The 461,373-nt window shown below is 52.1% G+C and carries 431 protein-coding genes, 4 tRNA genes, 3 rRNA genes, 2 pseudogenes and 1 other annotated feature (2 of these 441 cut by a window edge); of the genes and pseudogenes, 172 read left to right on the plus strand and 268 right to left on the minus strand.

Going from position 1 to position 461,373, the window contains the following annotated elements; translation table 11 throughout:
• From ppnP to JQN59_RS17605, 5 genes are all read right to left on the minus strand, one after another.
• Positions 1-228, minus strand: partial view of a pyrimidine/purine nucleoside phosphorylase gene (gene ppnP / locus JQN59_RS17585; RefSeq protein WP_003021477.1) — the 5' portion only. The gene continues 57 nt to the left of window position 1, outside the view; the window shows 228 of its 285 coding nt (coding positions 1-228); the start codon lies at positions 226-228; its stop codon lies off the left edge, out of view.
• A 71-nt stretch (positions 229-299) separates the two neighbouring features.
• On the minus strand, positions 300-977 hold the full coding sequence (locus tag JQN59_RS17590; RefSeq protein WP_003830963.1) for an AroM family protein: 678 nt from the start codon (positions 975-977) through the stop codon (positions 300-302).
• A gap of 246 nt (positions 978-1,223) precedes the next feature.
• Positions 1,224-1,415 carry a protein YaiA gene (gene yaiA / locus JQN59_RS17595; protein WP_003021472.1) on the minus strand — a complete coding sequence of 64 codons (192 nt, stop codon included), beginning with the start codon at positions 1,413-1,415 and terminating at the stop codon, positions 1,224-1,226.
• A 26-nt stretch (positions 1,416-1,441) separates the two neighbouring features.
• Positions 1,442-1,987 (minus strand): shikimate kinase AroL, encoded by a 546-nt coding sequence (gene aroL / locus JQN59_RS17600; protein ID WP_008783910.1) that lies wholly within the window; start codon positions 1,985-1,987, stop codon positions 1,442-1,444.
• Positions 1,988-2,173: 186 nt separating this feature from the next.
• Entirely contained in the window at positions 2,174-2,629 is a 456-nt protein-coding gene (locus JQN59_RS17605) for a YaiI/YqxD family protein (RefSeq protein WP_008783909.1), read from the minus strand.
• Between the two features lie 207 nt (positions 2,630-2,836).
• Here JQN59_RS17605 and proC point away from each other — a divergent pair, with 207 nt between their 5' ends.
• Positions 2,837-3,646, plus strand: a complete 810-nt coding sequence (gene proC, locus JQN59_RS17610) for a pyrroline-5-carboxylate reductase (RefSeq protein WP_008783907.1) — start codon at positions 2,837-2,839, stop codon at positions 3,644-3,646.
• 17 nt (positions 3,647-3,663) lie between these two features.
• On the opposite strand, the gene adrA is transcribed toward proC, so the two are convergent.
• The 5 genes from adrA to JQN59_RS17635 all read right to left on the minus strand — a co-directional run bounded on the left by adrA (position 3,664) and on the right by JQN59_RS17635 (position 8,496).
• Positions 3,664-4,779: a diguanylate cyclase AdrA gene (gene adrA, locus JQN59_RS17615; RefSeq protein WP_095533161.1), complete on the minus strand. Its 1,116-nt coding sequence runs from the start codon at positions 4,777-4,779 to the stop codon at positions 3,664-3,666.
• A gap of 91 nt (positions 4,780-4,870) precedes the next feature.
• Complete coding sequence (gene psiF, locus JQN59_RS17620) at positions 4,871-5,191, minus strand: phosphate starvation-inducible protein PsiF (RefSeq protein WP_003830956.1); 321 nt, start codon at positions 5,189-5,191, stop codon at positions 4,871-4,873.
• Between the two features lie 97 nt (positions 5,192-5,288).
• A complete protein-coding gene (gene phoA, locus JQN59_RS17625) occupies positions 5,289-6,704 on the minus strand; it encodes an alkaline phosphatase (RefSeq protein ID WP_149607786.1) in 1,416 nt (471 codons plus the stop codon).
• A 104-nt stretch (positions 6,705-6,808) separates the two neighbouring features.
• Entirely contained in the window at positions 6,809-7,051 is a 243-nt protein-coding gene (locus JQN59_RS17630) for a sigma-S stabilization anti-adapter protein IraP (RefSeq protein ID WP_079935136.1), read from the minus strand.
• A gap of 248 nt (positions 7,052-7,299) precedes the next feature.
• On the minus strand, positions 7,300-8,496 hold the full coding sequence (locus JQN59_RS17635) for a multidrug efflux MFS transporter (protein ID WP_008783902.1): 1,197 nt from the start codon (positions 8,494-8,496) through the stop codon (positions 7,300-7,302).
• Between the two features lie 301 nt (positions 8,497-8,797).
• Here JQN59_RS17635 and ddlA point away from each other — a divergent pair, with 301 nt between their 5' ends.
• Complete coding sequence (ddlA, locus tag JQN59_RS17640; RefSeq protein WP_126319067.1) at positions 8,798-9,892, plus strand: D-alanine--D-alanine ligase; 1,095 nt, start codon at positions 8,798-8,800, stop codon at positions 9,890-9,892.
• Between the two features lie 23 nt (positions 9,893-9,915).
• On the opposite strand, the gene JQN59_RS17645 is transcribed toward ddlA, so the two are convergent.
• Complete coding sequence (locus JQN59_RS17645) at positions 9,916-10,134, minus strand: DUF2754 domain-containing protein (protein WP_003830949.1); 219 nt, start codon at positions 10,132-10,134, stop codon at positions 9,916-9,918.
• Between the two features lie 264 nt (positions 10,135-10,398).
• On the opposite strand from JQN59_RS17645, the gene JQN59_RS17650 reads away from it, so the two are divergent.
• Positions 10,399-10,722 (plus strand): DUF2755 family protein, encoded by a 324-nt coding sequence (locus JQN59_RS17650; protein ID WP_032942507.1) that lies wholly within the window; start codon positions 10,399-10,401, stop codon positions 10,720-10,722.
• Here the strand turns inward: JQN59_RS17650 and JQN59_RS17655 are convergent.
• Both JQN59_RS17655 and sbmA read right to left on the minus strand, forming a co-directional pair.
• Complete coding sequence (locus tag JQN59_RS17655) at positions 10,707-11,810, minus strand: DUF1615 domain-containing protein (protein ID WP_048214809.1); 1,104 nt, start codon at positions 11,808-11,810, stop codon at positions 10,707-10,709. The two genes, JQN59_RS17650 and JQN59_RS17655, sit on opposite strands and share 16 nt — an antisense overlap.
• Positions 11,811-11,825: 15 nt before the next feature.
• Positions 11,826-13,046 carry a peptide antibiotic transporter SbmA gene (gene sbmA, locus JQN59_RS17660; protein ID WP_003021430.1) on the minus strand — a complete coding sequence of 407 codons (1,221 nt, stop codon included), beginning with the start codon at positions 13,044-13,046 and terminating at the stop codon, positions 11,826-11,828.
• 384 nt (positions 13,047-13,430) lie between these two features.
• Here sbmA and ampH point away from each other — a divergent pair, with 384 nt between their 5' ends.
• Positions 13,431-14,588, plus strand: coding sequence for a D-alanyl-D-alanine-carboxypeptidase/endopeptidase AmpH (ampH, locus tag JQN59_RS17665; protein WP_003830945.1), 1,158 nt, complete (start codon positions 13,431-13,433; stop codon positions 14,586-14,588).
• A 1-nt stretch (position 14,589) separates the two neighbouring features.
• Here the strand turns inward: ampH and iprA are convergent, their stop codons facing one another.
• Positions 14,590-15,213, minus strand: coding sequence for a hydrogen peroxide resistance inhibitor IprA (gene iprA / locus JQN59_RS17670; RefSeq protein ID WP_003830944.1), 624 nt, complete (start codon positions 15,211-15,213; stop codon positions 14,590-14,592).
• An 89-nt stretch (positions 15,214-15,302) separates the two neighbouring features.
• Entirely contained in the window at positions 15,303-18,224 is a 2,922-nt protein-coding gene (gene ehaB, locus JQN59_RS17675) for an autotransporter adhesin EhaB (RefSeq protein WP_149607787.1), read from the minus strand.
• A gap of 500 nt (positions 18,225-18,724) precedes the next feature.
• Here ehaB and hemB point away from each other — a divergent pair, with 500 nt between their 5' ends.
• Positions 18,725-19,699 carry a porphobilinogen synthase gene (gene hemB, locus JQN59_RS17680; RefSeq protein WP_149607788.1) on the plus strand — a complete coding sequence of 325 codons (975 nt, stop codon included), beginning with the start codon at positions 18,725-18,727 and terminating at the stop codon, positions 19,697-19,699.
• Positions 19,700-19,776: 77 nt separating this feature from the next.
• Here hemB and tauD read toward each other — a convergent pair whose 3' ends face one another.
• From tauD to tauA, 4 genes are read right to left on the minus strand one after another with little or no spacing between them, the layout of a single operon-like run.
• Positions 19,777-20,628, minus strand: a complete 852-nt coding sequence (gene tauD, locus JQN59_RS17685) for a taurine dioxygenase (protein ID WP_048214812.1) — start codon at positions 20,626-20,628, stop codon at positions 19,777-19,779.
• Positions 20,625-21,455 carry a taurine ABC transporter permease TauC gene (gene tauC / locus JQN59_RS17690; RefSeq protein ID WP_048214813.1) on the minus strand — a complete coding sequence of 277 codons (831 nt, stop codon included), beginning with the start codon at positions 21,453-21,455 and terminating at the stop codon, positions 20,625-20,627. The genes tauD and tauC overlap by 4 nt, the downstream gene beginning before the upstream one ends.
• On the minus strand, positions 21,452-22,219 hold the full coding sequence (tauB, locus tag JQN59_RS17695; protein WP_048214814.1) for a taurine ABC transporter ATP-binding subunit: 768 nt from the start codon (positions 22,217-22,219) through the stop codon (positions 21,452-21,454). Before tauB ends, tauC begins: the two co-directional genes overlap by 4 nt.
• A gap of 14 nt (positions 22,220-22,233) precedes the next feature.
• Positions 22,234-23,196 (minus strand): taurine ABC transporter substrate-binding protein, encoded by a 963-nt coding sequence (gene tauA / locus JQN59_RS17700; RefSeq protein WP_003830936.1) that lies wholly within the window; start codon positions 23,194-23,196, stop codon positions 22,234-22,236.
• Positions 23,197-23,524: 328 nt separating this feature from the next.
• On the opposite strand from tauA, the gene JQN59_RS17705 reads away from it, so the two are divergent.
• The 9 genes from JQN59_RS17705 to JQN59_RS17745 all read left to right on the plus strand — a co-directional run bounded on the left by JQN59_RS17705 (position 23,525) and on the right by JQN59_RS17745 (position 34,096).
• Entirely contained in the window at positions 23,525-24,154 is a 630-nt protein-coding gene (locus tag JQN59_RS17705) for a response regulator transcription factor (RefSeq protein WP_048214815.1), read from the plus strand.
• Positions 24,154-25,695, plus strand: coding sequence for an MASE1 domain-containing sensor histidine kinase (locus tag JQN59_RS17710; RefSeq protein WP_103015009.1), 1,542 nt, complete (start codon positions 24,154-24,156; stop codon positions 25,693-25,695). Before JQN59_RS17705 ends, JQN59_RS17710 begins: the two co-directional genes overlap by 1 nt.
• Positions 25,696-25,780: 85 nt before the next feature.
• Positions 25,781-27,085: an MFS transporter family glucose-6-phosphate receptor UhpC gene (gene uhpC, locus JQN59_RS17715; protein WP_060682680.1), complete on the plus strand. Its 1,305-nt coding sequence runs from the start codon at positions 25,781-25,783 to the stop codon at positions 27,083-27,085.
• Positions 27,082-28,113 carry an ABC transporter substrate-binding protein gene (locus tag JQN59_RS17720; RefSeq protein WP_003830932.1) on the plus strand — a complete coding sequence of 344 codons (1,032 nt, stop codon included), beginning with the start codon at positions 27,082-27,084 and terminating at the stop codon, positions 28,111-28,113. The genes uhpC and JQN59_RS17720 overlap by 4 nt, the downstream gene beginning before the upstream one ends.
• Positions 28,114-28,181: 68 nt before the next feature.
• On the plus strand, positions 28,182-30,260 hold the full coding sequence (locus JQN59_RS17725; RefSeq protein WP_032942495.1) for an ABC transporter permease: 2,079 nt from the start codon (positions 28,182-28,184) through the stop codon (positions 30,258-30,260).
• Between the two features lie 11 nt (positions 30,261-30,271).
• Positions 30,272-31,318, plus strand: a complete 1,047-nt coding sequence (gene fbpC / locus JQN59_RS17730) for a ferric ABC transporter ATP-binding protein (protein WP_000192349.1) — start codon at positions 30,272-30,274, stop codon at positions 31,316-31,318.
• A gap of 232 nt (positions 31,319-31,550) precedes the next feature.
• Positions 31,551-31,901, plus strand: a complete 351-nt coding sequence (locus tag JQN59_RS26995; RefSeq protein ID WP_239484190.1) for a hypothetical protein — start codon at positions 31,551-31,553, stop codon at positions 31,899-31,901.
• Positions 31,902-32,250: 349 nt separating this feature from the next.
• The gene (locus JQN59_RS17740; protein ID WP_149607789.1) at positions 32,251-33,717 is read left to right on the plus strand and encodes a PAAR domain-containing protein; all 1,467 of its coding nucleotides are present in this window, start codon (positions 32,251-32,253) and stop codon (positions 33,715-33,717) included.
• Positions 33,692-34,096 carry a hypothetical protein gene (locus JQN59_RS17745; RefSeq protein ID WP_149607790.1) on the plus strand — a complete coding sequence of 135 codons (405 nt, stop codon included), beginning with the start codon at positions 33,692-33,694 and terminating at the stop codon, positions 34,094-34,096. Before JQN59_RS17740 ends, JQN59_RS17745 begins: the two co-directional genes overlap by 26 nt.
• A gap of 110 nt (positions 34,097-34,206) precedes the next feature.
• On the opposite strand, the gene mmuM is transcribed toward JQN59_RS17745, so the two are convergent.
• The 9 genes from mmuM to JQN59_RS17790 form a co-directional block, all read right to left on the minus strand.
• On the minus strand, positions 34,207-35,139 hold the full coding sequence (gene mmuM / locus JQN59_RS17750; protein WP_149607791.1) for a homocysteine S-methyltransferase: 933 nt from the start codon (positions 35,137-35,139) through the stop codon (positions 34,207-34,209).
• Entirely contained in the window at positions 35,126-36,529 is a 1,404-nt protein-coding gene (gene mmuP, locus JQN59_RS17755; RefSeq protein ID WP_001373486.1) for an S-methylmethionine permease, read from the minus strand. The genes mmuM and mmuP overlap by 14 nt, the downstream gene beginning before the upstream one ends.
• A 274-nt stretch (positions 36,530-36,803) precedes the next feature.
• The gene (mhpT, locus tag JQN59_RS17760) at positions 36,804-38,015 is read right to left on the minus strand and encodes a 3-(3-hydroxy-phenyl)propionate transporter MhpT (protein ID WP_020996588.1); all 1,212 of its coding nucleotides are present in this window, start codon (positions 38,013-38,015) and stop codon (positions 36,804-36,806) included.
• A gap of 69 nt (positions 38,016-38,084) precedes the next feature.
• Complete coding sequence (gene mhpE, locus JQN59_RS17765; RefSeq protein WP_149607792.1) at positions 38,085-39,098, minus strand: 4-hydroxy-2-oxovalerate aldolase; 1,014 nt, start codon at positions 39,096-39,098, stop codon at positions 38,085-38,087.
• Positions 39,095-40,045 (minus strand): acetaldehyde dehydrogenase, encoded by a 951-nt coding sequence (gene mhpF / locus JQN59_RS17770; RefSeq protein WP_003830924.1) that lies wholly within the window; start codon positions 40,043-40,045, stop codon positions 39,095-39,097. The genes mhpE and mhpF overlap by 4 nt, the downstream gene beginning before the upstream one ends.
• On the minus strand, positions 40,042-40,851 hold the full coding sequence (mhpD, locus tag JQN59_RS17775; protein ID WP_057067126.1) for a 2-keto-4-pentenoate hydratase: 810 nt from the start codon (positions 40,849-40,851) through the stop codon (positions 40,042-40,044). Before mhpD ends, mhpF begins: the two co-directional genes overlap by 4 nt.
• A gap of 9 nt (positions 40,852-40,860) precedes the next feature.
• Positions 40,861-41,727, minus strand: coding sequence for a 2-hydroxy-6-oxonona-2,4-dienedioate hydrolase (gene mhpC / locus JQN59_RS17780; protein ID WP_048214822.1), 867 nt, complete (start codon positions 41,725-41,727; stop codon positions 40,861-40,863).
• A gap of 28 nt (positions 41,728-41,755) precedes the next feature.
• On the minus strand, positions 41,756-42,700 hold the full coding sequence (gene mhpB, locus JQN59_RS17785; protein WP_048214823.1) for a 2,3-dihydroxyphenylpropionate/2,3-dihydroxicinnamic acid 1,2-dioxygenase: 945 nt from the start codon (positions 42,698-42,700) through the stop codon (positions 41,756-41,758).
• Position 42,701: 1 nt separating this feature from the next.
• A complete protein-coding gene (locus JQN59_RS17790) occupies positions 42,702-44,366 on the minus strand; it encodes a bifunctional 3-(3-hydroxy-phenyl)propionate/3-hydroxycinnamic acid hydroxylase (protein WP_057067123.1) in 1,665 nt (554 codons plus the stop codon).
• A gap of 191 nt (positions 44,367-44,557) precedes the next feature.
• Between JQN59_RS17790 and JQN59_RS17795 the strand changes: the two genes are divergently transcribed.
• The gene (locus JQN59_RS17795) at positions 44,558-45,370 is read left to right on the plus strand and encodes a DNA-binding transcriptional regulator (protein WP_048226474.1); all 813 of its coding nucleotides are present in this window, start codon (positions 44,558-44,560) and stop codon (positions 45,368-45,370) included.
• A 135-nt stretch (positions 45,371-45,505) separates the two neighbouring features.
• A complete protein-coding gene (locus JQN59_RS17800; RefSeq protein ID WP_149607793.1) occupies positions 45,506-45,808 on the plus strand; it encodes a putative quinol monooxygenase in 303 nt (100 codons plus the stop codon).
• Positions 45,809-46,043: 235 nt separating this feature from the next.
• On the opposite strand, the gene JQN59_RS17805 is transcribed toward JQN59_RS17800, so the two are convergent.
• The 3 genes from JQN59_RS17805 to JQN59_RS17815 all read right to left on the minus strand — a co-directional run bounded on the left by JQN59_RS17805 (position 46,044) and on the right by JQN59_RS17815 (position 47,649).
• A complete protein-coding gene (locus JQN59_RS17805) occupies positions 46,044-46,601 on the minus strand; it encodes a hypothetical protein (protein WP_239484191.1) in 558 nt (185 codons plus the stop codon).
• A 239-nt stretch (positions 46,602-46,840) separates the two neighbouring features.
• Positions 46,841-47,317, minus strand: a complete 477-nt coding sequence (locus tag JQN59_RS17810) for a cold-shock protein (RefSeq protein WP_003830914.1) — start codon at positions 47,315-47,317, stop codon at positions 46,841-46,843.
• A gap of 86 nt (positions 47,318-47,403) precedes the next feature.
• Positions 47,404-47,649: a YmjA family protein gene (locus tag JQN59_RS17815; protein ID WP_149607794.1), complete on the minus strand. Its 246-nt coding sequence runs from the start codon at positions 47,647-47,649 to the stop codon at positions 47,404-47,406.
• A 381-nt stretch (positions 47,650-48,030) separates the two neighbouring features.
• Here JQN59_RS17815 and JQN59_RS17820 point away from each other — a divergent pair, with 381 nt between their 5' ends.
• Complete coding sequence (locus JQN59_RS17820; protein WP_103015000.1) at positions 48,031-48,807, plus strand: MBL fold metallo-hydrolase; 777 nt, start codon at positions 48,031-48,033, stop codon at positions 48,805-48,807.
• An 18-nt stretch (positions 48,808-48,825) separates the two neighbouring features.
• Complete coding sequence (locus JQN59_RS17825; RefSeq protein ID WP_149607795.1) at positions 48,826-49,776, plus strand: GlxA family transcriptional regulator; 951 nt, start codon at positions 48,826-48,828, stop codon at positions 49,774-49,776.
• On the opposite strand, the gene JQN59_RS17830 is transcribed toward JQN59_RS17825, so the two are convergent.
• Complete coding sequence (locus tag JQN59_RS17830) at positions 49,773-50,381, minus strand: class I SAM-dependent DNA methyltransferase (RefSeq protein WP_239484192.1); 609 nt, start codon at positions 50,379-50,381, stop codon at positions 49,773-49,775. The two genes, JQN59_RS17825 and JQN59_RS17830, sit on opposite strands and share 4 nt — an antisense overlap.
• Before the next feature lie 165 nt (positions 50,382-50,546).
• Between JQN59_RS17830 and JQN59_RS17835 the strand changes: the two genes are divergently transcribed.
• The 3 genes from JQN59_RS17835 (at position 50,547) to JQN59_RS17845 (ending at position 56,139) form a co-directional block, all read left to right on the plus strand.
• On the plus strand, positions 50,547-51,629 hold the full coding sequence (locus JQN59_RS17835) for a LacI family DNA-binding transcriptional regulator (protein ID WP_079935120.1): 1,083 nt from the start codon (positions 50,547-50,549) through the stop codon (positions 51,627-51,629).
• A gap of 121 nt (positions 51,630-51,750) precedes the next feature.
• Complete coding sequence (locus tag JQN59_RS17840; protein WP_149607796.1) at positions 51,751-54,834, plus strand: beta-galactosidase; 3,084 nt, start codon at positions 51,751-51,753, stop codon at positions 54,832-54,834.
• Positions 54,835-54,885: 51 nt separating this feature from the next.
• On the plus strand, positions 54,886-56,139 hold the full coding sequence (locus tag JQN59_RS17845; protein WP_048226366.1) for an MFS transporter: 1,254 nt from the start codon (positions 54,886-54,888) through the stop codon (positions 56,137-56,139).
• A gap of 94 nt (positions 56,140-56,233) precedes the next feature.
• Here the strand turns inward: JQN59_RS17845 and prpE are convergent, their stop codons facing one another.
• The 4 genes from prpE to prpB form a co-directional block, all read right to left on the minus strand.
• Positions 56,234-58,120, minus strand: coding sequence for a propionate--CoA ligase (gene prpE / locus JQN59_RS17850; RefSeq protein WP_128317657.1), 1,887 nt, complete (start codon positions 58,118-58,120; stop codon positions 56,234-56,236).
• A gap of 40 nt (positions 58,121-58,160) precedes the next feature.
• A complete protein-coding gene (locus JQN59_RS17855; RefSeq protein WP_149607797.1) occupies positions 58,161-59,612 on the minus strand; it encodes a bifunctional 2-methylcitrate dehydratase/aconitate hydratase in 1,452 nt (483 codons plus the stop codon).
• Between the two features lie 40 nt (positions 59,613-59,652).
• Positions 59,653-60,822: a bifunctional 2-methylcitrate synthase/citrate synthase gene (prpC, locus tag JQN59_RS17860; RefSeq protein ID WP_032942476.1), complete on the minus strand. Its 1,170-nt coding sequence runs from the start codon at positions 60,820-60,822 to the stop codon at positions 59,653-59,655.
• A gap of 80 nt (positions 60,823-60,902) precedes the next feature.
• Positions 60,903-61,784 (minus strand): methylisocitrate lyase, encoded by an 882-nt coding sequence (gene prpB / locus JQN59_RS17865; RefSeq protein ID WP_048226370.1) that lies wholly within the window; start codon positions 61,782-61,784, stop codon positions 60,903-60,905.
• 253 nt (positions 61,785-62,037) lie between these two features.
• Between prpB and prpR the strand changes: the two genes are divergently transcribed.
• Complete coding sequence (gene prpR / locus JQN59_RS17870; protein ID WP_048226372.1) at positions 62,038-63,648, plus strand: propionate catabolism operon regulatory protein PrpR; 1,611 nt, start codon at positions 62,038-62,040, stop codon at positions 63,646-63,648.
• 32 nt (positions 63,649-63,680) lie between these two features.
• Here the strand turns inward: prpR and yahO are convergent, their stop codons facing one another.
• Positions 63,681-63,956 carry a DUF1471 family periplasmic protein YahO gene (yahO, locus tag JQN59_RS17875; protein ID WP_032942474.1) on the minus strand — a complete coding sequence of 92 codons (276 nt, stop codon included), beginning with the start codon at positions 63,954-63,956 and terminating at the stop codon, positions 63,681-63,683.
• Positions 63,957-64,281: 325 nt separating this feature from the next.
• Here yahO and JQN59_RS17880 point away from each other — a divergent pair, with 325 nt between their 5' ends.
• From JQN59_RS17880 to JQN59_RS17895, 4 genes are all read left to right on the plus strand, one after another.
• Entirely contained in the window at positions 64,282-64,914 is a 633-nt protein-coding gene (locus JQN59_RS17880; protein ID WP_008783857.1) for a LysE family transporter, read from the plus strand.
• A 79-nt stretch (positions 64,915-64,993) separates the two neighbouring features.
• Positions 64,994-66,382, plus strand: coding sequence for a diguanylate cyclase (locus JQN59_RS17885; RefSeq protein WP_149607798.1), 1,389 nt, complete (start codon positions 64,994-64,996; stop codon positions 66,380-66,382).
• Positions 66,383-66,602: 220 nt separating this feature from the next.
• The gene (locus JQN59_RS17890; protein ID WP_048214839.1) at positions 66,603-67,697 is read left to right on the plus strand and encodes a 4Fe-4S binding protein; all 1,095 of its coding nucleotides are present in this window, start codon (positions 66,603-66,605) and stop codon (positions 67,695-67,697) included.
• A gap of 183 nt (positions 67,698-67,880) precedes the next feature.
• Positions 67,881-68,390 carry a hypothetical protein gene (locus JQN59_RS17895; RefSeq protein WP_230319986.1) on the plus strand — a complete coding sequence of 170 codons (510 nt, stop codon included), beginning with the start codon at positions 67,881-67,883 and terminating at the stop codon, positions 68,388-68,390.
• A gap of 677 nt (positions 68,391-69,067) precedes the next feature.
• On the opposite strand, the gene foxA is transcribed toward JQN59_RS17895, so the two are convergent.
• From foxA to JQN59_RS17910, 3 genes are all read right to left on the minus strand, one after another.
• Positions 69,068-71,176 (minus strand): ferrioxamine B receptor FoxA, encoded by a 2,109-nt coding sequence (gene foxA / locus JQN59_RS17900; RefSeq protein WP_100247269.1) that lies wholly within the window; start codon positions 71,174-71,176, stop codon positions 69,068-69,070.
• Between the two features lie 121 nt (positions 71,177-71,297).
• Positions 71,298-72,281, minus strand: coding sequence for a helix-turn-helix transcriptional regulator (locus JQN59_RS17905; RefSeq protein ID WP_103014993.1), 984 nt, complete (start codon positions 72,279-72,281; stop codon positions 71,298-71,300).
• A 123-nt stretch (positions 72,282-72,404) separates the two neighbouring features.
• Positions 72,405-73,310 carry a LysR substrate-binding domain-containing protein gene (locus tag JQN59_RS17910; RefSeq protein ID WP_149607799.1) on the minus strand — a complete coding sequence of 302 codons (906 nt, stop codon included), beginning with the start codon at positions 73,308-73,310 and terminating at the stop codon, positions 72,405-72,407.
• 109 nt (positions 73,311-73,419) lie between these two features.
• Between JQN59_RS17910 and JQN59_RS17915 the strand changes: the two genes are divergently transcribed.
• Positions 73,420-74,049 (plus strand): LysE family translocator, encoded by a 630-nt coding sequence (locus JQN59_RS17915; protein ID WP_048226381.1) that lies wholly within the window; start codon positions 73,420-73,422, stop codon positions 74,047-74,049.
• Positions 74,050-74,150: 101 nt separating this feature from the next.
• Here JQN59_RS17915 and JQN59_RS17920 read toward each other — a convergent pair whose 3' ends face one another.
• The 4 genes from JQN59_RS17920 to pepT all read right to left on the minus strand — a co-directional run bounded on the left by JQN59_RS17920 (position 74,151) and on the right by pepT (position 78,052).
• Entirely contained in the window at positions 74,151-74,387 is a 237-nt protein-coding gene (locus JQN59_RS17920; protein WP_020996594.1) for a hypothetical protein, read from the minus strand.
• A gap of 98 nt (positions 74,388-74,485) precedes the next feature.
• On the minus strand, positions 74,486-75,115 hold the full coding sequence (locus tag JQN59_RS17925; protein ID WP_048226383.1) for a DUF2913 family protein: 630 nt from the start codon (positions 75,113-75,115) through the stop codon (positions 74,486-74,488).
• Between the two features lie 322 nt (positions 75,116-75,437).
• Positions 75,438-76,799, minus strand: coding sequence for a C4-dicarboxylate transporter DcuC (dcuC, locus tag JQN59_RS17930; protein WP_003830889.1), 1,362 nt, complete (start codon positions 76,797-76,799; stop codon positions 75,438-75,440).
• Positions 76,796-78,052 carry a peptidase T gene (pepT, locus tag JQN59_RS17935; RefSeq protein WP_149607800.1) on the minus strand — a complete coding sequence of 419 codons (1,257 nt, stop codon included), beginning with the start codon at positions 78,050-78,052 and terminating at the stop codon, positions 76,796-76,798. Before pepT ends, dcuC begins: the two co-directional genes overlap by 4 nt.
• A 1,320-nt stretch (positions 78,053-79,372) precedes the next feature.
• On the opposite strand from pepT, the gene JQN59_RS17940 reads away from it, so the two are divergent.
• Both JQN59_RS17940 and JQN59_RS17945 read left to right on the plus strand, forming a co-directional pair.
• The gene (locus tag JQN59_RS17940) at positions 79,373-79,630 is read left to right on the plus strand and encodes a YjhX family toxin (RefSeq protein ID WP_003021255.1); all 258 of its coding nucleotides are present in this window, start codon (positions 79,373-79,375) and stop codon (positions 79,628-79,630) included.
• A 10-nt stretch (positions 79,631-79,640) separates the two neighbouring features.
• Entirely contained in the window at positions 79,641-80,387 is a 747-nt protein-coding gene (locus tag JQN59_RS17945; RefSeq protein ID WP_103015321.1) for an SAM-dependent methyltransferase, read from the plus strand.
• Between the two features lie 56 nt (positions 80,388-80,443).
• Here the strand turns inward: JQN59_RS17945 and JQN59_RS17950 are convergent, their stop codons facing one another.
• Positions 80,444-81,007, minus strand: coding sequence for a DJ-1/PfpI family protein (locus JQN59_RS17950; protein ID WP_048226390.1), 564 nt, complete (start codon positions 81,005-81,007; stop codon positions 80,444-80,446).
• 157 nt (positions 81,008-81,164) lie between these two features.
• Here JQN59_RS17950 and JQN59_RS17955 point away from each other — a divergent pair.
• The 6 genes from JQN59_RS17955 (at position 81,165) to JQN59_RS17980 (ending at position 86,496) form a co-directional block, all read left to right on the plus strand.
• Positions 81,165-81,862, plus strand: a protein-coding gene (locus JQN59_RS17955) for an IS1-like element IS1B family transposase (RefSeq protein ID WP_095033700.1) whose coding sequence is annotated in 2 segments (ribosomal slippage) — positions 81,165-81,414 and positions 81,414-81,862 — 699 coding nt in all. Because the reading frame shifts where the segments join, the coding sequence is not laid out codon by codon here.
• Between the two features lie 51 nt (positions 81,863-81,913).
• Entirely contained in the window at positions 81,914-82,918 is a 1,005-nt protein-coding gene (locus JQN59_RS17960; RefSeq protein WP_008783828.1) for a LacI family DNA-binding transcriptional regulator, read from the plus strand.
• A gap of 153 nt (positions 82,919-83,071) precedes the next feature.
• The gene (nhaC, locus tag JQN59_RS17965; protein WP_149607809.1) at positions 83,072-84,523 is read left to right on the plus strand and encodes a Na+/H+ antiporter NhaC; all 1,452 of its coding nucleotides are present in this window, start codon (positions 83,072-83,074) and stop codon (positions 84,521-84,523) included.
• Between the two features lie 12 nt (positions 84,524-84,535).
• Positions 84,536-85,717: a MalY/PatB family protein gene (locus JQN59_RS17970; protein ID WP_048236037.1), complete on the plus strand. Its 1,182-nt coding sequence runs from the start codon at positions 84,536-84,538 to the stop codon at positions 85,715-85,717.
• Positions 85,718-85,877: 160 nt separating this feature from the next.
• A complete protein-coding gene (locus JQN59_RS17975) occupies positions 85,878-86,123 on the plus strand; it encodes an ogr/Delta-like zinc finger family protein (protein WP_149607810.1) in 246 nt (81 codons plus the stop codon).
• A 16-nt stretch (positions 86,124-86,139) separates the two neighbouring features.
• Entirely contained in the window at positions 86,140-86,496 is a 357-nt protein-coding gene (locus tag JQN59_RS17980; RefSeq protein WP_149607811.1) for a phage polarity suppression protein, read from the plus strand.
• Positions 86,497-86,706: 210 nt separating this feature from the next.
• Here JQN59_RS17980 and JQN59_RS17985 read toward each other — a convergent pair whose 3' ends face one another.
• The 45 genes from JQN59_RS17985 to JQN59_RS18205 form a co-directional block, all read right to left on the minus strand.
• A complete protein-coding gene (locus JQN59_RS17985) occupies positions 86,707-89,115 on the minus strand; it encodes an SIR2 family protein (RefSeq protein WP_149607812.1) in 2,409 nt (802 codons plus the stop codon).
• 1 nt (position 89,116) lies between these two features.
• The gene (locus tag JQN59_RS17990; RefSeq protein ID WP_149607813.1) at positions 89,117-90,289 is read right to left on the minus strand and encodes a tyrosine-type recombinase/integrase; all 1,173 of its coding nucleotides are present in this window, start codon (positions 90,287-90,289) and stop codon (positions 89,117-89,119) included.
• A gap of 363 nt (positions 90,290-90,652) precedes the next feature.
• Positions 90,653-91,063: a tail fiber assembly protein gene (locus JQN59_RS17995; RefSeq protein ID WP_204528094.1), complete on the minus strand. Its 411-nt coding sequence runs from the start codon at positions 91,061-91,063 to the stop codon at positions 90,653-90,655.
• Between the two features lies 1 nt (position 91,064).
• Positions 91,065-92,150, minus strand: coding sequence for a gp53-like domain-containing protein (locus tag JQN59_RS27000; protein ID WP_239484193.1), 1,086 nt, complete (start codon positions 92,148-92,150; stop codon positions 91,065-91,067).
• A 325-nt stretch (positions 92,151-92,475) separates the two neighbouring features.
• Positions 92,476-93,180, minus strand: coding sequence for a hypothetical protein (locus tag JQN59_RS18005; RefSeq protein WP_204528095.1), 705 nt, complete (start codon positions 93,178-93,180; stop codon positions 92,476-92,478).
• A 1-nt stretch (position 93,181) separates the two neighbouring features.
• Positions 93,182-94,600, minus strand: coding sequence for a ubiquitin-activating E1 FCCH domain-containing protein (locus JQN59_RS18010; protein WP_204528096.1), 1,419 nt, complete (start codon positions 94,598-94,600; stop codon positions 93,182-93,184).
• The gene (locus JQN59_RS18015) at positions 94,597-94,929 is read right to left on the minus strand and encodes a hypothetical protein (protein WP_204528097.1); all 333 of its coding nucleotides are present in this window, start codon (positions 94,927-94,929) and stop codon (positions 94,597-94,599) included. The genes JQN59_RS18010 and JQN59_RS18015 overlap by 4 nt, the downstream gene beginning before the upstream one ends.
• Positions 94,926-95,642, minus strand: a complete 717-nt coding sequence (locus JQN59_RS18020) for a hypothetical protein (protein WP_204528098.1) — start codon at positions 95,640-95,642, stop codon at positions 94,926-94,928. The genes JQN59_RS18015 and JQN59_RS18020 overlap by 4 nt, the downstream gene beginning before the upstream one ends.
• Positions 95,639-96,658, minus strand: coding sequence for a hypothetical protein (locus JQN59_RS18025; RefSeq protein WP_204528099.1), 1,020 nt, complete (start codon positions 96,656-96,658; stop codon positions 95,639-95,641). The genes JQN59_RS18020 and JQN59_RS18025 overlap by 4 nt, the downstream gene beginning before the upstream one ends.
• On the minus strand, positions 96,658-96,933 hold the full coding sequence (locus JQN59_RS18030; RefSeq protein ID WP_108090054.1) for a phage baseplate plug family protein: 276 nt from the start codon (positions 96,931-96,933) through the stop codon (positions 96,658-96,660). Before JQN59_RS18030 ends, JQN59_RS18025 begins: the two co-directional genes overlap by 1 nt.
• Positions 96,930-97,646, minus strand: coding sequence for a hypothetical protein (locus tag JQN59_RS18035; protein WP_204528100.1), 717 nt, complete (start codon positions 97,644-97,646; stop codon positions 96,930-96,932). The genes JQN59_RS18030 and JQN59_RS18035 overlap by 4 nt, the downstream gene beginning before the upstream one ends.
• 2 nt (positions 97,647-97,648) lie before the next feature.
• Positions 97,649-99,649 (minus strand): hypothetical protein, encoded by a 2,001-nt coding sequence (locus tag JQN59_RS18040; RefSeq protein WP_204528101.1) that lies wholly within the window; start codon positions 99,647-99,649, stop codon positions 97,649-97,651.
• 123 nt (positions 99,650-99,772) lie between these two features.
• Complete coding sequence (locus JQN59_RS18045) at positions 99,773-100,357, minus strand: hypothetical protein (protein WP_204528102.1); 585 nt, start codon at positions 100,355-100,357, stop codon at positions 99,773-99,775.
• Between the two features lie 2 nt (positions 100,358-100,359).
• Positions 100,360-100,797, minus strand: coding sequence for a hypothetical protein (locus JQN59_RS18050; protein WP_204528103.1), 438 nt, complete (start codon positions 100,795-100,797; stop codon positions 100,360-100,362).
• Positions 100,798-100,800: 3 nt separating this feature from the next.
• Positions 100,801-102,195, minus strand: a complete 1,395-nt coding sequence (locus JQN59_RS18055) for a hypothetical protein (RefSeq protein WP_204528104.1) — start codon at positions 102,193-102,195, stop codon at positions 100,801-100,803.
• 4 nt (positions 102,196-102,199) lie between these two features.
• Positions 102,200-103,141 carry a hypothetical protein gene (locus JQN59_RS18060; protein ID WP_204528105.1) on the minus strand — a complete coding sequence of 314 codons (942 nt, stop codon included), beginning with the start codon at positions 103,139-103,141 and terminating at the stop codon, positions 102,200-102,202.
• Positions 103,125-103,559 carry a hypothetical protein gene (locus tag JQN59_RS18065; protein WP_135345208.1) on the minus strand — a complete coding sequence of 145 codons (435 nt, stop codon included), beginning with the start codon at positions 103,557-103,559 and terminating at the stop codon, positions 103,125-103,127. Before JQN59_RS18065 ends, JQN59_RS18060 begins: the two co-directional genes overlap by 17 nt.
• Positions 103,556-103,984: a hypothetical protein gene (locus tag JQN59_RS18070; RefSeq protein WP_003833605.1), complete on the minus strand. Its 429-nt coding sequence runs from the start codon at positions 103,982-103,984 to the stop codon at positions 103,556-103,558. The genes JQN59_RS18065 and JQN59_RS18070 overlap by 4 nt, the downstream gene beginning before the upstream one ends.
• Positions 103,981-104,463: a hypothetical protein gene (locus tag JQN59_RS18075; protein ID WP_204528106.1), complete on the minus strand. Its 483-nt coding sequence runs from the start codon at positions 104,461-104,463 to the stop codon at positions 103,981-103,983. The genes JQN59_RS18070 and JQN59_RS18075 overlap by 4 nt, the downstream gene beginning before the upstream one ends.
• Positions 104,464-104,531: 68 nt before the next feature.
• Entirely contained in the window at positions 104,532-105,563 is a 1,032-nt protein-coding gene (locus tag JQN59_RS18080; RefSeq protein ID WP_204528107.1) for a DUF2184 domain-containing protein, read from the minus strand.
• A gap of 16 nt (positions 105,564-105,579) precedes the next feature.
• The gene (locus JQN59_RS18085) at positions 105,580-106,440 is read right to left on the minus strand and encodes a hypothetical protein (RefSeq protein WP_204528108.1); all 861 of its coding nucleotides are present in this window, start codon (positions 106,438-106,440) and stop codon (positions 105,580-105,582) included.
• A gap of 15 nt (positions 106,441-106,455) precedes the next feature.
• Positions 106,456-108,078, minus strand: coding sequence for an NUDIX hydrolase (locus JQN59_RS18090; RefSeq protein ID WP_204528109.1), 1,623 nt, complete (start codon positions 108,076-108,078; stop codon positions 106,456-106,458).
• Between the two features lie 18 nt (positions 108,079-108,096).
• Entirely contained in the window at positions 108,097-108,921 is an 825-nt protein-coding gene (locus tag JQN59_RS18095; RefSeq protein ID WP_109555169.1) for a hypothetical protein, read from the minus strand.
• A complete protein-coding gene (locus JQN59_RS18100) occupies positions 108,918-110,336 on the minus strand; it encodes an anti-CBASS protein Acb1 family protein (RefSeq protein WP_204528110.1) in 1,419 nt (472 codons plus the stop codon). Before JQN59_RS18100 ends, JQN59_RS18095 begins: the two co-directional genes overlap by 4 nt.
• Positions 110,337-110,347: 11 nt before the next feature.
• The gene (locus JQN59_RS18105) at positions 110,348-111,679 is read right to left on the minus strand and encodes a terminase large subunit domain-containing protein (protein ID WP_204528111.1); all 1,332 of its coding nucleotides are present in this window, start codon (positions 111,677-111,679) and stop codon (positions 110,348-110,350) included.
• Position 111,680: 1 nt separating this feature from the next.
• A complete protein-coding gene (locus JQN59_RS18110; protein WP_204528112.1) occupies positions 111,681-112,421 on the minus strand; it encodes a hypothetical protein in 741 nt (246 codons plus the stop codon).
• 108 nt (positions 112,422-112,529) lie between these two features.
• A complete protein-coding gene (locus tag JQN59_RS18115; RefSeq protein ID WP_204528113.1) occupies positions 112,530-113,075 on the minus strand; it encodes a KilA-N domain-containing protein in 546 nt (181 codons plus the stop codon).
• Positions 113,076-113,251: 176 nt separating this feature from the next.
• On the minus strand, positions 113,252-113,713 hold the full coding sequence (locus JQN59_RS18120) for a lysis protein (RefSeq protein ID WP_204528114.1): 462 nt from the start codon (positions 113,711-113,713) through the stop codon (positions 113,252-113,254).
• Entirely contained in the window at positions 113,710-114,204 is a 495-nt protein-coding gene (locus JQN59_RS18125; protein ID WP_326929006.1) for a lysozyme, read from the minus strand. The genes JQN59_RS18120 and JQN59_RS18125 overlap by 4 nt, the downstream gene beginning before the upstream one ends.
• Entirely contained in the window at positions 114,176-114,379 is a 204-nt protein-coding gene (locus JQN59_RS18130) for a phage holin family protein (RefSeq protein ID WP_204528115.1), read from the minus strand. The genes JQN59_RS18125 and JQN59_RS18130 overlap by 29 nt, the downstream gene beginning before the upstream one ends.
• A gap of 471 nt (positions 114,380-114,850) precedes the next feature.
• Positions 114,851-115,615 carry an antitermination protein gene (locus JQN59_RS18135; RefSeq protein WP_204528116.1) on the minus strand — a complete coding sequence of 255 codons (765 nt, stop codon included), beginning with the start codon at positions 115,613-115,615 and terminating at the stop codon, positions 114,851-114,853.
• Positions 115,612-115,758 carry a YlcG family protein gene (locus tag JQN59_RS18140; RefSeq protein WP_104009827.1) on the minus strand — a complete coding sequence of 49 codons (147 nt, stop codon included), beginning with the start codon at positions 115,756-115,758 and terminating at the stop codon, positions 115,612-115,614. Before JQN59_RS18140 ends, JQN59_RS18135 begins: the two co-directional genes overlap by 4 nt.
• A complete protein-coding gene (gene rusA, locus JQN59_RS18145; RefSeq protein WP_204528117.1) occupies positions 115,755-116,117 on the minus strand; it encodes a crossover junction endodeoxyribonuclease RusA in 363 nt (120 codons plus the stop codon). The genes JQN59_RS18140 and rusA overlap by 4 nt, the downstream gene beginning before the upstream one ends.
• Positions 116,114-116,404 carry a DUF1364 domain-containing protein gene (locus tag JQN59_RS18150; protein ID WP_200010987.1) on the minus strand — a complete coding sequence of 97 codons (291 nt, stop codon included), beginning with the start codon at positions 116,402-116,404 and terminating at the stop codon, positions 116,114-116,116. Before JQN59_RS18150 ends, rusA begins: the two co-directional genes overlap by 4 nt.
• 9 nt (positions 116,405-116,413) lie before the next feature.
• The gene (locus JQN59_RS18155; RefSeq protein WP_087857323.1) at positions 116,414-116,863 is read right to left on the minus strand and encodes a DUF1367 family protein; all 450 of its coding nucleotides are present in this window, start codon (positions 116,861-116,863) and stop codon (positions 116,414-116,416) included.
• The gene (locus tag JQN59_RS18160) at positions 116,864-117,577 is read right to left on the minus strand and encodes a hypothetical protein (protein ID WP_204528118.1); all 714 of its coding nucleotides are present in this window, start codon (positions 117,575-117,577) and stop codon (positions 116,864-116,866) included.
• Positions 117,574-118,200: an ead/Ea22-like family protein gene (locus JQN59_RS18165; RefSeq protein WP_204528119.1), complete on the minus strand. Its 627-nt coding sequence runs from the start codon at positions 118,198-118,200 to the stop codon at positions 117,574-117,576. The genes JQN59_RS18160 and JQN59_RS18165 overlap by 4 nt, the downstream gene beginning before the upstream one ends.
• Positions 118,197-118,763, minus strand: coding sequence for a hypothetical protein (locus tag JQN59_RS18170; protein ID WP_204528120.1), 567 nt, complete (start codon positions 118,761-118,763; stop codon positions 118,197-118,199). The genes JQN59_RS18165 and JQN59_RS18170 overlap by 4 nt, the downstream gene beginning before the upstream one ends.
• Positions 118,760-119,374: a hypothetical protein gene (locus JQN59_RS18175; protein ID WP_239484194.1), complete on the minus strand. Its 615-nt coding sequence runs from the start codon at positions 119,372-119,374 to the stop codon at positions 118,760-118,762. Before JQN59_RS18175 ends, JQN59_RS18170 begins: the two co-directional genes overlap by 4 nt.
• A 122-nt stretch (positions 119,375-119,496) precedes the next feature.
• Positions 119,497-119,796: a hypothetical protein gene (locus JQN59_RS18180; RefSeq protein ID WP_204528121.1), complete on the minus strand. Its 300-nt coding sequence runs from the start codon at positions 119,794-119,796 to the stop codon at positions 119,497-119,499.
• A gap of 5 nt (positions 119,797-119,801) precedes the next feature.
• A complete protein-coding gene (locus tag JQN59_RS18185) occupies positions 119,802-121,676 on the minus strand; it encodes a toprim domain-containing protein (protein WP_204528216.1) in 1,875 nt (624 codons plus the stop codon).
• Positions 121,677-121,790: 114 nt separating this feature from the next.
• The gene (locus tag JQN59_RS18190; RefSeq protein ID WP_204528122.1) at positions 121,791-122,654 is read right to left on the minus strand and encodes a replication protein; all 864 of its coding nucleotides are present in this window, start codon (positions 122,652-122,654) and stop codon (positions 121,791-121,793) included.
• Entirely contained in the window at positions 122,647-122,793 is a 147-nt protein-coding gene (locus JQN59_RS18195) for a DUF2740 family protein (RefSeq protein WP_204528123.1), read from the minus strand. Before JQN59_RS18195 ends, JQN59_RS18190 begins: the two co-directional genes overlap by 8 nt.
• An 83-nt stretch (positions 122,794-122,876) precedes the next feature.
• Positions 122,877-123,098, minus strand: a complete 222-nt coding sequence (locus JQN59_RS18200) for a CII family transcriptional regulator (protein ID WP_129694916.1) — start codon at positions 123,096-123,098, stop codon at positions 122,877-122,879.
• Between the two features lie 86 nt (positions 123,099-123,184).
• Positions 123,185-123,415: a transcriptional regulator gene (locus JQN59_RS18205; RefSeq protein WP_204528124.1), complete on the minus strand. Its 231-nt coding sequence runs from the start codon at positions 123,413-123,415 to the stop codon at positions 123,185-123,187.
• A gap of 104 nt (positions 123,416-123,519) precedes the next feature.
• On the opposite strand from JQN59_RS18205, the gene JQN59_RS18210 reads away from it, so the two are divergent.
• The 23 genes from JQN59_RS18210 to JQN59_RS18320 all read left to right on the plus strand — a co-directional run bounded on the left by JQN59_RS18210 (position 123,520) and on the right by JQN59_RS18320 (position 134,933).
• Entirely contained in the window at positions 123,520-124,224 is a 705-nt protein-coding gene (locus JQN59_RS18210) for an XRE family transcriptional regulator (RefSeq protein WP_204528125.1), read from the plus strand.
• Positions 124,225-124,831: 607 nt separating this feature from the next.
• Entirely contained in the window at positions 124,832-125,203 is a 372-nt protein-coding gene (locus tag JQN59_RS27005; protein WP_239484195.1) for a hypothetical protein, read from the plus strand.
• 584 nt (positions 125,204-125,787) lie between these two features.
• Complete coding sequence (locus tag JQN59_RS18220) at positions 125,788-126,108, plus strand: hypothetical protein (RefSeq protein ID WP_204528126.1); 321 nt, start codon at positions 125,788-125,790, stop codon at positions 126,106-126,108.
• 53 nt (positions 126,109-126,161) lie between these two features.
• Complete coding sequence (locus JQN59_RS18225; RefSeq protein ID WP_204528127.1) at positions 126,162-126,491, plus strand: hypothetical protein; 330 nt, start codon at positions 126,162-126,164, stop codon at positions 126,489-126,491.
• Positions 126,492-126,543: 52 nt separating this feature from the next.
• Positions 126,544-126,702, plus strand: a complete 159-nt coding sequence (locus JQN59_RS18230) for a hypothetical protein (RefSeq protein WP_161800411.1) — start codon at positions 126,544-126,546, stop codon at positions 126,700-126,702.
• 179 nt (positions 126,703-126,881) lie between these two features.
• Positions 126,882-127,949 (plus strand): DUF7666 domain-containing protein, encoded by a 1,068-nt coding sequence (locus JQN59_RS18235; protein ID WP_204528128.1) that lies wholly within the window; start codon positions 126,882-126,884, stop codon positions 127,947-127,949.
• The gene (locus tag JQN59_RS18240; protein WP_204528129.1) at positions 127,946-128,104 is read left to right on the plus strand and encodes a hypothetical protein; all 159 of its coding nucleotides are present in this window, start codon (positions 127,946-127,948) and stop codon (positions 128,102-128,104) included. The genes JQN59_RS18235 and JQN59_RS18240 overlap by 4 nt, the downstream gene beginning before the upstream one ends.
• A gap of 11 nt (positions 128,105-128,115) precedes the next feature.
• Entirely contained in the window at positions 128,116-128,235 is a 120-nt protein-coding gene (gene kil / locus JQN59_RS18245; RefSeq protein WP_057101712.1) for a host cell division inhibitory peptide Kil, read from the plus strand.
• Positions 128,236-128,237: 2 nt separating this feature from the next.
• Entirely contained in the window at positions 128,238-128,540 is a 303-nt protein-coding gene (locus JQN59_RS18250) for a hypothetical protein (RefSeq protein WP_204528130.1), read from the plus strand.
• Positions 128,541-128,618: 78 nt separating this feature from the next.
• On the plus strand, positions 128,619-129,623 hold the full coding sequence (locus tag JQN59_RS18255) for a hypothetical protein (protein WP_204528131.1): 1,005 nt from the start codon (positions 128,619-128,621) through the stop codon (positions 129,621-129,623).
• Positions 129,624-129,631: 8 nt separating this feature from the next.
• Positions 129,632-129,820 carry a hypothetical protein gene (locus JQN59_RS18260; protein WP_204528132.1) on the plus strand — a complete coding sequence of 63 codons (189 nt, stop codon included), beginning with the start codon at positions 129,632-129,634 and terminating at the stop codon, positions 129,818-129,820.
• A gap of 7 nt (positions 129,821-129,827) precedes the next feature.
• Positions 129,828-130,454 carry an ERF family protein gene (locus tag JQN59_RS18265; RefSeq protein WP_204528133.1) on the plus strand — a complete coding sequence of 209 codons (627 nt, stop codon included), beginning with the start codon at positions 129,828-129,830 and terminating at the stop codon, positions 130,452-130,454.
• Complete coding sequence (locus JQN59_RS18270; protein WP_204528134.1) at positions 130,455-130,871, plus strand: single-stranded DNA-binding protein; 417 nt, start codon at positions 130,455-130,457, stop codon at positions 130,869-130,871.
• 502 nt (positions 130,872-131,373) lie between these two features.
• Entirely contained in the window at positions 131,374-131,658 is a 285-nt protein-coding gene (locus JQN59_RS18275; RefSeq protein WP_204528135.1) for a hypothetical protein, read from the plus strand.
• Entirely contained in the window at positions 131,658-131,876 is a 219-nt protein-coding gene (locus JQN59_RS18280) for a hypothetical protein (protein WP_204528136.1), read from the plus strand. Before JQN59_RS18275 ends, JQN59_RS18280 begins: the two co-directional genes overlap by 1 nt.
• A complete protein-coding gene (locus JQN59_RS18285) occupies positions 131,873-132,088 on the plus strand; it encodes a TraR/DksA family transcriptional regulator (protein WP_204528137.1) in 216 nt (71 codons plus the stop codon). The genes JQN59_RS18280 and JQN59_RS18285 overlap by 4 nt, the downstream gene beginning before the upstream one ends.
• A complete protein-coding gene (locus JQN59_RS18290; protein ID WP_204528138.1) occupies positions 132,088-132,345 on the plus strand; it encodes a hypothetical protein in 258 nt (85 codons plus the stop codon). Before JQN59_RS18285 ends, JQN59_RS18290 begins: the two co-directional genes overlap by 1 nt.
• A 4-nt stretch (positions 132,346-132,349) precedes the next feature.
• A complete protein-coding gene (locus tag JQN59_RS18295) occupies positions 132,350-132,769 on the plus strand; it encodes a phage protein NinX family protein (RefSeq protein WP_204528139.1) in 420 nt (139 codons plus the stop codon).
• Positions 132,732-132,971, plus strand: coding sequence for a DUF4222 domain-containing protein (locus tag JQN59_RS18300; RefSeq protein WP_204528140.1), 240 nt, complete (start codon positions 132,732-132,734; stop codon positions 132,969-132,971). The genes JQN59_RS18295 and JQN59_RS18300 overlap by 38 nt, the downstream gene beginning before the upstream one ends.
• A gap of 9 nt (positions 132,972-132,980) precedes the next feature.
• A complete protein-coding gene (locus JQN59_RS18305; protein WP_204528141.1) occupies positions 132,981-133,172 on the plus strand; it encodes a hypothetical protein in 192 nt (63 codons plus the stop codon).
• A 9-nt stretch (positions 133,173-133,181) separates the two neighbouring features.
• Positions 133,182-133,433: a hypothetical protein gene (locus JQN59_RS18310; RefSeq protein ID WP_200011698.1), complete on the plus strand. Its 252-nt coding sequence runs from the start codon at positions 133,182-133,184 to the stop codon at positions 133,431-133,433.
• Between the two features lie 112 nt (positions 133,434-133,545).
• The gene (locus JQN59_RS18315) at positions 133,546-133,893 is read left to right on the plus strand and encodes a helix-turn-helix domain-containing protein (protein WP_239484196.1); all 348 of its coding nucleotides are present in this window, start codon (positions 133,546-133,548) and stop codon (positions 133,891-133,893) included.
• Positions 133,776-134,933 carry a site-specific integrase gene (locus JQN59_RS18320; RefSeq protein WP_239484230.1) on the plus strand — a complete coding sequence of 386 codons (1,158 nt, stop codon included), beginning with the start codon at positions 133,776-133,778 and terminating at the stop codon, positions 134,931-134,933. Before JQN59_RS18315 ends, JQN59_RS18320 begins: the two co-directional genes overlap by 118 nt.
• 14 nt (positions 134,934-134,947) lie before the next feature.
• Here the strand turns inward: JQN59_RS18320 and JQN59_RS18325 are convergent.
• From JQN59_RS18325 to proB, 11 genes are all read right to left on the minus strand, one after another.
• Positions 134,948-135,023 (minus strand) — tRNA-Thr (locus JQN59_RS18325).
• A 165-nt stretch (positions 135,024-135,188) separates the two neighbouring features.
• The gene (locus tag JQN59_RS18330; protein WP_149607814.1) at positions 135,189-135,653 is read right to left on the minus strand and encodes a methyltransferase family protein; all 465 of its coding nucleotides are present in this window, start codon (positions 135,651-135,653) and stop codon (positions 135,189-135,191) included.
• A gap of 265 nt (positions 135,654-135,918) precedes the next feature.
• Positions 135,919-137,367, minus strand: coding sequence for an EAL domain-containing protein (locus JQN59_RS18335; protein ID WP_149607815.1), 1,449 nt, complete (start codon positions 137,365-137,367; stop codon positions 135,919-135,921).
• 517 nt (positions 137,368-137,884) lie between these two features.
• Positions 137,885-138,580 carry a fimbria/pilus periplasmic chaperone gene (locus tag JQN59_RS18340; protein ID WP_149607816.1) on the minus strand — a complete coding sequence of 232 codons (696 nt, stop codon included), beginning with the start codon at positions 138,578-138,580 and terminating at the stop codon, positions 137,885-137,887.
• The gene (locus JQN59_RS18345; RefSeq protein WP_149607817.1) at positions 138,577-140,184 is read right to left on the minus strand and encodes a fimbrial protein; all 1,608 of its coding nucleotides are present in this window, start codon (positions 140,182-140,184) and stop codon (positions 138,577-138,579) included. Before JQN59_RS18345 ends, JQN59_RS18340 begins: the two co-directional genes overlap by 4 nt.
• A gap of 10 nt (positions 140,185-140,194) precedes the next feature.
• Positions 140,195-142,687, minus strand: a complete 2,493-nt coding sequence (locus JQN59_RS18350; RefSeq protein WP_149607818.1) for a CS1-pili formation C-terminal domain-containing protein — start codon at positions 142,685-142,687, stop codon at positions 140,195-140,197.
• Positions 142,688-142,745: 58 nt separating this feature from the next.
• Positions 142,746-143,423, minus strand: a complete 678-nt coding sequence (locus tag JQN59_RS18355; protein WP_149607819.1) for a hypothetical protein — start codon at positions 143,421-143,423, stop codon at positions 142,746-142,748.
• Between the two features lie 52 nt (positions 143,424-143,475).
• Complete coding sequence (gene ecpA / locus JQN59_RS18360) at positions 143,476-144,063, minus strand: common pilus major fimbrillin subunit EcpA (protein WP_003830835.1); 588 nt, start codon at positions 144,061-144,063, stop codon at positions 143,476-143,478.
• Between the two features lie 598 nt (positions 144,064-144,661).
• The gene (locus JQN59_RS18365; protein ID WP_071444636.1) at positions 144,662-145,381 is read right to left on the minus strand and encodes a Crp/Fnr family transcriptional regulator; all 720 of its coding nucleotides are present in this window, start codon (positions 145,379-145,381) and stop codon (positions 144,662-144,664) included.
• Between the two features lie 278 nt (positions 145,382-145,659).
• Positions 145,660-146,910 carry a glutamate-5-semialdehyde dehydrogenase gene (proA, locus tag JQN59_RS18370; protein ID WP_103015305.1) on the minus strand — a complete coding sequence of 417 codons (1,251 nt, stop codon included), beginning with the start codon at positions 146,908-146,910 and terminating at the stop codon, positions 145,660-145,662.
• Between the two features lie 11 nt (positions 146,911-146,921).
• The gene (gene proB, locus JQN59_RS18375; RefSeq protein ID WP_003031373.1) at positions 146,922-148,025 is read right to left on the minus strand and encodes a glutamate 5-kinase; all 1,104 of its coding nucleotides are present in this window, start codon (positions 148,023-148,025) and stop codon (positions 146,922-146,924) included.
• 289 nt (positions 148,026-148,314) lie between these two features.
• Between proB and phoE the strand changes: the two genes are divergently transcribed.
• Complete coding sequence (gene phoE, locus JQN59_RS18380; protein WP_003830831.1) at positions 148,315-149,370, plus strand: phosphoporin PhoE; 1,056 nt, start codon at positions 148,315-148,317, stop codon at positions 149,368-149,370.
• Positions 149,371-149,551: 181 nt separating this feature from the next.
• Here the strand turns inward: phoE and crl are convergent, their stop codons facing one another.
• The 3 genes from crl to gpt form a co-directional block, all read right to left on the minus strand.
• The gene (crl, locus tag JQN59_RS18385; RefSeq protein ID WP_003031376.1) at positions 149,552-149,953 is read right to left on the minus strand and encodes a sigma factor-binding protein Crl; all 402 of its coding nucleotides are present in this window, start codon (positions 149,951-149,953) and stop codon (positions 149,552-149,554) included.
• Between the two features lie 57 nt (positions 149,954-150,010).
• Positions 150,011-151,255, minus strand: coding sequence for an esterase FrsA (frsA, locus tag JQN59_RS18390; RefSeq protein WP_048214870.1), 1,245 nt, complete (start codon positions 151,253-151,255; stop codon positions 150,011-150,013).
• A gap of 100 nt (positions 151,256-151,355) precedes the next feature.
• Entirely contained in the window at positions 151,356-151,814 is a 459-nt protein-coding gene (gpt, locus tag JQN59_RS18395; RefSeq protein ID WP_003031380.1) for a xanthine phosphoribosyltransferase, read from the minus strand.
• 261 nt (positions 151,815-152,075) lie between these two features.
• Here gpt and pepD point away from each other — a divergent pair, with 261 nt between their 5' ends.
• Complete coding sequence (gene pepD, locus JQN59_RS18400) at positions 152,076-153,533, plus strand: cytosol nonspecific dipeptidase (protein ID WP_008783788.1); 1,458 nt, start codon at positions 152,076-152,078, stop codon at positions 153,531-153,533.
• A 151-nt stretch (positions 153,534-153,684) separates the two neighbouring features.
• Here the strand turns inward: pepD and dinB are convergent, their stop codons facing one another.
• Positions 153,685-154,740, minus strand: coding sequence for a DNA polymerase IV (gene dinB, locus JQN59_RS18405; RefSeq protein WP_048226436.1), 1,056 nt, complete (start codon positions 154,738-154,740; stop codon positions 153,685-153,687).
• A gap of 331 nt (positions 154,741-155,071) precedes the next feature.
• Here dinB and dpaA point away from each other — a divergent pair, with 331 nt between their 5' ends.
• The gene (gene dpaA, locus JQN59_RS18410) at positions 155,072-155,812 is read left to right on the plus strand and encodes a peptidoglycan meso-diaminopimelic acid protein amidase (RefSeq protein WP_003830823.1); all 741 of its coding nucleotides are present in this window, start codon (positions 155,072-155,074) and stop codon (positions 155,810-155,812) included.
• On the opposite strand, the gene JQN59_RS18415 is transcribed toward dpaA, so the two are convergent.
• Entirely contained in the window at positions 155,783-156,550 is a 768-nt protein-coding gene (locus JQN59_RS18415; RefSeq protein ID WP_003031388.1) for a class II glutamine amidotransferase, read from the minus strand. The two genes, dpaA and JQN59_RS18415, sit on opposite strands and share 30 nt — an antisense overlap.
• 111 nt (positions 156,551-156,661) lie before the next feature.
• On the minus strand, positions 156,662-157,243 hold the full coding sequence (gene lpcA, locus JQN59_RS18420) for a D-sedoheptulose 7-phosphate isomerase (protein ID WP_003031390.1): 582 nt from the start codon (positions 157,241-157,243) through the stop codon (positions 156,662-156,664).
• Positions 157,244-158,204: 961 nt separating this feature from the next.
• On the opposite strand from lpcA, the gene fadE reads away from it, so the two are divergent.
• The 3 genes from fadE (at position 158,205) to JQN59_RS18435 (ending at position 162,117) form a co-directional block, all read left to right on the plus strand.
• Positions 158,205-160,649 (plus strand): acyl-CoA dehydrogenase FadE, encoded by a 2,445-nt coding sequence (fadE, locus tag JQN59_RS18425; protein ID WP_003830821.1) that lies wholly within the window; start codon positions 158,205-158,207, stop codon positions 160,647-160,649.
• Positions 160,650-160,759: 110 nt separating this feature from the next.
• Positions 160,760-161,527 (plus strand): amidohydrolase, encoded by a 768-nt coding sequence (locus JQN59_RS18430; RefSeq protein WP_149607820.1) that lies wholly within the window; start codon positions 160,760-160,762, stop codon positions 161,525-161,527.
• 179 nt (positions 161,528-161,706) lie between these two features.
• Positions 161,707-162,117, plus strand: a complete 411-nt coding sequence (locus JQN59_RS18435) for a Spy/CpxP family protein refolding chaperone (RefSeq protein WP_003830819.1) — start codon at positions 161,707-161,709, stop codon at positions 162,115-162,117.
• 15 nt (positions 162,118-162,132) lie between these two features.
• On the opposite strand, the gene JQN59_RS18440 is transcribed toward JQN59_RS18435, so the two are convergent.
• From JQN59_RS18440 to JQN59_RS18480, 9 genes are all read right to left on the minus strand, one after another.
• Positions 162,133-162,852, minus strand: a complete 720-nt coding sequence (locus JQN59_RS18440) for an EAL domain-containing protein (protein ID WP_008783783.1) — start codon at positions 162,850-162,852, stop codon at positions 162,133-162,135.
• Position 162,853: 1 nt separating this feature from the next.
• Positions 162,854-164,521 carry an O-antigen ligase family protein gene (locus JQN59_RS18445; protein WP_149607821.1) on the minus strand — a complete coding sequence of 556 codons (1,668 nt, stop codon included), beginning with the start codon at positions 164,519-164,521 and terminating at the stop codon, positions 162,854-162,856.
• 1 nt (position 164,522) lies between these two features.
• The gene (locus JQN59_RS18450) at positions 164,523-165,065 is read right to left on the minus strand and encodes a fimbrial protein (protein ID WP_003830815.1); all 543 of its coding nucleotides are present in this window, start codon (positions 165,063-165,065) and stop codon (positions 164,523-164,525) included.
• 9 nt (positions 165,066-165,074) lie between these two features.
• Positions 165,075-166,139, minus strand: coding sequence for a fimbrial protein (locus tag JQN59_RS18455; protein ID WP_020996610.1), 1,065 nt, complete (start codon positions 166,137-166,139; stop codon positions 165,075-165,077).
• Positions 166,136-166,741, minus strand: coding sequence for a fimbrial protein (locus JQN59_RS18460; protein WP_048214874.1), 606 nt, complete (start codon positions 166,739-166,741; stop codon positions 166,136-166,138). The genes JQN59_RS18455 and JQN59_RS18460 overlap by 4 nt, the downstream gene beginning before the upstream one ends.
• 12 nt (positions 166,742-166,753) lie before the next feature.
• Positions 166,754-167,530: a fimbrial biogenesis chaperone gene (locus JQN59_RS18465; protein ID WP_103015302.1), complete on the minus strand. Its 777-nt coding sequence runs from the start codon at positions 167,528-167,530 to the stop codon at positions 166,754-166,756.
• A 26-nt stretch (positions 167,531-167,556) separates the two neighbouring features.
• Positions 167,557-170,028: a fimbria/pilus outer membrane usher protein gene (locus tag JQN59_RS18470; protein ID WP_048214876.1), complete on the minus strand. Its 2,472-nt coding sequence runs from the start codon at positions 170,026-170,028 to the stop codon at positions 167,557-167,559.
• A 41-nt stretch (positions 170,029-170,069) separates the two neighbouring features.
• The gene (locus JQN59_RS18475) at positions 170,070-170,618 is read right to left on the minus strand and encodes a fimbrial protein (RefSeq protein WP_020996612.1); all 549 of its coding nucleotides are present in this window, start codon (positions 170,616-170,618) and stop codon (positions 170,070-170,072) included.
• 69 nt (positions 170,619-170,687) lie between these two features.
• The gene (locus tag JQN59_RS18480) at positions 170,688-171,236 is read right to left on the minus strand and encodes a fimbrial protein (protein ID WP_003830808.1); all 549 of its coding nucleotides are present in this window, start codon (positions 171,234-171,236) and stop codon (positions 170,688-170,690) included.
• A gap of 750 nt (positions 171,237-171,986) precedes the next feature.
• Here JQN59_RS18480 and JQN59_RS18485 point away from each other — a divergent pair.
• Both JQN59_RS18485 and JQN59_RS18490 read left to right on the plus strand, forming a co-directional pair.
• Positions 171,987-172,670 carry a winged helix-turn-helix domain-containing protein gene (locus JQN59_RS18485; protein ID WP_008783775.1) on the plus strand — a complete coding sequence of 228 codons (684 nt, stop codon included), beginning with the start codon at positions 171,987-171,989 and terminating at the stop codon, positions 172,668-172,670.
• Between the two features lies 1 nt (position 172,671).
• Positions 172,672-173,190 carry a hypothetical protein gene (locus JQN59_RS18490; protein WP_003830806.1) on the plus strand — a complete coding sequence of 173 codons (519 nt, stop codon included), beginning with the start codon at positions 172,672-172,674 and terminating at the stop codon, positions 173,188-173,190.
• Between the two features lie 155 nt (positions 173,191-173,345).
• Here the strand turns inward: JQN59_RS18490 and JQN59_RS18495 are convergent.
• Together JQN59_RS18495 and dnaQ are read right to left on the minus strand one after the other, a co-directional pair.
• Positions 173,346-173,422: transfer RNA gene (locus JQN59_RS18495), tRNA-Asp, on the minus strand.
• 133 nt (positions 173,423-173,555) lie between these two features.
• The gene (gene dnaQ / locus JQN59_RS18500) at positions 173,556-174,284 is read right to left on the minus strand and encodes a DNA polymerase III subunit epsilon (protein ID WP_095533177.1); all 729 of its coding nucleotides are present in this window, start codon (positions 174,282-174,284) and stop codon (positions 173,556-173,558) included.
• On the opposite strand from dnaQ, the pseudogene rnhA reads away from it, so the two are divergent.
• A pseudogene (gene rnhA, locus JQN59_RS18505) lies at positions 174,238-174,816 on the plus strand (ribonuclease HI). The gene dnaQ and the pseudogene rnhA overlap by 47 nt on opposite strands.
• On the opposite strand, the gene JQN59_RS18510 reads toward rnhA, so the two are convergent.
• Positions 174,813-175,535, minus strand: coding sequence for a class I SAM-dependent methyltransferase (locus JQN59_RS18510; protein WP_048214878.1), 723 nt, complete (start codon positions 175,533-175,535; stop codon positions 174,813-174,815). The pseudogene rnhA and the gene JQN59_RS18510 overlap by 4 nt on opposite strands.
• Positions 175,536-175,568: 33 nt before the next feature.
• Between JQN59_RS18510 and gloB the strand changes: the two genes are divergently transcribed.
• Both gloB and mltD read left to right on the plus strand, forming a co-directional pair.
• Positions 175,569-176,324: a hydroxyacylglutathione hydrolase gene (gloB, locus tag JQN59_RS18515; RefSeq protein ID WP_048226445.1), complete on the plus strand. Its 756-nt coding sequence runs from the start codon at positions 175,569-175,571 to the stop codon at positions 176,322-176,324.
• A 71-nt stretch (positions 176,325-176,395) separates the two neighbouring features.
• Complete coding sequence (gene mltD, locus JQN59_RS18520) at positions 176,396-177,754, plus strand: murein transglycosylase D (protein ID WP_048214879.1); 1,359 nt, start codon at positions 176,396-176,398, stop codon at positions 177,752-177,754.
• Between the two features lie 49 nt (positions 177,755-177,803).
• Here the strand turns inward: mltD and JQN59_RS18525 are convergent, their stop codons facing one another.
• The 3 genes from JQN59_RS18525 to JQN59_RS18535 form a co-directional block, all read right to left on the minus strand.
• A complete protein-coding gene (locus JQN59_RS18525; protein ID WP_048214880.1) occupies positions 177,804-178,574 on the minus strand; it encodes a class I SAM-dependent methyltransferase in 771 nt (256 codons plus the stop codon).
• 76 nt (positions 178,575-178,650) lie between these two features.
• Positions 178,651-179,451 carry an endonuclease/exonuclease/phosphatase family protein gene (locus JQN59_RS18530; protein WP_008783770.1) on the minus strand — a complete coding sequence of 267 codons (801 nt, stop codon included), beginning with the start codon at positions 179,449-179,451 and terminating at the stop codon, positions 178,651-178,653.
• A gap of 131 nt (positions 179,452-179,582) precedes the next feature.
• Positions 179,583-180,758 carry an MFS transporter gene (locus JQN59_RS18535; RefSeq protein ID WP_149607822.1) on the minus strand — a complete coding sequence of 392 codons (1,176 nt, stop codon included), beginning with the start codon at positions 180,756-180,758 and terminating at the stop codon, positions 179,583-179,585.
• A 104-nt stretch (positions 180,759-180,862) separates the two neighbouring features.
• Between JQN59_RS18535 and yafC the strand changes: the two genes are divergently transcribed.
• A complete protein-coding gene (gene yafC, locus JQN59_RS18540; RefSeq protein WP_008783768.1) occupies positions 180,863-181,777 on the plus strand; it encodes a DNA-binding transcriptional regulator YafC in 915 nt (304 codons plus the stop codon).
• Between the two features lie 21 nt (positions 181,778-181,798).
• Here the strand turns inward: yafC and dkgB are convergent, their stop codons facing one another.
• The 7 genes from dkgB to gmhB form a co-directional block, all read right to left on the minus strand.
• A complete protein-coding gene (gene dkgB / locus JQN59_RS18545; protein ID WP_003830794.1) occupies positions 181,799-182,602 on the minus strand; it encodes a 2,5-didehydrogluconate reductase DkgB in 804 nt (267 codons plus the stop codon).
• A gap of 164 nt (positions 182,603-182,766) precedes the next feature.
• Positions 182,767-182,843 (minus strand) — tRNA-Asp (locus tag JQN59_RS18550).
• Between the two features lie 192 nt (positions 182,844-183,035).
• Positions 183,036-183,151: ribosomal RNA gene (rrf, locus tag JQN59_RS18555) — 5S ribosomal RNA — on the minus strand.
• A gap of 94 nt (positions 183,152-183,245) precedes the next feature.
• A 23S ribosomal RNA gene (locus JQN59_RS18560) occupies positions 183,246-186,153 on the minus strand.
• A gap of 221 nt (positions 186,154-186,374) precedes the next feature.
• A tRNA-Glu gene (locus JQN59_RS18565) sits at positions 186,375-186,450 on the minus strand.
• An 85-nt stretch (positions 186,451-186,535) separates the two neighbouring features.
• Positions 186,536-188,077, minus strand: a 16S ribosomal RNA gene (locus JQN59_RS18570).
• Together the 16S, 23S and 5S rRNA genes with 2 tRNA genes alongside form the textbook arrangement of a ribosomal RNA operon.
• A gap of 369 nt (positions 188,078-188,446) precedes the next feature.
• Positions 188,447-189,013, minus strand: a complete 567-nt coding sequence (gene gmhB / locus JQN59_RS18575) for a D-glycero-beta-D-manno-heptose 1,7-bisphosphate 7-phosphatase (RefSeq protein WP_003829138.1) — start codon at positions 189,011-189,013, stop codon at positions 188,447-188,449.
• Positions 189,014-189,202: 189 nt separating this feature from the next.
• Between gmhB and metN the strand changes: the two genes are divergently transcribed.
• From metN to proS, 6 genes are all read left to right on the plus strand, one after another.
• Entirely contained in the window at positions 189,203-190,234 is a 1,032-nt protein-coding gene (gene metN / locus JQN59_RS18580) for a methionine ABC transporter ATP-binding protein MetN (RefSeq protein WP_048227055.1), read from the plus strand.
• Positions 190,227-190,880: a methionine ABC transporter permease MetI gene (locus JQN59_RS18585; RefSeq protein WP_003018471.1), complete on the plus strand. Its 654-nt coding sequence runs from the start codon at positions 190,227-190,229 to the stop codon at positions 190,878-190,880. The genes metN and JQN59_RS18585 overlap by 8 nt, the downstream gene beginning before the upstream one ends.
• 44 nt (positions 190,881-190,924) lie before the next feature.
• On the plus strand, positions 190,925-191,740 hold the full coding sequence (metQ, locus tag JQN59_RS18590; protein WP_003829145.1) for a methionine ABC transporter substrate-binding lipoprotein MetQ: 816 nt from the start codon (positions 190,925-190,927) through the stop codon (positions 191,738-191,740).
• Between the two features lie 116 nt (positions 191,741-191,856).
• Positions 191,857-192,261: an Rcs stress response system protein RcsF gene (gene rcsF, locus JQN59_RS18595; RefSeq protein ID WP_003018477.1), complete on the plus strand. Its 405-nt coding sequence runs from the start codon at positions 191,857-191,859 to the stop codon at positions 192,259-192,261.
• Positions 192,258-192,965, plus strand: a complete 708-nt coding sequence (tsaA, locus tag JQN59_RS18600) for a tRNA (N6-threonylcarbamoyladenosine(37)-N6)-methyltransferase TrmO (RefSeq protein ID WP_003829147.1) — start codon at positions 192,258-192,260, stop codon at positions 192,963-192,965. Before rcsF ends, tsaA begins: the two co-directional genes overlap by 4 nt.
• 113 nt (positions 192,966-193,078) lie before the next feature.
• Positions 193,079-194,797, plus strand: a complete 1,719-nt coding sequence (gene proS / locus JQN59_RS18605) for a proline--tRNA ligase (protein ID WP_003829149.1) — start codon at positions 193,079-193,081, stop codon at positions 194,795-194,797.
• 44 nt (positions 194,798-194,841) lie between these two features.
• On the opposite strand, the gene nlpE is transcribed toward proS, so the two are convergent.
• The 3 genes from nlpE to JQN59_RS18620 are packed head-to-tail and all read right to left on the minus strand — an operon-like array spanning position 194,842 to position 196,535.
• Entirely contained in the window at positions 194,842-195,540 is a 699-nt protein-coding gene (gene nlpE / locus JQN59_RS18610) for an envelope stress response activation lipoprotein NlpE (protein WP_085951559.1), read from the minus strand.
• Between the two features lie 30 nt (positions 195,541-195,570).
• Positions 195,571-195,993 carry an alternative ribosome rescue aminoacyl-tRNA hydrolase ArfB gene (arfB, locus tag JQN59_RS18615; protein ID WP_032942412.1) on the minus strand — a complete coding sequence of 141 codons (423 nt, stop codon included), beginning with the start codon at positions 195,991-195,993 and terminating at the stop codon, positions 195,571-195,573.
• Positions 195,990-196,535 carry a YaeQ family protein gene (locus tag JQN59_RS18620; protein ID WP_003018497.1) on the minus strand — a complete coding sequence of 182 codons (546 nt, stop codon included), beginning with the start codon at positions 196,533-196,535 and terminating at the stop codon, positions 195,990-195,992. The genes arfB and JQN59_RS18620 overlap by 4 nt, the downstream gene beginning before the upstream one ends.
• Positions 196,536-196,723: 188 nt before the next feature.
• On the opposite strand from JQN59_RS18620, the gene JQN59_RS18625 reads away from it, so the two are divergent.
• Entirely contained in the window at positions 196,724-196,924 is a 201-nt protein-coding gene (locus JQN59_RS18625) for a YaeP family protein (protein WP_048214883.1), read from the plus strand.
• Entirely contained in the window at positions 196,911-197,171 is a 261-nt protein-coding gene (gene rof / locus JQN59_RS18630) for a Rho-binding antiterminator (protein WP_003018503.1), read from the plus strand. Before JQN59_RS18625 ends, rof begins: the two co-directional genes overlap by 14 nt.
• Before the next feature lie 64 nt (positions 197,172-197,235).
• Here the strand turns inward: rof and tilS are convergent, their stop codons facing one another.
• The 20 genes from tilS to rpsB form a co-directional block, all read right to left on the minus strand.
• On the minus strand, positions 197,236-198,528 hold the full coding sequence (tilS, locus tag JQN59_RS18635) for a tRNA lysidine(34) synthetase TilS (protein ID WP_149607638.1): 1,293 nt from the start codon (positions 198,526-198,528) through the stop codon (positions 197,236-197,238).
• A 61-nt stretch (positions 198,529-198,589) separates the two neighbouring features.
• Entirely contained in the window at positions 198,590-198,979 is a 390-nt protein-coding gene (locus tag JQN59_RS18640; protein ID WP_003829160.1) for a VOC family protein, read from the minus strand.
• A gap of 66 nt (positions 198,980-199,045) precedes the next feature.
• Entirely contained in the window at positions 199,046-201,184 is a 2,139-nt protein-coding gene (ldcC, locus tag JQN59_RS18645) for a lysine decarboxylase LdcC (RefSeq protein WP_149607637.1), read from the minus strand.
• A gap of 99 nt (positions 201,185-201,283) precedes the next feature.
• A complete protein-coding gene (gene accA, locus JQN59_RS18650; RefSeq protein ID WP_003829164.1) occupies positions 201,284-202,243 on the minus strand; it encodes an acetyl-CoA carboxylase carboxyl transferase subunit alpha in 960 nt (319 codons plus the stop codon).
• 12 nt (positions 202,244-202,255) lie between these two features.
• On the minus strand, positions 202,256-205,738 hold the full coding sequence (gene dnaE / locus JQN59_RS18655; RefSeq protein WP_032942408.1) for a DNA polymerase III subunit alpha: 3,483 nt from the start codon (positions 205,736-205,738) through the stop codon (positions 202,256-202,258).
• 24 nt (positions 205,739-205,762) lie between these two features.
• On the minus strand, positions 205,763-206,359 hold the full coding sequence (gene rnhB, locus JQN59_RS18660; protein WP_048214887.1) for a ribonuclease HII: 597 nt from the start codon (positions 206,357-206,359) through the stop codon (positions 205,763-205,765).
• Positions 206,356-207,504, minus strand: coding sequence for a lipid-A-disaccharide synthase (gene lpxB / locus JQN59_RS18665; protein ID WP_003829168.1), 1,149 nt, complete (start codon positions 207,502-207,504; stop codon positions 206,356-206,358). Before lpxB ends, rnhB begins: the two co-directional genes overlap by 4 nt.
• Positions 207,504-208,292 (minus strand): acyl-ACP--UDP-N-acetylglucosamine O-acyltransferase, encoded by a 789-nt coding sequence (gene lpxA, locus JQN59_RS18670; RefSeq protein WP_003018525.1) that lies wholly within the window; start codon positions 208,290-208,292, stop codon positions 207,504-207,506. Before lpxA ends, lpxB begins: the two co-directional genes overlap by 1 nt.
• 3 nt (positions 208,293-208,295) lie before the next feature.
• Positions 208,296-208,751 (minus strand): 3-hydroxyacyl-ACP dehydratase FabZ, encoded by a 456-nt coding sequence (fabZ, locus tag JQN59_RS18675; protein ID WP_003018528.1) that lies wholly within the window; start codon positions 208,749-208,751, stop codon positions 208,296-208,298.
• 103 nt (positions 208,752-208,854) lie between these two features.
• Positions 208,855-209,880 carry a UDP-3-O-(3-hydroxymyristoyl)glucosamine N-acyltransferase gene (lpxD, locus tag JQN59_RS18680; protein WP_003018531.1) on the minus strand — a complete coding sequence of 342 codons (1,026 nt, stop codon included), beginning with the start codon at positions 209,878-209,880 and terminating at the stop codon, positions 208,855-208,857.
• 3 nt (positions 209,881-209,883) lie between these two features.
• A complete protein-coding gene (gene skp, locus JQN59_RS18685) occupies positions 209,884-210,369 on the minus strand; it encodes a molecular chaperone Skp (protein WP_016151765.1) in 486 nt (161 codons plus the stop codon).
• Between the two features lie 122 nt (positions 210,370-210,491).
• Entirely contained in the window at positions 210,492-212,909 is a 2,418-nt protein-coding gene (bamA, locus tag JQN59_RS18690; RefSeq protein WP_103014362.1) for an outer membrane protein assembly factor BamA, read from the minus strand.
• A 29-nt stretch (positions 212,910-212,938) separates the two neighbouring features.
• Positions 212,939-214,291, minus strand: a complete 1,353-nt coding sequence (gene rseP / locus JQN59_RS18695; protein ID WP_103285739.1) for a sigma E protease regulator RseP — start codon at positions 214,289-214,291, stop codon at positions 212,939-212,941.
• Positions 214,292-214,302: 11 nt separating this feature from the next.
• Positions 214,303-215,160, minus strand: coding sequence for a phosphatidate cytidylyltransferase (gene cdsA / locus JQN59_RS18700; protein WP_003829174.1), 858 nt, complete (start codon positions 215,158-215,160; stop codon positions 214,303-214,305).
• 12 nt (positions 215,161-215,172) lie between these two features.
• Positions 215,173-215,931: a (2E,6E)-farnesyl-diphosphate-specific ditrans,polycis-undecaprenyl-diphosphate synthase gene (gene ispU / locus JQN59_RS18705; protein ID WP_008786266.1), complete on the minus strand. Its 759-nt coding sequence runs from the start codon at positions 215,929-215,931 to the stop codon at positions 215,173-215,175.
• A 187-nt stretch (positions 215,932-216,118) separates the two neighbouring features.
• On the minus strand, positions 216,119-217,315 hold the full coding sequence (gene ispC, locus JQN59_RS18710) for a 1-deoxy-D-xylulose-5-phosphate reductoisomerase (RefSeq protein ID WP_003829176.1): 1,197 nt from the start codon (positions 217,313-217,315) through the stop codon (positions 216,119-216,121).
• A gap of 183 nt (positions 217,316-217,498) precedes the next feature.
• Complete coding sequence (frr, locus tag JQN59_RS18715; RefSeq protein ID WP_003018547.1) at positions 217,499-218,056, minus strand: ribosome recycling factor; 558 nt, start codon at positions 218,054-218,056, stop codon at positions 217,499-217,501.
• A 139-nt stretch (positions 218,057-218,195) separates the two neighbouring features.
• Positions 218,196-218,921: a UMP kinase gene (gene pyrH, locus JQN59_RS18720; RefSeq protein WP_003018549.1), complete on the minus strand. Its 726-nt coding sequence runs from the start codon at positions 218,919-218,921 to the stop codon at positions 218,196-218,198.
• Positions 218,922-219,066: 145 nt separating this feature from the next.
• Entirely contained in the window at positions 219,067-219,918 is an 852-nt protein-coding gene (gene tsf / locus JQN59_RS18725) for a translation elongation factor Ts (RefSeq protein ID WP_204528143.1), read from the minus strand.
• Positions 219,919-220,054: 136 nt separating this feature from the next.
• Positions 220,055-220,780 carry a 30S ribosomal protein S2 gene (gene rpsB / locus JQN59_RS18730; protein ID WP_003018553.1) on the minus strand — a complete coding sequence of 242 codons (726 nt, stop codon included), beginning with the start codon at positions 220,778-220,780 and terminating at the stop codon, positions 220,055-220,057.
• A 449-nt stretch (positions 220,781-221,229) separates the two neighbouring features.
• Here rpsB and map point away from each other — a divergent pair, with 449 nt between their 5' ends.
• The 4 genes from map (at position 221,230) to JQN59_RS18750 (ending at position 226,162) form a co-directional block, all read left to right on the plus strand.
• Positions 221,230-222,024 carry a type I methionyl aminopeptidase gene (map, locus tag JQN59_RS18735; RefSeq protein WP_149607636.1) on the plus strand — a complete coding sequence of 265 codons (795 nt, stop codon included), beginning with the start codon at positions 221,230-221,232 and terminating at the stop codon, positions 222,022-222,024.
• Positions 222,025-222,137: 113 nt separating this feature from the next.
• On the plus strand, positions 222,138-224,810 hold the full coding sequence (glnD, locus tag JQN59_RS18740; protein ID WP_003829184.1) for a bifunctional uridylyltransferase/uridylyl-removing protein GlnD: 2,673 nt from the start codon (positions 222,138-222,140) through the stop codon (positions 224,808-224,810).
• Positions 224,811-224,841: 31 nt separating this feature from the next.
• Positions 224,842-225,666 (plus strand): 2,3,4,5-tetrahydropyridine-2,6-dicarboxylate N-succinyltransferase, encoded by an 825-nt coding sequence (gene dapD, locus JQN59_RS18745; protein WP_149607635.1) that lies wholly within the window; start codon positions 224,842-224,844, stop codon positions 225,664-225,666.
• Positions 225,667-225,775: 109 nt separating this feature from the next.
• Positions 225,776-226,162: a DUF3461 family protein gene (locus tag JQN59_RS18750; protein ID WP_005132126.1), complete on the plus strand. Its 387-nt coding sequence runs from the start codon at positions 225,776-225,778 to the stop codon at positions 226,160-226,162.
• A gap of 87 nt (positions 226,163-226,249) precedes the next feature.
• On the opposite strand, the gene cdaR is transcribed toward JQN59_RS18750, so the two are convergent.
• The 3 genes from cdaR to dgt all read right to left on the minus strand — a co-directional run bounded on the left by cdaR (position 226,250) and on the right by dgt (position 230,636).
• Entirely contained in the window at positions 226,250-227,407 is a 1,158-nt protein-coding gene (gene cdaR / locus JQN59_RS18755; RefSeq protein WP_003829189.1) for a DNA-binding transcriptional regulator CdaR, read from the minus strand.
• A gap of 148 nt (positions 227,408-227,555) precedes the next feature.
• Positions 227,556-228,989: a serine endoprotease DegP gene (gene degP / locus JQN59_RS18760; RefSeq protein WP_003829191.1), complete on the minus strand. Its 1,434-nt coding sequence runs from the start codon at positions 228,987-228,989 to the stop codon at positions 227,556-227,558.
• Between the two features lie 129 nt (positions 228,990-229,118).
• Positions 229,119-230,636, minus strand: coding sequence for a dGTPase (gene dgt / locus JQN59_RS18765; RefSeq protein ID WP_149607634.1), 1,518 nt, complete (start codon positions 230,634-230,636; stop codon positions 229,119-229,121).
• Between the two features lie 83 nt (positions 230,637-230,719).
• Between dgt and mtnN the strand changes: the two genes are divergently transcribed.
• The 3 genes from mtnN to JQN59_RS18780 are packed head-to-tail and all read left to right on the plus strand — an operon-like array spanning position 230,720 to position 232,872.
• Positions 230,720-231,418: a 5'-methylthioadenosine/S-adenosylhomocysteine nucleosidase gene (gene mtnN, locus JQN59_RS18770; RefSeq protein ID WP_048214894.1), complete on the plus strand. Its 699-nt coding sequence runs from the start codon at positions 230,720-230,722 to the stop codon at positions 231,416-231,418.
• Positions 231,411-232,211, plus strand: coding sequence for a vitamin B12 ABC transporter substrate-binding protein BtuF (btuF, locus tag JQN59_RS18775; RefSeq protein ID WP_149607633.1), 801 nt, complete (start codon positions 231,411-231,413; stop codon positions 232,209-232,211). The genes mtnN and btuF overlap by 8 nt, the downstream gene beginning before the upstream one ends.
• 37 nt (positions 232,212-232,248) lie before the next feature.
• A complete protein-coding gene (locus JQN59_RS18780; protein ID WP_003829199.1) occupies positions 232,249-232,872 on the plus strand; it encodes a TRIC cation channel family protein in 624 nt (207 codons plus the stop codon).
• A 119-nt stretch (positions 232,873-232,991) separates the two neighbouring features.
• On the opposite strand, the gene erpA is transcribed toward JQN59_RS18780, so the two are convergent.
• The 3 genes from erpA to clcA are packed head-to-tail and all read right to left on the minus strand — an operon-like array spanning position 232,992 to position 234,839.
• Positions 232,992-233,336, minus strand: coding sequence for an iron-sulfur cluster insertion protein ErpA (gene erpA / locus JQN59_RS18785; protein WP_008786260.1), 345 nt, complete (start codon positions 233,334-233,336; stop codon positions 232,992-232,994).
• Entirely contained in the window at positions 233,329-233,394 is a 66-nt protein-coding gene (yadW, locus tag JQN59_RS18790) for a small protein YadW (protein WP_122973801.1), read from the minus strand. Before yadW ends, erpA begins: the two co-directional genes overlap by 8 nt.
• Before the next feature lie 23 nt (positions 233,395-233,417).
• Entirely contained in the window at positions 233,418-234,839 is a 1,422-nt protein-coding gene (gene clcA / locus JQN59_RS18795; RefSeq protein ID WP_060682725.1) for a H(+)/Cl(-) exchange transporter ClcA, read from the minus strand.
• A 168-nt stretch (positions 234,840-235,007) separates the two neighbouring features.
• Here clcA and hemL point away from each other — a divergent pair, with 168 nt between their 5' ends.
• Positions 235,008-236,288 carry a glutamate-1-semialdehyde 2,1-aminomutase gene (gene hemL / locus JQN59_RS18800; protein WP_149607632.1) on the plus strand — a complete coding sequence of 427 codons (1,281 nt, stop codon included), beginning with the start codon at positions 235,008-235,010 and terminating at the stop codon, positions 236,286-236,288.
• 113 nt (positions 236,289-236,401) lie between these two features.
• On the opposite strand, the gene fhuB is transcribed toward hemL, so the two are convergent.
• The 6 genes from fhuB to hrpB form a co-directional block, all read right to left on the minus strand.
• Positions 236,402-238,441, minus strand: a complete 2,040-nt coding sequence (fhuB, locus tag JQN59_RS18805; RefSeq protein WP_149607644.1) for a Fe(3+)-hydroxamate ABC transporter permease FhuB — start codon at positions 238,439-238,441, stop codon at positions 236,402-236,404.
• A 14-nt stretch (positions 238,442-238,455) separates the two neighbouring features.
• Positions 238,456-239,346, minus strand: coding sequence for a Fe(3+)-hydroxamate ABC transporter substrate-binding protein FhuD (gene fhuD, locus JQN59_RS18810; protein WP_048214898.1), 891 nt, complete (start codon positions 239,344-239,346; stop codon positions 238,456-238,458).
• Positions 239,346-240,143, minus strand: coding sequence for a Fe3+-hydroxamate ABC transporter ATP-binding protein FhuC (gene fhuC / locus JQN59_RS18815; protein WP_003829206.1), 798 nt, complete (start codon positions 240,141-240,143; stop codon positions 239,346-239,348). Before fhuC ends, fhuD begins: the two co-directional genes overlap by 1 nt.
• A 47-nt stretch (positions 240,144-240,190) precedes the next feature.
• Positions 240,191-242,440, minus strand: a complete 2,250-nt coding sequence (gene fhuA, locus JQN59_RS18820; RefSeq protein ID WP_048227070.1) for a ferrichrome porin FhuA — start codon at positions 242,438-242,440, stop codon at positions 240,191-240,193.
• A 305-nt stretch (positions 242,441-242,745) separates the two neighbouring features.
• Positions 242,746-245,286 carry a bifunctional glycosyl transferase/transpeptidase gene (mrcB, locus tag JQN59_RS18825; RefSeq protein ID WP_048214900.1) on the minus strand — a complete coding sequence of 847 codons (2,541 nt, stop codon included), beginning with the start codon at positions 245,284-245,286 and terminating at the stop codon, positions 242,746-242,748.
• A gap of 135 nt (positions 245,287-245,421) precedes the next feature.
• On the minus strand, positions 245,422-247,851 hold the full coding sequence (gene hrpB / locus JQN59_RS18830; RefSeq protein WP_188110096.1) for an ATP-dependent helicase HrpB: 2,430 nt from the start codon (positions 247,849-247,851) through the stop codon (positions 245,422-245,424).
• Positions 247,852-247,924: 73 nt separating this feature from the next.
• On the opposite strand from hrpB, the gene thpR reads away from it, so the two are divergent.
• The 24 genes from thpR (at position 247,925) to JQN59_RS18950 (ending at position 271,095) form a co-directional block, all read left to right on the plus strand.
• Positions 247,925-248,455, plus strand: coding sequence for an RNA 2',3'-cyclic phosphodiesterase (gene thpR / locus JQN59_RS18835; RefSeq protein ID WP_149607630.1), 531 nt, complete (start codon positions 247,925-247,927; stop codon positions 248,453-248,455).
• A gap of 15 nt (positions 248,456-248,470) precedes the next feature.
• Entirely contained in the window at positions 248,471-249,175 is a 705-nt protein-coding gene (gene sfsA / locus JQN59_RS18840; RefSeq protein ID WP_149607629.1) for a DNA/RNA nuclease SfsA, read from the plus strand.
• Between the two features lie 177 nt (positions 249,176-249,352).
• Positions 249,353-249,808, plus strand: a complete 456-nt coding sequence (gene dksA, locus JQN59_RS18845) for an RNA polymerase-binding protein DksA (protein WP_003829221.1) — start codon at positions 249,353-249,355, stop codon at positions 249,806-249,808.
• A gap of 70 nt (positions 249,809-249,878) precedes the next feature.
• A complete protein-coding gene (gluQRS, locus tag JQN59_RS18850) occupies positions 249,879-250,775 on the plus strand; it encodes a tRNA glutamyl-Q(34) synthetase GluQRS (RefSeq protein ID WP_048214904.1) in 897 nt (298 codons plus the stop codon).
• 71 nt (positions 250,776-250,846) lie between these two features.
• Positions 250,847-252,244, plus strand: a complete 1,398-nt coding sequence (gene pcnB, locus JQN59_RS18855; protein ID WP_204528218.1) for a polynucleotide adenylyltransferase PcnB — start codon at positions 250,847-250,849, stop codon at positions 252,242-252,244.
• A gap of 110 nt (positions 252,245-252,354) precedes the next feature.
• Positions 252,355-252,846: a 2-amino-4-hydroxy-6-hydroxymethyldihydropteridine diphosphokinase gene (gene folK, locus JQN59_RS18860; RefSeq protein ID WP_048214906.1), complete on the plus strand. Its 492-nt coding sequence runs from the start codon at positions 252,355-252,357 to the stop codon at positions 252,844-252,846.
• Between the two features lie 591 nt (positions 252,847-253,437).
• On the plus strand, positions 253,438-254,022 hold the full coding sequence (locus JQN59_RS18865) for a fimbrial protein (RefSeq protein WP_128611355.1): 585 nt from the start codon (positions 253,438-253,440) through the stop codon (positions 254,020-254,022).
• Between the two features lie 460 nt (positions 254,023-254,482).
• Positions 254,483-255,070, plus strand: a complete 588-nt coding sequence (locus JQN59_RS18870) for a fimbrial protein (RefSeq protein WP_076726052.1) — start codon at positions 254,483-254,485, stop codon at positions 255,068-255,070.
• Between the two features lie 78 nt (positions 255,071-255,148).
• Entirely contained in the window at positions 255,149-255,883 is a 735-nt protein-coding gene (locus JQN59_RS18875) for a fimbrial chaperone (protein WP_048214909.1), read from the plus strand.
• Between the two features lie 29 nt (positions 255,884-255,912).
• On the plus strand, positions 255,913-258,516 hold the full coding sequence (locus JQN59_RS18880) for an outer membrane usher protein (protein WP_080250723.1): 2,604 nt from the start codon (positions 255,913-255,915) through the stop codon (positions 258,514-258,516).
• Between the two features lie 16 nt (positions 258,517-258,532).
• Entirely contained in the window at positions 258,533-259,105 is a 573-nt protein-coding gene (locus JQN59_RS18885) for a fimbrial protein (RefSeq protein ID WP_048214911.1), read from the plus strand.
• A 16-nt stretch (positions 259,106-259,121) separates the two neighbouring features.
• Positions 259,122-259,712: a fimbrial protein gene (locus tag JQN59_RS18890; protein WP_048216356.1), complete on the plus strand. Its 591-nt coding sequence runs from the start codon at positions 259,122-259,124 to the stop codon at positions 259,710-259,712.
• 6 nt (positions 259,713-259,718) lie between these two features.
• Positions 259,719-260,294, plus strand: a complete 576-nt coding sequence (locus tag JQN59_RS18895) for a fimbrial-like protein (RefSeq protein WP_079945043.1) — start codon at positions 259,719-259,721, stop codon at positions 260,292-260,294.
• 19 nt (positions 260,295-260,313) lie between these two features.
• Positions 260,314-261,582, plus strand: coding sequence for a fimbrial protein (locus JQN59_RS18900; protein WP_149607628.1), 1,269 nt, complete (start codon positions 260,314-260,316; stop codon positions 261,580-261,582).
• A 110-nt stretch (positions 261,583-261,692) separates the two neighbouring features.
• Entirely contained in the window at positions 261,693-262,487 is a 795-nt protein-coding gene (gene panB / locus JQN59_RS18905) for a 3-methyl-2-oxobutanoate hydroxymethyltransferase (protein WP_048214913.1), read from the plus strand.
• A gap of 11 nt (positions 262,488-262,498) precedes the next feature.
• Positions 262,499-263,353 (plus strand): pantoate--beta-alanine ligase, encoded by an 855-nt coding sequence (panC, locus tag JQN59_RS18910; RefSeq protein WP_076726040.1) that lies wholly within the window; start codon positions 262,499-262,501, stop codon positions 263,351-263,353.
• A gap of 95 nt (positions 263,354-263,448) precedes the next feature.
• Positions 263,449-263,829, plus strand: coding sequence for an aspartate 1-decarboxylase (gene panD, locus JQN59_RS18915; protein ID WP_003018640.1), 381 nt, complete (start codon positions 263,449-263,451; stop codon positions 263,827-263,829).
• 280 nt (positions 263,830-264,109) lie between these two features.
• Positions 264,110-264,715 carry a fimbrial protein gene (locus JQN59_RS18920; protein ID WP_048214915.1) on the plus strand — a complete coding sequence of 202 codons (606 nt, stop codon included), beginning with the start codon at positions 264,110-264,112 and terminating at the stop codon, positions 264,713-264,715.
• Between the two features lie 79 nt (positions 264,716-264,794).
• Positions 264,795-265,547, plus strand: coding sequence for a fimbrial chaperone (locus JQN59_RS18925; protein WP_149607627.1), 753 nt, complete (start codon positions 264,795-264,797; stop codon positions 265,545-265,547).
• Positions 265,548-265,614: 67 nt separating this feature from the next.
• Entirely contained in the window at positions 265,615-268,212 is a 2,598-nt protein-coding gene (locus JQN59_RS18930) for an outer membrane usher protein (protein WP_103014374.1), read from the plus strand.
• A gap of 22 nt (positions 268,213-268,234) precedes the next feature.
• The gene (locus tag JQN59_RS18935) at positions 268,235-268,819 is read left to right on the plus strand and encodes a fimbrial protein (protein WP_082193789.1); all 585 of its coding nucleotides are present in this window, start codon (positions 268,235-268,237) and stop codon (positions 268,817-268,819) included.
• A 26-nt stretch (positions 268,820-268,845) separates the two neighbouring features.
• The gene (locus tag JQN59_RS18940; RefSeq protein ID WP_048214919.1) at positions 268,846-269,403 is read left to right on the plus strand and encodes a fimbrial protein; all 558 of its coding nucleotides are present in this window, start codon (positions 268,846-268,848) and stop codon (positions 269,401-269,403) included.
• Between the two features lie 18 nt (positions 269,404-269,421).
• On the plus strand, positions 269,422-270,021 hold the full coding sequence (locus JQN59_RS18945) for a fimbrial-like protein (RefSeq protein ID WP_076726034.1): 600 nt from the start codon (positions 269,422-269,424) through the stop codon (positions 270,019-270,021).
• 12 nt (positions 270,022-270,033) lie between these two features.
• Complete coding sequence (locus JQN59_RS18950; protein WP_048214921.1) at positions 270,034-271,095, plus strand: fimbrial protein StkG; 1,062 nt, start codon at positions 270,034-270,036, stop codon at positions 271,093-271,095.
• 1 nt (position 271,096) lies between these two features.
• On the opposite strand, the gene JQN59_RS18955 is transcribed toward JQN59_RS18950, so the two are convergent.
• From JQN59_RS18955 to JQN59_RS18970, 4 genes are all read right to left on the minus strand, one after another.
• The gene (locus JQN59_RS18955; RefSeq protein ID WP_048214922.1) at positions 271,097-272,326 is read right to left on the minus strand and encodes a polysaccharide deacetylase family protein; all 1,230 of its coding nucleotides are present in this window, start codon (positions 272,324-272,326) and stop codon (positions 271,097-271,099) included.
• 61 nt (positions 272,327-272,387) lie between these two features.
• Positions 272,388-272,828: a PTS sugar transporter subunit IIA gene (locus JQN59_RS18960; protein WP_071446609.1), complete on the minus strand. Its 441-nt coding sequence runs from the start codon at positions 272,826-272,828 to the stop codon at positions 272,388-272,390.
• Positions 272,829-272,931: 103 nt separating this feature from the next.
• Positions 272,932-273,702, minus strand: coding sequence for an ABC transporter permease (locus JQN59_RS18965; protein WP_003829467.1), 771 nt, complete (start codon positions 273,700-273,702; stop codon positions 272,932-272,934).
• On the minus strand, positions 273,699-274,625 hold the full coding sequence (locus tag JQN59_RS18970; RefSeq protein WP_003829469.1) for an ABC transporter ATP-binding protein: 927 nt from the start codon (positions 274,623-274,625) through the stop codon (positions 273,699-273,701). Before JQN59_RS18970 ends, JQN59_RS18965 begins: the two co-directional genes overlap by 4 nt.
• A gap of 108 nt (positions 274,626-274,733) precedes the next feature.
• Between JQN59_RS18970 and can the strand changes: the two genes are divergently transcribed.
• Positions 274,734-275,396, plus strand: coding sequence for a carbonate dehydratase (gene can / locus JQN59_RS18975; protein WP_003018654.1), 663 nt, complete (start codon positions 274,734-274,736; stop codon positions 275,394-275,396).
• Positions 275,397-275,466: 70 nt separating this feature from the next.
• Here the strand turns inward: can and hpt are convergent, their stop codons facing one another.
• The 3 genes from hpt to cueO form a co-directional block, all read right to left on the minus strand.
• Positions 275,467-276,003, minus strand: a complete 537-nt coding sequence (gene hpt / locus JQN59_RS18980) for a hypoxanthine phosphoribosyltransferase (protein WP_003018658.1) — start codon at positions 276,001-276,003, stop codon at positions 275,467-275,469.
• Between the two features lie 251 nt (positions 276,004-276,254).
• Complete coding sequence (gene tcp / locus JQN59_RS18985; RefSeq protein WP_149607626.1) at positions 276,255-277,910, minus strand: methyl-accepting chemotaxis citrate transducer; 1,656 nt, start codon at positions 277,908-277,910, stop codon at positions 276,255-276,257.
• A gap of 183 nt (positions 277,911-278,093) precedes the next feature.
• A complete protein-coding gene (gene cueO, locus JQN59_RS18990) occupies positions 278,094-279,710 on the minus strand; it encodes a multicopper oxidase CueO (protein WP_048214925.1) in 1,617 nt (538 codons plus the stop codon).
• Positions 279,711-279,863: 153 nt separating this feature from the next.
• Here cueO and JQN59_RS18995 point away from each other — a divergent pair, with 153 nt between their 5' ends.
• Positions 279,864-280,211 (plus strand): YacC family pilotin-like protein, encoded by a 348-nt coding sequence (locus JQN59_RS18995; protein WP_032941691.1) that lies wholly within the window; start codon positions 279,864-279,866, stop codon positions 280,209-280,211.
• Between the two features lie 30 nt (positions 280,212-280,241).
• On the opposite strand, the gene JQN59_RS19000 is transcribed toward JQN59_RS18995, so the two are convergent.
• From JQN59_RS19000 to acnB, 6 genes are all read right to left on the minus strand, one after another.
• Positions 280,242-281,009, minus strand: a complete 768-nt coding sequence (locus tag JQN59_RS19000; RefSeq protein WP_204528144.1) for a DeoR/GlpR family DNA-binding transcription regulator — start codon at positions 281,007-281,009, stop codon at positions 280,242-280,244.
• Between the two features lie 9 nt (positions 281,010-281,018).
• A complete protein-coding gene (locus JQN59_RS19005) occupies positions 281,019-282,002 on the minus strand; it encodes a D-threonate 4-phosphate dehydrogenase (protein WP_149607625.1) in 984 nt (327 codons plus the stop codon).
• A complete protein-coding gene (dtnK, locus tag JQN59_RS19010; RefSeq protein WP_149607624.1) occupies positions 281,992-283,263 on the minus strand; it encodes a D-threonate kinase in 1,272 nt (423 codons plus the stop codon). Before dtnK ends, JQN59_RS19005 begins: the two co-directional genes overlap by 11 nt.
• Positions 283,260-284,213 carry a 2-keto-3-deoxygluconate permease 1 gene (locus JQN59_RS19015; RefSeq protein ID WP_048214928.1) on the minus strand — a complete coding sequence of 318 codons (954 nt, stop codon included), beginning with the start codon at positions 284,211-284,213 and terminating at the stop codon, positions 283,260-283,262. The genes dtnK and JQN59_RS19015 overlap by 4 nt, the downstream gene beginning before the upstream one ends.
• Before the next feature lie 180 nt (positions 284,214-284,393).
• Positions 284,394-284,756, minus strand: coding sequence for a protein YacL (yacL, locus tag JQN59_RS19020; protein ID WP_020996227.1), 363 nt, complete (start codon positions 284,754-284,756; stop codon positions 284,394-284,396).
• A 174-nt stretch (positions 284,757-284,930) separates the two neighbouring features.
• Positions 284,931-287,528: a bifunctional aconitate hydratase 2/2-methylisocitrate dehydratase gene (gene acnB, locus JQN59_RS19025; RefSeq protein ID WP_008786215.1), complete on the minus strand. Its 2,598-nt coding sequence runs from the start codon at positions 287,526-287,528 to the stop codon at positions 284,931-284,933.
• Between the two features lie 448 nt (positions 287,529-287,976).
• On the opposite strand from acnB, the gene JQN59_RS19030 reads away from it, so the two are divergent.
• Both JQN59_RS19030 and JQN59_RS19035 read left to right on the plus strand, forming a co-directional pair.
• The gene (locus JQN59_RS19030; RefSeq protein ID WP_149607623.1) at positions 287,977-289,563 is read left to right on the plus strand and encodes a DUF3300 domain-containing protein; all 1,587 of its coding nucleotides are present in this window, start codon (positions 287,977-287,979) and stop codon (positions 289,561-289,563) included.
• A 10-nt stretch (positions 289,564-289,573) separates the two neighbouring features.
• On the plus strand, positions 289,574-290,368 hold the full coding sequence (locus JQN59_RS19035; RefSeq protein WP_103014381.1) for a DUF2950 family protein: 795 nt from the start codon (positions 289,574-289,576) through the stop codon (positions 290,366-290,368).
• 63 nt (positions 290,369-290,431) lie between these two features.
• On the opposite strand, the gene traT is transcribed toward JQN59_RS19035, so the two are convergent.
• The 5 genes from traT to pdhR all read right to left on the minus strand — a co-directional run bounded on the left by traT (position 290,432) and on the right by pdhR (position 298,453).
• Positions 290,432-291,163 carry a conjugal transfer complement resistance protein TraT gene (traT, locus tag JQN59_RS19040; RefSeq protein WP_103014382.1) on the minus strand — a complete coding sequence of 244 codons (732 nt, stop codon included), beginning with the start codon at positions 291,161-291,163 and terminating at the stop codon, positions 290,432-290,434.
• Positions 291,164-291,357: 194 nt separating this feature from the next.
• Positions 291,358-292,782 carry a dihydrolipoyl dehydrogenase gene (gene lpdA / locus JQN59_RS19045; RefSeq protein WP_003829486.1) on the minus strand — a complete coding sequence of 475 codons (1,425 nt, stop codon included), beginning with the start codon at positions 292,780-292,782 and terminating at the stop codon, positions 291,358-291,360.
• A 175-nt stretch (positions 292,783-292,957) separates the two neighbouring features.
• A complete protein-coding gene (gene aceF, locus JQN59_RS19050) occupies positions 292,958-294,847 on the minus strand; it encodes a pyruvate dehydrogenase complex dihydrolipoyllysine-residue acetyltransferase (RefSeq protein WP_149607622.1) in 1,890 nt (629 codons plus the stop codon).
• 14 nt (positions 294,848-294,861) lie between these two features.
• On the minus strand, positions 294,862-297,525 hold the full coding sequence (aceE, locus tag JQN59_RS19055) for a pyruvate dehydrogenase (acetyl-transferring), homodimeric type (protein ID WP_136391520.1): 2,664 nt from the start codon (positions 297,523-297,525) through the stop codon (positions 294,862-294,864).
• Between the two features lie 163 nt (positions 297,526-297,688).
• Complete coding sequence (pdhR, locus tag JQN59_RS19060) at positions 297,689-298,453, minus strand: pyruvate dehydrogenase complex transcriptional repressor PdhR (protein WP_003018699.1); 765 nt, start codon at positions 298,451-298,453, stop codon at positions 297,689-297,691.
• Between the two features lie 564 nt (positions 298,454-299,017).
• Between pdhR and aroP the strand changes: the two genes are divergently transcribed.
• From aroP to JQN59_RS19075, 3 genes are all read left to right on the plus strand, one after another.
• Entirely contained in the window at positions 299,018-300,391 is a 1,374-nt protein-coding gene (gene aroP / locus JQN59_RS19065; protein WP_103014383.1) for an aromatic amino acid transporter AroP, read from the plus strand.
• Between the two features lie 158 nt (positions 300,392-300,549).
• Entirely contained in the window at positions 300,550-301,956 is a 1,407-nt protein-coding gene (locus JQN59_RS19070; RefSeq protein WP_003829494.1) for a glycoside-pentoside-hexuronide (GPH):cation symporter, read from the plus strand.
• Positions 301,956-302,906, plus strand: coding sequence for a glycoside hydrolase family 43 protein (locus JQN59_RS19075; protein ID WP_149607621.1), 951 nt, complete (start codon positions 301,956-301,958; stop codon positions 302,904-302,906). Before JQN59_RS19070 ends, JQN59_RS19075 begins: the two co-directional genes overlap by 1 nt.
• A 92-nt stretch (positions 302,907-302,998) precedes the next feature.
• Here the strand turns inward: JQN59_RS19075 and ampE are convergent, their stop codons facing one another.
• Positions 302,999-303,853 carry a beta-lactamase regulator AmpE gene (ampE, locus tag JQN59_RS19080; protein WP_032942372.1) on the minus strand — a complete coding sequence of 285 codons (855 nt, stop codon included), beginning with the start codon at positions 303,851-303,853 and terminating at the stop codon, positions 302,999-303,001.
• Positions 303,850-304,413 carry a 1,6-anhydro-N-acetylmuramyl-L-alanine amidase AmpD gene (gene ampD / locus JQN59_RS19085; RefSeq protein WP_008786207.1) on the minus strand — a complete coding sequence of 188 codons (564 nt, stop codon included), beginning with the start codon at positions 304,411-304,413 and terminating at the stop codon, positions 303,850-303,852. The genes ampE and ampD overlap by 4 nt, the downstream gene beginning before the upstream one ends.
• A gap of 87 nt (positions 304,414-304,500) precedes the next feature.
• Here ampD and nadC point away from each other — a divergent pair, with 87 nt between their 5' ends.
• The 4 genes from nadC to hofC all read left to right on the plus strand — a co-directional run bounded on the left by nadC (position 304,501) and on the right by hofC (position 308,662).
• Positions 304,501-305,394: a carboxylating nicotinate-nucleotide diphosphorylase gene (gene nadC / locus JQN59_RS19090; protein WP_149607620.1), complete on the plus strand. Its 894-nt coding sequence runs from the start codon at positions 304,501-304,503 to the stop codon at positions 305,392-305,394.
• A 243-nt stretch (positions 305,395-305,637) separates the two neighbouring features.
• Entirely contained in the window at positions 305,638-306,075 is a 438-nt protein-coding gene (gene ppdD / locus JQN59_RS19095) for a prepilin peptidase-dependent pilin (RefSeq protein WP_032942370.1), read from the plus strand.
• A gap of 9 nt (positions 306,076-306,084) precedes the next feature.
• Positions 306,085-307,470 carry a type II secretion system protein GspE gene (gene gspE, locus JQN59_RS19100; RefSeq protein ID WP_149607619.1) on the plus strand — a complete coding sequence of 462 codons (1,386 nt, stop codon included), beginning with the start codon at positions 306,085-306,087 and terminating at the stop codon, positions 307,468-307,470.
• A complete protein-coding gene (gene hofC, locus JQN59_RS19105; RefSeq protein WP_149607618.1) occupies positions 307,460-308,662 on the plus strand; it encodes a protein transport protein HofC in 1,203 nt (400 codons plus the stop codon). Before gspE ends, hofC begins: the two co-directional genes overlap by 11 nt.
• Positions 308,663-308,719: 57 nt before the next feature.
• Here hofC and JQN59_RS19110 read toward each other — a convergent pair whose 3' ends face one another.
• The gene (locus JQN59_RS19110) at positions 308,720-309,763 is read right to left on the minus strand and encodes a GMP reductase (RefSeq protein WP_003829510.1); all 1,044 of its coding nucleotides are present in this window, start codon (positions 309,761-309,763) and stop codon (positions 308,720-308,722) included.
• Positions 309,764-309,988: 225 nt separating this feature from the next.
• Here JQN59_RS19110 and coaE point away from each other — a divergent pair, with 225 nt between their 5' ends.
• The 3 genes from coaE to yacG are packed head-to-tail and all read left to right on the plus strand — an operon-like array spanning position 309,989 to position 311,556.
• Entirely contained in the window at positions 309,989-310,609 is a 621-nt protein-coding gene (gene coaE / locus JQN59_RS19115) for a dephospho-CoA kinase (protein ID WP_003829511.1), read from the plus strand.
• Positions 310,609-311,352, plus strand: coding sequence for a cell division protein ZapD (gene zapD / locus JQN59_RS19120; protein ID WP_003829513.1), 744 nt, complete (start codon positions 310,609-310,611; stop codon positions 311,350-311,352). The genes coaE and zapD overlap by 1 nt, the downstream gene beginning before the upstream one ends.
• Positions 311,353-311,361: 9 nt before the next feature.
• Entirely contained in the window at positions 311,362-311,556 is a 195-nt protein-coding gene (gene yacG, locus JQN59_RS19125) for a DNA gyrase inhibitor YacG (RefSeq protein WP_003018740.1), read from the plus strand.
• A 172-nt stretch (positions 311,557-311,728) separates the two neighbouring features.
• Here yacG and mutT read toward each other — a convergent pair whose 3' ends face one another.
• The 23 genes from mutT to leuO all read right to left on the minus strand — a co-directional run bounded on the left by mutT (position 311,729) and on the right by leuO (position 338,941).
• The gene (gene mutT / locus JQN59_RS19130; RefSeq protein WP_149607617.1) at positions 311,729-312,118 is read right to left on the minus strand and encodes an 8-oxo-dGTP diphosphatase MutT; all 390 of its coding nucleotides are present in this window, start codon (positions 312,116-312,118) and stop codon (positions 311,729-311,731) included.
• Positions 312,119-312,174: 56 nt separating this feature from the next.
• Positions 312,175-314,880, minus strand: coding sequence for a preprotein translocase subunit SecA (secA, locus tag JQN59_RS19135; RefSeq protein WP_149607616.1), 2,706 nt, complete (start codon positions 314,878-314,880; stop codon positions 312,175-312,177).
• 60 nt (positions 314,881-314,940) lie between these two features.
• Positions 314,941-315,447, minus strand: coding sequence for a secA translation cis-regulator SecM (secM, locus tag JQN59_RS19140; protein ID WP_003829520.1), 507 nt, complete (start codon positions 315,445-315,447; stop codon positions 314,941-314,943).
• Between the two features lie 283 nt (positions 315,448-315,730).
• Positions 315,731-316,648 carry a UDP-3-O-acyl-N-acetylglucosamine deacetylase gene (gene lpxC, locus JQN59_RS19145; protein ID WP_149607615.1) on the minus strand — a complete coding sequence of 306 codons (918 nt, stop codon included), beginning with the start codon at positions 316,646-316,648 and terminating at the stop codon, positions 315,731-315,733.
• Between the two features lie 100 nt (positions 316,649-316,748).
• Positions 316,749-317,900: a cell division protein FtsZ gene (gene ftsZ / locus JQN59_RS19150; protein ID WP_003018753.1), complete on the minus strand. Its 1,152-nt coding sequence runs from the start codon at positions 317,898-317,900 to the stop codon at positions 316,749-316,751.
• A gap of 62 nt (positions 317,901-317,962) precedes the next feature.
• Complete coding sequence (ftsA, locus tag JQN59_RS19155) at positions 317,963-319,225, minus strand: cell division protein FtsA (RefSeq protein ID WP_003018755.1); 1,263 nt, start codon at positions 319,223-319,225, stop codon at positions 317,963-317,965.
• Positions 319,222-320,055 carry a cell division protein FtsQ gene (ftsQ, locus tag JQN59_RS19160; RefSeq protein ID WP_003018758.1) on the minus strand — a complete coding sequence of 278 codons (834 nt, stop codon included), beginning with the start codon at positions 320,053-320,055 and terminating at the stop codon, positions 319,222-319,224. The genes ftsA and ftsQ overlap by 4 nt, the downstream gene beginning before the upstream one ends.
• Position 320,056: 1 nt before the next feature.
• Positions 320,057-320,977: a D-alanine--D-alanine ligase gene (locus tag JQN59_RS19165; RefSeq protein WP_048214939.1), complete on the minus strand. Its 921-nt coding sequence runs from the start codon at positions 320,975-320,977 to the stop codon at positions 320,057-320,059.
• Positions 320,970-322,445 (minus strand): UDP-N-acetylmuramate--L-alanine ligase, encoded by a 1,476-nt coding sequence (gene murC / locus JQN59_RS19170; RefSeq protein ID WP_003018763.1) that lies wholly within the window; start codon positions 322,443-322,445, stop codon positions 320,970-320,972. Before murC ends, JQN59_RS19165 begins: the two co-directional genes overlap by 8 nt.
• 51 nt (positions 322,446-322,496) lie before the next feature.
• Positions 322,497-323,564, minus strand: coding sequence for an undecaprenyldiphospho-muramoylpentapeptide beta-N-acetylglucosaminyltransferase (gene murG, locus JQN59_RS19175; RefSeq protein WP_149607614.1), 1,068 nt, complete (start codon positions 323,562-323,564; stop codon positions 322,497-322,499).
• Positions 323,561-324,805 (minus strand): cell division protein FtsW, encoded by a 1,245-nt coding sequence (gene ftsW, locus JQN59_RS19180; protein ID WP_003829529.1) that lies wholly within the window; start codon positions 324,803-324,805, stop codon positions 323,561-323,563. Before ftsW ends, murG begins: the two co-directional genes overlap by 4 nt.
• Complete coding sequence (gene murD / locus JQN59_RS19185; RefSeq protein WP_103014389.1) at positions 324,805-326,121, minus strand: UDP-N-acetylmuramoyl-L-alanine--D-glutamate ligase; 1,317 nt, start codon at positions 326,119-326,121, stop codon at positions 324,805-324,807. The genes ftsW and murD overlap by 1 nt, the downstream gene beginning before the upstream one ends.
• Before the next feature lie 2 nt (positions 326,122-326,123).
• A complete protein-coding gene (mraY, locus tag JQN59_RS19190; protein WP_003018774.1) occupies positions 326,124-327,206 on the minus strand; it encodes a phospho-N-acetylmuramoyl-pentapeptide-transferase in 1,083 nt (360 codons plus the stop codon).
• Positions 327,200-328,558 carry a UDP-N-acetylmuramoyl-tripeptide--D-alanyl-D-alanine ligase gene (gene murF / locus JQN59_RS19195; RefSeq protein ID WP_103014390.1) on the minus strand — a complete coding sequence of 453 codons (1,359 nt, stop codon included), beginning with the start codon at positions 328,556-328,558 and terminating at the stop codon, positions 327,200-327,202. Before murF ends, mraY begins: the two co-directional genes overlap by 7 nt.
• Positions 328,555-330,042, minus strand: a complete 1,488-nt coding sequence (gene murE / locus JQN59_RS19200) for a UDP-N-acetylmuramoyl-L-alanyl-D-glutamate--2,6-diaminopimelate ligase (RefSeq protein WP_008786196.1) — start codon at positions 330,040-330,042, stop codon at positions 328,555-328,557. The genes murF and murE overlap by 4 nt, the downstream gene beginning before the upstream one ends.
• Complete coding sequence (ftsI, locus tag JQN59_RS19205; RefSeq protein WP_103014391.1) at positions 330,029-331,795, minus strand: peptidoglycan glycosyltransferase FtsI; 1,767 nt, start codon at positions 331,793-331,795, stop codon at positions 330,029-330,031. Before ftsI ends, murE begins: the two co-directional genes overlap by 14 nt.
• 15 nt (positions 331,796-331,810) lie before the next feature.
• On the minus strand, positions 331,811-332,176 hold the full coding sequence (gene ftsL / locus JQN59_RS19210; RefSeq protein WP_006686695.1) for a cell division protein FtsL: 366 nt from the start codon (positions 332,174-332,176) through the stop codon (positions 331,811-331,813).
• Positions 332,173-333,114 carry a 16S rRNA (cytosine(1402)-N(4))-methyltransferase RsmH gene (gene rsmH / locus JQN59_RS19215; protein WP_003018789.1) on the minus strand — a complete coding sequence of 314 codons (942 nt, stop codon included), beginning with the start codon at positions 333,112-333,114 and terminating at the stop codon, positions 332,173-332,175. The genes ftsL and rsmH overlap by 4 nt, the downstream gene beginning before the upstream one ends.
• 1 nt (position 333,115) lies before the next feature.
• Positions 333,116-333,574, minus strand: a complete 459-nt coding sequence (mraZ, locus tag JQN59_RS19220; RefSeq protein WP_003018792.1) for a division/cell wall cluster transcriptional repressor MraZ — start codon at positions 333,572-333,574, stop codon at positions 333,116-333,118.
• Between the two features lie 613 nt (positions 333,575-334,187).
• Positions 334,188-335,192 (minus strand): catabolite repressor/activator, encoded by a 1,005-nt coding sequence (cra, locus tag JQN59_RS19225; RefSeq protein WP_003018794.1) that lies wholly within the window; start codon positions 335,190-335,192, stop codon positions 334,188-334,190.
• 264 nt (positions 335,193-335,456) lie between these two features.
• Entirely contained in the window at positions 335,457-335,948 is a 492-nt protein-coding gene (gene ilvN, locus JQN59_RS19230) for an acetolactate synthase small subunit (RefSeq protein ID WP_003829566.1), read from the minus strand.
• 2 nt (positions 335,949-335,950) lie between these two features.
• A complete protein-coding gene (ilvI, locus tag JQN59_RS19235; protein WP_020996230.1) occupies positions 335,951-337,675 on the minus strand; it encodes an acetolactate synthase 3 large subunit in 1,725 nt (574 codons plus the stop codon).
• Between the two features lie 318 nt (positions 337,676-337,993).
• A complete protein-coding gene (gene leuO, locus JQN59_RS19240) occupies positions 337,994-338,941 on the minus strand; it encodes a transcriptional regulator LeuO (RefSeq protein ID WP_020996231.1) in 948 nt (315 codons plus the stop codon).
• Between the two features lie 654 nt (positions 338,942-339,595).
• On the opposite strand from leuO, the gene leuL reads away from it, so the two are divergent.
• The 5 genes from leuL (at position 339,596) to leuD (ending at position 344,454) form a co-directional block, all read left to right on the plus strand.
• Positions 339,596-339,682, plus strand: a complete 87-nt coding sequence (gene leuL / locus JQN59_RS19245) for a leu operon leader peptide (protein WP_048998978.1) — start codon at positions 339,596-339,598, stop codon at positions 339,680-339,682.
• Between the two features lie 90 nt (positions 339,683-339,772).
• Positions 339,773-341,344, plus strand: a complete 1,572-nt coding sequence (gene leuA, locus JQN59_RS19250) for a 2-isopropylmalate synthase (protein ID WP_103014393.1) — start codon at positions 339,773-339,775, stop codon at positions 341,342-341,344.
• Positions 341,344-342,435 carry a 3-isopropylmalate dehydrogenase gene (gene leuB / locus JQN59_RS19255; protein ID WP_003829570.1) on the plus strand — a complete coding sequence of 364 codons (1,092 nt, stop codon included), beginning with the start codon at positions 341,344-341,346 and terminating at the stop codon, positions 342,433-342,435. The genes leuA and leuB overlap by 1 nt, the downstream gene beginning before the upstream one ends.
• Before the next feature lie 2 nt (positions 342,436-342,437).
• Positions 342,438-343,838, plus strand: coding sequence for a 3-isopropylmalate dehydratase large subunit (gene leuC / locus JQN59_RS19260; protein ID WP_103014394.1), 1,401 nt, complete (start codon positions 342,438-342,440; stop codon positions 343,836-343,838).
• A 10-nt stretch (positions 343,839-343,848) separates the two neighbouring features.
• Positions 343,849-344,454, plus strand: a complete 606-nt coding sequence (leuD, locus tag JQN59_RS19265) for a 3-isopropylmalate dehydratase small subunit (RefSeq protein WP_149607613.1) — start codon at positions 343,849-343,851, stop codon at positions 344,452-344,454.
• A 45-nt stretch (positions 344,455-344,499) separates the two neighbouring features.
• On the opposite strand, the gene idnR is transcribed toward leuD, so the two are convergent.
• From idnR to sgrT, 5 genes are all read right to left on the minus strand, one after another.
• Positions 344,500-345,492: a DNA-binding transcriptional regulator IdnR gene (gene idnR, locus JQN59_RS19270; protein WP_032944294.1), complete on the minus strand. Its 993-nt coding sequence runs from the start codon at positions 345,490-345,492 to the stop codon at positions 344,500-344,502.
• An 82-nt stretch (positions 345,493-345,574) separates the two neighbouring features.
• Complete coding sequence (locus JQN59_RS19275) at positions 345,575-346,858, minus strand: MFS transporter (protein WP_149607612.1); 1,284 nt, start codon at positions 346,856-346,858, stop codon at positions 345,575-345,577.
• A 56-nt stretch (positions 346,859-346,914) separates the two neighbouring features.
• Entirely contained in the window at positions 346,915-347,679 is a 765-nt protein-coding gene (gene idnO, locus JQN59_RS19280; protein WP_003829575.1) for a gluconate 5-dehydrogenase, read from the minus strand.
• Positions 347,680-347,957: 278 nt separating this feature from the next.
• On the minus strand, positions 347,958-349,136 hold the full coding sequence (locus JQN59_RS19285; RefSeq protein WP_048214949.1) for a sugar efflux transporter: 1,179 nt from the start codon (positions 349,134-349,136) through the stop codon (positions 347,958-347,960).
• A 108-nt stretch (positions 349,137-349,244) separates the two neighbouring features.
• Entirely contained in the window at positions 349,245-349,373 is a 129-nt protein-coding gene (sgrT, locus tag JQN59_RS19290) for a glucose uptake inhibitor SgrT (protein ID WP_020996233.1), read from the minus strand.
• 99 nt (positions 349,374-349,472) lie between these two features.
• On the opposite strand from sgrT, the gene sgrR reads away from it, so the two are divergent.
• The 4 genes from sgrR (at position 349,473) to thiQ (ending at position 354,666) form a co-directional block, all read left to right on the plus strand.
• Positions 349,473-351,128, plus strand: coding sequence for an HTH-type transcriptional regulator SgrR (sgrR, locus tag JQN59_RS19295; RefSeq protein ID WP_048214950.1), 1,656 nt, complete (start codon positions 349,473-349,475; stop codon positions 351,126-351,128).
• A 286-nt stretch (positions 351,129-351,414) separates the two neighbouring features.
• Positions 351,415-352,398 carry a thiamine ABC transporter substrate binding subunit gene (gene thiB / locus JQN59_RS19300; protein ID WP_048214951.1) on the plus strand — a complete coding sequence of 328 codons (984 nt, stop codon included), beginning with the start codon at positions 351,415-351,417 and terminating at the stop codon, positions 352,396-352,398.
• Positions 352,374-353,984 (plus strand): thiamine/thiamine pyrophosphate ABC transporter permease ThiP, encoded by a 1,611-nt coding sequence (gene thiP / locus JQN59_RS19305; RefSeq protein WP_149607611.1) that lies wholly within the window; start codon positions 352,374-352,376, stop codon positions 353,982-353,984. Before thiB ends, thiP begins: the two co-directional genes overlap by 25 nt.
• Entirely contained in the window at positions 353,968-354,666 is a 699-nt protein-coding gene (thiQ, locus tag JQN59_RS19310) for a thiamine ABC transporter ATP-binding protein ThiQ (RefSeq protein ID WP_032942352.1), read from the plus strand. Before thiP ends, thiQ begins: the two co-directional genes overlap by 17 nt.
• A 97-nt stretch (positions 354,667-354,763) precedes the next feature.
• Here thiQ and JQN59_RS19315 read toward each other — a convergent pair whose 3' ends face one another.
• Both JQN59_RS19315 and araC read right to left on the minus strand, forming a co-directional pair.
• On the minus strand, positions 354,764-355,531 hold the full coding sequence (locus JQN59_RS19315) for a DedA family protein (RefSeq protein WP_003829584.1): 768 nt from the start codon (positions 355,529-355,531) through the stop codon (positions 354,764-354,766).
• A gap of 119 nt (positions 355,532-355,650) precedes the next feature.
• A complete protein-coding gene (araC, locus tag JQN59_RS19320) occupies positions 355,651-356,496 on the minus strand; it encodes an arabinose operon transcriptional regulator AraC (protein WP_003829586.1) in 846 nt (281 codons plus the stop codon).
• Between the two features lie 339 nt (positions 356,497-356,835).
• Here araC and araB point away from each other — a divergent pair, with 339 nt between their 5' ends.
• The 3 genes from araB to araD all read left to right on the plus strand — a co-directional run bounded on the left by araB (position 356,836) and on the right by araD (position 360,850).
• The gene (gene araB, locus JQN59_RS19325; protein ID WP_149607610.1) at positions 356,836-358,545 is read left to right on the plus strand and encodes a ribulokinase; all 1,710 of its coding nucleotides are present in this window, start codon (positions 356,836-356,838) and stop codon (positions 358,543-358,545) included.
• Positions 358,546-358,555: 10 nt separating this feature from the next.
• A complete protein-coding gene (gene araA / locus JQN59_RS19330; RefSeq protein ID WP_003829590.1) occupies positions 358,556-360,058 on the plus strand; it encodes an L-arabinose isomerase in 1,503 nt (500 codons plus the stop codon).
• Positions 360,059-360,154: 96 nt separating this feature from the next.
• On the plus strand, positions 360,155-360,850 hold the full coding sequence (gene araD, locus JQN59_RS19335; protein ID WP_048214955.1) for an L-ribulose-5-phosphate 4-epimerase: 696 nt from the start codon (positions 360,155-360,157) through the stop codon (positions 360,848-360,850).
• Positions 360,851-360,890: 40 nt separating this feature from the next.
• Here araD and JQN59_RS19340 read toward each other — a convergent pair whose 3' ends face one another.
• A complete protein-coding gene (locus JQN59_RS19340; protein ID WP_149607609.1) occupies positions 360,891-361,277 on the minus strand; it encodes a DUF4751 family protein in 387 nt (128 codons plus the stop codon).
• Between the two features lie 573 nt (positions 361,278-361,850).
• Between JQN59_RS19340 and polB the strand changes: the two genes are divergently transcribed.
• The 3 genes from polB (at position 361,851) to rluA (ending at position 367,957) form a co-directional block, all read left to right on the plus strand.
• Positions 361,851-364,202: a DNA polymerase II gene (polB, locus tag JQN59_RS19345; protein WP_149607608.1), complete on the plus strand. Its 2,352-nt coding sequence runs from the start codon at positions 361,851-361,853 to the stop codon at positions 364,200-364,202.
• A 177-nt stretch (positions 364,203-364,379) separates the two neighbouring features.
• On the plus strand, positions 364,380-367,286 hold the full coding sequence (gene rapA, locus JQN59_RS19350) for an RNA polymerase-associated protein RapA (protein WP_048236149.1): 2,907 nt from the start codon (positions 364,380-364,382) through the stop codon (positions 367,284-367,286).
• Between the two features lie 11 nt (positions 367,287-367,297).
• On the plus strand, positions 367,298-367,957 hold the full coding sequence (gene rluA, locus JQN59_RS19355; protein WP_149607607.1) for a bifunctional tRNA pseudouridine(32) synthase/23S rRNA pseudouridine(746) synthase RluA: 660 nt from the start codon (positions 367,298-367,300) through the stop codon (positions 367,955-367,957).
• 95 nt (positions 367,958-368,052) lie between these two features.
• Here the strand turns inward: rluA and djlA are convergent, their stop codons facing one another.
• Entirely contained in the window at positions 368,053-368,868 is an 816-nt protein-coding gene (gene djlA, locus JQN59_RS19360) for a co-chaperone DjlA (RefSeq protein WP_008786173.1), read from the minus strand.
• 379 nt (positions 368,869-369,247) lie between these two features.
• On the opposite strand from djlA, the gene lptD reads away from it, so the two are divergent.
• The 6 genes from lptD to apaH all read left to right on the plus strand — a co-directional run bounded on the left by lptD (position 369,248) and on the right by apaH (position 376,197).
• Positions 369,248-371,608, plus strand: a complete 2,361-nt coding sequence (gene lptD, locus JQN59_RS19365) for an LPS assembly protein LptD (protein ID WP_048214959.1) — start codon at positions 369,248-369,250, stop codon at positions 371,606-371,608.
• 257 nt (positions 371,609-371,865) lie between these two features.
• A complete protein-coding gene (gene surA, locus JQN59_RS19370) occupies positions 371,866-373,152 on the plus strand; it encodes a peptidylprolyl isomerase SurA (RefSeq protein WP_003829603.1) in 1,287 nt (428 codons plus the stop codon).
• Complete coding sequence (gene pdxA, locus JQN59_RS19375; protein ID WP_048214960.1) at positions 373,152-374,144, plus strand: 4-hydroxythreonine-4-phosphate dehydrogenase PdxA; 993 nt, start codon at positions 373,152-373,154, stop codon at positions 374,142-374,144. Before surA ends, pdxA begins: the two co-directional genes overlap by 1 nt.
• Complete coding sequence (rsmA, locus tag JQN59_RS19380; RefSeq protein ID WP_003829609.1) at positions 374,137-374,958, plus strand: 16S rRNA (adenine(1518)-N(6)/adenine(1519)-N(6))-dimethyltransferase RsmA; 822 nt, start codon at positions 374,137-374,139, stop codon at positions 374,956-374,958. Before pdxA ends, rsmA begins: the two co-directional genes overlap by 8 nt.
• A 2-nt stretch (positions 374,959-374,960) precedes the next feature.
• Positions 374,961-375,338 (plus strand): Co2+/Mg2+ efflux protein ApaG, encoded by a 378-nt coding sequence (gene apaG / locus JQN59_RS19385; protein WP_003018867.1) that lies wholly within the window; start codon positions 374,961-374,963, stop codon positions 375,336-375,338.
• 10 nt (positions 375,339-375,348) lie between these two features.
• Positions 375,349-376,197 (plus strand): bis(5'-nucleosyl)-tetraphosphatase (symmetrical) ApaH, encoded by an 849-nt coding sequence (apaH, locus tag JQN59_RS19390; protein WP_003829612.1) that lies wholly within the window; start codon positions 375,349-375,351, stop codon positions 376,195-376,197.
• Positions 376,198-376,287: 90 nt separating this feature from the next.
• Here the strand turns inward: apaH and folA are convergent, their stop codons facing one another.
• From folA to JQN59_RS19435, 9 genes are all read right to left on the minus strand, one after another.
• Complete coding sequence (gene folA, locus JQN59_RS19395) at positions 376,288-376,767, minus strand: type 3 dihydrofolate reductase (RefSeq protein WP_003018873.1); 480 nt, start codon at positions 376,765-376,767, stop codon at positions 376,288-376,290.
• Positions 376,768-376,965: 198 nt separating this feature from the next.
• Complete coding sequence (gene kefC, locus JQN59_RS19400; protein ID WP_003829616.1) at positions 376,966-378,828, minus strand: glutathione-regulated potassium-efflux system protein KefC; 1,863 nt, start codon at positions 378,826-378,828, stop codon at positions 376,966-376,968.
• Entirely contained in the window at positions 378,821-379,351 is a 531-nt protein-coding gene (gene kefF / locus JQN59_RS19405) for a glutathione-regulated potassium-efflux system oxidoreductase KefF (RefSeq protein WP_003829618.1), read from the minus strand. The genes kefC and kefF overlap by 8 nt, the downstream gene beginning before the upstream one ends.
• 103 nt (positions 379,352-379,454) lie before the next feature.
• A complete protein-coding gene (locus JQN59_RS19410) occupies positions 379,455-379,688 on the minus strand; it encodes a YgdI/YgdR family lipoprotein (protein WP_003018880.1) in 234 nt (77 codons plus the stop codon).
• 91 nt (positions 379,689-379,779) lie between these two features.
• Positions 379,780-381,123 carry an MFS transporter gene (locus tag JQN59_RS19415; RefSeq protein WP_020996234.1) on the minus strand — a complete coding sequence of 448 codons (1,344 nt, stop codon included), beginning with the start codon at positions 381,121-381,123 and terminating at the stop codon, positions 379,780-379,782.
• 147 nt (positions 381,124-381,270) lie between these two features.
• On the minus strand, positions 381,271-381,558 hold the full coding sequence (gene fixX, locus JQN59_RS19420; RefSeq protein WP_000203736.1) for a ferredoxin-like protein FixX: 288 nt from the start codon (positions 381,556-381,558) through the stop codon (positions 381,271-381,273).
• Entirely contained in the window at positions 381,555-382,841 is a 1,287-nt protein-coding gene (locus tag JQN59_RS19425) for an FAD-dependent oxidoreductase (RefSeq protein ID WP_048227111.1), read from the minus strand. Before JQN59_RS19425 ends, fixX begins: the two co-directional genes overlap by 4 nt.
• A gap of 48 nt (positions 382,842-382,889) precedes the next feature.
• The gene (locus tag JQN59_RS19430) at positions 382,890-383,831 is read right to left on the minus strand and encodes an electron transfer flavoprotein subunit alpha/FixB family protein (protein WP_149607606.1); all 942 of its coding nucleotides are present in this window, start codon (positions 383,829-383,831) and stop codon (positions 382,890-382,892) included.
• Positions 383,832-383,846: 15 nt separating this feature from the next.
• Positions 383,847-384,617 carry an electron transfer flavoprotein FixA gene (locus tag JQN59_RS19435; RefSeq protein WP_048214962.1) on the minus strand — a complete coding sequence of 257 codons (771 nt, stop codon included), beginning with the start codon at positions 384,615-384,617 and terminating at the stop codon, positions 383,847-383,849.
• 480 nt (positions 384,618-385,097) lie between these two features.
• Between JQN59_RS19435 and caiT the strand changes: the two genes are divergently transcribed.
• The 6 genes from caiT to caiE all read left to right on the plus strand — a co-directional run bounded on the left by caiT (position 385,098) and on the right by caiE (position 392,240).
• Positions 385,098-386,615: an L-carnitine/gamma-butyrobetaine antiporter gene (gene caiT / locus JQN59_RS19440; protein ID WP_003829695.1), complete on the plus strand. Its 1,518-nt coding sequence runs from the start codon at positions 385,098-385,100 to the stop codon at positions 386,613-386,615.
• A 34-nt stretch (positions 386,616-386,649) separates the two neighbouring features.
• Positions 386,650-387,792 carry a crotonobetainyl-CoA dehydrogenase gene (gene caiA / locus JQN59_RS19445; protein ID WP_003018898.1) on the plus strand — a complete coding sequence of 381 codons (1,143 nt, stop codon included), beginning with the start codon at positions 386,650-386,652 and terminating at the stop codon, positions 387,790-387,792.
• Between the two features lie 123 nt (positions 387,793-387,915).
• A complete protein-coding gene (caiB, locus tag JQN59_RS19450; protein WP_003018901.1) occupies positions 387,916-389,133 on the plus strand; it encodes an L-carnitine CoA-transferase in 1,218 nt (405 codons plus the stop codon).
• Positions 389,134-389,194: 61 nt separating this feature from the next.
• Positions 389,195-390,748, plus strand: coding sequence for a crotonobetaine/carnitine-CoA ligase (caiC, locus tag JQN59_RS19455; RefSeq protein WP_048214963.1), 1,554 nt, complete (start codon positions 389,195-389,197; stop codon positions 390,746-390,748).
• A gap of 54 nt (positions 390,749-390,802) precedes the next feature.
• Entirely contained in the window at positions 390,803-391,588 is a 786-nt protein-coding gene (gene caiD, locus JQN59_RS19460) for a crotonobetainyl-CoA hydratase (RefSeq protein ID WP_008786162.1), read from the plus strand.
• A gap of 55 nt (positions 391,589-391,643) precedes the next feature.
• Positions 391,644-392,240 (plus strand): carnitine operon protein CaiE, encoded by a 597-nt coding sequence (caiE, locus tag JQN59_RS19465; RefSeq protein ID WP_103285785.1) that lies wholly within the window; start codon positions 391,644-391,646, stop codon positions 392,238-392,240.
• Positions 392,241-392,316: 76 nt separating this feature from the next.
• Here caiE and caiF read toward each other — a convergent pair whose 3' ends face one another.
• From caiF to JQN59_RS19490, 5 genes are all read right to left on the minus strand, one after another.
• Positions 392,317-392,712, minus strand: coding sequence for a carnitine metabolism transcriptional regulator CaiF (gene caiF / locus JQN59_RS19470; RefSeq protein WP_003829705.1), 396 nt, complete (start codon positions 392,710-392,712; stop codon positions 392,317-392,319).
• A 277-nt stretch (positions 392,713-392,989) separates the two neighbouring features.
• Positions 392,990-396,214, minus strand: a complete 3,225-nt coding sequence (gene carB / locus JQN59_RS19475) for a carbamoyl-phosphate synthase large subunit (RefSeq protein ID WP_003829707.1) — start codon at positions 396,212-396,214, stop codon at positions 392,990-392,992.
• A 17-nt stretch (positions 396,215-396,231) separates the two neighbouring features.
• The gene (gene carA / locus JQN59_RS19480; protein WP_003829709.1) at positions 396,232-397,380 is read right to left on the minus strand and encodes a glutamine-hydrolyzing carbamoyl-phosphate synthase small subunit; all 1,149 of its coding nucleotides are present in this window, start codon (positions 397,378-397,380) and stop codon (positions 396,232-396,234) included.
• A gap of 455 nt (positions 397,381-397,835) precedes the next feature.
• On the minus strand, positions 397,836-398,657 hold the full coding sequence (dapB, locus tag JQN59_RS19485) for a 4-hydroxy-tetrahydrodipicolinate reductase (protein ID WP_048214967.1): 822 nt from the start codon (positions 398,655-398,657) through the stop codon (positions 397,836-397,838).
• 133 nt (positions 398,658-398,790) lie between these two features.
• On the minus strand, positions 398,791-399,798 hold the full coding sequence (locus tag JQN59_RS19490) for a LacI family DNA-binding transcriptional regulator (RefSeq protein WP_048214968.1): 1,008 nt from the start codon (positions 399,796-399,798) through the stop codon (positions 398,791-398,793).
• 188 nt (positions 399,799-399,986) lie between these two features.
• Between JQN59_RS19490 and JQN59_RS19495 the strand changes: the two genes are divergently transcribed.
• The 5 genes from JQN59_RS19495 to JQN59_RS19515 are packed head-to-tail and all read left to right on the plus strand — an operon-like array spanning position 399,987 to position 404,300.
• Complete coding sequence (locus tag JQN59_RS19495) at positions 399,987-401,732, plus strand: class I mannose-6-phosphate isomerase (protein WP_048227119.1); 1,746 nt, start codon at positions 399,987-399,989, stop codon at positions 401,730-401,732.
• A 4-nt stretch (positions 401,733-401,736) separates the two neighbouring features.
• Entirely contained in the window at positions 401,737-402,165 is a 429-nt protein-coding gene (locus tag JQN59_RS19500) for a PTS sugar transporter subunit IIA (RefSeq protein ID WP_048214970.1), read from the plus strand.
• Between the two features lie 11 nt (positions 402,166-402,176).
• Entirely contained in the window at positions 402,177-402,671 is a 495-nt protein-coding gene (locus tag JQN59_RS19505; protein WP_003837349.1) for a PTS system mannose/fructose/N-acetylgalactosamine-transporter subunit IIB, read from the plus strand.
• A 10-nt stretch (positions 402,672-402,681) separates the two neighbouring features.
• Positions 402,682-403,482 carry a PTS mannose/fructose/sorbose/N-acetylgalactosamine transporter subunit IIC gene (locus tag JQN59_RS19510; protein WP_048214971.1) on the plus strand — a complete coding sequence of 267 codons (801 nt, stop codon included), beginning with the start codon at positions 402,682-402,684 and terminating at the stop codon, positions 403,480-403,482.
• Positions 403,482-404,300 (plus strand): PTS system mannose/fructose/sorbose family transporter subunit IID, encoded by an 819-nt coding sequence (locus JQN59_RS19515; RefSeq protein WP_016151643.1) that lies wholly within the window; start codon positions 403,482-403,484, stop codon positions 404,298-404,300. The genes JQN59_RS19510 and JQN59_RS19515 overlap by 1 nt, the downstream gene beginning before the upstream one ends.
• A gap of 111 nt (positions 404,301-404,411) precedes the next feature.
• Here the strand turns inward: JQN59_RS19515 and JQN59_RS19520 are convergent, their stop codons facing one another.
• The 9 genes and pseudogenes from JQN59_RS19520 to JQN59_RS27010 all read right to left on the minus strand — a co-directional run bounded on the left by JQN59_RS19520 (position 404,412) and on the right by JQN59_RS27010 (position 412,859).
• On the minus strand, positions 404,412-405,194 hold the full coding sequence (locus JQN59_RS19520) for a glucose-6-phosphate isomerase family protein (RefSeq protein WP_149607605.1): 783 nt from the start codon (positions 405,192-405,194) through the stop codon (positions 404,412-404,414).
• Positions 405,187-405,750, minus strand: a complete 564-nt coding sequence (locus JQN59_RS19525) for a glucose-6-phosphate isomerase family protein (protein WP_149607604.1) — start codon at positions 405,748-405,750, stop codon at positions 405,187-405,189. The genes JQN59_RS19520 and JQN59_RS19525 overlap by 8 nt, the downstream gene beginning before the upstream one ends.
• 97 nt (positions 405,751-405,847) lie before the next feature.
• Complete coding sequence (rihC, locus tag JQN59_RS19530) at positions 405,848-406,762, minus strand: ribonucleoside hydrolase RihC (RefSeq protein WP_149607603.1); 915 nt, start codon at positions 406,760-406,762, stop codon at positions 405,848-405,850.
• Positions 406,763-406,827: 65 nt separating this feature from the next.
• Complete coding sequence (gene ispH / locus JQN59_RS19535; protein ID WP_003018925.1) at positions 406,828-407,778, minus strand: 4-hydroxy-3-methylbut-2-enyl diphosphate reductase; 951 nt, start codon at positions 407,776-407,778, stop codon at positions 406,828-406,830.
• A gap of 1 nt (position 407,779) precedes the next feature.
• Positions 407,780-408,229: an FKBP-type peptidyl-prolyl cis-trans isomerase gene (gene fkpB, locus JQN59_RS19540; RefSeq protein ID WP_003018929.1), complete on the minus strand. Its 450-nt coding sequence runs from the start codon at positions 408,227-408,229 to the stop codon at positions 407,780-407,782.
• 117 nt (positions 408,230-408,346) lie between these two features.
• Positions 408,347-408,844 (minus strand): signal peptidase II, encoded by a 498-nt coding sequence (gene lspA / locus JQN59_RS19545; RefSeq protein ID WP_003018932.1) that lies wholly within the window; start codon positions 408,842-408,844, stop codon positions 408,347-408,349.
• The gene (gene ileS / locus JQN59_RS19550; RefSeq protein ID WP_003829724.1) at positions 408,844-411,660 is read right to left on the minus strand and encodes an isoleucine--tRNA ligase; all 2,817 of its coding nucleotides are present in this window, start codon (positions 411,658-411,660) and stop codon (positions 408,844-408,846) included. Before ileS ends, lspA begins: the two co-directional genes overlap by 1 nt.
• A 37-nt stretch (positions 411,661-411,697) precedes the next feature.
• Positions 411,698-412,636 (minus strand): bifunctional riboflavin kinase/FAD synthetase, encoded by a 939-nt coding sequence (ribF, locus tag JQN59_RS19555; RefSeq protein WP_003829725.1) that lies wholly within the window; start codon positions 412,634-412,636, stop codon positions 411,698-411,700.
• Positions 412,637-412,643: 7 nt separating this feature from the next.
• Positions 412,644-412,859, minus strand: a pseudogene (locus JQN59_RS27010) (DUF2575 domain-containing protein).
• A gap of 105 nt (positions 412,860-412,964) precedes the next feature.
• Here JQN59_RS27010 and rpsT point away from each other — a divergent pair.
• The 3 genes from rpsT to JQN59_RS19570 all read left to right on the plus strand — a co-directional run bounded on the left by rpsT (position 412,965) and on the right by JQN59_RS19570 (position 417,140).
• A complete protein-coding gene (gene rpsT, locus JQN59_RS19560) occupies positions 412,965-413,228 on the plus strand; it encodes a 30S ribosomal protein S20 (RefSeq protein ID WP_003018940.1) in 264 nt (87 codons plus the stop codon).
• A gap of 458 nt (positions 413,229-413,686) precedes the next feature.
• Positions 413,687-415,057: an MFS transporter gene (locus JQN59_RS19565; protein ID WP_149607602.1), complete on the plus strand. Its 1,371-nt coding sequence runs from the start codon at positions 413,687-413,689 to the stop codon at positions 415,055-415,057.
• A 43-nt stretch (positions 415,058-415,100) separates the two neighbouring features.
• On the plus strand, positions 415,101-417,140 hold the full coding sequence (locus tag JQN59_RS19570) for a glycoside hydrolase family 31 protein (protein WP_128316494.1): 2,040 nt from the start codon (positions 415,101-415,103) through the stop codon (positions 417,138-417,140).
• A gap of 54 nt (positions 417,141-417,194) precedes the next feature.
• Here JQN59_RS19570 and nhaR read toward each other — a convergent pair whose 3' ends face one another.
• The 4 genes from nhaR to dnaK form a co-directional block, all read right to left on the minus strand.
• Positions 417,195-418,088, minus strand: coding sequence for a transcriptional activator NhaR (gene nhaR, locus JQN59_RS19575; RefSeq protein ID WP_032942332.1), 894 nt, complete (start codon positions 418,086-418,088; stop codon positions 417,195-417,197).
• 38 nt (positions 418,089-418,126) lie between these two features.
• Positions 418,127-419,293 carry a Na+/H+ antiporter NhaA gene (gene nhaA / locus JQN59_RS19580; protein ID WP_008786152.1) on the minus strand — a complete coding sequence of 389 codons (1,167 nt, stop codon included), beginning with the start codon at positions 419,291-419,293 and terminating at the stop codon, positions 418,127-418,129.
• Positions 419,294-419,499: 206 nt separating this feature from the next.
• On the minus strand, positions 419,500-420,633 hold the full coding sequence (dnaJ, locus tag JQN59_RS19585; protein ID WP_008786151.1) for a molecular chaperone DnaJ: 1,134 nt from the start codon (positions 420,631-420,633) through the stop codon (positions 419,500-419,502).
• An 85-nt stretch (positions 420,634-420,718) separates the two neighbouring features.
• Positions 420,719-422,641, minus strand: a complete 1,923-nt coding sequence (dnaK, locus tag JQN59_RS19590; RefSeq protein WP_003829739.1) for a molecular chaperone DnaK — start codon at positions 422,639-422,641, stop codon at positions 420,719-420,721.
• Between the two features lie 384 nt (positions 422,642-423,025).
• On the opposite strand from dnaK, the gene JQN59_RS19595 reads away from it, so the two are divergent.
• On the plus strand, positions 423,026-423,430 hold the full coding sequence (locus JQN59_RS19595; protein ID WP_008786150.1) for a DUF2541 family protein: 405 nt from the start codon (positions 423,026-423,028) through the stop codon (positions 423,428-423,430).
• 364 nt (positions 423,431-423,794) lie between these two features.
• A complete protein-coding gene (gene satP / locus JQN59_RS19600) occupies positions 423,795-424,361 on the plus strand; it encodes an acetate uptake transporter (RefSeq protein WP_003829744.1) in 567 nt (188 codons plus the stop codon).
• Positions 424,362-424,395: 34 nt separating this feature from the next.
• Here the strand turns inward: satP and JQN59_RS19605 are convergent, their stop codons facing one another.
• The 3 genes from JQN59_RS19605 to tal form a co-directional block, all read right to left on the minus strand.
• Positions 424,396-425,703, minus strand: coding sequence for an MFS transporter (locus tag JQN59_RS19605; protein WP_204528145.1), 1,308 nt, complete (start codon positions 425,701-425,703; stop codon positions 424,396-424,398).
• Between the two features lie 124 nt (positions 425,704-425,827).
• Positions 425,828-426,415 carry a molybdopterin adenylyltransferase gene (mog, locus tag JQN59_RS19610; protein ID WP_149607601.1) on the minus strand — a complete coding sequence of 196 codons (588 nt, stop codon included), beginning with the start codon at positions 426,413-426,415 and terminating at the stop codon, positions 425,828-425,830.
• 110 nt (positions 426,416-426,525) lie between these two features.
• On the minus strand, positions 426,526-427,479 hold the full coding sequence (gene tal / locus JQN59_RS19615) for a transaldolase (protein WP_003018974.1): 954 nt from the start codon (positions 427,477-427,479) through the stop codon (positions 426,526-426,528).
• Between the two features lie 273 nt (positions 427,480-427,752).
• On the opposite strand from tal, the gene JQN59_RS19620 reads away from it, so the two are divergent.
• Both JQN59_RS19620 and yaaA read left to right on the plus strand, forming a co-directional pair.
• Positions 427,753-429,183, plus strand: a complete 1,431-nt coding sequence (locus JQN59_RS19620; RefSeq protein ID WP_149607600.1) for an alanine/glycine:cation symporter family protein — start codon at positions 427,753-427,755, stop codon at positions 429,181-429,183.
• A gap of 77 nt (positions 429,184-429,260) precedes the next feature.
• Positions 429,261-430,034, plus strand: a complete 774-nt coding sequence (gene yaaA, locus JQN59_RS19625; protein WP_048214979.1) for a peroxide stress protein YaaA — start codon at positions 429,261-429,263, stop codon at positions 430,032-430,034.
• An 84-nt stretch (positions 430,035-430,118) separates the two neighbouring features.
• Here the strand turns inward: yaaA and thrC are convergent, their stop codons facing one another.
• From thrC to yjjY, 6 genes are all read right to left on the minus strand, one after another.
• The gene (gene thrC, locus JQN59_RS19630; protein WP_128316499.1) at positions 430,119-431,405 is read right to left on the minus strand and encodes a threonine synthase; all 1,287 of its coding nucleotides are present in this window, start codon (positions 431,403-431,405) and stop codon (positions 430,119-430,121) included.
• A 3-nt stretch (positions 431,406-431,408) separates the two neighbouring features.
• Positions 431,409-432,338, minus strand: a complete 930-nt coding sequence (thrB, locus tag JQN59_RS19635) for a homoserine kinase (RefSeq protein WP_128611311.1) — start codon at positions 432,336-432,338, stop codon at positions 431,409-431,411.
• Between the two features lies 1 nt (position 432,339).
• Positions 432,340-434,802, minus strand: a complete 2,463-nt coding sequence (gene thrA, locus JQN59_RS19640; RefSeq protein WP_149607599.1) for a bifunctional aspartate kinase/homoserine dehydrogenase I — start codon at positions 434,800-434,802, stop codon at positions 432,340-432,342.
• A 23-nt stretch (positions 434,803-434,825) separates the two neighbouring features.
• Positions 434,826-434,952: a sequence feature (Thr leader region), on the minus strand.
• Positions 434,882-434,947: a thr operon leader peptide gene (gene thrL, locus JQN59_RS19645; protein WP_032337689.1), complete on the minus strand. Its 66-nt coding sequence runs from the start codon at positions 434,945-434,947 to the stop codon at positions 434,882-434,884. It overlaps the preceding feature by 66 nt.
• 206 nt (positions 434,953-435,158) lie before the next feature.
• On the minus strand, positions 435,159-435,845 hold the full coding sequence (locus JQN59_RS19650) for a tRNA/rRNA methyltransferase (protein ID WP_071446032.1): 687 nt from the start codon (positions 435,843-435,845) through the stop codon (positions 435,159-435,161).
• 399 nt (positions 435,846-436,244) lie between these two features.
• Positions 436,245-436,385, minus strand: coding sequence for a protein YjjY (gene yjjY / locus JQN59_RS19655; protein ID WP_042998021.1), 141 nt, complete (start codon positions 436,383-436,385; stop codon positions 436,245-436,247).
• 95 nt (positions 436,386-436,480) lie between these two features.
• Here yjjY and arcA point away from each other — a divergent pair, with 95 nt between their 5' ends.
• On the plus strand, positions 436,481-437,197 hold the full coding sequence (gene arcA, locus JQN59_RS19660; protein ID WP_001194359.1) for a two-component system response regulator ArcA: 717 nt from the start codon (positions 436,481-436,483) through the stop codon (positions 437,195-437,197).
• Positions 437,198-437,257: 60 nt separating this feature from the next.
• Here the strand turns inward: arcA and creD are convergent, their stop codons facing one another.
• From creD to creA, 4 genes are read right to left on the minus strand one after another with little or no spacing between them, the layout of a single operon-like run.
• On the minus strand, positions 437,258-438,619 hold the full coding sequence (gene creD, locus JQN59_RS19665; protein WP_149607598.1) for a cell envelope integrity protein CreD: 1,362 nt from the start codon (positions 438,617-438,619) through the stop codon (positions 437,258-437,260).
• Between the two features lie 57 nt (positions 438,620-438,676).
• Entirely contained in the window at positions 438,677-440,101 is a 1,425-nt protein-coding gene (gene creC / locus JQN59_RS19670; RefSeq protein WP_032942324.1) for a two-component system sensor histidine kinase CreC, read from the minus strand.
• The gene (gene creB / locus JQN59_RS19675) at positions 440,101-440,790 is read right to left on the minus strand and encodes a two-component system response regulator CreB (RefSeq protein ID WP_003829928.1); all 690 of its coding nucleotides are present in this window, start codon (positions 440,788-440,790) and stop codon (positions 440,101-440,103) included. Before creB ends, creC begins: the two co-directional genes overlap by 1 nt.
• A gap of 12 nt (positions 440,791-440,802) precedes the next feature.
• Positions 440,803-441,276, minus strand: coding sequence for a protein CreA (creA, locus tag JQN59_RS19680; protein ID WP_003018998.1), 474 nt, complete (start codon positions 441,274-441,276; stop codon positions 440,803-440,805).
• A gap of 211 nt (positions 441,277-441,487) precedes the next feature.
• Between creA and robA the strand changes: the two genes are divergently transcribed.
• On the plus strand, positions 441,488-442,357 hold the full coding sequence (robA, locus tag JQN59_RS19685) for an MDR efflux pump AcrAB transcriptional activator RobA (protein WP_003829933.1): 870 nt from the start codon (positions 441,488-441,490) through the stop codon (positions 442,355-442,357).
• Here robA and gpmB read toward each other — a convergent pair.
• The gene (gene gpmB, locus JQN59_RS19690; protein WP_003019006.1) at positions 442,354-443,001 is read right to left on the minus strand and encodes a 2,3-diphosphoglycerate-dependent phosphoglycerate mutase GpmB; all 648 of its coding nucleotides are present in this window, start codon (positions 442,999-443,001) and stop codon (positions 442,354-442,356) included. The two genes, robA and gpmB, sit on opposite strands and share 4 nt — an antisense overlap.
• 71 nt (positions 443,002-443,072) lie before the next feature.
• On the opposite strand from gpmB, the gene yjjX reads away from it, so the two are divergent.
• On the plus strand, positions 443,073-443,597 hold the full coding sequence (gene yjjX / locus JQN59_RS19695) for an inosine/xanthosine triphosphatase (protein ID WP_057067005.1): 525 nt from the start codon (positions 443,073-443,075) through the stop codon (positions 443,595-443,597).
• A gap of 89 nt (positions 443,598-443,686) precedes the next feature.
• On the opposite strand, the gene trpR is transcribed toward yjjX, so the two are convergent.
• Positions 443,687-444,013 (minus strand): trp operon repressor, encoded by a 327-nt coding sequence (gene trpR / locus JQN59_RS19700; protein ID WP_032934222.1) that lies wholly within the window; start codon positions 444,011-444,013, stop codon positions 443,687-443,689.
• 89 nt (positions 444,014-444,102) lie between these two features.
• Positions 444,103-446,040 carry a murein transglycosylase gene (gene sltY / locus JQN59_RS19705; protein WP_149607597.1) on the minus strand — a complete coding sequence of 646 codons (1,938 nt, stop codon included), beginning with the start codon at positions 446,038-446,040 and terminating at the stop codon, positions 444,103-444,105.
• A gap of 331 nt (positions 446,041-446,371) precedes the next feature.
• On the opposite strand from sltY, the gene ettA reads away from it, so the two are divergent.
• Entirely contained in the window at positions 446,372-448,039 is a 1,668-nt protein-coding gene (gene ettA, locus JQN59_RS19710; protein WP_003829940.1) for an energy-dependent translational throttle protein EttA, read from the plus strand.
• Between the two features lie 99 nt (positions 448,040-448,138).
• On the opposite strand, the gene nadR is transcribed toward ettA, so the two are convergent.
• The 3 genes from nadR to serB all read right to left on the minus strand — a co-directional run bounded on the left by nadR (position 448,139) and on the right by serB (position 451,891).
• Complete coding sequence (gene nadR, locus JQN59_RS19715; RefSeq protein ID WP_003829942.1) at positions 448,139-449,368, minus strand: multifunctional transcriptional regulator/nicotinamide-nucleotide adenylyltransferase/ribosylnicotinamide kinase NadR; 1,230 nt, start codon at positions 449,366-449,368, stop codon at positions 448,139-448,141.
• Positions 449,369-449,456: 88 nt separating this feature from the next.
• Positions 449,457-450,839 (minus strand): DNA repair protein RadA, encoded by a 1,383-nt coding sequence (radA, locus tag JQN59_RS19720; RefSeq protein ID WP_003829944.1) that lies wholly within the window; start codon positions 450,837-450,839, stop codon positions 449,457-449,459.
• Positions 450,840-450,922: 83 nt separating this feature from the next.
• Complete coding sequence (gene serB / locus JQN59_RS19725; protein WP_003829946.1) at positions 450,923-451,891, minus strand: phosphoserine phosphatase; 969 nt, start codon at positions 451,889-451,891, stop codon at positions 450,923-450,925.
• 115 nt (positions 451,892-452,006) lie between these two features.
• On the opposite strand from serB, the gene JQN59_RS19730 reads away from it, so the two are divergent.
• Both JQN59_RS19730 and lplA read left to right on the plus strand, forming a co-directional pair.
• Positions 452,007-452,648: a YtjB family periplasmic protein gene (locus JQN59_RS19730; RefSeq protein WP_003829948.1), complete on the plus strand. Its 642-nt coding sequence runs from the start codon at positions 452,007-452,009 to the stop codon at positions 452,646-452,648.
• Between the two features lie 37 nt (positions 452,649-452,685).
• Entirely contained in the window at positions 452,686-453,702 is a 1,017-nt protein-coding gene (lplA, locus tag JQN59_RS19735) for a lipoate--protein ligase LplA (protein WP_149607596.1), read from the plus strand.
• Between the two features lie 149 nt (positions 453,703-453,851).
• Here lplA and deoD read toward each other — a convergent pair whose 3' ends face one another.
• The 4 genes from deoD to deoC form a co-directional block, all read right to left on the minus strand.
• The gene (deoD, locus tag JQN59_RS19740; RefSeq protein ID WP_000224864.1) at positions 453,852-454,571 is read right to left on the minus strand and encodes a purine-nucleoside phosphorylase; all 720 of its coding nucleotides are present in this window, start codon (positions 454,569-454,571) and stop codon (positions 453,852-453,854) included.
• Between the two features lie 204 nt (positions 454,572-454,775).
• A complete protein-coding gene (deoB, locus tag JQN59_RS19745; RefSeq protein WP_003019037.1) occupies positions 454,776-455,999 on the minus strand; it encodes a phosphopentomutase in 1,224 nt (407 codons plus the stop codon).
• 51 nt (positions 456,000-456,050) lie between these two features.
• Positions 456,051-457,373 (minus strand): thymidine phosphorylase, encoded by a 1,323-nt coding sequence (deoA, locus tag JQN59_RS19750; protein WP_149607595.1) that lies wholly within the window; start codon positions 457,371-457,373, stop codon positions 456,051-456,053.
• A gap of 135 nt (positions 457,374-457,508) precedes the next feature.
• Entirely contained in the window at positions 457,509-458,288 is a 780-nt protein-coding gene (gene deoC / locus JQN59_RS19755) for a deoxyribose-phosphate aldolase (RefSeq protein WP_003019042.1), read from the minus strand.
• A gap of 261 nt (positions 458,289-458,549) precedes the next feature.
• Between deoC and JQN59_RS19760 the strand changes: the two genes are divergently transcribed.
• From JQN59_RS19760 to JQN59_RS19770, 3 genes are all read left to right on the plus strand, one after another.
• Positions 458,550-460,100: a YjjI family glycine radical enzyme gene (locus tag JQN59_RS19760; protein WP_048214990.1), complete on the plus strand. Its 1,551-nt coding sequence runs from the start codon at positions 458,550-458,552 to the stop codon at positions 460,098-460,100.
• Positions 460,072-460,935, plus strand: coding sequence for a YjjW family glycine radical enzyme activase (locus tag JQN59_RS19765; RefSeq protein WP_149607594.1), 864 nt, complete (start codon positions 460,072-460,074; stop codon positions 460,933-460,935). The genes JQN59_RS19760 and JQN59_RS19765 overlap by 29 nt, the downstream gene beginning before the upstream one ends.
• A 69-nt stretch (positions 460,936-461,004) precedes the next feature.
• The gene (locus JQN59_RS19770; RefSeq protein WP_204528146.1) at positions 461,005-461,328 is read left to right on the plus strand and encodes a hypothetical protein; all 324 of its coding nucleotides are present in this window, start codon (positions 461,005-461,007) and stop codon (positions 461,326-461,328) included.
• On the opposite strand, the gene JQN59_RS19775 is transcribed toward JQN59_RS19770, so the two are convergent.
• Positions 461,318-461,373: the 3' portion of a metal-dependent hydrolase gene (locus JQN59_RS19775; protein WP_048214992.1), read on the minus strand. The gene runs 721 nt beyond the window's last position; only the last 56 of its 777 coding nucleotides appear in the window; the start codon falls outside the window, past its right edge; the stop codon is at positions 461,318-461,320. The genes JQN59_RS19770 and JQN59_RS19775 overlap by 11 nt on opposite strands.

The raw sequence follows: 461,373 nt of genomic DNA on the forward strand, positions 1-461,373 counted from the left end.
GTTGCCCGGTACGTTAAACACGTCTCCTGCGGCATACACTTTCCACTCGGTTTCCCCTGGCAGCAGCACGTTCAGTGCGCCACTTACTACCGTCATCTCTTCAGGCGCCGCAGTACCAAAGGTATATTCACCTTCAGCCATCACGCCTACACTGGCGCGGCCAGTACTGCTGCTGGTAAAACCGATCGATTTTACTTTGCCGGAAAAGTATTCATTACTTTGAAGCATACAACTGGCCCTATCTCGTGATTAAGTTAGGAACCAATATAGGGGGCTGATGTTCCACCTGTCACGCAAAATTACGCCAGCAATTCCGAAGCCAGTCGAGCAATCAACACATTGGACAGCAAAACCGGGACATCCAGCGACTTTTGCAGTAAATCACGATGACGTTGATGAAACCCCAGGCAGTCCAGCATAAGAACATCAGCACCTTGCTCAAGGAGATATTTCCCGGCATCAATCAGCTGTTGTTCAGAACCTTCTACTGGATTCGCCACGGCGTACACTGGCGGAGTTTGTAACACCTGCCACTTTTGTGTCTGGGCTTTGAGCAATTCAGCAACAGGTACAATGACCCCAACCTGATGCCCTTCGACAATTGAAGCCACTAACGGGGGAATAATGCGTATGGGTTCCAACAAGATACTATTGCGGGCGGTCAGACGGGTGATTGAGGCGGTACTCATCAGCAGGATCACATCAAATCCCTGATTATCGAGAACCTCCACAATGCTTTGCAGCGAGCGTTCCACTTTCTGGCGTGAGACATGAGCAAGTTGGTGGTCGCTAAGCAGCGTTAATAACAGCTCGTCACCGGGTGAAGCCCCGTACTCGGCCATCACATCTTCTCGCTGCATCTGCCCCAGCAGACTGTGGTGAGTAATGTGCTGTTCATCAATATATTCCGTCAGGAGCGGTAACATCTCACACATCGGCACAACGCCAATCGTGAGGATAGCCAACGACGTACTCATTTGTTGCTCCACCGTCTTCTTACTTTGCTGTGAAATCCCGGATAAGAGCCGGGCGCTGACCTGTGCTACAAATGCTCAAAAGCGTAGCAGTAGATCGGCGGTGTATTGTGTAAAGATTCCAGATCATTCCAGTACTGGATTGTTATTGTTTAATTTTCAATTTTTACTGTATACGGCGAAATTTAAAAAAATGTGATGCGCGCCCGGACTGGCACTTTTAAGACTCGTGCCAGAGCGGTCTTCATATCAGGTTTTATCGGGGTCTTCGTAGCGTTTTTTAGCATCCATCGCTTCCTGAGCCGAAGGATGCTCACTGATCAACGAATTCGGTTTAGGGTGATCGGCACGAAGTTGATACCAGGTTACCGTCTGGCCTGGCGTCCCTTTTTCAACCGTAACAATGGTCGCTTGACGTGGGTAAGGTGGTTGTGTCGGCATAATTCTTCCTTTTCACTGGATGAACATTAAGTATAGACACCGCCCTGCAACCGTGGCGCTGCCTGCGCCAGTATCCCAAGAATGTCTTCCACTACCTGCGAAGGTGGATTGGTGGCATCAACGATATAGTGCGCAGCCTCACGATACAAAACATCGCGCTGGGCGAGCACTTCCTGAACCTCTTCGGTCAACGGTTTGCCGGTTAGAGTCGGTCGCAATCCTTCTTCAGGCGTGGCCTCCAGACGATCAACCAGTACCGATACCGGTGCGCTTAGATAGATAACCACGCCGTGGCTGCGCATGTAATGGCGATTAAATTCGGTAAGAATGATACCGCCGCCGGTCGCAACAACCGTGGCAGGAGCTGTGACAGCCTGCAGAGCGGTCGTTTCCTGTGCACGAAACCCTTCCCATCCTTCTCTTTCGACGATTTCCGCCACGGTCATTTGCACGTGCGATTGCAACCAGCGATCGGTATCAACGAACTGGAAATCAATAGCCTTTGCCAGCGCCATACCGGTTGTCGTCTTACCACACCCCCGGGGGCCAACAAGAAAAAGAGGTTGCGTCATCACAGAATTTCCCCAGAGAGCCGCCAACAAGCGGGATCTGATGCGGTTAAAAATATAATCATATCATCAAACTAGTACATCGCCAAAACCGTAAAGAAAAAATTACAGAAAGAATGGCAAGATGAGTCAACCCCTACTATAACAAGAATTCACAATGAATAAAGTGTAAATAATAAATTACACACTCTATTTTCTACGCTGAACTTCCAGCCACCACTTATCCAGTTCAGCCGCAAAATGCTGTCTGTCGCGGGGCGAAAGGCTGTCCGGCCCCCCGGTCTGGATACCGCTGGCACGCAGTGTATCCATAAAATCACGCATCATCAGACGCTCACGGATCGTCGCTTCGGTATAACGTTCGCCGCGCGGGTTAAGCGCTGCCGCACCTTTTTCAATCACTTCAGCCGCCAGCGGAATATCTGCCGTTATCACTAAATCACCGGCGCTGCACTGACGCACAATCTCGTTATCAGCCACGTCAAAGCCCGCAGGCACACGTAATGTGCTGATGAAACGCGAAGGCGGGACGCGCAGGCTTTGGTTGGCCACCAAAACAAGCGGCATTTGCATGCGCTCAGAGGCGCGGTACAAAATGTCTTTAATCACATTCGGACACGCATCGGCATCCACCCATATTGTCATAGCTTCTCCCCACTGGTGTGCTGTCGCACATTGTCGCGTGCTTTTACTTTCAGGCAAAGTGCTGTTTCTCCTTCTGAACATATTCATTCCGCGCTAAGCTTAGCTTTCCCAGATTTACCCTAAATAATTCGGGTTGCAGCCAACGCACATGCAACTTGAAGTATGACGGGTATAAAACAATGAATATCATCCATAGGGAGTGACAAGATGGACAAGAAAATTGGTTTTATCGGCTGCGGTAATATGGGCAAAGCCATTCTTGGCGGCATGATCGCCAGCGGCCAGGTTCTCCCCGGACAAATCTGGGTCTACACCCCTTCCCCCGATAAGGTCGCCGCGCTACACGACCAGTACGGCATTAATGCGGCGCAGTCTGCACAAGAAGTCGCGCAAATCGCTGATATTGTTTTTGGGGCCGTAAAACCAGGCATCATGATTAAGGTGCTGAGTGAAATTACCTCCAGCCTGAACAAAGATTCCCTGGTCGTCTCGATTGCCGCAGGCGTCACTCTCGATCAGCTGGCCCGTGCCCTGGGTCACGACCGTAAAATCATTCGCGCGATGCCAAACACGCCGTCGCTGGTGAACGCCGGAATGACCTCCGTCACGCCGAACGCCTTAGTCACGCCAGAAGAAACAGCCGACGTGCTGAATATCTTCCGCTGCTTTGGTGAAGCAGAAGTCATTGCGGAGGCAATGATTCATCCGGTCGTTGGCGTCAGCGGTTCAGCACCGGCCTATGTATTTATGTTTATCGAAGCGATGGCTGATGCCGCCGTTCAGGGGGGGATGCCCCGCGCGCAGGCTTATAAATTTGCAGCACAAGCGGTAATGGGTTCGGCGAAAATGGTTCTGGAAACGGGTAAACATCCTGGCGAATTGAAGGATATGGTGTGCTCGCCAGGTGGAACCACCATTGAGGCGGTACGCGTCCTGGAAGAACGCGGTTTCCGTTCATCGGTGATTGAAGCGATGATTAAGTGCATGGAGCAGTCGGAAAAACTCAGCCGCTCCTGAGTTAACACCGCCGGACGTCAGGCCGCCGCTTCAGTGCGGTTACGTCCGGAATTCTTTGCTTTGTAGAGAGCCATATCTGCTGATTTTAACCATTCTCGATAGTGTTCAGTTTCAGACGTCAGCGGCGCAACGCCCACGCTAATGCGCAGGTCAACCTGCGGCGCGCAAGATAAACGCAGTTGGGTAAGCCGTTCGTGAACACGAGACATCGCTGCAATCGCGCTGCTCGCTGACGTGCCACACATGATTACCGCAAACTCATCACCGCCAAAGCGACCAATCACATCGCTACCGCGTAAGGTCATCTGTAACTGGCGGGTCAGTGCAACAATGGCCTGATCCCCGACGTCATGGCCCCAGGTATCATTGATACTCTTAAAATGGTCGATATCGATGATAAGGAGCGTGGCATCACGCTGATGGCGGCGGCAATTATCAAATTCATTCCGCAGCAACAGTTCCCAATGACGTCGGTTATAAACTCCGGTCATCCCATCTCGCGTACTCATAACCTGTAAGCGACGTTTATGTTCTGCCAGCCTGATGAGCGTCTGGTAACTCACCCAGGCAAACAGCAACGGGTAAACCACTAACACCGGCAGAGACAGCAGCACACTCAGTTGCGTACTGCTAAAAGCCACGGGAATATCCGTTAACTGTAACGTCACCAGGCAGGAAACCACCATCAACACGGCGCCTGCGATGAAGACACGCATACCCCCTGCGCCCATCAGGTTGATACAGATAATCATCAACAGCGCCGTGGATGGCAGCAAGTTTATCCCCATAATCCCCATCCACATCCCGGCGAGGATGGCATCGGCTTTTAAGTTGGTATATTCGCTATGCAGTGGATCGATAGCTTTACTTGCCAATTGCCATGCCAGATGCGGCCAGACAAACGCCCATCCCACCAGCAAAAGCCACCAGCCTCCGGTTATTGGCTGAGAAACTAATACCGACGCGATAGGGAAAAACATTCCCCCCAGTCCCACCGCTCGCGGCAGCCTGATTCGTCGGGCAAATCGCAGACCGGAACGTTGGTGGTCATTTTGATGAAGCAATATAAATGCTTCATTCGGGACGACCTTCTTTTGATAAAAGTTTTCATCATTCATCGTATTTGGGAATATTCTGAAACAAATTTCCCAAATTATAGGAAGGGGTCTGGTGGCGGAAGTATGATATTTCGGGTGAGCGATTTTACCTGCTCACCCGGAAGTGCTAAGCAGATTTTTTCAGGCAAGCGCTCATAAACTTATTACGATCATCGCCTTTCAGAGACTGTTCCGTCGCCTTGACGTTGCATTCACGCATTTTCTGTTGCTGCGGCGTCAGGCTCTTTTCCTCAGGCGCAGATTTACTGTTTTTCAGGCAATCACTCATATAGGTCTTACGCGCATCCCCTTTTAAGGTCTGCGCCGTGGCCTGCTGATTGCAGGTGGTCATACGCTGTTGTTGCGGGGTTAACGTCTTCTCGGCAGCACCGACGGTAGTTAAAAAAATCAGACCAAAAAGTAACGTCATTAATAATGTAATTTTCATAGCACCATCCTTTTCTGAACGACGACACACAGGTAAGTTTGGCTGCTAACGATAAAAAAACCACCCGACGGCAAAAGTATTGCCGCCGGGTATCAGCTTATTTCAGTCCTAACGCCGCTTTCATGGTGTAAAACAGATCGGTTTGATCGGTCAGGCCAACCACATTCGCCGCATGAGGGCCATAGGCTGCAATACGCAGTTGGCTGCCGGTGTGCTCCTGGGACTCTTCTTCAGAGTTGCCATAGCTAATGACCATCACCGCGCCATCTTTAGTGTTCAGCGCCTGCGTCAAACCTGGCGCTTTGGTATCCGGTGCGACGATCTGGCTGGCATGCGCGTGGTCAGCGGTTACCACAACCAGGGTGTTGCCATCTTTCTTCGCAAAGGCAAGTGCACGCTGCACTGCTTCATCCAGATCGACCGTTTCACCAATTTGTCCACACGGGTTAGCGGCATGATCTTGTTTGTCGATTGACGCGCCTTCTACTTGCAGGAAGAAACCTTTCTCATTTTTGCTTAACAGCTCAATCGCTTTATCCGTCATCTGCGCCAGCGTTGGCACGCTGTCGTTACGTTTTGGATTTGGCGTACAGGTCACTACCGGCTTATCCAGGTTGCCGTGATAAGACGCTTTCGGCCCTTCCCAACGCACTGGCATATTACCGTCTGAGAACAGACCCAACAGCGGTTTATCCTGATTCGCTTCGCTAACAGCCGCCAGCGTCGCGGCATCACTCACCATCTGGTAACCACGGGCCTGGGCTTGTTCTCGCAGCGTTTTACCCTGCCACTCACCTGCCGTAGCGGTTTCAGTAAAAGTCTTTGCCCCGCCGCCTAACGTAACATCCGCACGAGCATTCAATAATTGTTCGGTAATTGACCCTTTACCGCCTTTTTCCAGCGCGTTCGTCGGGCATTTTTCAGCCGTCACGCTCGGGCCATAGCATTTACGCGAAGTGACATGGGCAACCAGTGCGGCCGGCGTGGCATCCTGTAATTCAGCCGTGGAAACGTTGCCTGTCGCCAGACCTGCCGCTTTGGCCATTTCCAGAATCGTGGTGTGATCTTTTTCATGAATATCCACACCCAGCGCCCCGTTATAGGTCTTCACGCCGGTTGTCCATGCTGTCGCAGATGCTGCTGAATCTGTCACATAATCGGGCTTGCCCGTTTTCTTATCCAACGCATAATGCGTGTATTGCCCGGTCAGCGGTAAAGCATCAATACCTTTAAAAAAGCCGCCCGCGCCTTCAGCATAATTTCGCACTGCCGTTATTTCGGAATCGCCCATCCCATCGCCAATCAGTAAAATTATATTTTTGGCCGGTTTATCGTTCAGGGATTCGCGCAGAGCTGCCGTTTGATCGGCAGACAATCGGCGAGCGCCACCCGGCGTGGTGATATCTCCCTGAGCAGCACGATTATCCATAACCGCTACAGTAGATGTTTCTGCATTAATAACCGGGGTAAACAGCAAAGGTAACAGGGCAATAGCCAGAGCGCTTTGTTTCACTTTATATTCTCCATGTATAAATACGGTAAAATTAAAACAAAGCGACTATAAGTATTTGATGTGACACTTTTATGATAATTTGTGGTTACCCCACCACAGATGGATCACAACGCTTTTGGTACGCACTCGCCAGCATTATGTATGTTCGTCAGAAACGCGGGCATGCGGTTTCCGCCAGCCAGCGCTCCCTCAATTTGACGAATAAATATTTGCCGATCGTTCCACGCCATATTGCGCAGCATTTCGATGATTACCCGCTCTAACGTTTCGACCTGTGCCGCCAGATCTTGCGATTCTTCTTCTTTTTGCGCGAGCTTAAGTAACAACTCAGTGACGAGGTTTTTCATTTGCCTATTCCCTTAACAAAATATGGGCCACGTTATCATTAAGGCTCACGACTGCCTAGAGGATGAAAGTTGTATTTTTATAAGGAATAAAAAGATTTGAGAAAACAATCACAACACAAAATAAGGGTAAATGCGTCTGGATGCAGAATGATTCAATATAAAAAGGTAAGAAAAGTAATAATCACACAAATATATAATACACACTTATGAATTAACAACGCTGACAGGCAGCGTTGTTAATCAGGAACTCAACGAACCTCGCGCCGACGTCGCAACGCGATAGCCAGTTGCCAGATATTGATAAGCACAATGCTTGCTGTAGCAATGAACACCCAACGAAATCCCGCCATTGCCGATACCGTTGCACCCATCAATGGCCCGGCGACGTTGCCAAGGTACATAAATGACTGGTTATAGCCAAAGATGCGTCCGGTTATCTGGTCGCTGGAGTATTTCACCAGCAGCGTCTGCACCGCCGGCAACATCGCACCATCAGCAAAGCCGAGCAGAAAACGTAAAATTCCCAACTGCAACGGCGTGGTGACCCACGACATGGCGAAAAACAGCACCACCGCGAAGATTAACGTCGCCATTAAAATCCGCTCAGTACCAATACGGTCGCCTAATTTACCAAGTCGAGGCGCGGAAATCAGAGCAGAAATGCCCGGTACTGAGGCAATCAGCCCACTGAGAAAAGCAATATTCGAACTGTCCGGGACCATTGATTTAATAAATAGCGCCAGAATAGGCCCAATTGAGCCGTTACACAGTTGAATCACCATGGTGGTAAAAAATAAGCTGATCACCAACGCCGGATGCGAAAGCGAGGCAAACACGGCCTTCCCACTCAGACGTTCGCTTTTTTTAATCGTCGGGCGAACGCCCTCTTTGATCAAGAACAGTGTGACCAGAAAACTCACCACCAGTAAGGCGGCGGTAATACAGAATACCGCCCGTAAGCCAACATGATCGGCGATAAAGCCTCCCATCAGCGGTCCGCCAATGACGCCGCTAATTTGCGCCGTAGAGAGCGTACTCAGCGCCCAGCCGCTGCGCTCGCGTGGAACCTGTGACGCAACCAGCGCCATCGCATTAGGAATATAGCCGGAGGTTAACCCCATCACCCCGCGCAGCAGAAAAAGCTGCCAGACGTTAGTGGCAAATGCCTGTAGCAAAATCGCAATGGCCATCCCCAGTGAGGCCCGCAGCAGCATCAGCTTGCGTCCTTTGCGGTCGGCCAGACTGCCCCACATCGGAGAAACAATGGCTGAAATCAGGAAGGTGACGCTGAACGTTAATCCGGACCACATTGATAGCGCTTCATGCGAGGTCACGCCCAGTTGGGAGATATAGAGTGGTAAAAAAGGCAAGATTTGGCTAATCGCCAGTCCGGTAAAAAAGCACCCGAACCAAACGGAAATAAGGTTAACTCTCCAGGATTCCATAAGGACTCATAACGATAAGTAGCTGAAAACTGCGAGCAGCTTAACAAATTACTTAGCTGAATAAGGATCCACAGGTGCGATAAATCACAGTTTAGGATTTTATCTTCCCGCTCATCATATTTGTGATATAGCTCACATCAAACCCATAATATAAACAGGGGATTGTGCTTCCCGCGCGATCTGCGTGTCTGTCCCCTTCTAATCCCCTGTCATTCGCCAAAACAATCTGCCAGAAGCCGAGGAAACCTGCGTTTTGTCGTGGTAATGTATGTGCTTTGCATTCATGGAATGGGTTTTTAAGATGGCAAAGTTGCGGGTAGGAATCGTATTTGGTGGTAAATCAGCGGAACATGAAGTGTCATTGCAATCGGCAAAAAATATTGTCGATGCCATCGACAAGACTCGCTTTGACGTTGTGCTGTTAGGTATTGATAAACAAGGGCAATGGCACGTCAGCGATGCCAGTAACTATCTGCTCAATTCAGACGATCCGGCGCATATTGCGTTGCGACCTTCTGAGACCAGCCTGGCGCAGGTACCGGGTAAACAAGAGCACCAGTTGATCGATGCACAAAACGGTCAACCGCTGCCGACGGTCGATGTTATTTTCCCAATCGTACACGGTACTTTGGGTGAAGATGGCTCTCTGCAGGGCATGCTGCGCGTGGCGAACCTGCCGTTTGTCGGTTCTGATGTGCTGGGTTCTGCTGCCTGTATGGATAAAGACGTGACCAAACGTCTGCTGCGTGATGCCGGGTTAAACATCGCGCCATTTATTACGCTCACTCGCGCGAATCGCAACAGCATCAGCTTTGCCGAAGTGGAATCCCGCCTGGGTCTGCCGCTGTTTGTAAAACCGGCCAACCAGGGATCGTCCGTTGGCGTCAGTAAAGTAACCAGCGAAGCCCAATACGATCAGGCCGTCGCGCTGGCATTTGAATTCGATCATAAAGTCGTTGTGGAGCAAGGGATCAAAGGCCGCGAGATCGAATGTGCGGTACTGGGCAACGATCATCCGCAGGCCAGTACCTGTGGTGAGATCGTGCTGAACAGCGATTTTTACGCTTACGACACTAAATACATTGACGATAACGGTGCCAAAGTTGTCGTTCCGGCAGCAATTGCGCCAGAGATTAACGATAAGATCCGCGAAATCGCCATTCAGGCCTACCAGACTCTGGGCTGTGCCGGCATGGCGCGCGTGGACGTCTTCTTAACTGCTGAAAACGACGTTGTGATCAATGAGATCAACACGCTGCCAGGCTTTACCAACATCAGTATGTATCCGAAACTGTGGCAAGCGAGCGGTTTAGGCTATACCGATTTGATCACTCGCCTGATCGAACTGGCGCTGGAACGCCATGCTGCGGATAGCGCGCTGAAAACCAGTATGTAAACCCGTCAGGATGCCTGATAGAGCTATTGGGCATCCTTTGCTTCATCATCTTCAACGCGGCGACGGATGATTAATCCGGCCAGCCAAAAGCTAATCACCCAGGTCACCAGCCCCACCGCATAAGTTTGCCATCCCTGCGCTTCAAAACCTAATAACCCCACCACGCCATTCAGAATAAAGATAAGCCCAATAGCGAAAGCATAGTAGTGCCAGTCTCGGCGGATTTTTACAGGCAGGTTCATAACAGCTCCGGTGGAAATACAACACAGTAAGGCATCCTCGCACATTTCCCCGAGGGCGTCTGTGGCCTGTGCGGAATTTCTTAAATGTAACTCAGTTTAACTTAAGGTTACATAATTGTGACCGCCAACAAAAAACCGAAATCCAGGAATAATCTCTACCTGAAATTACCATCATTCTGATATTGACATTGCCGATCACCTGTCAGACTCACTCTCAGTTCCAGGCATTACGTCAAAAAAAGCAGGTTATTTCCGGAGGTCTTTATGGCTGATTTTACGCTCTCAAAATCCCTGTTTAAGGGCAAGCATCGGGATCCCTCCTCCCTGCCCGGCAACATTGCGTATGCCGTATTTGTGCTGTTTTGCTTCTGGGCGGGTGCACAGATTTTAAATCTGTTGGCCCACGCGCCCGGCATCTATGAAGAACTGATGCAGCTGCAAATGCAGGAGACAGGACGCCCGCGGGTTGAAATCGGTTTAGGCGTCGGTACCCTCTTTGGACTGATCCCCTTCCTGGCCGGAAGCCTGATTCTTGGCGTCATAGCGGCGGTCATGCGCTGGCGTCACCGTCATCATAAAGATGACTGATTCATACACTTCGCCCGACGATCGTCCACCCGTTTAGCAAACCATGCGGTAGTCAGATTACGCGTGATCTTCGGGCTTTCCAGTTGAATGCCCGGCAGCATTTCACGGGGTAACGTTTTCCCGGTCTTCGCTTCCGCCAGCTTATAAACCTTTTCGTACAATGCGGTTTTTTCAAAGGCCAGGCTGTCACCTTTTTGCAGTTGACGGCGGATCTCACTCTCGCTCATCCCTAGCTTCCCGGCCAGTTTACGTACCGCCAGCTCCGTTTTGCCCGGCTCACTGCTGCCATAGAGAATCAGATCCCCGTCCATCGCCAGCTTCACTCCGCTGGCTTTACTGACCGCATTCTGGAAAGCTGCATTGCGGCTCGCATACCATCCGGCATTAAAATCGGCGAAGCGGAAGATTGGCGCACTGTAATTCGCCGGGTAGTTGAGCAGATGATACGTACCGAACCACAACCCACCACGGCGGCTAAACACTTCCTGACGTACCGTCCCCGCCATTTTCCACGGATACCCGCTGGTGTGCTGCTCAGCAAACGCGATACTGACCTGCATTGGACCACCGGTATGTACCGGATTAAGCGATCCAAACAATGTCTGCCCCATCGGCACCATGTTGATGAAATCATCAAAGATGGCGCTAAGCTGTTTTTCCGTCTTCACCGTATCCAGACGCTCGCTGTAGCTTTTCCCCGTTGGCGAGTTAATCTTTAGCGCGGTATGCACGACAAACAGCGGGATATGCATGCGTTCTGCGCGACGGTCAATCTCTTTCCAGGCGATTTTGCTTAAACCAGGAACAGCCGGATCGGCCTGGAAGTTTGACTCCTGCTGCGCTACCGCCAGCACCGAACAGATGTTTTCAACCGTCGGTGCCAGCTTCTGGCTTTCAAAGGTCTTTGCCAAATCCTGCGCCCACGCGTCCCGGTCTTTCACGCTGGCGGGCATTTTCTGGCGCACCACGCTCGCCACATCGACGGCTTTCTCCCCCTTTTTTAGCGGCTGCGCAGGTTGGCTACTACATCCCACCAGCACCAGTGCTGCCAGACCAGACAAGGGGTAAAGACGGGAAACCGTCGACATAACATCTCCTTATTATTAACTCAGCGTATGGGTAACTTCCTGAATATCCTGACCATCAAGCTCTCGTTCAAAGCTGCGCAGACGCTTATAAATAGACATCAGTTCTACTAACGTTGTCCAGGAGTTAATCAGATACTGGAACGAGCCGCGCACCTGGCCAAACACGTTAGTGATTTGCGTCATCAGGCCGAGCGTAATCGTACCGGCAACAATCGACGGAAACAGCAGGAACAAGCCGAAAACGTTATCAACCTGCAGGTAAAGAATACGGGCAATATTGAAGTACATATAGTGAAAATAGAGACGGAAGTAGTTTTGCCGTACCGCATGGAACAGTTCACGCACCGTCGGTGGCGTCGCACGGTTGCCATCATCTTCGCCATAGACCAATTCTTTACGATAGGCCGCTTCCACGCGCTGGTTTTTAAACTCCAGCCCGGGAAGCTTTATCCCGACCACGGCCAGTAAACCGGTTCCCATCAGCGACCAGACAATCGCGGCAATCACCAGGCCATAAGGCACATGTCCAACAATCGGCAGGTCAGGAACATGGGCAGAGAGCGTTACCAGTACAGGCAGGAAGGCAATCAGCGTCATAATCGCGTTGATAAAGCTGACGCCCATATCTTCCAGCGTAGAAGCAAAACGCATGGTGTCTTCCTGTACACGCTGTGCTGCACCTTCGATGTGACGCAAATGCTGCCAGTGCGCCATATAGTGTTCGTTCATCGCGGTACGCCAGCGGAACACATAGTGGCTGACGAAGAAGTTGTTCATCACGCCAATGACTACGGCTATCAGCGCAATACCGAGAAAAATGCCCACTTCATGATAGAACTGCTCAATCTTCACCTTGTGTGGTGCGCTGAGCGCAGTTTGAATCAGGTCATAAAATGGCGCATACCAGGCGTTGACGGCGACGCCGACTTCAACCAGAAACCAGGTCACAAAAATAATCAGCGATGTGCCCAGAATAGACCAGTACTGCCAGCGGTGCGGACTGTAGAGAAACCAGAACAGCGCGAACACCCCGACACAAAGAATGTAGTACGCATAAAAAATCAGGTAATCCAACGACCAAAAACGCGCTGCGCTAATAGGTACGTCTCCCGACGCGCCGGTAATATGTGCAACCCAGGCTCCCCCACCTGCTTGCCAGAATACAACGGCGACCAGTGCCCAAATAAATGCCGAAATAAAGAACGGCCCCGGCTTTGGGAAAAAAGACTTAAACATAGTGCTCTCCTGCTAACTTCTTATCGTTATGACGACTGCTGTGCATTTGCCACCGTAGAGTGCGGAGGCCAGACGGCTTACGCCCAAAAACACAAGCTGAAACCGACAATTGTGACCAAAACCGAGGCACTTAGTTCGCACCTCGGTTATGAAGAATTGTTTCTGTGGTTTTCACACTCGACAACGTTCCAGTATGTGCAGATTATCACAGCGTGAGATCACAAAAGCGAACATCCGCAATCCAGGAAACTCCTGTGTTTACTCATCGTTACGTTTTTCCCACTATCATTGGTTGATAAGCGCTTTGCAATACGCCGATGAGTAGTATAAATACGCATACGCACGACATCCTTTTTCACTTTCTCTAACTCATGGACACCACCGTTGAAACGTAGTCTGCTTTTTTCTGCCGCGCTGTGTGCGGCGTCATTGACATCTGTCCAGGCGGCACAGCCTATAACCGATCCGGTCTTCGCCTCTGATATCGTTGATCGTTATGCCGACCATATATTTTACGGCAGTGGTGCTACGGGGATGGCGCTCGTGGTGATTGATGGTAATCAGCGTGTATTTCGCAGTTTTGGTGAAACACGCCCCGGCAATAATGTTCACCCGCAACTGGATTCCGTAATCCGCATTGCCTCAATTACCAAATTAATGACCAGCGAAATGCTGGTGAAATTACTCGATCAGGGCACGGTCAAACTCAACGATCCATTGAGTAAATATGCACCTCCTGGCGCACGCGTACCCACTTATCAAGGAACACCAATTACGCTGGTGAATCTGGCGACGCATACCAGCGCACTGCCGCGCGAACAGCCAGGCGGCGCGGCCAAGCGCCCGGTGTTTGTCTGGCCAACCCGCGAGCAGCGCTGGAGCTATCTCTCAACGGCTACGCTTAAAGCCGCACCAGGATCGCAGGCTTCTTATTCCAACCTGGCGTTTGATCTGCTGGCCGATGCGCTGGGTACCGCGTCAGGTAAGCCTTATCCGCAGCTGTTTGAAGAAAAAATCACCCGTCCGCTGGGGATGAAAGACACCACCTTTACGCCATCTCCCGATCAGTGCCGACGCCTGATGGTCGCGGAAAAAGGTGCCAGTCCTTGTAACAATACGCTGGCAGCGATGGGCAGCGGCGGCGTCTATTCAACGCCTGGCGATATGATGCGCTGGATGCAGCAGTATCTTTCTTCTGACTTTTATCATCGTAGCCAGCAGGCCGACCGGATGCAGACGCTGATTTACCAGCGTACGCAGTTAACTAAAGTGGTGGGAATGGACGTTCCAGGCAGAGCCGATGCGCTTGGTTTGGGCTGGGTCTACATGGCGCCGAAGAATGGCAGACCGGGAATTATTCAAAAAACCGGTGGCGGCGGTGGCTTCATTACCTATATGGCGATGATCCCACAGCAAAACGTTGGGGCATTTGTCGTAGTGACGCGCTCTCCGCTGACCCGTTTTACCAATATGAGCGACGGTATCAACGAACTGGTTGCAGAGTTGAGCGGGTACAAGCCACAGGTCATTCCTGCATCCTGATTCAATACTCAAAAGGCAAACGGTTAATGCACACCAGTTTGCCTTTATTCATTTCAATGTAACCGCCTTTACGCAATGCTGCGAGAACCTCAGCGACAACCGAGCGTGAAATTCGTGTGCGTTGGTGAATATAGTTCATAACGCCAATGCGTGAACGAAGGGCTTCATCCCATTTCGTCATAGAGATCAATGTCGCGCGAATCTGATCGTAGGAGTTGTTGCCGATCAACTGCAGATCGCGTAATTCAAGCATGGAGTTTTGCCATGCCAACCAACAAAAAGCTTCACGCCAAAGCTGGCACTCTTCAATTATATTAATTGTTTGCGAGGCAGGTAGATGGTATCCCGTACAATCGCTTTCCGTGATTAATCTGTATTGTATATCTGTTTTTATCACACCATCTGAAAGCCCCATAATAAACGGTGCCTGCGCAATACCGACCAGCACATTCTCCCCTCGCCTCAGAGAAATTACACCATTTAAAATGATAAAGGTATCGTCACTGTTTATATCACTGGAATAAATTATTTCTTTATCGTTATCACACTCAAAGTGTTTGCCATATTTTGACAAACATTTATCAAGCTTACCAAATTCCACAAGCGGTTTATTTGCAGACAACATTTGGGCATTCCTTGCAATAAATGCCCGTCAAATCCGTGACGGGCATTTTTCTGAGTTAGATTATCTTTTCTTTAACAACAAGAGATGTCTTACCAGGTATATTTAACACCAACATTTGCAGACCAGTCTTGATCAACATCGCCACCACCGAGGTAGTTAGCATCGGTGTATGCGCTGAAATTTTTGGTAAAGCTGAACTGAGTACCCAGTCCAACACGTACCGCAGAACCTTCTACACCGTTGTCGATAGAGTCGCCGTTTACGTCAGAATCGTTGTTAGAGTCGTCGTAAACGTAAGCCAGTTTGAAGTACGGGGTCAGCGCCTGGTCGTCGCTATAAGCGAAGGTATAACCTGCATCGACACCGAGTTCATAACGCATGCTGTCATAAGACTGGCTATCAACTTTCATGTCGTTGCTCAGCTTATAGTCATCACCAGACTGGAACAGACCGGATACGCTGCCGTATGGCGTTACGTAACCTGCATCACCCAGCTTCAGGTCATAACCCAGTTTCAAGCCAAAGCCCCAGGCGTCAGATGAGGTGCTGCCATCAACATACTCACCGTTGCTCATGTTGGCAGACAGATCGTTGTTGAAGTGAGAGTAGCTTAAGTTACCGTCAACAAAGATGTTGTTGGCAAAGTGAGCAGAAGAGTAGATATAGGCAGTCTGGCTATCCTGATCCACCTGACCGGTACGGTCGCTCATATCACCTTTCGCGAAGCCTGCTGCAGCACCGACAATCCACTTAGCGTTGTTACCATCAATTTTGGAATCAACACCGACCATGATGCCGTTAACATCCTGATCGTAGTTAATGGTGCCGTTATCTGCATCGAAGCTACCACCGAAGTAGCTTACCCATGCGCCACCGTTATCAACCAGGCCATGACGCGCGTTAGTCAGACGAGTACCAACGGTATCTTGTTCCAGGTTCCAGATATTGGTGTTAGCAGACGGAATGCTCAGCGCCATGTTCGCGTAGTCTGTCAGTTCCATCTGCTGCAGAACAACGGTGTTACCCTGCTGCTGTGCCTGATAGGTGTAAGCACCCAGGTCAGCTTTGTTAGCTGCAGAGAAAGTCGCAGTGCTGTTCGCGTCGTTAACGTAGACCAGCTCGTTACCCTTGTAATCCGCAACAGAACCTGCGCCAGTCGCGTTGTCGATGCGGACTTTGTAGTTACCAGTTGCCGCCGCTACGTGGTCACCATAGTTATCAACTTCAGACTGATCGCCTGAGGTGTCGGAATCGCCGTTACCGTTGATAGTCAGATGACCATCAGAGTTCATCGCGATCACGCCATAACCGTAGTTAGACTGAGATTTATCGTTAGTGCGATCGTTGGTCAGATCAGCATTCAGCACATAGTCAGTGCTGTTGATGTCGAAAACACCCGCGTTAACATGGTTATAAGCGTCGGTGTAGCTAGTCAGGTTCAGGGTATCAACCTGCAGTGCATTACCGGTACTGTTACCCACATCCAGAACGCCGTTGTTAGTGACGTTAATGGTGTTTGCATACAGCGCAGCTTCAAGCACATTCCAGCCAGCAGAAACATCATCGGCAATTGTGACAGTACTGTTGTCGATAGACAGCGTATCCGTCGCAACGTGACCATCTTCGTTGATGTTCAGTGCAGAAGCACCGGTCAGAGAGATAGAGTCAGCAACCAGCTCAGAATCACCCACGTTGACGACGGAACCGCTATTGATGCTCAGGGTATCAATCAGGGAAGTTTTGGTGGTATCCCACTGTGAAGCACCGTTCAGCGTGACGTTGAACAGGCCGCTCTGGTAGACAGCGTTGCCAACTACATGACCATTTTCGTCATAAGAAGTTGTGTCGCTATCAATACCGTAGGTTGAATCCGGCCACAGGCTGTTAGCGGTGATGTCGATCAGCGTAGCGGTGGCTTCAGTGCCTGCAGCGTAGCTGTCATAAACGCCGTCACCATCGGTGTCAACCTGGTGCACGGACATTGCCGCGCCGACCCACTTACTGCCGTTGTTCAGGGTCAGATCCAGACGGTCAGTACCGTCCCAACCATTGGTATCCAGGTCAGCATCGGTATCACGATAAGTGTCAGCACCGTTCGGGAAGAAGTTCTCATCGAAGTTGCTGGAGAACAGCACATCACCCATCAGTGTGGAATTGTTAAACGTTGCGGTGGTCTGCATCGCGTTATCTGCATTTGGATTAGCAATAACCGCTAACGCAATATCGTCTGCAGTATAAGACCCGCTGTAGTCGCTTGCATTGCTGGTGTTACCAAACCAACCGGTGGTGCCTTCGTCAGTCCATGAACCAGAGGTCAGGGTAGAATCGCTGACAGCGATAGTGTTGTTAAATACTTCACTGCTGTTTACGCCAGTGCTGACGGTATTATCGTCAATGTCTGCCCACTCGTAACCCTGAGTCAGGGTTATGCCAGCGACATGAGAGTTGGCGGAGATAGACAGATCAACTTCTTGATCCAGCGTGATAGCCGTACCCAGGTTATAAACGTCGACAACGTGTGTGTCAGCTGCGTCATTATACGTACCGTTGTAGGTATAATGTTCGTAGTTGTCATCGATAGTTGAATTGATGACGTTCATCGCCAGGCGATCGTAGTAATAGTCAGTACCCGTACGGTTAGTACAATCCGTGGTCATACATTCGGATGTCACCATACCGTGAATGGTGCTGTTTTTAATCGTCAGGCTGTTGTTATTGGTGTTAGTAGACAGCCCATCATCCAGATAATAAGTCGAAATAACGCCGTTGACATTGGCGTTATTGATTACCGGATAAATATCACCGTTATAAATACTATCGGTGTCGTAATTGTTCCAACCGACATATCCATCATAATAGACGCCATCCGCGTAGGATGCGTCATTATAATGAGCAAACGTTGTGTAGGTGGTCCCAGAGATATCAGTTGAAGCATTCGCCTGAGAAGTGATTGCCAAAGTGCAGGCTAATGCTAATTGTGATACTACAAGTTTCTTTTTCCAAGTGTGCATTTGTCATCCCTCCTCAGGGACGTAATATAGTTGATCCATCAATTATCAATGCAAAGAAAACATTTTATGTTTCGCGGGGAAGATTATGCGGTTTCACAAAGGAAAGGTTCAATTATTCTTTGGCTTAAGTCCGATTACGGACAATAGATATGCAAATTATTCGAAACAGAAAACAAACGTAAAAATCATTTTTATTTTAGACAGTTACATGTAAAGGCATTGGCAAAACAATATATTGAGCTTATGATTAACTTAAAAATCAAACGTCAGCAAATAAATACCGTTAAATCCCGTCACTTAATTAAAAATTAAATTAAACTAAATTCACCATAAAACTAATCACTATTTAAAATAGTCATAATTGCAAAAATAGAGATAACACATAATACCAAGCATTGGTAACATCACCATAACCTCGGCATAACGCCAACTTTCGTAAACCTCTCGCCCTCAGGTTCGGGTATACTACGGCCTTCGATTCCACAAACATCAGGCATACCATGACAGACCTAATCCAACGCCCTCGTCGCCTGCGCAAATCCCCTGCGCTGCGCGCTATGTTTGAAGAGACAACACTCAGCTTAAATGACCTGGTGTTGCCGATCTTTGTTGAAGAAGAACTCGACGATTACAAAGCTATCGACGCCATGCCCGGCGTGATGCGCATACCAGAGAAACACCTGGCGCGCGAAATCGAACGTATTGCTAATGCAGGCATCCGCTCGGTCATGACCTTCGGGATTTCTCATCACACCGATGAGACCGGCAGCGATGCCTGGAAAGAAGACGGTCTGGTGGCGCGCATGTCGCGTATCTGTAAGCAGACCGTACCAGAAATGATCGTCATGTCCGATACCTGTTTCTGTGAATACACCTCGCATGGTCACTGCGGCGTGTTATGCGATCACGGCGTTGATAACGATTTAACCCTTGCCAACCTCGGCAAACAGGCAGTCGTTGCCGCAGCAGCGGGCGCAGATTTCATCGCCCCTTCCGCCGCAATGGACGGCCAGGTACAGGCGATTCGCCAGGCGCTGGACGCCGCGGGCTTCACCGATACTGCGATCATGTCCTACTCCACCAAGTTTGCCTCTTCTTTCTACGGCCCGTTCCGTGAAGCCGCAGGCACGGCGCTGAAAGGCGATCGTAAAACGTATCAAATGAACCCGATGAATCGCCGTGAAGCGATTCGCGAATCGCTGCTGGATGAAGCCCAGGGCGCAGACTGCCTGATGGTCAAACCGGCTGGCGCGTATCTCGATATTCTGCGTGATATCCGCGAGCGCACCGAGCTGCCGATTGGCGCTTATCAGGTCAGCGGTGAATACGCGATGATCAAATTCGCGGCGATGGCAGGTGCAATAGATGAAGAGAAAGTGGTTCTGGAAAGCTTAGGCTCGATCAAACGCGCTGGCGCGGATCTGATCTTCAGCTACTTCGCACTGGCTCTGGCTGAGAAAAAAATCCTGCGCTAACCACTTTGTTGCCGAATGGCGACTTCACCTTATCGGGCCGACAGTTCCAGGCCCGATAAGTAAAACCCCACCAACAATCAACCCGCCCGATAAAAAGGCTGATCCCCAAGGATCGTCGCCCGGTGCATAATACGCCGCTGCGGCAGATAATCCGCATTGGCATAATGTTGCGTGACGCGATTATCCCAAATCGCCACATCGTTGGGCTGCCAGCGCCAGCGCACCTGAAACTCCGGTTTGGTGATATGCGCGAATAAAAAGCTTAGTAACGCCTCGCTCTCTTTTTCCGTCACATCGACAATTCGCGTAGTAAATCCCTCATTCACAAACAGTGCCTGTTTACCGCTTACCGGATGGGTCCGCACCACCGGATGTAGCAACGGTGGATGTTTAGCGACGGCCTCCAGCCAGCGCTGATGCTCTTCTGGTGTCTTGCGGTATTTATATTCCTGGAATGATTTACGGAAATCATGCTCTGCCCGCAGGCCACTCAACAGCTGACGAAACGGCTCAGACAATGCCTCATAAGCTGCAATTCCGCTGGTCCATAGAGTGTCTCCCCCGGCCGATGGCAGCTCTTTTGCTGCCAGAATCGCCCCGGCAGGCGGCGTGTCGATAAAGGTGACATCGGTGTGCCAGTTGTCGTTATCCGGCGGATTATCGTTATGGGTATCCAGTACGATAATTTCCTCTACCCCTTCGGCGTGTGGGTAGACCGGGTGAATATGCAGATCGCCGAAACGCAGCGCCAGTGCGCGCTGCTGCTGTGGCGTAATCACCTGCTGTCGCAGAAACACCACCTGGTGGCGCAATACCGCATGATAAAGCTGTTCAAACTGATTATCGCTCAGCGGACGCGTCAAATCCGCACCAGTGATTTGTGCGCCAATGTACGGCCCCAGCGGGGTAATGCTCAGACGTTCACTCATTGTACTTCTCCATGCCAGGGCGTCAGGCGACGCTGAAGCGCGCGCAGACCCAGCTCTAAAATAAATGCGATAACGGCAATGACCGCAATCCCTGCCAGCACCACATCCGTTGCCAGAAACTCACCGGCTGACTGCACCATAAATCCTAACCCTCGCGTGGCAGCGATCAGTTCAGCTGCCACCAGCGTCGACCACCCCACGCCCAGTCCAATACGCAACCCGGTAAGAATTTCCGGCAAGGCACCCGGTAAAATCACAAACCACAGCACCTGCGCACGGCTGGCCCCCAGCGACTGCGCAGCCCGGATTCTCACCTGCTGCGCACTTTTTACCCCCGCCAGAGCCGACATCGCCACAGGGGCGAAAATCGCCAGATAGATCAGCAGGATCTTGGAGGTTTCACCGATGCCAAACCAAATGACCATCAGCGGTAAATAGGCCAGGGGAGGAACCGGACGATACAGTTCAATGATCGGATCGAGAATGCCGCGCATCGTAGGACTCAGCCCCATCGCGATCCCAACCGGAACGCCCAGCAGCACTGCCGCCAGCAGCGCGATAACAATACGCGTCAGACTCGCCGCCAGATGCTGCCACAGCGTGGCATCCATAAACCCTTGCGGCCCGGCAATGACGATCAGCTTTTGTAAAACCTGTCCCGGCGGCGGTAAAAACAGCGGACTGATTAACTGCAGCGCCGCCACCGTCCACCACACCGCCAGAATGACGGCCAACGTACCAAGGCTTAAGGTAATCTGCCGCGAGAACGGCCAGCGCCAGTTCAGCACCCGCTGGCGACGGGGTTTATCATTAATCACCACGCTCATGAGAATGCCTCCCGTTGTTCAAAGACCCGACCTAACACATACTCGCGCATGGCGATAAACTGCGGATCGGACTTAATGCTGCGGCTCGACTCTCCGGCCACAAAACGACGGGCAAAATTAAGCGGCAGTCGTTCCAGCACCCGACCAGGACCTGGGGACAGCAATACCAGCTCTGTCGCCATAAACACCGCTTCTTCGATATCATGGGTAATCAACAACACCTGTTTCCCGGTCTCATACCACAGCTTCAGCAGCAGGGTTTGCATCTGCTCGCGGGTAAAGGCGTCGAGCGCGCCAAAAGGTTCATCCAGCAGCAACAGCTGCGGGTTGGCCGCCAGTGCCCGCGCAATGCCGACACGCTGACGTTGTCCACCGGAAAGCTGCCAGATAAAGCGTTTGCCCGCGCCCTCCAGTCCGACTTTCTGCAACATTTCCAGTGCAATACGCTGGCGCAGCTGCTTGTCCACGCCCGCCAGTTGCAGACCAAAAGCCACGTTGTCCTGCACGTTACGCCAGGGCAGCAGACCTTCGTTCTGGAACACGACCCCGCGATCTGCCCCCGGACCGTCAACCCTGTTACCCGCCAGCGTGATGCTGCCATGCTGATACGGCACAAACCCGGCAATCAGATTTAACAACGTGGTTTTCCCACAACCGGAAGGCCCGAGTACCACCAGCAGTTCACCGCTATCGAGCGTCAGGTTGATATCCTCCAGCGCCGGTTTTCCACCGTAGCTGGCGGCAAGATGAGAGATTTGCAGCATCATCGCCTCCTTATTTATTGCACGAAGCGATCGGTCACGTACTGGCTGTAATCTGTCGCGACAGCGGGGACTTTGCCCTGCTCTTTAAGGAACTGCGCGGTGTCGATAATCGCTTTGTTCACCGGGCCGGTTAGCTCAGCGGTTTGCTGTTGCGGTGTCAGGTAAGTGTTACCTTTCACCAGCCCCGGTACATCCGCCTCCGGTACGCCGCTCAAACGTGACAGTTTGCTGATATTCTCCGGCTGCTTCAGCCATTCATCAGGATTAGCGATATAAGGCTGCTGGGCATCGATAGCGCTTTTGGCAAAGGCTTTCACCACCTCAGGATGCTTCTCGGCAAAATCTTTGCGCACCACCCACACGTCCAGCGTCGGTGCCCCCCACTCGCCAACCTGCGAGGAGTCGGTTAACACCTTTCCGTCTTTTTCCAACGCGTTGACCGCAGGTGCCCAGACATACGCACCATCAATATCTCCGCGCTGCCATGCGGCAATAATCGCCGGTGGTTGCAGGTTCACAATCTCCACCTGGCCGGGTTTAATCCCCCAATGTTTCAACGCCGCCAGCAGGCTGTAATGGGTGGTGGAAATAAACGGCACGGCAATGCGTTTGCCAATCAAATCTTCCGGTTTACTGATGTTTTTCTTCACCACCAGCGCCTCAGAATTGCCGAGCTTTGATGCCAGCAGGAAAACCTCAATAGGCACCTGCTGACTGGCAGCGACCGCCAGCGGGCTGGAGCCAAGATTACCGATCTGCACATCACCGGATGCCAGCGCACGAACGATGCTCGCCCCGCTGTCAAATTTGCGCCAGTCAACGGTCGCCCCGCTCTCTTTGGCAAACGTGTTGTCCGCCTGCGCCACTTTGGCAGGTTCGGCGGAGGTCTGATAAGCAACGGTGACGTTCACCGCCTGCGCCTGAAATGCGATGAATGCCAGTGCGGCAAGAAGTGCGTTACGCGATGAAATAGCCATGATTGTCTGCTCCCCTGTCTTGTTATGGGGGCAGTATTTCGTTGCGGCACAATTTGATAAAGGAATTAAAAATTCTGGCTAAGAACAAAGCGTTTTTAGAAAAAAAGCGGCAATAGTTAGCTATTTCGCTCATTACGGAACGTAGGCCGGATAAGGCGCTTGCGCCGCCATCCGGCAATCAATGCCTGATGCGCTACGCTTATCCGCTCTACAACACCCGGCAAATTATTGCGATTTTGTTACATTCGTTACATATCCGCGCCACGATGATTGCCAGCGCGGCGCTGGCAGGCATCATAGAGGCCATTGTCAGCAAGAGAGCAATATCATGATTCATGTTGTGCTGGTGGATGACCATGTGGTGGTGCGTTCCGGCTTTGCGCAATTACTCAGTCTCGAAGACGATCTTAACGTTACCGGTCAGTACAGCAGCGCGGCGGAGGCCTGGCCTGCACTTCTGCATGATGACGTCAGCGTCGCGGTAATGGATATCGCCATGCCGGATGAAAATGGCCTGAGTCTGTTAAAACGACTGCGGACACAAAAGCCCGGTTTTCGCGCCATTATTCTCAGCATTTATGACTCGCCCACGTTTGTGCAAAGCGCGCTGGACGCTGGCGCCAGTGGTTACCTGACCAAACGCTGCGGCCCGGAAGAACTGGTGCAGGCGGTACGCTCGGTGGGCTTGGGCGGACATTACCTGTGTGCCGATGCGCTGCGTGCGCTACGCGGCGGCGAGCAGCCCGCGCAGGTTCTGGAAGTTCTGACCCCGCGCGAGCGTGAAGTGTTTGATCTGTTGGTCAAAGGCGACAGCGTAAAAGAGATCGCCTTCAAGCTCGACCTCAGCCACAAGACGGTGCACGTTCATCGCGCGAACGTGCTGGGCAAACTGCAATGCCACAGCACCATCGATCTGGTGCATTTTGCCCTCGACCACCAGCTATTGACGGGGCATTAATGTCGCGTAACCTTCGGCATTGGGTTATTTCTCTGTTTATTCTGCTGGCCTGGGGATCGGGCTGGCTGATGCTGTGGACGCTGGGGTTTTACCTGACCCACAACGGCCAGCAGGCGGCGCTATTTCTGCCACACGGCGTCTATCTCGCGCTGTTAATTCTGCTTTCTCGCCGTTACTGGCCCGCGCTGATACTACCGCCGGTGTTGATGTTGTTCTGGCTGCACAGCGAGCAATTACTGAATGGCTATATCCTGCTGGCTGCGCCGTTAATTAGCCTGATTCCGGCGAGCATCGGCCAGTCATACTGGCACCGCTTTCCCCTTTACTGGCAACGCTTAACGCTGCTGCTGGCCGCCGTAACGCTCACCTCATTGCTCAATACTGCCCTGCTTTCACCGTTTATCCAGAGCCCGGCAACGCTGATTGGCCTGGCGTCGTTTACCGGTGGCGTGTTGCTGACGCCGTTTGTCTATCTGATCTATGAATTTCTGCGCCAACAGCACCGCTATCATCTGCTCGGGCTGGATACCACCAATCCCCCGCTGCGCACTTCGCTTATCATCTGGTGTAGCCTGTTTTTTATTATTGGCATCGGCACCCAAATGGTGCTGTCGCCGGAGATCGAGCGCCTGTTGCTGATCGTAGTGTTCTTACCAAACGTGGTGATGGCATGGAAATTTGGCTGGCAGGGCGGCGTGTTGTCAGGATTGCTCGGCAGTATGATGATCACCATCGCCCGGCAGATAGGCGTGGGGTTCAGCAATCTGCTTGAGCTGGAGATTTTCCTCGCCACCCAGGCGCTACTCGGCATAGGCCTGGGGATCGCCATCAGCCGCCAGCAGCATTTGGCGCAAAACCTGCACCATTATCGCCAGCGTCTGGAAACCGAACTGGCGGCGCGTCGCGCGCTGACCGAACAGCTGATCCGCACCGAAGAAAACACGCGCAAAAGCCTGGCGCGGGAACTGCACGACGAAATTGGTCAGAACATCACCGCCATTCAAATTCAGTCGCAACTGGTCAAACGCGCACCGGGTCGTGAGCAAACGCTTGAGGCTGCGAATCAAATCAACGACCTGGCCCGGCGTATTCATCACTCCACCCGTCAGTTGCTGCGCCAACTGCGCCCCCCCGCGCTCGATGAACTGTCTTTTAAAGATGCACTACATCATCTGGTGAATGAATTTGCTTTTGCTGAACGGGGTATTCGCTGCCGCTTTGATTATCAGCTAGAAAATACGCCAGAAAACGAAACGGTGCGCTTCACGCTGTATCGCCTGTTGCAGGAGTTACTCAATAACGTCTGTAAACATGCCGATGCCAGCGATGTGTCGATTACGCTGCGCCAGCGGGAACATTGCTTGTTTCTGGACGTCGCTGACAACGGCGTTGGTATTCTGCCAGAAAAAATTCCCGGTTTCGGTATCCAGGGGATGCGTGAGCGGGTGAGCGCCCTTGGCGGTGAACTGACGCTCGAATCAAACAATGGCACGCGAGTAATTGTTAACCTGCCCACAAATTTGCAACAAACCAGTCGCTAACCAGGAAAAAGTCTTAGTCACTGCGGACTTTCTCTCATCCCCTTTTGCTTTCACTTTCCTATAGTCAGCACAAACGGAGACTGCCATGCCTACACGCTCAGCCAGCGAAACAGACCAACAATACCGGGCGCTACGCCCCCGGCTGCTGATGTGTATGGTAATTGGTTACGCCGCGTTTTATCTGACGCGCAAAAGCGTTAACTATGTCCTCCCGGCGCTACAAACAGACCTGGGTCTGGATAAGGGCGATATCGGCTTGCTCGGGTCACTGTTTTATCTGACCTATGGTCTGTCGAAATTTACCGCCGGGCTGTGGCACGACAGCCACGGACAGCGCGCGTTTATGGGTATTGGTCTGTTTGCCACCGGCGTTTTAAACGTGCTGTTCGCCTTTGGTGAATCGCTGACGCTGCTGCTGGTGGTCTGGACGCTGAACGGATTTTTTCAGGGCTGGGGCTGGCCGCCCTGTGCCCGACTGCTGACCCACTGGTACTCGCGCAACGAACGTGGCTTCTGGTGGGGCTGCTGGAATATGTCGATCAACATCGGTGGCGCCATTATCCCGCTGATTAGCGCTTTTGCCGCCCACTGGTGGGGCTGGCAGGCGGCCATGCTGGCACCGGGGATAATCAGTATGGCACTGGGAATCTGGCTCACCCTGCAATTGAAAGGCACGCCCCAGGAAGAAGGATTACCCACGGTTGGGGAATGGCGGCATGACCCGCTGGAGCTGCGTCAGGAACAGCAAAGCCCGCCGATGGGGCTGTGGCAAATGTTACGTACCACCATGCTGAAAAACCCGATGATCTGGCTGCTCGGCGTGTCGTATGTATTGGTCTACTTGATCCGCATTGCGCTCAACGACTGGGGCAACATCTGGCTGACGGAAAGCCACGGCGTGAATCTGCTCAGCGCCAATGCCACGGTGATGCTGTTTGAAGTTGGCGGCTTGCTGGGGGCGCTGTTTGCCGGATGGGGATCGGATCTGCTGTTCAGCGGTCAGCGTGCGCCGATGATTTTGCTGTTCACGCTGGGGCTGATGGTTTCCGTCGCCGCACTGTGGCTGGCACCAGTGCACCACTACGCGCTACTGGCAGTGTGTTTCTTTACCGTGGGCTTTTTTGTGTTTGGCCCACAAATGCTAATTGGCCTCGCAGCCGTTGAATGCGGACACAAAGCGGCGGCAGGTTCAATCACCGGTTTTCTCGGGCTGTTCGCCTATCTGGGGGCCGCGCTGGCGGGTTGGCCGCTGTCGTTGGTCATAGAACATTACGGCTGGTCGGGAATGTTCAGTTTGCTCTCGGTTGCCGCTGTCTTTATGGGTTTATTGCTGATGCCGTTGCTCATTGCGGGCATTACCCCTTCTCTCAGTCAAAGGATAAAACAATGAAACTGACGCTTACCTCTACCCTGATTGCTTCCGCTCTGACGCTGGCGGCCTTCAGCAACGCAGCCCAGGCGCAGGGCCGTCTGGTGGTGTACTGCAGCGCCACCAACGAGATGTGCGAAACCGAAACCAAAGCCTTCGGTGAAAAATATGATGTGAAAACCTCATTCATTCGCAACGGCTCGGGCAGTACGCTGGCGAAAGTGGATGCCGAGAAGAAAAACCCGCAGGCGGATGTGTGGTACGGCGGTACGCTGGATCCGCAATCCCAGGCCGGTGAAATGGGTCTGCTGCAGCCGTATAAATCACCAAACCTCGAACAGATCATGGAGAAATTCCGCGATCCCGCGAAGGTCAAAGGTAACCTCTCTTCGGCGGTTTACGTCGGTATTCTGGGCTTTGGCGTCAACACCCAGCGCCTGAAAGAGAAAAACCTGCCGGTGCCAAAATGCTGGAAGGATCTGACCAAACCGGAATACAAAGGCGAAATCCAGATTGCTGACCCGCAAAGCTCCGGTACCGCCTACACCGCGCTGGCGACCTTTGCTCAACTGTGGGGTGAAGATCAGGCCTTTGATTACCTGAAACAGCTCAATGCCAACGTCTCTCAATACACCAAATCCGGCATTGCCCCGGCGCGTAACGCCGCTCGCGGCGAAACGGCTATCGGCATTGGCTTCCTGCACGACTACTCGCTGGAAAAAGAACAGGGCGCACCGCTGGAGCTGATTTCCCCCTGCGAAGGCACCGGGTATGAAATCGGCGGCGTCAGCATCCTGAAAGGCGCGCGCAACGTCGACAACGCCAAACTGTTCGTTGACTGGGTGCTGTCGAAGGACGCGCAGGAGCTGGCGTGGAAGAAAGGCAAATCCTATCAGATCCTGACCAACACCACTGCCGAGACCTCTCCTAACTCGCTGAAGCTCGACGACCTGAAGCTTATCAATTACGACATGGATAAGTACGGCTCGACTGACGTACGTAAGGCGTTGATCAATAAGTGGGTTAGCGAAGTTAAGATGGGTAAATAAGCCCACGTTGCGTTCATTTGCCGGGTACGGCGTAAACGCCTTACCCGGCCTACATTACCGGAAACGCTATGTCACACACACTTGCACTCCATCCCGTGAAAAAACGGGATGCGATATTTCTTTGGGTTTTGCTCGGCTGGCTGGCGTTTGCCCTGCTGCCGAGCTGGAGCCTGGACTACGGTCTGCTGGAGTCAACGCGGGAGGAAATACTCACCGCCTACGGCTGGTCGCAGTTTAATATCAGTTGGCTGTGGTATCTGCTGCCAAGCCTGCTGCTGGTGCGCCCATTCCATGAAGCCAGGCGCGAACAGCGCAGCCGCCATTATCTTGACGCGGGTTGGGCATTTTTCTGTATGGCCTTTATTGTCGCCAGCGCCACCCTTGAGGGTCGCGGCTTAGGCTATGCCACCATCGTGCTGTTTGTCGCGCTTGGCGCAATCATGACCCTGGCACTCACCCGCCTCGAATGGCTGGGCGGTGACCGTTTCGTCATCGGCTCACTTACCGCGATTGTCGCTCTGATCGGTATTTTTATCGTCTGGCCGAGCATCGCCATTTTCATTCCGATGTTCACCAACGACGCCGGGGAATTTGCCCCGCTGGCGTTTATGAATGTGCTGTCGCAGGCGCATATCATTCAGGTGATCCTCAACTCGATTATGCTGTCGATTGCCGTCGGCGTCGGCTGTACCTTCTTTGGTCTGGTACTGGCTATCTACACCACCCGTATCGCCAGACGCAGCGCCATAATCGGACGTATCTTCTCGATTTTGCCGATCGTCACTCCGCCGTTTGTCGTCGGTTTAGGCGTCACGCTGATGATGGGACGCTCCGGTTACATCACCGAGTTTATGGTCGAATGGTTTGGTTTAACCAACACCAACTGGCTGTATGGCTTTACCGGCATCTGGCTGGCGCAGGTTCTGGCCTTTACGCCGATGGCGTTTATGATCCTCGACGGAGCAATCAAAACCATTCATCCGTCGCTGGAAGAAGCGTCATACACCCTGCGTGCCAGCCGCTGGCAGACCTTTAACGGCGTGTTTGTCCCGCTGCTGAAACCAGCACTGGCTAACGCCTTTTTGATTGTGGTCGTGCAGTCGCTGGCCGACTTTAGTAACCCGCTGGTGCTCGGCGGTAACTTCGACGTGCTGGCAACGCAAATCTACTTCTACATCACCGGTTCGCAGCTTGACTACCAGGCCGCCAGTACGCTGGGTGCCTTCCTGCTGCTGTTCTCGCTGCTGGTGTTTTGCGTGCAGTATATGTGGATTGGTAAACGCTCATACGTCACCGTTTCCGGCAAATCCTACCGGGGCGACGTACAGCCGCTGCCGGTAACGCTGGTATGGAGTGTGGTCGCGCTGCTGGCAGTGTGGATTGCCTTTAACGCCCTGCTCTACGGCAGCATTTTCTACGGTAGCTTCACCGTCAACTGGGGCGTGGACTACACCCTGACGCTGGCGAACTTTACCAAACTGTTCGGTCAGGGGATGAGCGATGGCGCGTGGCCTTCACTGCTCGACACCCTGCTCTACGCCGGGATTGCCGCGCCGATCACCGCGATCTTCGGCCTGCTGATCGCGTGGATCGTGGTGCGCCAGCAGTTTAAAGGCAAGAAGACCATCGAGTTCACCACCATGCTGTGCTTTGCCGTTCCGGGCACCGTCGCGGGCGTGTCGTACATTCTGGCCTTTAACAGCGCCCCGGTGTACCTCACTGGTACGGCGGCGATTGTCATTATCTCGATGGTAATGCGTAACGTCCCGGTCGGCATTCGCGCGGGCATCGCGGGCTTGGGCCAAATCGATAAATCGCTCGATGAAGCCTCACTCAGCCTGCGCGCCGGTTCCCTGCGTACCATTACGCACATCCTGCTGCCGCTGCTGCGCCCGGCGATCCTCTCGGCGCTGATTTACAGCTTTGTGCGCGCCATTACCACCGTCAGCGCCATTGTGTTCCTCGTCACGCCGGATACCCGCGTAGCGACGGCTTACATCCTCAACCGCGTGGAAGATGGCGAATACGGTGTAGCGATTGCCTACGGTTCCATTCTGATCGTGGTGATGCTGGCGATTATTTTCATCTTTGACTGGCTGATCGGTGAATCACGTACCTCCCGTTCAAAAGCCAAAAACCAGGCGTAATGGAGCGCACTATGACTCAGAAAAATTTCGTTGAACTGCGCAACGTCACTAAACGATTTGGCAGTAATACGGTAATCGACAATATCAACCTCACCATCCCGCAGGGGCAAATGGTGACGCTGCTCGGCCCGTCCGGCTGCGGCAAAACCACTATTTTGCGCCTGGTTGCCGGGCTGGAAAAACCGAGCGAAGGGCAAATTTTCATTGATGGCGAAGACGTCACCCATCGCTCTATTCAGCAGCGCGATATCTGTATGGTGTTTCAGTCCTATGCCCTGTTCCCGCATATGTCGCTGGGAGAGAATGTCGGTTATGGCCTGAAAATGCTCGGCGTACCGCGCGCAGAGCTGAAAGCCCGCGTCAAAGAGGCGTTGGCGATGGTGGATCTGGAAGGATTCGAAGACCGCTTTGTCGATCAGATCTCCGGCGGGCAGCAGCAGCGCGTGGCGCTGGCCCGCGCGCTGATCCTCAAGCCGAAAGTGCTGCTGTTTGATGAGCCGTTGAGTAACCTCGACGCCAACCTGCGTCGCAGCATGCGCGACAAGATCCGCGAGTTGCAAAAGCAGTTTGATATCACCTCGCTGTACGTCACCCACGATCAGAGCGAAGCCTTTGCGGTTTCTGATACCGTGCTGGTGATGAACAAAGGACACATCATGCAGATCGGCTCACCGCAGGATCTTTACCGCCAGCCCGCCTCCCGCTTTATGGCGAGCTTTATGGGCGATGCCAACCTGTTCCCGGCAACCTTCAGCGACGGATACGTTGATATCTACGGCTATCATCTGCCGCGCCCGCTGCACTTTGGTACACAGGGTGAAGGGATGGTCGGTGTGCGCCCGGAAGCGATCACGCTCAGCGATCGCGGCGAAGAGAGCCAGCGCTGCGTGATCCGCCATGTCGCCTATATGGGGCCGCAGTATGAAGTGACGGTGGAATGGCACGGGCAGGAGATATTATTGCAGGTCAACGCTACGCGTCTGCAACCGGACGTCGGCGAGCAGTATTATCTTGAAATCCATCCGTACGGCATGTTTGTTCTGGCGGATGCGGCATAATTTGTGCCGGGCTACGATCAAACAACGGACCAGATAAAATTAATTTGATTATAGAGAAGGAAAAATCCTTATAAAATATTTAGTAAGTAAATACATATAAACTTAATTATTCCAAGCCTGAATCATCCTTAATTGGATTCAGGCTTTTTTATTACTTATGCGATCAGCCGCACAACTTTTACAGAGAAAATAGTATGTCATCACGTTTTCAACGGATGAGAGAGATTCAAAAATGTATTTTTACCAGGAAGAAAACCAAATCACTCAATATATAAGTGAGCACGAATTATGGGTATTGGGTCGTGTCAGCGGGATATACAACAAAACAACACATAAAAACGAAAAAATGTTAGAACCGTTGTGGAGGAGATACGATCGAAGTATCGAGGGGATTTTAATCTTTTATTCAAAGATGGAAGCATCAATTTACTCTGTTTACCTAGAGAAAAAATTTAATGAAAAGTGGAGCGTATATGCACTGAATGATTTTAACATTGGGGAAATGGTAAAAAACAATAAAATCATCAAAAATAGCGATGATTATTATCTGCTGTTGAGTGCAGGATTATGGGCTGATAAATAATGCAATATTATATATCATGGTTATCATTTAGCTCAAGTTGTAATCCCCGTCAAATATACCTTTAGCAGTTTCAGTGAAAATGAAAAATTGCCTATCCTAAAAATACCTGAAAAAGTTACAGATAGATTTCATCAAATGTGGAAGAAAAGATTCCCTGATTTTCTAAGTCATACTCAATCGCAATGTAATTATCATAATGACTATTTAAAAGAACAAAGTCTAATCGCTTATAATAATATGCAATTCAAAGAATCGAATAAAATCGAAGATTGTGTTTATATGGCAACATGGAAAAATGACTGGATTTTTTGTAATCCGGAAAGTTTAAGTTTATTAAAATGAGAATTGTATGGGAATTGCATATTTTTTAAGGGTCGGTGATAAAACAACCTGCGGCGGTACTATTTTAACAGGCTGTACTAATCATACACTCGACGGACAGCCAACGGCACGACATGGCGATAGCTATATATGCGGTAAAGATAAAAAACTCTACCACATAGTAGGAGGACAACCGGGTTATTTTATACATGGTGTTCAAGCTGCCGGAACAGCACATAGCGTTGGCACATGCCCCTGCAAATGCAGATTTATTAACTCAATTTCAAATGTCACTTATTTCTATGAGAGTGAAGTTCTCTCCGCACCTAAGCCAGTCACAAACAGAGTGGTCTCTGTAGCGCCGCAGAACGCGCCAAAACCGCTCACGATGGCACCTGGACCATATTGTCCGAGTGAAGAGGATAAACCGCCTCGTGAGCCTGTTGATGGGGGATTTTGTGTATTGCCCTATGAGTCAAAACCATCAACATATGAGCCGTATATTTTCGTTAACCCCCCCGAGGGTACGAGAGAACTGTATCACAAACTGAACCCTGATATGAAAAAACAACCTGGTTCAATTCTGATTGTTGTTGATCCTGAAAAGCAAGATCAGCAACAGATTGAAACATTGCAAAAAGCGCGTGATCGAATTGATAAAGCTCTGGCCCCACTTACCTTGCAGGATGCAAAGTTATTGCATGATAACAGAGGAGCCGTGGATGCATTTTCATATCAACTTTTCGGTGATTATTTAGGAAATGCTGGAGATGGTTTTGGATATATTAGTGAGATAGGTAAAAGTTATTACGGAGAAATAAAACAAATATTAATTGAAATTCAGGAGTTATATAAAGATACGTACAGTCATAACAAAGGAATTATATCTGGGGAAGAGTTCTTTGGTCAACGAGCAAGACTGTTTAAAAACCTAGATGCTGTTTTAAACAAATTTTCAAAAACCCAGCTTAATTTAGAAGAATATGATAGTATTAAAAAAGCATTAGGTTTATCTACAAGTTCAATTATGTATAAATGGGATAAAACTGGAATAGATAACATTGAAGGTTATGCTACATATATTGAGCGCTCGGCAAAACTAATGAATCTAATGAAAACTGTTGGTTTTGTTGGCATAGGTTTAGATTTTGCCGGATATACATCAAATGTTTATGACGCTTGTTCAAAAGGTCGTGAAAGTGCTTGTAAAAAAGCGGCGATAACAGAATATAGTAAGTTTGGATTAAAACAGGGCAGTAGTATACTGGCAGGAGCTGTTGCCGGGCGTGCTGCGACTGCGCTTTGTACCTGGGTATTAGGGATTTCTACTATAGAAGCAGGCGGTGTCGGTGCTACTCTGTGTTTTGTTACAGGGGTCGGTGTTACTATTACGTCAGGTAAGATTGCAGAAAAATATGGCGAGGACGCTGGTGAAAAATTAGGTAATTATGTAGGAGATCATATTATCTATGATAACTTTTTTCATTCAAAATAAAGATGATATAAAAATTATCATTAGCTTTGCTTTAATGCTTAATGGATTATTAATAATAATCTTTTATTTTTACAACAAAATAGCATATAAAAAAATTGTTGATATCTATGAAAAGGAAATCGGACCATTACCTGTTACAGCAATAATGTGTAAAAATGCAAGTCTATTTACCACACCAGGATTATATTTGACTAAAGTCGCGTTTATTATGGAGACTTTAATTTTCAAATATAATAAAATTTCTAATTATGGTATGAGCATAGAGGGTTATAATTTAATAAGAGGCTTGCCTTGCAAATTAACACTAGGATTTAAAATTGAAGCAGTGCTGTGGATTTTATGTATTCCTGTGTTGCTAAGTATGTTTATTGCATTTTGAATAAAGGGACTCCATTGGAGTCCCTTCTTTAATTTTATATCAATGCACCCTATATCTGATCAACAATCCAGCCGTATCGCCACATCATTCACTGTAGACCCGATAAACCCTCAGCTTCGCGCTTTTAACGCGGCGATATCCGCAGGCGTGGTGCGACAGCACCCGCCAATCAACCGTGCGCCAGCGGCCTGCCACTGCGGCAGATAATCCGCCAGCTGCGCGCAATGTTCACCGTGATGATGCCAGGTTTTGCTCACGGCATCGTAATGCTCGCCCGAGTTCGGATACACCACAAGCGGCAGCACCGTTAAACCGTGTAAATGCTGCAACGCAGCGGTGGTGTTTTCCAGCGCAATACAGTTAATGCCTAGCGCCACCACCTGCGGATAACCCGCCAGCAACGCAACCACGTCACGCAGCGGCGTGCCGTCACTCAGGTGCTCGCTGTCGCGCAGGGTAAATGAGAACCACGCCCGCGCACGCGGATATGCGGTCAACAGCTCGGCCAACGCCTCAATCTCGGAAAAATTCGGCAGGGTTTCGCAGGCCAGCAGATCGGCCCCGGCATCCAGCAAGGCTTCCACGCGCGGGCGATGAAACGCCTGAAATGCCTCAACGCTACAATGATAATCGCCACGGTATTCAGAGCCATCCGCCAGATACGCGCCGTAAGGCCCGACGGATCCCGCCACCAGAAGCGTTCCCGCCTGCGGGTTCTCTGCCAGATACGCTTCACGGGCTTTACGCGCCAGCTCCACGCTTTTGCCAATCAGCGCTTTCGACTGCGATTCATCCAGACCTCGCGCGGCGAAGCCCGCCGGCGTCGCCTGATAGCTGGCAGTGATCGCGCATTGCGCCCCCGCCCGGTAGTAATCAAGATGCACTTCGCGGATAAGCTCCGGGTTTTCTACCAGCACTTTGGCTGACCACAGGCTGTCGGCTAAGTTACACCCTCGCGCTTCCAGCTCCGTCGCCATCGCGCCATCCAGCAGCAGGATATCCTGTTTATCAAGGAGAGCGCGTAACGGATTATTCTGCGACATGTTCTGGCTCCTGTTTTGCGTTTCGGGGTTGAGTAAGGAAATAAGCACCATAGCACAACGCAACAAACGGTAACCCGCACCACAACGCAATTCTCTGCGCTGGATCGAATGCCAGCCCAACACAGGCCACCAGGCACAGCACAAAACCTAATACCGGCACCAGCGGATACCACGGCGCGCGATAATGTAATTCACTCAATGCCTTACCTTGTTGCAGATGACGGCGGCGAAAAACAAAATGCGAGGCGCAGATGCTCAGCCACACCGCTACCACCGCAAACCCGGAGATTGCCGACAGCGCAACAAATACCGTGTCCGGGGCCACCACGCTGGAAAACAGCGCCAGCACACCACCGAGCATACTGACCGACAGCGCCGTCAGTGGAACGCCGTTTTTCGTTACTCGCGCAAAACAGGCCGGTAGCGTACGTTCATTCGACAGCGACCACAGCATGCGCCCAGAGGCATATAACCCGGAGTTCGCTGCAGAAAGAATAGCCGTCAGGATCACGAAGTTAAAAATATCAGCGGCGTACGGGATCCCTACTTTCTCAAACACCAGCACAAACGGGCTTTTCTCCACGCCCGCCTGCTGCATCGGGATCAGCGCTGCCAGCACAAACACGGTGCCGATAAAGAAAATAATCAGTCGCGCGATGGTAGTACGAATCGCTACCGGGATAACTTTGCGCGGGTTTTCCGTTTCACCGGCGGCAATGCCGATAAGCTCGGTACCCGAAAAAGCAAAGTTCACTGCAACCATAGTCATCAGAATCGGTAAGCCACCGTGCGGGAACCAGCCCTCCGCAGTGATATTACTCAGCCCCGGCGCGGGCGAGCCATCCTGCATCGGAATAAAGCCGAAAATCGCCGCCCCACCGAGGATGATAAAGGCGATGATAGTGACCACTTTGACCAGCGAGAACCAGAACTCCCCTTCGGCAAAAAAGCGCGTGGAGATAACATTCAGACCAAAAATAATCGCGCAGAACACCACGCACCAGACCCATACCGGCACCTGTGGAAACCAGTACTGCATACAGAATCCAGCGGCGGTAAAGCTCGAACCCAGCGCCACGGTCCAGGTCAGCCAGTAGAGCCAGGCCACGGTATACCCGGTAGCCGGACCAAGATAGCGCGCGGCATAAACGTGAAACGCTCCGGTCTCCGGCATCGCGACCGACAGCTCGCCCAGACACTGCATAACCAGCCAGACCACCAGCGCGCCAATCAGATAGGCCAGCAGCGTTCCCGCCGCTCCAGTGGTGGAAATGATGTACCCGGTATTGAAGAATAATCCTGTGCCAATCACGCCGCCCAAGGAAAGCATAATCAGGTGACGCGTTTTCATTGTGCGCTTCAGTGGCGCATTTTGTTGTGTTGTTTGCATATAACCTTCTAAACGTATGGACATCTAAACATCCAAAGAAGGTTTGTTATACCGCGTTTGTTAACAGAATGCAAAGTCAACCCTGCACCAGACGCAGATGCCCGCGCCGGGCGCTTAATAGCGGGTGGGGATTAATAATCAGATACAAAAAGGGCCGCCAGCTCATAACGCCTCCGTTGCCATGTTTTATCTAAACTTTGGCAACACAGTTGACTGACGGCGTTAACCCGGAAGTGGGAATCAAATCTCCCCACTCCCACAACCGGATGAATGCTTAAGCACCGCTGGCCGGGATCGGCATCTGTGATTTGCGGCTCATCAGAATAAATACCGCCAGGCCTGCCAGCAAAATGCCCGGCGCAGAAGCCGCCATCACCCCTACCGTTCCGGTACCGAGCGCTAACATTTTCCCTGCCAGCAGCGGACCGCTCATCGCCCCCAGACGCCCGACTGCGACGGCGGTTCCCACGCCTGTGGCGCGGATCTGCGTGCTGTAAAACAGCGGCGCCAGCGCATACAACACACTTTGCCCGCCGGTGGCGAACATCCCCGCCACAAATCCCGCCATTAGCATGCCGCTCAATGACGACACCGTACCCAGCGCCAGCAGTGAAGCCAACATCCCGGTGTAGATCAGCAGCGACATCACCACCGGGCGCAGTTTATCCATTAACGCCCCGAGAATTAACGTGCCGCTGGCCGCGCCAATTTGCAGAGCAAACATTACGCCTGCCGCCTGCGATGGCCGAAAGCCCTGCTCCACCAGCAGCATCGGCAGCCAGTTGATCAGCATATACACCACCAGCAGGGTGAAGAAATAGCACAACCACAGCAGCAGCGTGGCACTCGCCGTCGCTGGCGCAAACAGGGCGCGCAACGGTGCGGCGGCCACCTGCGTTTGTTGGGTATAAACCTGAGATTCCGGCAGCCAGCGCATCAACAGCGGCACCAGCAGCAGCGGGATCACCCCGCCTACCCAGAACACCGTTTGCCAGGCGGAGGCCAGGCCGCTAAACCCGAGCGCTGCCGCCAGCGCCGCGCCAATCGGCACACCGCAGTACATCAGGCTCACCGCCGTACCGCGAAAACGCGGGCCCGCCGCCTCGGAAGTCAGCGCGATCAGATTCGGCAACGCCGCGCCCAGCCCGACGCCGGTCATCAGACGGGCAAACACCAGCGATGAGAAATCCCAGGAAATCGCCGTCGCCAGCGAGAACAGGCCGAACAGCGCCACAGAGGCAATGAGAATACGCTTGCGGCCATAGCGGTCGGCCAGCATGCCGCCCACCAGCGCGCCGGGCAGCAGCCCGAGAATGCCCGCACTGAAGATCCAGCCCATCTGCATTTTATCCAGCGCAAACGCGTGGGCGATACCGACGGCAGCGATACCGGCGGCCTGTAAATCCAGCCCTTCCATCAGGGCAACTAAAAAGCAAAGCCCAACGGTCAACGTCAGGCGGTAAGATGCGGGGGTACGGGTCGTCATAAGATGTCCCTCTGAGGTCACGATGCAGGTGAATCGCGGCTGATACGTTGCCAGCCGCGTAATCATTTTTTATTTGCGGTTGCGCAGGTCCAGCGCTACGTCGACGATCATATCTTCCTGGCCGCCCACCATCCGACGTTTGCCCAGTTCCACCAGAATATCTACTGCGCTCAGGTCATAACGTGCTGCCGCCACTTCGCAATGACGCAGAAAACTGGAGTACACCCCGGCATAGCCCAGCGCCAGCGTTTCACGATCCACCCGCACCGGGCGGTCTTGTAGTGGACGCACTAAATCGTCGGCGGCGTCCATCAGTGCGTAGAGATCGGTTCCGTGCTGCCAACCAAGCTTATCCGCAGCGGCGATAAATACCTCCAATGGCGCGTTGCCCGCGCCTGCGCCCATCCCTGCCAGGCTGGCGTCGACACGGTCACCCCCCTCTTCTACTGCGGCAATCGAGTTCGCCACCCCAAGACTCAGGTTGTGATGCGCATGCATTCCGGTTTCTGTTTCCGGCTTCAGCACCGCTTTCAGTGCGCGGAAGCGGGCGCGAATATCGCTCATGTTCATTGCGCCGCCGGAATCGACCACATAAATACAGGTCGCGCCGTAGTTTTCCATCAGCTTCGCCTGCTGTGCCAGGTTCTCCGGTGTGGTCATATGGCTCATCATCAGAAAACCGACGGTATCCATGCCAAGCTCACGCGCATACTGAATATGCTGGGCCGACACATCCGCTTCAGTGCAGTGGGTCGCCACGCGCACTACCCGTGCGCCGGCCTGATATGCATTTTTCAGGTCATGAATAGTGCCGATACCCGGCAGCAACAGCGTGGCAATTTTGGCATGCTTCACCACGTCCGCCGCCGCTTCAATCCACTCCAGGTCGCTGTGCGCACCAAAGCCGTAGTTGAAGCTGGAACCTTGTAAACCGTCGCCGTGGGCCACTTCAATAGAATCAACCCGTGCGTCGTCCAGCGCTTTGGCTATCTGGCGCACATTCTCCAGCGAATATTGATGACGAATAGCGTGCATACCGTCGCGCAGGGTCACGTCAGAGATATAGAGTTTTTTACCGTTCATGCTGCTTCTCCTGCCTGACGAGCGAGGGACTGCGCCATCTTCTCAGCGGTCGCCAGCGCGCTGGAGGTCATAATGTCGAGGTTGCCCGCGTAGGCTGGTAAATAGTGCGCCGCGCCTTCCACTTCCAGATACACCGCGGTTTTCAGCCCAGAGAACTGGCCGATACCCGGCAGATTCACCGGTTTATCTTCCGGGATGACTTCAAACTGGACACGCTGTTTCAGGCGATAGCCCGGCACGTAGGCCTGCACCGCCGCCGCCATCTCATTAATCGACGCTTCAACTTCAACCTCAGAGGCCGCTTCGCTCAGCACATACACCGTGTCACGCATCATCAGCGGCGGCTCGGCCGGGTTAAGGACAATAATGGCTTTGCCTTTTGCCGCGCCGCCGACCACTTCAATCGCCTTCGAGGTAGTTTCGGTAAACTCGTCGATATTGGCACGGGTACCCGGCCCCGCCGATTTACTGGCGATCGAGGCGATAATCTCGGCGTAATGGACTTTTGCCACGCGAGAAACTGCCGCCACCATTGGGATGGTCGCCTGTCCGCCGCAGGTCACCATATTGACGTTCTGCTGATCAACGTTGGCTGCCAGATTCACCACCGGCACGCAGTAAGGACCGATTGCCGCGGGTGTCAGGTCGATCAGGCGGATGCCAGGTTTAACGGCACGTAGCGCGGCGTCGTTCTTCACATGCGCGCCTGCGCTGGTGGCGTCAAACACGATGTCGATATCGGCGAATTCCGGCATGGCGATAAGCCCTGTCACCCCTTCATGGGTGGTGGCAACGCCCATGCGTCGAGCACGCGCCAGGCCATCAGATTCTGGATCGATACCGACCATCACTGCCATTTCCAGATGCACGCCGTGACGCAGAATTTTTATCATCAAATCGGTACCGATGTTGCCGGAGCCGATAATGGCGACTTTACGCTTACTCATGACTGACTTCCTTTTGTAACCGCCGCTGAAAAGGTGGCGGCGACTGAACCAATACCGTCGATATGGGCTTCGAAACGATCGCCCGCATTCACCGCCACCATCGGACCTAACGCTCCGGTGAGAATAATGTCTCCGGCACGCAGCGGCTCGCCGAGGCTGGCCATTTTGCGCGCCAGCCAGACGGCGGCGTTGATCGGATGTCCCAGGCATTCGCTGCCGCGCCCGCTGGAGACCTCTTCGTTGTTGCGCGTCATTTTCATCGCGCAGTTTTTCAGATCTAATCCTGCCGGACGCTGTGCCGGACCGCCGAGCACATACACGCCACAGGAGGCGTTATCCGCCACGGTATCAACAAATTTGATCGACCAGTCGCGGATACGGCTGCCGACCACTTCCAGCGCGGGAAGTACCCACTCTATGGCGTTGTAAAGCTCGTCAAAAGTGGTGTCGGTATTGGGCAGATCGCGGTTCAGCACCAGCGCAATTTCGGCTTCAATACGCGGTTGCAACACACGGGAAAACGGGATGGTTTCGTTATCGCCATAACACATATCAGCAAACAGCGTGCCGAAATCCGGCTGATCGACACCCAGCTGTTGCTGCACTTTCGGGTGCGTCAGCCCCACTTTGCGCCCGACCACGCGACGGCCGCGCGCCACGTCGTACTGCACGTTGATGCGCTGAATGGCGTAGGCCGCTTCGGCGTTATCCACACCAATCAATTCACGCAGCGGGGCGATAGCTTCCCCTTTTTCTTCAGCCTGACGTAAATCGGCGGCTAGCTGCTCAAGATTACGATTCGTCATGTCCGTTCCTTAAGGGCGTGTGAGGAAATTCAGCACCAGTTGGTTAAAGGCATCCGCATGTTCCCACTGCGCCCAGTGCCCGCAGTCGCGGTAGATGTGCAGTTCAGAACCGGCAATCCCGGAAAGCAGGCGCAGACCGGCATCCATCGGCACAAAGCGGTCATTGCGTCCCCAGACAATCAGGGTCTGGGCTTTGATTTCACCCAGACGCGGGCTGAAATCCGGGAACTGTTTCGGGTTGGCCTCCAGACTCTGGACAAAGTTTTCCAGGTGATCGCGGCGCGACAGCATGTTATTCAGGCGCGCCTCAAACAACGCCTCGGTCAGGTCGCTGGTGTCGAAGACAAAGATCTCCATCATCAGCTTCAGGTTCTCGATGGTCGGCTCACGATACAGCTGATTCAGGCGCTTGATACCTTCGGTCGGCATCGGGGTAAACAGGCTCATGCCGCCCGTTCCGCCGCCCATTAATACCAGTTTACCCACGCGCTCCGGCCAGCTCAGGGTAAACGCCACAGCACTGTGACCGCCCATCGAGTTACCCAACAGGTGGACTGTTTGAATATCCAATTGATCGACCACGCTTTTCAGGATGCGGGCATTGAGATCGGATCGCGAACCGCGGTTAACGATCCCATCGCTTTTGCCCCAGCCAGGACAATCCAGCAGGATCACCCGGTATCCGGCCTGTACCAACGGATCGATATTACGGCTGAAGTTTGCCCAGCCCGTTGCACCTGGACCGGATCCGTGCAGCAGCACGACGGTCTCATCGCCCTGCCCACAGTCATTGAAATGCACGCGTAGGGTTTCGCCTGCTTCCTGCACCTCCAGAAAACGACTGGTAGCGGCTTCGGTTTGCGGTTGGTAAGTCATGATGTTCTCCTGCATATTCAGTTCTGTTTTAGTTCTGCGTAGTGGCGCTCAGGGAGCCGAATCCGGCGATCCACTCCGGGATCGGGCGGTAATAACGGCCTTCGCTGCGCCAGTTGCCAAAAGCAGAAATAGCGGCAAAGGCAGCAACCCAGGTTTTCACTTCGTGCGTTGATTTGCCCGCCATTGCGGACAGCTCTTCGTTACTGAGCGCGTCCAGCTCCTGCAAACGCCCCTGCTCAAGCAGGGTCATAAAACGGTTATCCCAGACAGGGTTAAGCGGGTGTAGCGTGTTTTGATCGACCACAAACTTCTCGGCGGCGGTGATCACCCGCTGCTGGCGCAGCTCGCGCTCGTTTTCAGGTAACTGTTTGCCGCTGCCGAGCAGGCGGTCACGCATATGGGCATCAGCCTTCGCCAGCTCCGGTACCGGCGGCTGATGCGACAGACCACCGGAGCCTAAAAACAGCACGCGCTTATTCAGCGAGCTGGCGAAACGGCCAATCGCTTCACCGAGCATGCGGGTACGCTGAAAGCCCGGCAGCGGCGTGGCGACGCCGTTAATAAACACTGGCAGCACCGGCACCTTATCCAGGCCGCCGAGCAAAAACTCCAGCGGCTGCGCGAAGCCATGATCGACCTGCATGTTGTAGGACACGGCGAGATCGATACCGCTTTTCATTACCGCGTGGGCGCAGGCTTCAGCCAGATCTGTCGGCACCGGCAGTTCCCCCGCCGCGCTACCAAAATCGCCGATCGCCGTAGCTCCAACGCCTAAACAGAACGGCGGCATCACGTCGTAGAAAAATCCGTTGTAGTGATCGGGGGCAAACAGCACGACCAGTTCAGGTTCGAACGCCGCAATACGTGCCCGAGCGCTGGCGATCACGCCGTTAACCTCGTCGAGCACAGCCTGTGCCGGGTCGACATAGCCCACCAGCGGCGAGTGGGAAAGACAGTGAAGATAAGCGTGCATATCAGGCAACCTTTTCAACAGGAATGTCGGCAGTAGCGCGAGTGAGCGTCATCACCGACGCCAGTTTATTCAGGGTGCTGCCCAGGGTTTGCGGAATGGCGATGGCGGCCACGAAGCGGTCCGGGCGCATGACTACCAGCGCGGCGTTGTGCTGGGCAAACCACGCGCGCAGGCGGTTTTGCGTATCGCCTATGCGGGTAACGCCGTCGTGGTTATCCTGATCGGTATGTATCTGCGTATCCGGCACGACCTGGATAAAACGCGTCCCCAGCGCCTGCCATTGTTGGATCTGCGCCTCGCTCATGCCCCATAGTGGGTTACAGCCCCAGCCAATCACCGCGAAATTCGGTCCGATGACGTTGTCGAGCAACGTCACTTCGCCCGATTCCAGCGTCACCTTCGGCTGGATAAACATCTTGCCGACCGGTGAAGTTTTCGCGTCGCCTTCACGCACCAGCGCCCCGGCGTGGTACTGCGGCATCGGCTTAAACCGCATTTCAAGGAAGTAGCGTTTGACCGGCGGAATATAGTTCAACAGCCAGGAAACCCCATCGCGTACCGCGCCGTGCCAGCGTTTGGGCGGCGCAAGTACGTTGCCAGCGGTCACGGAGAGGTCGATCATGGCTTTGGCGTGGTCGCGGCGTTCCTGCTGGTAGGTATCCAACAGCGCATCGTCGGCTTTACCGTTAATCACCAGCGCCAGTTTCCATGCCAGGTTGAAAGCATCGCGCATGCCGCTGTTGTATCCCTGACCCTGCCAGACCGGCATAATGTGCGCCGCATCGCCCGCCAGCAGCACGCGGTCAATACGAAAACGTTCGGCCAGACGAGCATTATGGGTATACACGCGCTGGCGGATCAGCTCGACGTTGTCCGGGTTCGGCAGCACTTTGCTCAGTAACTGGCGCATATTCTGCGGCTCGCTAAGCTGCGCTTCGGTTTCCCCCGGCATAACCATAAACTCAAAACGGCGCACCGCGTGCGGCAGCGCGGCAGAGACATACGGGCGCACCGGATCGCAGCATAAATACACATGCGGCGTGCTGAGCGGATCGTTGGCGATATCCACCACAATCCACTGATTCGGCGCGGTTTTACCTTCAAACGGCACGTTCAGAGAACGTCTGACGTTGCTGCCGCCGCCGTCGCAGGCCACCAGCCACTGAGCCTTCACCGTTTCACGTTGACCGTCTGGCGCTTTCAGATTTAGCGTCACTTCGCCGTTTTGTTGGCTGAAGGCCTCCAGCTCGCGGGAGAACAGGCAGCGCACGTTGGGAAAACGCGATAACCCTTCCAACATCACCGCGTCCACCTGCGGCTGAATAAACGCATTACGACGCGACCAGCCAAATTCGTCGGTCATCGGCTGGATATCAGCAAAGCAACGGCCTTTTGGGGTGAGAAAGCGCATTGCGTGCCACGGTGTGGTGTGCGGCAAAACGTTCTCGACCAGCCCCACAGACTGCATAGTGCGCAGCGCTTCATCGTCAATGCCGATGGCGCGAGGATAGTCGATCAGCGTGTCGAGCTTCTCCACTACCAACACCTCAATGCCCATCTGCCCAAGATAGTTGGCCATCATCAGCCCTACCGGACCAGCACCGGCAATCGCCACCTGCGCGGTATGCTGCACAGCGGGTTGTATATCCGGGTTTTTTGTTGTCATTTCAGAACCTCACGACTCGGACAAAACGCAATTGCGGACCCTGGTGAGGCGCAACTTGTTTTGTTAAAAATATGTGAATAATTTTTTGTTGTGCGGTCAGTATAGAAGCGAGTTTTTGCGCTACAATCAAAACATGCCAGGATGTGCACTAAGTGCACAACGTTGTTTTACCTGTAGATTTGTCAATGAATATGAAAAATGACGAGAGCACTGAGTACAAAACCGTACGCGGATTAACGCGCGGATTAATGTTATTAAATATGTTAAACCGGCTCGATGGTGGGGCCAGTGTTGGCTTGCTTGCTGAGTTAAGCGGCCTGCATCGCACCACGGTCAGACGGCTGCTGGAAACCCTGCAGGATGAGGGTTACGTCCGGCGCAGCCTGTCCGATGACAGCTTTCGCTTAACCATTAAAGTCCGCCAGCTCAGCGAGGGGTTTCGTGACGAGCAGTGGATTTCTGCACTCGCCGCCCCGCTGCTGGGGGATTTGCTGCGCGAGGTCATCTGGCCGACCGACGTTTCCACGCTGGATGTGGACGCGATGGTGGTACGTGAAACCACCCACCGCTTCAGCCGCCTGTCTTTTCACCGGGCGATGGTCGGGCGTCGTTTGCCATTGCTGAAAACTGCATCCGGCCTGACCTGGCTGGCATTTTGCCCGGAGAATGAACGGCAGGAACTGATTGAAATGCTTGCCTCCCGATCGGGAGAAGAGTTCCAGCTTGCGCGCGAACCGCTGAAGCTCAATGCCATTTTGACCCGCGCGCGAAAAGACGGTTTTGGCCAGAACTTTCGCGGTTGGGATCAGGAGGAGAAAATCGCTTCTATCGCCGTCCCCATCCGCAGCGAACAGCGGGTGATCGGCTGCCTGAATTTGGTGTATATGGCCAGCGCCATGACCATCGAACAAGCCGCGGAAAAGCATCTTCCGGCCTTACAAAAGGTGGCGAAACAGATAGAGGACGGCGTCGAATCGCAGGAGATTTTGGTTGCCGGGAGGTGAGATGGATCACAGTTATGCGGATCATCTGGTTGATAGCTGGCATAACTCACTAACCGGCCGATAAAACTCTGTGACCTCTTGCCCAAAAAATATCTTCATTACATAGTGTGCATTCGTTTTCTGCCAGGAGGCTGCATGTTAAAGGTCATTGCTGAGGATTTCATCAAACCTGAGTATATTGAAACTGTTCTCCCGTTGTATCGGGAGCTAATATCGGCAACGAAGAAAGAACTGCACTGCATTGCTTACGACCTCTATATTGATGAAAAAGATCCGGGCCATTTTATTTTTATCGAAGAATGGCCAAACCACGCGGCTCTCGATGAACATTGTGCCAGCGAGCATTTCCAGCGACTTGTACCATTAATCGATCAATACACTCGCCAGGAAGCACGTTACATACTGATGGATGACGTGGTAAATCCGGCTGTCTCGTGATAATGAAGAAAGTACTGGGATTACTGTTAATTATGTTTTTGGCAGGATGCTCAACACCAGGAAAGAAAGTCTTTTACTTCACTGGTCGCTGAGGGCTTAAAGCCTCTTCGAAAGAGGCTTTAAGCTTTGCAACAATGCATCACACTGATTACAAAGCGGAATCATCACTGTTCCAGCTGTATTATTATTTAGAGTTTATACTCCATTATTACTGTTTCAGATATTAAGCGCATTTTTACGAGGCCATTTTCATCGCGGCACCAATAACTGCCATACACATACTGCTCGCAAGTAAAACAATAAACCAATATATATAATTATTAAACTTTGTAAATAACCAGATAAACCTAAGTAATGACAATGCAGCAATAGAAATAGAAGACACAAACATTGTAAATATATAAATACCAGAAATTATCCATCCTGCTTCTTCGTAAATACTCTTCATTGTAAAAATAAGGATAGATAAGTAAAATGCTGATAAAGCAAGCCCGCTCAGAAAATCATAATAATCTATGTATGTGATGTTTTTATCTTTCTGCAGAAGAGCTATAAACTTTTCAAGTTTCTCATTGTCTACTCGTGACAAAAACCGATTAATTAGCGGAGTAAACATCACTAAAATCATCACCAAATGAATGAATAGTAAAGAAAGTTTAATTCTGTCATCAACCGATTCATTCTGTGGCCAGATAGATATTATTTCATAATCCATTTTTGCAAGGAGAAAAAAGCAAATGGCCGATGGTACATATTCAGAAGATATAGCTTTCCATATTTTTTTAAAAATCACTTATATTACCCCATTAGTTATATCGGTGAATCACTATTAGTTAACCGTGCTACTAATCTGCAAATAGTTGGCGATCATATTTATTTAATACGGATAATATATACCTATTCAGAAACGGATTGCTACCTACTAATTTTATCACTACATACCTGAATCACGTAAATTACACATATCAAAAAAAAACCGAAACCCGCTCCTGAAAAGAGCAACGTTCCGGTTTTTATTCAGTCCGAAGGGTTTCAGACTTTAAGCAGTTTCACCGTCGCGTCGATGTCGATTTCATCTTCCGAGAAGATCAGCGTCGTGCCCTGGAAGGTAGTGATGGCCAGCTTTTTCAGTGTGCGCATTTCACCAGGCTTCACGTCTGATTTCGGTCGGATGCTGTTCATCAGCACGCCGACAGACAGCACAGCATTTTCTTTGTCGATACGGGTCTCTACAGGGACTTCTTCGCTGTAGACCAGGAATGACTTGATCGAGGTGAGCTTCAGACGCTCGCCTGCGATATAGATGTACTTGCTGTCTGGTATGACTTTTACCGCGTAGGCAGACAAGCCTTTGTTGTTGGTGGTGGGCTCAAAAGTCACCGCCGCGTCTTTCTTGATCAGCTCAGGATTAGCAACCTTAATCACATGAAAATAGCGGTTGTCGCCGTTTTCATCTTTGATAAATCCAAAGCCTTTATCTTTAAACCACGTTGTGATTGTTCCGTTCATTGCTGTTTCCGCCTGATTAAACCTATTACTCGTAGAGTATACCTACTCAATTTGCGCGCAGTGTAAAACACAGGCCATGTCTTTGGCTACTCGTTACCCCAACGATTGAGGAACTCCGCAATATCATCGATACGCTGAGCGTCGACACCTGCCACGGTAGCCATCTCCTGCTGCGCTTCTTCGCTGATCTCTTCGTTGCTCATCAAACGGGTGATCAACTGCTGGAAGTAGTGCGCCAGCGCGTCACGTTCTGTGTCGCTCACCGGCTTTGCGGCCTCGGTCGCGTACTCGTCGGCAATATCATAATATTTTAGCGGAATGTCGTTGTTCATCAGTTGCTCCGGGGTAAAGGCATGTGCCAGCAGTTGCCTGCCGCGTCTGGTGTGAATGATAGCATTCTTATTTCATGGTTCGCGATCTGTTTTATTGGTCACTATGCATTACATATATCAATAATGTTTTCCGGCACCACTTCGCATTTAATAAACCTTCCGTATTTAAATAACAGCATTCTTATTCAGTTCGATATAATGGCTGATTATTAAATAACGAGCCACCAAGGAAATATTAAATTACTTTAATTCTAATTACATTATCGACATCTGTAATCCGCAGTTGGCCCAATCCCATCGCTAGTCGCCCATTTGCCCACATTCATCTTCTGGACAACACTCTACGATGACACCACTGACCCAACACGTGGAGCAAACACCATGAACATCACGCAAATCCGTAACGCTACGCAGCACATCACTTTTGGTGGCAAAACCTTTCTGATCGACCCTATGCTGGCGGCAAAAGGTACTTATCCGGGCTTTGCCGGTACGGCACGCGCCGAGATCCGCAACCCGACCGTTGATCTGCCTGTCGATATCGACACCCTGCTCAACGTTGATGCGCTGATCGTGACCCATCTGCATGAAGACCACTGGGATGAAGCCGCGGCTCGTGTCGTGCCGAAAGACAAACCGATTTATGTGCAAAACGATCGCGATGCGCAGGTACTGCGGGAACAAGGTTTCACGCAACTGACCGTACTGACGCAAAACACTGCGCTTGGTGATATCACCCTGCGTAAAACCGGCGGCCAGCACGGTTCGGATCGCGCTTACGCCGTCCCGCAAATGGCTGAACGTCTGGGTGATGCCTGCGGAGTTATCTTCCAGCATCCGGCGGAAAAAACGCTGTATCTGGTCGGGGACACCATCTGGCGCGACGAGGTGGAAACCAACATGCGGACTTTCCAGCCAGGCGTGGTCATTCTGAACGCAGGCTTTGCTCACGTTATCGGGTTTGGCCCAATTATCATGGGCGCGGAAGATGTGCTAAAAACCCACTTCACGCTGCCCGAAGCACAAATTGTGGCGACCCACATGGAGGCGATTAACCACTGTCTGCTGACCCGCGCGGCCTTGAAAGAGTACGCCTGCGACAACCAGATTGCGCAATTTGTTAACGTGCCGGAAGATGGCGAAACCCTGACGTTTTAAACTCCACAGAGGACTCGTATGCAAACGCTTAACGTCGCCATTGTTGCCGTGGAAGATTTCAGCCCGTTTCACTTCTCGGTGCCATGCATTATTTTCAGTGACAAAGTGACGGCGAAAAAGCGTTTTGAGGTGCAACTGTGCGCCGAACAGCCGGGCATCGTTTCCTCGCAGGATGGCTTCTCCATTCACGCAGCCTACGGCTATGAAGCGGTGGAGGCCGCCGACATCGTGGTGATCCCCTGGTGGGGTACCACGGCACATCGGCCACCACAAAGCCTGCTTGATGCGCTCAATCGTGCGCGACAAAACGGCGCGCAGATTGTTGGGTTATGCCTGGGTGCGTTTGTTCTCGGCTACGCCGGTCTGCTGGATGGCAAACGGGCGGCTACGCACTGGGAGTTCGAGCAGGATTTTCAGGCCCGCTTTCCGGCAGCTCATCTGGATATCAACGCGCTGTACGTGGATGACGACGGTATTATTACCTCGGCAGGCACCGCCGCCGCGCTGGATTGCTGTTTGTACGTGATCCGCCAGCGTTTTGGCAGCACGGTGGCGAATCAGATTGCCCGACGGATGATTGTGCCGCCACATCGCGAGGGCGGCCAGGCACAGTTTATCGAGCAACCGGTGGCGAAAAATACCAAAGATCAGCGCATCAACGTCCTGCTCGACTATTTGCGCCAGCATCTCCATGAACCGCATAATCTTGACGAGCTGGCGCAACGGGTGATGATGAGCCGTCGCACCCTCACCCGTCATTTTATGAAGGCCACAGGGTCAAGCGTGGCCGAATGGTTGATTGCCGAGCGCCTGCGCCGTAGCCAGACGTTGCTGGAGTCCAGCCAGTTACCCGTTGAACGCATCGCCGAACAGGTTGGTTTTCAGTCGCCCGTCACCTGGCGCCAGCATTTTAAATCCCACTTTGGCGTTAGCCCGGCTGAATGGCGTAAAACCTTTCGCGGCGATTAGCCTCTTTTTTGCGCCAGCCAGATGGTGTGCCCGGTGCATTGCGGATCTTCCATCACCATCTCGACCACCGCAAAACCGTGTGCTGACAGCAGTGTGCGGTATTCATCCGGCGCGAGGCTGGCGTGAAACAGCGGCTCACCTTCAAATTGCCCCATCGCGATGCCGTTGTCCGTACCGCTGGTAAACATCAGCGCACTACCGGGATGGCTGAGGCGGTCAAAAATCGGGAACATCTTTTGCTGGTCCTGCTGAGTTAAATGGAAAAAGCTGTCCCAGGCGATCAGTCCATCGAAAGTCTCATTGAGTGCCAACTCGCGCATATCCTGTTCCAGCCAGCGCTGTGCGGGAAAAGTGTTTCGGGCCCGCGTCAGCATCGCCGGGGAACCATCAACGCCGGTAAGCTGAAAACCTTGCTGGATAAAATAACCGGCGATCGGCTGACCGTTGCCGCAGCCAATATCCACAATGCTGCCCTGCCCGCCCATCACGGAAATAAATTTATCGAGCCAGCTTTTCTCGAACAAGGTGCGCGAGCGCTGGCTGGCAAAAGCATCCGCATGGCGTCGGTAGATGGACAGAATATTTTTTGCCGCAGAATCGCTCACAATGTCCTCACTTTTTTCTTCTGTTAGGTATAACGCCGATAAATCCTTCAGCACGCTATCCTCAAACCCTGGAATGCGCCTCGCAGAACCCATGCGCAAATACCCCAAAACCGTCCCGCTGTGGCATCATAGCGCACAGATAACGTCATTACAGGGGTGATAAACGTGAAACCGGTAACGCTATACGATGTGGCAGACCATGCAGGTGTCTCTTACCAGACCGTCTCTCGCGTCGTGAACCAGGCCAGCCACGTTTCCGCAAAAACCCGACAGAAAGTTGAGGCCGCGATGGCGGAACTCAATTACATCCCTAACCGCGTTGCACAGCAGCTGGCTGGCAAACAGACGCCACTGATTGGCGTTGTGACGGCAAACCTAGCTCTGCATGCCCCCTCACAAATCGTTGCTGCCATAAAATCCCGCGCCGACCATTCCGGTGCCAGCGTGGTGATCGCCATGGTCGAGCGCAGCGGCGTTGAGTCCTGTAAAGCCGCGGTCCACAATCTGCTTTCTCAACGCGTAACCGGGCTTATCATCAACTATCCGCTGGATGAAGAAGATGCCATTGCCGTGGCCGCTGCCTGCGGTACGGTGCCGGTGCTGTTTCTCGATGTCTCTGACCTGACGCCAATTAACAGCGTGATTTTCTCTCATGACGACGGCGCGCGCCTTGGCGTTGAACATCTGGTGCAGCACGGACATCAACGGATCGCCCTGCTGAGCGGGCCGCACACTTCCGTTTCGGCAAGGCTTCGGCATGCGGGCTGGCACAAGTATCTGGCACATTACCAGCTACAACCCGTTGTGGAGCTGGAAGGCGACTGGAGCGCGATGTCTGGTTTTCAGCAAACGATGCACATGCTGAATAACGGTAACCTCCCTACCGCCATGCTGGTCGCTAACGATCAAATGGCGCTGGGCGCGATGCGGGCAATCAGCGAGTTCGGTCTGCGGGTTGCAGTGGATATATCGGTAATTGGCTACGATGACACCGAAGACAGCGCCTGTTACATCCCACCGCTGACCACCATCAGGCAGGATTTTCCGTTGCTGGGTGAAACCAGCGTCGACAGGCTATTGCAACTCCCCCGTGGCGGCTCCAGCGTGGGTAACCAACTGCTTCCCGTCACCCTGGTCAAGCGCAAAACGGTTCTGCCTCCCGATACGCAAACCACCACTCCCCAGGCGCTGGCTGATTCACTGATCCAGCTGGCGCGGCAAGTTTCTCAGCTCACACCCAAATTGTGAACGCATAACAATTGTGTGAGTCAGTTCACTTATTGAACGCCCCATCCTTTACAGCAAGGAGCGCTTGTTCGTATTTTGATTGAAATTGTGAGCGAGTAACAAATTCAAACAGGATACCGTTATGAACCTGAACACAGATTCACTCTCCGCTGTTCTGGCCCGCCGCGACTGGGAAAATCCCGGCGTCACGCAGCTCAACCGGCTGGAAGCACATCCGCCATTCTGTAGCTGGCGCTCAGCGGATGATGCACGTACCAATCAGCGTTCGAGTCAGTTACGCGCGCTGAATGGACAGTGGCAATTTGCCTGGTTTGCCGCGCCGGAGGCTGTGCCAGAAAGCTGGCTGACAAGCGATCTGCCACAGACAGACACCGTCAACGTCCCCTCTAACTGGCAGATGGACGGTTATGATGCGCCAATTTATACCAACGTCACCTACCCAATCCCGGTGAATCCTCCGTACGTTCCGGCACAGAACCCGACAGGATGTTACTCGCTCACATTTAATATCGAAGACGCGTGGTTAGAGGAAGGGCAGACGCGCATTATTTTTGACGGCGTGAACTCCGCGTTTCATCTGTGGTGCAACGGTCGCTGGGTCGGCTACGGTCAGGATAGCCGTCTACCGTCTGAGTTTGATCTTAGCGATTATCTGCTGCGCGGCGAAAACCGTCTGGCTGTGATGGTGCTGCGCTGGAGCGACGGCAGCTATCTGGAAGACCAGGACATGTGGCGCATGAGCGGTATTTTTCGCGATGTCTCCCTGCTGCATAAGCCCACTACGCAAATCCGCGACCTGCGCATTAATACCCTTTTTAATGACAACTTCAGCCGCGCCACGCTGGAAGCGGAAGTCAGAGTGGCGGGCAACGAGAGCGAAGATTTACGCGTCACCCTGCAATTGTGGGAAGGTGAAACGCTCACCCGCGAAACGACCTCGCCGCTCGGCAGTGAGATCATTGATGAACGCGGCGCTTATCATGACCGGGTGACTCTGCGTCTGAACGTCGAAAAACCGGCTCTGTGGAGTGCCGAAACGCCCAATCTGTACCGCGCCGTTGTGCAGTTACACACCGCAGGCGGAGTACTGATTGAAGCGGAAGCCTGTGACGTTGGTTTTCGTCAGGTTTGTATCGAAAACGGCCTGTTGCTGTTAAACGGCAAGCCGCTGTTGATTCGCGGTACCAACCGCCATGAGCACCATCCGGTCAACGGCCAGGTGATGGATGAGGCGACGATGGTGCAGGACATCATCCTGATGAAGCAGAATAACTTCAACGCCGTGCGCTGTTCCCATTACCCGAACCATCCGCTGTGGTACACCCTGTGCGATCGTTACGGCCTGTATGTAGTCGACGAAGCCAACATTGAAACCCACGGCATGGTGCCGATGAATCGCCTCACCGACGATCCCGCATGGTTGCCTGCCATGAGCCAGCGCGTCACGCGCATGGTGCAGCGCGATCGCAACCACCCGAGCATTATTATCTGGTCACTGGGCAATGAATCCGGCCATGGCGTCAATCACGACGCGCTCTACCGCTGGATAAAATCAGAAGACCCGTCACGTCCGGTGCAGTACGAGGGCGGTGGAGCTGATACTGCCGCCACCGACATTATTTGCCCGATGTACGCCCGCGTCGATCAGGATCAGCCCTTCCCCGCAGTACCCAAATGGTCGATTAAAAAGTGGCTGTCGATGCCCGGCGAACAGCGTCCGCTGATCCTTTGTGAATACGCCCACGCTATGGGCAACAGCTTTGGCGGCTTCGCCAAATACTGGCAAGCGTTCCGTCAGTATCCGCGCCTGCAGGGCGGATTTGTCTGGGACTGGGTGGATCAGTCGCTGACCAAATATGATGAGAACGGCAAAGCATGGTCAGCCTACGGTGGCGATTTTGGCGACACACCTAACGATCGTCAGTTTTGCATGAACGGACTGGTGTTCGCCGATCGCACTCCGCATCCGGCGTTATATGAGGCCAAGCATGAACAGCAGTTTTTCCAGTTCACGTTACTGCCGGGCGCTGAACGCCAGATTGAAGTGACCAGCGAATATCTGTTCCGCCGCAGCGATAACGAAGTTCTGCACTGGTCGATTGCCCTTGACGGCAACCCGCTGGCCGCCGGAGAAATCGTTCTGGATATCGCCCCACAGGGCCGCCAGGTGATTACCCTGCCGAACGTTCCGATGCCGGACACCGCAGGTGAACTGTGGTTGACGGTGCGCGTAGAGCAGCCTCAGGCGACCGCATGGTCAGAAGCCGGGCATATCAGCGCCTGGCAACAGTGGAAGCTGGAAGAGAAGCTCAGCCTGGTACGTCTATCACGCGTCAGCAGCGCACCACAGCTGGATGTTAGTGAGAGCAATTTTACCGTGGTGGCCAACAACACACGCTGGCAATTCGATCGTCAGTCCGGTCTGCTAACACAATACTGGATTAGCGATGAAGCCCAGTTGGTAAGCCCGCTTACTGACCAGTTCACCCGCGCGCCGCTGGACAACGACATCGGCGTGAGCGAGTCAACCCGCATCGACCCTAACGCCTGGGTTGAACGCTGGAAGGCCGCCGGTCACTATCAGGCTGAAGCAACGTTACTGCACTGTGCTGCCGATACGCTGAGCAGTGCGGCACTGATCACCACCGAACATGCGTGGCAGTATCGGGGCGAAACGCTGTTCGTCAGCCGAAAAAGCTATCGTATTGACGGTAATGGTGAAATGCAGATAACGGTGGATGTCGACGTTGCCAGCGGTACGCCGCATCCGGCCCGCATCGGCCTGAGCTGCCAGCTGGCGCAGGTTGCGGAGCGAGTGAACTGGTTAGGTCTTGGCCCGCATGAGAACTACCCGGACCGTCTGGGCGCCGCCTGTTTCGATCGCTGGGATCTGTCGCTTGATGAGATGTACACCCCGTATGTTTTTCCGAGCGAAAACGGTCTGCGCTGCGGCACGCGCGAACTGTACTACGGTGCGCACCAGTGGCGCGGAGACTTCCAGTTCAACATCAGCCGCTTTAGCCAGCAGCAACTGATGGAAACCAGCCACCGCCATCTGCTGCAACCTGAGGCGGGCACCTGGCTCAATATTGATGGCTTCCATATGGGCGTCGGCGGCGATGATTCGTGGAGTCCTTCCGTGTCGCCGGAATTCCAGCTGAGCGCCGGACGCTACCACTTCCAGTTCGTCTGGGGCCCAAAATAATAATATAAGCAGGGCAGGTTGATACCTGCCCGCATTTATAGGAAGTCTGTTATGTATTATTTAAAAAACACTAACTTTTGGATGTTCGGCTTTTTCTTCTTCTTTTACTTTTTTATTATGGGTGCGTATTTCCCCTTCTTCCCTATCTGGTTACACGATGTAAACCATATCAGTAAAGGCGATACCGGCATCATCTTCGCCTGTATATCACTGTTTTCTTTGTTATTCCAACCAATTTTCGGACTACTGTCCGATAAGCTTGGCCTGCGTAAACATCTGCTGTGGGTAATTACCGGCATGCTGGTAATGTTTGCCCCGTTCTTTATTTACGTTTTTGGTCCGTTATTACAGGTTAATATTTTACTGGGTTCAATTGTCGGCGGGATTTACCTTGGCTTTATTTACAATGCCGGTGCCCCAGCGATTGAAGCCTATATTGAAAAAGCCAGCCGCAGAAGCAACTTTGAATTTGGTCGCGCGCGCATGTTTGGCTGCGTGGGCTGGGCGCTGTGCGCCTCGATTGCCGGAATTATGTTCACCATCAATAACCAATTCGTCTTCTGGTTAGGCTCTGGCTGTGCGGTCATTCTGGCATTGCTGCTGTTATTTTCAAAAACAGATGCCCCCTCTTCTGCAAAAGTCGCGGATGCGGTAGGCGCCAATAACTCGGCATTCAGCCTGAAGCTGGCGCTGGAGTTATTTAAACAACCGAAACTTTGGTTCCTCTCCCTGTATGTGGTCGGCGTTTCCTGTACTTACGATGTGTTTGACCAGCAGTTCGCCAACTTCTTTACCTCATTCTTTGCCACCGGCGAACAGGGTACCCGCGTGTTTGGCTACGTCACGACGATGGGAGAATTACTCAACGCCTCTATCATGTTCTTTGCACCGCTGATTGTGAACCGCATTGGCGGAAAGAACGCCCTGCTGCTGGCCGGTACGATTATGTCGGTAAGGATTATTGGCTCGTCATTCGCCACCACTGCACTGGAGGTCGTTATTCTCAAAACGCTGCATATGTTTGAGATACCGTTCCTGATCGTCGGCTGCTTCAAATACATCACCAGCCAGTTCGAAGTACGTTTCTCGGCCACGATTTATCTGGTGTGTTTCTGTTTCTTCAAACAGTTAGCCATGATTTTCATGTCAGTTCTGGCCGGGAAAATGTATGAGAGTATTGGTTTCCAGGGAGCTTATCTGGTGCTGGGGATTATTGCGCTGAGCTTCACGCTGATTTCCGTATTTACCCTTAGCGGTCCGGGGCCGTTTTCCCTGCGGCGTCGTCGCGAAAGCGTCGCGCTGTAAAAGCCTCTTTGCCGGATGCACCACTCACGTGGTTTATCCGGCCTACGATACTAAAAGGCCCGGTAAGCATTGCGCCACCGGGCATCACACGATGTTACTCTTCGATCGCCTGACGGATTTGCTGCAACGACGCGGGATCGTCAATGGTCGTTAGATCGCCAGGATCGCGGCCTTCACAGATCGCCTGGATCGTCCGTCTGAGCATTTTGCCAGAGCGCGTTTTCGGCAACTGCGACACAAACCAGACATGCGCCGGGCGGCCAAAATTACCAATCTGACTGTCCACCAGCGCCATAATCGCCTTCTCTTCCGAATGTGCGATGTCGCGATCTTCAAGGCTGTCGCTCTGTTTCGGAATGACAAACGCGACCGCGACCTGCCCCTTCAGCGCGTCCTTCACGCCGACCACAGCCACTTCGGCAACGTTCGGATAGCTGGAAATACTCTCCTCTATCTCACGCGTCCCCAACCGATGCCCAGCCACGTTGATGACATCATCCGTACGGCCAAGGATGAAGTAATAGCCGTCCGCATCGCGAATACCCCAGTCAAAGGTGGCGTACACCTGACGAGAAAACAGCGACCAGTAGGTATTCACAAACCGCGCGTCATCACCCCAGATAGTCTGGATACAGCCCGGCGGCAGCGGCCCTTCAATCACCAGCATGCCCTTTTCATTCGCTTCGCAGGGCTCACCGGTCACCTCATTGAGCAACTGCACGTTATAGCCGTACATCGGCACGCCTGGGCTACCCAGCCGCGACGGGCGGTCGTCCAGCCCGCGGGCGATCGCCATAATCGGCCAACCGGATTCAGTCTGCCAGTAGTTGTCGATAACCGGGACGCCCAGCGTTTCCGTTACCCAACTGGCGGTCGGTTCGTCCAGCGGTTCCCCGGCCAGATACAGCACCTCCAGCGAGGAGAGATCGTGATTGCGGATTTGCGCGGTCGGGAATTTCTTCAGCACGCGGATGGCGGTTGGGGCGGAGAACATCCGGCTGACCTGATACTTCTCAACAATTTTCCACCAAACGCCACAGTCTGGATACGTTGGCAGCCCTTCGTACACCACCGTCGCCATCCCCGCCAGCAGTGGGGCATACACGATATACGAATGCCCAACCACCCAGCCGATGTCCGACGCGCAGAAGAACACACCGCCCGCTTTACCGCCGAAAATAGTGTCCATTGAAGTCGCCAGCGCGACCGCGTAGCCACCAACGTCACGCTGGACGCCCTTCGGTTTACCGGTTGTCCCGGAGGTATAGAGAATGCAGGAGGTTTCATTCGATTCCAGCCACGTCACCGGCACCCGCGCGCCAAGATGCTGTTGGCGCAGCGCGGCAAAGTCGAGGTCTCGCCCCTCTACCCGCGCCATTTTCGCCAGACCGCGATCGACCAATACCACATGACGCGGCTGGTGCTGCGCCTGACTGATTGCATCATCGAGCAGCTTTTTATACGGCAGGATCTTGCCCCCGCGCGCGCCGGCATCCGCCGAAACGATAATCACCGGTTGGGCGTCGTCGATGCGTGCCGCCACGCTGTGCGAGGCAAAGCCACCGAACACCACCGAATGGATCGCCCCAATGCGCGCGCAGGCCAGCAGCGTAATGTGCGCCTCGGCGATCATCGGCATATAAACCAGTACCCGATCGCCACGCTGTACGCCCAGCGACAGCAACATTGCCGCCGCCACGTTCACTTCGTCGTACAGCTGACGAAAGGTAAAGGTACGTTCTTCTTCGGTTTCCGATGACACCGCAATCAGCGCCAGCGCCTCAGGCTGTTTCTCCACCCAGCGGTCGATGGCGTTATGACACAAATTGGTCTTGCCGCCGCAAAACCAGCGGGCAAACGGCGGGTTGCTGTGATCCAGCACCTGCGTATACGGCTGCTGCCAGTCAATACGCTGGGCCTGTTCGGCCCAAAACGACTCCGGCTGCGTAATAGAACGTTGATAAAACTCGCTATAAGACATAATGCTCTCCTGTTGAACTTACGCCTTGCCGCACGCAGGTTTAGATTACATAAAGGTCCATATACTCATTGACCGGCATCTGCTCCAGGCGGGCTCTGTCCAGGGAGACATCCAGGATGCGCTGCTGCTGACGGGTCGGGAACTGACGCGCCAGGTTAATTTTGAACTTCTCGACCAGCTTCGGCATACCGTCGTTACGACGGCGCGCGTGGCCAATTGGGTATTCCACTACCACTTCTTCAAAGCGTGAGCCGTCGGTGAATTCAAGCGTGATGGCATTCGCGATGGCGCGTTTTTCAGGGTCGTGGTAATCGGCAGTAAAGGCCGGATCTTCGAAGCAGTTAATCTTTTCACGCAGTGCATCAATGCGTTTATCCTGCGCCACGCCGTCTTCGTAATCTGCCGCCGTTAAGCGTCCGAACAGCAGCGGGATAGCCACCATGTACTGGATGCAGTGGTCACGATCCGCCGGGTTATTCAACGGGCCTTTTTTATCGATGATGCGGATACAGGCTTCGTGCGTACGAATGGTCACTTTTTCGATATCGGCAGCGGTCCTACCTGCAGCCTGTAACTGCTCGTACAGCGTCATCGCCGCTTCTACCGCGGTCTGCGAGTGGAACTCTGCCGGGAAGGAAATTTTAAACAACACGTTTTCCATCACGTACGAACCGTACGGGCGCTGGAAGCGGAAAGATTCGCCTTTGAAAGAGACATCATAGAAGCCCCAGGTTTTCGCCGTCAGTGCAGATGGATATCCCATTTCACCGGTTTTCGCCATCAGCGCCAGACGCACAGCACGTGAGGTGGCATCGCCAGCCGCCCAGGATTTACGCGTGCCGGTATTCGGCGCATGACGATAGGTACGCAGCGACTGACCGTCGACCCACGCCAGCGAGACGGCGTTGAGAATTTCATCGCGGTTAAGGCCGAGCATCTCGGCAACCACCGCCGTGGAAGCGACTTTTACCAGCAGGACGTGATCCAGACCGACGCGGTTGAAGGAGTTTTCCAGCGCGATACAGCCCTGAATTTCATGGGCTTTAATCATTCCGGTTAACACTTTTTTCATGGTTAACGGCGCTTTACCCACCGCCACCGCATTGCGCGACAGCCAGTCAGCCGTCGCCAGAATACCGCCGAGGTTATCGGAAGGATGGCCCCATTCTGCGGCCAGCCACGTGTCGTTAAAGTCCAGCCAGCGGATCATCGCACCGATGTTAAACGCCGCCTGCACCGGATCGAGCTGGAACTGGGTACCCGGTACGCGCACACCGTTCGGGACGACGGTACCCGGTACAACCGGCCCCAGCAGTTTTTTACAGGCCGGATATTCCAGCGCTTCCAGGCCACAGCCAAGGGTATCAAGCAGGCAATAATGCGCGGTGTCATACGCCACCTTCGAGGTGATCTCGTAGTTCATGACATAATCAACGATATCAACGATTTCACGGTCAAATTCAGGGCGGACGTTCGAAATATGTGCAGACATAGGGTACATTTCCTGTTTTTTTATCTTTAGAGGTTTTGCATTAGCAACGTTTTTCAATCGGGACAAATTCGCGATCTTCCGGGCCGGTATAGTTGGCGGAAGGACGGATAATTTTGTTGTCCTGGCGCTGTTCGATGATGTGCGCCGCCCAGCCAGTGACGCGGGCGATAACGAACAGCGGTGTGAACATTTCGGTGGGGACGCCCATCATGTTGTAAGAGACTGCCGAGAACCAGTCGAGGTTAGGGAACATCTTTTTCGTTTCCCACATCACCTCTTCCAGACGGTCGGCAATGTTGTACATTTTCAGCGAACCGCCCTCCTGAGAAAGCTGTTTCGCCACACGCTTGATCACCTGATGGCGCGGGTCGGCGATGGTGTAAACCGGGTGACCAAAGCCAATCACCACTTCTTTGTTTTCAACGCGTTTACGGATATCCGCTTCGGCTTCATCCGGCGTTTCGTAGCGCTGCTGAATTTCCAGCGACACTTCATTCGCGCCGCCGTGTTTCGGCCCACGCAGTGCGCCAATCGCGCCGATAATCGCGGAGTACATATCAGAGCCAGTTCCCGCAATCACACGCCCTGTGAAGGTAGAAGCGTTAAATTCGTGCTCGGCGTACAGCACCAGCGAAATGTGCATCGCCTTTTCCCAGCTTTGTGATGGCTTTTCACCATGCAGCAAATGCAGGAAGTGACCGCCAATAGAATCATCATCAGTCTCCGGCTGAATACGCTCGCCGTTATGGCTGTAGTGATACCAGTACAGGAGGATAGAACTGAGCGATGCCAGCAGTTTGTCGGCAATATCGCGTGCGCCGGAGACGGTATGTCCTTCTTTTTCTGGCAGAGTACAACCCAGCGCGGAAACACCAGTGCGCATCACGTCCATCGGATGCGAGGCGGCAGGCAGCGCTTCCAGTACGGTACGCACGTTAGCGGGCAATCCGCGCAGCGCTTTCAATTTGCTTTTATAGGCGGTGAGCTCATCGCGGGTGGGTAATTTCCCGTGAATCAGCAGATGCGCAACTTCTTCAAATTCGCACTGTTGTGCCAGGTCAAGAATATCGTAGCCACGATAGTGCAGATCGTTACCGCTTTTACCCACGGTACATAAGGCAGTATTTCCGGCAGCGACGCCTGACAGCGCAACCGATTTTTTGGGTTTAATGACATGGGTACTATTTTGCAGGATCGTTGTGTCGCTCATGTTGTCCTCGTCATTATTGTAATATGTAGGGTACTAATTTATTGCCGGATGGCGGCTACGCCTTATCCGGCCTACGACGGTTACTTTTTTGTGTACAACGCGTCGAGTTTCTCTTCGAACTGGTAGTAATTGATGCTTTCGTACAGCTCGTTGCGCGTCTGCATAATGTCGATAACGTTCTTTTGCGTACCTTCCTGACGCAGCACGTTGTAAACCTTCTCCGCCGCGCGGTTCATGGCGCGGAAAGCTGACAGCGGGTATAGCGCCATCGCAACGTTCGCGCTGCGCAGTTCATCGGTGGTAAACAGCGGTGTGGCGCCAAATTCAGTAATGTTGGCGAGAATTGGTACCTGTACCGCATCGGCAAACTGGCGGTACATCTCAAGTTCGGTAATGGCTTCCGGGAACAGCATGTCAGCGCCCGCTTCGACATACGCCTGGGCACGATCGATGGCAGCCTCTAACCCTTCCACCGCCAGCGCATCGGTCCGCGCCATAATCACAAAGTTGGGATCGGTGCGCGCATCAACGGCTGCGCGGATCCTGTCGACCATCTCTTCTTTCGAGACGATCGCCTTGTTCGGGCGATGACCGCAGCGCTTGGCGCCGATCTGATCTTCAATATGCAGCGCAGCAGCACCCGCTTTGGAAATCGACTTGACGGTACGCGCCACGTTGAATGCAGACGATCCAAAACCAATATCCGCATCCACCAGCAATGGCAGCGGGCAAACATCCGTAATGCGACGAATATCAGTCAGCACATCATCAAGGGTAGAAATGCCGAGATCCGGCAGCCCCAGCGACCCCGCCGCGACACCGCCGCCGGAGAGATAAATCGCTTGATACCCGGCACGTTGAGCCAGCAGAGCGTGGTTGGCGTTGATGGTGCCAACGATTTGTAATGGGTTTTCTTTAGTGAGCGCAGCGCGAAACGCCAGCCCTGGGGAGTGTAGAGACATATCCCGTCCTCTTGTTATCAACTTGTTATCGTTCGTTGATGTTTCTAAAGCAAGGGGTATGCCAGGGAGCTTATTTTCTCTTCAATTTAATTTTTTATCTTTTAAAACAATACATTAAATCCAATACTCCTATTTTTGTTGCACAAAAGCGTGTCAGCTATCGTTTCATGAAACGTTCCTTCACGTTTCATTGCAACATTTATGAAACACAACTAAACCCTACTACTCGGTTCCTTACTTTTTTGGGTTAGTTATGGCAGATACACATCTACCGCCGCGTGTGAACGACGACAAACCGGTTATCTGGACAGTCTCAGTCACCCGCCTGTTTGAACTGTTTCGCGACATCAGTCTGGAGTTCGACCACCTGGCGACCATCACCCCCATTCAGCTTGGTTTCGAAAAAGCGGTGGCCTATATCCGCAAGAAGCTGGCTACCGAGCGTTGCGATGCCATCATTGCGGCGGGCTCCAACGGGGCATATCTGAAAAGCCGTTTATCGATTCCGGTGATCCTGATTAAACCCAGCGGATTCGACGTGCTACAGGCGCTGGCAAAAGCGGGAAAACTCACCTCGTCGATTGGCGTCATTACCTATCAGGAACCCCTCCCGGCGCTTCTCGCGTTTCAAAAAACCTTCAATTTGCAGCTTGAACAGCGCAGCTATATCACCGAGGAAGATGCTCGTGGGCAAATCAACGAGCTGAAGGCTGGCGGTACACAAGCGGTAGTTGGTGCGGGGTTGATTACCGATCTGGCAGAAGAAGCAGGCATGACCGGCATCTTTATCTATTCGGCGGCCACCGTGCGCCAGGCCTTTGTCGATGCGTTGGATATGACCCGCTTGACATTACGCAGAAACGGTCAGTACGCCTCTGGCGATACGTTGCGCACTCGCTACGCGCTCGGAGATATGCGCGGTCACTCTGCGCAGATGGAACAGGTACGGCACACCATTATGCTGTACGCCCGTTCGCGTGCGCCGGTCCTCATTCAGGGCGAAACAGGAACGGGTAAAGAGCTGGCCGCACAGGCCATTCACCGTGAGTTTTTCACCCGTCAGGAGAATCGGCGCGGTAAACCCTCACCGCCGTTTGTTGCCGTCAACTGCGGGGCAATCACCGAGTCATTGCTGGAAGCGGAGCTGTTCGGCTATGAGGATGGCGCCTTTACCGGCTCTCGCCGAGGGGGGCGCGCGGGCCTGTTTGAAATCGCTCACGGCGGAACCCTGTTTCTTGACGAGATAGGCGAGATGCCGCTGCCGTTACAAACCCGACTGCTGCGTGTGCTCGAAGAAAAAGAGGTCACCCGGGTGGGCGGACATCAACCGATTCCGGTCGATGTCCGGGTGATTAGCGCCACGCACTGTAATCTGGAGCAGGAGATGAAACAGGGGGAGTTTCGAACCGATCTGTTTTATCGCCTGAGCATTTTACGCCTCAAGCTGCCGCCGCTACGCGAGCGGTTGCCCGATATCCTGCCACTGGCGGAAGGCTTTTTAAAACAGTCGCTGGCGGAACTGGACGTGCCGTTTTCTGAGCCTGTTCGCAAGGGGCTGGGGTTAAGTCAGCCGACGTTGCTGAATTATGGCTGGCCGGGGAATATCCGCGAACTGCGCAATATGATGGAGCGCCTGGCACTGTTTTTAAGCGTCGAACCGCAGCCAGAGCTGAACGTAGATTTTTTACAGCAGCTGTTACCGGAACTGTCCGTTGTTACCACTACACCGCACATATCATCATCACTGACGCCACAGCAGGTGCTGGCACAATTTGATGGTGACAAAACTGCCGCCGCGCGGTACCTCGGAATTAGCAGAACCACGTTCTGGCGTAGATTAAAAGAAAACCCGCCGGTACAATGACCGACGGGTGTCGTATTTTTTACAGCTACACGTTATTTTTTCTTGTAAATATTCGCTGTGCCATGGATTTTGTTATCCGTTTGGCCGGAGGTTAATACCACCACGTCAGCACCTTTCTCTTCAGCTTTCTTCAGAAGGTCTTCTTTAGCATCCGAAGTAGAGACTTCATTACTCGTTGAAATATCACCGATTTTTGTATACTGAGACTCAACCTTTTCAAACTCAACCTTCGTCATAAATTCCGCGGCGTACGCGTTGGTCACAACAAAAGCTAACGCACCAATAAGTACTTTAATTCCAGTTTTCATATAAAAGCTCCAGATTTTGTTATATATGCCATCATCGCCCCCTGAACATTCGACATGCGAGTCAAGGATGATTAATAAGTAGTTCAGCCTGGCAAAAAGATCCAGAGCAGGCGGAAATATAAAGAGATTTTGCGAATCGTTGATAACAGAAAACCTGCGCCGCCGCGTTATCTGACGCGCCAGGTTTGCACAAAATAATCTATGAAGTCATTTGCAAATCTCAGCGCGTTTCACTGCGCAGTGTGAGTGAATACGCAGAATGATGAACACACTAAAATTATAGTGTTAGCTGTCACTTAAGCGCTTACTAATGGAAATGTTGTCTATGGAACCTCTGCACGCCGTCGTTCTTACCATCAGCCTCTTTGTTTTAACCTTTTTTAACCCCGGCGCAAATCTGTTCGTGGTAGTACAAACTAGCCTGGCATCCGGACGACGCGCAGGTGTGATGACCGGTCTGGGTGTTGCCTTGGGTGATGCGTTTTACTCCGGCCTTGGGCTTTTTGGTATGGCAACGCTAATCACCCAGTGTGAAGAGATATTTTCATTGATTAAGATTGTCGGCGGCGCCTATCTGCTGTGGTTTGCCTGGAACAGCATCCGCCACCAGGCCACGCCGCAAATGCCCACTCTACAGCAACCGCTTTCCGCTCCCTGGTATGTGTTTTTCCGCCGTGGATTACTAACGGATTTATCAAACCCGCAAACCGTGCTGTTTTTTATTAGTATCTTCTCGGTCACCTTAAGCGCAGACACGCCTACGTGGGCCAGACTGATGGCCTGGGCAGGCATTGTGTTGTCTTCCGTTATCTGGCGTATTTTTCTCAGCCAGGCATTTTCTTTGCCTGCCGTGCGACGGGCGTATGGTCGCATCCAACGCGTTGCCAGCCGGGTGATTGGCGCAATAATAGGTGTTTTCGCGCTAAGACTTATTTATGAAGGTATTAGCCATCGATAAGAGAGTTTAACTTGACCATTGTGAGGTAATTGTCCGTAATACCGCCTGAATTTTTAATCGCAGGTTGAGTGGCAGTGAGATGGAACAGGTTGAACCGGTAAACGACACATTACTCCTTACAGAATGGCAGGCGCTGATACGACAAACATCGCCTGAAGTTCACATGCTCCTCACATCGTTAAGCGATGAAGAGATCCGCCATTTAGTGACCGTTTTTTATGACTATATGCTCTCCCATGCCCAGAGCGCATTGTTCCTTAATACAGAACAGGTCAGTACCCGCCTCAGTGGTAGTATGTTTGACTGGTTACGCAGCGTGCTCGGCAGCGCGCACGAAGATCTACCGCAGTTGCTGGCCAAACAACGCAAAATTGGCGTGGTGCATGCCCGTATCGGTCTGCCCATCGATCTGGTAAACCGCGGCGCGCGCAAGCTCAAGGATGAGCTGTATCGGGTATTGAAAACCAAAGCTGACGACTCGTCTTCCCTGCTGAGCAATGCTATCTGTTTCAGCAGTCTGGCAATGGATACTGCGCTGGAGGCCATGACCGTCTCCTATTCACCAAGCCACCAAAACTCTCTGCATACGCAGGAGCAGTATCGCCTGCAGACCATTTACGATGACGTTAACGTCGAGCGCGAACGGCAAATTCGCTCATTTACCGACTGGGAAAATCAGTTTATCTATAACATCGCCATCGGTATGCCTTTCGGTGAGATGGTATTTCTGGCGAATTCTGATTTTGGTATGTGGTTCTCACATAAAGGAAAACACATTCTCGGCAACAGCAATCTGTTGAAAGAAATGGAATCGCTGATAGCAGAGATCGACAACCGCATGACGACCACCTTTTCGCATCAGCATCAGCCAACAGAACCTGAGAGGATGAGCCTGTTGCAGGATGTCCGCCAGCTATCGGCAAAAATCCATTTCCTGCTCGCCTCAATGTTTGACGCACTGGTTAAACAGGAAAATGGTAAAGACTCGCTGACCCAGTTACTTAACCGCCGCTTTATTCCAACCATCATGCGGCGTGAGATTTCGTTAGCGTTACATGCGCGGAAGCCCTTCACCCTGGCGATGCTGGATATCGACTACTTTAAGCAAATTAACGATAACTTCGGGCATAATACCGGCGATCTGACGCTCAAAAACGTCGCAGCGGTCATTTATGATCATATCCGTAGCAGCGATTACGTGTTCCGCTACGGTGGTGAAGAATTTATGATCCTGCTCGTCGAGTCAGACAAGTCGCAGGCCAGTATCATTCTCGAAACGCTGCGTATGAAGATTGCCGGGATGTGCATGGCGGCATCGGCGGCAGAATCATTTTCTATTACCGTCAGCATTGGCATCGCCGAATATGACTATCACCCCGACTATAAACAGTTGGTTGATAAAGCCGATCGCGCGCTTTATCTGGCGAAAAGTAATGGCCGCGATCGCATAGAGGTATATCAGGAATAATCTTCTCCGCCACAGAGAAATAAATACCCCGTTCAGGGTATTTATCTGATCGGCGATAAATATCGAGCTGTTATTTTTATTCAAGCCTATTTGCGTGATAAAAATAACAGCCACATAATAAGATGCAAATCAAATACACCAAATCTGAATAGCGCTAGCATGTCCCGGTGATGACGCCTTCTGAATGCAGAAGGGGAAATATGAGGGATAGTATAAAACCATGAACGGGAAGAAGAGAACACGCTGGCAGCGCCGTCCTGGCACGATCGGAGGCAAGCTGCCGTGGAATGACTGGCGCAATGCCAGCAGCTGGCGAAAAGCCACCCAGTTTCTCCTGCTGGCTATTAATATTTATATTGGCGTAACGTTCTATTACTGGGTCCGCTATTTCGAAACCGCCGGCACCAGCGTCTATATTCCAAGGCCTGGCGGTATTGAGGGATGGCTACCAATCGCGGGTTTGATGAATATCCGCTATACGCTGGAGACTGGTTTTCTTCCGCCTATCCATGCCGCCTCCATGCTGCTGTTAGTTGCGTTTATCCTGATTAGTTTGTTGTTAAAAAAAGCCTTCTGTTCGTGGCTATGCCCGGTGGGCACGCTGTCCGAACTGCTCGGCAATCTGGGGAAAAAAGTATTTGGTCGCAACTTCACGCTGCCGCGCTGGCTGGATATCCCGCTGCTCAGTCTGAAGTATCTGTTGCTGAGTTTCTTTTTGTATATCGCCCTGTCGATGCCTGCGCAGGGGATTCAGTATTTTCTAATGTCGGCCTATGGCATGATTATCGACGTAAAGATGCTCGATTTCTTTCGCCATATTGGCCCCGCTACGCTCATCTTTGTTGTCGTTATCAGCGTCCTGAGCCTGTTTATTCGCAATGCCTGGTGCCGCTATCTGTGCCCTTATGGTGCGCTGCTCGGCCTGTTCTCGCTGCTCTCGCCGTTTAAAATCCGCCGTAACGCAGACAGCTGCATCGACTGCGGAAAATGCGCGAAAAACTGCCCGTCGAATATCCAGGTCGACAGACTGATTCAGGTGCGTACCGTGGAATGCACTGGCTGCATGACCTGCGTTGAATCCTGCCCGGTGGCCTCAACGCTGAGCTTTTCACTGCAAACACCGCCGGGGGCGCAAGACAACGGTAAACCGTTATGGCGACAGAAGACGCTATCAGGTGTTGCCATGACGCTACTGGTGCTTGGCATTTTGTTTGCCACCATTGGTTATGCCGTTTATGCCAATGTCTGGGATACACCAGTGCCTGATCATATGTATTTCCAGCTGATCCCGAAGGCAAAGATGATCGGCCATTAATTTTTTTATCAGTATGTTCAAAACCCTGCCAATTCTGGCAGGGTTTCCCGCCTGTCCTGCCATTTTAAGACAATTGAACTTGTGCCATCGCGCTCTCGTTTATACAACCTTAAATATCATCTGTAATAATTTTTCTATTTTGTTATGGGCGACTGGGATCAAAATAATGAACGGGATAACATCATGACTAAAATAAAACTGGCACTGCTATTACCTCTGTTTCTGGCAGGTTGTACGATGAATGACGGGGAATTAAGAAACGCTTACGCTCGGCATTATCAGCAACCTACCGCTTATGTAGATGCTTATAAACAGAAAATAGCCAGTATGGATATTCATGCGCTGGCCCAATACGCCGCCGCAGAAGATAAGAAAAAAATGCGTGGGCAGCCAAGACTGAAAATCGACGAATTCATTACCATTGAGAACGTGCAGGCGAAAGGAAATCGGGTGGTCTACGATTACTCACTGTCCGAAAGCTGGCTGGCGCTGTCCGCAGATAAACAACGCGAAAAGCAGACCAATATGAATAAAGACCTGATCTACCGTACCTGCTCGCTGGAAACGGTACGTCTGGCGCAGGCAAAAGGGCTGGAAGAAGAGCATAACTATTACAGCCAGTACCCAGACAAAGTCGCCTTTACGCTGAGAACCAGCGCGCAGATTTGTATGCAAAACGGTTTTACAAAATAATCGCAATCCACTATGCCTGATGCGCTGCGCTTATCAGGCCTACGATTTGCACGCTGCCGTAGGCCGGATAAGGCGCCAGCGCGCAGATTTGTCTGCAGAACGGTTTTACACAATAACCTCAATCCACTATGCCTGATGCGCTGCGCTTATCAGGCCTACGATTTACACGCTGCCGTAGACCGGATAAGGCGCCAGCGTGCAGATTTGTCTGCAGAACGATTTTACAAAATAACCGCAATCCACTATGCCTGATGCGCTGCGCTTATCAGGCATACGATTTGCACGCTGCCGTAGGCCGGATAAGGCGCCAGCGTGCAGATTTGTCTGCAGAACGATTTTACAAAATAACCGCAATCCACTATGCCTGATGCGCTGCGCTTATCAGGCCTACGATTTACACGCTGCCGTAGACCGGATAAGGCGCCAGCGCGCAGATTTGTCTGCAAAACGGTTTTACACAATAGCCGCAATCACAAAGCCTGATGTGCTGCGCTTATCAGGCCTACGATTTGCACGCTGCTGTAGGCCGGATAAGGCGCCAGCGCGCAGATTTGTCTGCAAAACGGTTTTACACAATAGCCGCAATCACAAAGCCTGATGCGCTGTGCTTATCAGGCCTACGATTTGCACGCTGCTGTAGGCCGGATAAGGCGCCAGCGCCGCATCCGGCTAAAACATCAGAATTTCCAGGACACACTGCCGACAATGCTGCGCTCGGCGCCGAAGTAGCAGTATGAGAGCGAGTTACAGGCTGCAACGTAGCGCTTGTCGGTCAGGTTGTTAACGTTCAACTGCGCGCTCAACCCTTTAATGCCGATATTCGTTAAGTCGTAACCAATCACCATATCCACCAGCGTGTAGGACGGCAGGGTGTGAGTATTCAGGCGATCGCTGGTAATACCGTTAACGTAGCGCACGCCTGAACCCAACGTCAGGCCGTCCAGCGGACCGCTTTTCACATCGTAGCTCAGCCAGGTACTGGCCTGGTTACGCGGGGCGTACACTGCGCGCTTGCCCTGTTCTTCCGGGCTGCTTTTCTTATAGCGAATGTCGGTATAGGTATACGCCGCCTGCAAACGGAAGCTATCTGTCAGTTGGCTAATTGCCTCCAGCTCCACCCCTTCAGATTCAATTTCCCCAATCGAGCGGTACGGATCGGTCGGCTCTTCTTTGGTGGCAATATTCGTCTGATTGATACGGAACACCGACGCGCTGAACTGACTGTTGAGTCCTTCCGGCTCATATTTCAGCCCGGCTTCCCACTGCTTGCCTTTCATCGGATCCAGCAGATTGCCGTTCTCATCGGCAAAACTGGTTGGCGTAAAGGCAGTGGAATAACTCACGTACGGCGCAAAGCCGTTATCGAATAAATAGAGCAGCGCGGCACGGGTACTGAAGTTGTTTTTATCCAGATCGCTGCGAGTATCCTTGATCTTATCAATGTTAGAAACGCTGACCTGATCGTAGCGACCACCGAGCGTAATACGCCAGCGATCCCATGACATCTGATCCTGCAAATAGTAACCCGTCTGGCGCAGCTTGTGTTTCTCACGCGCATACATGTCGATATAATCAGGCTTCGCGCCGTACACTGGATTAAAAGCGTCAATCGGCGGGAATGCGCCGTAGTAGCCGGTGGTATTGTTGCTGCGATCCTGATAATCAATGCCCACCAGCAGGCGATGGTTTACCTGCCAGGTATCAAAGCTGCCGTCGAGCTGGTTATCCAGCGTAATCGCCGACATTTTTTCATCGGAGCCGGAGTAACCGCGATTAAGCTCGGTTTCATTCAGCCAGCCCGCCGCATACACCTGATTCAGCTCAACGTCGGTATGCAGATAGCGCAGCTTTTGCCGCACCGACCAACCGCTATCAAACATATGCTCAATGTTGTAGCCCACCATGTTTTCACGGCGATCGTATTTGTCGTAATCATCCTCGCCTTCGTAAAAGGTGTTGGAGATCTTTTGCCCGTAATGCGGAACCACGGTGCCGTCATACGGCAGACCGGAGTGACTACCGCCTTCCGGGTCACGGTGCAGATAGGCCATCAGATCCAGACGCGTCTGGTCGGTGATACGCCATGTCAGGCTGGGCATCAGCGCGTAACGCTCTTCCTTCAATGGACCAAACTGCGAGTCCGCGTAACGCGTCATCCCGCTCAGTCGCGCCGCCACGCGATCGTTATCATCCAGCGCCCCGGTGACGTCAAACGCCGCGCCGCGCTGGTTATTGTTGCCGGCAAACAGCTTCACTTCGCCGCCCGCATCAAACGATGGCTTACGTGAGGTCAGCGCCACAATGCCACCCGGGGAGGAACGGCCATACAGTACGGAAGCCGGGCCACGTACGACTTCGATATCTTCGAGGAACCACGGATCGACCACCAGCGAGCTGTGTGAGTTGGTGTCGCCCATCATCTTCAGACCATCAAGATAGACGTTATCCAGGCTACCGTCAGAAAAGCCACGCAGCACGATGTAGTCAAAGCGGTTGGAGGCGCCAATCTGATTGCTGTACACACCCGGCGTATAGCTGACGGCCTGCCGCACGCTGGTTGCGCCCTGCTCTTCAAACTGTTCACGGGTAACGATCGATACCGACTGCGGCGTTTCAATATCCGGCGTGGCAAGCTTCGTGGCCCCGCTCTGCATCTGCGAGGTGACAACCACCGTATCGTTTTTTGTTGTTTCCTGCGCCAGCAGAGGAAAAGCCACGCTGCCGGTAACCCATCCCACCAGCAGCGCCAAGCGAGTCTTCGCGAACATGAATATCTCCAAAGGCATGTCTAATTGTAAGTGAGAATTATTACCTTTTTGCTGGCGGAGATAGCTATGCCGGATGCCAGGTTGCCTATGCGCAGTGCCAAATTGTCAGGAAATCACGTGCGTAAAACGCAAATATGGATTAGCAAAGTTTGAGCAAATCGCCGGGCGAAAAGCCGTAACGGCGACGAAAAGCAGTAGAAAAGTTAGTGGCGTGCTGATAACCCGACATCCAGGCCGCCTGTTGTACGCTATATCCTTCCAGTAGATAGCCGCGCGCACGTTCCAGACGGCAATCGCGCAGGTAGTCGAATACCGAACAGCCATAGGCTGCGCGAAACTTGCTACGCAGACTACTGGGGCTCATTGCCGCGCGTTGCGCCAGTTCATTAAGGGTGTAGTCTTTTTCGGGACTCTGCTCCAGCAGTCGGCGAACGACCTCCAGCCGCTGCTGCTCACCGCTCGCCGCAAGACGTTTACCGCTCTCGACCTGACACACGCTGAGGCCATGACCAAACAGTTGTAATATCAGCCCTTCCAGCATCAGCTGACGAGAAATATGGCTAATCGTACTCTGCTGTGCGTACAGTAGTCCGCTGAGTAAAAACCCCGGCACCTGCCAGATAAGCGTCGGCGTCTGGCATCTTTCCCACTCACGCATCAACGATTCGAGCAACCCCGTGCGACACGCGCCGTCGGGATACAAACCGAGCGATAATGTCCGCAGTTTACAATCAGCATGATGACGGGCACGCATCGTCTGGTGCTCACTCAGGCGTGAGCTAAACGCCATGCCGGAGCGCACCACATGCTCCTGTCCGTTAAGCGTCAGGATCACGCAGCCTTCCAGTACCACCAGCATATACAGAGGGCTGTCGTGACGAGAGGTGGTTTCGTAGGGTTGCAATACCTGTACGTCGGAGTGCGTCACGCACATCCCACATGGGAGAGTCATCTCCTCAATTTCACCTTGCAGAACAGGGCTGCCAGACGGTAAATCCGGCCTTTGTGCCAACTGGGGAAAGCGGTAATCGATCCCGTAGCGCTCACCAAAATCCATAAACTCGCTGACGGAGAAAGTGCGAGCGACGCGTCCGGAGGCATTCAGGGCGGTGGTATTGTTCATGCTGTCTTCTGCACAGGAAATGGGATTAACGGTTTATAACTGAAGCAACATTACCATTACCTGCGCAATACGACAATAATAATGAGAACCATTATCAATATGATGATTAGCAGAATAAACAGCTTAATCCAGCCAGTTTAGATCTGCCGAGGAGACACACGGCGCAGCCTTTTTTAACCAGCGATACAGCAGCTCAATATTTCTGAGCCGTGTTGAAGTCTTTGGCCAGACAAGGTAATAGCCCTCGCCAGTCGCTACCGCATCTTTAAACGGTAACGCCAACATCCCTGCCTGAATGGCCGCCAGGCTTAACAGCAGGTCGGCAACGGACACGCCATGACCGCTCATCGCGGCAAGACTGCCCTGCTCCAGGGTGTCGAACACTTTGCCTCGCGCAAGATTCAACGCCGGAAACTTCCCGGTGCGTTGCAGCCACCGACGCCAGTCACGGCGATCCGCTGAGGGATGAATCAGTTCACAGGCAGAAATATCGCGCTGCGCCTGCACCAGCAGTGCGGTTGAGCACACCGGGATAAGCCACTCCTGAAACAGCAACCGGCTGTCGGTATCGTCACCAAAATGGCCATTCCCTAACAGGATCGCGCAGTCATACGGTTCACGACCGAAGGATACCGAATCGGTATCCATCCAGACGCTGGAAATTTCGACAACCGGGGTCGGATGCGCTTCACGGAAATGACGCAGCACGTCCAGAAGCCAGCGCATCGTCAACGTAGACGGCGCTTTCAGCCGTAGCTCATGACTGCTGCTGCGAAAGGCATGACACGCGTGTTCCAGACTCTGAAACCCAGCCGTCAACTGCTGCGCCAGCCCTTGGCCAGAAGGCGTTATCTCGATACGCGGGCCGCTGCGGACAAATAGCTCACAACCAAACCATGCCTCCAGCGTGCGAATATGACGGCTTACCGCGCCCGGCGTCACGTTAAGTTGAATAGCGGCTTTACTGAACGATCCCAGACGGGCTGCGGCTTCAAAAGCCCTCAGGGCATACAACGGAGGTAGCGTCATTCTCAGCTTCTATGTTGAGTTTTACTCACAGTAGAGCGCAGTTTTATTCGTTTTTCAATGCGCCACGCAGACGGAATACTGATGGAAAATATCATCAGGATAATCAGGTATGAATTTCACTTTACTGGCTACCTATAGCCTCAGCGTAGTAACCCTGCTGTTAACTCCGGGTCCTGTCGTGGCGCTGATTACCACCACCGCGTCGCAGCACGGCTATCGCCGGGCCTTTATCACGCTGATTGGCACTAACGGCGCTTCTTTAGTATTGATTGCTCTGGCTGCACTGATGCTAGCTGGCGTGGTTTCAATCTCTGCGATATGGCTTGGCGTACTGGGTCTTGTGGGATCGTTGTATATCGGTGTGATGGCGATTAACGGCCTGCGGGCCAGGGACTCAAAACCCGGACTGTGTGCGCCAAAACGCGATAACAGCGGGCTTATCCATGGATTTCTGACAGGGGTCGCTAACCCAAAGGACATTTTGTTTTTCGTAGCATTTTTTCCCCAGTTCATTGCCATTACGCAAGATTTCACCACCAGCATTCTGACGCTAACGCTGGTGTGGGTTATTTTTGATGTTACGGTGTTGTCTTTTTACATCATGGTTTTCAAACGCTGGATGCCAGAGCGGTTTGCCAGACGCAGCGTTTTTATCTCCTCCCTGTTTCTGCTCGCGGTGGCGGTGTTTGGCATTATTTATAATGTACACGCGCTACAAATGCTCTCACCCGCGATGTGATCCCCAACGAATTGTTCAGCCAGACATCTCATCTTGCACTGGGAGGAATAAAATAAGAACAAATCGACATTAACATTATTAATGGATTTATAAACCAGGATTCAGAAAATATAGACGATAACATTTTCCTGGCGTTCAACTGGCACCCTTACCCATGACAACGCATCAACGGCGACAGGTGCCATTTCATTTTCTAAGCGAAGTAAAGGAGTGTTGCCATCTGGTACAACCGTGCTTTCACCGATCTCAAGAACGCCCCGAAAAGAAATGGACACATTGTCTGGCGTATCCGACAACCTTATCCATTCAGTTGTAATCACTAACTTTCGAGTAAACATTCGCTGTCCTTTGCGCGTGGTATAAATCCGATAATTTCACAGGTAGATCAATACACTCTTTGAACAAACAGAAATTTGTCCCCCATATCAGTTAAGCATTACTTAACTGAAAGAAAATTGAAGTAATAAAACTCATTCGAAATATGTTTCACAAATTCAACCGGCAGGTTATGTTTGATGAACGTTAACTTTGCAAACTCAATATCGCCGTACACTCGAATACAAAAAGGTTTGACTATCTCCCCCTGCACGCCAAAGCACTCCTGAAGCCGGGTGTCATCCATAAAAATAAAGTCACCTTTTCTGACCTTAATACTCTCATGAAGGCCTTGCCACTTCTCCGGAGTGAGCAGAAAGCTCTCCCATCCATTATTTCTCAACACTTCAATCGTGTGAGTAAATTTAAAATAGTCGTTTTGCATTGTCACATCACCACTCGATGTGGCGTACAAATATTCTATTTTAAATTTAAGTTGTGCATTGAGGCTTTTTTTCTTCCCCTCATCAATTAACCACTGAAGCTCACTGACAATGCTCTTCGAAAAGATTTTTCTTTTTTTGGCAATAGCCAGCCAATGCATAATGAATAGATGCTCTGACATTTTAGAGTAGATTTTATGATCCTTTATTGCGATACCAATTGCGACTAACGCACTCCAGGTAAAGGCTTCCAGATCATCCTGATAATGATGTCGTAACGTACTAACTCTTCCAGAATCCCTTACCACTTAAACCTGCCCAAATAAATCATCATTGTTATTCCACGTCATTCTTGTATTACTCTATTAAAAAATTACTACAACTAAAATCGCCAAAATATGATCCAGATTAACTTATCCCTATGTAATAAACGTGCAAATATAATACATCATACTTATTAATCATTAATCTGGGGTGGCTCAACAATGACTAATAAGAATAATGCGATAAAGATAAAGGTTAATAATAATCACCAGTAATCAATATCACCTTTTGTGATGAGACCTGTAAACAGAAAAAGCAAACTACCGGGCATTCAGCAACCCGGAAGTTTGCTTATTACAGACGAAGTTAATAGAAAATACCGATGATCAGGGTATGCGTTACAAAGCCCACAATCAACGGTACGGCGGTACGTTTAACCACATCAAATGGCGTTATTTTCGCCCCACTGGAAACGGCAATCACCACGCCGGAAACCGGTGAAATTGCCCGCCCCATATGTGATGCCTGCTGCATCGGCAGGATCATGGCAACAGCGTTAGCGCCCATACTTGCCGCGATTTGCGGGATCAGCTCAACGAAAGCAAGGAATGGCGCATTACCCGATCCCATAATAATTGCTGCCGCCAGCGTCACCAGCGCAAACACCACCGCCATAGCAAATGGAGGTAATCCCACGTGCTCCGCCATCAGGATTAATTGATCAATGGCACCAATGACTTTAATTCCGTGAGCAAAAACACCTGCCGCAACCAGTAGCCCAACCACCCCGGTAAAGGCGGTGCCCATGCCTTTAAGGAAATGGCTGAATCCTTCGCATACTGACTTTAAATCACGCACCCGCAGCCACTCAATCAACATGCAGACAGCCATCGAAATGAGCACAATGGTGATAATATTCAGGTTAATACCACTGACGAACATTTCCGATGATCCCACAGCCATCAATATCGGAAGCATCGGGAGCAGCGCATAAAAAGCCGGGGCTTTTCCTGAGTCAGTCACCTCAGCGCTACCGATTTCCCGCGGAAGCGTCCCCGCTTTACGGTCGCAATGCCGCTGCCAGAAGAAATGGCAGACGCCCACGACCAGCACGGTTGCCAGCGCTGCGGGTCCCTGGTGGTAAACAACGTATTCCACCACATCCATATTGACCGCTTTAGATCCCCTGATAGCATCGATGGCCGTCGGGGTATACGCCACACCAAGCGAGGTGGCAATAACCCCAGCAGCCGAGGCCGCAGAAAGCCCTAAACCCAGCATAATGGGGAACATCGTCCCCATCAGCAACACGGCAAGCCCGGTAGCGGATGGGATGGCCAACTGCAGCAGGCTGGCGAGCAGATAGGAGAAAAATAGAAGCACATAGGGCGAACGCAGCGCGCGCAAAGGTTTCGTCACGACCCGCACAACCGCTTCATTTGCCCCGATATGATCCATGTAATGCGCAAATCCCATGAGCGCCATAATCATCAGGCCGAGATCGGCAGCACGCGTACTAAAGAGATCGCGCATCACCTCGAAAGGATCGAGAAATGAAATCCCCGTACTGGCAACGCCCTTCGGTAATACAGAACCCCATCCGGTTAACGCCGTACAAATCATCAACACCAGGCCCGCAATGAACAGCACCGGTTCAGCGCGATAACCTTTCAGTATCAGACGCGCGACCACCACGATAACCAGTAGGGCAATTAACACCTGAATCATGACTGAGCTCTCCTCTGCGCGAACTCAGCAAAGGTTTCCTCAATGACCGCTACCACCACATCGCTGGCGGCTCGCAGTGAACGCACCGGTAGATATTCATAAATTGAATGAAAGTTATGAGCACCGGTAAAAATATTCGGGCAAGGCAGTCCTTTCTGCGATAGCACTGCGCCATCATACCCACCACGCATGGCGACAGGTTGCGGGGTAATGCCACACCTCTGATACGCGCGTAACGCAATATCAATCGGGTAGTGTGCATCGCCCTGCAAACTATTGAACACATTGGCATAGCGATCGGTTAAATGACAGACCACGCTGTTTTCTCCCCACAGCGCGCAGGTGCTGACGGCAAGCTGGCGGATATATGCCATACGCGCCTTATACCCTTCTTCGGTAAAATCCCGGATATCCAGCTTAAGTACCGTACGGGCGCTGTTACCCTGAAGCTGTTTTACCCAGTAATACCCTTCGCGTCCTTCCGTATACTCAGGCGCCTCTCCTCCGGGCAGCATCGCAATAAACTTATGCGCCATCAGCAGCGAGTTCTTCAGCTTACCTTTGGCCGACATAGGGTGCGCGGACTGGCCGGTAAAGATGATTTCCGCATCACCCGCGTTCCAGTTCTCGTAGACAAACTCTCCAATGCCGCAGCAGTCCAGGGTATAGCCAAAATCAGCGCCAAACGCCGCAACATCAAACGCTTTTGCTCCCCGTAATCCCTGCTCTTCATCAGGAACAAAACCGACCTTCACCGGCCCATGCTTAATCTCCGGGTGCGCGATCAGGTACTCCAGAGCATTCATAATCGCGGCGATGGCGGCTTTATCATCAGCCCCTAGCAGACTGGTACCATCCGTCACCAGCAGGTCATCGCCGACATAATTTTTCAGTTCCGGAAATTCACTTTCACGCAGATAAATATTCAGCTCTTGATTCAGACACAAATCTCCACCGCTGTAGTGAAGACGTTGCGCATTTGTGTCCGCGGTCTGTTCCGCGCTGGTATCCAGATGGCCAAAAAAGGAAACGACAGGGATCGTGTCATCGGTATTTCCAGGTAAGGTCGCTGTCACAATAGCGGTATCCCTGACCTCAATGTTTTCCATTCCTAATGCTTCAAGTTCTACTGCAAGTAGTTTTGCCAGTTCCATTTGACCAGGTGAAGAAGGCATTATCCCATTAGCACCATTTTCCCTTGAGGTCGTGGTATTGATTTTCGTGTAGTTAATAAAGCGTTCAACAATATCCATTCCAGGAGATCCTTTAATGTATCATTTACGAGGTACTGCAAGAGAAGACCTGCATACAGCGTGGGTTGAATAATCTGAGAACAAAATAAAATCAGCGCTCATCCCAGAACGCTGATTTTATGGGTGTTACGACAACGATTTATATAAAGGAAGATAAAAAAGGCCAGTAATTACACCAGTGATTAAAAACTCCTTTTGATTGATAAAATCATATTCCCTGTCTGTTTTTACTACATTTTCCATGGTGTTAAGCTAACAGAAGTCATAAACGGCATTCGTATGTCTAAGGGATAATAAAAATCATTTAGATTCTTGCCCCCGATACCGACACAAGACATACCATCGCTATATTTTTTTAATGAACAAATGCTGTAACAGCAACATGCAACCGTTTGCACCTCTCTACAAATAGCCACTTAACGCACTAAAATCCGTGAACAAAATCACAATTACTTCAAAAGCGAAAATTAACATAACGCTTAAAAACAGACAGTTATAAGAAAAACTATATAATACCCCTATAAATAAAGATGAAATCACACTATTCACCATGAAATAGATTCATAGCGATACTATTTCAACATTACCGTATGATTCACAGAACAAAACCTGTCGTCATCACTAATGCAAAACAACAAGAACAATAATATTAAATTATCTATTTATGACGATTATCAAAATTATACACAGGCAAAAAAAACCTCTCCCCTGAGAAGAGATTCAGGGCAGAGGTAATACGGGTGTTAAGGACATTTTTATAGTTTTGATGATAACAGAAGAGCTTCTTGCTGGATTGAGTATACACACTTCACGACGTTAAGAAAATTCCTAAAAAGAATTAAAAGTAAACACCATTAAAAATCCTTTTTATAATAAAGACATGTTTATCAAATAAAACAAAATTAGGATAGGGAAAAATTAAATATCACTAATCTATAGTATGACGCAAGTGGGGCTAACAACACATCATTACGGCCAATACCGCTACTGACAATGTCTGAATATTCAATAAATTTAATATATCCATACACCGCTCAGCTAACGAGAGTTAAAAAATTATAAAATAAGCTAAACGCAATTTTTCGTCATAGATCACATTTTCCCGACAGAACGATTCCCCTACTCGCCCAGGCTGGTATGATTCAGCAGGTAAATACCTATCAACTCAACCCGAGGCTTTGATGCTGGAGAATGTAATCATCAGATAATCAGCTTACCGACCTTTTCAGGCCGGACTGGTTATCAATGCGCCGAAATCGAATGCGGACACCGCTGTGTGTTTGCACGTTTTGCACATGATGATTAAACAGGTTTTCCAGTATGAATTTATCCCGTCAGGAACAACGTACCTTACACGTTCTCGCCAAAGGTGGCCGTATTGCTCACGTCCGCGATGCATCTGGTCGTGTCACTTCCGTCGAATGCTATAGCCGCGAAGGGTTACTGCTCTGCGACTGCACGCTCGACGTATTCAAAAAGCTCAGAACGAAAAAACTGATCAAATCCGTTAATGGTCAGCCCTACCGCATCAATACCACCGGGCTGAACAACGTTCGCGCCCAACTGGATAATCGCTAAGGAGAGAGAGATGGATATCCCGAAGATTTTTACGATCAGCGAAAGCGCACATCGCATTCATAATCCGTTCACCGCGCAAAAATATGCGACGTTAGGTCAGGTTTTACGGATGGCCCCAGGAACCCGCATCCTGGATCTCGGCAGCGGCTCGGGCGAGATGTTGTGCACCTGGGCTCGCGATCATGGAATTTCCGGCGTTGGTATCGATATGAGCCAGTTATTCAGTGAGCAAGCCACCCTGCGGGCAAGTGAATTAGGCGTCACTGAGCACGTACGTTTTATTCATGCCGATGCAACAGGTTATATCGCCGAAGAAAAATTCGATATTGCCGCCTGCGTTGGTGCAACCTGGATTGCTGGCGGCGTTGCCGGAACGGTCAAACAGCTGGAACAAAGTCTCAAACCAGGCGGGATCCTGCTCATCGGCGAACCGTACTGGCGTCAGATGCCCGCAACGGAGGAGATCGCTATGGCTTGCGGCGCGACTTCAGTAGCCGATTTTCTTTCTCTGCCAGAACTTGTTTCGTCTTTCGACCTGCTCGGTTATGACGTGGTTGAAATGGTACTGGCTGACCAGGAAGGTTGGGACAGATACGAGGCGGCAAAATGGTTGACGATGCGCCGGTGGTTGGAGGCAAATCCGGACGATGAGTTTGCCGCCGAAGTCAGAGAACAATTGAGAAGTTCACCAGTGCGCCACGTTGCATTCACCCGGGAATATATTGGGTGGGGCGTATTCGCACTCATGAAGAGATAATATATGCAGTCGGTATAGCCTGGCAGGTTATACCGACTTTTTCATCGCATCATCGCTTACTTCATTAATACTTCAACAAATTTAGCTAACCATTGCGGATGCGCGGGCCATGCTGGTGCCGTCACCAGATTGCCATCAACGTGGGCCTGATCAATACCAATATCGGCATAATGCCCACCGCTCAGACGAACCTCAGGCGCACAGGCCGGATAAGCGCTACAGGTCCGGTTTTCTAACACCCCCGCCGCCGCTAACAGTTGGGGCCCATGACAAACTGCGGCGATAGGCTTACCGGCAGTGTTGAAATCTTGCACCAGCTTAATGACATCTGGATTCAGTCGAAGATATTCCGGAGCACGCCCGCCGGGGATCAACAGTGCGTCGTAATCGGCGACCCGCGCCTCGGCAAAATTCGCATTTAACGTAAAACGATGCCCCGGCTTTTCACTGTATGTCTGCGCCCCATCAAAATCGTGAATGGCGGTTTGAACGTAGTCACCCTGACTTTTATCCGGACAGACGGCATCCACACGATGCCCAAGCATTTGCAAAGCCTGAAAAGGCACCATCGTTTCATAATCTTCGACATAATCTCCGACCAGCATCAGTATCTTCTTCATTCACATCCCCCACTCACGGTTATTAATGATGAGAAATAACGGCCATCTTTACTATAGTCCACACGGTTCATGTCATTAATAAATACAACAGAACAATCGGCCGGTGATGCTGCCAACTTACTGATTTAGTGTATGATGGTGTTTTTGAGGTGCTCCAGTGGCTTCTGTTTCTATCAGCTGTCCCTCCTGTTCAGCTACTGACGGGGTGGTGCGTAACGGCAAAAGCACCGCCGGACATCAGCGCTATCTCTGCTCTCACTGCCGTAAAACATGGCAACTGCAGTTCACTTACACCGCTTCTCAACCCGGTACGCACCAGAAAATCATTGATATGGCCATGAATGGCGTTGGATGCCGGGCAACCGCCCGCATTATGGGCGTTGGCCTCAACACGATTTTCCGCCATTTAAAAAACTCAGGCCGCAGTCGGTAACCTCGCGCATACAGCCGGGCAGTGACGTCATCGTCTGCGCGGAAATGGACGAACAGTGGGGATACGTCGGGGCTAAATCGCGCCAGCGCTGGCTGTTTTACGCGTATGACAGGCTCCGGAAGACGGTTGTTGCGCACGTATTCGGTGAACGCACTATGGCGACGCTGGGGCGTCTTATGAGCCTGCTGTCACCCTTTGACGTGGTGATATGGATGACGGATGGCTGGCCGCTGTATGAATCCCGCCTGAAGGGAAAGCTGCACGTAATCAGCAAGCGATATACGCAGCGAATTGAGCGGCATAACCTGAATCTGAGGCAGCACCTGGCACGGCTGGGACGGAAGTCGCTGTCGTTCTCAAAATCGGTGGAGCTGCATGACAAAGTCATCGGGCATTATCTGAACATAAAACACTATCAATAAGTTGGAGTCATTACCGCAAATTCTTAAGAATCAAAAAGGTAAAGAGCCAGCATGGCAACGATAAAGGATGTTGCAGAGTTAGCGGGAGTGTCCACCGCAACAGTTTCACGTGTTATTAATCAAACCGCATGGGTTGAACCCGTGACGCGTGAGCGTGTTGAAAAAGCCATGCGCGAACTGAACTATCATCGCAATGCCGCCGCTATTGCATTAGCGAAACGCAGCGGTGACATGCTCGGGTTATTGACCGGCAATCTTGCCGATCCCTTTTTTGCCAGGCTTGCCCGGGGCGTGGAAGAAGTATCACGCCAGCAGCAATTTCGGCTGATGGTATGCAGCGGTGGCCACGATGAAGGAATGGAAAAATCAGGACTCGATTTTCTGATAAACCAGGGCTGTGAAGCTATTGTGGTCCATGCCAGTAGACTGTCTGAAAAGGAACTGTTGCGATATGCCGCTCATTTTCCTGCCATGGTGGTCGTGAACCGCTATATTGCCGGGATGGCCAATCGCTGCGTGTGGCTGGAAAATAGTCAAGCAGCTAAAACAGCCACGCTACATCTCCTGGAACAGGGGCACCGTTGTATTGCCTGCGTGACAAGTGATTTACCGATTATCGATCGCCGTGAGCGGCTGGAAGGTTATCGCCAGGCGCTGGCCGAATATGGCATTACGCCAGATAAAAACTGGGTGATTAGCGTACCCTTCAATGAAGAGGGTGGCGAACGCGCTGCGCATCAGTTGCTTAATTGCGGCATTCCTTTCACCGCAGCGGTGACGTTTAATGATGTAATGGCCGCCGGGATTATGCGCATTCTCCATCAGCAGGGAATTACACTTCCGCAGCAGCTTTCGATCGTTGGATTTGATGATGTGGTGATGGCTCGCTATCTCTACCCCGCACTCACAACAATGCATTATCCCGTTGAGCGCATGGCTCGCTGCGCTTCGCAGCTGGCGATACAGCTTTTTAAGGGCGCAACTCAGCGTCCCAGCGTGAATAGTTTCACTGCGGATTTAGTGATCCGCGATTCTGTTCTTCCCCCCTCTCTCTGAAATCAATGCGTAAATCGTCAAGCCCCTGAATTGTGATCGACTTCAAGTTTAACGTCTTCATGTAATCGCTTACATGAGGGCCAATGAGCGATCACAGTCAGGCAAAAGGGTGTTCTCTACTCTTGAGCGACCTTACAGACTGGAGATTCATGAATGAATGCCTCTCAAAATCAGAAAAAAACACTCTCATTTGGACTGGCAGTGATCCCTATTTTAGCCATGCTACTGCTGCTAATTATTGGCTACGGCATCATGGGGCTACGTATTGAGCCCTTGTTGCTATGTTCTGCTGCAGTCGCCGCGGGCATGGCCTGGTGGCAAGGGTATTGCTGGGAAGACATCATTAATTCGGTGGTTGATAAACTCGCCAAAGCAATGCCAGTTATCATGATTCTTATCTGTGTTGGCGGACTGATTGGTACATGGATGTTCAGCGGCACCATCCCTTACATGGTGTACTGGGGACTTAAACTCATCAGCCCCGAATACATTCTCATCGCCGCCTTCTTTTTGACCAGCGTCGTATCGGTGTGTACCGGAACCTCCTGGGGTTCCGCCGGAACGGTTGGCGTAGCATTGATGGGCGTTGCCGCCGGACTGGATGTCTCGATGGCAGCAGCGGCAGGTGCCGTTGTTTCTGGCGCTTACTTCGGTGACAAGATATCGCCGCTGTCAGACTCCACCAACTTTGCGGCCATTGTTGCAGATACCACCCTTTTCGAGCATATCCAGCACTTATTGTGGACCACTCTTCCCAGCTTTCTGCTTGCCGCCGTGGTTTATCTTATTGCCGGCCACAGCAATATGCTCGGCGAGGTCGCCACGCCGCAACGGGTTACCGATATTGTCAACGCTCTGGAGTCGCTATACCACTTCAATATCATTCTGATTTTGCCGCCGGTTATTGTGTTGTGGGGCGCAATTCGTAAAAAGCCGGTCATTCCTTTAATGCTGAGTGCATGCGTATTAGCCCTGATTCTGGGCGTTGTCATGCAAGGACTCAGCATCAAGCAGGGACTGGATGCCTTTATAGATGGATTCAACATTACTATGTTCCCGCAAGGGAGTGAGGGCATTATTGCTGATGTTCCGCGCCTGCTGAACCGCGGCGGAATGTTCTCAATGATGAGCACTATCCTTCTGGTATTTTGCGCATTCTCTTTTGCCGGTGCCTTAACGTTAACCGGCGCGCTCAACATTATCATTAACCGCTTACTGACGGTCATTCACAGTGTCGGTCAGTTAATTGCGGCAACCATTGGTACCACCCTTCTGGTGACCGGAGCAACAAGCGACGGCAAGCTGGCTCTTCTGGTTCCAGCTGAACTGTTTAAAGACGCATATCGTCGTATGGGACTGGATACCAAAAATCTGTCCCGCACCATTGAAGACGCTGGCACCGTTATTGAGCCGTTGTTGCCGTGGACCGCTGCTGGAGTTTATATGGCCACGACATTAGGAGTGAGCACGCTGGATTTATTGCCATGGGCGATTCAGTGCTATGCCGCAATCTTCTTCGCCTTGATTTACGGTTTCACGGGAATCGGTATTGCGAAGGCACCATCAGTGGCAGAAACAGAAAAAAATATCACGGCAACAGAATAGGGAGAGCATGTAATGGATTTTAATAAGATTATCGATCGTCACGATACCGCCTCGCTGAAATGGGACTTTATGGCGCGATATTTCGGCGAGGATACACATCAACTGTTGCCAATGTGGGTGTCTGATTTTGACTTTACTTGCCCGCCCGCTGTTCAGGAAGCTTTAACTCATCGCGTCGGGCACGGTATTTTTGGTTACAGCGAACGACCACAAAGCTACTTTGATTCATTAATTTCATGGTTCTCAACCCGGCATCAGCTGGAAATCAAGCAAGAGTGGATCTGCAGTATTGAAGGTGTTGTCCCGGGATTATCGCTACTCGTACAAATGCTGAGTCAACCCGGTGAAGGCGTGGTCGTTCAGGGACCTTATTATGGCTCATTCGCTAAAATTATCTCTCTGAACGGCAGACAGCTGCTGGAAAATCCGTTGTATGAGGACCCGGCTACCGGTTATCAAATGGATTTTGCCCACCTGGAAATGTTATTCCGGACTGAACGTCCACCATTAATGATTTTATGTAATCCGCATAACCCAACCGGTCGTTGTTGGTCTGCACAGGAGCTGGAACAGCTACTTACGCTATGCGAGACCTATGATGTGACGTTGCTGTCTGATGAGATATGGGCAGATTTATTGCTTCCTGGAGAACAATTTACTTCAGTTCTGCATCTGGGAGAACGCTGGCATTCGCGTGTAATTTCAGCCACTTCAGCCAGTAAAACGTTTGGTTTGTCGACATTGCGTATTGCTAATTTTCTGATACCGGCACCGGCATTGCGTGAACACTTTTTACGCCGTCTGGATGCGCATGGACTTGATGTATTCAATGCGCTATCCGTCGAGGCGAGTACGGCTGCATGGCAACATGGTGCGCCATGGTTAGACGAGTTACTTGGCTATCTGGCTGAAAATCGACGCTGGTTTATTCAACAAATTGATGAATATCTCCCATGGGCTCGGGTTGTTCCTTCCCAGGCAACGTATCTACTGTGGATAGATTGCAAAGCGCTTGGACTGGATGATGAGCAGCTCAAATGGGTAATGCTTGATGTTGCCGGTATTGCGCCTTCAATGGGAAATGGCTTTGGTCCTGCTGGAAAAGGTTTTATCCGCCTGAACATGGGATGTCCACGCGCCTACCTCGAAAAAGCGGTAGAGGGATTGAAGCGTATTGCATTTACATCCTGTTGAATCTGCTCAGTAAACGAATCGGCCCTGGCGCAGGGCCGCTCGATATTATCAGCCATTTCGACGAGGCCTGATTAACGGCCTCTGAACTACCAACCAAGAATGGCGATACGGAGAACGTGGTGCTGTTTTAAAGGGGCTCAAAAGCACGGGGGTTATTGTCATGATGCGCTGCCCTTTCTGCCGCACGGCGGCCCACGTTCGCACCAGCCGCTATATGTCTGACAGCGTCAAAGAGAGTTATCTGCAGTGCCAGAATGTGCACTGCTCGGCGACATTCAAAACGCATGAGTCCATCTTTGAAGTGGTACGCTCGTTGGTCGTCGATGAGAAACCCGCGCCGGCGCCGACAGCACCCGCCGCTCCACGTCAGGTGAAAGGCTGTTACAGCTCACCATTCCGCCACTAATCAGGAGAGACAACCCGTGACCACTCTGACCTTAGAGCAGGCGTTTGAGGCCTGTCAGACAAACAAAACTGCGTGGCTGAACCGTAAAGCTGAATTGGCCGCCGCACTGGCACCAGAACTGATTGGGATTAAGAACCAGCCCGCGATGATAAAAAACCGTGCGCTTGACCGTTCGATGGCATATCTCCGTGAAGCCCTTTCCATCTGGCTGACCGCAGGAAATGACATTAATTATTCTGCACAGGACAGCGATATTTTAACGACCATTGGATACAGGCCTGACGCGCCTTCACGGGATGATAATCGTGAAAAATTCACCCCGGCACAGAGCATGATTTACACCCGCCGACGCGCCGGACTGGCCGCGCAGTAGCCTGTCAAAAAATCCCCGCAAATCCCGCTATTTTTAACGAAATAAGCCATGCATCCATAAGGTGCATGGTTTTGCATGCGTTTTCCCTCCCCTGCCCCTCTGCCTGCGCCAGTCGCGGCGCGGCCTGAGGCCACCTTTGCACCTGCATTAAAAGCGGTTCCTTAAGCGGGCAGGCGTGGCGGGGAGAGCATTGCGCCACCTCCTATATATTTAAAGATTAGGATTATTTTTAAAAAACTGTCCTATTGTAGATTTAAAATTGGCCATAACTGGGTGTTCTTTATTCCTAAGTTGAGAAATCGTTTTAAAGTATTTTGCATCAAACTGCCTTAATATCTCTGCAATAGCTTTCTTCGTTTCAAGATCAATTGTGGCCTGATTATCTCTTGCATAATATACAAAACTGCAAGCAACCCGGAATGGATAATGCCTATTGTTTTGATTTATAATCAAACTAGATGCAAACTTTAATCTTTCAATAATTTCTTTTGTATTATCAACAAGATGAGCGGTTTCAATAACTAAGCGTGCGTACTGACAGTTTACCCAATCAAAATTGTAACGACGATCCTTTGCTAAGGAAATAGTTGTTTTAATGTATGTCTTAGCATCATCGTATTCTTTGATTGAAAGTTTTGCTATTGCAAATTGCAACCAGAAATGATGATTTCTGCTATTATCAGAATATAATCGCACCCTATCATAAAAATCATTGATAATGAAGCAATTCTTTTCTCCAAATAACTTTAGCTGATTTGAAAAAACATTAATATCTTTCATTAAGTCATAATACTTTCTTTCATAAGAAGAGTATTGATTTAATTTCCCGTAGAATTCAACTAAAAACTTCAAGAATTCATTTGAATTGGTCTCCACCTTAGCTGCTAGAATATGCTTAGCTAAAACTGGGTTTTTTAAAACAACTAATCCTTGTGAGTTTTTTTCTAGTATTTGAGATGTTGTTTCATCCTTTAAATACTTAACTTTATCTATTCCCCTGGCAGAAGTTAGAGTTTGGATATCTATACTATCGAACTCGTAACCTAAATATGAGGCTATAGAGCAAGCAAGCAAACATTCTTCAAGTTCACTATCCTTTCGCACTTTACTTAATAACTCATTAATCCTTTCAGTAATTTGCGGCGCTTTTAAAATATCTGCTAAAATAAGAGACATTTCTCTGCGGCAATTTTTAGTTAGATAATCAAGCTTCTGTTTTTCATTCAAATTTGAACGTTCACCAAAAAGGCCATTTGACCCCATGATATTAATTATTGCAGTAAGCTCTTCTTTGGTCAAATAATTAACATCCAATTCGAAACTAGACCATCCGAGATCATCTAAATTTTCAACATATATCTCTTGCAGCTCAGTCCTGCAAGTAAGAATGATTTTGATATTATCGGTATTCATTGCACCGAGTAACTGAAGAGATGGAATGTATCGATGATAGTTTTCAATAATCAAAACAGGTTTTTTTTCTTTCTTTAAATTCTCTATCTCGGCAGATGTTATATCCTTACTATTATTCAATGAGAATACTGTGTATCCGAGAGACGTCAGGTACTCTATAGCTCCTAAGCAAAACATAGATTTGCCGTTTGCTAATTTTGAGTGGACAACTACACATGAGTGTCGTTTTAGATCATGATCTAAATCTTTTATTTTTCTTCTGAAGATATAATAATTTGAGTTGCCAGATAATATAGAATCTTTTATAGCTGATTGTTTCTCACTACCATACAAGAAAAGAGAAATAATATCTTTTGTTGTAACACTAGAGTCTGGTATAACGGAATCATAACGATGGACATTTTCATATCTAAATTCTGACGTTACAACTCCTAATACATCTATTGAATTTTTTAACCCATTTAAAAAACCAGCTACTCCTATCTTCAATACACTTCCATATTTACTTAATTTTTTATGAAGGCTCAAAGACGGTTTTTCTTCTGTTATGAAAACACATTTACGGTTAATATCTGGGTTTTCAACTAGAATCTTCTCAATGTCAAGATCGTACAAAGAATAACCTATAAAAAATACACGATCACACTCTCTTAAATCTGCGTTGAAAACAGTCTTCCATTTACTGTTAGTAAACATTTGTGTCAAATAACTAGTTTCAGTTAACTTAAATTCACTATCAAACTTACTTAACTCCATCTTTTCTACGAAACCATTCAAATGAATGCAGGATATTTCTCCAGGAATCATTAGAGATGGCTCATCGTTTATTAACAATGAATGAATATTTACTTTTTTTTCCCTAAAAGTTTGCTCAATTAGATCATCATAGTTTGTGGTATAAAATCTCCGCCACCTCATTTTAGTTAGTACTGAATAATCAACATTTGTCGATTTAACTCTAAATGTATCAGATATTATTTTAAAAAGAGCCTCTTTACCAAACTCATCGATATAATCTTCAGAGGCCTGTTTAAGTTGAGGACGTTCCTCATCATAATCTAATTTATCTTGGAGTTGTGTAGCTAATTTATCTGCACTTGGAAATCTTTCGCCAGCAGCATTCTTTGCTTCATAACTAAACCCCGCCCCTAAGAAGAGAAAACAGTTTCCCTTTAAAGCATCATAATAAATTTGATCAAGTTCCATATTAAGTCCTGTTTACAATAGTATTAGAGTACCATTCCATCATATTACGTCTTTGAGAAAGATATTGAGCATGATTATACGTACCTCTAATCATGTTTTTATCAATGTGAGCAAGCTGGGTTTCTATCCAAGCCGACTCAAAGCCCTTCTCGTGTAAAATTGTTGATAAGGTATGCCTAAACCCATGCCCGGTTAATCGCCCAGCATAACCTATACATTTGATAACACGATTTATACTAGCCTCACTCATAGGCTTGTTCGGATCGTTCCGCCCAGGAAAAACATAACGATAGTTCCCTGTCATGATCTTGAGTTCATTGAGTAAATCTAACGCTTGAGTCGATAGTGGTACAAGGTGTGCCCTACGCATTTTCATCCTTTCTGCTGGAATTTCCCAAATAGCGTTATCAAGATCAAATTCTTGCCATAATGCCGCGCGTAATTCGATGGTTCTCACGCCCGTTATCATCAGTAATTTCGTTGCAATCTGGACAAGTTTACTCCCGGAGTACCCCTCTAAGGCGCGCAGAAAATCAGGTATCTCATCAGCTTTTAGGAATGGGAAATGATTGGATTGGTGTACTTCGAGAGCGCTGGAGAGATCAGCCGCAGGATTGTACTCCGCCCTACCCGTTGCAATTGCGTAACGAAACACTTCGGAACAACGCTGCCGCACTTTGCGCATTTTCTCCAACGCACCACGTTTCTCAATTTTACGCAGTACGTTCAGCAGCTCTAGCGGTTTAATCTCTCCCACTGGCCTTGTTCCGACATAAGGGAAAATGTCGTTCTTAAACGCTTCCATGATGTCTAATGCATAACCTGTCGACCATTTAGCAGATTTAAGTTGGTGCCACTCTCTGGCTATGTTTTCGAAGGCGTTCTCTGACTCTATTTGCAGAGCCAACTTTTGCTCTTTTCGAACTTCGCTCGGATTCTTTCCTTCTGCCACAAGTTTTCGAGCTTCATCACGACGAGAACGAGCATCGGCAAGGGTGATCGTTGGGTAAACGCCAAGCGAGATCATCTTAGGTTTACCGGCATAGCGATAACGGAACCGCCAGCTCTTGCTTCCATTAGGTTCTATAAGCAATGACAAGCCTTGCCCGTCCCCAAGCGTATAAGGTTTATCTTCAGGCTTAGCGCGGCGAATCTGCATATCGTTTAAAGGCATGTGTATAGGAATCCAAGACCGAACAGGAACATATACACAATCCTATACACATTCTGTATCGGATTCTAGCGGATGGTTACGGAAAATGATGGACTAAAAAGCAGTAAAATCGTTATAAATCAGGGTACTTATGGATGGATACGGACGTTTGGGGAAGTTGAAATGGTGCCGATAATAGGAGTCGAACCTACGACCTTCGCATTACGAATTAGTAGAATCACATTTAACTAGCTGTTTTACATATACATTGCCGCATTCACAATAAGTAACTTGATGGCACGTGATGTAAGAAAGTGGACTACGTTTTACCGTGTGCGACACAAAAATGGCACAACAATGCTCCAGACTTTCTCCTATAGGTTCCTATTCTGGTTTTTCAGGCCATACAGGTTTTGCCGGATCAACTTTCGTCAGCGCGTAGCGGTATTTTTGCCATGCCGTTAGCCGTGGCACGTCGTCATCATCAATATAGCCTCCTGTCTGGGCATCAGCTAACGGGGCGATAACCGCTGAAGCTTCTGCCAAAAGCATCGATTTTTGCTGTTCAGCCTGGACAACCACTTGTTCATGTGATAGCGGTGGGGCATCAACCCAGCACGGACCTCCATCTTCACCATGTCCCAGACATTTGCCTTCGGGAGGTGTCTGGGTATATTTGGTGAAAACGGCCTCTGTCACATCAACACCACTGGATGGCCAGTTGTCATATTTTTCATACTGCTCACGCAGGGAATATGGGTTAAACGTATTGTTTTCAGGGTTAAATAAATACATATCAGGCTCCCTCTGCAATCCAGCATGCGTACTGCGCAGTTGCGTACGAATTCTGAGCGTTAAATGTTGTTCGGCTTAACGGTGTCATGTTGACTGAGCCACTTGCCGGAACCTGAAAACTGCCAACAACAACATAAGCCGCGGACGGAAAAGGAACAGGAAAGTTGAATTCCGTTGTTGCATTACCCGGAACCTGAATAACCCCCCACTGCCGTATAACCCCCCCTGGGAGTTCCATCCTGCCATTTACGGATTTATTCGAAACAAAACTCGACATATCTGGGACCTGTCCAGCTCCCGTTCCAATGTCTTTATATGCCGCAGTTTTTAGTGTTGATACCCGGGAATCATCGCCAGCCATTACAGTTCCATTGGTTGTACCAACGTCCCTGGTTGAGGAATTACCAAGTCCAAGGTTAGTTCTACCGCCAGATGCAGTTGTTGACCCAATCCCGCCTTGCGCTACAGATAGAGGGATTGCTTTGTTCAAATCTGCATCCCACGCCCCCCACGCGCCATTGTTAATAAACAATTGTTTATTTCCATCCGGCCCAAGTTTGATAATTGTTTCAGTGGGAATTTGATTTATGCGGTCTAAACCAAGGTATGTGAGAATGTCAGCAATAGTGCTTTTCCCGATAATGTCTCGGCCTACCTGAGTGAGGTCGGTCAAAGCTGCAGTATCATCCCCGTTGAAATACGGTAATTTATTCGCAACGCCCACTAACGCGGCTAACGCCGTCAATGTAGGATCCAGCGGCTGGAAGTTCCCAAGGATGTAGGACAGCGTTCCGGCCGTCATCATGTTTGCTGCGATATCATTCGCAGACCATGCTCGGGCTGTCGTTCCCTCCTGGCCGCGTTCGATCGTCATGGTGTCACCAGTGCGCGCGGTGACATGCATGATTTCGGTGAGTTGCCCGGTTGCCGCATCAATCAGGGTTAACTTAAAAAAACTTACTCCGTCTGATGGCGCAGGAAACAATGACCCGGTTCCTGAGTTAACAGTCAACGAAGTTGCTGATGCGCTAATTCCTGCCGCCAGTACAGTCTGCGCATTGTTGGCAGCTAAAAGTGTGAGTGCCATTTATCCTCCGGGATTTGAGCAACAAAAAAACCGCTCAGGGCGGGTTCTTAGTGGTAAAATTAATTAAACTTTAATGAGGGTTTAAGAATGAATAATCTGTCAGTTGCTATTACAAAATTTCTTTTATCATCAGTTAGCGCGATAACTATTTTTCTTTCGGCGTTCCTTATTGCTTTAATCTTCAACATGTGGATTCAGGAAGGAATACCACCATTCGAAAATATAAAGTTCAGCGTTTCTCTGTTCTTTACCATTATCATGTTGCTTGTTATATGCCAGTGCCTTAAGTATTACACTGACATGGCAATAGATCGCCGGGATAACTCTAGCCGATAATGGTTACAGTAACGGGCTGATAAAATGGCATATGAAGCAGGCCGCTATCAAAGGCCTGCTTGAACAACGAAGCATATTCGTAGTTCGTGCTTTTTATCAGCAGGCTTTTCTTTTGGTTGAACACCTGTGAATTGTAGGAAAAGTTATTGAACATGGAGGCATCGGTAAGTTTCCTGTACCCTTTGATGATCGATATGCTCGCCCCGGAATCAGAAAACAGAACCGAAATACTCCACCTCTGATCGTTAACGACGTCAACGCCATCAACCCCCGTAAGAAACCTCATTATCCGGCGCTTTAACCATGGAATGGTGAAGTAATAACCATCACCTTTGTAGAAATTCCACGTCATGATTCGCTTAAACAGATCGTCTGAAACGACAACCTGCTCTGACTGATTGACCACCTTTCTGCCATTGAATGGCAACTGGTTGAACAGAACGGCGTTGTATGGGCCGAAAATGGATTGCTTTCCACTGACCAGCACCGGCGGCTTAACGCCATAAATCCCGCGGGCAATCCATTTCAACTGGTCACCAGCATTATACCCTCCGACAAATATCGGAAGGTTGGCGTTAATCATCCATGCATAAATTTCCTGGGCCATGGAGTTATACGCAGAGACGAATGCCTGGAGATCATCATCATCGTTATACTGCGTATACAGGTAAGACTTAATGATATCTTCTAGCATGTCACATCCCTTCCACGATAACCCCATCAGAGGCAATGAACCAGTAACTGTAAGGGTCGCCGCTGATAATGTTGGTTCCGGCATCCACTCCTGTGATTACACCATTCACCGTAACAATAACGTTCAGTGTCGAAATAAGGCTCATATCGAGCGTGCTGTTAATCACCTGAAGAAAGACATCCTTGACGTTATTGATATTCATCGGCTTTCCAGCGAATATCCCGTTTACATAATTTATAACCGGTTGTGACACCAGTGAGGCGATTGTGGCATCAGTCAGATAATTCGCGCTTTCTGTCGCCCATTCAAACTTAATCGTCACCAGTTGCTGCAGCGGAATGACGAACGGGATAACGTAGTTATCCGGCCAGTCATTAATAGTGACAACGTTATTTCGCAGGTTAGGCGTGACTATGCCTCCACCTGTCCACACACCTGAGGCAGTGGTGTTAATGCCTATAGAGAAGGTGTGCGGGCTAAACACGGTAATGGTTAGTGACACGTTATTAATGCCGGTCATGCCGGTTACACCAGCGATTTTTATAACCTGTCCCGTGCTGAAACCGTGGGTGATATCTGTCGTGACGACGCCAGGGTTTGCATTGGTGATCCCGGTTACATTCAAATCTGTCCCTTTCAGCCTGCTGATGTCGCCTGATGATTTATAAATCGCCCCGGCCATCTCATAGATATCGCCGCCACCGCACATCACAATCCATTCATTACCGCTCTGAACTACGGAAACGAGACGAGCCTGAACATCACTCAGGTCAGTTAACTTCTGGCGGATAAAGCCGGGATATCCCTGCACAGTCGACATCTGAGCTTCCCAGACGCGCTCGCGAAACTCGAAGTTAGTTTCAGGCGCTCCACCAGGGGTGCCGGCAACCGGGTTGGTACAGGTCAGGGCAATGTCAGACGGCAGACTGGTGAGGATCTGGTTAACAGAACCGACAGGAACGGCCCACGAACCGGTGTTTGTTGCAATGGCTGTTACCATCGAGCTGACGCCTGAAGACAGTACCACTGTCGCATCAGCGATCTGGTAGGTATAAGTGCCGTCGCTGACCAGAAACCCCTGCGGTATGACGAATCCTGCTGGACCGCTAAACGTCACAGGAACGGTAGTCGATCCCTCCGTTTTTTGTGCGCTAATTCCTGCCTGCTGCGCCATGAGGTTCAGCATGTACATATTCGCTTTCAGCGGGCCAACAGAGTTTATGAGGTCGACGCGGATCTGATCAGCAATAAGCAGCGCGCCAACGTCGGTACCGACGATATCCTCAATCAGCGATCCAGGAAGGTCAGTAGTGATACCAGGTGATAACTCAGTGGCTCTGGAAACTAAATCTGCGCGTAGTTCTTCGGATGTTTTCGGCACGGGCCCGGCTGCGTCATAGCTTACGGACAAATCACTCATACGTTCACCGTTGTGATAATTTTAGAACCGGCGTTCGTTATCGCCGAAATGTTGTATACGGGCGGGTCATCGCTCACCAGGGCGATCTGCAGTGATGAAAAATACGGACTAAATTGCCGCTGAAGTCTGTCGACATAGTAGGTAGGCAGCACCTGCTGAATAACAGAGCTCTGGGACGGTATGCCGTTGTTTGCAAAAAATGGTGACTCCTGCGGAGCCAGCTTGAGGTTCTGGATCAGCGTCGTCAGATAAATAGAATCATTGAAGCCGTTTTCATCCGGCAACACCAGCACCCACTTGCCATTTGCATCTCTTCCGTAGGTTCTCATTGCGTGATATTCCCGTTGAAAGTGGTGGTAGGAGCACCGGTGTTTGCACCACCATTACCGTTTGAATGCTGATGAGTATTCAACCAGGTCACCAGCGACGCCCAGCCGGTATGCATAATCTCCGGGCTGGTGCTGGCGGTTGAATCCTGTAACTTCCCGCTCTGTCCTGTAATGCTCCACATTCCCTGGGTAATGGTTAGAACGGTGCTACCGACAGTGACCTTAAACAAATCGACGGCCGCAATCGTCACGCTGTCCGGTGTTAACAGGAACGTCGTGTTACTTCCCTGGTCCCGGATGGTTACGCCCTCAGGCCCATAGATAGTGACAACGTTACCGTCGACGGTCTCCCATTCGGTGTTGCTGATCGGCAGGTATACCAGGGCGCTCAGGTTTGCCGGAGGGGTTAGGTCAGCAACACCTCCGCCTTGCCCGCTGACGCCGCCGAGATAGGTGTCAGCAGGGATGACAATGCCTTTATCCCCTGGTTGCATTGGATAGCGGATGTACTGCGGACCGAAGAGTGGGATCGTGACATTAGGGAAAACATATGGCGTGTCGTGCAGCTCGAAGGCTACGGTGACCATATTGCCATTCTGCTCAACAATGCTGGCCGGAAGGATTTTACCGGCGGCCTGGAAAGCCTCATTAAACTTCTGCTCGGCGAACCTGTTCATGTTCCGGCCGAAATTAAGCTTCTGGTCAACACTCATTTTGTCTTAACTGCCTCCGCCGGGTATGCCTCAATCACAGTGATCCACGCTTCTGCTGTTGGCTGCCTGCTGTTACCCAGCAACCTCACCGATTGCACGACGAACTCACCATTAAAGGCTGAGTCATCGCGAAACTGGGAGTAAGAAGACGCCTGAATCATCGGCCTTGCCTTTTCCGGCATCAGGATATGGTCACCAGTCTGTAGATCTGCACGCATGACGCAGACAACACTGACAACGCCAAAACTGATCCATGTTGGCTGGCCGATCAGGTCATTGAAATTTATCTGGACGGGGTTTTTGCTTCTTTCCGTCGCACTGGTTTTCGATGCCTGATCCGGATGGTTAGCGTAATCGTTATCCCAAACCCGGATTTCGTTGCCGTTCACCACGGCAATTTCGACGCCTGTATAGCCCTGGTCTTTGATGCGGGATAACGAAAAAGCCCTCAGGTTTTTTGCAAGCTCTGCGAGGGAGCCGCAAAACATGGGGCGATCGTAATTCAGCGTCAGCCTGTCACTGATGCTTATGTTCGGCGTAAAGCCTCCCATCGTCATGACACATTGCGTCAGCGCAACGGAGAGTTTCTGCCCCATTGACCAGGGCATGGTGAGCTGCAGAGGAACCATTTGCCCGCGGGTCGTGGTGTTAACTGGTCCTGCGACAATAATGAAGTCCAGCCGTAACTCTGTACCCTGCCAGTTGCCGAAAACCTGAAAAATGGTCCCCTCAATGGCAAGCTTTTTATCCCACACTCCCGCCAGCGGCAGTCCTTTCGACATCCCGGCAAAGATCTGAATTCGCTTCCCGTAAAGGTTCTGTCTGGCCTGCTGCATGTCTTTTGGGCCTATACCCCATACAGTCAGGTGCGTTTCCCCTGCTGGCGTGGATTCACCAAAGCGCATGATGTCGAACTCCACCATCAGCGCTCCGGGGTTATAGACTCCATTCTTCAGGCTAGAATATTTCTGGATTAAGGTGTCGCCATCAAAAATGTTAATTTCGTAGTAGCGCATCAGCTCGTTACCTCAATCTGCCCGTTCTTTTCACGCCAGATCATGGTCGTTGATGTGAATACCCCATTCAGAAGGTTTATTCCCCCGGCGGATGTCGAGCCCACAACAGCAGTATTCAGCACCGGGTTCCCGGCGCTGTTAGTGATCAGCAAATACCAGCGCTGAGCGGCGATGTTCCACTTCATCTGGCAGGTGTATACCGTTCCGTCGAGAACCGGTGCAAACGTCATGCTCTTCCTTTCAAGCCCGGTAAACGGGTAATTGACAGTGCTCATATGCCAAATACCCCCTGCAGCTTGCCAATCACGCCTGTCACCGCTTCAGTAACCGATCCGCCAAGCGATGTGTTACCCAGTGCACTGACGGTGTTTGTCCATGCGCTGCTGTTGTTCTGGTCACCACCATCAATTTTGCTGAGGAAACTGTTTACGGCCTGATCAGCAGCGGTTTCGGTAATCAGTGGCTGCTCGAAATCCCAGAGCCAGGAGCGCTGAGGAAGCGGGTCATTACCGGATGAGTTGTCCTTAACCGTTTTCAGGATGCAGTTGTTGTAGATGATTGACGGCGTGGCCACTATGTAAGTCCCGCCCAGATTGGCATGCGCCTGAAGCACCGCCTGCAGTGCGCTCAGCGTTACCAGCTTGGTCATGGCGCCGGTATTCTCGTTCACTGGCGCATCCATCATCAGGCTGACCCTCAGCGGCTGTGCAAGAAGCGCGTTAGCTGCGACAGTCTGGTTAGCGAACGGATAGCGAGCGATGTCATAGTCAACCATTGTCGAGCCCAGAACAGGCCGCCAGTGACAGAAATATTTATCCAGATCGGTAAGGTTGATTGCCCCACCGATCAGCCCGGTCACAAAGCTGGCGCTCTGGGTGAGCGCCACTATTGGTAGCATGCCACCGGGGATGGCCTCCGCAACTCCATTGCAGAGGATAACCGGGGAGATTTCAAAACCAAGCCGATAAAGCTCACGAGTAAATGCCATAATCATCGAACTCCGAGTTGTGAACTGGAAACAACGGCATTCCCGCCCGTGTTGTTGTAAACGACCATTCCAGAGCCATTACCCTGAAGCCCTCTATCAACAAGCTGCTGCAGCAGTTGATTGGTCTTATTCGTGTTTTTGGCTACCTCAGAGCTATCACCGCCCCCAGCAACAGCAGGGGTAGATTTTGAACCCTGCATCGCTGCGTACTGCTCACGCAGTGTTCCGCTGGTGTTGCTGAATACCTGCATTACCGCATCTTCACTTACGCGGTTTCCGGCACCTTCTTTTGATGACATGCCCGATATTAGCTTCGCAAGGATTGACGGGTCGTTGAGATTAAGCGCTTCTCGCGCACCAATGCCGGTGCTCTTCACCAGATGGCGAATATATGCTTCGGTATCGTTCTCGTTCGATGGCGCCCATTTTTTTGCTATATCGCTGATGGTATTAATACCACGCGTGCCGTAAATCTGGAGTTGTTTTGCAGACGCCAGAACACCTTCATCCAGTGTCGGGAATACCGCGAAATCACCGCTTTTAGTGTTGTGGGTACCATACCCTTCAGCCCAGCGAAGATTGGTTGGGTTATTGAACCGATCGGCAATCGTTCTCCCCTTGGCTGTGACGTCTGCTGGCGTAGGGTCTACCGGTTTAACGTCACCACTGGAAAAGAATCGCTTAACACCTTTCAGCCAGCCCCACACTCTCGGGTCATCTTCGGAGCCTGGTGTATAGGTCTTCCCTGTTTCGGGATCAGTAACTTTCTTATCGCTAAGAATTGAGGATCCTTCTTTCACATCAGCGACTGAAATGTTGGTTTTACCAACAACCCAGTCATAGACCTTCCCGATAAGCGCACCAAGCTTTTCGATGCCAGCCATGAAGCTGTCAACGTCCTTGGTAAACTCTGGCGATGCGAGATAATTACCGAATCGCTCTATGCCGCCCGCCAGCCCGTCAATCCACTTACCAAGTTCCGGGGACTGGAGTACGGTGTCAATTGCACTCACCAGCGCATCAGAAAGCTTGCTCAGCTGCGGGGTTAACGGACCGAGCCCGCGCACAAACGCATTTCGAATACTCTGGCTACTGTAATCCAGCTGGACGTTGAAATCCTGCCACTGACGCGCCTGCTGATCGGTGATCTGCAGTAACTTCGCGTCCTTCTGCGCCCGGCGCTCCATCGCATCGATTTCTTCATCGCTCATGTTTTTAAAGCGATTCAGGTCATCCAGGCTGAAGAAGTTCGTCAGGCCGTAGGCGTTTGCCCCCTGCAGGGTGCTGCCGTTTTTGACAAAAATGTCTCGCGCATTGCGAATCATCTGCGGCAGGAGTTTGGCCGGGTCCTGGTCGGGGTTATTGATCCCCATAGCCTGGAACTGCCAGCGCTTTGACAGATCCATCTGGCTGTCGCGGATTGCGCCCAGCGTCCCCGTCGGGTTGCCGAGTGCTTTCTGGTAGTTAATGGCTGTTGAATCCAGCGCTCCGATGCTCGTCCCGATCCCGAGAGAGGTGAAGCGCTGGGAGCCGGTTGTGGCCGCCAGGCGGTTAAGCCCGAAAAGGCCGCCTACTCCCAGCACACCAGTGAACAGGCCGACGATACCACCCCATGAAAGCAGGCTTGTGGTTGCATCCCTGATGTGTCCGGCCAGCGACTTCGCGTCTTTCGTGGCGTCACTCAAAAACCCCTTTGATGAACGGGTTTTCTTGTTGAAGTCTTCCTGACTTTTATTCGCCCGGTCCAGGCTGTCGGTAAGCCTCTCAAGTCCGCTGTTTATCGACAGGATTGCGCTTGCACCCTCAGAAAAAGCTTTAGCCAGAAGGTCACCCTCTGCTTTTGCTTTCGCCGTCTCTTTGGTTGCATCCGTGGCGCCATGCGCCAGCCCGCGCCATGTCTCAGGAAGTTCCTCAAGTGCAGCCTGATATTCTTTAAACTTCTCCATAAACGCGACAAACTTGTCGTCATTTACGTCAATATCGACAATAGACTTAGCCACCATTGAAGGAACCCCTGTCTTTTAGCGCGGAAATGATGTAACGCTGGCGGTATTGCGCCGGGCTGGCGAACTCCTCGCCGGTGATTTCCCTGATCACCCGCCAGAATCCCTCATTCGACGCCCAGTCTAGGAGGGTATATATGACGTTTCCTGCTGGGCATTCTGGGTCTGGGTATCGCCAGGAGGATTCGACGTCTGCAACGAATCGCGAAACGCCGTAACGCTCGATGATACGAGTTGCCCACCGAACATGCCGATCACTGAGCCCACCGTCGGGGCGATCAGATGAGCTTTCTGAATGGCAGAGGAAACCATAAAAAAAACCACCTCACCTTCAACCTCTCGGTATTCGTCAGGAGAGATGATCCCCTGCTTCATGGCCACATCAAAAGAGGTTGTTTTCCATGTCCCGCCATCGTTCCAGATGACGGAAGTAAGGCGCTGGATCTCGTCAACGATGGTCGGCCCCCGCTGACCCTGATCAGCGTCCAGATCCTGCTCGCGCTTGAGCTTTTTGCGAAGCATCATTGCTGCAACGCGAGCCGCACCCAGGCCGCCGACCTGTGAGATGAAGTTGGTGAACAGGTTGCCAAGCAGCAGACAGTGCTCTTCCACCACCTCATACGGGAACGGGGTCACATGCAGGTACACGATTGACCCGTCTTCCCGGGTGATGTTTGTTACCAGGTTGAGCTTTTTGTCAATTTTCACAATCAGACCCACATATTATCGTTAGCCAGGATATAACCGCTGATGGTCACCACGTACCCGGCATCCATACCGGTAAACGGCAGTTCGTTGAAGTTCACCAGATAAGCGTTAAGCACGGTGAAATTGCTCAGCGTGTTCGCGTCAGGGGTGATCACTACCTCGCCCAGTGCCGTGTCAGTGGCAAACCGGTTTTTGTAACTGTCGCTCAACCCCTGGGTGCGCAGCAGATGGACGGTGACGGTCACCTGCTGATATGGCGCCTGGCTGCCTACGGTGCCTGTTAGCGTCTGGATAATGTCCGTCGCCGGGCCATCAGGACGCATGCTGATAGCGTCCTTGCCAAGATAAGAGGCGGTGATATTCAGCGCTGGCACGTCAGTTACCGACACCGCGCCGCGTACACGATTTAGGAATCCCTGCGGTACTAATGGGTTTGGCATTTTTTACGCCCCTACAAAGTTGGTTACGTTCACGTTAAACGTGATGGATTCGAAGCCGCGGCGTGGCGTCATCACAGCGCTCAGACCGTTATATTTGCCATCGGCGTAATCTGACGGATTCAGGCTGGTGTAATTCGCGAACGGAACGGCGTTGATCACCGCGTTTCCGGCATACGTGCCTTTCTCGTACTCGGTATTGAAATCCTGCTGTGTCAGTGCGGTACCAATCACACGACCGAGGATCAGGCCGTAACTGATGCCGTTGCGCAGCGTCTTCAGCGCGCGGCGTTGCAGGCGGTCGATACCGTTCTGCTCGTAGTACAGCGGGTTAACATTGGTGTTTGACCCGTTGATGATTTCGTTGGCCAGGTCGAGCTCGAGGTTGATTGCAGTCCATGCTACTGAGTACCAGTAGTTGAACGGATTGCCGTCCAGCATGTGGCCTGCCACCAGCATTTTGTTGCTCAGCCCACCTTCCGCGGCGGTGCCGACGTAGTTGATGCTGTTGTCCTGGAGCTGCTTAAGCAGCGTGCCATTGCCTTCTACCGGGTACTCGGTTACGCCGTAGCCAAAGCGGTACGCCATTGGCGGTACCATGTTTGATGAGCCTGGATCGTTCGCCAAAGATGACTGGAACGGAAACGCCATGGAAAACTCACCAGCCGGGATGTTTGTCGACTCCACACCTGCAAACACAGATTTGTTTTTGGTGGCGACCCAGTCCTGATAGGTGGCAATCGTGGTGGTGACAAAGAAATAGACCAGTGACGCCGGGCTGGTATACAGACCTGTCAGGGTTTTAAACGTCGTTTCGCCATCCCATTCGCGCGGCACCAGGTACGAGAAGAATTTCTGGTAGGTGTTACCCAGAGAAATGTCTTCATCGATGAAGTCAGCCAGCGCTGCTACGGCAGCAGCAACAGACACGTCGCCCAGCTCCAGCACGTAGACCGCGCGGGTGGTGCCCTGTGACCAGAACGTGGTGTTCATCTCGATGATTTCGTTTGCCGCTACGGTTTTCACCGTACCCATAACTGTTGCCGTTCCTGGGTCTGTAGCCAACGGATAAGTGAAGGCGGTAGAAGTGGTCACAGTGGCGGTTACGGCGCGGTTATAAGCTGCTGGAGTAACGCCAGAGACAACCAGCGGGATAGTGTTGCCAACGTTCCAGCCATGCGCTGCCGAGAGGGTCACCGTGACCACGCCGGTTGCCCAGGTGATAGTTGAAATAGTTTTAGCCGGTGAGGTGATATCCTTCAGATCGTCTTTCGTCGTCAGGAGCTGGTACTCACCTGCAGCCAGGGTTGTTCCGCCCATGGAGATCATCGCGCCGGATTTGAGCAGCTGAGAGGGCTTCGGTGGATTGGTCACCGAGACGTTAATGTTAACAATTGCCATTTATTTATTTCTCCGGGTAAATGGACGGAATCGCTGACGTGATCAGCCTGCGCGCGACATTTCGCATGCGCTGCTGGTAATAGTTGACTTTGAACTTGATGGTTTTTCTCATGGCGATGATGTTCAGCTCGTTCTGCGTGACGCGCTCGTCCTGAACGACCGGGATATTCATCACACCCATTTCCGCGTCATCGCTGAGCGTGTACTGCTGCACGTACCGGAGGAAATCCTCAACCCCGGCATTACGCAGGCCAGTAATGGAGATCGTCACATCCTCGGAAACCAGCTGATACTGATTCTGCTGCTCATCGAGGTAAAAGCTCCCGGCAATCGGCGCGGTGTTACTGCACTTCACCGTTGCATACGGCGGCGAAAGGTTCTGCGTCGACAGCATGGCGGGGAACATTGGCATGTACTGGCTCAACGCCAGCCATACCGGCAATGAGCTCGAAACCACAACATCCGACAGGTCGATATCATCAGCTGAGTTGATGATCTGCGATCGCATGTAGGGGAATATTGCCTCCCCTGTGTAGTGGTAGAGGTTGGCCGGTTCGTTCAACCCGGTGCGCCGGGAGAAGGAAAACTGAAGGCCAAAGAACTCGCCGATATACAGGACATCAGATCCGATATCGTTGAACGGGTCGATGTCCGCCTGAGCGGTAAACGTTACGACGTTCCTGTCATAGAGTTGCTCATCGTCCTGTATGGTCTCGGTCGTAAGGTGCAAATAACCTTTGACATCGACCGTATCGGGCTCGCTGCTGGGGTCGTCCGAGAGAACAGAAGCCTTCACCCAGAAGACGAAACCATCGAGTGGCAGCACCTTGCGGATATACTTCGTGAACGTGACCACCTGAAAGCGGCTCAGGTCATCAATCCCCTGCGTCAGCGTGGCGTTAAGCTCTGTTTTTGCAGTTTGCTGCAACTCATCCAGGGAAGGCATTTAGCACCCCGCTCACCCAGGCGCGCATCGCGGCCTGATAGGTTCCGGTATCGATGAATGACGGGCGCGGAGGCCCCTTTTTGTTCTTGAATCGCCGGGAGATTCCGTCCAGCGCGCGGCGCGTAGGCACACCAGGTAATCCGTTCATTTCGGTATTGTCGAGGAAGGCGACAAACAGGTCATGGATCCGTGACATCGACTCTGCCAGAGGATCTTTGGCTGGCGGCGCGCCGGCCATCATATTCTCAAGCGACGCGGCCATGTCATTCGCCATCAGGTCAGCGATGTCTTTGCTGTACCTGTCGAAAAACGTCTGCATGATCTGGTACTTTTCCTCCAGATACTCGGCGACGTCTCCGGTCGTGGTGTTCTCGTCCTCATACGGGACGTCAATCACCCCAAGATGGAAGGTGATCATGACAGACCCCACAGACTGCCGAACTGCTGGGCAATCATCAGGTACCGTCGGCCCCATGGGTCCTGCAGCATCTGCAGGTCAGCCAGTGACAGGTCTTTGAAGAAGTCCGGCACCAGGCGCTGAGCGCTGGTTGAGTTATCTCCTGCACCAGTAATCACGCCAGCCTTGAAATCGTTCAGGCCATACGTTTTCCTGAATCCAGCAAATACCGATTCGGTACCATAGTTGACCAGGAACGATGCGCCGAGGTTATACACGGCAACGGTGTACAGATTCGGTGTGACGCACGCGATATCAGGATTTACCCATTCAACCGCGCCGCCATACGCCAGGGAGAAAGACGGCGAGTCATCGGGAACCTGCGCGGCGGTAACGCCCATGTCAGTTCGAACGAATTCGATGAATCCCGACAGGCTCGTTGTCATTTTTTCTTTCTCCCGGATTTCTCAGTCACGATTGTTTCGTTGACCGTCGGAGTGTCTTCGTTGTCTTCTCGGCCTTTCGCCTGCTCCGCGCTGACTTCCATCTCGCCGGAATAGCCGGTACCGCTTTCACGCAGCGCGCTATCCAGAGCCGCTACAGATGCCTGGCGGCGGCCGTGGGCGCCACGGGTCAGGTGAATATCGTTATCACGGATTGCTTTTTCGATTACCGACGCTGATACAGACTTGTTCAGGCTGTAGCACAAGCCGACAAACGCCTGGCTCTGGTCGATTTTGGTTGAGTCAACCAGTCCGTAAACCTGGTGATGTTGCACCACCGCTTCAATCTCTTCAGTTGTGCCATCCAGCACCATCATCTGGCTGCCGTGGTCAATAGGGATCTGAATAAGACGGCCTGTCTCGAGCTTGCGATAGGCAAAAATCTGACGCTGCTTGGTGGTGTTAGCGATATAGAGTTTCATTGGTTACCCTCGTAAAAAAGCCCCTGCTGAGTCTCCCCGGCAGAGGCTTAACCACTTCAAAGAATGGATCAGGCGCTGTACGCCATGGACAGGATGGTGATTGCTTCCGGACGTACTGCCCAGCCTGCGGTAGAACGCATTTCGGACAGAACATCGATGGCGCCACCAGCGATCGGCGTCGGGATTTCACGCGGCGCGGCCATGTCGGTAAACATCAGCGCGTTCGCAGCAAGAGACGGTGTCAGCTTGGCGAATTCGTTGGTGTTCACAGTGGAGTTGACCATTGGCACTTCAACCTCAGGGATGGTGATTACCACCGCATCAGTACCACCTGCGCCAGCGCCGATCAGGGTATCGTCATAAACCCAGTCAACCTGGACGTTTGCGCCTTTCAGCACTTCTTTCACTGTGCCGCCGACGGTGTCAGTACCACCACCAGGACGCTGGTAAGAAGTCAGCTGAACGATCTGCTGAATTTCCATAGCGCCGAGGACGCGCTGCGGCCCCAGGATAACAACACGCTGCTGGCGACCCAGCTGCATGGTGCGGGTCAATGCTGCCTGTACGTGGCCCAGAAGATATACCGCCATCTGCCCGTGGTCATAGGTTAGCACGGTGGTGTTGCTGTTGCTGTCAGGAGGCAGGGACTCGGTAGTCGCGCCAGCGGTGTTCAGCAGGCCTTCACCACCAGCAGGGTTCATGCCATACAGCAGAGCAGAGCGCAGTTGCTGGAAGATGCCCTGACGCATACCCAGACGCTGGGCTTCCGGCAGTGCAAAGTTCCAGTTACCGGCAGCCGCCATGTCATGGTGATCGTAGATACCACGGCAGCGGAACAGGTAGGTTGGAGTGGAAATCATCTTCGCATCCAGCGCCACGCTCGGCAGCTGGTTACCGTTACCGGACTGGCTGGAAGTGGTCTGGGTGCGAATATCCAGGCGGCGCATGCAGACGTACTGGTCGCCTACGCCGAGACGGACTTGCGGGTTACCGCTGGCGATGGTTTCAAACGCACCTGATGCCTGCTGGTAACCAATGATCATCTCCGGCGCGATGTACGACGGATTGACGATGGTGTAGCTGGGGGTAATTGCAGCCATTTAATTCAGCTCCCGATTAAAGTAAGACCAGCGCGCAGCTGTCGGTGTTATTCCAGGTCAGGAAACCAGTCGCGCTGTCATAGCTGACAGTCTTGGAGTTGCCTGATTCGATGGCGAGCACTTTTACCGGCAGCGTGATGTCGGAAAGCGTAACTGCGCCGATGGTGCCCTGCGTGGTTGCAGCGCCGCCTGGTGCAGTTGCCGGTGCATAGGTGAAGGTCGTTGCGTTCACGACTGAAAGCACGACTACTGTGCCGTTGTACGCCGCAGGAGCGACGCCGCTGATTTTCACGTACTGACCAGCAGTCAGGCCATGAGCTGAAGCGGTTACCGCTGTCGCCACACCATTGGCATAGGTCACTGCTGTTGTCGCAATATCAGAACCGGCGAAACCGGCCGCCGCCGCAGTGGTGATCTGGTTGTTCACGAAGTCCCAGGCCAGCGGCGTTTTCACTGAAGCACCGGAGGTGCCCAGCGCAACAACCTGCGCAGAGGCTTTCAGCGGCACGCGCATGTTAGAGCCCAGGCGGTAGTACGAAACGCTCATGCCGGAGGCGTACAGCGGAACCGGTGACTGAGGAGTGGTCAGGCCGTTGTGAGCCTGATTGAAGACGGTAAAGCCTTCCAGTTCGGTAACAGACACAGCGCGACGGATGTAAGAACCGCGCGGGATTGAACTGGTGCCAGGCAGAAGCTCAGCAACCGGCAGACCGCCCCAGAGAGGTTTGGTTTCCGTTGCCGCCACAGTACCCGCCGCCAGGTTAAAGCGGTTAGCCGGGTCATCAAGCGCCACGCCCTGAATATAACCGTCGGACTGCACACCGAAGGAGCCAAGCGCATTCGTGGTTGCCATCGGGTTAAGAGATAAGTTAGCCATGCTTGAGAGCTCCCGTTAAGCCTGGTTGTTAAAACTGGTGACCTGACGCTTGCCGGACTGGAACGGAGCCCAGGTGGCAGCAGGATCGCCTTCGAAGGTGCTGATCTGGCGACCGGTCGCATCAGCGCGTTTAATTTCGCGCAGCATGCCAGGGCCAACAGACAGGCTTGCCGATTTCTGCGCGTCGGCGTAGATCGTCTTCTCGGCCACGCTCAGCAGGGCAGAGTCAGCGATAGAGGACAGGTCGACGGATTTGAAGTCAGGCGAATGCTCCTGCAGCTGGATCATCAGGCGGCGGCGATATGCCAGCGGCTTTTCACCAGAGAGCGGAATCGGCGCGCGCTTTCCGAAGCAGGAGAACACGCTATCTGCCTTCACCTGTGCATCGGCGACTTCGTTGCGCTCTTCATCGCTTAACTCGGTTGGGATGCGCGTTTTAAGATCGGCAATCTGCTGACGTAGTTCAGAGTCTGCTTTCTCTTTTGCCGCCTTTTCTTCTGCCGCCTCAGCATCAGCCTTCTCTTTTGCCTCGGCATCCGCTTTTTCCTTCGCGGCTTTCTCTTCCGCGTCAGCTTTGGCTTTCGCCTCTTCGGCCTCTTTTGCCTCAGCATCAGCCTTTTCTTTCTTGGCTGCTTCTTCGGCATCGGCCTTGGCCTTCAGGTCTGCTGCTTCTGCGTCAGCCTTAGCCATGCGTGCGTCAATCGCCTTATTGATTAGCGCTACGATTTTTTCCTCGTCCATCTTTTCAGCCTCGTTTGGAATGGAATCAGATTTAACACCAGTAGGGGCAAGGAGCTTGTCCCATACGCCCTGTTCACAAATTGCAACGTGGTCGAGCAATACCGGGGAACCTTCCACCAATAGAGGCTGACCGTCGATTTTGATGATTGAGTCCTGCGCTTCGCTGTAGGTGACGGTTGGCGAGGTACTCAGCTGCCGTGTCGCCATAATTTCGGCGGCTTCAGCGTCGTACACCCGGCCAATAGTCCAGACCTCGCCATTATCAGCAACCCAACTGTTCGTCAGGGTGCCGATAACACGCTTCGCAAATTCATCGCTATCGAGCTTGTTTTTCTCCGGGTGCAGCCAGATAAGCGGTACACCGGCAACTCTCTGGAGAAACTCTGGGGTGAGATAGTCGTCCGGGTTACGGAAGGCCATCTGTTGATCTGCAGAGCGCCAGGTAACCCCTGTTCCGGTCACCCGGATGGCGAACATCCACATGTTGATAAAGAATTGCGGGCTGCTTAGCGTCCCGTCAGCGATGAGCGCGGCCACCTCGGTCTCATTGAGCGCCTGCTGCGCCAGCATCTCAGCGAAGGGCTGATGAAGCGGTTTGGGCAGATCGTCAATGTGAAACCATCCGGCGGCCAGCGATTCATCGTTAAGCTTCGCCTCGAACCTCTCCGGCACCTCAGCGCGAAACGTCAGATAATCGCCGTATATGCTGTGCGGGGTCAGCGGACCATCGTACTGATAGCCCACCTCTTCCAGCACCTCGCGGCGGGCGGCGTCAATAGCCAGTTCGCCCGGCTCTACCGTTCCGCCAGGCTGGCACCACGTGCCATCATCCGAGCGCTGGATCAGGAAGACGAACTTACCCTGACGGAACATTATCCCGCTGCCAAAAATAGCCACGTTTTAATGCTCCTATGCTTATTTCATAGACGCCATGAACTTCTGCCCCTTCTGGGTCAGCATGTGTTCAGGAATACTCCGGAGGTTGTACAGATAGGTTACGTAACACCGGCAAAAAACCTCTTCACCGGGCTGCGTAATTTCATCAAGGTACCCGGAAGGCCCCACCTTCACGTAACCGTTTTTTTGCGCCCAGTTACCGCGAATGAGATAGACCACCTTATCGCGCTCTTTGTGATCTTCCCTGTAGTCATAACCCGCTTGCCGCCAGTGACTATGCCACTCTGCAGCTATGGCGTTATTACTGGCAGCTATGATGTTGTCGATGTTTGCAATGAGTTTATGGTTCTGATCAATCATCACCCGGCGCGCTTCAAAATCAATTTGCAAGGCGCTTTTCTGAATGTGATCACAGTTGTAATTAACCCCGCTTTTGGATGATGGCGACAGTCCACCTCCAACGTAATCCTGCACAGGGATGCTGGTAGCCCACCCACTAAATCTCTGGACTGTTTTGTTTATCGCGCCTGTACGGTTTAACTTAATTAAGTCGGCGCTAGCCAGGATGCGTCTATCAAGCTCGCTTCTTAACTTCGGCTCCATGTAATTCAGAGTAAAGCGAGACAACCCTGGATGCCGATCCAGAGCCTTAGCCCTGTTGACCTGCATCTCATAGGTTGATCTAAGCTTATCTGACACCCTTGATATGTAGTCATCATGGGTTTCGCTTTCTGCCGCTTGGCGAATAATTCCCTGCCATCGCTCCAGCTCCTCTCTCGAGGTATAGCCATTGCGCAAGAAGAATTTAACCGCCTCCCTTACTGTTCTGGAGAATTTGCTCATAGCATCATCCCGCCGCCCGGCTCTTCAGCTTTCGGCGGCTCCGGCGGTGGGTTATCTTTCAGCGAGTCGTAATCGAGGTTAAGCCGCTGAGGGAAAAGGTTCTCGTTGGCATTGGCGTTTTCGCACGCCCACTCGATAAGCGTCGCCCGGTTCTCAGGGTCCGCCGTGAGCTGCGGCAGCACCACTTCCAGCATGCTGACGATAGCCTTAAACCGCGTTTCGTCGACCTTCACCTTCTCGCTTTCCGGCTCTTTCAGGGAGGACGGCCAGCGATATTCGAAGTTGTTTATCCAGCTCGCGAAATACACGCTGTAGGTGTTTTTCAGCTCCGGGAAGTCAGCACGCAGCGACTCGAAGAATTCAATGCTCCAGGCGCGGTACTGGCACACGCGGATGAAGAACGCATAAAGCGGGTCCAGCCACTCGCGGATGTTGTCGATGTACACCGCCACGGCGCGGGCATCTTCAGTGCCTTCACCGAAGCCCTGGGCGAATGTCTCAGAGTTGAGGATGATCGCTGGCATGTCGGCGGCGGCGGCCACGTTCTCGAGAATGTGCTTACGCGCAGAGTCGAGAGGCTTTTCCAGGTTGCTCAGGTCGATTGACTCAATTCCATCTTGCGGGCCAATCTGCAGAACTTCTCCTGTTTTCCCTCGCTTCAACATCATGCGCTTCATTCCGCCAAGCGCCTGCATGACTTTGTTAACGACCGCGCCAGCACTAGCGATTTTCGTCACCAGCAGACCGCCCTTCACCGCAACCATGTCGTCGGTACGCATGGTCTGAATGAAGGATTTCAGCGGGAAAAGCGCACGCTGATACACACTGCGTCCGGTGAACCCGAACGCCGCAGGGTTGTACGCGAGATAAATAGGATCTTCGTTCTGCGCGACTATGCATCGCGATTTGTGGTATGGCTTGCCAGCCACACGAATGCCTTCGACTTTCTGGAAGTCATGGGCGTTTGGGTCCTGGTTCAGCACGATACTGCCCGCGGTATTCAACGGATCGAGAATGTTAAAGCTGACGTTGTGCTTGTACAGCGTGCGGTAGTCCAGCGATTCATTCGGCTCCTGGTTATCCACCAGCATTGCTATCGCTGATACGCCGTAAATACGGGCTATGCGCGCGGCGTTGGCGATGTGCTGGTTCGCACCCATCTCTTTCCATTCGCGCTCGAACGCGTCGCGCAGGCGCTGCTCAAGGCCGTACGACTGGGCAACATGCACGGTGCGCGGCTCATTCATCGCCATTTTAATCGGGCGATCCACCATCTTTCCGCCCAGGGGGTGGAAGAGATAAATCGTCTTGCAGGCCTGATACCCAGCCGAGGAACCAGGCTGAATATCGTCGCTGTCCAGCAATGCCATCAACTCTGGAGAGCAGCTGCCGATTTCGAAATCGTCTTCGTTCATTGGTTCTCTCGTCAGATTGCGTCGCCGCTGCCGAAGGCGATGATCAGCCCGTAGGTGTAATCATCGAGCAGGTCATCGGCGCGCTTATGCGCTTTCTTGTCGGCAAGGTGGAATCGGGAAACCTGCTTATGCAGATGGTTTGCTGTCTCGCCTTTGAAGACGGCTGTCTTCTCGTAGGCGTATCGGGAAATCTTCGCCAGGCCGCGATAGTGGTAACCGGAGGCCATGATGGCGCGCTCGTCCTTTCCTTTGCTGGTCAGGGCGGACTCTATTTTGTTGACCGGCCATCCCAGGCTTTCGCCCTTCTGCAGGAGGATGCTGCCCATACTGGCGTCTTCAATGAACACGCCCAGGCTGCCGTTGATGGCAACACACTGGCCGGAAAGCTCGTTGAGACGGTCAAATACCGACGGCATCCACGTTTCCAGCAGCGCGCCGTCAATCTGCACGACATCCCAGTCCAGAATGGTGAGGCGCTGAATGCCGGGCCGGGTGTCGACGGCGTAATACACTACCGCCGTGCCGTCATGCTCAGATCCACCTTTGACGGCGGTATCCATGACAGCGAAGACGGCCTGACACATTTCAGGGTAATCGACAGGCTGATCCTGATTTTCACCCTCGAACCACTTTTTGATGTCGAAGAGAGAGGCTGCAGACCAGTCGACAAACTTCGCTTCAAACTCCTGCTGGAAGACACGAGGGTCATTGTTCTGGCTCTCTTTTTCCAGTTCCTCAGGGGGAACAAAGGGGTTTGAGGACGTTGGTGCATGATGCTCAACGAATCCCAGCGACTTGTTATTGCAGATAGCGTAAAAGAAGTTTTCTTCGTCAACGCCGTCCGGCGTTGAAAATACGTAGGCCCGGCCTTTCGTCGTAAGCAGCGTTGGCTTAATCGACTTTGGCCAGATCTCCCTCAGCATCTCCGGCGACTTGGTAAATGCCGCCTCGTCTATCAGGATGATTTCGTATTCACGACCACGACCAGCCAGTTTGTTGTCGTTGGTGACCCAGAAGTCGATCTTCCCGCCGTTCTTCAGCAGCAGGCGCTTTTCCTGTCGGCTAAAACTCTTTTTCAGCGGCAGCAGGATTTCTTCCAGCTTGTCGTAAATTTCCTGATACTGACGATATTCAGCAGTAAAAATACCCACCCTGCCGCCGAGTTCAATATCCATACCAGGTCGTTTGAATGGCGCTGTGGCGTAGGTCACCGCGGCGCTGGAAAGCATGAATGTCTTACCCCAGCGGCGGCCACAGCGGACCGCATGAAGCTGACTATCCCAGGAATCAGACCATACCTTTAACTGCCCTTCATGCAGCGTCGGGAGGTAAATGTCGGCCATATCATCTCCCAGGTATCGGCAGGGTGTTGTGAACGACGATCGCGTTGTCGCTGTCGCCGTCCTTCATGATGTCGATTTCCATCTCCACCTTCTCAGTGGCGCGCTCGCGGTAAGCGGAATCTATCCGAAGCTTTTCTATTGATCCTTTGGTGTATTCCAAAGATTCAATTCTCTGTGTATTGCGGTGCATGGCCTTTTCAGCAGAGGAAATCAGTGAGTGCAGTTCCTTCACCTTCTCGTCCGTTGGCAGCTCAAGCTCAGCCTGCCAGCGCCCGATGTTCTCCGCCGCCGTCAGGTTCGCAGCGCGCAGCCAGAAAAGCTCATCGTCGAGCGTGAGTGACCGGGCGTCTTCGGTGATTGCGTCAGAGAGCAGCATCCTGCGACCGTAGCCGCCGTGCTTCAGTGCATTCTGGTTTCCAGGCTGGAAGGCGTTCGTGGGCGGTGCGGTGCGTGATCCACGTATCGGTTTCGCGTCTGGGGATTTTTTGGCGCCGCCTGTTTCACGGTCGGATTTTTTCACCCTCCCGGATTTACTGGCCTCACCCTTTCCCTTTTGCGAATTCGCATTTTTTTTCGCAGCTTCTTTCTGCGATTTCGCACCATACGACGTTACTTTGATGTAGCGTTTCGCAGATGCGTAATTCAGTCCCTGAGCCTGGCACCAGTCTTTGGGGGAAATACCTGTTTTGGCATGCTCGGCGAGGAACTGGTCTTGCAGTGCTCCCCAGTCCGGTTTTGCCATAATAATTACCTCACGTTGTCATTATCGAAGCCCCTCAGTGAAGAGCTTCTGTAATGAAGAGCCGTTGTGAAAGTGGCTCTCTTGCCGACGAGCTCAATTTTGAGCCGGTTACCCAGCTTTCGCTTCCATCAGCGTGACCATATCAGGATCCATCTGGCTGACGATCCGATCACGCGCGCAGTTGAGCAGTTTCTTGCGGCCACCGACGCCCCACTTGTTCATTGCCCGTGCGCAGGCACTGACCTCTTTGGTCTCATTGGCGATCAGTAAGTCGAGGCGGTTGAGTCTGTTCATATTGCTAAGCCCGTTGAGCACGGCCTCGCGGAAGGTTTCATAAACGCGGATTTCAAACTCCGGCTTAATCCAGGCGGCATATCGAATCGCTAACAACTCGGCAGCCCATACACCTTGGTTAACACCACCGTTAACTACACTAAGTGATTGATTTACTTTCAGACGACATTTTTGTCCTCTGGAATCTAGTGCAGAAACAAAACGTTTTACAGCCGCGCTTCGAATAAATTTGTTCGGCCTTTGTGATTCTGTCGCCTCTCCATTGGAAACGGCTGCCGCATGCAGATCGTTCAGGTTATATCTCCCTGCGGAGTCAACCCGGACAGAAATGCCGTAGACATTAACGGTTTGATTTGTCATGTCGGTAATTACCTTTTAGCGATGAACCTTGTCTCACAGGAAATCCGGCCCTCAGAGGCTCCGACAGCCAGCCGGTATCCTCAAGGGTCATCCTGAAAGGTTCTGAGTGGTGAAATGCGCGTGAGATGCGCGGTGAAATTCGGGTATAAAAAAAGCCCCGCTATTGCGAGGCTTGGTTATTTCAGGCACTGCGTGTTGATGTATTCCTGCAGATATTCGACCTGCTTCGTCACTGTGACGATTCGCTCTCTGAGGGTGAAATAATCCCGTTGAGCGGAGTCTGTAAGTCGGGGGCCGGAAGCATCGCCCAGGCTGCCGGTGCTGGCCGTTCCGTTCGCGGGACATTTTGCGTTGACGCGCAACCCACACTTGCCATCACGAATACAACGCTGCAAATCATCAAGCTGCTTTTTCGCATCAGCTAAGTCCTGAGTGTATTTGGCATCCAGTGCAGCAACATCTCGCTGCCGGGTTGTCATGTCGGTGATGGTGGCGTTAGCCAGATTAAGCGCCTGAGTTTTCTCATCGCGCTGCTTCTTGTATTCGGTGGCGTTGTCGCGGTAGTGATTAACAGCCCAGCCAAGCGACATGATGATGCAGACGACAACGGCAATGATGATTGCGGTTAACCTGCTCATTTCTGACTCCAGGTGCAAACCTCATATTCAACATCGCGCCGGTTCATCAGACCTTTCCACTTCTTGCCACCGGCATACACCCAACGCTTAAGCTCAGAGCATGCTCCGGCGTAGTCTTTGACGTTGAGTTTCTTCAGTAGAGTGGAGTTGATGGTGGAGGTAGCGCCGACGTTGTATGCGAAACTGTAGATTGCAGCTCGCTGGGTTTCTGATGTCTGCACTTTGATATGCGGATCAACCTGAGCAGCAATGCGCGCCATGTCTTTTCGTGTTAGCGCATCACACTCTTTGTCGGAGTAATATTTGCCCCAGATGATATCGCTTCCGGTGTGGCCATCGCATACGGTGACAATTCCCACCACGTCTTTGTATGGGTAATGCTCGCGACCTTCGAGGCCTGTCTTGCCAGATACCATTACCGTGGCAATACTAACAGCCCCGGTTCCGAGTGCAGCGATAATGCTATTTCTGAGCGCCGGAGACATTGCCATTTAGCCGATCCTCTCGCTCTTTGCGTTTGTAGTACCAGTTAACACCGAACGTCCCTATCGTGCAGACGATACCAATGATGATTGCCCAGTCGTTTAGCGATAAAACGCCACCCATGGTTGTTAAGCCTCCAACCCAGTAACTGAGCCACTCTCTGATTTTATCCATGCGGTACATGCTCTCACCTCGCGTTAGTAGCGGGTGCTGTGCGTGATAGAGAAAAGGCCGTCAGACTCTGATAGCTACGTGGCATCTGGAAGTGATATCTGCGGCCTGCAATAAAAAAGCCAGCGGCGCGGCTGGCAAGATGAGGGTAGTGCGTTGAGCTTTCGCTCTTATGGTCCTGGTAGGAATTTGGCGGAAGATGACGGAATTAAACCAACAAACTAGAGCCCCAGAAGCACTAGCCACCACTTGGTGAATCTGCCAAACGGAAAGAGCACTCCCAGCTTAATGGTGAATTCAAGAGCGGCTGCGCAACCACTTGGAATGCTCTTACCTGTTATGCAGATACAAAAAAGCCCCGAGATATTAACTCAGGGCCATCGAATGAATGCACTACTCCATCATTGAGTTCAGATTAAACAAAAATCGCCACTTTGTAAAGTGTGATTTTCTAGATAAATCCTATCTCGTAGAAAATATTCACTACTGTGTGACTTTGTTCAACATCCTGTTTGCGTACTCCTCCTGTTTAATGCACTCACCTACCAGGCTTTCAAAGAAATCCTTGTACGACCTGCGCCACGTGGTTTCAGGAACATCAATCACCGTCGCGCAGATGTATTTACGGACGCTATCCGGTAGCAATCTCGCATATCCACGACCATTGCACCGGCCGCACGTTTTATAAACCGGTACGCCGCCTTGTAGAATAGTTTTCTCTTTGTCGATAACCACACCCTTCCCATTACACTGGCATGCATTGGTCAGTACCCCCTTCCCTTTGCATTTGTGGCAAAGCACCTTAACCATTTCCCGCCTTTCCTCCAGGTTAGGTCTGCCGATATGCTTCATCGTCATCATCTGCGCTTCGACAAATTTATTACCCTGGCAGCAGTCGCACGTTCTGGTGCTGGCAGCGCTGCGTGCGTAGTCAGCAAATGCGAACGTTGCGAGTACTTGCATCACTTTCAGCTTAATATCTGTCTCGAGCTTGCGTAAGGCTGCAACCTTGTCGCACTGCTCCATTGCATATTGAGTTAAAAGTTTGATCGCCCGGTCGCGGTCATAGTCGCTGATATCCATCTTGCCGAGGAAAGCGCTAAACCCGAGAGCGGCGCGTGTTTGTGTCATGCCAATTGCCGCCATGATGTCAGTTCCGGTCAAAGAGTCTGATGCCGTGGCGCGTGGTGAGTCGCTAATCATCGTTGATTTCGCAAAGTGGAATTTCAGTGTGTTTTCGAGATTCATGCTTCTGCTCCTGATGGTTTATAGCGACTGATGTAATTGCGTAATATCCGGTAGTCAGTGGCGAATGATCCCGGTCGACGATAGATGCGTAACCGTGTCCAGCGCAGTCGAAGGTGATCAGCAAAGTAGGATTCGAATGTCATGCGTCCTCCAGTTCAGTAATCGTCAGCTCAAGGCGACCACCTTTGACGATCGGCATTTTCACCACCCGGTAATCCACCACCTGAACGTCATCCATCCAGAACCCGGCTTTAGTCAGCGCGTCGAATGCTGCTTTTTGCAGGTTGTCAAGGTCGCGACGGCGGCGATCCGGCATGTAACACTCAATGCGAACCTTCAGTGGGCAAGCCACGCCAATGTCGAGCATCTCTTCCTTGATGACTTCCGCTACCAGATCGCGGTATGCCTTGCCTTCCGTGCTGATGTGCGTTCGCCCTCTGTTGTGCCTGTAATACCGGTTATTGCTTGGAGGCCACGCAAGGCTAATTCGATATTCGTTCATATCTTCACTAGCCCCTCTTTCAGCCACATAACCTGCGTTCGCGCCATTCCTTCCAGAGCGCACTCTTTCGCATATTCCGCATCCACAAGATGAGTGCGACGGTCTATCTCGTCGTGGAACCGGCTGTATGCCACCGTGGCGATCAGGTCTGGCGGCTTAATACCGGTACCGCATAGTCCAGCAAGCCGAATATGAGCAAGGATTGTTGTTTCAGGGTTTCCGTTACATACGCCCGGGATGCGCACCTGGCACTCACGGCCTCGTGCAGCTTTGCGTAAATCAGCCATGTTTCCTCCTCAGAAGAATGACTGTAATCGGTTGAGTATTGCCGGGTCTGTTGTCCCGGCGAATACGTGTTTTATGGCGGCGTTAATCAGCGAGCTGTAACATCGCTCGAACTCCTCCTGATCCATTGATGCGAATGCCAGGCTCTTGGCCCTCACCTTTGTTTCCCCGCGTATCGTCGTAACCACGTCATAGAATCCGGCGAGAATGGTTAAATTCTTCCGGAACTCTTCTTTCTGCGTGTGTTCGTCTGAGCATTCGTAACCAGTGTTTTCTGATGTCCAGTGGTCATAACAGAACTGGAAGAATGCAAAGGCTTTGCGATGATGCGCGGGGTTTCTGGTGAGTTTGATTTCGGCTACGTAGGTTTCGCCATTTTTGAATCGCTGGAGTCTCTCGAGGTCTGTTTCGTTTGCTGGAGAGAATACGCCGCCCGGGTGTTTAACCAGGTCGATTTGCAATCACTTCACCTCCTGCTGCGGTGCTGCTGCAAACATAGCTACATACATGCGCCTTATGGTTTCATGGTCGCATTTACCGAGCGCCTCCCTCCATGCATTGGAGATCATCTCTTCTGTAGGATTGGCTGGCAGTGATTTCGATTGCTCATCTTCTTCATCATCAAGATCAACAGGCGAGTCGCAGTGTGGGCAGTATCCGTCGCATTCAGAGTGCTGTTCGTATGTAAAATACTTTCCACATGACCAGCAATTTTCACCACAACTCACTAAACCATCCGGAGTTACCGGATAGTTGCCAGCCTGAAGCATGGCGGCGCGGCAGGCGTTCCATCCGTTGGCATAATTTAAGGAATATCGGACGCCATCTTTCACATACTTAAAGCCCATCCCATCTTTCAGTTTCGGTATTTCATCTGGCACTGATAACACCGCTGGCTGCGGTAACTGTGGTGCTGCGTAGAGCAACACATCATCCGAACCGGCCCCGGATGCAGGCCAAACATCAGCGTCAGCTCCCGACTCCAGATAGTCCAGATTAGCCCGGTCAATGCACGCCACAGCCTCCGCTTCGAGCGATGCCAGTGCGATACGCGCATTATTAATCAGGAGGCTATCAGCAGGAGATAAAACAACATGAGCGTTTCCCTCCGCATCAATTTCAGAATTCGTAATTTTTCTGAACAGCTTTGCCAGTTCTCTGGTAATAGTGCTCATGATGCCTCTCCTTTACCGGCTGCGGCGGTGTAGATTGCGAACCACGGCGTAGCGTAGCCGCCAGAGCGGTTATGAGGTTGCTCGCTACCAATAGATATTTGAATCTGCCCGTCACACTGCCTTAGATAGCCGTATGGCGTCCGCGCCTCCAGTTCAGCTATGCGCTGTCGCAATGCTTTGATATCGCGATCAGCATTAGCCAGTAACCGATTTTCAAAGTTATGCTCTGCTATGCGCTTCTCTGCGGCATCCAAATCCTCGCCTAACTTCTGAGCCATCTGAAACCAATTGGCGCGCTGTTCTTCTTTAGTTTCCAGCTCATCCAACAGCGCCAGAACGGTGGACGGGTTAGCGGCAGCGATAAATTCAGCGTTGCGTTTGACTGTCTCATCCCAAGCCATGTGGTAATCGTGATCATACTCTTCGTGAATGCACGCGGCTGTAGAGTTGGTCATATCGAGCAATGACTCGCTACCGACGTAAACCGCGTATGAATGGTATCCAGACGCTCTGTCTTCACCCTCACCGTATTCGCCGTCAGTTTCGACAACATCAGACCACCATTCTCCCTGGGTGGCTTTCTCCGCCGCTTCACGCAGCGCCTGTTTGTTGAGTGTTGTCATTGGGCTGCCTCCTGGGTATCTGCGAGAACTAAGCGCCCATCACAAAGGGCATTGATGATTTCCCGATACTCCCACCCGAAATACATGCTTTCGACGTAAACTCGAAGTGGTGGATAGTCGTGCTGTTTTCGTCGAATGAACGCCTCAGCGGCCTCTCTGGTAAGGTGCGCGTTTACGTGCTGCCATTCTTTTTTGAACCCGCTTACAGTATGATTTTCGAGATCTTCGAGAACAGACCACTGAGTATCTTCACTAAGATCTGTGAATGTCGTGTCGTATGTTTCCTCACATTCAGCATTGAGATCAGCCTGTTCATCATCGTCCAGGTCATCCCAGTATTCTTGTGGGGAAAACCAGACGCTATCTTCGAACGCTACGAAACGTCCATCGCAATAATCGGTGTCCATACCGTAAATTGTGGACTGCTTCTGAACCATGAAAATTGGGTCTGCGGTGATATGGCGGCTAACACCTTCTCCGCGATGGTGATATTTCAGGCGTTCAACAAAATCAGCGTATGTTTCCGGCGTCAGTTTTGCGCCATCTGCGATTGACTTGCTCATAGCGCTGCTCCTTTGCGAATCTGGGCGGCAATATCTTCAAGTACGCCATCAGCGAACGAGCGGTCAAAATCCCCTTCCGGCGCAGCAGCCATAAACTCTGTGGAGGTAAGGATCATCCGGGCAATATCAGCGGCGTTCTTCGCGGTATCATCAATAAAACCAGCATCCCATGCAGCAAGCATTCTGTTCGCTACAAAGTAAGCTCCTTCCTTGCGGGACTTAACCAGTACGTCATTAAGAAAAGCGTCTGTTGTTTGGGTTTCTGGCATTCCGCCATCTGTAGCGCAGATATAAGCATCTGATATTTCATGCTGCTCGCCATCAAACACGTAGCAACTCTGAGTGATGAATTTATTCAGCCCCGCATTCTCCGCCGCCAGCTCCCTGCACTTGCTCTCGGCGTTAGCGAGCTGTACTGCCATGTCTGTGAGTTTCAGTTCAAGATTGTGAATAGTCGCGTCTGCTGCCCGGAACTCGCGCTGAGACTCGGAAAGTTTTGATTCGAATTCACTGAATTTACGCACCAGATACTGCGCATTGCTCTCGTTAACTTTCATGTCACCGGGCAGACATTTGCCACGGAGAAACCCTTCCATTTCGTATACGTTCATAATCCTACCCTCATAAAAAAGGCCCGCTAAGCAGGCCTGTTAATCGATGTTTTTGCGTATTGCATAAAAAAGGCCGACTATCACGGCCACGCTTGCAGATAGCTCTGCTATGTAAGGTTCAGTCATGCTCGCTTCACTCCGAATGTCTTAACCAGTGCCGATTCCATGCGACCTACACATGCGCGTATGCGGGCTATCTCTGTCTCAGGAAACATGCTTGATGCCATCTGCTCCAGTGCGCCTTTAAGTGGCTTGCTCTCAACCTTATCGATACGTGCCAGTGCAAAGGCCTTAAGCGACTGCTTAATACTGCGGCCGTCTACGCGAGCACAGGCGCGGCATAGTTCTGCGTGGAGAATGGTTTCAGGGAATTCGCTATATTCCTGTTCAATGATTTCTCTGGTGTTACGTGCTTCTTTCATGTTAGTCACCTTACGTTGTTGCTTGCCCATACCTCGTCATATTCCGACTGCGGCATATTGGCGATGTAGCTAAATGGAGATGCTGTTTCGGTTGGTAAAAACTGGTGTGATGCAGGGTCGAGATACAGCGGGATCCCACCTTCCCATCCCTCGCCATTACGCTGCTTTTCAAGCATCAGGACGGACGCTGGAGCGCCCAGTGCCTTGCGTTCCTTGTCATCCAGTTCTTCACCCTGCTGATCTTTCTGAATTGCCTTCTCTCGAAGCTTGTTTCTCCAGATGATGAACAGGTTATCGGTTAGGTCGGTGATCGACCCTGACCCCTTAACGTCCATCTTCCCTGTAGGCTTCTCCTCGCTGTCACCTTTGCGACTGTGAGTAACGAGTAGGACGTGGGTATTAGTTTTGTTTTTGAAGTCACACAGAGCGTCTACGAAGGCTTTCTGTCCGTTGTAGTCATCATCCCCTATTCCGCATTTCATCAGGCTGTCGATAATGAACAACTCAATGCCGTATCGCTTCCATGCGTAGGTGAAGATTTCGATCAGCCGATCAGCCTTTGCGGTTCCCGTCAGGCCGAATAGCCATAGCCGGTCATCGTAAAATTTGAAGGCAGATTCAATTTCAAGTTGTGGGGGAAGCTTCAGGCAAGTTGATTGCCTGGTAAGGCGTTTAAGTAAAATGCCGGGCTTAATCTCCAGCGAGGCGATGCAGGTCTTAACCCCCTGACGCATGGCTTCCAGAGCCATATGACCAACTACTTCAGTCTTTCCATGCCCGTTAACGCCGTTAACCAGTGACAACTCGGCCTGGCGGAAGGCGAAATTGTGATTCAGGCATTCCCACGGGCTGTAAAACAGGCTTTGCTCTTTTCCGTAGAAGGCGTTGATGGTGTCCTGATAAAACTCTCTGGCACTGTAAAGTTCCTCCGGGTCGAAAAATGATGCCCGTTCAAGATATCCAACGATGTCGTCTGAAGAGATGCCAGCCATCAGACATTCGTTGATATCTTTGTGAGGCAGTTTGACCAGTCGGCATCGGTGCTCACCGAGACGAGTTGCAATCTCTCTGGCGGCAGCCTGGCCTACTTCGTCGCTGTCCATGCTGATCCAGATTTCGTCGAACCGGTCGAGGTTGTGATATTCGAACTCTATCCACTGCTGTTTTGCCCCCTTCCCCCCGCCGAACGGAACGGAAAGCGCAGGGAAGCCGTACTGGTAGTAACTCATGCAGTCGATTTCACCTTCACACAGGATGACGATCCGCATGTTCTTCGGGATAGCCTGCCAGCCATAAAGACACGGCTCACAATCACCCTCAGCCATGATGACCTTCTTCCCATCAGGCCGTTCGGTGCTGATGCGCTTAACCTGCAACAACTCACCGTCACGTTTGTAGGGAAATGCTAGTGCTTCCAGTTCACGCTCTCCATTCCAGACCTTAGCCGAAGCAACTTCGTACAGCTTCGCCGTCTCTGCGGAGATCCCTCGAGTGGCTAGATATTCGATGTGTTTTTCGGTTTTGGTGAGGTAACGGGCTACTTTCTTGCGGTCTGGTCGGGAGAATTTCTTTTGCTGCTTGGCTGAGAAGTGGTGATCGTCGTCCTTGATGCCCAAAAACTCTTTGGCTTCTGTCATCGCCTGGTGCAATCCGCAATCCCTTACGGCTACCCAGAGGTCCAGCAGATCGCCAGCGGTTCCTTCAGCAAAATCAGACCAGACTTTCTTCCCTGCCAGATTAACCTTGAGGCTCTTTCCTGACTCGCCGTTGATACTTCCGGCCACCCATTCGTGGCTTTCCCGCTTCCCATTCGGCAGAAGATATTTTGCTACCCGTTCTACCTGATTCCATAGCAGGTCACTTAATTGACTTGGCGTCATCATGATGCCCTCAAATCAAACTTGTTGAACCAGTACCGGACAAACTCATCACTCAACAAGCCGTGGTTATAACCGGCGATCAGCAATGCCTTGAGTCGTGATTTCATCGTCACCTCAGTAGTAAACGTATCCGCTCTTACTGACGGTCACGGTCGGCTTCTGTCCGGAGGAATCAGGATCTGCTGATGGCTTCTCGTCCTCCCACCGCTTGCCATTCAGGTAAGTGGTCGGGTGAAGCTTGTCGAAGCCGAACTGTTTGCCGATACGGGAAGCGATATCACCTGCAAGGAACATGGCGAACTGCTCAGGGGTGCCACCGTTAGCGCTACGCCACTCCTGGTACTGAGTTCTGAATGCTGACTTGGATTTTTTCTTTTCCAGTTTACGCATTCCTGCAAGCCAGAAAATCGACTCGAATGCTTCGTCAGTGGCCTGGTGTTTGTTTGTAGGCTGAAGTGATTTTTCGTCCTCCGCTCGAACTTGTTCGGGCAGAGTGTTTTTACTTTCTTTCTTTTCTTTTGTAATAGTTTCTTTTGTGTGTCCCTGTTTTGGTGACATGGCTGTCACCGTTTTGGTGACATTTTTTGTCACCAATGTAGTGACATTATCACCAGAGTAGTGACACCCTTCGATTTCCCATTCTGTGATGTTCTTGTTTGGCCCGATTTGACTGCCTTCACGAATGATTACCTTCATTGCAATAAGCTCATTCTTGGCCTTGTTGACCTTCTGTCTTGGCAGCCTGGTAAGTTGAGCTAACTGGCTGTCAGATATGCGATCCAGTTTCTTACCAAAGCCGTATGTTTTACGGCAAATGGCATGAGCAACCTTGCTCTGATTCTTCGTTAAATCTGCGCCGATAAGCTCGTCATACAGGGCATTTGCAAGACGGGTGTATCCATCTTCAAGTTCTGCCACGCGACGCTCCACGACCGCCAGAGACGGTCTTATTGGTGTTACTGTTGCAGGGCTACTCATGACCGCTCTCCTTCCGCTTTAGTTCTTCGATGATGGCTCTCAGCTTTGTACCGACAGCCGGGTTACAGGATTTGATGAACCGGTCACGAGCAATATTTTTATGTACTGACGCCTGGTAAAAACGAGTTTTCTTAGGCATAATTACTCCTGTGAATTGATCCAGTTAATTCCACCTGAAGGCCGCTTCTGTTCGCGCAGAGCGGCTTTCGTCATTTCCGATACTCATGCTTCAAAATCCCCTTTCACTCCATCCCGGTTAGCAATCAGGATTGACAGCAAAAGCGACATATTCGGCAGCAGGTTTTCACGCCAGCGAGTAACCGTTGATTTGTTAACGCCAGCTACCTTAGCGATGGTGGTCGTACCGATTTCTGCGATCTGACTGTGAAGCCACGTTTCGATTCGTCGGGCCTCCACGTTGTTGCGTGTTGTTAAACTTCGCATATGTTAAATTCCTATGTAATTAGTTGATTCGGCTGATTTCTCAGCCGTTTGAATTTAGGTTTCAGATTTTTAAAGAGCGTTTACTGCTATGCAGCTGGCTGTTCTGCTTTCGGGAACAGCTTTGGTAAATCCGGGCGAATCTGATGAGCCTGAATTGCTCCACCAGTTGCGCTAACAATGCTGTCAACATGCTCAGGAGCAACCTTCGCCTTGTTGTGTAGCCACTTGTAAACGGCCTGCTGAGATACTTCGCAGGCATCGCCAAGTTTTTTTTGAGAACCGACGATGGTAATCGCGGTTTTAATTACTGGGTTCATAACAACCTCCGTGGTTAACATGAACAAAGAATAAAACTATGGTTGTATTTAGTCAACAACCATTTTCGTTTGATGGATGAAAACTCTGGTTGTACATTGCGCCTATGAACACAACACTCGCTGAAAGACTTAAAGAAGCCAGATCACTACGAGGCCTTACTCAAAAGGCGCTTGCGGATCTGGTCGGGGTTAGCCAGGCAGCTATCCAGAAAATTGAAACCGGTAAAGCAAGCCAGACGACAAAGATTGTCGAGCTGGCAAATGCGTTAATGGTTAAGCCGGAATGGTTAAGCTCTGGGAAGGGAGCGATGCTTCTAACCGGTCAGGATGAAGCAATCCCGCCTTCAGATGAGTGGGGAACTATTGAGCCGTGGGACAATGCGACACCACTACCAGATGACGAGGTTGAAGTGCCATATCTGAAGGATATTGAACTGGCATGCGGGAACGGCACATTCCCTCGCGATGATTACAATGGCTTTAAGCTTCGCTTCTCTAAAGCAACCCTGCGACGCGTAGGAGCTCATAAAGAGGGTGTGCTGTGCTTCCCTGCTCACGGGAACAGCATGGAACCTGTCATTCCCGAAGGAACTACAGTCGCAATCAATATTAACGATAAGAAGATCATCGACGGTAAAATTTATGCCATTAGCCAGGATGGATGGAACCGGCTTAAGATTCTCTATCGAGTTGGCCCAAACCGCCTAAGCATCCGCAGCTTTAATCATATTGAGCACCCTGACGAAGAGGCTGATCTAGACTCGGTGCAGGTAATAGGCCGCATGTTCTGGACGTCAACCATCTGGTAATCCACACATACCATCAAACAAACCTCGCCTCGGCGGGGTTTTTTATTACCAAAATTATCTCTCCTGAAAATAATCAAAAATAAAATCCTTTCACAAACAACCAAATACAACTAAAACAACTACAAATACAACTATCGTTGTTGACTATAAAACAACTATGGTTTTAAATAAGCACATCGCAACAACACAGCGATGCGGCAACAGAAAAGCCGCGGCGGACATTAAGTCGCTTGCTCATTAACAATCAAACAGTTTTACAGCGTCAATGACCTGTTTAGACCCCTACACGTAAACGTGGCGTAGCACCGGGTGCGATCCGGCCGGTGTGAGGTTATCCCCGCGCGAGAGCGAGAACGGCGTGAGAATGGGCAACACTGGCAGGAAGTTGACGCTGACCAATAAAGGGAATGTTTTGGGGTGTGGGCAGTGAGAACGGCTAATCGTGAAGAAGGCCTGGATCATGTGGCTGGTAACCACCCACACCGCCAAAGCATTTCAGTGCAAAATGTGGGCGCAAAAGGCCATTGCTAATGGCTGACCAGCAAAACAAAAGGTAAAGTTATAGGCGTCAGGCTACTGGAGCAGCATCAATAAATAGTGGTGATATATGGTTGTTATCAAATATGGTAAATCAAATGGTCCGCGAACCTCACAGGGCAGGCGCAGGTTAAGGCGAAAAGAACTTCAGGAAGAATACAGATCCTCAGGCGCTGACACCGGGCCACCTAAACCCAACAGAATTCAGGCTCAGCTGTCAAAAAAGGCATTCATACCGATCTCAATATTTCTAGCTGCTCCGCTAAAAGAAATAGCAAACAAAGCCGCTTTATCTATTTCTGAGTACCATCTTTGTTTAGAGCGAGCCACAGTGCTTTATGAGCGCGAATTTAATAGAGTTGAAGAAGAAAAGCCTTACCTGGACGCCATGAGCAGGGTTGTCAACCATTCCCATCAAAGGAACCCTAAAAAGAAATGGTGAGAAGGTGACGATGATGGACTTGAAGTGCCCGATTTGTAATAGATGGTTTTCAGCCAATCGCCCTGACGTGCATATAGCAAAATATCACGCTGGAGCATCTGACTATGATCTTCTAGCGATAAGAGACGCCAGAAGGCAATCAAAAAGCTTCTTTCAGGAAACGAAGGTTAAACGAAAAAATCACACGCTAAAGAATATCAATAAATCTGATGGGACCACGTTTTCTGGAGGACTCCCCTCTATCGGTAAAAAAAGATAACCCGCTTCGGCGGGTTTTTATTTGGCTTCGAGCAGCCCGAGAACACCGGTCTGCCACATCAGCAAGTATCACCAGTCTGCGAAGAACTGCGAGCTGGAGAAGATACGCGATGCACGGCGTCGGCATTACGCACAGAACGAATCGAGCGGGTCGAGTGGCCTGCGGTGAATAAACAAAGGGGTGAGTCAGCCTCAAGCATCGAGATCCGGTGCTTGGTGATGGTAATCCCACCATCATCAACCTAACAGGAGACGATGATTCTGTTCTGGTTGAATTGGAGAAGACTTCTTAGCCCGCCCCGTGCGGGCATTTTTTCGGGGGTTGTATGTCTGCTGACGATATCTCATTGAAATATGGCACACATCAGCCAGAGACGATTCTGGCGCATCTTTCCATTGAAGAGGCATCAGAAATCATTCGGGAGAAGCTTCGCGATGAGGTTCGTTCAGAACTCGAAGGTGAGTATGAGGATCGAATTTACTATGCAGAGGAAGAGGCTTCCGAATGGGAGAGTCGCGCTGATGACTTCGAATCAGACGCTACGCAGCTGGCGATGGCCATAAGGGATGCTCTCAATGCTGAGAGTCTTGATGATGCAAAAATCATCCTGGAAAGGGTCAAGCGTGACCTTGATAACTATTTCTGACTGAGGTCGCTTAGGCGGCCTTTTTTACGCGGGTAACTACAGAGGGTAAGGGTATGAAAATTGGGGTGCATGATGGCATTCACTTCGAGCCTGATGACGAGTTCAAAACAGAGATAAACCCAAAGGCTTTAGCGGCCCTGATAAAGCAATACAAGCACTGCTGTCGAATGACTAAGCATTGCAGCTCAGTGGCAGCATACCGCCTCTGCCCTCACGAATTGGCAAGAGCAAAGCAATACCAGACTCGTCGCGATCACCTTGAAATATTCCTTCGGCTACTCCACACCGAAAGCAAGGAGTATGACATTGAGGAAATTGACGATCACTTCGGTGGTGAAGTTGACGACTGGTCGCTAATCCTAAAAGACAAGGTCCCAGACTAACCCGCTCCGGCGGGTTTTTTATTAGCTCACGATACAAACAGAGGGTAAGGCGATGGAAGAGAGTCAAAGTTTCGAAGAAGCAGTTAAGCCGCTTATCAAATGGCTAAACGATAACGCTAATCCACATGCAGTTATCGTCGTTGAAGTTGGCGGCGCTGTCCTGTATTCGGGGGAGCGATCGGTTGTAACGGATGAGTTCATCAAAGACTGACTGAAATTTAAGACCCGCTACGGCGGGTTTTTTATTGCCTCATACCTGGAGTCATTTACGAGTGGCTCAAGTTATGAACTGCGGCTATCCACCGCTCACCAACATTCTGCATAAATATTCTTGCATGCAGAGGTCTTTAGCTCAGCGGCGCGGCTTAAGCGCATCACAAAGGAAATCACATGACACAGAAAACTATCGTTACCTACAAAGGGTTTAATAAGGATTTGCAGTGCCGGGATTACCAGTTTGCGATTGGCGAAACTTACCACCACGAAGGAAAGGTTGAGGCCTGCGGTTCTGGTTTTCATGCGTGTGAGTGTCCATTTGATGTGTTTGGATACTACTCACCTGCAGATAGTCGCTTTGCAGAAACCATTTCCTTCGGTGTGACTGACCGCGAAGAAGATGGTGACACCAAAATAGCCAGCGCCAGTATAACGATTAAAGCAGAGTTAACGCTTCCTCAGTTCATTCAGAGAGGGATTGAGTGGATCTGGAGCAAGATTGATAAGTCGCTTGAGCAGCAGATCATGCCTGGCTACCAGTCAGCGGCAACCAACACTGGCAACCAGTCAGCGGCAACCAACACTGGCTACCAGTCAGCGGCAACCAACACTGGCGACCGGTCAGCGGCAACCAACACTGGCAACCAGTCAGCGGCAACCAACACTGGCTACCAGTCATCGGCAACCAACACTGGCTACCAGTCAGCGGCAACCAACACTGGCGACCGGTCAGCGGCAACCAACACTGGCTACCGGTCAGCGGCAACCAACACTGGCGACCGGTCAGCGGCAACCAACACTGGCTACCGGTCAGCGGCAACCAACACTGGCGACCGGTCAGCGGCAACCAACACTGGCTACCGGTCAGCGGCAACCAACACTGGCAACCAGTCAGCGGCAACCAACACTGGCTACCAGTCAGCGGCAACCAACACTGGCAACCAGTCAGCGGCAACCAACACTGGCTACCAGTCATCGGCAACCAACACTGGCAACCAGTCAGCGGCAACCAACACTGGCAACCAGTCAGCGGCAGAAGTTTCTGGATCGCAATCAGTAGCGGCGGCGTTCGGCATCGAAGGCAAAGCTCGCGCATCAGAAGGTGGGGCAATTGTTCTCTGCTATCGCGATGAAGATGGAGAACTTATTCATATCCGCACCAGCAAAGTTGGCGATAACGGCGTAAAAGCAGATGTTTGGTATCAGCTAAACGAAGATGGCGACTTTGTGGAGGCCTCATGACAGTCACCCACAACGGCAAGCAGTACCACGCATCAAAACTCAACGACAACGAGTGGCAACTCTCATCAGTCGATAAACCTCGCGAGAAAATCACAATGAACAGCTGGCAGATGGATTTAGCCGGGTTATTGCAGCGGGTGGAGGGTAAATCATGATTAATCACAACATGCTTCGTGCAGCTCAGAACAAAGCGCTAATCGCCAGATTCATAGGTGATGGTTTGATGTGGATGTCAGCCTACAACGATATGAAGGCGGCAATTGGTTTTCCGTGGCACAGGAAATGATTATGGACCCTTTATCTCAATGGCTAGTAAGTGGTGAATATCTTCCTGAGTTCATGCGTGACTTTCACGACCAGAAAGATGTGTTCAAAGCCATGCATAACACCATTAAGAACGCAGACGAAAATGGCAACCCGCGTGATGGTCATATCTATGTGGTTGATACCTTTCTTTGGTATATGGCTCGCTGCGGATACACGCTGCAAAAATCGCGAAAAAACGTCACATTCAAAGATATGCAAGCTGATATTGACCGCTTCAAAAGAGAAATGACAGACGCCTTTTCCAAGATGCTATCTGATAAGTAAATACTAAATTAACCCCATTCCCCCTACTCGTCCGGCTATCGCAGACGGGAAGCGCACAACCAAATTTCAGGAGAGACCATGAGTGAAGTAACGGATTTAGTCGTTATCGAAAAATCGAGTGCAATGGCTGTATTCACCAATAACGAGCAACTCGATCCCATCATTGAAAAAATTGAGAAAGAAGCTCGCAGCCTGGTACCTGATGTATCCACCAAGAAAGGCCGTGATGCTATCGCATCCATGGCGCACAAGGTTGCGCGTTCAAAAACATACATCGACAACGCCGGTAAAGACCTTGTGGCAGAACTGAAAGCATTGCCAAAGCAGATTGATGAGAGTCGCCGCATTGCTCGTGAACGACTGGACGCGCTGAAAGATGAAGTTCGCCGACCACTAACCGAGTGGGAAGCCGAGCAGGAACGTATTGCAGCAGAAAAAGCTGCTGAAGAAGAGCGTCTGCGCATTGAAGCTGAGGAAAAGGCAGCACTCGAAGTACTCAAAAAACAGATAGAAGCCGATCACGAAATAGCGTTGCTGATGAACGACGCGTTTGACCGTGAACTGGCAGAGAAGAAAGCGGAAGAAGAACGCCAGCGCATTGCTCACGAAGAAGAGTTAAAGCGTCAGGCAGCAGAACAGGCCAAGCGAGAAGCCGAAGAGAAAGCAGCAGCTGAACTGGCGGCGGCGAAGAAGCGTGAAGAGGATGCGATTGCAGCAAGAGCACAGGCTGAATTGCTGGCTAAGCAAGCACAAGAACGCGCCGAGCAGGAAGCTAAAGACGCCGCTGCGAAAGCTGAAGCAGAGAAGAAAGCAGCCATTGAAGCGGAACAGCGTAAAGCTCAGGAAGAAGCAGATCGCATTAAGCGTGAGGCTGAAGCGAAAGAAGCAGCCCGTATGGCAGAAGAGAAACGCATCGCTGATGAGAAGGCAAAGCGTGAAGCTGACGTTAAGCACCGCAAGGCCGTTGGTACTGAAATCGTTAACGCACTCACCGCTAATACCAGCATCTCACGCGACCAGGCTATCGAAGTCCTGAAAGCGCTGATGGATGGCCTGGTGCCGAGAACACAAATTAATTACTGAGGTGAAAGATGATCCCAGTTGATTTAGCAAGAACACCAGAACTAAGCCGTATTAAGCGACAGTACCACGTCACAGAGGCGCTTTACTGGCGCAAGTCAGGCGATAAGTCGAAGAAAAACTTTTGCCTGTATATGGCTAAACAAGAGCGCATGAATAAATGCGAGTTCCTGGCTAACCCTTCCGAACTTCCATTCTGAGGAAATTATGGAACAGAAAAAAGTTTACGCAGCAATTAGCGGAGTAGCTTCTGCGCTTGCAGAGCAAGGTATCAGGAAAGAGAAGAAACAAGGCAGTCAGGTTAACTATGCGTTTCGCGGAATCGACGACATCTACAACGCACTGGCTCCTGAGTTGGTCAGGAATAAACTCCTGATTCTCCCGCGATATACCGAACGCACGTGTGTAGAACGAACTAGTAAAAGCGGTGGTGCTCTGTTTTATATCACGGTTCGTGGCGACTTCGATTTCGTCAGCACTGAAGACGGCAGCATCCACACGGTCACCACCTACGGAGAAGCAATGGACAGTGGAGATAAGGCGACTAACAAGGCTATGTCAATCGCCTACAAATACGCAGCATTTCAGGCGTTCTGCATTCCGACAGAAGAAACCGCGATTGATGCTGATGCAGAAGTTCACCACATCAAACCAGCTGATGCAGACCAGATTCTGGCTGAATTTACGCAGTACGCCGGATCCGAGAACGACAGCAAGAAACTTCAGGAACAGTACGCATCAACATGGCAACGTCTTAACGGATTTGCTGAGCATCAGGCTAAATGCAAAGACGTTACCGGCATTCGAATCAGAGAACTAAAACAGGCGGCATAAATGGCAATTAACACCATCATCGTTTCCGGAAATGTAGGTAAAGACGCGGTTCTCCGCGTCACACCAAACGGGAAACACATTGCATCATTCTCTATCCCGGCAAAGACAGGATTCGGTGAGAACGAAAAGACATCATGGCTGAACTGCAAAATGTTTGGCGCGATGGCTGAGAAGCTATCTGTGGCTGTGGTTAAAGGTGCAAAGGTCACTGTGTCAGGTGAGTTCGTCATTGAAGAGTGGACTCGTCAGGATGGCTCAACGGCGCAGACACCAACTATTCTGGTTCGAGATATTGACCTACCTCCGCGCAATGGGCAGCAGCAGAGTGCAGCACAGCAACAACGTCAGCAGCAATCATCGACACCACATCCCAGCGAACCGCCGATGAACTTCGATGACTCAGATATCCCGTTCTAGGAGATGAATATGAAGACCTGTTCCAGATGCCATCAGCAGAAGGAAGAAAGGGACTTTCAAATAAGAAGAGCATCCAATGATGGATTAACTGCAGCATGCCGTGTTTGCCTTGCTGAGTACGACAAAGAGCGCGCGGGATTGCCACATCGAGTATCAGCCAGGAAGGAGTATCAATCATCAGATCGCGGTAGAGAGCGATGTAACGCAGCAAAAAAGCGGTTCATTCTTCGCAACCCATGGAAAAGAAAAGCCCACATCATCGTGGGCAATTTTTTGCGCGATGGGAGGCTAACCAGACCACCACGGTGCGAGTGCTGCGGATCCGAATGTAAACCTCAGGCTCACCACTGCGACTACGGCAAGCCAACCGATGTGATGTGGCTCTGCAAGTCATGTCATGTCGAGTGGCACAAAAATAACAATCCCATCTATCCAGACGAGGAACCGGTAACTCTTCCCTTCCCTCGTCACGCTATCTACGCCATTTAATCAGGAGTATCAAATGTCGGCACCTCTCACTGGGGCGGGATATCTGCGCCCCCCAAAGCGATCCGGCACTAAAGAAGAGGTGCTGGCACGTTGCTTTGCAGCTATCGCTAATGACGATTTCCAGAAGCCAACCATGGAAGACAGGCTTCAGGAGTTGCACGAAAAGGAAGTCTGGTTCGCCAACTTAGAAGCGTCATTCAGGCCGGGATGGATGGTAGTTGGACCTATAGAGCCTGATTACGTTGATGACCGTATGCGCACCTACCGAGGTCGTTACGGAGAGGTGAGGAGCGACTAATGACGCCAGAGCAGGATAACGCAGTACGCGCACAAGGTAGAAAATGCGTGGCAGAGATTAAACAGGCACTGGAATGCAGGCCTAAGCCGAAATGGAATGCAGTAGTGCCGCCAATCATCAAGAAGCACCATCAGAAAATCGCGCCTCTGGGTATTAGCCTGGTGGCATTTGTTAGCGGCATTGGAAGAATGACCGGAAGATACGGAGTTGAATTATGAATATAGAGATTATCGATCAGGCCAGCGCTCTCGAAGAGATGATGCGCGACCATGCTATTCAGGCTCACAGACTAAACCACTCAGCAGTATCAGCAACGCACTGTGAGGAATGCGGTGATCCGCTAATTCCTGAGCGTAGAGATGCGTTTCCTGGCTGCAAGAAGTGCGTTAGTTGTCAGGAAGATGAAGAAAAGCGGAATCGGAGGATGTGATGGGAAAAATGACTTTTGTTGTCGAGTTTGAGGACGGAAAGGAACCGCCATTCCAGTTCACTGATGACTTTATGGGGATGGGCGGGAAACTCTGCTCGGTAGCGGCATTTGATTATAAAGACGACCTTTTAACTGGAGATGAAGTTTCCGCTGTTATTGGCCTTTTCAATGAGCATCGAAGGGATTTCGAAGTGTGGTGTGATGAGTTCGAGGTGGATTCAGCAGAAATTGAGCGAAAAATTAACCTGATGGGGTGAAGTGATGGATTACAGCAAGCTTAGCGACTTCGAGATTAATAACTTAGTTGCCATCTCTTTGGGCGCAAAGGTTACGGATAGCTACCGGGTAGGAGAAGAGCGGGAAACAGTTTACTACGCGCTTGGTGGTGATGAGTTTGCAATAAGGCGTGGATTTGGAAATATAAATGATGATTTTGACCCATGCCAAAAGCCAAATGATGCTTGGCCTATCATCGCAGACAAAAGAATCAGCATTATGTTTGATAGCACTATGCCTGAATATGAAGGCGAATATCACGAGTGGTGTGACGCAATGTCTGCCTGTCAAAAGTTCGGTATTCAGCATCAGTCAAACCCACTTCGCGCAGCGATGATCGTCTTCCTCATGATGCAGGACTCAGCCAATGTTCCAGCTAATTCAACGGGGTCAGATTTACGCTGACCAGCACGGTTGGCCCGTCATCATCCACAGCTGCACATCACAGATAGTCCGCTACTGGCGACAGGGCCGGATTAACACCGATTCAATAGACCGATTTAATTCAGATTTCGAGCACCTCGACCCACACGAGGCGGCACAGATACGTGCAGAACTTGAAACAGCAGAACACTTAAAACGCCTCCGCGCTATGCGGGCGGCATGAGGAGAGATTATGCGCATCACCATGACGGTTAACTCAACGCTGGATATTGAGAACGCCATCGCCGCCCTGCGCCATTTCATCAAAGAGAAGAAGCCTGACGATGGAACGAGTAGCACGTGGGGTGTTGGCATTACTGGCGGTACCTACTTTGCAGTGGGTGTTAAGTCAAACGGCAATTACACGGTTAAGCAGCAGGATTGAGGAGAGATTATGGGGAAGATGAAATTGTTGCTGCTGCTTACGGTGATTGCCACTTCTGGCTGCACGAATGCTGATGAAGCCACAAAGGTGCTCGTCGATAGTGGCTACAAGGATGTGAAAATTACAGGTTACTCATTCACTGGCTGCAGCAAAGACGACGCCTTCCACACTGAGTTCACAGCCAAGGGTGCCACGGGTAATGAGGTGCGCGGAGTTGTTTGCGGTGGGTGGTTTAAGGGTTCGACTATTCGACTGTTTTGATGGTGCAACTGATAGCTGATTCACTGAGTCGGCTATTGGGTGCGAAAGCACTGCCAAGTTATCCCCTATTTTCCCGGACATAGTGCCGGGTTCTTTTTGCCTGGAGTATCCGATGGAAGAAATAATTTTCACCCGCGACGAGGCGGCGAACTTCCTGCGCGTCAGTGAAGGGACTGTGGCCGAATGGATAAAATCTGGAAGACTCGCCGCTACCCGCAAAAATCCCGCTAAAAAGAAAAGTCCATATCTCATCTGCAAGACAGATTGCATTGCAGCGTTGAAGAACACGATCCACAATCAGCCGGTGAATGCGGTTGATGTGCAGGAGGGTAAAGCATGTCAATCAAACAACGTGCCGGTACGTGGCACTGCGACTTCGTTACGCCTGGTGGAAGTCGAATTAGACGGTCTCTTGGGACAACGGACAAAAGGCAAGCGCAGGAGCTCTATGATCAGCTGAAAGCTGAAGCATGGCGAGTTGATAAGATGGGGGGGTTTAAGCCGCGAACGTTCGATGAAGCGTGCGTTCGCTGGCTTAACGAAAAGCAGCACAAGAAAAGCCTGGACGATGACAAAAGCCGGATCGGATTCTGGAGGATGCACTTCAAAGGAATGGACCTGTCAGCAATCACGGAAGACAGGATCTTGTCGGCGGTGAGTTCGATGGTTAATCGCAAACATCGAATGAACTGGGAGGCTAAACGGGACAGCCTACTGCGAAGAGGTAAGCCGGTTCCTGAATTCAAGGATAAACCAGCGTCGCTGGCGACGAAGGCGACGCACCTTGCTTTCATCCGGGCGCTTTTACGATGTGCGGCCAACGAATGGCGATGGATAGCCAAAGCGCCGAACATCAAATGCCCGGTGCCGAAAAATAAGCGTATTCGCTGGCTAACCAAAGAGGAAGCGGCGAACCTGATCCGGGAACTTCCCGAGCATATGAAGCCAGTTGTTATTTTTGCACTGGCGACGGGGCTGCGCAGGTCGAACATCACCGATCTGGAGTGGTCACAAATTGATATGCAGAGGAAGGTCGCGTGGATTCACCCCGAGGACGCGAAAGCAGGAAGGGCGATTGGGGTCGCCCTGAACGAATCGGCCTGTAAGGTGCTGCTGGAGCAGCTGGGGAAACATAACCGGTGGGTCTTTGTTCACACTGAATCATCCGTTCGCCCGGATGGAACGAGAACAAAGGCGGTGCGCAAAATGCGGTCTGATGCTAACACGGCATGGCGCGCAGCGTTAAGGCGGGCGGGAATAGAAAATTTCCGCTTCCATGACCTGCGGCACACCTGGGCAAGCTGGCTTGTACAGTCCGGCGTGCCACTCAGTGCGCTACAGGAAATGGGCGGGTGGGAAAGTATCGAGATGGTGCAGCGTTATGCACATCTGGCACCGAATCACCTGACGCAGCATGCCATGCAAATCGACGCATTCCTGGCGGGGAATGGCACAAATATGGCACAAGGCGCTTTTGCTGAACTGGTGAATATCGCGTGAACCCGCGTGGTTAGTGGTGCCGATAATAGGAGTCGAACCTACGACCTTCGCATTACGAATGCGCTGCTCTACCAACTGAGCTATATCGGCCCTGATAAGGACATGCCCACGAATGTGAACACGGGGTAGAAGGTTAAAACTAACCGGGCGATGCGTCAATGGCCTTGCGAATCAAACGCCTAATTTTGCATCATCCGGTTTCAATAACGCACGAATCGTGTCGTCACAGGCTTCCTTGTACGCGGCAAGGGTATTCTATAACCAGCGGCGAACACGCTGCTCATAGCGTATCCATTCCGGCCCGAAATGTTGTCGCAGTTGTTCCTCTTCAAAATCAATATGTAATCTGGCAACCACCAGTATAAACAGCGGTGCAGCCAATATTCCAATCAGGCTACCGACGTAGAGAGAAAAAGCTAACTGGAGTCCACTCATTCCAAGATAGATTGGATTGCGGCTCCAGGCATAACATCCGCCAGTAATAAGTGTGGTCGATTTCTCTGCATGCAGTGGGTTTAGCGTCGTACGTTTCTTCCGCATCTGCCACGCGGTATGCAGTATCATCGCCAGACTGACGCTAGCCAACAATGCACTTATTACGATAGTCACCGCGCCAAATGTGAAACGCGGGATCGCCGTCAACGCATCCGCGATGAGGAATAATACCAGGATGAGTGGTGGTGGAAGCCAGACTCTTAATTTTGTCAGGAAAGGACGCATGGCTACGGGCTACCCTCAGTACCTGTTTGATTAACGCTGATATCACTATAAATACCCCGTTTAAGATACATAAACAAACGGTGCATACTTCACTGTAGGACTTTTTACTTAACCAGACAGACAGGCAGCGATGCAAAGACGCCAATACCAGAGGCGTCTGCCCCTGGTGTTCAGGAAAAAATCATGCTGCAGGCCATGTCAGCTCAGAGCACATACTCGTTTAAAGGTTTTACCCTTCATATGTAAAAACCGTGTCAAAAATGAATTACGTAGATAAAGGTGAATCCGACGCTGATTCAAACAAATCTACAGACTGCTGGTAATACCGGATAAAATCATTAAATGTCACTGGCGGTAGAAACTGATACCCCTGCAGATAGTCAACATTATTTTTTCCCAGCCATTGTTGCTGATAGTCATTTTCAACGCCCTCGGCCACCGTACGTAACCCCAGAAGTCCTGAAAGGTGAGTAATTGACTCGAGCATAGGGATATATTGATCAACCTCTTTAATTTCCTTAATGAAGCTTTTATCAATTTTGATTACATCCAGGTCCAACTCATTGAGATAGCAGAGATTAGCGTATCCAGTACCAAAATCATCCAAAGCAAACAACACACCTTTATTTCGTAACGAACGAATAAGTTCTTTGATTGCAGGAGTGATCGTGAACGTTTGGTTCTCTGTTATCTCTATCATCAATTTTATCGGCAGACCTTGCGTTATCTCCATAAAATTAAGGCATTCCCAATAGAATACGGGATTATTTAAACCTGACGGACTGACATTAAAAGAAACGAACAGAGTTTTATTAATGCTTGCGCCTCCAGAGACCAGATTGCGCGCAACAGCGGTCATTAAATAGCTAGTTAACTCATTGATTAAGCCACTTTTTTCAGCCAATGGAATAAACTCTCGCTGAGAAATAGCATAGTTATGTCCCTGTGGCCAACGAGCCAATACCTCAACACCACAAACGTCGCCCCTGATATTCACGATGGGCTGAAAATAAGGAATGATCTCCTCATTCCTTATTGCCATACTCAGTCTACTAGTATCCGAAACATCATATGCGTCAGTGTAAACTGCATCCCCATTCACATTATTATTGATTATAGAGCTTTCATTTAATAAATTATTTCGGGTTAAAAAGATAACAGTTTCATTAAAATTGGAAAAGCCGAGGCGAGCAGTAATTTTATCCCGATATCGATACACTGACTTAATTGTTAGCGAATTAGCAATACAGAAATCATGCAGTTTTTCTTTTGTGAATGATGAATACAGCATTTCTTCTTCAAATTCAGTCAAGTTAAAAGTAAACATCGGTGAATCTTTATTGACTTCCACAACTTTGTTAGGTGCCAATAGACTCTCTTTTAATTGAGCGATCAACTGCTCCGACAATTCACCCCCATTGATAAAGGAATAGTCTTCATATCCCCGATTAACAGGCAGGGTTTCGCACATCCGCAGAACAATACAGTGTATGTTGATGAACTGTGTACTGTTTCTCTGAAGCCATTTTTTGACCAATAATAATGGCAACCGGTTATCGATCACCAGCAAGCAGGACGGATATTGCGACATAACTGACTGCGTGCCAGAAATAAATGTCCGTGCATCGATCAATACCAGATTTGGTAACCATGCTTTTATTCCTGAAAAAAGGAAAGTATCATAACTGAGCAGAAAAATTTTTTTCGTATTCATAGTTATCACCAACTTAAATTTATGGCATAGCAGGTCCCTCGCTCTATTCACGAGAGAATATACAACACCTTCGACCTCCAATAATCATAAGGCGATTCGTGATATAACTTTATCCATAAGCCATATCACGTAAATTCAGAATTTATAATCACAGTTATCCATATGAGTATTCTCATCACACCGTAAATTCCATTTAAAAATTGAAAAAGAAAAAACTCCATTTCTTAATCAGTACAAATCCCTTTACTCACTTTCACTTCATTACAAAACAAAAAGTTATAAATACAAAATTTACAAAACATATAACTACAATGACCAACAGAATAACATATTACCGTAGTTTATGCTGACCGACAAACTAAGAGAGGATGTCGTAGATCTTGTATTCATAAACATTTCCGGCAATATGCACGACATATTGTTTCATCGACTCTAAATTTATTTCTACATTTTCTATAGCGAGTGACAGTATAGGTTCAATATATAATCAGGGCATATTGGTTCAGACCCAACACCTCTAATGATTAATTTTTGAGCAACCCTGACCCACGGGTAAGTATTTCTGCAACGCTACGATAAATTTCCGGTTTTTTGTTTTCAACTCACTACTATGCCAGGTTTCCCCCGGTAACACATAACGCATGGTGGCTTCATCATCAGTTGAGTGACACCCCTGGTGTACGATAATTTTGAAAAAAGTATTCCCTGTGTTTTTCAACGTCCCGTTTATCTCATCAATGGTGTAGGCCAGGTTCATTTTCCTCGGACGAACGACCAATATGGTATCCATAGCGATCACCGGGAGAGCCTGTCCGCCTTTCCCTTGATTACGCTCGGTAAACAGCGTTATCGGCATTTCACGAAACAGTATTCGGTAATAGCGTTCTTTATCATCCTGCGGGCCACGATAGAAAATCTTAAAAAACTCACTTGCCTGCGGTGCCAGTGAAAAACGGAGCGGAGTAAACAAAAGTTCGCCTTCGGCAATAGCACTTCTGTTTTCACCTCCCGGTCCCGGTTTATCTATTTTAACTGCACTAATACTGTACACGTTCTGTTTCTGGCTATCGTTATAGATTCGTTTACTGATAAATGATTTATCCGATGGCATCTCATAAATAGTCGACTCCAGGTAGACGGCGTGAGCGGAGAACACCGTTAGCCCGGAAAGCAAGACCAATATCCATCTTAGCGCCAAACGACAGTGGCTCATGGCGTCACTCCCACCCAATTAGCCGTCACTTTTATCTCTCCGCTGGCACTGACAACACCTTCCCAATCCGCACCGGAAACGGTCAACATCGAACGCGAATCATTCATTGGGAAAAGCAATTTTAAATCAGTCGCAAAGTAGGTTCCATCATCTGTATTATTTGCGTCCCAGGGCGTCTGTTGCCATTGCGCATCTCTCATGCTGATCGCCGCTTCACTACAGCTATTTCGTTTCTGTACCACACCACCCGACTGACTGTTGTACTGAAGAAAGGCGGGAATTGGGACAGATAACCCACCTTGCGTAGAAGTGAACAGGCAATAAGGCACATTGTTTATCGTCGTACTTTCCCCAATAACTTGTGCGGTAATGCTATCAGCCTGACGAGGCCCCGAGACCGTCACGGTGTAATCCATCTCAATCGGAGCGGTCTCGCCAATTGTGCCGCTGCCGCTTGCCGAGGTGCTGTTATCCGATGAGATAATACTGATCCCATATTCCTTTGGCACAATATTGAGCTGTAGCGAAGGCGTAAACTGGTAATACCCCGACTCTGGCGTCACGCTATTTGTAAAAGCAAATGTAAATGGTTGGCTGTTGGTGATACTGACGCCACGATCCACCATATTTTTCAGGAATGTTTTCGACAGAAAAACATAGACATACTCACCACTATTACTAAAAATATTATAATAAACCGACGTCGAGCTAAAGTTAGTCCAGGTTTGACCATCACCAGAATATTTTATTGTGGCAGCCGCAGGCGTAAAACCGAGCAAACCGCTATCCGCGTACATACGAATACGTAGTGAAGCCGTCAGATTGCTGGTTTGATTTAAATTATATGAAATCATCTTACAGATAACACCATCTTCACGACTGACCACACCCAGCTCACAATAACCACTGTCTTTAGTGATGCTCGGGGTGCCATCACTGGCAACCCATAACTCCTGAAATGCATTGGTAGAAACCAAAGATAAATGACCTATTTTATTTAATGTATAAGGTCTGATATACCAATTACCGCTGCTCTGGTCTTTACAACGTTGCCCAGCCGCATAATCATAATCAACCGTGGTTCGACAAAAATTAAGGTTATATGTCTCTGCGCTTCCGACCGACATATTGCGGAAGTATTCATACGCCGAGTCTGTCAGCGATGCAAAACCATAGTATCCACCGGCGATTCCGGATCCGGTTGCTTTGGTGTGATAAAAACCAAATTGATCGGTTAGCTCGGCAGCAATATAGCCAGATGCAGGGCAATTAGCACCAGTGGTGCAACGAATACCCCGAAATGGTTCACTGATTGGCGAATTATCAATCCACATATCTTTATAATATGAGGTATTGGCTACCCAACCAACGATACCCATATATCCCAGGCTATCCTGGTCGTTTCCATATTTTACCCAGGTGTTCGACCCACTAATGCGAGGATCGAGAGAGGACGGGGTAATAAAGTATTCGTTATCAACATTGTTTTCTATAAACAAATAGTTGTTGTTGACCGCCGCCTGAGTGGAAGCCGAGAGCGCCCAGGCGGATGGAGATAACGCGGCAAAGACACAGCCGAGAATAAGGGAAAGAGATTTATTCATTATTAATACCTTATCGTTGTGCCATCGTGGTTTGCGTTGCACATTTCACATCGCCAACCCACGCCGCGCCGCGTGCTTTTTCCAGATCCAGATCGGCTTCACATATCCTGCCATTGGCAGAAATTAACGTAATAACCGGATACTTTTTATCAATATCGATGGCAAACTCACCTTTTGCATCCGTACGTGTTTTACCGATGTGGTTATGAATATCGGTATTTGCAGCCAACTGTCCATCGGGATAACGAATGCGACCGAATACGGTGACCATGCTTTTCACTTCAGGGTTGATAACTCCCACGTTACCCGGATATAGCGTCAGCTCCTGTTTGCGTCCTGAAACAATATCGAAGCTGTCCTCAGAGTTTTTATCATTGAGGATTTCCAGCTTGTACTGAGCATAGGGCGGCAGTGCAATGAAGTTTGATTTACCGCTGAGACGATAATTGCGGTTATTAATCTTCGCAGCCAGTTTCCCCTCGCCGGTCAAATCTGTTTTTACGATAACGCCAGAACGCTGCCTCTCTTTACTCAGACCGAAGTCTTTACCTGCCCATGCCAGAGAACCTTGGGAAGAGAAGTTCATATTGGTGGAGTTGTCAGCAGAACGTGTTACCGATACGGTGCCAGCGTTATATTTCGTGTCATAACTTAGATTGCCGTTTACCGAATAATTATTGTCGTAATACTGTTCACCACTCAGACGCGTTGATGCCGATAATCCGACCGATTTAATCGGCCCTTCAGCATACTGTTTTCGTGCACTGAGATTACCCTGGGTGCTGCCATAGCGATCTCGGGAGACGCCCATGCTCAACCAGGTCGCCAACGGCAACGATAAGTCCAGGCTGACATAACGTTCCTGTCGCCCATCGTCATTTCGGTTGTTGTAGTAATAACGCTGAATTCCTGCACGTAACCCAATCGTGGCATACCTTCCAGAATAAAGAGTCGTGTTGTAATCCAGATTACGGTATTTATTGCCTGAGTAACGATTCTCCGTCTGACTAACAGTGAGTGAACCACCATGAGGAATAAACTTTCCGAGGTTAAGAGTTCCGCCAATGGAATAGTTATCACGCTCCTGCATAGGCAAGCGATCGCCAATTTTACTGTCTTCACGAGATGCCCAAAGGGAACCATATCCCTCAGGGACATTGAGATTAATGTTACTGATGTTTCGCCATGATGAATCGTTCGCTACCAACATCTGATTGCCAATACTGACGTATTCATTCACATTCAGCGTGACATCCGTTTCATTAACCGCATTGTTGTCAAAACCGTAGATCGTTGATTTCAGGCCCAGCCCCGACAATATCGCCAGCGTCACCGATGCGGCCCCCCCGGCAATCCAGGTCTGCTCACTACCCAAATCCTGATAGTGGTTACGCTTATAGCTCACCCGATCATAATCCAGCGAACCACCAAAAAACTGCCATGAGAGCTGATGAACTCCGGCAGCTTGTTGGCGAGCAAAGATCTTATTAACCCGGCTGACACGACTATTAATTGTCCGCCCATTGACCACGATATCTACCGTGACGTCGTAAACACCATACGGAAAGCGACTGGTATCAATTTCATAGCTGCCCATATTAAAGTTCTGCACGCTGAGCAAACGTCCATCGCGGAAGACATGAACCTCACCAGCGGCTGGCAAAAATACGGTAATCGGCGTGAGTGAAAGCGCGGTATTCTCAACAACCGTACTTCCATTGTTCCCGTAGCTCACACCGTAAATTTTCCCACCATTCAGCGCATTCAGGCTGGCAATAGACTGGACATTCCATGTATCAAGCATCCCCAGCGCCAGTCGATACCCTTCATAATCGCGCTCATACATCGCACGATAAAGTTTACTGGTACCATTGCTGTCACCGATACCGTAAAACGAACCGTTAACATTAATGTGGTGCTCCCGCAGCGATGTTGTATTGTCCATCGTCAGATAGCTGCGGGTACTGCTGCCATTTCGGTAATCGTTGTAGTAGGTACCAAAGTTGTAGTTCAGGACGTTAGACAGAGTTTCAACGCTGGAAGGCCCAAGCAAGCTACTGCGCGCGACAATCGCTTCAGTTAACGCATCTTTGCTGACAATCATCTCCAGGTGAAATGATGAGACATTAAGTTGCAGTCGAGCATCATCTGACAGTTCAATATTCGTATTATCGTGAAACTTTACATCACGGATTTTTTCCACTAACGCGCGGGTTTTCTCGGATAACACAGCATTATTGGGCAATTCAGCAAGAGTCAGTGCTTTAACTGTAATATTGCCATCAACAAGCGAAATCACCGCATCGGCAATTTTTTGCTGACTTTTCTCATCAGTCTCGTTGTAACGGATATAAACCGGCACCGTCATTCCCTGCTCCAGTGAACGGGCGAAAGCGCTGGGAATAACGTAATTACCCACTTTTACTGGGGCTGCATGTGAAGTTCCTGGTGTCAGCGCAAGAAAAAGACAAATGCTACCGCCAACAATATATGTTGTTGTCATATGCATCCTTACAATCCGGTATTTTTATTTTTCCCGTACAGATGGCTGCTATTGACCATCACTTCACTGTAATAAACTGCTTACCGTGCCAGATACCGATGCGTGAGCGGCTATTACTAATGTCGGTGAACTGCAGTTTTATTTTTGTACCTGGCATAATGTAATAACGTTCACGACAGCCCCGCCCCTGATCGCGAGCATTATCTTTGCAAGCTCCATAGGCGATTACTCGAAATGAAACATTGCCAGTATTGCTAATAACATCACCATTACGGTTATATTCAAAACGCTCTTTTCGCGGCGCAACGACCAAAATCGTGCCAATTTCTGCTGACGCTGTCGCAACAGCCAATTTATTGGCCCTGGTTTCCGCGCTCTCGGTGACCGGCTCATCTATCCATTGCAGACGATAATAACGCTCGATATCATCAATTGGCCCTTTATAAAAGAAGCGAAAAACATCCTTTGCCTGACCAGGCAGAATTAGATTGGCAGGCGTAGAGAGTAATTCCCCGGAATTAACGGGTTTTATTTCGACTCCGCCCGCTAAGGGTGATGACAGTTGTTTTACCGATACGCTGACATAACGAGCCGAATCTGTCGTATTAGTGATTTCTTTCGATAATGAACTCTCAGTAGAAGTCATTATCGACGTGATATCACCGACGTTAATTGCCCAGCTGGAAAAAGATATTACCAACCCTACCAACATTGCCGCCGGTAAATATTTATTCATGACACCATTCCTGATAAATTCGGGAGAAATTCTCCTCCCGAACTTTTATTTCTTAGGCGGACGGAGTCGTCCAGGTTGCATTGAACTGTACTTTTACATCCCCAGTCCAATAGCCGTCTGGCAGTGCAGAGTAATCCGTTACCGGTGTGCTACCATCAGAAGTCGCAGACGCAATGGTGAATTTGAAGTTGGATTGATCGCTGACGCGGTCAGCACCGTTGTAAGCGCCATCAGCCATCAGGCTTTCAAGACCAGAAGTCGAGCTGGAATTTACCAGGACAGTATCTGATGAATTAGTCAACGCGGTGCCATTCCATGCCACCCCTACGTTCAGGGTAGACGCATCACCACTGGCGTTGGTCAGAGTATTGCTAATAATCTGAGCGGTCAGTTCAAAATCAGTTGCCGTTTCCTGGCCCTGAATAGTCACATCAAACGCGCCATCCTGGGAGTTGAAGCCATTCAGACCTTCCGCATACTGGAAAGTCAAAGAGTTCAGCGGAGTGACGACCAACATGCTGGTGGTATCTTTTGTTGCCGTCGCGTCCCACGAGGCCGTTGCAGAAGCAGTGACATCTGCCATTGCATTTGCCGCAACAAATACAGACGCCAGAGAGGTCACTAATAATAATTTTTTCATTTTTATCTTCTCCTAAGAACAAACTCACCACCGAGTCTTATTATTAAGTCACTCCAGCGGTTCCATTAATTGCGAGCCAGAATTGCCGCGCCCAAAAATTATCATTTGAATTAAGTAACATCTCAACAAACCCTGAAACGCAAAAATTACAAAAAGACTAAGAATTTTCCCACTAAAACGATAATCTAAGAAGTTTCCTAAGTTTAATTTACTTAAATAGCACCATGAGCCAGAACTATCCCCCAAATAAATAAGACAAATCAAACAATTCATCTTTTTTATGTTTTTGATAAATATCAAAAAGATCATACAAATACCACGAGAGCAAAACCCTTACAAAACATAAAGATAATTAACACCTCCATAGTTTCTCTATAATGCTTATTATTTGTTGCAATTATGCTAAATTTTTAACGCCGCAAGAAAATTCTCATGATATATCCATTTGCGAGGGAATATTCTTATAAAAAAATCATTCACCTACAGAAACTACATTCTAATTGATAATTATTTGACAAAATTAAAACCAGGAATTTTCCATATAAAATGAATATTCCTGGCTTATCAGGAGAGATAATGATTATCGTTAAATAGAAAATTAGATAAAACGTTTTAAACCAAGATAACTATTAATAGTTACGGTACGTACCCTATGTAAGGTAATCAAATTCTGCTGTTCAAGTGATTTTAATGAGCGGCTAACGGTTTCAATTTTAAGATCGAGATAACTGGCAATTTCCTCCCGAGAAAATGGCAAGCGAAGCGTCGTTTCTGGCCTGCCGATGCGCAAATGCATCTCGTAAAATTCCACCAGGAAAGCCGCGATCCTGGCCTCAGCATGTTTATTCGCATAGCGCCGCAGTTTTTCAACAATGAATCCATTATCCCTGCAGAGAAACTTGATGACTGCGGCAGCAACCGAAGGCTCCTTCTCTGCTACCTTGAACAACCGCGCAATATCAATGTGGCAAACTTCCGCAGCCGTTGCCGCCTTAATCGTTGTCAGGTACTTCCCCCCTTCGACAGCATCCAGCGCCATGATATCTCCCGGAACATAAAAGCGGCTGATAAAAACGTTATCGCCACATTCCACACTGGACTTGCAGTACCCCTCATGGATAACAAAAAGCATCTCCGCGGTTTCATCCTGCCGAGCGAGTATCTCCCCAGCTTTAAACCGCCTTCTTTTGTCTATTAATTTGTATTGATTATCACGGTCAATCGCCGCTCCCTTTGGGCACAGCGAACAATGACGGGGAGGAAACGGGTTGCCAAGCGGCACAACAGGAATACTAAGTTTGTGAATATCCGATTTCACGCAACAACTCCTCATAAAAATGAGATTGATTCTAATAGATCGGGCCATGGGAACAATACGTGAAACGAAGACCAGGAAAATTCATGCAGGCAGGGAAAATTCTGTGATACGCCGCCTTTCTGGCGCCAGAGAATGCATAGGTCAGAACCAGACTGGTGCGGATGATGTTAAAAACGCAGGATAAAAAATGCGGCAGCGGGGTGAAGGTTAGAATTAACTGGGTGATGCCTTAATAGCCTTTTAAATCAGATGGCTATTATTGCATCACCCAGTTTTAATTACGCACGAATCGTGTCGTCACCGAAGCCAACCCACTTATATGTGGTCAGTGCTTCCAGTCCCATTGGGCCACGCGCGTGCAGTTTTTGCGTGCTCACCGCCACTTCCGCACCCAATCCGAACTGGCCGCCATCGGTAAAACGAGTAGAGGCGTTTACATACACGGCAGAAGAGTCCACTTCATTCACGAAACGGTTGGCGTTGCTGAGCGTGCGCGTCAGTATGGCGTCCGAGTGCTGGGTACCGTGTTCGCGAATATGGGCGATAGCACCATCCATATTTTCGACCACCACAACGTTCAGATCCAGAGACAGAAACTCGTTATCCAGCTCTTCCGGTTTTAGTGGCACCAGTTTGGCAGGGCCATGCAGAACTTGCATCACGATTTCATCACCGTGCAGCGTAACACCGCTATCCGCCATCTTTTGGCTTAACGCAGGCAGGAAACGCTCAGCAATATCCTGATGCACCAGCAGAGTTTCTACAGTGTTACAGGTGCTTGGACGCTGGGTTTTGGCGTTAACGATAATCTTCAGGGCCGGGGCGATCTCCGCGGTATCATCAACATAAATATGGCATACGCCAATACCGCCGGTGATGACCGGGATCGTCGACTGCTCACGGCACAGCTTATGCAGACCCGCGCCACCGCGAGGGATCAGCATATCGATGTACTTATCCATCCGCAGCATTTCAGCGACCAACGCGCGGTCCGGGTTATCAATTGACTGTACGGCAGCCGCGGGTAAACCGCAGGCTTCCAGCGCCTTTTGGATAACAGCCACGGTCGCGGCGTTGGTCCGGTAGGTCTCTTTCCCACCGCGCAGAATCACCGCATTGCCGGTTTTCAGGCACAGGGAGGCAACGTCAACGGTGACGTTTGGACGCGCTTCATAAATCACGCCAATCACGCCCAGCGGGACGCGACGACGCTCCAGACGCAGACCGCTATCCAGCAGGCCGCCGTCAATCACCTGCCCTACCGGGTCGGCAAGATTACAGACCTGGCGCACATCGTCAGCAATCGCTTTCAGACGCGCCGGCGTCAGCGCCAGGCGGTCGAGCATCGCTTCGCTCAGGCCGTTGGCTCGCGCCTGCTCAACATCTTGTATGTTCGCGCTGAGGATGCTTTCCGTTTGCGCTTCCAGCTCATCAGCAATGGTTTCCAGTACGCGATTTTTTTCGCGACTGGAGAGCAGCGCCAGCTTGTATGACGCGGCTTTGGCAGCAATGCCCATTTGTTCCAGCATATGCTTGTTCCTTAACGGGTGATCATGTCGTCGCGATGGACAGCAACCGGACCGTATTCGTAGCCCAGAATGGTGTCGATCTGTTGTGAGTGGTGTCCGGCAATACGGCGCAGCGCATCGCTGTTATAGCGGGTGACGCCGTGGGCAATATCGCGCCCTTCGAGATTGCAGATGCGGATCACTTCACCACGAGAAAAGTTACCTGTCACGCTTTTAATGCCTTTTGGCAGTAATGAGCTGCCGCGTTCCAGAATTGCTGCGGTCGCGCCCTCATCGACGGTAATCTCCCCGGCAGGCGGCGCGCCGAAGATCCAGCGTTTACGGTTCTCCAGCGGAGAGGCTTGAGCATGAAAACGCGTCCCAACGGAAACGCCTTCCATCACGTCGCCAATCACGCCCGGCTTGCTGCCTGCGGCAATAATGGTGTCAATCCCGGCGCGGCATGCGACATCGGCGGCCTGCAGTTTTGTGCCCATGCCGCCGGTTCCCAGACCTGAGACGCTATCCCCGGCAATGGCGCGCAGCGCATCGTCAATACCGTGAACGTCTTTAATCAGCTCCGCCTGCGGATTGGTACGCGGATCGGCGGTGAACAGCCCCTGCTGATCGGTCAACAGCAGCAGCTTATCGGCTCCGGCCAGAATCGCCGCCAGCGCGGAGAGGTTGTCGTTATCGCCGACTTTAATCTCAGCGGTCGCTACGGCGTCATTCTCATTAATGACAGGAACAATGTTGTTATCCAGCAGCGCGCGGAGTGTATCGCGGGCATTGAGGAAACGCTCTCTGTCTTCCATATCTGCACGCGTCAGCAGCATCTGCCCGATATGAATACCGTAAATCGAGAACAGCTGTTCCCACAGTTGAATCAGTCGGCTCTGCCCGACCGCCGCCAACAGCTGTTTCGAAGCTATCGTTGCCGGGAGCTCCGGGTAACCAAGATGCTCACGTCCGGCGGCAATCGCACCAGAGGTAACGATAACAATACGATGCCCTGCGGCATGGAGCTGCGCGCACTGGCGAACCAGTTCTACGATGTGGGCGCGGTTCAGGCGGCGGGATCCGCCCGTTAACACACTGGTGCCAAGTTTTACCACCAGCGTCTGGCTGTCACTCATGATTCTCTGCCATTCAAAATTGGGGAAAATGATATCAAACGAACGTTTTAGCAGGACTGGCCCCGGTTGCCAACAACCAGCGCACAAAGCATGAAATTTTATTGCGCAGGATCAGCAAGCGTAGCGGCAGATTTTGACGCATTTATTACAGAAACAAAAAAACATCCTTTTTTAAAAATATTCTTACTTTGTCATAAAACGTTCATTGCCAGACGTTAAAAACCCTCCTGTCTTTTAACGGGGATCACACCCAGTGAATATTAGCGCGTACTTTTAATCAGGAATGAAAATGAAAAAGAGCACTCTGGCATTAGTGGTGATGGGAATTGTTGCATCAGCATCCGTACAGGCAGCGGAAGTGTATAACAAGAATGGTAATAAGCTGGACTTGTACGGCAAAGTAAAAGCCATGCATTACATGACGGATTATGACAGCAAAGATGGTGACCAAAGCTATATCCGTTTAGGTTTTAAAGGCGAAACGCAAATTAACGATCAACTAACCGGTTATGGTCGTTGGGAAGCAGAGTTTGCCGGCAATAAAGCTGAAAGCGACTCTAACCAACAAAAAACACGTCTGGCCTTCGCCGGTGTGAAATTAAAAGATTTTGGCTCGTTTGATTATGGTCGTAACCTGGGCGCGCTGTATGACGTGGAAGCCTGGACCGATATGTTCCCGGAATTTGGTGGCGACTCCTCCGCACAGACCGATAACTTTATGACCAAACGCGCCAGCGGTCTGGCAACTTACCGCAACACCGACTTCTTCGGCGTCGTGGATGGCCTGGATCTGACCCTGCAATACCAGGGTAAAAACCAGGATCGCGATGTGAAAAAACAGAACGGCGATGGTTTTGGTACTTCTGTTACTTATGACTTTGGCGGCAGCGATTTCGCGGTGAGCGGCGCTTATACCAACTCCGATCGTACCAACCAGCAGAATCTGCAAACTCGCGGTACGGGTGATAAAGCTGAAGCCTGGGCAACCGGCTTAAAATATGATGCTAACGATATTTATATTGCGACGTTCTATTCTGAAACACGCAATATGACGCCAATTTCCGGCGGCTTCGCCAATAAAACACAGAACTTCGAAGCGGTTGTTCAGTACCAGTTTGACTTTGGTCTGCGTCCGTCACTGGGTTATGTGCTTTCTAAAGGGAAAGATATTGAAGGCGTCGGCAATGAAGACCTGGTGAATTATATCGACGTGGGCGCAACGTATTATTTCAACAAAAATATGTCCGCGTTTGTTGATTATAAAATCAACCAGTTGGATAGCGATAATAAACTGGGCATCAACGATGATGACATCGTTGCTGTCGGTATGGTCTACCAGTTCTAATTATACCCGTCATATTTCAAGCTGCATGTGCGTTGGCTTTCCTCGCTCACCCCAGTCACGTACTTATGTACGCTCCTGGGGATTCGCTGCGTCGCCGCCTTCCTGCAACTCGAATTATTTAGGGTATAGCATAAAAAAATGCCGGATGGGGTTGCGCCGCCATCCGGCATTTTACTGTTCATTATGCCGTTAACTTAACCGGTTCATCCTTAAAGTCGTCAGCAGGTTCCAGCGCCAGATTCAGCGTCGTTAACAAGCCAAGTAATTTTTCATGAAATTCACGTAAGGTGTATTCCAGTCGCTCTACCACTTCAGTCTCTTTCACCGGCACCGCAGTCCAGTTACCGTCTTTATCAAACAAACCAAACTGATAACTGTACGTGAAGCGTTTTTCCTGCGCCTCCAGTTCCATCCACCAGCCCCAGAACTCGCGTTTCTCAGGGGCGGGTTTCACGTTGACGCAAACAGCCAGACAATCGAAAAAAAATCGATTATCTTCGCACTGCCCTTCCCGGATATACGGGCCAAGCGCGGTGAATTTCTTGATCAATCTACTTTTCGGATGCCCACTCGGTAACGTCATTACGATCTCCTTAGGTGAAGCACCTGTTTTACCAAATCGCTAAAATTTAGCAAACTTTTAACACAATCTCTGATTGATCCAACCGGTTATTTCCTGCAGCCCTTTGTCAAAATTGCGATACACCGGGTTGAAGGGGATCTCCAGTAGCTTACCGTCTGAAGATGAAGATGTGATTAAACGTGACTCTTCTTCCGGGCTAAACGGATCGTTCTTCCAGAATCCTGAGAGCATTGGCGTCGGGCAGCGTCGACCCAGCAGGCCCTGCACTTTTAATGAATAGCGATTAAGCTCAACGCGCAGCGCTTCATCGGAAGCGTCATGCATCCCCAGGCGGCTGGCCAGAACGTCAAGATACATTTCCGGGACGCTTGCCTGACGCTGCGGATCGCTCAGCAGCGCATGCACGACCGGCCCCAGACAGGCCACCGCCTTCAGCCGTGATGATTCCAGATACGCCAGGCGTACCGCCACGTTAGCGCCAAAGCGGAAACCGAAGGCCGCCACGCGAGTGTGATCCACCCAGGGAACATTAGGCAGCGCTTTTAATACATGCTGATGCAGCAGGCTGGAATCCTGAGTCAGTTTCCATTTTGACGAGAAACCAACCGACGGCATATCCAGCGTCAGCATGGCTATACCCCGTGGGGCAAAATAGCGCTCATACAGGGTGTAGTAATCCGTTTGCATGGAATCGAGGCCACCACACATCAGCACCGTCGGGAACGGACCGTCACCTTTTGGCATATGTAAGAAGCCGGTGATCGGCGCGCCGCCAGCGACGGGAAACTCCATCTCACGCAGCGTGCCCGGTAATCGCTGTGCGGCCTCTTCATAGGCACGATTCGCCAAAGCCTGTGCCTGCTCTGCCAGCTCATCGCCTTTCAGGTGTGGGTAAGCGGCAATGTTGTACAACGTAGACGCATGCAGCCAGTGGCGTCCGCTCACCTGCGGATCCTCTTCCATAGACGCTTTCTGTTGCCAGTCCATCGCCTGCTTCGCCCACTCATAGATCCAGTTCCCACCGCGATAGCCGATAACCGTATCGTAGAGTTCTTTATCTGTACGCTCGGCTTCGCTCATCACGATACGTGCCTGCACCTCAAGGATTTCACGCGGGTCGACGCCGCGCCAGATCCACATCAGGCGATTCACCATGCGATACCAGTGCGGAATGGTTTTGCCATCCAGGGCAGATTGTACGGACGGCTGCGCGCCGTGATTAAAACGACGAACCAGTGTTGACGTTTCAGGGTGTTTGAAGCGGGGTTTAAACAGGACTTCGCTGAGGTTAGCCTGTGACATGATTGCAGCCTCCATGAGTACTCACTAAGGCATAGTGTAACCTGACACAGCACAAAAAGAACAACGCCCGGCAGTTGCCAGGCGTTGAAAACTTTTTAGATTAGCGACCAGAGATCGGCGGGACGAACACTACGCCCATATCCCACGGCTGCTCAATCCAGGTATCCTGAGGGATATCAACAACATAATCATTCACCAGCGGGCGACCAGCCGGCTTAGCGAAGATAGTGACGAAATGCGCTTTAGGATACATTTCGCGGATCGCAACGGCGGTACCACCGGTGTCAACCAGGTCATCGATTACGATGAAACCTTCACCGTCGCCTTCGGCACGCTTCAGCACTTTCAGTTCGCGCTGGTTGTCGTGATCGTAGCTGGAGATGCATACGGTATCGACATGACGAATACCCAATTCACGCGCCAGCAATGCGCCCGGCACCAGACCACCACGGCTAACGGCAATAATGCCTTTCCATTGTTCAGAAGGCATCAGGCGGCTTGCCAGTTTACGTGCATGGATCTGCAACATGTCCCAGGTGACGACGTATTTTTCGCTCATGTGAAGTGTCCCAGCCTGTTTATCTACGGCTTAAAAAGTGTTCGAGGGGGAAATAGGTTGCGCGAGATTATAGAGATCTGACGCACTAAAAACCAGTGTTTCGCGGAATCCGCGCCTCTTTTTGCATGCTTTATGCTAGCCGTCAGCGGAGAAAGTGGTATTCTCAATCGCATCGCGCAAGCCTGGCTTGTGGTGTTTTTAATTCTGCTAACCCCGTGGCCTGCAAGCAAGTTTTGTAGGACATCGCCAAGGAGACTCAACGTGTCTGAACTGTCTCAATTATCCCCGCAACCGCTATGGGATATTTTTGCCAAAATCTGTTCTATTCCTCATCCGTCCTATCATGAAGAGCAGCTCGCTGAACACATTCTGAGCTGGGCCCAAGAGAAAGGTTTCCACGTCGAGCGCGATCAAGTCGGTAATATCCTGATTCGCAAACCCGCAACCGCTGGTATGGAAAACCGCAAGCCGGTCGTTCTGCAGGCGCACCTGGATATGGTCCCGCAGAAAAACAACGACACCGTGCACGACTTCACTAAAGATCCTATCCAGCCTTATATTGACGGCGAATGGGTGAAAGCCCGTGGCACCACGCTGGGTGCGGATAACGGCATCGGTATGGCGTCTGCGCTGGCCGTTCTGGCTGATGACAGCGTGGTACACGGTCCGCTGGAAGTGCTGCTGACCATGACCGAAGAAGCGGGTATGGATGGCGCGTTTGGTCTGCAGGCTAACTGGCTGCAGGCAGATATCCTGATCAACACCGACTCTGAAGAAGAAGGTGAGATCTACATGGGTTGTGCAGGCGGTATCGACTTTACCTCTAACCTGCCGCTGTCCCGTGAAGCAATCCCGGCTGGCTTCCAGAGCTTTAAGCTGACGTTAAAAGGCCTGAAAGGTGGTCACTCCGGCGGCGAAATCCACGTGGGTCTCGGTAACGCGAACAAACTGCTGGTACGCTTCCTGGCGGGCCACGCTGAAGAGCTGGATCTGCGTCTGGTTGATTTCAACGGCGGTACGCTGCGTAACGCGATTCCGCGTGAAGCCTTTGCCACCCTCGCCGTGGCTGCAGATAAAGTTGATGCGTTAAAAGCGCTGGTCAACACCTATCAGGAAATCCTGAAAAACGAACTGGAAGCCAAAGAGAAGAACCTGGCTCTGCTGCTGGATGCCGTAACTCAAGACAAAGCCGCGCTGACCGCTCAGTCTCGCGACAGCTTTGTGCGTCTGCTGAACGCCACCCCGAACGGCGTAATCCGCAACTCTGACGTCGCCAAAGGCGTGGTTGAGACCTCTCTGAACGTCGGCGTTGTCACAATGACTGACGACAATGTTGAAATTCACTGCCTGATCCGTTCCCTGATCGACAGCGGTAAAGACTACGTGGTGAGCATGCTGGATTCACTGGGTAAACTGGCTGGCGCGAAAACCCAGGCAAAAGGCGGATACCCAGGCTGGCAGCCGGATGCTAACTCTCCGGTTATGCACCTGGTTCGTGAAACCTATCAGCGTCTGTTCAATAAAACGCCGAATATCCAGATCATCCACGCTGGTCTGGAATGTGGTCTGTTCAAGAAACCGTATCCAGATATGGACATGGTTTCCATCGGGCCAACTATCACCGGTCCGCACTCCCCGGATGAGCAGGTTCATATCGAAAGCGTCGGCCATTACTGGACGCTGCTGACTGAACTGCTGAAGTCTATTCCGGCGAAGTAAGATTCTGCGCTAAATGCCGGATGACGCTACGTTTATCTGGCCTACATGCTGGTTTGTAGGCCGGATAAAGTTGTTACGCAGCCATCAGGCCTGCACGCTGGTTTGTAGGCCGGATAAGGCGTTTACGCCGACATCCGGTAATTGTTCTGAGTCACAGACCCAACAGTAGCTGTCTTTCCAATTGAGGATCCAGCAGCGTGACGTGTAATCCCACCAGCCTGACGCCTCGCCCTCCCCTACGCTCGTCCCAGGTCTTGCGCGCTGTCGTAATTAAGTCATCTTTATTTAAGCGCGGCCAGACGTGCTCCTGCGTAGTCTGCTGAAAATCATTAAACTTGAGTTTTATCCCCTGGCGAGCGATCAGCAGATCCGGCTTTACCTTTGCCAGACGCCGTTCCAGTTCAGGATAGAGCCGTTCAATTATCGCCTCACACTCCGACCACTCGTGAATATCTTCCGCCAGCGTACGCTCCACGCCGACGGATTTACGCAGCCTGTCGTTGTTGACGTCCCGTTCGTCAATCCCTTGACTGCGCTCCCACAGCACGCGACCAAACTTGCCGAAGCGTTTGAGCAGCATTGCCAGGTCATATTTTTGAACATCTTCGCAGGTACGTAATCCCATTGATTCCAGCTTAGCGGCGGAGACTTTGCCAACGCCGGGAATTTTGCCTAACGGCAATGTTCTGAGAAATTCAGGAACATCGGCAGGGGTAATCACATATTGCCCATTGGGTTTGTTGAGATCGGAAGCTATTTTTGCCAGAAATTTTACCGGCGCAATTCCGGCAGAGGCGGTTAACTGTAACTCGTTAAAAATTGTCTGGCGGATTTCTTGAGCGATCAGCGTAGCTGAGCCGTGGCAGTGGGTGCTGTCGGTCACATCCAGATAGGCTTCATCCAGCGAAAGGGGTTCTATCAGCGAGGTATAGCGAGAGAAAATAGCCTGAATCTGGCGGGAGGCTTCTTTATAGGCCTCGTAACGACCAGGTAATAAAGTGAGATGCGGACACAGCTTTAATGCCATTCCCGTTGGCATTGCGCTACGCACGCCAAATTTGCGCGCCGGGTAATTGGCCGTGCTGATGACCCCCCGACGTTCTCGACTGCCACCAATAGCAATGGGAATATCACGCAGGGCGGGGTTGTCGCGCATTTCCACCGCCGCGAAAAAGCAGTCCATATCGACATGTATGATTTTACGCATCGTTCGTCTCCCACATCACTGTTTAAGTATACAGTATTTTTATGTTGTGAGAAGTATGGTTGTACCTAATGCTGGGCCGTTCCTGACCCATTATCCATCCAGCACGAATAAGACCCAATGAAGCGCAGTAACCAGCAAAATACGCCAGTGTCTGACTGCCTTTAAGCGCAATTTTCCGTATAAAGAAAAACTAAAGTGTAAACGCCGCACGAGAGACTTGCGAAAAACTCTCTTGGTGCTAATGTGAGCGCTCCAGATCCAGATTTATCCGATTTGGGGAATCTTTTTGCCGTCCTGGCGTGTGTGATCGTTTTATCAAGGAATAAGCAGTATGCGTAAAATCGCATTTTTTCTTGCGATGCTTTTATTGCCGTGCGTTTCATTTGCCGGTTTGCTGAGCAGTAGCAGCCCGACTACGCCTGTCAGCAAAGAATATAAGCAGCAATTAATGGGCTCCCCCGTTTATATCCAGATCTTCAAAGAAGAGCGAACCTTGGATCTGTACGTCAAGATGGGCGAACAGTATCAATTGCTCGACAGCTATAAGATCTGCAATTATTCCGGCGGCTTAGGGCCGAAACAGCGTCAGGGTGATTTCAAAAGTCCGGAAGGATTTTACAGCGTACAACGTGGACAGCTGAAACCGGATAGCCGCTTCTATAAAGCGATTAACATTGGTTTCCCTAACGCCTACGACCGCGCACACGGTTATGAAGGTAAGTACCTGATGATCCACGGTGCCTGTGTTTCCGTCGGCTGCTACGCAATGACCGACAACGGCATTGATGAGATTTTCCAGTTTGTGACAGGTGCTCTGGTGTTCGGGCAGTCCAGCGTACAGGTTAGCATTTACCCATTCCGCATGACCGATGCCAACATGCAACGCCATAAGTTCTCGTATTACAAAGATTTCTGGGCCCAGTTAAAGCCGGGATACGATTACTTTGAACAAACACGTAAACCACCGACCGTTTCCGTCGTCGATGGTCGTTACGTCGTCAGCAAGCCGTTGAGTCACGAAGTGGTTCAGCCGCAACTGGCATCAAACTACACGCTCCCCGAGACAAAATAATGCCCACTCGCCTGGCATAATCTTTTGCCAGGTTTCATTGCCGGTTAACGGTTGAGTGGCAATCACGGTGACCACATCATTGGGTGTGGTCTCTGAGCTAAAATCGATTTCCACGTCCTGATCCAGCAATGTCGCCACGCCAAACGGCGCACGACGCGTGATCCAAAACAGGTTGGTCGAACAGAAGGCCATCACATAGCGTCCGTCAGACAACAGCATGTTGAAGACGCCTTTCTCCCGCAGCTCTCCTGCCAGCATTGCGATGTATTTAAACACTGCCGTCATATTGCCAGGCGTGCGCGGATAACGCTCCGTCAGCTTATGGAGCAGCCAGCAGAAAGCTTTTTCGCTGTCGGTTTCCCCGACCGGACGGAAATTTCCGGTTTCCAGCGATTTATAGCCACTGAGCTGTCCATTATGAGCATAGGTCCAGTTGCGTCCCCACAATTCGCGGGTAAAGGGATGGGTATTTTCCAACGCCACTTCGCCACGGTTCGCCTGACGAATATGGGCAATCACGGAACAGGATTTGATGGGGTAGTCTTGTACCAGTTTGGCAATAGGCGAATTAAAGCTGGGTTGCGGATCTTTAAACGTACGGCAGCCCTTACCTTCATAAAACGTAATACCCCAGCCGTCTTTGTGCGGCCCGGTCCCTCCGCCGCGCTGAACCAGTCCGGTGAAGCTAAAGCAGATATCGGTTGGCACATTGGCGCTCATCCCGAGCAGTTCGCACATACATCACCTACCTTAAAACCGTGAACTGCCTGATGGCGCTGCGCTTATCAGGCCTACGTGGCGCTCATGTAGGCCGGATAAGGCTTCAGCCACCATCCGGCAATCGTCTTCTTATGGTTTAACCATCTCTTTTTCGATCAGCTGGATCAGGATATGGATCACTTTGATATGAATTTCCTGAATACGGTCAGCGTAGCCAAAGTGCGGCACGCGAATTTCGATATCCGCGCTGCCCGCCATTTTTCCGCCATCTTTACCGGTCAGGGTGATCACTTTCATCCCTTTCTCACGCGCTGCGGCAATCGCTTTAATTACGTTACCGGAATTACCCGAAGTAGAGATGCCTAGCAGGACATCACCTTCACGACCCACGGCTTCTACGTAGCGAGAGAACACATAATCGTAACCAAAATCGTTGCTGACGCAGGAGATATGGCTGACGTCAGAGATAGCGATAGCAGGGTAACCAGGACGGTTTTCACGATAGCGTCCGGTCAGCTCTTCGGCAAAGTGCATCGCGTCGCAATGGGAACCGCCGTTACCGCAAGAAAGTACCTTACCGCCCGCTTTAAAGCTGTCTGCCAACAGGACCGCCGCGCGCTGAATGGCGTGAATATTGGCGTCATCTTTAAGAAAATTAGCCAGCGTTTCCGCCGCTTCGCTCAGTTCGTTACGAATAAGATCCTGGTACATGAGGATATCCTTCAGCATGAATGTAAATGACAAGATGCAGTGTACCGGATAGCGCTACCAGCGAGAAGTCCAAGCCACAGGAATGGTCATAATGACTGCAAGTGAATCATGCAAGGAGAATATTTTATCTTTGAACAGGGTTACGTTCACCTTATGTTCATCGCTACTCTGATATCGCTATTTACGTGAACGTGCAAGGGTGGCTCACCGCCACCACCCTTGCAACCCGGGCTCCCGGCGGGAAAATCGTCGCTATGCGATTCATTCGTCTTATTCCGTCTGCCTTTCGGGTCGGGGCCGAGCCTGCATCCCTGCAGGCCATCCCCTCCGTCCGCATCCCTGCGGACGACCCCGGTCAGCCGTCAACGCCTCATCAATTTTCAGCCGGACCGAGGGTATCGCTTCAACTCTCTTAATTTCAGGTGTTTCTGTTTCGCTGTTTGAAAAAACGGCGGCGATGATCAGGTGTGGGCTGGTCCGGCTGAAAATTGCCGACGTGTTTCCGTAAGGCCGGGAGAGCCAGCATGGATGCTGGCTCAGGGCGCGTTTTGCAGGGACGCTACCTCGCGCCCGGCCCGGTAGCCTGAAGGAATAAGCGGAGGGTATTGCGCAGCAACAATTTTCCCGCCAGGAGCCGGGATTGTTAAGGGTGCAGCGATAGCACCCTTAACACGTTCACAAATATTGGTGCTGCAGAGTGGCGATAAACGCAAAGTGAACGGAACAATTTCTCAAAATTAACACGTTCATTACCTTAACAACGCATGTTGATATTTCCTACTACAGAAAATTATCCAGACAGGAATGGCTACGGCTTTTGATTTTTTGTGCCGGTTAAAACAGCAACAATGTGAGCTTTGTTGTAATTATTTTGTAAACACATTGCTAAAAGAATTTACATCCACTACAAACATATCATCACAAGTGGTCAGACCTCCTACAAGCAAGGGAGCTTTTCGTTATGATGATTTTGAGTATTATCGCTACGGTTGTTCTGCTCAGCGTTCTGTTTTATCACCGCGTGAGCTTATTCCTCAGCAGCTTAATTTTGCTCGCCTGGACGGCTGCGCTTGGCGTGGCTGGCCTGTGGTCAGTCTGGCTGCTGGTTCCTCTGGCCATTATCCTCGTGCCGTTTAACTTTACGCCGATGCGCAAATCCATGATCTCTGCGCCGGTGTTCCGCGGTTTCCGTAAAGTCATGCCACCGATGTCGCGTACTGAGAAAGAAGCGATTGATGCCGGTACAACCTGGTGGGAAGGTGACCTGTTCCAGGGCAAGCCTGACTGGAAAAAACTGCATAACTATCCTCAACCGCATCTGACCGCTGAAGAACAAGCGTTTATTGATGGTCCAGTGGAAGAAGCGTGCCGTATGGCGAACGACTTCCAGATAACCCATGAACTCGCGGATCTGCCGCCGGAACTGTGGGCATATCTGAAAGAACACCGCTTCTTCGCGATGATCATTAAGAAAGAGTACGGCGGGCTGGAATTCTCAGCATATGCTCAGGCTCGCGTTCTGCAGAAACTCTCCGGCGTTTCCGGGATCCTGGCGATCACCGTTGGCGTACCTAACTCATTAGGCCCAGGCGAACTGCTGCAACATTACGGCACCGAAGAGCAGAAAAATCATTACCTGCCGCGTCTGGCTCGCGGTCAGGAGATCCCATGCTTTGCTCTGACCAGCCCGGAAGCAGGCTCCGACGCAGGGGCGATCCCTGATACCGGCGTGGTTTGTATGGGCGACTGGCAGGGCCAACAGGTGCTGGGTATGCGCCTGACCTGGAACAAACGTTATATTACGCTGGCGCCTATCGCCACGGTACTGGGTCTGGCATTTAAACTCTCTGACCCGGAAAAACTGCTGGGTGGTGAAGAAGATCTCGGCATTACCTGTGCGCTGATCCCAACCTCAACGCCGGGCGTACAAATTGGGCGTCGTCACTTCCCGCTGAACGTGCCGTTCCAGAACGGTCCGACCCTCGGTAAAGATGTGTTTGTACCGATTGATTACATCATCGGTGGTCCGAAAATGGCCGGTCAGGGCTGGCGCATGCTGGTGGAATGTCTGTCTGTGGGACGTGGTATTACCCTGCCGTCTAACTCGACGGGCGGCGTGAAATCAGTCGCAATGGCCACCGGCGCATATGCGCACATTCGTCGCCAGTTCAAAATCTCCATCGGCAAGATGGAAGGTATTGAAGAACCGTTGGCACGTATTGCCGGTAACGCCTACGTGATGGACGCTGCGGCATCACTGATTACCTACGGCATTATGCTGGGTGAAAAACCGGCGGTGCTGTCGGCTATCGTGAAATATCACTGTACCCACCGTGGGCAGCAGTCAATCATCGATGCGATGGATATCACTGGCGGTAAAGGCATTATGCTTGGCGAAAGCAACTTCCTCGCCCGCGCTTATCAAGGTGCGCCAATCGCCATTACCGTTGAAGGTGCCAACATTCTGACCCGTAGCATGATGATCTTCGGTCAGGGTGCGATTCGCTGCCATCCGTATGTTCTGGAAGAGATGGCTGCGGCACAGAGTAACGATGTGAATGCGTTCGACAAGCTGCTGTTCAAACACATCGGTCACGTTGGCAGTAACAAAGTGCGCAGTTTCTGGCTTGGCCTGACACGTGGCTTAACCAGCAGCACGCCAACCGGCGATGCGACCAAACGTTACTACCAGCACCTGAACCGTTTGAGCGCCAACCTGGCCCTGCTTTCAGATGTGTCCATGGCCGTACTGGGCGGTAGTCTGAAGCGCCGTGAACGTATCTCCGCGCGTCTGGGCGATGTGTTAAGCCAGCTGTATCTGGCCTCTGCGGTACTGAAACGTTATGACGATGAAGGCCGTAATGAAGCGGACCTGCCGTTGGTTCACTGGGGCGTTCAGGATGCGTTGTACAAAGCGGAACAGGCGATGGACGATCTGCTGAAAAACTTCCCGAACCGTCTGGTCGCGGGCTTGCTGAACGTGGTTATCTTCCCGACCGGTCGCCACTACGACGCGCCGTCTGACAAGCTGGACCATAAAGTCGCGAAGATTTTGCAGGTTCCGAGTGCTACTCGTTCTCGTATTGGTCGCGGTCAATATCTGACGCCAAGCGAGCATAACCCGGTTGGTTTGCTGGAAGAGGCGCTGCTGGATGTCATTGCAGCCGACCCTATCCACCAGCGGATCTGTAAAGAGTTGGGTAAAAACCTGCCATTTACCCGTCTCGACGAACTGGCGCACAATGCGCTGGCGAAAGGGCTGATTGATAAAGATGAAGCCGCGATTCTGGTGAAAGCCGAAGCGAGTCGCCTGCGCAGTATCAACGTGGATGACTTTGAACCCGAGGAGCTGGCGACTCAGCCGGTAAAGCTGCCAGAGAAAGTGCGTAAAGTCGAAGCCGCATAACGATATACGCACAACGTTTAGCCCCGCTTAATGCGGGGCTTTTTATTGCCACATTTTCATTAATCCTCATGCTACAGTGTCAAAATGTTGTTCAACGAGGAGCCTCGATCGTGCCTGGTTTGAAAATTACTCTGCTGCAACAACCCTTGATCTGGATGGATGGCCCGGCCAACCTGCGCCATTTTGACCGACAACTGGAAACCGTCGCCGGACGTGATGTCATCGTGTTGCCCGAGATGTTTACCAGCGGATTTGCCATGGAAGCGGCAAATAAATCGTTGCCGCAGGAAGAGGTCGTCAGTTGGATGCGCGCCAAGGCGCAACAGACCAACGCCCTGATCGCGGGCAGCGCTGCTATCCAGTCTGAACGCGGCCCGGTAAACCGCTTTTTTCTGGTTGAGCCCGAAGGTAATGTGCATTTCTACGACAAGCGCCATCTGTTCCGCATGGCGGATGAGCATCAGCATTATCAGGCGGGTGACGCGCGCGTTATTGTTGAATGGCGCGGCTGGCGCATTCTGCCGTTGGTCTGTTATGACCTGCGTTTTCCGGTATGGTCGCGCAATCGCAACGATTACGACCTGGCGTTGTATGTTGCCAATTGGCCTGCGCCGCGTTCGCTGCACTGGCAGCTTCTGCTTGCCGCACGGGCGATTGAGAACCAGGCTTATGTAGCAGGATGTAACCGCGTGGGCACAGACGGTAACGGCCACCATTATCGCGGTGACAGCCGGGTGATTAATCCGCAGGGTGAGATTATTGCCACCGCCGAGCCGCATCAGGCCACACGCATTGACGCCGAGCTGTCACTCTCAGCGCTGCGCGAGTATCGCGAGAAGTTTCCCGCCTGGCAGGACGCCGACCCGTTTACGCTATAACTATCGCCTTCACTCCCGCTGCACTACGTTTCTTGTGGCGGGATTGTTTCACTCCGTAACCAACCGCAAAACAAATTCGCGTGGCGACATGCGGTGAGCATCGTATTCTGCAAAGGATAATCACTCGTAACCAGCGGGTGGCAGACAATGTCGATAATTTCCTTATCAGGATTTCAATAATGAAGAACTTCTTACGCATGACTTTGCTGGCGGCTACCTTAGCGGGCGCTTCTTTTAGTACGCTTGCAGCAAACGTATCCAATGTTCCTGCTCCAGCTCAGGACCCGGTCGTTCAGCATCTTAAGCTGACCAACGACCAGGTGGCGCAGATTAAAAAACTGCACCAGCAGCTTGAAACCAACGTAAGCCAGATTTCGGTGAAAGATGTTAAAGACGGCGCGTTGATTGACGTCATCAAGTCCGGGAAATGGGATGAAGCTGCCGTTCAGAAACAGCTTTCTGCGTTCAGCAACATCGAACAGCAGGCGCGTTATTATCGCGTAAAATACTATTTTGACCTGAACAAAGTGCTGACCCCAGAACAGCGCCAGCAGGTGCAAAAAGATATCGCACAGACGCTGAGCGAGTAATTGTCAGAGCCTGAGTCAGCAATGATTCAGGCTTTTCGGTAAAATTTCCTGCTCAAACAGAAAGCCCTGCACAGCATCTGCGCCGCTCATACGGCAAATGGCATAATCCTGTGGCGTTTCTACTCCCTCAATGACAACCCGCTCACCCAGCCCACGAAATTGATTGACCAGAACCCTCAACTGCCACTCCGATGTTCTGAACTGATGAAACATTCCACTTTCAATTTTGATGGCATCGAAACGGATGCCCGACAGCCGCCAGACAAAAAATAGCTCAGGCGAAACATCATCCAGCCACACGCGAAACCCGTGACGCACCAGCGTTTTTACGGCGATGCATACGGCCTGCTGCTCTGCCTTATCCAGGCGCATCATGGAGCCCGGATCCTGAATTTCAATAACAATCCTCCCCTGATGCACCTGCTTTGTGAGACGTGTGATCCATGACAGACTGGTCAGCATCCTGACGGATAAATTCAGCGAATAGCTTCCAGAGAGAGCCAGCACCCGCTGCATTTGCCATAGAAAAAGCTGCTGTTTTGCCGTGATGGAAAGGTGCTTGAAAAACAAATCCAGTGGGAGCGGTGTGCGTACCTGGCTTAACACCTCACAGACATCCAGCGATGCGTCATCAAAAAAATGAATGCGCTGCAAACGGATCCCGGTGATCCGCAGCAGTTCGGCGTTGCGGGGAAGTTCTGGCACATAACGGGCCTGTTCACTGAATCTGTTCATATCATTCCATTATTTTATTAAAAGGACGTCGTGCATCCTGCAGCCACGGGATACGGCGATCGTTTGGGTATATCAGGCAAAAGCGCGTCGCCAGACGATGCGCCTCGACCAGGTCGCGCTGTTGCAACGCCAGTAAGATTTGCGTGAAGGAGACATTAGGGTCTGGGTGAACGCGCACATAGTCAGGCGCCCAGCGGCGAACCTCCTCCAGCCAACGTGCGTCCCGGGAACGCTGATACCGTTGCAGATACCCCATCTGGACATCAAACCGATAGCGACTGGTAAGAAGCCAGCCTCCGACAGGGAGCGGTTCGGCAAGTTGCCACTGCGTTGACTGCCTCTCCGCCAGCGTCAATTGCTGTTGCGTGTGCAGCGTGAGAAGCAGCAATGGCGCGACGGTCAGTAACGAGATAAACCCTGCCGCGCGAATCAGCGACGTCGACGTAAGCGCCAGGCGTATTCCCGTTCGCGCGCTGTCTGCACATCGAAGCAGCAGGATCAACAGCAGCCAGTGTGGCGTTGACTGCCTGACGGGGTATTCCGTCAACATATGAATAACCACCGGCAGTGCCGCCACCAGGCAGGCGCGACGCCAGCAATTACCGTGCAGCCAGAGCCATACACCACCCGCTATAAAACAGAGTGCCCCCGCCAGCCCAACCAGCCCCCCCTCCACCAACCACAGCACCAGTTCGTTGTGCGGATGCGAAATGCTGCCCAGCCCCAATGGCCCCGCGCGTTCGAGAAACACGGCAGCAAAACTGCCCACGCCCCACCCCATCCACGGGCGTTCGGCAAATAATGCCAGCGACGTTTTCAACACCGTCCAGCGCACTTGAGAAGTCGTCAGATGATCGACCGTGACCACAGACAAAAAATGGCGGGCCGTGGCCCCTGTCGCCACGCCTAACGCCAGCGGCAGTAGAAGCAGCAGTAGCGTGCGCCATTGCGCCGGGAAAACCGCCAGCAGCAGCACTTCACCGACTACCAGAGACAGGTAGCCGGTTTGCGACTGAGATTCATGCAGCACAAATCCCATCATTACCAGGCCTATCCCAATGGCAATTCGATACCCGCGGTGCAGACGTAAAAAGAGCGGCGCTGACAGCAGCACACCGCATGCCGTGAAGCTGGCTATCAGGTTGACCTGCTGAAATATCCCGTAGGGTCGCGTACCGCGCCGCCAGGCAAACTCCCAGTATTCAACGCCCGGCAAATGCCAGTACTGATAGACAAACGCCAGACATTCAATCACGCACGCCCCCCATAACAGAGCCAGCAGCGCCATCAGGGTGTTTGCCGTGAGCGGAATTTGTAATGTGACCAGATAGACGCTCACACCTCCCAGTAACGCCCCCGCCACCAGCAGTGCCTCGGCCTGCCAGACATCAGGCGTTAGCAGGCAAAGCAACGTCAGGATGAACGCCCCGACTGTAAAACACGCAGCGGGCACAGTGATGCGCCAGCGTTGACGAGGCACCAGCATCAATACGCTTGCAGCCAGTACAACAGCGTAGATCCAGCTCGTTATATTAAGCGGCAACGACAGGCCGCTGCCGCCGTTGTTCGGCCAGTAGAGATGCATGGCCCCACACCAGAAAAACAGACTAATACCGAGCAATAATTTCTGCGCAGGCAGCGGCGCAATGCGATTCAGTACGTTCATCATGCTACTGGTAGTTCAACGTCCAGGTCCCGCTGGCGCTGAACGGACCGTATTCGAGAGACTGATTTTTTATCGCTGAAGGCTCCGCTGCGACCCACGCCAAGAAATTCAGCGTCATCGAACCTTCTGTTATCTCTTTGACTGACGTGCTCTCATCAAGGCGGATTGCCGTGCCGTCCTCTTCGCTCATCCCAATCCCGATCCCTGACGCACCGCCTTGTTCACTGCTATCCAGCGCCAGATGATCGGTCAGCTCCGCATCCTCACGACCGCTGAAGGTAACCGAGATCCCACGGAAAACCTCCGGGTTGCAGTCGCGTAACTGGATGCTGAATTTTTCCGGCTTACTGCGCCCCGAGAGATAGAGATCCTGTGTCGCGATTTGCTTGAAATCGACCTCGATTTTGTCGCCTCCCGGGGCAAGGCTGCAGGCCAGGGCTCTGATGGTACCGTGAAAATACATATCGCCGCCGACCAGTTTGGTGTCGGCCTGCGCCATGCCACCTAGCAGTAACATACTGGTCGCGAATAACGCCGAGAATCTCATGACATCCCCCTACTGAAACTGCGCGACAACGGTGGCAGAGGCTTCAAATTCACCTTCTTTCACACTTCCCACGCCCGGCTTTGCCACCGGTGCGGCGGTGAGATTCCAGTCGCCCTGATTCTGGTAAAACCCCTTCACGTTGTAGAATTGATTGGGCACGACGGTGCCACCACTCTCGTCTTTAAGCATAATGCCGAGATCGTCGCGCTTTTGTCCGCCGCTCAGCGTGCCAAGGAGATTACCGTTAAACCCCGCCGTGCCTGACGCCGTGGTCGTTTGTATACCAAGATTAATGTTCAGCGCACCCTGATCGAAGCTCCCGCCTTCACAGACAACATGTATAGGGACTGACTTGCTGTAGTTAGTGCCGTTGAGCCGGGCAGCGGATCCAGGCAGATCGCCAAACTCAATGCTGATTTTGTCTCCCCGGTTGAAGGTGCATTTGTCCGGGACAGTAATTAGCCCGGATTTAATCACCACGCGAGAAATCGCCGTGGTTGGCGTAGGTCCAGCGCTTCCCATACGCCCGGCCACCTCCACCAGCGACTGGGAAGTGATATTGATGCCATTGATGATGGGTTTAGTGACAATAAACGTCACTTTCCCTTTTGAACCACTTTCAACGTTAGTCGCTCGCGTGTAGCCCTTACGTTTTTTACAGCTGTTGTTGCTGTTGCGGTTTGAAACGTTGGTAAAAGGCGCCTGCACATATTTTTTATAGCCCCCGGCAACCCACACCTGAACTTCCACATCCAGATACTCGTTTAGCCGAAAACGGTTCGCCCCCTGATTTGAAGGCGGCATCGTGGTTGTGGTGGTGTAGTAAATTGGTGCTCGGGAGATGTCAGCCTGTTCGCAATAGAAATTCACCACATACCAGCCGCCCAGATTCCATGGGAACGGCTCCGTTCTGCCACCCACGTGGTTTTTGCTGACATCCAGCGAGCTCAGTTCAATATCGTACTGATGCGGCGACCCACCTTCCGGCTCACCTTCTCCCTGTGTAAATGCCTGCCCGGCCAACGGACAGCCTGCCAGCACCACCCACAACAGCGTTTTACGTAATACGCTCATAGATACTCCAGCTTAAGTCTGACCAGACCGTTAAATTCTCCGGCGGTCACCTCTCGCCCAAAAGATTCCAGCGCGGCAAGAAAATGAATGGCGTTATCGCCCGGTTTGAGGATCCACATGCGTTGCGGTTGGTTCAGGTGGATTAACTGATTACGTTCAGTCAGTAGTCGGATGCCCGCGCCGCGAACATCGCCACGAATACGCCCCAAATCGCTGTTTTCCGGTGCGCCTTCAGCCATTAGCGTCATCGAAACACCACGCTCCACCGTGCTGTGCGCAAGCTCAGGCATCTCACTGGTCTGCCCAGGGAAATCCCTTAAGGTATGACCGGAGCCCTTTAAACAGCCATTCAGATACAGCGTGACCAATACCGGATCGCTGCGATCGCCGCCCTGGCGAAATCGGCTGGCGGAAATATCACCAAGATCGATAGTCTGATCGCGGGAGGCCATATCCAGCACGCACGGCGAAACGAACACCCGACCATGAAAGCGGACGTTGCCATACTCGCCGGACACGTTGCTCATATCCTGGCGACCGCTTGTGGCCTGAACCGAGCAGGCCATGCCCGCCATCAGCAGAGCGCAAAGCATCTTTTTCATTTACGAATCCTGTTACCGGGGCTGTTGCTCCATCGGCAATGCTTTACACACATTGCCTGTGCAGCTGAATTTCAATTCGGGATGACCGCCAAAATCGTTCACGTACATCATGCTGAACTGGCTAACGCTGCCGTCGGTCACGCTGAAATCGAGAGAGGACTTTGGTGAAACCATAATCCCAGGGAAGTCAGTCAGCCTGTCGCCGCCCTGCGCTTCAGGCTTGCGGCTTAAGCCGATTAAGGTAACGAAGTACGGCGTTGGGTTATCCACACTCCAGCGCTGCCCCTGCTTATGAAAGACCAGTTGGTTTTGCCACACGGCGCCCGGTGTTTCCGGCACGATGGCGGTAGGACGGTAGAACAGTTTGATGCGCGACTGCATCGCCAGTTGCAGCACGTTCGGCTTATCCGGCTTGGGCGGAATTTCACGCACATTCAGGTAGAACAGACTTTCGCGATCCTGCGGCAGAGCGTTAATACCGCTGGTTTTTGTCACTCGCGCAATGCCCTTTTGCCCGCCGTTAATCCGTTGCAGCGGCGGTAAAACCATCAACGGCGAGGTAATTTTTGTTCCATTAGCGTCTTCCACCCACGACTGAGCCAGAAACGGAATGCTCGGACTGGTGTTGGTTAAGTTCGCGCTGACAGATCGCGCATCACCGGTGATGATCAGACGGGTACGGTCAAGTGCAATACCCGCCCATGAGGCGTTGATCTCTGCAATAAAAAGCAGACCGCAGACCACGGGTTTGAGCCAACGCTGCACGGAGTAAAATGCTTGATTTTTCATGACAAAATTCATTCAGGTTATTGATATTATTCACAAGGCAACAGCACGTTACCTTCCGGGTTGATTTGTTGCGGCACCTGTAAGTGACACTGCGCGCGACCGCCCCAGGCAACAGAAAGACGCTCGGCTGGATTCACACCCGCAATCCAGGCCATGCCGTTTTCCATCACCATGGCGACGCTGACACCGTTGGCGTTAAACACTTCGGCACCAAACGGCGGTACCGAACCATCTTTCAGGCGCAGCAGCGCCATCATTTTTTGCCCCTGCGCCACAGCGAAGCGCTGATAACCAATCGCGCCTTCCGTCAGGGTGTTGGTGACGATGGCTTTGGTCGCGGAAATGTCCTCGTCCATTGCGTCCACATCGATACGGGTATCAAAGCTGTGATAGCTGACGACGTCCGGTACGACGGCAATACCGAAGCGGTTTGAGTGCGCCTGTTCGCCGTTCAGCGGTACATTCGCCACACCGTCGGTATCAACCATCACCCTGGCGGTATTCATCGACGCCTGGCTGTTGTGTAGCGCCGCGCCATGACGCGTTGCGGTAAAGCCGCCGCGCATCGTGCCGCCAACGGAGAAATAGCGTGATTGCTGCCAGCTGACGTTAGATTCCAGTTCCGCCATCATGCTGCGATGCTTGTAGTAGCCATCAAACGCGGTGTGCCCTTCACCGGAAACCCCTGCGCGCAGTCGCCATGGATTGTTACGGTCGCGGTTATCGGAATACGAAACCATCTGACTGGTCTGGCTGCCGCTGTTTTGCACTTCATAATCCATTGAGCGGCCATCGCTCCATGGCACCGAAATGGACAGCGAAAGGCTGTCGTCCCGTTTGCCCTGATACTCAGAGCGGTAAGCGGCAAGGTTGGCGCTGATCCCCTGAATGCCTGCGAACGAAAAGCTGTGCCCCATCGACATCCCGTAACGATCCTGAGAGCCACGATCCCAGTAATTCTGGTGGGTATAGGTCAGGTACAGCGTGGTCGCTAATTGCGGGTCGTCAGCAAAAAAGGTCTTGTTACCGGTGATGGTGTACATCTCTTTTTCGTTGCCGGCGCTGTTGTTATTTTCATACTGCTCGTCGAGGAACTGCGAGAAGGTACGGAAGTTACGCTGTGAAAAACGGTAACCGGCAAAGGTGATGGCGCTGTTGTATTCATCAAAGGTTTTGGCATAGCTGAGCTTAAAGGACATCCCTTTTTGTTCAGCCTGATGCTTCACCCGGCTCACGGATTGCGTCGCATCAGCCGACAGCGCGCCCAGCCAGCTCAAATCCCGCCCAATCCCCATCGACCAGGCGTTATAGCGATCGCCAGTGAGTAACGCGCCACCATACAGTGACCACGCATTGCTGACCCCCCATGAAAAATCACCGCTATAAAATGCAGGTCCCTGAACGTCGTGGTTATAACGCGATGGCTTACCGACGGCGGCGTTGTAACGAACATAGCCCGGGCGCGTCAGGTAAGGGATATCGGCCGTATTGACCTGAAAGGTTTGTACACTGCCATCCTGCTCTTCGACGCGAACATCCAGCGTGCCGCGTACCGAGCCATGTAGATCCTGAATATTAAATGGCCCCGCAGGAACGGTGGTTTGATAGATAACACGCCCCTGCTGACTGACGGTGACCTTCGCATTACTGCGGGCGATGCCGTGCACTTCGGGCGCGTAGCCCTGCAAATTTGGTGGTAGCATGCGCTCGTCGCTGGCGAGGTTAGCCCCGGTAAATCGCACTGAATCAAACACCTGGGAATTCAGATATATTTCACCGACCGTCAGTTTTGCAGCCTGCATCGGTAACGGGCGATAGGCATAGATCTGATCCCAGTCGATACGCCCACGATTTTCATCCGAAGCATAATTGGCCTGATACTGGCCACGAAAGCGCCACGCGCCGAGGTTAAAGCCCGTCTGTCCATAACCAGACAGTGAGCGGTAATGATCGCCACCTTGTTCGTAATGTGTGGCCTGGCCCGAAACGCTGTAGTCGAAAATCAGTCCCGCGACACCGTTATCCCAGCGCTCCGGCGGCGTCCAGTCTGGATCGGTATATTTCATCCATGCCTGAGGCACGGTAATGTCCAGTACGCCTGCGCTATTATTCAGCACCACACCCGGCAGGCGGGAAATGTCATAGCAGGTCGCGCTAATCGGATGAATATAGGTCAGCGCCTCTTCTTTGAGCGCCAGTAATTCGAGCTGTTGCGGCGTCAGGCACGCCATGGATTTATGCGAGTTGGCAGGATCAACGATATAACGGATCGACTGCTGAGGGATCTCCTGGCTGTTAATACGAACATCCAACAGATATTCTCCGGGAGTCACAAAGTTGCCTTCGGAAAAACGCTGTAAATCGACATTTTGTCTGTCACTGGCATCCAGGACGTCAGTATTAAATTCAATAGACTCATCCGCTTCAGCCCATGAAGAGGCACAGACCAGAGCAATTAAAAGCGCCAGACGTTTTTTATCTGTTTTCAGCGTGATCATTTTCGTTCGCAAACCTTCAGATACCCGAATTGCTGTGCAGCTCAGAGATAATTCACAACAAAATGCGTGACTGCAGTAAATTCACCAGACGTCATTCTTCCGTCGCGGGAGATCAAATAAGCCGTAAAATTGAGCGTGTTTTTCCCGGGGTTAAGCGCATAATCTGGTGATGGCTCACCTAAATGAATTTGCTTGCCTTTGCCGTCATATATTTCTATCGCTAAATTTTCAGTTTCCGATTGCACGCTCAGATAATCAGGATTGTCACTATCCGGTGCGCCGGAAAAGGTAATATTGGCGCGTTGGAACAGATTCCCAGGGTGTTGAGAATCCCCTAATGAACATCCCAGCAAATGAATGCTGAAATCATGCGCAGATACTTTTTCAGGTTTTCCGGAAATATCTCTGGCTGAGAGGTCATCAAATTCAACCAGCAGCGACCGGTCGCGTGGATCGACATAACAGGCAGCCTCAATAATATTTCCCCGCATGCGCATTTTGCCGGGCGTACTGACAAGACGATGGGTGTCAGCCAAAACCCATGCAGGCGATATGAAGATAAAAAGCAGTAAAATACGCCATCCAGGCATCACCGCATTTCCTTTCAGTTATTCGCAGGAAGGGTTAAGCAGGCGCATAATTGCGCCCGCAGCAGATCGTTACTGATAATCGATCTGGAAATTAACGGTAGATTCGAAGTCACCCGGGGTTACGGCTGCGGATGCGTTGTTGGCCTGCAGGTAAGCAACGAAATCAATGTCGGTTTCGCCATCGGTAATGTTGACCTGAGATGCGGCTTCGCCCCATTTCACGTCCTGATTACCACTGTCAATCATACCGATGCCCGCGCCTTTTGCTGTACCCGAGGTAAATGCAGCCAGCGCATTGTTGTCGGTATCAATCGTTGCCGGGGTGTAGGTTACTGTGGCGGTTTTCGCAACAGTTGTATCGCAGCCCTGCAGAACGATTTTGGCATGCTTAACACCAGCACGTTGGTTGTCTTTTAACTGAGAAGTTGGGATCTCACCAAAATTAACCTGCACCGGGCTGGATTCAGGGGCCAGACCGCATGCGGAATTAACCAGAGAACCAGTGAAGTGAATTTTACCGTTAGTCGGTTCAACATTTTTTGCAGCGAAAGCAGAAGATGCAGTAAAAGTCATTCCCGCCATCAGCGCACAAGCCACAGCCACGTTTTTCATTTTCATATTACTACTTAACCTTATATCTGTTTTTTGGTTATTCCGACGATCTATTTCCACAGACAATTTATGCAAGGGAAACCCTGATCTGCTGGTGGCGGAAGCGCATTTCCTTGCAAACAATCCATCTCAAGCCACCCTGTATTTTGAACTTCATTGGTATTCCATCCGAAATACCGCCCACAGTTGTTTACGCTGTTTCGGGGCTTATATTAAGTCGACGAAAAAATGACACAATGCAAAAATCCGGTATTAATCAAACTCAGGGAATCGTGTTGTAACACTGTCTGTAGAGCGATCGTTTACCTAAAAAATAGCCAAAAAACACGCCAATACCAGTGTTAATGTCTATTATTTATAATTTTTATAGAGTTTTTATCTATCAACTATTTTTTTATTTAGCCAGAAGAACAGGCAAAATGTATTTATGAATGTTTTGTAAAAATGAAATTGGGCATCAAAAGCGAGTAATGACAATAAGATAGTGAAAGAGAGGAAGGAGATTGGAGGATTCTATTAGATATATTAAGAGATTGTTATATAAATATTAATAAAGCGATCTATGGTGCAATCATTTTTTATAAATGAATTATGTTATGCTATTGCTTCCCCCACTCGAATGCGAGATATCCTGCTTTAAAGGAGACATCAGTGATTTCTCATATACCAATAAACAAAATTAAATCCGTAATTATTGGTGAAGGCTTAGTTTTCAGACCACATAAAAATACCCTAAAAGACCTGGCATCTGGTGAAATGGCCACATTGAATAATGTGGCAACACAATTACTGCTCTATCTGTTGCAAAATGGTAAAGAGATATCCTCGCGCGATGAAATTCTGCGGAATGTTTTCCAGCATAATGGCGCCAGAGCGACGGATGCTAATCTCAATCAGCACATTTCATTTCTGCGCAAAGCAATAACGTCTACGGGCCATCCTGCAGAACTGATCGTCACCATTCCGCGAATAGGATTTCGGATGAGCGACGCCAGTATCAATATTCAGCAACTGGAGGAATCGCAAGCGCCCACCAGAATAGTCAATGTTGCATTGACGCCCAGGAAAAAGAAACGAAACCTGTGGCCTGTCACGATAACAACGTTAATTACCGGCATCGCCGTGCTGGCGACAGCGTGGTTAACATGGATACCCAATGAAATCGCGATGACGGACGCGGCGATCCTGCGGACTATCGACTACGAGCAATGCCGTGTGCATATATTAGGAAACGCCCTCACCGACACCATAACCGAAAAAAAAGCGCTGGATATTTTCAAGTCCGTGGGTATTAACCCCAACTGTTCGTACCCAAAAGATCTGTATCTCAATACCTGGGCGAGCAACCATAATCTGGTTGAGTGGTCGTTTGCCGCTGAATGCGGGCTAAACCTCGGTTATTACCATTGCATCAGCCAGTATCGCCATCATGAGGAATGATATGAAGCAGGAAAGCGATCACTCTCCTTTACTATGGTCAGTCGTGATTGCCATTTTTGGGCTAGCGGCTATCGCTTTTTTTATTATCGCCGGGAATGCGAAAAAACAAGAAATCAGTTTTTCCTGCTCCTCGGAATTCACGTCGATACTCGACATCCAGAATACAAAAAAGGAACTCCACGGAATAATGCTGATAACCAGCTACAACTCCGGACACCTTTCATTGTCAGTCCAGGGGAAACTCAAAAGTGACGACGGCGAGTTCGCTGTTAACCGAAAACTGTTTTTTCGCTATGCCCGTCCACTCGGCCATACCGCAGGCGTTTTTATGCTCACTCCCGATGGTCGGGAAAAATCCCCCGATGATGATGCAACGGACGCTGTCGACTATCTCTTCTTCGACGCTTACGAACGTGCCGACAAGCTGTATATGCTAAAGCACCTGAATGAGGAAACGGTTCTTATTGGCGATAACTTTTCACCCCGCTTCGCCTGCGTGATGAATCACTTCGCGAGTTAATCGCCTTCTGGATATCCGTCGGGTTAAGGATGACCTGATGTGTTGCCCACCCGAAAGCTCGGGCGCGGTCGATAAAGCGTGGTAATGAGAATATTATTTTTGCAGGCTAAAACGACGAAAGCCTGAATCATTTCTGATTCAGGCTTTCTGAATAGTGGCGGAATGGACGGGACTCGAACCCGCGACCCCCTGCGTGACAGGCAGGTATTCTAACCAACTGAACTACCACTCCGCGTTGTGTTCCGCTTGGGAACGAAGCGAATATTACGGATTGCCTCGCGCCTCGTCAACGCTTTTTCTCACGTTTTTAATCGTTTGCTGCAAAAATCACCCGAATGGCCATTTTCATACGGTAAACGTACAAACTATGCCCGCCAGAGGCAACTTCCGCCTTTCTTCTGCACCAGGTCAAGGCGTGACTCATGGGCCGCTAACTCTTCATCAGTGGCGAAAACAACGCGTAGTTTACTGGACTGTCGCACAATACGCTGGATCCCCGTGTCATTCTGCTGCTGGCTGTCGCCTTCCATTGAGAACGCCATCGTGGTCTGCCCGCCGGTCATCATCAGATAAACGTCGGCCAGAATCTGGGCATCGAGCAATGCGCCGTGCAGGGTTCGTTTACTGTTGTCTATCTCATAGCGCGAGCATAACGCATCAAGGCTGTTTCGCTTGCCAGGAAACATTTTCCTCGCCAGCGCCAGGCTATCGGTTATTTTGCAAAATTCATTCGTCTTCGGAATATCACGCTTGAGCTTCGCGAATTCGTAATCCATAAAGCCGATATCGAACGATGCGTTATGAATGACCAGCTCCGCGCCGCGAATGTAGTCGAGAAACTCGTCGGCTACATCGGCAAACGTAGGTTTATCGAGCAGGAATTCGTCTGCGATTCCGTGTACGCCGAACGCTTCCGGGTCCACCAGCCGGTCCGGCTTCAGGTAAACGTGGAAGTTATTGCCGGTCAGGCGGCGGTTCACCACTTCAACCGCACCGATCTCAATGATCTTGTGGCCTTCATAGTGGGCGCCAATCTGGTTCATACCGGTGGTTTCGGTATCGAGGACGATCTGTCGTGTAATTCCAGTGCTCATAACGGTCATTTATGTCAGACTTATCGTTTGATTTCGATTTGCTAAAACAGGAAGTCTACCAGAGATGCTTAAACAGGTAGAAATTTTCACCGATGGTTCTTGCCTGGGAAATCCAGGGCCTGGTGGTTATGGGGCGATTTTACGCTATCGCGGGCGCGAAAAAACCTTTAGCGAGGGCTACAACCTCACCACTAATAATCGCATGGAGCTGATGGCGGCAATCGTTGCGCTGGAAGCCCTGAAAGAACAGTGTGAAGTGATACTCAGCACGGACAGCCAGTATGTGCGTCAAGGCATTACGCAGTGGATCCACAACTGGAAGAAGCGCGGCTGGAAAACAGCAGATAAAAAACCGGTGAAGAACGTCGATCTGTGGAAACGTCTCGATGCCGCGCTGGGGCCGCATCAAATCAAATGGGAATGGGTTAAAGGCCATGCGGGCCATCCGGAAAACGAACGCTGCGATGAGCTTGCGCGCACCGCGGCCATGAGCCCGACTCAGGATGATATTGGGTATCAGACTGAGGCTTAAGCGTCCGGTTTACGGTATTGCCGGGTCGCGCCAACGGCATGACGGATAGGCGTTTTGCTTTTATTTTGTTTCATCGGGTTGAGCGTAAGCGGAATGGTTCGCTTGCGCGCAACCACCAGCTGTAAACAGCCCAGCGCGGGGATATGGGCGCTCAACATTTTCCCGCCCTTCTTGTTCCAGGGCAGAACATGAAAACGACTATAGTGCAGCACTTCAAAATTCAGTAATGATAGCCAGTCCAGTTGACGCATGAGGGTAAACATCCGACTGTTATAGGGCGATGTCTTGCGCAATACGGGCACCAGTTTACGCAATCCCATCAAGCTTACCGGGTTAAAACCGCTCAGAATCAACCAGCCGTCATCAATCAACACGCGATCGGCTTCACGCAGTAGGCGATGCGGATCGGAGCACCACGGTAACGTATGGGCCAATAAACAGACATCCACGGACTTATCGGCAAAGGGAAGATGCAAAGGATCGGCCGTCACCTGCATGGGAGATCCCTGCAAAGAAACATTTACCTGATGAGAAACCGCGCACGCTTCAGAATCGATTTCTGCGCTTAAATTACCAACCTTAAGCAGATGAAAACCGTACATTTTTGCAAACCACGGGTTAAGCTGATGCTCCAGCGCCTCACGATAATGTTCGCCCCAGGGCAAATCATCCCAGCTAACGGGCGCTACGACAGTTTGAGGGATCCTTGCCGGTTTCATCACAACCTTCCGTTACGCATTGAGAGGTAATATATGAATCTTAACAGTATTCCTGCATTTCAGGACAATTACATCTGGGTCCTGTCAAATAATGACCAGCATTGTCTGATTGTGGACCCGGGTGAAGCGGCTCCTGTTTTGAAAGCCATTGCAGAGCATAACTGGGTGCCGGAAGCCATTCTGCTAACCCACCATCATCAGGATCACGTGGGTGGAGTGAAAGAACTCCTGCAACATTTCCCACAATTAGTGGTATACGGACCGGCTGAAACGCAAGATAAGGGAACGACACACGTAGTTGAAGATGGCGATATTGCACTCGTTTTGGGGCATGAATTTAGGGTAATTGCCACTCCGGGTCACACTTTAGGACATATCTGTTACTTTAGCCACCCTTACTTATTTTGTGGTGACACGCTCTTTTCTGGCGGTTGCGGTCGACTTTTCGAAGGTACAGCAACTCAAATGTATCAATCACTTAAAAAAATAAACGAACTTCCTGACGATACATTAATTTGTTGCGCACATGAGTACACATTAGCAAACATGAAGTTTGCCTTAAGCATTCTCCCGCACGATTCGTTCATAAATGAATATTATCGTAAAGTTAATGAGTTACGCGTAAAAAAACAAATGACACTACCCGTAATTCTGAAAAATGAGCGGCGAAATAATCTTTTTTTGAGAACGGAAGATATTGATTTAATTAATGAAATAAACAAAGAAACAATATTGCAACAACCTGAAGAGCGTTTTGCCTGGTTAAGGTCAAAGAAAGATACGTTCTGACAATTCCGGGTTGCCTTTTGAAAACTTCGCCGTTATGATCGGTCGTCTTTTAAGCAACTATTGACACACACATGAAGGCAAAAGCGATATTACTCGCCTCTGTCCTGCTTGTTGGGTGCCAGAATACTGGTAACGTCCAACAACACGCACAGAGCCTTTCTGCAGCTGGTCAAGGGGAAGCAGGAAAGTTTACAAGTCAGGCGCGATGGATGGACGACGGAACATCTATCGCTGCTGATCAAGATTTGTGGGCTTTCATTGGTGACGAGCTAAAGATGGGAATTCCGGAAAACAGCCGGATTCGCGAACAGAAACAGAAGTATTTACGCAATAAGAGCTATCTCCACGATGTAACTTTACGGGCAGAGCCGTATATGTACTGGATAGCCGGGCAGGTTAAGAAACGTAACATGCCTATGGAACTGGTACTACTACCCATAGTGGAGAGCGCTTTTGATCCTCACGCAACGTCTGGCGCCAATGCCGCAGGTATTTGGCAGATCATTCCGAGCACGGGGCGCAATTATGGTTTAAAACAGACCCGCAGTTATGATGCACGTCGCGACGTTGTGGCTTCCACCACCGCCGCGCTGGACATGATGCAGCGTCTGAACAAGATGTTTGATGGCGACTGGCTGCTGACCGTTGCTGCTTATAATAGCGGTGAAGGTCGTGTCATGAAGGCAATCAAAACGAACAAAGCTCGTGGTAAACCCACTGACTTCTGGTCGTTGCCATTGCCTCAGGAAACGAAGCTATACGTGCCCAAAATGCTGGCATTGAGCGATATACTCAAAAACAGCAAACGCTATGGCGTACGTCTGCCAACAACAGACGAAAGCCGCGCGTTGGCACGTGTTCGCCTGAGTAGCCCGGTTGAGATGGCTCAGGTTGCTGATATGGCGGGTATTTCCGTCAGCAAGCTGAAGACCTTCAATGCAGGCGTGAAAGGCTCCACGTTGGGTGCCAGCGGCCCGCAATATGTGATGGTGCCAAAGAAGCATGCAGAGAAGCTGCGTGAGTCTCTGGCTTCAGGTGAAATTGCAGCCGTGCAGTCAACGCTGGTCGCGGATAACACGCCGCTGAACAGTCGTAGCTACAAAGTTCGCTCTGGCGATACGCTTTCTGGCGTCGCGTCACGCCTTGGCGTGAGCACCAATGACCTTAAGCAGTGGAATAATCTGCGCGGGTCATCCCTGAAAGTGGGTCAAAGCCTGACGGTGGGTGCGGGTACCAGCGCACAGCGTCTGGCGAACAACAGCGATAGCATCACCTATCGTGTGCGTAAAGGCGACTCGCTGTCGAGCATTGCCAAACGTCACGGGGTTAACATCAAAGATGTCATGCGCTGGAACAGCGATACGGACAATCTACAGCCAGGCGATCAGCTCACGTTGTTTGTGAAAAACAACGGTATGCCGGACTCCTGATAGCATTCTAGAAATGAAGGCACTGGATTCCCCCCAGTGCCTTTTTTATTTATCCCGCTTTATGTGCCTCAACCATTATCGTGTCGCTGGTAAACGAGCCATCTTCCTGTAACGCAAAGTAGGCTTTCACGTCTGCAGAAGCACTTTGTTGGTATGCACGAATCGCGTCGCTCAACGCCGCGGGCGTACGCATCCTCGCGACCCACGAACTGAACTCCAGTGGCAGGCGATCGGTTAACAAAGTATCGGCAATCAAATTGGCATCGTTGATTAACGACAGCCACTCTCCACTGGAATAGTTACGAACATGCGAGGTATCGCGTAACGCCTCCACGGTTTGCAACCAGATATCACGTACTGGGTGGCCTGGTGACATCACATCCATCACAATCAATACACCACCGGGCTTCAGAACGCGGTTCACTTCCCGCAGCGCGCGTCCGACATCATGCCAGTGATGCGCAGAATAGCGGCTAATCACCACGTCAAATTCGCTATCTTCAAATGGCAGACTTTCGGCATAACCCTGGCGTGTGGCGACATTCTCCAGGCCTCTGTCATTTGCCGCCTCAGCGACCACCTCAAGCATCTGCGACGATAAATCATAAGCCACAACCTGCTTTACGTGTTGCGCGGCTACAAAGCTGGCATGCCCCGCTCCACATCCCATATCCAACACACGGGCCTGCGGAAATGCCGATAACCTTTCCCCCAGACGTTGCAAGTCACGGCCAGAGGCGTGCACCGTACTGGTTAAATAGGCATTAGCTTGAGAGCCAAACTGTTTTTCGACGTTGTCATGGTGAGAGCGAGTTGTCATTGTGTTGTCCTTCGGTTGTTGTGAAATAGGAAGGGCAACCATCACAGGCCTGCCCTACGGCAGACCTGACACACTGTTATTGTTCAGGTTTGCCGGGACTGAATTCAACGAGTAGCGGGTTGTGATCGGATGCACGGGTGACCAGCACAGAGGCTTCACTCACGTTCAGACCACGATAGAACACAAAATCGAGAGGGCGACCAAACGCGCGTCGGCGCTGATCGTCGGTAAAACGTACCTGGCGCAGCGACATTTCACGCGCAAAGCGGTACAGCGCATTCATCCGTCGACGACTCCAGGCATTAAAATCACCGGCCATAATAACCGGACCGCTGTGATGAGCAATCTGATCGCCAATGGGAAGTAACTGCTTACTATAAACATCGACGCCGAGGCTAAAGTTAACCGCGTGGATATTCACCACCATTAATAATCGGGAGTCAGGCAGCGGATACACCGTTACCAGAGCCGATTTTGCCAGCCGTAAAATAGGCTCACGCTCGCGCAATGGACAACAGTAAACAGGATGAGCAGCAGAGAGCGTCATGACGCCAGAGGGATGCTGAGGCAGCACAAAGGCAGGAACCTGATCGGCAGCAAGGTAGTTAGCGGTCGCAAACTGCACCAGTTCTGGCGTGGTTTGCGCTTCCTGTAATAATACCAGATGCGCATCTTTGCCAAAATTCTTCAGCACCGACTGCCATTCTGCGCGCTGCTGTTTAAAAATATTCCATACCAGCACGCGAATGCGGTCTTCACTACTTAACGGAACGCCTGCGGGTAATGCCTGGCCAATATGCGCAAACGACCCCGGCGGTAAAATCCGCTCGGCGGGTTGTCCGGCAACATAACGCATGGCATAGGTGTTTTTTCGCACTTTAGACTTTCAAACCTCTGTAACGTCAACCAGTCCGCAGCCGGACTGGTTCTTCTGTTATAGGGATTTTAGCACTCACTTTCAACGAACAATTGCAGTTTGTTTTGTAAGTGGGCGCTTACATCAATGATTTACCCCAGAGCAACACGCACGGGTTTATCAAGACGACCGCTGACACCCATCAGCAGGAAAGCTACCAGAACAATGAGGGCGCCAATCCACGGCGTCTGTGCTAAACCATAATGCTCGACCGTTTGCCCGCCAATCACTGACCCCAGCGCAATCCCAATGTTAAACGCCGCAATGTTTAACCCTGACGCCACATCTACAGCATTAGGCGTAAATTGCTCAGCTTTCTGTACCACGTAGACCTGCAATCCCGGTACGTTACCAAAGGCAAAGATCCCCATCACCAGAATGGTAGCCAGCGCGGCGTACTGCGTGGAGGCCGTCAGTTGGAAGACCATCAGCAGAACAAACAGCGCGGCGAAAATGAATTTCAGCGCCGGAACCGCACCATGTTTATCCGCCAGCTTACCGCCCCAGATATTACCGATAGCCACTGAAACACCGTAACCCAGTAAGATCCAGCTTACTGCTGCCGGGGAGTACCCCGCCAGATCCTGCATCATCGGTGCAAGGAAGGTGAATGCCGTGAATACACCGCCGTAGCCCAGTGCCGTAACGGCGTAAATCAGCAACAGACGGGGATGAGTCAGCACCTTCACCTGGTCGCGAATGCTGGCGGCAGCACGACCGGGAATGTTGGCAGGGATCAGTAACTGGCTGCTGATCAGTGCAATCACGCCTAACATTGATACCGCGAGGAAAGTCTCGCGCCAGCCAAAGTGCTGACCGATAAATGTTCCCAGCGGCACGCCGGTGACCAGCGCCACCGTTAAGCCACCAAACATAATGGCAATGGCGGAAGCCGCTTTCTCTTTTGGCACCAGACTTGTCGCGATGGTAGAACCAATCGAGAAGAATACGCCATGTGCCAGTCCAGTCAGCAGACGAGCAATAATGAGTGTCATATACCCGGGTGCCTGCCATGCCAGCAAATTCCCCGCCGTAAACAGAACCATCAGCGCAACCAGTAACTGTTTACGTGGCAGGCGTCCGGTCAGAGCGGTCAGTACCGGCGCGCCAATTGCCACACCCAGCGCATAAATTGAAACCAGCATTCCGGCTGAAGGTAACGAGATCGCCAGCTGTTGAGCGATGGTCGGCACCAGACCAACAATCACAAACTCAGTAGTGCCTATAGCGAAGGCACTTATTGTTAGTGCAAATAAAGCGAGAGGCATAAATAACTCCGTAACATCAGTAATCAGATGACACGCAGTATGCCTGGATGTTTTAATGACAAAAATATTCAAAATCTCAATATAATTTTGCGTCAGGTGCAAAAATGAAAGCAACCTCCGAAGAACTTGCAATTTTTGTGGCGGTAGTGGAAAGCGGCAGCTTTAGCCGGGCGGCAGAACAGCTTGGACAAGCCAATTCCGCGGTCAGCCGGGCAGTAAAAAAGCTGGAGATGAAATTGGGCGTCAGTTTGCTTAATCGCACGACCCGACAGCTAAGCCTGACCGAAGAAGGAGAGCGCTACTTCAGGCGGGTGCAGCAGATACTGCAAGAGATGGCTGCAGCAGAAACGGAAATCATGGAGTCGCGCAATACTCCGCGCGGCCTGCTGCGCATCGACGCAGCAACACCGGTGATGTTGCATTTCCTGATGCCGCTAATCAAGCCGTTCCGGGAACGGTATCCCGAGATGACGTTGTCTCTCGTCTCCTCAGAAACGTTCATCAATCTTATTGAACGAAAAGTGGATGTTGCTATACGAGCGGGTACACTGACTGACTCGAGTCTACGTGCGCGTCCGCTATTTACCAGCTATCGTAAGATTATTGCCTCACCGGACTACATTGCCCGTTTTGGCAAGCCAGAGAGCGTCGAGGAGTTAAATCAGCATCTGTGTCTGGGGTTTTCCGAACCGGTTTCACTCAATACCTGGCCGATTGCCTGTAGCGACGGACAGCTGCATGAGGTTGAGTGCGGAATTTCTTCCAACAGTGGAGAAACGCTAAAACAGCTTTGCCTGAATGGCAACGGCATCGCATGTCTTTCAGATTATATGATAGATAAAGAGATCGCGCGGGGTGAACTGGTGGAGTTATTGGCAGATAAACGTCTGCCGGTAGAGATGCCTTTTAGCGCAGTTTATTACAGCGATCGTGCCGTCAGTACGCGCATCCGGGCATTTATCGACTTTTTAAGTGAATATATAAGAACAGCTCCCGAAGGAGCTGTGAAAGAGGGTTAATGGGTACAGAGGGTCAGGCAATTAATCCCAATCAGGGGCCAGACCTTCCGGGCTGACCAGACGATCGTTGCAGTCCAGTGCCGCGATCGCTTTTTTATCTTCGGCATCCAGATGCAGTTCCAGCGCCAGCAGGTTGCTTGCCAGGTTTTCACGTTTGGTAGAAGAAGGAATTACGGAGTAACCTTCCCCCATTGCCCATGCCAGAATAACCTGCGCCGGGGTCGCGTTATGTTTAGCGGCAATGTGCGCAATCACTTCATCTTTCAGCGCTTTACCGTAAGCCAGCGTCATGTAAGAGGTGATGTGGATACCGTGTGCTTTCGCCCAGTCAACCACCTTACGGCTCTGCAGATACGGAGAAAGCTCAATCTGGTTAGTCGCGATATTCTCTGCACCTACTGCGGCAATGGCTTTTTCCATCAGCGGAATGGTGAAGTTTGAGATACCAATTTCACGAGTCAGTCCCTGCTGTTTTGCTTCGAGCAGCGCCTGCATGAATTCCTCAACAGATACCGCATCACCTGGAGATGGCCAGTGGATCAGCGTCAGATCGACATAATCTGTACGCAACTTCTTCAGGCTTTCTTTCAGACTTGGGATCAGTTTTTCTTTGCTGAGATTTTCAATCCAGATCTTGGTGGTGATATACAGCTCGTTACGCGGTACGCCACTTTCGGCAATCGCCTGACCAACAGCCGCTTCATTATCATAGATTTGTGCAGTGTCGACAGCACGGTAGCCTAGCTCAAGCGCCGTTTTAACAGAAGCGATAACCACGTCGTCTTTCAGGCGGAAAGTACCTAAACCGAATGCAGGGATAGTCATAGAATTCCTCTTTATAATCACTATGTTCGTTAACTGAGAGGATTATGAGCTTTAGCTCTTTATAGAAAAAGAGTGAAAAATGCAGAGGATATTTGCGGATTCAGCAATAATTAAATTGCAGACAAAGAAAAAGCCCTGAGCGTTAGCTCAGGGCTCTTAATAAGTGGCGGAACGGACGGGACTCGAACCCGCGACCCCCTGCGTGACAGGCAGGTATTCTAACCAACTGAACTACCGCTCCACCGAATTTCTTTGTCACTACCCGGATTCTTCATCCCGGTTTACTGCAATTTGATGCCTGGCAGTTTATGAATCACTTTGTGATTCACCCTTCGGGCCGTTGCTTTGCAACGTTCAAAAGCTTTCGCTTTTGTCCTACTCTCTATCGAGTAGTGAACTGCCTCGAAAGTCAGTGCCATACTTCTAATTTGATGCCTGGCAGTTCCCTACTCTCGCATGGGGAGGCCCCACACTACCATCGGCGCTACGGCGTTTCACTTCTGAGTTCGGCATGGGGTCAGGTGGGACCACCGCGCTACAGCCGCCAGGCAAATTCTGTTTATCAACACACCTCCTGGGCATGTCGATGTTATCTGTATCAGGCTGAAAATATCTCTCTTCGCCAAAACATCTTCGGCGTTGTAAGGTTAAGCCTCACGGTTCATTAGTATCGGTTAGCTCAATGTATCGCTACACTTACACACCCGACCTATCAACGTCGTCGTCTTCAACGTTCCTTCAGGACCCTTAAAGGGTCAGGGAGAACTCATCTCGGGGCAAGTTTCGTGCTTAGATGCTTTCAGCACTTATCTCTTCCGCATTTAGCTACCGGGCAATGCCATTGGCATGACAACCCGAACACCAGTGATGCGTCCACTCCGGTCCTCTCGTACTAGGAGCAGCCCCCCTCAATTCTCCAGCGCCCACGGCAGATAGGGACCGAACTGTCTCACGACGTTCTAAACCCAGCTCGCGTACCACTTTAAATGGCGAACAGCCATACCCTTGGGACCTACTTCAGCCCCAGGATGTGATGAGCCGACATCGAGGTGCCAAACACCGCCGTCGATATGAACTCTTGGGCGGTATCAGCCTGTTATCCCCGGAGTACCTTTTATCCGTTGAGCGATGGCCCTTCCATTCAGAACCACCGGATCACTAAGACCTGCTTTCGCACCTGCTCGAGCCGTCACTCTCGCAGTCAAGCTAGCTTATGCCTTTGCACTAACCTCCTGATGTCCGACCAGGATTAGCTAACCTTCGTGCTCCTCCGTTACTCTTTAGGAGGAGACCGCCCCAGTCAAACTACCCACCAGACACTGTCCGCAACCCGGATTACGGGTCTACGTTAGAACACCAGCCATTAAAGGGTGGTATTTCAAGGATGGCTCCATGCAGACTGGCGTCCACACTTCAAAGCCTCCCACCTATCCTACACATCAAGGACCAGTGTTCAGTGTCAAGCTATAGTAAAGGTTCACGGGGTCTTTCCGTCTTGCCGCGGGTACACTGCATCTTCACAGCGAGTTCAATTTCACTGAGTCTCGGGTGGAGACAGCCTGGCCATCATTACGCCATTCGTGCAGGTCGGAACTTACCCGACAAGGAATTTCGCTACCTTAGGACCGTTATAGTTACGGCCGCCGTTTACCGGGGCTTCGATCAAGAGCTTCTCCTTACGGATAACCCCATCAATTAACCTTCCGGCACCGGGCAGGCGTCACACCGTATACGTCCACTTTCGTGTTTGCACAGTGCTGTGTTTTTAATAAACAGTTGCAGCCAGCTGGTATCTTCGACTGATTTCAGCTCCATGGGTAAACCACTTCACCTACATATCAGCGTGCCTTCTCCCGAAGTTACGGCACCATTTTGCCTAGTTCCTTCACCCGAGTTCTCTCAAGCGCCTTGGTATTCTCTACCTGACCACCTGTGTCGGTTTGGGGTACGATTTCGTGTTACCTGATGCTTAGAGGCTTTTCCTGGAAGCAGGGCATTTGTTACTTCAGCACCGTAGTGCCTCGTCATCACACCTCAGCGTTAATAAGGTACCGGATTTACCTGGAACCTCCGCCTACATGCTTAAACCGGGACAACCGTCGCCCGGCTAACATAGCCTTCTCCGTCCCCCCTTCGCAGTAACACCAAGTACAGGAATATTAACCTGTTTCCCATCGACTACGCCTTTCGGCCTCGCCTTAGGGGTCGACTCACCCTGCCCCGATTAACGTTGGACAGGAACCCTTGGTCTTCCGGCGTGCGGGTTTTTCACCCGCATTATCGTTACTTATGTCAGCATTCGCACTTCTGATACCTCCAGCATACCTCACGATACACCTTCAACGGCTTACAGAACGCTCCCCTACCCAACAACACATAGTGTCGCTGCCGCAGCTTCGGTGCATGGTTTAGCCCCGTTACATCTTCCGCGCAGGCCGACTCGACCAGTGAGCTATTACGCTTTCTTTAAATGATGGCTGCTTCTAAGCCAACATCCTGGCTGTCTGTGCCTTCCCACATCGTTTCCCACTTAACCATGACTTTGGGACCTTAGCTGGCGGTCTGGGTTGTTTCCCTCTTCACGACGGACGTTAGCACCCGCCGTGTGTCTCCCGTGATAACATTCTTCGGTATTCGCAGTTTGCATCGGGTTGGTAAGTCGGGATGACCCCCTAGCCGAAACAGTGCTCTACCCCCGAAGATGAATTCACGAGGCGCTACCTAAATAGCTTTCGGGGAGAACCAGCTATCTCCCGGTTTGATTGGCCTTTCACCCCCAGCCACAAGTCATCCGCTAATTTTTCAACATTAGTCGGTTCGGTCCTCCAGTTAGTGTTACCCAACCTTCAACCTGCCCATGGCTAGATCACCGGGTTTCGGGTCTATACCCTGCAACTTAACGCCCAGTTAAGACTCGGTTTCCCTTCGGCTCCCCTATTCGGTTAACCTTGCTACAGAATATAAGTCGCTGACCCATTATACAAAAGGTACGCAGTCACACCCCAAAGGGTGCTCCCACTGCTTGTACGTACACGGTTTCAGGTTCTTTTTCACTCCCCTCGCCGGGGTTCTTTTCGCCTTTCCCTCACGGTACTGGTTCACTATCGGTCAGTCAGGAGTATTTAGCCTTGGAGGATGGTCCCCCCATATTCAGACAGGATACCACGTGTCCCGCCCTACTCTTCGAGTTCACAACACATGCACTTTTGTGTACGGGACTTTCACCCTGTATCGTGCGACTTTCCAGACGCTTCCACTAACACACATGCTGATTCAGACTCTGGGCTGCTCCCCGTTCGCTCGCCGCTACTGGGGGAATCTCGGTTGATTTCTTTTCCTCGGGGTACTTAGATGTTTCAGTTCCCCCGGTTCGCTTCATTACGCTATGTATTCACGTAATGATAGTGTGTCGAAACACACTGGGTTTCCCCATTCGGAAATCGCCGGTTATAACGGTTCATATCACCTTACCGACGCTTATCGCAGATTAGCACGTCCTTCATCGCCTCTGACTGCCAGGGCATCCACCGTGTACGCTTAGTCGCTTAACCTCACAACCCGAAGATGTTTCTTTCGATTCATCATCGACTTGCAAAAATTTGAGAGACTCGAACACACCGCTTTTCATTTCTTATTACGGAGAAATGAAACAGTGTGTCGTTTCAATTTTCAGCTTGATCCAGATTTTTAAAGAGCAAATATCTCAAACGTGACTCGAAAGTCAGTTTTGAGATACTTCGGTCGGCGACTTTCACTCACACATACCAGCAAGTGGCGTCCCCTAGGGGATTCGAACCCCTGTTACCGCCGTGAAAGGGCGGTGTCCTGGGCCTCTAGACGAAGGGGACACTGAAGTCTCAATCGCAAGACGCCTTGCTATTTACTTTTCATCAGACAATCTGTGTGAGCACTGCAAAGGTCGGTTCTTTAAGGTAAGGAGGTGATCCAACCGCAGGTTCCCCTACGGTTACCTTGTTACGACTTCACCCCAGTCATGAATCACAAAGTGGTAAGCGCCCTCCCGAAGGTTAAGCTACCTACTTCTTTTGCAACCCACTCCCATGGTGTGACGGGCGGTGTGTACAAGGCCCGGGAACGTATTCACCGTGGCATTCTGATCCACGATTACTAGCGATTCCGACTTCATGGAGTCGAGTTGCAGACTCCAATCCGGACTACGACATACTTTATGAGGTCCGCTTGCTCTCGCGAGGTCGCTTCTCTTTGTATATGCCATTGTAGCACGTGTGTAGCCCTACTCGTAAGGGCCATGATGACTTGACGTCATCCCCACCTTCCTCCAGTTTATCACTGGCAGTCTCCTTTGAGTTCCCGGCCTAACCGCTGGCAACAAAGGATAAGGGTTGCGCTCGTTGCGGGACTTAACCCAACATTTCACAACACGAGCTGACGACAGCCATGCAGCACCTGTCTCAGAGTTCCCGAAGGCACCAAAGCATCTCTGCTAAGTTCTCTGGATGTCAAGAGTAGGTAAGGTTCTTCGCGTTGCATCGAATTAAACCACATGCTCCACCGCTTGTGCGGGCCCCCGTCAATTCATTTGAGTTTTAACCTTGCGGCCGTACTCCCCAGGCGGTCGACTTAACGCGTTAGCTCCGGAAGCCACGCCTCAAGGGCACAACCTCCAAGTCGACATCGTTTACGGCGTGGACTACCAGGGTATCTAATCCTGTTTGCTCCCCACGCTTTCGCACCTGAGCGTCAGTCTTTGTCCAGGGGGCCGCCTTCGCCACCGGTATTCCTCCAGATCTCTACGCATTTCACCGCTACACCTGGAATTCTACCCCCCTCTACAAGACTCTAGCCTGCCAGTTTCGGATGCAGTTCCCAGGTTGAGCCCGGGGATTTCACATCCGACTTGACAGACCGCCTGCGTGCGCTTTACGCCCAGTAATTCCGATTAACGCTTGCACCCTCCGTATTACCGCGGCTGCTGGCACGGAGTTAGCCGGTGCTTCTTCTGCGAGTAACGTCAATCGCTGCGGTTATTAACCACAACGCCTTCCTCCTCGCTGAAAGTACTTTACAACCCGAAGGCCTTCTTCATACACGCGGCATGGCTGCATCAGGCTTGCGCCCATTGTGCAATATTCCCCACTGCTGCCTCCCGTAGGAGTCTGGACCGTGTCTCAGTTCCAGTGTGGCTGGTCATCCTCTCAGACCAGCTAGGGATCGTCGCCTAGGTGAGCCGTTACCCCACCTACTAGCTAATCCCATCTGGGCACATCCGATGGCAAGAGGCCCGAAGGTCCCCCTCTTTGGTCTTGCGACGTTATGCGGTATTAGCTACCGTTTCCAGTAGTTATCCCCCTCCATCGGGCAGTTTCCCAGACATTACTCACCCGTCCGCCACTCGTCACCCAAGGAGCAAGCTCCTCTGTGCTACCGTTCGACTTGCATGTGTTAGGCCTGCCGCCAGCGTTCAATCTGAGCCATGATCAAACTCTTCAATTTAAAAGTTTGATGCTCAATGAATTAAACTTCGTAATGAATTACGTGTTCACTCGTTGAGACTTGGTATTCATTTTTCGTCTTGCGACGTTAAGAATCCGTATCTTCGAGTGCCCACACAGATTGTCTGATAAATTGTTAAAGAGCAGTTGCGACGCGCTTTAGCGCTCTGTCGCGAGGTGGCGTATATTACGCTTTCCTCTTTCAGAGTCAACCCTCATTTTCAGGTTTTTCTCTTCAACCGAACCGGCTGTTTGTGTGAAGTGATTCACATCCGCCGTGTCGATGGAGGCGCATTATAGGGAGTCGACTCAGGAAGACAAGCGGAAAAATGCATTTTTGTTTCAACCGCTCACCTTTTATCCACAACGCTTACTTTTGCTGCTTTTTTATCGCCATCGGCAGGTCTGCCAGACTATTTATGACCAAATCTGCCGCATTTTCTGCTTCTGGCGTGACGGGTTTGCCTGTGCGCACCAATACCTTCGTGCCAACATTCGCAGCTGCCGCCGCCTGCATATCTTCAATTTTGTCGCCTACCATATAAGAAGCGGCCATATCGATGTGCAAGAAGTCTCGGGCGGAGATAAACATGCCAGGATGCGGTTTACGGCAGTCGCAGACCTGACGATACTCTTCTACAGTACCCTGCGGGTGATGCGGGCAGTAGTAGATACCATCCAGCTCAACGTCGCGATCGGCCAGCGACCAGTCCATCCATTCGGTCAACGTTTCAAACTGCGCCTCAGTAAATTTACCACGCGCGATACCAGACTGGTTCGTCACGATAATAAGCGCGTAACCCATCTTTTTAAGTTCACGCATGGCATCAATAACGCCGTCGATAAACTCAAACTCGTCGATCTCATGTACATAACCGTGGTCCACATTAATGGTACCGTCACGGTCGAGAAAAATTGCGGGTACAGACTTTGCCACCTTTTATAGCTCCTGAATAAGGCATGTGACTCTAGTATCGCATGTTTCAGCGGGCAAGAAAGTGCTCATCGTGCAAAGCCCGATTGATTTAGACGTCTGGATGCCTTAACATCCATCTTGTTGACGGCTTCGACCGTACCTGACAGACGAAAATGCCACGGCTAACTTAATTACGATAATAAATAACCAATGATTAAACTTTCGAATATCACCAAAGTGTTCCAGCAGGGGACTCGCACCATTCAGGCGCTAAATAATGTCAGCCTGCATGTTCCTGCCGGGCAGATTTATGGCGTTATTGGCGCCTCCGGTGCCGGTAAAAGTACGCTCATCCGCTGCGTTAACCTACTCGAACGCCCTACCGAAGGCAGCGTTCAGGTTGGCGGTCAGGAGCTGACCACGCTTTCTGAGTCGGAGTTGACTAAAGCTCGCCGTCAAATCGGCATGATTTTTCAGCACTTTAACCTGCTCTCTTCCCGTACGGTGTTCGGTAACGTCGCACTACCGCTGGAACTGGATAACACGCCAAAAGAAGAGATCAAACGCCGCGTAACAGAGCTGTTGGAGTTGGTTGGTCTTGGCGACAAGCACGATAGCTATCCGGCCAACCTTTCCGGTGGACAAAAACAGCGTGTGGCGATCGCCCGTGCGCTGGCAAGTAATCCCAAAGTGTTGCTGTGCGATGAAGCCACCAGCGCACTCGATCCGGCAACGACCCGCTCGATTCTGGAATTATTGAAAGATATTAATCGTCGTCTGGGACTCACCATTCTGCTGATTACCCACGAAATGGACGTTGTAAAACGTATTTGTGACTGCGTGGCGGTCATCAGTAATGGTGAACTGATTGAACAAGACACCGTTAGTGAAGTGTTCTCACACCCGAAAACGCCGCTGGCACAGAAATTTATCCAGTCCACGCTGCACCTGGATATTCCGGAAGATTATCTGGAACGTTTGAAAGCGGAGCCGGAAGCCGACAGCGTGCCGATGCTGCGTATGGAATTCACCGGCCATTCGGTCGATGCACCGCTACTTTCTGAGACGGCCCGTCGGTTTAATGTGAATAACAACATTATTAGCGCGCAGATGGATTACGCCGGCGGTGTGAAGTTCGGCATCATGCTGACTGAAATGCACGGCACACAGGAAGATACACAAGCAGCCATCAGTTGGTTGCAGGAACACCATGTAAAAGTAGAGGTACTGGGTTATGTCTGAGCCGATGATGTGGCTGCTGGTTCGCGGCGTATGGGAAACGCTGGCAATGACCTTTGTGTCCGGTTTTTTTGGCTTTGTGATTGGTCTGCCGGTTGGTGTGTTGCTGTACGTAACACGTCCGGGGCAAATTATTGAGAACGCGAAGCTCTACCGTACGCTCTCTGCGCTGGTGAACATTTTCCGTTCCATCCCGTTCATCATCTTACTGGTGTGGATGATTCCGTTCACCCGCATGATCGTTGGCACCTCTATCGGACTGCAGGCAGCTATCGTTCCGCTGACCGTCGGTGCCGCGCCGTTTATCGCCCGTATGGTGGAAAACGCGCTGCTCGAAATCCCGACCGGGCTGATAGAAGCCTCTCGTGCGATGGGCGCCACGCCGCTGCAAATTGTACGTAAGGTATTACTGCCAGAAGCGCTGCCTGGACTGGTCAATGCGGCCACCATCACCCTTATCACACTGGTTGGTTACTCCGCGATGGGCGGTGCCGTCGGTGCCGGTGGTCTTGGGCAGATTGGCTATCAGTACGGCTATATTGGTTACAACGCTACCGTAATGAATACAGTACTGGTATTGCTCGTCGTTCTGGTTTATTTAATTCAGTTATCCGGCGATCGCATCGTCCGGGCTGTCACGCACAAATAACGTTGCACACAACACTAAAAACTCATTAAGAAAAGGAAATAAGCATGGCGTTCAAATTCAAAACCTTTGCGGCAGTTGGAGCCCTGATCGGTTCTCTGGCACTTGTGGGTTGCGGTCAGGATGAAAAAGATCCTAATCACATCAAAGTGGGCGTTATTGTTGGCGCAGAGCAGCAGGTTGCAGAAGTCGCGCAGAAAGTGGCAAAAGAAAAATACGGTCTGGACGTTGAGCTGGTCACGTTTAACGATTACGTTCTGCCTAACGAAGCGCTGAGCAAAGGCGATATCGATGCTAACGCCTTCCAGCACAAACCGTACCTGGACCAGCAGATCAAAGATCGCGGTTATAAGCTGGTTGCTGTAGGCAATACTTTTGTTTACCCGATTGCGGGCTACTCCAAAAAAATCAAATCACTGGATGAGCTGCAGGACGGTTCCCAGGTCGCGATTCCAAACGACCCGACTAACCTTGGTCGTTCCTTGCTGCTGCTGCAAAAAGTGGGCTTAATCAAACTCAAAGACGGTGTTGGCTTGCTGCCGACCGCGCTGGACGTGATTGAAAACCCGAAAAACCTGAAGCTGGTTGAACTGGAAGCACCGCAGCTGCCGCGTTCCCTGGACGATGCACAAATCGCACTGGCGGTCATCAACACCACCTACGCCAGCCAGATCGGCCTGACTCCGGCAAAAGACGGTATCTTTGTTGAAGATAAAGATTCCCCGTACGTAAACCTGATTGTGACTCGTGAAGACAATAAAGATGCTGAGAACGTGAAGAAATTCGTTGAAGCATACCAGTCTGACGAAGTGTACGAAGCAGCAAACAAAGTCTTCAACGGCGGTGCTGTTAAGGGCTGGTAATTTTAGGCTGTTTACAGAATCTGTAATATCATCAGGACGGGCGCTTGCCCGTCTTGTCATTTATGCAAGCACCTGATTCAATATCTGACGTTTAGATCATTCATTGAGGAAATATTATGCGTGCTTTACCGATCTGTTTAGTAGCACTCTTGCTGAGCGGCTGTTCTATGTTAAGCAGATCCCCTGTTGAACCCGTTCAAAGCACCGCAACCCCGCCGAAAGCGGAGCCGGAAAAACCGAAAGCACCGCGCGCTACGCCGGTAAGAATCATTACTAACGCTGAAGATTTAGTAGGCAAACCGTTCCGCGATCTTGGCGAAGTTAGCGGTGAATCCTGCCAGGCTTCAAACCAGGATTCCCCTCCGAGCATTCCAACCGCACGCAAACGCATGCAGATTAACGCATCAAAAATGAAAGCTAATGCGGTATTGCTGCACAGTTGCGAAGTGACCAGCGGAACGCCGGGTTGCTATCGTCAGGCGGTTTGCATCGGTTCTGCACTGAACATTTCGGCGAAATGAGCCATTTTCAGTTCGAGCAAATAGGCGTTATCCGCTCACCTTATAAAGAAAAGTTCGCCGTTCCACGCCAGCCCGGTCTGGTGAAAAGCGCCAGCGGTGAACTGCATTTGCTCGCACCTTATAACCAGGCCGATGCCGTTCGCGGCCTGGAAGCCTTCAGTCATTTGTGGGTGATTTTTGTTTTTCACCAGACAATGGAAGGTGGATGGCGTCCGACCGTGCGCCCTCCCCGCCTTGGCGGCAACGCCAGAATGGGTGTCTTTGCCACGCGTTCAACGTTTCGTCCTAACCCTGTTGGCATGTCGTTGGTCGAGCTACGGGGCATCCGCTGCCATAAAGAGCACGTGATCCTCGAACTAGGTGGGCTGGATCTCGTTGATGGCACGCCAGTTGTAGATATAAAACCATATCTGCCGTTTGCCGAATCGTTACCCGATGCTCGCGCCAGCTATGCTCAGGATGCCCCCCAGGCCAGTGTAGACGTGACGTTCAGTGAAGATCTCGCGGAGCAGCTACCGAAGCTCGAACAACGTTACCCGCATCTTCGTCAGTTTATTGCCGAAGTGCTGGCGCAGGATCCGCGTCCTGCCTACCGTAAAAATGAGGAAGAAGGCAAAACCTACGCCGTCTGGCTACTGGACTTTAACGTCCGCTGGCGCGTCACGCCGTCAGGATTTGAGGTCTTTGCTCTGGAAGCCCGCTAATTTGCGTCGCGTACTCTTTTGACATCCCTTTCTCGCTGGTAAACTAAACCACTTTTGTTTTGTGCCAGGCTCGTTTTGAGCCTGTTCGATCGTTCAACTGGAACCGTAACAACATGCGTACTAGCCAATATCTGCTCTCCACTCTGAAGGAGACACCTGCCGACGCCGAAGTCATCAGCCACCAGCTGATGCTGCGCGCCGGGATGATCCGCAAGCTGGCCTCCGGGTTATATACCTGGCTGCCGACCGGCGTGCGCGTCCTGAAAAAAGTCGAAAACATCGTGCGTGAAGAGATGAACAACGCCGGTGCGATCGAGGTGTTGATGCCGGTCGTTCAGCCTTCTGAACTGTGGGAAGAGAGCGGCCGTTGGGAACAATACGGCCCGGAACTGCTGCGTATTGCTGACCGTGGCGATCGTTCGTTCGTCCTCGGCCCAACGCATGAAGAAGTGATCACCGACCTGATCCGTAACGAGCTGAGCTCTTACAAACAGCTGCCGCTGAACTTCTATCAGATTCAGACCAAATTCCGTGACGAAGTCCGTCCGCGCTTCGGCGTGATGCGCTCCCGCGAATTCCTGATGAAAGATGCATACTCTTTCCACACCTCTCAGGAATCCCTGCAGGAAACCTACGACGCGATGTACGCTGCGTATAGCAAAATCTTCAGCCGTATGGGGCTGGATTTCCGTGCAGTACAAGCGGATACCGGTTCTATCGGCGGCAGCGCCTCTCACGAATTCCAGGTGCTGGCGCAGAGCGGCGAAGACGATGTGATCTTCTCCGACTCTTCCGACTATGCGGCGAACATCGAATTTGCCGAAGCCGTTGCGCCGAAGGAGCCGCGCGCGGCAGCAACCCAGGAAATGACGCTGGTAGATACGCCGAACGCTAAAACCATCGCCGAACTGGTTGAGCAGTTCAACCTGCCTATCGAAAAAACCGTGAAAACCCTGCTGGTGAAAGCGGTTGAAGGCAGCAGCTACCCGCTGGTCGCCCTGCTGGTTCGTGGCGATCACGAGCTGAACGAAGTCAAAGCGGAAAAACTGCCGCAGGTTGCCAGCCCGCTGACCTTTGCCACCGAAGAAGAAATTCGTGCGCTGGTAAAAGCAGGTCCTGGCTCGCTCGGTCCGGTGAATATGCCAATTCCGGTGGTTATCGACCGTACCGTTGCAGTAATGAGCGATTTCGCTGCCGGTGCCAACATCGACGGTAAACACTATTTCGGTATCAACTGGGATCGCGACGTGGCCACCCCGGAAGTTGCTGACATCCGTAACGTAGTCGCCGGCGACCCTAGCCCGGACGGCAAAGGTACACTGATGATCAAACGCGGTATCGAAGTCGGCCATATCTTCCAGTTGGGTACCAAGTACTCTGAAGCGATGAAAGCCGCCGTTCAGGGCGAAGATGGCCGTAACCAGACGCTAACTATGGGCTGCTACGGTATCGGGGTCACTCGCGTAGTCGCTGCTGCTATTGAACAAAACTTTGACGATCGTGGCATCGTATGGCCAGATGCCATCGCCCCGTTCCAGGTCGCCATTCTGCCGATGAACATGCACAAATCCTACCGTGTGCAGGAGCTGGCTGAGAAGCTGTACGCTGAGCTGCGCGCGCAGGGTATTGAAGTACTGATGGACGATCGTAAAGAACGTCCGGGCGTGATGTTTGCCGATATGGAACTGATCGGTATTCCGCACACCATCGTGCTGGGCGACCGTAACCTCGACAACGACGATATCGAATACAAATACCGTCGTAACGGCGAGAAAGAGCTGATTAAAACCGGCGACATCGTCGACTTCCTGGTCAAAGCCATTAAAGGCTAATACCAACAAAAAGGCCCTGATTATCAGGGCCTTTTTTCTATCGATTAATTACACGCTTTACCAGGGATAAATTTCGCGTCTTTATCCGCCATCAACGTTTTCACTTTCTCACCCGTATCCGGGTTTGACTCCAGCGTGAAATGCGCCTCAAGCGTCAGCAGTACGGACTGTCCGTTTTCCGCACGAGCGGCTAAATAGTCGCGTTCAAGCTGAGCGTTATTCGCCACCGGCATCCGTTTACCCGTTGCGCAGTCGGTAAAGATTGCCGCGTCAGCCATATAGAAATACATGCCTCGCATCGGCATTGGCGTCACCGGTAAGCTGGCGGAAACCGGCTGGAGCGTGTAGTTAAACTGTGACTCAATCGGGTTACCTTCACGATCGAGCATTTCCAGCGCCTCGCCTTTAGCCCGGTAGTACGATTTTTCACCTTTACTGTCGGTCAGCACCAGTTTGTCGGCTGTACGCGCCCATGTGCCATAAGAGGCAAACGAAGACGGTTCATCCCGCACGCCCTGATAGCGTTCGTTCATCACCCATGTGCCGTCTTTTTCCAGAAACAGAGAGGTTTCAATCCCTTCGCAGTCCGCGCAAGGTAAGATGCCACGCCAGCTTTGCTGCATCGGTTTTAATTCTGCCGCCCGCGTCGGCTGTAGTACTTCAACTTCAGTACGATTATTACAGCCAATCAAGGAAAAAAGCGTGCATGCAGCGACCACGGACAATATTGCTGTTTTCACTATCAATTCCTTATTAATTTTTATTCCCGCTCGTCAGTCTTGCGTTCGACGAACTCTCCCGCGCAGTGCTTTCACTGTGGATTTTTGCGCCTTCGATGACAACCTGCGCTCTTTCGAGGCGCGCGTAGGGCGAGTTGCTTGTCGGCTTTTTTGCACCGCGGTTAATTCTTTTATCACCGCCACCAGTCGGGAGATTGCCGCTTCCCGATTGAGCTCCTGGCTACGGTATTCCTGCGCCTTAATGATAATAATGCCATCGCCGCTAATCAGATGATGGCTGGCGGCCAGCAGGCGTTCCTTGTAATACTCTGGCAGGCTCGAGGCCCGAATGTCAAAGCGCAAATGGATAGCCGTCGAGGTCTTGTTAACGTGCTGACCACCCGCGCCTTGTGCCCGAATCGCCGTGATTTCCAGCTCATTATCAGGGATAGAGACGTTTCGGGAGAGAACAATCATGAACGCGGCTGCCACGCGGTCAGATGAATTTCCAGATTGTTCTGAGAGTCGGACAGCCAAATAGCGCCGTCCTGAATAGTCGCCTGCAGCGCCATTGTACGACCAGCAAAATCACTCAGTTGCGCCAGCTGTTCATCATCCAGATACCACACGGTGAGATTTTTAAACTGCGCACATTTGTTCTGGTTTTGCTGCCACCAGATCTGAGCCGCACGGCTGTTGTAGGCAAACAGAGCAACCTCACCAGACTGGGTACAGGCTTTCTTGATACGGCGCTCATCCGGCAGACCCAGCTCAATCCAAAGATCGATGCCCAGATGGTCGTTACGCAGCCACGCTTCAGGCTCGTCTTCCGCGCTCAGGCCACGCGTGAACTGCAGCCGTTCATCGGCATATTTAATCCAGGCCAGCAGGCGCAGCATCATGCGCTCCTGGGTTTCAGAGGGGTGACGCGCCAGCGTCAAGGCCGCGTCAAGAAACTGGTTGCGGTCAAGATCCGCTACGTTGACGACGGCTTTATAAATTGTCGCTTTAAGCGCCATGGGAGAACTCCTTTCGAATCAGGCGCACATTGTAGCGAAAACTGCGGCAAAAGGCTGCTAACTGCTCATCTATCAAGGCGCTGATATTGCTTGAATGAGTATGGTATAGTCACCTTGCTAAACAGAGTTTATCTTCGTAGGCTTAGACTTGCATCCACGGTTAAGTCAGAGTGCTGACAGGAGGGCATGTGGAAAAATATTGTGAGTTAATACGCAAGCGGTACGCGGAAATCGCCAGCGGAGACTTAGGGTATATCCCGGATGCGCTGGGTTGCGTATTGAAGGTGCTTAATGAAGTGGCGACAGACAGCGCCCTTCCAGAGTCGGTCAGGGAAAAAGCGGCCTATGCTGCCGCGAACTTACTGGTGAGCGATTATGTCAATGAATGAAACGTATCAACCCATCAACTGCGATGATTACGACAATCTTGAACTCGCCTGCCAGCACCATTTGTTACTGACGCTGGCGTTAAAAGATGGCGAAGTTTTGCAGGCGAAAGCGAACGACCTGGTTTCACGCAAAAACGTGGAGTATCTGGTCGCAGATGTCGCAGGTGAAACCCGGGAGCTTCGTCTCGACAAAATTGCCAGCTTCAGCCACCCGCAAATCGGTACCGTGGTGGTCAGCGAATCTTAATCTTTCTTGCACCTTATCCGGCCTACTTTCCATGTGATACGTAGGCCTGATAAGCGCAGCGCCATCAGGCACGCCATACCAGACTCACACCAGCCCCATCTTCCGCTATCCCCTCACGCGTCACGAAAACACCCGCAGCAGCAATCAACGTTTCGCCGTAAAACAGCAGCGGCGTAGTATCTCGTCGCCAGGGCGGGATCCCCTGCTCCTGCCAGATTTTCTTTAATTTCCGTCCACCGTTACGCCCGACAATATGCAATAACCCTGGTGCTTTGAAACGAATGCTGACAGCTTCATCCGCTTGCGGCATGCGCAATTCACCCGCAGAGATTAACTGAACCGAACCCAATCCGGCAGGCAGCGCCAACGGTGTTTTCCACTCTAGCCATGGGATAACGGTTTCGCTTTGCCCATCGACTGACTTCACCCACCACAGCTGTGACTGATAACGGCGGACCTCGTACTCCCCGAGGCGAAAACAGGGTGAGGCATCTTCCCGCGCCAGCGCCACTTCCTGCCAGATACGTTCCAGTCCATCACGAGAAGGCATCGGCGCATTTAACCCCGCCAGCCAGCGACGAAGCAGCGCGGCACGACGCACGTCGCTCATCATCATTAACGGTGCCAGTAACAGTGTGCCGTGGGCTGTGATGCAATTGGCTAAATCGCTGGCCAGCAGTTCATCCAGTAAACTCTCCTGCTCAGCACACAGCGCGGCGCTGCGGGCTACGGCTTGCGCGAAGTGCGGCCAGCGCTGTTGCAGCAATGGGGTAACGCACAATCTGAGGAAATTGCGATCGTAGGTATCATCCTGATTGCTTTCATCTTCAATCCAGCATAATTCATGCTGCCGCGCCCATGCTTCAAGCGCCTCTCGCGTTTGCGCCAGCAGCGGTCGAATCAGCTGGGTTCCGGCGAACGGTGAGTTTTCGCCCATGGCGGAAAGTCCGGCAGGGCCGCTGCCGCGCTTAAGCGCCAGCAAAAAGGTTTCACACTGGTCATCGAGATGCTGGGCGGTCATCAGCACCTCGCCCGGTAGTAAGGTCTGCGCAAATGCCTGATAGCGCGCGCGTCGCGCCTGAGCTTCGATGCCCAGGCCATCGTCCTCAAGGTGTACCCGCTCAACCACTAGCGGCACCTGCCACTGCATACATACTGACTCACAGTGCTGCACCCAACTGTCTGCATGTGGGCTTAATCCGTGATGAATATGGATTGCGCGTAAAGCGACCTCAGGATGCTGCGCTCGCCACTGCACCAGCTGATGCAGGAGTACGGTTGAGTCCAGCCCGCCGCTAAAGGCGACCAAAATCGATTGAGAATTCAGCAGTGAAGTGTTCAGCGTGAGTGTCGTCATGATGGTTACTTACAATGGCATTGCCCGGCACGTTACCGGGCTAACGCCACAATGACAAGCCTTACAGCTCGTACAGTTCGAGGGGCAATCCGTCCGGATCGTTGAAAAACGTAAAGCGTTTACCGGTAAATGGATCGATACGTATGGATTCACACTTCACGTGGTGTGCTTCCAGATGCGCGATCGACTTTTCCACATCCTCCACGCTGAACGCCAGATGACGCAAACCGCAGGCTTCCGGTCGGCTCGGACGGCAAGGTGGAAACGGGAAAGAAAAAAGCTCAATCACATACTGGCCGTTCAATGCCAGATCGCCTTTCCACGAATCTCTCTCTTCCCGATAGGCTTCGCTCATCAGTGTAAAGCCAAGCACATCGCAGTAAAATGCCTTACTTGCCGCGTAGTCCGTCGCAATAATGGCAATATGGTGAACCTGTTTTAATCCCAGCATAGCGTCATCGCCTCTTTCATTTTTCTGTCAGCACGTTACTCGTACGTCTTAGGGTCAGGCAAGTCGTTATGCCATTTTTAAGACTCTCACGCGATACACACCATCCTCGCCCAGTTTAGCGCCATGGATATCGGTTTCAAATCCCGGGTAGCGCTGCCCCACTGAACACAGCATCAGAAGAAAATCGAGGACAGCCCGGCTTTTAGCAGTGATCATTTCCCCGGGCATCAAGAGCGGCACGCCAGGAGGATAAGGCAGGATCATATTGGCGGACACGCGTCCTACCAGTTGATCAAGCGCCACGGTTTCCACCTCACCTTTGATCTGCCGCTGCCAGGCCTGGTGCGGTGTCATTTTCATTTCCGGCAAGGTATCAAATGCCCGCAGCATCAGTCCGGAGAGATCGTGCTGGCGGATCAGCTTATGGATCCCCTGTGCCAGATCCTGAATACGCATATTGCGATAGAAATCGGGATCTTCAGCATACAGATCCGGCAGCATATTTTTCACGCGTAAATTCAGATCGTACGAGCGTTTAAATTCCGTCAGGCCACGCAGCAGCCCCATCGCCCGGGTTTTATCTATGCCAATACTGAACAGGAACAACAGGTTATACGGTCCCGTTTTTTCGACGACGACGCCGCGTTCATCAAGGAATTTCGCCACCAACGACGCAGGGATCCCCTCTTCGCTCATATTTCCCTGTTCATCCATTCCCGGCGTCAGAATCGTGACCTTCACCGGGTCGAGGAACATGTGGTCGGCATCAGCATCAACAAATCCGTGCCAGTCTTCACCTGGCGCTACCGGCCAACATTCTGCTTCATCGACCTTTTCCGGCTGCCAGATATCAAAGAACCAGCCATCCGACTCTTCGCGCAGACGCTGCACTTCTTTACGGAAATGCAACGCCCGTTCCACCGAACGATTGATTAACCGCTTGCCGGAATTACCACGCAGCATTGCCGCCGCCGTTTCTATCGACGCCACAATCGGGTAGCTCGGAGACGTGGAGGTGTGCATCATAAAGGCTTCGTTGAACGTGTCTTCATCATAGTCACCCTTAATGTGGATCAGCGAAGCCTGTGACAACGCCGCCAGCATCTTGTGGGTGGACTGGGTTTCAAATATCACCTTTCCCGGTACCCGTTCGCCGCTCATCCCGCTTTTCCCCTGATATATCGGATGAAAATGGGTATACGGCACCCAGGCTGAATCAAAATGGATGGAGGGCACATCCAGGGTTTGCTTGATCCAGTTGGTGTTATAAAGCAGCCCGTCATAGGTGGAGTTGGTGATCACCGCGTGTACCGGCCATTGCGCCTGAGTCGTCTCTTCTACCTTGCGTTCAATACTTCCATGGGTAAATTCCCGACGGGGTATACCGCCGAGGATCCCCAACGCGTTACGCGTAGGCTTCAACCAGATTGGCACCACATCGCTCATCATCAGCAAATGCGCCAGCGACTTATGGCAGTTGCGGTCAATCAGTAGCGTACTTCCTGCAGGCGCAGCATACATACCGACAATCTTGTTCGATGTCGAGGTGCCGTTAGTCACCATATAGCTCTGTTCGGCACCAAAGGTGCGAGCGATGTACTCCTCCGCTTCAAGGTGCGGACCGGTATGATCAAGCAATGAGCCCAGTTCGGTTACGGAAATGGACACGTCGGCTTTCAGCGTATTGCCGCCAAAGAAATCATAGAACAGGCAGCCGACCGGGCTTTTCTGGTACGCCGTACCCGCCATATGTCCAGGCGTACAAAAGGTATACTTCCCTTCCTTCACATAGGTAAACAGCGCCTTGGTGAACGGAGGCGTAATGTTATCGAGGTATTCGTTGGTGTACTGGCGAATGCGGGTGGCAATGTCTTCAGACTGACCCAGCGCATACTCAAAAAACCACAGCGCCATGCGCAGGTCGTGCGCACTGACATCCATCGTCGAATGGGTATTAATAAAGGCATAGAGCGGGAGATACTCGTTGAGCTGGTTGATGTCACTGCACAGCTCCAGGCTATATTCATCCCAGTCAAAAATGACGCCGCAAATTCGCGGGTTGTGTTCGATAAACTTCAGCAGGTCGACACTATTCTGCGGCCAGATAATCTGAAATCCCTGCTGTTGCAGCGCACGCTCAAGTTCCTTGATGGGCTCATCTTTATAAAAGACGCCATGCGGTCCCATGATGGCAATGATATTCATGCGTTCCTCCTGGAAAAACCTTAGTTAATCATAGCCTGGTCAAACCGCAGGTAAAAAAAAGGGCCACAACGTAGTGGCCCTTTTCAGAATAAATGCAGTTTACGCGTAACCGTAGCTCATCAGACGCTGGTAACGACGGTTTTTCAGATCGTCTTTGCTTAACACGTCGAGATCGGCGAGATCGGCCAGCAGCTGTGCTTTCAGGGACGCAGCCATCACTTCCGGATTGCGGTGTGCACCGCCTAACGGTTCCGGAATGATAGAGTCGATAAGCTTCAGCTCTTTCAGACGCGGGGCAACAATTCCCATCGCTTCTGCGGCCAGCGGTGCTTTGTCGGCGCTTTTCCACAGAATGGAAGCACAACCTTCCGGGGAGATAACGGAATAGGTGCTGTATTGCAGCATATTCACTTTATCGCCTACACCGATCGCCAGCGCGCCACCGGAACCACCTTCACCGATAACGGTGCAGATTACCGGTACGCTCAGACGCGACATTTCACGCAGGTTGCGCGCGATCGCTTCTGACTGACCACGCTCTTCCGCGCCCACGCCCGGGTAAGCCCCTGGGGTGTCGATGAAGGTAATGATCGGCATGTTGAAACGCTCGGCCATTTCCATCAGACGCAGCGCTTTGCGATAGCCTTCCGGCGCTGGCATGCCGAAATTACGGCGAATCTTTTCTTTGGTCTCACGGCCTTTCTGATGACCAATGATCATCACCGGACGGCCATCCAGACGCGCGATACCGCCAACAATAGCTTTATCATCCGCATAGGCACGATCGCCCGCCAGCTCATCAAATTCATCAAACGCCAGGCGGACATAATCCAGGGTGTACGGACGCTGTGGATGGCGCGCCAGTTGGGCTACCTGCCATGCGCCAAGATCGGCGAAGATTTTACGCGTCAGTTCTACGCTTTTTTCACGCAGACGATGCACTTCTTCATCGATGTTAATATCCAGTTTCTCATCCTGACGGCTAACCGCAGTCAAAGAATCGATTTTTGCTTCCAGCTCTGCAATCGGCTGTTCAAAATCAAGGAAATTCAGACTCATAGTATTCCTGTATTAGTCAAACTCCAGTTCCACCTGCTCCGAACCAATAAGGCCACGGAGATCGTTTAGCAAACGATCGCTCGGAGAGACACGCCACGTCGCGCCAAAACGCAACCGCGCACGTGCATCCGCCCTCTGATAGTAGAGATGTACTGGAATTGTCCCCGAGCGGTGGGGTTCCAGAGACTGACGGAGTCGGTTTAAAAGCTGGTCATCAATTTGCCTGTCCGTCAGCGAGATAGCAAGCCCGCGAGCATATTTTTCCCGGGCTTCGTCAATATCCATGACTTCACGGGCCATCATTTTAAGCCCGCCGCTGAAGTCATCAAAGCTGACCTGTCCGCTGACGATAAGTATGCGGTCTTTTTCCAGCAATTGCTGGTATTTATCCAGAGCATCGGTAAACAACATAACTTCCAGACGTCCGGAACGGTCATCCAGTGTACAGATGCCGATACGATTGCCGCGCTTGGTGACCATTACCCGCGCAGCAATGACGAGCCCCGCAGCCGTGGTGACTTTACCACGTTCTGTCGGATGCATGTCTTTCAGCCTGTAGCCTCCGACATAGCGCTCAATTTCTTTTAAATACTGGTTGATGGGGTGTCCCGTCAGGTAAAGCCCCAACGTTTCACGCTCACCATCTAATACCACCTGCTCCGGCCACGGTTGGCAACTGGCATAGGATTGTTCAATTTGCTCCGGTTCTTCCGCCAGCACGCCAAACATATCGGCCTGACCAATAGCTTCGGCTTTTGCATGCTGATCGGCGGCTTTTAGCGCATCGTTGAGCGAATTCATCAACGCCGCCCGATGCGGGCCAAGGCGATCAAACGCCCCGGACATGATTAGCTTTTCCAGCACCCGGCGGTTAAGTTTTTTGATATCCGTGCGCGCACAGAGATCAAACAGCTCACGGAAGTAACCGCCTTCGTTACGCGCCTCAATAATAGCTTCAATTGGTCCTTCACCCACGCCTTTTATCGCGCCGATGCCATAAACAATCTCGCCATCATCATTCACGTGAAAATGGTAAAGCCCGGAGTTGATATCCGGCGGCAGGATTTTGAGCCCCATACGCCAGCATTCATCTACCAGCCCGACCACTTTTTCAGTGTTATCCATATCGGCGGTCATTACCGCCGCCATAAACTCAGCAGGATAATGCGCCTTCAGCCACAGCGTCTGGTAAGAGACGAGCGCATAGGCTGCGGAGTGCGATTTGTTAAATCCGTAACCGGCGAATTTCTCCACCAGGTCAAAGATTTTCATCGCCAGTTCGCCGTCTACGCCGCGCTTTTTCGCCCCTTCTTCAAAGGTGCCGCGCTGCTTAGCCATCTCTTCCGGCTTTTTCTTACCCATCGCACGACGCAGCATATCCGCGCCGCCAAGGGTGTACCCGGACAACTCCTGGGCAATCTGCATAACCTGTTCCTGATACAGGATAATGCCGTAGGTCGGCTCCAGTACCGGTTTCAGACACTCATGCTGCCATTGTACGTCCGGGTAGGAAATCTCTTCGCGACCATGCTTACGGTCGATAAAGTTATCTACCATCCCCGACTGTAGCGGACCTGGGCGGAACAGAGCCACCAGTGCGATCATGTCTTCGAAGCAGTCAGGCTGCAGACGTTTGATCAGGTCTTTCATACCGCGGGATTCAAGCTGGAAGACCGCCGTGGTCTCCGAGCGTTGCAGCATATCGAAGCTTTTCTTGTCATCCAGCGGGATAGCCGCAATATCCAGCGGTGGCTCACCGTTCTTTTCACGGCGCGCGTTGATCATTTCCAGCGCCCAGTTGATGATGGTGAGCGTACGCAGGCCGAGGAAGTCGAACTTCACAAGACCGGCATATTCCACGTCGTTCTTATCAAACTGAGTAACCGGGTGCAGCCCCTGCTCATCGCAGTACAGAGGCGCAAAATCAGTAATTTTTGTCGGTGCGATAACCACACCACCGGCGTGCTTACCGGCATTACGCGTGACGCCTTCCAGCTTACGCGCCATATCGATCAGCGCTTTAACCTCTTCATCTGCCTCATAGATTTCTGGCAGTTGGGGTTCGGCTTCAAAGGCTTTTGCCAGCGTCATGCCCGGATCGGGCGGCACCAGTTTCGAAATACGGTCAACGAAACCGTACGGATGTCCCAGCACGCGGCCCACGTCGCGGATAACCGCTTTTGCAGCCATCGTACCGAAAGTAATAATCTGCGAAACCGCATCACGACCGTACATTTCCGCCACGTGCTCGATAACCTGGTCGCGTTTCTCCATACAGAAGTCAACGTCGAAGTCGGGCATTGAGACACGTTCCGGGTTAAGGAAACGTTCGAACAGCAGGTCAAATTCCAGCGGATCGAGATCGGTAATTTTCAGCGCATAGGCGACAAGTGAGCCAGCGCCGGAACCACGTCCCGGGCCTACCGGTACGCCGTTATCTTTCGACCACTGGATAAATTCCATAACGATCAGGAAGTAGCCAGGGAATCCCATCTGGTTGATAACTTTAAGTTCAACTTCCAGACGTTCATCGTAAGGCGGGCGCTTTTGCGCACGAACTTCAGGGTCAGGGAACAAAAATTCGAGACGTTCTTCCAGCCCTTCGCGTGATTTCGCCACGAGGAAATCCTCGGTGGTCATATCGCCGGTCGGGAACTGCGGCAGGAAGTATTCGCCCAGACGCACCGTCACGTTGCAGCGTTTGGCTATCTCGACGGTGTTTTGCAGCGCTTCCGGAATATCCGAGAACAGCTCGCACATCTCATCTTCGCTGCGCATGTACTGCTGCGGCGAATAGTTGCGCGGACGTTTCGGGTCATCAAGGGTAAACCCGTCGTGGATTGCCACGCGGATTTCATGCGCATCGAAATCTCCGGTTTCAAGGAAGCGGACATCGTTAGTCGCTACCACCGGTAGACCACGCGTTTCGGCCAGTTCTACGGCTGCGTGCAGATAATTTTCTTCATCTTGCCTGCCGGTGCGAATCAGTTCGAGGAAATAGCAATTGGGAAAATGTTCTTCGTAAAACGCCACGCACTCGTCAACCAATGCGCTATTGCCGCGCAGCAGGCTGCGTCCGACATCGCCCATGCGACCGCCGGAGAGCAAAATCAAACCTTCTTTTAGCTCAACCAACCAGTCCCGGTCGATAACCGGTCCTTCTGCGCCATAGCCGCGCTGATAGGCTTTCGAAATCAACAACGTCAGGTTCTGATAGCCGGTATTATTTGCGGCCAGCACGGTGAGCTGCGTGAGTTCATCGCCCAACAGCTCACTGCGGACATGAAAATCTGCGCCAACTATCGGCTTAATACCCGCACCGTGACCCGCTCCGTAAAACTTCACCAGACCACACAGGTTGGTAAAATCGGTGATCGCCAGCGCAGGCATGCCTAACGCGGCCGCCTTTTTCACCAGCGGTCCGGTTTTCGCCAGCCCATCGATCATGGAGTAGTCGCTGTGCACCCGTAGGTGGACGAAACGTGGTTCAGACATCTTCAGATTCCTTCGACACAAGAATCAGGACGAGAGTCCCAGTGCGCGTTTGACGGGGCCAAAGCTGCGGCGATGGTGCTCAGTCGCACCATGCAGTGCCAATTTTTCCAGATGAAATGCGGTTGGATAGCCTTTGTGCTGTGCAAAACCATACTGTGGAAAAACCGTATCCAGCGCCGCCATTTCAGCGTCACGGGTCACTTTTGCCAGAATCGATGCGGCGCTAATCTCCGCCACGCGGCTATCACCTTTGACCACCGCCATCGACGGTACCGGTAATGCCGGGCAACGATTGCCGTCAATCAGCACGTATTCGGGCGCAATATGTAGACTCGCAACAGCACGCTGCATGGCCAGCATGGTGGCATGCAAAATGTTCAGCTCGTCGATTTCATGCGGTTCCGCCCGACCAAGGCTCCAGCTTAACGCTTTTTCTTTAATTTCATCAAACAGCGCCAGGCGACGTTTTTCTGACAGTTTTTTTGAATCGTTAAGACCGATAATAGGGCGAGCCGGATCCAGAATGACGGCAGCTGTGACGACTGCGCCAACCAAAGGGCCGCGCCCGACTTCATCCACACCCGCTACTAAATGCGTATGCGGATACACAAATTCAATCATTGCGCTAACTCCAGGACCGCATCCGCTGCCTGCTCATCAGCATTGCAACGGATCTGCTGGTGCAGTTCACGGAATGTGTCGTGCATCGCATGGCTGGTTTTACCATTCGCCAGCAACGGCAATAGCGCTTGCGACAGCGCCTGCGGTTCACACTCTTCCTGCAACAGCTCTTTAACCAGTTCTCTTCCCGCCAGCAGGTTAGGTAGCGAAACGTAATCAGTCTTCACCAGACGCTTCGCCAGCCAGAAGGTGAAGGGTTTCATACGGTAGCCAACCACCATCGGGCATTTTGCCAGCATACATTCCAGCGCGGCGGTACCTGAAGCCAGCAGTGCGGCATCGCTGGCCACCATTGCTTCACGTCCCATCCCATTGAGCAGATGTACAGAAAGCTCCGGTGCAACTTCAGCTTTGATTCGCTCAAACTGCTCGCGGCGTTTGGCATTCACCAACGGCACCACCACTTCGAGATCCGGATAATGCTGGCGTAATAGCTGCGCCGTTTTCAGAAAATCGGCGCTGAGCATCTCCACTTCTGCACCACGGCTTCCTGGCAGTAGTGCCAGGCAGTGAGCGTCATGGGGAATGCCCAGAACATCACGCGCCGCATTTTTATCCGGGTCCAACGGCATGGCATCTGCCATGGTATGACCGATAAAGCGGCACGGGACGTTAAATTTGTCATAAAACGCTTTTTCGAAAGGCAGAAAGGCCAGCACCATGTTGGTGGATCTGCCTATTTTGAAAACGCGTTTCTGTCGCCACGCCCAGACGGACGGACTGACATAATGAATGGTTTTAATGCCCTGTTTTTTCAAGTTCCCTTCGAGGGTAATATTGAAATCAGGCGCATCAATGCCGACGAAAACATCCGGCTTTAAGTCGGTGAATCGGCGAGTGAGGTCGGCACGAATATGCAGTAAACGGCGCAGGCGTCCGAGCACTTCAACAATGCCCATGACCGCCAGCTCTTCCATTTCGTACCAGGCTTCACAGCCTTCGGCCTGCATCAGCGGACCCGCCACGCCAACAAAGCGCGCATTGGGAACGCGAGCCTTGAGTGCACGGATTAACCCTGCACCAAGAATATCGCCGGAGGTTTCTCCGGCGACGAGGGCAATCGTTAAAGGACGCTGTTCAGTCATTAACGAATCAGGCCACGCGTTGAGCGCTCAAAGAAGTCGCTGAAAGCCTGAACTTCGGGGTACTGTTTCGCCAGTTCCGCGATTTCGGGTTTCACTTCTTCCAGCGTTTTACCGCTACGGTACAACGCTTTGTAGGCGTTACGAATCGCGGTAATCGCTTCGCGGGTGAATCCACGACGCTTCAAACCTTCGATATTGACGCCAAACGGCGTCGCGTGGTTGCCCTGGGCGATAACGTACGGAGGCACATCCTGGGCCACACCAGAACAGCCACCAACCATCACATGCGCACCGATGATGCAGAACTGATGCACCGCGGTCATGCCGCCGATGATAACAAAATCATCAAGCGAAACATGTCCGGCAAGCGTGGCGTTATTCGCCAGAATACAGCGGTTGCCTACCGTACAATCATGCGCGACGTGCGCATTAATCATCAGTAAGTTATCGCTGCCCACCTTCGTCACTCCACCGCCCTGCACTGTGCCACGATGAATGGTGACGCTTTCGCGGATGCGGTTGCGATCGCCAATTTCCACACGGGTCGGTTCACCAGCATATTTAAGATCCTGGTTAACTTCACCGATGGAGGCAAACTGATAGATCTCGTTATCGCGACCAATTTTTGTATGGCCATTCACGACAACGTGAGACTTCAGTACGGTACCCTCACCAATTTCAACATGGGGTCCAACAATACAAAACGGGCCAATGTGAGCATTGGCACCAATGCTGGCGCCCTCTTCTACAATGGCGGTCGGGTGAATAAAGGCGGATTTATCAATCACGTATCAGGCCTCCCGGCTACGGGCACACATCATCGTTGCTTCGCACACAACTTTACCGTCGACCAGCGCAACCCCTTTAAAACGGGTCAGGCCACGGCGCGTTTTTTCGAAAGTCACTTCCATGATCATCTGATCGCCAGGCACGACAGGACGCTTAAAGCGTGCTTCATCAATACCCGCGAAATAATACAGTTCGCCTGGTTCCAGTTTTCCTACGCTTTTAAACGCGAGGATACCGGTAGCCTGTGCCATCGCTTCCAGAATCAATACGCCAGGGAAAATAGGTTTACCCGGGAAGTGGCCCTGAAAGAAAGGCTCGTTAACGGATACATTTTTCACTGCGCGCAGAAAACGACCTTCTTCAAAATCCAGCACGCGGTCAACCAGCAGAAACGGAAAACGGTGCGGCAGAAGTTCTAAAATCTCTTCAATATGCAGAGTATGAGTGTTAGTAGTCAAAATACTCTTCCTGTCAAAATATACTAAAAGGCAATAATAACACGGCCTGTCGCAATCGTATGAATGGGACAGGCCGAAAAGTCAGACATGCAAAAACGGTGCTTTAGTCTTGTTGATTAACCTTGCGCTCAATCGCTTTGAGGCGCTTGCTCATATCATCAATATTCATCACCAGTGCAGCTGTTTTACGCCATACCTTGTTGGGTTGTAGCGGAATGCCTGAGGAGTAGACGCCAGGTTCAGTGATAGGACGCATCACCATACCCATGCCAGTTACCGTAACTTTGTCGCATATTTCCATATGCCCATTGATCACGCTGGCACCGCCAATCATGCAATAACGGCCAATCTTCAGGCTACCCGCCATAATGACGCCACCGGCTACCGCCGTATTGTCGCCAATCACAACGTTATGCGCAATCTGGCACTGGTTATCAATGATAACACCATTACCGATCACAGTATCGTCCAGAGCACCACGGTCAATGGTGGTACAAGCGCCGATCTCGACGCGATCGCCGATAATCACGCGACCAAGCTGGGGGATCTTCACCCAGTTACCACGATCGTTCGCGTAACCAAATCCATCAGATCCAACGACGGTGCTGGACTGGATCAGGCAATTTTCACCGATCTGGATGTCGTGGTAAATCGTCACATTCGCCCACAAGCGTGAACCTGCACCGATTTTGGTATTTTTTCCGACGAAGCAACCTGCACCGATAACCACGTTATCGCCCAGTTCTACGCCAGACTCAATGACCGCATTTGCGCCCACAGAGACATTATTACCCAGCTTCGCCGTTGCATCGATCACTGCACTGGGTGCAATGTTCTGTGCAGGCTGAGGCGTGGTATCTAAAATTTGCGCCATACGTGCATAGGTCAGGTAGGGATTCTTCACTACCAGCGCCGCACTCTTAGCAAAAGGAAGATCGTCCTGCGTCATCACAACGGCAGACGCCTGGCATACGCCTAAATGTTCACGGTATTTAGGATTCACCATGAACGTGATATTGCCAGTTTGCGCAGATTGCATGGACGCTACGCCGGTGATGACGATATCGCCATCACCGTGTAATTCTGCATCCAACTGCTCTGCTAAATCAGCCAGTCGAATTGAAGGCATTACTTATTTAACCTGTTTCAGTACGTCAGCGGTGATGTCTTTTACATCGCTGCTGTTGTATGCAACGGTGTTTGCGTCAACGACCAGATCGATGCTCTGGCTGTTAGCAACAGATTTCACAGCTGTCTGGATACGAGTAACCAGTTTGCCACGTTCTTCGTTGGAACGACGTGCACGATCCTGCTCGAAAGCCTGAGCTTTCTGAGAGAAAGTCTGGCGCTGAGCCATGACGTCTTTTTCCAGCTTGGTACGATCGCTACCTGCTTTCATTGATTGCAGACGCTGCATTTTAGATTGCAGATCGGATTCCATACGCTGCAGTTCGCTGGCACGGCCTTTGAACTCGTTTTCCAGCGTAGCAGAAACACCCGTCTTCTGTGCAACCTGTTGGAACAGGCTACCCATGTTGACGATTGCAATTTTGTCAGCAGCCTGTGCGGACGTTGCCATCGCTAAACCGAGACCTGCAGCTAATAACCACTTTTTCACAATTAACTCCTTACCATCCCATTTGCACCCAAAGGTGCAGTTCTTTGCGTGGCCAGGCGATCCCATGCAAGATCGCCTAAAGTCATCGCTACACTACCACTACATTCCTTTGCGAAGAACAGTTACCAGGTTTTACCAATGTTAAACTGGAACTGTTCCGCTTTGTCTCCATCGTACTTCTTGAACGGCTGGGCGTAGGAGAAAACCAACGGCCCCAATGGGGACATCCATTGTAACGCGATACCTGCAGACATACGGATATTGCTCGGATCACCGTAATCTGGAACCCCAATAGCGCGAGTTTGATCGCTATCCTGCCAGTTAGTATCCCAAACGGTACCCATATCCCAGAAGAAGGAGGTACGGACCGAGTTAGCATACTTATCGCTGATAAACGGCGTCGGGGTAATAAATTCCAGGCTGGCTACGGCCATGGCGTTACCACCGACCGCATCGTCTGATTTACAGTACGAACCGTCTTTATTGGTACACTCTTCGTAGCTGTCAGTATCGCCGGCGTAAGCCCCAGGTTTATAGACCGCTTTCGGACCGATGGTATTAGACTGGAAGCCACGCACAGTGCTGGAGCCACCCGCATAGAAGTTCTCGTAGAACGGCAACTCTTTGCTGCCTATACCGTCTCCATAACCTACCTTGGTACGACCCAGGACGACCCATTTATGGTCATCATCGATCGGTACATAGGTCGCGGTATCCAACGTCGCTTTATAGTATTCGTTGTCAGAACCCGGAATGGTGACTTTGCCGTTCAGGTTGACGCGCGTACCTTCCGTTGGGAAGTAGCCACGGTCAAGCTTGTTATATGTCCAACCATAGTTAAAGGTGAAGTCATCCGCAGCAAAGCTGTTAGTATTGGTCTCACCCATTGACTCAAGGTAACGATCCATCGCAACCTGCGGCTGCATATTGGACAGTTTGTTATGTACATAACCCAGGCCCGCACGCAACGTGTTGTATTCGTTGACCGGGAAGCCCAGCGTCACGTCTGTACCATAACTTTTGTTGGTATAGTCGGACAGGTCTGCATCATCCGCTTCAAAGTCGTTATAGAAGACGCGGCCACCAAGGCTCACACCATCAACAGTGAAGTACGGGTTAGTGACAGACAACTCAGTATAGGTCTGGTAGTCGTTTTTGGTGCCGTTAATCCCAACAGAATAACCGGTACCTAACCAGTTATCCTGCTGAACGCCAGCCTGGAAGCTCACGCCGCTCTCGGTACCGTAACCGACGCCGAAGTTAAAGCTACCGGTGTTACGCTCTTTAACCTTGTAGACAACATCAACCTGATCTGGACGGCCTGGAACACGCTGAGTATCAGTATCAACAGTTTCAAAGTAACCCAGACGGTTCAGACGCTCTTTACCCTGGTCGACCAAATCGCTGCCCAACCATGCGCCTTCCATCTGACGCATTTCGCGACGCAGAACGGAGTCTTTAGAAGTGTCATTACCTTCAAAACGGATCTTACGCACATAGAAACGGTTACCCGCATCCACGTTTACACGCAATTTAACGGTTTTGTCAGCGTCGTTGATTTCAGGCTGCGACTGTACGCGCGGATAGGCATAGCCATAGCGACCCAGAAGCTTCTTGATGTCATCTTCCATTTTGGTCACTTTGGTGCCGTTATAGAGTTCACCTGGCTCGATCTTCGTCAGGGTCTCAATTTCGGCGGAGTGCCCGGCCAGGTTACCGCTCACCTGAACCCCAGAAAGCTTGTACTGCTCGCCTTCAGTGATGTTAACGGTGATGTAGATGCCTTTTTTATCCGGCGTCAGGCTGACCTGAGTGGAATCAATATTGAAGCGAGCATAACCGCGATCCAGATAGTAGCTACGCAGGGTTTCAAGGTCGCCCGCCAGCTTCTGTTTCTGGTATTTACGATCGCCCACCACGTTCCACCACGGCACTTCGTCACGCAACTGGAAGTGAGAGATAAGTTCGTCAGTCGAGAAGGCATGGTTGCCGACGATATTGATCTGTTGGATCTTCGCCGAAACACCTTCCTGGAAGACCAGCTTGAGGTCAACGCGGTTACGCGGCAACGGCGTCACCACCGCTTTCACACTGGCGCTGTACTTACCGACGCTATAGTAGAAATCTTCCAGGCCCTTTTCGATATCGGCAAGCGTTGTGCGATCCAGAGACTCGCCAACACGCACGCCAGACGCCTCGAGGTTTTGCTTCAGCATGTCATCTTTCACCGATTTGTTACCGGAGAAAGTGATGCTGGCAATCGTCGGGCGTTCTTTTACCTGAACCAGAAGGGTATCACCATCGCGCAGGACGCGGACATCCTCAAAGTTTCCGGTGGCGAACAGAGCACGAATGGTATTACTGATGTCTTCATCATTAACCGTGTCGCCTGTGCGCACCGGCATACTGAGGAGAGCCGCACCAACGGCGACTCGCTGTAGGCCTTCGAAATGAATGTCCTTCACTACGAACCCTTCAGCACCGTATACGGTGGCGCTGCTAAACAGCAGCGACGCTATGAGCAACTTTTTCATCGCCATCGTTATTATGCGTTCTTCCTAACACTCTCTTACAACCGAGAGAAATCATTGAAAAGTGCAAGCCCCATTAACAACACCAGCAAGATAGAGCCAATGCGATAACTAAAGTCTTGAACCCGCTCGGATACCGGACCGCCCTTCAGCTTTTCAATCGCCAGGAACAGCAGATGCCCCCCGTCAAGAACGGGCAACGGAAACAGGTTGATTATCCCTAAGTTCACGCTGATAAGCGCAAGGAACATCAGGTAATAAATAATCCCGAACTCCGCTGACATCCCAGCCCCCTGGGCGATAGAAATCGGCCCACTGAGGTTGTTCAGTTTTACATCACCGGTAATCAATTTTCCCAGCATACTGACCGTCAGCTTCATCAACTGCCACGTTTTATCCGAGGCTTCGAGGATGGCGCTGAATGGTCCATACTGGCGTACAGTCTTATACTCATCAGGCAGAGGAATAACTTTAGGCACCACGCCCGCAAACCCTTCTGCCTTACCGTTAACCTGTTTTGAATCTGGGGTTAACGTTAAAGACAAGGAACTTCCTTGTCTTTCAATATCTAGCGCTAACGGCGTATCCGGATTATCGCGCACCAGCGTCACGAACGTCATCCATTGCGTCAGCGACTGACCATTGACTTTAACGATCCTGTCGCCCGCTTGCAAACCCGCCTTACTTGCAGCCGAGTTAACCTGCACTTCTGACAGTACCGGTTCAATCTGCGGACCACGCGGACGCATGCCCAAACTAGAGACAGGATCCTCTTTGTCTGGCTCAAATGCCCAATGGCGTAAATCCAGCGTTTTGTCCTGTCGCTGGTTACTGCCAAATTGCGCCACGCTGAGGGTCGTATGCTCATCGCCAATTTTGGATACCAGTTGCAATCGCACGGCATCCCAATCAGGGGTTTCGATGCCATCAACCGCTTTTAGTTCCGTACCCGGCTGAATTTGCGCCTGTGCAGCAATCGAGTTGGGTGTTATTTCACCAATAACCGGACGAACGCCAGGGACGCCAATGATAAACACCAGCCAATAAGCAAAAATAGCAAAAAGGAAGTTTGCAATCGGACCTGCGGCGATAATAGCAGCACGTTGTCCAACCGTTTTATTGTTGAAGGCGTAATGGCGCAATTCCGGTGCGACCGGTTCAGCGCGCTCATCCAGCATTTTGACGTAACCGCCGAGGGGAATCATGGCGATGACGTATTCCGTACCTGATTTATCGGTACGCCGCCAAAGCGCTTTTCCAAAGCCAATGGAAAAGCGTTCGACGCGGACTCCGCAGCGCCGCGCAACCCAGAAATGACCAAATTCATGCACGGTGATAAGCACACCAAGTGCGATGATGAATGCAGCCAAATTCCAGAGAATACTCAGCATAAGACCATCCGTTAGAGCGTCCTGAACACCAGTAACAACAGGCAGGCAAAGACCGGTACCGCAGCCGTCAGGCTATCAATACGATCCAGAATACCGCCGTGTCCTGGAATTAAGTGACCACTGTCCTTAATACCTGCTTCACGCTTAAACATACTCTCGGTCAGGTCACCCAGCACGGAGGCCAGGGCTGCAACGATGGAGCAAATGAGCAAGGTGACAGGCGCAACTTCAAGATTCGCCCACATGCCATAACCCCATGAGATCACGGCCGCAGTGGCGAGTCCGCCAATAAAACCCTGCCAGGTTTTACCAGGAGAAACCTTCGGTGCCAGCTTATGTTTGCCAAACAGCTTACCAAACATATACGCACCAGAGTCCGCTCCCCAAACGAGGATCATGACATACAGCAGCCATAGCGCGCCACTATAATGATTCTCATCATAGTGCCATGCACGTAGCGCCAGCATTCCCCAAAAGAACGGGACAATGGTTAACACGCCGAAAATTATGCGTAATGTTTTGGAATTACGCCAGACCGACGCAGAACCTGGGTAAAACAATACCAGTAACAGCGCTACGACCCACCAGCCCAGCGACGCCCACAGCGATACTTCAACCAGCGGTTGATGGATATCGCGATGGTATTCTGGCAGCAAAAATAGCATCAGTGCCAGCAATAGCCCGCACAAAACCGCCAGCCAGACTCGCTGCGTACGCGTGGTAAAACCGCTTAACTGTCCCCACTCCCAGGCGGCCAACATACAGACGACCAACGTAACAATGGCGAACCCCACCGGCGGCAGCAAAAACAGCGCCGCGATGACAACGGGTATTAAAACAAAAGCAGAAATCAGGCGATACTTCAGCAAAAGCGACCCCCATCAGGCTTTTTCATCACCGGGTTCGGTGCCGCCGAAACGACGCTCACGATTAGCAAAGGCATGCAGCGCACCTTCAAAGTCTTGTTCATCGAAATCGGGCCAGAGAACATCGGTAAAGTAAAGTTCGGCATAGGCAATTTGCCACAACAGAAAATTACTAATTCGGTGCTCTCCCCCAGTCCTTATCACTAAATCCACAGGAGCCAGCTCATGCATACAAATTTGCTGCCCAAGCATCTCTTCATCGATTTGCTCAGGATGCAGCACACCGTCCTGCACCTGTTGTGCCAGTTGCCTGACTCCCTGGACAATATCCCACCGTCCACCGTAATTCGCTGCAATATTCAGCGTCAACCCGGTATTCTGGGCGGTAATCGCTTCTGATTTGCGAATCCGTTCTTGCAAACGTGAGTTAAATCGACTGATATCCCCGATAATACGCAGGCGTACGTTATGGCGATGTAGGTTTTTCACTTCGCTATCAAGTGCCCACACAAACAGTTCCATTAACGCGCTCACTTCCTGCGCAGGTCGGTTCCAGTTCTCACTGCTAAAGGCATACAGCGTTAACGCATCAATACCGTTATTTGCAGCAAAAGAGACAGCCCGGCGGACGGATTTTGCTCCAGCCTTATGCCCAAAGGCGCGAATCTTCCCTTGCTTTTTCGCCCAGCGGCCATTGCCATCCATGATAATTGCGACATGGCGACAACCATGTGCTGGCAAATTTTCGCTTAATGGTTTAGTTGCAGACAACATAACGCGTTATTAGTCCCTGAAAGGATTTACGGTACTCAGGAATACTGAAGCCTATCCACAAAAAAGCCGTGTCAAACCACGGCTTACCCGACCGAAAAAAAGCAAATACCCGCGATCGGGTGGCGCAGACTATATCACTGAAGCCCAACGCTAACAAATAGCACGATTCTCCGTAGAGGGATTATCATCAGCTTGAGAGTCGCATCACTTCTTTTCTGGCGACTTCCCGCGCGATGGCATCGACCTTCAACACGTCGTCAACGCTCTGCGGTTCCTGCAAATCCATCTTATCCAGTACAGATAAATTGAGATCGGCAATATCGGTAAATCGGATCTGCTGCGCCAGGAATGCGGCAACGGTAATTTCATTCGCGGCATTGAGTGCGGTCGTCGCCGCCTGACCTTGCTCAAACGCATCCATCGCCAGTTTCAGGCACGGATAACGCTGGTAATCAGGTGCGGAAAACGTCAACGCACTGAGTTTGCAAAAGTCGACAGGCTTAACACCGGACGTCACACGTTCTGGCCATGCCATCGTATGGGCAATAGGTGTACGCATATCAGGTTCACCCAACTGCGCCAGAACACTACCATCCTGATAACGGACCATCGAATGAATAACCGACTGCGGATGAATCAGCACTTCCATCTGGCTTGCACTGGCATTAAATAACCAACGCGCTTCAATGTATTCCAGACCTTTGTTCATCATGGTGGCGGAATCGACAGAGATTTTTCGTCCCATCGACCAATTCGGATGACGGCATGCCTGATCGGGGGTCATAGAGACCAGATCGCGCAATGGCGTTTCACGGAATGGGCCACCAGACCCGGTAAGCAGAACTGACATGACGCCGTTTTGCTCAAGGTCAGCGTATCCCAGATTGTGTTGGATAGGTTGCGGTAAACTCTGAAAAATCGCGTTATGCTCGCTATCTACCGGCAAAAGCTGCGCTTTGTGGCGTTTCACGTCGTCCATAAACAGACGACCGCAGGTCACCAGCGATTCTTTATTCGCCAGTAAAATGCTTTTGCTCGCACGAATTGCCGCCAGCGTCGGCAGCAAACCCGCTGCGCCGACAATCGCCGCCATGACCTGATCAACATCATCCAGCGCAGCCATATCACAGGCAGCCTGCTGCCCGCTCATCACCTCGGTACGGCTACCCTGTGCCAAAAGAGCAGCTTTTACCTGTGCCGCGCTTTTTTCATCATCCATTACCGCATAGCGAGGCGCAAACTCCAGGCATTGCTCTACCATACGGGCAACATTTTTACCCGCCACCAACGCAGCAACACGAAATTTTTCCGGGTTATGGCGTACTACATCCAGCGTACTGCAACCAATGGAACCGGTTGATCCCAGGATGGTTAATTGCTTCATCGGACATCCAGAAGAATTTTACTCGTCATACTTCAAGTTGCATGTACGTTGGCTTTACTCGGCCTTTGGCGTCACCGCCTTCCTGCAACTTGAATTATTTAGAGTATGTAGACAGAAAAAAGCAAAACGCCGCCATCCAGCCTTCTCAGGCCTTCTAAGCGGCGTTTTTAGCGTACAGGCGAATCAGAACTGCATCAGTTCTGCTTCTTTCTCTGCCAGCGCCGCATCAACTTTCTTGATTGCTGCGTCAGTCAGTTTCTGTACGTCGTCCTGAGAACGGCGATCGTCATCTTCGCTGATCTCTTTTTCTTTCAACAACGCTTTCACTTTGTCGTTTGCATCGCGGCGTACGTTACGTACCGCAACACGCGCGCCTTCAGCTTCACCACGTACGATCTTGGTCAGATCTTTACGACGTTCTTCGGTCAGCGGCGGCAGCGGAACGCGGATGTCAGAGCCCGCAGAGCTTGGATTCAGACCGAGGTCGGAAGCCATGATTGCTTTCTCAACGGCTGGACCCATAGAACGGTCAAATACGTTGATTTTCAGGGTACGGGAATCTTCAACCGTTACGCTTGCCAGCTGGCGCAGCGGAGTCGGCGTGCCGTAATATTCCACGACAATACCATCCAGCAGGCTAGGAGAAGCACGACCCGTGCGAATTTTGCTGATTTGGTTTTTGAACGCTTCGACGCATTTGTCCATGCGTACTTCAGCATCTTTTCTGATATCGTTGATCACGTTACGAATCCTTGAAAGCTTGTTTCAGTCAGACCATACCCGCCACGCAAGATGTGACAAGTATAGTCTTGATTAATTTTGAGGGACGTATCCCGCGACATTAAAGCGGAATATTACCTGCATTTAGCCGCAACGGGAATTATTCCGTGATTAACGTGCCTTCTTTTTCACCCATAACAACACGGCGCAGTGCACCTGGTTTGTTCATGTTAAAGACACGAATCGGTAATTTGTGGTCACGAGCCAGCGTGAACGCGGCAAGATCCATTACTTTCAGCTCTTTATCCAGTACTTCAGTGTAGGTCAACTGTTCGTACATAGTCGCCGTTGGATCTTTAGCCGGGTCGGCAGTAAACACGCCATCGACTTTGGTGGCTTTCAGAACCACATCCGCTTCAATTTCAATACCACGCAGGCAGGCTGCAGAATCGGTGGTGAAGAACGGATTGCCGGTACCCGCAGACAAAATAACAACGCGGTTGTTACGCAGCAGGCTGATAGCTTCGGCCCAGCTGTAGTTATCACACACGCCGTTCAGAGGAATTGCGGACATCAAGCGAGCGTTCACATAGGCGCGGTGAAGCGCATCGCGCATCGCCAGACCGTTCATTACGGTGGCTAACATGCCCATGTGGTCGCCCACAACGCGGTTCATCCCCGCTTTCGCCAGACCAGCGCCACGGAACAGGTTACCACCACCAATCACTACGCCAACCTGAATACCCAGCTCAACCAGCTCTTTGATTTCCTGAGCCATGCGGTCGAGGATGCTTGCATCAATACCGAAGCCTTCTGAACCTTGCAGAGCTTCGCCACTTAACTTAAGCAGAATACGTTTGTAGACGGGTTTTGCATTGGTAGCCATGTTTCTTTCCTGAGACTGTCAACGAATGAGATGAGTTAATTCCGGCGACATTGTATGTCGCTTTTCAGCATGACCACTATAGCGGTTCGCTGAATTTACAAGCCAGACACAAAAAGAAGCCGCCCTCAGGCGGCTCCTTTAAAAATTAAGACTGCTTGGACATCGCAGCAACTTCTGCTGCAAAGTCAGTCTCAACTTTCTCGATGCCTTCACCCACTTCAAAGCGGATGAAACCAGTTACGTCAGCGTTATGCTCTTTCAGCAGCTGACCAACAGATTTGCTCGGTTCCATGACGAAAGGCTGACCGGTCAGAGAAACTTCGCCGGTGAATTTCTTCATGCGGCCTTCAACCATTTTCTCTGCGATTTCTTTCGGCTTGCCAGACTGCATAGCGATGTCCAGCTGAACCTGGTATTCTTTTTCTACCACTTCAGCGGAAACGTCTTCCGGCTTAACGAATTCTGGTTTGCTTGCAGCAACGTGCATTGCCAGCTGTTTAACCAGTTCTTCGTCAGCGCCAGTTGCAGCAACCAGAACACCGATACGAGCACCGTGCTGGTAGTTACCCAGAACTTCGCCTTCCAGGGAAGCAACGCGACGGATGTTGATGTTCTCACCGATTTTAGCAACCAGAGCAACACGTTCTTCTTCGAACTGTGCTTTCAGAACTTCAACGTCAGTGATTTTGCCAGCAACGGCAGCGTCCAGTACTTTGTCAGCAAATGCCTGGAAACCAGCATCTTTAGCAACGAAGTCAGTCTGGCAGTTAACTTCCAGAATGAAAGCGATGTTGCCGTCGATTTTGGTTTTGATTACGCCGTCAGCAGCAACGTTGCCTGCTTTTTTCGCCGCTTTGATTGCACCGGACTTACGCATGTTTTCGATTGCCAGCTCGATGTCGCCATTAGCTTCAGTCAGTGCTTTTTTGCAATCCATCACGCCTGCGCCAGTACGCTCACGCAGCTCTTTTACCAGGGATGCGGTAATTTCAGCCATTCTAAAATCCTCGGAAGATTTGATCTGCCCGGCATGAAACCGCACAGATTTAAAAGTGAAAAAGGGGGCCATATACAGGCCCCCTAACCAAACGTGATACTACCTGGTCTATAAGGGCTCTAACGAGCGTGCCTTATTATTCAGCTTCTACGAAGCTTTCTTCCGCCTGGGAAGCCAGATCCTGAGAACGGCCTTCACGAACGGTAGTAGCTACAGCGCCCAGGTACAGGGTCACAGCACGGATTGCGTCGTCGTTACCCGGGATAACGAAGTCAACACCGTCCGGATCAGAGTTGGTATCAACGATAGCAAATACTGGGATACCCAGGTTGTTTGCTTCTTTGATAGCAATGTGCTCGTGGTCAGCATCGATTACGAACAGAGCGTCCGGCAGACCGCCCATGTCTTTGATACCGCCCAGGCTGTTTTCCAGTTTCTCAAGCTCACGAGTACGCATCAGCGCTTCTTTCTTGGTCAGCTTTTCGAAAGTACCGTCCTGAGACTGAGTTTCCAGATCTTTCAGACGTTTGATGGACTGACGAACGGTTTTCCAGTTAGTCAGCATACCGCCCAGCCAGCGATGGTTCACGAAGAACTGGTCGCAGCTGTTAGCAGCTTCTTTCACCGCTTCGCTTGCAGCGCGTTTAGTACCAACGAAAAGGATTTTACCTTTACGAGCAGAGATCTTGTTCAGTTCAGCCAGAGCTTCGTTGAACATCGGTACAGTTTTCTCAAGGTTGATGATGTGAACTTTGTTACGCGCACCGAAGATGAACGGCTTCATTTTCGGGTTCCAGTAACGGGTCTGGTGACCGAAGTGAACACCAGCCTTGAGCATGTCGCGCATGGAAACAGTTGCCATGATTAAAACCTCTATATATAAAAGTTGGGGTTAAGCCTCCACGCATCCCATATTACCGACCCCAAAGGGCACCCCGGAATATGTGCCGATACGTGTGTGTTGTTACACAAAGTGAGATTTGTCGCTCCCGTCCATCGTGTGTAGTCTTCGAATGGATCGGAAGTCCGGCGCGCTTTATACCACAAATACGCCACCGACACCAATAATTGTTGGCGGTCTGTGCTGAATGAACGATGAATTTCGTGTTACAGGAAGGCGGCAAATTTTTGAATCCCCGGGAGCTTACAACCAGTAAGTGACTGGGGTGAAAAAATGTAGCCAACGCATCTGTGGCACGAAAGGCGAAGTTCAGAATGATTCTCAATTTGGCAGCATGTATGCGGGACTGATACCATTGACAGCACTTACACAATTATTGTCGAAATAATCGACACTGATGGACAGAATTCATGGCTATCTCAATCAAGACCCCTGAAGAAATCGAAAAAATGCGCATCGCTGGCCGCCTGGCCGCTGATGTACTGGAAATGATCGAACCGTTTGTTAAACCGGGCGTCAGCACCGGCGAGCTGGATCGCCTCTGTAATGACTACATCGTGAATGAGCAGCAGGCCATTTCCGCCTGCCTGGGCTATCACGGCTATCCGAAATCCGTATGTATCTCTATTAATGAAGTGGTGTGTCACGGGATCCCGGACGACGCGAAGCACCTGAAAGATGGTGATATCGTTAACATCGACGTGACCGTGATTAAAGACGAATTCCACGGCGATACCTCTAAAATGTTTATCGTCGGCAAGCCCACCATTCTTGGCGAACGTCTGTGCCGTGTAACGCAGGAAAGCCTGTATCTGGCGCTGCGGATGGTTAAACCGGGCATTCGCCTGCGCACGCTGGGCGCTGCAATTCAGAAATACGCGGAAGGCGAAGGTTTCTCTGTTGTTCGTGAATACTGCGGTCACGGTATCGGTCGCGGCTTCCATGAAGAGCCACAGGTTCTGCACTACGATGCAGACGACGGTGGTGTGGTACTGCAGCCTAGCATGACGTTCACCATAGAACCGATGCTGAATGCCGGTGATTACCGCATCCGCACCATGAAAGACGGCTGGACGGTGAAAACCAAAGACCGGAGCTTGTCTGCACAGTACGAGCATACTATTGTAGTGACGGAAAACGGCTGTGAAATTCTGACGTTACGCAAGGATGACACCATCCCAGCGATCATCACACACGGCGAATAATGTTTTGCCTGATGGCGATGCATTCGCATCTTATCAGGCCTACAAATTGTACTACTTAGTAGGCCGGATAAGGCGTTCACGCCATTATCCGGCTTTTTAATGGGTGGCGCATAATGAATACTCTTCCTGAACAGCACGCAAATACTGCCCTCCCCACCCTGCCTGGCCAACCGCAAAACCCAGGGACATGGCCACAGCAAGATCTCAACTGCTCCGGCATTAAAGCGCATATCGACACCTTCCAGAACTGGTTAGGCGAAGCGTTTGACAGTGGAATTTCCGCAGAACAGCTCATTGAGGCCCGCACCGAATTTATTGACCAACTGCTACAGCGTTTGTGGATAGAAGCTGGGTTCGGGCAAATAGCCGATCTGGCGCTGGTTGCCGTTGGTGGCTACGGACGAGGCGAATTGCACCCGCTTTCCGATATCGACCTGTTGATCCTCAGCCGTAAAAAGCTGCCTGATGCGCAGGCCGAGAAAGTCGGTGAGCTGTTAACGCTGCTATGGGACGTGAGGCTGGAGGTTGGGCATAGCGTGCGTACGCTGGAAGAGTGTCTGCTGGAAGGATTGTCAGATTTAACCGTCGCCACCAACCTGATTGAAACACGCCTGCTGATCGGCGATGTGGCGCTGTTTCTGGAGCTGCAAAAGCATATTTTTAGCGAAGGTTTCTGGCCTTCCGACAAGTTTTACGCCGCTAAAGTGGAAGAGCAGAATCAGCGCCACCAGCGCTATCACGGCACCAGCTACAACCTGGAGCCGGACATCAAAAGCAGTCCCGGCGGCCTGCGCGATATCCATACCCTGCAATGGGTGGCGCGTCGCCATTTTGGCGCCACCTCACTGGACGAAATGGTCGGCTTCGGCTTTTTGACACTGGCTGAACGCGCCGAGCTGAATGAATGTTTGCATATCCTGTGGCGGATTCGCTTCGCCCTGCATCTGGTCGTTAGTCGTTACGACAACCGCCTGCTGTTTGACCGCCAGCTCAGCGTGGCGCAAAGGCTAAACTACGGCGGCGAAGGCAACGAGCCTATCGAGCGGATGATGAAAGACTATTTCCGCGTCACCCGACGGGTCAGCGAACTGAATCACATGCTGTTGCAACTGTTCGACGAGGCGATCCTCGCCATGCCCGCCGATGAAAAACCGCGCCCGATTGATGACGACTTCCAACTGCGCGGCACGTTGATCGATCTGCGCAACGACGATCTGTTTATCCGCAAACCAGAAGCGATACTGCGGATGTTTTACATCATGGTGCGTAACAGCGCGATCAGCGGGATTTACTCCACCACGCTGCGCCATTTGCGTCATGCCCGCCGTCATTTAACGCAGCCGCTGTGCTACATCCCGGAAGCGCGATCGCTGTTTCTCAGTATGTTACGCCATCCGGGCGCGGTGAGCCGCGGTCTGCTGCCGATGCATCGCCACAGCGTGTTGTGGGCCTATATGCCGCAATGGTCGCATATTGTCGGCCAAATGCAGTTTGACCTGTTTCATGCCTATACGGTGGATGAACACACCATCCGCGTAATGCTCAAGCTGGAAAGTTTTGCTAACGAAGAGACCCGTCAGCGCCATCCGCTGTGTGTGGATCTATGGCCGCGTCTGCGACAGCCGGAGTTGATTCTGATTGCCGCGCTGTTCCACGATATCGCCAAAGGTCGCGGCGGCGATCACTCGGTGCTCGGCGCTCAGGATGTGCTCAAGTTCGCCGAACTGCACGGCCTGAATTCCCGCGAAACGCAGCTGATCGTGTGGCTGGTGCGCCAGCATTTGCTGATGTCGGTGACCGCTCAGCGCCGCGATATTCAGGATCCCGAAGTGATCAAGCAATTCGCCGAAGAGGTACAAACGGAACACCGTCTGCGCTTTTTGGTGTGTCTGACCGTCGCGGATATTTGCGCCACCAACGAAACGCTGTGGAATAGCTGGAAGCAAAGCCTGCTGCGCGAGCTGTACTTCGCGACGGAAAAACAACTCCGTCGTGGCATGCAAAATACGCCGGATATGCGTGAGCGTGTACGCCATCATCAGCTTCAGGCGCTGGCGCTACTGCGAATGGACAACATTGATGAAGAAGCGTTGCACCACATCTGGTCACGCTGTCGCGCCAACTACTTCGTGCGTCACAGCCCAAATCAGCTGGCCTGGCATGCGCGCCATCTGCTGCAACACGATCTCAGCAAGCCGCTGATCCTGCTCAGCCCACAGGCCACGCGCGGCGGGACAGAAATTTTCATCTGGAGCCCTGACCGCCCTTACCTGTTTGCCGCCGTCTGCGCTGAACTGGACAGGCGTAATCTTAGCGTCCACGATGCGCAGATTTTCACTACCCGCGATGGGATGGCGATGGATACGTTCATCGTGCTGGAACCGGACGGCAGCCCGTTGTCTTCAGATCGACACGAAGCGATCCGTTTTGGACTGGAACAGGCCATCACGCAGCGCAGTTGGCAGCCACCGCAACCGCGTCGCCAGCCGGCAAAATTACGCCACTTTACCGTCGATACTGAGGTCACCTTTTTGCCGACCCATACCGACCGAAAATCATTCCTGGAGCTTATCGCTCTCGACCAGCCCGGCCTGCTGGCGCGGGTCGGGCAGATTTTTGCCGATCTGGGAATTTCGCTGCATGGCGCCCGAATTACAACCATTGGCGAGCGAGTAGAAGATTTATTCATAATCGCCACCGCCGACCGGCGCGCCCTTAATAATGAGCTGCAGCAGGAAGTGCATCAACGGTTGACAGAGGCCCTCAATCCAAACGATAAAGGGTGATGTTTTTATTTATTATGGAAAGAGTTTAACAATGCAGCAGTTACAGAACGTTATTGAGTCCGCTTTCGAGCACCGTGCCGACATTACTCCGGCAAATGTAGATACCGTAACCCGCGAAGCGGTGAATCAGGTTATTTCTTTACTGGATTCCGGTGCACTGCGCGTCGCAGAGAAGATTGAGGGTCAGTGGGTCACACATCAGTGGCTGAAAAAGGCGGTCCTGCTCTCTTTCCGTATTAACGATAATCAGGTCATCGAAGGTGCGGAAAGCCGTTACTTCGATAAAGTACCGATGAAATTCGCCAACTACGACGAAGCGCGCTTCCAGAAGGAAGGTTTCCGCGTGGTTCCGCCTGCGGCCGTGCGTCAGGGTGCGTTTATCGCCCGTAACACCGTGCTGATGCCATCTTACGTAAACATCGGCGCTTATGTTGATGAAGGTACGATGGTTGATACCTGGGCGACAGTCGGTTCCTGTGCGCAAATCGGTAAAAACGTACACCTGTCCGGCGGCGTTGGCATCGGCGGTGTACTGGAGCCGTTGCAGGCTAACCCAACCATCATCGAAGACAACTGCTTCATCGGCGCACGCTCTGAAGTGGTTGAAGGCGTGATCGTCGAAGAAGGTTCTGTTATCTCCATGGGCGTGTACATCGGTCAGAGCACCCGTATTTACGATCGCGAAACTGGCGAAGTGCATTACGGTCGCGTTCCGGCAGGCTCCGTGGTCGTCTCCGGCAACCTGCCGTCGAAAGATGGTAAATACAGCCTGTACTGCGCGGTGATTGTGAAGAAAGTCGATGCCAAAACGCGTGGCAAAGTGGGAATCAACGAACTGTTGCGCACTATCGACTAACAGCGATTTGAAAAAGCGGGCTTAGCCCGCTTTTTTTACATCTGCGAGTGGCATAAACAAGGCTTTTCGTTAATTATTCAATGGTTATAGTGAGCTTAAGGGTACCGCTATGTATGACAATCTGAAAAGTCTGGGCATTACTAATCCTGAAGAGATCGATCGTTACAGCCTGCGGCAAGAAGCCAACAACGATATCCTGAAAATCTATTTCCAAAAGGATAAAGGCGAGTTTTTTGCCAAGAGCGTGAAGTTCAAATATCCCCGTCAGCGCAAAACGGTGGTAGCTGATGGCATCGGCCAGGGTTACAAAGAAGTGCAGGAGATCAGTCCCAACCTGCGCTATGTGATCGATGAACTGGATCAGATCTGCCAGCGCGATCGCAGCGAAGTCGATCTTAAACGCAAGATCCTTGATGATTTACGTCATCTCGAAAGCGTCGTGACCAACAAGATCAGCGAAATTGAAGCCGATCTGGAAAAACTAACGCGTAAATAACCGCACGTGAATGTATTCGTAGGCCGGGTAAGGCGAAGCCGCCACCCGGCATTTTGCCTGATAAGCGTAGCGCCATCAGGCAGTTAATCAATGCTGCTCATCTAACTGTAACGCCACATACAGCAGTAGTCGGTCGTCAAAATTCCCCAGATCCAGCCCGGTCAGTTCTGAAATACGATTCAGGCGATATTCCAGCGTATTACGATGAATAAACAGTGCCTTTGAGGTCGCCAGCGGCTGGACGTTATGACGAAACCATGCCGCCAATGTCCGACGCAGCAACCCATTGTTATCCATCGCTTTCAGCCTCACCAACGGACGCGCCAGCTCATTGGCCTGCCAGCCGCCGCGCAGGCTGTCCAGCAGCACTGGCAACATCAAATCCTGATAGAAATAGCTACGGCTTTCCGGCATCCGCTGTTTACCGACCATCATGGTGGTGCGCGCCGTACGATACGAACGGGCAATGCTACCAGGCCCGGTAAAATAGTTGCCCAGCGATACGCGAAAACGCAGCTGTCCGTTCTCTTTCATACGGGCAATAAGCTGCTCAACGCGCTTACGATGATCTTCAGCGTCCCAGCGGCCAAACTGATTGAGCGCCGGTTTCAGCACCACCATCTCGGTCAGGGAAACAATCGCAATCAGATTATTACGTTCGGGTGTGGTCAACGCATTCTGCAATTGCTGTAACTCCGCCATCGCACTGTCAACGCCAAGCTGGCCACTATCGACCTCCAACACCGCCACCACGCGTGGCTGGTTCAAATCAATGCCTAAACGCTGGGCCCATTCCATCAGCGCTGGCGTATTCTCTTCCGCCTGAATCAGGTTCATCACCAGCTCTTCACGCAGACGGCTATCCTGCGCTAACAGATGCATCAAGCGCGACTGTTCCAGCATCATTTCGGCGGTCATACATACTAACTCGCCGTATTTGCGCAGATGCTCCGGCTCGCCGGTAAGGCCGATAACGCCAACGATTTCGCCTTCCAGACGTAGAGGCAGGTTTATCCCCTGTCGTACACCGTGCAAGTGACGTGCCACCGCATCGTCGATATCGACCACCCGACCCTGCGAAAGTACCAGCAGCGCCCCTTCGTGCAATTCACCAATACGTTCGCGATCGCCGCTGCCGATTATCCGCCCACGGGCATCCATTACGTTGATATTGGTATCAATGATGCGCATGGTGCGCGCCACGATATCCTGCGCCATTTTGGTATCAAGATGCCAGCCAGCCATAAACCCCTCCTGTGAGCAGAGCTCAAGCATAGGGAAGATAATAAGCGGCTACATTGTGCAAATGCACAAAGCGGAAGGGAGAAGTATGGAGTTGTGGGAAGTATCACAAAAAGAAACCCCTTCCTGTGCAGGAAGGGGTTGAGGGAGATTACTGCATCAACAGATAGATGGAGCTGTCACCACGCTGAATGTTCAGCGCCAGTACGGCTGGTTTGCTGTCGAGGATTTTGCGCAGTTCAGCGATGTTTTTCACCGGTTGCTGGTTCGCACCGATAATCACATCCCCTTTCTTCAGGCCAATCTGTGCAGCCGGAGAATTCGGTTTCACGTCGCTTACCACGACACCTTTGTCCTGTCCTTTATTGCTCATATCGGCACCTTCAATGCCTTTAAAGATAGAGCTGGAGTCAACCTGAGTCTGGCTGCTCTGCTGCAATTCCAGGTTCACGGTGACCGGCTTACCGTCACGCAGCAGACCCAGGGTGATTTTGCTGCCAACCGGCATCGTACCGACCTGCGCACGCAGGGCGGCGAAGCTGCTAATAGGTTTGCCGTTCAGGGAGGTAATCACATCCCCAGCTTTAATCCCCGCTTTCGCTGCAGAAGAGTTCGGCATCACCTGGCTGACGAATGCGCCACGCTGGGCGTCAACTTTCATCGCTTTCGCCAGCTCAGAGCTCAGTTCGGTACCCATAATGCCCAGCTCGCCGCGTTTAACCTGGCCGAACTCAACCATCTGTGAAGTCAGGTTTTTCACCATGTTGCTTGGGATCGCAAAACCGATACCGATGTTACCGCCGTCCGGCGCGAGGATCGCGGTGTTAATACCGATCAGCTCACCGTTCAGGTTGACCAGCGCACCACCGGAGTTACCCCGGTTGATCGCAGCATCCGTCTGGATAAAGTTCTCGTAGTTTTCCGCATTCAGGCCGCTACGGCCCAGTGCAGAAACGATACCGGAAGTCACCGTTTCACCGAGGCCAAACGGGTTACCAATTGCCACGGTGTAATCACCCACGCGCAGCGCATCGGAATCTGCCAGCTTAATCGCCGTCAGGTTTTTCGGATCCTGAATTTGGATCAGCGCGATATCGGAGCGCGGATCTTTACCCACGATCTTCGCGTCAAATTTACGACCATCGCTCAACTGAACTTTAATCACCGTGGCGTTATCTACCACGTGGTTATTGGTCACGACATACCCTTTCGCGGCATCAATAATTACGCCGGAACCGAGTGCCATAAATTTCTGCTGCTGGCCGCCGCCATTGTCAGCGCCCGGTGCGCCGCCCTGGCAGAACGGCGAACTCTGGAACGGAGAACCGTCCTGGCAGAACGGTGAATTATCACCGAAGAACTGCTGGAAATTACGCGGCATGCGCGGCGTATTTACCGTCGTGCTCCCCTCGACGTTAATACTTACCACCGATGGCATCACTTTTTCGAGCATCGGGGCCAGGCTTGGCATCTGTTGGGCGGTCATTGCTGAAGACGACGTCTCAGCCGCTGTAGCAGACAGGGGGGACAACGCCAAACCTAAACTCAGAGCCAGTGCACTCATTGCTAATGTGGTTTTTTTCATGTGTTTCGTTCTCGATTAACAGGTAACGCAAAATTGCTGTATACGTCAGAGTCGTTTTATAGCGCTAAGTTCCAGAATTAAGTTTAAGGAAAAAGTAAAATTTTATTGTCCGTCTTTACAAATGAGTATTTATTGTTCTACGGCCATCAAGCGACGATATTCATCCCAGGCATACAAATCCGTCATCCCGCTGATATAATCCTGGATCAACCGGCAGCGATAATAATATTCCAGAACCGAATACTCGGCGCACCCCGTCGATATTTTACTAACCGCCTCAACATACGCAAGACGATGGCGGGTAGACAACTTCTGAAATAAACGGGACTCGATAGGAAAACGTTTTACTCTTTCATTGTCGACCAGTTCAGAAAAATCTGACTGAGACATTTTTAATAACGGCTGATAGATCTCCAGCAACCCGCTGATCACCCGATAGCCCTGTAATTCCAGTTGTTCAACATCCGGATGGCTAAACACATGTTTTACTGCCACATTTTTATAAACGCCCAGTAGCTGGCTGAAGCTACTGGCATCTTCTAGCAGCGCATGATTAAAGCTGCCTTCAAAAATCTGCGGCAAATTATCAATAAACCGCTGGGCCGCATACGGCACCAGTTTATTCAGCGTATTGACGCGTAAATACATAAAGAACTGATCTTCGGTACTCCGGCTTAATGTATTTGAACGTGATTTTTCCCAAGCGTTCTCAACAACCTGGATAAACAGGGAACCTTTTTCATGTTGCCCCCACGCCTCATGCAGATGGTGATAAAGCTGCTCGACGCTAAAGATTCTTTTCTCAACGGCATCTTCCAGATCCGCTACGCAATAAGAGATATCATCGGCAGCTTCCATAATCCAGGTTAATGGAAAGCGACTGTAAGGCGCTAATGATAATTCTTTACGCAACCGCTCAATATACGGTTCTTCAGAAAGGTAATAACCCGGCTTCTTCATTAAATAATTGTGTGTTTCGGGTGCACTGCCGCGCCACCACGCTGGACGGGTATATTTTAAAATACCGCCAACCTGCGCCCAGGTAAGGTTCATACGCATCAACGTATGCACAAGCCGAATACCCTGCGCATTGCCTTCAAAATGGCACAGGTCCTGGCGTACCTTACGGCGAATATCATTCAGCGACTCCTCGCCTTCACGCAACCGTAATGCCGCCACCTGGCAGCGGTCATCACTTAGGGGCTGACTTTCTGCGTCTGCGGGATACAGCCGCTGGCGGAACCAGTCATTAATCGCCGCTTCCCCAAAATGGCCAAACGGCGGATTGCCAATGTCATGCATCAGGCAGGACATTTCGACAATACTCTCAAATGGCCCTGTCAGTTCATCCAGGCCATACTGCTCCAGCAGCTTTAGTTCTTTCAGTCGGCTGAGGATCTCTTTCGCGATATAGCGCCCAACCTGCTGAACTTCCATCGAGTGCGTCAAGCGCGTGCGTACTGCCGCATTACGCTCCAGCGGAAAGACCTGCGTTTTTTGTTGCAGTCGGCGAATGGCCGGTGAATTGATAATACGTCCGCGATCGCTTTCGAAAATACGCAGGATCTCATGCTCAGTCTTCACGCCCTGCGGCGAACGGTAACGACGATGCCAGTTTATTTTTTTTCGGAAATCGATCTGTGCCATGTCCTCTCCCGCCTGAGAAATGCGCTACCCCTTAAGCGCATGATAGACTATGCCCTCAAATCTGGCTTATCGCGAGTAAATCTATGAAAATCGGCATCATTGGTGCAATGGAAGAAGAAGTTACGCTGCTGCGTGACAAAATCGAAAACCGTCAGACCATCGCGCTCGGCGGTTGTGAAATTTACACCGGCCAACTGAACGGTACAGAGGTTGCGCTGCTGAAATCGGGTATCGGTAAAGTGGCTGCGGCACTGGGCGCTACGCTGCTGCTTGAACGCTGCAAGCCGGACGCCATCATTAATACCGGTTCTGCGGGTGGCCTGGCCTCTACGCTGAAAGTCGGGGATATCGTAGTTTCTGACGAAGCGCGCTATCACGACGCCGACGTCACTGCCTTTGGTTATGAATTTGGTCAGCTACCGGGCTGCCCGGCTGGTTTTAAAGCTGATCCTACGTTGATTGCTGCCGCAGAGTCTTGCATCGCCGAACTCAATCTGAACGCCGTTCGCGGACTTATCGTCAGCGGCGACGCCTTCATTAATGGTTCCGTGGGGCTGGCTAAAATTAAGCATAACTTCCCGCAGGCGATTGCCGTTGAGATGGAAGCGACCGCAATTGCGCACGTTTGCCACAACTTTAACGTGCCATTTGTCGTGGTTCGCGCTATCTCTGACGTTGCCGATCAGCAGTCCCATCTCAGCTTTGACGAATTCCTGGTGGTTGCCGCGAAGCAGTCAAGCCTGATGGTTGAAACGCTGGTACAGAAACTGGCGCATGGCTAAATTACTCTCCAGGGCGCTGGTCGCCCTGCTTTTCACTCTCCCGGCGTTCCTTTACGCCGCTCCGCGTGTTGTGACGCTTTCTCCTGCCAATACTGAACTCGCTTTTGCCGCTGGCATTACCCCCGTTGGCGTCAGCAGCTATTCAAACTACCCGCCAGAAGCCAAAAATATTGAGGAAGTCTCAACCTGGCAAGGGATGAATCTTGAACGTATTGTGGCGCTGAAACCTGATTTGGTTGTCGCCTGGCGCGGGGGAAACGCTGAGCGGCAGGTGAATCAACTAACCTCTCTGGGTATTAAGGTCATCTGGGTGGACGCCGTTACCATTGAGCAGGTTGCCGATGCGCTACGCCAATTAGCGGCATGGAGCCCCAAGCCTGAACAAGCTAAACAGGCGGCGCAAACCATGCTTGATGACTATGCTTTACTTAAATCTCAGTATGTCAACAAACCGAAAAAACGCGTGTTTCTCCAGTTTGGTGCCAATCCTCTGTTTACCAGTGGAAAAGGTTCTATTCAGCACGAAGTTCTTGAGGTATGCGGCGGAGAAAACATCTTTGCCGGTAGTCGGGTTCCCTGGCCGCAGGTTAGCCGTGAGCAGGTCCTGGCACGAGCCCCCCAGGCTATTGTTGCCACAGGCGGTTCGGGCGAAACTCTGAAAATTGAGCAATACTGGGGAAACCAGCTAAAAATACCCATTATTACACTTAATAGTGACTGGTTCGAACGCGCGAGCCCGCGTATTATCCTCGCCGCAAAACAACTCTGTAATGCGCTTTCACAGATAAATTAGCGCCTGCCCCCACCAGGTCTGTTGTGAGGATTTAAAAATGCTCGTCTATTGGCTTGATATTGTCGGCACCGCAGTATTTGCAATCTCTGGCGTATTACTGGCCGGAAAATTACGTATGGATCCGTTTGGCGTCCTGGTACTCGGCGTGGTTACCGCCGTTGGTGGTGGCACGATCCGCGATATGGCGCTGGATAATGGACCGGTTTTTTGGGTTAAGGATCCGACCGATCTGGTGGTGGCGATGATCACCAGCATGCTGACGATCCTGTTGGTACGTCAACCAAGACGCATACCGAAATGGATCCTTCCGGTGCTGGATGCCGTTGGTCTGGCTGTGTTCGTGGGTATTGGGGTCAACAAGGCATTTCTCGCAGGAACAGGGCCGCTGGTGGCGATTTGTATGGGGGTGATTACCGGCGTTGGTGGTGGGATCATTCGCGATGTGTTAGCTCGTGAAGTCCCGATGATTTTGCGCACCGAGATCTACGCCACAGCCTGTATTATCGGCGGGATCGTGCATGCGACAGCGTTTTATACCTTTGATGTTTCACTGGAAAACGCCAGTATGATGGGGATGATTGTCACGCTGCTGATTCGGCTTGCCGCCATTCGCTGGCATCTGAAATTGCCGACGTTTGCGCTGGATGATAACGGGCGTTGATATGACGATACAGAACATGTAGGCCGGATAAGGCGTTTACGCCGCCATCCGGCACATTGCCCGGTGGCGCTACGCTTACCGGGCCTACAACATCAGACCATCAGTATTACAGACAGCAATCAGATGCTGAAAGAAGAACCACACCCGCAGGTGCTTTTCGCATTCGGGTTAGTCACAACGAAGCGGGAACCTTCCAGACCTTCAGTATAGTCAACCGCGCCGCCCACCAGATATTGCAGACTCATCGGATCAACGACCAGACCAACACCTTGTTTCTCGATGGTCATATCACCTTCATTGACCTGATCATCAAAGGTGAAACCGTACTGGAAACCGCTGCAACCACCGCCAGTGATATACACGCGTAATTTCAGATTCGGGTTATCTTCGTCAGCGATCAGGCTTTTAACTTTATTGGCTGCTGCTTCAGTAAATTGCAGTGGCAGCGCTACGTCATCACTCATATTTTGCTCCAAACGACATCGGCAATTGGGTAAATTTCAACCCAATATTTTGGGCCATTATCTAATACCCTGGTATTTCGTTCAAGTATTCTCGCCAGCGGCAGTCCCCTGGCTTTTTGCCGCCTGCTCCGCTTCCTGTTTTGCCAGCGTACGAGCCAGGATAGTCGAGTATAGCGGCTTTCCGCCCATAAATTGGGCTAATAGTGTTGCGCCAAGACAGGTAATAATCATTGGCAAAATGAGCTGATAGTTATCGGTCATCTCCAGCACCAGTACAATACCCGTTAGCGGCGCACGCACCGAAGCAGCCAACAAAGCCCCCATTCCGGCAATGGCAAAGGTTCCGGCCTCCAGGTGATACTGCGGAAAAGAGGCTGCCGCAGCCATACCGAACGCCGTACCAAGCAACGTCCCCAACGCCAGCATCGGGGCGAAGATCCCACCGGGCGCACCGGATGAGAAGCACAGCAGCGTGGTGACGACCCGGGTGATAAATATAAACAGCAGTAGACCGACGCTAAAATTGCCTGCTGCGGCAATCGGGATCAGGTTAAAGCCACCGCCTGCCGCTTCAGGTTGAATTAATCCCAGGATCCCGCACAGACCGCCGATCGCGCCGCCCATCAGCACCCATTTTTTAATTTCACCACCGTGAAAGCGCTGGAACATATCCTGAGTGCGCAACACCATGGTATTGAACAATGGCCCGACACAGCCAAAAATAAGCCCGAGCACGAGATACAGCCACAGCGTATTCACCGGCGCATTAGACAGTTTCCCGACTTCAATTATCGGGGCTTCACCGTTGAAAACACGAAACACAATGCTCGACATAATAACGCCGGTAAACACGGCTTTGATCGACACTAGGTTATAGCGAAACTGCGGGCGCATCTCTTCAATAATGAACAGGATCCCCGCCAGCGGAGCGTTAAACGCCGCCGAAAGGCCCGCTGCGGCACCGGTAGCCAGCAGGGTATGCCGCGCTTCGGCGCTGCGCATACGGAAAATATCCAGCACCATGCGTCCAATGTTGCCGCCAATCTGCACGGTCGGCCCTTCTCGCCCGAGCACCATGCCAGCACCCAGCGTGCCCATGCCGCCGATAAATTTCACCGGCAGGACACGCCACCAACGCACAGGTCGCAGCTCTTCCAGCGCACCTTCAATCTCTGGGATCCCCGAACCACCGGCTTCCGGCGCAAATTTACGCACCAGGAAATAGCCGACCATCGCCAGCAACGCCGAGAGAATAAACGCCAGCGGCCACAGCAGAATGTCATGGTCCGCAACCTGAGCCAGCGCGCCAATGCGCTGATTCTGCACCCAGGTCACCGCTTTCTCAAATGCCACGCCAACAAGCCCTGTCACAGTACCCACTACTGCAGCCATCAACAGGATCGCCAACGGCGTTTTGTCTCGTTCCAGGAGACGACGAATTTGATCCCTGCGGCGTAAACGCACAATTTGCTGTGCTTCAAAAGAGGGAGTGTCTGTCTTCATCAGATGATCATTAATTGGTAATACAAATACGGAATCGGCATTCTACTCGCACATTTCGCGAAAATCCCCTGCAAATCGCATTGTTTCAAATGCGTAAAACTTTCATAACCTTCTCTGAATAACTAGAATAGCGGGCATTTACTTTTTCTACGAACCAGGACCCCATCCATGAGTAAGTCTGAAAATCTCTACAGCGCAGCACGCGAACTTATCCCAGGCGGCGTTAACTCCCCCGTTCGCGCCTTTACTGGCGTGGGTGGTACTCCGCTGTTTATCGAAAAAGCGGACGGCGCGTATCTGTACGATGTCGATGGTAAAGCCTATGTCGATTACGTCGGTTCCTGGGGACCGATGGTACTGGGTCACAACCACCCGGCAATCCGTAATGCGGTGATTGAAGCTGCGGAGCGCGGTTTAAGCTTCGGTGCACCGACCGAGATGGAAGTGAAAATGGCGGAGCTGGTCACCGAATTAGTGCCGACCATGGACATGGTGCGCATGGTGAACTCCGGTACGGAAGCGACAATGAGCGCAATCCGTCTGGCGCGCGGTTTCACCGGTCGTGATAAAATCATCAAATTTGAAGGCTGCTACCACGGCCATGCTGACTGCCTGCTGGTCAAAGCCGGTTCCGGCGCGTTAACGCTGGGCCAGCCGAACTCCCCTGGCGTTCCAGCTGATTTCGCGAAACACACCCTGACCTGCACCTATAACGATCTCTCTTCAGTGCGTGCAGCGTTTGAACAGTACCCGCAGGAGATCGCCTGTATCATCGTTGAGCCGGTCGCCGGCAACATGAACTGCATCCCGCCGCTGCCAGAATTCCTGCCAGGCCTGCGTGCATTGTGCGATGAGTTTGGCGCGCTGTTGATTATCGATGAAGTGATGACCGGTTTCCGCGTGGCACTGGCCGGTGCGCAGGATTATTACGGCGTTGTTCCGGACCTGACCTGCCTGGGTAAAATCATCGGTGGCGGGATGCCCGTTGGCGCATTCGGTGGCCGTCGTGATGTGATGGACGCGCTGGCGCCGACCGGTCCGGTTTACCAGGCGGGTACGCTGTCCGGTAACCCGATCGCAATGGCGGCGGGCTTTGCTTGTCTGACCGAAGTGGCCCAACCGGGTATTCATGAAACGCTGAACGAACTGACAACGCGTCTGGCGGAAGGTCTGTTGGAAGCTGCCGAAGAAACGAATATTCCGCTGGTGGTTAACCATGTGGGCGGGATGTTCGGGATTTTCTTCACCGATGCAGAAACCGTAACCTGCTATCAGGATGTGATGGCATGCGACGTCGAACGCTTCAAGCGCTTCTTCCACATGATGCTGGATGAAGGAATTTATCTGGCGCCGTCTGCTTTCGAAGCGGGCTTTATGTCCGTGGCGCACAGTGAAGACGATATCAATAACACCATCGACGCCGCGCGCCGGGTGTTTGCGAAGTTGTAAAAAAGAGAACGTGCAGAAATGTAGGCCGGGTAAGGCGAAGCCGCCACCCGGCTTTTTTATTGTCGGATGTCGACGCAAAGCGTCTTATCCGGCCTACATGAAAGGGGTCAGTCTCAGCGGCTCTGCTTTCTTAGCAGATAGATAAAGTACGGCGCACCAATAAACGTCGACAATAACCCCGCCGGAATCTGATACGGAAACAGCACCATCCTGCCGCACCAGTCAGCAAAGACCAGCAACACGCCACCCGCCAGCGCCGAAATCAGCATATGCGGCATCGCCCGACGAAAACCCATCATACGGGCAATATGCGGCGCCATCAGCCCGACAAAGCTCAACGGTCCAATAGTCATGGTGGCTGTCGCTGTCAGCCCTGCCGCCAACAGCAGTAACCCCACGCGTGATGGTGTGATAGCCATACCGACAGCCCGCGCCGTATCGCCGCCGAGCGGTAAAATTGTTAGCCAACGGCGGCACAGTGGCGTCATCGCCAGCAGAATCACCATCACAATCCCGGTACGCAGTACCTGCTCTCCGCTCGCGTTATAGGTTGAACCGGAAATCCAGGTCAACACGCCCGCCATGCGCGGATCGCCGCTGGCCTGCAGCATCATCAGCAGCATAGTAAAGGCCGTACTGAGCGCCATACCGGCCAACAGCATACGGTGCGGTGAAAAACCACCGCGCCCGGCGGCAATCATAATGATAAGCAGAGTGCCCGCGGCCCCGAGGCTTCCGGCAGGCAGCAGCCAGCCAAAAGCATTTCCGGGGACCAAAAACAGCATGAGCACCACGCCAAATGCCGCACCGGAGCTAATGCCCAGCACTTCCGGGCTGGCCATCGGGTTGCCCGTCAGACGTTGAATAATACAGCCCGCTACCGCCAGCATCACCCCGGCAATCAGGGCCGCCAGAATGCGAGGCCAGCGCCAGGGCATCAGCTCATCCAGCATCGCGCCGCTGGCCCATGTCCAGCCATGTGCGTCGCGGCCAAACGACAGCGCCACCACGAGGGTTAGCAGCAAGATTACGCCACCTGCCAGCGCAAACATCAGCACATTCTGACGCTCAGCGGCGATGCGATTACTGGCGTTCATATCCGGGGCGCTCATACTCCTCAAGCGCGGCAACAACCACAGTAGCAACGGTGCGCCAATCAACGCCGTCACTGAACCGGTGGAGACTTCCATCCATACGCGGGTCAGCCACAGAATGATTTGGTCGGAGAGCCAGAGGATCAACGCACCAATCAGCGGGGCAAGCACCAGACGTGCCAGCAAACGACGCGCACCGAGCATTTTCGCCAACAGCGGTGCAAACAGGCCAATAAAGCCGATAATTCCAACTGCGTTAACCAGTAAGGCGCTGATGACAATGGCCAGCGATAACGCCGCCAGACGTGCCAGCGACAGCGCCAGACCGAGGTTACGCGCCACGCCGTCATCCAGTCCCATCAGTGTCATTGGGCGTAACAACAACAGAGTCAGCATCACACCGCCCAACAGCTGCGGCCACAGACGCTGTACGCCGCTCCAGTCGGTTTGCGTTAACGTGCCGCTGCTCCATAAAAACATGCTTTGCAGCTGATCGTGATGGAAGATAACCATCAACTGGTTAATCGCCCCGCAGTACAGGCTGACCACCAACCCGGCAAGGATTAACGTCACCGGAGAAAGGCGCTTGCCCCAGGCAACGCCAAACACCAGCGCCCCAACGACACATGCTCCCGCCAGCGCCGCAAATTGCGTGGTCAGCGCACCAGGAATAGTCCACAGCGTGGTGACCGTAATGCCCAACTGCGCACCGGTCGCAACGCCCAGCGTGGTTGGCTCCGCCAGCGGGTTACGCAACACCTGCTGAAACAACACGCCGACCAGACCCAGCCCAGCGCCGACCAGTAGCGATATCGCCAGCCTCGGCAGCAGGCTATAGTGAAAAACCATCTGCTCAATGATGTCGATATCCGGTGACCAGATGGCCTGTTGCCACTGGCTGCGCGGTAGCGCAACAGAGAAGTTAACCCAGGTCAGCCAGCAGGCAGCAACAAACAGCACCAACAACAGCAACGCCGGATGGCGGCTTCGCCTTATCCGGCCTACAAAGCGCCCAAACCGTAGGTCGGATAAGGCGCTTTTCGCGCCGCCATCCGGCATTTCAAGTTTCCTGCTCACGCTTTGCCTCCCAACGCATTATCCAGAATACGGGCAAAATGCATGGCCGATAGCGTTGCGCCATAAAACCAAACGGCAGGCACACGTTGAAAACGTCCGCCACGGACAAACGGCATCGCCTGCCATAATGGCGTAGACATCAGCGCAGCCATCTCTTTATCGTTGCCGTGATCAAAGCACAATACATCGACATCCTTATAAGCAGCCAGACGGTCAATACTCACGGCAGTACTGCCCCAGAAGTTTGTTTCTCCCTGCCAGGCGTTAGGGATCCCATATTCGTCCAGTACGTCCTGGAACAGGCTGTTTGAACCAAACACCAGCATATGCCGCGAATCAAGCAGGGATGTCAGGAGCACGGGACGCGCGCCGCGTTGCATAAAGCGCGGTTTCAGGCTGGCAATAAAACGATCGTACTCAGTCAAATGGCGTTCAGCAGAGGCTTGCAGATTGAACAATTGCGCCATTTCCTGCAGCGACTGTCGCGCAACGGCCAGCGGCTTTTTGCCATCGCTGAAATTAAATCCCCGGCCTGGTGCAATCCGCGCCAGCTTTTCAGGGGAAGGACCATAGCCTGCCGACCAGAGCAGAAATGAGGGCTTCATTTCGGTCAGCAGTTCGAGATTGGGCTCCGTACGTAGCCCGACGTCAATTACCGAGTCCGGCAGAGGAGGCTCACTGACCCACAGCTTGTAGTTAGGGATATCTGCGATGCCGTACGGCGTAATACCCAGCGCCAGCAGCAGCTCTACCGGCAGCCATTCCAGCGCTACAATGCGCTGTGGATCAACCGCCGCGGCGTGCGCCGTATTCATCCGCCACAGCAGAGGCGACAGCGCCATCGCCGTAAGCAGCCGCCGACGGGTAATATGATGTAATCCGATCATTAATAGACAAAACTCACGGGTGCGGCACCGGCCGGATGCGGCAAAATGCCCATCGGGATACCGTAAATTTGTTCCAGAGTTTCACTGCGCATCAGTTCAGCAGGCGTTCCTTGAGAAATCATCTCACCGCCGCGCAGCGCAACGAGGTAATCGCAATAGCGGGCCGCCATGTTGATATCGTGTAGCACCGCTACCACCGTCAGCCCACGCTGCTGGCTTAAGCGGTGCACCAGCGCCAGCACGTCAACCTGATGGGCGATATCCAGTGCGGAGGTCGGTTCGTCAAGTAGCAGACAGCGGCTGTCCTGTGCCACCAGCATGGCAATCCACGCGCGTTGGCGTTCCCCACCGGACAGGCTATCGACCAGACGGTGCGCCAGCGGCTTTAAACCTACCAGCGAAATGGCTTCTTCTACCTTCTCTCTGTCGGCAACGCCAAAACGCCCCAGCGCCCCGTGCCACGGATAACGACCAATCGCCACCAGTTCGCGTACGGTCATCCCTTCTGCCTGCGGCAGCTGTTGCGGCAGATAGGCGACCTTGCGGGCAAACGCTTTACTACTCCAGCTCTCCAGCGGCTGTTCGTCGAGCAGGATTTCACCTTCTGACGGCGGCTGATGACGTCCCAGCATTTTCAATAATGTCGATTTACCGGAACCGTTGTGGCCGATAAGACCAGTCACTTTCCCTACAGGAAAAGTTAATGAGAGAGGATGCAAAAGCGTGCGGCCAGGCACACGAAAGGAGACATTACGCAACGCAAAAGTGGTGTCGGGATGGGATCTGTTTTCCTGCATAGCAGCCAACTTGTAAAACGGGCACGCAAAGCGTGCCCAAAGAGAAATTAGAAACGGAAGGTTGCAGTTGCAACGACCTGACGTTCTGCGCCCCAGAAGCAGCCATAAGTATTGAAGCAGCTGGCGACGTATTCACGGTCAAACAGGTTGTTCACATGCAGCGCCACGTTGGAGCCAGCCATACCAACACGCGCCAGATCGTAACGTACTAACGCATCTACCAGCGTGTAGCTTCCCACTTTGAAGGAGTTTGCCGGATCGCCATAGCTGGAACTAGTATAACGAACACCCGTACCCAACGTCAGCCCGGAAAGCGCGCCATCATAGAGGGTGTAATCCCCCCACAGTGATGCCATATGTTTTGGCACCTGAGCAGGCGTATTGCCTTTGTAGTTGGTGTCGGTGGTGTATTCCGCATCGGTGTAGGTATAAGAACCCACCACGTTAACGCTGGCAGACAGTGCCGCTTTCGCTTCGATTTCCACACCGCGTGAACGAATTTCACCGCCTTCAACTGACCAGATCGATCCATTCGGATCGGCCATCAGGTTGTTGGTTTTGGTCAACTGGTAAACGGCACCGGTCAACACGATCGGACGATCGCTCGGTACGTACTTCACGCCCGCTTCGTACTGCTTACCTTTAGATGGCGCAAAGATATTGCCGCTTTCCCCAACCTGAGAATTTGGTTCAAACGATTCGCTGTAGCTGAAATACGGGGTTACACCGTTATCGAACAGGTAGTTAACACCGCCACGCCAGGTGAACTGTCGGTCATCACGGGAGTCCAGCACACCAGAAACGCGGTTCAGAGAGTCCTGCTTAGCCCAGTCGTAACGACCGCCCAGAGTGACAAGCACCTTATCCCACTGCATCTGATCCTGAGCGTACAGGCCCGTTTGTTCCTGTTTATTCAGAACGCGATAAGCTGCGCCAGGTCCAGGGTGCGAGCCAAAGTCAAAATCGCTACGGTCAAGATTATAGATATCAGACGGCGCTACCGAACCAGCCCAACCGAACCAGGAGTTGATATCGTTACGCATACGCATATAGTCAACGCCGGTCAGCAATGTGTGATCCAGGGAACCGGTGGCGAATGTGCTCTGCAACTGGGTATCAACAGAGAAATTCTGCAATTTTTCATTGTCGTCAACGTACTGACGAGTCAACGTGTGATCCCAATCTGACTGAGGGATGCTGGCGCAAGGACTGTTAGCCGGATCTTTGGTATACAGCGGATCGGAGCACATGCCGTAGCCGTACACGCTTTTCTGCGACACTTTGTTTTGCGCATAACGCAGGTTCTGACGTACGGTAAAGGTGTCGTTAAATTCGTGGTCGAAGCTGTAGCCCACCATCTTCTCGTTACGAGAGTAGGTATTGTTGTCCGCACCTTCGTTGAAATCGGTCGGCAGACGTGAACCATTTGGCAGCTTAGACACGGTCCCCTCTTTCGGCAACCAGCCGTAATAACCGGTTTCCGGCTCGTTCTGGAAGTAGGAGAGGAAGGTGAAATTCGTCTTATCATCCGGACGCCATGTGAAAGATGGCGCGATAGCATAACGCTGTTCTTCTGCGCCTTGCTGCTGCGCATTCGCGGAACGCGCCAGGCCAGTCAGGCGGTATGAGTACACACCATCGTCATCCAGCGCATCGCTGAAGTCAAAACCGGTCTGGAACAGGCTGTCAGTGCCCATTTTGAACTGAACTTCTTTCAGGGGCTCTGTTGTCGGACGTTTGCTGACCATATTCAACAACCCACCCGGGTTGCTCTTTCCGTACAGAACGGAAACCGGACCGCGCATCACTTCGGCGCGCTCCAGCATATAAGGGTCGATGACCGCATCATTGTAGAAGTTGCCCTGCATCTTCAGGCCATTCAGATAGTTATTCTGACTTTGGCCGTCGGCGGCAAATCCGCGAATAATCAGGTAGTCATAGGTATTGGACGCGCCACGTGTACCCACGGCAACGCCCGGGGTGTAGCTGAGCGCCTCTTTGACCGATTTTGGTTGATGCAACGCCATCTCTTCGGCGGTGACCACTGAAATAGACTGAGGAACTTTTTGAATCGGAGTGTCGGTTTTGGTCGCCGTAGCAGACTGTCGTGCAGCGATGGTTGCCGCAGGCCCCCATGCGCTTTCCTGCGGAGCAGGTGCAGCAGTTACGGTGATGGTTTCTTCTTTCGGGTCAACCGCCGCCTGTGCATAGACAGACATGCCGCTAACCGCTGTGGCTACCACTACTGCGATTTTACGCAGTGATGAACTTGGCTGAGCAGTTTTAAGACGCGCCATTGGTATTTCTCTGATGAAAGTGAATGATAACGTAAACGAGAATTATTATTATAACGGCAGCATAATATTCGAAACTCTGGCGAGATAGCAAGCAATACGCGTCCCTACTAAAACTGAGGGGTTAAGAAATAACCAGATGAAAAGAAAGGGTTAATAAATTAGGCTGAAATGTTTTAACGGATAACGTACCGGATGGCTACCTTAATTCCGTAGGCTTGATAAGCGCAGCGCCGTCAGGCAAGGCAAACTAAAACCATATAGCGCAAAAAATGAAAAACCCGCCGAAGCGGGTTTTGAGGCAGGCATTAGTTACCGCCAAACATCTCTTTAATCCAACCGGCTACGCCATCGCCGTCCTTCTTCTCCTGCTGCGGCGGTTGCTGCTGTTGAGGCTGCTGTTGCTGCGGCTGCTGAGAAGATTGATCGAACGGATTACCCGACTGCTGCAACATCTCACCTTGTTGACACAGTGAATCCGGATCGGTGGTCCATACCGGAAGCGTGCGCATACCCCCGCTACAAACGAAGTTACCGTCGTAGTCTACGCCCATATCCACCACATCCTCCGGTGGCGTCAGCACCAGCGGTGTTGGCGTCTGGTTGGCCAGATAACGCTGATAAATCGACATCGCGCCGCTGGCACCGTACAGCTTGGTTGGCTGGTTGTTATCGCGGCCCACCCAGGTGATGGTCACCTGGCTGCCGTCGATCCCGGCAAACCAGGTATCCACGTTGTTGTTGGTGGTCCCGGTTTTCCCTGCCAGATGCAGACCCGGATACTTCGCGCCAAGCTGGCGACCCGTACCACGCTGAACCACCTGCTGCATAGTCCACAGCGTCATATACGCCGCCTGCGCCGGAACAGCACGCTCGGCCTGTGGGAAGCTCTGGTACAGCACGGTACCATCTTCGGCAATCACCGAACGCAGCGCCGACAGCGGCGCGCGGTTCCCACCGCTGGCGATAGTCTGGAACGCCTGCGCCACTTCGATTGGCGTCAGGTTTAACGCACCCAGCAGCATGGCCGGAACCGGGTTAAGCTGATCTTTCGGCGCACCCAGCTTCAACCAGGTATCGGTTACAGCAGGCAGGCCCAGCGCCATCCCCAGATTTACCGTTGGCACGTTCATTGAACGCGTTAACGCATCCACCAGCATTACTTTGCCGCTTTCGCTATAGCGACGGTCATCGTTCTGCGGTGACCACACCTGGCCGTTCGGCTGACGCAGCGCAATCGGCGCATCGGCAATCCAGGTATTCAGGCGGTACAACTTCGGCTGGCTGAGCGCGGTCAGATAGGTTGCAGGCTTGGCCAGAGAACCAATCGAACGACGCGCCTGCATCGCACGGTTATAGCCCGCAAACTGCGGTTCTGCTCCGCCGACCATGGCGCGAACTTCACCACTAAAGCGGTCAACGACCACAATCGCGGTTTCCAGATCGCTCAGCTTACGCTGTTTCTTCAATACCGGAATGCCTTCCACCGCCGCTTTTTCTGCGGCGTCCTGCGCCACGGAATCAAAGGTGGTGAAAATCTTCACGCCGGAGAGATCTTTAACTTTATCGCCCAGCTTCGCCTGGAGCTCCTGACGCACCATCTGCATAAAGGCAGGCTGCGGGGAGATCACCCCACCACGCGGCTGTACGCCTAGCGGACGCGCGCTCAGCATGTCATACAGATCCTGGTCGATAATCTGCTGCTGCTGCAGAAGACGCAGAACCAGGTTACGACGCTCCAGCGCCAGCTTCGGGTTACGCCACGGGTTGTAGATCGACGCCCCTTTAACCATCCCCACCAGCAGCGCCTGCTGGTCGAGGCTCAGCTCTTCTACCGGACGACCGAAATAATAGAGGCTCGCCAGCGGGAAGCCGCGAATCTCGTTATCACCGCTTTGGCCGAGATAGACTTCGTTCATGTACAGCTCAAGAATGCGGTCTTTGCTGTAACGCGCATCCATGATCAGCGCCATATAGGCTTCGTTGGCCTTACGCCAGTAGGAACGTTCGCTGGACAGGAACAGGTTTTTCACCAGCTGCTGAGTCAGCGTACTGGCCCCCTGTACCGTACGACCCGCCGTCAGGTTCGCCAGCACCGCACGACCAATGGAATAGAGGCTGATACCGTCATGTTCATAGAAGTGACGGTCTTCGGTCGCCAGCAGCGTATCCACCAGCAGATCCGGGAAGCCGCTACGCGGAACAAACAGGCGCTGCTCACCGTTAGGTGAAGAGAGCATGGTGATCAGACGCGGATCAAGACGGAAAAAACCGAACTGGCGGTTGTTATCCATATTCTCAATGGTGTCCAGATGATCGCCGTCAAAGGTCAGACGCGCACGCACCTGCCCTTCTTTGCTGTCCGGGAAGTCAAACGGACGACGAATCATCTCAATGCTCTTCGCCTGCACGGTAAATTCGCCCGGACGCGTCATCTTCGTCACCTGACGGTACTGCGTGGCCTCCAGCAGCTTCACCATCTCGTTCTTGCCGATAGGCATTTCTGGCTCAAGGTTAACCATACGGCCATAAACTGCCGCAGGAAGCTGCCAGACTTTGCCATCAATACGGCTACGAATTTTTTGGTCCAGATAAACGCCGTAAATGGCGATCAGCACCAAAAAGACAATCGACAGTTTTACCAGCAGCCAGAACCAGCCGCGCTTACCACGAGGCTTACGCCCTTTGCCTTTACCCTTACGCGGCATCGGTTCTTCATCCTCATAGTCATCATCATCATAATCGTCGTCATACTCTTCATCTCTGAGTTGACGACGGCTCACCTTTTGTTTCACCGGACGCGAGGGTTTCCCTTTACGTCCAATTGGCTCGCGGTCATTCCCCGCCATGCTTTTTCTCCGCAACATTCAGGCGCAAGGGCCCGATTCTCTGTTCTTCCGTCCTGCGACAGAAGAAGAAATCTCTCAATTATTACCGCTCTTTCGCCGGATGCGGCATAACGCCTTATCCGGCCTACAGTTACATTACGAATACTTTTTGGTACGCCGCGTTGGCGCGGTATTCGCCGGATCGTCCGGCCAGACATGTTTGGGATAACGCCCTTTCATCTCTTTTTGCACCTCACGGTACGATCCCTGCCAGAACGCGCTCAGATCGCTGGTCACCTGTAGCGGTCTTTGGGCCGGAGACAGCAACTCCAGCACCAACGGCACGCGCCCCTGGGCAATGGTTGGAGTCTTTGCTTCACCAAACATTTCCTGCATCCGAACCGCCAATACTGGAGGATTATCCTCATGATAGCGAATGGCAATCCGGCTTCCCGTCGGCACAGTGTAATGCGCAGGCAGCTCACTATCCAGACGTTGCAACATTGACCAGTCCAGTAAACCGCGCAACGCCTGTCCCACATTGAGTGCTTTTAATGCGCGTAACGAGTGCACACCGCTCATGTGCGGCAGCAGCCAGGTCTCCAGCGACGCCAGCAGAGAATCCTCATCTACCGCGGGCCAGTCATACTCTGGCAACCAGTTTGCCGCACATTGCAGACGCAGTCGAAACTGCTCGGCTTCCGACGTCCAGTTGAGCACACTTAGCCCTTTATCGCGAATGCCATTCAACATCGCCTGATGCAACTCCTCTTCCGAGGGTTTGGCTAATGGCTGTACTTTTACCGTGAGCTGACCAATGCGCGACCGACGCAATGCCTTTAACGTTCCCTGAGTCTCATCCCATTCGATGGTGTCGGACTGTTGCAGCAGCTCAGGACATGCCTGCATCAGCGCCTCAATATCCAGCGGCAGAGCCAGCAAAATACGCGCGTCTGGCGCAGCGCTACCCTGCAACAAAAGTGGCGCTATCAGCCATTCATGGCGTCCTGAAGCGTCATCAGCATCCAGCATTGCGCCCATGCCATTCGCCAGTTGATAGCGCCCTTCCTGCCCGCGTCGACGCGCGATCCGATCGGTAAACGCCCGCGCCAGCAATGAGGGGAGCAACGTGCTGTCGGGCTGTCCGCTGCTAACGTTAAGCCGTTTCAGCAACTGTTGACTGCGCTGCTGCCAGGCGGGCTGATTTCGTGAAAACGCCACGGTCAGATCGGTACTTCCGCCGCGCGGCGGCTCTTCCAGAATCGCAGCCAGTTTTACCGCCGTAGCCGCTTCGGTATTATTTTTGGCACCGACCAGCATCGCCGCTAAACGAGGATCGTTACCCAATGCAGCCATTTTCTGTCCGCGAGCACTGAGCCTGTCGCCCTCAAGCGCGCCCAGCATCTGCAACAGCCGTTTTGCCGCCAGCAGATTGATGGCGGGCGGCGTATCCAGCCAGTTCAGTTGTTCAGGTTCGGTACATCCCCATTGCAGCAACTCCATCAATAGCCCGGACAGATCGCTCTGCAATATCTCCGCTTCCCCCTGCGCTGCCGCTCTTTCTGCCTGCTCTTTGGCAAGCAGATGCACGCAAATACCGGGCTCCAGACGACCCGCACGTCCCGCGCGCTGAGTCATCGAAGCCTGGCTGATGCGCTGGGTAATCAGTCGCGTCAGACCGGTACGCACGTCATAGCGCGCCACGCGTTCCTGGGCGCAGTCCACCACCAGTCGGATGCCTTCGATCGTTAAGCTGGTTTCAGCAATATTGGTGGCCAGCACCACTTTGCGTTTGCCTTGCGGCGCGGGCACAATCGCCTGACGCTGCTCGGAAAGCGTTAACGCGCCGTACAGTGGACACAGCACAACATCGCTGCCTACACGCGTAGCCAGCTGCTCCTGTACACGCAGGATTTCGCCCACACCCGGTAAAAACAGCAGCAGTGACCCACCTTCATGGCGCAATAGCTCCGCCGTCGCTATCGCTACCGCTTCATCAAAACGCAAATGCGCCGCCAACGGCTGATACCGCCGCTCAACGGGAAATGCGCGGCCTTCAGAAACGATCGTCGGCGCATCGGGCAACATCTGCTGCAAACGCCCGTTATCCAGAGTGGCGGACATAATCAACAGTTTCAGATCGTCCCGCAGCCCTTGCTGCACATCCAGCAATAGCGCCAGCGCCAGATCAGCCTGTAAACTCCGTTCGTGAAATTCGTCGAGGATCACCAGCCCGACGCCTGTCAGTTCAGGATCGCGTTGGATCATCCGCGTCAGGACGCCCTCTGTTACCACTTCCAGCCGGGTCTGCGGCCCTACGCAACTTTGCGCGCGCATGCGATAACCCACGGTTTCACCCGGCTTTTCGTTCAGCAATTCCGCTAATCGCTGCGCCACATTACGCGCTGCCAGGCGGCGCGGCTCCAGCAAAATAATCCGCCCCGTGATACCGCGATGCTCAAGAAGTCGCAACGGCAGCCAGGTCGATTTCCCGGCACCGGTCGGCGCCGTCAGCAGAACCTGCGGCGAGGCATCAAGGGCGGTAAGCAGTTCAGGCACTACGGCGGCAACGGGCAACGACGTCACAAATGGCTCCAGAGGGTTAACATTCTTCGCGCTGCATTGTAGCATCGCGTTAATTCATAACCGAGTATCCATCATGTCTGAGCCAAAAAGGCTGTTCTTTGCGATTGGATTGCCAGCCGGGGTTCGGGAGCAGCTAATCCACTGGCGGGCCGCGCAGTTCCCCCCTGAAGCGGGTCGCCCCGTCGCGGCTGATAATCTGCATCTGACGCTGGCCTTTTTAGGCGACGTCAGCGCTGAGAAGCAACAGGCGCTGTCGCAGCTCGCGGGGCGTATTCGCCAGCCGGGTTTTACGCTCAAACTCGATGATGCCGGGCAATGGTTGCGATCCCGGGTTGTGTGGCTGGGAATGCGTCAGCCGCCGCGCGGGTTGCTGCAACTGGCGAATATGCTGCGGGCACAGGCCGCACGCAGCGGTTGCTACCAAAGCCCGCAGCCGTTTCATCCACATATCACGCTGCTGCGCGATGCCGGCCACGCGGTGCCAATCCCGCCACCGGGCTTTGGCTGGTCGTTTCCAGTCACGGAATTTGCGCTTTATTCCTCCTCATTTGCGCGAGGACGCACGCGTTACACGCAGTTGCAACGCTGGACGCTGACTGAATAATCAAAGGGACTGTTTATGCAATTTTCTCCACCTTTACAACCAGCAACGCTCATCCAGCGCTATAAGCGCTTTTTAGCGGATGTGATCACACCAGATGGCACAGAGTTAACGTTACACTGCCCAAATACCGGTGCGATGACCGGATGCGCAATGCCAGGTGACACCGTTTGGTATTCGACATCAGAAAATACTAAACGCAAATATCCACATACCTGGGAATTAACGCAAACTCAATCCGGTGAATTTATTTGTGTTAACACGCTGTGGGCCAACAGATTAACGAAAGAGGCGATTCAGCAGGCGTTAATTTCAGAAGTTTCAGGCTACAGCACTTTGAAAAGTGAAGTAAAATACGGCGCCGAAGGGAGCCGCATCGACTTTTTGTTACAGGCAGATTCCCGACCTGACTGCTATATTGAAGTGAAATCAGTCACGTTGGCGGAAAAAGAGCAGGGTTATTTTCCCGATGCCATCACTGAACGAGGTCAGAAGCATCTTCGGGAATTGATGAGCGTAGCGGCTGAAGGCAAGCGGGCAGTGATATTTTTCGCCGTGCTACATTCATCCATTACACGGTTTTCACCCGCGCGCCATATCGATGCAAAATATGCGCAATTATTAGTTGAAGCACAGCTTAAGGGGGTTGAAATTCTGGTTTATAAAGCGGAACTTTCTGCCCACGGTATGACTCTTAAAGAGCCGTTGCCCATTACCTTGTAATGGTGTAAATATCTGGTCAATTAGTATTCTGGGCGCGTGGGCAAATACGCTTTTCCTCACAGGGTTGTCAAGTGTTACGTTTAGATAATTGCTATCCGGAAAAGCATCTGCTATTTATAGCGACCTGATTTTTCCCCCGAACATGGGGATCGATAGTGCGTGTTAAGGAGAAGCAACATGCAAGAAGGGCAAAACCGTAAAACATCGTCCCTGAGTATTCTCGCCATCGCTGGGGTGGAGCCGTACCAGGAGAAACCGGGCGAAGAGTATATGAACGAAGCCCAGCTGTCGCACTTCAGGCGTATTCTTGAGGCATGGCGCAATCAACTTAGGGATGAAGTCGATCGCACCGTAACTCATATGCAAGACGAAGCGGCTAACTTCCCTGATCCGGTGGACCGCGCCGCACAGGAAGAAGAATTCAGCCTTGAGCTGCGTAACCGTGACCGTGAGCGCAAACTGATCAAAAAGATCGAGAAGACGCTGAAGAAAGTAGAAGACGAAGATTTCGGCTACTGCGAATCATGCGGCGTAGAAATTGGTATTCGCCGTCTGGAAGCACGTCCTACAGCCGATCTGTGCATCGACTGTAAAACGCTGGCTGAAATCCGCGAAAAACAAATGGCAGGTTAATTCCGGTCATTTTTACCACTTTTACTACAGGCGGGAGCTTCTCCCGCCTTATTATTTGTTAGTCCGCAAAATGAGCGATTCACACTATATAGGCCGCTTCGCCCCTTCCCCTTCTGGCGAACTGCATTTCGGTTCACTAATTGCCGCCCTCGGGAGTTACCTGCAGGCCCGCTCACAGCGCGGAATCTGGCGAGTGCGCATTGAAGATATTGACCCCCCTCGTGAAGTTCCCGGTGCTGCAGATACGATTCTGCGTCAGCTGGAACATTACGGACTGCACTGGGATGGCGATATTTTATGGCAATCCCAACGTCATGATGCCTACCGCGAGGCGCTCGCCTGGTTACATCAACAGGATCTGAGCTATTACTGCACCTGTACGCGGGCGCGTATTCAAAGCGTCGGCGGTATTTATGACGGCCACTGCCGTGAGTTACGCCTCGGACCAGAGCAGGCGGCTGTCCGCATAAAGCAACGCCATCCGGTGATGCAGTTTACTGACCAACTGCGCGGTGAGATTCAGGCTGACCCGCAGCTTGCGAGGGAAGATTTTATTATCCACCGACGCGACGGGCTGTTTGCCTATAACCTCGCTGTGGTGGTTGATGACCACTTTCAGGGCGTAACGGAGATTGTACGCGGCGCCGATCTTATCGAACCCACGGTGCGGCAAATCTCTTTGTATCAGCAGTTTGGCTGGCAAGCGCCTGACTATATTCATCTTCCGCTGGCGCTCAACGAACAAGGCGCTAAACTTTCAAAACAAAATCATGCACCTGCGCTGCCGCAAGGCGATCCGCGTCCGGTGATTATTGCCGCGCTGCGCTTTCTCGGCCAGCGTGCCGATATCCCGTGGCAGGATATGCAGGTTGATCAGATCCTGGAGTTTGCCGTTGAGAATTGGCGTCTGACAGCGGTGCCTGATTCGGCGATCTTAAATCCGGCATTCTCAAATGCATCATGCTGAGCTATGATTAGCCGCTATTTTTACACAGCAACACTTGTTCTGATTGAAGTTTGACACTACCGAGGTGCACTATTTTTACCCGAGTCGCTAATTTTTGCCGCAAGGTGCTAAGCCGCGAGGAGCGCGAGGCTGAGCTCGCCGTCGCCCGTCCACATATGACGGTAATTCCGCGTGAGCAGCACTCTATCTCCCGCAAAGATATCAGTGAAAATGCCCTGAAGGTAATGTACAGGCTCAATAAGGCCGGATACGAGGCATGGCTGGTTGGCGGTGGTGTACGCGATCTTTTGCTGGGCAAAAAACCGAAAGATTTTGATGTCACCACTAACGCAACGCCGGATCAGGTGCGCAAACTGTTTCGTAACTGTCGCTTGGTCGGTCGCCGTTTCCGTCTGGCCCATGTCATGTTCGGCCCAGAAATTATCGAAGTGGCGACTTTCCGCGGTCATCATGAAGGCAGCGAATCCGATCGCACAACATCGCAGCGTGGGCAAAACGGTATGCTGCTGCGTGACAACATCTTCGGCTCCATCGAAGAAGATGCCCAGCGTCGCGACTTCACGATCAACAGCCTGTATTACAGCGTGGCCGATTTCACCGTACGTGATTACGTCGGGGGAATGCAGGATCTCGAAGAGGGCATCATTCGCCTGATCGGTAATCCGGAAACGCGCTACCGCGAAGATCCTGTACGTATGCTGCGCGCCGTGCGCTTTGCCGCCAAGCTCGACATGCGTATCAGCCCGGAAACCGCGGAGCCTATCCCGCGTCTGGCTACCTTGCTTAACGATATTCCTCCTGCACGCCTGTTTGAAGAAGCGCTCAAGCTGTTACAGGCGGGCTATGGGTACGAAACCTATAAAAAACTGCGTGAGTACAGCCTGTTCCAACCGCTGTTCCCAACCATTACGCGCTACTTCACCGAAGACGGTGATAGCCCGATGGAACGCATCATTGCCCAGGTACTGAAGAATACCGATAACCGCATTCACAATGATATGCGCGTTAACCCGGCGTTCTTGTTTGCTGCCATGTTCTGGTATCCGTTACTGGAAGCCGCACAGAAAATTGCGCAAGAAAGCGGTCTGGCCTATTACGACGCTTTCGCGCTGGCAATGAACGACGTGCTGGACGAAGCCTGCCGCTCGCTGGCGATCCCGAAACGTCTGACCTCACTGACCCGCGATATCTGGCAGTTGCAGTTACGTATGTCCCGTCGCCAGGGCAAACGCGCCTGGAAGCTGATGGAGCATCCAAAGTTCCGCGCAGCTTACGACCTGTTAGCGCTGCGTGCTGAAGTCGAACACAACGCGGAATTGCAGCGACTGGCGAAATGGTGGGGTGAATTCCAGGTTTCAGCGCCGCCGGAACAAAAAGGCATGCTGAACGAGCTGGATGAAGAGCCAGACGTACGCCGTCGCCATCGTCGCCCGCGTAAACGCGCGCCACGCCGCGAAGGTTCCGCGTGACCAATCGCGTATACCCAATGGATTTCGGGTTGCATCAAGGCGGCGACACAGCGAACTCCCGGGAGCGTACATCAGTACGTGACTGGGATGAGCGAGGAAAGCCAACACAGATGCAGCCTGAAAGACGACGGGTATATATCGCTATTGGCAGCAACCTCGCCTCCCCGCTGGAACAGGTGAATGCTGCCATACAGGCGATCGGTGAAATTCCCGACAGCCGCATTATGGCCGTCTCTTCATTTTACCGCACACCGCCATTAGGCCCACAGGATCAGCCCGATTACCTGAACGCCGCCGTGGCGCTGGAAACCACCCTCGCCCCCGAAGCGTTGCTGGACCATACCCAGCGTATTGAACTGCAACAGGGCCGCGTGCGCAAAGCTGAACGCTGGGGGCCGCGAACGCTGGACCTCGACATTATGCTGTTTGGCGATGAAGTGATTAACACCGAACGTCTGACCGTGCCGCACTACGACATGAAAAACCGGGGCTTTATGCTGTGGCCGTTAGTTGAAATCGCGCCAGAACTGCTCTTCCCTGGCAATACTCCGCTCCGTACTTATCTCGCCCAGAATTACCCTCAACGTCCTGCTCTCTGGTAATAGCACTGATTTCCGGAACACTGCGTGAAGAGGCGCGGCACGATTGATGCCCGTATAACCATTCAACGTTAACCACGCAATCACAACATGGTCATAACCATTTGATATAACATTCAATATTATATTTTTCGACAATCATACAAAGCGTTAATATTTTAAATCACCAATTAACATTGCCCTTGTTATTTTTTTTACAACAATATTGTATTTTTTCTAATCAATAAAAAAACATCAATCACAGTGATATAAAAGATAAACCATATCCAAGCATTCTTTTTTTCTCTACATAAAAACTGTCACAGAATCAATACGTCTAATACAAACATCAACAAGATAAATGCTATAAATGCAAATATCTCCATCCTCTCAACAATCTACGCTTAAAAATCTTACAGAAACAATAATCAGTTGAAAAAATCAACCTCTAATAAATATGAAATTCAAATATCATTTGCGTTAAAAATAATAACATCAAAACAAATAGATTTTATGAATTTTACATTTCATGCTGATGTTTGCTTTAATCCACTCGCAATAATTTATTCACCAGTTATTTTTAAAGACATTAAGTTCTAATAAGGACATTACGAAATGAATAAGACGCTACTCGCTATAGCATTCTCTACAGCGCTGCTCTCCTCTTCCGCTTTTGCCCTCGATGGTGGTCAGGTAGACTTTGCCGGTCTGGTCAGCGACAACACCTGTACGCCGCACGTGAATGGCGGCAGCCAGGACGGTCAGGTTCAGTTAAACACGGCTGTCACGGCGGATGTTGCGAGCGACAAGGGCGTACAGGGCAGTGAGCCTGGCGTACAACCTGAACCGTTCTACATCACCGTAGATTGCGGCTCCAGCAACACCAACTCGAAAGCGCAGCTGAGCATGGCTTCAACGTTCTTCAGCAACAGCCTCGGTACGCTGAACAACGATGACTCTATCTCCAACCCGGCTACCGGCGTTAACCTGGCCATCCATGCGATCGATGCTTCCGGATCTGCACTGGCCTATACCCAGGTCAAAGTAAACGACGCTGCCGATATTCACGATGCAACTTTTGATGCTGACGGCGTCGCCAAATTCAACTTTGTCGTCTCATATGTAAGGCAGTCCAGCGCCGTTCCGGTGACAGCAGGCTATGTGAAGTCTAATACGGCCTATACTTTAACCTATAATTAATTGTTAATATTCATGGGGTTATCGAAAGCAACAAGATAACTCCATCATTTACCCCTGAAAACCAAATACAGCCGATGATGTTAAATTGCTATTGAGCAGAATATTTTAAAATTTAATTAAACATGCTTTTATTTTTTTTCATCATACATGATGAATGTTAAATAAAAACAAATACACCAAATATATACATAATAACAATAAACCAAAAGAAAACAATAAACCAAAAATATAAAGCACGGTTATTTTTATCGCAAACATAATATAAGCAGAATAAATATCATGGTATTTTTAGAGGGTCGATCATGGCAGAACAAAAGCGAAACCAATACATAAACAAAATATTCATTCCGTGAATACCATAATGAGAAACATCCTTGCTCGGTATTTTTCTATTTCCAGCGCGAGTTTTATAATCTCGGCGGTCTGAAATGACATTTATTTTTAATAAGGATATTTCAACATGAAATTAAAGTTAATTGCTTTATCACTGGTGCTGTCTGCCGCCTCTACAACATCTGCATTCGCCCTTGATGGCGGCCAGGTAGACTTTGCCGGTCTGGTCAGCGATAACACCTGCACGCCGCACGTGAACGGCGGTAGCCAGGACGGCCAGGTTCAGTTGAACACGGCTGTCACGGCGAATGTTGCAAGCGACCCAGGTGTACAGGGCAGTGAGCCTGGCGTACAACCTGAACCGTTCTACATTACCGTAGACTGCGGTTCCAGCAACACCAACACAAAAGCGCAGCTAAGCATGGCTTCAACGTTCTTCAGCAACAGCCTCGGTACGCTGAACAACGATGACTCTATCTCCAACCCGGCTACCGGCGTTAACCTGGCCATCCACCAGGTCGATGATTCTGGCTCCGCGCTGGCCTATACCCAGGTCAAAGTAAACGACGCTGCCGATATTCACGATGCATCTTTTAATGCTGACGGTGTGGCGAAGTTCAACTTCGTCGTTTCTTACGTTAAGCAGTCTGATGCTGTCCCTGTAACCGCGGGCTACGTGAAATCCAACACAGCGTATACCGTAACCTACGAATAATCATTCGTATTTGGCAGGAGGGGCATCGTGTGCTTTATCACAATTTCCCTCCTTATATACCAACATGGAGGAATAACTATGACCAGGATGTGTCGCTCCCTTTCTTTTGCTATTACTGCACTATTGGCTGTCCAACCGGCATTTGCAGATATTGTCCTTTCCGGCACGCGTATTATTTATAAAGCCGCACAAAAGGACACCACCATTCGACTGGAAAATAAAGGCTCGACACCAGCGCTAGTACAAAGCTGGCTGGATGACGGCGATCCAAACGCTGATCCCAGTACCATCAATGTACCCTTTAACGCCACACCACCGGTTTCCCGTATCGAACCAGGACGGGGACAGACGGTAAAATTGACCTATACAAGCAACAGCACGTTACCTAATGATCGCGAAAGCATCTATTGGTTTAACGTGCTGGAAGTTCCCCCCAAAATGAAAGATGCAGAGGTAAAAGATAAAAATATCCTGCAATTGGCTTTCCGCACGCGTATCAAAATGTTTTACCGCCCGGACGGACTGGCAGGTATCGCATCAGAAGCCCCGCAGAAATTGCAGTGGCGCATCCAGCAAAAAGCAGGGAAACCCGTCATTCATGTGACTAACCCTACCGGCTATTTTGTCTCGTTTAATAAAATTGAAGCCGTTGTTGGCGGACGAAAATATGCTGTTTCCGCTTCAATGGTTGCCCCCAAAGGCGAATCCGATTTCACCATTTCTGGCTTAACCGGCACACCCACCAAAACCAGCATTAACTATATTGCGATCAGTGATTTTGGCGGCGCAATTAACGGCAAGGTGAATATTTAACGCTTACCTTTACTCTTTGGGATGCGCCAATGATACTGCTGTCGAAAAATTTCAGGGTTACTTTCCTGGCCCGCTTTATTGTCTGTACTCTATTACCCGGCAGCTTTTGCGCATGGGCTGAAAATGAAACGATGGAGTTTGACAGCTCGTTTTTAATGGGACCGGGATCAAGCCAGGTCGATCTTAGTCGTTATTCCGACGGTAATGCGATCTCCCCTGGCGTCTACGATGCCAGCGGCTACGTTAATAATGATCTGGTCACCACGCTGAAGGTCGAGTTCATCGATATCGCGCATAACGGTAAAACACAGGCATGCATTACGCCCAAGATGCTCAGCCAGTTACATATTCGTTTGCCTGACGATATACCCGAAAAAGCCGTACTGGTGAAACGTGAGGAAAGCATTAACAACTGCCTTGATCTCGCGCTCGCTATTCCCCAGTCAACCAACCACTTTGACGGCGGCGACCAGCGTCTGGATATCGGCGTACCACAAATGTGGGTGCAAAAAGGTTTCGCCAACTATGTTGATCCTTCGCTGTGGGATGACGGCATCCCTGCCGCCATGTTGTCGTACAACGTCAGTGCGTGGAAAAATGAGAACGACTACGGTACTGAAGACAGCGTCTATGCTGGCTTTAATGGCGGTGTAAACCTGGGCGCATGGCATTTCCGCGCACAAGGCAACTACTCAAGGCAAAAGGACGGCGGCAGCAATATTGACTATCAAAACCGCTATATGCAGCGAGATATCGCCGCGCTACGCTCCCAGTTGATCATTGGTGAATCCGGCACCAGCGGTGAGGCTTTCGACACCGTCAACCTACGCGGTATTCGCCTTTATAGCGAATCACAAATGCTGCCACCGCAGCTTGCCAGCTATGCGCCAACAATTCGTGGCGTGGCCAACAGTAACGCCAAAGTCACCATTACACAGAACGGCTACAAAATTTATGAGACCACGGTCCCACCAGGGCCTTTTGCGATTGATGACCTCTCGCCATCCGGGTATGGCGCCGATTTAGAGGTCACCATTACCGAAGCCGACGGCTCGAAGCATAGCTTTAGTCAGGCGTTTTCATCTCTGGTACAAATGATGCACCCTGGTGTTGGCAAATGGGATCTCAGCGTGGGCCAGGTCAACGACGATAGCTTACGTGATGAGCCGGGATTGGCACAGGGCACGTTCTATTACGGTTTTAACAACACATTCACCGGTTTTAGCGGTATTCAGGCCACAGACAACGGCTATCTTGCTGGGTTATTGGGGTTGGGGATGAACACCCTAATCGGTGCTGTCTCCTTTGACGTCACCCAATCACAGACTAACGTTCCTGACGATAAAACATACAGCGGTCAGAGCTACCGCGTGTCGTGGAATAAATTCTTCGCACCGACGGACACCTCATTGAACATCGCCGCCTACCGCTATTCGACGAAAGACTATTTGGGTCTGAGCGATGCGCTGAGCATTATTGATGATGCCAAACACAGCGACAGTGACACTGCCCACGGCATGAACAACTATTCGCGGATGAAAAACCAGTTCACCATCAGCCTGAATCAAAGTCTGAAAAACGGGGATATCAACTACGGTTCGCTCTATCTGAACGGCAGTTGGGCCGACTACTGGGTAACCAATGATTCCCGCAGCAGTTTCTCTGCAGGCTACAGCAATAGCCTGGGCTGGGCCAGCTACAGCATCAACGTGCAGCGCACCTATGACGAAGACAATCACCGCGATGACTCGGTCTACCTGAGCGTGACAATCCCACTGGATAAATTGCTGGGCACCGACCGGGACAGCGGCGGCTTCCGCACACTGAACAGCAGCGTCAGCAGCGATTTCGACGGTAGCAATCAATTCAACACCAGCGCCAGCGGATACAGCGCCGATAGCCGCTGGAACTACAGCATCAGTACCGCCTACGACATGGAAAAAGAGGACAAAGATCTCTCCACCATTAGTTCCTACGTAAGCTACGACTCCAACTACGGCAATATCACCGCGTCCGCATCGGCCAGCAATGACAGCTCGCGTCAGTATTCATTAAATACCGATGGCGCCTTTGTGCTGCACAGCGGCGGGCTGACCTTCAGCAACCAGAGCTTTAGCGACGGCGATACGCTAGTGCTTATTGATGCCCCTGGCGCGAAGGGCGCGCGTATTGATTACGGCAACAGCACAATCGACCGCTTCGGCTACGGTATCGGCAATTCATTAACGCCGTACCGAGAAAATATCGTCTCACTTGATATTAACGAACTGGATAACGATATCGAAATGAAAAGCACCAGCGCAACCGTGATCCCACGGCGCGGGGCCGTAGTAATGAGCCAGTTCGCAACCGATCAGGGGCGTTCCGCGATTATTAACCTGGTCCGCAGCGATGGTCAGCCGATTCCGTTCACCGCTGAGGTCTTCGACCAGAATAATAATATGCTCGGCACTGTTGGCCAGGGCAGCCAGGCGTTTGTCCGTGGTATCGATGACAGCGGCGAGCTGGAAGTGCGCTGGAGCTTACAGAACCAGGCACAGCGCTGCCGTTTGCATTATCAGGTTGCTTCAGGCAATGAAGACGCGCCAGGTAAGACCCTCGTCCTCAACGCCGTTCCTTGCAAGATGCAATAGATTACGAGGATAAAGGATGAGAAAACACCACGTAGTCAACGTACTGGCGCTCACTTACGCACTACTGGCGTCGCCAGGCTTTGCCAGTACTCAGGGACTGAGCCTTAACTTCACCGCAGTCATTGAAGAGACCACCTGTGTGATGAAAGTCACCAGCCTCAATAACTCGTCTCTCAGCGGCAGCGACACTCAGTATGCGCTCACCATCCCGAATATCGGGATTTCTGAGCTGCTTAACGTTACCGCCAATACAGAAGGTAGCTTCAGGCTCAAGCCACAAGAGTGTAATAACGACATAGCCTCAATCACGATGACCGTGAAAGGAACAACGCTTTCAAACAGCAACTACATGCTGCAAAACGCGCTGACCAGCGGAAATGCCGAAAACGTCGGTCTTGGCTTTAAGCCGGACGGAGAAGATGACACGGCCCGTCTGAAACTCGACGGCACGGAAAAAACGACCTGGAAACAAAGCCAGATCGCTGACGGTATGGATCTAAGCGCCTTTTTTCGTCGTGCCAGTACCTCATTAATCCCAACGGCTGGAGACTTTCAGGCCAAGGTCACCTTTACTTTTACCTATCAATAGCAGGGAGGCTATGTTGATGCGATATTTATTTCGGCTATGTGGCGCACTGTCGGTTCTCCTCCCCGCATTGCCGGGCTACGCGGGCACAAACTCGCTGGAGATGACGGTTTCCACCACGATTACACCATCAACCTGTCAGGCAGCGCTACACGACAACACCGGCAAAGTAAATGGTATTGTCGATATTGGCGATGTCTATATTCCACAAATCGTGAATAAAACCAACTCACAGGCTTTTTCACTGGTATTCAGCAACTGCGTGGGGCTGGCCAAAAAACAGGCTACCGTCACCCTAACGGCGAAAACCGGTTGCGATGGCGCTTCTGGCGGTGGCAACGGCTTTCGCAACGCGCTAAACGGTAGCGACGACGCTGCCAACGTGTCCGCGGAAATCTGGACGACGTCAACACCAGCCAGCAGCGGCAGCAAACAGCTAAGTTGCGCCAGCCCGGTACAGCAACTGGTCGATCTGGCCCAGGCCAGCGATGAAACCACGGTCGCCATACCGCTCAGCGCCCGCATCGTGCTGTCCTCTGGCAGCACCGTCGCGGATTTACACACTGGCGCCTTCTCTACCCAGGGCCTGTTCACTATTACCTATGAGTAAGACACGATGAGCAAACTATTGCGAAGCGCCATCACCATTGGCTTTTTGTTACTGGCCCCCATGCTCGAGGCCGACACCGATGTAGAAATTAGAGCCAATGTAGTTAATACCAGCTGTGAAGTCTCAGTCGACGATAACGGCCTGGTGGATTTAGGTACAAAAAGCTACGACTATTTTGCCAGCGGTGTAACTGCGGAAGATCCCTACCAGGGCGGCAGCACCTTTTATATCCACGTTAAAGACTGTATGCCGGTCAGCGGCAAAGATCCGTCGAAACTCACCATTCATTTTTCGCCACTATCCGGTAGCTTCGCCCCCGGCTCCGCACAGATTTTTGCCAACGACGCCAGCGACGGCGCGAAAAATGTTGGGGTGGTGATTTTTTCCGTCAACGATGCCAACAATATCTATAACGTAATGAACACCGACGGTACACCGCGTAGCCAATATGACGTCACCGCCGCCGACTACGCCGATAGCCGCTATTCGTTTTACGCCCGGATGCAGAAAGTACAGTCCGGCCAGGCCATCGTCAGCGGCGCGGTGAAGTCCAGCGTGCTGGTGTCAGTTTATTACGAATAAAAATTACAAGGAGATAGCAATGAGAGGGAACACACCTGCGGAATATCGTAAATTTAAAGGACGGCAGACGGTACTTTCCGTTGTTGTGTCTACTTTATTGGTCATATTGTTATCTTTTCCCGCAGCAGGTTATGCGCAGACAGATACCTTTGTGTTAGGCAACGGGGAACATAACTATGAGTATGGTGGCCCATCAAGCGATGGTACTAACCAGTTAATTTATCCGAGTGGGCGCACCGTCTATTTCAGCCGCACAAATGCGCTGGCACCCGCGAACGTCACCATCAACTGGAACGGTGCCCATGGCTCATCATCGGCAAATAACAGTCTTTATTGCTACGTTTCAGATCAAGGTCAGAGCACTACGGGTACCTTATCAGTGGAGTCCGGCCTCGTTTCTGCGGGTAGCTACGGCGGAGTCGATATTTTTAAAACAAACATTACCGGGCTCTATTTCTCGCTGGAGTTACGTAGCTTTAGTTCATATAGCCTCAAAGTCAGTGCCCCAAATTTGCAGATACAGAACGGTATTATGCACAACGTGATTTCAGTCAGCGATAATGGCGGCTGTAAGGGCCCGAACCAATCAGGACCAGGATATTACTATACCTGGGGTGGGCTGGGTTACTATGCCGCGGTAACATTTTACACCGATCAAACTTATACTCCGGGCAACTCAACGATCACGCTGCTCAAAAATGGCGATTATCATGTGCGCTTCTGGAACGAGAACGTAGGGGCCGGTATTAAAAGTTATTATCTGAATGCTACCTTTGATGTCAGCGCAGTAACCGTCGCAGAACCCACCTGCACCACACAACCGGTGGCCAGCGGCAGCAGCGTTAGCGGTACTACCGTCGATCTTGGCCACTACAGCCCGAACGACATTATTAACGGCGCCACGGCGGTGCCGTTTTCCATCAAGCTGGCGGGTTGTAGGGGCCTGCGCAATATCAACGTGACGCTCACCTCCACCACTGTCGCTAAAACCCCCACTCTGCTGGGTAATATACTGACCAGCAACAAAGCCACTGGCGTGGGTCTGGAGATCAGCGGCGCGGCCAATAGCTATAGCCAGCAGATGGTGATGATCCCCAACGATACCACTTCGATCTATAACGATCAGCGCGATACTTCCAGTGATGACAATATCTACGGTAGCAGTGAAAATGGTGTCGTCCAGTCGCAAACCCTCAATTTTTTGGCGACGCTCAAACGTGACGGCACCCAGCAAATCGGGTCAGGGAATTTCAAAGCGAACGGCATATTCACCATCGACTACCCCTAATGTCTGTTTAAGTGGTGGTCGATAAGTTTCCCACAAAGGGCTAACGCTTTTCTGATTCATTCCCCTACAATGCGGCCATTCTATTCATCAATATTATGGCCGGAGAGGTTATGAGCAAACCCACTACTATCGCTGTGCTGCAGAAATGCAAACAAGAGAAAAAGCGCTTCGCCACCATTACCGCGTACGATTACAGCTTCGCCAAATTATTCGCCGATGAAGGCATCAATGTGATGCTGGTCGGTGATTCGCTGGGCATGACGGTACAGGGACACGACTCCACCCTGCCCGTCACCGTTGAAGACATTGCTTACCACACCCGGGCTGTACGTCGCGGCGCGCCCAACTGTCTGCTGCTCTCCGACCTGCCGTTTATGGCTTACGCCACCCCGGAACAGGCGTTTGAAAACGCTGCTGTCGCCATGCGTGCGGGCGCAAATATGGTCAAAATTGAAGGCGGTGCCTGGTTGGTAGATACGGTGAAAATGCTCACCGAACGCGCCGTACCGGTTTGTGGTCATCTGGGATTAACGCCTCAGTCAGTGAATATCTTCGGCGGCTATAAAATTCAGGGCCGAGGCGATGCCGGACAGGTACTGCTGGATGACGCACTGGCCTTAGAAGCAGCGGGCGCTCAACTGCTGGTGCTGGAGTGCGTACCGGTTGAGCTGGCGAAGCGCGTCACTGAAGCGCTGACGATTCCGGTGATTGGAATTGGCGCCGGTAACGTCACCGACGGGCAAATCCTCGTCATGCATGATGCGTTTGGTATTACCGGTGGCCACATCCCGAAATTTGCGAAGAATTTCCTCAATGAAGCAGGCGACATGCGCGCCGCAGTGCGGCAGTATATGGCTGAAGTGGAGTCCGGCGTTTATCCGGGCGAAGAACACAGTTTCCATTAAGGAGTCTTGTCGTGTTAATCATTGAAACCCTACCGCTGCTGCGCCAGCATATTCGTCGTCTGCGTCAGGAAGGCAAACGCGTAGCACTGGTTCCCACCATGGGCAACCTGCACGACGGCCATATGAAACTGGTCGATGAAGCAAAAGCCCGGGCTGATGTGGTGGTAGTGAGCATTTTCGTTAACCCGATGCAGTTCGACCGCCCCGACGATCTGGTGCGTTATCCGCGTACGCTGCAGGAAGATTGCGAAAAGCTGAACAAACGCAAAGTTGATTATGTCTTTGCACCAGCCGTTGAGGAAATCTACCCGCAGGGTCTGGAAGGTCAGACTTTCGTTGATGTTCCCGGCCTCTCTACCATGCTGGAAGGTGCCAGTCGTCCAGGTCACTTCCGTGGCGTTGCCACCATCGTCAGCAAGTTGTTTAACCTGATCCAACCCGATATCGCCTGCTTTGGTGAAAAAGATTTCCAGCAACTGGCGCTGATCCGCAAAATGGTAGCGGACATGGGTTATGACATTGAAATCGTTGGCGTACCGATTATTCGTGCCAAAGACGGTCTGGCCCTCAGCTCACGTAACGGTTATCTGACGGCAGAACAGCGTAAAATCGCGCCGGGCCTGCACAACGTGATGAACGGTATTGCTGAAAAGCTGATTGCGGGTAATCGTGAGCTGCAAGAAATTATTGCCATTGCGGAACAAGAGCTGAATGAAAAAGGCTTTCGCGCCGACGATATTCAGATCCGCGATGCCGACACGCTGCAGGAGTTGACTGAAACCAGTAAACGCGCCGTAATTCTTGCTGCCGCCTGGCTGGGTCAGGCGCGTCTGATCGATAATCAAAGCGTTACATTAGCCCAGTAGACAGGGGTTAAAAATCGGGCAATACTGCCTGAAGATTTCTCAAAGCAGGCCAGTCACGCCTGCTTAGCCAAGGTAAACGACAGGGTATAGACGTTATGATTCGCACCATGCTGCAAGGCAAGCTCCACCGCGTAAAAGTCACGCAGGCGGACCTGCACTACGAAGGCTCCTGCGCCATCGACCAGGATTTCCTTGATGCCTCAGGTATTCTGGAAAACGAAGCTATTGATATCTGGAACGTGACCAACGGTAAACGTTTCTCAACCTATGCGATTGCTGCTGAACGCGGCTCCAGAATCATTTCAGTGAACGGTGCAGCGGCGCATTGCGCTGATGTTGGCGATATTGTAATTATCGCCAGCTTCGTCACCATGTCTGACGAAGAAGCCCGTACATGGCGTCCGAAAGTGGCCTATTTTGAAGGCGACAACGAAATGAAGCGCACAGCGAAAGCTATTCCGGTACAGGTTGCCTAAACTTCAATAATAGGACAACCCTTCCAGAAAAACATATTTTGGGGTGGGTTGTCTTTAATTTAATATTACGAATAAATAATATTATTTATTATTTATACCATCATTTAAATAAAGCATTTTAATTTTACTTAAAAGAACGTGAAGTATTTCTAATAAATAACACCATTCCCTTTCACCTTCACCCTCTATAAAATGCGTTTGAAATGTAATATTTCAACAAATAAGATATATGAAAACATATCTTATATTTATGCTTAATACCTAAATATGGACATTAGAAATGTTTTTTAGAAAATATGGCGTAGCAGCTTTTATTGCAATGACTTTGAGTGCGGGTTCTGCAATGGCTGCAGAGCCTGATACAGGTACCATTACTTTCCACGGTCTGGTTTCTAACAATACCTGTAAAATCTCTCTTGATCATAAAATCGATCAAGATGGTAACGATTTTGACGTTACTCTGGATACCGTTTTTGTTAAAAACTTCGCTACCGCACTGGGTGAAAACAGCACTCTGGGCGAAAAACAGTTCACTCTGAATCTGAGTGAATGTGATAACGCAACGGTAAAAGATGCCTCCGCTCAGTTTGATTCCTGGGGCGGTTCCAGCTCAACCTCCGGTGGCCTGTTAGTACCACCGGCGAATCTGCAGGGTGCCGCAGAAAACGTTAACCTGGTGCTGGCTAACAACGGCAACGGCGCTACCGATCTGATCAAAGTTGACCAGACTAACAACACCCAGAAAGCCACTATTTCCGCTGATGGCACCGGTGACCTGTTCTACCGCGTAGCCTACACCCAAGGCCAGAAGTGGAATGCAGACAGCAGTCCGGTAACGGCAGGAACCGTACAGGCGCAAGTTGCCTTCACCGTTATTTATAACTAATCCTTTTATTTAAAAAGATTAGCCAATCCCTCAGCGGCTGTGCTGGGGGATTTTAAAGAGTGCCTACAGGGAGGGTAAAATGGTCAATATGGTTATTACAAAGGGATTTAAAGCCACCTGCTTCGCTGCTGCGGCCTTCGCGGCATTTACAACATTCCAGGTAAACGCGGATATCGTCATTTCCGGAACACGTATTGTGTACCCGCAGTCATCAAAAGACGTGATTGTGAATCTGGATAACCGAGGCAATAAACCGCTACTGGTGCAAACCTGGCTGGATGACGGGCGTGACGGTGTTAATCCGCAGGAGCTAAAACTGCCATTTGTCATTACGCCTCCGGTATCTCGTCTCGATCCACAAAAAGGGCAATCCTTACGTATTACGTATATGGGTAGCGCATTACCTCAGGATCGAGAATCGCTGTTTTGGTTTAACGTGCTGGAAATCCCGCCAAAATCAAAAGCGAAAGAAGGCGAAAGTTTAAATCAACTTCAACTCGCCTTTCGCACCCGGATCAAACTATTTTTCCGCCCGGATGGTCTGAAGGGCACGCCTGGCGATGCGGCTACAAACCTGAAATGGTCGCAGAAAAAAGAAGGCAATACGCTTTCGTTGTTTGCCCAAAATGACAGCCCGTACAACGTTTCCGTTTCCAACGTAAAATTAAAAATGGGCGGTAAAGAATATACTGTCGACAGCAAATCCGTTTTGCCCTTTAGCGGAGTCAGCATGCCCGTAAAAGGTCTTTCGAATAATATTAGCGGTACCGTTATCTATAACACCATTAATGATAATGGTGGCACAGATAAGCGAGAAGCAAAAATCGATTAATCAATTATAACAATTACGTACCAATATAGCGGGCAATTATTGCCCGCATTAATTATTCGGAAAAACAATGCTATTTCAACGCTCATTATTATGTCTTGCTATTGGCACAGCACTCCCTTTTTCTGTTTCTGCTGCAAATTCAGAAGCCGAAAAAACCGTTGTTGAGTCGGACGAAGCCGTAGAATTTAACGAGCAATTTTTACTTAATAGCGGTGCGAATATCGATATTAGTCGCTATGCGTATGGCAACCCGGTACTTGCCGGAACCTATCGTGTGAAAGTGAATCTTAACAATGCGTTGAAATCCACCTCTGAAATTACCTTTAATGAAAACGGTACGCCACGCGCCAGTGCATGTCTGACACCGCTTTTACTCACCAAGGCAGGCGTTGACCCCGCGGCAATGCGCGATGACGTCGAGCTCGACGACAACACCACGTGTCTGGATATAAAAAAATACTACCCCGGAGCAACGGCGAATTACGATTCTGGCAAACAGGCTATGGATCTCAACTTCCCGCAGATTTATATCCTGAAGCGCCCCGCCGGGTACGTTGACCCATCACTGTGGGAAGATGGCGTTCCGGCGGCCATCGTCTCTTATGATATGAACGCCTGGCACAGTGAAGGCAATGGCACAACATCCGATACCGCCTACATGGGTCTGCGTTACGGTTTAAATATGGGGCCGTGGCGTTTGCGTTCCCGAGGTAGCCTTAACTGGAACAAAGATACTGGTAGTGAATACAACAATCAGGACGTTTATTTACAGCGAGATATCACCGCGCTGAAAGCACAAATGGTAATAGGCGATTCCTACACCCGTGGCGATGCGTTTGACTCCTTCAGCCTGCGCGGGGCGCGCATGTATAACGATGACCGCATGTTACCGATGGGATCCAGCAACTACGCGCCCGTCATCCGCGGCGTAGCCAACAGCAACGCCAAAGTCACGGTGATGCAAAGTGGCAATAAAATCTACGAAACGACCGTACCACCGGGTGCATTTGAGATTAACGACCTCAGCACCACGGGTTACGGTAACGATCTGCTGGTCACCGTAGAAGAAACCGACGGCAGCAAACGGAGCTTTACCGTCCCCTTTTCTTCTGTCACCCAAATGTTGCGCCCTGGCGCGACACGTTGGGATATCGGCGTCGGCGAGCTAAACGATGATTCTTTGCATGATAAACCGCAGGTGGGTTACGCGCAGTTTTACTATGGCCTAAACAACACCTTTACCGGCTATATCGGCGCGCAATATACCGATATGGATTTCTATGCTGGGTTATTAGGTCTGGCAATGAACACCGGCATTGGCGCATTCGCCTTTGATGTGACGCAATCTCACGCCAGTATTGATGATCTCGGCACGCTCAGTGGGCAAAGCTACCGGCTGACCTACAGCAAAATGATCGAGGCGACCAATACCTCATTTAACGTCGCCGCTTATCGTTTTTCTACTGAAGACTACCTCAGCCTCAATGACGCCGCGTCTCTGCAAGACAGCGTTAAGCACCAGCAATATGCCCAGCAAAGTTATCGCTCAGGTGATGAGCTTTATGCTGATTACCAACGTACCAAAAATCAGGTACAGCTCAGCATCAACCAACCCTTAAACCAGGGAGAAACAACCTGGGGTTCTGTATATGTCAGCGGAACATGGCAGGACTACTGGAATGATGCGGGATCAACAGCCAACTATAGTGTGGGTTACAACAACAGTTTTGCCTACGGCAGCTATAGCGTGTCATTACAACGCGCCTATAACCAGAACGGCAGTAAAGACGACAGTATCTATCTCAGTTTAAGTATTCCGTTGAGTATGTTTTCCCACAGTGGGGAACGTTCGGACAGCTTCTCCAATATCAATATGGGCCTGCGTTCTGACATGAAGGGCGGAACTAACGTCAACTCCACCGCCAGTGGCAATACCAAAGATAATGACATCAGCTACTCCGTGAGCGCCGCGTCAAGCAGCGGTAATTACGGCAACCTGAATCAGGTGAGTGGTTTTGGCTCCCTCAACAGCAGCTATGGCCCATTAGGACTTTCCGCCTCGTTTGGCGACGACAATAGCCGGCAATATTCCGCCAGCTACAGCGGAGGTATGGTGCTGCATTCTGGCGGCGTGGCGTTCGCGCCGGGCAGCATTGGCGAAACCGATGCCGTCGCGCTGGTGAAAGCCAGCGGCGCACAGGGCGCAGGACTAGGCTACAGCAGCAGCGAAATCGGCAGCTCGGGATATGGCATTTTGCCGTATATGTCAGCCTACCGCGAAAACCGGGTTTCTCTGGATATCAGCTCGCTGGAGAACGATGTTGAAGTCAAAAGCACCAGTACGGTTACCGTACCGCGCAGCGGTGCCGTTGTGCTGGTGAATTTTGAAACCGATGAAGGCCGCTCACTGATTCTGGAATTACAGCGCAGCGATAAAGGCTTCATTCCTTTAGGCGCAGATGTCCTTAACGAGAAAAATGAAACTGTCGGTACCGTCGGCCAGGCCGGGCAAGCCTACGTGCGCGGCGTGGAACCACAGGGAGAACTTCGCGTGGTGTGGGGCAGTGGCAAAGAAAGCACCTGTACGGTGCGTTACCAGATAACTGAAACCACGGCAAAAGCGGGGCTAACCCCAGTACTGAACAATCAACTTTGCCACATGTAATTACCTGTTTAGGGAAAAACTAATGAGAGTTTATATGAAAAGAAACCGCCTCACTCTTCCCATTGCGGCATTTGTCGCAATGGCAGCCTCTGGAAGCGCGCTTGCCGCTAATTCCACAAACCTTGATGTTAACTTCACGGCCACAATTAAAGAAACCACCTGCGATATGAAACTGGTCGGTGGTACAGGCTCCGATACGATACAAGAATTAATCATTGGTAATAGTAGCGGTGAAGTTCGTATTGATGATGTAAGGGCGGGGACGGCAACGGCAGATTTTAAATTAGTGATTGTTGAATGCCCTGCGTCTCTTCAATCGTTAAAGACATCAATCAACGGAACGCCATCCGGGTATTCAACAAAAATATTAACGAATGGAACTAAAGGCTCAGCCGACTACACAGGGGTGTCAGTAGCGCGCTCATCCAAACCTGATGAACCTTTTGTTATTAATTCCACCGTCGATTCAGAACGTCTGGTCTGGAGTGAGGCAGAAATTAACAGTAAAGAGGTTCCGCTGATCGCCATCATGAAAGAGACCAATGCTAATTCGGCCACAACAGGGGCTTTCTCAGCCGTTGCGACATTCGTATTTACCTACGAGTAATTAACGCGGAACTACGGAGCATCACTATGAAATTTAAATCAGCTTTAATCGCATTATCCGTTTCTGCCGTCTTATTCTCAGGAATGGTCAGAGCCGCTATTACCGGTACCGACAGTGTACAAATGACCTTTAGGACCACAATTACAACCGGTACCTGTAAAGCTATCGTCGTTAATGGTGAGGGCCAAAATGTCAGCACTATTGGCTATGGTGAGACATATAAATCGGATCTTAACAAGAAAGCGATGCCGCTGAGCATTGCCTTCAGCAACTGCTCCGGCGTAACAATCGCAGAAGTAGAAGCTAAAGCGGGCACAGGTGGTACCTGCTCCGGTGATAATTTAGACGGAGACTCTTATGCGGCTGGCTTCAATACCGCTTTCGAAATTTGGGGCGGTGATGCAGATACGGGTGTGCAACTGTCTTGTAAAACGCCACCAACTGCACAAGAGGTGACTATTACCAACGGTGCCGGTACCTACCCAATGACGTCACGTATTGTCGTGGCAAACGGTAAAACCCTGAGCGACGTCACCGCCGGTAATGTCACGGCTCCGGTCACCTTTGTTGTGACATACCCTTAATTTTCAGGTGTTTTTCTCATGCAACTATTACCGTTTCTTTTACGCCAGCCCGGTCTTGTGTTGCTTATGGGTCTGACGGGCTGGCTTTGGTCTGGCATCAGCCTGGCGGGTTCCAATTTAGATATCAATCTGACCGCCAGTATTGTTAACAGCACTTGCAAACTCAGTCTGGAAAATGGGGGGGAAGTCTACCTCCCCAACGTCACGCGGGCATGGTTTTATAATAGCGACGGCAGCAGTAAATATGCGCCTACCGACGAGGCGGGTGGCACGCCTTTTAACGTGCGTCTCGAAGACTGTGCAGATAACGGTAGCATCAAACAATTGATATTCAGCTTTACGCCGCAATCTGGTTTTTGGAGCAATCAAAACCAGGTATTCAAAAATGATGCCACGACAGGTGCGGCACAAAACGTTGGTATCGTCATATTCTCTGCGGACCATAAAACTAACGTCTTAAACAGCGATGGCAGTTCTAACGTGATTTACGACGTCAGCGGGAAAAGTAGTTCTCTGTATTTAACGGATTATCAGTTTTACGCGCGCTATCAGAATACGGGCGCAGTTGTCAGCGGCGTTGTCACCAGTAACGTGCTGGTGGATGTGAACTACGAATAAAAGGAATTATTGATGAGACTGAAACACTTTTGGCTCGCGCTTATCGCAATTGGTGCATCGGGCGCAGCGCATGCCGCCATGGAGTGTAAATTTAATGACGGCAACACCCGGACAATTATGCCGGGCATGTCAACGATGATCGTCCCGCTTCCGCCAGGAACCATTTCGGTCCCCACACAGATCAGCCCCACGATCCTTCTTGAATTTGACACGCCTCTGCAGTCCTCCTGTAACGTTGGTAACGACGGTGAAAGTGTCTGGCAAATGACCGATAACGCATTGCTGTGGGGAAACGTAAACGGTCACGCAACGTTTCGTACCAACGTGGAGGGAATTTACTACACCCTGGCGATTTACCCGGACGCCAATACCGTCACTGCATGGTTTCCCCCGCAAGCGGGCAGTTACTATGAAACAGGCGATGCGAATAACGACGAGGGCGTCGTCAATGCCAGATACTGGCACGCCCGGATGGATATTTATCAGGACCCCACATTTAAAGGGCTTCCTACAAACGTGGAGTTTTTAACGGCAGCAGGCGGCATGCTAGGGCATGCGGTGATTGGCGACCCTCATACCGGAACCGAGAGCGATCACCCCCGCGTGCCGATCAATATCAATGATATGTCGTTCCAGCTCCCGCTGCATGCCCCTTCCTGCGTGCTTCGTGCGCCGACCACCGTAGACCTTGGGGACTGGTATCGCTCCGATCTGGAAAACGATAACACAACAGAGGTGTCGTTTAAAATTGAGGGTTCCTGCGCAAACGTCATTGAGGTCGATGCGAAAGTGGTATCGGAACACACCACGTCAGATGGGGCATTATTTACCAATTCCATTACCAGTAATTCCAGCGTTACCGCGGCAAAAGGTGTAGGTGTAAAACTGCGCACTCCCGCATATTCACAGATCCACAATAACCAGTCAGAGACTATCGCTGCGGGCAACCCGATAGGTGCGCCTGTTTATCAGGTTAGCGCCACTTATAACGCAAAGCTGGTGAAAACCAACACCGAAGCCGTGACGCCTGGCGTTTTCGGAACGACCATCACCTTCCAGGTGACCTACCAGTAAATTACCCCTGCGGCTGGTTGCTGATCAGCCGCGACATGGTCTCCAACGAATCCGTGCGCAGAATATACAGCCTTTTGAGCAACATCGGGTTATCGCCAGGCTTCACCTTCCCTTTCACCGTCGTCACCGCCAGGTGAAAACCGGCATTATGCGCCGCTTTCACCGCCGTCGCGTTATAACCGCCAAACGGATAGGAAAGATAGAGCACATGCGGATTAAACTGCCCGAGCGCCCGACGAGAGTGTTCAAAATCAAACAGAATATTGTGATAGTTACGGCTGAGTAAAATTGGCCGCCTTTGGCCATCCACCCGATGCAGGAAATGGGTGTGCGACTGGAAATCGAATACGTCTTTGATCCCTTCCATCTCGGAAATACTCATAAACTGCAGCGATTTCGGATCCCACTTTTGCGGGTGGCGCTTGATACGTGAGCTAATGATAAACGCCGTCGCCTTAAAGCCATATTGCTTGAGGACGGGATGCGCATAGCGGCTAACGGACTTCAGACCATCATCAAACGTAATAACGACCGAACGCGCCGGAAGGTTCGCGCGATTATTGAGGTAGTCTTCCAACTGATACATCGTCAGCGTGGTATAGCCCATATCGCGCAGCCAGGTCATCTGGTTACTGAACGCGCGCACTGAGGTGGTGGTTGAGGTATGACGAAAACGCGTGTTCTCTTCATCGCGCAGAATATGATGGTAAGTCAGAATCGGGATACCGTTATCCTGCTGGGCATCCAGCGCGCTGATATAGGCCAGTCGCTCGCCAATGCGAATCTGATACCAGGTCTGATTCAGTCTGTCTTTCAGCCGACTGAGCACCGGGTAACGTAGATTCTCTGCCAGCGTACCAAACGGCGCGCTGCCTACGTCCGGTGCGTTATAGACCGGAGTATCTTTCCATGTGATCAGGTTCTGGTTACTCAACGGTTTATTTAAGTCACCCAGGCCGTCTTCCACACGCTGACGCCCCTGCACAGGTTCCAGGTGCCCTTTGTCGATGTAGCCTTTGCCAAAACCGAAGTTGAAGGTGTAGTAATCCTTTGCATCCGGTTCAACGGCAATAATCTGTCCGGCGCGTAAATTACCGACAGTCTCCGTCTTATTGCCAACATGCGCCCAGATCACCGCATCCTCCGTGGTTTGCATATAGCGAGCGGGCAAGGCCGCACCTACACCACCAGAGAACAGGAGCAACAGAACAAACAGAACGCGCATAACCATATGAGATAACCGAGGCGAGAAACCTCGGCTATTGTAGCAAAAGCATCATCAATACCAATGATTAATACTCATACAAATCATGCTTCAACACGAAGGGGGGATTTTTTTGTTGTTGATGCCAGAGGCTGGAGACTTCGGGGCCGCCAAGCGCGACGATGCAATCGCGAAACGCAGAACTGCTCAGTAATTCCCGCGACGAAAGCATTCGTTCAAGCAATGGATAGGTGATACCTGAAATCACTTCACACTGGGGATGTTTATGACTCATTAACGAGGCTACACGGTATGGCGCAGCCCCGGCCATATCCGTCAGGAATACTACCCCTTCACCAGAGTCTGTGGCATGCAGGGCATGGCACATCATGCGGCTTAACATATTCGAGCTGAGCCCACGCCAGAAACTTACCGCCTGACATTGCTCCAACGGACCGTACTTTTTCTCCAGACGATGCAGCATATCCTGTGCCTTATCGTCATGACAGGTAATTACCCAACCTAACATTGCCTACCTCCTTAGCAGGCAAGTAGTTTATCAGGGTGATAAATCGGTAATGGTGATAAGCATCAAAAGTCTTCCTCTCCCGAGTCAGGAGAGGAAGAAAGAATTAGCTACGTAGGCCGCGTCCGCGCTGAATCAGGTACCAGCACAGCAAGTAAAATGCCGCAATGAACACCACCAGCACGCCAAACGTGGTGACCAGCGGAACATCATGAATACCCAGGAAGCCGTAGCGGAAGCCGCTAATCATGTAGACAATTGGGTTCAGATGCGAAAGTCCCTGCCAGAACGGCGGCAGCAGCGTTAACGAATAAAACACGCCACCCAGATAGGTCAGCGGCGTCAGCACGAAAGTTGGGATCAGGCTGATATCGTCAAAGGTTTTAGCAAAGACTGCGTTCAGCAAACCGGCCAGCGAGAACAGTACCGCCGTTAACACCAGCGTGAGCGCCACAAAGACCCAGGAATGCACCTGGAACGGTACGAAGAACAGTGAAATAGCCGTGACCAGAATGCCTACGCACAGGCCACGCGCCACGCCGCCGCCGACGAAACCGGCGATAATCACGTGCGTCGGCACCGGGGCGACCAGCAGCTCTTCAATATTGCGTTGAAACTTGGCGCTAAAGAACGACGAGGCCACGTTGGCATACGAGTTGGTGATCACTGCCATCATAATCAGCCCCGGCACAATAAACTGCATGTAGCTAAAGCCATGCATTTCGCCGATACGCGAGCCGATCAGGTTACCAAAGATAATAAAATAGAGCGTCATGGTGATGACGGGAGGCACCAAAGTCTGGACCCAGATACGCATAAAGCGGTGGATCTCTTTCGCCCAGATGCTTTTCAGCGCAACCCAGTAAAGCTGCATCATGCGCGATCTCCTTGTTTTTCATGCACCAGAGAAACAAACAGTTCTTCCAGTCGGTTGGCTTTGTTACGCATACTCAATACCTGAATGCCCTGTGCGCTCAGCTGAGAGAAGACGCTGTTGACCCCTTGTTCACGCAGAACCTCCACTTCCAGCGTGGAAGTGTCGACCAGTCGGTACTGATAACCTTCCAGTTTCGGCAGCGGACTTTTTGGTGCCAGATCGAGGATAAAGGTCTCAGATTTCAGCTTGGAGAGCAGACTCTTCATCGAGGTGTTTTCCACCAGCTCGCCGTGCTGAATAATGCCGATATTACGACACAGCATTTCCGCTTCTTCGAGATAGTGAGTGGTCAGAATAATGGTGGTGCCTTTGTCGTTTAAATCCTTTAAAAAACCCCACATTGAACGACGCAGCTCAATGTCGACGCCCGCCGTTGGTTCATCCAGAATGAGTAATTTCGGCTCGTGCATCAGCGCACGGGCAATCATCAGACGACGTTTCATCCCACCAGACAGCATGCGCGCGCGCTCGTTACGTTTTTCCCATAAATCGAGCTGCTTTAAATATAGTTCGCTGCGTTTGACCGCTTCTTTATGCTCAACACCGTAGTAACCCGCCTGGTTGACCACGATCTGCTGCACGGTTTCAAACGGGTTAAAGTTAAACTCCTGCGGTACCAGTCCAAGCTGGCGTTTCGCGTTAACCGTATCTTTTTCAAGATCGTATCCGAAGACACTCACCCGCCCGGAGGTTTTATTCACCAGCGAGCTGATTATTCCAATGGTGGTGGATTTTCCTGCGCCATTCGGTCCCAAAAGCGCATAAAAATCACCCGCTTCGACTTGCAAATCTATCCCGCGTAACGCCTGAACGCCACCGGGGTAAGTTTTTTTAAGTTGTTGAAGTTCCAGAGCAATGGTCATGTTTTTATACTTACCTTACGTTCTGACATTTTATATATAGTTTAAATAATGATGGAGTTACCCTATATTAGCCCATCGAATTTATCTGGCTTCGGGTCGTGCTACTCCATGAAAGACATAGATACACTCATCAGCAACAATGCACTATGGTCAAAGATGCTGGTAGAAGAAGATCCCGGATTTTTTGAAACGCTGACGCATGCCCAGAATCCGCGTTTTCTATGGATTGGATGTTCCGATAGCCGCGTTCCCGCTGAACGATTAACCGGTCTTGAACCGGGCGAATTATTTGTTCACCGCAATGTTGCCAATCTGGTTATTCACACCGACCTGAACTGTCTCTCAGTGGTTCAGTATGCGGTGGATGTGCTGGAAGTGGAACATATTATTATATGCGGCCACTATGGATGCGGCGGCGTCCAGGCGGCGATTGAAAATAAAGAACAGGGGCTGATAGATAACTGGTTACTGCACATCCGCGATATCTGGTTCAAACACAGCTCACTGCTGGGCGAAATGCCGCAGGAACGTCGTATGGACACCCTGTGCGAACTGAATGTCATGGAACAGGTCTATAACCTGGGCCACTCAACCATTATGCGTTCAGCCTGGAAGCGCGGTCAGAAAGTTACCATTCACGGCTGGGCTTACGGTATTCATGATGGCCTGCTGCGCGATCTCGACGTCACCGCCACCAGCCGCGAAACGCTGGAACAGCGCTATCGCCAGGGGTTGTCTAACCTGAGTCAGAAACACAGCAACCATAAATAATGTGACATTGCCGGGAGGCGGCGACGCCTTACCCGGCCTACAAACCCGCGCCATCAGGCGCTCCAGCCAATTACTCGTCCAGCAGCACTACTTTGCCAACATACGGCAGATGGCGATAACGCTGGGCATAGTCAATGCCGTAACCGACCACAAACTCATCAGGAATTGAGAAGCCGATAAACTCGACCGGAACATTCACTTCACGACGAGAAGGTTTGTCCAGCAGCGTACAAATAGCCAGGGATTTCGGCTCACGCAGGCTCAGAATTTCACGCACTTTGGACAGCGTATTGCCGGAGTCGATGATGTCTTCGACAATCAGCACGTCCTTGCCACGAATGTCTTCATCCAGGTCTTTCAGGATTTTAACATCACGCGTGGTAGACATTCCGCTACCGTAGCTGGATGCCGTCATGAAATCGACTTCGTGAGAGACATGCACTTCACGGCACAGATCCGCCATAAACATAAATGAGCCACGTAACAGACCAACCAGCACCATATCGCTGCCGCTGTCCTTGTAACGTTCGTTAATCTGGCGCCCCAGTTCAGCAATACGCGCTTTGATCTCCGCTTCCGGGATCATCACTTCAACAGTATGTTTCATAAACCCTATAACTCACTGATTTTTATCAGTTGACACATCATGCAGATCGAAAGAAAGCGCTTACGTTGATACACCGACTGACAGACGGCGACCCGCTCTAACCACAAAACTTGCGACAGCATACAAACAATTCAGTTGATGAAGTATACCAGTAAAGAGAGCGGGTTCCTCTGATAGTTCACAGGAGAACCCGTTTGCGTCGTTTTTTGTACGCTTATTAATCAAAACCAGGAGCGCACGGCAGCCTGTGGCTAAAACGTTTCCCAGTGCGGGTCTTGTGGCGAACTCCCCGCGGAGGTCGATCGTGGAGTATCCATAGGTGGTTTTCGATGCTCACTGTTGGAGGCATCGCGAGTGATGCGAAATGCCGCCACGGCCAGACGTAACTGTTCAGCTTGTTGTTCCAACGAAGCGGCGGCGGCAGCAGACTCTTCTACCAGCGCGGCGTTTTGTTGTGTGACACTGTCCATCTGCGAGACCGCGAGGCTCACCTGCTCAATCCCCCGACTCTGTTCCTCCGAGGCTGAGGCGATTTCCCCCATGATGTCCGTCACGCGGGTGACCGCTGCGACAATCTCTTTCATCGTTTTACCCGCGTCCGACACCTGCTGAGATCCCATCCCCACGCTGTGGGTTGAGTTATCAATCAACGCTTTGATCTCTTTGGCTGCCTGAGCGCTACGGCTTGCCAGGGTACGGACTTCCCCCGCCACAACAGCAAATCCGCGTCCCTGCTCTCCTGCCCTGGCAGCCTCAACTGCCGCGTTGAGCGCCAGGATATTGGTCTGGAAAGCAATACTGTCGATGACGCTGGTGATCTGCGCAATTTGCTGTGAACTACCGGCAATTTCACTCATCGTGTGCACGACAGTATCAACAACCCGCCCACCACGTGCGGCAGTATCAGACGCATTCTTAGCCAGTTGAGTCGCCTGTTTCGCATTGTCCGTATTTTGCTTCACGGTCGCGGTAAGCTGTTCCATGCTGGCGGCAGTCTCTTCAAGTGAAGCAGCCTGCTGCTCAGTACGCGAAGACAGATCGTTGTTACCTGATGAGATTTCCGTTGCGCCGCTATGAATCGTTTCTGAGCTGTTACGCACCGACGTGACTGTCGAAATCAGCGACTGTCGCATTTCATCTAAGCCCGTCGCCAAACGTCCCATTTCATTACGTCCCTGGGCGTCGAGTTGATGGGTCAGATCACCACGGGTGATAATACGGATATGCTCCATGATCTGCGCCAGGGGTTTTAGCAGCATATGCTGCAACCCACTCCAGATCATGCCCAGAACGATGAGCACAGCGATGACAATTGCCCCTAACGTCCATTGCATGCGGGTAAAGCTGTGCTGATTTTCCGCCGCCGCGTGCTGGAGCAACGCGTTGTTTTCGTTACGCCACTGGTCATAGCTGGCTTCCATTTCATCCTGCGCCTTCTGAGCATCAAGATCACCATAGGCCTGATAGTTATTCGCGCGCAGATACTCTATCGATAACGCCATCACGTCGTGCATCTGCCGATACTGTTTTTCCATTTCAGATGCAATTTGCGGATTCTGCCCCGACACCTGCGGCAATGACTGATAATGCGCGAAGTATCCCTCAGCCTTCTTCATCGACTCACTCGCCGTTTTTAGCAAAGTATCAATGGCCGCCAGTGAGGCCGGATCGCGTTGATTCTTCAAGAAACGAATTGCTACGCGGGTTACCGTTACTCGGGTTTTAATCAGCGTATTGACGCTGTCACTCAGATTTTCCTGTTGGGCATTCAGGGTGCCTGAGTTCTGGAAATTATGGCGATCATTGTTTACCGCAGAATAAAAAAAGCTTCCTGTCACGACCTGTAGCAAACAGAAAATGGCGAGAACCAGAAGAATGCCGGTAATAACACGCACATTTTTAATCATAGTATTTCATCCATTGAACTCACATTGGGTACCCAATGATTATCGGCTTCAAAGGCGATTACTTTATGTGCAATAGAAGAATTTGCAGGAGGAGGGAGTCGTGCGGTGAAACGCTGTAAAGAGACTGTGTCTTATCCGGCCTACGAGAGATTTCTGCAGGCCGGATAAGCTCAGCGTAATATTTTAGACGGTGAAGCCGAGCATCATCCCGGTATCTTCATGCTCTAACAGATGGCAGTGCGCCATATAGGCATGCTCTTTTGGCGCGTCGTGGTCAAACTTCACTAACACCTCGCTCACACCACCTTCTACCCGCACCGTGTCCTTCCATCCCGCGCGGTGTGCGGCAGGCGCTTTGCCATTCTCAGACAGAATGCGGAACTGTGTGCCATGAATGTGGAACGGGTGCAGCATCATGTCGCCCTGACCGGAAATCACCCAGCGTTCGTGCTGACCTTTCGCCGCGGCAAACATCGGTTTATTCATATCAAATGCCTGACCATTAATCCGGTTGGCATTATGGAAGTCGAATGATCCATGCTTCATGTTGCCCATGTCGCCATGCTGCATATTCCCCATCTCACCGTGGTTCATATTGCCATGATTCATATTGCCGTGGCCCATATTGTCATTATTCATATGGCCCATCATCTTCCCATGATCCATACCCGCCATGGCCTGACCGCCGTATTTCTTCATCAGCATTTGCATGCCCATCATATCGAGCATCGGATCCATCGACAGCTGCAGCTTGCGCACCGTCAGACCTTCCAGTGACGGCAGCGATGGCATGGATGTCAGCGAATCTGGCAGCGTGCCGGAAGCGGTAATCAGCAACGGTTGAACGCGCATCACCGGGTGCGGCTTATCGAATGGCGCAATCGCCATCCCCATCTGGCTGACTGGTAGAGTGACCAGATCAAAAGCTTTGCCGTCACTTACATCCACCAGCACTTCAAAGCGCTCGCCCATCAGCATAGGAAGCTCGGTCACTTTTACCGGTTCCGCCAACAGTCCGCCGTCGCTAGCAATGACGTACAAAGGACGATTGTCGCTGGCCGCAATGTTCAGTGAGCGTGCGTTACAACCATTCAACAGGCGTAGACGCAACCAGCCACGCGGTGCGGCATGCTGAGGATAAATCGCCCCGTTGGTCAGCAGCGTATCGCCAAACCAGCCGACTGCGGCGGTCATGATGTCCAGTTGATAATCAACCTGCCCATCAGCAGAGAACTGTTTGTCCTGAATAATCACCGGCACATCATCAATGCCCCACTGCTTAGGCAGCATCAGCTTGCGAATCTCTTCATCTTCAATCAGCACCAGTCCGGCCAGTCCCATCGCTACCTGACGGCCGGTCTTTCCATGCTGATGCGGGTGGAACCAGCAGGTTGCCGCGCGCTGATCCGGCGTGAAGGTCACGGAACGTTTCCCGCCCGCCGGGATAATGCCTTGCGGCCCACCGTCGACTTCACCGGGGATTTCCAGACCGTGCCAGTGCAACGTCGTCTCTTCGGCAAGCTGGTTATGGATATCCACAGTCACCGATTGCCCTTTGTTCAGCTTGACCGCAGGTCCGAGTAAATTGCCGTTATATCCCCAGGTCGTCGCTGTTTTACCAGCAAAGCTCGATTTTCCGGCTTGCACCACCAATTGCATACGGTTTGAGGCATCCGCGGTTAGCAGGTCAGGAATGGGCAATGCAGGGCGGTCTGCGGCAAATACGCTCCGGCTCCACAGAGGTAACGCTGACGCGACGCCCAGCGCCACGGAGTACTTTAAAAAGTCACGACGTTGCATAATCACTTCCTTATATTCAGCAGCTTAAGCAGGCTATCTTTTAAGCATAAGCCTTCCCCTTACGGGAAGGTCAAGTGAACGGCTAATAATAAAGGTCGTCGCTTCGCTCGCAGTATGCTAACGTTTAAATTCCGTGATGCAGTGGTAGAAGCAATGAAGACGTTTTTCAGAACAGTTTTGTTCGGCACCCTGATGGCCGTATGCGCAAATAGCTACGCGCTCAGCGAGTCCGAAGCCGAAGATATGGCCGATTTAACGGCAGTTTTTGTTTTTCTGAAAAATGACTGTGGATACCAGAATTTGCCTAATGGGCAGATTCGTCGCGCACTGGTCTTTTTTGCCCAGCAAAACCAGTGGGACCTGAGTAATTACGACACCTTCAATATGAAAGCGCTGGGTGAAGACAGCTACCGCGATCTCAGCGGTATCGGCATCCCTACAGCAAAGAAATGCAAAGCGCTGGCGCGTGACTCCCTGAGCCTGTTGGCCTACGTTAAATAACCTCCGGCGCAATAAGTGTTGAGAGTGCCGTTACTCTGGCTGTACCAGCGTCAGGGCAACGGATTGCGCTTTTAATTCAGTCTGCGCGTTTGGCGGTAGATTCACATCGGTAACAACATCGGTAAAGCAACTAAGCGGCGCGACGTTAAATAATGAATGTGCGCCGTACTTACTGCTATCCGCCAGCAATACCTTCCGTTGGGCATTCGCAATAATTTCCTGCTTTAATCCCGCTTTGTCTTCCGTTGGCGTGGTTACACCCTTTTCCATACTCCAGGTGTTACAGCTCATAAAAGCAATATCAGGATAGACGCTGCGCAACATTTTCCGGCCAAACTCACCAATACAGGACTGGCTGCTGTCATCGATGCGTCCACCGACGATCGTCACCTCTATCTGACGGAATTCTGACAAAAACAGGGCAATGTGCAGATCAACGGTAATCACTCGCAGCGGCAAATGCGTCAGACATTTTGCCAGCTCCAGCATTGTGGTACCGGCATCAAGCACCACGGCATCGCCCGCACGCACCATTGAGGCGGCAAAACGCGCAATCGTCCGTTTCTCAGCAGGCGATCGCAGTTGCTTTTCGTTTGTGGTTGGCTGCGCCGCTTCAAAACGTCGTAACGCAACACCGCCGTGGCTGCGGCTGATCACACCCTGTTCATCCAGCTTGATGAGATCGCGCCTGATCGTTGCTGGAGAGGCGTCAACCGCGTCAACCAACTGTTCCACGGTAACCAGCGTATGATTTTTCAAATACGCCACAATCTTATCCAGACGGTGTTGCCCTTTCATAACAGTAAATTACGCCAGTTGCATTGCCAGTTTGATCGATACGGCCATGCTCTCAGATTTTGCTTTTCCCGTCCAGGCGATATCAAATGCCGTACCGTGATCGGCAGAGGTACGAATAAACGGTAAACCTGCTGTGATATTTACACCATCATAGAAACCCAGCAATTTCAGCGGGATATGCCCCTGATCGTGGTACATCGCCACCACCATGTCATACTGACCTTCATAAGCCTGTAAAAACACGGTATCCGGCGGGCACGGACCGTAAACATCCATCCCCTTCGCTTTCATATTCTCAATCGCGGGTCCGACAATACGAATTTCCTCATCGCCAAACAGGCCATTCTCTCCGGCATGTGGATTCACCCCCGCAACGGCAATACGCGGGTGTGCAAAGCCTACGCGCTTCAGGAAGGTATCCGCGATACTAATCACCGTTTCGACACGTTGCCCATTGAGCGTATCAAGGAATTTGCGCAGTGCGATATGCGTCGAAACATGGATAACTTTCAGCTTATCGGTGTACAGCACCATCGCATAATCACGGCTTTCGGTCAGCGTTGCCAGCAGTTCGGTATGTCCAGGATAATTGTGTCCGCCGAGATGCAGCGCTTCTTTGTTCAACGGCGCGGTCGCGATGGCATGTACATCCCCCTTCATCGCCAGTTCAGTCGCCCGCTTCACACAGCGATAGGCCAGATCGCCCGCCTGTGCCTGCACTGTACCAGGGACCAGTTCGTCAGGCTGCGCCAGCGGTTCATCAATCACATGAATCGTATCTGGCGTGAATCTGGCATCGGCGACCTGTTCAATAGCGCGAAATGTTACTCCGTCAGCCAGCCCCCGAGCCTGTAACCGCTGCAGCGTTTTTAGGCACCCGACCACCACCAGCGGTGCACCATTAAGTTCATCTTCGCGTAGCGCTTTAACAATAATTTCCGGACCAATCCCCGCCGGATCTCCCATCGTAATCGCAATTGTTTTAGTTACCACGGTACATCTCCTCAATAAAATACAGCGCATCGCAAAGGGTCGTATCAGAACCGAATCCACCCGCTTTGGTAATAACCGGCAAGTCGTCAATCTCGCTATTCACAAACGTTCCGCACGGAATACAGGGGGCGACCTCACTGTGGATGCGATACCCTTCAGCACCCAACGCACTGGCGACCGCCGTGGCAATATCGCCTCCGGTCAGGAACAAACCGCCGATACGTGCTTGTTCAATAATGCGCAGCGTTATCTCCCCTAGACGCTGGCTCAGCAGTTCTCCCAACTGCTGGCGGCTCATCCCCACGTTGAAACACAGCGTGTCGATCATGTCCCGGTCTTCTGCACATCGACTGGTGCGTAAGATCGTGTGCTGCTGCTGGCTCAGTTGCGCGCAAGCCTGTTCAATAACAGAGTCCATTTCCTGTGCAAATGACGATGCAACCAACCGCGCGGCATCGATATCAACGACTTTTGCCCGACCCTGACACACTGCTTTTTCCACCTGACGTCGCGTTGCCTCACTCATTGAGCCAGCCACAACCAACACCGGTAATTCCTGCTTTTCTTGCATAAACGTTGCGGCCGGTAGCGCATTGGCCAGCCCTGCCGCCCCTACGAGCAGCGGCATCTGTTTTTGCTCACAAACCGCCTGTGCAATGAGCGCGAGATCTCGCTCTTCCATGGCATCCACCACCACCATACATTCGCCGGCTTTTGCAAAAGCACTCAGCAGCGCACTCAAACTTCCCCGACGCACATCCACCAGCGACACCTCATGTACAGGGACATCACTTTGCAGTGCGACCAGTTCAGCAATACGCGAAGAGTGAATAGGCGTTTTTGGATCGCTGGCGAATTCCGTTTCCAGCAGCGGCACACCATGGACCAGGCACAAGCCATCCTGCGTGGTGCGCCCGGCAGCAGGAATTGCCGCCGCAATCACGGCCAGCGTCCGACCGGCTGTACGCATGGCTGCAGTGACTTCAGCCCCCACATTGCCACGAAATGTTGAGTCTATTTTTTTGTATACCAGCGGTGTTGCTTCGCCCTCACACCATGGCGCTAACGCTTGTTGTACAGCCGCGGCGGCCTGCATTGCCGGCATCGCCCGGCTTTCCGTATTGATGACCAGAACATCGGCGCGGCGCGACGGTTTCTGCGCTGGGGTCAGCATTACTTCGGTACGCGCCCCTTTTTTCGCCAACTGTACGCCGGTATCGTTAGAGCCCGTAAAGTCATCGGCGATAACGATCATTTTCATGCTTTCTTCTCCTGCACGGTCTGACGAGACTGCCTTTTCGCGACCCACGACGTAAGAATTGGCGTCAGAATGGCGGTTGTAATGACCGACGCAGCAATCAGCGGCGCTGCCGCAGCGGCAACCTCTGCCAGCGAGGGATCGGCCTGTGCTATGGCCAGTGGCGTCGCGACGGCGTTCCCCGCCGTACTGGATGCCGCAGCACCAGCAATACCACTCCCGCCTACCAGACGATCGGCACGAATGTTAAAGAAGCCGCCCACAAAGGTGGTCAGCACACCCAGCAGAATGCCCGCCAGACCACCTTGCAGCAGCATTTCCAGGTTAATACCGGCTCCAAGTGCAAACGCAAAGAAAGGAATGAGCAGTGGACCGCCTTTCGTCAGGAAGTCACGCATATTAGCGTCGAGGTTACCGAGGATCATGCCAACCACCAACGGAACAAGAACCGCCACCAGCGCCATGATAGGAATATTTGCCATACCCGCCGCGCCCAGCGCGATCATGGTAAAGAAAGGTCCGTCATTCAGAGACAAAATGGAGATCGCGCCAACATCGCGTTCATTGCCAAACTCGCCAACCAGCGCCGCGTAAAGCCCGCCATTGGAGTTACTCATTGCCGCAATAATGGCAACACCGCTTAAGCCAAAGATGCCTTCCGCGCCAAACAGGTGTTCAACCCCGAGACCAATTGCAATCGCGACCAATAACTTGGTCAGCGTAATCGTGCCGCCTTGTAGCAAAGCTTGCGGCGCCGCCTTTACGCTAATTCCCGCGCCCATACAGAGCAGGAACGCGCCAATCAAGGGAGCCGCGCCATTTTTAAATAAAGCAGTGGTGAATCCACCGATCTGCAACGCCTGCGGGGCAAAAGTGTTGATAATGGCACCGATAACCAACGGCACAACCATCATGCCGCCGGGTACGCGTTCTATTGCCTTCTTGATGTTCATGGTCTTCCCGCCTGTTGTTATGTTGTGATTAAATAAAATCACAACGATTATATTCAATCAAAATCAGATCACAAACGCGGCAGATCACAGTTTTTGAATGATTAATAAAAATCAAATAATCATTCGGACGAAAAAAAAGCCGGGTTTGTCTCACCCGGCTTCATTGATATCTGAAATATCTCAGGATTGATGCACAAATTCGCGGTATGCCGCCACAACCTGAAGAAAGTCCTCTACACCACAGAGCGAAAAACTTTCTTCGTCGTAGTAGCTCATCCCCTCTTCCATCTCATCGCCAGAGAACTCCAGCTGATTAGCGCGAACCATCACTTCTTCGCCATCCAGCCAGAGCGTGTATTCATGCCCTGCTCGCTGCCAGGAGCGCTCACTGCCCTTAACCGCACGCGCTGCCTGTTCCACTTCATCAAGTAAGGCCAGGTTTTCTTTCACTTCCTCATTAAACCAGTGCCCCACCACCTCGTGGCCCATGGACATACGCACTTTTACCACCCCGGTAATATCGCGCAGAAATTCGTAATCCATAATGTCTTCCTCTACTCCCGGCAATGCGCCAATACCGCATTGCGCCTTGCTGTAATTATCGCAGCAGCGCGGCAGAAAAAAAGCGTAGTGGGTATAAGGAATAGAAATAAAAATGCCCGGAGAAGCAGACTTCTCCGGGCATTGATGCGTTTTTACACAAAATGCTTTAGGGCATTACACCGCAGTCTGGAAAATCACACCATCGGCTTTCTCGGTATACTGAGACAGCTGGTCGAAGTTCAGATAACGGTAAGTATCTACGGCCGTTTTATCTACCTGCGCCACATAGGTCTGGTACTCTTCCGCCGTCGGCAGTTTGCCGATCAGCGCCGCAACCGCCGCCAGCTCCGCAGAAGCCAGGTAGACGTTCGCCCCGGTACCTAAACGGTTCGGGAAGTTACGGGTAGAGGTCGACACCACCGTTGCGCCGTCGGCTACACGCGCCTGGTTACCCATGCACAGAGAGCAGCCTGGAATTTCGATACGCGCACCGCTCTTACCGAACACGCTGTAATAACCTTCTTCGGTCAGCTGTGCCGCATCCATACGGGTTGGCGGAGCCACCCACAGACGCGTTGGCAGTTGGCCTTTGTGTGCATCCAGCAGCTTACCAGCGGCACGGAAGTGGCCGATGTTAGTCATGCAGGAGCCGATGAACACTTCGTCGATCTTCTCGCCCTGTACGTCAGACAGCAGACGCGCATCGTCCGGATCGTTCGGTGCACACAGGATTGGCTCTTTGATATCCGCCAGATCGATGTCGATCACTGCCGCGTATTCTGCGTCAGCGTCGGCTTCCAGCAACTGCGGATCCGCCAGCCATTTTTCCATGCCCTGCACACGACGTTCCAGCGTACGGCGATCGCCGTAACCTTCTGCGATCATCCACTTCAGCAGAACGATGTTAGAGCTCAGATACTCAACGATCGGCTCTTTGTTCAGCTTAATGGTACAACCGGCAGCAGAACGTTCAGCGGAGGCGTCGGTTAATTCGAACGCCTGCTCCACTTTGAGATCCGGCAGACCTTCGATTTCAAGAATGCGACCAGAGAAGATGTTCTTCTTACCTTTCTTCTCAACGGTCAGCAGACCCTGTTTGATCGCGTACAGCGGGATGGCGTGTACCAGATCGCGCAGGGTGATACCCGGCTGCATTTTGCCTTTGAAACGCACCAGAACGGATTCCGGCATATCCAGCGGCATCACGCCGGTCGCAGCAGCAAACGCCACCAGACCAGAACCTGCCGGGAAGGAAATCCCGATAGGGAAACGGGTATGGGAGTCACCACCGGTACCTACGGTATCCGGCAGCAGCATGCGGTTCAGCCAGGAGTGAATAACGCCGTCGCCCGGACGCAGCGACACACCGCCGCGGTTCATGATGAAGTCTGGCAGCGTGTGATGCGTGTTCACGTCAACCGGCTTCGGATACGCCGCAGTGTGGCAGAAGGACTGCATCACCAGGTCAGACGAGAAGCCCAGGCACGCCAGGTCTTTCAGTTCGTCACGGGTCATAGGGCCAGTAGTATCCTGAGAACCGACGGAGGTCATCTTCGGTTCGCAGTACGCGCCCGGACGGATGCCTTTCACGCCGCAGGCACGGCCAACCATTTTTTGTGCCAGGGAGAAGCCACGGCTGCTTTCCGCCACGTCTTTCGCCTGACGGAATACGTCACTGTGCGGCAGGCCCAGCGCTTCGCGCGCCTTGGTAGTCAGGCCACGACCGATGATCAGCGGGATACGGCCACCGGCGCGTACTTCGTCGATCAGGACTTCGGTTTTCAGCTCAAAGCTTGCCAGCAGTTCGCCGGTTTCGTGGTTGCGTACTTCGCCTTTGAACGGGTAAACGTCAATCACGTCGCCCATGTTCATGTTCGACACGTCCACTTCAATCGGCAGTGCGCCCGCATCTTCCATGGTGTTGAAGAAGATAGGTGCAATTTTGCCGCCGAGGCACAGGCCGCCGCCGCGCTTGTTCGGCACATGAGGAATGTCGTCACCCATGAACCACAGCACGGAGTTGGTTGCGGATTTACGCGAAGAACCGGTACCGACAACATCACCCACATAAGCCAGCGGGTAACCTTTTTTCTGCAATTCTTCGATCTGTTTGATCGGGCCAACCACGCCAGGCTGATCCGGTTCGATACCTTCACGGGCGTTTTTCAGCATCGCCAGAGCGTGCAGAGGGATATCCGGGCGAGACCATGCATCCGGTGCCGGAGAAAGGTCATCGGTGTTGGTTTCACCCGTCACTTTAAAGACGGTAACGGTGATTTTTTCAGCCAGAGCTGGACGGTTCAGGAACCATTCGGCATCAGCCCAGGATTGCATTACCTGCTTCGCATATTCGTTGCCCGCTTTGGCTTTTTCTTCTACATCGTAGAAGTTATCGAACATCAGCAGCGTTGAAGAGAGCGCTTTGGCGGCAATCGGCGCCAGTTTTGCATCGTCCAGCGCGTCGATCAGCGGATGAATGTTGTAGCCACCCTGCATGGTGCCCAGCAGTTCAATGGCTTTTTCTGGGGTAACCAGCGGGGAGGTGGTGTCGCCTTTTGCGACAGCGGCGAGAAAACCAGCTTTAACATAAGCGGCTTCATCTACGCCAGGAGGAACACGGTTGATCAACAGGTCTAACAGGAATTCTTCTTCGCCCACAGGCGGGGTCTTCAGCAGCTCGACAAGTGCAGCCATTTGGGTTGCGTCTAAAGGTTTTGGCACAATCCCCTGGGCAGCACGCTCAGCTACGTGCTTACGGTATTCTTCTAGCACGACGATATCTCCTCGCTCTCATTGTCATAATGCGGCGCTTTTGTAGATGGGCGATTCTCTTCACGCTCCTGTGAGACAGTAGTTAGTAGGGTAAATGCCCGGTACCGCATAAGGCACAATAACAGGATTTTCATTAAGTGTTAATCCGTTTACAAAAAAGCAACATAAAAAATTGGCTGAATCGTTAAGAATGGTATAGCGACAAGGTGAGGCGAAATTAAGTCAGCTTAAAATCGCCCATAAACGGTTAATTTTCAAGCGCGATCGGCTGAATATTCCAGCGATTTTTCCGCCATCACATATAATTGTGTAATAAATACTCACACTCTTTTTCCGGACGTATCTGGTGAATCAACCATAAAAGTCAAAACTGTCTAACACGGGTGAATAATACTCGCGGCAACAGGAACGCCTCACGGCACAGCGCTCGTCTCGTTGGAGTCATTTTATGAAGTTGCCCCTTAAGCCACATCTGCTTGTCCTTTTGTGCAGTGCCGGGCTGTTTGCCGCCTCTGGCGTGATGTTTGTTAAAAGTCGCACAACGGAGCCTGCTGCTCCGGCCCCCGTTGCGCAGCAACCGTCAACACCGGCCCCAGCTCCCGTAGCGGTCCCCGCCCCGGTAGAGCAAACTGCACCCGCCGTGGCACCAACCTACTCAGCAGCACAAATCGATCAGTGGGTTGCGCCTATCGCGCTCTATCCAGACTCGCTGTTGTCGCAAATTTTGATGGCCTCAACCTATCCGGCTAACGTCATCCAGGCCGCACAGTGGTCAAAAGACAATCCCAAAATGCAGGGCGATGCCGCCATTCAGGCCGTTGCCAGCCAGCCCTGGGATCCCAGCGTGAAATCGCTGGTCGCTTTTCCTCAGTTGATGTCACTGATGGGTGAAAATCCGCCGTGGGTACAAAGCCTGGGTGATGCTTTCCTCGCGCAGCCGAAGGACGTCATGGATTCCGTTCAACGTCTGCGTGTACTGGCGCAACAAACCGGCGCGCTGCAATCAACACCGCAACAGACCGTCACCACCGTGACCAAAGCGGCACCGGCGAAAACCGCCACCAGCACATCGACGACCAGCACTACCACCACGACAAGCCCTACTGTCATCAAGATTGAATCCGCCGATCCGCAGGTGGTGTACGTTCCAACCTATAACCCGAACACGGTTTACGGTACCTGGCCGAATACCGCCTATCCGCCAACCTATCTGCCACCAACGCCCGGTGAGCAATTTGGTAACAGCTTCGTCAATGGTTTAGGCTTCAGCCTTGGTGTCGCCACAACCTATGCCATCTTCAGCAACATCGACTGGGATGACGACGACGACCACCATCATAATGATGACTGGGATAACCATGGCGGCTATAACCGCAACGGTGATAACAACATCAACATTAACGTTGATAACTTCAATAAAATCAGTGGTCAGCGCCTGACAGATGCCAACCGTACCTGGCAGCATAACCCGGCCTACCGTGAGGGTGTGCCTTACCCAAATAGCCAGCTCAATAACCGCTTCCACTCCACTAACACGGCAACCGGGTTAAGTTCGACCCAGCAAAGACCGGTCAACCGTGATAGCCAGCGTCAGGCAGCCCTGAGCCAGATGGAGAAATCGACGGGGAAAACATTCCCGCAAACGGCGCGTACGGGCACGAGAGACGCCCAGCGTCAGGCATCGAATCAACAACTGAAGCAAATTTCCCAACGTAATAACTACCGCGGTTACGATACCAAACCGCAAACCGCGAAGCGGACGAGCACTCAGCAGCGGGAGAATCGCCAGGCAGTCGCCCAGCGACAGGAGAAACGGGTCACGCAACCGGCACAACAACGCAATGTGCAACAGCGCAATCTTCAACAGCGAACCAGCCAGCCACGCGCCAATGCGCTGAGCGGTAACGACAGTCGCTCCGCCAACTGGCAGGCACAGCAACAGCGAGGTGCCCAGAGCCGGCAGGTCGCCCGTAATCAGCCATCGCGCCAGCCTTCTGGCGGGCGTGCTGAACACCGTGAATTCCGTCATCGTTAAGGGAACCGACATGAAAAATAAACTACTCAGTGGAATGGTGTTGTTCATGGTTTCGGCCACCGCGATGGCACAACAATCCTTCAGCACACCAGACCAGGCAACAGATGCGCTGGCAAACGCTATCAGTGAGCAAAATGAAAGTGCAATGAGCAACCTGCTCGGGGAAAACTGGCGTGATTTTCTGCCGCCAGAAGGCGTCGATCCTGATGCGGTTGATCGCTTCCTGCGTGACTGGAAGGTACGCCATAGCACTGTCATCGACGGCAATACGGCGCATCTTGTGGTTGGGGACAGCGACTGGCAACTGCCAATCCCGGTCGTCAAAAAAGCTTCAGGCTGGCAATTTGATATCAAGGAAGCGGCCGAAGAGATCCTGACCCGTGAGATTGGACGCAACGAACTTGCTGCCATCGAGGCGTTGCACGCCTATGTGAATGCTCAGCAGAGCTATTTTGCGATGAACCAGAAATACGCGCAAAAGATTGTCAGTTCTGAAGGGAAAAAGGATGGTCTGTACTGGCCTGTTTCGCCGGGCGAAGCGCCAAGCCCGCTTGGCCCAGCCTTCAGTCCACAGGAGCCGGGCATGGGCTATCACGGCTATCGCTTCCGGATCCTTCCCGATAAAACCAGCGGTTTTGCCATGGTAGCCTGGCCCGTTAGCTACGATCACACCGGCGTGATGAGTTTTATCATTAACGGTGAAGACAAAGTCTACCAGGCCGATCTCGGCGTTGAATCACAGCAGAAAGCGCAGGCGTTAACCGCATACCATCCGGATAAAACCTGGCAGCCCGTAGCGCCCTGATACCGAGTCGAAAGGTTAGTAGGCCGGGTAAGGCGTAGCCGCCGCCCGGCAACTCAAAACAAATTACAGGATGTTAGCGACAGATTTCGCCAGTTGAGCTTCCAACACCGGCTTCGCTTCTTCGAACTTCAGATTCACTTTGTTAGCATTAGACACAACGCGGGTCTGGTATTTTGCGCGATCGCCTTGCGCGCTGCTGGTTTGCAGCTTGATGCCAGATGTCCCTTGACGCAACGCCGCAACGTTATCCGTTGTCACTTTCGCTTTGCTGCGTTCAGAGATCTGCAGGTCAGTGACCATGGTGTAGTTCACGTCTTCCACCATCGCATCCGCAGCCATGCCGATCAGCCCCGCCGCGATACCAACACCCAGCGCCGCACCAGAGGAGTTGCTGTTATAAGCGGTAATACCCGCGCCCAGCGCTGCGCCCATCGCGGCACCTTCATAGCCGGTTTTCAGGAAGCCCTGAGCTTCACGCAGATCCATTTTGTCTGCTTTCAATACGTTCGCCTGCACCCAGTAATAAGCGCTGTCCGGTGAGCTGGTCACTTTATAGCCTTTCGCGGACAGGTCATTTGCCAGCAGGGTTTGCAGATTACTCATGTCTTTATCAGAGGTATTTTTTACCTGAATGTAGACGGTCTTCTCGCTGGAAGGCTCCAGCCAGATGGTTTCACTCATCTGCGTTTTCACTTCAAGGTTACGTTTTTTAACGGCGGTGGTCATTGCACCACAACCGGTCAGCGTCATTGTCGCGACAACCATGCCAATAACCGCGATTTTTTTTAAAGACATGTATTTTCCTTTTTTCGTGTAATAGAGAGTCCAGAGTCTCTTCTCCGTGCGGCCAGTAGCCACACAATGGCGAAAAAAGTATCGGCAGTTGCGCAATTTTTTTTAGCGGAAATATCAATGAGATGACTACCAGAACTGGTAGCTTCAGACAAAAAAAACGCCTCCGAAGAGGCGTTTTCACAAAAGCGTAAAAATTACTTTTTCTTCGCTTTCGGGTTTGGCAGGTCGGTAATGCTACCTTCAAAGATTTCTGCCGCCAGGCCAACGGACTCGTGCAGAGTCGGGTGCGCGTGGATGGTCAGCGCGATATCTTCTGCGTCACAACCCATTTCGATCGCCAGACCGATTTCGCCCAGCAGCTCGCCGCCGTTGGTACCGACAATCGCACCACCGATAACACGGTGAGATTCTTTGTCGAAAATCAGTTTGGTCATACCGTCTGCGCAATCGGAAGCGATAGCACGGCCAGAAGCAGCCCACGGGAAGGTGGCGGTTTCGTAGCTGATACCTTTTTCTTTCGCTTCTTTCTCAGTCAGACCAACCCATGCAACTTCTGGTTCAGTGTATGCAATGGATGGGATAACTTTCGGATCGAAGTAGTGTTTCTTACCGGCGATAACTTCAGCGGCAACGTGACCTTCATGAACACCTTTGTGTGCCAGCATCGGCTGACCGACGATATCGCCGATAGCAAAGATGTGCGGCACGTTGGTGCGCAGCTGTTTGTCAACGCGGATGAAGCCACGGTCGTCAACTTCCACGCCAGCTTTGCCCGCGTCGAGGTTTTTACCGTTCGGTACACGACCGATAGCTACCAGCACAGCATCGTAACGCTGAGCTTCGGCAGGGGCTTTTTTGCCTTCCATGGAAACGTAGATACCGTCTTCTTTCGCTTCAACGGCGGTCACTTTGGTTTCCAGCATCAGGTTGAATTTCTTGCTGATACGCTTGGTGAAGACTTTAACCACGTCTTTGTCGGCAGCCGGGATAACCTGGTCGAACATTTCAACCACGTCGATCTCTGAACCCAGCGCATGGTACACGGTACCCATTTCCAGACCGATGATACCGCCGCCCATTACCAGCAGGCGCTTAGGAACAGTTTTCAGTTCCAGTGCATCGGTGGAATCCCACACGCGCGGATCTTCATGCGGAATAAACGGCAGTTCGATCGGACGGGAACCCGCCGCGATGATTGCGTTGTCGAAGTTGATCACGGTTTTGCCGTTTTCGCCTTCAACTTCCAGGGTGTTTGCCCCGGTAAATTTACCCAGACCGTTAACCACTTTCACTTTACGGCCTTTGGCCATACCCGCCAGACCGCCGGTCAGCTGAGTGATAACTTTTTCTTTCCAGGTACGAATCTTGTCGATATCGGTTTTCGGCTCGCCAAAAACGATACCGTGTTCAGCCAGCGCTTTGGCTTCTTCGATAACTTTTGCTACGTGCAGCAGCGCTTTAGAAGGGATACAGCCGACGTTCAGACAAACACCGCCAAGGGTGCTGTAACGTTCTACGATGACGGTCTCCAGACCTAAATCTGCGCAACGGAAGGCAGCAGAGTAACCTGCAGGGCCTGCCCCAAGTACCACGACCTGAGTTTTGATTTCAGTGCTCATCATGACCTCTTAATTTATACCCGTCGTCCAGCGGGTCGTTCTATCCGCCCGTATTTTACAAAATTGTTAACAATTTTGAAACAACAAACGGCAACCGATTTGTCTTTCGCACAATAACCTCACTGACTTCATGAGATTACCAGAAAAAAGCCGGCCGTCGGGCCGGCTTTTTCGCTTACATCACCAGGCGGCGAATGTCAGACAGCATGTTGTTGATGATGGTGATAAAGCGCGCACCATCCGCACCGTCAATTACACGGTGGTCGAAGGAGAGCGAAATCGGCATCATCAGACGCGGCATAAACTCTTTACCGTTCCACACTGGCTCCATAGAGGACTTGGAGACACCGAGGATAGCCACTTCCGGCGCGTTCACAATCGGCGCGAAGTGGGTAGTACCCAGGCCACCGATGCTGGAGATGGTGAAGCAACCGCCCTGCATTTCGCCAGCGGTCAGCTTGCCATCACGCGCTTTCTTGGAGATCACGGTCAGTTCACGAGACAGCTCGGTAATGCTCTTCTTGTTCACGTCTTTGAAGACCGGAACAACCAGACCATTCGGAGTATCAACCGCTACACCGATGTTGATGTATTTCTTCAGGGTCAGGCGCTGACCGTCTTCAGACAGGGAGCTGTTGAAGCGCGGCATCTGTTCCAGAGCTGCGGCAACGGCTTTCATGATGAAGACTACTGGGGTGAATTTCACGTCCAGTTTACGTTTTTCAGCTTCGGCGTTCTGCTGTTTACGGAACGCTTCCAGATCGGTGATATCGGTCTTATCGAAGTGAGTAACGTGCGGGATCATCACCCAGTTACGGCTCAGGTTAGCACCAGAGATTTTCTGGATACGGCCCAGTTCCACTTCTTCGATTTCACCAAACTTGCTGAAGTCCACTTTCGGCCAAGGCAGCATGCCCGGGATACCGCCACCTGCTGCTGCAACCGGAGCCGCTTCAGCACGCTTGATAGCATCTTTCACGTAAGCCTGAACGTCTTCACGCAGGATACGACCTTTACGGCCAGAACCTTTCACTTTTGCCAGGTTCACACCGAATTCGCGCGCCAGGCGACGAATCAGCGGCGTTGCATGAACGTAAGCGTCGTTTTCAGCAAACTCAGATTTGCCTTCCGCTTTTGCGGCCGGAGCTGCGGCTTGCGCAGGCGCTGGTGCAGCGGCCGGAGCCGGAGCAGCTGCTTGTGCAGGAGCGGCTGCAGGTGCTGCGCCTTCGACTTCGAAGACCATAATCAGAGAACCGGTTTTAACTTTGTCGCCGGTGCTGATTTTGATTTCTTTCACGGTACCCGCGAACGGTGCCGGAACTTCCATCGACGCTTTATCGCCTTCAACGGTGATCAGTGACTGCTCAGCGGCAATTTTATCGCCCACTTTAACCATCACTTCAGTGACTTCAACTTCGTCACCACCGATATCCGGTACGTTAACTTCTTTAGAGCCGGAAGCAGCCGGAGCCGCCGCTGCTGCTGGAGCAGCAGCCTGAGCCGGTGCAGCAGCAGGCGCTGCGCCCGCCACTTCGAAGACCATAATCAGGGAACCGGTAGACACTTTGTCACCCGTGTTGATTTTGATCTCTTTAACGGTACCGGCGAACGGCGCCGGAACTTCCATAGAGGCTTTGTCACCTTCAACGGTGATCAGAGACTGTTCAGCCGCAACGGTGTCGCCCACTTTAACCATGATCTCGGTAACTTCTACTTCGTCGCCGCCGATGTCAGGTACGTGTACGTCTTTCGCCGCAGAGGCAGCAGGTGCTGCTGCCGGAGCTGCTTCTTTCTTCTCTTCTGCCTGAGCAGGTGCAGCTGCTGCTGCACCGTCGGCGGAATCGAAAATCATGATCAGTTTGCCGGTCTCAGTTTTGTCGCCAACAGAGACTTTGATCTCTTTAACGATACCCGCCTGAGGGGACGGAACTTCCATAGAGGCTTTGTCGCCTTCTACGGTGATCAGCGACTGTTCAGCTTCAACTTTGTCGCCTACTTTGACCAGGATCTCGGTGATTTCAACTTCATCAGCCCCGATGTCCGGTACATTGATTTCGATAGCCATTATTCTTTTACCTCTTACGCCAGACGCGGGTTAACTTTATCTGCATCGATGTTGAATTTGATGATTGCGTCAGCAACCACTTTCTTATCGATTTCGCCACGTTTAGCCAGTTCGCCCAGGGCCGCTACAACCACGTAGGAAGCATCAACTTCGAAGTGGTGACGCAGGTTTTCACGGCTGTCAGAGCGACCGAAACCGTCAGTACCCAGTACGCGATAATCATCAGCCGGTACATAAGTACGAACCTGTTCGGCAAACAGTTTCATATAGTCAGTAGATGCTACTGCCGGAGCGTCGTTCATCACCTGAGCGATGTACGGAACGCGCGGAGTTTCCAGCGGGTGCAGCATGTTCCAGCGCTCACAATCCTGGCCATCACGCGCCAGTTCAGTGAAGGAGGTTACGCTGTAAACGTCAGAACCTACACCGTAGTCGTTCGCCAGGATCTGTGCTGCTTCACGCACGTGACGCAGGATAGAACCGGAGCCCAGTAGCTGAACTTTACCTTTCTTACCTTCGAGGGTTTCGAGTTTGTAGATACCTTTACGGATACCTTCCTCGGCACCTGCTGGCATTGCCGGCATGTGGTAGTTTTCGTTCAGCGTGGTGATGTAGTAGTAAACGTTCTCTTGTTTCTCACCGTACATACGCTCCAGACCATCGTGCATGATGACCGCAACTTCGTACGCGTAAGACGGATCGTAAGAGATACAGTTCGGGATAGTCAGAGACTGAATATGGCTGTGACCATCTTCGTGCTGCAGACCTTCACCGTTCAGCGTAGTACGACCAGAAGTACCCCCTACCAGGAAGCCGCGAGCCTGTTGGTCGCCTGCCTGCCAGCACAGGTCACCAATACGCTGGAACCCGAACATGGAGTAGTAGATGTAGAACGGGATCATCGGCAGATCGTTGGTGCTGTAAGAAGTCGCAGCAGCCAGCCAGGATGCGCCTGCACCCAGTTCGTTGATACCTTCCTGCAGGATCTGACCTTTCTCGTCTTCTTTATAGTAAGCAACCTGCTCACGGTCCTGCGGGGTGTACTGCTGACCGTTCGGGCTGTAGATACCAATCTGACGGAACAGACCTTCCATACCGAAAGTACGCGCTTCGTCAGCGATGATCGGAACCAGACGATCTTTGATCGACTTGTTCTTCAGCATCACGTTCAGGGCACGAACGAAAGCGATAGTGGTGGAGATTTCTTTGTTCTGTTCTTCCAGCAGCGCACCGAAGTCTTCCAGAGCTGGCAGTTCCAGCTTCTCGGTGAAGTTCGGCTGACGAGCTGGCAGGTAGCCATGCAGTTTCTGACGCTGAGCGTGCAGATAAGTGTGCTCTTCAGAACCTTCCGGGAAGGTGATGTAAGACAGGTTTTCAACCTGCTCATCGGTCACAGGAACGTTGAAGCGGTCGCGGATATAACGCACGCCGTCCATGTTCATTTTCTTAACCTGGTGAGCGATGTTTTTACCTTCAGCGGTGTCACCCATGCCGTAACCTTTGATGGTATGGGCCAGGATTACAGTTGCTCTGCCTTTGGTTTCCTGCGCTTTTTTCAGTGCAGCGTAGACTTTCTTCGGATCGTGACCACCACGGTTCAGAGCCCAAATCTGCTCGTCAGTCCAGTCAGCAACCAGTGCTGCGGTTTCCGGGTATTTACCGAAGAAGTGCTCACGTACGTATGCGCCATCTTTGGATTTGAAGGTCTGGTAGTCGCCGTCAACGGTTTCGTTCATCAGCTGGATCAGTTTACCGCTGGTGTCTTTACGCAGCAGCTCATCCCAACGACCGCCCCACATGACTTTGATAACGTTCCAGCCAGCGCCCGCGAAGATGCCTTCCAGTTCGTTAACAATCTTGCCGTTACCGGTTACCGGGCCGTCAAGACGCTGCAGGTTACAGTTGATAACAAAGACCAGGTTGTCCAGTTTTTCACGGGTCGCGATGGTGATCGCACCTTTAGATTCTGGCTCATCCATCTCGCCGTCGCCCAGGAAGGCGTAAACGGTCTGTTTAGAGGTATCTTTCAGGCCACGGTGTTCCAGATATTTCAGGAATTTAGCCTGGTAGATAGCACCGATTGGGCCCAGACCCATAGATACGGTCGGGAACTGCCAGAATTCTGGCATCAGTTTCGGGTGCGGGTAGGAAGACAGGCCTTTGCCATGTACTTCCTGACGGAAGTTGTTCATCTGCTCTTCAGTCAGACGACCTTCCAGGAATGCGCGTGCGTAGATGCCCGGAGAGATGTGACCCTGGAAGTACACCAGATCGCCGCCATCTTGCTCGTTGCGTGCGCGGAAGAAGTGGTTGAAGCAAACATCATATACCGTTGCGGAGGACTGGAAGGATGCCATGTGGCCACCCAGCTCGAGGTCCTTTTTAGACGCGCGCAGTACGGTCATGATGGCGTTCCAGCGGATAGCAGAACGAATACGACGTTCCAGCTCCAGATTGCCCGGGTATTCCGGTTCATCTTCAACGGCAATAGTGTTTACATAATTGCTGGCCCCTGCACCTGCCGCTACTTTCACGCCGCCTTTGCGGGCTTCTGAAAGCAGTTGGTCGATCAGATACTGAGCACGCTCAACACCTTCTTCGCGGATGACCGATTCGATCGCCTGTAGCCAGTCGCGAGTTTCGATCGGATCCACGTCATTTGGGAAACGTTCTGACATGGGGGTATTCCTTATCTATCTAATACGTTGAGTTATCTGGAACCTGTCCCATTACGTTCTCGCCAGAGAGCGTAATAAGACAGGTTCTGCGTTTAGTTGCCGCGCACTTTATATGGCGCTTGATTTACAACATCTTCTGGTTAACGTTCTACCAGAAAAATCACTAATTCTTTCGTTGCTCCAGACGGCGTAAGGCGCGTTCACGACGGCTTTCCTCACGGCTTCTGTCCAGCAGGATCTCTTCGATAAACGCCAGGTGACGGTGGGACGCTTCACGCGCCTCTTCCGGCTTCCCGGCAATAATTGCTTCAAAAATACGGGTACGGTGACTGCTAACCAGTGGCAGCATTTCACGACGCGCATACAGCAATTCGAAGTTTTGCCGAACGTTCTGGGCCAGCATCGGCTCCATACACCTTAGCAAATGGAGCAGCACCACATTGTGTGCCGCTTCGGTGACAGCAATTTGATACTGGAGTACCGCATCAGATTCGCCGTCAAGATCGCCGGACTGTTGAGCAAGCTCGATCGCATGGTGGAGTTCACGGATACGCGTTTTGTCTTCATCCGTGCTGCGCAGTGCAGCGTAATAAGCCGCAATACCTTCCAGCGCATGGCGCGTCTCAAGCAGGTCAAACTGGGATTCAGGATGGTCGGAGAGCAGCTCTACCAGTGGGTCGCTAAAGCTCTGCCACAGGCTGCTCTGAACAAAAGTGCCACCGCCCTGACGACGAAGCAGTAAGCCCTTCGCTTCAAGGCGTTGGATCGCCTCGCGTAAGGAGGGGCGGGAGACGTCGAACTGTTTTGCCAGCTCGCGTTCCGGTGGGAGTTTTTCTCCGGGGCGAAGTGTCCCCTCAAGAATTAAAAACTCCAGCTGCTGCTCAATCACATCGGAGAGTTTTGGTTGGCGGATTTTGCTGTAGGCCATGATTTCCTGTCTTAAGCCATTTGCCCGGAGTCAATTGGTCTTACCAATTTCATGTTCTTGACGCTAAAGTAACAAAGTATTCACCTTCTGTCCATACAGGTTTTGATTGAAATCAGTAAAGGAGGCATATTTTAACAACATTACAGAAATAACGTTTCAAACATGTAACTATGCACAAATGTTAAATTTACCCACCTCGTGGTAGTTTTAACGGAATTGAAACGAAAAATTATCTCATCTGAACCGATTCACCTGCTTATTTATCGATATATCAACCACTATTAATGAATAGAAATTCAAAATGGAAATTTTGTGGTAGATAAACTCGCATTTACAAATGGTTTCTTTTTATTCAAGTCGTCATCTTCCCCGCATAAAGCAGGTGCATTCGCGCTCGCATATCATTATTCTGATCAAGACAAAAGTATTAAGGCAACATTTTATCAAAAGCATCTGTAAACAAATTAATACAACAAACGGAATTGCAAACTTACACACGCATTGCTGCGTAGTTCAAAAAATAAGCACTCGAAATATGAAGAGTAAAACCACACACGAGGTTTCATGATGGAAAGTCAACAGCATGGCGATCAGCTCAAGCGCGGCCTTAAGAACCGCCATATACAGCTAATCGCGCTGGGTGGCGCGATTGGTACCGGGTTATTCCTCGGTAGCGCATCCGTTATCCAGTCTGCAGGACCGGGTATTATTCTGGGTTACGCTATTGCCGGCTTTATCGCCTTTTTGATTATGCGTCAGTTAGGTGAAATGGTGGTTGAAGAGCCCGTTGCAGGCTCATTTAGTCACTTTGCTTATAAATACTGGGGCGGTTTCGCGGGATTCTCTTCCGGCTGGAACTATTGGGTGCTGTACGTATTGGTTGCCATGGCTGAGCTAACTGCCGTGGGTAAATACATCCAGTTCTGGTACCCGGAGATCCCAACATGGGTGTCTGCGGCTGCCTTCTTTGTGCTGATCAACGCCATCAACCTGACCAACGTGAAAGTGTTTGGTGAGATGGAGTTCTGGTTCGCCATTATTAAAGTCATTGCCGTCGTAGCGATGATCCTGTTCGGCGGCTGGTTACTGTTTAGCGGTAACGGCGGCCCGCAGGCCAGCGTCAGCAACCTGTGGAGCCAGGGTGGCTTCCTGCCGCACGGCTTCACCGGACTGGTGATGATGATGGCTATTATTATGTTCTCTTTCGGTGGGCTGGAGCTGGTCGGGATCACCGCAGCAGAAGCGGATAACCCGGAGCAAAGCATTCCCAAAGCGACCAACCAGGTTATCTACCGTATCCTGATTTTCTATGTGGGTTCGCTGGCGGTTCTGCTTTCCCTGATGCCGTGGACGCGTGTCACGGCCGATACCAGCCCGTTTGTCCTTATTTTCCACGAGCTGGGAGACACCTTTGTTGCTAATGCCCTGAACATCGTAGTGCTGACTGCCGCCCTTTCTGTCTATAACAGCTGCGTATACTGCAACAGCCGTATGCTGTTCGGTCTGGCACAGCAGGGCAATGCACCGAAAGCGCTGATGAACGTCGACAAACGCGGTGTACCGGTGAACACCATTCTGGTTTCCGCACTGGTGACGGCTCTGTGTGTGCTGATCAACTACCTGGCACCGGAATCCGCCTTTGGCCTGCTGATGGCGCTGGTGGTTTCCGCACTGGTGATCAACTGGGCAATGATTAGCCTGGCACACATGAAGTTCCGCAAAGCCAAACAGCAGCAGGGTGTTACCACCCGCTTCCCGGCGCTGCTCTATCCGCTGGGTAACTGGGTGTGCCTGATTTTCATGGCTGCAGTACTGGTGATTATGCTGATGACGCCGGGTATGGCGATCTCGGTGTACTTAATCCCTGTATGGATTGCCATTCTTGGCATCGGCTACCTGTGTAAACAGAAAACGGCCGGCGCGGTTAAAGCGCATTAATCCCCCCTCCCCCCACCTGCGTCAGGTGGGGGTTGTTACCTGTCTCACACTTTCCCACTCACGACTGTTTAGTCCATATCAGCGGCGTTATCCTGCAACGCAAAAACACCGGTGCCGGACAATAATTCTCTCCATATCTCATTAATGGAGTGCAGTTGATGGAAACCAGTAAGCTCACGGTGAAAGAAAAGATCGGCTATGGAATGGGCGACGCCGGATGCAACATCATCTTTGGCGCCATCATGTTGTTTGTTAACTATTTTTACACAGACATTTTTGGTCTGGCACCTGCACTGGTCGGCGTATTACTGCTCTCAGTACGCGTTATCGACGCCGTTACCGACCCTATAATGGGCGCGATGGCCGACCGCACTCGTAGTAAATATGGTCGATTTCGTCCATGGCTTTTATGGATGGCTTTCCCGTACGCATTATTCAGCGTACTGATGTTTACCACTCCAGAGTGGACCTATAACAGCAAAGTTATCTATGCGTTCGTTACCTACTTCCTGCTATCTATTACTTATACAGCGATCAACATTCCCTACTGCTCGCTCGGCAGCGTTATCACCAACGATCCGAAGGAACGCGTCGCCTGCCAGTCATATCGCTTTGTGTTGGTAGGCATTGCAACCCTGCTGCTGTCCCTCACCTTGCTGCCAATGGCCGACTGGTTCGGCGGGGAAGACAAAGCCAAAGGGTATCAGATGGCGATGGCGGTTCTGGCTTTCATCGGCATGTGTATGTTCCTGTTTTGCTTCGCTACGGTCCGTGAACGCGTACGCCCTGCTGTCCAGACCAATGACGATTTAAAAGCCGATCTGAAAGACGTGTGGAAGAACGATCAGTGGGTAAAAATTCTGCTGTTAACATTGTGCAACGTCTGTCCTGGCTTTATTCGCATGGCTGCCACCATGTACTACGTGACATGGGTTATGCAGCAAAGCACGCAGTTCGCCACGCTGTTTATCAGTCTTGGTGTGGTCGGCATGATGATCGGCAGTATGCTGGCGAAGGTATTAACCGATCGCTGGTGCAAACTGAAAGTCTTCTTCTGGACCAATATTATCCTGGCGATTTTCTCTGCCGCGTTTTACTTCTTCGATCCGAAAGCCACCATGATGATTATGGTGCTCTACTTCCTGCTCAACATCCTGCACCAAATCCCTTCTCCGCTGCACTGGTCGCTGATGGCGGATGTCGATGACTATGGCGAGTGGAAAACCGGTAAACGCATCACCGGGATCAGCTTCTCCGGTAACCTGTTCTTCCTGAAACTGGGCCTGGCGATTGCCGGAGCGATGGTCGGCTTCCTGCTATCCTGGTACGGCTACGACGCAGGGGCGAAAGCGCAAAGCGACTCTGCCATTAACGGTATTATGCTGCTGTTTACCATCATACCGGGCGTAGGCTACCTGATTACCGCAGGCGTGGTTCGTCTGCTGAAAGTTGACCGCGAGTTTATGCAGCAAATCCAGACAGACTTAGAAAAGCGCCGCGCCAACTACCGTGAACTGAATGAATACCACGATATAAAAACGACTGAAACCGTAAGGAAAGCCTAATGAATCAGTGGCCAAATCCCTTTATTGAACAGCGTGCCGATCCGTTTATCTTACGTGACGGTAGCCACTATTATTTCATTGCTTCAGTACCCGAATATGACCGACTGGAGATACGCCGGGCCGACTCGCTGGAGGGGTTGCGCACCGCCGCCCCGGTTGTCGTCTGGCACAAACCAGAAAGCGGCCCCATGAGCCAACTCATCTGGGCACCCGAAATCCATCATCTGGCAGGCAAGTGGTACATCTATTTTGCTGCCACTCACACACAGTCGCTCGATAAGCTGGGGATGTTCCAGCATCGCATGTTTGCGCTCGAATGTGCCGACGCCGATCCGCTGACCGGGCAGTGGACGGAGAAAGGTCAGATTAAAACGCAGTTTGATACCTTTGCGCTTGATGCCACCACCTTTAACCATCAGGGGAAACAGTGGTACCTCTGGGCGCAGAAGTCGCCCGATATCGCCGGAAACTCCAATATCTATCTCGCTGAGCTGGAAAATCCATGGACGATTAAAGGCGAGCCGGTCATGCTAAGTCACCCTGAGTATGACTGGGAATGCCGGGGTTTTTGGGTCAATGAAGGTCCTGCCGTCATGGTTCACGGCGATAAGCTGTTTATCAGCTATTCCGCCAGCGCCACCGATGAGAACTACTGTATGGGATTATTGTGGATTGACCTCAACGCCGATCCGCTCAACCCGCAGAACTGGCACAAATCACCGCGCCCGGTCTTTACCACCAGTTATGAAAACCTCCAGTTTGGGCCAGGACACAACAGCTTTACACAAACGCCGGAAGGTGAAGATGTGCTGGTGTATCACGCGAGAAACTACACCGAAATCGAGGGCGATCCGCTGTACGACCCAAACCGCCACACTCGTCTGAAGCTCGTGCGTTGGGACGAAAACGGCATGCCAGATTTTGGCATCCCGCCTGCTGATACGAACTAAACCGCTGCACTGCCCGGTGGCGCTAACGCTTACCGGGCCTACACGTTTTTTCATTGTAGGCCGGATAAGCATTAGCGCCATCCGGCACAACGCTATACTAATGCCCCATAAATGGTGAGCACCGCAATAACCACCACCACCACAAACGAGGTTTTCTTCGCCAGCGAAACGGCGGCTTTTGGCGTTTCGACTTTATCGGTGTGCGGTTCACGCGCCAGCGAGAACTGCGCCAGACGCGTAAGCACCTGATATTGCGACGTGTGCAGATCCGCAAGCGAGGCAAGCCAGGCCGGCAGCGCCTTCTCGCCATGTCCCAACAGCGCATAGACCACGCCCGCCAGACGCACCGGGATCCAATCCAGCACATGCAGGATCGCATCAATACCTGATTGCAGACGCTGGTGCGGTGTCTGATAGCGCGCCAGCCAGGACTGCCAGGCACGTAAAAAAGCATAACCAACCAGCGTCACAGGTCCCCATGGACCACCGACAATCAGCCAAAATAACGGCGCCAGATAAAAGCGGAAGTTGTTCCATAACAGCGCGTTCTGCAGTTCGCGCAAGAATTCACGCTCATCGCAGTCCGGCGGAACCCCATGGATAAGCGTCAGCTCGCTGGCCATCGCATCACGGGCGTGAGCATCATCGCGAGCAGCCGCGTTCAGGTAAGCGTGATAGTGAAGGCGCGCCTTGCCAGCACCGATGCACAGCAAGCCAATTAAGATCCACGCCACCAGCAACGGAACATTAAACAACAGCCCATGAAGTGCGCGCAGTAGCAGAAATGTCACTCCCATCGCAATCAGAGTCATGCCTACCGTACGCATCATCGAAAAATGCTTAATCCGGCGGAAAAAAGCTTCAATCCGGTGATCAAGCTGCCAGTGCTCACCCAGCTTAAACAGGCGTTCAACAATCAACACCAATAATGTTGTAAACAGCGTCATGTCATCTCCTTGTGCGACGAGGGGGTGACCAGGGCGCGGAACCTTGCCCAGTCAAAGGACGGCCCGGGATCGGTCTTACGCTCGGGCGCAATATTGCAATGTCCTGTCATGTTGTTAGCAATGGCCGGATAACGCGTAATCAGAGTATTCGTCACGGCAGCCAGTTGCTGATACTGCGCATCGGTATAGGCCAGCGTATCCGTCCCTTCCAACTCAATACCAATTGAAAAATCATTACAGCGTTCTCGCCCTTGATAGCTCGACACACCCGCATGCCAGGCGCGTTTATCAAAAGGCACATATTGCACGATTTCACCGTCACGGCGAATCAAACAATGGGCTGAAACACGCAGATGGGCGATCCCAGCAAAATAAGGATGGGCGTTGGGATCAATCGTGCCTGTAAACAGCGCGTCTATCCACGGGCCGCCAAACTCGCCGGGCGGCAGGCTGATATTATGCACCACCAGCAGAGAAGGGTTTTCGTCATCCGGGCGGCAATCGTAATGCGGAGAGGGGACGCGTCGCGCCTCTGCCAGCCAGCCCTCGTCTAACAACATGCAGAATCTCCTTATTGGTGGTGCTCATATCAGGTTCAGGGTAGCATGTTTCCACCTTATGATTCGTTAGCAATTTGGAGTTTTATCATGCCGCCTCGCCGCTATAACCCTGACTACCGACGTGACGCGCTGTTGGAACGCATAAATCTGGATATCCCTGCCGCTGTAGCTCAGGCGCTGCGTGAAGATTTAGGCGGAGAAGTTGATGCCAATAACGATATCACCGCACAGCTTTTACCCGAAGACATGCGCTCCCATGCCACCGTAATCACCCGCGAAGATGGCGTTTTTTGTGGAAAACGTTGGGTGGAAGAGGTCTTTATTCAGCTGGCTGGCGATGATGTCAACATCACTTGGCATGTCGAAGATGGCGACAGCATAAAGGCCAATCAGCCGCTGTTTGAACTGGACGGCCCTTCCCGCGTTTTACTGACCGGTGAACGTACTGCGCTGAATTTTGTGCAGACGCTTTCAGGTGTAGCGAGTGAAGTGCGTAAATACGTCGACCTGTTAGCGGGAACCAAGACCCAACTGCTGGATACGCGCAAAACCCTGCCGGGACTGCGTACCGCGCTAAAATACGCCGTATTGTGCGGCGGCGGCGCGAATCATCGTTTGGGGCTGTCCGACGCCTTCCTGATTAAAGAAAACCACATTATTGCTTCCGGCTCGGTACGTCAGGCCGTCGAAAAAGCCTTCTGGTTGCACCCGGATGTGCCGGTTGAAGTCGAAGTAGAAAGCCTGGATGAACTGGACGACGCGCTGAAAGCCGGGGCCGATATCATCATGCTCGATAACTTCGAAACTGACCAAATGCGCGAAGCGGTAAAACGCACCAACGGCCAGGCGCGTCTGGAAGTGTCGGGCAACGTCACCCATGAAACGCTGCGCGAATTTGCCGAAACCGGTGTGGACTTTATCTCCGTTGGCGCGCTGACCAAACATGTTCGCGCACTCGATCTCTCCATGCGATTTTGCTAATTGCTGATTGTATTGCCCGATGACGCTTCGCTTATCGGGCCTACTACACAGGTTTATTCCGTAAGCCGAATACGGCATTTACACCACCACCCGGCAGTTTCTTCGAGTCTCTTCGCAAGTACATTGTCTGACTCTGTAATTTCGTAAAAATCCTCTGAACCCGCTTTCCCGTTTTGTTTTTTGTCTCTCGCCGTCCTCCCGTCGGTTTGCCAAAGTAGCGCCAGCAAACTCAAGGAGCGAACGATGAACAAGCAACGAGGCTTTACGCTTATCGAACTCATGGTGGTGATTGGCATTATTGCCATCCTTAGCGCCATCGGCATTCCGGCATATCAAAACTATCTGCGCAAAGCCGCGCTGACGGACATGCTGCAAACATTTGTCCCCTATCGCACGGCGGTTGAGCTCTGTGCACTGGAGCATGGCGGAACAAATACCTGCGATGCCGGAACGAATGGTATTCCCTCTCCAACAACTACCCGTTACGTCTCAGCCATGAGCGTTGAAAAGGGAGTTGTCAGCCTTAGTGGGCAGGAAAGCCTGAACGGGCTAAGCATCACCATGACGCCTGGTTGGGACAATGCCAACGGCATTACCGGCTGGAACCGAAACTGCGTCATCCAGAACGACAGCGCATTGCAGCAGGCCTGTGAAGACGTTTTCCGCTTCGATACCCACTAAGGAACAGAGATGAACACCACCCAACTTACGGCACTATGCCAACGTTATCAGGCAATATTACTGGATGCAGACAATGAAGTGGTGCATATCGCCGTCGTAGACGCCCCATCACACGAGCTGCTGGATGCGCTGCATTTTGCCACCACCCGACACATCGACATTGTCTGCTGGACACGTCAGCAAATGGAAGGCCACACGCATACACCGCAGAAAATGCTCCCGGCAGTAGTCACGAAAAGCAGCGCCAGCGCGGCAGACTTGCTGAATCAGACGTTTCATTCCGCTCTGACGCAACGGGCTTCTGATATTCATTTTGAACCCGAGGAAAATCACTATCGAATCAGATTACGCGTAGATGGCGTGCTTCACGCTTTACCGGAAGTCACGACCGAGATGGGCATTGCCATCACCGCAAGGTTAAAAGTATTAGGCAGCCTAGATATTGCCGAGCATCGGCTTCCACAAGACGGACAATTTACCGTTGAGATTTCAGGAGAGCCGGTCTCGTTTCGCATCGCCACCCTGCCCTGTCGCTACGGCGAAAAAGTCGTGTTACGGCTACTTCATCAAGTCGATCAGTCACTGGAGATCACGGCGCTGGGAATGCAAGACGCGCAGCTGGCCGCATTTTCGCAAGCCTTGCAGCAGCCTCAGGGGCTGATTCTGGTGACCGGACCTACCGGAAGCGGCAAAACGGTCACGCTGTACAGTGCGCTGCAAACCCGAAACACCCCGGATGTGAATCTTTGTAGCGTGGAAGATCCGGTAGAGCTCCCGATCGCAGGTCTCAACCAGACGCAAATTCACCCACGCGCCGGCCTGACTTTTCAGGGAGTCTTACGTGCTCTGCTGCGCCAGGATCCCGACATTATCATGGTGGGTGAAATCCGCGATGGCGAAACGGCCGAAATAGCCCTTAAAGCAGCGCAAACCGGCCATCTGGTTCTTTCTACGCTGCATACCAATTCCACCAGTGAAACGCTGGTGCGCCTGCAACAAATGGGTGTCGCACGCTGGATGATCGCCTCCGCGCTGACGCTCGTTATTGCACAGCGGTTGGTCAGAAAGTTGTGCCCCCATTGCCGACAACGTCAGAGTACGCCTATCACGCTCCCGAAATCTGTCTGGCCTACACCACTACCGAATTGGCAGGCCCCTGGCTGCAAACATTGTTATCACGGATTTTATGGCCGTACGGCATTGTTTGAAGTCCTCCCGGTTACTCCGGTATTACGTCAGAGTATTGCCAGTGGCACATCCGTAGACGAAGTGGAATCTGATGCTCAGCAATCAGGAATGAGAACGCTTTTCGAGAATGGCTGTCAGGCCGTCGAGCAAGGGTTAACGACATTTGAAGAGCTGATTCGTGTACTGGGCATGCCCCATGTCCGCTAAACAGCTTTGGCGCTGGCAAGGCATTAACAACGAAGGTAAATCTCTGGAAGGAACGCTATGGGCCGATACCCGACCGTCATTGATGCTGACTCTTGAGGAACAACAGATTACGCCGCTGCGCATTAAACGTATGCGTGTCAAAATCTCACACTGGAGCCGTACAAGAAGTGCCGAAACCATACACCAGTTGGCGACATTGCTAAAGGCAGGGTTAACGCTCTCAACAGGGCTAGCTCTGCTTGCTGAACAGCATCCCAGCAGTCAATGGCAGGCGCTACTGCGTACGCTGGCTTACGATATGGAACAGGGCATAACCCTCTCCGCCTCGTTATCACAATGGCAACACGTTTTTCCGCCCCTTTACCTGGCAATGATCCGTACCGGAGAACTTACGGGTAAGCTGGACGACTGCTGTTTTGAACTCGCCTACCAGCAAAAGAAACAACAGCAACTTGCTGATAAAGTTAAAAAGGCCCTGCGCTATCCGATCATCATCATAACAATGGCGGTGATGGTCGTATTTGCGATGCTGCAGTTTGTACTCCCTGAGTTTGCCGCTATCTACCAGACGTTCAACACCCCGCTACCGGCGCTCACTCAGTGGATTATTACCATCGCACACTGTAGCAGCCAATGGGGATGGCTGGCGGTAGCGCTTGGCCTGGTAGCAGTTGCCACACATCATTTGATAAAGCAGAAACCGTACTGGCTCATTCTGCGCCAGAAATTGCTGCTCAGCCTCCCGGTCATAGGGCCGATGGTGAGAGGGCAAAAACTCACGCAGATCTTCACTGTTCTGGCGTTAACGCAAAATGCAGGCATTCCCTTTTTGCAGGGGCTTGAGAGCGTTACCGAAACGCTGGCTAACCCTTTCTGGTCTCAACGTTTAGCACTGGTTCAGCAGGACATCAGCTCTGGAAAACCGATCTGGTTAGCGCTTAAAAATAGTGGTGAATTCAGCCCATTGTGTATACAGCTGGTCAGAACTGGTGAAGCTTCCGGCTCGCTGGATGCAATGCTGCGCAATCTTGCTCATCACCATGGCGAGAAAACCCTGGCTCAGGCTGAGAATTTGGCTGCATTACTTGAGCCTGCGTTGCTGGTCATTACGGGGCTTATCATCGGTACACTGGTCGTCGCGATGTATTTACCGATTTTCCATTTGGGAGATGCGATGAGCGGGGTGGGATAGATTCAAATGCCTGATGACGGCGTAACGCCATCAGGCATTTCACAGAACTAGCTGTTCTTACAGGCTATTGAAAACACGGTTTTCTTGTTCCTGTACACGAATAAACGTTGTACGTTTGGTCAGCTCTTTCAGACGGGATGCGCCCACATAGGTACAAGCAGAACGCAAACCGCCGAGGATATCGCGAGCGGTATTATCAACCGGGCCGCGCAGTGGCAGCTTGACGGTTTTACCTTCTGCAGCGCGGTACTGTGCAACACCACCTACGTGACGCGTCATGGCAGATTCAGAGCTCATACCGTAGAACAGCATGAATTTCTCACCGTTCTCTTCAACAATTTTGCCGCCACTTTCTTCATGACCAGCCAGCATGCCGCCGAGCATCACGAAGTCTGCGCCGCCACCGAACGCTTTTGCCACATCACCCGGCATTGTGCAGCCGCCGTCGCTGACAATCATGCCACCCAGACCGTGGGCTGCATCGGCGCATTCAATAACCGCAGAAAGCTGTGGATAGCCAACGCCGGTTTTTACACGCGTGGTACATACAGAACCTGGGCCAATGCCAACTTTGACAATATCAGCACCGGAGAGCACCAGCTCTTCGCACATTTCACCGGTGACCACATTGCCCGCACAGATCGTTTTTGTCGGCCATGCTTCACGCGCTTTCGACACGAACTGAACAAAATGCTCTGAGTAGCCATTAGCCACATCAATGCAGATAAAGTTCAACGCGGGGTTGAGCGCCAGAATCTGTTTAGTTTTTTCGAAATCTGCATCAGACGTACCGGTTGAAACCATTACGTGTTTAAGCACATCGGCAGAGCTCTCTGCGATGAAGGCGGCCCAGTCTTCAACAGAATAGTGTTTGTGCACAGCGGTCAGGATGTCGAAGGATGCCAGTGCCGTTGCCATGGCAAACGTCCCGACAGTGTCCATGTTCGCGGCAATAATAGGTACGCCGGACCAGGTCTGACCTGAATGCTTAAAGGTAAATTGACGTTCCAGTTCAACATCGGAACGGCTTTTGAGAGTAGAACGCTTAGGGCGGATAAGAACGTCTTTGAAACCTAACTTCAGATCTTCTTCGATACGCATGTGCGGATTCCTGGGGTTAATGGCGAAAAATCGAAACTCACAACTCCAGTGACGCTATCATACGCACTAATCAATGCCGCGCAAGACTGCGAAATTCTCTTTTTTTACGCTACAATCCCATAAATTTACCTGGCGAATAGTAGGTTAATCCTGCAGCAGCCTCGCCTTCGCACGCATAACTTTTAACTGTTTGATAATCAAACTTAAACTCCAGGATCGGCATCTATGAGGTATACGGTAGCCTTAACCGGCGGCATTGGCAGTGGTAAAAGCACCGTTGCAAATGCGTTCGCTGACCTCGGAATAAACGTCATTGATGCAGATATTATTGCGCGCCAGGTGGTTGAACCCGGCACACCTGCTCTTAAGGCGATCGAAGAACATTTTGGTTCCGACGTTATAGCCGCAGACGGATCGTTGCAGCGACGCATTTTACGCGAACGCATTTTTTCCAATCCTGAGGAGAAAAGCTGGCTGAATGCTCTGCTTCATCCGCTTATTCAGCAGGAAACCCAGCGTCAGTTTCAGCAAGCAACCTCTCCTTATTTGCTATGGGTTGTCCCTTTGCTGGTGGAAAATTCGCTGTATAAAAAAGCCGACCGCGTACTCGTGGTGGATGTCACCCCCGAAACCCAGCTCAGACGCACCATGCAGCGTGATGACGTCACGCGTGAGCATGTTGAACAAATTCTTGCTGCCCAGGCAACGCGTGAAGCGCGGCTGGCCGTGGCAGACGATGTTATTGATAATAATGGCGCACCGGAAGCCATCGCCTCGGATGTCGCCCGCCTGCACGCGCTCTATTTGCAATGCGCGTCGCAGTTTGTCTCACAGGAAAAACCGTAATGCACACCCAGGTCCTTTTTGAACACCCTCTCAATGAGAAGATGCGTACATGGCTGCGCATTGAGTTTTTAATCCAACAGCTCTCCGTTAATTTGCCCATTGCTGACCATGCCGGCGCTCTGCATTTTTTCCGCAATATCGGAGATTTACTGGATGTATTTGAACGCGGCGAAGTCCGTACCGAACTCCTCAAAGAACTGGAGCGACAGCAGCGTAAACTCCAGGCCTGGGTCGAAGTTCCCGGCGTCGATCAAAGCAGAATCGACTCTTTGCGTCAGCAGCTAAAAAGTGCAGGTAGCATTCTGATTTCTGCCCCGCGTATTGGACAGACGCTGCGCGAAGATCGTCTGATTGGTCTCGTACGTCAGCGTTTAAGTATTCCTGGCGGGTGCTGCAGTTTCGATCTGCCGACCCTGCATATCTGGTTACACCTGGCACAGTCGCATCGTGACGCGCAGGTTGAAACCTGGCTTGCCAGCCTGAATCCGCTCAATCAGGCGCTGTCGCTGGTACTGGATTTAATTCGCAACTCAGCGCCGTTTCGTAAGCAAACCAGCCTGAATGGTTTTTATCAGGACAACGGCGAAGATGCAGATCTGCTGCGCTTACAGCTGCCGCTTGATTCGCTGCTTTATCCGCAAATTTCTGGTCATAAGAGCCGTTTTGCCATCCGCTTTATGCCGCTGGATAGCGAGAATGGTCAGGTGCCTGAGCGCCTCGATTTTGAACTGGCGTGCTGTTAAGGAGTCAACATGTCTGAACAAACCATCGTCAACTGCCCAACCTGCGGCAAGCCTGTAGTATGGGCTGAGGTCAGTCCGTTTCGCCCATTCTGCAGCAAGCGCTGCCAGTTAATCGATCTGGGAGAGTGGGCCGCAGAAGAGAAACGCATCCCAAGCTCTGGTGATCTGTCAGAAAGCGACGACTGGAGTGAAGAGCAGAAGTAATTCTGCTAAAACGGTGGGTCGGATAAGGCACGCCGCATCCGACATTTTATGTTGTTTTGCCTGGTGGCGCTGCGCTTATCAGGCCTACGAACTAAAACGTAGGGCGGGCAAGCGTAGCGCCCCCGCCATAATTTGCCGGATGCGTCGTTGCCTTATCCGGCCTACAGCACCATTAGCCAGCTATCAGCTTTTCAATGACCGGTGCATTCGCGGGCGGGAAATCCTGCGCATTCAGAGCATCTTGCGCAATCCACTGCGCCGGTTGCCCCTCTTTTCCCCACGGCTCGCCTTTCCAACTTTCAACCAGCCAGAACCACAGAGTGATATGCCTGTCCGGAAACTGATACTCCAGCTTTTCGAACAATGAGCTTTGAGTCGGCGTGATCCCCACTTCTTCCTGTAGCTCGCGAATCAGCGCCTGCTCCGGCGTTTCACCCGCTTCAATTTTCCCGCCGGGGAACTCCAGCTTATTGGCCATGTGGGCATCAGCCGCACGCTGGGTGATAAAAATTTCATGTTGCTGATTACGAATAATCCCGACGGCGATTTGCAGTATTTTCATCTTTATCGTCCATAAAAAAGGCGCAGAATTCTGCGCCTTTTCAGTAAGTTATTTTCTTAGCTCAGACGGCCGTGGCACTGTTTGTATTTTTTGCCAGAGCCGCAAGGACACGGATCGTTACGACCCACTTTACGATCGCCGGTTTGTGCTGCCAGCTCTTCTGCCCCGGCAGAATCGTCGCCTTTATGACTCAACTGCTGCATCTGCGCTAAGCGCTCAGCTTCTTCACGACGCTGCTGCTCCATGGCTTCGACTTCTTCAGGCATACGCACCTGAACTTTGCTCAGGGTGCTGATCACTTCATATTTCAGTGATTCCAGCATTGACGCAAACATAGAGAAGGATTCACGCTTGTATTCCTGCTTCGGATCTTTTTGCGCATAACCACGCAGGTGGATACCCTGGCGCAGATAGTCCATCGCAGCAAGGTGCTCTTTCCACAGGGAGTCGAGAGTTTGCAGCATCACGCCTTTTTCGAAGTGACGCATCATCTCCGCGCCCACAACTTCTTCTTTACGCTGATAAACTTCGATGGCGTTTGCCAGGATACGTTCACGCAGCGTTTCTTCGTGCAGCTCAGGCTCTTTATCCAGCCACTCTGAAATCGGCATCTCAAGATCGAAGTCGTTTTTCAGACGTTCCTGCAGACCCGGGATATCCCACATTTCTTCCAGAGACTGCGGCGGAATATAGGCATCAATAGTTGCTTTGAAGACATCTTCACGGATGCTGTTGATGGTTTCGCTAACGTCAGTTACGTCCAGCAGTTCATTACGCTGGGTGTAGATAGCACGGCGCTGATCGTTGGCAACGTCATCATATTCCAGCAGCTGCTTACGAATATCGAAGTTGCGGCTTTCCACTTTACGCTGCGCGTTAGCAATTGCTTTGGTCACCCATGGGTGTTCAATGGCTTCGCCAGGCTTCATACCCAGTTTACGCATCATGCCTGACACGCGGTCAGAGGCAAAAATACGCATCAGCGCATCTTCCATCGACAGATAGAAACGGGAAGAGCCCGCATCACCCTGACGACCCGAACGACCACGCAGCTGGTTATCGATACGGCGAGATTCGTGACGCTCGGTACCGATAATATGCAAGCCACCGGCAGCTAATACCGCGTCATGGCGAACCTGCCAATCGGCTTTAATCTGCGCGATTTGTTCCGGAGTTGGGTTTTCCAGCTCGGCAACTTCCGCCTGCCAGCTACCGCCCAGTACGATATCGGTACCACGACCGGCCATGTTCGTCGCGATAGTCACGGCTGACGGGTAACCCGCCTGGGCGACGATTGCAGCTTCGTTGGCGTGGAACTTGGCGTTCAGAACATTGTGTTTGATACCCGCTTTGCTCAGCTCGTTAGACACTACTTCCGATTTTTCAATGGAGATAGTACCTACCAGTACCGGCTGGCCATTTGCAGTACGCTCTTTAATATCTTCAATGATCGCCTGAATTTTTTCCGCTTCGGTCATGTACACCAGATCCGGTAAATCCTTACGGATCATCGGACGGTTGGTCGGCACAACCACGGTATCCAGTTTGTAGATGGAGCTAAATTCAAACGCTTCAGTGTCGGCTGTACCGGTCATACCGGCCAGTTTTTCGTACAAACGGAAGTAGTTCTGGAAGGTAATAGATGCCAGCGTCTGGTTCTCGTTCTGGATCTCTACGCCTTCTTTAGCTTCAACAGCCTGGTGCAGACCATCGGACCAGCGACGCCCCTGCATGGTACGACCGGTGTGTTCATCGACGATGATAACTTCGCCGTCTTTCACGATGTAGTCTACGTCGCGGGTAAACAGCACGTGCGCACGCAGTGCGGCAGTCACGTGGTGCATCAGCATAATGTTGCCTGGAGAGTACAGTGACTCGCCCTCGTCCATAATGCCTTCGTTAACCAGCAGCTCTTCAATCAGCACCAGACCACGTTCGGTCAGGTTAACCTGGCGCGCTTTCTCATCAACTGAGAAGTGGCCTTCGCCCTGGAACGTGTCGGAATCTTCCTTCTCCTGACGGATCAGGTGCGGGATGATTTTATTCACTTTTTTGTACATTTCCGAGCTGTCTTCAGCCGGGCCGGAAATGATCAGTGGCGTACGCGCTTCATCGATCAGGATGGAGTCGACTTCATCGACCAGCGCATAGTGCAGTTTACGTTGAACACGCTCTTCCGGACTAAACGCCATGTTGTCACGCAGGTAGTCAAAGCCGTATTCGTTGTTGGTACCGTAAGTAATATCGGCGTTGTAGGCTTCACGCTTGGCTGGCGCAGGCAGGCCAGACATGTTGATACCAACGGTCATGCCGAGGAATTCAAACAGCGGGCGGTTATTTTCGGCATCACGCTGAGCCAGATAGTCGTTCACGGTAACCACGTGTACGCCCTTCCCGCTTAATGCGTTCAGGTAGGCTGGCAGCGTCGCGGTAAGGGTTTTACCTTCACCAGTACGCATTTCCGCGATGCAGCGATCGTTAAGCACCATACCGCCCAGCAGCTGAACGTCGAAGTGACGCATACCGAACACGCGTTTACTCGCTTCACGCACTACTGCGAACGCTTCCGGGATCAGGCTCTCAACGCTGGCACCTTTTTCCAGACGGGCGCGGAATTCAGCGGTCTTCGCTTTCAGTTCATCATCGGAGAGTTTTTCCATCTCCGGTTCCATCGCGTTGATGACATTGACCACTTTACGCATACGACGCAGCGTACGCTCGTTACGGCTACCGAATACTTTCGTTAATAATTTGATTAGCATAATAAAATCTCAAACGCCCCGCGGTGCGGAGTCAAAAATTATAAGTTGGAAGGTTCTTTTTTAGCTGAGGCGTTGAGGACCAGCGCGGATACCCTGCAGCTGGCTGATCCAGACCGGAACGCTAAACGCGGCCTGAGAGGTAAAGTGTGCGTATGTCACGCGACTTACTGTCGCGGGCGGAGTGCCTTCTTGCGTCAGCATCGCGCTGAGCGTATTCAGTAACGCAAGATGGTGCGCCTGGATTGGCAATGGCTCTTCGGCAACGGGCAACGCCTGAGGTGCCATGGCAAAAGAAAGATGGCGGATAACCGTACGAATGGCATGTTGATGCCAGTAATCGACGGTAAAATTTGGGCGGCGATTAGTCGCTTCCAGCAAAGCAAGCTGGCTAAAGTTAACTTTAGCGCCTTGATCGTGATTGCTGGCGGTCGCCTTCGCGGGGGTATTAGGTTCAGCAGCATTACCGAGCGCGGGCAGGCCAAAACTAGCCGCGACCATCCCCAACAGGAGATGCGGCCAGAAGTACCGTCTGCCTAACTGTCGCCAGCGCGTCAGTATTCCACTCACGTTATTGCCACCTGATATACCCTGCGTTTGGGGTTACAAATGCAAAACCATTTTTTGCGCACAAATCTTACCATTAATGCGTTCGCACCACAGCAGTAATGACAGCAAGTCGCGGGTAAATATGCTTAAGAAAGCAGCGATCGAACGGTATTTTAATCTACCTGTGGGGAAAAAGTCGCTTCAGATAAGGTGGTTTGCACTCGGAAGATAAAAAAACGACTGGTTCACCTGGCCGGAGAGAGTGCCAGATTTACCAGTCGAATTTATGCGACAGCGTATGTCGTTATGCCAGTACGGCCGATGGTGCTTTGAACGCCAACGGCAGTTCTGCATCGTCCTGGAAGGTCACATATTCCCAGGCTTCCTGTTTTGCCAGGACCGCCTGCAACAGTTTGTTATTCAATGCATGACCGGATTTATACGCGGTAAATGCACCAATAATGTTGTGACCACACATGAACAAGTCACCGATCGCGTCGAGCATTTTGTGACGAACGAATTCATCTTCAAAACGCAGGCCGTCTTCGTTCAATACGCGATAATCGTCAACAACGATGGCACAATCGAAGCTGCCGCCCAGGCACAGGCCGCGGGACTGCAGATATTCGATATCACGCATGAAGCCGAAAGTACGCGCACGGCTGATCTGACGCATGAACGCATCCGCAGAGAAGTTCATCGCGTAGCGCTGCGTGCTGGAGTCGATCGCCGGATGGTTAAAGTCGATGGTGAAATCCAACGTAAAACCATTATACGGCTTAAACTCAGCCCACTTATCGCCATCTTCGACACGAACGGTCTCTTTGATGCGAACAAATTTTTTGGCGCTGCTCAGTTCTTCAATACCTGCATCAAGCAGCAGATAAACGAACGGAGCGGCACTGCCATCCATGATCGGGATTTCCGGTGCGTTAACTTCAATAACGATGTTATCGATACCTAAACCCGCCAGAGCAGCATTAAGGTGCTCTACGGTTGAAATCCGTACATCATGCTCATTGACCAGACACGTACAGAGCATGGTATCACGCACAGATTTGGCATCGGCCGGGAAATCTACCGGAGGATTCAAGTCGGTGCGACGATAGATGACCCCGGTGTTGGCCGGCGCAGGGCGTAATGTCAGGGTGACTTTTTTGCCGGTATGCAAACCGACGCCAGTCGCCTGAACGATACGTTTAAGAGTCCTTTGTTTGATCATCGTATAATCTCGCCAAATTACCTATCCAACCGAAGTGTACTATACATTCGGTGGGCCAGTTTAGCACAAAGAGCCACAATTCCCAAATTCCAGCTAATTCTTAATCAGCTTGCTTACGCAGGAATGCTGGGATATCCAGATAATCCGGCTCTTTGGTGGTTTGCGGCGTATTGTCGTTAACCACTTTCGCTACCGGTTTCTGCTCTTGCGTCAACGGCGCCATGCCGTGCTGCTGGTAACGATCCATTACCGGCTGCTGTACCTGCTTGTTGGTCACCAGAGTGATTTCAGGACGTTTGTCCATACCAATTCCAGTTGCAACAACGGTGACGCGCAGTTCGTCGTTCATATCCGGGTCCAGAGAGGTACCGATAACCACGGTCGCATTATCCGATGCAAAGGCACGAATCGTGTTACCGACGGTTTCGAACTCATCCAGACGCAGGTCGAAGCCCGCAGTAATGTTGACCAGCACGCCGCGCGCACCAGACAAATCGATGTCTTCCAGCAGCGGAGAAGAGATAGCCATTTCAGCCGCTTCTTCTGCACGGTCTTCACCGCTTGCCACGCCTGAACCCATCATCGCGTAGCCCATTTCGGACATCACGGTGCGCACGTCTGCAAAGTCGACGTTCATCAGGCCCGGACGAGTAATCAGTTCAGCGATACCCTGGACTGCGCCTTTCAGCACGTCGTTCGCGGCGCCAAACGCATCCAGCAGGGAGATACCGCGACCCAGCACTTTCAGCAGCTTGTCATTCGGAATAGTGATCAGAGAGTCCACATGTTTGGACAGCTCGGTGATACCCTGTTCCGCGAATGCCATACGCTTCTTACCTTCAAAGTTGAAAGGCTTAGTCACGACAGCAACGGTCAGAATACCTAAATCTTTTGCTACTTCAGCAACCACTGGCGCGGCACCGGTACCGGTACCGCCGCCCATGCCAGCTGCGATAAACACCATGTCTGCGCCGTCAAGCGCTGCACGCAGAGCTTCACGATCTTCGTCTGCCGCATTACGGCCTACTTCCGGGTTTGCACCCGCGCCCAGACCTTTGGTGATGCCGCTACCAATCTGAATGGTCTGTCCAACCGCCGTTTTACGCAACGCCTGAGCGTCGGTATTCACCGCGAAGAATTCAACACCTTCGATGCGCTCGCGCACCATGTGTTCAACGGCATTACCGCCGCCGCCGCCGACGCCGATGACTTTAATCACCGCGTCATTGGTAAGTTCCATAGGTTCAAACATAGTTTCTCTCTCCGTTGTGCCTGTCGCCTGAGACCGTTAATGTGCGTTGGTCTCTTTAAAAATTAAAACTCTTTTCGCAGCCAGCTATTGAGTCGTTTGATCCACGAGCCAACTGATGCCGTAACGCGTTTTTCAACTTCAGCCTCACCACTCAAATGGGATTCTTTCCCGTAGTGAAGCAGCCCCACTGCCGTTGAATAATACGGCTCCTGGGCATAATCCGTCAGACCAGTGATATTCAGCGGTGCGCCAATACGTACTTGCGTATGGAACACGCGCTGTGCGCAGGCCGCAAGACCTTCAATTTGCGCAGCGCCACCGGTTAACACAATCCCCGCCGCCAGATGATGTTTCACACCCTGCTGGCGAAGCTGTTCTTGTAATTGCAAAATTTCTTCGTTGACCAGGTTGAGCAGCTCGGTATAACGCGGCTCAATGACCTCTGCCAGGGTCTGACGTTGCAGGCTACGCGGTGGACGACCACCTACGCTTGGCACTTCAACGCTTTCGTCTTTACCCACGATGGAGCCCAGCGCGCAACCATGGCGCACTTTGATGGCTTCAGCATCGCTCGGCGGCGTACCAAAGGCATACGCGATATCGCTGGTCACTACATTCCCTGCATAAGGGATAACTTTAGTGTGGCGCAACGCCCCGCCAGTATAAACGGCGATGTCCATTGTACCACCACCAATATCCACCACGCAGACACCCAGCTCACGTTCATCTTCCGTCAACACTGAATAACTGGCTGCCAACCCGGCAAAAATCAGTTGGTCAACTTTCAGACCACAACGTTCAACGGCTTTGACAATGTTCTTTGCCATGTCGTTGTGGCAGGTAATAAGATGGACTTTTGCCTGCATACGCACGCCGGAAAGACCGACCGGATTTTTAATGCCTTCCTGGTAGTCGATGGCGTATTCCTGCGGAATAACGTGCAGAACACGATGTTCATCGCGAACGCGTACGGATTTTGCCGTATGTACCACGTTTTCCACATCTTCCTGCGTCACTTCCTCTTCGGAAATGGGCACCATACCAATTTCATTTTGACAGCTAATATGTTTACCGGAAAGTGCCAGATACACCGAGGAAATCTGGCAATCTGCCATCAGTTCAGCCTGGTCAATGGCGCGCTGTACGCACTTCACCACTGACTCAAGGTCATTCACCCCGCCTTTATCCATACCTCGCGATGGGCAACTGCCCACGCCAATGATATTGACCATACCGTCGGGCAGAACTTCCCCTACTAAAGCGGCTACCTTCGCGGTGCCAATCTCCAGTCCAACTACCAGTTTTCTGTCCGTCGCCTTGATCATTGTTGTTCTGCCTGTGCCTGATTCTGTTGCTGATTAGATTCCTCAGGAGGCAAGGGAACCCAGCCTACTGCCGCTCCTGAGTCATAACGCAAATCAACGTAGCTAATCCGTTTGCCATCGGTTTGCGCCTGCTGCTGTAAAACCGGGTAGAGTTCCACAAAGCGAGCCAAACGTTTTATCGTATCGCCCCTGCCCAGATTCAGCTTAATATCGTTATTCAGCGTCAACTGCCAGGAACGACGAGCGGTCATCGCCGCTTCCTTCAGGGTGAATCTATCCTTAGCCAGCACCTGCCCCATATCGCGGAACCCTTGCAACACTTCACTTGCGCTGCCTTCCGGCCCATACAACATGGGTAATACCTGCTTATTGGCCCGACCGGTTGGAACACTGAACGTATTTCCTTCAGCATCCACCATATGTTGGTCATTCCAACGCGCAATGGGCACATATTCAACCAGATGAATCTTCAATTCATCGGGCCATTGCTTTCTGACGCTCGCCTGTTTAATCCAGGGGAGGCGTTCAATTTGACTCTGAATGATGTTCACATCCTGAGTCATAAAGGTTCCCGGAGCGCCCAGCGCCAAAATGGACTGACGAATATCGTCATTGCGCGTGTAATGTCGTTCGCCGGTTAACACCAGTTTCGATAAAGGCAAACGTTGCGCATCTTCCATCCATCCCAACACTACCCAGCCGCTGACAAACACGGTGCACAGCACTGTCAGCAGGAACAATATTCCTGCAAGACGCGTTCCATTATTGCGGCGTGAGGAGTTTACTTCTTCTTCATCACCGTTTCGCGTGTTCAGCGCAGCCTGCGACATATCAGTCCGCCAACTCCAGAATTCTTACCACCAACTGCGAGAAGCTCAGGCCCGCCTGACGCGCCGCCATCGGCACCAGACTGTGGCTGGTCATACCCGGAGAGGTATTCGCTTCCAGCAGATAAAACTGGCCATCGCTGTCCAGCATGACGTCAATGCGACCCCAACCTTTACAGCCCAATGTGGTCCACGCTTTCAGGACTAATTCCTGTAAACGGGCCTCTTGTTCGACTTCCAGACCGGCAGGGCAGAAATATTGTGTCTCATCAGAGAGATACTTCGCCTCATAATCATAGAAGGTTCCCGCGGGTTGGATACGTATTGACGGTAAAATTTCTTCACCAAGTATCGCAACTGTAAATTCCGGTCCACTGAGCCATTTTTCGATCAGTACTTCTTCATCATGCTGAAAAGCCAATGCTAATGCACCATGCAAAGCATTTTCTTCTTCAACTTTTGACATCCCTACGCTTGAGCCTTCACGGCTTGGCTTCACAATTAGCGGCAAACCTAACGCAGAAATCTCCGTAACCACCTCATCGCTAAGACCTTTTTCGAACTCAGCGCGAGTCAATGCGACCCAAGGCGCGACCGGTAAACCTGCCCCCTGCCACAACAGTTTGCTGCGCAGTTTGTCCATCGAAATCGCAGAAGCCATGACGCCACTACCGGTGTACGGCAGACCAACCAGCTCCAGCATGCCCTGCAACGTGCCATCTTCACCACCACGACCGTGCAGCGCAATAAACACCTTTTGAAAACCCATCGATTTCAAAAGCGTGACATCAACCTCTTTTGGGTCAATTGGATGAGCATCCACACCACCTTCGCGTAACCCTGCCAGTACGGCCGCGCCGGAATTCAGCGAAACGTCACGCTCTGCGGAGGTTCCCCCTAACAGGACCGCGATTTTATCAGCCATGTTGTTCTTCCTCCGGGTTTTGCGGCTTCAGTTTGATTTCAGCTAAGGAACGCGCGATTTTGCCGATATTTCCAGCGCCCTGCACCAAAATCAGATCGTTGCCGGTTAATACCGGCGCCAGCATATCTGCCACCTGAGCCGGATCGGAAACCAGAATCGGGTCGATCTTACCGCGACCACGGATCGTACGGCACAGCGAGCGGCTGTCGGCTCCTGGAATCGCGGCTTCACCCGCGGCGTACACATCCAGCATCAACAGTGCATCGACCTGAGTCAGCACGTTGGCAAAGTCGTCATACAGATCGCGAGTACGCGTAAAGCGGTGCGGCTGGAACAGCATCACCAAATTTTTGTCCGGCCAGCCCGCGCGTGCAGCTTTAATCGTGGCATCCACTTCCGTAGGGTGATGACCATAATCATCCACCAGCATCGCCGTCCCGGCTTTACCGTTTACCGGCTCAAGCGGGAATTCGCCAAGGAAGTCAAAACGTCGTCCGGTGCCCTGGAAACTTTCCAGCGCGCGCAGAATTGCGTCGTCTTCAATGCCTTCTTCTGTTGCAACTGCTACCGCCGCCGCCGCGTTCAGCGCATTGTGACGGCCCGGTGCGTTCAACGTCACGCGTAAATCGGCCATCCCCTGACGCAGCAGCGTGAAGTGCCCTTGTGGACCAATCTGCTGGTAATCTTCGACGCGCACATCAGCATCATCGCTGAAACCATAGGTTGTGGTTTGACGACCAACTCGCGGCAACAACTCGCGGATCACCGGATCGTCAACGCACATCACCGCACGACCATAAAACGGCAAGTTATGCAGGAAATTAATAAACGTCTGCTTCAAATTTTCGAAGTCGCCATGGTAGGTATCCATATGATCGGCTTCGATATTGGTAACAATCGCCACCATCGGCTGCAAATGCAGGAATGACGCATCGCTCTCATCCGCCTCCGCAATTAAATAACGGCTATGACCCAGACGCGCATGGACGCCTGCGGCCTTCACCAGACCGCCGTTGACAAACGTCGGATCCAGCCCCGCTTCCGCGTAGATACTGGAGACCATCGCTGTGGTCGTGGTTTTACCATGCGTCCCGGCAATGGCGATACCGTGACGAAATCGCATTAACTCCGCCAGCATTTCAGCACGACGGATCACCGGAATGCGCGCTTCATGCGCCGCAACAATTTCCGGGTTATCCGCAGAAATGGCGCTGGATACCACCACCACGCTCGCATCACGCACGTTTTCCGGGCGATGGTTGAAGAAAATCGTGGCGCCCAGATTCGTCAACTGCTGCGTCACCGGGTTCGGCGCTAAGTCAGAACCGCTGATCTGATAACCTTCGTTGGCCAAAACTTCGGCAATACCGCCCATACCAGCACCACCGATGCCGACAAAGTGAATGTGCCGAACGCGACGCATTTCGGGCACGATGGAACGCAGTTTTGCCAGTTGTTGTGTATTCATTCTTTAGCCATTAACTTCTTAGTTCATGCGATGCAAAAGGCATCACCACAATTACGCCCGGGCAGCCCGGCTCACTTCATTAGCAACACGCTCTGTAGCATCCGGAATGGAAGCGGCGCGCGCACGTTCTGCCATGGTTAATAAAGTTTCTCGCGACCACCCGGAAAGGGTGTTAGCGATGGCATCCACAGTAAACTGCGGCTGCTCAAGAATTTTGGCGGCGCCCGCTTTCTCCAGCGGCAGCGCATTCCAGTACTGCTGTCGATCTTTATGCTGAAAAGGCACAAACAGCGCAGGCAAACCTGCGGCGGCAATTTCGCTTACCGTCAGCGCGCCGGAGCGACAAACTACGACATCTGCCCAAGCGTAGGCGGCTGCCATATCATCAATAAACTCAGTGACCTTGTGCTGCGGTTGTCCCGCGTCGGCATACGCCTGTTCAACGGTTTGCTGCGCGCCTTTGCCACTCTGATGCCAGATAGTCACCGCATCACCAAGCTTTGCGGCAACCTGCGGCATCGTCTGGTTCAATACGCGTGCGCCCTGAGATCCCCCGACGACCAGCACGCGAACCGGGCCTTCACGCCCCGTCAGACGCGCTTCTGGCAACGGCAGCGCCAGAACGTCGGTGCGTACCGGGTTCCCCACCACTTCCGCATTCGGGAAAGCGCCAGGAAAAGCCTGCATCACCTTCGTTGCAATCTTCGCCAGCCACTTGTTGGTTAATCCCGCAATGCCGTTCTGCTCATGCAGGACAACCGGGATGCCTAATGACCAGGCAGCCAGACCGCCAGGGCCGGACACATAGCCGCCCATCCCCAGCACCACATCAGGCTTAAACTGCTTCATAATGGCGCGCGCCTGACGCCAGGCATTAAAAATACGCACGGGGGCGGCAAGCAGCGCGTTGACACCTTTGCCACGCAAACCGGAGATGCGAATAAAGTCAATTTCAATGCCATGCTTCGGCACTAAGTCCGCTTCCATACGATCGGCGGTGCCCAGCCAACGAACCTGCCAGCCCTGGGCCATTAAATGATGCGCGACCGCCAGCCCCGGGAACACATGCCCGCCGGTACCGCCTGCCATCACCATTAACCGCTTCGGTTGACCACTCATCGTGCACCTCGTGTAAACGCCTGGGCTTTTTCCAGACGCGTTTCATAATCAATACGTAACAAAAACATGATGGCCGTCGACATAATCAACAAACTGGAACCACCATAACTGATCAGCGGTAACGTCAGACCTTTGGTTGGCAGCATGCCTGCTGCCGCGCCGACGTTTACCAGCGCCTGGAAGCTAAACCAAATCCCGATGGAGCAGGCTAAAAAGCCTGAAAAACGGTGGTCAATTTCCAGCGCTTTGCGGCCAATCGACATCGCGCGAAAAGCGACGAAGAATACCATTAAAAGTGCCAATACCACACCGATATAACCCAGCTCTTCCCCAATGATGGCGAAGATGAAGTCGGTGTGCGCTTCCGGTAAATACTCCAGTTTTTGCACTGAATTACCTAACCCCTGACCCCAAACCTCACCGCGACCAAAAGCCATCAGCGATTGCGTTAACTGATAGCCGCTGCCAAACGGATCTTCCCATGGGTTCCAGAAGGAGGTTACGCGGCGAATACGATACGGTTCGGCAAGGATCAGCAGCACCACCGCCGAAATCCCCATGCCGATAATGGCAATGAACTGCCACAGTTTCGCGCCAGCGAGAAACAGCATCGCCAGCGTCGTGACAAACAGCACCACCACCGTACCAAGGTCAGGCTGCGCCAGCAGTAAGACTGCCAGCACCAGAATCACACCCATCGGTTTTAAGAAGCCGCGCAGGTTATTACGCACTTCATCGACTTTACGCACCAGGTAGTTAGCGAGATAACAGAACAGCGACAGCTTGGTGAATTCCGCAGGCTGAATACGCAGTGGACCCAGCGCGATCCAGCGCGATGCCCCGTTAACTGAGCTCCCCACCACCAGCACGATCAACAACATGATGATCGAGGCGATCAGCATCGTCGTGCTGTACTTTTGCCAGAACTCCATCGGCAGACGCAGCGTCACCATCGCCAGACAGAACGCGAGGAAGATATACAGCGCGTCACGCTTAGCAAACAGGAAAGGATCGCCTGCCAGGCGTTGCCCTACGGGCATCGATGCCGATGTCACCATCACAAAACCGATCGCTGCCAGACCAAAAGTCAGCCACAGCAGCATGCGGTCATACATGATCAGGCTGTCCGCGTCTTTATCACGCGAAGCCATCACCCAGCCTTTAAGTGCCGCGAAGATCCACGCCAGGACACCCAGTCCCGGTACGCGCGGCATTTTCAGACGAGGGAGAGAGAATCGCATCAACCCAACTCCTTCGCTAAACGGGTAAAGACGTCACCGCGTTGCTCAAAGTTCTTGAACTGGTCAAGGCTGGCGCAGGCTGGCGACAGCAGCACCATATCGCCCGACTTCACACGCGGTGCGAGCAGACGCATTGCCTGCTCCATGGTTTCAGTGTGTTCCGCAACCTCAGGACGCAGAGCGGCAAGCTGCGCGCCATCGCGACCAAAGCAGTACAGACGAATGTTGTCGCCAGTCAGGTAGCGTTGCAGCGGCATAAAGTCGGCGGATTTCCCATCGCCGCCCAGCAGCAGGTGCAACGTACCGTCAACGTGCAGACCATTCAGCGCCGCTTCGGTGCTGCCAACGTTGGTGGCTTTTGAATCGTTGATCCAACGCACACCGTTATGATTCAGTACCAACTGGAAACGATGCGCCAGACCGGTAAAGGTAGTCAGCGCTTTCAGGCTGGATGCCCGCGGCAGACCCGCAGCATCCGCCAGCGCCAGCGCCGCCAGGGCGTTGGTATAGTTATGCTGGCCGGTAAGCGTCATCTCTTTCACGTTCAGGACTTTTTCGCCCTTCACCCGCAGCCAGGTTTCACCCTGCTGACGATTGAGATGATAGTCACCCATGTTGATGCCAAAGCTCACGCAGCGCTCATCCGCCCCGCGAATCGGCATGGTCAACGCATCATCGGCATTAACCACACACACTTTCGCATTCTCATAGACGCGCAGTTTGGCTGCACGGTACTGCTGCAAGCCAAACGGATACCTGTCCATATGATCTTCAGTGACGTTCAAAATGGTGGCGGCTACGGCCTGTAAGCTGGAGGTTGTCTCCAGCTGGAAGCTCGACAGCTCCAGTACATACAGCTCACGTTCGTCATCCAGCAACATCAGCGCGGGCAGGCCGATATTTCCGCCAACACCCACGTTCACACCAGCCGCTTTCGCCATTTCTCCCACCAACGTGGTGACGGTGCTTTTCCCGTTGGAACCGGTGATCGCGACGATCGGCGCCTGCGCTTCACGACAGAACAGCTCGATGTCACCGACAATTTCGATCCCTGCATCAGCAGCGGCGCTCAGCGAAGGATGCGCCAGGGCAATACCAGGGCTGGCGACGATAAGATCGGCGGCCAGCAGCCAATCATCATTCAGGCTGCCAACATGACGCTCAACCGCTTCCGACAATTTATCCAGGCCAGGTGGCGTTGCGCGGGTATCCATCACACGCGGCGTCACGCCGCGCGCCAGAAAGAAATCCACGCAGGACAGCCCGGTCAGTCCCAGACCGATAATGACGACTTTTTTACCCTGGTAATCAGCCATGATTAACGTACCTTCAGCGTTGCCAGGCCAATCAGCACCAGCATCAGCGAAATAATCCAGAAGCGCACAATTACGCGCGGTTCCGGCCAGCCTTTCAGTTCATAGTGATGGTGAATCGGCGCCATACGGAAGATGCGCTGTCCGCGCAGCTTAAAGGAACCAACCTGCAGAATGACCGACAGCGTTTCCACAACAAATACGCCGCCCATAATTACCAGCAGGAATTCCTGACGCAGCAGCACGGCAATAATGCCCAGCGCGCCGCCCAACGCCAGCGAACCGACGTCTCCCATAAAGACCTGCGCCGGATAGGTGTTAAACCACAGGAAGCCTAACCCCGCACCAACAATCGCCGTACAGACGATCACCAGTTCGCCGGCATGGCGTAAATAGGGAATGTGCAGATAGTTGGCAAAGTTCATGTTACCGGTCGCCCACGCCACCAGCGCAAAACCCGCGGCCACGAACACGGTCGGCATAATCGCCAGACCATCCAGGCCATCGGTGAGGTTTACCGCATTGCCAGTGCCCACAATCACGAAGTACGCCAGCAGCACGTAGAACAGCCCCAATTGCGGCATGACATCTTTAAAGAACGGCACCACCAGCTCGGTAGCCGGGGTATCTTTACCGGCGAGGTACAGCGCAAAGGCTACACCCAGCGCAATCACCGACATCCAGAAGTACTTCCAGCGGGCAATCAACCCCTTGGTATCTTTGCGCACCACTTTGCGGTAGTCATCGACAAAACCGATAATGCCGTAGCCAATCAATACCACCAGCACGCACCATACGTACGGGTTCGACGGATATGCCCACAACAGAACGGAGATAACAATCGCGGTGAGGATCATGATCCCGCCCATGGTTGGCGTACCGCGTTTACTGAAGTGCGATTCAGGACCGTCGTTACGTACGACCTGTCCAAAGGACATTTTTTGCAAGCGGGCAATCATGCGCGGGCCCATCCACAAAGAGATGAACAGCGCGGTCAGCAGGCTGACGATGGCGCGAAACGTCAGATAGGAAAAGACGTTAAAGCCGGAATAATATTTGACCAAATGTTCGGCCAGCCAAACTAACATGTCCCATTCTCCTGTAATGCGCGTACTACCTCTTCCATGGCGGCACTACGTGAACCCTTCACTAAAATCGTCATGACCTGATGTTCTGCAATCAATGCTTTAAGATGCGCGGCCAGCGCGCTTTTATCCGCAAAATGTTCGCCAACGCCGCTGGCGTCGCTAATTGCCTGACTCAGTTTTCCTGTACTCAGTACACGGTCGATACCTGCTGCTTTCGCAGCAACACCTACCTGTACATGGCATGCTTCACTTTCTGCGCCAAGCTCTGCCATATCGCCAACGACCAGTACGCGATAGCCCGGCATTTCAGACAGCACCTGCACCGCTGCGGTCATCGAACCGACGTTCGCGTTATAGGAGTCGTCCAGCAGCAGCTGATTTTCTGCGAGTTGAATCGGGAACAGACGTCCCGGTACCGCTTGCAGATCCTTCAAACCCGCTTTGATCGCCTCGTGCGTCGCGCCTACCGCCATAGAAAGCGCCGCCGCCGCAAGGGCGTTAGCGATATTGTGGCGACCAGGCAACGGCAGCAGAACATCAATGCTTCCGGCCGGCGTTTGCAGAGAAAATTCCGTGCCATGCGAGGTCACATGAACGTTGGTCGCAGAAAAGTCGCTGTTGGCCGCATTCGGGGAGAAGCGCCAGACTTTGCGATCGCCGATGATGCTTTGCCAGTTCAACCAGTCGTTGTTGTCGGCGTTCATAATGGCGATACCATTCGCAGACAGGCCGGTAAAAATCTCACCTTTTGCCTTCGCAACGCCCGCCAGAGAGCCGAAACCTTCCAGGTGCGCGGCGGCCAGATTGTTCACCAGCGCCGCTTCCGGACGCGTCAGGCCGACGGTCCAGGCGATTTCGCCCTGATGATTGGCGCCAAGCTCAATCACGGCATAGTCGTAATCGTTGTTTAAGCGCAGCAGCGTCATCGGTACGCCGATGTCGTTATTTAGATTGCCCGCGGTATATAGGGTGTTACCACACTGGCTCAGAATGGCAGCCGTCATCTCTTTGACGGACGTTTTACCGGATGAGCCGGTCAGCGCGACAACGCGCGCCGGAACCTGAGCGCGAACCCACGCCGCCAGTTCACCAAACGCCAGACGCGTATCTTTAACAATCAGCTGCGGCAGGTTGGTGTCCAACGGGCGGCTGACCAGCAGCGCACCCGCCCCGCTCTCTTGCGCTTTGTCTGCAAAATCGTGGGCGTCAAAGCGTTCGCCTTTCAGCGCCACAAACAGGCAGCCCGGCGTCACTTTACGCGTATCGGTTGTTACGGCATCAAGGGTCAGATCGGCCCCTTTCAGTTCGCCACGGAGGATCTCCGCCAGTTGGCTGAGCGTTACGCTAATCATGCGATAACCCCCAGCAGACGCGCTGCGGTCACGCGGTCAGAATAGTCGAGACGCTGAGAGCCGACGATCTGGTAATCTTCGTGACCTTTCCCGGCCACCAGCACCACGTCGTTTTCTTTCGCCTGCATAATGGCGTTTGTCACGGCTTCTGCGCGCCCTTCCATCACCTTCGCCTGTCCGGCATCCAGCATACCCGCCAGAATGTCGTTAATAATGGCGCGCGGTTCTTCGGTACGCGGGTTGTCATCAGTCACCACGACAACATCTGCAAACTGCTCGGCGATTGCGCCCATCAACGGACGTTTGCCTTTATCGCGATCGCCGCCGCAGCCAAAGACGCACCACAGTTTGCCAGTACAGTGCAGACGTGCCGCCTGCAGCGCTTTTTCCAGCGCATCTGGCGTATGGGCGTAATCAACCACCACGGTGGTTTTACCCGGCGCGCTGAACACTTCCATACGTCCGCAAACCGGCTGCAATTGTGTCGCCGTTTTCAGTAAATCAGCTAACGGATAGCCCAGTGCCAACAGCGTTGCCAGCGCCAGCAGAAGATTGCTGACGTTAAACGCCCCCATCAGGCGGCTTTCTATTTCGCCGTCGCCCCATGAGGAGGTAAAACGAATCGTTGCCCCGCTGTCGTGATACTTCACGTCAACCGCTTTTAACCAACGACCATGACAGTTCGGGTTGATGTGGTCTTCCATCGAAACGGCAACCGCATCAGGGAGTTTCGCCAGCCAGCGACGACCGACTTCATCATCCGCATTGACAATGGCCTGACCGCAATGGTGCGTGGAATACAGCAGCCATTTCGCGGCTTCGTAATGTTCCATGTCGCCGTGGTAGTCGAGATGGTCGCGGCTTAAGTTAGTAAATACTGATGCGGCAAACTTCAGCGCCGCGACGCGATGCTGAACCAGGCCGTGTGAAGAGACTTCCATCGCGCCAACCGTTGCGCCCTGCGCAGCCAGCCCCGCCAGCACATGCTGGACATCAACGGCTGAACCGGTGGTATTTTCCGTTGGGATCACTTTGCCCAGCAGGCCATTGCCTACTGTTCCCATTACCGCGCTGGTTTCGCCAAGCAATTGGCTCCACTGGGCCAGCAATTGGGTGGTGGTGGTTTTACCGTTAGTCCCGGTTACGCCGACCAGACGCATTTTCTCAGAAGGCTCGTGGTAAAAACGGCCCGCCAGTGCAGATAAACGTTCGTTAAGCTGACTGAGATAGATGACCGGAACGCCATGCATTTCACGGATTTCACCATCAGTAGCTTCATCTTTTGCTTCTGCAATAATGGCAGCCACACCTTGCGCTATCGCCTGCGGGATATACCGACGCCCGTCCGCCTGATGACCCAATACTGCGACAAAGAGATCGCCTGATGCAGCCACACGGCTGTCAAGCGTCATCTCCCGCAGTGCTCGCTCCGGTGCACCCGGCACCCATGGAGCAAGAAGGTCGCGCAAATTACGATCTGCCACCTGTTGCCTCGCCTTGATTATTCACAAATTCATTTTTATCGCCCGTTGTCAGCGCATCCGGCTCGATGTTCATGGTGCGCAGTACGCCGCCCATGATGGCACCAAAGACCGGCGCGGAAACGGCGCCACCGTAGTATTTACCCGCCTGCGGATCGTTGATAACAACAACCAGCGCGAAGCGCGGCTGACTCGCAGGCGCAACGCCTGCGGTATAAGCAATGTATTTGTTGATGTAACGGCCATCCGGCCCTACTTTTTTCGCTGTACCGGTTTTAATAGCGATGCGATAGCCTTTAATCGCCGCCTTCACGCCGCCGCCGCCCGGCAGCGCCACGCTTTCCATCATATGCACGACGGTACGCACGGTATCTTCCGGGAAGATACGCTCACCCGGAACAGGAGGGTCAACTTTGGTAATCGACAGTGGACGATAAACGCCGTAACTGCCGATCGTTGCATAGACTCGCGCTAACTGTAACGGCGTTACCATTAGCCCGTAGCCGAAAGAGAAGGTGGCCCTCTCTATGTCAGACCACCGTTGTTTTTGAGGATATAAGCCACTGCGTTCTCCGACCAACCCCAAATTGGTCGCTTTTCCCAGCCCAAAACGTGAGTAAGTATCTACTAACGCTGAGGACGGCATCGCTAACGCCAGCTTGGAAACACCGACGTTACTCGACTTCTGCAAAACCCCGGTGAGGGTTAATTCGCTATAACGCGCCACGTCTTTGATTTCGTGACCATTAATTCGGTAAGGGATAGTGTTGAGGACTGTATTTTCGCGTACCACGCCACGCTGCAGCGCGGTCATCACCACCATCGGTTTAACGGTAGAACCCGGTTCAAACACGTCGGTGATGGTACGGTTACGCATCGCGTCTTTTGGCGTACCGGTGAGATTGTTCGGGTTGTAGGACGGACTGTTGGCCATCGCCAGCACTTCACCGGTGTTTACATCCACCAGTACCGCACTGCCTGACTCCGCCTTGTTGAACGCCACGGCGTTATTCAGTTCACGGTAGACCAGTGCCTGTAAACGCTCATCAATGCTCAACGCGAGGTTATGCGCCGCCTGGCTGTCGGTAGAGGAGATATCTTCAATGACGCGGCCATAACGGTCTTTACGTACAATACGTTCGCCCGGTTGTCCGGTGAGCCACTTGTCGAAGCTCTTCTCAACGCCTTCAATCCCCTGGCTGTCGACGTTAGTAAAGCCGATGAGGTGAGCAGTCACTTCTCCGGAAGGATAGTAACGGCGGGATTCTTCGCGCAGGTGGATACCTGGCAGCTTCAGTTTTTTGATGTAGTCGGCCATGTCAGGGTTAACCTGACGCGCCAGATAGATGAAGCGCCCTTTCGGGTTGGCGTTAATGCGGGAAGCCAGCTGGTCGAGCGGGAGATTCAGCGCGGTTGACAGCGCTCTCCAGCGTTCGCCAACGCTCACGCCGCCTGCATCATGTACTTCTTTCGGGTCGGCCCATATAGCTTTAACCGGAACGCTCACCGCCAGCGGACGACCGGAACGGTCGGTAATCATCCCGCGCGATGTGGAGACTTCCTGGACGCGCAGGGAACGCATGTCACCCTGACGCACCAGCATATCCGGCGCAATGATTTGCAGCCAGGCAACGCGCCCCAGCAGGAAACCCAATGCCAGCAAAATACAGCCGCACAGTAACGCAAAACGCCAACTGACAAAGTTGGCTTGTTCTTCCTGGCGTTTTGGTTTGTGCGTTTTTGCCGCTGCTTTCATGCGTCGCGTTTATCCTTATTTTTGTACTACGATATTTTCTTGTGAGGGATCGACATGCTGCATTTGCAGCTTTTCCGTTGCGATCCGTTCAACACGGCTATGGTCGCCGAGCGCGTTCTCCTCAAGGATCAAGTTGCGCCATTCGATATCCAGCGCATCTCGCTCCAGAACCAGCTGCTCACGCTGCGCAGTCAGTAACCGCGTATGGTGTGCTGTTGTCACGACGGTAACCGCCGTCAAAATAATGCAAATGAACAGGCAGAGTGGCAGCTTCCCATACCGCAAAAGATCGTCACCGATCACGCCAGGCAAGGCATGGCGCTCGTTGCTTCCTATCGATCCTTTAACTTTGCTGAGGGCTTCTGTCACTCTGCTGATCATGCGTTCGTCCTCTCTGCAATACGCAGAACTGAACTACGGGCACGAGGATTCTCAGCTACCTCTTCTTCACCCGGCATCATCTTGCCTAGTGCTCTTAACTCACGGCCGCCCAGCTTTTTGATCTGCGCTTCGGTCATCGGTATTCCAGCCGGTACCTGAGGACCACGGCTTTGTTCACGCATAAAGCGTTTCACAATGCGGTCTTCAAGCGAATGGAAACTGATGATCGAAAGGCGACCACCTGGAGCCAGCACGCTGAGCGAGCTTTTTAGCGCCTGCTCTATCTCCTCCAGTTCACTGTTCACCCAAATGCGCACCGCCTGGAAGGTACGGGTCGCGGGATGTTTGAATTTGTCCTTCACCGGCATTGCCGCTGCAATAACTTCCGCCAGCTCTTTGGTGCGGGTCATCGGTTCGATGCGGTTGCGCTCCACGATGGCGCGCGCAATGCGTTTGCCGAAGCGCTCTTCGCCAAAGGTTTTAATCACCCAGGCAATGTCTGCTTCATCAGCGGTTTGCAGCCATTCGGCCGCTGACTGACCGCGTGTTGGGTCCATACGCATGTCTAACGGACCGTCACGCATAAACGAGAAACCGCGCTCTGCGTCATCGAGCTGCGGTGAAGAAACGCCGAGATCGAGAAGAATCCCGTCGATCTTACCGGTCAGTCCACGCTCGGCGACATAGTCAGCCAGCGCAGAGAAAGGTCCGTGTACGATGGAGAAACGGGGATCGGTAATCGTTTTTGCAACGGCAATAGCCTGCGGATCGCGATCGATTGCCAGTAAACGTCCCTCTTCGCCAAGCTGGGAGAGGATCAGACGTGAGTGACCGCCGCGACCAAATGTCCCGTCAATGTAGATGCCGTCTGGACGAATATTCAGGCCGTTTACGGCTTCATCCAGCAACACCGTTGTATGTTTATAATTTTCCGTCATTTTATAGAGACAAATCCTGCAATCGTTCCGACAACGCGCCAGTAACAGACTGCTCAGCGTCGATATCTTCCTTGACCTGTTGATACCAGGTCGTTTCATCCCACAGCTCAAACTTATTGAACTGCCCAACCAGCATCACTTCTTTCGTTAGCCCTGCGTGTTGCCGCAGAATGGGTGCTATCAGTAATCGACCAGCGTTATCCATCTGACATTCGCTGGCATGACCCAACAATAAGCGCTGTACGCGACGCTCAACTGGATTCATGCTCGACAGACGCGATAGCTTCTGCTCGATTATTTCCCATTCAGGCAGGGGGTACAGCAGCAGGCACGGGTGATGGATGTCAATGGTGCAAACCATTTGACCGGTAGCGCTCTCAAGCAGTTGATCCCGATAACGGGTAGGCACGGATAAGCGCCCTTTACTGTCGAGATTAACTAACGTTGCTCCCCGGAACATGCCAGTCTCACCCCCAATTACCACTTTATCCCACAAATTCCCACTTAAAGGAGTTTACGGAGCGGAGGAAAACCTTGTCAAGCAAGTCGCGGCGCTTAGCGGAGCAAAAAACCCATTGTTTACGGCTAATATCAGCGTTGAACAAATTCCGTACAGCAAACGAAGCAAATTAACGTCATGAATATTTGTAAGAAAAAAATCCAACAACTCATCATTGTTTAAAACAACTGAATATCATCCAAAGAAAATATAAAGTGTCAGTTTGCGACGCGAGCGGCATTTTAGGACAATATGCAGCGAGTTAACAGTACCAGTTAATCGCTCTGTACGCCGCGCAGAGCCGAGGTAAGCCCCAGATAGCCGCAATACGAGAGCAAAGTGTTTGTTAATTCGGCAAATCCATACAAGCATGTAACAAAATAATACAAGCGTAACGCGTCGTTACGTATCAATAACCCAAAAATGGATAGTTGCATTTTTAATTCGGGGGTATTCAAGAATGAATTTCAGATAATTCTAAAGAATATTCTTAAATATAATGCGGTTATTTCTGAGAATAGAAAAATTGAAGACGTCAGAGGCTTATCCCACCGACGTCATCAATTGAGGAAACTTAGTTACGGCTGAGAATACCGCGACGGTACAGATTACGCCGTATACGCGTTAAACCTGGTTTTGGTTTACGCGGTTCGTCCAGACTTGCCAGTACAATCTCCAGCACGCGTTCTGCGACATCACGATGGCGCTGTGCCACTGCCAGTACCGGGCACTGCAGGAAGTCGAGCAGTTCGTGATCGCCAAAAGTCGCAATCGCTAAATCAGACGGCAGTTGCCCGTCACGACGCAGGGTCACATCCATCACGCCCTGCAACAGGGCAAACGACGTGGTAAACAACGCCTGAGGCATTGGGTGCGTTTCCAGCCATTTATCAAACAGCTGCGCAGCCGCTTCCCGCTCATAGCTGTTGGCGTACAGGAAATGGACTTCACGCGGATCGTCCTTCCACGCGGTACGAAAACCCTGTTCGCGCAGGAAGCTGACGGATAATTCAGGAAGCGCGCCCAGATAGAGAACGGTTTCAGCAGGGAATTTGCGTAACTCCTCTGCCAGCATTTCGGCATCATCCTGATCCGCACCCACAACGCTGGTAAAATGTTCGCGATCCAGTGCACGGTCCAGCGCCACAATCGGGAATGAACTGTTTGCCCAACGTTGGTAGAACGGATGCTCAGGCGGCAATGAAGTCGACACAATAATGGCATCGACCTGGCGCTGTAAAAGATGCTCAATACAGCGCATTTCGTTATCCGGCTGATCTTCAGAGCAGGCAATCAACAGCTGATACCCACGCTGACGCGCCTGGCGTTCCAGATAGTTTGCGATCCGGGTATAGCTTGTGTTCTCAAGATCCGGGATCACCAGCCCGATAGAACGTGTGCGTCCAGCACGCAGCCCGGCCGCCACGGCATTCGGGTGGTAATTATGCTCACGCACCACCGCCATGACTTTTTCAACCGTTTTGTCGCTTACGCGATATTGCTTTGCTTTGCCATTAATAACGTAGCTTGCAGTCGTTCGCGAAACGCCGGCCAACCGAGCGATTTCATCCAGTTTCACAATTGCCCCTTGCGTAAAATGTACAAACCATAACCTTTTAGATGGCATGGGTTAAACTTCTTAACATCTAAGCGCAGAATAATGACTGCGGCAACCGCTTTTGTCTCTGGTTACTGCTGATTTCGCAAAAAAAAGCGCAGCAGGTAGCATCAGCGAAAGCGGGTTCGTTACCTGCAGGCAGGATAAGGCGTTTATGCCGCTATCCGGCATGACCTCCACGATGAGGCCTGATAGCGCTTTGCTTACCAGGCCTACGGTTGACGATTAGCGCATAATTTTATCGCCACGGGAGAGTCCCACCACACCGGAACGAGCAACTTCCACAATTTTGGCGACTTCACGCAAGGTTGCCAGAAACGCATCCAGCTTGTCGCTGGTGCCCGCCAGTTGTACGGTGTAGATAGACGGCGTCACGTCGATGATTTGCCCGCGGAAAATCTCCGTGTTGCGTTTCACCTCTTCCCGGCCATAACCGCTGGCCTGGATTTTCACCAGCATGATTTCTCGTTCAACGTGAGCGCCCTGCCCCAGCTCGCTAACGCGCAGAACATCCACCAGTTTGTGGAGCTGCTTTTCGATCTGCTCAAGGACTTTCTCATCCCCTACCGTCTGAATCGTCATCCGCGATAAGGTCGGGTCGTCGGTCGGCGCGACGGTCAGGCTTTCAATGTTGTATCCACGCTGGGCGAAGAGGCCAATCACCCGCGATAATGCACCCGACTCATTTTCCAGCAATACTGATAATATCCGGCGCATAATCAGGTCCTCTCCGTTTTGCTTAGCCACATTTCATCCATCCCGCCCCCACGAATCTGCATCGGGTAGACATGCTCACTGCCGTCGACGGTGACGTCGACAAACACCAGGCGATGATTACGCACATGCTCCAGCGCTTCACCCAGCTTGCTCTCCAGTTCATCTGGATGATTAATCTGGATACCGATATGCCCATAAGCCTCAGCAAGGCGCACAAAATCGGGCAGCGACTGCATGTAAGACTGGGAGTGACGCCCGGAGTAGATCATGTCCTGCCATTGTTTGACCATGCCGAGATAACGGTTGTTAAGGTTGAGCACCAGCACCGGCAGTTCATACTGCAGCGCCGTCGACAGCTCCTGGATATTCATCTGAATGCTGCCATCCCCGGTCACGCACACTACCGTTTCATCCGGCAACGCCATTTTCACCCCTAACGCCGCGGGTAAACCGAATCCCATCGTGCCGAGGCCGCCTGAGTTAATCCAGCGACGCGGTTTATCGAACGGATAATAAAGTGCGGCAAACATCTGATGCTGGCCAACGTCAGAGGTTACATACGCCTCCCCTTTCGTCAGACGCCAGATGGTTTCAATCACCGCCTGCGGCTTAATGCTTTCGCTTTGCGTGTCGTATTTCAGACACTGACGGGCGCGCCAGTGCTCAATCTGTTGCCACCAGTCACGGTTATCATCCAGTGGCTGCTGTGATTTCTCCTGCTCCAGCAGTTCGAGCATTTGATCCAGCACCAGACGGGCATCACCCACAATCGGAATATCCGCAGTAACGGTTTTAGAAATAGAGGTCGGATCGATGTCGATATGCAGCACGGTCGCATTCGGACAATATTTTGCCAGGTTATTCGTCGTTCGATCGTCAAAGCGAACGCCGACAGCAAAGATCACATCGGAATGATGCATGGTCATATTCGCTTCGTAGGTACCGTGCATCCCTAACATGCCCAGCGCCTGACGATGCGTGGCCGGAAACGCGCCCAACCCCATTAGCGAGGAGACAACCGGCAGATTCAGCGCTTCAGCAATCTGAGCTAACTGCTCATGGCAAGCGGCATTGACCGCTCCACCGCCCACATAGACAACCGGTTTCTTCGCCGCGACCAGCGTCTGTAGCGCCCGTTTGATCTGTCCTTTATGCCCCGTCGTCGTCGGATTATATGAGCGCATACTCACCGAGTCCGGCCAGCTATAAGGCAGTTTCTTCGCCGGATTCAGAATATCCTTCGGCAAATCCACCACCACCGGTCCTGGGCGACCGCTTGCTGCCAGCCAGAAGGCTTTTTTCAGCACCTGTGGAATATCTTCCGTTTGTTTGACAAGGAAGCTGTGTTTTACCACCGGGCGGGATATACCTACCATGTCGCACTCCTGGAAGGCATCGTAGCCAATCAGCGACGTTGCGACCTGTCCGGAGAGGATCACCAGCGGAATGGAATCCATGTAAGCCGTTGCGATTCCGGTAATCGCGTTGGTCGCCCCCGGTCCGGAGGTAACTAATACAACCCCCACTTCTCCCGTGGCACGCGCAAGGCCATCAGCCATATGTACCGCCGCTTGTTCATGGCGAACCAGCACATGGTCAATACCGCCGACCGTATGCAGCGCATCATAAATATCGAGGACGGCCCCCCCGGGATAACCGAATACCTGCTTCACACCCTGATCGATGAGCGATCGGACGACCATCTCGGCTCCAGACAACATCTCCATGGCTTGCCTCACTCTTATAATGAATTACGGTTTAACAACACATTAACCGCTGACGATGACGCATGGCAATTGACTCCGAAGGGGTGTCACTGGAGTAAATAAGAATAAAAAGGAGGAAAGACGCGAATAAACGGAGAATTAAACCAGCATAAGCAATCAGTATGATAAATAATCGCTTAAAAATGGGAACTTACAGCGATTACTCTATTTTTTAACACTTTTGGACAGACGTAAAAAATAGAGTTCAGCATAAAATTTCAGTTATAAAGACAAAAGCAGAATAAACAGGATGTATTGTCCGGTTTACTCTGCCAAGTGCTACTGCTTACAAACGGAGACTAACAGCTCTTCCATCCATTGATGTCCTTTATCTCGGCCCGCGGCTTCATGCCAGGAAAGATAGCATGTGCGGCTGTTCAATTTTAACGGTAAAGGTAAGATCTGTAGTTCTAAAGAATCGGCAAATTCTTCTGCTAACCAACGCGGCGCAATAGAGACCAAATGCGTTTGCGACACAATATTAAGAACGCTAATTAATGCCATGCCCTGATAAGCTACGCAGGATTGTTTATCCGGTGTGTCATACCATGGTTGGCTGAATGATGCGAAGCGATCAAGTGACACCACCGCATGCTGTTCATTATAGACATCGCTTTCCAGTAACGGACCACTAATGCGCGGATGCTTTTTACTTGCGACTAACACCATTTCGTCATTGAATAACGGAATACTGGTAAATTCAGGACGACGGAATTCTTCATAGCTAATAACGAATTCTGTTTCCTGGTAACGTAATTGATGCTCTGTATTTTGATTGAGTGAAGATTTAAATACGACATGAATGTTTGGTGCAACTTGCTCAACCCGATTATAAATCAACGACGTCAGGATATTATCCAATGGGCTGCATACGCAAAGATTGAATACGCGCTCGCTGCTGGCTGGCTCAAAACCCGATCCAGGCAGTTCATTTTGCACTAATTGCAATGCCTGGCGAACAGAACCAAATAGCTGGAAGGCTCTTGCTGTCGGCTGGATACCGCGTCCATAACGAACAAAAAGCTCATCATTAAACATCACTTTCAGGCGCGCGACCGCATTACTGACAGCGGGTTGGGACATCCCCAAAGTATGCGCGGCACGGGTAATGTTTTGTTCTTGCATCACCGCATCAAAGACGGTTAATAAATTAAGATCAACCATGCGAAGCTGTGGCTTCCCCATATCTATAATATTTGTTTTATCTATTATTTTTACTTCTGGCATATTTAACTCCACTGTCACTCTAAACTCCCTTTTCCCAGACGGAGTGAAGAAATAATCTCCGTTAATATGATTTACCATACATATAAGATGAGAAAAAGAAAAAACATTAAAATTAGGAAAACATAAAGGCACAAGCCTAAATGAACAAAAAACCAATGCGAGCGCAGTGTGGCAGGTGTCACTGCACGGTGATTCATATGTTTAAATTTCAAAAACAATATAACCATAAGCATGGCGAATATACAATCATACGTATCGTGAATACGTATTTAAGTTTTAATTAAATGTTTATATTATTAATACATTAAAAGTTAACATTAATTTATCAATTATGTGGTGTTATACTGTCCATAGCCATTCACGATTACTATAAAAACAGATAAATCATAAAGATATGAAATTCCAAGAGCGACCTTTTCTTCAGTTCGCCGTTACAATAAATGCAAATAATTATGCTCAAATATGTCAAACCATGAAAAGTATGTACAACCATCAACTGATTAATTTTATGTACTCCGAAAAATTCAGCACAATTCGCTTAAGTTTTGCAGAAACTTCTCCCCTTAAGTAAGGCATTTGCTGGGGTGAGGGTTGACATCAGTCTTCATATCCAGTACCACTAAAAGCATATCGCATTCGCCTGGAGCTTAATTGATGACTTACATTGCTCGTTTTAACGGTCTACTACTACTAAACGCATCTTCATTGCGCGGTAGACTGGTGGACGACATTCAGCATTAAGTCAGCTCCAGTTAAGACAAAAACCCGCGCCGTTGCGCGGGTTTTTTTATGCTCGAAGCAAGGCGCCCTAAGAAACCAAGGACCTAAACCATGAGCCAGCAAGTCATTATTTTCGATACCACCTTACGCGATGGTGAACAGGCGTTACAGGCAAGCCTGAGTGTGAAAGAAAAACTGCAGATTGCGCTGGCCCTTGAGCGTATGGGCGTTGACGTGATGGAAGTAGGTTTCCCCGTTTCTTCACCGGGCGACTTTGAGTCAGTTCAGACCATTGCTCGTCAGGTTAAAAACAGCCGCGTTTGCGCCTTAGCCCGCTGCGTAGAAAAAGATATCGACGTCGCTGCAGAATCGCTGAAAGTCGCTGAAGCTTTCCGTATTCATACGTTTATCGCCACCTCGCCGATGCACATCGCGACGAAATTACGCAGTACGCTGGATGAGGTCATTGAGCGCGCGGTCTATATGGTTAAGCGTGCGCGTAATTATACCGATGACGTGGAGTTCTCCTGCGAAGATGCAGGCCGTACCCCTATCGCCGATCTGGCTCGCGTGGTTGAAGCTGCCATTAACGCGGGTGCTAAAACCATTAACATCCCTGATACCGTCGGTTACACCATGCCTTTCGAATTTGGGGCAATCATTTCTGGCTTGTATGAACGCGTACCAAATATCGATAAAGCCATCATCTCCGTACACACCCATGATGATTTAGGTTTGGGCGTAGGCAACGCACTGGCAGCCGTTCACGCCGGAGCGCGTCAGGTGGAAGGCGCGATGAACGGTATCGGCGAACGCGCCGGTAACTGCTCACTGGAAGAAGTGATCATGGCGATCAAGGTGCGTAAAGATATCCTGAATGTACAGACCCGCATCAATCACCAGGAGATCTGGCGTACCAGTCAGTTAGTCAGCCAAATCTGCAACATGCCAATTCCGGCAAACAAAGCCATTGTCGGTAGCGGCGCCTTTGCCCACTCCTCCGGCATCCATCAGGACGGCGTACTGAAAAACCGTGAAAACTACGAAATCATGACGCCTGAATCCATTGGTCTGAACCAGGTACAGTTGAACCTGACCTCCCGTTCCGGACGCGCCGCGGTGAAACACCGTATGGACGAGATGGGATATAAAGAAAATGAATATAGCCTGGACAACCTGTACGACGCATTCCTGAAACTGGCGGACAAAAAAGGTCAGGTATTTGATTACGACCTGGAAGCGCTGGCCTTCATTAATAAACAGCAGGAAGAACCGGAGCATTTCCGTCTGGATTACTTCAGCGTGCAGTCCGGCTCAAACGACATCGCCACCGCCTCCGTCAAGCTGGCCTGTGGTGAAGAAGTTAAAGCCGAAGCGGCGAACGGTAACGGTCCGGTCGATGCTATTTATCAGGCCATCAACCGTGTAGCTGAGTACAACATCGAACTGGTGAAATACAGCCTGACCGCCAAAGGGCACGGTAAAGATGCGCTGGGTCAGGTGGATATCGTTGCCAACTATAACGGTCGTCGTTTCCACGGCGTCGGTCTGGCGACAGATATCGTCGAATCTTCTGCTAAAGCGATGGTGCATGTGCTGAACAACATCTGGCGCGCCGAAGAAGTCGAAAAAGAATTGCAACGCAAAGCTCAGAACAACGAGAACAACAAGGAAACCGTGTGATGTCGAAGAATTATCATATTGCTGTTTTGCCGGGTGACGGTATTGGCCCGGAAGTGATGGCGCAAGCCCTGAAGGTACTGGACGCAATCCGTAACCGTTTTAACATGCGCATTACCACCAGCCACTACGACGTGGGTGGTGCCGCGATCGATAACCACGGTCAGCCGCTGCCACCTGCAACAGTTGAAGGCTGTGAACAAGCTGACGCCATTCTGTTTGGCTCCGTTGGCGGCCCGAAATGGGAAAACTTACCGCCAAACCAGCAGCCAGAGCGTGGCGCACTGCTGCCATTGCGTAAGCACTTCAAATTATTCAGCAACCTGCGCCCGGCTAAGCTCTACCAGGGGCTGGAAGCGTTTTGCCCTCTGCGCGCAGATATTGCCGCGAACGGTTTCGACATCCTGTGCGTACGCGAACTGACTGGCGGGATTTACTTCGGTCAACCAAAAGGCCGCGAAGGCAGCGGACAACATGAAAAAGCCTTTGATACCGAGGTTTATCACCGTTTCGAGATCGAACGTATTGCGCGTATCGCGTTTGAATCCGCTCGCAAACGTCGCCGTAAAGTTACGTCGATTGATAAAGCTAACGTACTGCAAACGTCTATTCTATGGCGCGAAATTGTCAATGAAATTGCTAATGAATACCCGGACGTTGAACTGGCGCATATGTACATCGACAACGCGACTATGCAATTAATTAAAGATCCATCCCAGTTCGACGTGTTGCTGTGCTCTAACCTGTTCGGTGACATTCTGTCTGATGAGTGCGCCATGATCACCGGTTCAATGGGCATGTTACCGTCCGCCAGCCTGAATGAGCAGGGCTTCGGTTTGTACGAGCCTGCTGGCGGCTCCGCTCCGGACATCGCCGGGAAAAATATTGCCAACCCTATCGCCCAGATCCTGTCGCTGGCGCTGCTGCTGCGCTACAGCCTGGATGCCAATGATGCGGCAACCGCAATTGAGAGCGCCATCAACCGCGCATTAGAAGAAGGCATTCGCACCGGTGACTTAGCCCGTGGCGCTGCCGCAGTCAGTACCGATGAAATGGGCGACATCATTGCCCGTTACGTCGCAGAAGGGGTGTAATCATGGCCAAAACGTTGTACGAAAAATTGTTTGATGCGCACGTCGTCTTTAAGGCGCAAAACGAAACCCCACTGTTGTACATCGACAGACATCTGGTGCATGAAGTGACCTCTCCGCAGGCGTTTGATGGTCTGCGCGCGCATGGCCGTCAGGTGCGCCAGCCGGGTAAAACCTTTGCCACCATGGATCACAACGTCTCTACCCAGACCAAAGATATCAACGCGTCGGGTGAGATGGCGCGCATCCAGATGCAGGAGCTGATTAAGAACTGTAACGAATTTGGCGTCGAGCTGTACGACCTGAACCATCCGTATCAGGGTATCGTTCACGTGATGGGGCCAGAACAAGGCGTAACGTTGCCGGGTATGACCATCGTCTGCGGCGATTCCCACACCGCTACACACGGCGCGTTCGGCGCACTGGCATTTGGCATTGGCACCTCTGAAGTTGAACACGTTCTGGCGACGCAGACCCTGAAACAGGGGCGCGCCAAAACCATGAAGATTGAAGTCAACGGTAAAGCAGCCCCTGGCATTACCGCCAAAGATATCGTGCTGGCGATTATCGGTAAAACCGGTAGCGCAGGCGGTACCGGACACGTGGTTGAGTTTTGTGGCGAAGCCATCCGTGCATTGAGCATGGAAGGCCGGATGACCCTGTGCAACATGGCCATTGAAATGGGTGCTAAAGCGGGTCTGGTTGCACCGGATGAAACAACCTTTAACTATGTGCAGGGTCGTTTACACGCACCGAAGGGCGAGGATTTTGACCACGCGGTTACATACTGGAAAACGCTGAAAACCGACGACAACGCGACGTTTGATACCGTCGTTACCCTGCAGGCAGAAGAGATCGCACCGCAGGTCACCTGGGGAACAAACCCGGGTCAGGTCATCTCGGTGAACGATAATATTCCCGACCCGGCGTCATTTGCCGATCCCGTTGAGCGCGCATCGGCTGAAAAAGCGCTGGCGTATATGGGGCTGAAACCGGGTATTCCGTTAACGGAAGTGGCTATCGATAAAGTGTTCATCGGTTCCTGCACCAACTCGCGTATTGAAGATTTACGCGCCGCGGCAGAAATCGCCAAAGGGCGCAAAGTTGCGCCGGGTGTGCAGGCACTGGTGGTGCCGGGCTCTGGTCCGGTGAAAGCGCAGGCGGAAGCAGAAGGTCTGGATAAGATCTTTATCGAAGCCGGTTTTGAATGGCGTTTACCGGGCTGTTCCATGTGCCTGGCGATGAACAATGACCGCCTGAACCCAGGCGAACGCTGCGCATCCACCAGCAACCGTAATTTTGAAGGTCGTCAGGGCCGCGGTGGTCGCACGCATTTAGTCAGCCCGGCCATGGCCGCCGCTGCCGCCGTAACCGGTCATTTTGCCGACATTCGCAGCATCAAATAAGGAAACTACCATGGCAGAGAAATTTACCCAGCATACCGGCCTGGTTGTCCCACTGGATGCCGCCAACGTTGATACCGACGCAATTATCCCTAAACAGTTTTTGCAGAAGGTTACGCGCACCGGTTTTGGCGCCCATCTGTTTAACGACTGGCGTTTTCTGGACGAAAAGGGCCAACAGCCGAATCCTGAGTTCGTTTTAAACTTCCCGGAATATAAAGGGGCATCAATTCTGCTCGCACGGGAAAACTTTGGCTGCGGCTCTTCACGCGAACATGCGCCGTGGGCACTGACCGATTACGGCTTTAAAGTGGTGATCGCACCAAGCTTCGCCGACATCTTCTACGGCAACAGTTTCAATAACCAACTGTTGCCGGTGACCCTGAGCGACGCGCAGGTAGATGAAATGTTCGCGCTGGTGAAAGCCAATCCGGGCATTAAATTTGAAGTGGATCTGGAAGCGCAGGTGGTGAAAGCAGGCGATAAGTCCTACAGCTTTAAAATTGACGACTTCCGCCGCCACTGCATGCTGAACGGTCTGGACAGCATCGGGTTGACGCTGCAGCATGAATCGGCAATCACCGAGTACGAAGACAAGCAGCCAGCGTTTATGCAGTAATCTCTTCCGCTGGTCACCGCACGGTGGCCAGCCCTTTCTCTTCACCTACAGCGTATCGCCGTAATAGATTTGGTAGCCAAGATTGACGCTGCCCGGCGCATCTTTCCCGTTCAAACGCTTAATCAGAATATCCGCCGCCGTTTTGCCAATCTCAAAACGTGGCGTAATCACGCTGGCGATTTTTTGCAGCCGCGCACGGCCAATTTCCAGCCCGTGGAAACCGGCAATCGCCATTTTTCCCGGCACATCGTACTGCTGTGCCTGACACTCCAGCAGCGCGCCAACCGCCAGGTCATCGTTGGTACAGAAAATAGCGTCAATATCCGGCTTTTCCGCCATCGCCTGCTGGAACATCTTGCGGCCCAGCGCCACCGACGAAATAGTTTTTGGCGCCAGGTGGTACGCTTCCAGTCCCTGCGCCGCCAGCGCTTTCTCGGTGCCGCGAAAACGGCTAAGGTCTCGGGGGTCATCCATCGAGCCAAAGAATGCAATGCTGCGTTTACCGCTGTCGATAAAAGCCTGCGTCATTTCAAACGCGGCTTTTTCGTTATCAAACCCAACCTGTATATCAAGATACTGGCCGCTAATATCCATCAGTTCCGCCACCGGTACGCCGCTGGCGCGCACGTACTGGATCATTCGCTCGGTATGCAGCTTTCCCGTGAGGATCAGGCCGTCGATATTGTAAGAGAGCAGGTTCAGCACCTCGCGTTCTTCACGCTCGGCATCATATTCGTAGTTGGCGATCAGCGTCTGGTACTGGCAGGCCGAGGTGACGGATTCAATCCCCGCCAGCACGTCGGCAAAGATCTGATTACGAAACGAGGGGATCAGCACACCAATGGTTTTGCTACGTGCGTTGAGCAGAATTTCCGGGGCACGGTTGGGGATGTAGTTGTTCTCTTCCATCACTTTCGAAATCAATTCGCGGCTGCGTTGCGACACCTGATTCGGGTCACGCAGATAACGGCTGACCGTCATCTTATTCAGCCCGGCCAGATTAGCGATATCCTGTAATGTCATCCGATTGTTTTTCATGAGGTTCTCTACGACCAACAGCCCATTATGCTCGCAGAGAACCTTATCACAGCCGGTTAGCGACTGCACTCCTCGCTCAACCTTAACGCGTAGCCATCTCAGCCGACGGCGACGTGGTTTCATTTTGCGCACGAACGCAGTACATCAGCACCACCGACGCCAGCAGAGCAATCGCCATGAAGGTGTAGGAGACGCCCGGCCCGCCGGTCACACCGTTGAGATAACCCACCAGCCACGCGCCGAGGAATGCCCCTAACGCGCCAAAACTGTTGATCATCCCCATCGACACGCCGGAGACGTTGCGCGGCAGCAGTTCGGGGATCAGCGCAAAGAACGGCCCGTAAGGCGCATACATACAGGCGGCGGCCACAACCAGCAGCGCGTAGGAGAGCCAGAAGGACTGGTTGCCCAACAGCCACGAGGCAAAAAACGCGATGGCGGCAATCAACAGCAGCGGCCAGATAAACAGCTTACGGTTCTGGAACTTATCGGACAGCCAGGAGACGGTCAGCATCAGGCAGATCGCCGCCAGATACGGCACCGCTGCCAGCCAGCCTACCGCCACAATGTCCATCTGAGCCGCATTTTTGAGGATTGACGGCATCCACATCATGAAGCCATACACGCCGATGCTCCACAGCGCATGCACCGCGCAAAGCATAATGACGCTGCGTGAACGCATCGCTTCACCGTAGTTACGCATCGGTTTGATGTCGCGCTGCTCGCGATCCATTGCCTGCTGTAATGCCTGTTTCTCCTGCTCGCTCAACCAGCCCGCTTCCGCTGGTTTGTCGCGTACCAGAATCACCCAGCAGAACGCCCAGATCACCGCCGGGATACCTTCGATAATAAACATTTCGCGCCAGCCCCAGGCTTCAATCAGGTAGCCGGAGACTATCGACATCCACAGCACTGTGACCGGGTTGCCGAGAATTAAAAAGGTGTTGGCGCGCGAGCGTTCAGTTTTGGTAAACCAGTTGCTGATATAAATCAGCATCGCGGGCATCACCGCTGCTTCGACGATGCCGAGAATAAAGCGGATCGCCATCAGCGTTGGGATATTGCTGACAAAGCCGGTCGCCGCGGCACAAAGCCCCCAAAGGATCAGGCTGTAAAAAATCATTTTGCGCACGCTACGCTTAACGGCGTACATCGCGCCCGGCACCTGGAAAAAGAAATAGCCCAGGAAGAATAACGCGCCAATTAACGATGCTGTTCCCTGAGTAATTCCTAAGTCATGTTCAATACCGGCGGCAGCGGCAAAGCCGTAATTGGCGCGGTCGAGATAAGCTAAGCTGTAGGTAATAAAAATAATCGGCATTAAATACCACCAGCGACGCGCTGGCAGTTTTGCGAGCATATTCATACTCACTCCTTGGATTATTGTTTTCGCTCAGGCCGCGCGTTGCGGCCCATTATTGATCAGACCGCGGCGAGCATGCCGCCGTCCACAAACAGAAGATGCCCATTCACAAAGTCAGAGGCGGGCGCGGCAAGATAAACCGCCGCGCCGATAAGCTCTTCCGGGTTACCCCAGCGAGCGGCGGGCGTGCGCTGGAACAGCCAGGCGGAGAATGCTTCATCGTTGACCAGCGCGGTGGTCATGTCGGTAGCGAAATAGCCGGGAGCAATGCCGTTGACCTGAATATTGTATTCCGCCAGTTCCACGCACATGCCACGGGTTAACATTTTGACCGCGCCTTTTGACGCCGCGTATGGAGTAATGGTTTTACGACCTAATTCGCTTTGCATTGAGCAGATATTAATAATCTTCCCGCGGCGGCGTTGCACCATGTAGCGGGAAACCTGCTGCGACACCAGAAAGACCGATTTCTGGTTTACATCAATCACTTTGTCCCATTCAGCCTCCGGGAATTCGGTGAAGGGATAACGACGCTGAATTCCGGCGTTGTTAATTAAAATATCAATGGCCCCAACTTCCTTTTCAATTTGCGCGATGGCGCGCGCAACCTCTTCCCCGTTGGTGACATCAAAACCATAACCAACGGCGCGATAGCCTTCGGCAACCAGTTTGTCCGCCGCCGCCTGAGCGCGCTGCTGGGTAATATCGTTAATCACAATCTCAGCACCGTGCGCCGCCAGACCGTTGGCCAGCAGGTTACCAATGCCCTGAGCGGAACCGGTAATCAGCGCGCGTTTGCCAGTCAGGTCGAATAGGTTTTTCATAAAAAACTCCTTTTTTAATAACTGTTACGCGTAACTGTATACGCGTAACAGTAGAAAAAAGAAGATCAAGGAAGAGGAAAATGATCGTTATGTGATCAACATTACATTTACGTGCAAGATGAAAAAAAGAGGGATAGACCTGATAAGCGTAACGCGATCAGGCCGTAAAGACAGGTTGCAGGATGGCGGCGTAAACGCCTTATCCGGCCTACAAAAACGACAAAAGCGAATACGAAATGTCGTCCGGTCGAGCACTGCAACGCCGGGACTGCACCGGACTAAACATCCTTCACCCGCCCGGTCATCCACAGCGTCACCACCGAAATCACCGCAATTACCCAATAGACGGCATAGTGACCGTAGCTTTGCGCAACAGCCCCCTGAATCACCCCTGCCAGAATGACTCCCGTTGAAATACTGTTGGTAAATAATGTGGTCGCTGACCCCGCACGTCCGGGCATCAGATCCTGAAACCACAGCATGCCTATCCCGGCGATAATACCGATAAATACCGCGTTAAACAGTTGCAGCACCAGCAGCGCCGTACGGCTGTGAAAGAAGATCAAACCAAGATAAAACAGCACGCCTGCCGCGACGGCCGCGATCATCATTCGCCGTTTGCCAAAGCGCTTCACGTAATAGCCCGCCAGAATCATCGCCGGAATTTCCAGCCCAGCCGCCGTCCCCATCAGGATCCCGGCCAGCTTGTCCGGCAAGCCCAGTTCGAGGCTTATCCACAGCGGCATATCGATGATGTACATGGTGTTGCAGGTCCACATCAGCGTGGAGGCAATAAACAACATACGCACATTTTTGTCCTGCCAACCACCGGTCTGTTCCAGCGGCACGTCTACAGGCTGCTCCACCCGAGCAACTGACGGCAGTATCAGCGCAATCAGCACCAGGCTAATGGCAAAAATCCCTGCGGCAATGGAAAACATCGCCGTAAAGCCGTAATTCAGCGCCAGCATAAAAGCCAGCGGTGGGCCAACTACCCAGGCCAGTGAAAGCTGCGCACGCATCACCGAGCTAAACATCACCACTTCACGCGCGGAGTTATCAGCATATTCCCGCGCCAGCGCAAACAGCTGCGGCATGGCGGTGTTCGCCAGCGAGGCCAGCAGCACACCGCAGGTGATCAGCGTAAGATAGTGACGATTAAAGGCAAACAGCAACGCATTGCCAATTGCCATCAGGCAGCAGAACATGATCAACTTACGTCGATCTCCCTGGCTGTCGGATCGTTTCGCGAGGCCAAGGCTGACGACGATCCCGACAATCGCATTGACGGTGTAAAACAGCCCGACCCAAAATGGCTGCGCCCCGACTTCACGGCTCAGGAACAGACTCAGCGTGGGTGCCTGCAATGCCCCCGCCACGCCCATCATAAAAGCGACCAGCATAAATGCCGCGTAAACGCCGTTGAGGCGCCGTCCCATGGTCATAATCCAGAGCATTGTTATCCCTATTGGCTGGGCTGATACGAAAAAAGCCAGCAGAAAAAATCTGCTGGCGGGTGATTTTACACCAATACTCAGTCACACATGATGTCTGCAATTTCCAATTCAGGAGTCAGATGTCATCTCCCACTGCATCAGCTCTTCGAGCATCTTTAAGCGCTGCGGGGCACTCAGGCAAGCCAACCAGGACGATTTTTCTGTCGCGGTAAAGTACTTCAACCAGAACTGACGCATAGATGACCCCTTCGTTGTCTCATCGCTTCATCGGAATCTATTATTGGCTTAATATAGGGATTATAAAATTGCTGAGTTTTCCGCAGGAGTTCCCCTTTTATGTCTTCTGGTCGTTTGCAACAACAGTTCATCCGTCTGTGGCAATGCTGTGACGGCAAGACGCAAGACACGACGCTCAACGAGCTGGCGGATCTGCTGAGCTGCTCGCGCCGCCATATGCGTACGCTGCTTAATACCATGCAGGATCGTGGCTGGTTAACGTGGGAAGCTGAAGTTGGACGAGGTAAACGCTCGCGACTGACATTCCTCTATACCGGGCTGGCGCTCCAGCAGCAGCGCGCGGAAGACCTACTGGAACAGGATCGCATCGATCAACTGGTGCAACTTGTTGGTGACAAAACGGCCGTCCGGCAAATGCTGGTCTCCCATCTGGGTCGCAGCTTTCGCCAGGGTCGGCATATCATGCGCGTTCTCTATTATCGCCCGATGCACAACTTGCTCCCCGGCACGGCATTACGCCGCTCCGAAACCCATATCGCCCGCCAAATCTTCAGTGCCTTAATTCGGGTAAATGAGGAAAATGGGGAACTGGAAGCGGACATTGCTCATCACTGGCAGCAAATTTCACCTTTGCATTGGCGGTTCTTCCTGCGCCCGGGGATCCATTTTCATCATGGCCGCGAGCTGGAAATGGAAGATGTTATCGCCTCGCTGAGGCGCATTAACGCCCTGCCGCTGTACTCACACATCACGCAGATCGTCTCTCCCACGGCCTGGACGCTGGATATCCATCTGGCCCAGCCAGATCGCTGGCTTCCCTGGCTATTGGGGCAGGTCCCCGCCATGATCCTGCCGCGAGAATGGGAAACGCTAAACAACTTCTCCAGTCACCCGATTGGTACCGGTCCGTATGCGGTAATGCGCAACACCAATAACCAACTGAAAATTCATGCATTTGATGATTACTTTGGCTACCGGGCCTTGATCGACGAAGTTAACGTTTGGGTATTACCCGATATCGGAGAAGAACCGGGCGGTGGGTTGACGCTAAAAGGCCCCACAGAGGATGAAAAGGCGATCGAAAGCCGCCTCGAAGAAGGCTGCTACTACCTGCTGTTTGATGCGCGTAGCCACCGTGGCGCTAATCAGGAGGTTCGCGAGTGGGCAAGCCGCGTTCTCTCGCCAACAAATTTAATCTGCCACGCCGATGAACAGTACCAGCGGTTGTGGTTTCCCGCCTACGGTTTGCTTCCCCGCTGGCATCACGCCAAACCAGGCCATGGTGAAAAACCCGCCGGGCTGGAAACGCTGACAATCACCTACTATCGCGATCATATCGAACACCGGATTATCGCGCAGATCATGAAAACGTTGCTGGCGCAGCATCAGGTACAGTTGAATATTCAGGAGATCGACTACGATCAGTGGCATGCAGGTGAAATCGTCAGCGATATCTGGCTCAACAGCGCCAACTTTACCCTCCCGCTGGACTTCTCACTGTTCGCCCATTTGTGCGAAGTCCCTTTGCTGCAAAACTGTATCTCGCGTGACTGGGAAAACGATGCGGCTCGCTGGCGAACGGGCGAAATGAGCCTGGCGGCATGGTGCCAACAACTGCTCGCCACAAAGGCCATTGTGCCGTTGATCCACCACTGGCTGATCATTCAGGGACAGCGAAGCATGCGCGGGCTGCGCATGAATACCCTCGGCTGGTTTGATTTTAAATCGGCATGGTTTGCGCCGCCGGATCCTTAATTGCTGCTGAGCAACAAAATCATTACACTAACGCCGTTCTCAACGGGGTGCTAAATAAAAAACATACACAAGATCATTCATGATGCATCAAGGCGGCAAGCGAGTGAGTCCCCAGGAGCATAGATAACTATGTGACTGGGGTGAGCGAGCGCTGCCAACACAGAGGCAGCGTGAATGATGAAGTGTATGGGCTGAGAGATACCCGTCGAACCTGATCCGGATAATGCCGGCGAAGGGATTTGAGGCTTATCTCAAGTCCTTTGCCACCCAACTCTTGAGGTGCAAAGTGTTTAAAAAATGTCTTCCGCTTTTACTGCTGTGCGCAGCGCCTGCCTTCGCTAAACCTGTACTGACCGTCTATACCTACGACTCGTTCGCCGCTGACTGGGGCCCTGGCCCGACAATCAAAAAAGCTTTTGAAGCTGACTGCAACTGCGAGCTAAAGCTGGTGGCGCTGGAAGATGGCGTCTCGCTGCTTAACCGCCTGCGCATGGAAGGAAAAAACAGCAAAGCCGACGTCGTGCTGGGTCTGGATAACAACCTGCTGGAAGCCGCCACACAAACCAAACTGTTTGCCAAAAGCGGTGTTCCAAGTGACGCCGTTAACGTACCCGGCGGCTGGAAAAATGACACCTTTGTTCCGTTTGATTACGGCTACTTCGCTTTTGTCTATGATAAAAACAAGCTGAAAAATCCGCCAAAGAGCCTGAAAGAACTGGTCGAAAGCGATCAGAAATGGCGCGTCATTTATCAGGATCCGCGCACCAGCACGCCAGGGCTGGGCCTGCTGTTATGGATGCAAAAAGTCTATGGCGACAAAGCACCGGAGGCGTGGCAGAAACTGGCAGCCAAAACCGTCACCGTCACCAAGGGCTGGAGCGAAGCCTACGGCCTGTTCCTGAAAGGTGAAAGCGATCTGGTGCTCAGCTACACCACCTCTCCGGCCTATCACATCATTGCCGATAAAAAAGACAACTACGCCGCGGCCAACTTTAGCGAAGGCCACTATTTACAGGTGGAAGTCGCCGCCCGTACCGCAGCCAGCAAGCAGCCGGAACTGGCCGAGAAATTCCTGAAGTTTATGGTATCCCCGGCATTCCAGAATGCGATTCCGACCGGCAACTGGATGTATCCCGTGACGCAAGTCGCCCTACCACCAGGATTCGAGCAACTGAATAAACCGGCCACCCCGCTGGAATTTACGCCGCAGCAGGTTGCGGCTCAACGTCAGGCATGGATTAGCGAATGGCAACGCGCCGTCAGCCGTTAATCCCCGGCTGGCTGGTTCCAGGGCTTACCGCCGCCACGCTGATGGTGGCCGTTGCCCTGGCCGCATTTTTGGCACTGTGGTTTAACGCCCCACAGGGAGAGTGGCTCTCGCTGTGGCAAGATGACTACCTGTGGCACGTGGTGCGCTTTTCTTTCTGGCAGGCTTTTTTATCCGCAGTGTTGTCGGTTGTCCCGGCGATTTTCCTTGCCAGAGCGCTCTATCGTCGTCGTTTTCCAGGACGTCTGGCGCTGCTGCGTCTGTGCGCAATGACGTTAATCCTGCCAGTGCTGGTCGCGGTATTCGGTATTCTTAGCGTCTACGGCCGCCAGGGTTGGCTGGCCTCGCTCTGCCATACATTCGGGCTGGAGTGGACGTTTTCGCCATATGGTTTGCAGGGCATTCTGCTGGCGCATGTCTTTTTCAATCTGCCGATGGCCAGCCGCCTGCTGTTACAGTCGCTGGAGAATATTCCCGGCGAACAGCGGCAGTTAGCCGCTCAGCTGGGTATGCGTGGCTGGCATTTCTTCCGTTTTGTTGAATGGCCGTGGCTGCGTCGTCAGATCCTGCCCGTCGCGGCACTCATCTTTATGCTGTGCTTCGCCAGCTTCGCCACCGTTCTGTCGCTGGGCGGCGGGCCACAGGCCACCACCATCGAGCTGGCTATCTACCAGGCGCTGAATTTTGATTACGATCCTGCCCGCGCAGCCATGCTGGCGTTGATCCAGATGGTTTGTTGTTTGGCGCTGGTGCTCCTCAGTCAACGTCTGAGCCGGGCGATTGCTCCCGGTGCTACCCTGGTACAAGGCTGGCGCGATCCCGACGATCGCCTGCACAGCCGACTGGCTGACGCAATCCTGATTATTCTTGCCCTGTTGCTGTTATTGCCGCCGTTGCTGGCGGTGATTATCGATGGCTTAAACCGCCATGTTCTGGATGTACTGATGCAGCCAGTGCTGTGGCAGGCGTTGGGAACCTCGCTGCGCATCGCATTAGCAGCAGGAGCGTTATGCGTCGTGCTCACTATGATGCTGTTATGGAGCAGTCGTGAACTCCGTGCCCGACAGCAGCTGCTGGCAGGTCAGATGCTGGAGTTGAGCGGCATGATGATCCTCGCCATGCCGGGCATCGTGCTGGCAACCGGCTTCTTTCTGCTGCTCAATAACACCACTGGTCTTCCTGAATCTGCCGACGGCATTGTCATTTTTACCAATGCGCTGATGGCGATCCCTTATGCACTGAAGGTACTGGAAAACCCAATGCGTGACGTCACTGCGCGCTACAGTATGTTGTGCCAGTCGTTGGGCATTGAGGGATGGTCGCGCCTGAAAGTGGTTGAACTGCGCGCCCTGAAGCGCCCGCTGGCGCAGGCGATGGCGTTTGCCTGCGTCCTGTCGATTGGCGATTTTGGCGTAGTGGCATTATTTGGTAATGAGGATTTCCGTACCCTGCCGTTTTATTTATATCAGCAGATTGGCTCTTATCGCAGTCAGGATGGCGCAGTTACGGCGTTATTACTGCTGATCCTGTGCTTTACGCTGTTTACCGTTATTGAGAAATTGCCGGGTCGAAATGTTAAAACTGATTGATATCACATGGCTGTATCACCATTTGCCTATGCGCTTTACGCTATCGGTCACGCGCGGTGAGCAAATAGCTGTACTCGGGCCCAGCGGCGCCGGGAAAAGTACGCTGCTGAATCTGATTGCCGGCTTTCTCACGCCTGCCAGCGGTACCATGATGATTGACGGTGAAGATCACACCACCACGCCGCCCTCACGCCGTCCTGTTTCCATGTTGTTTCAGGAAAATAACCTGTTCAGCCATCTGAGCGTACAGCAAAACATCGGCCTGGGCCTGAATCCGGGATTGAAGCTGAACACATCGCAGCGGGAGAAAATGCACCACATCGCTCAACAAATGGGACTCGACTCTCTGCTGGAACGCCTCCCCGGTGAGCTTTCCGGCGGGCAGCGGCAGCGCGTGGCGCTGGCGCGTTGTCTGGTGCGGGAACAACCTATTTTACTGCTTGATGAACCGTTCTCAGCGCTCGATCCCGCGCTGCGCCAGGAGATGCTAACGCTGGTCGCCGAAGTCTGTCGCGAGAAGCAGCTGACGTTGCTGATGGTTTCTCACAGCGTAGAAGATGCCGCGCGAATTGCGTCCCGCTCGATTGTGGTCGCCGATGGGCGCATCGCGTGGCAGGGCAAAACGGACGATCTGTTAAGCGGCAACGCCAGCGCCTCGGCGCTATTGGGCATTAAAGCATAATGCGTTGCCGGATGACGGCGTGAACGCATTATCCGGCCTGTAGGTCGCACATTTTGTAGGCCGGATAAGGCGAAGCCGCCATCCGGCAAAGGTATCGTCAGTAACCTACAACCTTACGCAGAATGTCGATATACACCGGCATCAGCGGATGGCGCAGTAACGCCACCAGCGCGACCACGCCGATCCCGAGCGTTAACGGCGCCAGATACAGCAAACGGCTGCGGGGGAAATACGCCGTTAAGCGATCAACAGCCGCTTTGCCACTGCGCCATAGCCGCCAGCAAAACCAGCCGCCCACCCAGAGCAACACCGCCGTCGCCAGCAGCAACCATTTAAAATCCCCGCTCTGCATATCAGAAGGGATATCAATTGCCGCTCCCGCCAGGATCCCCGGCAGGAAGTAGAACGGTGGCCACAGCACGCAGCCAATAATATTCGGGACGATAAATTTAGCGACAGGCAGATCCAGCATGCCTGCTACCATCGGCACCAGCGGGCGCGTCGGTCCGACAAAACGGCCTACCAGAATGGTAAACATGCTGTGTTGATGCAGGGCGTGCTCGGTTTTATCCAGCAGCGCCTTGTTCTTTTTCATGAACGACCAACGGTGCAGCGGCTTTTTAAAGCGCCAGCCCAACCAGAAGGAGATCCAGTCCCCCAACAGGCAGCCGACAATGCCCGCAAGCCAGGCATGCCAGAAGTTCAGTTCGCCGCTGCCAATCAGCGCGCCCAACCCCGCCATCATCACGGTCCCGGGCAGAATCAGACCAACCAGCGCCAACGACTCCAAAAAAGCCACCAGAAGTACGGCGATCAGAGAGTACAGGGCGGACTGGAGAATAAAGTGTTCCAGCAATGCTTGCATAATGTGTCCGTCAAATTTACGAAGCAGGGATTTTGATAACCCCTCTCAACTTCGTCAAGCCATCAATTGTCTGAATAGATTGCGAGTTATGACAACTTTCAGGATACATCATTCACTTTTTATTCACATCCAGCACGAAACTCGCTCGGACTGGCACCGGTACATTTTTTGAAAACACGAGAGAAATAGAGCTGGTCGTCAAAGCCAACATTGCGACCTACGGTGGCGATAGGCATACGTGTGGTACTCAGCAGCAGCTTCGCCTGGCTGATGCGCTGGTCCTCGCGCCAGCTTAATACACTGATACCCAACTGCTGACGGAACAGATGCGACAAACGGGAAGGCGACAGGCAGACATGCTGTGCGACGCTGGCGATATCAAAATTGCTGTCCGCCAGGTGATCGCTGATGTACTGGCAGGCATCGCGAACGCGGTTGTCCATGGGCGGGTGTAGCGATTCATTGATGGCTTCCATACGTCGGAGCAACAACTGCTCCAGTAAATTAATCGCCAGCAGTTCAGAATAACGACCTTCTCCCTGCCCGGCGTTAATTATTTGCCCAAACAGCTCGTTAAAATGCGGCTGATGTGCTTCATCCGGGCGGAAAAAACCGGTCTGGCCAAAAATGGCCGGCCAGGTCAGCCACTCCTGCCAGTAGGCGCGCGGGCGAAAGTAAACCCACTGGTGATACCACTCGCTGGCATCAGGATGGCGCCCGTAGTGGTGAATTTCTCCGGGTGGAAACAACAGAATATCGCCAGGCCGGCAGACAAACTGCTTGCCCTGATTATTGATAACCCCTTCGCCACGGATGGTGAGATTGAGGATATAACCCTTCATACCCAGCGGCCTGTCGATAAAAAAATCCAGGTATCCGTTCGCCTCAATGGGGGTTAATCCGGCCACCAAATGCGCGTTAAACGAATAACCTGGCAACAGGGGATCGTTTTGCGTTTCAGCCATAATTTCAATACTCCCTATGTCCTGCCAAGAAACAATTTGTCCATATTACGCCAGACATCATCGCTGTCGCCCCTGCGGGCCGCTGTATTTGCGGCAATGGACCACCAACCCCGCTTGTGAAAAGCTCTTTGTAAAAAACATGTACTACGCCAACGTCAAAATCGGCTAACAAAAGTGTCTATAACTACGGCAGAAATGTCCACATTGATTATTTGCACAGCGTCACACTTTGTGATGTCACAGCATTTTAGTCCATAAGATTAGCGGATCCTGCCTGACGGTTTTTATCGCTACTCACTACTGTTTATCCATACCCGTATTTTTGGATGGAGTAAGACGATGGCGATTGCAATTGGCCTCGATTTTGGTAGTGATTCAGTACGCGCTTTGGCGGTGGAATGTGCCACCGGCGAAGAGATCGCCACCAGCGTTGAGTGGTACCCACGTTGGCAGGAAGGGCAGTATTGCGATGGCCCAAACAACCAGTTTCGCCATCATCCGCGCGACTACATTGAATCCATGGAAGCGGCGCTGAAAACCGTACTGGCCGAACTGAGCGCTGAGCAACGCGCGGAAGTGGTCGGGATTGGCGTTGACAGTACCGGCTCAACCCCGGCACCCATCGATGCAGACGGTAATGTACTGGCGCTGCGTCCGGAGTTCGCGGAAAACCCGAATGCGATGTTTGTCCTGTGGAAAGATCACACCTCAGTAGAAGAAGCCGAAGAAATCACCCGCCTGTGCCATACACCGGGCAAGATCGATTACTCCCGCTATATCGGTGGCATTTATTCCAGCGAATGGTTCTGGGCCAAAATCCTGCATGTAACTCGTCAGGACCACGCAGTTGCCGAAGCTGCGGTTTCGTGGATTGAGCTATGCGACTGGGTTCCAGCCCTGCTCTCCAACACCGTACGCCCACAGGATATTCGCCGCGGTCGCTGCAGCGCCGGGCATAAATCCCTGTGGCATGAAAGCTGGGGGGGTCTGCCGCCAGCCAGTTTCTTTGACGAACTCGACCCCATCCTCAACCGCCATCTGCAATACCCAATGTTTACCGATACCTTCACCGCGGATCTGCCGGTTGGCACCCTGTGCGCCGAGTGGGCACAGCGTCTGGGGCTACCGGAGAGTGTGGTGATTGCAGGCGGTGCTTTTGACTGCCATATGGGCGCGGTCGGCGCAGGTGCACAGCCTAACACGCTGGTGAAAGTCATCGGCACGTCAACCTGCGACATTCTGATTGCCGACAAGCAAAGCGTTGGCGAGCGTGCGGTGAAAGGCATTTGCGGCCAGGTTGATGGCAGCGTGGTGCCGCATTTTATCGGTCTGGAAGCGGGGCAATCTGCTTTCGGCGATATCTATGCCTGGTTTAGCCGTGTATTGAGCTGGCCGCTGGAACAGCTTGCCGCGCAGCACCCGGAACTGAAAACACAGATTAAAGCCAGCCAAAAACAGCTGCTGCCTGCGCTCACCGAAGCCTGGGCGAAAAATCCGTCGCTGGATCACCTGCCGGTGGTGCTCGACTGGTTCAATGGTCGTCGTACGCCGAATGCCAACCAGCGTCTGAAAGGCGTCATTACCGACCTGAATCTGGCAACCGATGCACCAGCGCTGTTCGGTGGTCTGATTGCCGCCACGGCCTTTGGCGCACGCGCCATCATGGAATGCTTCACCGAACAAGGCATTGCGGTTAACAACGTGATGGCGCTTGGCGGTATCGCGCGCAAGAACCCGGTCATCATGCAGGCCTGCTGTGACGTGCTGAACCGTCCGCTACAGATTGTCGCTTCAGACCAGTGCTGCGCACTCGGTGCAGCTATCTTCGCCGCCGTTGCCGCGAAAGTACACGCCGATATCCCTGCCGCTCAGCAGCAGATGGCAAGCGCCGTGGAAAACACGCTGCAACCTCACCCAGAGCAGGCTCAACGTTTTGAACAGCTTTACCGCCGCTATCAGCAGTGGGCAGTAAGCGCTGAACAGCAATACCTTCCGACTGCCGCTCCGGCGCAACAAGCCCCGGTAGACCTGGCAACCCTGACACATTAAGGACACGACAATGACGATTTTTGATAACTATGAAGTGTGGTTTGTGATTGGTAGCCAGCATCTGTATGGCCCTGAAACCCTGCGTCAGGTAACCCAACATGCCGAGCACGTCGTTAACGCACTGAATACTGAAGCCAAACTGCCCTGCAAGCTGGTATTAAAACCGCTGGGCACTTCCCCTGACGAGATTACCGCTATCTGTCGTGACGCGAATTACGACGATCGCTGTGCAGGGATGGTGGTCTGGCTGCATACCTTCTCTCCGGCCAAAATGTGGATTAACGGCCTGACTATTCTCAACAAGCCGCTGATGCAGTTCCACACCCAGTTCAATGCCGCCCTGCCGTGGGACAGCATTGATATGGATTTTATGAACCTGAACCAGACTGCGCACGGCGGTCGTGAGTTCGGCTTCATCGGCGCGCGTATGCGTCAGCAGCATGCCGTGGTCACCGGCCACTGGCAGGATAAACAAGCGCACGAACGCATTGGCTCCTGGATGCGCCAGGCCGTGTCCAAACAAGATACCCGCCACCTGAAAGTCTGCCGTTTTGGCGACAACATGCGTGAAGTTGCGGTCACCGATGGCGATAAAGTCGCTGCGCAGATCAAGTTCGGCTTCTCGGTAAACACCTGGGCCGTGGGCGATCTGGTGCAGGTAGTGAACGCAATTAGCGACGGCGAAATCAACGCGCTAATCGATGAGTACGAAAGCACCTACACCATGACGGCGGCGACGCAAGTCCACGGTGAAAAACGTCAGAACGTCCTGGAAGCGGCCCGTATTGAACTGGGGATGAAGCGCTTCCTGGAACAGGGCGGATTCCACGCCTTCACCACCACATTTGAAGATTTACACGGCCTGAAACAGCTCCCTGGTCTGGCCGTACAGCGTCTGATGCAGCAAGGCTACGGCTTTGCGGGCGAAGGCGACTGGAAAACCGCCGCTCTGCTTCGCATCATGAAGGTGATGTCAACCGGTCTGCAGGGCGGCACCTCATTTATGGAGGATTACACCTACCACTTCGAGAAAGGCAACGATCTGGTGCTCGGCTCGCACATGCTGGAAGTATGCCCGTCCATCGCGGTGGAAGAGAAACCGATCCTCGACGTACAGCACCTCGGCATTGGTGGTAAAGACGATCCTGCCCGTCTGATCTTCAACACCAAAACCGGCCCGGCAGTGGTTGCCAGCCTGATCGATCTCGGCGATCGCTATCGCCTGCTGGTTAACTGCATCGACACGGTACAAACGCCGCACTCCCTGCCAAAACTGCCTGTCGCTAACGCGCTGTGGAAAGCTCAACCGGATCTGCCAACCGCTTCTGAAGCCTGGATCCTTGCCGGTGGCGCGCACCACACCGTGTTCAGCCACGCGCTGGATCTGAACGATATGCGCCAGTTCGCTGAAATGCACGATATCGAGATCGCAGTGATCGATAACGATACCCGCCTGCCGGCCTTTAAGGACGCGCTGCGCTGGAACGAAGTGTATTACGGGTTCAAACGTTAATTGGTGAAACGGATTGCCCGGTGGCATTTCATTTACCGGGCCTACAAATTACGTAGGCCGGATAAGCGAAGCGCCATCCGGCATTCAGGAGTTAACATGCTAGAAGATCTTAAACGTCAGGTACTGGAAGCGAATCTGGCGCTGCCAAAGCACAACCTGGTGACGCTGACCTGGGGAAACGTTAGCGCCGTCGATCGCGAGCGCGGCGTGTTTGTGATTAAACCTTCGGGAGTCGATTACAGCGTAATGACCGCCGACGATATGGTGGTAGTCAGTATCGCCACGGGTGAAGTTGTAGAAGGTACGAAGAAACCTTCCTCAGATACCCCAACACACCGTTTGCTGTATCAGGCATTCCCGACCATTGGCGGCATTGTTCACACCCATTCGCGTCATGCAACCATCTGGGCGCAGGCGGGTCAGTCGATTCCTGCAACGGGGACCACCCATGCGGACTATTTCTACGGTTCGATTCCCTGCACACGCAAAATGACCGACGAAGAAATCAATGGCGAATATGAATGGGAAACCGGTAACGTAATCGTTGAAACCTTTGAAAAACAAGGTATTGATGCCGCACAGATGCCTGGCGTGCTGGTGCACTCTCACGGTCCATTTGCCTGGGGAAAAAATGCCGAAGATGCGGTGCATAACGCCATCGTGCTGGAAGAAGTCGCCTATATGGGGATCTTCTGTCGCCAGCTCGCGCCGCAATTACCGGATATGCAGCAAACCCTGCTAGATAAACACTACCTGCGCAAACACGGTGCAAAAGCGTATTACGGGCAGTAAAAGAAATAAGCGCGCAGATAATCTACGCGCTCCTTTATAGTTATTCGCTATAATATTCGGCGAATGAACCTTGGTATACACAATCATTTGAACAGATATAATCAATTACATTATCATAGTGTCCATGAGCCTTATTTCCTTCCAGACAATGGAAAAAGATATAATCTGTAATCGTCGCCTGCCACTTCTGCCCGTTCAGCAGATAATTAATCACTGTATCTTTGTGTCCCTTACTTTTGTCATTACCCTGCCAGTGAAAAAAAGCGCTACCATTTTCAATAATTTCAGCATTCCACAACTTACCGTCCCATGTTTTATATAAAATATACTTGCTCACAGTTCTAATCGCTGGATTAGAAATCATTGTGTTAACAAACATATAGTTCTGATATTTAATGCCAAGCTGATGTTTGGAAAGAACGTTCATAAAAACTCCATTTTTTCAAAATTAATATTAAAAGGACAAAAAAATGCACAAGCCATCGACAAAATAAAATTATATTCACAGAGAATTTCCCGACAAAATTGAATTGAAACTGCTTAGTTAGAACAATAACAACCCCATTTAAATATATTATATTTAAGATAATGACCCAAACATTTCGAATGAAAGTTTTACACTAACAGCTAATAAAAACAAATAAAAATATAATTTTTTTACTAATCCGAGAAATATGTAGCAAAATCAAATGAGCACTATTCCTAAAAAATAGAAAAAGTATGAAAACGAACTTGTAATTAACAATTAAAACATAAACAACGTAATTAATGGAAACTAATGTACAAATACCAGCTATAACATATCTATCTGTAGCCTATCAAAGCTATTTTATTCATATATTGCATATGAAGATAACATTGTCAGGTAGGAATAATTATTTTACTCAGGAAAGCGTATTACGGGCAGTAACCTCTTCTGAGCATGACAACTGTATAAAATCACAGCTAATCTATCAGAACCAGGCTATAATAATGCCTGGTTTTTTGACGGATACGCAGCGTGGCGCAAGCAGGTTTTATTTTAACCCGGCACTGGCGGGACACCCCGCAGGGAACTGAGGTCTCATTCTGGCTGGCTACAGACGATGGGCCGCTGCAGGTCACGCTCGCGCCTCAGGAGTCGGTCGCGTTTATTCCCACCAGTCAGGTTCCTCGCGTAATGTCATTATTACGCACTGAAAACGGCTATCGCCTGAAATCGCTGCAATTGCAAGACTTCCACCGCCAGCCTGTTTCCGGACTGTATTGCCGCTCACATCGCCAGCTCATGCGATTGGAAAAACTGCTGCGCGAAAACGCAGTCACCGTCTATGAGGGCGACGTACGCCCACCTGAGCGGTATCTGATGGAGCGCTTTATCACCTCCCCTGTTTGGGTCGAAGGCGACAGACATAATGACATGCTGCTGAATGCCCGCCTGAAGCCGAACCCTGACTATCGACCACCGCTAAAATGGGTATCGCTGGATATTGAAACCACGCGCCACGGCGAACTCTATTGCATCGGTCTTGAAGGCTGTGGGCAGCGTATTGTCTACATGCTCGGCCCGCCAAACGGCGACGCCTCTACGCTTGATTTTGAACTTGAGTACGTTGCAAGCCGCCCGCAGTTGCTGGAAAAACTCAATGACTGGATTGCCCGTCACGATCCTGATGTGATAATTGGCTGGAACGTCGTGCAATTCGATTTACGCGTCCTGCAAAAGCACGCCGAACGTTACCGCATTCCCCTGCGTTTTGGTCGTGATAATAGCGAACTGGAGTGGCGCGAGCATGGCTTCAAAAACGGCGTGTTCTTCGCGCAGGCCAAAGGTCGTCTGATCATTGACGGCATTGAAGCACTCAAATCCGCCTTCTGGAATTTCTCGTCATTCTCGCTGGAAACGGTGTCACAGGAGCTGCTGGGCGAAGGGAAGTCGATTGATAATCCGTGGGACAGAATGGACGAAATTGACCGTCGGTTTGCCCAGGATAAACCCGCGCTCGCCACCTACAATCTCAAAGACTGTGAGCTGGTCACGCGCATTTTTCATAAAACCGAGATCATGCCATTTCTGCTGGAGCGCTCGACGGTCAACGGTCTGCCGGTCGACCGTCACGGTGGTTCGGTTGCCGCCTTCGGCCACCTCTACCTTCCGCGCATGCACCGGGCGGGTTATGTAGCGCCGAATCTCGGTGAAGTCCCCGCGCACGCCAGTCCCGGCGGCTATGTGATGGACTCGCGCCCGGGATTGTACGACTCCGTACTGGTGCTGGATTACAAAAGCCTGTATCCCTCAATAATTCGTACTTTTTTAATCGATCCGGTGGGGCTTATCGAAGGGATGGCGCAGCCGGATCCGGAACACAGCACCGAAGGTTTCCTTGACGCCTGGTTTTCACGCGAAAAGCACTGCCTGCCGGAAATCGTTACTCAGATCTGGCTCGGGCGCGAAGAAGCAAAACGCCGCGGCAATAAGCCACTCTCGCAGGCGTTGAAAATCATCATGAATGCATTTTACGGCGTGCTGGGCACCACCGCCTGTCGCTTTTTCGACCCGAGACTGGCCTCGTCCATTACCATGCGCGGCCATGCGATCATGCGCCAGACCAAAGCGTTAATTGAGGCTCAGGGTTACGATGTCATTTATGGCGATACCGATTCCACCTTTGTCTGGCTGAAAAAGGCGCACTCAGAAGACGATGCAGCCCGAATTGGTCGGGAACTGGTGAGCTATGTCAACACCTGGTGGGCGCAATCGCTGAAGCAACAAAATCTGACCAGCGCGCTGGAGCTGGAATTTGAAACCCATTTTTGTCGCTTTCTGATGCCGACCATTCGCGGTGCAGATACCGGCAGTAAAAAACGCTATGCGGGGATGATTCAGGACGGTGCAGAGCAACGTATGGTGTTTAAGGGACTGGAAACGGTACGAACCGACTGGACGCCGCTAGCCCAACAGTTTCAGCAGGAGCTATACCTGCGAATTTTTCGTAACGAACCTTATCAGGAGTTTGTTCGCGAGACTATTGACCGTCTGATGGCTGGTGAAATGGATGAACAACTGGTGTACCGCAAGCGCCTGCGTCGCCCGTTAAGTGAATACCAGCGAAATGTTCCACCACACGTTCGTGCCGCGCGACTCGCCGATGAGCAGAATGTAAAGCTGGGGCGTCCGCCACAGTATCAGAATCGCGGAACCATAAAATATGTCTGGACGGTCAATGGCCCAGAACCTGTTGATTATCAGCTATCTGAACTCGATTACGAGCATTATCTGACCCGCCAGATCCAACCCGTTGCCGAGGGAATTCTTCCCTTTATTGACGATAATTTTGCTACACTACTCACAGGACAACTGGGGTTATTTTGACGCGTGACGAAACCGCCGCCATCCAGTACCATAGCGCCCTTTCCATTCCTGGACCCATTTAACACCACTACCACTGATTTATTAGCCTGGTAGCGGGGTCGTATGCTCTCAATAACGGGGATTAGCCCGGAAAATGACGAGTATTGCCTGCAATTAAAGATATAGAGCCGAACATATATGCCTTTTACACTTGGTCAACGCTGGATCAGCGATACAGAAAGCGAATTGGGACTTGGTACTGTTGTCGCCATGGATGCGCGAACCGTCACTTTACTTTTCTCATCGACGGGCGAAAACCGTCTGTATGCGCGCAGTGATTCCCCCGTGACCCGCGTGATGTTCAATCCTGGCGATACGATAACAAGCCATGAAGGCTGGCAACTGCATGTCGATGAAGTAAAAGAAGAAAACGGCCTGCTTGCCTATATCGGAACCCGCCTGGATACCGAAGAAACCGGTGTCATGCTGCGTGAAGTACTGCTCGACAGCAAACTGGTATTCAGCAAACCACAAGATCGCCTGTTTGCCGGCCAGATTGACCGCATGGATCGCTTTGCTCTGCGCTATCGCGCCCGTAAATTTCAGAGTGAACAATACCGTATGCCGTGGAGTGGGTTGCGTGGTCAACGTACCAGCCTGATTCCTCACCAGCTTAACATTGCTCATGATGTTGGCCGTCGTCATGCTCCTCGCGTTTTACTGGCAGACGAAGTGGGTTTAGGTAAAACCATTGAAGCCGGGATGATCCTGCATCAACAACTGCTGTCCGGCGCCGCAGAGCGAGTGCTGATCATCGTCCCGGAGACATTACAGCATCAGTGGCTGGTCGAAATGCTGCGCCGCTTCAACCTGCGTTTTGCGCTGTTTGATGATGAGCGTTATGCAGAAGCGCAGCACGACGCCTACAACCCGTTTGAAACCGAACAACTGGTCATCTGCTCGCTGGACTTTGCCCGTCGTAATAAACAACGTCTGGAGCACCTGTGTGACGCCGAGTGGGATCTGCTGATTGTCGATGAAGCCCATCACCTGGTGTGGAGCGAAGACGCGCCCAGCCGCGAATATATGGCCATTGAACAACTGGCAGAACGTGTGCCGGGCATCCTGCTGCTAACCGCTACACCGGAGCAACTGGGCATGGAAAGTCACTTTGCACGCCTGCGCCTGCTGGACCCGAGCCGTTTCCACGATTTCGCCCAGTTTGTTGAAGAGCAAAAAAATTATCGTCCGGTCGCCGACGCCGTCGCCATGCTGCTGGCAGGCAACAAGCTGAGTAACAATGAGCTGAACATGTTAGGCGACATGATTGGCGAGCAGGACATTGAGCCGCTATTGCAGGCGGCAAACAGCGACAGCGAAGACGCCCAGAGCGCGCGTCAGGAGCTGGTTTCGATGCTGATGGACCGCCATGGCACCAGCCGTGTGCTGTTCCGTAACACCCGTAACGGTGTAAAAGGCTTCCCGAAACGCGAGCTGCATACCATCAAGCTGCCGCTGCCGACCCAATACCAGACGGCGATTAAAGTCTCCGGCATTATGGGCGCGCGTAAAAGTGCGGAAGACCGGGCGCGCGACATGCTCTACCCGGAACAGATTTATCAGGAATTCGAAGGCGATACCGGCACCTGGTGGAACTTTGACCCGCGCGTGGAATGGCTGATGGGCTACCTGACCAGCCACCGCTCGCAAAAAGTGCTGGTTATCTGCGCGAAAGCCACTACCGCGCTTCAGCTGGAACAGGTTCTGCGCGAACGCGAAGGTATCCGCGCTGCCGTATTCCATGAAGGGATGTCGATCATTGAACGTGACCGCGCCGCGGCCTGGTTTAGCGAAGAAGATAGCGGCGCCCAGGTAATGCTGTGCTCTGAAATCGGCTCTGAAGGGCGTAACTTCCAGTTCGCCAGCAATCTGGTGATGTTTGACCTGCCGTTCAACCCGGATCTGCTGGAACAGCGTATTGGCCGTCTTGACCGTATTGGTCAGGCGCATGATATTCAGATTCACGTTCCGTACCTGGAAAAAACCGCGCAATCCGTGCTGGTGCGCTGGTACCACGAAGGTCTGGACGCGTTCGAACACACCTGCCCGACCGGCCGTACCATCTATGACACGGTCTATAACAATCTGATCGGCTACTTGGCTGAACCAGAAAATACCGAGGGCTTTGACGATCTGATCAAAACCTGCCGCGAACAGCATGACGCGCTGAAAGCACAGCTGGAGCAAGGTCGCGATCGCCTGCTGGAGATCCACTCTAACGGCGGCGAAAAAGCACTGGCGTTGGCTGAAAGTATTGAAGAACAGGACGACGATACCAGCCTGATCGCCTTCGCCATGAACCTGTTTGATATCGTCGGTATTAATCAGGATGACCGTGGCGACAATTTGATCGTACTGACGCCGTCCGATCATATGCTGGTGCCGGATTTCCCTGGGCTGCCGGAAGATGGCTGCACCATTACGTTCGAGCGCGATGTCGCCCTGTCGCGTGAAGATGCCCAGTTCATTACCTGGGAGCATCCGCTGATCCGCAATGGTCTGGATCTGATCCTCTCCGGCGACACCGGAAGCAGCACTATTTCGTTGTTGAAAAACAAAGCATTACCTGTTGGTACACTGCTGGTTGAGCTGGTCTATGTTGTTGAAGCGCAAGCGCCGAAACAACTGCAGCTAAACCGCTTCCTGCCACCAACGCCGGTACGCATGCTGCTGGATAAAAACGGCAATAACCTTGCTGCACAGGTTGAGTTCGAAACCTTTAACCGTCAGCTCAGCGCCGTTAACCGCCACACCGGCAGCAAACTGGTCAACGCCGTGCAGCAGGATGTTCATGCCATTCTGCAACTCGGTGAAGCGCAGGTGGAAAAATCAGCCCGCGCGCTGATCGACGCAGCGCGTAAAGAAGCTGACGAGAAGCTGACGGCAGAACTTTCCCGTCTCGAAGCGCTGCGTGCCGTTAACCCGAACATCCGTGATGACGAACTTAGCGCAATTGAAAGCAACCGTCAGCAGGTGATGGAAAGCCTGGATCAGGCGGGCTGGCGTCTCGATGCCCTGCGCCTGATCGTCGTGACGCATCAGTAACGGAGCCATACATGGGGATGGAAAACTACAATCCGCCGCAGGAACCCTGGCTGGTCATCCTGTATCAGGATGACCACATTATGGTGGTCAACAAGCCGAGCGGCTTGTTGTCTGTGCCAGGTCGTCTGGATGAGCACAAAGACAGCGTGATGACGCGTATTCAGCGCGATTATCCGCAGGCTGAATCCGTGCATCGTCTGGATATGGCAACCAGCGGCGTGATTGTAGTCGCGCTAACCAAAGCGGCAGAGCGCGAGCTAAAACGCCAGTTTCGCGAGCGCGAACCGAAAAAACAGTATGTCGCACGCGTCTGGGGGCATCCTGCTCCGGCCGAGGGTCTGGTTGATTTACCGCTGATTTGCGACTGGCCAAACAGGCCAAAGCAAAAAGTGTGTTATGAGACCGGGAAATCGGCGCAGACCGAGTATGAAGTTGTGGAGTTCGCGGCGGATAACACCGCCCGGGTCGTGCTCAAACCCATTACCGGACGCTCCCACCAGCTGCGTGTGCATATGCTGGCTTTAGGGCATCCTATCCTGGGCGACCGCTTCTATGCTCCGCCGGAAGCTCTGGCGTTAGCGCCGCGCCTGTTGCTGCATGCAGAGATGTTAACCATCACGCATCCCGAATACGGCAACAGTATGACGTTTAAAGCCCCGGCAGATTTTTAAATTCTGAGCCAATTTATGCCGGGGGCGCTTCGCTTGCCCGGCCTACATTCATTAACGTAGGCCGGATAAGGCGCTAGCCGCATCCGGCAATTCAATCACTTGAATCCTTTTTGATCCTTAATCAGCTCGTAAGCTTTTTGGATTTCCTGCGCTTTTTGCTTCGCCATTTCCATCATCTCTGGCGGCAGACCTTTCGCAACCAGTTTGTCCGGATGGTGCTCGCTCATCAGCTTACGGTAAGCGCGCTTGATGGTGGTCGCATCGTCGGTCGTTTTCACACCCAGCACATTACAGGCGTCTTCCAGCGTCGGGCCGCGTTGCGCCTGCTGCCAGCCACCGCCGCCAGACTGCTGCTGATATCCGCCGCCAAACTGTGCGCCGCCCTGCATCATGCGCAGGAACTGATCAAATTGGGTGCGTGAGATCCCCAACTCTTCAGCAATCACATACAGCACTTCACGTTCGTTAGGATGCAACGACCCATCAGCAAATGCCGCCTGGATCTGAATCTCCAGAAACATGCGGATCAGATCGAATCGACCAAAACAGACGCTGCGAAACTGACGCATCTTTTCACGTAATGGGTAATTATCCGATTTTCCTACCCGGAAGGCATGTTGTGCAGCCGTTCGCGAGTCACCGTGCAAATTCATCCGATCCATCAACTGGCTGGCGATATGTATATCGGCTTCCGTGACGCGACCTTTGGATTTGGTCAGATGTCCCATCACCTCAAAAGTGGTGGCAAAAAACAGCGCCTGGCGTTCACGTTGGTTGGCAAACCACGCCATTTTGCGCATGCGGGCTTTGTCGAACATGTGGCCAACTAACAGCCCCAGAACCACCCCCCAGAAGCCGCCGCCCATCATTAAGGCCACGGCTACACCAATTATCTTTCCCCAATACTGCATAGACTCCCCAAATCTTTCCGCTCTCAGCCAGGCTATGTCCCACAATATAAGGTGCTTTTACCGATTTACGGCTGCGGTCAATTGTGGGACATCGCCTATAATTTGCATTATCATACCTGTCATTCAATGCCGTGCCTAACACCACAAACGCTATACCCGTTGGATTTCGAGTTGCAGCAAGGCGGCAACGTAGTGAGTCCCCTGGAGCTTACCCATGTAAGTGACGGGGGTGAACGAGGAAGACAACGAAGATGCAGCTTGAAAGGTGGCGGGTATAAAATGGGCAGGATTAATACTAGCGAAGTGAAGATGAGATAAGTTAGGCTGTGACCGTTTGTCACGCGCGACGCTACTGATGATGGAACAATAAATACAACGTATGAAAAAACGTATTCCCACTCTTCTGGCCACCATGATTGCCAGCGCCCTCTATAGCCATCAGGGCCTGGCAGCCGATCTCGCCTCACAGTGTATGCTGGGCGTGCCGAGCTATGACCGTCCTCTGGTACAGGGCGAGACTAATGAGTTACCCGTCACCATCAATGCCGACAACGCAAAAGGGAATTATCCCGATGACGCGGTGTTTACCGGCAACGTGGATATCGCACAGGGTAACAGCCGCCTGCAGGCCGACGAAGTACAGCTTCATCAGAAGCAGGCTGAAGGCCAGCCGGAGCCAATACGTACCGTCGATGCGTTGGGCAATGTCCATTATGACGACAATCAGGTTATTCTGAAGGGGCCGAAGGGCTGGTCCAATCTGAATACCAAAGATACCAACATCTGGGAAGGTGATTACCAGATGGTCGGCCGTCAGGGGCGCGGGAAAGCCGACCTGATGAAACAGCGTGGGGAAAACCGTTATACCATTCTGGAAAACGGTAGCTTTACCTCCTGTCTGCCAGGTTCAGATACCTGGAGCGTCGTCGGTAGCGAAGTTATCCACGACCGTGAAGAACAGGTCGCAGAGATCTGGAACGCCCGTTTTAAACTGGGTCCGGTTCCGGTCTTTTATAGTCCTTATTTACAGTTACCCGTCGGCGATAAGCGCCGTTCCGGTTTCCTGATCCCGAACGCAAAATATTCCACCAATAACTATTTTGAGTTCTACCTCCCGTATTACTGGAACATTGCGCCCAATATGGACGCCACCATCACGCCACATTATATGCACCGTCGTGGCGGGATCATGTGGGAGAACGAATTCCGCTACCTCACCCAGGCGGGTGCGGGCTTGATGGAGTTCGACTATCTGAATTCCGATAAAGTGTACGAGGACGAACATCCGAAGGATGACAATTCACGTCGCTGGCTGTTCTACTGGCAGCACGCCGGTGTACTGGACCAGGTGTGGCGTTTCAACGTCGACTACACCAAGGTCAGCGACACCAGCTACTTTAACGATTTCGATAATAAATACGGTTCCAGTACCGACGGCTACGCCACGCAGAAATTCAGCGTCGGCTACGCGGTACAAAACTTTGACGCTACGGTATCGACCAAGCAGTTCCAGGTTTTCGACGCACAAAACAGTAACAGCTACTCTGCGCAGCCACAGTTAGACGTCAACTACTACCAAAACGACGTTGGTCCGTTTGATACCCGTATTTATGGCCAGGCGGTCCATTTCGTCAATACCAATGACAACATGCCGGAAGCAACGCGTGTTCACCTGGAACCAACGATCAATCTGCCGTTGTCGAATAACTGGGGCAGTATCAATACCGAAGCGAAGCTGCTGGCAACGCACTATCAGCAGACCAATCTGGATTGGTACAACAACAACCCGAGTAACGTTAACAAGCTCGACGAGTCAGCCAACCGCGTCATGCCGCAGTTTAAAGTTGACGGCAAAATGGTATTCGAGCGCGACATGCAAATGCTGGCACCGGGTTATACCCAGACGCTGGAGCCGCGCGCGCAGTACCTGTACGTCCCATATCGCGACCAAAGTCATATCTATAACTATGACTCATCCTTGCTGCAATCTGACTACAGCGGCCTCTTCCGTGACCGTACTTATGGCGGTCTGGACCGTATTGCTTCTGCCAACCAGGTGACGACCGGGGTCACATCTCGCGTTTATGATGACGCTGCCGTTGAACGTTTTAATATTTCTGTGGGTCAAATCTACTATTTCACCGAGTCTCGCACCGGCGATGACAACATTAAATGGGAGAATGACGACAAAACGGGTTCACTGGTATGGGCGGGCGACACCTACTGGCGTATCTCCGATCGCTGGGGTTTACGCAGTGGGATCCAGTACGACACGCGTCTGGATAGTATCGCCAACAGCAGCAGCAGTATCGAATACCGTCGCGATGAAAACCGGATGCTGCAGTTGAATTACCGTTACGCCAGCCCGGAATATATCCAGGCGACTCTACCGTCTTACTACTCTACGGCAGATCAGTATAAAAACGGGATTTCGCAGGTGGGCGCGGTGGCAAGCTTCCCAATTGCTGAGCGTTGGTCGATTGTTGGCGCTTACTACTTCGATACCAACGTGAACAAAGAAGCAGATTCAATGCTGGGCTTACAGTACAACTCCTGCTGTTACGCCATTCGCTTCGGCTACGAGCGTAAGCTGAACGGTTGGGATGACAAACAGCAACACGCGATTTATGACAACACGATCGGCTTTAATATCGAACTGCGCGGTCTGAGCTCCAACTACGGTCTCGGCACCAACCAAATGCTGCGTTCGAACATTTTGCCGTATCAAAGCTCTTTATGATCTGATTTATTGATACCCAATGGATTTCGAGCTGCATTGAGGCGGCAACTGAGAGAATCCCCAAGAGCTTACATAAGTAAGTGACTGGGGTGAGTGACAAATCTGTCAGGAACAGATTTGAACGTCGCACAGCGACGGCCCATAAGGGCGAGTCTCATGGATGAGACGAGTAACTCAGCAGCCAACAAAAATGCGGCTTGAAAGACGAAGGGTATACTACGTAATCCGCATTGCGGTTAATTAATAATGGAAAAAGTATGAAGAACTGGAAAACGCTGCTTCTCGGTATCGCCATGATCGCGAATACCAGTTTCGCTGCCCCACAGGTAGTCGATAAAGTTGCAGCCGTCGTCAATAACGGCGTCGTTCTGGAAAGCGACGTCGATGGCTTAATGCAGTCAGTAAAACTGAATGCAGGTCAGGCAGGTCAGCAATTACCGGATGACGCTACGCTGCGTCATCAGATCCTGGAACGTTTGATCATGGATCAAATCCTCCTGCAAATGGGTCAGAAGATGGGGGTGAAAATCTCTGACGAGCAGTTGGATCAGGCTATTGCCAACATCGCCAAGCAGAACAACATGACGCTGGATCAGATGCGCAGCCGTCTGGCACAGGATGGCTTAAGCTATTCAACCTATCGTAGCCAGATCCGCAAAGAGATGACCATCTCCGAAGTGCGTAACAACGAAGTTCGCCGTCGCGTCACTATCCTGCCTCAGGAAGTGGATGCCCTGGCGCAGCAGGTAGGCAACCAAAACGATGCCAGCACCGAGCTGAACCTGAGCCACATTCTGATCCCATTACCGGAAAACCCAACGTCCGACCAGGTTAACGCGGCTGAAAGCCAGGCGCGCTCTGTTGTTGATGAAGCGCGTAACGGTAGTGATTTCGGCAAACTGGCTATTACTTATTCCGCTGACCAGCAGGCGCTGAAAGGCGGCCAGATGGGCTGGGGACGTATTCAGGAGCTGCCGGGTATCTTTGCCCAGGCGTTAAGCACTGCGAAAAAAGGCGATATCATTGGCCCAATTCGTTCCGGTGTCGGCTTCCACATCCTGAAAGTCAACGATATGCGTGGCCAAAGCCAGAGCATCTCCGTGACTGAAGTTCACGCTCGCCACATTCTGCTTAAGCCGTCGCCGATCATGACCGATCAGCAGGCGCGTCTGAAGCTGGAACAAATCGCGGCAGACATTAAGAGCGGTAAAACGACCTTCGCGGCAGCCGCTAAAGAGTTTTCTCAGGATCCAGGCTCTGCCAACCAGGGCGGCGATCTGGGCTGGGCTGCAGCGGATATTTTCGACCCTGCTTTCCGCGATGCGCTGACCAAACTTAACAAAGGCCAGATGAGCGCCCCGGTGCACTCCTCTTTCGGTTGGCATCTGATCGAACTGCTGGATACGCGTAACGTTGATAAAACTGACGCAGCGCAGAAAGACAGAGCTTACCGTATGCTGATGAACCGTAAATTCTCGGAAGAAGCAGCAACCTGGATGCAGGAACAGCGCGCCAGCGCTTACGTTAAAGTTCTGAGCAACTAATGACTCGTGCTCAACGCGTTGTTATCACTCCCGGCGAACCCGCCGGGATTGGCCCGGACCTGGTGGTTCAGCTCGCCCAGCGCGCGTGGCCTGTAGAACTCGTTGTCTGTGCGGATGCAGCACTCCTCAGTGACCGGGCAGCGATGCTCGGTTTACCGCTTTCACTCCTCCCCTACTCTCCAGATACCCCAGCCAGACCGCAATCAGCAGGCACATTGACGCTGTTACCTATTGCGCTGCGGGCACCAGTTGTCGCGGGTCAGTTGGCGGTAGAAAACGGGCAATATGTGGTGGATACGCTGGCTCGCGCCTGCGATGGCTGTCTGCAAAGTGAGTTTGCGGCGCTGATCACCGGCCCGGTTCACAAGGGCGTTATCAATGACGCTGGCGTCCCGTTTACCGGACATACCGAGTTTTTTGAAGAGCGCTCACAGGCAAAGAAAGTTGTTATGATGCTGGCGACCGAAGAGCTGCGCGTTGCCCTGGCAACCACGCATTTGCCGCTCAGAGCCGTTGCCGACGCCATTACGCCCGCCCTGCTTCAGGAAGTGATCGGCATTTTGCATCATGATTTACGCACCAAATTCGGCATTGCCGATCCGCATATTCTGGTGTGCGGTCTAAACCCGCATGCTGGTGAAGGCGGACATATGGGAACGGAAGAGATAGACACCATCATTCCGGTACTCGATGAACTGCGTGCGCAGGGAATGAAATTAAACGGTCCGCTGCCCGCAGATACGCTGTTTCAGCCCAAATATCTCGACCACGCGGATGCCGTGCTGGCAATGTACCACGATCAGGGTCTCCCCGTGCTAAAATACCAGGGATTTGGTCGCGGTGTGAATATCACGCTGGGCCTGCCCTTTATTCGCACATCCGTCGATCACGGCACCGCACTTGAACTCGCGGGTCGTGGGCAAGCAGATGTCGGCAGTTTTATTACGGCGCTTAATCTCGCCATCAAAATGATTGTTAATACCAATGAATAATCGAGTCCATCAGGGCCATTTAGCCCGTAAACGTTTCGGGCAGAACTTCCTCAACGATCAGTTTGTGATCGAAAGTATTGTCTCTGCTATCAACCCGCAGAAAGGTCAGGCTATGGTCGAAATCGGCCCAGGCCTGGCGGCATTGACCGAACCAGTAGGCGAACGTCTGGACAAGCTCACGGTCATTGAACTCGACCGCGATCTGGCAGCACGCCTACAGACACACCCGTTTTTAGGGCCTAAGCTGACGATTTATCAGCAAGATGCCATGACCATGAACTTCGGCGAACTGGCACAAACGATGGGACAGCCGCTGCGCGTATTCGGCAACCTGCCGTACAACATCTCCACGCCGCTCATGTTCCATCTTTTTTCCTATACTGATGCCATTGCCGACATGCATTTCATGTTGCAAAAAGAGGTGGTGAATCGTCTGGTTGCAGGGCCAAACAGTAAAGCGTATGGTCGATTAAGCGTCATGGCGCAGTATTACTGCAATGTGATCCCGGTACTTGAAGTACCGCCTTCCGCATTTACGCCAGCGCCTAAAGTTGATTCAGCCGTTGTGCGTCTGGTCCCTCATACGACGATGCCGTACCCGGTTAAAGATGTTCGTGTGCTGAGCCGTATTACCACTGAAGCGTTTAATCAGCGCCGTAAAACGGTACGTAACAGTCTCGGCAACCTGTTTAGCGTTGAAGTACTGACAGAGCTGGGCATTGATCCGGCGATGCGAGCGGAAAATATCTCTGTCGCGCAATACTGCCGGATGGCTAACTATCTGTCAGAAAACGCGCCATCGAAGGAGAGTTAAACATGATCAATTCGCCCCGAGTGTGCATTCAGGTACAAAGCGTCTACATTGAGGCGCAATCCTCACCTGATGATGAACGTTACGTTTTTGCTTACACCGTAACTATCCGCAATTTGGGGCGAGCGCCTGTGCAGCTGTTGGGGCGTTATTGGTTGATCACTAATGGTCATGGCCGCGAAACCGAAGTTCAGGGTGAAGGCGTGGTTGGCGTCCAGCCCCACATCGAACCCGGCGAAGAGTACCAGTACACCAGCGGTGCGGTGATTGAAACACCGCTGGGCACCATGCAGGGTCATTACGAAATGATCGATGAACAAGGCATCGCCTTTACCATCGATATTCCCGTATTCCGACTCGCCGTTCCAACACTCATTCATTAAAACAATAACTATGGCGACATACCTTATTGGCGACGTTCACGGTTGTTACGATGAACTGGTAGCCTTGCTGCATCAGGTAGACTTTAATTCCGAAAAAGACACCCTATGGCTCACCGGCGATCTGGTCGCTCGTGGACCGGGCTCGCTGGACGTTTTGCGCTACGTGAAATCACTGGGCGACAGCGTGCGGTTAGTATTGGGTAATCACGATTTACACCTGCTGGCCGTATTTGCTGGTATCAGTCGTAATAAACCTAAAGACAGGGTCACATCGCTGCTCGAAGCACCGGATGCCGACGAATTACTTAACTGGCTCCGCCGTCAACCGCTGTTGCAGGTAGACGAAGAGAAGAAGCTGGTGATGGCGCATGCCGGTATCACCCCACAGTGGGACCTGCAGACGGCAAAAGACTGTGCTCGCGATGTTGAAGCCGTGTTGTCGAGCGACTCGTATCCCTTCTTCCTTGATGCGATGTACGGCGACATGCCCAATAACTGGACCCCGGAACTGACCGGGCTGGCGCGCCTGCGTTTTATTACCAACGCCTTTACCCGCATGCGTTACTGCTTCCCTAACGGTCAGTTGGATATGTACAGCAAAGAGTCACCAGAAGACGCACCTGCCCCGCTGAAGCCCTGGTTTGCCATTCCTGGACCTGTCAGTGAAGCATACAGCATTGCATTCGGGCACTGGGCATCGCTGGAGGGTAAAGGCACGCCAGAAGGTATTTACGCGCTGGATACGGGGTGTTGCTGGGGAGGCGATCTCACCTGTCTGCGCTGGGAAGACAAACAGTACTTCGTGCAGCCGTCAAATCGCCATCTGAATCTGGATCCTGGCGAAGCGGTCAACGCCTGATAGTCGTTTGCCGGATGCGGTGCTCGCACCTTATCCGGCCTACATTAGCTGGATGATAAGGCGTTTCGCCGCCATCCGGCACTTACAGTATTAACGACGTTCCAGAATCTCGAAGCAGTAGCTGTGAGAGTTTTGCGCGTCGGCATCGTGGAATTCACTGAACACCGATTCCCAGTCATCCGGTTCGTAGTCCGGGAAATGTGTATCCCCTTCCACTTCCGCATCAATGTGCGTCAGATACAGTTTCTGTGCTTTTGGCAGGAACTGCTCATACACACGCCCACCGCCAATTACCATAATTTCAGGTTCATCGCCGCAGGCCGCAATTGCTTCATCCACAGACTTCACCCACTGCACGCGATCGTCGGTGCCTGGCTTACTGCTGATGACGATATTTTTACGCCCAGGTAACGGTCGCCCGATGGATTCCCAGGTGTGGCGTCCCATGACAACCGGCTTGTTTAAGGTATTACGTTTAAACCAGGCGAGATCGGCAGGGAGGTTCCACGGCATGGCGTTCTCCATACCGATGACGCGATCTACCGCTAACGCCGCAATCAGACTGATCATTGAATATTTCCCGGATACAAAAAAATTGTCGCCACTATACGGAAAGCGCAATCTTTCGTCGACTGGCGGAAAGAGGATGAACAGGAAAATTTTCCGTTCTGCTGGCGAACCGACCTATTTAAGGTGGTACGCCAGCATTACAGTAGTTCAAAAACAGCCAATTAGCAGTAAAGTTTGCAGAACATCACATTTTTTACCCTATGCTGACGGTTTCACTTCCGGCTCATCGGCGACGTCGCCCGTATGCTTACCTTCATCCGTGCCTTGCCAGCCATGGCGTTGAATTAACGATAAGTGCTGACGATCTTCCGCAATAATTTCACTCAGCATTGCGCTGGTGCGTTTATAAACGGCCGCGCGGGAAGTCGCGTCATTTTCCCCTTTCACCATCTCCTCTACCATCATGGTATTGAATCGGCGGAATACGTCAGCCCGCTCACGTGCCTCATAGCGCCCTAGCCCGAGACCTTCCAGCGCCAGACGTCCGGTCTTCAGTGCACCTTCAAAGGTTTCACGTTCCGGCATATCCACGCCCGCCTGGCGCAGGCGGATGTAATGATCCACGTCGCGCGCACGAGCAATAATTTGCAGATGCGGGAAATGCTCTTTCACCATTTCGGTTAATTGCAGGCTGGTTTGCGGATCGTCAATGGCATTAATAATAACTTCAGCTTTCGCCGCCCCGGCAGACTCCAGCAGATCCATCCGGGTCGCGTCGCCATAGAAAACCTTCATCCCGAATTTACGCAGCGTTTCGATATGGTCCGGGTCATGATCAAGAACCACCATTTTGACCCCGCTCGACAACAGCAAACGACCGGTTATCTGGCCAAATCGCCCAAACCCGGCGATGATCACCCGCGGTTGCTCCTCATCGATTTCATCGGCTTCACGCTCTTCCTCAGTCGCCGATTTTTCCAGACGCGTCAAAATCACCAGCAAAATCGGTGTAGCCGCCATCGACAACGCCACCGCCAGCGTCAGCGATTTCGCCCAGTCAGGATCGAGCACATTTGCCATTTGCGCCGCGCCAAACACCACAAAGGCAAACTCACTGCCCTGCCCTAATAATACGGCAAACCAGCGACGCTGCTTGTTCGGCACCTGCAACGGTTTCGCTATCAACCACAGCATGACGGTTTTGATAACCAGGAAACCGACCAGTAGAATGATAATGCGCAAGGGATTATCAATCAGCGTACCAAAGTCGATAGACATCCCTACACCGATGAAGAACAGCCCCAGCAGCAGTCCTTTAAATGGCTCAATGTCGCTTTCCAACGCGTGGCGATACTCAGAGCTTGCCAGCAGCACCCCGGCCAGGAATGCCCCCATCGCCATCGACAATCCAACCTCTTCCAACAGCAGACCGAAGCCAAACACGAGGAACAGCGCAACGGCACTGAACACTTCCCGCAGGCCCGAACGGGCGACAAAACGCAAGGCAGGACGTGTGACATAACGACCTAACAGCACCACCAGCACCAGTGCACCCGCTACCTTAAGGGCAGACAATGCAAACGCCCCAAGCGTTGTTGATGCGCCACTCGCTGCCAGTAATGGGATCATCGCCACCAGTGGAATAGCAGCGATATCCTGGAACAGCAGCACGGCAAACGCGCTGCGGCCCATTTGCGAAACCATCAGGTTGCGTTCATTCATTGCCTGCATAGCGATAGCCGTAGAGGAAAGCGCCAGCGTCATGCCGATCAGCTCCGCTACCTGCCAGCGCAGGCCGAGGAACATACAGAACACACCAATCAGGCCTCCGCAGACCACCATTTGCAATGCGCCGCCGCCGAACACCGAGGCTCGCAGTTTCCACAGACGTTGAGGATCCAGCTCCAGACCAATGACAAACAGCATCAGCACCACACCAATCTCCGCAAAATGCAGGATGGACTCGGCGTCCGTCACCAACCTCAGGCCCCATGGGCCGATAATGCACCCGGCGATGAGATACCCCAGTACCGACCCGAGCCCCAGCCGTACGGCGATGGGGACAATCAGTGCCGCCGATCCGAGATAAATCAGCGCCTGTATCAGCGTATGGCTATCCATGGTGTGCCTCCTGCCATTCCATCAGACGCTGTTTGTAGTGACGCGCCTGCGCTTGCAGGGTTTCATCATCACAGATAAACGTACAGTGCATCGCAAACGGCGGTAGCCATTTGAGGCCACAATAAAGTGCCGTCGCCTGTAAGGGTTGAGAAAGCACATCAAATCCGGGATGGGAGCCAATATCGAAGTGGTTTTCACCGCCGCCGGTCGTCACCGCCCACAGCAGATGTTTACCGTGCAGCGCAGTACCGCCATGGCCATACGCCCAGCCGTGCGAAAGGACTTTATCCATCCACAGCTTGAGTAATGGAGGTGTGCTGTACCACTGCATCGGATGCTGCCAGATGATCAAATCAGCGCGTGCCAGCGCATCCTGTTCAGCGGCAATATCGATATTGAAGTCGGGGTAGAGCTGGTAGAGCGAGCGGATCTCCACGCCCTCCAGCGTCCTTGCCTGTTCAAGCATCCGCTTATTCGCATGCGAGTGCTGCGGATAGGGATGCGCATAAATGATGAGGATCATGATTAGCCTGTTTCACTGCATTATTGTAATAACAGTGAGTTTAGTCACTTAATCCACAGGCTAACAGTCAATATTATTGAGTGGCTGAATGGAGAAAACTGAACTAGTTATCCAGTTCACTCATATCTTTAACCTGATCGCGGTTAATCTGTTCCGTCTTACCCGTTTGCGCATTTTTATACGACACCAGGCCAGTATCATCATCGACTTGCGGTTTGCCGTCAGTGACGATTGTTTTGCCATCGGTGGTTTTAACCGCCTGGTTTGAGGAACAACCGGCCACGGTAAACAGTGCTGCTGCGGTAAAAATTGAGGTGATCAGGATATGTTTTTGCATGGTGTTCTCCCTGCTTTTCAGTTGTTTTCAGTGATATACCCAGTTAACTGTAGGCTAACTGACTGAGTTGCAGGGAAAATACAGAACACTCCTAATAACTCGCCCTGGTCACGGGCTTACTGCGAATCGTCATTTGACTGGTTTGCGCCAGCGTCAGACCTCGCGTTTCCGGGGCGAAAGCGATGGACACCAGCAGGCCAATCAGCGAAATTCCTGCGCCCATCAGCATGACATTGCTGATCCCGTATTTGGTAATGAACACCGGCAGCGCCCAGGTTGAAACAATGGTGCCGATGCGGCTTAAGGACATAATCACCCCGACGGCAGATGCGCGAATGTCGGTAGGGAACAGTTCATTTGGGTACAGCCACTGAAGATTTCCCGGTCCCCCCGAGAAAAAGGCGTACACGGCAAACGCCAGCACCACCAGCCACGCTCCCATATCAGGAATTAACCCCAGCACGGCCAGCGCCAGCGTCATCATAATAAAGCTGCCAATTAACAATGGCCGACGGCCCGCGCTATTGAGCCAGAACATGGGTGGAATGCACCCCAGCATAAAGCACAGGCTTATCACCACATTGCCCAACGCCGCGCTTTTCCCGGCACCAAGCCCCAACAGTCCAACAATCTGCGGACCAAAGGTATAAATGGCGAACATCGGGATCACCTGACAGGTCCAGATAGCGGCAACAAACAGGACAAACGGGAAATGACGGCGGTTAAACAGCTGTAGGAAGCGCGTCTCCTGCGGCGCCTCTTCGTCGAACACCACCGGTTCGCCGAACAGTTTGATCATCATCGCTTCACACTCTTTCACCCGACCTTTACGCAACAGCCAGCGCGGCGACTCAGGAAGATCGAAGCGCCCAATCAGGATCAAAATACAAGGGATCACCGCGCTGCCCAGCATCCAGCGCCATCCTCCTTCAACATCATACAGCCAGTAACCGACCAGATCGGCACAGGTGGCGCCGACATACCACATCGCGGCGATAAAACCGATGGAGAAAGCGCGCTGGCGGGTATTGGAGAACTCAGTAATCATCGAGGTAGCAATCGGATAATCGGCACCAATCACAATGCCGATCAGCACACGCATTACCAACAGCTCAATGGGTGAGGAAACAAACATGGTTGCCGCCGATATCACGCCAATGGCGATAATATCGATGATGAACATTTTGCGCCGCCCGACCTTATCGGAAATGTAGCCAAACAGCGACGTCCCCACAAACAGACCGGCGAGCGTGCCGGCACCCAGCAGACCAATCCACTGTGCGTCCAGTTTCAATGCTGGCGTGAGCTGTTCCAGCGCCACGCCAATCATCACCAGCACATAACCATCCAGAAATGGCCCACCGCTTCCCCACAGCATTATCCGGCGGTGAATAGAGGTAAATTTGATGTCATCAAAGTTCCTGGGCTGCTGCATAGCGACTTCCTGTTTCAACACGGGCAAAGCGTCATCTGTAAGCCGGATAAGGCGTTTACGCCGCCATCCGGCATTGGCGCCACATGATTGCCGGATGGCAACGCTACCACGTCTTATCCGACCTACGGGTGCACAACCTCGTACTTATTAGCCGTAGCGAAACTCCACGCCAAATGTCCCGCGCGGGTATTCCCACTTTTCCAGCGCTGTATCAAGTCCGAGAATGCGGCACGTTCCGCATTCCAGGCATCCGGCGTAATCAAAACGGACGCTGCCGTCGTCCTGCTTTTTATACAGTCCGGCTGGACAAGCCTTAATCAGTACTTCCAGCGCCTGTTTATCAGGATCGGTTTTGAGAATGATATGCGGGCTGTCTTCATCCACATTGAACTTATTGACGCCCAGTTTGACGTCCACATTGACGGGAGATGTCATAATACGGTCACTCCTTTCAGGCCATCTTTCATCAGGTTGATGAAGCCCACTTTCTTCGCATGACGCAGGATTTTTTTGCGCATTGGCACCGGAGCAGAGCCATCTACGGTGAACAGGTCGCGCGCGATACTGACCGCCATTTCGGGATAGGCGGTAAACATGCGTGGGTTATCAAGGAAAGCGGGAAGCTTCTGATACATGCGCATATCGCGCATTGGACCATCATCGAGATGCTGACGGTATTCGCCCAGCGACTGCTTGCTGAAGTCGTCGCGCTTCATTGCGGAAAGCACCGTTTTCGCCGCCGCTTCGCCTGCAGATATGGCGAGATCCATACCGCGGATGGTAAAGCCGAGGTTCATACACATTCCGGCAGCATCACCTGCAATCAGCACACCGTCACCCACCAGTTCAGGCTGCATATTCATACCGGCCTCCGGTACGACGTGCGCGGCATATTCCACCAGCTTGCCACCGGCGATCAGTGGGGCAACCGCCGGATGCTGTTTGAAATCTTCCAGCATTTGTGGGACCGATTTTTTCGCGTCTTTCAGATGATGAAGACCGCAGACCAGCCCCAGAGAAAGGGTTGTTTCATTAGTATAGAGGAAGCCCCCGCCCATCAACCCATCGGTTGGAGAACCGGCAAACAGGCAAGCTGCACCTTCGTTCCCCTGTAACTGGAAACGATCTTCAATCACCGATTTTGGCAATTCGATCAGCTCTTTTACGCCAACGGCAACATGCGATGCCTCAACGCGCTTTGCCATGCCCAGTTTTTCTGCCAACAGAGAATTCACCCCGTCAGCGAGGATCACCACTTTGGCTTCCAGAATATCGCCGTCGGCTTCCACACCCACGACTTTGCCTTCGCGCTGCACAACGTTATCCACCCGAATACCGGTGATAAGCTGGGCTCCCGCCTCCTCGGCCTTCTCCATCAGCCAGGCGTCAAATTTGCTGCGTAAGACGGAATAAGAAACCTGCGACGATGCGGCCTCTTCACCATTGCAATAGTCGATGGTCATCGCCCCTTTGTCGGTCATAAAGGCGAGTTTTTCGTGGGTGATTATGCGTTCAATGGGGGCCTGCTCAGCAAAGCCGGGAATGATGCGTTCCAGGCTATGCGCATACATGCGCCCACCGGTGACATTCTTCGCGCCAGCAGAATTGCCGCGCTCGATGACCAGCACCTGTGCACCTTCCCGAGCCAGCACCAGCGCCGCAACCGAACCGGCCAGACCTGCACCCACGATGATGGCATCAAAGATATCTTCGGACATACGTACTCCTGTCAGTGGCAGGATACTTTCGCACCCTGCCCGAATGGTTTAACGCGCCAGAGCAGCCGTCAGCGCAGGCAGGATCTTCAGCGCATCGCCAACGATGCCAAAATCTGCGTACTGGAAGATCGGCGCATTTTTATCTTTGTTGATGGCGAAAATCGTCTGCGCGCCGTTGGCGCCGACCATATGTTGGATCTGCCCGGAGATCCCCACGGCCAGGTACAGTTCTGGCTTGAGCATCAGGTTGGAAATACCGACGTAGCGTTCGTGCTCCATCCACTTCTCGTTTTCCGCTACCGGACGTGAACAGGCCAGCTCAGCGCCAATCGCCTGGCACAGCGCTTCGGCCAGCGAGATATTTTCTTTGCTACCAATACCGCGTCCCACGCTGACCACCAGACGGGCTTTGTCGAGATCGACGCTGTTGCTCTGACGCGCCTGCGTTGCCGTACGGGTCACAGCGATAGTCGGAGTCTGCCACTGGACGGTGTGCACCTCGCCGCTGTGAGCGGTATCCGGTTGCTGCGCGTCAAACGTTCCGCTGCTGAGAGTGATCACGGCAAACGGTGAAGCGATTGTTTCTGCTCCCATCGCCAGGCCGCCGTAGACCATATGTTTGACCGCCGCTTTTCCGTCCTGCACCGCGACTGCGCTGGCGTCGTTTGAGACCGCAGCCGACAAGCGAAAGCCCAGCTTTGCCGCTAACAGCTTGCCCCGACGCGTATTCGGCAGCAGCACCGCGCCGCCCTCGCTGTGCTGACGAATGGTTTCGGCCATCGCATCGGCGTAGTCTTCAACCATACGGTCTTCTGGTTTGCCGCTGAGCAGCCAGACATGATCTGCGCCTAAATGGAATGCCGCCGCGCTGTCCTCATCGCTGAGCACAAACGTGTTAACGTTTTCACCTAAAGCCTGCGCACCATTCATCAGTTCCGGCAGACGAGAAGGGGTATCGCTGAATACCCAGACACTGGAAAATTTGTTCATAACATCCCCTGATAATTAAATGATTTTGCGAAGATTCTCGACAAACGCGGCAATCTGTTCTTCACCGTCACCTTCAATCACAACGCGCTGACGCTCGCGCTGCTTCGGTGCGGCAACCTGTTGTTCGGAATACGCTTGCGCGCCGTTCAGCCCAATGTCCGCAGACGACCAGACCTGGACCGGTTTTTTCGCTGCACCAAGAATGGCTTTCATGGAAGGGATTTGAGGGGTGTTGATGTCGGTAGAGACCGCGATCACCGCCGGAAGCGGGATACTCAGGGTTTCAACTTCATCTTCCAGTTCACGCTCTACCGTCAGCGTGCTGTCGGTAAGAGAGAGGATTTTACTCACGCCGTTAATCGCCGGCACGTTCAGCATTTCGCCCACCAGCAGACCAACCTGCTGGGCATAAAGATCGGAAGAACCGTCGCCGCAAATAAGCAGATCAAAACCTGATTTTTGTGCGGCGGCAGCCAGCGCAGTGGCGGTTTGTTGCGGCAGCGTCTGTTCAAATTGATCGTCAATGACAACAATCAGTTCATCAGGGCCACGGGAGAGCACATCTTTGCGCCCTTTTGCATTGGTCAGCGCTTTGCCGCCGACGCTCATGGCCACAACCTGAGCCTCTCCCACCTGCTGTTTTAACTGGCAAGCCGCTTCGATCGCATTCAGATCATATTGGCTGATTTTGCCATCTGCTTTGCTGAAATCGAGTGTTCCATCAGCATTATTAATCGCAATATCCTGCTCATCAGGTACGCATTTGTAGCAAGTAATTATCTTCATTGCATCTCCAGAAATCATGAAGGAAACGTATTTATATCGGCGGTGTTAAATACAGATATCACGCTCTTTAATTCGGAAATAAAACATTAATCACCAATATTGAAAATGTCACACATTGATATTCGTAACTTTCAATAGTGTTATGCGCCTCACCAATATTGAAAGAAACATGTCAAATACGAAAATTTTCAATATTGTTTGCTGGTTCAACAATATTGAACGCTAGTCACTTAAAAAAGTTAAAAAATCAACATCAACCCAATGATTAATAAAATAATTACTTGGATTTTCAGACAAAATAACCAGCATAAAAAAGTGTGACACAGATAACAGAATAGCCGGAAATGAATACCCATTATGAGTTACTCACTGAGGCGCCCCAGAGGTTAAAAAGTTATCAACAAATCATTAATAACAAATAAACAAACGATCACATACGGGCACGCTAAATAAATTTCGTTTTCACACTGGAATTCACTTATGAAAAATGAAAAGAGAAAGTCGGGAATTGAACCGAAGGTTTTTTTTCCGCCATTAATAATTGTTGGGATACTTTGTTGGCTAACAGTAAGAGATCTTGATGCCGCTAACGTCGTTATTAATGCGGTATTCAGTTATGTCACCAACGTCTGGGGTTGGGCATTCGAATGGTATATGGTCGTCATGCTCTTCGGCTGGTTCTGGTTGGTCTTTGGCCCGTATTCGAAAAAGAAATTAGGCGACGAAAAACCTGAGTTTAGTACCGCCAGCTGGATTTTTATGATGTTCGCTTCCTGTACATCCGCCGCGGTGCTGTTCTGGGGTTCCATCGAGATCTACTACTATATCTCTACCCCTCCGTTTGCTCTCGCCCCCAACTCCGTTGGCGCAAAAGAGATAGCTCTGGCGTACAGCTTGTTCCACTGGGGACCGCTGCCGTGGGCGACCTACAGCTTCCTTTCAGTCGCGTTCGCCTACTTCTTCTTTGTACGCAAAATGGACGTTATCCGCCCTAGTTCCACGCTGGTACCGTTAGTTGGCGAGAAGCATGCTAAGGGCTTGTTCGGCACCATCGTCGATAACTTCTATCTGGTGGCGCTGATCTTCGCGATGGGCACCAGCCTCGGTCTCGCTACCCCGCTGGTAACCGAGTGTATGCAATGGCTGTTCGGTATTCCGCATACGCTGCAACTCGACGCCATCATCATTACCTGCTGGATCATATTGAACGCCATTTGCGTGGCCTGCGGCCTGCAAAAAGGGGTCAAGATCGCCAGCGACGTACGTAGTTACCTGAGCTTCCTGATGCTCGGCTGGGTGTTTATCGTCAGTGGCGCCAGCTTCATCATGAACTACTTCACCGACTCGGTCGGCATGCTGCTGATGCATCTGCCGCGCATGCTGTTCTATACCGATGCCATCGGCAAAGGCGGCTTCCCGCAGGGCTGGACTGTTTTCTACTGGGCGTGGTGGGTTATTTACGCTATCCAGATGAGTATCTTCCTGGCACGTATTTCTCGCGGTCGTACCGTACGTGAACTGTGTTTCGGGATGGTACTGGGCCTGACCGCTTCCACCTGGATCCTGTGGACCGTCCTTGGCAGCAACACGCTGCTGCTGATGGATAAAAACATTCTCAACATCCCGCAGCTGATTGAACAACACGGCGTGGCGCGCGCCATTATCGAAACCTGGGCTGCTTTACCGCTCAGCACCGCCACCATGTGGGGATTCTTTATCCTCTGCTTTATTGCCACCGTCACGCTGATTAACGCCTGCTCCTATACCCTGGCGATGTCCACCTGTCGCGAAGTTCGTGATGGTGAAGAACCGCCGCTGTTGGTGCGTATCGGTTGGTCCGTTCTGGTCGGCGTCATCGGCATCGTTCTGCTGGCGCTGGGTGGGCTGAAGCCCATTCAGACCGCAATTATCGCCGGGGGATGTCCGCTGTTCTTCGTCAACATCATGGTGACGCTGTCCTTTATTAAAGACGCCAAAGTGCACTGGAAAGACAAGTAATTCTTATTAACCCAATTGATCAAGAGGCTGAAAGATGGATTTCAACTTAAATGACGAGCAGGAACTGTTTGTCGCCGGTATTCGTGAACTGATGGCCAGTGAGAACTGGGAAGCTTATTTTGCCGAGTGCGATCGCGACAGCGTCTACCCTGAGCGTTTTGTAAAAGCGCTGGCGGATATGGGCATCGATAGCCTGTTGATCCCGGAAGAACACGGCGGGCTGGAAGCCGGTTTTGTCACCGTTGCCGCCGTCTGGATGGAACTCGGACGTCTTGGCGCACCGACTTACGTGTTGTACCAATTACCAGGCGGTTTTAACACTTTTCTGCGTGAAGGTACCCAAGAGCAAATTGATAAAATCATGGCGTTCCAGGGGACCGGTAAGCAGATGTGGAACTCGGCGATCACAGAACCGGGAGCGGGATCGGATGTTGGCAGTCTGAAAACCACTTATACACGCAAAAATGGTAAGGTTTATCTTAATGGCAGTAAGTGCTTTATCACCAGTAGCGCCTATACCCCGTACATCGTAGTGATGGCGAGAGATGGTGCATCACCGGATAAACCTGTTTATACCGAGTGGTTTGTTGACATGAGCAAAGCGGGTATCAAGGTCAACAAACTGGAGAAACTCGGTCTGCGCATGGATAGCTGCTGTGAAATCACCTTTGATGACGTTGAACTGGACGAGAAAGACATGTTCGGTCGGGAAGGTAATGGCTTCAACCGTGTGAAAGAAGAGTTTGACCATGAACGCTTCCTCGTCGCGCTGACCAACTACGGTACGGCAATGTGCGCTTTTGAAGATGCCGCGCGTTACGCCAACCAACGCGTGCAGTTTGGCGAAACGATCGGCCGTTTCCAGCTGATCCAGGAGAAGTTCGCGCACATGGCGATCAAACTGAACTCCATGAAAAACATGCTGTTGGAAGCCGCATGGAAAGCGGATAACGGCACCATTACCTCCGGCGACGCAGCAATGTGCAAATACTTCTGCGCCAACGCCGCGTTTGAAGTGGTAGACACCGCCATGCAGGTACTGGGAGGTGTTGGTATCGCGGGCAACCACCGCATCACGCGTTTCTGGCGTGACCTGCGCGTTGACCGTGTTTCTGGTGGTTCTGACGAAATGCAGATCCTGACGTTGGGTCGTGCGGTACTCAAGCAATACCGATAGAACGACGCAACCTGTAGGCCTGATAAGACGCCTTAGCGTTGCCATCAGGCAATCAATGCCGGATGGCGGCGCGAGCGCCTTATCCGGCCTACATGGACACCCATAAATGCCAGGAGAAAAATGATGAATCATTTACCAATGCCAGCCTTCGGCCCGCTTTCCGGGGTACGCGTTGTTTTTTCAGGGATCGAAATCGCCGGTCCGTTCGCCGGACAGATGTTCGCCGAATGGGGTGCCGAGGTTATCTGGATTGAAAACGTCGCATGGGCCGATACCATCCGCGTACAGCCTAACTATCCGCAGCTCTCACGCCGTAACCTGCACGCCCTGTCGCTGAATATTTTCAAAGATGAAGGCCGGGAAGCGTTTCTGAAGCTGATGGAAACCACCGATATTTTCATTGAAGCCAGTAAAGGTCCGGCCTTTGCCCGCCGAGGTATTACCGATGAAGTGCTGTGGGAACATAACCCGAAACTGGTTATCGCCCACCTTTCCGGCTTCGGCCAGTTTGGTACCGAGGAGTACACCAATCTTCCGGCGTATAACACCATCGCGCAAGCGTTCAGCGGCTATCTGATCCAAAACGGCGACGTGGATCAGCCAATGCCCGCCTTCCCGTACACCGCCGATTACTTCTCCGGGATGACCGCAACGACAGCAGCGCTGGCGGCCCTGCACAAAGTGCGCGAAACGGGTAAAGGTGAAAGCATCGATATCGCTATGTACGAAGTGATGCTGCGCATGGGTCAGTATTTCATGATGGATTACTTCAACGGCGGCGAAATTTGCCCACGCATGACCAAAGGCAAAGACCCGTATTACGCTGGCTGCGGCCTGTATAAATGCGCCGATGGCTATATCGTCATGGAGCTGGTCGGCATCACGCAAATCAACGAATGCTTCAAGGATATTGGCCTCGCCCACATTCTTGGCACACCGGAAGTCCCGGAAGGCACCCAGCTTATCCATCGTGTGGAATGCCCTTACGGCCCGCTTGTGGAAGAGAAACTGGACGCCTGGCTGGCAACGCACACCATCGCCGAAGTCCAGGCGCGCTTTGCTGAGCTGAACATCGCCTGCGCGAAGGTGCTGACTATTCCTGAACTGGAAGGCAACCCGCAGTACGTTGCCCGTGAATCTATTACTCAGTGGCAAACAATGGATGGCCGCACCTGCAAAGGGCCAAACATCATGCCGAAATTTAAAAACAACCCGGGGAAAATCTGGCGTGGCATGCCGTCACATGGCATGGATACTGCCGCCATTCTGAAAAATATTGGTTATAGCGAAGCAGACATAAATGAGCTGGTCGGCAAAGGCCTGGCCAGAGTTGAGGAATAAACGCGACGCGCTGACCCCTCGATGGTTAGCGCTCACGCCTGATTTCAGTGGATAAAGCAATATGGATATCGTTGGCGGACAAAACTTACGTCAGATGTGGGACGACCTGGCCGGGGTGTACGGAGATAAAACGGCGTTAATTTTCGAATCCTGCGAAGGAGTTGTTCGGCAGTTTAGCTATGCCTCGCTCAATGAAGAGATTAACCGCACGGCAAACCTGTTCCATTCCTTAGGGATCCGCAAGGGCGATAAGGTCGCATTGCATCTGGATAACTGTCCGGAATTCATTTTTTGCTGGTTTGGGCTGGCAAAAATTGGCGCCATCATGGTACCGATTAATGCCCGCTTGCTGGGTGAAGAAAGTGCCTGGATCCTGCAAAACAGCCAGGTAAGTCTGCTGGTCACCAGCGCCCAGTTTTATCCTATGTACCGCCAGATACGGCTGGAAAATAGCACCCCGCTTAATCATATCTGTCTGATTGGCGAACAGCTTCCGGCTGACGACGGCGTGAGTCACTTTACCCAACTGCAATCCCGCCAGTCCACCACGCTGTGCTATACGCCCGCGTTATCCACTGACGATACGGCGGAAATTCTGTTTACCTCAGGCACCACCTCACGGCCTAAAGGGGTGGTAATTACCCACTACAACCTGCGTTTTGCAGGCTACTACTCTGCCTGGCAAATCGCCCTGCGCGATGATGACGTCTACATGACGGTGATGCCCGCGTTTCATATCGATTGTCAGTGTACCGCCGCAATGCCCGCATTCTCCGCTGGCAGCACCTTTGTGCTGCTAGAGAAGTACAGTGCCAGGGCGTTCTGGAATCAGGTGCATAGATATAAGGCGACGGTTACCGAATGCATTCCGATGATGATCAGAACGCTAATGGTGCAGCCTGCTGCACCAACCGACAGACAGCATCACCTGCGCGAAGTGATGTTCTATCTCAATTTATCCGAGCAGGAAAAAGACGATTTTACCGAACGCTTTGGCGTCAGGCTGCTGACCTCCTACGGTATGACTGAAACCATCGTCGGTATTATCGGCGACCGTCCCGGTGACAAACGACGCTGGCCCTCCATTGGCCGCGTGGGATTTAGCTATGAAGCCGAAATCCGCGACGATCACAACCGTCCCCTGCCCGCCGGAGAAATTGGCGAAATCTGTATTAAAGGCGTGCCGGGCAAAACAATCTTCAAAGAGTACTACGCGCAGCCGGAGGCTACCGCCAAAGCGCTGGAACCTGAGGGCTGGTTGCATACCGGTGATTCGGGCTATCAGGATGAGGATGGCTATTTTTATTTCGTCGACAGGCGCTGCAACATGATTAAACGCGGCGGAGAAAATGTCTCCTGCGTCGAGCTGGAAAATATTATTTCTGCGCATCCCAAAATTCAGGACATTGTGGTTGTCGGTATTAAAGATTCGATCCGTGATGAAGCCATTAAAGCATTTATCGTCCTTAATGAAGGTGAAACATTAAGCGAAGCCGAGTTCTTCAGCTTCTGCGAAAACAATATGGCGAAATTCAAGGTTCCCTCTTTTATGGAGATAAGAACCGACCTGCCGCGCAATTGTTCAGGAAAAATAATCAAAAAAAATCTGAAATAACCCTTCCGACAGGAACTCCTCCTGCCGGGAAATCTATTTATCTGGAGATGAACTATGAGTGATTCATTACATCTGACCCGTAACGGCCCGATCCTGGAAATTACCCTCGACCGGCCTAAAGCCAATGCCATTGACGCCAAAACCAGCTTTGCCATGGGTGAAGCATTTCTTAATTTTCGTGACGACCCTGAATTACGCGTAGCGATTATCACCGGCGGCGGTGAGAAATTCTTTTCTGCAGGCTGGGACTTAAAAGCGGCAGCTGAAGGTGAAGCGCCAGATGCCGATTTTGGCCCAGGCGGCTTCGCCGGTTTAACCGAAATTTTCGATCTCGATAAGCCGGTCATCGCTGCGGTAAACGGCTATGCGTTTGGCGGTGGTTTTGAATTGGCGCTGGCAGCGGATTTTATTGTCTGCGCAGAAAATGCCAGCTTCGCACTGCCGGAAGCCAAGCTCGGGATCGTGCCTGACAGCGGCGGCGTACTGCGTCTGCCTAAGCTGCTGCCACCGGCAATCGTCAACGAAATGGTGATGACCGGCAGACGAATGAGCGCCGAAGAAGCGCTGCGTTGGGGCATCGTCAACCGCGTTGTCAGCCAAGGCGAACTGATGGATAGCGCGCGTGAACTGGCGCAGCAGTTGGTCAATAGCGCCCCGCTGGCTATCGCCGCACTGAAAGAGATCTATCGCACCACTAGCGAAATGACGGTGGAAGAAGGCTACCGCTACATCCGCAGCGGCGTGCTGAAGCACTATCCATCTGTACTGCATTCGGAAGATGCGCTTGAAGGTCCGCAGGCGTTTGCCGAAAAACGCGACCCGGTGTGGAAAGGTCGTTAATGTGCCGATGCCGGATAGCGATTCGCTTATCCGGCAATAAAACCGAGATAAAACGATGAGCTACTACGCCTTTGAGGGCCTGATTCCGGTGGTACATCCGGATGCCTTTGTCCATCCCAGCGCCGTGCTGATTGGCGATGTCATAGTGGGTGCCGGAGTTTATATTGGCCCGCATGCGTCATTGCGCGGTGACTATGGTCGCTTGATCCTGGAGGCAGGTTCTAATTTGCAGGATGGCTGCATCATGCACGGCTACTGTGACACCGATACCATCGTGCATGAAAACGGACACATCGGCCATGGCGCAATCCTGCACGGTTGCGTGGTGGGCAGAGATGCGCTGATCGGCATGAACAGCGTCATTATGGACGGCGCAGTGATTGGCGAAGAGAGCATTGTCGCCGCCATGAGCTTTGTCAAAGCCGGATTTCAGGGAGAGGCAAGGCAGATGCTGGTTGGCTCACCCGCTCGCGTATTGCGTGAAGTCACGGACCAGGAACTGCACTGGAAACGGCTAAACACCAAAGAGTATCAGGATCTTGCAACTCGCTGCCACACAGGTCTACACGAAACGCTGCCCTTAACGCGGGTCGAAGAAAACCGGCCACGCCTAAAAGGCACAACGGACGTAAAACCCAAATCAGCACAATAATTGATGCCGGATGCGCTCACGCTTATCCGGCCTACGCGTCAATCACCGTTTATGCCGCCATCAGGCAAACTGATTATTAGCGACGCATACTCTTGGAGAGCATCATCTGCCATTTCTGCTCACGGTTGAGCTCTGTTGGAGGAACGGCAGACAGGCGTGGCGTTTTCGCCATGCTCACCTTTTTCTCCTGCAAATTGTGATTCAGTCGGCTGTAGAGATGAGAGTCAATACTCACGACTTTTACCAGACGCTGGCACTGACAGCCTCGTCCTGCAATCTGGTTAGGGATCATCTTCACTTCACAAACAATTTCCCCCACTTCCGACAGAATATAAGAGAGCGTATTAATTGCTTTGCAGTGCTCGATATCAAAATGGCGGGAAATTTCCTTTGCGGTGATCCAACGATCCTCGGCCATCATCCAGTCAGCAATTAACAAATAAAGCGGTCTTTCAACATATTTTTCACACATAAGCACACCATTTTCACAAATTAAAAATCTGGCTACGGCCTGTCCAAATTAATAAAAACTAAGCCATATTAAAATTGTGGATATAAAGGATAGTATGCGACTTGAATGTTGATTAGTGTGAGCAATATCGTGCTTATTACATTGAAAATGTGGTTACGGAAACGGACTTGTCCAGGAATGACCTTACGCAAGACAAAAAAAGGGTTTCTTTACAGAAACCCTTTCAAAATTATATTACAGGTCCGGTTAGAGCAATATTCACCGGACCTTTTGTTTATTACTTTTTGATCTGCGCGTGCATTTCCTGCACCGAGGTTACCTTCTCGGTGGCATCGGCATTCAACGCCATCGCTGTGGCGAAACCGCCGTTCAGCGTTGTGTCATAATGCACTTTGTACTGCAGCGCGCTGCGGCGAATCAGCTTGGAGTCTTCAATCGCCTGACGACCTTCGGTGGTGTTGATGATATAGGTGTACTCGCCATTCTTGATACGGTCCTGAATGTGCGGACGACCTTCATGCACCTTGTTCACCAGACGTGGATTGATACCCGCTTCACCCAGCACAATCGCGGTCCCGTGCGTCGCATCCAGCTCGAAGCCAAACTTCAGCAGTTTCGCTGCCAGGTCAACCACGCGCTCTTTATCGCCTTCGCGAACGGAGAGCAGCGCACGACCCTGTTTTTTCATGGTGGAGCTGCTGCCCAGCTGTGCCTTGGCGAACGCTTCCGCGAAGGTTCGGCCCACGCCCATCACTTCCCCGGTAGAGCGCATTTCTGGCCCTAACAGCGGGTCAACGCCCGGGAATTTGTTGAACGGCAGCACCACTTCTTTTACCGAGTAATACGGCGGGATAACTTCTTTGGTTACGCCCTGCTGTGCCAGCGTTTTCCCGGCCATCACGCGCGCCGCGACTTTCGCCAGCGGTACACCAGTTGCCTTGGAGACGAACGGAACGGTACGCGCTGCACGCGGGTTCACTTCAATCAGGTAAACTTCGTTATTCTTCACTGCAAACTGGACGTTCATCAGACCGCGAACCTGCAGTTCGAAAGCCAGTTTCTGCACCTGTTGGCGCATCACATCCTGAATTTCCTGGCTCAGGGTGTAAGCAGGCAGAGAACATGCGGAGTCACCGGAGTGCACGCCCGCCTGTTCGATATGCTCCATGATGCCGCCAATCAGCACCATTTCACCGTCGCAGATAGCGTCCACATCCACTTCAACCGCGTCATCAAGGAAACGGTCCAGCAGTACCGGCGCATCGTTAGAAACGCTGACTGCGGTCTGGAAGTAGCGACGCAGGTCGGCTTCGTCGTAGACGATTTCCATCGCGCGACCACCGAGAACATACGACGGACGCACTACCAGCGGGTAGCCAATCTCTTTCGCCTTCTCAACAGCCTGTTCGATAGCCGTTACGGTAGCATTCGCCGGTTGTTTCAGCTTCAGACGGTCAACCGCCTGCTGGAAACGCTCGCGGTCTTCCGCGCGGTCGATGGCATCCGGGCTGGTACCGATAACCGGTACACCTGCCGCTTCCAGCGCACGCGCCAGCTTCAGCGGGGTCTGTCCGCCGTACTGTACGATGACGCCTTTCGGCTTCTCGATACGAACGATTTCCAGTACGTCTTCCAGCGTGACCGGCTCGAAGTACAGGCGGTCGGAGGTGTCGTAATCAGTTGAAACGGTTTCCGGGTTACAGTTGACCATGATGGTCTCGTAACCGTCTTCGCGCAGCGCCAGCGAGGCGTGTACGCAGCAGTAGTCAAACTCAATGCCCTGACCGATACGGTTTGGACCACCGCCCAGCACCATGATTTTATCGCGGTCAACGGACGGGTTCGCTTCGCACTCATCTTCATAGGTGGAGTACATGTAAGCGGTGTCGGTGGCAAATTCTGCTGCACAGGTATCCACGCGTTTGTAGACCGGGTGCAGATTGTACTGGTCGCGCAGTTTGCGGATTTCCGCTTCGCGAACGCCGGCCAGTTTCGCCAGACGCGCATCGGCGAAGCCTTTGCGCTTCAGTACGCGCAGGAAGTCAGCGTCGAGGCCGTTGATGCCAAGGTCGGTGACTTTTTCTTCCAGACGTACCAGCTCTTCGATCTGCACCAGGAACCAGCGGTCGATGTTGGTCAGGTTGAACACGCCATCGACGGACAGGCCAGCACGGAAGGCATCGGCGATGTACCAGATACGCTCAGCGCCAGCGTCTTTCAGCTCGCGACGGATTTTAGTCAGTGCTTCCGGGTCGTCCAGGCTTACTTTCGGGTCGAAGCCGGTCGCGCCCACTTCCAGACCGCGCAGCGCTTTCTGCAACGATTCCTGCTGGGTACGACCAATCGCCATCACTTCACCGACAGATTTCATCTGCGTGGTCAGGCGGTCGTTAGCACCAACGAATTTCTCGAAGTTGAAGCGTGGTATTTTCGTCACAACGTAGTCGATGGACGGTTCAAACGAGGCCGGAGTACGACCACCGGTGATGTCGTTCATCAGTTCGTCGAGGGTGTAACCTACGGCCAGCTTGGCGGCAACTTTCGCAATCGGGAAGCCGGTAGCTTTGGACGCCAGCGCCGAGGAGCGGGACACGCGCGGGTTCATCTCGATGACAATCAGGCGACCGTTTTTCGGGTTTACCGCAAACTGGACGTTAGAGCCGCCGGTTTCTACGCCGATTTCACGCAGTACCGCCATCGAGGCGTTACGCATGATTTGATATTCTTTGTCGGTCAGCGTCTGGGCAGGTGCTACGGTGATGGAGTCACCGGTATGGATGCCCATCGCGTCGAAGTTTTCGATGGAGCAGACGATGATGCAGTTGTCGTTTTTATCACGCACCACTTCCATCTCGTACTCTTTCCAGCCAATCAGTGATTCATCAATCAGCAGCTCGTTGGTTGGGGAAAGATCCAGACCGCGTTCGCAGATTTCTTCGAACTCTTCGCGGTTGTAGGCGATACCGCCACCGGTGCCGCCCATGGTGAAGCTAGGGCGGATAATGCACGGGAAGCCAACGTCAGCGGCAACCGCCAGCGCTTCTTCCATGGTGTGAGCGATGCCTGAACGTGCGGTGTCGAGACCAATCTTCTTCATCGCGATATCGAAGCGACGACGGTCTTCTGCTTTATCAATGGCATCCGCCGTTGCACCAATCATAGTCACGCCGAACTCAGCCAGTACGCCCTGGCGTTCCAGTTCCAGCGCACAGTTCAGCGCTGTCTGACCGCCCATGGTTGGCAGCACCGCATCCGGGCGTTCTTTCTCAATAATTTTGCGTACCACTTCCCAGTGAATCGGCTCGATGTAAGTGGCATCGGCCATTTCCGGGTCGGTCATGATGGTTGCTGGGTTGGAGTTCACCAGAATAACGCGGTAACCCTCTTCACGCAGGGCTTTACACGCCTGCGCGCCGGAATAGTCAAACTCACACGCCTGACCGATAACAATCGGACCCGCGCCCAGAATCAGGATACTTTTTATGTCTGTACGTTTTGGCATGGCTCTTTTACTCCTGATTATTTCGCGGACTGACGGTATTGCTCAATTAACTCGATAAAGTGGTCGAACAACGGTGCTGCGTCGTGCGGACCCGGACTCGCTTCAGGGTGCCCCTGGAAGCTGAACGCCGGTTTATCGGTACGATGAATCCCCTGCAAGGTGCCGTCGAACAGTGACTTGTGGGTCACGCGCAGGTTGGCAGGCATTGAGGCTTCATCTACAGCAAAACCGTGGTTCTGCGCGGTGATCATCACGGTGTTGTTATCAATATCTTTTACCGGATGGTTGCCGCCGTGGTGGCCAAACTTCATCTTAATGGTCTTCGCACCGCTCGCCAGCGCCAACAGCTGATGGCCGAGGCAGATGCCAAATACCGGAATATCGGTTTCGAGGAATTTCTGAATCGCGGTAATTGCGTAGTCGCACGGCGCCGGGTCGCCAGGGCCGTTGGACAGGAAGATACCGTCCGGATTCATCTTCAGAACGTCTTCTGCTGAGGTTTTCGCCGGTACAACCGTCAGGCGGCAGCCGCGGTCCGCTAACATACGCAGAATGTTACGTTTGGCGCCGAAATCGTAAGCCACTACGTGGAACGGCATTTCATCGGCAGATTTCGCTTCCGGCAGGTCACCGGCTAGCGTCCAGCTCCCCTGCGTCCAACTATAAGGCTCCGCGGTGGTCACTTCTTTCGCCAGATCCATACCGTTCAGGCCTGGGAAAGCTTTTGCTTTTTCCAGTGCCAGCGCCGCATCCGGGTTATCGCCCGCGATGATGCAGCCGTTCTGTGCGCCCTTTTCACGCAGCAAACGCGTCAGCTTACGGGTATCGATATCAGCAATCGCCACAATGTTATGGCGCTTGAGGTAAGAAGAGAGGTCTTCAGTATCGCGGAAGTTGCTGGCAATCAGCGGCAGGTCGCGGATGACCAGGCCTTGCGCATGTACCTGAGAAGATTCTGCATCGGCTTCATTGGTGCCGACATTACCGATATGAGGATAAGTAAGAGTGACGATTTGGCGGGAATAGGAAGGATCAGTGAGGATTTCTTGATAACCGGTCATTGAAGTATTGAAAACGACTTCCCCAACCGCCGAACCTGTTGCCCCTATGGCCCGACCGTGAAACTGGGTTCCGTCTTCCAGAACCAATAGCGCTGACTTAATCAAAACACCCTCCAGAGAATATTCACTCACTTTATTTGCATATTAATTCATTAACACCTCATGAATCAATGCAAATTTGCTTACCTATGGATTTCTGGCAAACGGCGGCATTCTAGAGATAGCTCACACAAAAGTCTACCCAAAAGGGCTTTTTTTATTATTATTTTGCGCCACTGGGATAAATCACACGATTTAACAGGCAAAAAGATCAGCTAACTCAGGGTGGAAAACGCTTGCGGCAGGCAAAGAGTGTAAAAACAGAATGCGGGAGAGAAAAAAGTGGACCATTTGGTCAAAATTTACATTGAGATAACAGAATAACCCAACAAAACACGGAAAAATAACCAATTAAAAGAAAAAACACATTCAGAAGCTAAAAATAAAAGGGCAATAAAATATTGCCCTATGTAATCAAATAATTATGATTACAATAACCACATCACGAAGGGTAATTAAAGCTACAAATTGCGTAAATCAAGCACATCTTTCATATCAAAAAGACCATTTGACTTTGATTTTAGCCAAATTGCCGAACGCACTGCGCCATTGGCAAAAGTCATGCGGCTGGACGCTTTATGCGTGATCTCAATACGCTCGCCAATATCAGCAAACATCGCGGTATGCTCACCGACGATATCCCCCGCCCGCACCGTGGCAAAACCGATCGTGCCCGGTACGCGCTCGCCGGTGTAACCTTCACGCGAATAGACGGCACACTCTTTTAAATCTTTATCCAGCGCCCCGGCAATCGCCTCGCCCATCGCCAGCGCAGTGCCTGACGGTGCATCAACTTTATGGCGGTGGTGAGCTTCAATAATCTCAATATCGGTGTAATCGCCCATCACTTTCGCCGCCTTCTCCAGCAGCTTAAGCATAACGTTCACGCCGACGCTAAAGTTCGCGGCGAAAACGATCGCAATCTCCTGCGCGGCATCACGAATAGCCTGTTTACCGGCATCGTCAAAGCCGGTGGTGCCAATCACCATCCCTTTACCGTGCTGGCGGCAAAACGCCAGATGCGCCAGCGTGCCTTCCGGGCGAGTAAAATCGATGAAAACATCGAAATCATCTTTCACCGCGTCAAGGCTGCTTTGCACGGTAACGCCCGTTTTTCCGGCCCCCGCTAATTCTCCGGCATCGCTTCCCAGTAAGGACGAGCCTTCGCGCTCTAACGCCGCACCAAGCTGTACGCCTTCCATGCCGAGAGTGGCCTGAATCAACTGACGCCCCATGCGTCCTCCGGCTCCCGCGATGGCAACGCGGATTTGTGCATCATGCATAGCTATTCTCTTTTGTTAATTTTACGTAAATCGTTTTCAGATTAACCAGCACAACGCTGCGCCGCCAGCCGAAAACGTCGATAATTAGAATTTAATGATAAACAGGCAGAGATATCAGTAAAAGGCATGACGATCAGCTAAAACCACATGATTCTCTGACCACCAGCGCAGGCGGCAGAATAATACGTTTCGGTGGTTCGTCATTTCCCTGAATGCGACTATAAAGCAGTTCCCCGGCCTTGCGACCTATCTCTTTTGCCGCCACCGACACGGTGGTGAGCGCAGGTTGAACCAGCGCCGCTTCAGTGATGTCGTCGAACCCCACCAGCGCAAAATCATGCCCAGGTTCGCGCCCCATTTTACGTAATGCCTGCATGACCCCAAGCGCCACGATATCCTGGTAACAAACGGCGGCGGTAATTTGCGGGAAGCGCAGAAGAAGCGACTCCGCCACTTTTGCGCCGTCAATTTGGCTGGCCTGCGTCGCCACTATCCATTCCGGATTCGGCGATATTCCGTACTCCAGTAACGTGCTGGTGAATCCACCGATACGCTGCGCCCGGCTCCCGGAACTTGGGCTCCCCCCAATAAACGCAATATTCTTGTGCCCCATTTTGACTAAATGGGTAGTGGCCATTTGCGTACCGAGAAAGTTATCAGTGCCCACAAAATCAAAATCAGGATCGCTAAGGGGACGAACCACCATGATGGCGGGAATATTGCGCCTTTTCAGCGCTTCAAAGAAGGAGGTCGGCGTTTCGCGCGCCGCGCAGAGCACCATGCCGCAGGCATTATTGCGCATCAACGAGTCGACAAATTTTTGCTGCCGTTCTCCTGATTCTTCGCTGTTTGCCAGAAACAGCAGCAGGTCATGCCGCTCCATCTCATGGCTCAGCCCTGCCGTCATCTCACCGTAAAAAGGGTTAGTGATATCGTGTAACAACAATCCGACCTGATTACTGCTCCGGTTACGCAGGTTGGCGGCGGTTTGATTATAAACGTAGCCGGCATCGTCCAGCGCTTTGAGCACGCGGTCACGCGTGGCCTGAGAAATACGCCCCCGGTTACGCAATACCATTGAAACGGTTGCCGTGGAGACTCCCGCGCGTTCCGCTACCTGCGCCAACGTGACTGTTGTCATGACTTCTCCTGATTTATTACGAAGGTTAATCGAATAACCGAAATCTTGTCTTTTTACGTGTGATTCACATCACGCTAACGCGCTTTTCACCGCACGGGATTCTGATTATGGCGGGTTAATCGCGTTAACCACTCTATGAAAATAAGGTTAATCGATTAATCTTAAATAAGCCAACACGGAGACAGAAAATGCATACAACCTATAATAAATTCCCTGAGGTTAACGTTCAGGGCTATGACAACCACGCCTGGCAGGGTTGGTCGTCGATCCATTCAGTGATTAACACCAGGATTTCTGGCGCAACCAAAACCGTATTGATCGTGGATTGCTATCCGGGCGTGCGGCTTGAAGAGTTGGAGCAACAGCTCGTGACGACATTAGATGCCGCACTGGTGTTGAATATTGAATCCGCCCGCCGCGATGAGCAGGCCCTGCATGATTTACTGGCGCGTAACCTGACCGACGATCGCGTATTCGGCGTGCTTTCCTGTCATCACCTGGATGAATTTTTTGATAGCGACAAACTCAGCCTGCTACGCCAACAGATTGATGCCGTTAGTGAAGGGCTGGTCGTGGTATACGGCTCTGGCGCTGCATTGGCGCACCCGGGTGACGTGCTGGTTTATGCTGACCTTCCGCGCTGGGAAATTCAGCAGCGCATGCGCCATGACGGGCTGGGTAACTGGGGGGCAGAAAACCAGGATGAAGATATTCTTCGTCGTTACAAACGTGCTTTTTTCATTGAATGGCGGGTATTCGACAAACACAAAACGCCGTTACTCAAACGCGCCGATTATTTGCTCGATACCACGGTAGAAAATAGTCCCGCGATGGTCAGCGGCGACGCGCTACGCGCCGGTCTGCAACAAACCACCCAACAACCGTTTCGCGTTGCCCCTTTCTTTGACCCAGGCGTCTGGGGCGGGCAATGGATGAAACAACACTTCGATCTCGATCCCTCAGCCCCCAATTACGCGTGGTGTTTTGATTGCGTGCCCGAGGAAAACAGCCTGTTACTGCGTTTTGGCAACGTGCGGATCGAGATCCCCTCTCAGGATCTGGTGCTGACCTGTCCCCGTCCCCTGCTGGGCGAAAAAGTTCACGCGCGCTTTGGCGCGGAATTCCCGATCCGTTTTGATTTCCTCGACACTATTGGCGGCCAGAATTTGAGCTTTCAGGTTCATCCGCTCACCGAATACATTCAGCAGCAGTTTGGCATGCACTATACCCAGGATGAGAGCTATTACATTCTCGAAGCCGAGCCGGATGCCGTAGTGTATCTCGGCACCAAAACCGGGATCGCGCCGCAGGATATGCTCGACGATCTCCGGGCCGCAGGGCGTGGTGAAAAAACGTTTGATGATGAACGATTCGTGAATCAGATCCCTGCGCATAAACACGATCACTTCCTGATCCCCGCCGGAACCGTCCACTGTTCGGGAGCTGGCACCATGGTGCTGGAGATCAGCGCAACGCCGTATATTTTCACCTTCAAACTGTGGGACTGGGGTCGCTTAGGGTTAGACGGCTTACCGCGTCCGGTGCATCTGGATCACGGTCAGCAGGTTATTGACTGGCAGCGTGACACGCAATGGGTGCACGACAACCTGGTCAACCGTATTGAACCTATCGCTGAAGGAGAAGGTTGGCGAGAAGAAAGAACCGGAATGCACGAACGCGAGTTTATCGAAACGCGTCGCCACTGGTTTACGGCACCGGTCACTCATCATACCCATGGCGGCGTAAACGTCCTGAACCTGGTCGAAGGAGCTCAGGCCGTTGTTGAAAGCCCGAGCGGCGCGTTTGCCCCGTTTGTCGTCAACTATGCAGAGACCTTTATCATTCCAGCCGCCGTTGGGGAGTACCGCATTTCGCCGTTTGGCAAAGGCATCGGTCAACAGCTCGCCACGATTAAAGCCTGGGTCAGAGGATAAGCGCATGATTAACGTTATTGTTGCCACCCATGGTCCCCTGGCGGAAGCGCTTCTCGCCAGCGGTCGTATGGTTTACGGAGAATTACCGCATGTTTATCCCGTCACGCTGAGTGAACAGGCAGGTATCGAAGGGTTTAAACAGACGTTCTCTCAGGTTCTCGCAAGTGCCGGGAAAGACGCTGACGGCGTTCTGGTGTTGTGTGACATGCAAAGCGGTACGCCGTGGAATGTCGCCTGCCATCATGCGTTTTCTGCACAAACGGTTCCTCCCGTTGCCGTTGTGGCGGGAGTCAATTTCCCAATGTTGTTACAAAGCGAAGAGATCTGCCATTTAACGGACGTTCATGCCGCAGCCGTCGAGCTGCTGGCGTTGACGGTACCCACGCTGATTAAAGCCGCCCCGGTTTTATCCGTTCAGTCCGACGATTTTTAAAGGAAACCACTATGAGTATTTCTTTTGTACGTATCGATGACCGCGTAATCCATGGGCAGCTCGTGACACGTTGGGCCAAAGAGCTGCCCTGTGACGGAATTGTCGCTATAGACGACGCCGTCGCGGCCGACCCTCTGCTCTCTTCGGTGATGAAAGGCGCTGTACAGGACACCAAAGTCTGGTTGTTTGATACGGCCACCGCGATTGAAAAACTGCCAAAAGTCATTGCCAGCGAGAAGCGTTATTTTGTCATTGGTAAATCCCCCGTGACGCTGAAACGCATTGAAGAAGCGGGTATCAGCCTGAAAAATGCCAACGGCAAAATTAATGTGGGTCCAATGAGCGCCCGTGCTGATACCACCACCATCGGCCCGAATCAGTCTGTCAACGGGGATGAAATTGCCGCTTTTGACTGGCTAACGCAGCATGGGCACTTGGTTGAGTTTCGCCTGGTGCCTGATGCCAGTTGCTACAGCTGGCAGGACGCACGTCAGAAGCTGAAATAAGGAGCGCACGATGATTATCGAAGCTACGTTGATTGGCATACTTTGCTATCTCGGCGCCCTCAGCAGTCCCTGGCTGCTGGGACTGACCGGCGGCTGGTACCTGATCACCCGCCCGCTGATTTCCGGAATGCTGGTCGGGATTATTCTCGGCGACATTAAAACCGGGATCATGATTGGCGTTGCGGTTCAGGCGGTGTATATCGCGATGGTCACGCCCGGCGGTTCAATGCCCGCCGACCTCAACTTTGTCGCTTACCCGGCAATTGCTTTAGGGATCCTTTCCGGAAAAGGACCCGAGGTCGCGGTCGCGCTGGCGGCCACCATCGGTATCGCCGGAACCATTTTGTTTAACGCGATGATGGTACTGAACTCTTTCTGGAACCACCGGGCAGATGTGGCGCTGGAACGGGGCGATGAACGCGGTATTTACCTGAACAGCGCCGTCTGGCCACAGGTGACAAACTTTGTCCTGCGTTTTGTTCCGACCTTTATTGCGGTCTACTTCGGGGCGCAATACATCAGCGGCTTTATGGACAGTTTGCCGAAAATTGTTCTGTCGACGATGAACGTACTGGGCGGCATTTTACCCGCCGTCGGGATCGCGATTTTGCTCAAGCAGATCATCAAAAACTACACCATGCTGATCTACTTCCTCGTCGGTTTTGTCTGCATCGTCTTTTTAAAACTCAACATGGTCGCGCTGGTGATCGTCGGTTCACTGCTGGCGTTGATCCATTACAACTACAAACCGGAACCGCCGCAGGCCGCGAATGCAAAGTCGGTAGCCGATGATGATGAGGATGAATTCTAATGGAAGAACGTACACTTACGCGTAAAGATCTTCGCCGCTGTTGGCGCGCATGGATGATGCACAACTTGTCATCGATGAGCTTTGAACGTCTGGAATCTTTTGGCTTTTGTCTGAGCATGCTTCCGGTGGCGAAAAAGCTCTATCCCGACGCAGCCCAACGTACTGAAATGCTGCGCCGCCACGCCTCGTTTTATAATACGGAACCTCAGATAGGCGCGATCGTAAATGGCATGGTGCTGGGGCTGGAAGAGAAAAAAGCGAACGGTGAGCCGATCGATGGGGAGACCATCAATACCCTGAAAGTTGGTCTGATGGGCCCTATTGCCGGGATCGGCGATTCAATGATCCCTGGCATGCTGATCCCTATCCTGCTCAGCATCGGTATGGCCCTGGCGGCCGGCGGTAATATTCTGGGGCCGCTGTTTTATACCGTTGCCTGGCTGGCAATCATTATTCCCGGCTCGTGGTTCCTGTTCCTGAAAGGCTACAAGATGGGTTCCGGCTCGGTGGAAATGCTGGTGAGCAGCAAGTCTGCCCGTCTGCGTGAAGCGTTATCGCTGCTGGGCGTGTTTGTCATGGGGGGCGTAGCGGCAAGTTACGTTAAGCTTGGCACCGGGCTGGAATTTATCACCAAGGATGGGGTGAATATCCATGTTCAACAGATGCTGGACGGTATCTTCCCGCAGTTACTGCCGCTGATTGTGGTACTTGGTACCTGGTATCTGATGGCCAAGCGTGGTGTGTCGCCAGTGAAAGCGATGATTTTACTGTTGATACTGGCCGCCCTCGGCGTCGCCACGGGCCTGTTTGCGGGGTAGTGCCTGTCATTTGCCGGATGGCACGTACGCTTATCCGGCCTACTGTACTGTGCCGCGTTTTTCAGTTTGTAGGCCAGACAAAATCAGTACCGGGGCTATGGCCCCGGCTCTTTATGGGTGAAAGTTTTGCCACAGCTCGGGATGCTTGTCCGGGCGCGAGATAAATTGAAAACGCGCCGGTTCCTCAACGAATTGCTGGTAAACAGGTGCGGAAGTAATCGAGAACTCCGTATATTGTCGGGGCGTTACGGCCTGCAGTCGTCCGGGAATGTAACGCGGATTATGCTGCCAGATAACGTTGTTTCCCTGCAGTAACGGGTACCACGCCAACCCTTTATGCGCACGCACGGCATCGTACTCAAAACCATATTCACGATCGCACCACGCGCCAAAGGTTAACGGGACATCCGGATCTGCGGATATGGTCGCATGCCCCCAACCGGGTGGTACCAACACTTTCTCACCGGGTCCGGCGATTACAGCAAAACAGCGGCCTGGGTCGTCCTCAACATACTCCTGCATATAGATTATCGCTTTTCCCTGCCAGATTTCGTACAGCTCCGGCGGGGACCAGCCGCTGTGCTGGCTGATACGATGAATATGTCCCTGACTACGCACCGGCTCTTCCCCCAACCGTCCCGCCGCATAGGTCACCACGCCAAATAACAGCATCCGCTTTTTCAACTCTTCGCGATCCTGCATTCGCGCCACATCCATCGCAATGGCATACACCTCTTGCGGCCCCTCACAATGCGGATCGCGCAGCGAGGCGCGGATGTCATCGAGTTGCCGAATTTCCGGCATCGGCCCGGTAACCTCATCCCCATAGCTAAAACCAAGCGGGTGATGATGAACCGTCATATCGAGGCCGTAAGAATGCGCTAAGTTAGCCATTCTGTACCTCCTTCGCCTGAACCCTCTTATTTTCCTCAAAGACTCTTATTCTGAAGCCCCTGGCGAGCGCCGCATAATCATGTCCCGCAATCCCTGGCCATACGGCGAGCGCCGACAGCACCTCTTCCCCGGTATTGATTAACCGGTGCGCGGTAAAGCCGGGGATAATGTGGACGGATCCGGCGAATACCTTTTCCAGCCTCGCGTCGCCCTGTTCGGTTTGCAACAGCAGCAAACCGGTGCCACGCAGACCAAAATAGACTTCCCCCTGTTCGCGACGCGCATGGAAATGCCCGCGGGTCATAAAATACTCGCAGCCGACCCGGCCAGGATAAAGATGGGTAACGCCGGTGTAGAGTTCACCTTCAGCGGAAGACGTATCCAGCATCTCAACGTCATACACGACATGCTCGCCAGCCAACTGCTGACGGGCGTTTTCATCGGCAAAAACGTCAGTAAGATCCTGAATACGGGTAGATTTGCGCAATAACGGGCCATCGGCCAAAGCGCCGCTTGCCCACGCCACCTGCGGTGGCTGGATAAAAGAAAGGTTCATATGTGTCTCCGGCCCGAGGAGAACAACAGGATCAGATTAGCAGATTAATCGATTAACCTGCTAATTCTGTCTGCATATTGCGGGCCGGATCACAGCCTCAAGGGGCCAGTGCCAGCACCTCTGCCACCCACTGCTGGAATCCCTCAACGTCAAGATCCAGCGCAACCTGCGCATTTGCCGGATGCCCCAAGCGCCCTTCGATGTCCACCACCGTCGTACCCGAGGTATATTCGCCCTGGGTTTCAACCGCCACGAAACACGGCTGCAGGGTAAACAGTTCCGGGCGCACCAGCCAGGCAATGGCACACAGATCGTGCATTCGCAGCCCCGTATTCATACTGCCGCTACGGTAATGGCTAAACAGCGCATGCAGCATTTTCCCCGTCTGGTTAAGTTGGGGGAGCGTCGCCAGATAGTCCGGGGCAAGCATAGCCTGATTAGTGACATCCAGCCCACACATCACAATCTCCAGCCCGCTCTGGAAGACTTTCGCGGCGGCCTCGGGATCGATAGCAATATTAAACTCGGCGTTGGGTGTGAAGTTCCCGCGTCCGGCAGAGCCGCCCATAATCACCAGACGGTGAATGTTGAATACGCATTCAGGATAATGGGTCAGCAGCAGCGCAATGTTGGTCAGCGGGCCAATTGCCACCAGCGTCACGGGCTGCGGGGCATGCATCAGCGCATCGCGAATCGCCTGGAAGGCGGGTTTTGCCATCGCCTGCCGGTCGTGCTCGACAAATTCATACCCTTCCATACCGGACTCGCCGTGCACGGAAGCGGCATCACACAGCGGTCGCACCAGCGGCATTGATGCTCCCTGCGCCAGCGGAACATCCGCATTCCAGAAGTGCAGCAGTTGCAACGCATTACGGGTGGTTTTTTCCACCGACACATTGCCTGCTACCGTGGTCATCAGTTGCAGATCCAGCTCAGGGGCAAACAGCGCGGCGGCAATGGCCGCGGCATCATCAATGCCGGGATCGGTATCAAGAATGATCGGTAAGCGCATGGTTTCTCCATAAAAAATGCCAGACGTTAAGTCTGGCATCTTCTCATAATCGTAACCGGAAAGACTTACTCTACTTCACGAACATCCACACGCAGCTCTTTCGGCACTTCGAAAACGATGTTCTCTTCGCGGCCTTCCAGTGGGATCGCTTCCCCACCGCCAAGCTCTTGCAGGCGAGCAATCACGTTTTGCACCAGGATATCCGGCGCCGAGGCTCCGGCCGTCACGCCCACACACTTCGCTTCTTTCACCCACGCTTCCTGAATGTCGGTCGCATCGTCAATCAAATACGCCGCTTTCCCCATTCGCTGGGCCAGTTCAGCCAGACGGTTGGAGTTAGAGGAGTTCTTCGAGCCGACCACCAGCACAACATCAGCCTGTTCCGCCAGCGCGCGAACCGCTTCCTGACGGTTGGTGGTGGCATAACAGATATCGTCTTTGCGCGGCCCGACAATTTTCGGGAAGCGTTGACGCAGCGCATCAATAACGTCAGAAGTGTCGTCAACGGAAAGCGTTGTCTGCGTCATGAAGGATAATTTTCCTTCATTTTTCACATTCAGTTTCAGCACATCATCCGGTGATTCAACCAGATACATTCCCCCTTGCGGGTTGCTGTACTGGCCCATTGTGCCTTCGACTTCCGGGTGCCCGGCGTGCCCAATCAGAATGGATTCTTCGCCACGACGACTGGCGCGGGCAACTTCCATATGCACTTTCGTTACCAGCGGGCAGGTCGCATCAAAAACCGTGAGGTCACGGCCTTTGGCTTCGTTACGCACCGCCTGAGATACGCCATGAGCGGAGAAAATCAGGATCGCGCCATCCGGCACTTCGCTGATTTGCTCGATAAAAATAGCACCGCGCTCGCGCAGGCTATCCACCACATAGCGGTTATGCACCACTTCGTGACGGACATAAATCGGCGCGCCATAAATAGCCAGCGCGTTTTCCACAATGCTGATAGCGCGGTCTACGCCAGCGCAAAAACCGCGCGGGTTGGCCAACAGGATCTGCATTTTACGCCTCCAGTGCCGGTTCGACTTCCAGCACTTCAATATCAAAATGAACGGTATGCCCGGCCAGCGGATGGTTGAAATCAACCGTGATCGAGTCACCGTTGATTTCGCGGATCACGCCAGGCATCTCACTGCCGTCCATTGCGGTAAAGAGCATGATAGCGCCAATTTCTGGCTCACCCGCGTCCATAAATTCCCGACGCGAGAAATACTGAATTAAGTCCGGACTTGACACGCCAAAGGCGGCATCCGGTTCCAGAGCAAAAGTGGTTTTATCACCTTCTTTTAGCCCCAGCAGGTGTTGTTCCAGTCCTTCAGACAGAGAACCGTCGCCCAGGCGAAACAGCGCAGGCTTGCCGTTATTGCGGGTTGACTCTGCGGTGGAGCCATCGTCGAGCTTAAGGGTGAAGTGCACCAGCACCGCACTGTTACTCTGTACTGATTTAGACATGCAGGTTGCTCTTTAAAATTGCTGCCGCTTGTTTGCCCGGTGGCGCTACGCTTACCGGGCAAACAAGGATCGCAGTATATTGTAGGCCGGATTAGCATAGCGCCATCCGGCATTTTTTTATGCGGCTTTTTTCTCTTTCGACGGCAGGAAGCCTTCGAGAACAATCAATGCCGCGCCGATACAGATAGCAGTATCGGCCAGATTGAAGGTCGCGAAATGCCAGTCGCCGACGTAAAAGTCAATCATATCAACCACGAAGCCGTGCCACAGGCGGTCGAACAAGTTGCCCAGCGCACCGCCAATGATTAACGCATACGCGATGTTGTTCAGCTTTTGCGTCGCCTTCGAGCGATACATCATCACCATCAGGATGACGCAAATACCGATGGCGATGCCGGCAAAGAACCAACGTTGCCAGCCGCCGCTGTCGGCTAAGAAGCTAAACGCCGCACCATAGTTACGCGCGTAGTGCAGATTAAGCGACGGAAACAGCGACACTGTATCCCCCAGAGCAAAGTTCTGGAGGATCAGGTATTTGCTGCCTAAATCGATAATCAGCACGACTACCACCAGCCACAGCCAGCGTAGTCCTGTTGAACAAAGAGGCTTACTCATCAGGCAAACTTACGTTGTTCGCCATCACCGGCGATGTTGCTGACACAGCGTCCGCAGATATCTGCATGTTCCGCCACCTGGCCGACGTCGGTAGTGTAATGCCAGCAGCGCGGGCATTTCTCACCTTCGGCTTTGCTCAGTACGATTTTCAGACCTTTGAGCAGTTCGCTCTGCTGAGCATCAGCAGGAGCCGCTGCATAATCCGCAACCGTCGCACCAGAGGTCAGAAGTACAAAACGCAACTCTTCGCCCAGCGCGGTCAGTTTCGCCGCCAGCTCAGGTTCAGCGTACAGGGTCACTGCAGCCTCCAGAGAACCACCGACTTTCTTATCCGCACGCGCCTGTTCGATGACTTTGTTCACTTCGCCACGCACTTTCAACAGCTCGTCCCAGAAGGCATCGTTCATCGCTTCGGTTTCGCCTAAGCCAAACAGACCTTCGTACCATTCACCGGTAAAGACATACTTCTCACGATCGCCCGGCAGGTAGCCCCAGATTTCATCGGCGGTGAAGGACATGATCGGCGCCATCCAACGAACCAGCGCTTCAGCGATATGGAACAGCGCTGTCTGGCAGCTACGACGCGCCACGCTATCCGCTTTCGCGGTGTACTGACGGTCTTTGATGATGTCGAGGTAGAACGAACCCATTTCGACGGAGCAGAAGCGCATCAGGCGCTGTACCACTTCGTGGAAATCATAGGCTTCATAGGCTTTCAGGATTTCGTCCTGCGCCGCTTGCGCACAACCTACCGCCCACCTGTCCAGCACCACCATCTCTTCCGGTTTCACCATGTCTTTAACCGGATCGAACCCATTCAGGTTAGCCAGCAGGAAGCGCGCGGTGTTACGGATACGACGATAGCTGTCGGCAGCACGTTTCAGGATTTCGTCAGAAACAGCCATTTCACCGGTATAGTCGGTTGAAGCCACCCACAGACGCAGAATATCCGCGCCCAGTTTGTTCATCACATCCTGCGGAGAAACGGTGTTACCGATAGACTTGGACATCTTACGGCCCTGACCATCAACGGTGAAACCGTGAGTCAGTACCTGGCGATAAGGTGCTTTGCCTTTCATGGCGGTGGAGATCATCAGAGATGACATGAACCAGCCACGGTGCTGGTCAGAGCCTTCCAGATACATATCTGCCGCATGGCCTGCAAACTCAGGACGTACGTCCACGACGGAGGAGTGGGTTGAACCAGAGTCGAACCACACGTCCAGCGTATCCGGGACTTTGACATACTGGTCAGCTTCGTCACCGAGGATATCTTTCGGATCGAGATCCCACCACGCCTGGATGCCGTCAACTTCAACGCGTTTAGCCACTTCTTCCATCAGTTCGATAGCGCGCGGATGCAGCTCTTCGGTGTCTTTGTGAACAAACAGAGACATCGGCACACCCCACGTACGCTGACGGGAGATACACCAGTCAGGACGGTTGGCAACCATCGATTCAATACGCGCCTGGCCCCAGTCCGGGATCCACTGCACGCCTTTGATCTCTTTCAGGGACTGCGCGCGCAGGCCTTTCTGATCCATGCTGACGAACCACTGCGGCGTCGCACGGAAGATGATCGGTGACTTGTGACGCCAGCAGCATGGGTAGCTGTGCTGCATCTTCTCAACGTGCAGCAGCGCGCCTTTTTCGCTCAGCAGCGCAACGATTTTGTCGTTGGCTTTAAAGACGTTCACGCCGTCCAGATCCGGGTAAGTACCCGCCAGGTATGCGCCGTCCGGGCCAACCGGGTTAGCGATTTCCAGACCGTATTTCTGGCTGATGACGTAGTCATCCGGACCGTGACCGCCAGCGGTATGAACCGCACCGGTACCCGCATCCAGCGTAACGTGATCGCCAAGGATAGCTGGTACATCAAAGCCCATAAACGGATGGGTAAAGCGCAGCAGTTCCAGCTCAGCGCCTTTAACGGTGCCGAGAATGGTGTATTCAGCCGCGCCAATACGCTGCATGACGCTTTCAACCAGATCTTTCGCCAGAATCACAGCCTGGCCGTCAATCTGCACCAGCGCATAGTCAAAATCAGGTGCCAGAGAGATTGCGCGGTTCGCCGGTAACGTCCACGGGGTAGTGGTCCAGATAACCAGAGAGATCGGGCCGTTGACGTCAGAAACGCCAAATTTCGCTTTCACCGCGTCCTGATCGGCGGCGTGGAACGCCACGTCGATGGACGGGGAGGTTTTGTCATAATACTCAACTTCCGCTTCCGCCAGCGCGGAACGGCAGTCAACGCACCAGTGCACCGGCTTCGCACCTTTGTGCAGGTGACCGTTACCGATGATTTTACCCAGCGCACGAATGATGTTGGCTTCGGTTTTGAAGTCCATGGTCAGGTACGGATGCGACCAGTCGCCCAGTACGCCAAGACGGATAAAGTCTTTACGCTGACCGTCAACCTGGGTCGCTGCGTATTCGCGGCACTTGGCACGGAACTCAGCGGCGGTAAACTTCTCGCCCGGTTTGCCGTATTCCTGCTCTACTTTCAGCTCGATCGGCAGACCGTGGCAGTCCCAGCCCGGAACGTAAGGCGAGTCATAACCCGTGAGTCCTTTGGACTTCACGATAATGTCTTTCAGAATCTTGTTAACCGAGTGACCAATATGAATGCTGCCATTCGCATAAGGAGGGCCATCATGCAGAATGAAGGTTTTTTTGCCTTTTTTGGCCGCACGAATGATGCCGTACAGGTCATCATCAGTCCAACGCGCCAGCATTCCCGGTTCGCGCTTGGCGAGATCGCCGCGCATCGGGAACCCTGTTTCCGGCAAATTCAGGGTTGATTTATAGTCACTCATCAGATTCTCGGTTCCGTATTTAAAACTCGTATAGGCATTAAGCCGGTTTTGTTAGCCCAAAAAATTCACGGGCAGTCAACTCATCACGCGCAATCTGCGCTTTTAGCTCATCCAGCGAGGCAAATCGCTGTTCACTGCGTATTTTTTTACGCAGTACTACATCTATATGGCGACCATACAGGTCCATTACAACGTCCAATAGATGCACTTCCAACTGTTGGCGTACGCCTGCTACCGTCGGGCGGGTGCCGATGTTGGCGACGCCGGGCAACGGTTTATCGCCCAGTCCCATCACTTCAACCGCATAAACCCCTTTCACCGGAGAAACCTGGCGACGCAGCGGTAAGTTTGCCGTCGGAAAACCGATGGTGCGCCCTAATTCATCACCGTGAACGACACGTCCTGAGATAGTAAAAGGATGCCCAAGCAGGCTTTCGGCCAGTTGCAGGTTATCTTCTGCCAGCGCCTGACGTACCGCAGTGCTGCTAATGCGCACACCGCCTTCGCAGAAGGTTTGGGTGCTGGTGATATCAAAACCATACTCAGCGCCCGCTTCCTGTAATAACAAGAAATCGCCCGCACGGCTAGCGCCAAAGCGGAAATCATCACCAACGGCAAGAAATTGTACACCAAGGCGCTTAACCAGCAGATCGCTGATGAAGGTCTGCGCCGTTAATGCCGCAAAGCGCCTGTCAAAACGCACGCACAGCACGTAGTCCACGCCGCATTCCGCCAGATAACGCAGTTTTTCGCGCAGGCGAGTGAGGCGCGCAGGTGACTTGTCGGTCGCAAACAGCTCTAGCGGCTGCGGCTCGAAAATCATCACCATCACCGGTAAATTGCGTTTGCGCCCTTCTTCCCGTAAACCCTGCAGCAACGCACGGTGGCCACGGTGCACGCCGTCGAAATTACCAATAGTCAGCACACACCCATGCGGGGCCTGACTGAGATTATGTATGCCTCGTATCAGCTTCATGTCTGGCTCAAAACAGTGAAAATCGTGAAAGTATACCCTGTACCGCGGTCAACGTTAACCGGCGATTGTTTCTACGAAACAGAAAGAGGATTGTTTTCATTGTTATGAAACAAATTGCAGACCTTCATGGGCACGCCAATGCAATTTTTCTCGTGGAAAAGCTGTATTCACGCCACGCAAGCTGGTAGAATCCTGCGCCATCACTACGCAACGAGTGCTGCAATTTAAACGGCGCTTATTTGCACAAATCCATTGACAAAAGAAGGCTAAAAGGGCATATTCCTCGGCCTTTGAATTGTCCATATAGAACACATTTGGGAGTTGGACCTTGGCTAATATCAAATCAGCTAAGAAGCGCGCCGTTCAGTCTGAAAAGGCCCGCAAGCACAACGCTAGCCGTCGCTCTATGATGCGTACTTTCATCAAGAAAGTATACGCAGCTATCGAAGCTGGCGACAAAGCTACTGCACTGAAAGCATTTAACGAAATGCAACCAATCGTGGACCGTCAGGCTGCTAAAGGTCTGATCCACAAAAACAAAGCTGCACGTCATAAAGCAAACCTGACTGCACAGATCAACAAACTGGCTTAATCACCTGCTTGTTGTCGCTTTGTGAAAAAACCCGCGCAAGCGGGTTTTTTTATGCCTGCTATCTGACGTTTTTCTCTTTAGCCACTGATGTTGTTCTCGCTCGTTCACGCTCTTCCTGACCAGCCTGTTTTTTCAGCTCTCCCATCCTCAGTCGCGTCGCGTAATACTTGAAAGTTATTTTCTTTCACTGTTTTCCTTTTTTTATTTCATTATTAATAAAACTGTGACCACCTTAGCAAATAGAAACATCGTTCATTCAAAAACGAATAAACGCAATCCTGATGTAAGATTTGATAATTGATTGCCGCGGTAGGGTTAACTACTTTTCATGTACACCTTACTCACTCATTTTAATCTGAGGATAAATTCAGTAACGACATAAAAATAATATTTAAAACTTGCTTGGAAAGTAGAAGCTGTTTTTCTGGGCGTATCGTTCCAGTATCGGAGTTATTATTATGAGTTCTGTTATTGAGGATACCCAGTCATGCGGGTCAACATCATTATCTTTACTACAGCGTATTAGCTACGGCTCTTTGGATGTGGCGGGTAATCTGCTGTATTGTTTCGGTTCAACTTACATTTTATATTTCTACACAGACGTTGCAGGTATTAGCCTCGCTGTAGCAGGCGTCATCCTGCTGCTGGCGCGTATTGTCGATGGCATAGACGCCCCCATATGGGGGATCATCATCGATAAAACGCGTTCGCGTTACGGTAAATGCCGCCCCTGGTTTTTATGGTTGCCATTACCTTTTGCCGTATTCAGCGCCCTGTCATTTTGGTCTCCTGATATCAGTATGACCGGAAAAGCTATCTATGCAGCAATATCTTATATGATTGCTAGCATTCTATTTACCGGACTTAATACACCACTCAGTGCAATATTACCTCTGATGACCTTATCTCCTAAGGAAAGACTGGTTTTAAATTCCTGGCGAATGACCGGTGGGCAGGTTGGGGTTTTATTAATGAATGCGACTGCACTGCCGTTAGTTGCTTTTTTAGGTAACGGAAATGATCATGCGGGTTTTATTTATACGGCGATTATATTTGCCGTAATATCCTGTTCGCTAACGCTTTTCGCCTTTAAAAATATCCGTGAAATGGATACGGATAAAATTCAGCAAGAACCTAAATTGCCGATGAAAAAGAGTTTTGCGGCAATGAAAGGCAACTGGCCATGGATCCTGATGGTGCTGGCAAACCTGATCTTCTGGATTGCCCTACAACAACGCTCCACAACGATTGTCTACTATCTGACCTACAATCTCGACCGCAAAGATCTGGTTCCGCTGATTAATAGCCTGGCGACAATTCAGATCCTGTTTATCATCGCTATCCCCTTCTTTAGCAAATACCTGGCTAAAACATGGATATGGGTAGGCGGTCTGCTGGTCGCCGCGCTTGGCGGCGTCATGATGTGGCTGGCAGCAGATAACATTCCTTTTCTCATCGCCGCCTGGATACTCGGCAATATCGGCAGCGGTATCGCCTGCTCAATGCCGTTTGCCATGCTGGGCTTCGCCGTCGATTTCGGTGCCTGGAAGACGGGTATTAAAGCTACCGGCATTCTTATCGCCTTCGGCAGCACCTTCTGCATCAAGATGGGTAGTGGCCTCGGTACCGCTTTCGCTGCCTGGATCATGAACTGTTTTGGCTATGTCCCCAACCATGCCCAGAGTGCTGCGGGTCTGGAGGGAATTACCTGGGCCTTTATCTGGGCACCCGCCCTACTCTTCGCGCTCGCAGCGATCCCACTACTTTTCTTTCGTAAATACGAAGCGATGGAAGAGAAGATTCGCCACGATCTGGAAACCATCAACTAAAAACGATCTTTACCTTCACCCTCGAAATATGGGAGGCAAAACCATGCCATTTATGCAACATGACCCGCGTCGCCTGGTCTGGCAGCAAAACGATCGCTATTTATGGATTGAACCCTGGGGCGAGAACAGCCTGCGCGTACGCAGTGGCCGTCATCTGCCGGTAATGAGAAATGAAGACTGGGCATTGACTGAGCCAGTCGCAGAAAGCCACTGCCACATTGATTATGAGCAACACCAGGCGACGCTGACCAACGGCAAAATTATCGCTATCGTCAATCAAAAAGGACAAGTGACCTTTTACCGTCATCCACACAAACCTCTGTTGCAGGAGTTCTGGCGCTTGCGGGGCGAAATTGGCGAGGATGAATCTTCTCACGGCCAGTACGTCAGCGCACTCAACCTTGAAGGGCGCGAATTCCGACCTATTCAGGGTGGGAAATATTCACTTAAAGCCCGCTTCGAAGCCACCGAAGGGGAAAAAATTTATGGTATGGGGCAGTATCAACAGGCTAACCTGGATCTCAAAGGATGCGTTCTTGAGCTGGCGCAACGTAACTCCCAGGCCTCAGTACCGTTTATGCTCTCCAGTCTGGGCTACGGATTTTTATGGAACAACCCGGCAGTCGGGCGCGTAACCTTTGCCCACAACGTTACCGAATGGGAAGCACAGGTCAGCGAACAGCTGGACTACTGGATCACGGCTGGCGATACCCCGGCAGAAATTAGCCGGGCTTACGCGCTGGCTACCGGCACACCGCCGATGATGCCGGACTACGCCATGGGATTCTGGCAGTGCAAACTCCGCTATCGGACGCAGGAAGAGCTGCTGGAGGTTGCCCGCGAATATAAGCGCCGCAATCTGCCTATCTCGGTGATCGTTATCGACTTCTTTCACTGGCCGAATCAGGGTGACTGGATGTTCGATGCACGAGACTGGCCCGATCCTGATGCCATGATTGCCGAGCTGAAATCGCTGGGAATTGAGCTGATGGTCTCCGTCTGGCCGACGGTGGATAACCGCACCGAAAGCTATCGGGAGATGCGCGAAAACGGCTGGCTGGTACAAACGGAACGTGGCTTGCCGATCAATATGGATTTCCTCGGCAACACCACTTTCTTTGATGCTACCCATCCGGGTGCGCGGGACTACGTCTGGGGCAAAGCCAAACGCAACTATTATGATAAAGGCGTGAAGCTATTCTGGTTAGACGAAGCCGAACCTGAGTTCAGCGTTTATGACTATGACAACTATCGCTACCATGCCGGGCCGGTACTGGAAGTGGGCAATATCTACCCGCGAATGTACGCCAAAACCTTTTTTGATGGCATGAAAGCCGATGGTGAAGATAAGGTTATCAACCTGCTACGCTGCGCCTGGGCCGGCAGTCAAAAGTACGGCGCACTGGTCTGGTCAGGTGATATTCACTCCTCGTTTAGATCGCTACGCAACCAGTTTGCCGCCGGACTCAATATGGGAATCGCGGGGATCCCGTGGTGGACGACGGATATCGGTGGTTTTCATGGCGGTAATATTCACGACCCACATTTCCATGAACTGCTGATCCGCTGGTTCCAGTGGGGCGTATTTAGCCCGGTGATGCGTCTGCACGGCAACCGCGATCCGCAGATTTTACCGGAACAACCGTACCGGGATGGCATCGCCCAGTGTCCTACCGGTGCACCGAACGAAGTCTGGAGCTACGGTGAGGACGTGTGCGACGTACTGACGGGTTGCCTGGCGTTGCGAGAGAAACTGAAGCCCTATATCAAAGCGCTGATGGAGGAAACCCATAAGCACAATACGCCAGTGATGCGCCCCCTGTTTTTTGATTTCCCCGAACAGGAAACAAGTTGGGCAATCACCGACCAGTACTGTTTTGGTCCTGACCTGCTGATTGCCCCCGTAATGCATGAAGGCATGCGCGAACGTGATATCTGGCTACCGGAAGGGGAAACATGGACGGATCTTACGACCGGCGAGAGTTATTCGGGAGGGCAAACGTTGCACTATGCCGCGCCATTGAACAAAATTCCGGTATTTATCCGCGAAGGTGGGCAGTATCGTAGCTTATTGAGGCTATAGCATGAAACCGGCTGCGGGTGAGTACCGCAGCCGGAAGTATTACGGTAAGTATGTCTACTGTGGCTTGAACAATGCCGAGTAGTCCGCATTGCAAATACGCTGCACCGCCGGATGCTGGATCATTCTTTCCGCAAATATGGCGTGATACTCTTCCATCACATTTTCTACGCGTCCAATTTCAACAATAGAATCATCGGCATAGAAATTGTGCGAATACAGAGTAGGTGCAACAAAAATAGCATTATGCGTTGCGCCAAACGCTTTCATCAGCGCAGCGTCATCAAACTCACCGAGGATTTCGACATTCAATCCTTGTGAGTTGATCCAGTTCAGCAGCTTACGTCCGAGCATCGAACGGCGCCCTGGGATCAGCAACCGACGCTCTTCAAGACAGGCCGGGAATGGTTTCTCAGGCAGCGGTTTGGTGCACCAAAAACTCACGCTGCATTCGCCTATCCGCACTGAGAACAACCCTTCCTGCTGCGTAGAATCAATCGGACAGTCGGAGATAATCATATCCAGCTTATGCTGGCTGAGTTGATCCAACAGCATCTCGTGCGTTGACTCAAAACAACGCAGATGGATTTGTTCATCTTCAACCACAGCGGCATCCAGTACGCTGCTGACCAACTGCTTCGATAGCGCATCCGCCACGCCAACATCGAACAGTAAATTAGACTCTTTGCGGTAGTTCACGATATCCAGCATTTCCTGGCTTAACGTGAACATTTTGTCCGCATAGCGAAAAACTAATTCACCTAACTCACTGGGCTCCAGTCCACGCCCCTTCCGCTTAAACAATTTTCCCTGTAAGCGTTCCTCAAGCGCTTTAATCTGCCCGGTAATGGTCTGCGGTGTCAGATAAAGCGCTTCTGCTGCACCAACCACTGACCCTTCTTTATAGACATGCCAAAAGTAGTACAGATGGTTGTAATTTATATGAGACATACTCTCTCCCTGAAAATTGTCACGAAAGGGTTATCCCGTCAGGCTGATGCGTTCAACCGGGCACGTAACCAGCAGTAACCTATCACTGCCGACAACAAGGAGCCGATCAGGATCCCCAGTTTCGCCCAGTTAATCAGCTCAGGATCGACGTTGCCAAACGCCAGGCTGGCAATAAAAATCGACATCGTAAAGCCAATACCGCAAAGAATACCGACCGCCATAATCTGCTGGAAATTCGTTCCTTCCGGCAATTGCGCCACCTTGAGGCGTAACGCCAGCCAGCAAAATAGACTGATACCCAACGGCTTACCGATCAACAAACCCGCAATGATCCCCAGCGGTAATATCGAGGTCAGTCCATCAATAGTGACGCCCTGCAGCGAAACGCCCGCATTGGCGAAGGCAAACAGCGGCAGGATAAGATATGCCACCCATGGATGCAGAACATGCTCCAGTCGCTTCGCCGGTGAACGTCCGTGTTTTTCCTTCAACGGAATGAAGAAGCCCACGATCACGCCCGCCAGAGTTGCATGCACGCCAGACTTCAGTACGGCAGTCCACAGCACTACGCCGACCAGAATATAAATACCGGTGCGTCTCACTCCGCACAGATTCAATCCTGCCAAAACAAGGATTGCGCACGCGGCAACGCCCAGCGACAGCAGCGAGAGGTCGCTGGTATAGAACAGTGCGATGATGACGATAGCGCCGAGGTCATCAATAATCGCCAGCGCCATCAGGAAGATTTTCAACGCCAGAGGTACACGGCTGCCCAACAACGCCAGCACACCTAACGCAAAAGCGATATCCGTTGCCGCCGGGATCGCCCACCCTTCACGGGTGATGGGATCGGCATAGTTGAATGCCAGGTACAGCAGCGCCGGGACAATCATGCCCCCGATAGCAGCAATGATCGGGAACGCCGCCTGACGCAGACTGGCCAGCGAACCTTGCATTAACTCGCGCTTTACTTCCAGACCAATCAACAGGAAGAACACCGCCATCAACGCGTCGTTGATCCACAGCAGCATATTTTTGTTGATCTCAAGCGCGCCAACCCGCAGTTGAACGGGCGTTTCCAAAAAGGCGTGGTACCATCCACTGGTAACCCCGATATTTGCCATCAGCATAGCGACCACGGCTGCGATGATCAGAATGATGCCCCCCGAGGCGTCACTACTAAAAAAACGATGCAGATGTTTCACTTTTATTCTCTCTATTGGGTGAATACTTCGTAAATACTATCTTACACCCTCAAAAAGCTCGTTAAAATTAGATTATTTGTGATTGATAGATCGGTTTTTACGATCTATACAGAGAAAGCCGATGAAGATTTTCCGAGCGGAAAACAGAAATAAAAAAGCCTGAGACTTTTCAGTCCCAGGCTTTTTATTCGAGATAAAACTGCGAATTAGCGCGTCAGATCGTCAAAAAACTTCTTCACACCGTCGAAGAAACTTTTGGAGCGCGGACTGTTTTGTTCGCCGGTCGGGCCGCCAAAGCTGTCCTGCAAATCTTTCAGCAGTTGCTTCTGCTTGTCGTTCAGGCCAACTGGGGTTTCAACCACCACGCGGCACAGCAGGTCGCCCTGAGCGCCACCGCGTACAGACTTGACGCCCTTTCCACGCATGCGGAAAAGTTTGCCAGTTTGCGTTTCGCCCGGAATTTTTAGCTTCACGCGACCATCCAGCGTCGGGACTTCAATCTCGCCGCCCAGCGCAGCCATCGCAAAGTTAATCGGTACTTCGCAGTACAGGTTATTGCCTTCACGTTCGAAAATTGGGTGCTGTTTTACCTGCACCTGAACGTACAAATCACCTGCTGGCGCACCATGTTCACCGGCTTCACCTTCGCCCGCTAAACGAATGCGGTCGCCGGTATCAACCCCTGCAGGGATCTTAACGGACAGCGTTTTGCTTTTCTCAACGCGACCATGACCGTGGCATTTGTTGCACGGATCTTTGATCAGCGTACCGCGGCCCTGACAGTGTGGACAGGTCTGCTGTACGGCAAAAAAGCCCTGACGCATCTGTACCTGACCAGAACCGTGACAGGTTGGACAGGTCTGTGGCTGAGTACCTGCCTTCGCACCGCTACCGTGGCAGACGTCACACTCTTCCAGAGTCGGAATACGGATCTCTTTGGTGACGCCACGCACGGCTTCTTCCAGAGTGAGATCCATGTTGTAACGTAAATCAGCACCACGTGAGGCGCGCTGACGACCACGACCGCCGCCAAAGATATCGCCAAACACGTCACCAAAGATATCGCTGAAGTCAGCCCCGCCGCCAAAACCGCCGCCGCCGCCCATGCCGCCTTGCTCAAACGCAGCATGACCGTACTGATCGTAAGCCGCACGTTTTTGCGCATCGGTCAGGATTTCGTACGCTTCTTTGATCTCTTTAAACTTGGCTTCGGCCTCTTTATCACCCTGGTTGCGGTCCGGGTGATATTTCATGGCCAGGCGCTTGTAGGCCTTTTTGATTTCACGCTCTTCCGCTGATTTGGAAACGCCTAAAATCTCGTAATAGTCTTGCTTAGCCATCTCTTTTTATCTGCCCCTAACATGCGTGCACGGGCGGAGAGGAAACCTCTTCGCCCGTGCCAGTAATTACCCGTTCAAAGGGCGATTATTTTTTGTCTTTCACTTCTTCAAACTCGGCGTCGACAACGTCGTCATCTTTCGCGTTGTTTGCAGAAGCATCAGCGCCTGCTGCACCAGCCTGCTGCTGTGCGTGCTGCTGCTGAGCGATTTCCATCAGTTTCTGGGAAACCTGTGCCAGCGCCTGCATTTTCGCTTCGATATCCGCTTTGTCTTCGCCTTTCAGAGAAGTTTCCAGCGCGGTCAGTGCAGACTCGATGGCAGTTTTGTCGTCAGCCGGCAGTTTGTCGCCTGCTTCTTCAACCTGCTTACGAGTGCTGTGCAACAGATGGTCACCCTGGTTACGAGTCTGAACCAGCTCTTCAAACTTACGGTCAGATTCTGCGTTCGCTTCTGCTTCGCGAACCATTTTCTGAATTTCTTCTTCGTTCAGACCAGAAGAAGCCTTGATGGTGATCTTCTGCTCTTTACCGCTGTTTTTGTCTTTCGCGGAAACGTGCAGGATACCGTCGGCATCGATGTCAAAAGTAACTTCGATCTGCGGCATACCGCGCGGAGCCGGGCTGATACCATCCAGGTTAAACTGACCCAGATCTTTGTTATCAGCGGCGCGTTTACGTTCACCCTGCAGCACGTGGATGGTTACCGCAGACTGGTTGTCTTCAGCGGTAGAGAACACCTGGCTGTGCTTGGTCGGGATAGTGGTGTTTTTCGCGATCAGTGGAGTCATCACGCCACCCATGGTTTCGATACCCAGAGACAGCGGGGTAACGTCCAACAGCAGCACGTCTTTCACATCACCGGTCAATACACCACCCTGAACGGCAGCACCGATTGCCACTGCTTCGTCCGGGTTAACGTCTTTACGCGGCTCTTTACCGAAGAACTCAGCAACTTTCTTCTGTACCATCGGCATACGAGTCTGACCACCGACCAGGATAACGTCCTGAACGTCGGAAACAGACAGACCAGCATCCTGCAGAGCAACTTTCAGCGGCTCGATAGAACGGTTAACCAGGTCTTCAACCAGGCTTTCCAGTTTCGCACGGGTCACTTTGATGTTCATGTGTTTCGGACCAGTCGCGTCTGCAGTAATGTACGGCAGGTTCACGTCGGTCTGCTGAGCGGAAGACAGTTCGATCTTCGCTTTCTCAGCGGCTTCTTTCAGACGCTGCATCGCCAGCGGGTCATTACGCAGATCGATACCCTGATCTTTCTTAAATTCGTCAACCAGGTAGTTGATCATACGACTGTCGAAGTCTTCACCACCCAGGTGGGTATCACCGTTGGTTGCCAGAACTTCGAAAGTTTTTTCGCCGTCAACTTCGTCGATTTCGATAATAGAGATATCGAAAGTACCACCACCGAGGTCATAAACCGCGATAGTACGGTTGCCGACTTCTTTATCCAGACCGTAAGCCAGTGCCGCTGCGGTCGGTTCGTTGATGATACGTTTTACTTCCAGACCTGCGATACGGCCAGCATCTTTGGTTGCCTGACGCTGAGCATCGTTGAAGTATGCAGGTACGGTGATAACCGCTTCAGTTACCGGTTCGCCCAGGTAATCTTCAGCCGTTTTCTTCATTTTTTTCAGCACTTCAGCAGAAATCTGCGGCGGTGCCATTTTCTGACCTTTTACGTCAATCCATGCATCACCGTTGTCAGCACCGATGATTTTGTACGGCATGATGGCTTCATCACGCTGTACTTCTTCGTCCTGGAAGCGGCGGCCAATCAGGCGTTTAATCGCAAACAGGGTGTTTTGCGGGTTTGTCACTGCCTGACGTTTAGCCGGCTGACCAACCAGAGTTTCACCATCCTGGGTATAAGCAATGATAGAAGGCGTGGTGCGATCGCCCTCGGCGTTCTCCAGCACACGTGCAGTAGTGCCATCCATAATCGCTACACAAGAGTTGGTAGTACCCAGGTCGATACCAATAATTTTACCCATCTAAACGTCTCCACTAAAAATTCGGTCATCATGTGGTTGTGAATCTGTAATAAGGGCGAAACGTGCGGTTTCAACTACCCTGAATCGTTTTTTTTCAGACTCACCACTGCGGTTGTCTACAAGATGGGGTCGTAACCCACGTCATCAAGGGGGGCATGAAAATTTTTTTTAGCACAGTGGCGATAAAATTAAGGTAACAAGGCAGAAAGGCAAAAAAACGAATAGTTTCCAATCAAAAACAATTCACAAAACAAATCAAAACCAGCACGGCCATTCATGTGAAAATTGTAATAAAAAGAAAAGATTACGACCATGAAACGGTTTCCCGTCGGCGGTAAGATGGTCTGATGTCACACACTTTTACAGCCGTCAAAGAGAAATTCCATGAAATCCGTGTTAACCCTTTCAACCAGCCTGCTTATGGGCCTGCTGCTGAGCAGCGCTGCGCACGCTAACGATCATAAAGTTCTGGGTATGATTGCGATGCCCCGCAATGCAACCAACGACCTCACGCTGAGAATTCCCGTTTGCCGGGTGGTGAAGCGCATTCAGCTCACCGCCGATCGCGGTGATATTAAACTTAACGGCGCATCCGTCTACTTCAAAGCAGTACGCACTTCCAGCCAAAGCCTGAACGTCCCGTCATCCATTAAAGAGGGACAAACGACCAACTGGATCTCTATTAATAGCGACAACGACAATAAACGCTGCGTGTCTAAAATCACCTTCTCAGGCCAGTCAGTAAACTCCTCTGACATGGCAACGCTGAAAGTTATTGGCGACGATTAATTCTGCACATTTTGATTCAGAAGCCATAGAAAACATGCGGGGCAGACACGCGGTTGATGTGAAAGCCATTGAACTGGAATAACCACTGCCGCGCCCATGAAGCAGCGCCATCTGGCGATGGGTATTTCTCACCAGATCGTCCACCAAATCCCTCAGTTCCCGGTGGTACTTCAAATCGTCTGTCTTAGCAAAATGCTCAACCATGCATAAGCGTGATGCCCATCACAGGGAAAATAATTCATTTTCCCTTCGTTAGATCATAGACAGTGCCCTCTCCCCTGATTATCATGCCGCGCCCCGAAGACAGTGATCGTTATTTGGGGAAACTATTTCACCATTCAATCAATGATGATTTTGAGGAATTATGGGCAACACTAAGTTGGCTAATCCGGCACCGCTGGGCCTGATGGGCTTTGGCATGACCACCATTCTGCTTAACCTGCACAACGCGGGTTTCTTCGCCTTTGACGTTATTATTCTGGCGATGGGCATTTTCTACGGCGGTATCGCGCAAATATTTGCCGGTCTGCTGGAATATAAAAAGGGCAATACCTTCGGTTTAACCGCCTTTACCTCCTACGGTTCGTTCTGGCTGACGCTGGTTGCAATCCTAATCATGCCGAAAATGGGCCTGGCGGATGCAACCAATGGTCAGTTCCTGGGCGTATACCTGGGTCTGTGGGGCGTGTTCACACTGTTCATGTTCTTCGGCACGCTGAAAGCTAACCGCGCGTTGCAGTTTGTCTTCCTGAGCCTGACAGTGCTGTTCGCACTGCTGGCGGTCGGCAACATTGCAGGTAACGAAGCGATCATTCACGTTGCTGGCTGGATTGGCTTAGTGTGTGGCGCAAGCGCCATTTACCTGGCGATGGGTGAAGTGCTGAACGAACAGTTTGGCCGTACCATCCTGCCGATCGGTGAAGCGCACTAATCTGACGCTATCCCCCCGGACGGGGGGATATTCCTTACAAGCGCTGTAACTCGCCCTGCACGCTCGTATCGCGATGATAAATATCCTGTCGCAGCCAAATCCCCAGACCTAACCCCACCAGCGATAACGCCAGGACATACCAGGCCGGAGCCATTGGCGACACGCTCATTAACATCGTCACGGCGATTGGTGTCAGACCACCAAAAATGGCGTACGACACGTTGTAAGAAAAGGAGATTCCGGTAAAGCGGACCTCCGCCGGAAACGCCCGCACCATCACATAAGGTACAGCCCCCACCACGCCAACGCACAACCCTACCAGCCCGTATAACAAGAACAAGTGCTGAGGATGGCTACCGGTCAGATGATAGAAAAACCAGCTTGAACAGGCCAGCAGCAGGCTGCCGACAATAAAGGTTTTGCTGGCGCCGACCCGATCGACAATAAACCCTGCCAGCAGACAGCCGACGCACAGCATAATGGTCGCGACACTGTTGGCTTGTAACGTCAACGCCGGTGCAAAACCATACTGCTTCTGCAACCAGACTGGCGACATCAGGATCACCACCACAATCCCGGCCGATAACAGCCAGGTCAGCAGCATGGAAATGACCATCGCTTTTTTATGTTTGCTCACCACCGACTTCACCGGTAGCTCTTGCGCCAGCGCTTTACGCTGCTGCATTTCGAGGAAGATGGGCGTTTCCTGCAACCAGCGACGCAGGTACATCGCCACCAGCCCAAACACGCCACCCAGCAGGAACGGGATACGCCAGCCGTAGTCATGCACCGCCTGCTGCGTCAGGCTGGTATTCACCAGCGTCGCAACCACCGATCCCAGCAGAATCCCCACCGTCAGCCCGGCGGTCAGCGTGCCACAGGCAATGCCGATGCGGCGCTCCGGTACGTGCTCCGCAACGAACACCCACGCGCCGGGCACTTCTCCGCCGATGGCAGCGCCTTGCAAAATACGCATCAGCAGTAACAGCAGCGGCGCGAGGATCCCCATTGAGGCGTAGGTAGGCAAAAGACCAATCGCCAGCGTCGGTATCGCCATCAGCAAAATGCTCAGGGTGAACATTTTCTTACGCCCGACCAGATCGCCAAAGTGCGCCATGATGATGCCACCCAGCGGACGCGCCAGATATCCGGCGGCAAAAATGCCGAAGGTTTGCACCTGGCGTAGCCATTCAGGAATGTCTGCCGGGAAGAAGAGTTCGCCAACAACAGCGGCAAAGAAGACGAAGATAATGAAATCATAAAACTCAAGCGCACCGCCGAGGGCAGCAAGCGTAAGAGTTTTATAATCCTGGCGATTCAGCGGTCGAGTGTGTTGTGACATAGCAAACCATGAGTCAGTGGAGTTATTGAATCTGTCTGTCGATATATGTAAAGCAAAAATTACTATATCGTAAACAATTCAATACTCCACTGTCATTGGCACTTATGTCACGATCGGGCTACTTTCAGGTGTTTGTATCGCGAATTGCGCTTTTAGGACGAAAAGATGCTACAACTGCCGGTGCAGTTTCCACATACGGCCCATCCAGCAGCTGTATACAATACGGTACACTTGCAAATATACCCGGCACGATAACCTTACCGTCGGCATCTTTCACGCCTTCCAGCGTTTCTTTGATCGATTTCGGCTGCCCTGGCAGATTCAGAATCAACGCCTGTTTACGAATCACACCAACCTGGCGGGAGAGAATAGCCGTTGGCACAAAGTGCAGGCTTATCTGGCGCATCTGCTCGCCAAAGCCCGGCATCTGGCGGTCGGCTACGGCCAGCGTGGCATCAGGCGTTACATCGCGGCGGGCCGGCCCCGTTCCGCCGGTAGTCAGCACCAGATGACAGCTCATTTCATCCACCAGCTCGCATAAGGTCTGTTCGATGATCGCCTGTTCATCCGGGATCAGTCGCGTTTGCAGCTCAAAAGGGGTGATAAGGGCAGATGCCAACCACTCTTCAAGGGCCGGGATACCTTTATCCTGGTAAACGCCGCTGGAAGCACGGTCAGAAATGGAAACCAGGCCAATGCGTAAAGTATTCATGATTATTCCGTTTAAACAGTCTCGTTAAACAGAATGATACACTGCGAAGGGAAGGACAGACAGGTTTCAGAAGAGGTAGCGTGACCCATATCAGGGCCACGCGTTAATGATTACAGCAGATCGCCGATCATTTTTTCCAGTTTACCCTGGTCTACAGCAAACTTACGGATACCGTCCGCCAGTTTGTCTACAGCCATCGGATCCTGGTTGTGCTGCCACAGGAACTCAGCTTCAGTGATGCGTGCAGGGCGCGCTTTCACTTCGCCGGAGAAGGACAGTTTACGTTCGATAGCGCCTTCGCTTTCCGCCAGTTCTTTCAGCAGTGCCGGTGCAATCGTCAGACGATCGCAGCCTGCCAGCTCAATGATTTCGCCAATGTTACGGAAGCTCGCACCCATCACCACGGTTTCGTAACCGTGTTGTTTGTAGTACTCGTAGATTTCCGTTACGGAAACCACACCCGGATCTTCTGCCGGTGCATACTCTTTCTTGTCAGTGTTGGCTTTGTACCAGTCCAGAATACGGCCAACAAACGGAGAAATCAGATATACGCCAGCTTCTGCACATGCGCGCGCCTGCGCGAAGGAGAACAGCAGAGTCAGGTTACAGTTGATACCTTCTTTTTCCAGCTGCTCAGCGGCACGGATGCCCTGCCAGGTTGAAGCCAGTTTGATCAGAATGCGATCGTTGCTGATGCCAGCATCGTTGTACATTTTGATCAGACGTTTTGCTTTCGCAATGGACGCGTCGGTGTCGTAGGACAGACGAGCGTCAACTTCAGTGGAGATACGACCCGGGACCAGTTTCAGGATCTCCAGACCGATATTTACTGCCAGTTTGTCGGTCGCGTCGACGATCTGCTGTGCGCGGTCGTTGCTCTGCTGCTTAGCCCAGGCTACAGCGTCATCAATCAGCTTGCGGTATTCTGGGATCTGCGCTGCGTTAAGAATGAGAGAAGGGTTAGTTGTGGCATCCTGAGGCTGATACAGCTTCATTGCCGCGATGTCTCCGGTGTCGGCCACTACTGTGGTGAACTGACGAAGGGAGGTCAATTTGTCCGTCATGATAGCGATTCTCTTTAAACAGCTTGTTAGGGGGATGTAACCGATCTTCCCTGATGATAGCACGACGCACTCTCAGCGCAACCGCCTGGATTGTCCGACCCGCCGCTCAGCCCTGATTACGCATCTCACAGCCCGTGATGCGCAATTAAAGATATACCCATTGTTATGGTAAACTCCCGCAATCAATCACCTTATAAGGTATATACTGGTCGATAATTGGTAGCGCTTACACGGGATTATTCGCGCTTACCGGCATCAACAAGAGGGATGTTAATGCCTGATTTTTTCTCATTTATTAATGAAATACTCTGGGGATCGGTGATGATCTACCTCCTGCTTGGCGCAGGATGTTGGTTCACCTGGCGTACAGGGTTCGTGCAGTTCCGCTATATTCGCCAGTTTGGCAAAAGTCTTAAAAACAGCATCAGCCCGCAGCCGGGCGGTTTAACTTCTTTTCAGGCTCTGTGCACCAGTCTTGCCGCGCGCGTCGGTAGCGGAAATCTGGCGGGTGTGGCGTTGGCGATCGCCGCCGGCGGCGCGGGAGCCATTTTCTGGATGTGGGTCTCGGCGGTCATTGGTATGGCAACCTCATTCGCCGAATGTTCCCTTGCCCAGCTGTATAAAGAGCGCGACAGCAAGGGACAGTTACGCGGCGGTCCTGCATGGTATATGGCCCGTGGACTGGGCATGCGCTGGATGGGCGTGCTGTTTGCCATCTTTTTACTCATTGCCTATGGCCTGATTTTTAACAGCGTGCAGGCAAACTCAGTCTCTCGTGCGTTGACCTTTGCTTTTGACATCCCTCCCCTCTTCTCCGGTATCGCACTGGCAATAGTGTCATTACTGGTCATCGTCGGCGGCATTAAAGGCGTTGCCCGCCTGATGCAATGGTTTGTTCCGATGATGGCGCTGCTGTGGATCGGTTGTAGCCTCGTCATCTGCCTTTGGCATTTCGGACAGCTCCCCGGCATTATCATGACCATCATAAAAAGCGCCTTTGGCTGGCAGGAAGCCGCGGCCGGTGCCGCCGGGTATACGCTAAGCCAGGCCATTGCCAGCGGTTTTCAGCGCGGTATGTTCTCTAATGAAGCCGGAATGGGCTCAACCCCGAACGCAGCTGCCTCGGCAGCATCCTGGCCGCCACACCCTGCCGCACAAGGCATTGTGCAAATGATTGGTGTATTGGGCGATACGCTAATTCTTTGTACGGCCAGCGCAATGATCATTTTACTGGCGGGTAATGGCACCACTTATGTGCCAATGGAAGGCATCCAGTTGCTGCAACGAGCCATGGTCTCGCTGACGGGTGAATGGGGGGCCGGATTCGTTGCCTTAATAGTGATTCTGTTTGCCTTTAGCTCTATCGTCGCCAACTACATTTATGCGGAAAACAACCTCATTTTCCTGAAACTGGACAACATTCGGGTTATCTGGTTATTACGTATTGCCACCGTTTGCACCGTTATTGGCGGTACGTTAATCAGTTTTCCGCTGGTCTGGCAACTTGCGGACATCATCATGGCCTGTATGGCCATTACTAACCTGACGGCGATTCTGCTGCTTTCTCCGGTTGTACATACCATCGCCAGCGACTATCTGCGCCAGCGAAAACTCGGGGTGCGCCCGGAATTCGATCCGCGCCGTTATCCTGATATCAGACAACAGCTTGCACCCGATAGCTGGGATGAAACGCCGCGCGAATAGCGCGGCAATCGCAACCATCGATCAATTCAGTCGTTTTTTTTGCTAAAGTCGCAGTAAATTTCCTGCAAGGACTGGATATGCTGATTCTGATTTCACCTGCAAAAACGCTCGACTACCAAAGCCCGCTGGCAACGACACGTCATACGCTGCCCGAGTTGCTGGATCACTCTCAGCAACTTATTCACGTGGCACGCCAGCTCTCTGCACCGCAGATTGGCAAGCTGATGGGGATTAGCGACAAGCTGGCGGATCTGAACGCCACCCGTTTCCATGACTGGCAGCCTGACTTCACGCCGGACAATGCACGTCAGGCCATTCTGGCGTTTAAAGGCGACGTCTATACAGGGTTGCAGGCTGAAACCTTCAGCGAGGCGGATTTCGACTTCGCTCAACAGCATTTACGGATGCTGTCCGGGTTGTACGGCGTTTTGCGTCCGCTGGATTTGATGCAGCCTTACCGTCTGGAGATGGGCATTCGTCTGGCCAATGCGAAGGGTAAAGATCTCTACCAGTTCTGGGGAGATACCATCACCGATAAACTCAACGAAGCGCTGGAAGCGCAAGGCGACAGAGTGGTGATCAACCTCGCCTCGGATGAGTATTTTAAATCCGTGAAGCCGAAAAAACTCAACGCTGAGCTTATCAAACCGGTCTTCCTCGACGAGAAGAACGGCAAGTTTAAAGTCATCAGCTTCTATGCCAAAAAAGCGCGCGGACTGATGAGTCGCTACATTATTGAGAACCGCTTAACGCAACCGGAACAGCTGACCGCATTTAACAGCGAAGGCTACTTCTTTGATGAAGAAGCATCAGGAAACGGCGAACTGGTGTTTAAACGCCACGAGCAATAGTAAAAAGGCCGGATGACGGCTAACGCCTTATCCGGCCTACAGGTTTTGTCGGCCCGCTATGCAAAGCGCCAGCGGGCACAACCGTTAACCGCGGGTCATCATTAGCTTACGCAGCGCAGCAAAATCAGCAGGCAGGTGATGAGAAAGCAGCGGCAGGTCCGCGCGTTCCGCCAGTTCTTTTGGCAACGCCAGCGTCAGGTCAAGAATCTCTTCAACGCTTTCTTTAAACTTCGCCGGATGCGCAGTACCGAGGAACAGGCCATACTCGCCAGGGTTCAGTTGGTCACGCAGCGCGCGGTAAGCCACCGCTGCATGTGGTTCTGAGGTGTAGCCTATCTCATGTAACTCACGCATCGTGTCCTGAGTCGTCGCATCGTCAACAGCGGCATAACCCAGCTCATTCAGACGCCAGATTTTACGGCGGAACAGTTCTTCCACGCGCGGCCAGTTGTTCGGCTGGCTGACATCCATCGCATTCGACAACGTTGCCTGAGTCGCTTTCGGTGCCCACTCGCCTTCTGCAAGGAAGCGCGGAACCGTATCATTAACGTTAGTCGCCGCGATAAAACGCTTCACCGGCAAGCCCAGTGATTTCGCCAGCAGCCCGGCGGTCAGATCGCCAAAGTTACCGCTGGGAACGGAAATCACCAGTTGATTACGCGCCTCTTGCGGCAGTTGGGCCACAGCCTCAAAATAGTAACAGATTTGCGCCAACAGACGGCTGATGTTAATTGAGTTAGCCGAGTTCAGCCCCAGAGCCACCTTCAGCTCTTCGTCATCAAACGCCTGTTTCACCAGCGCCTGGCAGGCATCAAAATCGCCATCAATCGCCACAGTTTCAATGTTACCGCCCAGCGTACAGAACAGTTTTTCCTGTAATGGGCTGATCTTGCCGTTCGGGTAGAGGATCACCACGCGCACATTTTTCAGGCCATAAAAGGCATGCGCAACCGCCGCCCCGGTGTCTCCGGAGGTCGCCGTCAGAATCGTTACCGGTTTGTCGCCACTGATGTGCGTCAGCATCTGCGCCATAAAGCGCCCGCCAAAGTCTTTAAATGCAAGCGTAGGGCCGTGGAACAGTTCCAGACAGCCGACATCCTCGGCAACCTGGGCAACCGGAGCCGGAAAGGCAAATGCCGCACGCACGCGCTCTTCCAGAATTTCCTGAGGGATCTCATCCCCAATAAATGCGGACAGGATCTTCGCGCTGCGGCTAACGAAGTCCTGGTTCAGCATCTCATCCACTTCTGTCAGATTGAATTCCGGCAGATCGTGCGGAAAAAACAATCCCTGATTCTTGCCCAGTCCTTGCGTAACGGCCTGTGCAAAGCTGACCTGTTCGTTGTGATCTTTCAGATTATACAGTTTCATTGATTATCCCAGTACCCGTGCGCCCGCCGTGTCCAGCCGGCAAATATGAACAAAGCCTTCCTGATTTTGCAGGTAATTTTTACCCAGCCAGTCCGCTACGCGCTGCGCCGTATCCGGCTTATCGCACAAGGCGAACAGCGTCGGTCCTGACCCGGATATACCGCTGGCCAGCGCGCCAATTTCTGCGACCGCCTGACGCGCCTGGCTAAAGCCTGGCAGCAAGCGGGTACGATACGGCTCAGCAATGACATCTTTCATCAGCTTCGCGGCCAGAAGAGGCTGACGGGAATAGCAGGCATGGATGAATCCAGCCAGATGCCGCCCATGAGCGATACAGTCCTGACGGCGATACTGGGCTGGGAGAATCGCCCGCGCTTCTGCCGTCGACACTTTTATCCCCGGATACGCCAGTACCCACAGCCACTCATCAAAGCCTGGCACCTGCTGGCTAATAATGCCGTTTTCTTCAATCATTAACTGCATGCCGCCCAAAAAGCACGGGGCGACGTTATCGTAATGAATACTGCCGGAGATACGCCCTTCCAGCTCGCCCATTATCGCTAACAGGCGCGTATCGTTGAGCGGCTTGCCGCAGTGTTCGTTCATAGCGACCAGCGCCGCCACGACGGAACAGGCGCTGGAGCCTAACCCGGAGCCAATCGGCATATTTTTTTCCAGCGTCATCGCCACCGGAACGCTTTTACCCAGCTCCTGACAGAATCGCTCCCAGCACTGGTAGACAATGTTTTCTCGCGGCTCAGGCGGCAGTTTGTTGGCAAAGCGCCCAAGGTTGTTCAGGCTGAACTGGTCAGCCGCCTCAACGGACACCACATCACCCAACAACGAACCGTCCACCGGCGTTACCGCTGCACCGAGTACATCAAACCCGACGCTCATATTGGCACTGGAAGCCGGGGCATAAACTCTCACCATGTCAGACTCCTAACTTCCATGAAAGGGTGCGTAGCAGGTCGGCAAAGACGCCCGCCGCCGTCACATCGTTACCCGCGCCATATCCGCGCAGAACCAACGGTAACGGCTGATAGTAGTGGCTATAGAACGCCAGCGCGTTTTCACCGTTTTTCACTTTAAACAGCGGATCGTTGCCGTCTACTGCATCAATTTTCACGCGACAAACGCCGTCCTCTTCGATATTGCCAACATAGCGCAATACTTTTCCCTCATCACGGGCTTTCGCCACACGCGCGGCAAAGACGTCATCCAGCTGCGACAATTTCGCCATAAACGCGGAAACATCACCGGAGTCATCAAACTCTTTTGGCAGGACCGGCTCAATGACAATGTCAGAAAGCTCCAGCTCACGACCGGTTTCACGGGCCAGGATCAGCAGCTTACGCGCCACGTCCGTACCGGAAAGATCGTCACGCGGATCGGGTTCGGTATAGCCCATCTCACGCGCCAGGATGGTGGCCTGCGAGAAGCTCATGCCTTCATCCAGTTTGCCGAAAATAAACGACAGTGAGCCAGAAAGGATGCCTGAAAAGCGTTGCAGTTCATCACCTGCGCTGAGCAGATTTTGCAGGTTTTCAATAACCGGCAATCCCGCGCCCACGTTGGTGTCGTACAGGAATTTACGACGAGACTTCGCGGCGGCAAAACGCAACTGATGATAGTAATCCATCGACGACGTGTTGGCCTTTTTGTTCGGCGTAACCACGTGGAAGCCTTCACGCAAGAAGTCGGCATATTGATCCGCTACCGCCTGGCTTGACGTACAGTCGACAATCACCGGATTGAGCAGATGGTATTCTTTCACCAGACGAATTAAGCGCCCAAGGTTGAAAGGCTCTTTCGCGCTCTCCAGCTCCGACTGCCAGTTTTCCAGATTCAGACCGTGGACGTTGGTCAGCAGAGCCTTCGAGTTCGCCACGCCGCACACGCGCAGATCGATATGCTTCTTTTTGAGCCAGGTTTGCTGACGTTTAAGCTGCTCCAGCAGCGCACCGCCCACGCCGCCTACGCCAATCACAAACACTTCAATCACCTGGTCGGTGTTGAACAGCATCTGATGGGTCACGCGTACGCCGGTGGTCGCGTCATCGTTATTCACCACCACCGAAATAGAACGCTCAGACGAGCCCTGGGCGATCGCTACAATATTGATGTTCGCCCGAGCCAGCGCGGCAAAGAACTTCGCCGAGATGCCGCGCAGGGTGCGCATACCATCGCCAACAACAGAGATGATGGCCAGACGCTCAGTCACCGCCAACGGCTCCAGAAGGCCTTCTTTCAGCTCGAGGTAGAATTCATCCTGCATGGCGCGTTGCGCACGCGCGCAGTCGCCCTGCGGGACGCAGAAGCTGATGCTGTATTCAGAAGAGGATTGAGTGATCAGCACCACCGAGATGCCCGCACGCGACATGGCGGCAAAAACGCGCGCCGCCATGCCCACCATGCCTTTCATTCCAGGGCCGGAAACGCTAAACATCGCCATGTTATTGAGGTTAGAAATACCTTTTACCGGCAAATCATCGTCATCACTGCTGGCACCGATCAGCGTACCGGGCGCTTGCGGATTGCCGGTATTTTTAATCAGGCACGGGATCTGGAACTGGGCAATAGGGGTAATGGTGCGCGGATGCAGCACTTTGGCGCCGAAGTAAGAAAGCTCCATCGCTTCCTGATAAGACATCGACTTAAGTAGTCGGGCATCGGGTACCTGACGCGGATCGCAAGTATATACGCCGTCGACATCGGTCCAGATTTCACAACAATCGGCACGCAAACAGGCGGCCAGTACGGCGGCAGAGTAGTCAGAGCCATTACGTCCCAACACCACTAACTCACCTTTTTCATTTCCGGCGGTAAACCCTGCCATCAGAATCATGTGATCCGCAGGAATACGGCTGGCGGCGATGCGGCGCGTAGATTCGGCGATATCAACGGTAGATTCGAGGTAATGGCCGACAGCCAGCAATTTCTCCACCGGGTCGATGACCGTTACGTTATGCCCGCGTGCTTCCAGCAGGCCGGCCATGATAGCAATCGACATTTTTTCACCACGGCAGATAAGCGCGGCATTGATGCTGTCCGGGCACTGTCCCAGCAGGCTGATGCCGTGCAGGACGTGCTTAATCTGAGCAAATTCTTGTTCAACAAAGGCTTTGAGCTGCGCCAGCGGAAAACCTGGTTGCTCGGCGGCAAGACCCACCAGCAGCTCGGAGAAAATGCGTTCGGCGTCGCTGATATTAGCTAAAGCATCCTGACCACCGATGGTCTTCTCAATCATTGCCACCAGATGGTTGGTAATTTTTGCGGGGGCAGAGAGAACGGTCGCGACCTGCCCCTGTCTGGCATTGCTTTCCAGAATATCGGCAACCCGCAGAAAGCGCTCTGCATTTGCCACTGATGTACCGCCGAACTTCAACACTCGCATGGTTTACCTCATTGCCTTTGGTCGAAAAAAAAGCCCGCACTGTTTAGGTGCGGGCTTTTTCTTGTGTTTCCTGTACGCGTCAGCCCGCACCGTTACCTGTGGTAATGGTGATGGTTGTAGTAATGGTGATGCTGATGCGTTTCATGATGTTGTGTGCTCTGTAATTATTTATTATCTGTCCTGTATTCTTTTAGGGTTAAAGTATCTGCTGACCTAAGTCAATAAATTTTTAAATTGATCACATTCCGAAACTTGTTCATGAGCGACTGCTTGCCCTTTTACTTTCAACCAATACAGCATGTCGAGCCCACTTGAACCAAGAACAAAACACTACACAACAAAAATTGTTCGACATTTTATTTTGTGACGTTTTTTTCAATATCATGTAAAAAACGGTGCAACATTGCCGTGTCTCGCTGCCCCAACAGACCCATTCGCTGTTGCAACCAGTCCGTCAGCTTGATGTCGTCAGAAACGTTCAGCGTGGCTAATAAACGCAAAACGCGTGCGCGCAATGCCTGCAGTTGAAGCTCATCCGTCACCTCAACGTTTTTGGCCGGTTGTTGTATTAAACCTGCTAATTGATAGCAATACACCATCACCGCCTGCCCCAAATTGAGTGAAGGATAGTCAGCAACCATCGGTACACCAGTGAGTACATCTGCCAGCGCTAATTCTTCATTGGTCAGCCCCGAATCTTCACGACCAAACACCAGCGCTGCATGTTCCATCCACGTGGATTTCTCCTGTAACAGGGGAACCAGTTCGACCGGAGTGGCGTAATAATGGAACTTCGCCCGGCTACGCGCGGTGGTCGCAATGGTAAAATCTACGTCGTGAAGCGCATCGGCTAACGTTGGAAAAACGTTAATATTATCAATAATGTCGCCCGATCCATGCGCGACCCATCGCGTGGCTGGTTCCAGGTGCGCCTCGCTGTCAACGATACGTAATTGAGTGAATCCCATGGTCTTCATCGCACGGGCAGCCGCGCCAATATTTTCCGCTCTGGCAGGGGCAACCAGAATAATTGTTAAACGCATTTCGATACTCTTTTTGGTCAGTCTGCAAGTAATAATGTGACGCACGTCAACATATTACGCAGCGCAAATTTACATTTTTTTAACAGAAGTCACTGAAAAAGGATTTCGCATCCGGTAAAAAATGCTAAACTATTTCCAAACTGTACTATTGCTTTTTATGTTAACAAAAGTTGTATATCCCTCTGTTTATCCATGATAATTTATTTTAAAATGGATCGCATTGGTTGGATTCATTACATTTATTAATTAGCTCGTGCAACTAGTTGTAATATTGCAATTTTGTGATGAAAGCAAACATTTGGATACGTTGATTTCATCAAACTGTTAACGTGCTACAATTGAACTTGATATATGTCAACGAAGCGTAGTTTTATTGGGTGTCCGGCATGTCTTAGCCTGTTATGTTGCTGTTAAAATGGTTAGGATGACAGCCGTTTTTGACACTGTCGGGTCCAGAGGGAAACTACCCACGACCAAGCTAATGATGTTGTTGACGTTGATGGAAAGTGCATCAAGAACGCAATTACGTACTTTAGTCATGTTACGCCGATCATGTTAATTTACGGCATGCATCAGGCAGGTCAGGGACTTTTGTACTTCCTGTTTCGATTTAGTTGGCAATTTAGGTAGCAAACATGCAGACCCCGCACATTCTTATCGTTGAAGACGAGTTAGTAACACGCAACACGTTGAAAAGCATTTTCGAAGCAGAAGGCTATGATGTATTCGAAGCGACAGATGGCGCGGAAATGCATCAGATTCTCTCTGAATATGACATCAACCTTGTGATTATGGATATCAATCTGCCTGGGAAAAATGGCCTCCTGTTAGCGCGCGAACTTCGCGAACAAGCTAACGTTGCGCTGATGTTCCTGACGGGCCGTGATAACGAAGTCGATAAAATTCTCGGCCTCGAAATCGGCGCAGACGATTACATCACCAAGCCGTTTAACCCGCGCGAACTGACTATCCGTGCTCGTAACCTGCTGTCCCGTACCATGAACCTGGGTACTGTCAGCGAAGAACGCCGTAGCGTCGAAAGCTACAAGTTCAACGGCTGGGAGCTGGACATCAACAGCCGCTCTCTGATTGGTCCTGACGGCGAGCAGTATAAACTGCCACGCAGCGAATTCCGTGCAATGCTTCACTTCTGTGAGAATCCGGGCAAAATCCAGTCTCGCGCAGAACTGCTGAAAAAAATGACCGGTCGCGAACTGAAGCCGCATGACCGTACCGTTGACGTGACTATCCGCCGCATTCGTAAACATTTCGAATCTACGCCGGATACGCCAGAAATCATCGCCACCATTCACGGTGAAGGCTACCGTTTCTGCGGCGACCTGCAGGATTAATTCAATCCTTACAGGTAAAAAAACGGCGCATTATGCGCCGTTTTTCATTTCCCCACCGCCCTATTTCCATAGGCGAAACTCGTCACTCTGCGCAGGCAGAGGCTCCGGAATTTCTGTCGGCTTTGGTTTTGGCTGTGCCAGCGAGTGCCAGTCAAGATGACGCGTCAGGAACATCACGCCACACAACGCGACCAACAGCACGCCGGTTCCCAGCAGTAAAGAGCTGTCCTGTGAACGTAGCAGCACCCACATCACCCCATCCAACCCCAGCAGCGCCACGGTGAATAAAATACTGTTCCGCCAACTCTGTAATATCGCCTGCAGATACACCCCGTTCATTAACGCGCCTACCAGGCTTGCCGTAATCCACGCCGCCGTAAACCCAATGTGCTCAGACAATGCCAGCAGCAGCAGATAAAACATCACCAGCGATAGCCCCATCAGCAGATACTGCATCGGGTGCAGACGCAGGCTGGTCATACTTTCAAGCACGAAGAAAGACATAAAGGTCAGTACAATCAGCAGGATGGCATACTTGGTAGCCCTATCCGTTAACTGATACTGATCCGCTGGCGTGGCGACGGCAACGCTAAATGCAGGCATTCCCTTCCAGCCAATCTTTTCGCCATCAAAGCGTTCGCCGAGGTTATTCGCGAACCAGCTGCTCTGCCACTGGGCCTTAAATCCTGATTCGCTGATTTCGCGCTTCGCCGGGAGGAAATCCCCAAGAAAGTTGGGATGCGGCCAGTTGCTGGTTAAGGTCATTTCACTGTTACGGCCAACCGGAACAACGGAGAAATCTCCGGTTCCGCTCAAATTCAACGACAGCGCCATGCTCAGGTTTTGCTCCGCCCAGCTCGCGTCAGGTAGCGGTATGTGGATCCCTTGAGCTCCCCCATCCAGCCCCGTCCCTGGCTCAACGGCCAGCGATTCCCCATTGACCTGCGGCGCTTGCACCACACCGATCCCGCGCGCATCCCCCACGCCAACCACGATAAACGGTTTGCCGACGCTGACATTGGGATGGTTTAAATCGCGCAAGCGTTCAGCGTTAAATTCGGCCTTCACCAAGAGGTCATTGTGCCAGACCTGGCCTTCGTAAATACCGATTTTACGCGCTTCAACGTTCTGATTCCCCTCAACCACCAACGACTCCGGCAGCCAGAAATGGATATAGCTACGCTTACGCTGGATCTGTTTGTCGCCTTCCAGCTCGATATACAGTTCCGTCACCGGGACGGCAATCAGCGGCCCGACCATCTTTTGCGGCCCACTGGTGCTCTGACGAATAGCATCTTCGACTTCATCACGATAATCCGATCGCTCAACGATTATCTGCCTGACCATCGTCAGTGGAATTAACAGCAGTAATATTGCGCCGCCTAAGGTGACAATTTTCCAAAACAGGGGTGATTTAAACATAGCGTTCTCCTTTGCAATATCAGCAAGGTAGAACAGCTATGTGCGGAGAATTTGAAGTTATGTGAAGTGACGGTGAAGCGTAAACGAGGCCTGGGCGCCGCCCTCTGGTCGGTTAGATAATGTCACCGTACCTTCATGCAGTCGTGCAACTTCATTGACAAACGCCAGCCCCAAACCGCTGCTCTTGTGTCCATTCTCGCGGGGCAGCGAGTAGAAGCGCTCAAAAATACGCGGCAACGCAAAATCAGGGATCCCGCTACCGCTGTCGGTAACCTGCAATGTGACCAGCTCCTCCTGCTGATGCGCGCTCAACGTAATCGTCCCACCCTGTGGCGTGAAGTCGATAGCGTTGTCGAGCAAGTTCCCCAATGCCTGCTCCAGCAGCGCGGGATCGGCAGCGACGCTAAGCGATGAAGGCAGAATGGTCAGCGTAATGTTTTTTGCCGCCAGTTGCACGCTACGCGCCTCTTTGAGCTGAGCAAAAAGCGTATCTACCTCCACCGCCGTCAACGTAATGTCCTGTCGATTCTCCAGTCGCGCCTGGCGCAGCAAAGTTTCGACCAGCGCCTGCATACGCGCATTTTGCGTCAGAATATTATCGGTAAAACGCGCTACCACGTTTGGCGGCGGGCCTTCGCGCAATATCTCTGCCGCGCCACGAATAGCCGCCAGCGGACTTTTCAGCTCATGCGTTAACGCGTAGACATACTGCTCAATGTAGTTCTTGCCTTCGAGCTTCAGGCGCATACTTTCCAGCGCCTGCGCCAGTTTGCGTAACTCGCTGCTGCCTAAATCAGGCAGTGGGACGGGGCGATTCTCGGTAACGGAGTCGGCATAACGCGCCAGCCGGGCAATGGATCGGTTTATCCACCATACCATCCCGAAGCCAATCACCAGGGCAATGCCCAGCAATACGGCGCTGGCCCACAGCATTCGCCGTTCACTGCGTTTAATCACCGGTGCCATCGCCGCATTTGGTTTGCCGACACTGAGCACACCGATAATACGACCACCATCTACGATCGGCGCGGCAACGTACATCACCGAGCTTTCCGGATCGTTCGGGTTTTGCGGCGTGCTGCGGGCGCCATACTGCCCACGCAGCGTTAACCACACATCGTTCCAGCGGGAGTAGTCCTGACCGACGGCCTGGTTAGCTGAATCAAACAACACCTTGCCCTGCGCGTCCGTCATGTATACATGGTATTCATTACGCACTTTGTTAATGCCGCTGATGTTGGCATTAAATGGGCGGTTATGCAGCTGCGCAAATGCCTGCGCCAGCTTGCCGTTAGCCGGTGAGTCAGAGAGCACGTCATCACGCGCCAGTGCAGCCAGCAGCGTGGCGGTATCAATTAGAGTACCTTCGGTCGCCCGACGAACGCCTGGCTTAATTTCCTGCACAAAGATCGACAGAACAAACCAGGCGGCGACCGCGACAATCAGAAAATAGCCGAGCAGCAAACGCATTCCAATGCGCATCAGCAGTTCCTCAGGCTGTATCCCATACCGCGATGTGTATTGATGGGGGAAAGCTCCGGATTGATAGCCCGCAGCTTGGCGCGCAGCGTTTTGATGTGAGTATCAACCGTTCTGTCAAAGGTATCCTGCGCGTCTGCCCAGACTAAATCCATCAGCTGCTGGCGAGAGTAAATACGTCCCGGCGACATCAGCAATGTTTTCAGCAGCAGGAATTCATAACGCGTCAGGTTCAACGGCATGCTGAACCAGGTAATCTGCGCGGCCAGCTCATTAAGTTCAAAATCCCCACAGCGTGTCATCGATGAAGGCGTGGAGAATTTTTGCACCCGCCGCAGCAGCGTACGCACACGAGCGCACACCTCGCGCGGCGAGAAAGGCTTGGCAACATAGTCATCTGCACCAATTTCCAGCCCCAACAGGCGATCCACTTCATCGCTGCGCGCGGTCAGAAAGAGGATCGGCAACGCCGGGTGGCGTTCCAGTAAACGTCGGCACAGTTCAAAACCGCTGATATCCGGTAGCCCGACATCCAGAATGATGGCATCAGGGCATTGCTGGCGAGATTTCTCCAGCACGGGAAATCCGCGCTCAAACGCCTCTACGCTAAACCCTTCTTGTTGCAGCATGTAGATAAGCGTATCAGCGATTCCCTGCTCATCCTCAACCAACCAGATCAACGGCTGTTGCATTGTGCTTCCTTGTTATTGCCGCCACGGCATGATGGGTACCGCACTGATGGCATTTTTGGGCGATCCATCGACAACTTTATCTGAATACGCCAGATAGGCCAGCGCATTACGTTTCGCATCGTAAAAACGCACGACCTGTAAAGATTTAAACACCAGCGAGGTACGTTTCTTAAATACCACTTCGCCCTGAGCTTTACCGTTCTTGATTCTGTCGCTCAGTTCTACCGGCCCAACCTGCTGGCAAGAGATGGCGGCATCGGAGGTATCTTCCGCCAGCCCCAGTCCACCTTTGATGCCGCCGGTCTTCGCACGACTCACGTAACAGGTCACATTGGTAACATCCGGATCGTCAAACGCTTCGACCACAATTTTATGATCCGGCCCAAACATTTTGAACACCGTATCGACAGATCCAATCTGCTCCGCATGGGCGACCTGCGCCAACATCAGCAGAATTGAGGAAATGACTAAGCTCTTATATTTCATATTGTTACCATTCTTAAAAGTTGTTCTGCGTAATTATTAAACATTCTAAGATAAAATGTATACAGATCACAGGATTACAATAATCACGCTTTCGTATGTCCGAAAAAAGCACTTATGAGCAAAAAAAACACTGAATGCTAAAACAGCAAAAAATGCTATTATCCTCATACCTGACGTCAGGTACTCGTTGTTGAAAGGATGAGGATATTTTATGGATCAGGCTGGCATTATTCGCGACCTATTAATCTGGCTGGAAGGTCATCTGGATCAGCCTTTGTCGCTTGACAATGTGGCGGCAAAAGCGGGCTATTCCAAGTGGCACCTGCAGAGAATGTTTAAGGACGTGACGGGCCATGCTATTGGCGCCTATATCCGCGCCCGTCGTTTATCGAAATCCGCAGTGGCGCTGCGCCTGACTGCGCGTCCAATTTTGGATATTGCGCTGCAATATCGCTTCGACTCTCAACAAACTTTTACTCGCGCATTCAAGAAACAATTTTCGCAGACACCAGCGCTGTATCGCCGTTCACCGGAATGGAGCGCATTCGGTATTCGCCCGCCAATGCGACTGGGTGAATTTACGATGCCTGCACACGAGTTTGTCACCCTGGAAGATACGCAACTGCTCGGCACCACGCAAAGCTATTCCTGCTCGCTGGAACAGATTTCAGATTTCCGTCATGAAATGCGTATTCAGTTCTGGCGCGACTTCCTTGCTCAGGCTCCGGCGATCCCGCCAGTGCTGTACGGGCTTAACGAAACGCGTCCGAGCATTGAAAAAGACGACGAACAGGAAGTGTTTTACACCACAGCACTGACGCCGGAACAGGCCAATGGCTACGTGCCGTCGGCGCAGCCTATCCTGTTACAGGGTGGCGAGTACGTGATGTTTACCTACGAAGGGCTGGGAACCGGCGTGCAAGAGTTTATCCTGACGGTTTACGGCACATGCATGCCGATGCTGAACCTGACGCGCCGTAAAGGACAGGATATCGAGCGATACTACCCGGCAGAAGATGCCAAAGCGGGAGATCGCCCGATCAACCTGCGCTGCGAATTCCTGATTCCGATTCGCCGCTAGCGCTGTAGTTCATCCAACGCAGGGGCGTCCAGATGTGAGATGTCCCCTGCCGTTTCAACGACCCATCCCGGCGCCAGCCATAAGCTTTCCTGGTAATCAACGCGAGAAATTGAACAGTTGCGCAGACGCAAGCGACGTTCAGCCCATGCCGGTAATCCCAGAATTGTGCTCACCAGGCAACCCAGCGCGATACCGTGGCTGACCAGCAGTGGACGACTTCCCGGCGGCAGCTCCAGACAGGATGCCAGCGCCGCATTGACGCGATCGCTCAGCTCCTGCATCGATTCCCCTTCCGGAATACGACCATCCACCGTGCCGTTCACCAACTGGCGACGCCAGCCCTCTTCCTCTGGCGTCAGCGTATCGATGTGACGTTTTTCCAGCACCCCCATATTCAGCTCACGCAGACGAGAATCATAGGTGATATCACAGCCGCAGGCCTGGGCGATGATTTCTGCGGTGCGTCGTGTACGACCAAGATCGCTACTGATGACATGCGTAATACCAAACGAGCGGGCGCGTTCTCCCACCTGCATGGCTTGTTGTTCACCTTTAGCGGTTAGTGGGCTGTCTGACTGGCCTTGAATACGTCGCTCGGCGTTCCACTGCGTTTCGCCATGGCGAACAAGGTATACCTGTAACATGCTTTTTTTCCGTTATATACTCGTCATACGTTGAGTAGACTCTGCGATGAATTTTCAAACTGAGCTTAATTATGCACAAGGTTATCTCTGCGACCACCAATCCTGCCAAAATTCAGGCAATTCTGCGGGCATTTGAAGAGATTTTCGGGGAAGGATCCTGCCATATTGAACCCGTCGCCGTCGAGAGTGGCGTGCCGGAACAACCTTTCGGAAACCAGGAAACGCGCACTGGCGCACGAAATCGCGTTGATAACGCTCGCCGCCTGCACCCGCAGGCTGATTTCTGGGTCGCCATTGAAGCAGGAATTGACGACGATGCCACCTTTAGTTGGGTGGTGATTGATAACGGCATTCAGCGCGGTGAAGCCCGTTCAGCCACGCTGCCATTGCCGACTGTCATTCTCGACAGAGTCCGCAAAGGTGAAGCACTCGGCCCGGTGATGTCGGACTATACGGGTATTGATGAAATTGGCCGTAAAGAAGGCGCAATCGGCGTTTTTACCGCGGGCAAGCTGACGCGCTCAAGCGTCTATCACCAGGCGGTGATTCTGGCGCTCAGCCCGTTTCATAACGCGATATACGATGAGTCATTGTAATTTGTAGGCCTGATAAGCGTAGCGCCATCAGGCAAGCAGCGCGCACCATTGCCGGATGGCGGCTTCGCCTTATCCGGCCTACGAGAAAATCAGACACTTTTCAGCAACACCTGCTCCAGCCACTGACGCAAATCCACCGGTGCGGATTTGAGGCTGTTCGACCCCCGCGTAATAGTGGCAATCCCCGCCCCGAGCTCGTTTTTAAGCTCACGCTGGCTCATCTCGCCGCGCAGCAGCTCTTCAATGATACGCACACGCGTGCCCAACGCTTCACGCTCATCCGGCGTTAACATCAAATTGAGCAGTGGCAGGTGTAAATCTTGTTCGTAGGCGTGTTTAAGCAGATCGACAAAACGTAACCACTCCTGGTGACGTTGTTCTGCCATCTCTGCTGAATAGGGTGATTGCTGAGTCATAAGATATCGCCATCGTTGCGGGGGAAGCGTGCTTGCTTCCCCCTTTTGTACTCTTTAACGAGTACGATAGCATAACACAATCGACACGATCAGTAACGACGTTGCCATTCTGCGTCGCTCATCAACTCCGGTTTATCGCCGAGGAAATAGCGATAGTACGCATCATAAGCCAGCACATTCTTCACGTAACCACGCGTCTCTGAGAATGGAATACTTTCGACAAACGCCACAGCATCAATGCGGCCAGCGCTATTGCCAAGCCAGGTGCGAACGCGTCCCGGACCGGCGTTATAGGCTGCCGACGCAAAGATGCGGTTATTGCCGAATTGCTGATATACGTACTGCAAATAGCTGGTACCAATGTTGATGTTGGTATCAGGATCCAGTAGCTGGCTCGGACTGCTGTAACCTGGAATCGAGAACATTTTCACCGTATGCGTCGCCGTGCCTGGCATAATCTGCATCAGCCCGCTGGCGCCGACCGGTGATTTCACTTTCGGGTTCCAGGCGCTTTCCTGACGCGCTATCGCCATCGCATAACTTGGCTGAATATCCTTGCCGCTGGTGTAACGGGTAAACAGATCTTTATAGGCCAATGGGAAGCGCTCTTCCAGATGATCCCACAGCTTACCGGCGATCGTCGCCTGAACGCTCAGATCCCACCAGTGATTGTTGAACGCGTAACGTGCCAACTGAGCCTGCTCGGACTTGGTACGGCTGGTAACCAGATTCGCCCATTCACTGCGCGCGGTATTATCCATGTTCCAGTACATTAGCTCGCGTACGCGTGCCATTTCTGGCCCCTGAGTCAGCGCAGAATCAACGTTCGCTGGCGCTTTATCCACTTTCAGCTCGTACTCTTCGCCCAGGCGCTGTGCCGCCACCATCGGATAGAAACCACGCTGCTGCATGAGCTGGTGCAGTATCTCTTTGGCTTCCGCATCACGTCCGCGCTCCAGCAGCAGATCAGCCTGCCAGTAGCGCCACTCGTCTTTTTCTTTTGCTTCCATTGGCAGACGCGCCAGCCACGTATTCAGGCCACGACGATCGCCGGTTCCCAGCGCCATGCGCACACGACGCTCCACAAGCGAGGTGGAATTGGAGCGCATAATCGCATCATCACGCCATTTGGCCTGCTCGTCGGTGACGTCATTGCCCATCAGACGCCAGGCAACAATATCGCGTAGCTCCTGGGTTTGCTCGTCATTAAGCTGTTGCGCCTGTACCAGGGACGGGATCATCAGGCGGGCGTTTTCCACATCCTGACGCGCCACGCTGGCAAAGGCGACCGCCGCCATCTGTCGGGTGAAATCCGTGGCACCAGTGGTGCGAGCAAAAGTCATCACCGAATTCGGATCGTTGGCCAGCGAAATGATCGCAGAGGCAATGGTTTGGTATTGTACGGGCATCTGTCCGGCCAGCGCCGTCACCAGACCGGTATTCCCGGCTTTCATCGCCAGACGAATACGCTCCAGATACGCCAGCGGATCCTGAGTGCCTGAGGCGCGCCATACGCCAAATAATTTGTCACAGGCGTTCGGCTGACTTTTCCCGGTCAGCCACAGATCTTTCGCGCCCCGCCAGGCCTCTTCGGTTTGCCCGGTACTCCATTTCGCGAAGTAATAGTTGCATTGCGCTTCCGTGGTACCCGGTTTTTCCGGGCTAAACGCCAGCAGTCCACGCCAGTCTTCGCGGCGCGCCAGTTCATTCACAAAACGCGATTGCAGAGTACGCGCCGGGGGCAGCGTCGGGTTGGCGCGCACAAAATTGGTGACGGTAATGGTCGGCTGATTCATCAGATCGTCAGTAATCTGACGATATTCCAGATAGGGATACAGAGGATAGTTCTTCAGGCCGGGCATCATCTGCTCTACGACATCCATCTGTCGGTTATCCCAGGCCTGCTTAATTTGCGCATAGCGATTGCGCTGCTCATCCAGGGAATCGGCTCGCGCCACTTGACTGACCGTCAGCAGACATACGCTGGCCGCCAGCAGGCGCCAGGTAAATTGATTGGCTTTGTCCACAAGCTCTTCCTCTTCTCATGTTACGTCTGTGCAGCATCATGCCGCTTAATTAATTCATGCTAACCAGACATTGCAGAATGCGCCACGTCACGGACACTTTTTTACTTTTGTTGCGAGTGGGATCTGCTGGCTGGGATTGGGCAATGAAAAAGGCTACACTTCGCCTTTGATAACTATTTACCAATAATTAGCCCTAAATAATTCAAGTTGCAGCAAGGCGGCGAGGAAGTGAATCCCCTGAGCGTACAAAAGTACGTGACTGGGGTGAACGACACAGCCAACGCATCTGCGGCTTGAAGTATGACGGGATAAACATAGAGGCGAGTCCAACGTGGCCCAATTCGTTTATACCATGCATCGTGTCGGCAAGGTCGTTCCGCCGAAACGTCATATTCTTAAAAACATCTCACTGAGCTTCTTCCCTGGCGCCAAAATCGGTGTTCTCGGTCTGAACGGTGCGGGTAAATCTACCCTGCTGCGCATCATGGCCGGTATTGATACCGATATCGAAGGTGAAGCTCGCCCACAGCCAGGCATTAAAATCGGTTACCTGCCGCAGGAACCAAAACTGAACCCGGAACATACCGTTCGTGAATCCGTTGAAGAAGCGGTTGCCGAAGTGGTTAGTGCACTGAAAGGTCTGGATGAAGTTTACGCTAAGTACGCCGAGCCGGACGCCGACTTCGATAAACTGGCCGCACAACAGGGCAAGTTTGAAGAAATTATCCAGGCGCACGACGGCCATAACCTGAACGTGCAGCTTGAGCGTGCCGCTGACGCCCTGCGTCTGCCGGATTGGGACGCTAAAATTGAGAATCTCTCCGGTGGTGAACGCCGCCGCGTTGCGCTATGCCGCCTGCTGCTGGAAAAACCAGACATGCTGCTGCTCGACGAACCGACCAACCACCTGGATGCGGAATCCGTCGCGTGGCTGGAACGCTTCCTGCACGACTTCGAAGGCACCGTAGTGGCGATTACCCACGACCGTTACTTCCTCGACAACGTTGCGGGCTGGATCCTGGAGCTGGACCGTGGTGAAGGTATTCCGTGGGAAGGTAACTACTCTTCCTGGCTGGAGCAGAAAGATCAGCGTCTGGCCCAAGAAGCCTCTCAGGAAGCGGCTCGCCGTAAATCCATTGAGAAAGAGCTGGAGTGGGTACGTCAGGGCGCTAAAGGCCGTCAGTCTAAGGGTAAAGCCCGTCTGGCACGCTTTGAAGAGCTGAACAACACCGAATACCAGAAACGTAACGAAACCAACGAACTGTTTATTCCACCTGGAGCACGTCTGGGCGATAAAGTCGTTGAAGTCACCAATCTGCGTAAATCCTACGGCGATCGCGTTCTGATCGACGATCTGAGTTTCTCCGTACCGAAAGGCGCAATTGTCGGCATCATCGGTCCGAACGGCGCGGGTAAATCTACCCTGTTCCGTATGATGTCCGGTCAGGAACAGCCTGACAGCGGCACCATCACGCTGGGTGAAACCGTCAAACTGGCCTCCGTTGACCAGTTCCGTGACGCCATGGACAACAGCAAAACCGTGTGGGAAGAAGTTTCCGGCGGGCTGGATATCATGCGAATCGGCAACACCGAGATGCCAAGCCGTGCCTACGTGGGCCGCTTCAACTTCAAAGGTGTGGATCAGGGCAAACGCGTCGGCGAGCTGTCCGGTGGTGAGCGTGGTCGTCTGCACCTGGCGAAGCTGCTGCAGGTTGGCGGCAACATGCTGCTGCTCGATGAACCAACCAACGACCTGGATATCGAAACCCTGCGCGCGCTGGAAAACGCCCTGCTGGAATTCCCGGGCTGCGCGATGGTTATCTCGCACGACCGTTGGTTCCTCGACCGTATCGCCACCCACATTCTGGATTACCAGGATGAAGGTAAGGTTGAGTTCTTCGAAGGTAACTTTACCGAATACGAAGAGTACAAGAAACGTACGCTGGGCGCCGATGCGCTGGAGCCGAAACGTATTAAGTACAAGCGTATTTCTAAGTAATTAGCGTTAAGTGCCGGATGGCGGCGTTACGCCTTATCCGGCCTACGAGGTTAGTGCGACTTGTAGGTCGGATAAGCGCAGCGCATCCGGCATTAAAATCTACCTTTGCTCACCCATTAGTTCTTTCACCAACTCCACGCAGCGCAGGAAGCGGCCGTCGTAGTCAGGCTCCTGAACGTGCACAAAATTGATATTGTTTTCCTGCAGCATCTCGACCAGCAGCGTCTGAAACGCTTTTCTGTCAACTGAGCTTCCAAGGCTGCGTAAGCCATCCGCCACCCATGGGGTGTTGTTTTCCAGCAGGATCACCAGGTCGAAGCGATACTCGTCAATAAGCGCTTGCACAAACGGGTGTTCACGCCCTTCATACTTTTTACAGAAGGCCTGAGTGGTCACGAAATCGGTGTCAATGAATGCCACTTTATTGGCGTATTTAACAGCAAAATCGATGTATTGCGCTTGTCCCAGGGCGATTTTATCGTAGTCAGAATACTGCAACGCCATCTCATCGCCGCCCAAATGGGAGAAGACATAATCACGCCCGTATTCCCACGCACTGGTGGTGTTAAAGATATTGGCGAGCTTATTCACCAGCGTCGATTTGCCGCTCGACTCCCCGCCGAGGATCGCCACGGTGCGCACGAAAAACGGCTTCACTTCGGTCGGAATGTACTCCCAGTAGCGAAACGGGTTTTCACGGATTTGCCCGCCGCTGATGCTCATGAACGTCCGCTTAGGATCCACCAGCACGGTTTCGATCCCCAAATGTTCGAGATACTGCGGGGCATCTGATTCTTCAGAGGTGTAGATCCAGTTTGGCTGGATCCCTTTCTCCTGCATAAACGTTTTAATCCCGTTGCTCCACACGTCCCAGCCGTGCGGATACGGCTCCATGCCTTCTTCGTTGAAGGCATGAATACGGATATTTTTCTGATACTTAAAGGTTTGCAGCAGCCAGCGTAAACGATCGGGCACCGTAGGCTGTTGCGACATGGCACTGTCTTCAAACAGGCTGCGATCGCGCGTGTCGTCATAGCCCATGATGATATGCAGTTCATCGACCTGGCTACAGGCGCGCTGGATAAGATAGATATGGCCGGTGTGCAGCGGATAAAACTTGCCGAATACCACACCGATATTTTTCTGCTGGCGCGGAAACTCCAGACCGAGAAAGCGGTGCAACGCCTCCAGCTTCTGCGCGCTGGGGCTTTTGATTTTGGCATTCAGCAGTTGGCTTAGGTATCCCTTGGTCATGCCACTGGCATCCGCCACCTGTTGCAGGGTACAGCCCTTTTGCTTTATGGCGGTTTTCAGATATTCAAATGACACAAGAGCCTCCTGCTGGAAAAATCGCGTAACACTGCCTGATGGCGCTTCGCTTATCAGGCCTACAAAATCGGTACGTACAGGTATTTGATTATAGGTCGTCAAACACGCTTAACGCATCCGCAAGCTTCTTAACGCCAAAGACCTGCATGCCTTCCGGTACTTTTTTCGGTACGTTAGCGGCAGGGACAATCGCCCGGCGAAAGCCGTGCTTCGCCGCTTCCGAAATACGCTCCTGCCCGCTGGGTACCGGACGGATTTCGCCCGCCAACCCCACTTCGCCAAAGACAACTAAATCCTGTGGCAGCGGTCTGTCACGCAGGCTGGAGACCATTGCCAGCAGCAACGCCAGGTCGGCGCTGGTTTCGGTGACTTTTACGCCGCCTACTACATTAACAAACACGTCCTGATCCGCCATCTGCAAGCCACCGTGACGATGCAGCACCGCCAGCAGAATCGCCAGACGGTTCTGTTCCAGACCGACCGCCACGCGACGCGGGTTCGCCATCATTGAGTGATCGACCAGCGCCTGAATCTCTACCAGCAGCGGGCGCGTACCTTCCCAGACCACCATCACCGAACTGCCGGAGGTGACCTCATCGCCACGGCTTAAGAAGATAGCGGAAGGGTTGCTGACTTCACGCAGGCCCTGTTCGGTCATGGCAAAGACGCCCAGCTCATTCACCGCACCAAAACGGTTTTTATGGCTACGCAGAGTACGGAAACGAGAATCGGCGTCACCGTCGAGCAGTACCGAACAGTCAATACAGTGTTCGAGCACCTTCGGCCCAGCCAGCGAGCCGTCTTTGGTGACGTGGCCGACCATCACAATCGCCACGCCGCGCGTTTTGGCAAAACGCGTCAGGTAAGCCGCCGTTTCGCGCACCTGCGCCACACTGCCCGGCGAAGACTGAATATCCGCCATGTGCATTACCTGAATGGAGTCGATCACCATCAGCTTCGGCTGTTCTTCTTCGGCAATCAGGCAAATTTGTTCAATACTGGTTTCCGACAGCATATTCAGATTCGCGGTCGGCAAACCGAGCCGGTGCGCGCGCATCGCCACTTGCTGCAGTGACTCTTCACCGGTGACGTACAGAGTTTTCATCTGCTCAGCGAGCTTGCACAGCGTTTGCAGCAGCAGCGTTGATTTCCCCGCGCCCGGGTTACCGCCAATCAGAATAGCGCTGCCGGGTACCACACCGCCGCCCAGCACGCGGTCAAACTCTTTAAATCCAGTGGAAAAACGCGGCAGTTCTTCAAGGCTGATGTCAGACAGCTTCTGCACTTTTGCCACGCCCGCATTCCCGGCATAGCCACTGAGCCGCTCGTTACGCGCCACCGTTGGCGATGCGGCAAGGCGCACCTCGGTAATGGTATTCCAGGCCTGACAGGCGCTGCATTGCCCCTGCCAGCGCGGGTAATCGGCCCCGCATTCATTACAAACAAAGGCGCGTTTTGGAGCTTTGGCCACGTTTTACCTCTTTCGTTAACGCTTTTGCCGGATGGCGCAGGCGCTTATCCGGCCTACGGACACCTTGCCATCGGGCAATTTAATCATTTCTGGTTCATGCTGCCGGAGAGAATGCAGAACACCCCCATCAGATCGGCGTGACGGATAGTAATCTCCGTCTTTTCATTCACTTTCGGTTTGGCATGATACGCAATACCCAGCCCGGCCGTTTTGATCATCGGCAGATCGTTAGCACCGTCGCCGATCGCCACCGTCTGCGCCATCGGGATCTCATATTCTTGTGCCAGGCGGGTCAGGGTATTGGCTTTGTACTGGGCATCGACGATATCGCCGATCACGTTGCCGGTAAATTTACCGTCCATGATCTCCAGCTCGTTTGCCACAGCCGCCGTCAGACGCAGTTTATTACGCAGGTAATCGGCAAAGAAGGTAAAGCCGCCAGAGGCAATAGCCACTTTCCAGCCGAGCGTCTCCAGTTTTAACACCAACTGTGTCAGGCCTGGCATCAGCGGTAGCGTTTCGCGCACCTGGTGCAGAATATTGGCATCAGCGCCCTTCAGCGTCGCCACGCGACTGCGCAGGCTGGCGGTAAAGTCCAGTTCGCCTCGCATTGCGCGTTCCGTGACTTCCGCAACCATCTCACCGGTTCCAGCCAGTTTAGCAATTTCATCAATGCATTCGATCTGGATTGCCGTTGAGTCCATGTCCATCACCAGTAAACCCGGTGTGCGCAGATGCGGAATTTTACCTAGTGGCGCAACATCCAGTTTGGCATCATGCGCCAGTTTTGCCGCGCGCGGCGTTAACGAACCCGCCAGGCGAATCACCTGATAATCCTCGACGCACCAGGCAGCAACAATCACCATCGCCGCGCCCAGTTTGCTCTGGTATTGCGTTAAACGTTGTTTATCCAGCCCACGACCGTACAGCAGCCAGCCACTGCGGCCCGCGTGGTAGTCCAGCGGCATGACTTCATCGCCACTTAAAGAGAGAGGCAGACCTGGCCACAGAGAAACATCTTCAGGTAGATCGCACCAGGTTATGTTAGGCATTAAAGCTCCTGTAAAATCGTTCGGGTCGGAATCATCAGGGGAAAATAACGCATGAGGCTACCCTGTAACCAGCGCTTCTGGCAACATTAAGTCTCAAATTTTCAGCAGGTGGAATATGGCTCGCGCAAAACTGAAATTCCGACTTCATCGTGCAGTGATTGTATTGTTCTGTCTTGCGCTGCTTGTCGCCCTGATGCAGGGCGCATCCTGGTTTAGTCAAAGTCACCAGCAGCAGCGTAATCCGCAGCTCGAAGAGCTGGCCCGTACGCTGGCCCGCCAGGTGGCGCTAAATGTTGCTCCGCTAATGCGTACCGAAACGCCGGATGAAAAACGCATCAAAGCGGTACTCACACAGCTGACGGAAAGTAGCCGTATTCTGGACGCTGGCGTATACGATGAACAGGGAGACCTGATTACGCGCACCGGCGAGAGCGTCAACGTTCGTGACCGACTGGCGCTCGACGGCAAAAAAGCCGGGGGTTATTTTAACCAGCAGATTGTCGAACCCATTCAGGGGAAAAATGGTCCGCTGGGCTATTTGCGTCTGACGCTGGATACCCACACCCTCGCCACCGAGGCGAAGCAGGTAGATAACACCACCAATATCTTACGCCTGATGCTGCTGCTGGCGCTGGCGATTGGCGTCGTGCTCACCCGTACCTTATTGCAAGGCAAGCGTACCCGCTGGCAGCAATCCCCTTTCCTGTTGACCGCCAACAAACCGGTGCAGGAAGAAGACAACGAGAAAAAAGAGTAAAAGCAGTAAAAACTGTAAAACAGAAGGGAAATCAACCATGACTACACTACGCCTGCTTATCTCAGACTCTTACGATCCGTGGTTTAACCTCGCGGTCGAAGAGTGCATTTTTCGCCAGATGCCCGCCACGCAGCGCGTCCTGTTCTTGTGGCGTAACGCCGATACGGTGGTGATTGGCCGGGCGCAAAACCCGTGGAAAGAGTGTAATACCCGCCGTATGGAGGAAGACAACGTGCGGCTCGCCCGCCGTAGCAGCGGCGGCGGCGCGGTGTTCCATGACTTAGGCAATACCTGCTTTACCTTTATGGCCGGTAAACCGGAATACGACAAAACCATTTCCACCGCGATTGTCCTCAACGCATTGAATTCTCTGGGTGTGACGGCAGATGCCTCCGGGCGTAACGATCTGGTTGTGAAAACGCCAGACGGCGATCGCAAGGTTTCAGGCTCTGCTTATCGGGAAACGAAAGATCGCGGATTCCACCACGGCACGCTGCTGCTAAATGCCGATCTCAGCCGCCTGGCAAATTATCTCAATCCCGACAAAAAGAAACTCGCAGCAAAGGGGATCACCTCTGTCCGCTCACGGGTGACGAATTTGACAGAGCTGTTACCGGGCATCACCCATGAACAGGTCTGTCAGGCCATCACGGAAGCCTTTTTTGCTCATTATGGCGAACGCGTTGAAGCGGAAGTGATCTCACCAGATAAAACGCCGGACCTGCCAAATTTTGCCGAAACCTTTGCCCGCCAGAGCAGTTGGGAATGGAATTTTGGTCAGGCACCTGCTTTCTCGCATCTGCTGGACGAGCGTTTCACTTGGGGTGGCGTTGAGCTGCATTTCGACGTCGAAAAAGGTCATATCACGCGCACACAGGTGTTTACCGACAGTCTCAATCCCGCGCCGTTAGAAGCGCTGGCGGAGCGGCTACAGGGCTGCCAGTATCGCGCCGATGTTTTACAGCAGACTTGCGAAGCGCTGGTTACGGAATATCCGGATCAGGAAAACGAGCTGCGTGAACTGGCGGCGTGGGTGGCGAAGGCCGTGCGTTAAGCGATTAGTGGCGAATTGCCGGATGGCGGCTGCGCCTTATCCGGCCTATAAGACCGCTCCTGTAGACCTGATAAGCGAATCGCCATCAGGCATTAATAGCGGCATTCCCGTAGGCCCGGTAAGCGAAGCGCCACCGGGCCACAACAACCTTACTCTTTATCGCCCAGCAGAACGGATTCCAGCGCGATTTTGATCATGTCGTTGAAGGTCGTCTGACGTTCAGCGGCAGTGGTCTGCTCGTGAGTACGGATATGGTCGGAAACGGTGCAGATGGTCAGCGCTTTTGCACCAAATTCCGCAGCAACACCGTAGATGCCCGCAGCTTCCATTTCCACGCCCAGCACGCCGTATTTTTCCATCACGTCGAACATTTCACCGTCCGGAGAGTAGAACAGGTCAGCAGAGAACAGGTTGCCCACGCGCGCGTCTACACCCAGTGCTTTTGCCGCATCAACCGCGTTACGCACCATGTCGAAGTCAGCAATAGCAGCGAAGTCATGATCTTTAAAACGGATACGGTTAACTTTGGAGTCGGTGCAAGCGCCCATACCGATAACCACGTCACGCAGTTTAACGTCCATACGCACAGCGCCGCAGGAGCCTACGCGAATGATTTTCTTCACGCCGAAATCGGTGATCAGCTCTTTGGTGTAGATGGAGCAGGACGGGATACCCATACCGTGACCCATAACGGAGATCTTACGGCCTTTGTAAGTACCGGTGAAACCTAACATGCCGCGAACGTTGTTCACTTCACGAACATCTTCGAGGAAAGTTTCAGCAATATGCTTTGCACGCAGCGGGTCGCCCGGCATCAATACGACGTCAGCGAAATCACCCATTTCTGCATTAATATGTGGAGTTGCCATTTTTTGTCCTTATTTCGTTGTTATTGCCTGATGGCGGCTACGCCTTATCAGGCCTACAAAACGTATGCAAAACAGTGAAATACCCTAAGGATTTCGCGTTGTAGGAAGGCGACGAATTCATGAATCCCCGGGAGCATAGATTCACTATGTGACCGGGGTGAGCGAATGAAGTCAACGCATCTACAGCGCGAAAGACAACGGGTATTACAGCATGTTTTTACCGTAGTCCATCGGTGACGTACCAAAGTAGCTCGCCAGCGTCTGACCGATATCCGCGAAGGTTTCACGGTGACCTAAAGAACCTGGTTTCACTTTCGGGCCGTAGACCAGTACCGGGATGTGTTCACGGGTGTGGTCAGTGCCGGTCCAGCTTGGGTCGCAGCCGTGGTCAGCGGTCAGGATCAGAATGTCATCTTCACCCACCAGCTCCATCAGCTCAGGCAGACGGCGGTCGAACAGTTCCAGGCCCGCAGCATAACCGGCGATATCGCGACGATGTCCCCAGGAAGAGTCGAAATCAACGAAGTTGGTGAAGACGATGGTCTTATCACCTGCTTCTTTCATCTCTTTGATGGTGGCGTCGAACAGCGCGTCCAGACCGGTGGCTTTCACTTTTTTGGTGATGCCGCAGTTAGCGTAGATATCCGCGATTTTACCGACGGAAACCACGTGACCGTCTTTTTCGTCGACCAGTTTCTGCAGCACGGTCGGTGCTGGCGGCTCAACGGCCAGGTCGTGACGGTTACCGGTACGCTGGAAGTTACCGGCTTTATCACCGATAAACGGACGTGCGATAACACGACCGATGTTGTAACCACCTTCGGTCAGCTCTTCACGTGCGATTTCGCACAGCTCGTAAAGTTTATCCAGGCCAAACGTCTCTTCGTGGCAGGCAATCTGGAACACGGAGTCAGCGGAGGTATAGAAAATCGGCTTGCCGGTTTTCATATGCTCTTCACCCAGTTGATCCAGGATCACGGTACCGGAAGAGTGGCAGTTGCCGAGGTAGCCTGGCAGGTTGGCACGTTTTACCAGTTTATCCAGCAGTTCCTGCGGGAAGCTGTTTTCATGATCGGAGAAATAACCCCAATCAAAAAGAACCGGGACACCCGCGATTTCCCAGTGGCCAGACGGCGTGTCTTTCCCGGAAGAAAGTTCATGCGCCCATGCGTAGGCACCAATCACTTCCGCGTTACCGTCCATACCAGCAGCAATTTTACCGGTAGAACCTTCGTGAGCTTTCACCAGGCCCAGACGGGTCAGGTTAGGCAGATTCAGTGGACCTTTGCGACCATTGTCAGCTTCACCTTTCGCACAGGCTTCTGCAATGTGTCCCATAGTGTCTGAACCTACGTCGCCAAAGCGATCCGCATCTTCAGTCGCACCAATACCAAAGGAGTCCAGCACCATAATAAATGCACGTTTCATCTTGTTCTCCATACATCTGCGCCGCAAAAAAGCGATCAGATCAGTATACAGTTATTCGGTAATACGACGATAGACTGTCGGTGTAATTTCTGGCGCTTTATCGTCAAGGCTAATTGCCGCTTTGACCGCTTTCGCCGCTTCCTGCCAGCTGGCTTCGTCTTTCGCGTGGATCACCGCCAGCGGGCGTTGTCCGTCTACGCTGTCGCCCAGACGCGCCATATCGCTAAAGCCAACGCTGTAATCAATGGTGTCCGAAGCCTGACGACGACCGCCGCCCATGGAAACGACCGCCATCCCCAGCGCGCGGGTATCCATCGCGCTGACAAAGCCTTCGGTATCAGCATATACCGCTTTGCTGAGCATTGCCGTCGGCAGATACTGCGCATAATTTTCGACGAAATCGGTCGGGCCTTTTTGCGCCGCAACCATGCGACCAAAAATCTCTGCCGCTTTACCGTTGTCCAGCACTGCCTGCAATTTCGCACGGGCTTCGGCGTCATCTTTCGCCAGATTACCGGAGATCAGCATTTCCACGCACAGCGCCATGGTGACGTCTAACAGACGTGGATTGCGGTATTCACCGGTCAGGAACTGCACCGCTTCGCGAACTTCGACCGCGTTACCTGCGCTGGAGGCCAGCACCTGGTTCATATCGGTTAGCAGCGCGGTGGTACGTACACCCGCGCCGTTTGCCACACCGACAATCGCTTCAGCAAGAGCTTCAGAAAGCTCGTAGGTCGGCATAAAGGCACCGCTGCCCACTTTCACATCCATCACCAACGCATCCAGCCCTTCCGCCAGTTTTTTCGCCAGAATGGAACCGGTAATCAGCGGGATGGAATCCACCGTCGCGGTAATATCGCGGGTGGCATAAAAACGTTTATCCGCCGGTGCGAGCGAGCTGGTTTGCCCAATAATCGCCACACCCACGTCTTTAATAATTTCACGGAAGCGCGCGTCGTCCGGGAAGATGTCAAATCCAGGAATCGCTTCCAGTTTATCGAGCGTACCGCCGGTATGCCCCAGGCCACGCCCGGAGATCATCGGAATATAGCCGCCGCACGCTGCGACCATCGGGCCTAACATCAGTGACGTTACGTCACCCACACCGCCGGTAGAGTGTTTATCCACAATCGGGCCGTTCAACTGCAGGCTTTTCCAGTCCAGCACGGTTCCTGAATCACGCATTGCCATGGTCAGCGAAACTCGCTCAGGCATTGTCATATCGTGGAAGAAAATGGTCATCGCCAGGGCGGCGATTTGCCCTTCAGAGATGGTGTTGTCGCGAATACCATTGATAAAGAAACGAATTTCTTCATCGCTCAGCGCATGACCATCACGTTTTTTACGAATAATTTCTTGTGCGAGAAACACGGTAACCCCCAGGGGAAAAGAGTAGAAGGCCGTTGTAGGCCGGGTAAGCAACGCGCCACCCGGCAGTCGTCTTAATGCCGGATGGCGGCTACGCCTTATCCGGCCTACGTCGCTACAGCTCCGGCAATATAAGGCTTAGTAGCTGCTTGCGCTCTTGCCGTCGCCGTGACCCAGCGCTTTCAGCAGGCTCGCCAGCAGGCTGGATGCGCCAAAACGGTAGTGACGAGAATCAGCCCAGTCAGCGCCAAACAGTTCATCGGCAATCGCCAGGAACTGCTGTGCATCTTCTGCAGTGCGCACGCCACCAGCCGGTTTGAAACCTACAGTTTTAGAAACACCCATGTCGCGGATCACTTCCATCATGATGCGTGCGCTTTCCGGCGTCGCATTGACCGGCACTTTACCGGTAGAAGTTTTGATGAAATCAGCACCGGCTTTGATGGAGATTTCAGACGCTTTGCGAATCAGTGCTTCTTCTTTCAGCTCACCGGTTTCGATGATGACTTTCAGCAGCACGTTTGCCGCCGCACACGCGTCTTTACAGGCTTTAACCAGATCGAAACCAATCTGCTCGTTACCGGCGATCAGCGCACGGTACGGGAACACCACGTCAACTTCATCTGCGCCGTAAGCAATCGCCGCGCGGGTTTCAGCCAGCGCAATCTCGATGTCGTCGTTGCCGTGCGGGAAGTTGGTTACGGTTGCAATGCGGATGTCCGGCGTGCCCTGCTCTTTCAGGGTCTTACGCGCAATAGGGATGAAACGCGGATAGATACAGATTGCGGCAGTGTTGCCAACCGGGGTCTTCGCCTGATGACACAGCGCGATCACTTTTTCATTGGTGTCGTCGTCATTCAGGGTGGTCAGGTCCATCAGTTTCAGTGCACGCAGGCTGCTTGCTGTTAAATCGGTCATAACATTCTCCAACGGCATCGCCGTATAAAATTTCACCTTGCGAGTTTGTTAGTATTCTAACATCCGCTCGCTATTACACTTCGATATACATCACAGTTAATGAAAACCACATACAGATTTGCATTACTCTAATGAGATCTACTTCAAATAAATCACCTTTTCTAAAGGTATGCGGTGGCATCAGGCGCATCCGGATCAAAGGTTGCGGCGGCGTTGCTTTCTACAATGGCGTGACACCTTCGGGATAAAAAGGAATCAACGATGCCCACTTCAAGCGAACTCGCGCTGCAACAGCGTTGCCAACAAATCGTGACCAGCCCAGTGCTCAGCCCTGAGCAGAAACGCCACTTTCTGGCGCTGGAAGCTGAGAACGCGCTGCCTTACCCGCAACTGCCTGCACAGGCACGTCAGGCGCTGGATGATGGGGTAATCTGCGATATGTACGAAGGTCATGCCCCGTTCAAACCGCGCTATGTTTTACCCGATTACGCGCGTTTTCTGGCCAATGGCTCATCGTGGCTGGAGCTGGAAGGCGCCAGGGATCTTGATGACGCGTTATCCTTACTCACTATTCTTTACCACCATGTTCCGTCAGTGACGTCGATGCCGGTTTATCTCGGTCAGCTCGATGCCCTGCTGCAACCGTATGTTAGAATTCTAACACAAGACGAGATCGATATTCGAATAAAACGTTTCTGGCGTTATCTCGACAGAACCCTGCCAGACGCGTTTATGCATGCCAATATCGGCCCCGCCGATACACCAGTTACTCGTGCAATTTTACGCGCAGATGCAGAGTTAAAGCAGGTCTCGCCTAATCTGACATTCATTTATGACCCGCAAATCACACCTGACGATCTGCTGCTCAACGTGGCGCAAAATATCTGCGAGTGCAGTAAGCCGCATATTTCCAACGGCCCTGAAAATGATAAAATTTTCACAAAAGGTCAGTATGGCGTCGTCAGTTGTTACAACTCTTTGCCGCTCGCCGGGGGTGGAAGCACGCTGGTCAGGCTTAATCTGAAAGCCATCGCAGAGCGCAGCACCTCTGTTGATGACTTCTTTACGCGCACCCTACCGCACTACTGCCAGCAGCAAATCGCCATCATTGATTCACGATGTGAATTCCTCTATGAGAAATCACATTTCTTTGAGAATAGCTTCCTCGTGCAGGAAGGGTTGATTGATCCCGAACGTTTTGTGCCTATGTTCGGGATGTATGGTCTGGCGGAGGCGGTTAACCTGCTGTGCGATAAGTCGGGACAGAATGCGCGCTATGGGAAAGATGAGTTCGCCAATCAGCTCGGCTATCGTATTAGCGCCTACCTGGCGGAGTTTGTCGAAAACACCCCGGTGAAATATGGCTGGAAGCAGCGCGCGATGCTGCATGCACAGTCGGGCATCAGTTCTGACATCGGCACCACGCCAGGGGCACGCCTGCCTTACGGCAATGAGCCGGACCCGATCACCCATCTGCAAACCGTCGCGCCACATCACGCGTTTTATCACGCCGGGATCAGCGACATTCTCACGCTGGATGAAACCATCAAGCGTAATCCTCAGGCGCTGGTGCAGTTGTGCCTCGGGGCGTTTAAAGCCGGAATGCGCGAGTTTACCGCCAACGTGAGCGGCAACGATCTGGTTCGCGTTACGGGTTACATGGTGCGCCTGTCAGATCTGGAAAAGTATCGCGCCGAAGGGTCACGAACCAACACCACCTGGCTTGGCGAAGAAGCCGCGCGCAATACGCGCATTCTGGAACGACAACCTCGCGTGATTAGCCATGAACAGCAGATGCGCTTTAGTCAGTAGGCTGATTCCTTTCTCCTGCGTCGATGGGCCGGGCAGTCGTCTGGCTCTGTTTCTGCAAGGATGTAATCTGCGCTGTAAAAATTGCCACAATCCGTGGACGATGGGACGCTGCAACGACTGCGGGGAGTGTGTGCTGCATTGCCCGCATGAGGCGCTGAACCTGAGCGCGGGGAAAGTGTGGTGGCAGTCCGATGTGTGTCAGCAGTGTGACACCTGCCTGCACATGTGCCCCCAGCAGGCCACGCCGATGGCGCAGAGTATGAGCGTTGATGAAGTGCTGCAACATATTCGTAAAGCGTCACTGTTTATCGAAGGGATAACCGTTAGTGGCGGTGAAGCGACTACCCAGCTCCCCTTTATTGTGGCGCTATTTACCGCGATAAAAACCGATCCGCAGTTGCAACACCTGACCTGCATGGTCGACAGCAACGGCATGCTGAGCGAAACCGGCTGGCAGAAGCTGCTGCCGGTGTGCGACGGCGTAATGCTGGATTTAAAAGCCTGGGACAGCACGTGTCATCGGCAGCTTACCGGCCGCGATAACACGCTGATTAAACAAAGTATTACCTTTTTGTCCAGGCAGAGAAAACTGGCGGAACTCCGCCTGCTGGTTATTCCTGGTCAGGAAGATTATCTACAGCATATCGATGCGCTGGCGGCGTTTATCAAACGCACCGGTGACGTACCGGTACGTTTGAATGCCTTTCATGCGCACGGGGTGTATGGCGAAGCGAAGGACTGGCCGAGTGCCACGCCGAAGGATGTGGAACACCTGGCGCAAAGATTGCGCGAGCGCGGGGTGGATAATTTGATCTTCCCGGCGCTGTACCTGTGATTGCCGGATGCGGCTACATCATTTGCAGGCCGGAGAAAACACAGCAGCCATCCGACGAAGTTATGCCTGATGCGCTTCGCTTATCAGGCCTACGAAGCGCATACTTTTGTAGGCCGGATAAGGCGCAGCCGCCATCCGGCAAAAATATGCCTGATGCGCTTTGCTTATCAGGCCTACGAAGCACACACTTTTGTAGGCCGGATAAGGCGCAGCCGCCATCCGGCAAAAATATGCCTGATGCGCTTTGCTTATCAGGCCTACGAAGCACACACTTTTGTAGGCCGGATAAGGCGCAGCCGCCATCCGGCAAAAATATGCCTGATGCGCTTCGCTTATCAGGCCTACGAAGCGGACACTTTTGTAGGCTGGGTACGCCATCCAATCACATGTTAAACAACGCCGTGGTATTACGATACAGCGCGTCAGCGATCACGTCCG

It is taken from the genome of Citrobacter sp. B72 (genome assembly GCF_016894305.1).
In the GTDB taxonomy this organism is placed as follows: Bacteria; Pseudomonadota; Gammaproteobacteria; order Enterobacterales; family Enterobacteriaceae; genus Citrobacter; species Citrobacter portucalensis.

Excerpts from the sequence above, each read along its gene's own strand:
- JQN59_RS17590 (WP_003830963.1), bottom strand. The coding sequence starts at position 977 with ATGAGTACGTCGTTGGCTATCCTCACGATTGGCGTTGTGCCGATGTGT.
- yaiA (WP_003021472.1), bottom strand. The coding sequence starts at position 1,415 with ATGCCGACACAACCACCTTACCCACGTCAAGCGACCATTGTTACGGTT.
- aroL (WP_008783910.1), bottom strand. The coding sequence starts at position 1,987 with ATGACGCAACCTCTTTTTCTTGTTGGCCCCCGGGGGTGTGGTAAGACG.
- JQN59_RS17605 (WP_008783909.1), bottom strand. The coding sequence starts at position 2,629 with ATGACAATATGGGTGGATGCCGATGCGTGTCCGAATGTGATTAAAGAC.
- proC (WP_008783907.1), top strand. The coding sequence starts at position 2,837 with ATGGACAAGAAAATTGGTTTTATCGGCTGCGGTAATATGGGCAAAGCC.
- psiF (WP_003830956.1), bottom strand. The coding sequence starts at position 5,191 with ATGAAAATTACATTATTAATGACGTTACTTTTTGGTCTGATTTTTTTA.
- JQN59_RS17630 (WP_079935136.1), bottom strand. The coding sequence starts at position 7,051 with ATGAAAAACCTCGTCACTGAGTTGTTACTTAAGCTCGCGCAAAAAGAA.
- JQN59_RS17635 (WP_008783902.1), bottom strand. The coding sequence starts at position 8,496 with ATGGAATCCTGGAGAGTTAACCTTATTTCCGTTTGGTTCGGGTGCTTT.
- ddlA (WP_126319067.1), top strand. The coding sequence starts at position 8,798 with ATGGCAAAGTTGCGGGTAGGAATCGTATTTGGTGGTAAATCAGCGGAA.
- JQN59_RS17645 (WP_003830949.1), bottom strand. The coding sequence starts at position 10,134 with ATGAACCTGCCTGTAAAAATCCGCCGAGACTGGCACTACTATGCTTTC.
- JQN59_RS17650 (WP_032942507.1), top strand. The coding sequence starts at position 10,399 with ATGGCTGATTTTACGCTCTCAAAATCCCTGTTTAAGGGCAAGCATCGG.
- JQN59_RS17655 (WP_048214809.1), bottom strand. The coding sequence starts at position 11,810 with ATGTCGACGGTTTCCCGTCTTTACCCCTTGTCTGGTCTGGCAGCACTG.
- sbmA (WP_003021430.1), bottom strand. The coding sequence starts at position 13,046 with ATGTTTAAGTCTTTTTTCCCAAAGCCGGGGCCGTTCTTTATTTCGGCA.
- iprA (WP_003830944.1), bottom strand. The coding sequence starts at position 15,213 with ATGTTGTCTGCAAATAAACCGCTTGTGGAATTTGGTAAGCTTGATAAA.
- ehaB (WP_149607787.1), bottom strand. The coding sequence starts at position 18,224 with ATGCACACTTGGAAAAAGAAACTTGTAGTATCACAATTAGCATTAGCC.
- hemB (WP_149607788.1), top strand. The coding sequence starts at position 18,725 with ATGACAGACCTAATCCAACGCCCTCGTCGCCTGCGCAAATCCCCTGCG.
- tauD (WP_048214812.1), bottom strand. The coding sequence starts at position 20,628 with ATGAGTGAACGTCTGAGCATTACCCCGCTGGGGCCGTACATTGGCGCA.
- tauC (WP_048214813.1), bottom strand. The coding sequence starts at position 21,455 with ATGAGCGTGGTGATTAATGATAAACCCCGTCGCCAGCGGGTGCTGAAC.
- tauB (WP_048214814.1), bottom strand. The coding sequence starts at position 22,219 with ATGCTGCAAATCTCTCATCTTGCCGCCAGCTACGGTGGAAAACCGGCG.
- tauA (WP_003830936.1), bottom strand. The coding sequence starts at position 23,196 with ATGGCTATTTCATCGCGTAACGCACTTCTTGCCGCACTGGCATTCATC.
- JQN59_RS17705 (WP_048214815.1), top strand. The coding sequence starts at position 23,525 with ATGATTCATGTTGTGCTGGTGGATGACCATGTGGTGGTGCGTTCCGGC.
- JQN59_RS17710 (WP_103015009.1), top strand. The coding sequence starts at position 24,154 with ATGTCGCGTAACCTTCGGCATTGGGTTATTTCTCTGTTTATTCTGCTG.
- uhpC (WP_060682680.1), top strand. The coding sequence starts at position 25,781 with ATGCCTACACGCTCAGCCAGCGAAACAGACCAACAATACCGGGCGCTA.
- JQN59_RS17720 (WP_003830932.1), top strand. The coding sequence starts at position 27,082 with ATGAAACTGACGCTTACCTCTACCCTGATTGCTTCCGCTCTGACGCTG.
- JQN59_RS17725 (WP_032942495.1), top strand. The coding sequence starts at position 28,182 with ATGTCACACACACTTGCACTCCATCCCGTGAAAAAACGGGATGCGATA.
- fbpC (WP_000192349.1), top strand. The coding sequence starts at position 30,272 with ATGACTCAGAAAAATTTCGTTGAACTGCGCAACGTCACTAAACGATTT.
- JQN59_RS26995 (WP_239484190.1), top strand. The coding sequence starts at position 31,551 with ATGTATTTTTACCAGGAAGAAAACCAAATCACTCAATATATAAGTGAG.
- JQN59_RS17740 (WP_149607789.1), top strand. The coding sequence starts at position 32,251 with ATGGGAATTGCATATTTTTTAAGGGTCGGTGATAAAACAACCTGCGGC.
- JQN59_RS17745 (WP_149607790.1), top strand. The coding sequence starts at position 33,692 with ATGATAACTTTTTTCATTCAAAATAAAGATGATATAAAAATTATCATT.
- mmuM (WP_149607791.1), bottom strand. The coding sequence starts at position 35,139 with ATGTCGCAGAATAATCCGTTACGCGCTCTCCTTGATAAACAGGATATC.
- mmuP (WP_001373486.1), bottom strand. The coding sequence starts at position 36,529 with ATGCAAACAACACAACAAAATGCGCCACTGAAGCGCACAATGAAAACG.
- mhpT (WP_020996588.1), bottom strand. The coding sequence starts at position 38,015 with ATGACGACCCGTACCCCCGCATCTTACCGCCTGACGTTGACCGTTGGG.
- mhpE (WP_149607792.1), bottom strand. The coding sequence starts at position 39,098 with ATGAACGGTAAAAAACTCTATATCTCTGACGTGACCCTGCGCGACGGT.
- mhpF (WP_003830924.1), bottom strand. The coding sequence starts at position 40,045 with ATGAGTAAGCGTAAAGTCGCCATTATCGGCTCCGGCAACATCGGTACC.
- mhpD (WP_057067126.1), bottom strand. The coding sequence starts at position 40,851 with ATGACGAATCGTAATCTTGAGCAGCTAGCCGCCGATTTACGTCAGGCT.
- mhpC (WP_048214822.1), bottom strand. The coding sequence starts at position 41,727 with ATGACTTACCAACCGCAAACCGAAGCCGCTACCAGTCGTTTTCTGGAG.
- mhpB (WP_048214823.1), bottom strand. The coding sequence starts at position 42,700 with ATGCACGCTTATCTTCACTGTCTTTCCCACTCGCCGCTGGTGGGCTAT.
- JQN59_RS17790 (WP_057067123.1), bottom strand. The coding sequence starts at position 44,366 with ATGACAACAAAAAACCCGGATATACAACCCGCTGTGCAGCATACCGCG.
- JQN59_RS17795 (WP_048226474.1), top strand. The coding sequence starts at position 44,558 with ATGAAAAATGACGAGAGCACTGAGTACAAAACCGTACGCGGATTAACG.
- JQN59_RS17800 (WP_149607793.1), top strand. The coding sequence starts at position 45,506 with ATGTTAAAGGTCATTGCTGAGGATTTCATCAAACCTGAGTATATTGAA.
- JQN59_RS17810 (WP_003830914.1), bottom strand. The coding sequence starts at position 47,317 with ATGAACGGAACAATCACAACGTGGTTTAAAGATAAAGGCTTTGGATTT.
- JQN59_RS17815 (WP_149607794.1), bottom strand. The coding sequence starts at position 47,649 with ATGAACAACGACATTCCGCTAAAATATTATGATATTGCCGACGAGTAC.
- JQN59_RS17820 (WP_103015000.1), top strand. The coding sequence starts at position 48,031 with ATGAACATCACGCAAATCCGTAACGCTACGCAGCACATCACTTTTGGT.
- JQN59_RS17825 (WP_149607795.1), top strand. The coding sequence starts at position 48,826 with ATGCAAACGCTTAACGTCGCCATTGTTGCCGTGGAAGATTTCAGCCCG.
- JQN59_RS17840 (WP_149607796.1), top strand. The coding sequence starts at position 51,751 with ATGAACCTGAACACAGATTCACTCTCCGCTGTTCTGGCCCGCCGCGAC.
- JQN59_RS17845 (WP_048226366.1), top strand. The coding sequence starts at position 54,886 with ATGTATTATTTAAAAAACACTAACTTTTGGATGTTCGGCTTTTTCTTC.
- prpE (WP_128317657.1), bottom strand. The coding sequence starts at position 58,120 with ATGTCTTATAGCGAGTTTTATCAACGTTCTATTACGCAGCCGGAGTCG.
- JQN59_RS17855 (WP_149607797.1), bottom strand. The coding sequence starts at position 59,612 with ATGTCTGCACATATTTCGAACGTCCGCCCTGAATTTGACCGTGAAATC.
- prpC (WP_032942476.1), bottom strand. The coding sequence starts at position 60,822 with ATGAGCGACACAACGATCCTGCAAAATAGTACCCATGTCATTAAACCC.
- prpB (WP_048226370.1), bottom strand. The coding sequence starts at position 61,784 with ATGTCTCTACACTCCCCAGGGCTGGCGTTTCGCGCTGCGCTCACTAAA.
- prpR (WP_048226372.1), top strand. The coding sequence starts at position 62,038 with ATGGCAGATACACATCTACCGCCGCGTGTGAACGACGACAAACCGGTT.
- yahO (WP_032942474.1), bottom strand. The coding sequence starts at position 63,956 with ATGAAAACTGGAATTAAAGTACTTATTGGTGCGTTAGCTTTTGTTGTG.
- JQN59_RS17880 (WP_008783857.1), top strand. The coding sequence starts at position 64,282 with ATGGAACCTCTGCACGCCGTCGTTCTTACCATCAGCCTCTTTGTTTTA.
- JQN59_RS17885 (WP_149607798.1), top strand. The coding sequence starts at position 64,994 with ATGGAACAGGTTGAACCGGTAAACGACACATTACTCCTTACAGAATGG.
- JQN59_RS17890 (WP_048214839.1), top strand. The coding sequence starts at position 66,603 with ATGAACGGGAAGAAGAGAACACGCTGGCAGCGCCGTCCTGGCACGATC.
- JQN59_RS17895 (WP_230319986.1), top strand. The coding sequence starts at position 67,881 with ATGACTAAAATAAAACTGGCACTGCTATTACCTCTGTTTCTGGCAGGT.
- foxA (WP_100247269.1), bottom strand. The coding sequence starts at position 71,176 with ATGCCTTTGGAGATATTCATGTTCGCGAAGACTCGCTTGGCGCTGCTG.
- JQN59_RS17905 (WP_103014993.1), bottom strand. The coding sequence starts at position 72,281 with ATGAACAATACCACCGCCCTGAATGCCTCCGGACGCGTCGCTCGCACT.
- JQN59_RS17910 (WP_149607799.1), bottom strand. The coding sequence starts at position 73,310 with ATGACGCTACCTCCGTTGTATGCCCTGAGGGCTTTTGAAGCCGCAGCC.
- JQN59_RS17915 (WP_048226381.1), top strand. The coding sequence starts at position 73,420 with ATGAATTTCACTTTACTGGCTACCTATAGCCTCAGCGTAGTAACCCTG.
- JQN59_RS17920 (WP_020996594.1), bottom strand. The coding sequence starts at position 74,387 with ATGTTTACTCGAAAGTTAGTGATTACAACTGAATGGATAAGGTTGTCG.
- dcuC (WP_003830889.1), bottom strand. The coding sequence starts at position 76,799 with ATGATTCAGGTGTTAATTGCCCTACTGGTTATCGTGGTGGTCGCGCGT.
- pepT (WP_149607800.1), bottom strand. The coding sequence starts at position 78,052 with ATGGATATTGTTGAACGCTTTATTAACTACACGAAAATCAATACCACG.
- JQN59_RS17940 (WP_003021255.1), top strand. The coding sequence starts at position 79,373 with ATGAATTTATCCCGTCAGGAACAACGTACCTTACACGTTCTCGCCAAA.
- JQN59_RS17945 (WP_103015321.1), top strand. The coding sequence starts at position 79,641 with ATGGATATCCCGAAGATTTTTACGATCAGCGAAAGCGCACATCGCATT.
- JQN59_RS17950 (WP_048226390.1), bottom strand. The coding sequence starts at position 81,007 with ATGAAGAAGATACTGATGCTGGTCGGAGATTATGTCGAAGATTATGAA.
- JQN59_RS17960 (WP_008783828.1), top strand. The coding sequence starts at position 81,914 with ATGGCAACGATAAAGGATGTTGCAGAGTTAGCGGGAGTGTCCACCGCA.
- nhaC (WP_149607809.1), top strand. The coding sequence starts at position 83,072 with ATGAATGCCTCTCAAAATCAGAAAAAAACACTCTCATTTGGACTGGCA.
- JQN59_RS17970 (WP_048236037.1), top strand. The coding sequence starts at position 84,536 with ATGGATTTTAATAAGATTATCGATCGTCACGATACCGCCTCGCTGAAA.
- JQN59_RS17975 (WP_149607810.1), top strand. The coding sequence starts at position 85,878 with ATGATGCGCTGCCCTTTCTGCCGCACGGCGGCCCACGTTCGCACCAGC.
- JQN59_RS17985 (WP_149607812.1), bottom strand. The coding sequence starts at position 89,115 with ATGGAACTTGATCAAATTTATTATGATGCTTTAAAGGGAAACTGTTTT.
- JQN59_RS17990 (WP_149607813.1), bottom strand. The coding sequence starts at position 90,289 with ATGCCTTTAAACGATATGCAGATTCGCCGCGCTAAGCCTGAAGATAAA.
- JQN59_RS17995 (WP_204528094.1), bottom strand. The coding sequence starts at position 91,063 with ATGTATTTATTTAACCCTGAAAACAATACGTTTAACCCATATTCCCTG.
- JQN59_RS27000 (WP_239484193.1), bottom strand. The coding sequence starts at position 92,150 with ATGGCACTCACACTTTTAGCTGCCAACAATGCGCAGACTGTACTGGCG.
- JQN59_RS18005 (WP_204528095.1), bottom strand. The coding sequence starts at position 93,180 with ATGCTAGAAGATATCATTAAGTCTTACCTGTATACGCAGTATAACGAT.
- JQN59_RS18010 (WP_204528096.1), bottom strand. The coding sequence starts at position 94,600 with ATGAGTGATTTGTCCGTAAGCTATGACGCAGCCGGGCCCGTGCCGAAA.
- JQN59_RS18015 (WP_204528097.1), bottom strand. The coding sequence starts at position 94,929 with ATGAGAACCTACGGAAGAGATGCAAATGGCAAGTGGGTGCTGGTGTTG.
- JQN59_RS18020 (WP_204528098.1), bottom strand. The coding sequence starts at position 95,642 with ATGAGTGTTGACCAGAAGCTTAATTTCGGCCGGAACATGAACAGGTTC.
- JQN59_RS18025 (WP_204528099.1), bottom strand. The coding sequence starts at position 96,658 with ATGCGCTACTACGAAATTAACATTTTTGATGGCGACACCTTAATCCAG.
- JQN59_RS18030 (WP_108090054.1), bottom strand. The coding sequence starts at position 96,933 with ATGAGCACTGTCAATTACCCGTTTACCGGGCTTGAAAGGAAGAGCATG.
- JQN59_RS18035 (WP_204528100.1), bottom strand. The coding sequence starts at position 97,646 with ATGGCATTTACTCGTGAGCTTTATCGGCTTGGTTTTGAAATCTCCCCG.
- JQN59_RS18040 (WP_204528101.1), bottom strand. The coding sequence starts at position 99,649 with ATGGTGGCTAAGTCTATTGTCGATATTGACGTAAATGACGACAAGTTT.
- JQN59_RS18050 (WP_204528103.1), bottom strand. The coding sequence starts at position 100,797 with ATGCCAAACCCATTAGTACCGCAGGGATTCCTAAATCGTGTACGCGGC.
- JQN59_RS18055 (WP_204528104.1), bottom strand. The coding sequence starts at position 102,195 with ATGGCAATTGTTAACATTAACGTCTCGGTGACCAATCCACCGAAGCCC.
- JQN59_RS18060 (WP_204528105.1), bottom strand. The coding sequence starts at position 103,141 with ATGCCTTCCCTGGATGAGTTGCAGCAAACTGCAAAAACAGAGCTTAAC.
- JQN59_RS18065 (WP_135345208.1), bottom strand. The coding sequence starts at position 103,559 with ATGATCACCTTCCATCTTGGGGTGATTGACGTCCCGTATGAGGACGAG.
- JQN59_RS18070 (WP_003833605.1), bottom strand. The coding sequence starts at position 103,984 with ATGACAACGAGCCTGTCGGGATTCATCGAATTCGTTCGAACTGACATG.
- JQN59_RS18075 (WP_204528106.1), bottom strand. The coding sequence starts at position 104,463 with ATGAAACTCTATATCGCTAACACCACCAAGCAGCGTCAGATTTTTGCC.
- JQN59_RS18080 (WP_204528107.1), bottom strand. The coding sequence starts at position 105,563 with ATGGCTGCAATTACCCCCAGCTACACCATCGTCAATCCGTCGTACATC.
- JQN59_RS18085 (WP_204528108.1), bottom strand. The coding sequence starts at position 106,440 with ATGGCTAACTTATCTCTTAACCCGATGGCAACCACGAATGCGCTTGGC.
- JQN59_RS18095 (WP_109555169.1), bottom strand. The coding sequence starts at position 108,921 with ATGAGCAAATTCTCCAGAACAGTAAGGGAGGCGGTTAAATTCTTCTTG.
- JQN59_RS18100 (WP_204528110.1), bottom strand. The coding sequence starts at position 110,336 with ATGAACGAAGACGATTTCGAAATCGGCAGCTGCTCTCCAGAGTTGATG.
- JQN59_RS18105 (WP_204528111.1), bottom strand. The coding sequence starts at position 111,679 with ATGGCCGACATTTACCTCCCGACGCTGCATGAAGGGCAGTTAAAGGTA.
- JQN59_RS18110 (WP_204528112.1), bottom strand. The coding sequence starts at position 112,421 with ATGGCAAAACCGGACTGGGGAGCACTGCAAGACCAGTTCCTCGCCGAG.
- JQN59_RS18115 (WP_204528113.1), bottom strand. The coding sequence starts at position 113,075 with ATGACAAATCAAACCGTTAATGTCTACGGCATTTCTGTCCGGGTTGAC.
- JQN59_RS18120 (WP_204528114.1), bottom strand. The coding sequence starts at position 113,713 with ATGAGCAGGTTAACCGCAATCATCATTGCCGTTGTCGTCTGCATCATC.
- JQN59_RS18125 (WP_326929006.1), bottom strand. The coding sequence starts at position 114,204 with ATGGCAATGTCTCCGGCGCTCAGAAATAGCATTATCGCTGCACTCGGA.
- JQN59_RS18130 (WP_204528115.1), bottom strand. The coding sequence starts at position 114,379 with ATGTACCGCATGGATAAAATCAGAGAGTGGCTCAGTTACTGGGTTGGA.
- JQN59_RS18135 (WP_204528116.1), bottom strand. The coding sequence starts at position 115,615 with ATGAATCTCGAAAACACACTGAAATTCCACTTTGCGAAATCAACGATG.
- JQN59_RS18140 (WP_104009827.1), bottom strand. The coding sequence starts at position 115,758 with ATGACATTCGAATCCTACTTTGCTGATCACCTTCGACTGCGCTGGACA.
- rusA (WP_204528117.1), bottom strand. The coding sequence starts at position 116,117 with ATGAACGAATATCGAATTAGCCTTGCGTGGCCTCCAAGCAATAACCGG.
- JQN59_RS18150 (WP_200010987.1), bottom strand. The coding sequence starts at position 116,404 with ATGGCTGATTTACGCAAAGCTGCACGAGGCCGTGAGTGCCAGGTGCGC.
- JQN59_RS18160 (WP_204528118.1), bottom strand. The coding sequence starts at position 117,577 with ATGAGCACTATTACCAGAGAACTGGCAAAGCTGTTCAGAAAAATTACG.
- JQN59_RS18165 (WP_204528119.1), bottom strand. The coding sequence starts at position 118,200 with ATGACAACACTCAACAAACAGGCGCTGCGTGAAGCGGCGGAGAAAGCC.
- JQN59_RS18170 (WP_204528120.1), bottom strand. The coding sequence starts at position 118,763 with ATGAGCAAGTCAATCGCAGATGGCGCAAAACTGACGCCGGAAACATAC.
- JQN59_RS18175 (WP_239484194.1), bottom strand. The coding sequence starts at position 119,374 with ATGAACGTATACGAAATGGAAGGGTTTCTCCGTGGCAAATGTCTGCCC.
- JQN59_RS18180 (WP_204528121.1), bottom strand. The coding sequence starts at position 119,796 with ATGAAAGAAGCACGTAACACCAGAGAAATCATTGAACAGGAATATAGC.
- JQN59_RS18185 (WP_204528216.1), bottom strand. The coding sequence starts at position 121,676 with ATGACGCCAAGTCAATTAAGTGACCTGCTATGGAATCAGGTAGAACGG.
- JQN59_RS18190 (WP_204528122.1), bottom strand. The coding sequence starts at position 122,654 with ATGAGTAGCCCTGCAACAGTAACACCAATAAGACCGTCTCTGGCGGTC.
- JQN59_RS18195 (WP_204528123.1), bottom strand. The coding sequence starts at position 122,793 with ATGCCTAAGAAAACTCGTTTTTACCAGGCGTCAGTACATAAAAATATT.
- JQN59_RS18200 (WP_129694916.1), bottom strand. The coding sequence starts at position 123,098 with ATGCGAAGTTTAACAACACGCAACAACGTGGAGGCCCGACGAATCGAA.
- JQN59_RS18205 (WP_204528124.1), bottom strand. The coding sequence starts at position 123,415 with ATGAACCCAGTAATTAAAACCGCGATTACCATCGTCGGTTCTCAAAAA.
- JQN59_RS18210 (WP_204528125.1), top strand. The coding sequence starts at position 123,520 with ATGAACACAACACTCGCTGAAAGACTTAAAGAAGCCAGATCACTACGA.
- JQN59_RS27005 (WP_239484195.1), top strand. The coding sequence starts at position 124,832 with ATGGTTGTTATCAAATATGGTAAATCAAATGGTCCGCGAACCTCACAG.
- JQN59_RS18220 (WP_204528126.1), top strand. The coding sequence starts at position 125,788 with ATGTCTGCTGACGATATCTCATTGAAATATGGCACACATCAGCCAGAG.
- JQN59_RS18225 (WP_204528127.1), top strand. The coding sequence starts at position 126,162 with ATGAAAATTGGGGTGCATGATGGCATTCACTTCGAGCCTGATGACGAG.
- JQN59_RS18230 (WP_161800411.1), top strand. The coding sequence starts at position 126,544 with ATGGAAGAGAGTCAAAGTTTCGAAGAAGCAGTTAAGCCGCTTATCAAA.
- JQN59_RS18235 (WP_204528128.1), top strand. The coding sequence starts at position 126,882 with ATGACACAGAAAACTATCGTTACCTACAAAGGGTTTAATAAGGATTTG.
- JQN59_RS18240 (WP_204528129.1), top strand. The coding sequence starts at position 127,946 with ATGACAGTCACCCACAACGGCAAGCAGTACCACGCATCAAAACTCAAC.
- kil (WP_057101712.1), top strand. The coding sequence starts at position 128,116 with ATGCTTCGTGCAGCTCAGAACAAAGCGCTAATCGCCAGATTCATAGGT.
- JQN59_RS18250 (WP_204528130.1), top strand. The coding sequence starts at position 128,238 with ATGGACCCTTTATCTCAATGGCTAGTAAGTGGTGAATATCTTCCTGAG.
- JQN59_RS18255 (WP_204528131.1), top strand. The coding sequence starts at position 128,619 with ATGAGTGAAGTAACGGATTTAGTCGTTATCGAAAAATCGAGTGCAATG.
- JQN59_RS18260 (WP_204528132.1), top strand. The coding sequence starts at position 129,632 with ATGATCCCAGTTGATTTAGCAAGAACACCAGAACTAAGCCGTATTAAG.
- JQN59_RS18265 (WP_204528133.1), top strand. The coding sequence starts at position 129,828 with ATGGAACAGAAAAAAGTTTACGCAGCAATTAGCGGAGTAGCTTCTGCG.
- JQN59_RS18270 (WP_204528134.1), top strand. The coding sequence starts at position 130,455 with ATGGCAATTAACACCATCATCGTTTCCGGAAATGTAGGTAAAGACGCG.
- JQN59_RS18275 (WP_204528135.1), top strand. The coding sequence starts at position 131,374 with ATGTCGGCACCTCTCACTGGGGCGGGATATCTGCGCCCCCCAAAGCGA.
- JQN59_RS18280 (WP_204528136.1), top strand. The coding sequence starts at position 131,658 with ATGACGCCAGAGCAGGATAACGCAGTACGCGCACAAGGTAGAAAATGC.
- JQN59_RS18285 (WP_204528137.1), top strand. The coding sequence starts at position 131,873 with ATGAATATAGAGATTATCGATCAGGCCAGCGCTCTCGAAGAGATGATG.
- JQN59_RS18290 (WP_204528138.1), top strand. The coding sequence starts at position 132,088 with ATGGGAAAAATGACTTTTGTTGTCGAGTTTGAGGACGGAAAGGAACCG.
- JQN59_RS18295 (WP_204528139.1), top strand. The coding sequence starts at position 132,350 with ATGGATTACAGCAAGCTTAGCGACTTCGAGATTAATAACTTAGTTGCC.
- JQN59_RS18300 (WP_204528140.1), top strand. The coding sequence starts at position 132,732 with ATGTTCCAGCTAATTCAACGGGGTCAGATTTACGCTGACCAGCACGGT.
- JQN59_RS18305 (WP_204528141.1), top strand. The coding sequence starts at position 132,981 with ATGCGCATCACCATGACGGTTAACTCAACGCTGGATATTGAGAACGCC.
- JQN59_RS18310 (WP_200011698.1), top strand. The coding sequence starts at position 133,182 with ATGGGGAAGATGAAATTGTTGCTGCTGCTTACGGTGATTGCCACTTCT.
- JQN59_RS18315 (WP_239484196.1), top strand. The coding sequence starts at position 133,546 with ATGGAAGAAATAATTTTCACCCGCGACGAGGCGGCGAACTTCCTGCGC.
- JQN59_RS18330 (WP_149607814.1), bottom strand. The coding sequence starts at position 135,653 with ATGCGTCCTTTCCTGACAAAATTAAGAGTCTGGCTTCCACCACCACTC.
- JQN59_RS18335 (WP_149607815.1), bottom strand. The coding sequence starts at position 137,367 with ATGAATACGAAAAAAATTTTTCTGCTCAGTTATGATACTTTCCTTTTT.
- JQN59_RS18340 (WP_149607816.1), bottom strand. The coding sequence starts at position 138,580 with ATGAGCCACTGTCGTTTGGCGCTAAGATGGATATTGGTCTTGCTTTCC.
- JQN59_RS18345 (WP_149607817.1), bottom strand. The coding sequence starts at position 140,184 with ATGAATAAATCTCTTTCCCTTATTCTCGGCTGTGTCTTTGCCGCGTTA.
- JQN59_RS18350 (WP_149607818.1), bottom strand. The coding sequence starts at position 142,687 with ATGACAACAACATATATTGTTGGCGGTAGCATTTGTCTTTTTCTTGCG.
- JQN59_RS18355 (WP_149607819.1), bottom strand. The coding sequence starts at position 143,423 with ATGAATAAATATTTACCGGCGGCAATGTTGGTAGGGTTGGTAATATCT.
- ecpA (WP_003830835.1), bottom strand. The coding sequence starts at position 144,063 with ATGAAAAAATTATTATTAGTGACCTCTCTGGCGTCTGTATTTGTTGCG.
- proA (WP_103015305.1), bottom strand. The coding sequence starts at position 146,910 with ATGCTGGAACAAATGGGCATTGCTGCCAAAGCCGCGTCATACAAGCTG.
- proB (WP_003031373.1), bottom strand. The coding sequence starts at position 148,025 with ATGAGTGACAGCCAGACGCTGGTGGTAAAACTTGGCACCAGTGTGTTA.
- phoE (WP_003830831.1), top strand. The coding sequence starts at position 148,315 with ATGAAAAAGAGCACTCTGGCATTAGTGGTGATGGGAATTGTTGCATCA.
- crl (WP_003031376.1), bottom strand. The coding sequence starts at position 149,953 with ATGACGTTACCGAGTGGGCATCCGAAAAGTAGATTGATCAAGAAATTC.
- frsA (WP_048214870.1), bottom strand. The coding sequence starts at position 151,255 with ATGTCACAGGCTAACCTCAGCGAAGTCCTGTTTAAACCCCGCTTCAAA.
- gpt (WP_003031380.1), bottom strand. The coding sequence starts at position 151,814 with ATGAGCGAAAAATACGTCGTCACCTGGGACATGTTGCAGATCCATGCA.
- dinB (WP_048226436.1), bottom strand. The coding sequence starts at position 154,740 with ATGCGTAAAATCATACATGTCGATATGGACTGCTTTTTCGCGGCGGTG.
- dpaA (WP_003830823.1), top strand. The coding sequence starts at position 155,072 with ATGCGTAAAATCGCATTTTTTCTTGCGATGCTTTTATTGCCGTGCGTT.
- JQN59_RS18415 (WP_003031388.1), bottom strand. The coding sequence starts at position 156,550 with ATGTGCGAACTGCTCGGGATGAGCGCCAATGTGCCAACCGATATCTGC.
- lpcA (WP_003031390.1), bottom strand. The coding sequence starts at position 157,243 with ATGTACCAGGATCTTATTCGTAACGAACTGAGCGAAGCGGCGGAAACG.
- fadE (WP_003830821.1), top strand. The coding sequence starts at position 158,205 with ATGATGATTTTGAGTATTATCGCTACGGTTGTTCTGCTCAGCGTTCTG.
- JQN59_RS18435 (WP_003830819.1), top strand. The coding sequence starts at position 161,707 with ATGAAGAACTTCTTACGCATGACTTTGCTGGCGGCTACCTTAGCGGGC.
- JQN59_RS18440 (WP_008783783.1), bottom strand. The coding sequence starts at position 162,852 with ATGAACAGATTCAGTGAACAGGCCCGTTATGTGCCAGAACTTCCCCGC.
- JQN59_RS18445 (WP_149607821.1), bottom strand. The coding sequence starts at position 164,521 with ATGATGAACGTACTGAATCGCATTGCGCCGCTGCCTGCGCAGAAATTA.
- JQN59_RS18450 (WP_003830815.1), bottom strand. The coding sequence starts at position 165,065 with ATGAGATTCTCGGCGTTATTCGCGACCAGTATGTTACTGCTAGGTGGC.
- JQN59_RS18455 (WP_020996610.1), bottom strand. The coding sequence starts at position 166,139 with ATGAGCGTATTACGTAAAACGCTGTTGTGGGTGGTGCTGGCAGGCTGT.
- JQN59_RS18460 (WP_048214874.1), bottom strand. The coding sequence starts at position 166,741 with ATGAAAAAGATGCTTTGCGCTCTGCTGATGGCGGGCATGGCCTGCTCG.
- JQN59_RS18465 (WP_103015302.1), bottom strand. The coding sequence starts at position 167,530 with ATGAAAAATCAAGCATTTTACTCCGTGCAGCGTTGGCTCAAACCCGTG.
- JQN59_RS18470 (WP_048214876.1), bottom strand. The coding sequence starts at position 170,028 with ATGATCACGCTGAAAACAGATAAAAAACGTCTGGCGCTTTTAATTGCT.
- JQN59_RS18475 (WP_020996612.1), bottom strand. The coding sequence starts at position 170,618 with ATGCCTGGATGGCGTATTTTACTGCTTTTTATCTTCATATCGCCTGCA.
- JQN59_RS18480 (WP_003830808.1), bottom strand. The coding sequence starts at position 171,236 with ATGAAAATGAAAAACGTGGCTGTGGCTTGTGCGCTGATGGCGGGAATG.
- JQN59_RS18485 (WP_008783775.1), top strand. The coding sequence starts at position 171,987 with ATGGCCACATTGAATAATGTGGCAACACAATTACTGCTCTATCTGTTG.
- JQN59_RS18490 (WP_003830806.1), top strand. The coding sequence starts at position 172,672 with ATGAAGCAGGAAAGCGATCACTCTCCTTTACTATGGTCAGTCGTGATT.
- dnaQ (WP_095533177.1), bottom strand. The coding sequence starts at position 174,284 with ATGAGCACTGGAATTACACGACAGATCGTCCTCGATACCGAAACCACC.
- JQN59_RS18510 (WP_048214878.1), bottom strand. The coding sequence starts at position 175,535 with ATGAAACCGGCAAGGATCCCTCAAACTGTCGTAGCGCCCGTTAGCTGG.
- gloB (WP_048226445.1), top strand. The coding sequence starts at position 175,569 with ATGAATCTTAACAGTATTCCTGCATTTCAGGACAATTACATCTGGGTC.
- mltD (WP_048214879.1), top strand. The coding sequence starts at position 176,396 with ATGAAGGCAAAAGCGATATTACTCGCCTCTGTCCTGCTTGTTGGGTGC.
- JQN59_RS18525 (WP_048214880.1), bottom strand. The coding sequence starts at position 178,574 with ATGACAACTCGCTCTCACCATGACAACGTCGAAAAACAGTTTGGCTCT.
- JQN59_RS18535 (WP_149607822.1), bottom strand. The coding sequence starts at position 180,758 with ATGCCTCTCGCTTTATTTGCACTAACAATAAGTGCCTTCGCTATAGGC.
- yafC (WP_008783768.1), top strand. The coding sequence starts at position 180,863 with ATGAAAGCAACCTCCGAAGAACTTGCAATTTTTGTGGCGGTAGTGGAA.
- dkgB (WP_003830794.1), bottom strand. The coding sequence starts at position 182,602 with ATGACTATCCCTGCATTCGGTTTAGGTACTTTCCGCCTGAAAGACGAC.
- metN (WP_048227055.1), top strand. The coding sequence starts at position 189,203 with ATGATTAAACTTTCGAATATCACCAAAGTGTTCCAGCAGGGGACTCGC.
- JQN59_RS18585 (WP_003018471.1), top strand. The coding sequence starts at position 190,227 with ATGTCTGAGCCGATGATGTGGCTGCTGGTTCGCGGCGTATGGGAAACG.
- metQ (WP_003829145.1), top strand. The coding sequence starts at position 190,925 with ATGGCGTTCAAATTCAAAACCTTTGCGGCAGTTGGAGCCCTGATCGGT.
- rcsF (WP_003018477.1), top strand. The coding sequence starts at position 191,857 with ATGCGTGCTTTACCGATCTGTTTAGTAGCACTCTTGCTGAGCGGCTGT.
- tsaA (WP_003829147.1), top strand. The coding sequence starts at position 192,258 with ATGAGCCATTTTCAGTTCGAGCAAATAGGCGTTATCCGCTCACCTTAT.
- proS (WP_003829149.1), top strand. The coding sequence starts at position 193,079 with ATGCGTACTAGCCAATATCTGCTCTCCACTCTGAAGGAGACACCTGCC.
- arfB (WP_032942412.1), bottom strand. The coding sequence starts at position 195,993 with ATGATTGTTCTCTCCCGAAACGTCTCTATCCCTGATAATGAGCTGGAA.
- JQN59_RS18620 (WP_003018497.1), bottom strand. The coding sequence starts at position 196,535 with ATGGCGCTTAAAGCGACAATTTATAAAGCCGTCGTCAACGTAGCGGAT.
- rof (WP_003018503.1), top strand. The coding sequence starts at position 196,911 with ATGTCAATGAATGAAACGTATCAACCCATCAACTGCGATGATTACGAC.
- tilS (WP_149607638.1), bottom strand. The coding sequence starts at position 198,528 with ATGACGACACTCACGCTGAACACTTCACTGCTGAATTCTCAATCGATT.
- JQN59_RS18640 (WP_003829160.1), bottom strand. The coding sequence starts at position 198,979 with ATGCTGGGATTAAAACAGGTTCACCATATTGCCATTATTGCGACGGAC.
- ldcC (WP_149607637.1), bottom strand. The coding sequence starts at position 201,184 with ATGAATATCATTGCCATCATGGGACCGCATGGCGTCTTTTATAAAGAT.
- accA (WP_003829164.1), bottom strand. The coding sequence starts at position 202,243 with ATGAGTCTGAATTTCCTTGATTTTGAACAGCCGATTGCAGAGCTGGAA.
- dnaE (WP_032942408.1), bottom strand. The coding sequence starts at position 205,738 with ATGTCTGAACCACGTTTCGTCCACCTACGGGTGCACAGCGACTACTCC.
- rnhB (WP_048214887.1), bottom strand. The coding sequence starts at position 206,359 with ATGATTGAATTTGTGTATCCGCATACGCATTTAGTAGCGGGTGTGGAT.
- lpxB (WP_003829168.1), bottom strand. The coding sequence starts at position 207,504 with ATGACTGAACAGCGTCCTTTAACGATTGCCCTCGTCGCCGGAGAAACC.
- lpxD (WP_003018531.1), bottom strand. The coding sequence starts at position 209,880 with ATGCCTTCAATTCGACTGGCTGATTTAGCAGAGCAGTTGGATGCAGAA.
- bamA (WP_103014362.1), bottom strand. The coding sequence starts at position 212,909 with ATGGCGATGAAAAAGTTGCTCATAGCGTCGCTGCTGTTTAGCAGCGCC.
- rseP (WP_103285739.1), bottom strand. The coding sequence starts at position 214,291 with ATGCTGAGTATTCTCTGGAATTTGGCTGCATTCATCATCGCACTTGGT.
- ispU (WP_008786266.1), bottom strand. The coding sequence starts at position 215,931 with ATGTTGTCTGCAACTAAACCATTAAGCGAAAATTTGCCAGCACATGGT.
- ispC (WP_003829176.1), bottom strand. The coding sequence starts at position 217,315 with ATGAAGCAATTAACCATCCTGGGATCAACCGGTTCCATTGGTTGCAGT.
- pyrH (WP_003018549.1), bottom strand. The coding sequence starts at position 218,921 with ATGGCTACCAATGCAAAACCCGTCTACAAACGTATTCTGCTTAAGTTA.
- tsf (WP_204528143.1), bottom strand. The coding sequence starts at position 219,918 with ATGGCTGAAATTACCGCATCCCTGGTAAAAGAGCTGCGTGAGCGTACT.
- rpsB (WP_003018553.1), bottom strand. The coding sequence starts at position 220,780 with ATGGCAACTGTTTCCATGCGCGACATGCTCAAGGCTGGTGTTCACTTC.
- map (WP_149607636.1), top strand. The coding sequence starts at position 221,230 with ATGGCTATCTCAATCAAGACCCCTGAAGAAATCGAAAAAATGCGCATC.
- glnD (WP_003829184.1), top strand. The coding sequence starts at position 222,138 with ATGAATACTCTTCCTGAACAGCACGCAAATACTGCCCTCCCCACCCTG.
- dapD (WP_149607635.1), top strand. The coding sequence starts at position 224,842 with ATGCAGCAGTTACAGAACGTTATTGAGTCCGCTTTCGAGCACCGTGCC.
- JQN59_RS18750 (WP_005132126.1), top strand. The coding sequence starts at position 225,776 with ATGTATGACAATCTGAAAAGTCTGGGCATTACTAATCCTGAAGAGATC.
- cdaR (WP_003829189.1), bottom strand. The coding sequence starts at position 227,407 with ATGGCTGGCTGGCATCTTGATACCAAAATGGCGCAGGATATCGTGGCG.
- degP (WP_003829191.1), bottom strand. The coding sequence starts at position 228,989 with ATGAAAAAAACCACATTAGCAATGAGTGCACTGGCTCTGAGTTTAGGT.
- dgt (WP_149607634.1), bottom strand. The coding sequence starts at position 230,636 with ATGGCACAGATCGATTTCCGAAAAAAAATAAACTGGCATCGTCGTTAC.
- mtnN (WP_048214894.1), top strand. The coding sequence starts at position 230,720 with ATGAAAATCGGCATCATTGGTGCAATGGAAGAAGAAGTTACGCTGCTG.
- btuF (WP_149607633.1), top strand. The coding sequence starts at position 231,411 with ATGGCTAAATTACTCTCCAGGGCGCTGGTCGCCCTGCTTTTCACTCTC.
- JQN59_RS18780 (WP_003829199.1), top strand. The coding sequence starts at position 232,249 with ATGCTCGTCTATTGGCTTGATATTGTCGGCACCGCAGTATTTGCAATC.
- erpA (WP_008786260.1), bottom strand. The coding sequence starts at position 233,336 with ATGAGTGATGACGTAGCGCTGCCACTGCAATTTACTGAAGCAGCAGCC.
- clcA (WP_060682725.1), bottom strand. The coding sequence starts at position 234,839 with ATGAAGACAGACACTCCCTCTTTTGAAGCACAGCAAATTGTGCGTTTA.
- hemL (WP_149607632.1), top strand. The coding sequence starts at position 235,008 with ATGAGTAAGTCTGAAAATCTCTACAGCGCAGCACGCGAACTTATCCCA.
- fhuB (WP_149607644.1), bottom strand. The coding sequence starts at position 238,441 with ATGCCGGATGGCGGCGCGAAAAGCGCCTTATCCGACCTACGGTTTGGG.
- fhuD (WP_048214898.1), bottom strand. The coding sequence starts at position 239,346 with ATGATCGGATTACATCATATTACCCGTCGGCGGCTGCTTACGGCGATG.
- fhuC (WP_003829206.1), bottom strand. The coding sequence starts at position 240,143 with ATGCAGGAAAACAGATCCCATCCCGACACCACTTTTGCGTTGCGTAAT.
- fhuA (WP_048227070.1), bottom strand. The coding sequence starts at position 242,440 with ATGGCGCGTCTTAAAACTGCTCAGCCAAGTTCATCACTGCGTAAAATC.
- mrcB (WP_048214900.1), bottom strand. The coding sequence starts at position 245,286 with ATGGCGGGGAATGACCGCGAGCCAATTGGACGTAAAGGGAAACCCTCG.
- thpR (WP_149607630.1), top strand. The coding sequence starts at position 247,925 with ATGTCTGAGCCAAAAAGGCTGTTCTTTGCGATTGGATTGCCAGCCGGG.
- sfsA (WP_149607629.1), top strand. The coding sequence starts at position 248,471 with ATGCAATTTTCTCCACCTTTACAACCAGCAACGCTCATCCAGCGCTAT.
- dksA (WP_003829221.1), top strand. The coding sequence starts at position 249,353 with ATGCAAGAAGGGCAAAACCGTAAAACATCGTCCCTGAGTATTCTCGCC.
- gluQRS (WP_048214904.1), top strand. The coding sequence starts at position 249,879 with ATGAGCGATTCACACTATATAGGCCGCTTCGCCCCTTCCCCTTCTGGC.
- folK (WP_048214906.1), top strand. The coding sequence starts at position 252,355 with ATGCAGCCTGAAAGACGACGGGTATATATCGCTATTGGCAGCAACCTC.
- JQN59_RS18865 (WP_128611355.1), top strand. The coding sequence starts at position 253,438 with ATGAATAAGACGCTACTCGCTATAGCATTCTCTACAGCGCTGCTCTCC.
- JQN59_RS18870 (WP_076726052.1), top strand. The coding sequence starts at position 254,483 with ATGAAATTAAAGTTAATTGCTTTATCACTGGTGCTGTCTGCCGCCTCT.
- JQN59_RS18875 (WP_048214909.1), top strand. The coding sequence starts at position 255,149 with ATGACCAGGATGTGTCGCTCCCTTTCTTTTGCTATTACTGCACTATTG.
- JQN59_RS18880 (WP_080250723.1), top strand. The coding sequence starts at position 255,913 with ATGATACTGCTGTCGAAAAATTTCAGGGTTACTTTCCTGGCCCGCTTT.
- JQN59_RS18885 (WP_048214911.1), top strand. The coding sequence starts at position 258,533 with ATGAGAAAACACCACGTAGTCAACGTACTGGCGCTCACTTACGCACTA.
- JQN59_RS18890 (WP_048216356.1), top strand. The coding sequence starts at position 259,122 with ATGCGATATTTATTTCGGCTATGTGGCGCACTGTCGGTTCTCCTCCCC.
- JQN59_RS18895 (WP_079945043.1), top strand. The coding sequence starts at position 259,719 with ATGAGCAAACTATTGCGAAGCGCCATCACCATTGGCTTTTTGTTACTG.
- JQN59_RS18900 (WP_149607628.1), top strand. The coding sequence starts at position 260,314 with ATGAGAGGGAACACACCTGCGGAATATCGTAAATTTAAAGGACGGCAG.
- panB (WP_048214913.1), top strand. The coding sequence starts at position 261,693 with ATGAGCAAACCCACTACTATCGCTGTGCTGCAGAAATGCAAACAAGAG.
- panD (WP_003018640.1), top strand. The coding sequence starts at position 263,449 with ATGATTCGCACCATGCTGCAAGGCAAGCTCCACCGCGTAAAAGTCACG.
- JQN59_RS18920 (WP_048214915.1), top strand. The coding sequence starts at position 264,110 with ATGTTTTTTAGAAAATATGGCGTAGCAGCTTTTATTGCAATGACTTTG.
- JQN59_RS18925 (WP_149607627.1), top strand. The coding sequence starts at position 264,795 with ATGGTCAATATGGTTATTACAAAGGGATTTAAAGCCACCTGCTTCGCT.
- JQN59_RS18930 (WP_103014374.1), top strand. The coding sequence starts at position 265,615 with ATGCTATTTCAACGCTCATTATTATGTCTTGCTATTGGCACAGCACTC.
- JQN59_RS18935 (WP_082193789.1), top strand. The coding sequence starts at position 268,235 with ATGAGAGTTTATATGAAAAGAAACCGCCTCACTCTTCCCATTGCGGCA.
- JQN59_RS18940 (WP_048214919.1), top strand. The coding sequence starts at position 268,846 with ATGAAATTTAAATCAGCTTTAATCGCATTATCCGTTTCTGCCGTCTTA.
- JQN59_RS18945 (WP_076726034.1), top strand. The coding sequence starts at position 269,422 with ATGCAACTATTACCGTTTCTTTTACGCCAGCCCGGTCTTGTGTTGCTT.
- JQN59_RS18950 (WP_048214921.1), top strand. The coding sequence starts at position 270,034 with ATGAGACTGAAACACTTTTGGCTCGCGCTTATCGCAATTGGTGCATCG.
- JQN59_RS18955 (WP_048214922.1), bottom strand. The coding sequence starts at position 272,326 with ATGGTTATGCGCGTTCTGTTTGTTCTGTTGCTCCTGTTCTCTGGTGGT.
- JQN59_RS18960 (WP_071446609.1), bottom strand. The coding sequence starts at position 272,828 with ATGTTAGGTTGGGTAATTACCTGTCATGACGATAAGGCACAGGATATG.
- JQN59_RS18965 (WP_003829467.1), bottom strand. The coding sequence starts at position 273,702 with ATGATGCAGCTTTACTGGGTTGCGCTGAAAAGCATCTGGGCGAAAGAG.
- JQN59_RS18970 (WP_003829469.1), bottom strand. The coding sequence starts at position 274,625 with ATGACCATTGCTCTGGAACTTCAACAACTTAAAAAAACTTACCCCGGT.
- can (WP_003018654.1), top strand. The coding sequence starts at position 274,734 with ATGAAAGACATAGATACACTCATCAGCAACAATGCACTATGGTCAAAG.
- hpt (WP_003018658.1), bottom strand. The coding sequence starts at position 276,003 with ATGAAACATACTGTTGAAGTGATGATCCCGGAAGCGGAGATCAAAGCG.
- tcp (WP_149607626.1), bottom strand. The coding sequence starts at position 277,910 with ATGATTAAAAATGTGCGTGTTATTACCGGCATTCTTCTGGTTCTCGCC.
- cueO (WP_048214925.1), bottom strand. The coding sequence starts at position 279,710 with ATGCAACGTCGTGACTTTTTAAAGTACTCCGTGGCGCTGGGCGTCGCG.
- JQN59_RS18995 (WP_032941691.1), top strand. The coding sequence starts at position 279,864 with ATGAAGACGTTTTTCAGAACAGTTTTGTTCGGCACCCTGATGGCCGTA.
- JQN59_RS19000 (WP_204528144.1), bottom strand. The coding sequence starts at position 281,009 with ATGAAAGGGCAACACCGTCTGGATAAGATTGTGGCGTATTTGAAAAAT.
- dtnK (WP_149607624.1), bottom strand. The coding sequence starts at position 283,263 with ATGAAAATGATCGTTATCGCCGATGACTTTACGGGCTCTAACGATACC.
- JQN59_RS19015 (WP_048214928.1), bottom strand. The coding sequence starts at position 284,213 with ATGAACATCAAGAAGGCAATAGAACGCGTACCCGGCGGCATGATGGTT.
- yacL (WP_020996227.1), bottom strand. The coding sequence starts at position 284,756 with ATGGATTACGAATTTCTGCGCGATATTACCGGGGTGGTAAAAGTGCGT.
- JQN59_RS19030 (WP_149607623.1), top strand. The coding sequence starts at position 287,977 with ATGAAGTTGCCCCTTAAGCCACATCTGCTTGTCCTTTTGTGCAGTGCC.
- JQN59_RS19035 (WP_103014381.1), top strand. The coding sequence starts at position 289,574 with ATGAAAAATAAACTACTCAGTGGAATGGTGTTGTTCATGGTTTCGGCC.
- traT (WP_103014382.1), bottom strand. The coding sequence starts at position 291,163 with ATGTCTTTAAAAAAAATCGCGGTTATTGGCATGGTTGTCGCGACAATG.
- lpdA (WP_003829486.1), bottom strand. The coding sequence starts at position 292,782 with ATGAGCACTGAAATCAAAACTCAGGTCGTGGTACTTGGGGCAGGCCCT.
- aceF (WP_149607622.1), bottom strand. The coding sequence starts at position 294,847 with ATGGCTATCGAAATCAATGTACCGGACATCGGGGCTGATGAAGTTGAA.
- aceE (WP_136391520.1), bottom strand. The coding sequence starts at position 297,525 with ATGTCAGAACGTTTCCCAAATGACGTGGATCCGATCGAAACTCGCGAC.
- pdhR (WP_003018699.1), bottom strand. The coding sequence starts at position 298,453 with ATGGCCTACAGCAAAATCCGCCAACCAAAACTCTCCGATGTGATTGAG.
- aroP (WP_103014383.1), top strand. The coding sequence starts at position 299,018 with ATGATGGAAAGTCAACAGCATGGCGATCAGCTCAAGCGCGGCCTTAAG.
- JQN59_RS19070 (WP_003829494.1), top strand. The coding sequence starts at position 300,550 with ATGGAAACCAGTAAGCTCACGGTGAAAGAAAAGATCGGCTATGGAATG.
- JQN59_RS19075 (WP_149607621.1), top strand. The coding sequence starts at position 301,956 with ATGAATCAGTGGCCAAATCCCTTTATTGAACAGCGTGCCGATCCGTTT.
- ampE (WP_032942372.1), bottom strand. The coding sequence starts at position 303,853 with ATGACGCTGTTTACAACATTATTGGTGTTGATTGTTGAACGCCTGTTT.
- ampD (WP_008786207.1), bottom strand. The coding sequence starts at position 304,413 with ATGTTGTTAGACGAGGGCTGGCTGGCAGAGGCGCGACGCGTCCCCTCT.
- nadC (WP_149607620.1), top strand. The coding sequence starts at position 304,501 with ATGCCGCCTCGCCGCTATAACCCTGACTACCGACGTGACGCGCTGTTG.
- ppdD (WP_032942370.1), top strand. The coding sequence starts at position 305,638 with ATGAACAAGCAACGAGGCTTTACGCTTATCGAACTCATGGTGGTGATT.
- gspE (WP_149607619.1), top strand. The coding sequence starts at position 306,085 with ATGAACACCACCCAACTTACGGCACTATGCCAACGTTATCAGGCAATA.
- hofC (WP_149607618.1), top strand. The coding sequence starts at position 307,460 with ATGTCCGCTAAACAGCTTTGGCGCTGGCAAGGCATTAACAACGAAGGT.
- JQN59_RS19110 (WP_003829510.1), bottom strand. The coding sequence starts at position 309,763 with ATGCGTATCGAAGAAGATCTGAAGTTAGGTTTCAAAGACGTTCTTATC.
- coaE (WP_003829511.1), top strand. The coding sequence starts at position 309,989 with ATGAGGTATACGGTAGCCTTAACCGGCGGCATTGGCAGTGGTAAAAGC.
- zapD (WP_003829513.1), top strand. The coding sequence starts at position 310,609 with ATGCACACCCAGGTCCTTTTTGAACACCCTCTCAATGAGAAGATGCGT.
- yacG (WP_003018740.1), top strand. The coding sequence starts at position 311,362 with ATGTCTGAACAAACCATCGTCAACTGCCCAACCTGCGGCAAGCCTGTA.
- mutT (WP_149607617.1), bottom strand. The coding sequence starts at position 312,118 with ATGAAAATACTGCAAATCGCCGTCGGGATTATTCGTAATCAGCAACAT.
- secA (WP_149607616.1), bottom strand. The coding sequence starts at position 314,880 with ATGCTAATCAAATTATTAACGAAAGTATTCGGTAGCCGTAACGAGCGT.
- lpxC (WP_149607615.1), bottom strand. The coding sequence starts at position 316,648 with ATGATCAAACAAAGGACTCTTAAACGTATCGTTCAGGCGACTGGCGTC.
- ftsZ (WP_003018753.1), bottom strand. The coding sequence starts at position 317,900 with ATGTTTGAACCTATGGAACTTACCAATGACGCGGTGATTAAAGTCATC.
- ftsA (WP_003018755.1), bottom strand. The coding sequence starts at position 319,225 with ATGATCAAGGCGACGGACAGAAAACTGGTAGTTGGACTGGAGATTGGC.
- ftsQ (WP_003018758.1), bottom strand. The coding sequence starts at position 320,055 with ATGTCGCAGGCTGCGCTGAACACGCGAAACGGTGATGAAGAAGAAGTA.
- JQN59_RS19165 (WP_048214939.1), bottom strand. The coding sequence starts at position 320,977 with ATGGCTGATAAAATCGCGGTCCTGTTAGGGGGAACCTCCGCAGAGCGT.
- murC (WP_003018763.1), bottom strand. The coding sequence starts at position 322,445 with ATGAATACACAACAACTGGCAAAACTGCGTTCCATCGTGCCCGAAATG.
- murG (WP_149607614.1), bottom strand. The coding sequence starts at position 323,564 with ATGAGTGGTCAACCGAAGCGGTTAATGGTGATGGCAGGCGGTACCGGC.
- ftsW (WP_003829529.1), bottom strand. The coding sequence starts at position 324,805 with ATGCGATTCTCTCTCCCTCGTCTGAAAATGCCGCGCGTACCGGGACTG.
- murD (WP_103014389.1), bottom strand. The coding sequence starts at position 326,121 with ATGGCTGATTACCAGGGTAAAAAAGTCGTCATTATCGGTCTGGGACTG.
- mraY (WP_003018774.1), bottom strand. The coding sequence starts at position 327,206 with ATGTTAGTTTGGCTGGCCGAACATTTGGTCAAATATTATTCCGGCTTT.
- murF (WP_103014390.1), bottom strand. The coding sequence starts at position 328,558 with ATGATTAGCGTAACGCTCAGCCAACTGGCGGAGATCCTCCGTGGCGAA.
- ftsI (WP_103014391.1), bottom strand. The coding sequence starts at position 331,795 with ATGAAAGCAGCGGCAAAAACGCACAAACCAAAACGCCAGGAAGAACAA.
- ftsL (WP_006686695.1), bottom strand. The coding sequence starts at position 332,176 with ATGATCAGCAGAGTGACAGAAGCCCTCAGCAAAGTTAAAGGATCGATA.
- rsmH (WP_003018789.1), bottom strand. The coding sequence starts at position 333,114 with ATGACGGAAAATTATAAACATACAACGGTGTTGCTGGATGAAGCCGTA.
- mraZ (WP_003018792.1), bottom strand. The coding sequence starts at position 333,574 with ATGTTCCGGGGAGCAACGTTAGTTAATCTCGACAGTAAAGGGCGCTTA.
- ilvN (WP_003829566.1), bottom strand. The coding sequence starts at position 335,948 with ATGCGCCGGATATTATCAGTATTGCTGGAAAATGAGTCGGGTGCATTA.
- ilvI (WP_020996230.1), bottom strand. The coding sequence starts at position 337,675 with ATGGAGATGTTGTCTGGAGCCGAGATGGTCGTCCGATCGCTCATCGAT.
- leuO (WP_020996231.1), bottom strand. The coding sequence starts at position 338,941 with ATGCCAGAAGTAAAAATAATAGATAAAACAAATATTATAGATATGGGG.
- leuL (WP_048998978.1), top strand. The coding sequence starts at position 339,596 with ATGACTTACATTGCTCGTTTTAACGGTCTACTACTACTAAACGCATCT.
- leuA (WP_103014393.1), top strand. The coding sequence starts at position 339,773 with ATGAGCCAGCAAGTCATTATTTTCGATACCACCTTACGCGATGGTGAA.
- leuB (WP_003829570.1), top strand. The coding sequence starts at position 341,344 with ATGTCGAAGAATTATCATATTGCTGTTTTGCCGGGTGACGGTATTGGC.
- leuC (WP_103014394.1), top strand. The coding sequence starts at position 342,438 with ATGGCCAAAACGTTGTACGAAAAATTGTTTGATGCGCACGTCGTCTTT.
- leuD (WP_149607613.1), top strand. The coding sequence starts at position 343,849 with ATGGCAGAGAAATTTACCCAGCATACCGGCCTGGTTGTCCCACTGGAT.
- idnR (WP_032944294.1), bottom strand. The coding sequence starts at position 345,492 with ATGAAAAACAATCGGATGACATTACAGGATATCGCTAATCTGGCCGGG.
- JQN59_RS19275 (WP_149607612.1), bottom strand. The coding sequence starts at position 346,858 with ATGAATATGCTCGCAAAACTGCCAGCGCGTCGCTGGTGGTATTTAATG.
- idnO (WP_003829575.1), bottom strand. The coding sequence starts at position 347,679 with ATGAAAAACCTATTCGACCTGACTGGCAAACGCGCGCTGATTACCGGT.
- JQN59_RS19285 (WP_048214949.1), bottom strand. The coding sequence starts at position 349,136 with ATGCTCTGGATTATGACCATGGGACGGCGCCTCAACGGCGTTTACGCG.
- sgrT (WP_020996233.1), bottom strand. The coding sequence starts at position 349,373 with ATGCGTCAGTTCTGGTTGAAGTACTTTACCGCGACAGAAAAATCGTCC.
- sgrR (WP_048214950.1), top strand. The coding sequence starts at position 349,473 with ATGTCTTCTGGTCGTTTGCAACAACAGTTCATCCGTCTGTGGCAATGC.
- thiP (WP_149607611.1), top strand. The coding sequence starts at position 352,374 with ATGGCAACGCGCCGTCAGCCGTTAATCCCCGGCTGGCTGGTTCCAGGG.
- thiQ (WP_032942352.1), top strand. The coding sequence starts at position 353,968 with ATGTTAAAACTGATTGATATCACATGGCTGTATCACCATTTGCCTATG.
- JQN59_RS19315 (WP_003829584.1), bottom strand. The coding sequence starts at position 355,531 with ATGCAAGCATTGCTGGAACACTTTATTCTCCAGTCCGCCCTGTACTCT.
- araC (WP_003829586.1), bottom strand. The coding sequence starts at position 356,496 with ATGGCTGAAACGCAAAACGATCCCCTGTTGCCAGGTTATTCGTTTAAC.
- araB (WP_149607610.1), top strand. The coding sequence starts at position 356,836 with ATGGCGATTGCAATTGGCCTCGATTTTGGTAGTGATTCAGTACGCGCT.
- araA (WP_003829590.1), top strand. The coding sequence starts at position 358,556 with ATGACGATTTTTGATAACTATGAAGTGTGGTTTGTGATTGGTAGCCAG.
- araD (WP_048214955.1), top strand. The coding sequence starts at position 360,155 with ATGCTAGAAGATCTTAAACGTCAGGTACTGGAAGCGAATCTGGCGCTG.
- JQN59_RS19340 (WP_149607609.1), bottom strand. The coding sequence starts at position 361,277 with ATGAACGTTCTTTCCAAACATCAGCTTGGCATTAAATATCAGAACTAT.
- rapA (WP_048236149.1), top strand. The coding sequence starts at position 364,380 with ATGCCTTTTACACTTGGTCAACGCTGGATCAGCGATACAGAAAGCGAA.
- rluA (WP_149607607.1), top strand. The coding sequence starts at position 367,298 with ATGGGGATGGAAAACTACAATCCGCCGCAGGAACCCTGGCTGGTCATC.
- djlA (WP_008786173.1), bottom strand. The coding sequence starts at position 368,868 with ATGCAGTATTGGGGAAAGATAATTGGTGTAGCCGTGGCCTTAATGATG.
- lptD (WP_048214959.1), top strand. The coding sequence starts at position 369,248 with ATGAAAAAACGTATTCCCACTCTTCTGGCCACCATGATTGCCAGCGCC.
- surA (WP_003829603.1), top strand. The coding sequence starts at position 371,866 with ATGAAGAACTGGAAAACGCTGCTTCTCGGTATCGCCATGATCGCGAAT.
- pdxA (WP_048214960.1), top strand. The coding sequence starts at position 373,152 with ATGACTCGTGCTCAACGCGTTGTTATCACTCCCGGCGAACCCGCCGGG.
- rsmA (WP_003829609.1), top strand. The coding sequence starts at position 374,137 with ATGAATAATCGAGTCCATCAGGGCCATTTAGCCCGTAAACGTTTCGGG.
- apaG (WP_003018867.1), top strand. The coding sequence starts at position 374,961 with ATGATCAATTCGCCCCGAGTGTGCATTCAGGTACAAAGCGTCTACATT.
- apaH (WP_003829612.1), top strand. The coding sequence starts at position 375,349 with ATGGCGACATACCTTATTGGCGACGTTCACGGTTGTTACGATGAACTG.
- folA (WP_003018873.1), bottom strand. The coding sequence starts at position 376,767 with ATGATCAGTCTGATTGCGGCGTTAGCGGTAGATCGCGTCATCGGTATG.
- kefC (WP_003829616.1), bottom strand. The coding sequence starts at position 378,828 with ATGGATAGCCATACGCTGATACAGGCGCTGATTTATCTCGGATCGGCG.
- kefF (WP_003829618.1), bottom strand. The coding sequence starts at position 379,351 with ATGATCCTCATCATTTATGCGCATCCCTATCCGCAGCACTCGCATGCG.
- JQN59_RS19410 (WP_003018880.1), bottom strand. The coding sequence starts at position 379,688 with ATGCAAAAACATATCCTGATCACCTCAATTTTTACCGCAGCAGCACTG.
- JQN59_RS19415 (WP_020996234.1), bottom strand. The coding sequence starts at position 381,123 with ATGCAGCAGCCCAGGAACTTTGATGACATCAAATTTACCTCTATTCAC.
- fixX (WP_000203736.1), bottom strand. The coding sequence starts at position 381,558 with ATGACATCTCCCGTCAATGTGGACGTCAAACTGGGCGTCAATAAGTTC.
- JQN59_RS19425 (WP_048227111.1), bottom strand. The coding sequence starts at position 382,841 with ATGTCCGAAGATATCTTTGATGCCATCATCGTGGGTGCAGGTCTGGCC.
- JQN59_RS19430 (WP_149607606.1), bottom strand. The coding sequence starts at position 383,831 with ATGAACAAATTTTCCAGTGTCTGGGTATTCAGCGATACCCCTTCTCGT.
- JQN59_RS19435 (WP_048214962.1), bottom strand. The coding sequence starts at position 384,617 with ATGAAGATAATTACTTGCTACAAATGCGTACCTGATGAGCAGGATATT.
- caiT (WP_003829695.1), top strand. The coding sequence starts at position 385,098 with ATGAAAAATGAAAAGAGAAAGTCGGGAATTGAACCGAAGGTTTTTTTT.
- caiA (WP_003018898.1), top strand. The coding sequence starts at position 386,650 with ATGGATTTCAACTTAAATGACGAGCAGGAACTGTTTGTCGCCGGTATT.
- caiB (WP_003018901.1), top strand. The coding sequence starts at position 387,916 with ATGAATCATTTACCAATGCCAGCCTTCGGCCCGCTTTCCGGGGTACGC.
- caiC (WP_048214963.1), top strand. The coding sequence starts at position 389,195 with ATGGATATCGTTGGCGGACAAAACTTACGTCAGATGTGGGACGACCTG.
- caiD (WP_008786162.1), top strand. The coding sequence starts at position 390,803 with ATGAGTGATTCATTACATCTGACCCGTAACGGCCCGATCCTGGAAATT.
- caiE (WP_103285785.1), top strand. The coding sequence starts at position 391,644 with ATGAGCTACTACGCCTTTGAGGGCCTGATTCCGGTGGTACATCCGGAT.
- caiF (WP_003829705.1), bottom strand. The coding sequence starts at position 392,712 with ATGTGTGAAAAATATGTTGAAAGACCGCTTTATTTGTTAATTGCTGAC.
- carB (WP_003829707.1), bottom strand. The coding sequence starts at position 396,214 with ATGCCAAAACGTACAGACATAAAAAGTATCCTGATTCTGGGCGCGGGT.
- dapB (WP_048214967.1), bottom strand. The coding sequence starts at position 398,657 with ATGCATGATGCACAAATCCGCGTTGCCATCGCGGGAGCCGGAGGACGC.
- JQN59_RS19490 (WP_048214968.1), bottom strand. The coding sequence starts at position 399,798 with ATGACAACAGTCACGTTGGCGCAGGTAGCGGAACGCGCGGGAGTCTCC.
- JQN59_RS19495 (WP_048227119.1), top strand. The coding sequence starts at position 399,987 with ATGCATACAACCTATAATAAATTCCCTGAGGTTAACGTTCAGGGCTAT.
- JQN59_RS19500 (WP_048214970.1), top strand. The coding sequence starts at position 401,737 with ATGATTAACGTTATTGTTGCCACCCATGGTCCCCTGGCGGAAGCGCTT.
- JQN59_RS19505 (WP_003837349.1), top strand. The coding sequence starts at position 402,177 with ATGAGTATTTCTTTTGTACGTATCGATGACCGCGTAATCCATGGGCAG.
- JQN59_RS19510 (WP_048214971.1), top strand. The coding sequence starts at position 402,682 with ATGATTATCGAAGCTACGTTGATTGGCATACTTTGCTATCTCGGCGCC.
- JQN59_RS19515 (WP_016151643.1), top strand. The coding sequence starts at position 403,482 with ATGGAAGAACGTACACTTACGCGTAAAGATCTTCGCCGCTGTTGGCGC.
- JQN59_RS19520 (WP_149607605.1), bottom strand. The coding sequence starts at position 405,194 with ATGGCTAACTTAGCGCATTCTTACGGCCTCGATATGACGGTTCATCAT.
- JQN59_RS19525 (WP_149607604.1), bottom strand. The coding sequence starts at position 405,750 with ATGAACCTTTCTTTTATCCAGCCACCGCAGGTGGCGTGGGCAAGCGGC.
- rihC (WP_149607603.1), bottom strand. The coding sequence starts at position 406,762 with ATGCGCTTACCGATCATTCTTGATACCGATCCCGGCATTGATGATGCC.
- ispH (WP_003018925.1), bottom strand. The coding sequence starts at position 407,778 with ATGCAGATCCTGTTGGCCAACCCGCGCGGTTTTTGCGCTGGCGTAGAC.
- fkpB (WP_003018929.1), bottom strand. The coding sequence starts at position 408,229 with ATGTCTAAATCAGTACAGAGTAACAGTGCGGTGCTGGTGCACTTCACC.
- lspA (WP_003018932.1), bottom strand. The coding sequence starts at position 408,844 with ATGAGTAAGCCTCTTTGTTCAACAGGACTACGCTGGCTGTGGCTGGTG.
- ileS (WP_003829724.1), bottom strand. The coding sequence starts at position 411,660 with ATGAGTGACTATAAATCAACCCTGAATTTGCCGGAAACAGGGTTCCCG.
- ribF (WP_003829725.1), bottom strand. The coding sequence starts at position 412,636 with ATGAAGCTGATACGAGGCATACATAATCTCAGTCAGGCCCCGCATGGG.
- JQN59_RS19565 (WP_149607602.1), top strand. The coding sequence starts at position 413,687 with ATGAGTTCTGTTATTGAGGATACCCAGTCATGCGGGTCAACATCATTA.
- JQN59_RS19570 (WP_128316494.1), top strand. The coding sequence starts at position 415,101 with ATGCCATTTATGCAACATGACCCGCGTCGCCTGGTCTGGCAGCAAAAC.
- nhaR (WP_032942332.1), bottom strand. The coding sequence starts at position 418,088 with ATGTCTCATATAAATTACAACCATCTGTACTACTTTTGGCATGTCTAT.
- dnaJ (WP_008786151.1), bottom strand. The coding sequence starts at position 420,633 with ATGGCTAAGCAAGACTATTACGAGATTTTAGGCGTTTCCAAATCAGCG.
- dnaK (WP_003829739.1), bottom strand. The coding sequence starts at position 422,641 with ATGGGTAAAATTATTGGTATCGACCTGGGTACTACCAACTCTTGTGTA.
- JQN59_RS19595 (WP_008786150.1), top strand. The coding sequence starts at position 423,026 with ATGAAATCCGTGTTAACCCTTTCAACCAGCCTGCTTATGGGCCTGCTG.
- satP (WP_003829744.1), top strand. The coding sequence starts at position 423,795 with ATGGGCAACACTAAGTTGGCTAATCCGGCACCGCTGGGCCTGATGGGC.
- JQN59_RS19605 (WP_204528145.1), bottom strand. The coding sequence starts at position 425,703 with ATGTCACAACACACTCGACCGCTGAATCGCCAGGATTATAAAACTCTT.
- mog (WP_149607601.1), bottom strand. The coding sequence starts at position 426,415 with ATGAATACTTTACGCATTGGCCTGGTTTCCATTTCTGACCGTGCTTCC.
- tal (WP_003018974.1), bottom strand. The coding sequence starts at position 427,479 with ATGACGGACAAATTGACCTCCCTTCGTCAGTTCACCACAGTAGTGGCC.
- JQN59_RS19620 (WP_149607600.1), top strand. The coding sequence starts at position 427,753 with ATGCCTGATTTTTTCTCATTTATTAATGAAATACTCTGGGGATCGGTG.
- yaaA (WP_048214979.1), top strand. The coding sequence starts at position 429,261 with ATGCTGATTCTGATTTCACCTGCAAAAACGCTCGACTACCAAAGCCCG.
- thrC (WP_128316499.1), bottom strand. The coding sequence starts at position 431,405 with ATGAAACTGTATAATCTGAAAGATCACAACGAACAGGTCAGCTTTGCA.
- thrB (WP_128611311.1), bottom strand. The coding sequence starts at position 432,338 with ATGGTGAGAGTTTATGCCCCGGCTTCCAGTGCCAATATGAGCGTCGGG.
- thrA (WP_149607599.1), bottom strand. The coding sequence starts at position 434,802 with ATGCGAGTGTTGAAGTTCGGCGGTACATCAGTGGCAAATGCAGAGCGC.
- JQN59_RS19650 (WP_071446032.1), bottom strand. The coding sequence starts at position 435,845 with ATGCGTTTAACAATTATTCTGGTTGCCCCTGCCAGAGCGGAAAATATT.
- yjjY (WP_042998021.1), bottom strand. The coding sequence starts at position 436,385 with ATGACTAAAGTACGTAATTGCGTTCTTGATGCACTTTCCATCAACGTC.
- arcA (WP_001194359.1), top strand. The coding sequence starts at position 436,481 with ATGCAGACCCCGCACATTCTTATCGTTGAAGACGAGTTAGTAACACGC.
- creD (WP_149607598.1), bottom strand. The coding sequence starts at position 438,619 with ATGTTTAAATCACCCCTGTTTTGGAAAATTGTCACCTTAGGCGGCGCA.
- creC (WP_032942324.1), bottom strand. The coding sequence starts at position 440,101 with ATGCGCATTGGAATGCGTTTGCTGCTCGGCTATTTTCTGATTGTCGCG.
- creB (WP_003829928.1), bottom strand. The coding sequence starts at position 440,790 with ATGCAACAGCCGTTGATCTGGTTGGTTGAGGATGAGCAGGGAATCGCT.
- creA (WP_003018998.1), bottom strand. The coding sequence starts at position 441,276 with ATGAAATATAAGAGCTTAGTCATTTCCTCAATTCTGCTGATGTTGGCG.
- robA (WP_003829933.1), top strand. The coding sequence starts at position 441,488 with ATGGATCAGGCTGGCATTATTCGCGACCTATTAATCTGGCTGGAAGGT.
- gpmB (WP_003019006.1), bottom strand. The coding sequence starts at position 443,001 with ATGTTACAGGTATACCTTGTTCGCCATGGCGAAACGCAGTGGAACGCC.
- yjjX (WP_057067005.1), top strand. The coding sequence starts at position 443,073 with ATGCACAAGGTTATCTCTGCGACCACCAATCCTGCCAAAATTCAGGCA.
- trpR (WP_032934222.1), bottom strand. The coding sequence starts at position 444,013 with ATGACTCAGCAATCACCCTATTCAGCAGAGATGGCAGAACAACGTCAC.
- serB (WP_003829946.1), bottom strand. The coding sequence starts at position 451,891 with ATGCCTAACATAACCTGGTGCGATCTACCTGAAGATGTTTCTCTGTGG.
- JQN59_RS19730 (WP_003829948.1), top strand. The coding sequence starts at position 452,007 with ATGGCTCGCGCAAAACTGAAATTCCGACTTCATCGTGCAGTGATTGTA.
- lplA (WP_149607596.1), top strand. The coding sequence starts at position 452,686 with ATGACTACACTACGCCTGCTTATCTCAGACTCTTACGATCCGTGGTTT.
- deoD (WP_000224864.1), bottom strand. The coding sequence starts at position 454,571 with ATGGCAACTCCACATATTAATGCAGAAATGGGTGATTTCGCTGACGTC.
- deoB (WP_003019037.1), bottom strand. The coding sequence starts at position 455,999 with ATGAAACGTGCATTTATTATGGTGCTGGACTCCTTTGGTATTGGTGCG.
- deoC (WP_003019042.1), bottom strand. The coding sequence starts at position 458,288 with ATGACCGATTTAACAGCAAGCAGCCTGCGTGCACTGAAACTGATGGAC.
- JQN59_RS19760 (WP_048214990.1), top strand. The coding sequence starts at position 458,550 with ATGCCCACTTCAAGCGAACTCGCGCTGCAACAGCGTTGCCAACAAATC.
- JQN59_RS19765 (WP_149607594.1), top strand. The coding sequence starts at position 460,072 with ATGAACAGCAGATGCGCTTTAGTCAGTAGGCTGATTCCTTTCTCCTGC.
- JQN59_RS19770 (WP_204528146.1), top strand. The coding sequence starts at position 461,005 with ATGCGCTTCGCTTATCAGGCCTACGAAGCGCATACTTTTGTAGGCCGG.